Raw genomic sequence first — 442,257 nt, 5'->3', positions numbered from 1 at the left:
CTGCAAAGCAGTACGGATGCCGCAGGCCGCATCACCCATTACGAGTACGACTTCCACGGCCGCATGACCCGGGTGACCTTGCCGGGTGGCAGCAGCGAGCAGTACCACTACCCCGACATCACCGGCACCCCCACCGACCTGGCGATCCGCGCCAACGCCGACAAGCCCATCCGCATCACCGATGCCAACGGCCGCGACAAACATATCGCCTACACCCCCACCGGCCAGACCGCCAGCTACACCGACTGCTCAGGCCACAGCACCCACTACGAATACAACCGCTGGGGCCAGACCGAGGCGGTGCGCAATGCGCTGGACGAGCGGGTGAGCTACCAATACAACGAGCAGGATCAGCTGCGATCCGTTTACTACCCCGATGGGAGCATGGAGCACTACACCTACGACGCCCGGGGCCAGGTGGTAGAGGTAAAGGCCGGGCGCAGTGATGACAAGAACAGCAAAACTCCCATCAGCACCACCGCCGCCAGTGTGCGCATGGCCTATGACCTGTGGGGCCGCCTCACCAGCCGCAGCCATGCAGGTCAGCATTTAGGCTTTGTCTACGATACCGCCGGCCGCCTGACCCAGCTCACCAACGAGAACGGCGAGCACACCCGTTTTAGCTGGGATGTGATGGACCGCTTGACGCAAGAAACTGGGTTTGAGGCCCGGGTGCAAAGCTACGAATACGACGCCGCCGGTCAGCTCACGCAATCCTCAGACGGCTGGGCTGCAGAGCAAAGCTTGGCTACGCACATCAGCCACTACGAATGGACTATCAGCGGCCAACTCGCCGCCCGCCATCTGCCAGCAACCGAGCTGCTCCCAGCCACCACCCAGCGCTACGAATGGGGCAAAGTGGGCGAGCTTCTGCAGGCGAGCGTGTGGCACCAAAGAGAAAACGACGCCGAAGGCCCAAGCCCTAATCCAAGCCAAGGCCAGAACCAAGAAGGAGTCTTGCAAAGCCAAGCGGTCATCGAACGCGATGCTGCAGGCCGGGTCGTTGGTGAAGTCCAGCGCCTCTACAAAACCCCTACCCAAGACGAGCTGCAAAACCGGTTCTTTACCCCCGAGATCGAGTTTGAACACCGCATTAGCCACCAGCTAGACGCCCTGGGCCACCGCCAGTCGAGCCAGCTGCAAGGCCTGGGTGACGTCGGCTACCTGCTCTACGGCGCGGGCCACGTGCACGACATCACCTGGCAAGGCGAGAGCCTCGTCAACTTTGAGCGCGACGCGCTGCACCGAGAGATTCACCGCCAAGTCCTCACCGATATCAAGAGCCAAACACCTGGTGAGAACACCGCCAAACCGCTTTACCGCAAGATCAGCTGGGACAGTGCCGGGCGCATGGAAACGATGCAGTGGATGGGCCTGGAGCAAGGCAGTGCGCTGGATGACATGCTCTCCATCCCAGGTGCATCCCAAGGCGGTGCTACTACCACCCGCGTCCCGCCAACCCTGCTCGGCGCCATGACCGCCCGGCAGTATTACTACGACAGCCTGGGCCAAATGGTCAGCATGCGCAGCCACGCCGGCATCAGCCGCTTTGCCTACGATGCAGCAGGGCGCTTAACAGGCGCCCACACACCCCATGCCGGATCACAGCGCTGGCAGTTTGACCCGGCAGGCAACCGGCTGCCCATCGCCGGGCCCGAAACCCGGCCCACCGCAACAGACGCCATCACCGGCCACCTCAACGAAACCGACCGCCTCAGAGCCCAGCAACGCGCCGCTGCACAAGCCAACCCCATCACCAAAGAGCAGCTGCTGCGCAGCGACTTCAACCCGCTCCAAGCGGACCCAGACCCGACTCAAAATCAGCCGCTGCACACCAGCAAACGCTGGGCCGGCAACCGCGTGGCCTATTACGAAAACCAGGAAGACGCGAGCTGCCAAGGCGCAAAGATCCACTACCAATATGACAGCCGAGGCAATCGAGTACAGAGTTTGGACGAGGCCACGGGCCGCAAGCTGGAGCTGATGTATGACAGTGGCAACCAGCTGGTGCAGGTAGTCGTCACAGAAAACGAAAAACAGACCGCCCAGCAGTATCGCTACGACGCCTTTGGACGGCGACTAGCCAAATACAACATGCCGGCCAACTCAGAATCAGGTGACTTAAGCGAAACAGACTACTTCGGCTGGGACGGCGACCGCCTCATCCACACCGAGCGCTTCAACAGCGCCAACGCGAAAGATGACGAAGGTGCAGCCCAACCAGAAGTCATCCACACCATCTACGAGCCAGGGTCGTTTACCCCACTCATCCAGCTGCGCAGAGCCACCAAAGCCGCGCCAGACCTGGGCGATGCACTGCTGGCCAACACCTCACCAGGCGTGGTGCAAGACGCGCTGCGCAGCGCCCTGGCAGATATCAAAGCACTCAGCACCACTCTGCCTCAGAACATCGCCTTTAAGTCCATGTCCAAGGACGTGCAGATCTTTATGCGCGAGCAGCTGCAGGAGTACGAGCAAACGTTGAGCGACCAACGCAAAGAAGCTGCAGAAAAAGTCGAGATCCGCCACTACCTCTGCGACCACCTGGGAACGCCCAATGCGCTGATCCGGGAAGACAGCCGGCTGGACTGGGCGGTGCAACTGGACGCTTGGGGGAATGTGCGGGCGGAGCACAACCCGAGCGATCTGTACCAGCCGATTCGGCTACCGGGGCAGCATGCGGATGGGAAGACGGGGCTTTATTACAACCGGCATCGGTATTATGAGTCGGGCATAGGCGGATATATCAATCAAGATCCAATTGGAAATGAAAAAAACTTTAATACGTTTTCCTATGTATTAAATAGCCCCAATTCGCTTAGCGATCCGCTGGGACTATTTCCAATGCTGCCTGCGTCTCCCAACATCGGCGATGCTCCTGGTACTAGAAAACCTGGGATATGCACAGGAACAAACTGTCAAGTGCCACCTTATACTGCGAAACCTGATGGATCAGGAGTGGAAATTGAAGGTCGGCAAAAAGAGCCTAAAGATTGGAAAAAGGATCAATCTAATTGTCATGCTCTCGTAGAGAATACGACGGGGTGTAGTTGCGCGGATATAAGCACTACTATCGTTGATTGTTTGGCGTGTGCATCAACGCTCAGTGGAGCAGCTAGAAGCGTTGGGGGAATTGGCGCGGCAGCAGGGTCAATTCCAAAAGAACAGTGTTATCAGAAGTATGGGATTACATAATGAATGCTTGCAAAGTCTTCGTTTTCATGGCGTTCGTAATAATTATTGCTCCTATTGCTAACCTTGCTATAGGATTAAATTACGAAATAAATAGTGGCCTGAGGATATTAAAAATAGATCCATTTCAATTTTATATGGAAATGTCAAGAATAATATTTTATTTTTTGAATGCTTTTATTTTAATATACATATTTGTGGTGAAGCGTGCGGAGATTTTTATGATTTTCTATGTAATTGCATTAATTCCGGTTTTATTGTTAATTTCCTCCGTTGCGAGGAGTGGGTTTTCAGTTGGTCAGATTGGGTTGCTAATTTATCCGGAGTTATGCCTGTCTATTTTGCTTAGTTGTGTTTATTTTTTATTTGAAAATATCAAGAAGCTGCGGTAGTATATTATTTTTTTTATACTATCAGTGCAGAATTAATCTAGGTTAAAATCTCAAATACAATTAAAAAATTAATCAATCATGTATTATTTCAATTTTATCGAGGGATTTGAAGAATTCGCGGGCAGATGATAATGTATGTAATATAATTCGGTTGTAGGAGTCGCATGCGGATAGGGGTAAATAATCATCATTATGAGTCGCAGATTGCTGCAATAATTATTACAATGAAAAATTTATTTGTAAGTTTCTTTCGGTGCCTTTTTTAATTCGGGATGTTGAAAGCAATTTAAATAATGCCGATTGCATCTGCGTCTTTTCCCCATGCACTACATAAACAAATATGAAAAAGGAAATGGGGAAATATGCGACATCATTGAAGATGTTGCGCTATTTTGAGCCTTCCATGAGCGATGGAAAAGTGACGCATGCAGTAATTCATAACAAAAAACTCATATTGATAAGAAACGAAAAAAGAAAAAATTGCTTGGAACATGAAGAGGGTTGTCGAAAAAACCAATAAGCCACTTCCCCCGACTTCCCACATTGATTGATCGCCGACACGCAATCGCAGACAAGTGCGGAGAGCGTCCATCCGCACGAGCCAATGGCGCGCATGCAGTTCTCTGCCCTATAGTCCGGGCACCACCCACTCCACCCCGCCACCATGCCCCTGCTCGACAGCCAACACGCCGATGAACTCAGCACCCTGCTGGCGGTGTTTGATGCCGGATCGTTTGTGGCGGCGGCTGCGCAGCTGCAGCGCCATCCGACGGTGCTGTCCAAAAGGCTGACGGCGCTGGAGGCGCGGTTGGGCATTCGGCTGCTGGAGCGCTCGACCCGCAAGCTGCGCTTTACCAGTGAGGGCCAGCATTTTGTGGCCCGGGTGCGCGAGGCCCTGGCCTTGCTGGACCAGGCCCAGCGCCAGGCCAGCGAGGCGGCGGCCGTGGTGCGTGGCTCGCTACGGCTGTCGCTGCCCGCCAGCATGGGCCGGCGCTGGCTCAGCCCCATGGTGGCCGCCTTTGCCAAAGCCCATCCGCAGGTGGTGCTGGATGTGGAGTATGCGGAGCGCTTTGTCGACATCATTGGTGAGCGCTTTGATGCGGCCATCCGCATTGGCTCGCTGGCGGACAGCAGCCTGGTCGCCACGCGGCTGTGCGAGCACCGGCGCCTGGTTTGTGCCGCGCCCAGTTATCTGGCCGCGCATGGTTGGCCACAAACCCCACAAGACTTGGCCGGCCACCACTGCCTGGGCTTTACCGGGCTGCGCAGCTACCCGCAGTGGCAGTTTTCGCGTGAGGGCGAATCCTGCGCGATCAGCATCCGCGCCAGCATGGTGAGCAACGACAACGAGGCCTTGCTGGTGGCGGCACGCCAAGGGCTGGGCATCATCGCCGGCGGCGATTGGCTGCTGGGCCCGGAGGTGGCGGCGGGGCATTTGCTGGAGGTATTGCCGGCTTGGCAGCTGCAGGCCGATGCTGGCATTTACTTGGTGCGGCCGTCCAGCCAATGGAGCAGCGCCGCATCCAGCGCCTGGCGCGACTGGGTGCTTGCGCAGTTTGCGCATGGCGCACCCTGGCGCCGGCCTGTGGGCAAGGTCTGAGGGCTTTTCAGGCCAGCACGTGGGCTGCAGCAATGCCGCTGCGCACGGCGCCTTCCAAGGTGGCGGGGTAGGGGCCGTCGATATAGTCACCGCAGGCGATCAGGCTTGGCGCAATCACCATCCCCGGGCGTTGCAGGCCAGGTGTGCAGGCAAAGGTGGCGCGCTTTTCCACCACGGTTTTGAGCGGTTGCAGCGCCAGTCCCAGCTGGGCCTGCGCTTGGGCGATGACCTGCTGCTCAATGTCGGCGCGGTCGCCATCGCTGGTGCTGATGACAAAGGCCAGCAGGCCGGCCGGGTCGCCCAGCTGGGCGCGGTCAAACACAAACTGCGCCGGCTGCGCAGGGCTGCTCTCCAGCGCCAGCCAGGGCGCGGGCAGGCTGTGGCCTTGGGCGCCGGGGGCCGGGTTCCAGGCGTAGACGGTGGCGATGGCCGTGTGCGCCAGGCGCTGGGCCGCATCGGCCCAGGCCTGGGCCTTGGCGTGCGCCGGAACGGGGGCCGATGGGTTGGCAAAGGCGGCTTGCACGAGGCGCGCTGCTTCCCAGGGCGGGCAGGCCAGCAGCACCTGGTCATAGCGGTGTCCGTTGATCTGCCAGCCGGACTCTGCCATGCCCAGCTGTTGCACCCGCGCGCTCAGATGGCAGTCATGGCCTCGGGCCTGCAGCCAGGTGGCGGCAGCCTCGGGGAAGAGCCGGCCCAGGTCCACCAGGGGCAGCCAGAAGTGCGAGCCTTTGTCGACCGCAAACAGGCTGTCTTGCAGCACGCGCAAAAAGACCTGGCCGCTGGCTTCGTGGATGGGGGTGTTGAGCGCCGAGATGCACAGCGGGTCAAAAAACTCCGCGAGCAAGCGCTGGGGCAGCCCGGCGCAGAGATCGGCCACGCTGGCCTGGGGCGGGCAGCGAAAGCCCTGGCGCCGCCAGCGCGCCGCCCGGGCGAGCAGTTGCAGGCGCTCTGGCAAAGACCAGCCCTTGGCGGTGGCGATGCCGATCAGGGCATCCCAGGGGGCGGGTCGGTCAGGAAAACGAATGCCTCGGCCATCGGGGTAGCGCAGGGCCAGGGGCCGTTTGCTGAAGGAGGCATCGGTGCTGACGCCCACCCGCTCCATCAGCGCGCGACAGGCGGTATAGGCACCAATCAGAATGTGCTGGCCGTTGTCGACCGTGACCGTCTCGCCGCCGGGCAGCGCCAGCGGCAGCCCGCGCGCGCGGCCGCCCCAGTGGGCTGAGGATTCCCAGACCGTGACCTGGTGCGCGCTGTTCGCGGCCAGCTCAACGGCAGCGGCCATGCCGGCCCAGCCGCCGCCGATCACGGCGATACGTTGGCTGCGGGCCACTTACATGCGGCCCAATGCTTGCATGCGCCAGGCCAGCCAGAGCTTGCGCAGAGGGGTCAGGCTGACGCGCTGGTGCAGCACCTGGAACTTGTCCTGCTCGATCTCGCGCAGCAAGGTGCGGTAGATGCTGGCCATCATCAGCCCGGGCTTTTGCGCGCGGTAATCGGCTTGGGGCAACAGGGCCAGGGCCTCGTCATAGAGCTGGTGGGCGCGCTGGGCCTGAAAGCGCATCAGCGCCTCAAACCGGTCCGAGTATTTGCGGTTAATCACCTCGTGCGCCTTGACATCAAACTGCTGCAGCTCATTGACCGGCAGGTAGATGCGGCCACGCATTGCGTCCTCGCCCACGTCGCGGATGATATTGGTGAGCTGGAACGCCAGCCCCAGCTTGTGGGCGTACTGCGTGGTTTGCGGGCTGGTCTGGCCAAAGATGCGGGCCGCCACTTCGCCCACCACGCCTGCTACCAGGTGGCAGTAGCGCTGCAGCCCGGGGAAATCGAGGTAACGCGTCTGCTCCAGGTCCATCTGGCAGCCTTCAATCACCGCCAGCAGATGCTCGGCCTGGATGGAGAAAGCGCTGGCATGCGGCATCAGCGCCAGCATGACCGGGTGGCTGGGCTGGCCGGCAAAGCTTTTGCGAACCTCGCTTTGCCACCAGGCCAGCTTGGTCGCCGCCACGCCTGGGTCCGTCACCTCATCGACCACATCGTCTACCTCTCGGCAAAAGGCGTAAAAGGCGGTGATGGCCGCACGCCGGTCTTTGGGCAGGAAGAGGAAGGCATAGTAAAAGCTGCTGCCGGAGGCTGCGGCCTTGTTTTGAACATACTGCTGGGGCGTGGTCATAAGCGCCGTATTGTCCCATGGGCCAGAGGCCCGGGGACATTACCCCGGCGATAGACGCGCAAGTCATCGCGGCGCCTTGCTGGGCACTTCTATGGGGCTCGGCAGCGCGGGCTAAAGGGCCACCCGGAGCGGGGTGAGTGCTTGCACAGCTTTGTTGACATTGGCTGGAATGGGCTGCGCAAGCGGATCAATAAAGTCATTTATTCAAGTAAATTCAAAAGACTGTGCACTGGCGCTGGATCAGCGCAGGCGTGTGCCAGCAGGAGCAGAAGTCTTTTGTTGCAATAGTTGTTGGGTATTGACATGTCGAGCTTCATATAATCGCGTTCGCCATTGAGCACAAGGGGAGATGCAAGCCGCCCGGGTACCAGGACCAAAGCCAACAATAAGTCCGGGTTCCCACACCAACGGCGGCATGTGCGGAGGGAAGCCGCAGACACCACGATTGACGGGGTGTTTGTGGCGGGTCTTTCTGTCGTGGATCTAGCAGGGTACGGGCTGAACACCATTGAGGGGTTCAGCCCGTTTTCCTTGGGGCCTGTTGGCCGCCGCCTTAGGGGCCGCTTGCATAATGCTGGCATGCGCATACTCCTGGTAGAAGATGATCAGATGATTGGCGAAGTGGTGCTCGATGCACTGCGCGCCGAATCCTGGGCGGTGGACTGGGTCAAGGACGGGGCCATGGCGCAGACCGCGCTGGCCACGGCCGGCTACGACCTGGTGCTGCTCGACCTGGGCTTGCCCAAGGTGGATGGGCTGCAGGTGCTGCGCGAGATGCGCGCACGCCAGGTCCGCATCCCCGTGCTGGTGGCGACGGCACGCGACGCCATTGCCGAGCGCGTGGCGGGGTTGGACGCCGGTGCCGATGACTACATCATCAAACCCTATGATCTTGACGAGCTGCTGGCACGCATCCGCGCGCTGCTGCGCCGCGCCAGCGGCCGGGCCGAGCCCGAGTACTGCTGGGGCCAGGTGCGCTTGGTGCCCGCCTCGCGTGAGGCCTTTGTGGCTGGGCAGCCGGTGCCACTGTCGGCGCGCGAGTGGGCGGTGCTCGAACCCCTGATTGCGCGGCCCGGGCGCGTGCTCTCGCGCGCGCAGCTGGAGGAAAAGCTGTACTCCTGGCGCGACGACATCAGCAGCAATGCCGTGGAGGTCTACATCCACGGGGTGCGCAAAAAGCTGGGCGCCGATCTGATCCAGAACGTGCGCGGCCTGGGCTACCTGGTGCCGGTCGAGTCGCCAACAGGGGTGGCACCTTGAGCACTGCTTTGTGGAACAGACGGCCTTTTTCGCTGCGCGCGCGGCTGATCTGGGCGCTGCTGGCCGTCGTGGCCGTGGCCGCCTGCCTGCAGGCTTTCAGCATTTACCGCACGGCGCGTGCCGAGACCGAAGCGCTGTTTGATGTGCAGATGCAGCGCATTGCACTGGCGCTGTCTGCCGGGCTGGCCTCCGAGGTGGCATCGGATGCGCTGGCCGACCCGCAGGCCAAGGCCCAGGACATGATTGTGCAGATCTGGCGGGCTGACGGCATCATGCTCTACCGATCCAGCAACTCACGCCTGCTGCCCCAGGTGGCTGTGCTGGGTTTCAGCGATGCACGGGCCCATGGCCTGGCCTTTCGCATCTATGCGTTGCAGACACCGACCCAGGTGATCCAGGTGGCGCAGGAGGCGGCATCGCGCAAGCAAATGGCCGGCAATGTGGCCTTGCGCTCCATCGTGCCGGTGTTGCTGCTGGCGCCGTTGATCATGCTGGTGGTGTGGTGGGTGGTGGCCCGTACCTTGGCGCCTTTGGCGCGCACGCGGGAGCAATTGGCAGCGCGCCGGGCCGATGATTTGTCGCCGCTGGCCGATGCCGATTTGCCGCTGGAAGTGCAGCCACTGGTGCAGGAGATGAACCTGCTGCTAGCCCGTTTGCAGGCGGCCTTTGATGCATTGCAGCGCTTTGTGGGCGATGCCGCCCATGAGCTGCGCACCCCCTTGGCGGCCCTGCGCCTGCAAGTGCAGGGCTTGGCCCGCGCACCCGATGATGCCGCGCGGCGCGTGGCCAGCGAACGGGTGATGGCCGGCATCGACCGCGCGACGCGCATGGTGGAGCAGCTGCTGCACCTGGCCCGCCAGGAGGCCGGGCAGATGCAGGCGGCCCCCGCCCAGCCGGTCGCAATGGCTGCGCTGTGCGAGATGGCAGTCGATGAGTTGCAGCCACTGGCCCAGCAGGCCGGCTTGACCTTGCAGCACCAGCTGGATGAAACGCTGGAGCCCGTGCAGGGCCAGCCCGATGCGCTGGGCCTGCTGCTGCGCAACCTGCTGGAAAACGCGCTGCGCTACACCCCCGCCGGTGGCCAGGTGCTGTGCCGCTGGTACCGCGATGCGCAGGGCCAGCGCGTGCTCAGCGTCGAGGACAGCGGGCCCGGCGTGGACCCCGAGGAGCGTGAGCGGGTGTTGGACCGCTTTTACCGCGTGCCCGGCACCGTCGCGCATGGCAGCGGGCTGGGGCTGGCCATTGTCAGCGCGGTGGCGCGCCAGCATGGGGCGGAGTTGCTGCTGGATGCGTCGGAGGATCTTGGCGGCCTGCGCGTGCGAGTCATTTTTTAAACGCTGACGGTGCAAACTGATTCGTTGTAAATATCAGCTTATTCAATCTGCGAACTTCAAGGGTTAGCAGGGGGAGGGGGCGGCTGGTACCTAAGGGATAAAGGAGCGCACAAGAACCTTAGGAGACCGGCATGAATCCTTGGAGCATCGCGCTCAGCGCAGCGTTATTGGGGGTGTGGGGCGCTGCAGCGCAGGCCCAGCCCAAGCCCTTTCCGCAGCAGCCCATCAAGCTGGTGGTGGGTTATTCGCCGGGTGGCTCGGTCGACATTGTGGCGCGGCAGTACGGGCAAAAGCTGTCGGAGCTGCTGGGCCAGAGCGTGATTATCGAGAACAAGGCCGGCGCGAGCGGCACCCTGGCGGCCAATGCCGTCAAGAACGCGGCGCCCAATGGCTACACCCTGTACTTTGTCGCCAGCCCCACGATCAGCATCACGCCGGCGGTGACCAGCACCAGCTTTGATCCAGTCGCGGATTTCTCTCCCATCGGCTCGGTGGTCAAGTACACCAATGTGCTGCTGGTGGGCGCGCAGTCGCCGTTCAAGTCGCTGCAGGAGCTGGTGGCCTTTGGCAAGGCCCAGCCTGGCCAGCTGAGCTATGCCTCGGCCGGCAATGGCTCGTCCAACCACCTGTCGGGCGTGCTGCTGGCCAAGTACGCGGGCATCACGATGACGCATGTGCCCTTCAAAGGCAATGCACCGGCGATGGCCGAGCTGATGGCCAACCGCGTCTCCATCCTGTTTGACCTGAACACCACGGCCGTCACCCAGGTGCAGGGCGGCAGCGTGCGGGCGCTGGCGCTGACATCGCCAGCGCGCAACCCGCAGCTGCCCAACACGCCGACCATGGCAGAGGCCGGTTACCCGGACTTTAACTTTGAGGGCTGGATTGGCCTTTTGGCGCCGGCCAAGACCGCGCCCGAGGTGATCGAGGCGCTGGCGCAAGCCAACCAGAAAATCCTGGCCGATGCCCGCTTTGTGGCCGACATGGAGCGCTCGGGCTATGCCATTGACCCGGTGAGCACCGCTGATCTGAAAAAACGCATCGCCAGCGACTACGCCTTCTTCAAGCCATTGGCCCTGGACGTTCAGGCCAGCCAGTAAAACCACCATGCCACACACTTTCAATATCGGCGACCTGGTCGCCCAGTTTCTGCATGCCATCGATACGGAGCTGGTCTTCGGCATCATCTCCGTGCACAACATCCCGATCATGGACGGCATTGCCCGCCAGGGCGGCATCCGCGTGGTGATGACGCGCGGCGAGATGGGCGCCGCCCACATGGCCGATGGCTATGCCCGGCGCAGCGGCAAGCTGGGGGTGCTGGTCTCCAGCACCGGGCCGGGAGCGGCCAACACCGTATCGGGCTTGCTGGAGGCCTCGTTTGCCTCCACGCCACTTTTGCATATCACCGGCCAGGTGCCGCGCAAGTTTTTGGGCCGCGACACCGGCGCCACCCACAATGTGCGCGACCAGCTGGGCATGCTGCAAAGCGTCTGCAAGGCCAGCTACCGCATTGAGCGCGCCGAAGACGCGCTGCGCATTTTGCAGCAAGCGGCCACCGAGGCGCTGACGGCGCCGATGGGGCCGGTCAGCATCGAGATTCCGATCGATGTGCAAAAGCAGCCCATCCCGGAGGTCGATGTGGGCGCAAGCCTGGCGCTGCCGCCCCTGCCAGCACGCCCGCGTGCCAGCGATACCGATATTGCGCAGCTGGCCGCGCGCGTGCGCGCCGCGCGGCGGCCCATGCTGTGGGTGGGGCGGGGCGCCATTGATTGCGGAGTGCCTTTGCAGCAGTTGCTGGACATGGGCTTTGGCATGGCATCGAGCTGGGCCGGGCGCGGCATTGTGCCCGAAGACCATGCCTGCAACCTGGGCGGCCTCAACGGCACCGGCGCGCCCGAGGTCACCAGCTTTTACGAGACCGTGGATTTGATGCTGGTGGTGGGCTCGCGGCTGCGCGGCCAGGAGACTGTGGACCAAAGCCTGGCCTTGCCCGGCCAGCGGGTGCAGATTGATGTGGACCCTGCTGCCCAGGGGCGCAGCTACGACTGCGCGCAGTTTGTCTGCGGCGATGCCTGCGATGTGCTGGAGCGCCTGGTGGCCGCGCTGGGCAACTACCAGGCCGAGCCTGGCTACCGCGCACAATTTGCGGGCATGAAGCAGCGCGCCCGCCAGGCCTTTGCCAGCACTTTGGGGCCTTATGCCAGCTTTGCCGAGCAGCTCCGAAGCCAGTTGCCGCGCAACGCGGTGTGGGCGCGGGATATCACCGTGGCCAATTCCACCTGGGGCAACCGTTTGTTCGAGGTCTATGGCCCCCGCGATGCCATGCACCCGGTGGGCGCCGGCATTGGCCAGGGCCTGCCGCTGGGCATCGGTGCGGCCTTTGCCGCACAAGGCGCCAAGACGGTGGTGCTGAGCGGCGATGCCGGCTTCATGATGAATGTCTGCGAGCTGTGGACGGCCATGCAAGAGCAACTGGACATGCTGCTTATCGTCATGAACGACGCCGGTTATGGCGTCATCAAGCACATGCAGGATGCCAACTTTGGAGGCCGGCGTGTTTACGGCGATCTGGCGCCGCCGGACTTTGCGCTGCTGGCGCAATCGGCCGGCATGGCCTACCGCAAGCTCGACCAGGCCGATGGCTTGGCAGAGGCCGTGGCCCAGTTGGCCAGCCAGCGAGGGCTGGCATTGCTGGAGGTCGATATGCTGGCCATCGGCGAGGCACCGGCGTATTTTCCGTACCAGAAGTCGTGACGGCGAAAGTGATGCGCGCCTAAGTTTCCGCTAAGTCTGGGCAGGCACATTAGCTCCATCGACACCATGCAAGTGGTTTTCAGGAGTACAAAATGTCTGTTCCTTCTTTTCAACTCGGTTCGCGCAAACTGGTAGCTGCCTTGCTGACGGCCGGTGTGTTGGGTGGCGTGGGGGCGTCTGCACTGCAGCATGTGCAGTGGAGCGCCCATGCGCAGAACGCACCTGCGGTCGTGGCCCAGGCGGGCACGGCTGCGGCACCGATGGTGAGCCTGCCCAATTTCAGCACCATCACCCAACAGGCCGGGCCTGCGGTGGTCAATATCAGTGTGCGCGGCACCCGCACGGTCTCGGGCGATGGGGACGACGGCGATGATGCCGATGCCGCACCCTCGGCCAACCGGGGCCAGCAGATGGACCCCAATGACCCGATGCTGCAGTTTTTCCGCCAGTTCGGCTTTGGCGTGCCCCAGCAAGGCATGCCGCGCGGCTTTGGCCGCCAGGTGCCGCAAGAGGTGCCCATGGCCGGTGAGGGCTCGGGCTTCATCATCAGCCCCGATGGCACCATCCTGACCAATGCCCATGTGGTCAAGGGCGCCAAGACGGTGACGGTCAAGCTCACCGACCGGCGCGAGTTCAAGGCCAAGGTGCTGGGCTCGGACCCCAAGACCGATATCGCGGTGATCAAGATCGATGCCAAGGATTTGCCGGTCGCCAAAATTGGGGACTCCAAGTCCATCCAGCAAGGTGAATGGGTGCTGGCCATCGGCTCGCCCTTTGGCTTCGAGAACTCGGTGACGGCGGGTGTCGTCAGCGCCAAGGGCCGTGCATTGCCCGATGACAGCTCGGTGCCTTTTATCCAGACCGATGTGGCGATCAACCCCGGCAATTCCGGCGGGCCACTGATCAATGCGCGGGGCGAGGTGGTCGGCATCAACTCGCAGATCTACAGCAAGAGCGGCGGCTACCAAGGCCTGTCCTTTGCGATCCCGATTGACCTGGCGGTCAACATCAAGGACCAGATCGTCTCGCACGGCAAGGTCGACCATGCCCGCCTGGGTGTTGTGATCCAGGAGGTCAACCAGGCCTTTGCTGATTCCTTCAAGCTGCCCAAGCCCGAAGGCGCCTTGGTCGCCAGCGTGGAAAAGGGCGGCCCCGCCGACAAGGCTGGTTTGCAGCCCGGCGATGTGATCACCGGCTACAACGGCCAGGCGATTGTCTCGTCCAACGACCTGCCTGCAGCCATTGCCACGGCCCGACCCGGCACCAAGGCCGAGCTGCAGGTATGGCGCGGCGGCAAGGCCACCAGCGTGCAAGCGACCTTGGGCGGCAATGTCAGCAAGGGCGAGCAGGTCGCCGGCAATGAGAAGGTTGGCAAGGGCAAGCTGGGCCTGGCGCTGCGCGAGTTGACGCCCCAGGAAAAGCAGGCCAGTGGCAGCCAGCAAGGCTTGATCGTGGAGCAAGCCGCCGGGCCTGCAGCGCTGGCCGGGGTACAGCCGGGGGATGTCGTGCTGTCCGTCAATGGCGCGGCAGTTACCGGGATCGATGATCTGCGCAAGCAGGTCGCGCAGTCCGACAAGTCGGTGGCCTTGCTGATCGAGCGCAATGGCCAGAAGATTTTTGTACCCGTGCAGCTGGGTTAAGAAAGGTTAGACCATGACAAGCGTATTCCCCACCTGGGCAAAGGATGGCTGAGCACTGAGCCGCCTGGCCGCAAGGCCCGTAAACACTCTCCTCGGGGGTTCCCATAACCCCTTTAGGCCGGATCTGAGGATGCGGCCTTTTTTTTGTTGGCGCGGCAGCGGGCGAATACCGGGCGGATAGCGGCCTACATGCGCCAGGCGCGCCACAGCATCAGCGGCCCGTCGCCCTTGCCTATGGTGCGGCGCTGCCACAGGCTTTGGCCTTGCAAGGCCTCGACCTTGTCCAGAATGCGCAAGCCCCCTTGCACCACCAGGCGCAGCTCCCAACCAGCGCGGCCGGGCACGCGGTGCACCAGCGGCGCGCCTTCGTCCATCAAGCGGCGCGCCCAGGCGGCCTGGTCCATCACCAGCTGGCGCAGCGCCGGGCCGTCCTGGCGCTGTTGCATGGCGCTGGGGGTGATACCGGCGGCCTGGCAGTCGGCATCGTTCAGGTAGTAGCGGCCCCGTGGAATGTCCACACTCAGGTCCTGCCAGAAGTTGATCAGTTGCAGCGCGCTGCAGATGGCATCGCTCTGGGCCAGCGAGCTCGCATCGTTCACGCCATACAGATGCAGCAGCAAACGCCCCACCGGGTTGGCCGAGCGGCGGCAGTAATCAAGCAGTTCCCTGCGGTCGGCATAGCGCGCGCCTTGGGCGGTCTTGTCGATGTCTTGCATAAAGGCGCTGATCAAATCATCGAGCAACGATACTGGCAACTGCCATTGAACGATGGCCGCCTGCAGCGGTGCAAAGACGGCTTGCCAGCGGGCCAGCGGCGGCTTGCTTTGGGCGATATGGGCCAGCGCATCGCGGTAGGCCTGCAGCTCGGCCAGGCGGGTGGGGGCATCGGCATCGCCCTCGTCGGCGATGTCATCGGCCGTGCGCGCAAAGTGGTAGATGGCGGCAATGGGCGGGCGCAGCGCCGGTGGGCACAGCCAGGAGGCCACCGGAAAATTCTCGTAGTGGGTGACGGGCGTGGCCACGGTGGCCGGGGCGGCAGTCGCAGAAGGGGAGGGCGTGGAATCTTTCACAGCGCCGATGCTAGCGCATACCGCAGGGTGTGGCTGCCAAGCATTGACAGCCGAGAGCGAACTGTCTAAATTAGTGACCGTTTGGTCATTAAGGGCCCTCTGCGCAGCGCTCGTCTGGGTGTTTGGCAGCGGGTCCTTGGTGCGTTTCCCTCTTTCCATCTGCCGGGCCAGGGTCTTCTTGGCCTCTCACTGCCCGATTGCACACCATGTTCCTACCTCTTCGAGCGCCCAGCGCGCGTGCCGCAGTGCTGCTGCTGTCCATTGCTACCGTGGCCACATTGGCGGCCTGTTCACGCCAGGAATCCCCACCCGAGCCGATGCGGGCTGTCAAGCTGCAAACGGTGGGTGCCGTGCCGCTGCAGGCACAGACGGCGTTTGCCGGCGACATCCGCGCCCGCACCGAGGCGCAGCTGGGCTTTCGCGTAGCGGGCAAGGTGCTCAGCCGCAATGTGGAGCTGGGCCAGGCCATCCAGCCGGGGCAGTTGCTGGCCCAGCTCGATGGCACCGATTACGCACTGGCCGCGCAGGGCGCCCAGGCCCAGGTGCAGGCCGCAACCACGCAGCGCGATCTGGAAGAGGCCAACTACCGCCGCTTCAAGGAGCTGCGGGACAAGAATTTCATCAGCGCCGCCGAGATGGAGCGCCATGCGGCAGCGCTGAAATCGGCCCAGGCCCAGCTGGACCAGGCCAAGGCCAATGCCGCCAGCCAACGCAACCAGACGGCCTATACCCGCCTGGTGGCCGATGTGGCCGGGGTGGTGACTGCGGTGAATGTGGAGCCCGGCCAGGTGGTGGCTGCTGGCAGCCCCGTGCTGCGCGTGGCCAAGGATGGTGCACGCGATGCCGTGTTTGCCGTGCCCGAGGACCGCATTGGCCAGCTCAAACCCGGCCAGCCGGTGCAGGTCAAGGTCTGGCCTGAGGAGCAGGCGCTGGGCGCCCATATCCGCGAAGTGGCCGCCAGTGCCGATGCCGCCACGCGCACCTACCAGGTCAAGGCGTCGTTGGATGCCGCACCCAATGAGGTGCTGCCCAAGTTGGGCGCCACCGTGACCGTGGTGCCTGCGCAGCGCCCTGCAGCGATGGACAAGGCCGCCGATGTGATCAAGCTGCCTTTGTCGGCGCTGTGGGACAAGGCCGGCAGCAGCCAGGTCTGGGTGTTTGACCCGGCCAGCTCTACCGTCAACCCGCAGGCGGTGACCGTGGCGCGCATGGATGGCAATGACGCCGTGATCCAAAGCGGCCTGCAGACCGGGCAGCAGGTGGTGATTGCCGGCGTGCATGTGCTCAGTGCGGGCCAGAAGGTGACGGTGTTCCAGTCCAAGTACGCCGCCACGGCGCCCGCGCTGACCCAGACCGATGCACCGGTGGTGAATGCCCCCGCTGCTGCTGCTGCGCCCAAGCAATAAGAGGTGCGCATGCAAACACCTCAGAACACACCGGAAGACACCGGCACGCCGGGATCCACACCCCCATCGGGCCCAGGGCCGGAGGGCGAAAAACACAGCGCCCGCCCAGGCTTTAACCTCTCGCGCTGGGCGCTGCAGCATGTGCCGCTCACGCGCTACCTGCTCATCATGCTGCTGTTGCTGGGCATGGGGGCTTACTTTCAGCTGGGGCAGGATGAGGATCCGCCCTTCACCTTCCGCGCGATGGTGGTGTCTGCCGCCTGGCCGGGCGCCACCGCCCAGCAGATGGCCGAGCAGGTGACCGACAAGGTCGAGCGCACCTTGCAGGATGTGCCCAACGCCGACAAGATCGTCAGCTACTCCAAGCCCGGCGAGATGCTGGTCATCCTGAACCTGCGCGAAGACACCCGGCCCCAGGATGTGCCGCAAACCTGGCTGGCGGTGCGCAAAAAGGTGGGCGATATGCGCGCCAGCTTGCCCCAGGGCGTGCTCGGGCCATTCTTCAACGATGACTTCGGCGACGTCTATGGCGTGATTTACGCGCTGCAGGGCGAGGGCTACAGCTACGCCGAGCTCAAGGAATATGCCGACAGCGTGCGCCAGAGCCTGTTGCGGGTCAAAGATGTGGCCAAGGTCGAGCTGTTTGGCGTGCAGGACGAGAAGCTCTACATAGAGATATCGCGCAGCAAACTGGCCCAGCTGGGCCTGGACATGAACCAGGTCATTGCCCAGCTCGGCCAGCAAAACGCGGTGCAAAGCGGCGGCGAGGTGCAGGCCGGCGCCGACCGGGTGCAGGTCGAGGTGACCGGCGAGTTCCGCCAGTTGGACGACGTCAAGGCCATGCCCATTCGGGGGCCCAATGGCAACCAGCTCAAGCTGGGCGATATTGCCGACATCTACCGCAGCTACCTGGACCCGGCCAAGACCAAGGTGCATTACCAGGGCCAGCCGACCGTGGCCTTGGGTATCTCCATGCGCAAGGGCGGGGATGTGATTGCACTGGGCAAGCACCTGCATGAGGCGGTGGGCAAGATTGTGCCGACCCTGCCGGCCGGTTTGCGGCTGGAGAATGTGCAGGACCAGCCCAAGGCGGTGGCTACCTCGGTCAACGAATTTGTGCGCGTGCTGATCGAGGCGGTGGTGATTGTGCTGGCCGTGAGCTTTTTGAGCCTGGGTATGCATATCCGCAAGGGCAAGGATCCGCTGTGGCGCCGGATCAGCTTGGATCCGCGCCCTGGGTTGGTGGTGGGTATCACCATTCCGCTGGTGCTGTGTGCCACCTTCCTGGCCATGTGGTACTGGGGCATTGGCCTGCACAAGATCTCGCTGGGCTCCTTGATCATTGCGCTGGGCCTCTTGGTAGACGACGCCATCATTGCCGTCGAGATGATGGTGCGCAAGCTTGAAGAAGGCTATGACAAGCTGAGCGCGGCGACCGCTGCCTATGACATCACCGCCAAGCCCATGCTGACGGGCACCTTGATCACGGCGGCGGGCTTTATGCCGATTGGCATTGCCAAATCCACCACGGGCGAATACACCTTTGCGATCTTTGCGGTGACGGTGATCGCGCTGGTGATCAGCTGGGTGGTATCGGTCTACTTTGTGCCTTACCTGGGCACGGTGTTTCTCAAAAAACCCCGGCATGTGCCGCCAGCCGGGGAGGGTGGCGAGCATGCGATGTTTGACACCCCTTTCTACAACGGTTTCCGCCGCACCGTCTCCTGGTGTGTGGAGCACCGCTGGCTGACGATTGGCGCAACGGTGCTGGTGTTTGCGCTGGGCCTGTTTGGCATGACGCGCGTGCAGCAGCAGTTCTTCCCCGATTCCAACCGCACCGAGATCCTGATGGATGTCTGGTTGCCCGAGGGATCGAGCATGGCGGCCAACGAGGCGGTGACGCGGCGCATCGAGCAGCGCATGCAGACCCAAGAGGGCATGGAGTCGGTCACCTCCTGGATCGGCTCGGGTGTGCCGCGCTTTTACCTGCCGCTGGACCAGATCTTTCCGCAGTCCAATGTGTCGCAGCTGATCTTGCTGCCCCACAACCTGGCCGACCGCGACCGCCTGATGAAGCAGCTGCCGACCTTGCTGGCCCAGGAGTTCCCGGAGGTGCGGGCCCGCGTCAAGCTGCTGCCCAGCGGCCCGCCCGTGCCTTACCCGGTGCAGTTCCGTGTGATGGGTGAGGACCCCAAGCTGCTGCGCACGCTGGCGACTGAGGTGCGCGCCAAGCTGGAAGCCTCGCCCGATATGCGCGGCGTGAACGACAACTGGAACGAATCCATCAAGGTGCTGCGCCTGGAGGTGGACCAGAGCAAGGCCCGCGCACTGGGCGTGAGCAACCAGAGCATTGCCCAGGCCACACGCACCCAACTGTCGGGCAACACCATCGGCCAGTATCGCGAAGGTGACAAGCTGATCGACATGGTGCTGCGCCAGCCGGTGGACGAGCGCCAGGCCGTGACCGATGTGGGCAATGCCTATGTGGCGTCCAGCAGCGGCCAAGCGATCTTGCTGTCGCAGATTGCCAAGCCGAGCTTTGTCTGGGAGCCGGGCATTTTGTGGCGCCAGGGGCGCGAGTATGCGATCACCGTGCAAGGTGATGTAGCCGCCGGCCTGCAAGGCCCGACGGTGACGCAAAAGCTCTGGCCTGATCTGCAAAAGCTGCAGCAGGGCTGGGCCGACAAGGGCCTGAACCAGTACCGCATCGAGATTGCTGGCGCGGTGGAGGAAAGTGCCAAGGGCTCGGACTCCATCATGGCGGGCATGCCCATCATGGTGTTTCTTGTCTTCACTTTGCTGATGCTGCAGCTGCACAGCTTCAGCCGCTCGGTGCTAGTCTACATCACTGGTTTCCTCGGGATATCCGGCGTGACGGCGGCATTGTTGCTGCTCAATCGGCCCTTTGGTTTTGTGGCCTTGCTGGGCGTGATCGCGCTGATGGGCATGATCCAGCGCAACTCGGTGATCCTGATCGACCAGATCGAGGCCAACCATGCCGCCGGCCTGTCGACCTGGGACGCGATTGTGGAGGCTGCCACCCACCGGCTGCGCCCCATTGCGCTGACGGCCGCGGCGGCGGTGCTGGCGATGATCCCGCTGTCGCGCAGCATCTTCTGGGGCCCCATGGCTGTCGCCATCATGGGCGGGCTGGTGGTTGCCACGGTGCTGACCTTGCTGGCGCTGCCCGCGATGTACGCCGCCTGGTACCGGGTGAAAAAGGAGCACAGCGCGGTGCCGCTGTCGGCCGCTGTCTGAGCGCGGCGCAGCCCGGGCCTGCCGGCAACGCCGGGCCCGGCAGCAGGGGTGGTTTTTGGCCGGTTTTGCTGAAAATACCAATGGCTTGCATGTAGAATCGCGGATTGACCTAAAAACAGGCAGGTTGGCTTTCTAGCCGGCCGGAGCCGCAACCGCGCGGGTGGCGAAATTGGTAGACGCACCAGGTTTAGGTCCTGACGCCAGCAATGGTGTGGGGGTTCGAGTCCCCCCCCGCGCACCAAAAAATTGATAGCTGTATATCTATATGCAGCTTGGGTTACTGATGAATCAGAGCCGAATTTCCAACAGGAGATTCGGCTTTTTTCTTGTCTGCGGTGGCGGGGGCTCGCGGCCCGCCTCGAGCTGAACCCGCTTCATCACGGTCTTGGCAGCGCGGATAAGAGCTGGCTTTATATATAATGTTTGGTTTCGGTCGATGGCGCCTTGCGCTGCACCGCTTTCGTGACAACGCTGGTTTTTGCCGCGTCATGCCAGGTGTTGCTTGCTACTGAATGCGCTGTCATCGTTTGATTTTTGGGTGTGCTGGGCTTAGGGCCAGTCGCCTATCTAAATGGGACCCCAGGTTGTAAAACGGTGCCAAGCCCCGTTGATACCGCCCCTGATGCGACACGGATAGTCCTCGCAGCAGACGCAAGCTTGACCGCTTGCAGGGCAGTATTGATGGCGTTTGCACACCGTGGCCGGAAGGGTTCGTGCCTAACTAGGATTAACCATGGCAGTGAATGTTGAAACCCTTGAAAAGCTCGAGCGCAAAATTTCGCTGAGCTTGCCTCTCGCATCCGTGCAAACCGAAGTGGACAGCCGCTTGAAGCGCCTGGCCCGCACCGTGAAGATGGACGGTTTCCGTCCAGGCAAGGTGCCGATGAACGTGGTGGCACAGCGCTATGGCTATTCCGTACAGTACGAAGTGCTCAACGAGAAGGTCGGCGAGGCTTTTGCCAAGGCTGCCAATGAAGCCGAACTGCGCGTTGCAGGCCAGCCCAAGATCACCGAAAAAGACGGCGCTGCCGAAGGTGAGCTGGCATTTGATGCCGTGTTCGAAGTGTTCCCCGAAGTCAAGATCGGTGACCTGGCTTCCGCAGAAGTGGAAAAGCTGGCCGCTGATGTGGACGACGCTGCCATCGAAAAGACCATCGACATCCTGCGCAAGCAACGCCGCACCTTCGCCCAGCGCCCAGCCGACACGGCTGCCGTTGACGGCGACCGCGTGACCGTGGACTTCGAAGGCAAGATCGACGGCGAACCCTTCGCTGGCGGCAAGGCCGAGGCATTCCAGTTCCTGATCGGCGAAGGCCAGATGCTCAAGGAATTCGAAGACGCAGTGCGCGGCATGAAGACCGGCGAATCCAAGACTTTCCCCCTGGCATTCCCTGAGGACTACCACGGCAAGGAAGTGGCTGGCAAGACCGCCGACTTCCTGGTGACCGTCAAGAAGGTGGAAGCCGCCAACCTGCCCGAAGTGAACGAAGCACTGGCCAAGTCCCTGGGCATTGCTGACGGCTCCGTTGAAGGCCTGCGCGCCGACATCAAGAAGAACCTGGAGCGTGAAGTCAAGTTCCGCGTTCAGTCGCGCAACAAGCAAGCCGTGATGGAAGCCCTGGTTTCCAAGGCTGAGCTGGACCTGCCCAAGGCCAGCATCGACGCCGAAGTCGGCCGTCTGCTCGAAGGCGCCCGTGAAGAGCTCAAGCAACGTGGCATCAAGGACGCTGAAAAGGCAGAAATCCCTGCTGACGTGTTCCTGCCCCAAGCCGAGCGCCGTGTGCGCCTGGGCCTGGTGGTTGCCGAGCTGGTCAAGTCCAACAAGCTGGAAGCCACGCCTGAGCAAATCAAGGCCCACATCGACGAGCTGGCATCGAGCTACGAGAAGCCAGAAGACGTCGTGCGCTGGTACTTTGGCGACCGCCAACGTTTGGCCGAAGTCGAAGCCGTTGTGATCGAAAACAACGTGACCGAGTTCGTGCTGGGCAAGGCCAAGGTCAGCGACAAGGCTGTGTCCTTTGACGAGCTGATGGGCCAGCAAGGCTGATAGGCGCGTACGCTGGACGGCCATGGCCGCCAGCGCTGCTGCCAGCCAAAAACAGGGGCTTGTGCTTTTGGGCACAGGCCCCATTTTATTGGGGTACAGTTAGCGCAGTCACAGTGCATTGACGCTAGCTTCCACCAATCCTGAACGGAGATGTAATGAGCGCACAAGATATTCAGAACTTGGGTTTGATCCCGATGGTGATCGAGCAATCGGGCCGTGGTGAGCGCTCGTTTGACATTTATTCGCGTCTGCTCAAGGACCGCGTGATTTTCCTGGTCGGTGAGGTCAACGACCAGACCGCCAACCTGGTGGTGGCCCAGTTGCTGTTCCTGGAAAGCGAAAATCCCGACAAAGAGATTTCGCTCTACATCAACTCGCCCGGCGGCAGCGTGACTGCTGGCATGGCCATCTATGACACCATGCAGTTCATCAAGCCCCAGGTCTCGACCATGTGCCTGGGCTTTGCCGCCAGCATGGGCGCTTTCCTGCTGGCCGCTGGCGAAAAGGGCAAGCGCTACTCGCTGCCCAACTCCAAGATCATGATCCACCAGGTGCTGGGCGGCGCACGTGGCCAGGCCACGGACATCGAAATCCATGCCCGCGATATCATCCGGACCAAGGAGCAGATGAACCGCATCCTGGCAGACCGCACTGGCCAGCCTTATGAAAAGGTCAAGGCCGATACGGAACGCGACTACTTCATGACGGCCCCGGAGGCCCAGGAGTACGGCTTGGTGGATACTGTGGTAGAAAAGCGTCCATAAGTCGGCTTTTACAGATAAGCGGCCGCAACCCTACCGGTTGAGGCCGCTTTGTAGTTGGTTATCATTGTTTCCACATAGATTCGATTGAAGGCATTGCCCCCATGGCCGAGAAAAAAGGCTCATCCAGCGAAAAAACCCTGTACTGCTCGTTCTGCGGCAAGAGTCAGCACGAGGTGAAGAAACTCATTGCCGGACCGTCCGTGTTCATCTGCGATGAGTGTATCAACCTCTGTAACGACATCGTGCGCGACGAAGTAGCGGCAGAAGGCAAGGAGGGCGAGAAGGTCAAGGGTGATGATCTGCCGACGCCGGCCGAGATCAAGTCCACCCTGGACAACTATGTCATTGGCCAGGACCCTGCCAAGCGCACCTTGGCTGTGGCGGTGTACAACCACTACAAGCGTCTGGCGCACAAGGACAAGGCCGGCAAGGACGATGTGGAGCTGTCCAAGAGCAATATCTTGCTGATTGGCCCTACGGGTTCGGGCAAGACCTTGCTGGCCCAGACCCTGGCCCGCCAGCTGAACGTGCCCTTTGTGATGGCCGATGCCACCACCTTGACGGAAGCCGGTTATGTTGGCGAGGACGTCGAGAACATCGTGCAAAAGCTGCTGCAAAGCTGCAACTACGATGTGGAGCGTGCCCAGCGCGGCATCGTCTACATCGACGAAATCGACAAGATCACCCGCAAGGCCGACAACCCCTCGATCACCCGCGACGTATCGGGCGAAGGCGTGCAGCAGGCGCTGCTCAAGTTGATTGAAGGCACGATGGCCTCGATTCCGCCCCAAGGCGGCCGCAAGCACCCGAACCAGGATTTTCTGCAGGTCGATACGACCAATATCCTGTTCATCTGCGGCGGCGCATTTGCCGGGCTGGAGAAGGTGATCGAGAACCGCTCCGAAGCCTCGGGCATCGGTTTTGGCGCCACGGTCAAGAGCAAGCAGCAGCGCTCCATCTCTGAGGCCTTCCGCGATATCGAGCCGGAAGACCTGATCAAGTTCGGCATCATCCCCGAGCTGGTGGGCCGCCTGCCGGTGGTGACGGCCTTGGCCGAGCTGTCGGAAGATGCGCTGGTCCAGATCCTGACCCAGCCCAAGAACGCGCTGGTCAAGCAGTACAACAAGCTGCTGGGTATGGAAGGCGTGGAGCTGGAAGTGCGCCCTGACGCGCTGACCGCGATTGCGAAGAAGGCCCTGGCCCGCAAGACTGGGGCACGTGGTCTGCGCTCGATTCTTGAGCAATCGTTGATGACCACCATGTTCGACCTGCCCACCACGGACAACGTGGCCAAGGTGGTGGTCGAAGAGGCGACGATCAACGAAGGCAAGCCACCGCTTCTGGTGTACCGGGAAGCGGCCAAGAAGGCCTGATCGGCCTGATGGCAGAGACCTTGTGGACTCTGCCATCTGTGTTTTACAAGGATCGCCCGGCGCCGCCGGGCTGTATCCAAAGGGCTTGAGGGTGCATTTGCCAGCCGGCACCCGCCCTTGCCCCTGGTTTTTGATGGCCAAGGGTTGAAAAATCACTTTTACGAATCATCTTCGTACAAGTTTCAAAAGGATTTTCATGTCCGACAACCAAACCCAAACCTCCCACCCCCTGGAATTGCCCATGCTCCCACTGCGGGACGTGGTCGTCTTTCCGCACATGGTGATCCCGCTGTTCGTTGGCCGCCCCAAGAGCATCAAGGCGCTGGAGACGGCCATGGAAGGCGACCGCAAGATCATGCTGGTAGCCCAGAAGACGGCTGCCAAGGACGATCCCACGGTCAATGACATGTTCAGTGTGGGCTGCGTCTCTACCATCTTGCAGATGCTCAAGCTGCCCGACGGCACCGTCAAGGTGCTGGTCGAGGGCGTGCAGCGCGCGCAAGTGCTGGAAATCGCCGAAGGCGAGGACTACTTCACCGCCAAGATTGAGCCTGTGGAGCCCGGTGACGGGGCCGACAAGGCCAGCGAGATCGAGGCCCTGCGCCGCGCGGTGATGCAGCAGTTTGACCAGTACGTCAAGCTCAACAAGAAGATTCCGTCCGAGATTCTGACCTCCATCTCCGGTATCGACGATGCCGGCCGCCTGGCCGACACCATCGCCGCCCACCTGCCGCTGAAGCTGGAAAACAAACAGGCCGTGCTGGAGCTGCAAAAGGTGCAGGACCGCCTGGAAAACCTGTATGACCAGCTCGAACGCGAGGTCGACATTCTCAATGTCGACAAGAAGATCCGTGGCCGCGTCAAAAAGCAGATGGAAAAGAGCCAGCGCGACTTCTACCTGAACGAGCAGGTCAAGGCCATCCAGAAGGAGTTGGGCGAGGGCGAAGACGGCGCCGACCTGGAAGACCTTGAGAAAAAGATCAAGCTGGCCAAGATGACGCAGGATGCGCGCAAAAAGGCCGAGGGCGAGCTCAAGAAGCTCAAGCTGATGTCGCCGATGTCGGCCGAGGCCTCGGTGGTGCGCAACTACATCGAAACCCTGGTAAACCTGCCCTGGGGCAAGAAGACCAAGGTCAAGAAGGACCTGGTCATTGCCGAAGACGTGCTGAACGAAGACCACTACGGCCTCGACAAGGTCAAGGACCGCATCCTTGAGTATCTTGCAGTGCAGCAGCGCGTGGACAAGGTCAAGGCACCGATTCTGTGCCTGGTCGGCCCGCCTGGCGTGGGCAAGACCTCGCTGGGCCAGTCGATTGCCAAGGCCACCGGACGCAAGTATGTGCGCATGGCCTTGGGCGGCATGCGCGACGAGGCCGAGATCCGCGGCCACCGCCGCACCTACATTGGCGCCATGCCAGGCAAGGTGCTGCAGAACCTGTCCAAGGTCGGCACGCGCAATCCGCTGTTCCTGCTCGATGAAATCGACAAGCTGGGCATGGATTTCCGGGGCGATCCTTCGAGCGCGCTGCTGGAGGTGCTGGACCCCGAGCAGAACAGCAAGTTCGGCGACCACTATGTGGAGGTCGACTTTGACCTCAGCGATGTGATGTTTGTCGCCACCTCGAACTCGATGAACATCCCGCCCGCGCTGCTGGACCGGATGGAAGTCATACGCCTGGCTGGGTACACCGAGGACGAGAAGACCAATATCGCGATGCGCTACCTGCTGCCCAAGCAGATTGAGAACAACGGCGTCAAGGCCGGTGAGCTGGAGCTGCGCGAGGACGCCGTGCGCGACATCGTGCGCTACTACACCCGGGAAGCCGGTGTGCGTTCGCTGGAACGCGAGCTGTCCAAGATCTGCCGCAAGGTGGTCAAGAACATCCAGCTGGGCAAGGCCCAGGCACCGGTGCAGGTGACGGCAGACAACCTGCCCGACTACCTGGGTGTGCGCAAGTTCAGCTACGGCCATGCCGAGCAGAAGAACCAGGTCGGCCAAGTTGTGGGCCTGGCATGGACCGAGGTGGGCGGCGATCTGCTGACCATCGAGGCCGCTGCCATGCCCGGCAAGGGCGTCATCAACCGCACCGGTTCGCTGGGCGACGTGATGAAAGAATCGGTGGAGGCTGCCCGCACGGTGGTGCGCAGCCGTGCACGCTCACTGGGCATCCGCGATGACGTGTTTGAGAAGCGTGACATCCACATCCACGTGCCCGATGGCGCCACCCCCAAGGATGGCCCCAGCGCAGGTGCGGCGATGACAACCGCCTTGGTGTCCGTGCTGACCGGCATCCCCGTGCGCGCCGATGTGGCGATGACCGGCGAGATCACCTTGCGCGGTGAAGTGACCGCCATCGGTGGTCTCAAGGAAAAGCTGCTGGCCGCCTTGCGCGGCGGCATCAAGACCGTGATGATCCCGGAAGAGAACGTCAAGGACCTGGCCGAGATCCCTGACAACGTCAAGAGTGGTCTGCAGATCGTGCCCGTGCGCTGGATCGACAAGGTGCTGGAAGTGGCGCTGGAAGTCAAACCCACGCCTTTGAGCGACAGCGACGTGCCTGCGGCAGAACCGGTGCCCGTGGTGCCCGCCGTGGCCGTTGCGGCAACGGCCGCCAAGGCCGCGCCTGCACGCCGCCCTCGTGCCGTCAAGCACTGAGCGGATGTAGTCCAGCGCGGAAAACCGGCCCGTCATCAAAAACGGGCCGGTTTGCCCAAAACACCAAAAAATATGCGTTACAATGCATACCACTGTGAAGCCCGGTATATAATAGCGGACTTCCGGTAAAACGGATATGCGGGAATAGCTCAGTTGGTAGAGCGATACCTTGCCAAGGTATAGGTCGACGGTTCGAACCCGTTTTCCCGCTCCATATTCGCGGTGCTGAATTTTTCAGTGCGGCAAAAAATCCAAGGCGCGATAGCAAAGCGGTTATGCCCCGGATTGCAAATCCGGTTAGTCCAGTTCGACTCTGGATCGCGCCTCCAGAACATGCTTGTCAGTGCGTTTTGGGTTCGTTGAGATACGAACAATGTTTGCGGGAATAGCTCAGTTGGTAGAGCGATACCTTGCCAAGGTATAGGTCGACGGTTCGAACCCGTTTTCCCGCTCCAGTTTTCAAAGCTGGTGTGATCTTTGTTCATGCTAGTTTTTGCGGGAATAGCTCAGTTGGTAGAGCGATACCTTGCCAAGGTATAGGTCGACGGTTCGAACCCGTTTTCCCGCTCCAGTTTTCAAAGCTGGTGTGATCTTTGTTCATGCTAGTTTTTGCGGGAATAGCTCAGTTGGTAGAGCGATACCTTGCCAAGGTATAGGTCGACGGTTCGAACCCGTTTTCCCGCTCCAACACATCGCAAAAAAGAGTCTTCGGGCTCTTTTTTGCATTTCAGCGCCCGCTTTTTTGGCGCGCCGCTCAGCGCCCATCTTGGCTGGGCGTCGCTCGGCAACATCGCTCTCTTCCTTGCTGCTGCACATCTCTGCCTCTCCAGCGCCAACCAGCGAGCGGGAACGGCTAGAATGGCAGGCTGCGTGCCTCGATGGTGAAATTGGTAGACACCCGGGACTTAAAATCCCGTGCCGCGAAAGTGGCGTGCCGGTTCGATCCCGGCTCGAGGCACCATTAGCGTTATGAATTCAAACGGAATTTAACGCTGCGCGGTCAAATCCGTGAAGCCTATAAATTCCCGGATGCACACCGGGAGACGCCCAACAAGGCTCTGTGCACCTTGCACCAGAACGGCTGCTCACTTCCCCAACACCTTGCCTGCAAAGAACACACGCTCGATCTCTTGCAGCGTACCGGTTCCAATCGTGCGGATCTTCAATAGCTTGTCGGGATAGGCCTCACGAAGCTGCTCCGGCGTCTTGATGCCTGCGCGCGCTAGCGCGCGTACGGTCACCAGAGGCAGCTTGCCGTTCAATGAAGAACCGTGGGCAAACCGAATTGGAGGCACCGCAAAGTCCGGCTCGAAGGACTGGCCTGGGAAAAATGCCATCTCGATCTTGCGAAACCTCAGCATCCCAATGCCATGCATTCTTAGCAATCCAACCGGGTAGGCTTGTTGGATGGCTTCAACGGAAGCTATTCCATTTTTTGCCAGGATTCGGATGATGCGCTCTGACAGCAGACCGTCCAGGGGCGTGACCGAGAAGCATGGGTTGTTGTAATCATTTGACATCCGGCCAGATCGTAGTGCCTGTCACCGGCTGAGGGTGACGGCGCACAGGGGGCACATCCTGTAGGTCTGGGCAGACAGCCGCCTTTCAGCGCCGCCATTGCTTGAGCCAGTTACGGCCAACGCGCTTCAATCGCGCAAATAGCTCTTCTTGCCGCTGTCTGACAAGCAATAGCGCCCGCCCCGTGGGCCCGTGCAATAGCGCTTGGATCGGCACTGGCAGCTGCCATCGGCCTGGCTGGTGTTGGTGATCAGCGGGCGGATAGCCGGTGCGGCTGCATCACCTGCGCTGCAGATGCGTTTGGAGCCGCTGATCGAGCCATCGTTGCAGACAAAGCGCGCTCCAGCGCAGTGCGCGACACCGCCTTTGCTGCCGCTGCAGGGGTAGTTGGCCGCTTGTGCCAGGGTGGCCAGCAAGGCCAGCACCAGGATGGAGACACCACGCATGGCAGTCAGTACTGTGGGCAACGGTTTGGCGGTGCGTGGCATCAGCTTGGGCGCTGCATCTACCCCGCAGCTCGCGCTGGCTGCCCACTGATGGTCGTTATCTAAGGGCACAGGCATCACAGTGGGAATGGGGGAAGGGGTGGTGGCGGGAACGCGCAGGGCACTAGAAATCTGGGCCGGGGATGGGTAGGTATTCAGCGCAAAGACATGGATTCGCAGACCAAGCATCGCGTTGATGTTGCATTATTTTGTTACATGTGTCAAACGCCAGCATGTGGCCGAATCGCTAGCCAAAGGTCTTCAGGGGTTTCTTTCCCGGCGATTGGCAGCGCATCGCGATCTTCCAAGTTGCTCTCGGCTGGCCGCTGCAGTCGTCCCCAGCACGGGAATGGCCTCCGGCAAGGGCATTGCTTGGGGCCGGGGCATCGACCGACTGCAGCCACTGCACAAGTTCCTAGGCGGGCATGGCGGCGCTGCGACGGGCGCTCTACCGCACGAGAAAGTGGGCAAGAAAGTGGGTGAGTGGTGCGTGTCGGGCGGCATAGTCGCCGCCGCCATGGGGCAGCCCTGCGGGCGCATGCCCAGCCGCAAGCCTCGCGCCAGCATCTGGATGCCAGCCCGGGGATGGACAGCCTGGGCCAGGCCCTGGGCGGAGGGCACAAGTGATACGGAGCCGGCAGAGACACGCCCCGACCTGGCCTATAGGCGGGCCCTCACGGCCGCGCTGGCGCGCCTGCCGTTGGCGCCGCGTGGAAGGCCTGCGTGTGGGGCCTATTCAGGCTGCTCCAGCGATGTCAGCAGCGCATCCGCATTGGCATAGCCCGCCCCCTTGGCTCTTTTGGCCCAGAACAGCGCGCTCGCAGGATCCTGGGTATAGATGGCGCTTTGTGCCAGGTTGTACGCCGCTGCGCCATCCCCCAGGTCAGCGGCCAAGATGAGCCAGTCCCGCGCCTGGGCATCGTCGTTCTCTACCGAGCGCAGGTGCTGGTAGACATTGATGGCAGCGCGCTTGTCGCCTGCCTGGGCCAGGCGCTTTTGGCGCAGCAGCTCGGCCTCCGACATGCGGGCGATGCCGGCGCTGTTGGCACCGGGCTCGTAGCGGATGCCCGTCGGCGGGGCGGGCAAGGGCGCGTAGGGGATTTGCTTGCAGCCAGTGCTGGCCAGCACGGCCAACAAGGCAAGGGGGAGGGCGATGGGCGTTATGCGCATAGCCGCATTGTGGCATTCCGCAGCCGGGCGCAGCGTACAGAGGTCAGCGCACAAAGGTGGAGGGCTGCAGATCCGGCGTGGTGGCCTTGCGCCGCTCCAGCCAAAAGGCTTCGTTCCTGGTCAGCATCTGGAACTCCTGCCAATCCTGCAGCTTTTGCGCGGCATCCATCGGCCAGTTCGGGTTGTAGATCAGCTCGCGCGCCAAGGCCACCAGGTCCGCATCACCGTTGCGCAAAATGGCTTCGGCCTGCTGGGCATGCACGATCAGCCCCACCGCCATGGTGCGGGCGCCGGTAGCGGCCTTGATGGCGGAGGCGAGTTCGACCTGGTAGCCATAAGTGGCAGACTGGCCGCCCCGCAGTGGCGAGCCGGCAATGCCGCCCGAGGAGCAATCGATGACATCCACCCCCAGCGGCAGCAGGCGTTGGACCAGGGCGATGCTGTCTTCCAGCGTCCAGCCGCCGGGCGCGCCATCGCTGCAGGACAGGCGTACAAACAGCGGCAGGCCCGCCGGCCACACGGCGCGCACCGCTTCGACGACGGTCAGCAGCAGCCTGCAGCGGTTGTCAAAGCTGCCGCCCCAGGCGTCGCCGCGCTGGTTGGCCAGCGGTGACAGAAAGCTGTGCAGCAGATAGCCATGGCCGGCATGCAGCTCCAGCACCTGGTAGCCCGCCTGCGCGGCGCGGCGGGCGGCGGCGGCAAAGGCCTCCACCAGCTGCTGGATGTCCTGCAGCGACATGGGCAGCGGCGTGTCTAGGCCCTTGCCCGCCGGGATGGCACTGGGGCCCATCGGCGTCCAGGCATCCCAGTCGGCGATGTCCGGCTGGTAGGGCAGGGCGCCCCGGCCCTGGGCGGGGGTCAGCTGCCGGGCCTTGCGGCCGGCATGCATCAGCTGGATGCCGGGCGTGGTGCCGCAGTCCTTCATCAGCTGCACAATGCGCTGCAGGGGCGCGACCATGTCGTCGGACCACAGCCCTATGTCGCCCAGGGTGCCGCAGCCGCGCCGCTCCACCCCCGTACCTTCCTGGAACACCAGGCCGCTGCCGCCGGCAGCCAGGCGCCCCAGGTGCATCAGATGCCAATCCTGGGCCTGGCCGTGGCGGCCCTGGTACTGCCACATGGGGGCGGCGACGATGCGGTTCTTGATCACCACATCGCGCAGCGGCAAAGGGCTGAAAAGCTGGGTCTGGGCCATGGTGCTGTGGCCTACTTCTTGACGAGAGGGCAGGCCGATTCGGACAGCGGCAAGAAGGCCTTGTCGGCCGGCACGGTGCTGATGACCTTGTAGTAGTCCCAGGGCGCCTTGGACTCTTGCGGTGACTTGACCTGGAACAGGTACATGTCGTGCACCATCATGCCGTCCTCGCGCAGGCGGCCATTCTTGGTGAACACATCGTTGATCGGCATCTCGCGCATCTTGGCCATCACCGCCTTGGCATCGGTGCTGCCTGCGGCCTCCACCGCCTTCAGGTAGTGCTTGACGGACGAGTAGGCGCCCATCTGGCTCATATTGGGCATGGCGTTGACCTTGGCGAAGTACTTCTTCGAGAACGCGCGCGTCTCGTCATTCATGTCCCAGTAAAAGGCCTCGGACAGCAGCATGCCCTGCGCGGTGCGCAGGCCCACCGAATGCACATCGTTGATGTACATCAGCAGCGAGGCCAGCTTTTGCTTGCTCTCGGGGGTGATGCCGAATTCGCGCGCGGCCTTGATGGAGTTGACCAGGTCATTGCCGAAGTTGGCCAGGCCAATCACATCGGCCTTGCTGGCCTGGGCCTGCACCACGGCAGACGAAAAGTCCGAGCCATTGAGCGGGTGCCGGGTCTCGCCGATCACCTTGCCGCCAACGGTGCTGATTGCCTGGGTGGTGGCCTTGACGATGTCGTAGCCGCCCGAGTAATCGGCGGTCAGAAAGTACCACTGCTTGCCGATCTTCTCGGCCGCCGCCTTGCCCACGGTATTGGCCAGCGCATACGAGTTGTAGGCCCAGTGCGCGACGGTGGGGCCACACATGTCACCGGTGATGCGGTCGCTGGCCGGGCCGCTCATCACCAGCACCTTGCCTTTTTCCTTGGCAATGTTCAGCACCGCCAGCGCAGCGGCCGAGCCGCCCACGTCCTGGATCGCGTCCACGCCGTTGTCATACCATTCGCGCGCCTTGGCCGCTGCCGAATCGGCCTTGCTCTGGTGGTCAAAGGTCAGCAGCTCGACCTTGCGGCCCAGCACCTGTCCCCCTGCCTCGTCCAGCGCCATTTGGGCCGCTGCGATGCTGCCCTTGCCGGTGATGGCCGAGTACACGCCGGACTGGTCGACGATCAGGCCAATGCGCACGGGCGGGCCCGATTGCGCCATGGCGCCCAGTGACAGGCACAGCAGCGCTGCGGCCAGGCCCAGGGGTTTGAAGGGTGTCCGCAGTGCGGGGATGTGAGAAATGCGCATGGTGTTGTCTCCTGTTCAGCTTGTTGTCAGTACCTGGGATTCGCGGATCATCTGTTGCCAGCGCAGGCGCTCGGTCTGCAAAAATTTCTCGTAGGCATCGGGGCCTTGGGCGGTGACGGAGACGCCTTGTTTCTCCAGCAGGTTTTTGAGATCGGGCGCCTGCAGCTGGGCCACGGTGGTGCGGGCCAGGCGCTCCACGACCTGGGCGCTGGTCTTGCGCGGCACAAAAAAGCCGTTCCAGATTGGCGCGGCATAGCCGGGGTAGCCCAGCTCGGCCACGGTGGGGATCTCGGGCCAGGAGGCCATGCGCTGCGCGCTCAGGGTGGCCAGCACGCGCAGCTTGCCCGACTGCACCTGGGGCCGGGTGAAGAGCGCCGTCATCATGCCCATGTCCACCCGCTGCTGCAGCAGGTCCGGCAGGGCCGGGGCCTCGCCCTTGTAGGGCGCATGGATCATCTGCGCACCACTCAGCTTGCCCAGGTACTCCATGGCCACATGCAGCGGGCCCAGCGGCCCGGTCGACATATAGCGCAGCTTGTCTGGCGTTTTCTTGGCATCGGCCAGCAGCTCGCCCAGGGTCTGGTAGGGGCTGTCCTGGGCCACCACCAGCACATAGTCCACATTGCAGATCGAGGCCACTGCCGCAAAGTCGCGCTGCGGCCGGTAGCCCAGGTCGGGCATCGTGTGCTCGAGCACGATATTGGTGCCCACGCCGCCCATCAAGATGTTGTAGCCATCGGGTTCGGCATGCGCTACCTGGGTGGCACCAATGGCGCCGGCAGCGCCCACCTTGTTGTCCACCACCACCGGCTGGCCCAGGCCCGGCTCCAGCGCCTTGGCCAGCAGGCGGCCCAGCACATCAGTGGCGCCACCGGCTGCAAACGGCACCACCAGCCGCACTGGGCGCGATGGATAAGGGCTCTGCGCCCAAGCATGTTGGCCGGCCAGCAGGCCGCCGGCCCCCCAGGCGGCGCTGCGTGCCAGCCATTGCCGCCGCGCCGGGTTGGCGGGGGCATGCTGGGGTAGGGAAAGCGTGTTGTTCATGGCCTTGTCTCCTTGTCCTTTTTTGTGGTGTTGCCGTGTCCAGAGGCCCCTCTGAGAGATAGCTGGCGGCCGCTACAGCCGGGTTGCGCTGATGGTCAGCCCTCCGTCGATATGCAAGGTCTGGCCGGTGATGTAGCCGGCCAACGGGTGCAGCAAAAAGTCGATCGCATGGGCGATCTCCACCGGCTCGGACACCCGCTGCAGCGGCACGGCGGCGAGCAGCGCTTCTGTCTGCGGTGCGCCGGGCGGGCTGGCGGTTTTGAAAAGCTCGGTGGCCACGGGGCCGGGGGCAATCACATTGACCGTTATCTGGTCCGTGGCCAGCTCCAGCGCCCAGGTGCGGCTCATGCCGATGACGGCGGCCTTGGTGGCGCTGTAGGCGGTGCGGTTGGGCTTGCCCAGCGCGGCGCGCGAGGAGATATTGACGACCCGGCCGGCACGCGCCTGGCGCATGCCCGGTAGCAGGGCCTGCATGCACACCAGGCAGGCGTTCACGTTCAGCGCCATGGCCTCGTTCATATCGGCCACGCTGGTGTGTGCCAGGTCGGTGGTGTGGGCGAGTGCGGCGTTGTTGACCAGGCCATAGAACGGCGCCTGCGCGGCCAGGTCGCTGACCAAAGCGCGGGTGCCCTCCAGGTCCATCAGATCGCAGGCGATGAACTGCTCATCGGCCCGGGCATCGGCGGGGATGCTGCGGGCCAGGCCAATGGTCTGGTAGCCCTTGTCGGCCAGGTAGCGCATGGTGGCGCGGCCAATGCCCCGGCTGGCGCCGGTGATCAAGACGCGGGGTTTGCGGGAGCTGTCTGTCATGCCAGGCCTTTCAAAATCTGTCGACCGATGATGGTCTTTTGCACTTCGGTGGCCCCTTCGTAGATGCGCATGGGGCGGACTTCGCGGTAGAGGCGCTCGACCACGCTGCCGCAGGTGATGCCTATGCCACCCCAGAGCTGCACCGCCGCATCGACCACCTGGAAGGCGGCTTCGGTGCCCTGCATCTTGGCCATGGCCGCTTCGGTGCTGATGCGGCGCTGGCGCACATCGCGCAGCCAGGCGGCCTTGTGCACCAGCAGGCGCGCGGCCTCCAGCTGCGTCGCCATGTCGGCCAGCTTGTGCTGCACGGTCTGCATCTCGGCCATGGCCTGGCCGTAGAGCTGGCGTTGGCTGACCCGGGCCAGGGTCTCATCGAGCGCGCGCTGGCCCATGCCCAGCGCAGCCGCGCCCACCGAGCTGCGGAAGATATCGAGCACGCCCATCGCCACCTTGAAGCCCTCGCCCGGCTGGCCCAGCAGGCGATTGGCCGGCACCCGGCATTGCTCAAAATGGATCTCGGCCAGCGGGTGGGGCGCGATGATGTCGATGGCGCGGTGGATGCGCAGGCCCGGGGTGTCGGCATCGACCAACAGGGCCGACAGGCCGCTCGCGCCCTTGGCCTCTTCGGTGCGGGCGATGACGACATAGAAGTCCGCAATGCCGCCATTGGAGATATAGGACTTGGCGCCATCAAGCAGGTAGTGGTCGCCCTGCAGCACGGCCCGCGTCTTGGTGGCGGCCACGTCCGATCCGCCATCGGGCTCGGTCAGCGCAAAGGCTGCCACCTTGCGGCCCTGGCTGCAGGCCTGCACATAGGGCGCCACCAGGCGGGGATCGCCTTTTTGCCACAAGGCAGCGCTGCCGATGCCCTGCATGCTGAAGACAAAATCAGCCAGCGGCGCGTAGTAGCCCAGGCATTCGCGCACCAGGCAGATGGCGCGCAGGTCCACCGCTGGCGCCATGCCATCGGCCATCGCTGGCGCCGCGTATTCAAGCAGGCCATGCTGCGCCAGGCTGTGCAGCCAGTGGGCGCACTCGTCCAGCAGATCCTGTGGCGTTTCATCGGCCAGGCGCTCGCGGTTGTGGCTGATCCAGCGGTTGAGCCGGGCAATGACTTCGGCATGCCGCTCGTCAAAAAAGGGCGTGTCGGCCAGGGTCCATTCCTGCTTCATGCTGTGGCCTCCTGGGCGAGCAGGCTTTGCGCCAGGTCGCGCAGTTCATTGCGTTTGACCTTCTTGCCGTTGGGGCCCATGGTGTAGGGAAAGGTCTCGACCCGGAAGATGCGGATGGGCACCTTGTAGCGCGCAATCTGCTGCTGCAGCTGGGCCTTGATGGCCGCCTCGTCCCAGCGCTGGTCAGCGGTATCGGTGGGCGCCAGCACAAAGGCCACCGGGCGCGAGCTGCCCGAGGCATTGACCGCTACCACCTGGCAGGCGCTGGCGCCGCTGAGCGCCATCACCGACTCCTCAATCTCGGCCGGGTTGACCAAAAAGCCGCCGATGCGCAGCACATCGCCCAGGCGCGAGATATGGGTAAAGCCGCCGTCGCCATTCAGATAACCCAGATCGCCCGAGCGCAGGTAGCCGTCTTCGGTAAAGGCCTGCTGGGTGGCCTGCGCATCACGCAGGTACTGCTGCATCAAGGTGGGGCTGAAAAATTCCAGCTCGCCGGGCTCCTGCGCCTCGGCAATGGCACCGGTCTCCAGATTGCGCACGCGCACCCGCGCAAGGGGGCAGACAGGGATGCCGCCGGACTGGGCGCGCCGGGGCAAGGGCGCGGCCGGGTCTTGGTGGGCAAACAGCGCAAAGGTTTCGCTCATGCCAAAGCAGCCGACCATGGGTATGCCGTACTGCAAGGCGCGGGCGGGCAGGGCATCCAGCCCGGGCACAAAGTTGGCATGGCCAAAAAAGCGCAGCGCCTGTGGCTGCCAGCCTGTGGGCAGGTCGGCAATGAGCTTGTCGACCATGTCATTGGTGCCAAACATATGGGTGATGGGCTCGCCTTGCAGGCAGGCCGCTGCGCGCGCGGTATCAAACACCTCGTGCAGCACCAGGCAGGCGCCAGCTGCCAAGGTGGCCATCGCTGCGGTGTAGCCAAATGCCCCGCACAGCGGCAAGGCCAGCAGGCTGCGGCAGCCGCTGTCGATGCCAAAGCCCGGCGCCACATCCTGCGCATGCTGGGCCACGCTGGCCTGGCGGTGCACGATGAGCTTGGGCTGGCTGGTGGTGCCCGAGGACGACAGGATGATGCAGGTCTGTTCGCCCTGGCCGGCGCTGCTGTGCGGCGGTGTTGCAGCCGCTGTCATCAGCACTTGCCAGGATTGGATTTGCAGCGCCGTGCCAGCGGCTTCTAGCGGCGCGGTTGGCGAGGTGGGCGGGCTCAGGCTGGCATCGATCAGGCACTGCAGACTGCCGCCTTGCTGCGCCAGGATCTGCGCCAGGCTATTGCCGGGCAGCAGGCTGCCTGCGCTGGCGGCAGCACCATTCATGACGGCAAGCGCATTGGCGGTGGCGCGGTCAAAGGCCAGCGCCTTGCAGGCGGAGCGGTCGATAAAGCTGCTGATCTCCTTGACGCCGAGCTTGAGGTTCAGGCTCAGGGTGGTGATGCCCAGCTGGGCGCAGGCCAGGTGCAGCAGCAGCCAGTGGGGGGTGTTGGGCAGCCACAGGCCCAGCACATCGCCGGCGGCCAGGCCTTGCTGCTGCAGCCCGTTGGCGCATTGCTGTACCTGGCTGCGCAGCTGCGCATAGCTGTGGGTGCTGCCGCCAAACTGCAGCGCGGCGGCGTCATCTGCGCCCAGTGCCAACAGGCTGCGCACATCGTTTGCCCGCGCGCTGGGGGGCGCGCTGGCCATGGGTTGGGATGTCATAGGCGGCCTTTAGACGGTGGCCACCGGGGTGACGGGTGAGCCCACGGCACCGGGCAGGCGCAGCGCAGGCGCCGTCAGCATAAAGCGGTAGCGGCCATGGGCCTGCAGCCACTGCGCCAACGGGTGCAGGTACCACAGCTCACCAAATGGCATGCCCAGCTTGAACAGGCACAGCTCGTGCAGTGGCAAAAAGGCGCATCTGCCATCGGCCGGCCGGCCCGGCACCGATTCGATACCGTAGTTGTCGGCCACCAAGGTGGTAATGTGGCTGTCGATGATCCACTGCTGCAGCTCGGGATCGCGCCCATCGAGCACCGCGCCCACGGTCTCGGGCATGTCGGACTTGGGCGGCCCATCGCAGGCCAGCAGCAGCTCGCTAAAGCCGGTGTAGAGCGCGACGATGTCGCCCTTGGTGACTTCGATGCCGTCGGCCTTGAGTACCTCCTTGAGCATCTTGCCCGACACGAGGGTGTGGCCGTCGCCAAAGTGGCGGCGCAGGTTGACCAGCACGCCCCGGCCCTGGATGGCCTGCTCGGCCAGGCGCTCCACGCCCAGCGCCTTGGCGCGTGACTGGCCGCCCATGTCGGGCAGGTCATCGGGCGCCAGAATGTCGATGCCGGCCTGGAAGCCGTTGTAGTAGACCAGCTCGTCCACGCCATCGCCATTGATGTCGAAATGGCTGCCCACGTGCGACAACGCATCCCACTGCGTGGAGTACTGCAGGTAGATCTCGGCGTAGTCGTCGCTGACCACATCGGTGTAATTGGGGTTCTCGCGCGAGAGCGCAAAGTTCAGGCCCGGGCCCAACGGCCGGCGCGAGGGTTTGATGACTGGCGGATGGCGGCGCGGGTTGAGCGCATTGCCGCCGGGCTTGTCCAGCGGCAGGCTCAGGCAAAAGCGCTCGCCGGTCTGTATTTCCAGCGCCGCTTCTTTCACCTTGTCCGCCGTCAGGTAGTTCAGGCGGCCGAGCTGGTCATCGGGGCCAAAGTCGCCCCAGTTCGATTGCGCGGGGCGCTGGGTCCAGCGGGGCGAGCCGGCGCTGCCGACAACAGGGGCAAGGTGGGGAGCGTGTACAGGGCGGTAGGCGTTCATAGGGTTTTCCAGATAATGGGGGAGACAGCACGCAGCAGCGATCTGCTTTAGCTTGTGCGCACCGCAAGAGGGACGAGCAACTATGAGACGGGAAGCGCTGGAATGGCAAAAGCTGGCAGCAGGGATGTTCACGATATGAACTCAGGTTTTCCCGGGGCGCAAAGCCCTGCGCGCTTGGTCAAGGTGCTGCGCCTGCTGGCGCGCCACCATGTGCAAGGCCTGTCGATTGCAGAGTTGACAACGCAGTCCGGCCTGGACCGCTCGACCGCCAGGCGCTTGCTGATGGTGCTGGCCCAGACCGGCTATGCGGCCAAGGATGCGGCCTCGGGCCGCTACCGGCTGGGGGTGGAGGCGATGCTGACGGGCCTGGCCGCGATGGCCAAGCCCCCCATCTTCGAGGTCTGCCACCCGGTCATGGTCAGCGTGGCCCGGCGCAGCGGCGATACGGTGTTTCTCATCATCCGCGTGGGCGACTTTGCCCATTGCCTGCATGTGCAGCCGGGCAGCACGGTGCTGCATGCCCACAGCCTGATGGCTGGGCAAATCCGCCTGCTGGGCCAGGGCACGGCCAGCCTGGCCCTGGCCGCCAGCCTGCGCGATGCCGAGCTGGAGCAGATCTACCAGCGCCGCCGCCTGGACTACGAGGCCGCCGGCATCAGCCAAGAGCGCTTGATGGACATGGTGCGCCAGACCCGCAAACGCGGCCATTCGCTCAGCGTCAACCTGCTCACCTCGGGCGCCACCGGTGTGGGGCTGGCGATCGAGTTCCAGGCCCCCGATTTGGCCCACGCCGGCCCTACCGCCCATACCGCTGCCATCAGCGTGGCCAACCACGATGCGCAGATGGATGCGGCCCACCAGGTGCTGGCCCTGCAGATCTTGCGCGAGGAGCTGCTGCAGGCAGGCATTGCGCTGGTGGCCGCCCTCAAAACAGGCCCGCCGCGCTAAGGGGAGGGCTTGGCCTTGGGCTGGCCTTTTGACGCCGGGGCTGCTGCCGTGAACCGGCGCAGTTCCTCTTCGCTGAGGATGTACTGCGGGTTGTCCACCAGGCGCTGCACCGCCAGATCGATGAAGGCGCGTGCCCTTGCGGGCTGAGAGCTTCTGCTGCCAAAGTACACAAAGTAGTGGAGGTACTCGGGCGTGTGCTCGACCAGCACCGGCACCAGGCGCCCCTCGCGGATATAGGGGGCGGCAGTCACGCCTGCCAGTTGGCCCAGTACCTTGCCGCGCAACACCGCCTCCAGCTCAAAGCCTTCGTCATTGCTGCAGAGGGTGGGCACCACGGGGATGTCCACGATCTGCTCGCCCATCAGCACATGCCAGGGCAGGACCTTGCCGGTAGCCGGGTGGCGGTAGGCACTGCATCGGTGTGCTTCCAGCGCGCTGAGCGACTGGGGTGCTCCGTGCTGCTGCAGGTAGGCGGGCGCGGCGCATATCACCATTTGCAGCGCAAACAATTTGCGTGCAATCACCCCTTCATGCGCCGATGCGCCCAGCCGGAAGCCCACGTCCACGCGGTCCTCGACCCAATTGCCGACCCGGTCTTCCAGCAGCACATCGGGTTGAATGCCTGGGTGCCGGTCGCAGAACTCCTCCACCAATCGCCACAGGATGGGCCCGAATGTGCTGCGCGGCCCGGCGATGCGCAAGGGGCCTCGGAAGTCGTCTTTGCCTTTGCGGGCATTGTCCAGCGCCCGTTGCATGCCTTGCACCGACGGCTGCACCTCCTCCAGTAAGCGCTGGCCGGCATCGGTCAGCGACATCACCCGGGTGGTGCGGTGGAATAGGCGCGCATCCAGATGCGCTTCGAGCTGGGCCAGCGCCTTGCTGGCTGCCTGGGGGCTGATGCCCAGCTCCATGGCGGCCTTGCGCAGGCTGCCCTGCTCGGCGGCCTTGATAAAGGTGGTGATGGATCGCAGTTCGTTGAGGGCCATGCCTTTGCTTTCTGTTGCGCATATTGTCATCAATTAGATGCGAATAAATCAACCTATTCACCACTATTCAGTATCAATGCGCTTGCTTAAAGTGGGCTCCATCGCGCGCTGGGATACGCAGAGATCCGCCACTTTGCCCCCACAGCGCTGCCCCCAATCACCGGAGTTACGCACCATGAAATCCTTGCTTTGCATCGCATTGGCCGGCGCCGCCACCAGCGCCGGAGCGCAGCCCCAGCGCAGCGACCCGCGCACGGCCGCTGTGGAGGTTCGTGCCGCTGCGACCCAGCCCGCTACCACGGGGGCGGCAGACCGCTTTACCGGTGCCGTTCGCATCACCACGCCGTTCAGCGCGCCAACGCCTGGCCGCGCTGGCGGTGGCACCGTCGCCTTTGAGGCCGCTGCGCGCACAGCCTGGCACACCCATCCGCTGGGCCAGACGCTGATCGTGACGCAGGGCATCGGCCTGGTGCAACAAGCGGGGCAGGCGGCGCGTGTGATGCGCGTGGGCGATGTCGTCAGCATTCCTGCCAACGCCCGCCACTGGCACGGCGCAGGCCCGGGTGGCGCGATGGCGCATGTGGCCATCGCAGAAAAGCAGGACGGCCCATCGGTGGCCTGGCAAGAGCAGGTGAGCGACGACAACTACCAAGCAGCCTGGAAAAGCGCGGGTCTGCAGCCAGCCGCTGCGCTGCAGGCGCCAAAACGCCATTACCCCGGCGCAGACACGCTCAACGCGAAGCAAAAGGCGATTCCCTTGATAGCGGCATTTGCCGCCAGCAGTGACATGGCGCAGCTCGATGTCGCCCTGCACCAGGGCCTGGATGCGGGGCTGAGCATCAGCGAGACCAAGGAAGTGCTGGTGCAGCTCTATGCCTATGTGGGCTTCCCCAAAAGCCTCAATGCGCTGGGCCAGTTGATGAACGTGGTGGAGGCACGCCAGCAACAAGGCATTCAGGATGCGGCAGGCGCAGAGCCCAGCCGCGCCGTGGCGACTGGCGAGGAGCTGGTCGCCCTGGGCCGCAGAAACCAGACAGAAATCTCCGGCGGGCCGGTACAAGGGCCGGTGATGGCGTTTGCGCCGGTCATCAACCAGTTTTTGCAGGCGCATTTGTTTGGCGACATCTTTGAGCGCGACAACCTCGATTGGCAAAGCCGGGAGCTGGCCACGCTTGGCGCATTGGCGGCGACACCGGGCGCCGAGGCACAACTGCGCTCGCACATGCTCGCCAGTCTGCGTGTGGGGCTGCGCGCATCGCAGCTGCGTGAGCTCAGCCAGGCATTGGCGGCCAGCGGCCTGGCCGCGAGCGCAGAGTGGGCCCAGGTCGCCCTCAGCCAAGCGCTGGCGATGAAAGGACAAGCATGAATATCCCCCAACTTTTGTGCACGGCGGCCCTGGTCACCGGCTGCGCCACGCGGTCCGGGCCCGCTCCTGAGCCGTTGCAGATCCAATCCCAAGGCAGCTTTGCCGTGGGCGGTGTGGTGCAGCAGACTCCCGGGCGCTATGACAACAACCAGCCCACTGCCGCAGGGCAGAGTTTGCATGGCGACCATCTGTACGCCTTCTACCAGGTGCCGGTGCAGGCCAAGCCGCTGCCCATTGTCATGCTGCACGGGGCTTTCCAATCTGCACGCAGCTGGGAGAGCACGCCAGACGGCCGCGAGGGCTTCCAGACCTTGTTTTTGCGGCGCGGATTTTCGGTGTATTTGGTGGACCAGCCACGCCGTGGGCGCGCCGGCAACAGCACCGTGGCCGCCACCGTCGAGCCCACACCGAATGACCAGCTGTTCTTTGACCAGTTTCGCATTGGGCAATGGCCCAGGCGATTCGACAACGTCCAGTTTGATGCCTCTGCTGACACCTTGAACCAGTTCCTGCGCTCCATCACGCCTAACACCGGCCCCTACGACGCCGGCGTCATTGCCGATGCCATGTCGGCGCTGTTCTCCAAGGTCGGGCCCGGCATTTTGTTCACGCATTCGCAAGGGGGCGGGCCTGGCTGGCTGACCGCCATACGCAACCCGAACGTCAAGGCCATCGTGGCTTTTGAGCCGGGCAGCGGTTTTATCTTTGCGCAGCAAGATGCCCCCGAGCCCATGCCCAGCGCCGCAGGCAGCTTGGCGCCCGAGATCGTGCCGCTGGAAGATTTTCTGAAGCTGACCCGGATTCCCATCGTCATCTACTACGGGGACAACTTCCCCACCACGCCGACCGCAGAACGTGGACAAGACAACTGGCGCGTTCGCTTGGCGATGGCCCAACGCTGGGTGGCGGCTATCAACCAGCACGGCGGCAACGCCCAACTGGTGCATCTGCCCAAGATTGGTGTGCATGGCAACACGCACTTTCTGATGTCGGACCTCAACAACCGCGAGATCGCGGAGCTGGTGGCGCAGTTCCTCTCAGCACAGCAGCTGGACTGATCGGCGCGCAACGTCCTGTCTTCCCACACCGAAAGGCCTTCTCCAATGACCCTCCTGACCCGACGCGCGCTGATGACGCAATCCGCGCTTAGCCTGTCCCTGACCACATTAGGAATTTCCACCATGACTACCACGACAGCGGCCGCTACCGATGCCGCTAAAAATCCCTTCACCTTGGTCTATGCCGGCGCGATTGCCAAGAATGAAGCGGGCAAGGTCAATATCCATCCGGTGACCTACCCGCTCAATGGGCTGGATATTGCGGCCAATGTCTACACCCCCGCCAACTACGATCCCCAGCAGCCGTACCCGGCGATTGTGGTGGCGCACCCGAATGGCGGGGTCAAAGAGCAGGTAGCGGGCCTGTATGCCCAGCGTCTGGCAGAGCAAGGCTTCGTCACCATCACCGCCGATGCAGCCTACCAAGGCGGCAGCGGCGGTCTGCCGCGCAGCACCGACAAGCCCCAGTTTCGGGTGGAAGATATCCACGGCATGGCCGACTTCATCACGCGCTTTGCCGGTGTCGACCCGCAGCGCCTGGGGCTTTTGGGTATTTGTGGGGGTGGCGGCTATGCGCTCTCGGCGGCCAAGTCGGACAAGCGTTTCAAATCAATTGCCACCTTGAGCATGTTCAACTCCGGGCGGGTGCGCCGCAATGGCTTTGCCGATTCGCAAATGGCAACGGTGCAGCAGCGCCTGCAGCAAGCCAGCGATGCGCGGGCTACGCAAGCGGCGGGCGGCAACATTCTCTACGCGGGCGATGCCGACATGAGCGATGCGCAGATTGCCGCACTCCCTTTCGAGATGTACCGCCAGGGCTACGAATACTACTGGCGCACCCACGCGCACCCCAACTCGACGTTCAAGTACACCAGCAGCAGCCTGTTGGACCTGATGCGCTGGGATGCGACCGACCAGATCGCGCTGCTGGAGCAGCCCTTGCTGATGGTGGCGGGGACTGCCGCCGACAGCCTGTACATGACCGAGGAGGCCTTTGCCAAAGCCAGCGGCGCCAAGCACAAGGAGCTGTTCAAGATTGAGGGAGCCACCCACATCGAGACCTACTGGGTGCCCAAGTATGTCGATGCCGCGATGGGCAAGCTGACACCGTTCTACAACAAGACGCTGTGATGGCATCCGCCTCCCGCTCTACCCGAAGGGCGCTGCTGGGCACCCTGGCCAGCTTGCCGGTCGTGGGGGCGGCCTCTGCGCAGCCGAACCAGGGCTGCGGCAGCGGCGCTGGCAACGTGCTGGTGGCCTACTTTTCACGCACCGGCAATACACGGGTCATTGCCGGCCTGATCCAGCGCAGCCTCAAAGTGCAGATCGCCGAGATCCTGCCGGCCACACCGTATCCCGAGGACTACCTGGAGACGGTGGAGCAGGCCCGGCAGGAGCGTGATGCGGGCCGCAGCCGAGCTTTGGCGCGCCCTGTCGATATCGGCGTCTTTGACACGGTGTATCTGGGCTTTCCCATTTGGGGTGAAACCGTACCGCCTGTGGTGCGTGCCTTTCTGGCAGCGCAAAACTGGCAAGGCAAGTCCCTGGTGCCTTTCCAAACCCATGGCGGTTATGGGCTGGGCAATAGCCAAAAGGTGCTGAGCGGCTACCTGGACAAAGGCAGATTGCACCCCGGTTTTGCAATGGAAGCCGACCAGGAGCGGCGCACGATGACCCAGGTGACGCAGTGGTTGCAGACGAGCAACTGCAAGCCGCGTTGAGGGCTGGCGCGTAGGACGACAGCGCAGACGGCCGAATGTGTCGCTTTTTTGCGGAACCCCGGCGGCGCACAGGGCTCCAAGTGCCTTCTTTTGTGCACTTTTATTGCGGAGCCCTGACCCATGACGACTGAAGAAATTCGTGCGACCTTGACCCTGTGCCTGCTTGCCTCCTTCGCCGATGGCGAGAAGCACGAGCGTGAGCGCGAGCAGATCCGCCAGGTGGCCGAGGGCCTGGCGGCCGACCAGCAGATCAATCTGCCCCATCTTTACCAAGACGTGCTGCTGCGCCGGGTGCAACTGGGTGATGTGCTGGCCCAGTTGCAGACCACCGAATCGCGCCAGCTGGCCTATGAGATGGCCTTGTGTGTGTGCGAAGCCGATGGCAGCACGAGCCCCAAGGAAGCGGCCTTTTTGGCGCAGCTGCGCGAGGCCTTTGGCACTGCAGGGCAGGCATCGCCGCCCACACCGCTGGCGGCTGCGGTGGCACCTGCGTTGGCTGCGGGGGGCGCTGCAGCTGCTGCATTCGGCACGCCGCCCGCGCAAGCACTGGCGGGCAACCTGGTCGACGCGCCGTTGAATGCCGCTTTGCCCGAAGCCCCGCTGGCGCTGACCGAGCCGGCGCCCCACCCGGCAGCGGCCGACCCGCTGGTGCCGGCACAGACCGAGCGCCGGCCATCCGCCTTGTCGGTGGAAGCCATGGACCAGAAGATCCTCAAGGCCTCGATCCTCAATGGCGCGATTGAGCTGCTGCCCGAGAACCTCTCGACCTTGGCCATCATTCCGCTGCAGATGCGCCTGGTCTACCAGATCGGGCAGAACTATGGCTACGAGCTGGACAAGGGCCACATCAAGGACCTGCTGGGCGCCCTGGGCGTGGGTTTGACCTCGCAGTACCTGGAGCAGGCCGGGCGCAAGCTGCTGGGCGGCTTGCTGGGCAAGGCCGGCAAGGGCCTGCTGGGCGGCCTGGGCCGGCAGGCGGTGAGCAGCGGCATGAGCTTTGCCTCGACCTACGCGCTGGCCCATGTGGCCAACCAGTACTACGCGGGCGGGCGCCAGCTGTCGACCGACATGCTCAAGAACGCCTACCAGCATGTGATGCAGGACGGCCGCCAGCTGCAATCGCGCTACCAGGCGCAGATGCAGGAGACGGCCAGCGGCCTGAACACGGCCAAGATCCTGTCGATGGTGCGCGGCGGCCAGTAAGCCGGCTGCTGGCCTTGGTCTGCAGGGGGCGGCTTGGTCTCAGCCCTCGCCCGGCGGTGTTCAGCGCGGTGAAAGCGGGGTTCACCGGCACGGAACGCTTGCACCGGCGGGGTTCAGTGGCCGCCATAGGCCTGCAGCCCATGCGCTGCTGTAGGCCTGTTTCTCTGGATGGTGTAGGCCTGGTCGTGCGACGGCAGCGCAGAGCCGGGCCCTGTCACTGCGCCCAGGCCGGGTGCTTTTCCTCTGTTTCTGGCTGAATTTGCAGGTGGGCCTTGCCGTTGCCGCCAGGCCTGCGGCGCGTCCTCGCTGTGCGGAACCGCTTGCCAAGGCGCATGGCTGCTGGGTTTGGGTTGACGGATGGTGCAGAAAATATTTACAAAAGATGCAAGTTAACGCCTTGGTGCAGGGCGCGAGTGACTCCGGGAAACCTCTATAAGTCTTTGTAGTTGCTAAGCATGAAGCCATAGCTTGCCTCTGCTTGGGCTTATATATCGTTTCAATAAAGTAATTTACGCTTTACAGGAATTAGCAGTACCTTTGTCTTTGTGAGTAGTTGTGTTTGTATGAGCAATCAGCAGCACCTGTCCTCGACCGCCGGTAGTGAAGGTCTGAGCAGATCACACCGACACGGGCGTTCTGGCGTGGTGCAGAAGGAGACGCTATGAAACCGCTTGGTGCACAGAGAGCCATCCGTCGTCTGCTGTATGGGGGGCTTGCCAGCATGGCCCTTGTCTGCAGCGTTTCCGCCTGGGCGGCGTCCTCCGGAACGGGCCGGGCCTATGGCCTGTCTGTCACTGCCGATGTGGTCGGCGTGGGACTGGATATCCCGGCCGCCGATACAGGGCAGAAAAGTGCACCACCGGATTTCAACACCCCCGCCTCCGTTGCCAACGTCGGCGTCAGTGCCGGGATCCTGAGTGTGGGTACCGGTGTCATTAATTCCTCCACCAAGAGCACGCTGGCGCAAAACAGTGTGGTGTCCAATACCTCGGTCAATGGGCTGAACCTCACCCTGGCAGGTTTGGCGCTGGGTGCCAATACCATCAGCTCTGAAGCACGCATGGCTTGCGTCAACGGCGTGCCGCAAGGTTCGGGCGATGCCGAAATCCTCGGCGGGACAGGAGCGCTCAACGGTGTGAGTGCGACAGTCAACGGGCTGGTCAATCTGACGATCGGCCTGCCCACCTTGGGCACAGAGGTGGGCGTCAAGCTCTACACCAATGAGCAAAGCCAAAACGCCACGTCGATGAGTGTGACGGCGCTGCGCATTGAGCTGGTGGCCAAGGCGCTGACCCTTCCGTTGCTCAGCGCCTCGGTGGTCGTCGGCAACTCCACTGCCTCAATGCCTGATTGCAAACCGACCGTCACCCTCAACCCCTTGCCACTGATCACCGCGGGCAACCAGACAGCGGTACCTGTCAGCGGCAGCTGCAGTGCCGGCAGCGGCAATGTGGGCATCACTTCCAGCCCAGCAGGTGTGAGCCAGTCTCTGCCTTGCACGCAGGCTGGCAGTTTTAGCGGCAGCGTGAACGCCCAAGGTTTGCCGGATGGCACGGTGACCCTCACGGCCACCCAGACCGCATCCTCGGTGACGGCGTCCGCGAGCCAGACAACCACCAAGAGTTCAGGCTCGGTACCGCCCCCGGTGGTGACGGTCTCTGCAGCACCTGCAATCAACGCGGCCAACCAGGGCACTTACACGGTCTCCGGCAGCTGCTCGGCCAATGGGGAAGCGGTCGCCATCATGCTGGGCTCGGTGCCAGCTTCTGCGGTATGCGGTGGCGGCAGCTGGTCGGCCTCGGGTATCAATGTGAGCGGACTGCCTGATGGCATGGTCACGGTTACGGCATCGCAGACGGTAGGCGGCCAAACGGGTTCGGGCAGCCAGGTCACTGGCAAGGATGCGACAGCGCCCTCGGTGGCCATCACCTCGGCGCCGGTGATCAACGCGGCCAACCAATCGGCCTACGGCGTGACGGGCAGCTGCTCCGAGAGCGGAGTGGCGGTCACTGTGCGCGTGGGCAGCGTGGCTGCAGTGCCTTCGCCGGTGTGCAGCAGCGGTATCTGGTCGGCCTCGGGCATGGATGTCAGTGGCCTGCCTGCAGGCGCGGTCACGGTGAGCGCAATGCAGACTGACGCGGCCGGCAATACCGGCAGCGCCACCCGCGCCACCAGCAAGGAAAGCACGGCCGCGGCGGTCACGGTGAGCCTGGCTCCCCGGATCAACAACGGCAACCAGGGCAGCTACAGCGGTGTCTCCGGCACCTGCAGTGCCACGGGAGGCACGGTGACGGTCGCCATTGGCAGCGTCAGCAGCACGGTAGCTTGCAGCGGCGGCAACTGGTCGCTGAGCGGTGTGGATGTGCGCAGCCTGCCCGATGGCACGGTGCTGGTGAAAGCCTCGCAAACGGTGGCTGGCGCGGTCATCTCCGGCTCGCTCAACACGGTCAAGGACACAACGGCCCCCGCGGTCTCGATCACCACGGCCCCGACCATCGACGTCTCTAACCAGGACGCCTACAGCCCGGCGGGCACCTGCACCAGCGGTGACGGTGCGGTGACGGTGAGTGTCGGCGCGGTGCGCGTGACGGTGGCCTGCGTCAATGGCTCCTGGACAGCGCCTGGCATGCAGGTAAGTGCCTTGCCCAAGGGCTCCGTGACGGTGACCGCCTCGCAGACCGACGAAGCAGGCAACACCGGTAGCAGCACGCGCCAGGTGACCAAGACCTCGGACCCCAATGGCGAGCTGCCGGTCGGCCGGATCGCCGCCCAGAGCGGCACCTGGATCATCACTGAGGAGCTCAATGGCGAGCCAGGGCGGGGCATGGGCATCGACATCCAGGACGGGGTCTTGTTCATGCAGGTCTACAACTACCGTGAATCCGGTGCGCCTACCTTCCACACGGCGCTGGGCACCCTGGTGGACAACAAGCTCACGGCGCCGCTGTACTTCTACGAAGGCGGGCGCTTCTTCGGCAGCGAAGCGCGTGATGGCCATGAGGCGGGAAGCCCCGGCAATGTGGTGATCACGTTCACCAGCCGCAGCACCGGAACCATCCAGTTCCCTGGCGAAACGGCCAAGGCCATGCAGCGCTACGACTACGAAGGCACGCCTGCCGGTGTGTTTTCCGACCCCGCGTTTGTCGACCGCTGGGCCATGGTCGAGTTCAACAGCAACCACCAGCCGGTGCGCAGCTGGTGGGCCGATATCGGCAGCAGTGCGCAGGTCGCGATGAGCAGTGACCTGGCAGTGGCCTGGCCTTATCCCGCGACGGTGGCCACGACGGTATACGGTTTTGGCGGCACCTTGAGCGGCAACGTGGTAGCCCAGTGCAGCTACGGTGGCAGCGGTCTGGTGTTTAACTGCTCGGGCAACCGGTTGAACGCGACCAGCAGTGGTGCGGTGATCGCGCTGACCCTGCACCGGGGTGTGGACCAGCTGAGCGGTACCGTGCGTGAAGGCGGTGGCGAGGCCCTGCGCCTGGTGGGCTTCCGCGTGGCACGGGCGGCCTACACCCGGCAGGACAACCAGAATGTGCGCACCAGCTACTACGCACCGGGCTATGCACCAGAGTCGGGTACCTGGGTGGTGGGCAATGAGCTGACGGGCAGGCCTGGTCGGGGCATCTCCATCGAGCTGCAAAAACCGACCAACAACGAGGACCATATGCTCTTCATGTCGGTATACAACTACGAGAGCAGTGGCCAAGCTAGCTTCCACAGCCTGTTGGGCGCGCACGATGCATCTACCACGCCGGAGCCCAACACCCCTGATCTGCCAGCCGTGCAGTACCAGGGCGGGCGCTACTTTGGTGGCCCGGCTGCGATTGCTAGGTTCAAGGCCGATGCCGGCCTGGCCAAGTCGATCCACTTCACAGCGCCATCGATCGGGACGATTGCCTTCCCTGGTGAGCAGTCCGTGCAGATCGAACGCTTCTACTATGGGGTGAACAAGGGCTCGGCCCAAGCGCTGCGCGGATCCTGGGTGGTGCTGTCGTCCAGTGCTGCAATGCCAAGCCGCATCCTGCGCTTCCAGACACGCGATCAGAACTCGGTGATCGATACCGACTCGGGCTATGTGTGTGTCGCCGAAGTGCTGCGCCAGTTCAACTACCGCTGCAGTGCGTCTTCCGGCTTGCCCGCGTTCCGGTTCGTGGCCGGCTTCTACGGCGCCAGCACCGGCATTGTGGGCGACGCAGTGGATGCCCCCACGATCACCGTGGTGCGGGTGACCGACCCGAGCGGCGAGATGGTGCAGGCCGGCGACTGAAGGCCATAGCCCCCACCGCTGGCTTGCCCAGGGCAGCAGCGGTGGCCGCTGACCCTGCAAAACCTGGTCTTGGGGCGGAACTGTTAAAATGCCCAGGCGCCATGCATTACAGAGCAACGGTTTCGCAGAAAAACACTGCAAACCGTTGTTTTTTATTGCCCGCGCCACAGGTGCTGCGCAGCCCCCATCGGGAAGCTGGCAGCAAGGAGAATGGTTTGGGGATCCTGGCCGGCACCGGCGACGAGACCATGCGCCAGCCAGCAGGCATCCTGCTGGCTTTTTCTTCGTCTGTGGTCGACAAACCGGGCACAATGTCCGATATTGTGGATACTGCGCCGCTCGGGTGGGTGGCGCATGGAGAGTCGCTGGCACCGGCCCTTGCAGATGATGAATGTGCAGGCGGGTGTTGGCGCCTTGTGGAGGCGATGCGGCGTGCCGTGTCATCAGGCGTGGGGTTGCAAGCACAGGCGAGCAGCCCCCATTTAGGAAGGTACAGAACATGCCCAGTTACAACCCACCCTTTGAGATCCATGTCCACGGACAAGTGCAGCTGCGTGCCGATGTCGGCTTTGACCAGTTGCAAGAAGCCTTGAAGCCGCTGTGGGCCTATGCGGGCGCCAAGTCGCTGGTCGATGGCTCCGAGAGCGCCTACGACGAAGAGCCAGGCATTTTGTTCGAGCCCAAGGACCATATGCTGCAGATGTGCTGGACGGTGCGCGGTGACGATGATTTCCGCCAGTCGCTCGATGACATGTGCATGAACCTCAACGAGCTGGCCGACCAGGGCTCGGCCATTGAGGTCACCTTCTACGATGCCGAGTTCGACGACGAAGAGCAGGACCGCAGCGCCGAGTCGCGCGACGACTTCATGATGCTGTTTGTGGGCCCGACGCCTGCGGCCATCATGCAGGTGCAGCGTGACATGCTGGTGCAGGATGTTGTGAGCACGATGGAGCGCCATTTTGATGCGGGCGAACTCGTCGGTGTGGTGGGCGAGATCGACAAGCTGTTCAGCCAGCGCTTTGATGCCCTGGTTGATTCGCTGGAGATCGGCAAGCCCCCGCGCGGCACCGGTGGCCCAGGTGGCGGCCATGGCAGCGGCGGACGCCGCCCACGCCATTTGCATTGAGCCATGATGGCCTGCGCCTGCTAGGGCGCAGCGCCTGTTTGTAATCCCAAGGCAGCCGCTGTGCTGCCTTTGTTGTTGGTCTGTCCATGTCTAGCCCTGTCTTGCTTCCCTATCTGCAGTCCTACCCCGCCAGCTTGCAGCAGCAGGCCGGCAGCTTGCTGCAATCGGGCAAGCTGGGCCAGTGGCTGCTGCAGCGCCACCCGCAGCCGCACCAGATGCGCTCGGACAAAGCCTTGCATGCCTATGTGATGGGGCTCAAGGGCGAGCACATGCGCAACAGCGCCGCCTTGGCCAAGGTGGTGTATGACAGCAAGCTGCAGCTGGTCTACCAGGCGCTGGGCATCCATGTGCGTACCGGTAAAAACCATGGCGGCAAGACCCAGTCACGCCATGAGATCCGCATTGGCAGCCTGTTCAAGCACGCGCCGGAGTCCTTTTTGCGCATGATTGCCGTGCATGAGCTGGCCCACCTGCGCGAGTCCGACCACAACAAGGCCTTCTACCAGCTGTGCGAATACATGGAGCCGACCTACCACCAGCTAGAGCTGGAAGTGCGGCTGTACCTGACCTGGCTGGACCAGGGCGGCCACCGGCTGTGGCAAGTGGCGGGCGAGGCCGCCGACAACGCCGCCTAATCAGCGGCCTGGCACAGCTGCGGCGGCAGCCCCAGCCACTGCGCAGCGGCGTACTGCAGCGCCTTCAGCTCACCGGTGGTCATCAGGCTGCAGGCCTGGTCAGCGCCTGGGGCTTGCGCTGGCTTGCGCAGCATGCCGGTGGCATGCAGAAGGCTGTAGGTGCGGCGGGCTACCGGTGTGGCGGTGTCTAGCAGGCTGACCTGATCGCCAACGAGTGCGCGCAAGGTATCGGCCACAAAAATGTAGTGGGTGCAGCCCAGCACCAGGGTGTCGATCTGGTCTGGCTGCGGGCCAAAACTGCCCATGGTGGCCAGATAGGTCTGGCACAGGGCCTGGATATGCGCAGCATCGGCTGCCGCATCGCGCCCGGGCCGGGTGCTGTCTTCAATCGCCCGCGCCAGCCCATTGCAGGCCTGCACCACAAAGCGGGTTTGGGTGGCATGCGCCGCCTGCAAAGTCGCAAAGCGGCTGCTGCTGACGGTGCCCTGGGTGGCAATCACGCCCACTACATGGGTCTGGCTGAGCTGGGCGGCGGGTTTCAAGGCCGGCTCCACACCGACGATGGGCAGGCCTGGGTGCTGCTCGCGCAGGCCTTCAATGGCGGCTGCCGTGGCCGTGTTGCAGGCAATCACCAAGGCTTTGATGTCGTGGTGCTCGCGCATCTGCTGGGTGATGTAGGCGCTGCGCTGCTGCACAAAGGCGTCGCCACGCTCGCCGTACGGCGCGTTGCCACTGTCTGCTATGTAGACAAATTGCTCATGGGGCAGCACATCGCGCAGCGCCTGCAGCACGCTCAGGCCGCCGATGCCGCTGTCAAAAACACCAATGGGGGAGAGGGGACTGGGCATGGGGGCGTGCAGGGTGAGAGCTTGTAAAAAGGAGCGGGCGCGGTGATTGTAGGCAGGCTGCGGGTTTTATGCATCGACTGCTGCCAGCAGCATCAGGCAGGTGCAGACAATGCTGATCAGCCAGACCCCGAGTGCCACGCCCAGCACATGGGACCAGCGCGGCAAGGCCGGGCGCCAGCGCCGCAGCAGGCAGTGCAGGGGCGTGATGAGCAAAGCCTGCAAAAAGCTCGCCGAGATGAGGATGGGCCAGAGGCTGTCGCCAGGGATGGCCTTCAGCAGCGCGCCGTCGCCCGCCCAGACAAAGAGCTGTTCGGCAGGCGCGTAGCTTGCAAAGCCGGGCAGCCCCAAGCTGACAAAGGACAGCAGCAGGCCGCCCAGGCTCCACATCAAGGGCCTGCGCTGCGCGCGCGTCCACTGCCACAGGGGCTGCAAAAAAGGCATGGCGGTATTGTGCCCCTGAATGGCAGCGGCATGCCCAGGCGGCCCGAGGGGCCGCAGCGATGCCTGGTATTTTTTGGAAAATTTCCCCTTATACGGCGCATAGCCTTGGGCGGCGGTGTATAAATTTGCCCTACCAATCTGGGCTTTGCCCGGCATTGTTGCCAGCAGCGAAAGTTGCTGCCCAACCAACAACTAGGAAAACGCAGCCATGGGCGCGCAATGGAAAGCAAAGGGCAAGGCGCTGGTCGCCGATGCCAAAGGAAAACTCTTTGGCAAATTGGTCAAGGAAATCACGGTGGCAGCTCGGCTGGGTGGCGGTGATGTGGGCAGCAATTCGCGCCTGCGCATGGCCGTCGAAGCCGCCCGCAAGGCATCGATGCCCAAGGACACCTTGGAGCGCGCGATCAAGAAGGGCTCGGGCGCTGGCGCCGATGCCGTGAACTATTCGACCGTGCTGTTCGAAGGCTATGCACCCCACCGCGTGCCGGTGATGGTGGAATGCCTGACCGACAACCCCAACCGCACGGCACCCAATATGCGCGTGTGCTTCCGCAAGGGCCAGCTGACGGCGGTGGCCTGGGATTTTGACCATGTGGGCATGGTCGAGGGCGAGCCTGAGAATGGCGCCGATGTGGAGCTGGCCGCGATCGAAGCCGGTGCGCAGGATTTTGAGCCCGGCGAAGAAGAGGGCGTGACCCTGTTCATCACCGAGCCCACGGACCTCGATACCGTCAGCAAGGCCTTGCCTGAGCAGGGCATCAAGGTGCTGTCGGCGAAACTGGGCTACAAGGCCAAGACGCCTATCAGCATGGGCAGCCTGCCTGCCGAGGCACAAGAAGAGGTGCAAGCCTTTTTGGCCGGCCTGGAGAACGACGACGATGTGCAAAACATCTATGTGGGCCTGGTGGACTGAGCTCCGCCATCAACCTACCCCGAAACGGCCGATGCGGCCGTTTTTTTATGGGCGGCCGCGAAGGCGGCGTAGGCAGTTTGCGCTTCTTCATCATTTGCCCATTGACATGCAGGGCCAGATATGCAGAAATTCGTTTGCGCTGGTCGTCGGCGTAGTTTAGATAAGAGCCCATTCCATGAAAAAACTCATCGTCCTGGCCAGCATCGCGCTGGCATCCCAGTTTGCATTGGCCGCCGACAAGGCCCCTACTGCCCAGCAGCAACTGATGGGCACCTGCAACACCGAGGCCAAGACCAAGGAGCTCAAGGGCGATGACCGCAAGGCCTACATGTCCAGCTGCCTGTCCGACGGCCGCAAGCGTCAGCAAGAACGCATGAAGACCTGCAACGTCGATGCGACGGGCAAGAAGGGCGATGAGCGCAAGGCCTTCATGAGCGAGTGCCTGAAGAAGTAAACGCCTTGTCCGATTCGGTGCGCGAGCGCCGGGTCTGCTGCACCAGCAAGAAAAAACGCCAAGCATGCGCGCATGCCTGGCGTTTTGCGTTGTGGGCCCGGAAGGCCGCACAGGTCGCTATGCGGATGGTTTAGAAGCGGTGGCGGATACCGACGCCAAAGCTGGTGCCGTTGCCAAAGTCCTTGACCTTGTCGTACATCACGATGGCATAGCCATCGGTGCGCTTGGAGAAGTCGTAGTTGTAGCCAACCGAGACGGTGTCGCGCTTGGCATTGCTGTCCTGCAGCTTGCTGTGCGCCCAACCGGCGAGGATGCGGCTGGTGGCGCCCAGCGGTACCGTGGCGCCCAGGCTGGCGGTCTTGATCTTGCTGTCGGTGTCCTTGCCGGTGGTCTGGCCGTAAGTGGCATAGGCCTTGGCAAAACCGGCGTCATAGCTGGTGCCGACCATCCAGTTGCGGTAGTTCTGGTCCAGCACGGTGGGGACGGGGTTGCTCAGGTCCACGGTTTCGTAGAAGGCGGTGACTGCCAAGGGACCGCTGGCATAGGTGGCGTTCAGGCCGATGTTGTTCTTGCCACCTTCGCCGGCCTGCTCACCAAACTGGTAGTGCAGGTTGCCGCTGAAGCCACCCACTTTGGGCGTGCTGTAGATCACTTGGTTGCCCCAGCCGGTGTCCGACGGGTTGCTCTTTTGCCAGCCGCTCTTGTTGAACAGCGACACGTTCTGGTGCAGCACCAGCGGCGAGAAGGTGAACGAATCCCCAAAGGGGTTCATCGAGATGGTGGGCACAAAGTTGGGTGCCACGGTGCGGCCCAGGGTAAGGGCACCGAAATCGCCCGACAGCGATACCAGCGCATCGCGCGACCAGAAGATATCGCCGTTGAAGCGGCCGGGCGTGCCGGTGTCAGCGCGCATAAAGCTGGTCAGCAAAAAGCTGGCCTTCAGGCCGCCGCCCAGGTCTTCGGTGCCTTTGAAGCCAAACCAGGAGGTGGTCATGCCACCGCTGCCCAGGGTGGAGGTGCGGCCGTCGTCGCCGGGGGCCTTCATCGAGCCGATATACATATCGACCAAGCCTGTGGCGGTGACAGACGATTGGGCCTGGGCTGCAGAGGCGCAGGCGGCCACCACGGCCAGGGCGAGCAGTTGTTTGTTGTTCATGGCAGTCCTTTGTTACAAGCGTGTGAATTTGTGAGAGCGGTGCATTGTGAAGTCAGCGCCGACGTCTCTGAGCAATATGTGTGCCAAACGATAAAAAATCCGCTGGTAAAGACCCGAGGTGTGGCGTGTACGCCGCATATCAGCGGTATACGGTTTTTGAATGGCGCGGGGGCGCAGTTGCTGGCTAGGGCTAGGTATCGGGGTTGGCGACCGGCATTTTTCTGATGCTGAGCCCCGGCAAGGATTGATGTAGCTCAATGCGCGTCCGGCGCAATCACGGCAAAGTGCGGACCATGCCTGACTCACTCCGCCTGGATGAATTTGCCCTGACCAGCACCAGCGCTGGTGCCTTGCTGCGCCAGCGCCACCAGCCGCTGCTGGAGGCGCTGTACCTGGAGCGGGGATCCGTCGCCTTTGGCGTCCAGGAAGAGGGGCGCATGCGCCATCTGCTGGGCGTCATGGAGGGACCGTGCTGGCTCGATGCCGCGCCCGCGTTGGCGAGCCAGCCCTGCGCGGTGGACATGGTGGCCCAGACGCCCGTGCAGTGCCGCGCCGTGCCGGTGGCGCATTTGCGCAGCTATCTGCAGCGCTGGCCGGTGGAAGCCCAGGGCCTGGTGACCAGCATGGCTCAGGGGTACTGCCAGCAAGCGGCGCTGGCCGTCAGCCGGGTGGCACAAGACGCCGTGGCCCGCTGCGCCCAGTGGTTGCTGCAGCATGCCGAGCCCGGCGATGGGGGCCTGCGCGTGCGTCTGGCGCAGTCCAAGCGTCAGATTGCGGCCCATCTGGGCATTGCGCCCGAGACCCTCTCGCGCGTGCTGCGCCAGCTGCGCGACCAGGGTTTGCTCGACGGTCTGGGCAAGAACCTGTGGCTGCCGCAGCCCGAATCCTTGCGCCAGCTGGCCAAAGCTTGAGCGGCATTGCCGCCCCGCCTTTCAGGACACCACAAACCGGCGCCCGTAACCCGGGTTTTGTCCGTACGGTCTTTTACCGATACCGCAGGCTGTTGTAAACAGCGAACATGTGCGCACCTGAGAGGAGGTACCACATGCCCCAGTCTGTTAATTGCCATCACCGCGCGCATGCCGCTGCGGTGGCAGGGTAGGGCGGCATGGAGGGGAGGGATCTGTATCTGTACCGCCCGCCGGGTGCCACGCCGCAGCTAGAGCCACCGCGTGATGCAGCCGGGCCCTGGCTGTGGCGCCTATGGCTGGCCGTGCCCCTGATGGTGCTGCTGGGGGCGGCGCTGGTGCAGTGGCTGGCCATCCAGACCAGCCAACAGGCGGTCATAAGCCAGCTGTCGGCCCAGCAGGCCGACGAGACCGAGATGCTGGCCAAACTGATGGGCAGCAAGCTGGAGCAAAGCCAGAAAGTGCTCAGCAGCTTGGGCGAGGCCGCTGCACCCTGGGTGCAAAGCCCCGAGTCCCAACCGCCGCCGCTGCTGGACCAGGGCCTGGCGGCCCCCCGTTACTTCGACAGTCTGGTGTTTGCGCGTGGTGCACAGGTGTTTCGGCGCCAGGTGCGCGATGCCGGGGAGGGCGATGCGGCCGTCGAGCCCACCGAGCGGGATTTGCTGCGCCGCGTGATGGTCGATGGCAAACCCCTGGTCTCCGAGCCGTTCAGAAGCGCGCCGGGTGGGCCCAGCATTGCACTGGGCATTCCGCTGCGCGACAAGCAGGGGGCCGTGAAAGGCGCGATGGCCGGGGTGCTGCGCCTGCAGTCGCAAAGCTTGCTGCCGGTGTCCTTGGCCATGAGCCCGCCAGACAGCGGCCAGCTGGTGCTGATGACCTCCGCCGGTGTGCTGATTTCGCACCCCGACCCCTCGCGCATTCTGGAGACCATCGACAACGAAGGCCTGCTTGCACAGGCCTTGCAACGCTGGCGGGACCATGCGGCCAGCGGCGCCTTGGGCGCCCAGTCCTGGTGGCTGGCGCCGCATGTGGTCAGCGTCGCACAGATGCCAGCGGCGCGCTGGTTGGTGGTGCGTGTCATGCCGCATGACCAGAGCCTGCAAGCCTGGGGCCGGCAGTGGCGCAGCTGGTGGTGGTTGCTGGTGATGCCCCTGGCGCTGGCTGCACTCGCCTGGCTGTGGCTGTGGGGGCATACCCGGCGCTTCAGGCTGTTGCTGGCGCAAACCCCGCTGCCCGTGGCGGCCGCTGCGCAGGCTGGCGCTGCCACCGACGAGATCGACCGCATCGGCATGCACCTGCAGGAGCTGCACCGCCAGCGTGATGCGCTGGCCGAGCAATTGCGTCAGCAGCAGCAACTGGCCGAGGGCGTGTTGGCGCATGCCCGCTTCTCCTTTTTGCTGCTGCGCGGCAACCAGATCCAGGAAGTCTCCCAGGCGCTGGCCCATTTGCTGGGCTACAGCCGCCAGGACTTGCTGGGCCAACCGGTGCAGATGCTGGCCATGGCCGACCGCGATTTTGAACTGGCCTGGGAGCAACTGGCCCCGGAGCTGGAACGCCTGGGCAGCGCCGAGGCCAGTGTGGTGCTGCGCCACCAGTCAGGTGCGCCCATCATGGTCAGCCTGCAGCTGGTGCGCATCGCCGATGCGGCGCCGGCCACCTGCTGGTGCTTTGTGCGCGCCGGCCAGGCCCGCGTCGCAGCGCAGTCGCCCAGCCGCATGGACAAGCTCACCTTGCTGCCCAACTACGAGGCCTTGCTGCTGCACCTGACGGCCTTGCTGCAGGCGCGGCGCGAGGGGCTGGACCAGTCCTCGCCCAGCGCGCCGGTGCTGTTCTATGTGAATGTCGACAATATGTCGGCCATCAATGCGCTGGCCGGCCATGCGCAGGGCGATCTGGTGCTGCAGCACGTGGCACGCCAGTTGCAGCTGCTGCAGCCGTTTCAGGGCTATGCGGCGCGGGTGGCGGGCGACAAGTTTGCGCTGGTGCTGCGCCAGTGCAGCCCGGAAAAGGCCCATGAGCTGGCCTCGCAGCTGTGTGACACCCTGCAAAACTGGCAGCCCCAGCTGCGCAGCAAGCATTTTGTGGTGACGGTCAGCATTGGCCTGCTGCAGATCGATGCCTCGTTTGCCGACGCGCTGCAGGCCGTGCGGGCTGCCGACATGGCCAGCTATGGCGCCAAGCGCCAGGGCGGCAACCGCGCCTGCTGGCGCGAGGCCAAGGTCGCATGAGGCGCAAGGGCCGCAGCTTGGGGTAACAACCGGGATGGCTGGCAGGCGCCAACTGCTAAGCTTGAATGTCCCCATTCAAAGCACCCGCATGCGCGACCAAGCCCTGTTTGACAAGATTGACCTGCACCTGATCCGGGTGTTGCACATGGTGCTGACCGAGCGCAGCGTCTCGCGTGCGGCCTTGCGTCTGGGCATGTACCAGCCGGCGGTGTCGGCGGCGCTCAAGCGCCTGCGCGATCTGGCCGGCGATCCCCTCCTGGTGCGCTCGGGCGCAGGCATGATGCCCACGGAGACGGGGCAGCGCATGATGGAGCCGGCAGCCGCCATCCTGCGCGCGGCTGAAGGCCTGTTCAGCGATGTGCGGGGTTTTGACCCGCAGACGGCCACCCGCACCTTTCGCATTGCGGCCAGCGATTATTTCGACCCGCTGTTTCTGCCCGCCCTGGTCGCACGCATCAAGGCCGAGGCCCCGCTGTGCGTGGTGGAGATCTACCCGCTCTCGTCCGAAACCCATTACCACGCGCAACTGGCCCATGGCGATATTGATGTGGTGGTGGGCAACTGGCTCCAGCCCACGGATGACTTGCACATGACCAGCCTGATGAGCGATGCGGTGGTAAGCATGGTCAGCCGCCGCCATCCGGCCGTGCGCCGGGGTTGGGATGCGGCCGCCTGGTTGCAGGCCGAGCACATTGCGCCCACGCCCACCCACCCGGGTGCGCGCGGCATCATCGATGCGCGGCTCGATGCGCTGGGGGTGCAGCGGCGCATCATGGCGCGCTGCGCGCATTTCAGCGCCATTCCGGCGATGGTGGCATCGAGCCTGCTTGTGCTGACCACGGGGCGCCAGTTTTGCGAGCGCTTTGTCGACAAGCTGGAGCTGGCCATTTTGGACTGCCCGCTGGAGCTGCCCCCGCTGGACTATTACCTGCTGTGGCATGCCCGCAGCCATGCCTCGGATGCCGCCATCTGGCTGCGCGCCTGCCTGAAAAAAACAGCGCTTTCTTTGCGCAGCCCCCTGGGCCCTTCGGTGTGAGTGCGTGCATCTTCGCGTTAAATGCCCGCCTCGGGTAACAATTTGAGGGACAATTGCCGCCCATGAAAGAACAGACCCCGACACCGACAACCGATGGCGATACGCCACGGTTACAGCTGATCGGTATCACCAAGCGTTACCCCGCTGTTGTAGCCAATAACAAAGTATCGTTGACGGTGCGCGCTGGCGAGATCCATGCGGTGCTGGGTGAGAACGGCGCGGGCAAATCCACCTTGATGAAGATCATCTACGGCTCGGTCAAACCCGATGAGGGGCAGATCCTGGTCGATGGGCAGCCCGCCCAGATCCGCAACCCCCAGGAAGCACGCCAGCTGGGCATCAGCATGGTGTTCCAGCATTTCAGCTTGTTTGATACCTTGACCGTGGCCGAGAACGTCTGGCTGGGCCAAAGCAAGAAGATGTCTTTGGCGCAAGTGACTGCTCGCATCCTGGAAGTGGCGGGCGAATATGGTCTGGAGATTGACCCCTTGCGCCCGGTGCACAGCCTCTCGGTCGGCGAGATGCAGCGGGTGGAGATCATCCGGGGGCTGTTGACGCGGCCGCGCCTGCTGATTCTCGATGAACCGACGTCCGTGCTTACTCCGCAGGCGGTCGAGAAGCTGTTTGTGGTGCTACGCCAGCTCGCGGCCGAAGGCTGCAGCATTCTCTACATCAGCCACAAGCTCCATGAAATCCGCGCGCTGTGCACGGCCTGCACCGTGGTGCGCGGCGGGCAGGTGACGGGCGAATGCGATCCGCGCGAGCACAGCAATGCCTCGCTGTCGCGCATGATGATTGGTGCCGAGCCGCCCCGCCTGGAGCTGCGGCCCAGCGAAGTGGGCGCTGCCGTACTGCAGGTGCAGCAGCTGCGCCTGGCGCGCCAAGACCCCTTTGGCATGGATTTGCAGGACATTGCGCTGCAGGTGCGCGCTGGCGAGGTGGTGGGTATTGCCGGGGTGTCGGGCAACGGCCAGCGGGAGTTGTTGTATGCGCTCTCTGGCGAAGACACGCGCGCCGAGCCGCAGATGGTGCTGGTGGACCAGACGCCGGTGGGCCGCATGGGCCCGGGCCAGCGTCGCGCGCTGGGCCTGCATTTTGTGCCCGAAGAGCGCTTGGGGCGTGGCGCAGTCCCCAGCATGAGCCTGGCGCACAACCTGGTGCTGACCCGCAACGAGATGCTGGGCACGGCCGGTTGGCTGCGCATGGGCCAGCTCGACCAGATGGCGCGCAGCATTATTGCGCGCTTTGGCGTCAAGGCCGGTGGGCCGCAGGCCACTGCCCAGTCGCTCTCGGGTGGCAACCTGCAGAAATTCATTGTCGGCCGCGAGATCGATGCCAAGCCCCGCTTGCTGATCGTCTCGCAGCCGACCTGGGGCGTGGATGTGGGCGCGGCCGCGCAGATCCGGGGCGAGATTCTGGCGCTGCGTGATGCGGGCTGCGCCGTGCTGGTGCTCAGCGAGGAGTTGGAAGAATTGTTTGAAATCAGCGACCGCCTGCATGTGATGGCCAAGGGGCGCCTGTCGCCTTCGGTGGCCCGGGCCGATGCCTCCGTGCAACTGATCGGCGAGTGGATGAGTGGCCTGTGGGAAGGGCGCAGCGCTGCTGCTGCTGCCAGGGCTTCGGTCGAGACGCAAGGGGCCCACCATGCTTAAGTTGGAGCAACGTCCCCAGGCCTCCCGTTTCTGGACCTTTGGCTCGCCGGTGCTGGCCTTGCTGATCACCGTGGTGATTGGCGTGGGCCTGTTTATGCTGCTGGGCAAGGACCCAGTCAAGGGCCTGCAGGCTTTCTTCTGGGAGCCCATCAAGTCGGCCTATGCGCTGGGTGAGCTGACGATGAAGGCCACGCCGCTGCTACTGATTGCGCTGGGCCTGGCGGTGTGCTTTCGCTCCAATGTCTGGAACATTGGCGCCGAAGGCCAGTTTGTCATAGGCGCGGTGGCTGCAGGCGGCATGGCCTTGCTGGCCGACAAGAACACTGGCCCCTGGATCATCCCCGTCATCTTGCTCGCCGGCATGCTCGGCGGCATGCTCTGGGCCGGCATCGTCGCCTGGCTGCGCGACCGCTTCAACGCCAATGAGATTTTGGTCAGCCTGATGCTGGTCTATGTGGCCACCTTGGTGCTGGGCTACCTGGTCTATGGCCCCTGGAAAGACCCGATGGGCTATAACTTTCCGCAGACCAAGAGCTTTGAGAAAGTCACCCAGATCCCCAAACTGGTGCAAGGCATGCGCATGAACATTGGCGTGCTGATTGCGCTGGCGGGCGCGGCCCTGCTGTGGGTCTACCTGTTCCGCACCCGTGCCGGCCTGGCCCAGCAGGTGGGCGGTTTGGCACCCTCGGCCGCCCGCTATGCCGGGTTCTCGTCACGCAAGGCGCTGTGGACGGCGTTGATGATCTCGGGCGCCACCGCCGGCCTGGCTGGCGCGCTCGAAGTCGCTGGCCCGCTGGGCCAGCTCACGCCCTATGTGCCCGCCGGCTATGGCTTTGCGGCCATCATCGTGGCCTTTGTCGGTCGCCTGCATCCCGTGGGCATGGTTTTTTCCGCCATTCTGATGAGCATGTTCTATATCGGTGGTGAGCTGGCGCAGTCGCGCCTGGGCTTGCCCAAGGCCTTGACGGGCGTTTTCCAGGGTTTGCTGCTGTTCACCTTGCTGGCTTGCGACACCTTGGTGGTGTACCGCTTGCGCTGGGTGGCATCGCGCACCGCAGTGAAGGGAGGCCTGTGATGGAATCCTATGCACTGCTTTTGGGCGCCACCCTGAGCGCTGGCACCGTGTTGGCGCTGGCCGCTTTGGGCCTGCTGATCAATGAGAAGGCGGGCATCGTCAATCTGGGGGCAGAGGGCATGATGCTGTGCGCAGCGATTGCCGGTTTTGCCACCGTGGTGCATACCGGCAGCACCTGGCTGGGTTTTGGCGCGGGCATGCTGGCGGGCGCTGTGCTGGCCGCCATATTCGGCGTGCTGGTGATCTGGCTCAATACCAACCAGTACGCCACGGGGCTGGCGCTGTCGCTGTTCGGCGCGGGTTTCTCAGCCTTTGTCGGTCTGTCCTATGTGCAGGCCAAGCTGCCCAGCCTGCCCAAGTACGCCATCCCTGGCCTGGTGGATATTCCGCTGCTGGGCCCGGCTCTGTTTAGCTTGCATCCGCTGGTCTATGCGGCCATGGTGCTGGTGCTGGTGATGATGTGGTTCCTCTACCGCACCCGCGCTGGCCTGGTGTTGCGTGCCGTGGGTGAATCACCCAGCTCGGCCCATGCGCTGGGCTACCCGGTGCGCCGCATCCGCCTGATGGCGGTGGTGTTTGGTGGCGCGATGTGCGGCCTGGCCGGCGCCTATATCTCGACGGTCTACACGCCGCTGTGGGTGGAAGGCATGGTCTCGGGCCGGGGCTGGATTGCGCTGGCGCTGACCACCTTTGCCACCTGGCGGCCTGCGCGTGTGCTGCTGGGCGCCTACCTGTTTGGCGGCGTGACCATGCTGCAGTTCCACCTGCAGGCCAGCGGCGTGCAACTGGCCAGCCAACTGCTGTCCATGCTGCCTTACCTGGCCACCATCGTGGTGCTGGTGCTGATATCGCGCAATCCGGCCTGGATCCGCGCCAATATGCCTGCCTCTTTGGGCAAGCCGTTCTACCCGGGGTCATAACAACGATGACAGCGACCCGATTTTCGTCCGTTCTTCATAAAAACCAAGGATTCATCCATGCAAACCATGCGCAAACGCTCTGTGATCAAGCTGATCGGCCTGTCGGCCCTGTCGTTGGCGGCGCTGTCCGCCTGCGGCAAGAAGGAAGAGCCAGCAGCCCCGGCCGCACCAGCACCGGCAGCAGCGGCGCCTGCCGCCGACAAGCTCAAGGTCAGCTTCATGTATGTCAGCCCCATCGGCGACGGCGGCTGGACCTTCCAGCACGAGCTGGCCCGCAAGGCGATTGCGCAGAAATTTGGCGACAAGATCGAGACCTCCATGGTCGAGAGCGTGCCCGAATCGGCCGATGCCGAGCGTGTGCTGCGCGACATGGCAGGCCAGGGCAACAAGCTGGTGTTTGCCACCAGCTTTGGCTACCAGGAGTTTGTGCAGAAGGCGGCGGCGGACCTGAAAGATGTGAAGTTCGAGCATGCCACCGGCTACAAGCAGGCGGACAACGTCGCGGTCTACGACACCAAGACCTTTGAAGGCGCGTATCTGGCAGGTATCGTGGCCGGCGCCATGACCAAGACCAAGACGGTCGGTGTGGTGGCTTCGGTGCCGATCCCTGAGGTGGTGCGCAATATCAACAGCTTTGTGCTGGGGGCGCAAAGCGTGGACCCGAGCATCCAGGCCAAGGTGGTTTGGGTGAACGAGTGGTTTGCACCACCCAAGGAATCGGAAGCGGCCACCAGCCTGATCAACGGCGGCGTGGATGTGATGTACCAGAACACCAACTCGCCCGCCGTGCTGAAGACCGCAGAAGAGCGCGGCGTCTATGCCTTTGGAAAAGACGGCGACATGAGCGCCTTCGCACCCAAGGCCCACCTGGGCTCGGCTGTGATCGACTGGACGCCTTACTACAGCAAGGTGGTGGAAGACACGCTGGCCGGCCAATGGCAGACGGGCAACTTCTGGTGGGGTGTGAAGGAAGGCGCGATGGACCTGGTCAAGATCGCCGACCAGGTGCCCCAGGAGATCAAGGACAAGGTTGCCAAGGCCAAGTCCGGCATGAAGGACGGCAGCTTTGCCGTATGGACCGGCCCGATCCAGGACAACAAGGGCCAGGAAGTGCTGGCCAGCGGCACGGTGGGCGATGACGCCTTCCTGCGCGGCATCAACTTCTATGTCAAGGGCATCGAAGGGGCGGTGCCTGGCGCCAAGTAAGCGCCTGGCATGCTTGCGCCAGCGGCCCGGCATCTGCCTTGGGGTGGGTGCCCGGCTGCTGGCCCATAAACAACGGTGCAGCGCGGCGGCTTGGGCTGCACCTGGAACCTGGCCCGATTTATGCATATATTGGCCGGGCGATGTTCCACCCGCTGCAGGGCTGCGTCGCGGCATGCATGGCTCGACATTCCAACAACATTCGAGGACACACTGATGACTGATTTCCGTAAGCGTTCGTTGATCAAGCTTGCCGCACTGTCGGCACTGGCCGCTGCTGCTGTCGTAGGCTGCAGCAAGAAGGAAGAGGCGCCCGCGCCTGCACCCGCTGCTGCCCCGGCCGCCGCCGCCCCAGCGGCTGATCCGCTGAAGATTGCCTTTGCCTACGTAGGCCCTGTGGGTGACGGCGGTTGGACCTTTGCGCATGACCAGGCGCGCAAGGCGCTGGAGAAGGAATTTGGCGACAAGATCCAGACCAGCTTTGTCGAAAGCGTGCCCGAAGGCGCGGACGCCGAACGCGTGCTGCGCGACATGGCCACCCAGGGCAACAAGCTGGTGTTTGGCACCACCTTTGGCTACATGGATGTGATCCAGAAGCTGGCGCCCGAGTTTGCCGATATCAAATGGGAACACGCCACGGGCTACAAGGTGGCCGGCAATGTCAGCACCTATGACAGCCGCACCTACGAAGGCGCCTACCTGGCCGGCATCATCGCCGGCGCGATGACCAAATCGAACACGCTGGGCGTGGTGGGCTCGGTACCTATCCCCGAGGTGATCCGCAACATCAACAGCTTCACCCTGGGTGCGCAAAGCGTGAACCCCAAGATCAGCACCAAGGTGGTCTGGGTCAATGAGTGGTTCAGCCCACCGAAGGAAACCGAAGCGGCCACCAGCCTGATCAATGGCGGCGCGGACATTCTGTTCCAGAACACCGATTCGCCGGCCGTGCTGAAGACCGCCGAAGAAAAAGGCAAGCGCGCCTTTGGCTGGGACTCGGACATGACCGCCTACGGCCCCAAGGCCCACCTGGGATCGGCCATCATCAACTGGGCGCCGTACTACATCGACACCACCCGCAACGCGCTGGAAGGCAAGTGGACCAGCCGCCAGACCTGGTGGGGCGTGAAGGAAGGCACCATTGATCTGGTGTCCATGGCTGACGATGTGCCTGCCGAGACCAAGGCCAAGGTTGAAGAAGTCAAGAAGGGCCTCAAGGACGGTACGTTCAGCATCTGGAAGGGCCCCATCCTGGGCCAGGACGGCCAGGAAATCCTGGCTGCCGACAAGGTCGCCGATGACGAATTCCTCAAGGGCGTGAGCTTCTACGTCAAGGGCGTGGAAGGCAAGGTTCCCGGCAAGTGATGTGCGGGCGTAGCGCCCGAGGTTCGACGCCCGACGTGTGACGCCCCATCTAAACGCGAGTGGCAGCGGTGCTTTTGGCTCCGGTGCTAACATCTCGCTCAAGGCTGCCCCAGGGCAGCCTTGTCATTTATACAAAGAGATTTCCCCCGATGATCGAAGCCCAACAATGGCACCCGGTTGCCTTGTCTGATGGGGTGGTGGATTCCCCGCTGCCTGTTCGCTTGCTGGACCAGGAGCTGGTGCTGTGGCGCGATGCGCTCGGCCAGGTGCAGGCCTTTGTGGACCGCTGTCCGCACCGCGGTGCCCGCCTGTCGCTGGGCCGCGTGCAGGATGGCCAGCTGGAGTGCCCCTACCATGGCTGGCAATTCGCCAGTGGCGGCCAGTGCGTGAAGGTGCCGGCCGTGCCTGCCTTTGTGCCGCCTGCCAAGCACTGTGTGGCCTCCTATGGCGTGCAGGAGGCCTATGGCCTGGTGTGGGTGCAGCTGGCGCCGGCGGCAGATGGCCAGGCCCCTGTGCCTTTGCCGGTGTTCGAGGCCGAGGCCGATGCCCGCCTGCGCAAGCTCAACTGCGGCCCCTATGATGTGGAGGCCAGCGCGCCCCGCATCATCGAGAACTTTCTCGACATGTCGCATTTTGGCTTTGTGCACGAGGGCTGGCTGGGCAGCCGCGATGCGACCGAGATGTCCCACTACGAGGTGGAGACCACGGCAACAGGCGTGAAGGCCACCGGTTGCAAGGCGATCCAGCCCCAGTCCAATCTGCACTCCACCAAGCCCGCCGAAGTGGACTACAGCTACGAGGTGACGGCCCCGTATACCGCCTTGCTGACCAAGGTGCCCGAGAGCGGCAGCAGCAAGCAAGGCTGGCGCGAGTCGATTGGCCTGTTTGTCTGCCCGGTCAGCCCGGGGCGCAGCCGCGTCTGGTTCCGCCTGGCGGTGGCGGATTTCGACAGCACGGATGCGCAGCTGCAGCAGTTTCAGCATACGATCTTCACCCAGGACCAGCCGGTGCTGGAGTCCCAGATGCCCAAGCCTTTGCCGCTCGATGCCAAGGCCGAGCTGAACTCACCGGCCGACCGCATGTCGGTGGCCTACCGCCGCTACCTCAAGGCCAGCGGCGTCACTTTTGGAGTGTGTTGAGATGTACACCGTCCCACAAATTGAAGCGGCCCGCCTGCCGGGCCTGCTGCGCGCCATGCCCAAGGCTGAGCTGCATATGCACATCGAAGGCTCGCTGGAGCCCGAGCTGATCTTTGCGCTGGCCCAGCGCAACGGCCTGGCCTTGCCCTATGCCGATGTCGAGAGCCTGCGCGCCGCCTACGCGTTTACCAACCTGCAGAGCTTTCTCGATATCTACTACGCGGGCGCCAGTGTCTTGCTGACTGAGCAGGATTTTTACGACATGGCCATGGCCTACCTGGAGCGGGCCGTGGCCGACAATGTCGTGCACACCGAGATCTTCTTTGACCCGCAGACCCACACCGCCCGTGGCGTGGCGATGGCGCATGTCATCCTCGGTTTGCACAAGGCCTGTGTGGCGGCGGAAAAGCGCTGGGGCATCAGCGCGCAGCTGATTCTGAATTTTCTGCGCCACCTGAGCGAAGAAGAGGCGCTGCAGACTTTGGAAGAGGCCTTGCCGTACCGCGCCTACTTCAGTGGCGTGGGCCTGGACAGCAGCGAAGTCGGCAACCCACCAGAGAAATTTGCCCGCGTTTTTGCGCGCTGCAAGGACCTGGGCCTGCGCCGCGTGGCCCATGCCGGTGAAGAAGGGCCACCGGCCTATATCTGGGGTGCGCTGGATGTGTTGCACGCCGAGCGCGTCGACCATGGCGTGCAGGCGGTGCATGATGCGGCCTTGATGCAGCGGCTCAAGGACGAGCGCATTCCGCTCACGGTCTGCCCGCTGTCCAACCAGAAGTTGCAGGTCTTCCCCGACCTGGCCGACCACAATATGCCGCAGCTGCTGGCGGCCGGTTTGGTGGCCACGGTCAACTCCGATGACCCGGCCTATTTTGGCGGCTACATCAACGACAACTTTGTGCAGTTGTTTGCCGCTACGGGCATGGGCTCGGACCAGGCCTACCAGCTGGCTGCCAACAGTTTTGAAGCCAGTTTTGTGCCGCAAAGCCGCAAGCAGGCCTGGCTGGGGCAGCTGCAGCTGGCGTTTGCTGAAGCGTCACGTTAAACCGAAACGCTGAAGCAACAAGGGCGCCAAAAGGCGCCCTTGTTGTTGGCGGGTAGAGGGGGTCTCAAGCCGCTGCAGGCACCGATCCTGACAGCATCGCATTGCGCAGTTGCAGCGCATAGCCCTCCAGCACCGCACCGCCGGGCTCCTTGCGCGGCCAGCTGAAGGTGACGCCATCGTCGGCATGGCGGGGCACCACATGCAGATGGAAGTGCGCCACGGTCTGGCCGCCTTCCACACCATTGGCCTGCAACAGGGTCAGGCCTGCGGGTTCAAACGCGATCTTGGCGGCGAGGGCCACCTTGCGCGCGGTCTGCATCACGGCGGCCGATTCCTGGTCGGTGATCTCGAAGATATTGGCCGCATGGCGCTTGGTTGCGACCAGCACATGGCCAGGGTTGACCTGGCCCAGGTCCATAAAGGCGATGGTCAGTGCATCCTCATACACCTTGGCCGACGGGATATCGCCTTGCACCAATCGGCAGAAAATGCAGACACCAGCGGGCGACGGATCAACAAAATGCGGCATGGGCCAAGCCTCCTCCTTAGCAATCGCAGCGGGCCCTTGCATGTGCAGTGCCGCTGCCAGTGGGTGTAAACGGGTTTAACCAACAGGTAAAACAAACACTATAGACCGCAGAGATGACGCCATCCAGCATCTGGCGCTGGGGTTTTCCCTGGTTAACCTTTGCGCTTTTCTCACCGGCCAAACGTCGCCACAGGGCCATGGCGTCGGCTGCGATGGGCGCTGCCGCATAGAAACTATTGCTGCACCCATATAAGCCGTGCCCCGGGCAGGCGCTAAGCTTGGCGCCATGCATATATACCGATCCGCTCTGTTGCGTTTTGCCGATGACGGCAGCGCCCTGTATGACGAAGATGGCCTGCTGGCCACCGCCCCGGATGCCGATGGCCGCGAGCGCGTACTGGCCGCCGGCAGCTGGCAGGCGCTGTCTGCGCAGGTCCTGGCCCAGGCGGGCGCGGATGCGGTGGTGCAGCACTTGCCCGGGCGCATGCTGGCACCGGGTTTTGTGGACATGCACATCCACTACCCGCAGACCGATGTGATCGGCTCGCCGGCCAGCGGCTTGCTGCCCTGGCTCAATGACTACACCTTTCCCCATGAGTCGCGCTTTGTCGATGCCGGCTATGCCGCTGGGGTGGCGCAGTTCTTTGTCGATGAGCTGCTGCGCAATGGCGTGACCACGGCGCTGACATTTGCGACCTCGCACCCAGCATCGGCCGATGCGCTGTTTGCCGAGGCGCAAAAGCGCCAAATGCGGCTGATGACCGGCAAGGTGCTGCAAGACCGCCATTCCCCCGATGGTGTGCGCGACGAGACCGAGCAAAGCCTCATCGACACCGAAGCGCTGATCCGCCGCTGGCATGGCGTGGACCGCCTGGGTTATGCGATCACGCCACGTTTTGCCCCCACCAGCACCGAGGCCCAACTGCGCGGTGCGGGCGAGCTGGCCGCGCGCTACAGCGATGTCTGGATCCAGTCGCATGTGGCGGAGAACCTGGACGAGATTGCCTGGGTGCGCGAACTGTTCCCTGACAGCCGCAGCTACCTGCAAGTCTATGCCGACCGGGGGCTGATGCGCGAGCGCGCCGTCTACGCCCACTGCATCCACCTGGATGACCGTGACCGTGCGCTGATGCACGAGACCGGCACGGCCGCGGCCATCAGCCCGACCAGCAATCTGTTTTTGGCCAGCGGCTTTTTTGACTACGCCAGGGCGGACGCCGCGCAGATGCTGTACGGCCTGGCCAGCGATGTGGGCGGCGGCACGAGCTTCAGCCCGTTTCGCACCATGCTGGCTGCCTATTTTGTGGGGCGAGAGGGGCGGGACAAGGCGGGGTTGTCGTTGGCGCCCAGCCATCTGTGGTGGCAGCACACGGCCGGGGCAGCGCAGGCCTTGGGGCTGGCGGGTGTGGTGGGCAACCTGCAGCCCGGCTGCGAGGCGGATTTTGTCGTCATCAACCCGCAAGCGACGCCCTTGATAGCCCGCAAGACGGCCCAGGCGCGCAATCTGGACGAGTTGCTGTTCAGCCTGATTGTGCTGGGCGATGACCGCCTGATCGAGCGCAGCCATATCGCGCAGACGGCGGGCTGAGACGGGCGCGCAACGGCGGGCCCGGGGCGAGCAGGGATGCTGCTGTCCAATGGCAAGCCATTGGCTACAATGCCGCCTAGGAGTTTTTCAGACATGAGCATTCAAAGCGACAAGTGGATTCGCCGCATGGCGGAACAGCACGGCATGATCGAGCCGTTCGAGCCCGGCCAGGTGCGCCAGGTCGATGGCAAGAAGATCATCAGCTACGGCACCTCCAGCTATGGCTACGACATCCGTTGCGCGCGGGAGTTCAAGGTCTTCACCAACATCCACAGCACCGTGGTGGACCCCAAGAATTTCGACGAAAAAAGCTTTGTCGACTTCGAAGGCGATTACTGCATCATCCCGCCCAACAGCTTTGCGCTGGCCCGCACGGTCGAGTACTTCCGCATCCCGCGCGATGTGCTGACCGTCTGCCTGGGCAAGAGCACCTATGCGCGCTGCGGCATCATCGTCAATGTGACGCCGTTTGAGCCCGAGTGGGAAGGCTATGTGACCTTGGAGTTCTCCAACACCACGCCGCTGCCCGCCAAGATCTATGCGGGCGAAGGCTGCGCGCAGGTGCTGTTCCTGCGGGGCGATGAGCCCTGTGAGGTGAGCTACAAGGACCGCAATGGCAAGTACCAAGGCCAGCACGGTGTGACCTTGCCAAGGGCCTGAACACGCCGTGCCCTGCCATCCAGCCACTCCCTTTTTGGAGTGGCTTTTTTACAGGGCCTGCGCAGATTGGGCCAGGGTTTTGCAAATTTTCTTCAATGGAGGCGCTGCGGGCAGATTTTCTGCCAGCTCGGGAGCCGGTCTTACGGCCTGGACCACCCCAAATGCGCTACTGTAGGCGGATCAATAACAGAGGTGGTGCCAGCGCACTGCAAGGAGAGCGACCATGAAATGGGAAGGCAACCGCGAATCGAACAATGTGGAAGACCGCCGCGGCAGTGGTGGAGGCGGCGGTGGGGGCTTTGGCCTGGGCGGGCGCAGCATCGGCATTGGCACGGTGGTGCTGGCGCTGATTGGCTGGGGCGTGTTTGGCATCAACCCGCTGACCACCATTGGTGTGCTCTCGGGCAGCGGCTCGCCAGCACCCACGCAACAAGGCCCGGCCAAGGCGCCGCCCTCCAATGATGCGGGGGCCAAGTTTGTCTCCACGGTGTTGGCATCGACTGAAGATGTGTGGACAGATATTTTCACCAAAGGCGGTGCCCAGTACCGCGCGCCACGCCTGGTGCTGTTCACCGGGGTCACGCGCACGGCCTGCGGCACGGGGCAGTCGGCGATGGGGCCGTTCTACTGCCCAGGTGACCAGAAGGTCTATCTGGACATGGATTTCTTCAACACCATGAGCCGCCAGTTGGGTGCGCCGGGCGAGTTTGCGCGGGCCTATGTGGTGGCCCATGAAGTGGGCCACCATGTGCAGAATCTGCTGGGCATCTCGGGCAAGGTGGACGGCATGCGCGGCCGCATCAGTGAGCGCGAGCAAAACGCGTTGTCGGTGCGTCTGGAGCTGCAGGCCGACTGCTATGCCGGCATCTGGGCCAACCATTCGCAGCAGGCCAAGAGCTGGCTGGAGCAGGGCGATATCGAATCGGCCGTGAATGCCGCCCAGCAGATTGGTGACGACAAGCTCCAGCGCGAATCCACAGGCACGGTGCGTCCCGACAGCTTCACCCATGGCTCCAGCGCCCAGCGTGTGCGCTGGTTCACGCAGGGCTACAAGACCGGTAGCGTCCAGTCCTGCGATACCTTCCAGGCGGGCAGCCTGTAATGCACTGGGCCCAGCCCGCAAAAACCGGGTTGGGCCCCGCTGCTGCAACACCCCGCTGTGCTGACGCTGGCGCCGGTTTTTACGCTGGCCTGCCAGCATTTGCAGTCGCGCGGGGCGAATCCGTAAGGCAAGACAGGGTTAAGCCAAGCACCGATTTGTTGGCAGTGCGACAATAGGGGGCTTACATGACAAATTCCTTTTCCAACCTTCATCTGGCCGAGCCCTTGGCCAAAGCCATCTCCGAGATGGGCTACGCATCCATGACGCCAATTCAGGCACAGGCAATCCCTGTGGTTCTGACTGGCAAAGACGTCATGGGCGCCGCACAAACGGGGACCGGCAAGACAGCTGCTTTCTCATTGCCGCTGCTGCAGCGGATGATGGAGCACGAAAACAGCTCTGCCTCACCTGCACGCCACCCAGTGCGCGCGCTGGTGCTGCTGCCCACCCGGGAGCTAGCCGACCAGGTCGCCCAGCAGATTGCCCAGTTTGCCAAACACACCAAGCTGCGCAGCACGGTGGTGTTTGGTGGCATGGACATGAAGCCCCAGACCCTGGCGCTGAAAAAGGGCGTGGAAATTCTGGTGGCCACCCCCGGCCGCCTTTTGGACCACATCGAGGCCAAGACGGCAGTGCTCAACCAGGTGGAGTACGTGGTGCTCGACGAGGCAGATCGCATGCTCGATATCGGCTTCCTGCCGGATCTGCAGCGCATCCTGTCCTACCTGCCCAAGAAACGTACGACCTTGCTGTTCTCGGCCACGTTCTCTCCGGAGATCAAACGCCTGGCTGGCAGCTATCTGCAAGACCCGGTCACGATCGAGGTGGCACGCCCCAACGAGACGGCTTCCACGGTGGAGCAGCGCTTTTACAGCGCCTCCGACGATGACAAGCGCCGCGTGTTGACCAAGGTGCTGCGCGATCGCCAGATCCGCCAGGCCTTTGTGTTTGTCAACAGCAAGCTCGGCTGCTCGCGCCTGGCCCGCACCCTGGAGCGCGAAGGCCTGCGTGCCGCTGCGCTGCACGGCGACAAGAGCCAGGACGAGCGCCTCAAGGCGCTCGAAGCCTTCAAGCAAGGCGAAGTCGACCTGCTGGTCTGCACCGACGTGGCCGCCCGTGGCCTGGACATCAAGGATGTGCCGGCGGTCTTCAACTTCGATGTGCCCTTCAATGCCGAAGACTATGTGCACCGCATTGGCCGTACCGGCCGTGCGGGCGCATCGGGCTTGGCGGTCACCTTGGTCTCGCACGCCGATGCCCGCCATGTGTCGGACATCGAAAAGCTGATCAAGAAGAAAATCGAGGTGGAGCCTTTTGCGCTGGAAGAACACCAGCGCGAGCGCCTCAATGATGGCAACCGTGAGCGCCGCGAGCGTGAAGCCGGCCGTGAGCGCGAAGCCGGCCGTGAGCGCGAAAGCAGCAGCCGCGAGCCGCGTGGCCGTGACCGCCGCGCCCGTGACGAGGAGCCGCAGGACCGCCGCGAGCGCTACCGCCCGGCACCCGTCTCCCGCGATCCGTTCTTTGACAAGCCCTATGAGCCCAAGGCCGCCGAGCCTGCAGCCTGGGATGCCAGCGCCAAGCCGGCGCCCACACGGGGCGCGGCAAGCACCAAGACGCGCCGCAAAGTAGCAGCGCTGTTCAAGCCCTCGCCAGCCTCCGAGTAATCGCACCAGCAATGGCCATCCAGGCCTCAGCCTTTTGGGCTGGGGCCTTTTTCATGGGCGATGCGCAGAATTGGGCCCCTGGCGGCACAAGCCCATCGTTGAGAGGGCTAGCCGGGTTGCTGGGCTTGCTCGCAGTCGACATGGATCAGTTCGCGCTCCGCGAGGCTGCTGCCAAAGCGCACGGCCGTTAGGCAGCCGCCCCAGACGCAGCCGGTATCCAGCGCGAGCAAATGCGGGCGGTTGAGATCGCCCAAGGTGGACCAGTGGCCAAAGGCGATGGTGGTGTTCGCCGTTGCGCGGCCCGGCAGGTCAAACCAGGCGGTCAGGCCTTCGGGGGCATCGGCCAGGCTTTCGGTGCTGTCAAAGTCCAGGCTGCCATCGGCTTGGCAAAAGCGCATGCGGGTGAGCACATTGGTAATCATCCGCAGCCGCTCCATGCCCACCAGCTGCGCATCCCACTGCGCCGGGGTGTTGCCATACATAGCCTGCAAGAATGCGCCCAGCTCGCTGCTGCGCAGCACATCCTGCACTTCGGCGGCATAGCGCAGCGTGGCGGCCATGTCCCAGCTTTGGTGGACGCCGGCATGCACCATCAGCAGCTGCTCAGCCCCCAGCGCATGGCTGCGTGCCAGCGGCTGCTGGCGTACCCATTCCAAAAGCTGCGCCGCATCAGGCGCTTGCAGCACTTCGAGCAAGGTATCGCGCCGGGAGAACTTGCGCCTGCCATGTGCGGCAGCCAGCAGGTGCAGGTCGTGGTTGCCCAGGATGACCTGGATACCGCCATCGGCCGCCATGCAGCGCCTCAGGGTCTGGGCCGAGTCGGGGCCCCGGTTGACCAGATCGCCCAAAAGATAGACGGTGTCGCGGCTGGGCGAGAAGTCGATCTTGGCCAGCAAGCGCTCCAAAGCGCCATCGCATCCTTGGATATCGCCGATACAGTAAAGTGACATGCTTGTAGAACTACCTGTGAACTATTTTGTTAGACGTACTTTTGATCGCCCTATTGACCTTGCTTAATGGGGTCTTTGCCATGTCCGAGCTGGCATTGGCCAGCAGCCGCAAATCCCGTTTGCTGGCCATGGCCGAAAGTGGCGACAAGGGCGCCAAAGCGGCGCTGGATCTGCTCAGCAATCCTACCCAATTTCTGTCGTCGATTCAGGTCGGTATCACCTCGATTGGCATGCTCAACGGTATTTTTGGCGAAGCGGCTTTCAGCGATGGCGTGGCGCAATGGCTGATGGGCTGGGGTATGCCCGTGTCAGCAGCGCCCATTGTTGCGACCACGGCGGTGATCATGGTTATCACCTTCATGACCATTGTGTTTGGCGAGCTGGTGCCCAAGCGCATTGGCCAGATGTACCCGGAAGCTTCCTCGCGCATCATCGCGCTGCCTTTGACTTGGGTCTCGAGAATTGCCAAGCCCTTTGTCTGGTTGCTGGCGATCTCCGCCCAGGGCGTTCTCAAACTGCTGCGCATCAAGGATGAATCAGACCGGGCGATGACCGAAGAAGAGATTGTGGCCAGCCTTGACGAAGGCCGGGATGCCGGCGTGATCGAGCACCACGAGCACCAGATGGTGCAAAACGTGTTCCACCTGGATGACCGCCCCCTTATCTCGATGATGGTGCCGCGCGGAGATGTGGAGTGGCTCGATGCCAATCTGACAGTGGCGCAGGCTTTGCATGAGGTGCGTGCCTCCAGTGGCAAGGGCGCGCATTCCTGGTACCCCGTTTGCCGAGATTCGCTGGACAACGTGGTAGGCCTCGTCGGTGTGGCCCAGCTGCTCGATGTGGTCGATACCCAGCATACCCCGATCTCGCGGGTGGCGATCGCCGCCAGCTATGTGCCCGAGACCTTGAGCGGCTTCGAACTGCTGGAGCAATTCCGCGCCCGTGCCGGTCGCATGATATTTGTGGTCGATGAGTATGGCGTGGTCCAGGGCATCATCACGCCGCGTGATGTGCTCGAAGCGATTACCGGCGAGCTCAAGCCCGGTGCGGCCAGCGAAGCCTGGGCGGTTCAGAACGACGACGGATCCTGGTATCTGGACGGTTTGATGCCGGTGTCCGAGTTGAAAGCACGCCTGGAAATCAAAGAGCTGCCCGATGAGGACAAGGGGCGCTATAACACGCTGGCCGGTATGTTGATGGCCGAGTCCGGCCATCTGCCGCCCTTGGGTGAAAAGATTTATTGTGCCGGCTGGGTATTTGAGGTGTTGGCGCTGGAGGGCAAGCGGGTGGACAAAGTAATCGCAAGGCTGGATGCCCTGTCGTTTGATTACTAAAGGTTACACAGTATTGGCGAAAATTTACAGTGTCTTTAAATACAAAGATGTGTGGGCTCACTCGGTTATTGCATTTTTAGGTATACTGCAGACGTTAACCGAATTGAATGGATATTAAACATGCCTACTTTGAAGGAACTCGACGCCCAACTGGCGGCTCTGCAACTGCAGCGTGAAGAGGTTCGTCGAAACGAACTGAAATCTGCTGTGGATCAGGTGCGCAAGCTGGTGACCGATTACGGTCTGACCGAACAGGACGTGTTTCCTCCTGCACGTGGACGCTCTGCCTCGGCAGGCTCCAAGGTGGCACCAAAGTACCGTGACCCCGCGACCGGCGCTACCTGGACCGGCCGTGGCAAGGCACCTAAGTGGATCGAAGGCCAAGATCGCAACAAGTTTGCGATTTAAGTTGGGCTTCCTTCAAAGAGAACCTGCTTCGGCAGGTTTTTTTTCGTTGCGGCATCAACTTATACGCGCGGTCTATTTAGAAATAGATTGAAATCTTCTTCTTTTCTCCTATTTTGAGGCGGCCGGATTGTCGCAGGTCGGTGCACACATAAATCTGTGATCAGTTCTGAGCGCTACTACATGTAATCAAATTCCCATAGCGCCTTGCTATAATTACAATTATTAATTTATAGGCTTATTCATTTTTTGTACGATTTTTAAGGGCCAGGCGACCCATCCATCCCGGCCTGTGGGACGTATTGCGGTGGTCAGGCATTTGCATGGCGGGTATGCGCCCGCTTGGCTGTAAATGCGGCAGGGCCTGCGTACAGCGGCTGCGATGGGGCATCGCTCCGCAGGGCTTAGCCTTTGGATGACATAGGCAAGCCATGACCCGGGAGTAGACTGTTTGCGCAGCATTGCCCCGCAAAACAGGAGTCACGATGAAATCAGGTGTTCATGCGCCCGCGCCACACGCGTTTGCCGCAACCTTCAAATCTCTCACAATCAGCCCCTCCAAGAAGTCTGGCAAAAGCAGCAAGGCGAAGTTTTATTCGCTGCCAGAGCTGGCCAAGCAATTTCCCAATATCCGGCGCCTGCCGATGTCCTTGCGCATTGTGCTGGAGTCGGTTTTGCGCAATTGCGATGGCCAGCGGGTGCTGCCCGAGCACGTGGAGCAGCTGGCGAACTGGAAGCCCCAGGCCGAGCGTACCGAAGAGATTCCCTTTGTCGTAGCACGCGTGGTGCTGCAGGATTTCACCGGCGTTCCCTTGCTTGCCGACCTGGCAGCGATGCGCAGCACGGCCGAGCGCATGGGCAAGAACGCCAGCGCCATTGAGCCGCTGGTGCCGGTCGATCTGGTGGTGGACCACTCGATCATGGTCGATTACTACGGCAGCAAAAATGCGCTGGACCTGAACATGAAGCTGGAGTTCGAGCGCAACAACGAGCGCTACCAGTTCATGAAATGGGGCATGCAGGCCTTTGACACTTTTGGCGTGGTGCCACCGGGGTTTGGCATCGTGCACCAGGTGAACCTGGAGTATTTGGCACGCGGCGTGCACAAGGATAAAAGTGATGTGTACTACCCCGATTCGCTGGTAGGCACTGACAGCCATACGACCATGATCAACGGCGTGGGTGTGGTCGCATGGGGGGTAGGCGGTATCGAGGCGGAGGCGGCCATGCTGGGGCAGCCGGTCTACTTCCTGACACCCGATGTGGTCGGGTTCGAGCTCTCCGGCAGCCTGCGCGAAGGCGTGACCGCCACTGACCTGGTGCTGACGGTGACCGAGATGCTGCGCCGTGAAAAGGTAGTGGGCAAGTTTGTCGAGTTTTTTGGCGAAGGTACGCGCAGCCTGTCGGTACCCGATCGCGCCACCATCGGCAATATGGCCCCCGAGTACGGCGCCACGATGGGCTTTTTCCCGGTGGATGACAAGACCATGGATTATTTCCAGGGCACCGGCCGCAGCAAGACCGAGATTGCCGCCTTTGAGGCCTACTTCAAGGCGCAGGAGCTGTTTGGCGTGCCCAAGGCAGGTGATATCGACTATTCCCAAGTGGTGCGGCTCGATCTGGGCAGTGTGGCGCCCAGCCTGGCGGGGCCCAAGCGGCCCCAAGACCGCATCGAGATCGGCCAGGTGGCTGCCAAGTTCGATGCGCTGTTCAGCGCGCCAGTGTCGCAAAACGGTTTCAACCTGCCGGCAGAGCAGCTGGCTCGGCCCGTCAAGGTGCACATCAATGGCGCTGGCGAGACCGCCGAGCCCTCCACCAAGCCCTTGCCCGCAGGCTCGCCGCGCAATGCGGTGGAGATGGTGGCCAACAAGCCAGCGGTGATCGATGAAGCGGCCAGCTTGCAGGCGGCAGATGCGCATGCCGAGCGCATCGAGGGCCGGGATGTGGATCTGCACAATGGCGATGTGCTGATTGCGGCCATCACCAGTTGCACCAACACCTCCAACCCCAGCGTCATGCTGGCGGCGGGTTTGCTGGCCAAGAAGGCGGTCAAGGCCGGGCTGCGCGTGCAATCCCATATCAAGACATCGCTGGCTCCGGGCTCGCGCCTGGTGACCTTGTATTTGACCGAATCGGGCTTGCTGCCTTATCTGGAGCAGCTGGGCTTCAACATTGCCGGCTATGGCTGCACCACCTGCATCGGCAATGCCGGCGATCTGCTGCCCGAGTTCAACAGCGCCATCCAGCACCATGACCTGGTTTGCGCGGCAGTGCTCTCGGGCAACCGCAACTTCGAGGCGCGCATCCATCCCAATATCCGGGCCAATTTCCTGGCCAGCCCGCCGCTGGTGGTCGCCTACGCGATTGCCGGCAACGTGCGCAAGGATTTGATGACCGAGCCAGTAGGCCAGGGCAAGAACGGCCGCGACATCTACCTGGGCGACATCTGGCCGACCACCGATGAAGTGCAAAAGCTGATGAAATTTGCGATGAACGGCAAGGCCTTCCGCGCGAACTATGAAAAGGTCAGCAGCGAACCGGGCAAGCTGTGGGAGAAGATCAAGGGCGTGACCGGGGCCACCTACACCTGGCCGGAGAGCACCTATATCGCCGAGCCGCCCTTCTTCAAGGACTTCTCCTTGGTGGCACCCGAGCAAGCCGCCAGCAGCCGCGACTACACCGTACGCAAGGCAAGAGTGATGGCATTATTTGGTGATTCAATTACCACCGACCATATCTCGCCTGCGGGCTCGATCAAGGACACCTCGCCCGCCGGGCAATGGCTGCTGGCCAACGGGGTCAAGAAGAGCGACTTCAACAGCTATGGCTCACGCCGCGGCAACCACGAGGTGATGATGCGTGGCACCTTTGCCAATGTGCGCATCAAGAACCTGATGCTGGCAGCCAAGGCCGATGGATCGCGCGAAGAGGGCGGCCTGACCCTGTACCAGAACCCGGGCGACGAGCAGGGCAGCCAGCTCTCCATTTACGATGCCGCCATGCGCTATATGGCAGCGGGCACGGGCACGGTGGTGTTTGCTGGCGAGGAGTACGGCACCGGATCCAGCCGCGACTGGGCGGCCAAGGGCACCCAGTTGCTGGGCATCAAGGCGGTGGTCGCGCGCAGTTTCGAGCGCATTCACCGCTCCAATCTGGTCGGTATGGGCGTTTTGCCACTGCAGTTCAAACAGGGCGAGAGCTGGGAGAGTTTGGGCCTGCGCGGTGACGAGCTGATCGACATCGTGCCCGATCCGTCTTTGGCGCCGCGCAGCAAGGCAAAACTGGTGATCCAGCGGGCTGACGGCAGTGTGACCGAGTCCGAACTTGTGTTGCGTATTGACACGCCTATCGAGGTCGAATATTACAAGGATGGCGGTATACTGCCCTTCGTTTTGCGTCAATTGCTGTAAAGCAACGCAACGCCACAACGGGCCTTGTCTAACGAGGCCCGTTTGCATTTGTTGACCATTACTGGTCAAATAGATGCACGTTGGTTTACTTTTAATTACTTTTAGCCTGACATGGCACAGCCTTACACCCCGTTGTCGCTCAGCCGGCGCATCCACGAGATCCATACCCGGGTCATGTGGTGCTTGCTGGTTGGAGGGGTGGTTCTGGCAGGTTTGGTGGCCGCCGATTCCGATGGCGCGGGCTTTGCCCGGGCCCTGCAGACCTGGATACAGATGCTGCTGCTGCTCGCGGCGCTTGCCACCCTGGGCTGGGGTGGCCGTTTATTGCTGCAGAGTTCGGCAGGCGCGGCCTTTATGGGCCGCCCGCTGTGGGTGTGCAGTGCCATGGTGCTGGGCGGCTTTGCCGTGGTGCTGGCCCTGCCGCTGCGGCTGTCCGAACCCGGCAGCAGGCCTGCGCTTTGGATGGAGCTGGCGGTCAATCTTTTGCTATCAATAACTTTATTGATAGTCTCCATAGACCTCAGGTACTCAGCGCCGTGCAATCGCCAGGGGCTGCAAGATGCGGCACGCCGTTTGTTACACCTGCAAAGCAACGGCGCCATGCTGGCGGCATCGCTGGGCTTGCTGCTTGCCACGGCGCTGGCAGCGCAGCTGCTGGCTGGCTGGGATGGGCTGCGCCGCTATGGTTTGCCGCTGGGCATGCTTGCCTGCTGCGCCTGGGTCGGTCTGCAAAGCCGGCACTTGGCGAGGCATTCCTGCCGCTGGCCGGTGCTGAGTATCGCTGCAGCCCTGGCGGTGGCAGCGCTTGCCGTTCTGGCCGGTGCTGGGAGCCACTGGGCCATGCTGTTGGAGCAGGCAGCCTGGTGCTATGCGCTGTCCGTGGTGGCGCTGGTGCTGGCCATGGCCTCGCTGCGCCATACCTTGGTGGACTGGGCATCGGCCCATCCGGAACGCCTGCAAGGCGCGCAGTGGCTGGAGCAAGCGCCCATCGGTGTGGTGCGGGTCGATGGCTCGGGCTCGATTGTGCATGCCAACCAGACCCAGCTCGACTGGCTGGGCGTGGCCAGCCTGGTGGACCAGCCCTGGACCCAGGCGCTTGCCCCCAATCTGCGTAACCAGGCGCCTGATTGGCTGCAGCGCTTGCGCGCCGGCCAGTCGCTGGCGTTTGAGCAAAGCATGGAAACGCCGCAGGGCCTGCGCCATTTTCAGACCGATATTCTGGTAGCCCCCCAGGGCAGTGATGCGCATGCCTTCATGCTGCTGTCGCACGATGTGTCCATGCAAAAGCTGATGGTCGGGCGGGTGCAGGAGCAGCAGTCGCAACTGGTGTCCCTGGTGAGCGCGATCCCGGATCTGGTGGTGCTCAAAAGTGCCGATGGGCGGTTTTTGCATTGCAACCAGGCCTTTGAGCGGCTGGTGGGGCTGACGCATGCGCAGATCATTGGCCGCACCACCTCGGACCTCAGCTTGCAAGGGTGCATGCCCTCGGACTGGGAGACGGACCTGCGCGCACGCAGCTCGGCCACGCCGGTGGTCTATGAAGAGACGCTGCAGTTTGCCGACAACGGCTACCAGGGCCGGTTTGAGGTCACCAAGTCGGCCATTCGTGCAGCCAATGGCGAAGTCACCGGCCTGCTGTGCATCTGCCGCGATCTGGCCGAGCGCAGCCGGGCGCGCAGGGAGATCGAGCGCCTGGAGTTTTTCGATGTGCTCACTGGCCTGCCCAACCGCCGCATGCTGATGGACCGGCTGGAATGGTCCATCATCGCCTGCCAACAACGGGGCACCTACGCCGCCTTGCTGTTCATCGATCTGGACAACTTCAAGGACCTCAACGATTCGCTGGGCCACCAAAAAGGCGACCGCCTGCTGTGCGAGGTAGGCAAGCGCTTGATTGCCAGCGTGCGCAGCGGCGATGTGGTGGCGCGCTTTGGCGGAGACGAATTTGTCGTGCTGGTGGAGAACCTGGGCGCGGTGCGCGAGCAGGCCGAAAGCCATGTGCGTGCGGTGGTCGAGCATGTGATCACCCGTTTCAAGCAGCCCTTTGTGCTGGACGGTCAGGCCCACCACAGCACGCCCAGCATTGGTGTGACCGTGTTTGGCGACCAGGAATCGCTCAGCGTGCAAGAGCTGCTCAAGCGTGCCGACCTGGCCATGTACGAGGCCAAGTCCGCTGGCCGCAACACCCAGCGTTTCTTCGATCCGCAGATGCAGGCCATGGTCGATGCGCGTGCGAATCTGGAAAACGACCTGCGCCAGGCCATCCATGACGGGGAGCTGCAGGTGTACTACCAACCGGTGATGAACGGCAGCGGCACCCTGATGGGCGCTGAAGCCCTGGTGCGCTGGCGCCACCCGGCACGCGGCCTGGTCATGCCCATCGAGTTCATTGACCTGGCCGAGCAGACGGGGCTGATTGTGGAGCTGGGCAGCTTTGTCATGCGTACCGCTTGCCAGCAGCTGGCCTTGTGGGCATCTAACCCGTCCACCGAGGCGCTGACCATGGCGGTCAATGTCAGCCCCCGGCAGTTTCACAACCAGGGCTTTGTCGATGAGGTGCTGGGCATTGTGGCGCAGACGGGTGCCAACCCCGCGCGCCTGAAGCTGGAGCTGACCGAGAACTTGCTGTTGGGCGATGTCAATGAGACGGTCAGCCGCATGCGCCAGCTCAAGGAGCGGGGCCTGGGCTTCTCGCTGGACGACTTTGGTGTGGGCTACTCGTCCTTGTCCTACCTCAAGCGCCTGCCGCTGGACCAGCTGAAAATCGACCGCAGCTTCGTCAGCGATGTGCTCAGCGATGTGAGCGACGCCGTGATTGTGCGCACCATCTTGGCACTGGCCCAGAGCCTGGAGCTGGAGGTGGTGGCCGAGGGCGTGGAGAACGCCGCGCAGGTCGACTTCCTGGTCAGCAACGGCTGCAAGCGCTTCCAAGGTTTTCACTTTGGCCGCCCGGTGCCGATTGGCGAGTTTGAACGGCAGCACGCCTTGGTCCACTGCCGGCCGGGCTAAAAAGGCTTGGCGCAGGTGGGCCCGCCGCGCACTGGGCTGTTGCGCTAGCGCAGGCAGCTGCTTGCGCATTCTGGGCACAATGGCGCCATGCATGAACAGATTTTGATTGCCGGGGCGGGCATTGGCGGCATGGCCGCTGCGCTGGCCGCCATTCGCGCGGGTACCGAGGTGCGGGTTTTTGAGCGATCCGCCCAGTTCAGCGAAGTCGGCGCCGGCGTGCAGCTGGGCCCCAACGTGGTGCGGCGCCTGCAGGCCTGGGGCTTGCAAAAGCCGCTGCAGGCGGTGGCAGCCTTTCCCCAGGCCCTTGTCTCGCGCAATGCGATGACGGGGCAAGCGCTTGCCCGCTTGGATCTCGGCTTGCATGCCGTGGCCCGCTACGGCGCGGCCTACGCCACCATCCACCGCGCCGATCTGCACCAGCTCCTGCTCGATGCCGTGCGCCCCAGTGCAGACCTGCACCTCAACCTGGACCACCCGGTCGACTACCACGAGGACAACGGCCGCGTCGTTACCATCACCACCAAACAAGGCAAGACGATTGAAGGCGATGCGCTGATCGGTGCCGACGGCATCTGGAGCCGCACCCGGCTGCGCTTGCTCCATGATGCGCCACCGCGCGTCACCGGCCACCTGGCCTACCGGGCGCTGCTGCGGCAAGCCGATTTGCCTGCGGCCCTGCGCACCGACGTGGTCACCGCCTGGATGGGGCCGCGCTTTCATGCGGTGCAGTACCCTGTGCGCGCGGGTGAGATGCAGAACCTGGTGGTGATTGTTGAAGGCCAGGCCCCCGATGACCTGGAGCACTGGGACCATGCGGCCAATGGCGCGGATCTGCAGCGCTGTCTGGCCGGCGCGCACCGCCAGTTGCTGGGCCTGGTGGAGGCGGTCAATGCCGCAGGCGCGGGCTGGCGCTTGTGGCCCCTGGCCGATCGCGCGCCGATGACCGGCCCCCATGAGATGGCGCAAGGCCTGGTGGCCTTGCTGGGCGATGCCGCCCACCCGATGCGGCCATACCTGGCCCAGGGAGCCGGCATGGCGATTGAGGACGCAGCCGAGCTGCAGCGGGCCCTGACCATGCACGACCTGGAGCTGCCACTGCGACTGCGCCGCTATGCCCTCAACCGCTGGCAGCGCAATGCCCGGGTGCAGGCCCGCGCCATTCGCAATGGCGAGATCTTCCATGCGCGCGGCCTGGTGGCCTTGGGGCGCGATACCGCGCTGCGCGCGCTGGGCGCCCGGCTGATGGACGTGCCCTGGCTGTACCGGGGCGATGGCTCATCGGCCTCGGTGCTGTAGCCATCTTCTGGTCAAGGGCTGGCTTGGCTTTTTGGCGCCAGCAGCGGCGATTGCGGCAGAAAGCGAAAGGCCAGGCAACCGATCAGCAGCATGCCCGCGACAAACAGCATTACATACTGGTAGATCTCGCCGCCGTGCTGCTGCGCATACGAGGCGACGATGCCCGAGAGCCACTGCATCAGCGCCACGCCCAGGAACATGGCCATGGTGTAGACCGACAGCGCACGGCCCGTGGTCTCCTTGGGGTAGGAGGAGCGCACATCGGCGTACTGCAGCACCGAGTAGCCCGAAGCCAGGCCCATCAGCATGATCAGCGCGACGGTGGCGGCAGGGTGGTGGACAAAGGCCAGGGCGCAGAAGATGGTGGCCATCACCGCCGCGCCGGCGATGATGCGGCGCCGCCGCAGTGCCGGGCCCGGGTCCAGCCGCCCAAACACCGAGGGCGTGAACAGCGAGATCATCGACACCACCAAGGCCACATTGCCGGTTGCCACCAGCGAGAAGCCGTAGCGGTCGATCAGCATGGGGCTGAGCCACAGCCCCCGCACCGTCAGAAACGAGGCATAGCCGACCATGCCCATGATGGCAATCGCCCAGGTATGGGGCACCAGCAGCAGGCCGCCAAAGCCCTTGACGGCGGTGAGCCAGCTGGGTTTGGGCAGGTCATCACTGGGCAGGTGCGGCTCGTGTACGCGCAGGAAGATGGCCAGCCAAGACAGCGCGCAGAGCACCGCCAACACGCCAAAACCCCAGCGCCAGCCGTAGTGCTGCACCAGCCAAGCCAGCGGCGTGCCGGTAAACAGCAGGCCCAGGCCGCCCACGCCCATGCCGACGCCTGACATGAAGGCAAAACGGTCGCTGGGGAAATGGCGTGCAATAAACATCGTGCAGGCCAAAAACGCGGGTGAGCAACCGATGCCGATCAGCAACTGGCCGAGCATCAGCCCGTGGTAACTGGGCGCCAGCGCCGAGATCAGCGAGCCGGCAATGGCCAGCGGGAAGGCGGTGAGCACGGTCTTGCGCAGGCCATACAGGTCCATGCCCACGCCCATGAACAGCTGCGTGACGCCGAACGACAGCCCAAACAGTCCGGCAAAGGCGCCCAGCGACTCGGCGGACAGCCCAAAATCGGTGCGCAGGCCATCGGCAATGATGGAGGTCACGGTGCGAAAGGCCTGGCTGAGCGAGAACGCCGACAGCAAGGTCAGCAGCATGGCCCAGAGCAGGGTGTACGGGGGCGCCGCAGGGCGCCCGGTGGGGGAGGGTGTAGGTGGGACCGGCATGGCTGGGTGTGCGGGCAACAAGCCAGGGCCAGGTGGTGCAGGTCCTTTTTGTATGCGCCATCGGCCAGCAGGGGCTGGCGCGGCTTGTTATGTGCGATTGCCACTATAGAGGACTATGGCCGGGTTTGCACGGCGCCGTGTCACTTGGGGCAACCCCGCGCAGGCTGACCGGCCACCCTGCCTCAGAGGTTGGTGCGCAGGGTCCAAATCTCGGGGAAGAGCACCACATCGAGCATTTTCTTGAGGTAGCTCACGCCGCCGGTACCACCGGTGCCGCGCTTGAAGCCGATTACGCGCTCGACGGTGGTCAGGTGGCGGAAGCGCCAGAGCCGGAAGGCATCCTCGATATCGGCCAGCTTTTCGCCCAGCTGGTACAGGTCCCAGTACTGGTGCGGGTCGCGGTAGACGGTGATCCAGGCCTGCTTGACGCCTTCGTTCTCGGTGTACGGCTGGGTCCAGTCGCGCTGCAGCGCCTCTGGCGGCACGGCAATGCCTTCGCGGGCCAGCAGCTGCAAGGCAATGTCATACAGCGATGGCGATTCATAGGCCGCCTGCACCTGGGCCAGCAAATCAGGCCGGTGCGCATGGGGCTTGAGCATGGCGGCATTCTTGTTGCCCAGCGAGAACTCGATGCAGCGGTACTGCGCGCTTTGAAAGCCACTGGAGTTGGCCAGGTAGGGGCGCATGGCCGAGTACTCGGGCGGCGTCATCGTCGACAGCACGGTCCAGGCATTGACCAGCTGCTCCATGATGCGCGAGACGCGCGCCAGCATCTTGAAGGCCTCGGGCTTGGTGTTGTCGGCAGCGTTGGCCATGGCCTGCATGGCCGCGTGCAGCTCGTGCAGCATCAGCTTCATCCACAGCTCGCTGGTCTGGTGCTGCACGATGAACAGCATTTCGTCGTGCGCGGGCGATAGCGGGTGCTGGGCGTTCAGGATCTCGTCCAGGTGCAGGTAGTCGCCATAGCTCATGTCTTTGCTGAAATCGAGCTGGGCGCGCTCTTCATGCACAATGGATTCGGGCTTGCTGTTGGTGTCTCGCATGGTGTGTGGGGCAGTGCAAGCGGCGTCAATTGCAGCGCAAGAATGGCACTGCACAACAGGGCCGCAAGGCCTAAAGTGGCTGCATCGATTGTACTGAGGTGATCCGCATGAAACCGTCTGCCCCATCCACACCGCGCTCCTCTTCGGCATCTGCTCCCGCTTCTGCTTCCGGCTCTGCCTTTCGCCCCGCGTCCACGGCAGCCTCCCGGGCGCAGCAAACCCTGGCCGATCCGCGCTGGGCCGAGGTGCAGGCCCGCCATGCGGCAGCAGATGGCCGCTATGTGTATGCGGTGCGCAGCACCGGCGTGTTCTGCCGGCCCTCCTGCAGCTCACGCCTGGCAAAACCTGAAAACGTCAGCTTTTTTGACACGGCAGCGCAGGCCCAGGCCGCCGGCTACCGCGCCTGCAAGCGCTGCCAGCCTGAGGCCGCTGCTAAGCCCGGCCATGCCGCCTTAATGGCCCAGCTCTGCCACTGGATCGCCACGGCCGAAGAAGAGCCCCGCTTGGCCGACCTGGCCGAGCGCGCCGGTATGAGCCCCTTCCATCTGCAACGGGTCTTCAAGGCAGAGGTGGGCGTGTCGCCCAAGGCCTATGCCAAGGCCCAGCGCCGCCAGCGCCTGCAAACAGCGCTGGGCGATGCGCAAGAGGCCCCCCGCGTGATCGATGCCATCTTTGATGCCGGCTTTGCCAGCACTGCGCAGCTCTACCGCGACAGCCAGGCCGTGCTGGGTATGACCCCGCGCCAGTACCGCAAGGGGGGCGCGGCGCAACAGATCCGCTTTGGCGTGGCCGAATGCAGCCTGGGGCCCATCTTGGTAGCCGCCACTGCGCAGGGCATTTGTGCCATCTTGCTGGGCGACGATGCCGATGCCCTGGTGCAAGACCTGCAGCAGCGCTTTCCCCAGGCGCAATTGGCCGGCGGCGATGCCGACTTTGAACGCTGGATGGCCCAGGTCATCGGCTTTGTCGACGAGCCCACGCGGGGCCTGGCGCTGCCGCTGGATGTGCGGGGCACCGCCTTCCAGCAGCAGGTGTGGCAGGCGCTGCGGATGATTCCGGTGGGCAGCACCGTCAGCTACAGCGAGCTGGCGCGCAAGCTGGGCATGCCCCAGGCCAGCCGCGCTGTGGCCGGTGCCTGCGCGGCCAATGCGATTGCGGTGGCCATTCCCTGCCACCGGGTGGTGCGCAATGACGGCGGCATCTCCGGCTACCGCTGGGGCGTGGACCGCAAACGCGCGCTGCTGCAGCATGAGGCCGAACTGGTTCCAACTGCCCAGCGGGTAGCCCAGCATGCTTAAGCGCGCGCCCAGGGCAGAACAAGGCAGCTTGCCGCTGGAGGACGCGCTTGGCGACCCCGCTGCCCACGCGGTGGCGGCTGGCCTGGCTGGCGAGGGCAGCGAGGCACTGCAAGGCTATGACTGGGCTGCCGTTGGCAGGCAGGTCGACGCCCAAGGCTGGGGCCTGCTGCCGGGTTTGCTGGATGCAGCGCAATGCGCACAGATGGCCGCCCTGTATGACGAGGCCGCGCATTTTCGCAGCCGCATCCACATGCAGCGCCATGCCTTTGGCTGGGGCGAGTACCAGTACTTTGCCTATCCGCTGCCACCGCTGCTGCAGGCGTTGCGCGCTGGGCTCTACGCCCGGCTGCAGCCGCTGGCTGAGCACTGGTGCGGGCTGCTGCAAGCGCCTGCCTCGCCCTGGCCCGCCAGCCATGCTGCCTTGCTGGCCCAGTGCCATGCCGCCGGCCAGCTGCGGCCCACGCCGCTGCTGCTGCGCTATGGCGCTCAGGATTACAACTGCCTGCACCAGGACCTGTATGGCGCGCTGGTGTTTCCGCTGCAGGTGATCGTGCTGCTGTCACAGCCAGGGGAGGATTTTGACGGCGGTGAACTGGTGCTGACCGAGCAGCGCCCCCGCATGCAGTCGCGCGTGCAGGTGCTGCCGCTTAAGCGCGGCGACGCGGCCATCATTGCGGTGCGCGAGCGGCCGGTGCAGGGCACGCGCGGCAGCTACCGGGTGCAGCACCGGCATGGGGTGTCCACCGTGCTGCGGGGCGCGCGCCATACGCTGGGGATTGTTTTCCACGATGCGGAATAAGCGCTGTGGCAAGCATGCGTTTGGCGCAGTCCCGTCTATGGTTTTTGCTATTAAAACAATAGTGACTCTGCGCAGGTCAGCCCATCCTCTATAGTGTTCGGTCCGGCCGCCTGTTGCGGCTTTTCCTGTCTTCATCCATGCCCCTGGTTCTGACCACCCAAGTCGCCCTGCCTGCCAACTACCGCCCGCAGGACATGCTGGCCCTGCACGCCCGCGATGCCCTGCAGGCCTCCGAGAAGGTGGAGGGCATGCGCGTGAGCAAGGGCTTGACCTGGCAAGGCCAGCCGGCGCTGCTGGAGCTGGAGATCGGGGATGGAACAGCCCAAGCCGTCGCCCGCCTTGCGGTGGATGGGCAGCCCCAGACCCGCAGCGACCCGCCTGACCTGCATGCCATGGTGGCGCGCATGCTGGGCCTGGGTGAGGGGGCCGATCAGCTGGCGTTGCAGCACGCCCAGCACCCGGTGCTGGGCCCCTTGCTGCGCCACCAAGCCGGTCTGCGCGTGCCCGCCAGCAGCAGCCCTTTTGAGGCCTTGGTCTGGGCCATTACAGGCCAGCAGATCAGCGTGGCCGCCGCCATTGCGCTGCGCCGGCGTTTGATTGCGACCGTTGCCGTGCAGCACAGCAGCGGCATGCTCTGCCACCCCGATGCCGCCGCGCTGGCGGCGCTGACGCCCGAGCAGCTGCGTGCGGCGGGCTTCTCGGTCAGCAAGATCGCCACCTTGGAGCGGGTTTGCGCGGCGGTGCTGGACGGCAGCCTGCCGCTGGATACCTGGGCCGCACAGCCCTTGCAGGCGCAAGCGGCCCAAGCGATTGAAGCTGCGCTGCTGGCCATCAAGGGCATTGGCCCCTGGACCGTGCACTACGCCTTGCTGCGTGGCTTTGGCTGGCTGGACGGCAGCCTGCACGGCGATGTGGCGGTGCGCAATGCGCTGGCCCGTTTGTTGGATGTGCCCAGCGTCTCGCAGCGCGAGACCGAGCAGTGGCTGGGCGCGTTTTCTCCGTGGCGGGCCCTGGTGGCGGCCCACCTCTGGGCCAGCCTGTCGGCCAAAAGCTACTGATGCCTGTTTGTGCTTTCACCTGCGCTGTTAGGCCACGGTGACCGTGGCCGGCTCTGCGTTATCGCCAGCCGGGCGCAGCAGGCCGATGACCACCAAGGCAGACACGGTAGCGATAGCGGCCAGCACATGCAATAGCTGCGCAAAGGCTTGGCCATAGGCTTTTTGCAAGTCGAGCGCGCCTGCAGCTTCGGGCTGGGCCGGCAACAGCGCCAGGGCCTGGCGCAACTCGCCCATCGCCAGTTGCTGGGCAGCGGTTTGCAGGCTGGCCACGTCCAGTGATGCCGGCAGATGCGGGGTGATAAAGCCAGCCAGCAGGGCCGTCACCATCGCCAGTGCAATGCCTTCGCCAGCCACCCGCACGGTGCTGAAAATGCCGGTGGCCATGCCGGCACGCTCCTTGGGCACCAGGCTGACTGACAGCCCATCCATCAAGCCCCAGGGCAGGCCTGCACCGCTGCCGATCAGCAGCAGGGGCAGCACACGCGCCATGCCCTCGGCCTCCACGGGGATTTTTGCCAGCCACACCAGGCCCGCAGCGGCCAGCAGCAGGCCGGCGGCCGCAATAGGGCCGGCGCTGAACCAGCGCGTCAGCCAGGCAGCGGCCAGGGGCACCACCAGCATGGGGGCGGACAGCGCCAGCATCCACCCGCCCGCTGCTACCTCGCTGTAGCCGCCAATGCCGATCAGTTGCAGCGGCAGCAACACCAGCAGCACCACATAGCAGTAGCAGGTGGCGATAGGCAGCACCTGCACGCCGATAAAGCGCGGGTAGCGGAAGAGGCTCAAGTCCAGCATGGGCCGCGCCACCCGCCGCTCCACCACGATGAACAGCAGCATGGCAAGCACAGACGCCAGCAGCAGCACGATGACCAGCGGGCTGTGCCAGCCCAGCGCGGCTGCCTGCACCATGCCCAGGGTCAGCAAGGCCAGCATGCTGGTGAACAGCAGCGCACCCGGCCAGTCCAGGCCCTGGGCTTGCGGGTCACGCGACTCACGCATGGCCCAGATACCCACCAGCAAGGCCGCCAGACCCAGGGCGGTGCACAGCGCAAAACCGGCACGCCATCCCGCTTGCTCGATCAGCCAGCCAGTCAGCAAGGGGCCAAAGGCCAGGCCAGTGCCAAAGGTGGTGCCCAGTAGGCTGAAGGCCTGGGCGCGCTGCGCTGGCGCAAACTCTTGTGCCAGCGCAGCGGTGCCGCCGGCCAAGGTAGCGGCAGCGGCCACGCCCTGCAGCGCGCGCAGCAGATCGATCTGCCACACCGTTTGTGCCAGGCTGAGCGCCACACCGGCCCCGCAGAATGTAGACAGGCCCAGCAAAAACAGCCGCTTGCGCCCCCACTGGTCGGCCAGTGCGCCGGCCGCCATCAGGCAACTGCCAAAACCCAGCATGAAGGCATTGGTGATCCAGCCCAGGCTGGTGGCACTGCCGCCCAGCGCGCGGCCAATGGCCGGCGTGGCGACGGCACCGCCCGAAAAACTCAGCGGCAGCACCAGGGCTGCCAGACAGACGGAGGCCAAAACCATCCAGGGCCCGCGCCAGGCGGCGGGTAAAACGCGATGCATAAGCAACTCCTTCGACAACAGCCTGGAGCTTAATGAGGAATAACAAGCCAATAAACAGGCGCTACGTTGTTTGATTAACAACCAAAACTCCGTAATATGCCGGCATGGACAACCTGAACCACATTGCCGCTTTTGTGCAGGCGGCTGAGCGCCGCAGCTTTGTAGCCGCTGCCCGGGCCTTGGGTATTTCAGCATCGGCCGTGGGCAAAAGCGTGGCCAAGCTGGAGGCCCAACTGGGCACGCAGCTGCTGGTGCGCACCACACGGCGGGTGTCGCTGTCGCACGAGGGCGAGCTGATGTACACGCACTGGCGCCGCATCCTTGATGACCTGCAGGATGCGCAGGCGCTGCTGTCGAACACCCAAAGCAGCCCCCGGGGCCTGCTGCGCATTGGGCTGCCCACCATTGGCTACCGCTTTTTGCTGCCGGTGATTCCAGACTTCCGCGCGCGCTACCCGGACATTGAGCTGGACCTGGACTTCAACGACCGGCTGGTGGATGTGGTTGAGGCGCGGCTGGATGCGGTGATCCGCAGCGGGGTGCTGGCCGACTCCAGCCTCACGGCCCGGCGCCTGGGCCAGTTTCGCTTTGTGCTGTGCGCCTCACCGGCTTATCTTGCGCGGCGTGGCCGGCCCCAGCAGCCCACAGAGCTGGCTGCGCATGACTGCCTGCGTTTTCGCTTTCCCACCTCGGGCAAGCTGCAACCCTGGCAGATGGGCGGCGATAAGGCCGAGGCCGCGCAGGATGCCGCTGCCCACCCGCCGGCGCTGACCTGCAACAACATGGAGGCCTTGCGCGGCGCGGCGATCGGGGGCCTGGGCATTGCCTATATGCCCGATTTTCTGGCCCGCGAAGCGCTGGCAGATGGCAGCCTGCAGACGGTGCTCGATACGTTTCTGACCCATACGGGCCAGTTCAGCATTCTCTGGCCCTCGGGCCGGCTGATGTCGCCGCGCCTGCGCGTGTTTGTGGATTTTGTGGCGGAGCGCCTGTTCCAGCCAGCGCCGCAGTGAAGGCGCGGTGCCCGGTGGGCGTCAAGCGCGGTGGGCAGGTGCGGCCACCAGCAGGATAAAGCGGGCCACGCCACGGCCTTCATTGGCAAAGTGGTGCTCGGTGTCCATCGCCAGCTGCGCGCTGTCGCCCGCCTGCAGCAGCACCGAATCGGCACCGGTCCAGACCCGCAAGCTACCGCTTTCCACATAAAACACCTCGCGCGTGCCCGGGCGGTGCGGGGCGAAGTGGCTGGATGTCTGGCCGGGTGGCACCTCGTAGTGCAGCAGCTCCAGCCCCGGCAAGGGGCGGGCCAGCGCCAAGCGCACGATGCCGGTGTCTTCATGCACAAAGCGCGCGTGCTCACCCTTGCGGCTGATCTGCGCAGCAGCGGGGCTTTGCACCAGATCACTCAGCTCGCAACCCAGACCGCGCGCAATGGCCATGGCGTTGCGCAGGCTCACGCTGAGCAGGCCCCGTTCCACCCGCGACAGCGCCCCCGATGTGACACCGCTGGCCTGGGCCAACTGGTCCAGGGTGATGGCCAGTTGCGCACGGCGGGCACGCACGGCCAGGCCGAACTGCAGATCGGATTCGGCGCTGGGAGAGAGATTTTCAGTCGACATGGATTGACAAATTTCCTGTAGGAAATATTATTTACCTATACGCAATTTTAACAAGAGCTCTTCCAATGTACCTGTTATTGAGTGCTTCGCCGGTCCTCGCCGTCATCGGAGGGCTGTTGCTGGGGCTGTGCTCGCTGTATGCAGCGCTGCTGGGTGTGCTGCTGGCGCTGGCTGCTTGCCTGCTGGCTTTTCCGATGACAGCGCAAGCGGCACTGCAGGCCGTGGCCGGCTGGATGCCGGTGCTGGTCGAGGTGCTGATGATCGTCGGCGGCGGCCTGCTGCTGTCCGAAGTGCTGCGCGCTGCTGGTGCGCAAAAGGCCTTGGCCCAATGGGTGATGGGCCGCACCGGCAAAGGGGTGGGCGCGGTGCTGCTGGTGGTGCATGGGGTGACCCCCTTTGCAGAATCGCTGACCGGCTTTGGCATTGGCATCACCATCGGCATTCCGCTGCTGGCGCACAGCGGTTTGCCCGCCCGCAAGATCGCGCTGATTGGCCTGCTGGGCCTGTGCGCTGTGCCTTGGGGCTCGATGGGGCCGGGCACCTTGATTGCAGCCACTATGTCGGGGCTGACATTTGATGCGCTGGGCGTGGCCTCAGCGGCAGTGAGCGTGATCCCCATGGTGGTAGTGGGTGTGGCCGCCGCCTGGCTGGCCAGCGCGCCAGGCCAGCGTGGGGCGGCGGTGCTGCAGGGCGCGCTGTCAGGCCTGCTGCTGGCGGCGGCGATTGGCGTGAGCAATGTGCTGGCCGGCACATCGGCGGCCGGGGCCTTGGGCGCTTTGCTGATGACCGTTTTATGGCTGTGGCTGGGCCGGCGGGGCGCGGCAGCTTCAGCTGACAAAGCCGCTGCGCCGCTCGGCCCCCTGGGCTGGCGCGCGCTGGCTGCCTATGGCTTGCTGCTGCTGGGCGTGCTGGTGGCAGGCGCTGTGGTGCGGGCGCTGCAAGGGGCGGGTGCCTGGCATCTGCTGGCATCACCAGCCGTGTGGCTGTTTGTGGCGGCGGCCTGGTTTGCGCGCGGCCTGCCAGCGGGCAGCAGCCTGCAGCGGGTGTGGCAATCCTGGCGCCAGGTGGCGCCAGTCACAGGGCTGTTCATCGTGCTGGGTGTGGTGATGGCGGTATCGGGCATGGCCGCGCAGCTGGCCCATGCCTTGGCGCAAGGTGGCAGCGCCTATGTGTTTGCGGCGCCGTTTGTGGGGGCCTTGGGGGGCTTTGTGACGGGCTCCAACACGGGCGCCAATGCGATGTTTGCCGCGACGCAAGCCGAGATTGCGCAGGCGCTGGGGGTGGCGGTGCTGCCGTTCATGGCGGTCCACAATGTCAGCGCGGCGCTGCTGCTGATGGCATCGCCGGGCAAGGTGGAAATGGCCTGCCAGCTGGTGCCCGGGGAGGTGCCTGGCACCGCGCAGGCCGAGCGCGCTTGGGTGCAAGCCCGCGTGCTGCAGATTACCGGGTTGGCGGTGCTGCTGATGGCCTTGCTGAACGTGGTGCTCAGCGCTGTGCTGGTGCAGCCTTAGCCATCAGTGTGGCCGCCAGCTCGGGCAACTGCGGCTGGGTTTGCCGGGCCGACGTGCTGCTGAACCAGCGGCCCAGGTGCTTGCGCTGGCAGACCTGCAGCTCACTCAGCAGTGCGTGGCTAGGTTCGGGTATGTGCCAGCGGCTACGCAGATCGGCCTGCATGCGCAGCAGCAAATGGGCGGTCATCTCGGCATCGGCCAGCGCCCGGTGGGCCTTGTCGGCCGGCGGCAGTTGCAGGTGGCGCACGATCTTGCCCAGCGAGTGGCTGGGCGCCTCGGGGTAGAGGCGGCGCGACAGCAAGACCGTGCAGGCAAACAGGCTGCCGACCGGCGCGGCTGCGGCTGAAGCGATGCAGCCTGCGCGCTCCAGCTCATCGCGCCAGAACTTGCTGTCAAACGAGGCGTTGTGCGCCACCAGGGGCGCGTTGCCGACAAAATCAGCCGCCTCGCGCATGACCTGCTCGGCCGGCGCCGCCGCCTGCAGCATGGCCGTGGTGATGCCCGTCAGCTGCGTGATAAAGCTGGGCATGCGCTGGCCGGCATTCATCAGGTTCTGGTAGCGGTCGACAATGCGGCCGTTCTCAATCAGGACGATGCCGACTTCGGCCGCACGCGCGCCATGCGCCGGGCTCATGCCGGTGGTTTCAAAGTCGAGAATGGCGATGCGTTCAGACATAGGCGGGTGTTGGCTGGGCAATCAGGTCACCGCGTTGATGCGGTTGAACTCGGGCTTTTGCCATTCGCCCGATTCCAGCACCTGGCGCAGGTGCTCGACCGCGTTCCACACGTCTTCAAAGCGGGTGTAAAGGGGGGTGAAGCCAAAGCGCAGGATGTCCTTGTGCGGGCCGTTGCCGCCATCGCCCTTGCGGAAATCACCGATCACACCACGGGCAATCAGGGCCTGCATGATGGCGTAGGCACCGCTGCCCTGGCCGCCCACGCCGGCGCCATCGTCGCGTGTCAGGCAGACCTGCGAGCCGCGCGCAAAGATATCGCGCGGGGTGGCCAGGCCCAGGCCGTAGCCGGCGCAGCGGGTTTCGACCAACTCGATGAACAGGTCGGTCAGCGCCACGGACTTGCGGCGCAGCGCCACCATGCCGCCGTATTTTTCAGCCTCGGTAAAGATGTCCAGGCCGCACTGCAGTGCCGACAGCGCAATCATCGGCTGGGTGCCGCACATGTAGCGGCGGATGCCGGCGGCGGGCTGGTAGTCGCTGGTAAACGCAAACTGCTCGGCATGGCCAAACCAGCCCGACAGCGGCTGCCAGAACTTGTCGGTATGGCGCGCATGCACCCAGACAAAGGCGGGGGCGCCCGGGCCGCCGTTGAGGTATTTGTAGCTGCAGCCCACGGCGTAGTCGGCGTTGGCGGCGTTCAGGTCCACCGGCACGGCGCCGGCCGCATGGGCCAGGTCCCAGACGGTCAGCACGCCCTGGGCATGGGCGTCGCGCGTGACCTGGGCCATGTCGTGCATATGGCCGGTGCGGTAGTTCACATGGCTGAGCAGCAGCACGGCGACGTCGGTGCTCAGGCAGGCGGGCAGCTCTTCGGGCTCGATCAGCACCAGCTCCAGCTTGTGCTGCTTGCAAAGCGATTCGGCAATGTACAGATCGGTAGGGAAGTTGCTGCGTTCGCTGATGACCTTGGTGCGTGGCGCCGGATCGGAAAACTCCTGCTGCGACAGGCGGATGGCCGCGCTCAGCACCTTGTAGAGGTTGACCGAGGTGGTGTCGGTGAACACGACCTCGCCGGGCTTGGCCCCTATCCAGGGCGCAAACTGGTCGCCCAGGCGCTGGGGCAGGTCAATCCAGCCGGCATCGTTCCAGCTGCGGATGAGGCCCTGGCCCCATTCACGCTGCACCACATCGGCCACGCGTGCCGCCGTGGCCTTGGGCAGCGGGCCCAGCGAGTTGCCGTCCAGGTAGATCACGCCGTCGGGCAGATCGAACCGTTGGCGCAGCGGTGCCAAGGGCTCTTGCAGGTCAACGTCGCGGCAGGCTTCCAAGGTGGTCATGGCAATGTCTCTTTAATATAGATGGCGGCAGGTGCTTGCCCATCAAGCATCTGCAGCTATTGAATTGGTAGTTCAGGCGGATGGCTGATTGTAGGTGCCGGGCAAGGCGCGCAGCACGGCGCGTACCGGCGAGGCATCGGCCTGCACCAGCTTCAGGGGCAGCGCGATCAGCTCGTAATCGCCTTCGGGCACGGCATCTAGCACCAGGTTTTCGAGCACGCGCATGTCGTGGCGGCGAATCGTCTGGTGGCTGGGCAAGGCCTTGCTGTCGGCCGGGTCGATGCTGGCGGTGTCGATACCGATCAGCCGCACGCCTAGCGCAGCGAGGCGCTCCACCGTCTCGGCCGCGTAGCCGGTCAGGCCGGCATCCCACTGGGTTTGGGGCATCTGCTGGTAGGTGCGCACCAGCACGCGCGCGGGCAGGTCATCGCCGATGGCGTGCGCAATGTGCTGCCACTCGATCAGCGGGCCGCAGCCGATGGCGTGGATGACGCGGCAGTGGCCCAGGTAGGGCGCCAGATCAACTTGACCGATGGTGGCGCCATCGGGGGCGTAGTGCAGCGGTGCATCGGCATGGGCACCCGCATGCGGGGTGCTGGTGATGCTGGCCACATTGACCGGGCAGCCCGGCCCAATGTTGGCTACCCATTGCTGCTGGTAGGGCGTGTCGCCCGGGAACACCGGCATGCCCACGTAGACGGGGGGTGAGATGTCCCAAAGGCTTGGCGCAGAGTGAGGCGTATTTGGCATAGCTATGCAATGTATCAGCGCTTGCGGTACCAGATCAGGTAGACAGCGGCCAGCACCAGCAGCATGGGCACGCCGATCAGAGTCGTCATGTGGAACACATCGGTGAAGTAGGTGGTGATGATGACGGCCAGCATCAGCACCGCGCCCAACAGGCTGAGTACCGGAAAGCCCCACATGCGAAACTGCAGGCGCTCGCCCGGATGCTCGCGCTGCCAGCGACCCCGGAAGAACAAATGTGTGACAAACACCATGAACCAGGCAAACATCGCGCCGAACATCGAGATCGACATCATCAAGGTGAGTGACTCATCGGGCTTGAGCACGTTGAGCACCATGGCGACCGCCATGCCCAGGCAGGAGATGGCGATGGCGCCCATCGGCACGCCCCGGCTGTTGACCTTGCCCAGCGCTGCCGGCGCATAGCCGCCGCGCGAGAGGCTGAACATCATGCGCGAGGTGACATAGAGCTGCGCATTCATCGCCGAGAGGCTGGCCACCAGCACCACAAAATTGAGCACGCTGGCAGAGCCGGGAATGCCGACGATCTCCATCACCTTGACGAAGGGGCTCTTGTCGGTGCTGGCGTGGCTCCAGGGCACGATCGCCAGCATCAAAGCCAGTGACAGCAGGTAGAACAGCACCAGGCGCAGCACCGTGGTCTTGAAGGCCGAGGTCACCGCCTGGCGGGGGTTCTGCGCCTCACCGGCGGCAATGGCAATCGACTCCAGGCTGAGGTAGCTGAAGATGGCGATGATGACCCCCACCCAGGTGCCCCACCAGCCATTGGGGAAGAAGCCCCGGTCGGCGGTGTAGTTGGAAAAGCCCACCCCTTCGGGCCGCGAGCCGAACACCACATAGGCGCCGATCAGGATAAAGGCCACGATGGCCACGACCTTGACCATGGAGAACACATACTCCATCTGCCCAAAGGCCTTGACGCTGGTGGCATTGACGGCAGCCAGCACGACCGAGAACAGCGCCACCCAGACCCATTGCTCGACCTCGGGGAACCAGTACTTCATGTACTTGCCCACGGCGGTGACCTCCATCCCCACCGCCAGCACCACAGCCGCCCAATAGGCATAGCGCACCATAAAGCCGGCCAGCGGGCTGAGGTAGTGCTCGGCATAGGCGCCAAACGATCCGCTGGTGGGATGCGCAACGGTCATCTCAGCCAAGCAGCCCATCAGCAACAGCCCGATGAGTGCGCCGATGGCATAGCTGATGAGCACGCTGGGCCCGGCAAAGCCGATGGCAAAGGCGCTGCCCATGAAGAGGCCGGTGCCGATGGCGCCGCCAATGGCGATCATCGTCATTTGGGCAGCAGTGAGTTGCTGCAGCAGCCCGCGTTCGCGGCGGGTAATGGATTCAAAAGGGGACACGGGTTTTGGCTTGTTGTGGCTGGGGTGGCGCTGGGCGGCTTTTTGGCTGCTGCTGCGGCGCGTGAAGGTGGGGATTTTAGGATTTGTGGGAAATCCTTGCTGTCTGTTTTTTTGGTTGCTGTGCGATTGGGTCTTATCTTGTTGCTTGCTTGCTTGCTTGCTTGCTTGCTTAGCTAGCAGCTGCTGGCCGGGTCTCGCCCCGGCGGGCGAGGTACTTTTCTTGCGCGGCCAAGAAAAGTACCCAAAAGAAGGCCGCCCCTGCTGACTGCGTCCCTTCGCTTCGCTGCGGGCAACCTGTGGTGCTCGGGCATGGGCTGCACCGCGAAACTCACTGCGCGCCAGAGGCGCTCCGTTCAAACAGACGCGGTGAGTCAGTTCACGAAGCAGTTGCACTCTGCGGTGCAACTGCACAGCCCATGCCCTGTGCTCCTCGGCGCATTCAGAAGGGGTCTGAGCAGACGCAGGCCATCGCTGCGCTCGGCTTGTTTGGGGGGCCGAGCGTAGCGATGGCCCATTGGTATTTGGCTGTTGGGGTGTTCGCATTCCCCTTTTGCATGCGCCTGGGGCGTGGTGTTTGTGGGGTGGCGCTGGCACCGCAGAGTGCCAGCGCTTCGTGAACTAGCTTGCCGCGTCTGTTCGAACGGAGCGCCTTGGCGCGTAGAGAGTTTCGCGGCACACCCCACAAACGCCACGACACAGGTTGCCCTTCGCAAAGCGAAGGGTCGCAAGCAGCAGGGGCGACCTTCTTTTGGGTACTTTTCTTGGTCGCCAAGAAAAGTACCTCGCCCGCCGGGCGAAATCCGGCCAGCAGCATGCAATGAAGAGCAGAAGTTAAAAAATAAACCAAGACCTCAACAAAGAGCAGCCAGCTCAACGAGCAGCACAAACCAAATCCCAACTCAACCCAAACTTCTGCAAATACTTGCGCAACCGATCCGCATCATTCACCACCGCCCGCTGCGCCCGCGAAGCCTGAAACAACTGCCGCCCCGCCTCCGACAAACTACTGGCCGACCGGCACACCCGCACCACCGACACCAACTGCATCCGATCAAACAAATCCATGGCCTCAATGGCATCACCAGGCAACAACGCTTCCAACGCCACTTCAGCAGAACTGTCTAAAGAAGAAGCCACAGCCTCCGGCCGCTTCCACAGCCACTGCAGCCGGCCAATCTCCGCCTCCACCTGGTCCTCGGTGATGCGGCCACTGGTCGACAAAGTAGCCAGCCGCGTCACGCTGGCGTGCAGATCGCGAAAATTGCCGCTCCACAGCGCTTGCGGGCTTTGGGCGAACTGCAGGTAGCGTTTGCGCGCCTCGGCGTTGAAGCGCTCGGTGCGGTGGGTTTGCTGGGCGTGCTGCACCAGCAAGTGGTCGATATTGGGCTCGATGTCTTCGTTGCGCTGGGCCAGGCCCGGCAGGTTGTAGGTCCAGAGGTTGATGCGGGCAAACAGGTCTTCGCGAAAGCGGCCGGCGCTGACCTCCAGGCGCAGGTCGCGGTTGGTGCCTGCGATCAGCTGAAAGTCGCTGCTCACCTCCTTGTCCGAGCCCATGGGGTAGAAGCGCTTTTCCTCGATGGCCATCAGCAGCATGGCCTGTTCGTCGGCGCCCAGCTCGCCGATTTCGTCGAGAAACAGCAGGCCCTGGTCCGCCGTGCGCAGCAGGCCCGCGCGCTCAGCGGCGGCGCCGGTGAACGCCCCTTTCTTGTGGCCGAACAAGGTGCTGGCGGCACTGTCGCCGCGCAGGGTGGCGCAGTTCACTTCGACAAAGGCGCCGCTGATCTGGTGGCGGGCCTTTTTCAGCTCGTACATGCGGCGCGCCAGAAAGGATTTGCCGGCGCCGGTTGGGCCCACTAGCAGCATGGGCGCGCGCGAACGGCCTGCCACCTGCTCGATCTCGGCAATCAGCTGGTTAAAGCGCGGGTTGCGCGTGGGGATATGGCTCTTCAAAAAGGCCACCGCATCTTGCTGGGCCTGTGCATGGCGCGTGGCCAGCGCGTCGTAGCGCGACAGGTCCAGATCGATCAGCGCATAGTTGCCCGCTGCCCCATCAACCTGCCGCTTGGGCGGCGAGGCCTGCAGGATCACGCCGGGGATCGTGCGCGATTCCGCCAGCAGAAACAGGCAGATCTGCGCCACATGGGTGCCGGTGGTGATGTTGAGCCAGTACTGGGCGCTGTCGCTGTCAAAGTGGTAGCTGCTGGTCCAGTCGTAGAGCGCGCCATAGACCTCTTCAAAATCCCAGGGGTCGCGGATCGGTAGCTCCACCAGGTGAACCTCGGTCTCGGGGCTGACCGTGGCGATGTCCTTTTGCACCAGCCGGGCCAGGTCGATGTGCGAGCGCGTGTACAGCAGCTCCATGCGGGCCACCACCATGTCTTCATGCTGGGTGATGGCCACCGAGGGCCGCCATTTGCTCCAGCGGCCTGCGCCGCGCCCGCTGTCGAGTTGGGAGCCGAGAAAGCCGATGACGGTGATGGGTTTCATGAGGGCGCACTTTCAATGTCGTATCTTTAATTCTAGTATGGCTAGTTATTTTGATAAATTTTTGCTGAATCCCTTCTGCATGCAGACAGGGGATATTTTGAAAAATATAGAAAAATCAACTACTTGTTGGAAATTTCTTGCGGGTCGGCAGAGTTGGCACGCTTTTGGCAAATAAGATGGCAAGCGCCACGTGGCGTGAGTCGGGGAAAGCAGGGCGAGGACCCTGCTTTCCCACCGGACGGGGCCAAAACGCTGAAGCGCTAGCCCATACAGATACAGAAGAAAGAGCAGGGAACAACATGTCCTACGAACAACGGCAAGTACCCAATGGCGTGCCGATCAAGATGTGGACCAAGGGCGTGCCGGTGGAGGCCGCGGCCCAGAACCAGCTGGCCAATATCTCGCGTCTGCCGGTGGTGTTCAAGCACGTGGCGGTGATGCCCGATGTGCACTTGGGGATTGGTGCCACGATTGGATCGGTGGTGCCCACGCTCAAGGCCATCATTCCGGCAGCGGTGGGGGTGGACCTGGGTTGCGGGATGATGGCCTGCAAGACCACGTTGACGGCCAGCGATCTGCCCGACAACCTGGCGCCGATCCGCGCTGCGATCGAGCGGGCTGTGCCTGTTGGTATGACGCCCAAGCGCTATGGCCGTGACAAGGGCAGCTGGGAGACGCCGCCTGAGGAAACCGATGCCGCCTGGACGGTGCTGGTGAAAGAGTTCGAGGAGATCTGCGAGGCGCACCCGCGCATCAAGAACACCAACAACTACAAGCACCTGGGAACCCTGGGCTCTGGTAACCACTTTATCGAGGTGTGCCTGGACGAAAACCAGGCGGTGTGGATCATGCTGCACTCGGGCTCGCGCGGTGTGGGTAATGCCATCGGCACCCACTTTATCGAGCTGGCCAAGAAGGATGCAGAGCTGCACCAGCGCAACCTGCCCGATAAGGACCTGGCCTACTTTGAAGAAGGCGCGGCCTACTTTGGGGACTATGTCAAAGCGGTGGGTTGGGCGCAAAAGTTTGCGCGCGCCAACCGTGAGGTGATGATGGTCCGCGTGATTCACGCGCTCAAGAAGGTGATCACCAAACCCTTCGAGACGCACCTGGAGGCCGTGAACTGCCACCACAACTATGTGCAACGCGAGACGCACTTTGGCCAGGAGGTGTTTGTGACCCGCAAGGGAGCGGTGAGCGCACGCCAAGGTGAGCTGGGCATCATCCCGGGGAGCATGGGCGCCAAGAGCTTTATCGTGCGCGGTAAGGGCAACCCCGAGAGCTTCAACAGCTGCAGCCACGGTGCCGGTCGCACGATGAGCCGCACCAAGGCCAAGAAGCTGTTCACGATCGAGGACCAGGTGCGGGCCACCGAAGGCGTCGAATGCCGCAAGGATGCCGACGTGATCGATGAGATCCCCATGGCCTACAAGGACATCGATGCGGTGATGGCGGCGCAGAGTGACCTGGTGGAGGTGGTGTACACGCTCAAGCAGGTGGTGTGTGTGAAGGGGTAGGAAAGGGGGCGGCCGAGAGGCCGTAACCCTGAGGAGAAGGGTGATGAAGAGCAATAAGCAACGCAAGACAGAGATCAAGCAGCGCCGTTGGGGCCGTATGGAGCAGCAGCGCAAGGCGGCCCTGCTGCCGGCCATGCCGCATGCAGCCTTGGCTGCAGATACGCAGCTTCTGGCACTGATCCATGGGCAATCGTTTTGCCATGTGGGTTACTACGTGGATATCAGCTACAGCTGTTGTGACTGCGGTGCCGCCTGTGTATGGACCGCCCAAGACCAGAAGTGGTGGTGCGAGCAAGTGCAAGGCAACCTGTATGCCAGTGCCAGCCGCTGCAAGGACTGCCGTGCACGGCACCGCGCCTGGCGCCAAAGCCATTGCGATGCGGCTGAGATGGAGGCCTTGCGTGCGCTATGGCGTGCCCGCCCCGATGCGTCGGCACGTGCTCGCGTGAATGCAGCCTTGCAGGCCAAGGCTCCGGATCTGCGTTGCCTGGCAGCGCAGGCCCTCGCCTGGTGGTGGGTGCAGTTTGGCGATAAGCCAGCGCATGCACAGCTGGAAGCGCTGAGCCTGGAGCGCAGCTGGGCGCCGCGCATCGACCGCATCCTGCGGCGCGAGCTGGAGCTGCGCCCCGGCGTGCATCGCGTCTGCCGGGTAGTAAGCTATCCGCGCGTCACCATGGGCGCTGCACTGCCCGGCCACTGAGCCCATCCAAGTAGATCAGAAGAAGAACACAGAGAGAGGGAAACCATTCCAATGCAAGTTGCAACCTTATTAGAAGAAAAGGGCTTGGTCGAAATCGACGGCTCGCAAGGCGAAGGCGGCGGCCAGATGCTGCGCACGGCGCTGGCGCTGTCGGTCATCACGCAAAGGCCACTGGCGATGCACAGCATCCGGGCCAAACGGTCCAAGCCGGGGCTGATGCGCCAGCACTTGGCTTGTGTGCAAGCGGCGCAGACGATCAGCGACGCCAAGGTATCGCCGGTCGGCGCGGGCGTGACGGCGCTGCAGTTTGCGCCTGCCACCCTCAAGGCGGGGGACTACCAGTTCCCGATCTCGGGCGCGGGCAGCGCGATGCTGGTGCTGCAGACGGTGTTGCCGGCCTTGCTGATGGCGGATGCCCCCAGCTCTGTGCTGGTGAGCGGAGGCACACACAACCCGCTGGCGCCCAATTTTCACTTTGTCGAGCGTGCTTATGCGCCCTTGGTGGCGCGCATGGGTGCGGGGCTGGATATGCGGCTGCGCCGTTTTGGCTTCTACCCTGCGGGTGGGGGCGAGGCGCTGGCCAGCATCACGCCCGCCGCCCAAGGGCTGCAGCCTTTTGACCTGTTGGCGCGCGGCATGCTGGAGGATGTGGCGGTGGAGGCCGTTTGCGCGGCGGTCCCGCGTGGCGTGGCGATGCGCGAGTTTGATGAGCTGGCGCGGCTGACTGGCTGGGACCGGCGCGCGATGGCGCTGTTGCCCGTGAGCCAGGAAGAGGGCCCGGGCAACCTGCTGCAGGCCACCTTGCGCTACGCGCATGTGACCGAGCTGTTCTGGTGCCTGGGGGCGCATGGGGTCTCGTCCGAAGCGGTGGCGCGCAAGCTCTGCCAAGCGCTGCGCGATTACCAGAAAAAGCCCGATGCCGCCGTGTGTGCCCACCTGGCCGATCAGCTCTTGCTGCTGCAGGCGCTGGCCGTGTGGCAAAGCGGCCAGCCGGCGGCCTTTAGCTGCAGCGAGGCGACCGAGCATCTGCACAGCAATATGGCGGTGATTGCGCAGTTCCTGCCGCTGCGTATGTCCATCGAGACGGCCAGTGCGCCGGTGGTGCGCATTGCGCCGCTGTAACCACCGATGCTGGGGCGCAGACTAGTACAGCCCACCTTCCAGTGCCTGCATGCCATGGCGCACACGCGCCTTGTTGCAGGCTTCGCTGCCGGCCGCAAACTCCCGGCAGGGGGAGGGGCGCCATTCATAGATACCGCAGGCCGCCTGCTGACCAATGGTGCCGGTCAAGGCGGCGCAGCGCGGCCGGGCATAGTCGGTGCCACGCATGCGGCAGGTAAAGTCGTTCACCGCCTCGGCCAAGCCAGAGGGCACACGCCCGCCGTTGTTGTCGCATTCATGGACGGAAAAATCAACGCGAAAGCTGGCGCAGCAAGCGCCGCAACTGAGGCAGGGGTGGGGCATGGGGCATCGTTGGTGTTTGGCCGGTATTGTAGTTTTTGGGCGCGCAATGGGCGCAAAAAAGCCCGCTGGCTAGCGGGCTCGGGGTTTTGGTCGACCGGTTGCGGTGGGGCCAGGCTTACTTGGTGGCCAGCGCGTCTTTGACCCAGCCGTCAAACTTGGCCTGGTTGTTCTTGATCCAGCTGTCCACATGGCGCTGGATGTCGGCGGCCTTGTTTTCGCCATTGCGCATCAGCAGGTTCTGGGCGGTGATGTCTTCAATGGGCACTTGCATGGTGGCAAACAGCTTGGCGGCGGCCGGGTTGGCGTCGGTCCATTTCTTGTTCGCAAGAATGTACTGGTTGTTCACCTTGAAGCCGTAGTTCTTGCCATTGGGCAGGCGGGTGTCCTCATCGCCCTTGGCATTGGGCACATTGGGCACCTGCAGCCAGACAACATCTGTGCCGGGCTTGAGCACACCGTTGACCCAGTAGGGGGTCCAGACGTAGTAGAGCACCGGCTTGCCCGATTGGTAGCGCGCAATGGTGTCGGCAATCAGCGCAGCGTAGTTGCCCTGGCGGTGGGTCACGCTGGCCTCCAGGCCCAGGCCTTTGAGGTGCTTGTTGATGGCCAGCTCGCAGCCCCAGCCGGGGTTGCAACCGGTCAGGTCGGCCTTGCCATCACCATCGGTATCAAACAGCTTGGCGATCTTGGGATCCTTGAGCTGCATGATGTCGGTGATCTTGTACTTCTCGGCCGTGGCCTTGTCGATCAGGTAGCCCTGGGCGGCATTGGTCGAGAACATGCCTTCGCGGTAGAAGACCTTGGCGCCGCCATTGCGCTCATAAAACTCCTGGTGCAGCGGAATCCAGTGGTTGGCCATGAAGGTGGCATCGCCCTGGCCGACCACGACGTGCTCGGTGCCGTTCTCCAGCCCTTTGGGCTCCTTGACGTTGTAGCCCAGCTTTTCCAGGCCGCGCGAGACGATCAGGGTCTGGAACATCTCCTCGTCCACCGTGCCCAGCAGGGGCAGCACATCCTTGCCCTTGCCGGGCAGGTCTTGCGCCTGGGCGACGGGGCCCCAGGCCATCAGCGAGATGGCGGCAGCGCAAGCCAGATGAAGGGGGCGATTGAGGTGGTTTTTATAGGTCATGGTCTTCTCCTTGGATTGAAACGGCGATGCGCAAGGCGCGCACCGAGAGGGAACATGGGAGCCCGGGGGCAAGGCGGAACCAGACCCGGCCGGTGAGGCCGGATGGTCTGGTGTCCGCTTGCTGGGGTCGGGGGTGGCAGCGCTGGCGCTGCGTCCCTTCGGCATGGTTTGGCATGGCTTGGCATGCCGCGATGCGCTGCACAGGCGCCGGCCATCGGCAAGCCGGCTGCCTGCGGCAGCAGGATTACTGCGCCTTGGCGGCGTCCAGTGCGGTCTTGATCCAGCCGTCGAACTCGGCCTGGTGGGCCTTGATCCAGCCGTCGGCGTGGCGCTCGATATCGGCGGGTTTGTTCTGGCCGTCCTTCATCGCCAGGTTCTGGGCGTTGATGTCCGAGACCGGCAGTTTCATCGTGGCAAACAGCTTGGCGGCAGCGGGGTTGGCCTCGGCAAATTTCTTGTTGGCGACGATCTTCTGGGTGTTGAGCGGGAAGCCGTAGTTCTTGCCATTGGGCAGGGCGGTTTTCAGATCTGCCTGGTTGCCCGGCAGGGCAGTGAACGGCACTTGCAGCCACACCACATCGCGGCCCGGGCGCAGCTCGGCGCTGACCCAGTAGGGCGTCCAGGTGTAGTACAGGATGGGCTTGTCGGCCTTGAAGCGGGAGATGGTGTCGGCCATCAGCGCGGCATAGGTGCCTTGCACATGGGTGACGGTATCGCGCAGCTGGTAGGCGGTCAGCTGGTGCTCGATGGCACCTTCGCAGCCCCAGCCGGGGGTGCAGCCGGTCAGGTCGGCCTTGCCATCCCCATCGGTGTCAAACAGCTTGGCGATCTTGGGGTCCTTGAGCTGTTCGATATTGGTGATCTTGTGCGCGTCGGCGGTTTTCTTGTCGATCAGATAGCCTTGCACGGCACTGGTCGAGTACTCGCCTTCGCGGTAGAGCTTGTCAGCGCCGCCGGCGTTTTTGTAGAAGTCGGCCTGGAGCGGGTCCCAGTGGTCGGCCATATAGGTGGCGTCGCCATTGCCAATTGCTACGTGGGCGGTGGCGTATTCGACTTCACGGATGGGCAGCACCTCGTAGCCCAGCTTTTGCATGGCCTTGTTGACCAGCAGGGTCTGGAAGGTTTCTTCGGCGATCGAGCTTTGCAGCGGCTGGACCTTGATGCCCTTGCCAGGCAGATCTTGGGCCAGGGCGTGGCCGGCAGCGGCCAGGCCGGCAGCCAGCAAACTGGTGGTCAGCAGGCTTTTGACCATGCGGGTAGGCATTGCCAAGGCGTGCCAGGAATGGGTGGTGAATGTCATGCGTGCTCCTTGTTCTGGGTTTGGACGGGGCGCAGCGCGCGCCGCCAAGAAGAGAGTGCGCCGAGCACCGCAGCCCCTTTGCCAGGGGGCGGTGCTTGGCGGGTGCATCAGGCGGCAGGAACTGCGTTCTGGCCTGTTTGCGTGGCTACCGCTTGCTGAGCCTGGGGCTGTGGCGCGGGGCTGGCCTGGGGCTTGTTCAGGCTGCGGGCAATGATGCCGGCCGGGCCCGTTTGCCACCAGTGGCGCGCACCACGGCTTGGCTGGCCCATGGCTTGGGTGATGCGGTCCAGCAGAATGGCGAGCAGCACAATGCCCAGGCCGCCCACCGTTGCCAGGCCCATGTCCAGGCGGCCGATACCGCGCAGCACCATCTGGCCCAGACCGCCCACGGCGATCATCGAGGCAATCACCACCATCGACAGCGACAGCATCAGCGACTGGTTGATGCCGGCCATGATCGAGGGCATGGACAGCGGCAGCTGCACCTTCCACAGCAATTGCATGGGCGAGGCACCGTAGGCGCGGCTGGCTTCAATCAGGTCAGGCCGCACCTGGCGAATCCCCAGGTTGGTCAGGCGCACCAGCGGGGGCAAGGCAAAGACGATGGTCACCACCACGCCAGGCACATTGCCAATGCCGAACAGCATCACCACCGGCACCAAATAGACAAAGGCCGGGGTGGTCTGCATGGCGTCCAGCACCGGGCGGAAGAACTTCTGCGCGCGGTCACTGCTGGCCAGCAAGATGCCCAGCGGCAGGCCGATGATGATGCAGAAGGCGAGCGAGGTCAGCACCAGCGACAGGGTGACCATGGCCTCATGCCAGATGCCCAGCATGCCGATGACCAGCAGCGACACCACGGCCCCAACGGCCAGGGCACCGCCGGCAAATTGCCAGGCAATCAGCGCGAGGATGGTCACCATTGCAAGCATGGGAATGGCGGTCAGAAAATGCTCCACCCCCGTGAGCGTGGCGTCAATCGGCGCGCGCACGGTTTGGAAGAAGGGGCGGAAATTGGCCACCACCCAGGTCAGGCCGCTGTTGATCCAGTCCTGCACGGGCAGGCTGCCGTCCCAAAGCTGGTTGAGCTGAAAGCCGCTGTCATGCACGGCTTGGGCGTGCTGGGCCGCGGACTGTGCGGCGTCTGCCGATTGGCCAACCGCATCGGGGCCGCCCAGCCAGTCGGTGTTGCCCGAGACATTGCCGACAGCCTGCCAAGGGTCATCGCTTACGGCAGCTTGGGCCGGGGCGCTGGCTGCGTCGGTGTTGGTCCAAGCGGTGGCAGCGCTTGATGCGCTCGAGGCCGTATCGGCCCAAGGGTCTGCAGCGGCAGTGTTCTGCGCGATGGTCATGGTCTGGTCGGTACTCATGCGGCACTCCTGTTGTCGTTGTTATGGGTGTTGGCAGCCTCTGTGGCTGCGGCCTGGCTGGCGGCCTGCAAGGCAATCACGGCCGGGTCCGTGGGCGGCACGGGCGGCGTGTCGCGGTCCAGGAAGCGCAGCAAGGTGTTCTTGCTGATCGCGCCGACAAAGCGGCCATCGGCGCGCAGCACCGGCAGCGGGCAGGGCGCTTGCGCGACCTGGCCAAACAGGTCGGCGACCAGGGCGTCTTCTGCAATCGGCTCGACCTTGTCCAGGTAGGCATGCTGCAGACCCAGGGGGCCGACGTGGCCCTTCAAAGCGTTGCGCAAGGATTCGGTGGAGACGGTGCCCAGGTACTGCTTGCGGGGCGAGACGATGTAGGCAAAGTCGCGGTCCTCGTCCTGCAGCAGCTGCATGGCGGCACGCGCGCCGCGCTGGTCGCTTTCCTTGACGATGGTGATCGCACGGCGCGCGATATCCGCCGCCTTGAACACCGCTGCGGCGTCCACGCCCTGGATAAAGGCGCGCACATAGTCGTTGGCGGGGTTGCGCAGAATGTCATCGGGCGTGCCGACTTGCTGAACCATGCCGTCCTTCATGATGGCGATGCGGTCGCCGATGCGCATGGCTTCGTCCAGATCGTGCGAGATAAAGACGATGGTGCGGCGCTTGATCTCTTGCAGGCGCATCAGTTCGGACTGCATCTCCGTGCGGATGATCGGGTCCAGCGCCGAGAAGGCCTCGTCCATCAGCAGGATGGAGGGGTCGGATGCCAGCGCCCGGGCCAGGCCCACCCGCTGCTGCATGCCGCCAGACAGCTCATCGGGGTAGCTCGCGCCCCAGCCGGCCAGGCCGACTTGCTCCAGCGCCTGCTCGGCAGCGGTCAGCCGTTCCTGGCGGGCTACGCCTGCCAGTTCCAGGCCGAAAGCGGTGTTCTCGACCACGGTCAGGTGAGGCATCAGTGCAAACGACTGGAACACCATCGAGATGTCTTTGCGTCGTAGCGCGCGCAGCTTGCTGTCGGAGAGCTGGTTGATGTCCTGGCCATCGACGACGATGGCGCCGCTGGTGGGCTCGATCAAGCGGTTGAGCATGCGCACCAAGGTGGATTTGCCCGAGCCCGACAGGCCCATGACAACAAAGATTTCACCGGCTTCGATGGTGAAATCGGCGTCAAACACGCCGATGGAGTTGCCGGTCTTCTCCATGATTTCTTGTTTGCTGGCGCCTTGGCGTACCAAGTCCAGCGCGGCTTTGGGGGAATCTCCGAACACCTTGAAAACGTGCTCGATACGGATTTGTTTGGCCATGCTTGGCTCCTCCCTGGGTTGTAGTGGCTACAACGCTGAAGACGCCCTCAAAGGGCGTCGTCCAGCACGGGACCGTCATTTCTCAACCCTGATGCCGATAGCTGCGCCCGGCTGTGCAAAAGCGACAACCATGGCAAGCCCTCGTGGGCGGGACACACAATGTGACCAACAATTTCTGCCTGAACCGGGCGTGCATGCCAGAAGCGCGGGGCCTCAGGGTCGAGCCAGGGACAGGGTCTCTCGTGCGCATTGCAACCTAATGGTTCCAATCACGCGAGCGGGGCGGGCACTGTAAGAAGGCCACCACGCCGGGGCATCAGGGCCGGGGCAATCCGGCCTGTTGACGGACTTTGGCGTGCTGCCAAAGACCCGACGGAGACGATCCGCGCCTGTCAGAAAGGCACGGATTACCTGCGTTGCAGGTTGTAAAACATTCGATAAGTATACTTATTGGAAATATAGAAGTCAAAGAAACAGGGTTTCATCCGGGCTAATTAAGGCTTGGAACCGGCCCTTTTGCCCCGCTATTTTTTGGGATTGCTATCTTTTTTCTAGCATCAAAAAACCAAATATGGTCGGATCCGGCGGTGCAGAGATTTTCCAATAACTTCACACATGGTTACAATTTGAGGAAAGTTTTGCAGTGCAAAGGGTCTGATTTCTATTTTGCCGACCGATGGTGTTGCTTGTTGTAGTGATGCTGCTTTTTGCAGGCAAATGGCTGCCATTAAATGAAAAATATGGCGGGAGGTGTAGGAGTTTTCCGCCCGTGGCTGTCAGTGCCACAACCATGAAAAAGCCCCGCTCTGGGGCGGGGCTGGGAGGTGACAGCGGCGTAGCGGTTTCAGTGTGTGTCTTTATGAGACGCACCTATGGGGTGCAGAATGCGGTCCGTCCAGGCAATGGCCAGGGCAGAAAGCAGGAACACCACGTGGATGATGGTCTGCCACATCAGCACCTTCTCGCTGTAGTTGGGCGCATTGATAAAGGTCTTGAGCAGGTGAATGGAGCTGATGCCGATGATGGACAGACCCAGCTTGACCTTGAGCACCGAGGCATTGACATGCCCCAGCCATTCGGGCTGGTCCGGGTGGCGGTTGAGGTGCATGCGGCTGACAAAGGTTTCGTAGCCGCCCACGATCACCATGATCAGCAGGTTGGAGATCATCACCACATCAATGAGGCCGAGCACCACCAGCATGATGATGGTCTCGTTGAGGGCGGTGATCTGGACATCGGGTGAGTAGCCCACGGCGGTGACGAGAATGCGCAGGGCCTTCTCGCTGCCAAAGGCGGCTTCTACCAGGTGCAGCAGCTCGACCAGGAAATGCCAGACATACACCAGCTGGGCGACGATCAAGCCAAGGTACAGCGGCAGCTGCAGCCAGCGGCTAGCAAAAATCAGCGCCGGCAAGGGGCGCAGAGGGGCGTTTTGAGGGAGAGACATGGTGGAGGGGGTAGTGGAGAGAGCGCCCTGCAGCAGGTTTGGAATCTGTGGTTTGGCCGTCCATCGCTGAGGTCGGTGCCAGCCTGTCCGGATGCTGGCTCAGCGCGTGCGGAAATGCCGCAAAAAGAGCGTCGCGCATTGTAGCCAGCGCCCTGCGTCTGCAGGGGGGTGATTGGCAAAATTCCTCGCCCGGCATTGGTGGTTGGTTTTGCCTATCGCTGTGGGTGGCGGCAGGTGGCGTCTTGTCAGACGCTTGTAAGTGCGCCGGTCCACAGTAGCAGCGATTTTCATACCTACAATGTTTGCAAAGGAGACAACCCATGACAGCCCCAGCCCAAGGAACGATTGAATCCGTTCTGGTCGAAAACCGCGTTTTCCCCCCACCCGCCAGCCTGTCCGCCACCGCACGCGTGGGCAGCATGGAGGCCTACCGGGCGCTGTGCGCGCAGGCGGAGTCTGACTTTGAAGGCTTTTGGGCCGAGCGTGCGCGCGAGCACGTGCAGTGGACCAAGCCTTTCACCGAAGTGCTGGACCAGAGCACCCCGCCGTTCTTCAAGTGGTTCCAGGATGGCGAGCTCAATGTCAGCGCCAACTGCCTGGACAAGCACATCGGTACGCCGGTAGAAAACAAGAACGCCATCATCTTCGAAGCCGACGATGGCCAGGTCAGCAAGATCACCTACCGGGAGCTACTGGACCGCGTGGGCGCCTTTGCCAATGCGCTCAAGGCCCAGGGCGTGCAAAAGGGTGACCGGGTGCTGATCTACATGCCGATGACGGTAGAGGGCATTGTGGCCATGCAGGCCTGCGCGCGCATCGGCGCGACCCATTCGGTGGTGTTTGGCGGCTTCTCGGCCAAGGCCGTCAATGAGCGTGTCATTGATGCGGGCGCGGTACTGATCATCACCGCCAACTACCAGATGCGCGGCGGCAAGGAACTGCCACTGAAATCGATTGTGGATGACGCGCTGGCCATGGGCGGCTGCGACACGGTCAAGAAGGTGCTGGTGTTTGAGCGCACCAAGACAGCCTGGAACAAGGTGGAAGGCCGGGACCTGAGCTTTGGCGAGGCGCTGGCCGGCCAAAGCAAGGACTGCGCGCCGGTGCCGGTGAATGCTGAGCACCCGCTCTTCATTCTGTACACCAGCGGCTCCACCGGCAAACCCAAGGGCGTGCAGCATGCCAGTGGTGGCTACATCCTCTGGGCCAAGATGACGATGGAGTGGACCTTTGACCTCCAGCCCAGCGATGTGTTCTGGTGTACGGCCGACATTGGTTGGATCACCGGCCACACCTATATTGCCTACGGCCCGCTGGCCGCTGGCGCCACCCAGGTGGTGTTTGAGGGTGTGCCGACTTTCCCGGATGCCGGGCGCTTTTGGCAGATGATTGAGCGTCATCGCGTCTCCATCTTCTACACGGCACCCACGGCGATTCGCTCGCTGATCAAGGCGGCCGATTCGGACGACAAGGTGCACCCGCGCAACTGGGACCTGAGCAGCCTGCGCATTCTGGGTTCGGTGGGCGAGCCCATCAACCCGGAAGCCTGGATGTGGTACTACCGGAATATTGGTGGTGAGCGCTGCCCGATTGTCGACACCTTCTGGCAGACGGAAAACGGCGGCCATGTGATCACCCCCTTGCCGGGCGCGACGCCGCTGGTGCCGGGCTCTTGCACCTTGCCGCTGCCCGGCATCATGGCCCAGATCGTGGATGAGACCGGCAAGGAGCTGCCCAACGGCACCGGCGGCATCCTGGTGATCAGCAAGCCCTGGCCCTCGATGATCCGCACCATCTGGAACGACCCCGAGCGCTTCAAGAAAGCCTATTTCCCCGAGGAGATGGGCGGCAGCATCTACCTGGCGGGTGACGGCGCCGTGCGCGATGCCAAGACCGGCTATTTCCGCATCACCGGTCGCATTGACGATGTGCTGAACGTCTCGGGCCACCGCATGGGCACGATGGAGATCGAATCGGCCTTGGTGTCCAAGACCGACCTGGTGGCCGAGGCCGCCGTGGTGGGCCGCCCGGATGATATGACGGGCGAGGCCATCTGCGCCTTTGTGGTGCTCAAGCGCTCGCGCCCCACCGGTGAGGAAGCCAAACAGATTGCCAAGGAACTGCGCGACTGGGTGGCCAAGGAGATTGGCCCCATTGCCAAGCCCAAGGACATCCGCTTTGGCGACAACCTGCCCAAAACCCGCTCGGGCAAGATCATGCGCCGCCTGCTGCGCTCCATTGCCAAGGGCGAGGCGATCACGCAGGACACCTCCACCCTGGAGAATCCCGCTATTCTCGATCAGCTGTCCGATACGCACTGATCGTTACGAGGCAACAAGGGGCGCGCTGGTGCGTTCCGGCGCGCCAAGTTCTTGTAACTCCTGAGAAAGCTGGGCGAAACAATGCCAGCATTGGCTGACAAGCAGTGCCGCATGGATCGTGCTAAGGTTTATGCATTCCACTCTTGCCATCAAATTCCACTATGCGCAGCATTCTTCTACTCATCATCGCCGTGCTCATCGGCGGCTTGGCGGCCCTCAATTGGGAGGTGCTGTCCACGCCGTCCGAGGTCAATCTGGGTCTGACCACCATCCACGCCCCGCTGGGCGTGTTGATGCTGGCACTGACCGTCTTGCTTTGCGTGATCTTTATCGCCTATGTGCTGTCTTTGCAAGGCTCGGTCATGTTGGAGGCCCGCCGCCACAACAAAGAGATGACCGCCCAGCGTGAGCTGGCGGACAAGGCCGAGGCCTCGCGCTTTACCGAGCTGCGCCAGGTGCTGGAAAGCCAGCATGCCGCTGGCCAATCGGTGCTGCTGGCCCGCCTGGCCGAGCTGGAGTCCCATCTGGTCGCCCGCGCCCAGGAGTCGGACAACAGCAATGCGGCCTACCTGGGGCAGATCGAGGACCGCATGCGTTTGGTAGAGCCACCGCGCAATACCTTCTAAGCTCCCTGCTGCACCCGCCAACAAAAAGCCACCTTGCAAGGTGGCTTTTTTGCATGGGCAGCTTGGGGCCCGACCTGCATGCGATGCCGGGGTTACTTGAGGGTCAGCACCCAGTCGGCGAGTTTCTTGGCATCGGCTTCGCTGACCTGGGTATTGGCAGGCATGGGCACGGGGCCCCAGACGCCGGCACTGCCCTTGATGATCTTTTGGGCCAGCACGTTGGCCGCACCGGGCTGGCCGGCAAATTTGGCGCCAATATCTTTGAATGCGGGGCCCACCACTTTTTTATCCACCGAATGGCAAGCCATGCAGTTCTTGGATTGGGCCAATGCCTGATCAGCCCACGCAGGTGCGCTGGCCGACAAGGCCAGTGCCGTGGCAATCAGAATACGGTTCATCGTGTTATCTCCTTAGCGCATGAGGTACATTAATTCTAATGGCTCGCTGCATAGGACTGCGGCGATGCCTGGATGTTCCACAAGTTTGCATTCTTTACGGGCTTTACGCCTCCGACATATAAATAAGCGGCCAAAGCGGATGGAGAGACCATGTATTTTCTGATCCTGGGGATCATTCTGTTATTGCTGAAGTACCTGGAGATCGGCCCGGTGACGTCCTGGTCCTGGACCCTGGTGTTGGCGCCTTTTGGCCTGGCCGTGTTGTGGTGGGCCTGGGCCGACTGGTCGGGTTACACCAAGCGCAAGGCCATGGAGCAGGAAGACCGCAAAAAGGCCCAGCGCCTGCAAAAGGCCCGAGACGCGATGGGCCAATCGGCCCGCCGCCGCCGTTGACAGGCCGCTGCTCTGTGGGCTGATGGGCGAGCCGGGCGCCACCGCTCCCCCAGGTCAACCGCCTGCCAGGCGGTTTTTTTCTGCCCCTACCCGCTTGTCTGGCTGGAACCCGAGTGTCTCCGTCTTTTGCCTGGCTGCGCCATAATCAGCGCTCACATCGGCGTGCACTCAAGAGGTTCTCGCCAACTTGCCCGCTGGCCCTGGGGCATGCCCAGGCCCGCACCCTGCAAGACAGGCCGCATTCTTATTGTTTACTGATTCGTACACCACGATGCCCGCATACCGTTCCAAAACCTCTACCGCTGGTCGCAACATGGCTGGTGCCCGCTCTTTGTGGCGTGCCACCGGCATGAAAGACGACGACTTCTCCAAGCCCATCATTGCGGTGGTCAACTCCTTTACCCAGTTCGTTCCAGGCCATGTGCACTTGAAGGACCTGGGCCAGCTTGTCGCCCGCGAGATCGAAGCGGCAGGCGGCGTTGCCAAGGAGTTCAACACCATCGCCGTCGATGATGGCATTGCCATGGGCCACGATGGCATGCTGTACTCGCTGCCCAGCCGCGAGGTGATTGCCGATTCGGTCGAATACATGGTCAACGCGCACTGCGCCGATGCCATGGTCTGCATCTCCAACTGCGACAAGATCACCCCCGGCATGCTGATGGCCGCGATGCGCCTGAATATCCCCGTGGTCTTTGTCTCGGGTGGCCCGATGGAAGCGGGCAAGGTGCGCCTGGCCGTGCCTAACTCAGACGGCACGAAGACGATCCAGATCAAGAAGCTGGACCTGGTTGATGCCATGGTGATGGCCGCTGACAGCAATGTGAGCGATGCCGATGTGGCCGAAGTCGAGCGCTCGGCCTGCCCCACCTGTGGCTCCTGCTCGGGCATGTTCACCGCCAATTCGATGAACTGCCTGGCCGAAGCACTGGGCCTGGCCCTGCCAGGCAATGGCACCGTGGTGGCGACACACTCGGACCGCGAGCAGCTGTTCAAGCGCGCAGGCCGTTTGATCGTGGACCTGGCCAAGCGCTACTACGAGCAAGACGAAGCCACCTTGCTGCCACGCGCCGTGGGCTTCAAGGCCTTCGAGAACGCGATGACGCTGGACATCGCGATGGGCGGCTCCACCAACACCATCCTGCACTTGCTGGCGATTGCGCAAGAGGCGGAAATCGACTTCACGATGACCGACATCGACCGCATGTCGCGCACCGTGCCGCAGCTTTGCAAGGTGGCCCCCAATACCAACAAGTACCACATCGAAGACGTGCACCGCGCTGGCGGCATCATGGCCATCCTGGGTGAGCTGGACCGCGCCGGCAAGCTGCACACCGATGCGCCCACCGTGCATGCCAAAACCATGAAGGACGCGCTGGACCAGTGGGACATCGTGCGTACCGAAGACGAGGCCGTGCGCACCTTCTACATGGCAGGCCCTGCCGGCATTTCCACCCAGGTGGCCTTCAGCCAAAGCACGCGCTGGCCCAGCCTGGATCTGGACCGCGCCGAAGGCTGCATCCGCTCGTACGAACACGCCTTCTCCAAAGAGGGCGGTCTGGCGGTGTTGCGCGGCAATATCGCGCTGGATGGCTGCGTGGTCAAGACCGCCGGCGTCGATGACTCGATCCTGGTGTTCGAAGGCTCGGCCCATGTGGTCGAGTCGCAAGACGAGGCCGTGGAAAACATCCTGAGCGACAAGGTCAAGGCCGGTGATGTGGTGATCGTGCGCTACGAAGGCCCCAAGGGCGGCCCCGGCATGCAAGAGATGCTCTACCCCACCAGCTACATCAAGTCTAAGGGCCTGGGCAAGTCCTGCGCGCTGCTGACCGATGGCCGCTTCTCTGGCGGTACCTCGGGCCTGTCGATTGGCCACTGCTCGCCAGAAGCTGCCGCTGGCGGTGCCATTGGTTTGGTGCAAAACGGCGACCGTATCCTGATCGACATCCCCAACCGCACTATCAATGCGCTGGTGAGCGACGAGGAATTTGCCAAGCGCCGCGAAGCGCAAAATGCGCTGGGCTGGAAGCCTGCCAAGCCCCGTCCCCGAAAGGTGTCCACCGCGCTCAAGGCCTATGCCAAGCTGGTGACATCGGCCGACAAGGGTGCGGTGCGCGATATATCGCTGCTGGACTGACCGTCTTCACGCGCCATGAAAAAAACCGCCCCGGGCTCAGGCCTGGGGCGGTTTTTTCATGCTGAAGCAGGGGCAGTCGCCACGGCGCCGCCCCGCCGCTGCCACTTACCAATGCAGGCAGATCTTGCCAAAGTGCTGCGCGCTGATCTGGTGTGCAAAGGCATCGGCCATCTTCTCCAGCGGGTAGCGGCTGTCGATGACCGGGCGCAGCGGCAAATGGTCCAGCGCGCGCACCAGGTCTTGCTGCTGCTCGCGGCTGCCGACGATCAGGCCTTGCAAGGTCTGCTGCTTGCGCATCAGCTCGACGGTGGGCACATCGCCGGCAAAGCCGGTCAGCACGCCGATCAAAGCGATATGGCCGCCGGGGGCACAGGCGCGGATGGACTGCGGCAAGGTGGCCGGGCCACCCACTTCCACGACGATGTCGGCACCGCGCCCGCCGGTGGCTTGCAGCACGGCATCGCCCCATTGGGGCTGGTCGCGGTAGTTGATGACCGTATCAGCACCCAGGGCGCGCAGCCGCTCGGCCTTGGCGGCGCTGGAGGTGGTGGCGATCACTTTGGCGCCCATGGCATGGGCCAGCTGCAGTGCAAAGATCGACACCCCGCCGGTGCCCAGCACCAACACGGTTTGCCCGGCTTCGATGCGGCCGTCAACCACCAGCGCACGCCAGGCGGTGAGGCCGGCGGTGGTGAGGGTGGCGGCCTCTTCATGCGTATAGCCTTTGGGGGCATGGGTGAAGGCGGTGGCCGCCATGGTGACCTGCTCGCGCGCAAAGCCGTCCACGCCGTCGCCCGGCACGGTGGCAAAGGTGGAGGGCACCTGCTTGCCCGATTGCCACAGCGGGAAAAAGCAGGACACCACGGCATCGCCCACGGCGAATTCGGTCACGCCATCACCCACTGCGGTGACAACACCGGCGCCATCGGCCATGGGGATGCGGCCATCAGCGGTGGCCGAGCGCCCGGCGGCAATGGCCAGGTCGTGGTAGTTGAGCGAGCTGGCGTGCAGGCGCACCTGGATCTCTCCGGCGCGGGGTGCTGCAGGCGCTGGCAGGTCGACCAGTTGCAGACGGTCCAGACCGCCAGGGGCGGCAACTTGTATGGCTTTCATGGGAGGGCTCTTTCCTTGGTTGGCATGACAGAGGCTGCACCGCGCAGCCGCCAGGCCATCATGCAAGCCATTGCCCCAGAAAGCCAGAACCGACATATTTGTGGCCTAGTATTAAAAATGTAAGTCATGCATGGGCATTGGCTTGCGGCTAGGATCAGCGCGTCGTCGTCTGGCCAAAGGAGGGGTGCATGAAACGGTTGAACAGCAAAAGCGGTTGCGCAGTGGAGGTGACCTTGTCCGTGATGGGCGGCACCTGGAAGCCGATTGTGCTTTTTCATCTGCTGCATGGCACCAAGCGCTTTAGCGCGCTGGCGCGCGCCATCCCCAACATCACCCAGCGCATGCTGACCTTGCAGCTGCGCGAGCTTGAAGAGGCAGGCATCGTGGCGCGCACCGTCTATGCCGAGGTGCCTCCGCGCGTGGACTATGCGCTGACCGACCTGGGCCGCAGTCTGGAGCCGGTGCTGATCGCGATGCGTGACTGGGGTCTGGGCTATGCCCACAGCCAAGGTCTGCAGGACGAGGTGCCCCAGCTGCAGGCCAGCTGCGCGGCTTAGCAGACGCCTGCTGAGCGGCAGGAGGATAATTCCAGCCTCCCTCCTTCTTTTTAGAAAACGCCCGCCATGATGCCCCGCAACCCCTCCCTGCGCCAGCTTCTGGGCGGTGGCGCGCTGCTGACCGTTCTGGCCTGCTTGGGCGCGGGGCAGCTAAGCCATGCCCAAGAGCGGCGCGCCTACCCGAGCCAGCCCATCAAGCTGCTGGTGCCTTTTGCGCCCGGCGGCTCTACCGATATCGTGGCCCGCGTGATCGCCGATGCGATGCGGGGCCCCTTGGGCCAGCCGGTGGTGGTCGAGAACCGCGCAGGTGCTGCCGGCCTGATTGGGGCCGAGGCCGTGGCGCGGGCGCAGCCCGATGGCTATACGATCGGTGTGGGCACCATCAGCACCTTGGCGGTCAACCCGGTGATGCTCAAGGCCCTGCGCCGTGATCCGCTGCCGGCGCTGGTGCCGGTCATCGCGCTGGCGCAGATACCCTCGGTGTTTTCTACCCATCCCAGCCTGGGCGTGACCGATTTGCAGGGCCTCATCACCACCTTGCGCGCCAAGCCGGACCACTACACGATGGGTTCGGCAGGCGTGGGCTCCATTGGGCATCTGATTGCCGAAGCCCTGAACGAAAACCTGGGCGTGCGCCTGCGCCACATTCCCTACCAAGGCCAGGGCCCGGTGGTCAACAGCGCGCTGTCTGGCGAAACCCAGGTGCTGAGCGACCAGTACCCCTCGTCCAGCAGCCTGGTGCAATCGGGCCGGCTGCTGCCTTTTGCCGTTGCCGCAACGCAGCGGCTGCCGGCGCTGCCGGGCGTGCCTACCTTGGCCGAGGCAGGCTACCCGGCGCTCAACCGCCTGGCCATCACCTGGTTTGGCCTGGTGGCGCCTGCGGGCACACCCCAGGCGGTGGTCGATGCCCTCAACCACGCAGCGCGCGAGGCCATGCGCCAGCCCGCAGTGCAAGAGCGCCTGGCCCGGTTAGGGGTGGTGGCCATGGGCGGCAGCCCGCAGCAGTTTGCGGCCCTGATCAGCGATACGCGTGTGCAGATTCAGCAACTGGTGCAGCAGCGCAAAATGGGGCTGGACTGAGCGACTGAAAAGTTGGCGTAAAGCCTGGCATGTTCTTTCTAAACCACTGGCAGTTTTGAGGTCGTTGATCTACAATCCGGCCAGCTTTTTTATCAGGAGTATCCCTGTGGACTTACCGAGTTGTTGGCCATCGGCCAACCGACCACAGGCAAGGTAATCGCAAACGCCTCAGCTTTGCGTGCTGCCTTGCCAAACCAGGCGGGCAGCTGTTAGTTGCTGTAGTTTCTGTCGTTCAGACGCTGCGCAGCCCCAGCATCCCATTTCTTCTTCCAGTCTTGCCATGCGGCGAGCGCCTTTTTTGCGCGCTGGCCAGCCGGGTATGGGAGTCTTTCATGCCATTGCGTATGCCATCGCTGGCCCCCTTGCGTGCAGCGCGACGCAAGGCCGTGCCGTGGGCTGTCACGCCCTGCTGCGGCCTGGGCTTGCCCTGCCGCATGCCGCAGCGGCTAGCGCCGATGCTGCGCCGCCGCGCGCCCATCGTAAAAGCTGCAGTGCAGTCCTGCTCGGCATCGGCTGCGTTGGACCCCTTCAGTCGCTGAGCTTTCTTCTGTCCGATGTGTCAGGCAATGGCCGCATCACTGCGGCGCGGGCCTGCACGCCTGTCTTGATTGAAGACGCCATGGGGCGCGGCTGGGCCGTGCCCGTGGCCGGGAGATTGTTCATGTTGAACCTGCTGAAGAATGGATTCGTCAACTTTCTGCGCTCGCGCCATTGGGGCGTGCATTTTCGTCGCCTGCCCATGCTGGAGCAGCTGGCCAAGGCCCCTGCCGATACGGGCATTTCCAAAGCCATGGGCGAGCGGCTGCGCGAGGCCGCCAGCGCCCCAGAGCAAGCGCTGCTGCAGCGCCTGAAGACCAGCCGCCAAGGGCTGGACCAGGCGCAAGTGCTGGCAGCCCGCGCACAGGCGGGCTGGAACGCGGTGACCCAGGACAAGCCGCTGGCGGGCATCGAGCACCTGTGGCTGTGCTTTCGCACGCCCTTCAACCTGTTGCTGACGGTGCTGGCGGTCGTCTCCTGGATGACCGGAGACGCCAAAGCCACGGTGGTGATTGGCAGCATGGTGGCGCTGGCCACGCTGCTGCGCTTTTGGCAAGAGCGGCGCGCCAACCAGGCGGCTGCAGGCCTGCAGGCAATGGTCTCCAATACGGCATCCGTCTTGCGCCGTGCAAGCCCTGCCGCAGCCGGGGGCGATGCAGGCGGGCTGCAGCCCTCGCGCCTGTCTGCGCTGCAGGCCCTGCAAGAGCTGCCGGTGCGCGAGCTGGTGCCGGGCGACGTCATCCAACTGGCCGCGGGCGACATGGTGCCCGCCGACTGCCGTTTGCTGACGGCCAAGGACCTGTTTTTGGCCCAGTCGGCAATGACCGGTGAATCGATGCCGGTCGAGAAGTTTGCCCAGCTCCAAGGCGAGGAGCTGCACAACCCCATTGAGCTGCCCAACCTGGTGTTCATGGGGACGAATGTGGTCTCCGGTGCCGGTCTGGCCGTGGTACTGGCCACTGGCAAGCACAGCTACCTGGGCGCCTTGGCCGGCAAGGTCTCGGCCACGGACCGGGGACCCACCGCGTTTCAGCAGGGTGTCAACAAGGTCAGCTGGGTGCTCATCCGTTTCATGCTGGTGATGGTGCCGCTGGTGCTGGTGATCAATGGCTGGACCAAGGGCGACTGGAGCGAGGCTTTGCTGTTTGCGCTGTCCGTGGCCGTTGGGCTGACCCCCGAGATGCTGCCGATGATTGTGACCGCTACCTTGGCCAAGGGCGCGGTGTTTCTGTCGCGCAAGCAGGTGATCGTCAAGCACCTGGATGCGATCCAGAACTTTGGCGCCATGGATGTGCTGTGCACCGACAAGACGGGCACCTTGACCGAAGACCGCATCCTGGTGGAGCGCCATCTGGACGCCTGGGGTGATGCCTCTGAGCATGTGCTGGACATGGCCTACCTGAACAGCTATTACCAGACGGGTTTGAAGAGCCTGCTGGATGTGGCCGTGCTCGCGCATGCCGAGCGTGCCCAGCTGGTGGCGGCCTATGCCAAGGTCGACGAGGTGCCCTTTGATTTTGTGCGCCGGCGCATGTCGGTGGTGGTCAGCGACGGCCAAGCGACCGACAGGGTCATCACCAAAGGTGCGGTCGAAGAGATCATGCAGGTGTGTGTGTCGGTGCAGGCCGCTGCTGGCGTGTTGGCGCTGGATGCGGGCCTGCGTGCGCGCATCGTGGCCAGGGCTGAGGCGCTCAATGCAGAGGGCCTGCGGGTGGTGGCCGTTGCCATCCGCGACACGCCAGCGGGCCAGAATGCCTACGGTGTTGCCGACGAGGCGGGCATGAGCTTGTGCGGTTTTCTGGCTTTCATGGATCCGCCCAAAAGCAGCGCTGAACCGGCCCTGCAGGCGCTGGCGCGCCATGGCGTGCAGACCAAGGTGCTGACCGGCGACAACGCTGCAGTGACCGCCAAGGTCTGCGCGCAAGTGGGCATCACCGAGCAGCACATCGTGCTGGGCGGCGAGATCGAGCAGATGGATGACCAGCGCCTGGCCCAGGTGGTCGAGGAAGGCAATATCTTTGCCAAGCTGAGCCCCGCCCACAAGGAGCGCATTGTGCGCATGCTCCAGGCCAACGGCCATGTGGTGGGCTTCATGGGCGATGGCATCAACGATGCAGCGGCCTTGCGCAGTGCCGATATCGGTATCTCGGTGGATACGGCGGTGGATGTGGCCAAGGAAGCGGCCGACATCATCTTGCTGGACAAAAGCCTGATGGTGCTTGACCAGGGCGTGCAAGAAGGGCGGCGCACCTTTGCCAACATGCTCAAGTACATCAAGATGACGGCGAGCTCGAACTTCGGCAATGTGTTTTCCGTGCTGATCGCCAGCGCCTTCATCCCCTTTCTGCCCATGCTGCCGATGCAACTGCTGGTGCAGAACCTGGTGTATGACTTCTCGCAGTCGGCGATTCCGTTTGACCATGTGGACCCCGAACTGCTGACCCAGCCCCAGCGCTGGAACCCCGCCGATGTGGGCCGCTTCATGGTGTTCTTCGGCCCCATCAGCTCGATTTTCGACATCACCACCTTTGTGGTGATGTGGAAGGTCTTTGGCGCCAACACGCCCGAGCGCCAGGCGCTGTTCCAGTCCGGCTGGTTTGTGGTGGGGCTGCTCACCCAGTCGCTGATCGTGCACATGATCCGCACCATGCGAATTCCATTTATCCAAAGCCGGGCCGCCTGGCCAGTGAGCCTGATGACCTTGGTAGTGGTGGCCGTGGGCATTTACCTGCCCATGGGGGTGCTGGCGCCTTATTTCAAGCTGGAGCCTTTGCCAGGGCTGTACTTGGTGTTCCTGGTGGCGGTGTTGCTGGCCTATATGGGTCTTACGCAGGTCATGAAAAAGTGGTACATCCGTCGCTACGGCTGGCAATAACCAGCACCGCCATCAACACGCAAATGCAGAGGAGGGCGCCATGCTCGAAGCGCTGAACTACACACAGCTGAACTCGCTGATCAACACGGCCATCAGCCTGGTGACAGCCTTTGTCCTGGGGGCGGTGATCGGCCTGGAGCGGCAATACCGCCAGCGCACGGCGGGGCTGCGCACCAATGTGCTGGTGGCCGTCGGGGCCGCCATCTTTGTCGACAGTGCCAACACCATTGCCGGGCCGGATGGCGCGGTGCGGGTGATGGCCTATGTGGTCTCGGGCATCGGCTTTCTGGGCGCTGGGGTCATCATGCGCGAAGAGGGCAATGTGCGCGGTCTGAACACGGCCGCGACCCTTTGGGGCTCAGCGGCGGTGGGCGCTGCTGCGGGTGCCGATTTGATCGTGCAGGCTGTCATGGGCACCGTGCTGGTGCTGGCGGCCAATACCTTGCTGCGTCCGCTGGTCAACGCCATCAACCGCAAGCCGCTGGATGTGGCCTCCACCGAGATGACCAATGCCGTGTTTGTGGTGGCCGAGCGCCTGCACCAGCGCTTGGCGCTGGCCATGCTGCAGGATGTGCTGGAGCGCGGCGGCTATCCGCCGGGTGACATCGACATCCAGCCCTTTGGCGAGGCGGAGGTCGTGATTGAGGCAACCCTGGCTGCCCAATCGGTGGAGGGGGATGAGCTCGATGCGCTGGTGCAGCAGCTGGCGGTCAAGCCGGGCATCCGCCAGGCTTTCTGGAGCCCCAGCACGCGGGATTGAGCGCCTCCCTCTCAGCCTTCAAACGCAAAGCCGACGCCATAGATCGAGCGTATGCAGTCTGCATCCTCGCCCATCACGATGCGCAGTTTCTTGCGCAGGTTCTTGATATGGCTGTCGATGGCGCGGTCGCTCACCTCCAGTGCATCGGCATAGGCCAGGTCCAGCAGCTGGCTGCGGGGGTAGATCTTGCCGGGGTGGCGCTGCAGGATGTGCAGCAGCGCAAACTCGCGCCGCGTCAGGCCCAGGTCCTGGCCGCGCCAGCTCGCCTGGCTGGTGGTCTCGTCCACATGCCAGTCGCTGAGTGCAGGGTGATCCGCGGTGCCAGCGGCCGGCTGGGCGTGGCGGCGCAAGATCACCTTGACGCGGGCAATCAGCTCGCGCGGCGAGAAGGGCTTGCAGATGTAGTCGTCGGCACCCATCTCCAGGCCTACCAGGCGGTCCACTTCCTCGACCTTGGCGGTCAGGCAGATAACGGGGCAGAGCTGGCGGGCGCGGCATTCGCGCAGAATGCTCAGGCCATCGGTGCCGGGCAGCATCAGGTCCAGAATGGCCAGTTGCGGCGGGCGGTTGCGCAGCGCCGCCATGGCTTGGCTGCCATCGGCGAAATGCTCGACCTCAAAGCCGGCGTGGTGCAGGTAATCGATCACGACCGAGGCGATATCGGCCTCGTCTTCGGCATAGAGAATGCGGGGTTTGGCGGTGTTCATGCAACAGGGTCTATCAAGGGCAGTATCAAGGTGATGCGCAGCCCGCCCAAGGACGAGATGGAGGCCTGCAATTGTCCGCCATGGGCTTGCACAATGCTTTTGCAAATGGCAAGCCCCAGGCCGGAGCCGCCGCTGGCGCGGCTGCGCGAGGTCTCTACGCGGTAGAAACGTTCAAAAATACGGGGCAGCTCCGCAGGGGGCACGGAGGGGGCGCTGTCGTCAAGATGCAGCTCCAGCCAGCGCTGGCCGGCTTGTGCCGCCTGCCCATGCAGGCTGGCGCTGATGGTGAGCCGGCCTGGCGCATCGGTGTAGCGCAGGCTGTTTTCCAGAATATTGCTCAGCACCTGGTGCAGCTGCTGGGCATTGCCCTGCACCCAGGCGGGCGGCAGCGCGGTGTGCAGCTCTTGCGCCGTGGGCAGACCCATGCCGGCCTGGCTGAAGCGGATCTGCACGGCTTCGACGGCCTCGATGGTCAGGGCCCGCATGTCCAGCGCGCGGGCGGCCGCTGGCAGGTGGGCGGTCAGCTGCAGCGCGGGTGCTGCTTCTGGCGCATGCACCACCAGGGCCGTGGGGATGGTGGCGCGCATGTCGCCGACCAGCTGGGTCAGGCGCAGAATCTGGCGGTGCAGGCGCGCAGCGGTCTGCGCGTCAAAGCTGCGGATGCCATCTTGCACGGCTTCAATCTCGGCCCGCACCGCTGCCAAAGGCGTGCGCAGCTCATGGGCCACCTGAGTCAGCCATTCATGTTGCTGGGCTTGGGCCTGCGCGAGCTGCCCGGCCATGTGGTTGTAGCGATCGGCCAGTTGTCCCAGCTCGTCATGGCCGGCAATCGCAATGCGGTAATCGAGCTGCCCGCTGGCGAAGGCCTTGGCGCCTTGGCTGAGCGCCTCGATGGGGCGAATCCAGCGCCGGCTCAGCCACCAGGACAGGGCGGCGGCCAGCAACAGCCCCAGCAGGCTGGTCGCGCCCAGGAACACCAGGTGCTCCTTCAAAAAGGCGTTATCGATCTGGTTTTTCAGGTCCTCGGGCTGGTTGAGGGTCAGGGTGCCAATCATCTGGTGTTGGCTGTCGAACAAGGGGTTGTGGGCGCTGCCTGGCACGGGTGGTACGCCGGCTAGCAGCCGCCCCTTGCTGTCGAGCAGGCCTAGGCGCTGGTGCAAAGGGTGGCGCTCGATGGGGCGCAACTGCTGGGTCAGTGCAGGGCCCAAGGTGGCACGGCGCGGCGCTTCTGCCTCTGCCGGCGGGGAGACGGGCACGGCCGCCTGGCTGCCAAAGCGGGTCAGGGCATTCCAGCGCTCGGGGGTCAGTGTGCTCCACTGCGGGTCTTTGGCATATTCACGGCGCAGCTGGCTCTCCAGGTATTCCAGCCGCCCCAGCTCGATCTGCGCCACATAGCCCCCCAGGCCGCGCTGCAGGCTCCAGTAGGAAAAGCCGGAAAAGCCCAGCAGCAAGCCCAGCAGCAGCAGCACCATGGCCAGCAGCACCCGGGTTTGCAAGCGGGTGAAGCGAAACAGCGGAGGGCGGGATGGGGTCACAGAGGGCGGGGGCTGGGTTGGGGCGGAAACGGCAAAACGGGCAGACGCAATGCCTGCCCGGCTATTCTCTTACACAGTGCGTGGGTGTGTAAAAGTGTTGCTTGATCGTGGCGGGGCCAGGGTTGTTCAGGGTCCGATGGAAGCGCCGCGCTTGGCGACCAGCTGCTTGCCCACCAGGCGGCAGGTTGCCTTGGCGGTTTTGCCGTTGTCCAGCTTCAGTTGCACCGCATCCCCAGCCTTTTTGCCTTGGCAGGCCTCAATGGCTTGCTTGTCGGGCGCGGGCTGGGCGGGGCTGGCGGCATAGGCTTGGGCGGTGGCCATCCAGAGGGCTGCAGTCACGGCGGTGCTGCACAGCAGACGGTGGCGAAGTGTTTGAGTTCTCATGGCATTCCTTGTGTAAAAAGAGGCTCTGCGGCCAGGCCGCGATCTGGTGTGTGACAGAAACAAGCGGATGAAACAGAGAAACTGGAGTGTGTTTACGCCTCTCCGCAGAGCCCATGACTGAACTATAAAAGCCAAATGTGGAGGAAGTTGGGTTGGCTTTTAAGCAGGTGTGACAAAGCGAAAGCCTCATGCCCATTGGGTTTGCGCGGGTTCAGATGCCGGGCCAGGCCGCAAATTTATGCAAAGTGGAGGCGCTGGATGCGCTGTACCCATCTCAGGGCATCAGCGCCGAAGGCCTGGCATCGCCGGGCAACGGGCGGCGCACTGCAATGCGCTGCACCACCCGATCCGGCGCCTGGAGCCCACCTTCTTCGTAGGCGATCACCGACCAGCCCGCACAGACCTGCAGCAGCTCGCCCGGCCGCAGCAAAAAGTCAGGCCGGGAAGGCTTGCCATAGACCTCGTTGCCCTGGGCAAAGGTCTCGTACAGCAGCAGGCCACCGGGGGCCACGCTGCCCAGAATGCGCGGCCACAGCGGGCGCCAGAGGTAGTTCGTGACCACCACCGCATCAAACACCCGGCCGTCCAGCGGCCAGGGCCCGTTCTCGATGTCGGCCAGCAGCCATTCACCTGCGGTGTCTGCCTGCAAAGCTTGCAGTGCGGCGCCATCGCGGTCCACGCCTGTCACATGCTGGCCTTGGGCTTGGAGGTAACGGGCATGCCGGCCCTGGCCACAGGCCAGGTCCAGCACCTGCGCGCCTGCAGGGATCAGCGGGGAAAAGCGGGTAATCCAGGCAGAAGGGGCGGGGCTAGAAGACATGGAAAAGAAGAAGGCCTGCCAGCACCGAGCGGCAGCAAGCCAGGATCAGAAGCAGCCCCAGACATGGTCCGCCATCTGGACCATAAAGGCGGGCTGGGTATAGAGCATGAACACCAGGCCCAGCAGGCCCAACCCCAGCAGCCACAGGGCTGCGCGCTGCCAACCGCGCAGGCGCACGGGGCTGGGTGGCTGGGGAGCAGGGTGTGGCATCAAGGTATGGTCTTTAAGCGGTCAGTGGCAGGCGTTGCACGGGTTCTTCCTTCACTGGCAGATTGACCAGGCCGGCGAACACGCCCAGGCCAATGGCCACATACCAGACGACATCATAGCTGCCGGTGTGGTCATACAGGTAGCCGCCCAGCCAGATGCCCAGGAAGCTGCCGATCTGGTGGCTGAAGAACACAAAGCCACTGAGCATGGACAGGTGCTGCACGCCAAAGATTTGTGCGACGGCGCCATTGGTCAGCGGCACGGTAGACAGCCACAAGAACCCCATCACGGCGGCAAAGACATAGACCGACCAGGGCGACAGCGGAACCAGCAGGAACACCACAATCGCGATGGCGCGGATGAAATAAATGCCCGAGAGCAGGTAGCGCTTGGCCATGCGCTGGCCCAGGGAGCCGGCCAGGTAGGTGCCAAAGATGTTGAACAGGCCGATCAGCGCCAGCGAGTAGCTGGCCACATGCGGCGGCAGGCCAAAATCCTTGAGGTAGCTGGGCATGTGCACGCCAATGAACATCACCTGGAAGCCGCAGACAAAATAGCCTGCGGTGAGCAGCAGAAAGCTGGGGCTACGAAAGGCTTCAGCCACGGCCTGGGCAATGGTTTGCTGCTGGCCGCCCGCCGCACTGCGCTTGAGCGCGTGGAAATTGGGCTCGCGCAGCGCCATCGCCAGGGGAACGATGGTGAGCACCAGGATGGCGCAGACCAGCAAGGCGTTCTGCCAGCCCAGGCTGGCGATCAGCTGGCCCTCCACCGGCACCATGAAGAACTGGCCAAAGGAGCCTGCCGCAGCGGCCACGCCCATGGCCCAAGAGCGTTTCTCGGCCGGCAGTTGGCGCCCGATCACGCCATAGATCACCGCATAGGTGGTGCCCGTTTGCGCGATGCCGATTAAGAGCCCGGCGGTGAGTGCAAACATCAGGGTATTGGGGGCCCAGGCCATGCCGGCCAGGCCGAGCGCGTACAGTAGCGCGCCGCAGACCAGCACCTTGCTGGCGCCAAAACGGTCAGCCAGCATGCCGGTGAAGATGCCAACCAAGCCCCAGCTGAGGTTTTGTACCGCCAGCGCCAAGGCGAAGGACTCGCGTGTCCAGCCCATCTCCTGGGTGATGGGTTGCAGCCAGAGGCCAAAACCGTGGCGGATGCCCATGGACAGGGTCACTACCGCGCCGCCGCACAGCAGCACGCGGGCCATGGACAATCGTTGTGCGTTGTTTTGCATAGTCAAAGGATGTCTCGTTATTCAGGAATTGTTACTCCAATGCCCGAAACTGGCTGTCGCCCGCATATTGCCCAGGGTCCGCCCAAGCCCATTGCAGGCTTTTGCGGCCAAGCGTCGCGAATCGTCAACAACTTCCACCTGTTTATCTATACAGCTATTTACAATGGCAGCCGCTAGAATGGAAAGTTATGGCAAGCAAAAACACGTCTACCAGTGAATACGCAGAGGGCTCGATACGGGTCCTCAAGGGGCTTGAGCCGGTCAAGCAGCGTCCGGGCATGTACACCCGTACCGATAATCCTTTGCACATCATCCAGGAGGTGATTGACAACGCGGCCGACGAAGCGCTGGCCGGCTTTGGCAAAAAAATCCGCGTCTACCTGCACACCGATGGCTCCATCAGTGTCGAGGACGACGGCCGGGGCATTCCGTTTGGCATGCACCCCGAAGAGCATGCGCCCGTGGTGGAGCTGGTGTTCACCCGCCTGCACGCGGGTGGCAAGTTCGACAAGGGGCAGGGCGGCGCCTACAGCTTCTCGGGTGGTTTGCATGGCGTGGGGGTCTCGGTGACCAATGCCTTGTCCACCCGCATGGAGGTAACCGTGCACCGCGATGGCTCGGTCGCCAGCATGGCCTTTGCCGGCGGCGATGTGGTCGAACCGCTGCAGGTGCGCGCCATGGTCAGCGGCGACCGCAAGCAGGGCACGACGGTGCGCGTCTGGCCCGATGCCAAATATTTTGAATCCAGCCACTTGCCGATGGGCGAGCTGGTCCACCTGCTGCGCAGCAAGGCCGTGCTGATGCCGGGTGTGAGTGTGCAGCTGACACAGGACAAGAACCGCGAAACCCAGAGCTGGCTGTACAAGGGCGGCCTCAAGGACTACCTGCTGCAGACCTTGCCGATCGATCCGGTGATCCCGGTGTTTGAAGGTGAGGGCTTTGCCGGCCGCAACGATGACCATTTCGCCGAGGGCGAAGGCGCATCCTGGTGCGTGGCCTTCACCGACGAAGGCCAGCCGGTGCGCGAGAGCTATGTCAATCTGATCCCCACCACGGCAGGCGGCACGCATGAAAGCGGCCTGCGCGACGGCCTGTTCCAGGCGGTCAAGAGCTTTATCGAGCTGCATTCGCTGCTGCCCAAGGGCGTCAAGCTGATGCCCGAGGACGTGTTCGCGCGTGCCAGCTATGTGCTCTCGGCCAAGGTGCTCGATCCCCAGTTCCAGGGCCAGATCAAGGAGCGCCTCAACTCCCGCGATGCGGTGCGCCTGGTCTCGGGCATGGTGCGGCCGGCGCTGGAGCTGTGGCTGAACCAGAACGTCGAATACGGCAAAAAGCTTGCCGAGATCGCCATCAAGGCCGCGCAGACGCGCCAGCGTGCTGGCCAGAAGGTGGAAAAGCGCAAGGGCAGTGGCGTGGCCGTGTTGCCCGGCAAGCTGACTGACTGCGAAAGCAAGGACCTGGCCTACAACGAGGTGTTTCTGGTCGAAGGCGATTCGGCCGGCGGCAGCGCCAAGATGGGCCGCGACAAGGAAACCCAGGCCATTCTGCCCTTGCGCGGCAAGGTACTCAACACCTGGGAAGTGGACCGCGACCGTTTATTTGCCAATACCGAAATCCACGATATCTCGGTGGCCATCGGCGTGGACCCGCATGGCCCCGATGACGAGGTCGATTTGAGCGGCCTGCGCTACGGCAAGATCTGCATCCTCAGCGATGCGGACGTGGACGGCTCACACATCCAGGTGCTGCTGCTGACCTTGTTCTTCAAGCATTTTCCGCAGCTCATCGACAAGGGCCATGTCTGCGTGGCACGGCCGCCGCTGTTCCGCGTCGATATTCCTGCGCGGGGCAAAAAGCCCGCCGCCAAGGTCTATGCGCTGGACGAGGCGGAGATGCATGCCATTTTCGACAAGGCAGCCAAGGATGGTGTGCCGCGCGATAAATGCCAGATCAGCCGCTTCAAGGGCCTGGGCGAGATGAATGCCGAGCAGCTGTGGGAGACCACCTTGAACCCGGACACCCGCCGCCTGCTGCCGGTACGCCTGAGCCAAACCGATGTGCTGCAAACCCGCCAGGTGATGACCCAGCTGATGGGCAAGGGCGAGGCTGCAGCCCGCCGCGACCTGATGGAGTTGCATGGCCACGAAGTAGACATCGACATCTGATTCCATGCCACCACCCTCCCTGGCTTTGTCGCTTTCGCCTTGCCGTGCTGCAGCCAAGTCTGCGGCTCGGCGCAGCGTCCTGAACGACGGAGCCATGGAATGTCCTGCTGCCAGCGCTGCTGAACAAACACAACGATAGACAGCTGCGTGCAGCCGTGCCACAAGCGAAGAAAGCTGAACGAATATGAGTGAAGAAAACGGTCCGGATCTGCTGACCAACCCGGTGCCAGACGACGGCGACAGCCTCGATCTGGGCAATTACGCGCAACGCGCTTATCTGGAATATGCGCTGTCCGTGGTCAAGGGCCGGGCGCTGCCCGATGTCTGCGATGGCTTGAAGCCGGTGCAGCGCCGCATCCTGTTTGCGATGGAGCGCATGGGCCTGAGCTACAGCGGCCCCAACCGGGGCACGGCAGCCAAGCCGGTCAAAAGTGCCCGCGTGGTGGGCGATGTGCTGGGCCGCTTTCACCCGCATGGCGACCAGTCGGCCTATGACGCGCTGGTGCGCATGGCCCAGGATTTTGCCCAGCGCTACCCGCTGATCGACGGCCAGGGCAACTTTGGCAGCCGCGATGGCGATGGCGCCGCAGCCATGCGCTACACCGAGGCACGCCTGTCCAAGATCACCAGCTTGCTGCTCGACGAGATCGACATGGGCACGGTGGATTTTGTGCCCAACTACGACGGCTCCACCCAGGAGCCCAGCCAGCTGCCCGCGCGCCTGCCGTTCTCGCTGCTCAATGGCGCCAGCGGCATTGCAGTGGGCCTGGCCACCGAGATCCCCAGCCACAACCTGCGCGAGGTGGCCGATGCCTGTGTGGCCCTGATCAAGAAGCCGGCGATGACCGACTTTGACCTGCAGGAGATCATCCCCGGCCCGGACTTTCCCGGTGGCGGCCAGATCATCAGCAGCAGCAAGGACATTGCCGACGCCTACCGCACGGGCCGAGGCTCCATCAAGGTGCGCGCGCGCTGGACGATTGAAGAGCTGGCCCGCGGCCAATGGCAGCTGGTCGTCAACGAGCTGCCGCCCGGCGTGTCCTCGCAAAAGGTGCTTGAAGAGATCGAGGACCTGACCAACCCCAAGATCAAGACCGGCAAGAAGACCTTGACCCAGGAGCAAAGCCAGCTCAAGGCCACGGTGCTGTCCTTGTTGGATGTGGTGCGCGATGAATCGAGCAAGGATGCGGCCGTGCGCCTGGTGTTCGAGCCCAAGACTGGCAAGACGCCGCAGTCCGAGCTGATCACCTGCCTGCTGGCGCATACCAGCCTGGAGAGCTCCTCGTCAGTGAACCTGACGATGATCGGCATTGACGGCAAGCCCACGCAAAAGTCGCTGCGCCTGATGTTGGAAGAGTGGATCCAGTTCCGCCAGATCACCATCACCCGCCGCTCGCAGCACCGGCTGGACAAGGTCAAGGACCGCATCCATATCCTGGAAGGCCGGCAGACCATTTTGCTCAATATCGACGAGGTGATTGCCATCATCCGCGCCAGCGACGAGCCCAAGGCTGCGCTGATGGCGCGCTTTGATCTGAGTGAGCGCCAGGCCGACGATATTCTGGAAATCCGCCTGCGCCAGCTGGCCCGCTTGGAAGCGATCAAGATCGAGCAGGAGCTGAGCGAGCTGCGCGAAGAGCAAGGCAAGCTGGAAGACATTTTGGCCAACCCCGCCTCGCTCAAGCGCCTGATGGTCAAGGAGATCGAGGCCGATGCCAAGCAGTTTGCCGACGCACGCCGTACGTTGATCCAGGAAGAGAAAAAGGCCGTCGCCGAAGTCAAGGTGGTGGACGAGCCCGTTACCGTTGTGGTGTCGGAAAAAGGCTGGGTGCGGGCCCGCACCGGCCACGGCCATGCGGCCGACAGCTTCAGCTTCAAATCGGGTGACAGCCTGTATGGCACCTTTGAATGCCGCACGGTCGACCAGCTGCTGGTCTTTGGCAGCAACGGTCGCGTGTATTCGGTCGCGGTGGCCAGCCTGCCGGGCGGCCGGGGCGATGGCCAGCCAGTGACCACCTTGATGGAGCTGGAAGCGGGCACGCAGATCCAGTACTACTTTGCTGGCCCGCTGCCCGCCCGCTTGCTGCTGGCCAGCAGCGCGGGTTATGGCTTCACGGCCTTGGTGGAGAACATGGTCTCGCGCCAAAAGGGTGGCAAGGCCTTTGTCAGCCTGGACGATGGCGATACCTTGTGCCCGCCCTCGCACATCTCGGGCAGCAGTGGCAGCCAGCCGATCGCCGATGCCAGCCATGTGGCCTGCGCCTCGGCGGGTGGCCGTATCCTCACCTTCGATATCTCCGAGCTCAACCATATGGCCAAGGGCGGCAAGGGGCTCAAGCTGATTGATCTGGAAGACAAGGACCGTTTGGCTGGCGTGGCCGTTTACACGCGCAGCATCCGCATTGAAGGCATCGGGCGCGGCGGCAAGGCCCGTGAGGAAACCCTGGAAATCCGCAGCCTGAACAACGCCAAGGCCGGGCGCGCCAAAAAGGGCAAGCTCGCCGACCTGGGCTTCAAGCCCAACGCCGTGTTCCGCGTCGAATAGGCCTCGCTGCCCAGCTGTCCCAAGCCCTGCCCGGTGCCATCCGGGCAGGGCTTTTTTATCGCTGAGCTGGCAACAGGGCGCGCAGATGCTCGACAAAGGCCCGTACGCCCCGGGGCAGGTTGCGGCCGGTGAGGGTTTGCAGCTCAATGGAGCGCGCATGCATGCCGGGCTCGCGGATGGTGGCGGTGTGCAGCAGGCCCCGGCGCACATACTCGCGCACCGTCACCTCGCCGCCCAAGGTGAGCCCACCGCCATGCAGCACAAAGCGCACCAGCGCATCAAACTGCCCGCTCTCCAGCACCGGCTCAAACACCAGGCCGCGCTGGCCGCTGGCGATGTCGAACAGCTGGCGCGCGGTGTTGCCATCGTCCAGCAGCGCAAGCGGGTAGGGCTGCATTTGCGCCAGGCTGACGCTGGCAAACCTGGCCAGCGGGTGGCTGGGCGGCATGATCAGGATGACGGGCGAATTCTGGCGGTGTTGCACATCAATGTCGCGCACAGCAGCGCGGCTGTAGGTGAGGCCAATGTCGGCGTCGCCATTTCTGACTGCCTGGGTGACGTGAGCCGGTGAGGCCGATACCAGCTGGAACTGCATGCCCGGGTGATGCTCGCGAAACGTGGCCATGGCCAGGGGCAGGAACTCAAACGCAAAACCGGCCGATGCGCAGACCCGCACCTGGCCCCGGCGCAGGCCTTGCAGCGCCTCGATGTCGGCGACCACGCGCTCGGCATCCAGTGCATGGCGCTTGGCATGGGTGGCGAGCAGCTCGCCGGCCGCACTGGCCACCATGCCGCGTGGGCGGCGCTCGAACAATGGCACCTGCAGCGCTTCCTCCAGCGACGCGATCTGTCGGCTGACGGCCGAGGCCGAGACATTGAGGCGCAGCGCGGCCTCACTCACCGAGCCGCTGCGCACGACTTCCAGAAAGTAGCGCATGGCGGTGTCCTGGAGGTGCTGCGAAGGTGTCATAGTCTGCTTTGCAAAAAACGCAACGATAACCGCAAAAAATTGTGATTGTCGAAATGGGCGGCATTGCCTATGCTGGATTTTTCTGACATCCAAGAGACATACAAGCCATGCCATCCCAGCCAGTTCCTGCCGACAACCGCATCGTCGAGATGAGTGCCGTGGCGCTGTCCGCCGCCATCCAGCAGCGCGCGCTGTCCTGCACCGAGGTGCTGCAGGCCTTCTGGGCCCAGATCGACAGGCTCAACCCACAGGTGAATGCGCTGGTCGCGCCCATGCCGCGCGAGCCCCTGCTGGCCCAGGCGGCGCAGTTGGATGCCGAGTTGGCCAAGGGCCATAGCCGGGGCCCACTGCACGGCTTTCCGCAGGCGCCCAAAGATATCTCGCCAGCAGCGGGCATGGTCACCACCAAGGGCTCACCCATCTTCCAAGGCCAGGTCAGCAGCAGCGATGCGGTGGTGTTTGAGCGCATGCGCGCGGGCGGCGCGCTGTTTGTGGCGCGCAGCAATTCGCCGGAGTTTGGCCTGGGCGGCCATACCTACAACCCGGTCTACGGCACCACAGGCAATGCGTTTGACCCCAGCCGCTCGGCCGGTGGCAGCAGCGGCGGCGCTGCGGTGGCCGTCGCCCTGCGCATGCTGCCGGTAGCGGATGGCTCGGACATGATGGGCTCGCTGCGCACGCCAGCGGCTTTCAACAATGTCTACGGCCTGCGTACTTCGGTGGGCTGTGTGCCGCATGGGCCGGGCGATGAGGTGTTCTTCCAGCAGTTCAGCGTGGCCGGGCCTATGGCGCGCGATATTCCCGATCTGGCCTTGCTGCTGTCGGTGCAAGCGGGCTTTGATGCCCGCCTGCCGCTCACGCGCCGCAGCGACGGACCGCAGAACTGGGGCCAGGGGCTGGAGCGCGACTTCAAGGGCCGCAAGATCGCTTGGCTGGGCGACCTGGGCGGGCACCTGCCCACCGAGCCGGGCCTGCTCGATACCTGCCGCGCAGCGCTAGGTGCCTTTGCCGACATTGGCTGCACGGTGGAGGAGGTCGTGCCGGACTTTGACCTGGAGCAGCTGTGGCGCGCCTGGATCGACCTGCGCAGCTTCAGCGTGGCAGGCGCCAATGCTGCGCTGTATGACGACCCGCACAAGCGCGCACTGCTCAAGCCTGAGGCGCTGTGGGAGATGGAGCGGGGCCGCGCGCTGTCGGGTATGGATATCTATGCCGCCGCCAAGGTGCGCAGCAGCTGGTACGAGGTGCTGCGCCGCCTGTTTGAGCGCTATGACTTTGTCGTGCTGCCTGCTGCCCAGGTGTTCCCATTCGACGCCGAGCTGGACTGGCCCCATGCCGTGGGCGGCCGCAGCATGGATACTTACCACCGCTGGATGCAGACCGTGGTGGGGGCCACGATGGCCGGCTTGCCCGCCTTGTCGGTACCGGCAGGCTTTGGCGCCCATGGCCTGCCTGCGGGCCTGCAAATCATTGGGCCGGTGCAGGCTGACAAGGCCTTGCTGCAAATCGGCCATGCCTATGACCAGGCCAGCGGCCATGCGAGGGTGCGCAGCCCTTTGCTCGGCTAACAGCGCGCGCGGTAGACCCCTCCATCAGCGCGTCTTCTGAGGCTGCGCTCCGATCCAGACAGGCGTTGCTGCAACCGCTGTCTGGTTCCTCCCTGGCACCCGTTTCTTCAGCAAAAAAGGTAGATCCCATGTCCATGCCGATATCCCGTCACCGCTTTTTGACTTACCTGGCCGCTGGCGCTGCCGGCCTGGCCTGGCGCCCCGCATTGGCGCAGGGCTACCCAGAGCGCGCGATCAAACTGGTGGTGCCGTTTGCGCCTGGCGGTGCGACTGACATTCTGGGCCGGCTGCTGGCCGCGCAGCTCAGCGAAAAGCTTGGCCAATCCGTCTTTGTGGAAAACCGACCCGGTGCCGGCACGGCGGTGGCTGGTGGGCAGGTGGCCAAGGCCGCAGCCGATGGCTACACCTTGTTCCTGGGGGCGAGCTCTACCTTGGCGATGAACCCGGTGGTGCGCAAGGCCTTGCCCTATGACCCCATGCGCAGCTTCAGCATGCTGGGGCTGGTGGCTGACATGGGCCTGGTGCTGGTGGCCAACAATGCCGTCAAGGCCACGTCGTTGCAGGACTTGGTGGCGCAATCCAAGGCGGCGCCCGATCGGTTCTCTTACGGATCTTTTGGGCCGGCATCGTCGGTGCATTTCGGTGGCGAAATGCTCAAAAGCACCACCGGCATGCAGATGCTGCATGTGCCCTTCAATGGCAGCACGCCCAGTTTGACGGCCTTGATGGGAGGCCAGGTTCAGCTGGCCGTGGATACCGTGGTCGCGACGACGCCGCTGATCCAGGCCGGCAAGATCAAACCCATCGCCGCGCTGGGGGCCAAGCGCCTGGCCTTGCTGCCCGATGTGCCCACCGTGGCGGAAAGCGGCTATCCCGGCTTTGACATGAGCACCTGGTTCGCCTTTTTGGCGCCCGCAGGCTTGCCCGAGCCAGTACGCGCCAAGCTGGAGGCGGCCTTGGCCGATGTGATGGCGCAGCCGCAGATGCAGCAAAAGCTCGAAAGCATTGGCCTGACCCCCGCATGGGGCAATGGCCGTGCGCTGCAGGCCCGCGTGGAGCGCGAGCTGCCGCTGATGCGCGATGTGGCGCAGCGCGCCCAGATTGAGGTGGAGTGAACGCGCTGAGCTCAGCGGCTGCACGGTGTGCAGCCTTGGGGTTCCCAGCAGGCGCTTAACGCAGCGCTTCCCACCACTGCTTGTTGCTGCGCGCTTGGCCCACGGTCAGCACCTCGCCGATCTCCGGCGTGGCCAGGCTGATACCTTGCTGCTGGGCCAGTGCCGCGAGCCGGTCCAGCGGCTCGCGCCAGCCATGCATGGCCAGCGCAAAGGTGCTGTTGTGCACGCTGTAGAGCACCTGGCCGCGCACATCGCTAAAGGCCTGCACGGTTTCTTCCGGCGTCATGTGCACGGAGGGCCAGTAGGCGTCGTAGGCGCCGTTTTCCATCAGCGCGATGTCCATGGGGCCGAACTTGTCGCCAATGGCCTTGAAGCCGGGGAAGTAGCCGGTGTCGCCGCTGTAGTAGATGCGCTGGCCACCGGCTTGCAGCACCCAGGAGGCCCACAGCGTGCTGTTGCGGTCGCTGAGCGTGCGGCCCGAGAAGTGCTGGCTCGGGGTAGCGGTCACTTCCACCCCGGCATGCTGCTCCTGCTGCCACCAGTCCAGCTCCACAATGCGCTCGGGCTCCACGCCCATGTCACGCAGGCGTGCACCCACGGCCAGCGGTACAAAGTAGCGCTCGACCTTGCCCAGCAGGAACTTGATGGTGGGCTCGTCCAGGTGGTCGTAATGGTCGTGCGACAGGATCAGGCCGGCAATCGGTGGCAGGTCCTGCAGCGGCAGCGGCGTGGGATGGAAGCGCTTGGGCCCGATAAAGCTAAAGGGCGACACGCGCTCACCAAAGACCGGGTCGATCAGCCAGTACTGGCCCTGGAGCTTGAGCAGGTGCGAGGAATGGCCCAGGCGGATGAGATGGTTGCCATCGGCCGGCAGCGCTTGTAGCTGCGCCGGGGTGACGGTGTTGACCGGAATGCTGTCCTGCGGCACCGTGCCGGTCTTGTCGCCAAACAAAAAGCGCGACCAGATCTGAAAGCCCCCGGCATGGGGCTTGGCCGCCGGGTTGGGCGGGTTTTGAAAGCGCTTGTCGGTCGATGAGTACTGGGGCGATGCCTGGTAGCGCCGCTGGCTGTCCTCGTCCGGGGTGGAGGCGCAAGCCACCAGGGAACAGGCGGTTGCCACCAGCCAGCCGCTGCGCAGGCGCTTGAAGCTGCCGTTGCCACGGGTGGTGTTGGGCGAGGATGCGGGGCGAGGCTCTTGCATGGCTAATATCAATCGGGCAGGGTGGTTCGGTAAACGACTGCCATGATACGGCGCGAACAAGAAAGCCGCATGGCTGCGGCTTCTGTAGGGATTTAGGGGAGAAATCTATTGATTAATCTACAGATTTATTCCACTTCAGCAATGAGTTCGATCTCCACACAGGCACCACGCGGAACCTGGGCCACACCAAAGGCGCTGCGGGCATGAGCGCCCTTGTCCGCGCCAAAGACCTGTGCCAACAGTTCGCTGGCACCGTTGGTAACCAGGTGTTGCTCCGTGAAGTCTTCCGTGCTGTTGACCAGGCTCATCAGCTTGACAATGCGCTTGACCTTGTTCAGATCGCCGCCGACTGCTGCCTGCAAGGTGCCCATCAGGTCGATGGCGACCGAGCGTGCCGCCTGCTGGCCCTCGGCGGTGTCCATGGTCTTGCCCAGCTTGCCGGTCCAGGGCTGGCCGTTCTTGCTGGCCGTGTGGCCGCTGATGAAGACCAGCTTGCCGGTTTGTGCGAACGGCGCATAGGCTGCAGCGGGCGTACGCACAGGTGGCAGTTCAATGTTCAGGGCTTTGAGTTGGTCGTAGACGCACATGCTGGTCTTGTCCTTGCTGGGTAGAAGAGGGGCATCTTAGAGGCAGGTACGACCGTAGTCGCATGCAAAAACAATGTGGCGCCATACCCGCAGGGCATGGGCGCCGTATGGCGTGGAGCGTGATCAGGCCAGCTCAGCGATCAGCTCGATCTCTACGCAAGCGCCCATGGGGATCTGGGCGACGCCAAAGGCGCTGCGGGCATGCGCGCCTTTTTCGGGGCCAAACACCTCGGCGAACAGCTCGCTGGCGCCGTTGGTGACCAGGTGCTGCTCGGTGAAATCGCCGGTGCTGTTGACCAGGCTCATCAGCTTGACCACGCGCTTGACCCGGTTCAGGTCGCCGCCAGCTGCGTGCTGCAGGGTGCCCAGCAAGTCGATGGCTACGGCGCGGGCTGCGAGCTTGCCTTCTTCGGTGTTGATGCTGCGGCCAAACTGCGCCACCCAGGGCTTGCCATCTTTGCGGGCGATATGGCCGCTCAAAAACACCATGTTGCCGGTTTGCACATAGGGCAGATAGGCGGCAGCGGGCACGGCCAGTGGCGGCAGGCTGATGCCGAGGGCCTGGAGTTTGTCGTAAACGCTCATGGAGTCCTTTCAGAAATGGGTGACGGGCACAAAGTGCCAAGTGTGGCACAAATGCCTTGCTTTGGCGGCTTGGTCCGGGTCGCCTCAGAGGGCATGCGGCGCAGGCTAGGGCAAGCCCGGGTCGGGCTGGGGTGCGGTGCTGCATAGCATGCTTGGATGAAGGAGACCTCTTGCTCCGGCTGGCGCCCTGGCGCATGGTTGTGGGGCATCTTGGCTGGCACGGCGCTGCAGCTGCACCAAGCCAGCCTCTGGCCCGGCGCGTACTATGCCGCCTGCGCGCTGCTGGGCGCGGCGGCGAGCTTGTTGCTCGCGTGTTGGCGCAAACCTGCACGTTGGCCTGACCGTGCATGCTGCTGCCTGGCCGCCGCCGCGCTGGCCTTTGGCCTGGCGGGCCTGCGCGCTGCCAACCAGGCGCAGACCGCATTGAGCCCGGCATTGGAAGGGGTGGACTTGCAAGTGGAGGGCGTGGTGGTAGCAATGCCATTGCCGGTGACGGGCGGCCAGCGCTTTCGCCTGAAGACGGAGCGGGCCTGGCGCGAGGGCGCGCCGGTGGGGGTGCCACCGCTGATGGACCTGTCCTGGTACCGCGCAGACCACCGTGCCTTTGCGCGCATCGCGCCGGAGCAGCCTGCATCGGCCGAGCATGCCTTGCCCTTGCTGCAGGCGGGCCAGCGCTGGCGGCTGCCGCTGCGCTTGCGCGCGCCCCATGGCAGCCTGAACCCGCATGGCTTTGACTACGAGATGTGGATGTGGGAGCAGGGCGTGCAGGCAACCGGCTATGTGCGCCATGGCAAGCCGCAGGAGCCCGTACTGCTGGCATCGCAGCAAGGCCATGGGGTGGAGCGCCTGCGCCAGCATGTCCGCGACGCCATGGTGCAGCAGCTCGCTCCGCCCGGCCAGCCGCAGGCGGCGCAGCAGGCCCGCATTGCAGGCGTGCTGGTGGCGCTGGTCACGGGTGAGCAACGCGCAATTGACCGCGAAGACTGGCGTGTGTTCCGCATCACCGGGGTGGCCCATTTGATGGCGATATCAGGGCTGCACATCACCTTGTTTGCCTGGGTGGCCGCCGCCATGATCGGCTTTGGCTGGCGGTGCAGCCCCCGTCTGTGTTTGTGGCTGCCTGCCACCCGCGTGGCCTTGTGGGGTGGGGTGGTGTGCGCCGGGCTGTATGCGGTGTTCAGCGGCTGGGGCATTCCTGCGCAGCGCACGGTGCTGATGCTGGTTGTTGTGGCGGCGCTGGCCTCCAGCGGCCGGCAGTGGCCCTGGTATATGCGCTGGCTGCTGGCCTGTGTCTGTGTGGTGCTGGCCCAGCCCATGGCCTTGCTGCAGGCGGGGTTCTGGCTCAGCTTTTTGGCCGTGGGCATTTTGTTCGCTTCGGACAGGGGCATAGACAGGCGCAGCCCCGCAGCACCCGAGCCGGGGCCTGCCGTGCGTGGGCTGCGGCGCTTGCGGATGGCTGTTGTCCAGCTATTGCGCGAGCAATGGGTGGTGACCCTGGCGATCACACCCCTGTCCCTGCTGCTGTTTGGCCAGGTGTCGGTGGTGGGCTTTTTGGCCAATCTGCTGGCCATTCCCTGGGTGACCTGGGTGGTCACGCCGCTGGCCTTGTTGGGTGTGCTGGTGCCGGCGCTGTGGGAGGCGGCGGCCTGGGCGCTACACCCTTTGATGGCCGTGTTGCAGTGGCTGGCCCGTTGGCCCCACGCGGCGCTGTGGCTGGCCGCAGCCCCAGCTTGGGCGGGGCTTGCCGCCATCGTGGGTGGCGTCTGGCTGGTGCTGCCCTGGCCTTGGCGTCTGCGGCTGCTGGGCTTGCCCTGTTTGCTGCCGGCGCTGTGGTGGCAGCCGCTGCGGCCCCTGCCTGGCCAGTTTGCGCTGTGGGCGCTGGATGTGGGCCAGGGCCAGGCGGTGCTGGTGCAGACGGCCCGGCATACCCTGCTGTATGACGCGGGCCCGCTGTATGGGCCGGGCAGCAATGCGGGCGACCGGGTGGTGGTGCCCACGCTGCAGGCCTTGGGCGCGCGCGGGCTGGACAGTGGCCGGCTCGATCTGCTGGTGCTGAGCCACGCCCATGTGGACCACAGCGGAGGGGCCCAGGCGGTGCTGGAGCAACTGCGGCCGCTGGGCCTGTTGGGCTCGCTGCTGCCCCATGAGCGCCGCCGCCTGGGGTTGGCATCGGCCCCTTGGCGCGACTGCCAAGCAGGCCAGGCCTGGAGCTGGGATGGCGTGCGCTTCAGCGTGCTGTACCCGCTGGCCGAGGACGCAGGGCCCGTGCCTGGCAGTGGCTCGGGCCCGCGCACCGATTCAGGCAATGCCTACAGCTGCGTGTTGCGCATCGAAGCGGCTGTATGGGGCGGCCATGCGGCGGTGGCCTTGCTGCCTGGCGATATTGAGCGCGCCCAGGAGCGGGATATGCTTCGGCACCATGCCGCATCCCCCGGGCTCTTGAAAGCCGATCTGATGCTGGCTCCGCACCACGGTAGCAATACTTCATCTACACGGCTGCTGCTGGAGGCGGTAGGCCCGCGTTGGGCGGTTGCGCAAACGGGCTACCGCAACCGCTTTGGCCACCCCGCCTTGCCGGTGCAGCGGCGTTACCAAGAGATGCAGATTGCGCTGCGCAATACGGTCGATTGTGGTGCAGCCTATTGGCGCTCCGACCAGCCCCAGGCCCTGGCATGTGAGCGGCAGCAGCGGCCGCGCTATTGGCACCATGGGGTTGCCAGCGCCAACAGCCCAGAGGGTGGGCCGGGTATTAATAAAACAAATCAGCCCCTAATTCCTGATGAAGGTTAGTACTTAGATTTTGGTGGCGCGAAACTTGCTAAGCTGCTGGAGCCAGAAAGGATTTTGCGATGCAAAAGTTCGATGAGATGTACCAGGGCCTGCCCTATGCCAACGGCGCAGAAAGAGCGCACTACCAAAGCTATGCCAAATGGCTGCTGCAGCAGCCCTTCGAGAAAATGCAGGCTTTGCGTGAGGAGGCGGAGCTGATTTTCCGGCGCGTGGGCATCACCTTCGCGGTCTACGGCGAAAAGGACCAGGACGGCTCGGGCACCGAGCGCTTGATTCCCTTTGATCTGATCCCGCGCATCATCCCCTCGCAAGAGTGGGCCCAGATGCAAAAAGGCCTGGTGCAGCGTGTGACGGCACTCAACCGCTTTATCCACGATGTCTACCACGACCAGGAGATTCTGAAGGCCGGCATCGTGCCACGCGACCTGGTGCTGGACAACAGCCAGTACCGGCCCGAGATGCGGGGCGTGCATGTGCCCATGGACATCTATGCGCACATCGCCGGCATCGACATCGTGCGCGCCGCCGAGTTGGACGGCAGCGGCACCTACTATGTGCTGGAAGACAACTTGCGCGTGCCCTCAGGCGTGTCTTACATGCTGGAGAACCGGCGCATGATGATGCGCTTGTTCCCGGGTCTGTTCAGCAGCCATGCGGTGGCCCCGGTGGCGCATTACCCCGATTTGCTGCTGGACACCTTGCGCGCCAGCGCGCCCAGCCATGCGGCCAACAACCCGACCGTGGTGGTGCTGACCCCGGGCATGTACAACAGCGCCTATTTTGAGCATGCATTTTTGGCCCAGCAGATGGGCGTGGAGCTGGTCGAAGGCCAGGATCTGCTGGTGCGTGACGATGTGCTGTACATGCGCACCACCCAGGGCTTGCAGCGGGTGGATGTGATCTACCGCCGGGTCGATGACGACTTTCTCGACCCCACCGTTTTCCGTTCCAGCTCCACCTTGGGCTGCGCTGGTCTGATGCGCGCCTACCGCAAGGGCAATGTGGCCATCTGCAATGCCGTGGGCACGGGGGTGGCGGACGACAAATCGGTCTACCCCTATGTGCCGGCCATGATCCGCTTCTACCTGGGCGAAGAAGCCATCTTGAAAAATGTGCCGACCTGGATGTGCCGCAAGCCCGATGACCTGGCCTATGTGCTGGACCACCTCGATGAACTGGTGGTCAAGGAAGTGCATGGCGCTGGCGGCTACGGCATGCTGATTGGCCCGGCGTCCACGCGCGCCGAGATTGAGGCCTTCCGCGCCGCGCTCAAGGCCAAGCCCAACGGCTATATCGCCCAGCCCACGCTCAGCCTGTCGAGCAGCCCCACCTATGTGGAAAGCGGTATTGCGCCGCGCCATATCGATCTGCGGCCCTTTGTGCTCAGCGGCAAGGAGGTGCAGATGGTGCCGGGCGGGCTGACCCGGGTGGCCCTCAAGGATGGATCGCTGGTGGTCAACTCCTCGCAAGGCGGCGGCACCAAGGACACCTGGGTGCTGCGCGGGCCGGAAGATGATTACAGCGAATGGGATGGCATGCAGCAGTAAGACCTTCGGGCATCTCATGTGAACGCCATCTACTTGCCAAGCGAAAGAATGTGACTATGTTGAGCCGAACCGCCGACCACCTCTACTGGATGTCCCGCTACACCGAGCGTGCGGAAAACACTGCCCGCATGCTCAATGTGAGCTACGAGACCTCGATGCTGCCGCAGTCCGCATCTGCGGCCACCAAGGCCTGGCAAAGCGTGCTGTCCATCAGCGAGCTGCTGCCTGCCTACTACGAGCGCCATGACGAGATCACCCTCGACGGGGTGCTGCATTTCATGGTGCGCGATGAGACCAATACCTCGTCGATCTACAGCTGCCTGCTGGCGGCCCGAGAGAACGCGCGTGCCGTGCGCGGCGCCTTGACCACCGAGGCCTGGGAGACCTTGAACATGACCTGGCTGGACATGAGCCGCTGGTTCAAGGCCAAGAAGTTTGAGACCGACCCGGCCAAGTTTTTTGAGTGGGTCAAGCTGCGTTCGCACCTGTCGCGGGGCGTCGTTTCAGGCACCATGCTGCAAGACGATGCCTTTCTGTTTTTGCGCCTGGGCACCTTCATCGAGCGGGCAGACAACACCGCCCGCCTGCTCGATGTGCGCTTCCATGCCGTCAAGAACGATTACCACGGCTCTTTCCAGCCGGGCAAGGGGCCAGCACCTTCGGACTTCTACCACTGGAGCTCCATCTTGCGCAGCGTCTCGGCCTTTGAGGTGTACCGCAAGGTCTACCGCAATGTGATCACGCCCGAGCGCGTAGCGGAGATGCTGATTTTGCGGCGCGACATGCCGCGCTCCTTGCATGCCAGCATGTACGAGGTGGTGCAGATTCTGGAGGCCGTCGCCAACGACCATTCATCCGAGACCCAGCGCCAGGCCGGCCTGCTGCTGGCCGAGCTGCAGTACGGCCGCATCGACGAGCTGCTGGCCACCGGCCTGCATGCCTTTTTGGTGCGCTTTTTGGAGCGGGTGCATGCGCTGGGCGGCCGCATCGGTCAGGATTTCCTGGCGACTTCGGACGAGATGGCGGTGGCCTGATCCGCCCGCTGATCGCAGCGCTGCGCTCTGCAGTGGCAAAAGGGTGCCTGGCACCCTTTTTTTGCGCCCGGTTTGCGGGCGAGCAGCGAACAGCGATCAGTGATCAGTGATCAGCGATCAATAGCGGTAGGTGGCGGTCAGCAAAAAGTTGCGGCGCTCGCCATAGAAGCAGTCTCCGCGTGACAGGCACTGGGTGATCACGACCTTGTCGGTGAGGTTGTTGGCATGGAAGGCCAGGCGCCAGTCGCCGCTGTCATAGGCCACCATGGCATCGGTCAGCAGGGACGAGGGCGTGTCGATGGCCGTGGTGCCCGTCCACTGTGGGCCGCTGTAGCGCATGCCCGCGCCCACGCTCCAGCCGCCGCGCCCTTGGCTGGCAAAGCGGTGCATCAGCCAGCTCGATGCCATGTGGCGCGAGACGGCGGTGACCCGCTGGCCCTGGTCGCCCGCATTGCTGCGGCTGATCTTGGCATCGGTATAGGCGTAGGCAACGGTCCAGTCCCAGCTTTTGGCTAGGCTGGCAGTCATTTCGGCCTCAAAGCCCTGGGTCTTGACTTCGCCCAGCTGCAGGCTGTTGAGCGGGTTGGCCGGGTCATTGGTCTTGCGGTTTTCCTCGCGCAGGCTGTAGACGGCGGCATAGCCGGAGATGCCCCGGCCTTCGGGGATCCACTTCACACCGGCTTCGACCTGCTTGCCGCGCTGCGGTTTGTAGGGCGTGCCGTAAAAGTCCACGCCGCCCAGCGGCTGGAAGGATTCGGTGTAGCTGAGGTAAGGCGCCCAGCCGCCGCCGGCCTGGTAGGTGACGCCCAGGCGCTTGGTCCAGGCCGAGTCGTCAGCAGCGGCAGCAGGCCGGCCTTCAGTCTCTGTCTTGGCATGGTCACGGCGCAGGCCGGCCGTGGCCGTCCAGTCGCCCCAGCGCAGCTGGTCCTGCAGGTAAAAGCCCAGCTGGCGCTGCGCCACATTGGGTGCCTGCACCAGCTGCGAGGCGGTGGGCGGCGTGAACGAGCCGTAGACGGGGTTGTAGACATCGAGCGGTGTGCCCAGCGCGCGCCAGCTGGCCTGGCTGGTGGTGTTGCGCTGCCAGTCCATGCCGGCCAGCACGGTATGTTGCACATCGCCGGTTTGGAGCTTGCCTTCGAGCTGGGTGTCGACCAGCAGCATGCGGCCGCCGTTGACCTGCCAGACGGCATCGCGCTGCACGGTGCGGCCATCGGCATCGAACACCGGCCGGGCCGGGCGGCCGGCGGCGGCATTGGCGGCAAAGCTGGTGTAGAGCGTGCGGTAGTCCACCTCGCTGCTGGTGCGGCGCAGGTTTTGGCGCAAGGTCCAGCTGTCGTTCAGCTGGTGGCTGAACAGGTAGCCAAAGGACTTGTTCTCGGAGTCGTACTTGTCAAAGTTCGGCTCGCTGATGAAGGTGTTGGTGGGAATCTGCCCATAGGCGCTGGGCAGGCGCGTGCCCTGCCAGGGGAAGAACTGGGTGATCGAGCCACTCTTGTCCTTGTGGTACATGGCCTGCAAGGTGAGCGAGGTGCCAGCAAAGGGCTTGAAGGTCAGCGAGGGCGCAATGACCAGGCGGTCGTCCTTGACATGGTCGACCTGGGTGTTGCTGTCGCGGCCCACCGCGACCAGACGGTACAGCCAGCGACCATCCTCGTCGATGGGGCCGGTGATATCGCTGGCAATCTGCTTGCGGCTATGGCTGCCCAGTTGCAGCTGTACCTCGCGCTGGGGCTGGTCCAGCGGGCGCTTGCTGGTCAGGTTGAGCACGCCGCCCACGCTGCCCTGGCCATAGAGCACCGACGAGGGGCCGCGCAGAAACTCGACCCGCTCCAGGGTATAGGGCTCGACCTTGATGTTGTTGTAGGTGCCATAGGTGCGCAGCAACCCATCCTGGTACTGGCTGACATCGCCGCCCCGGGCCTTGAAGCTGTCGACCCGGTTGTCGAAATAGCTGGAGTTGATGCCTGCGGTGTAGCGCGTGGTTTCGCGCAGGGTCGTCACGCCCTGGGCATCGAGCTGGTCGCGGGTCACCACGCTGATGGCTTGCGGGGTTTCGATCAGCGGGGTGTCAGTCTTGGTGGCGGAGATCGCGCGCTTGGCCACAAAGCCTTTGACCGGGCCGGTGGCCGACTCGGCTTCGGTATCGCCTTGAACGGTGATGGGGGCCAGCGTCGTCTCTGCGGGCGCAGTAGTTACCGGCTGCGTATCTTGTGCCAGGGCGTTGCCGCCCCAGCAGGCCAGCGCCGCCCACAGGGCCGTATGCAAAGCGGTGTGCAGCGCACGCGGTGCGGCGGCGGGGATGAGGGTGTCAGACATGGTGGTCGGGTGTTGAACGCGGAAGAAACGGGGGGCGCAGGCGGGCACCCTTAAGGCTGTGCATGGCCAGGCCAATGCCATCGGGGAATGCAACTGCGCCGCCGCCATGCAGGTGCTGGCATGCGACACGCACAGGCTCGGCCTGGTGGGCCGCAAAGCGAAGGAGAAAGCGTGCACGCAGCATGGCAAAGAGGGGGACCCGGTGCGCTGGCTGGCACCGGTAAACAAACGATGCTGGCGTGCGAAAAAAAAGAGGAAGGCGCAGTGTAATAGAAGCTGCGAATGATTATTGTTTAACCATCTATGCAAGCAGGTTTGTGAGATAGATACAACAAAAAAGGACCCGAAGGTCCTTGTTGCGTGCCGTTGTCGGCGGAGCGGCTTATTCAACCTCGCCCATGATGGACTGCAGGTAGTTCTGCAAGCCGACCTTGTCGATCAGGTCCAGCTGGGTTTCCAGAAAATCGATGTGCTCTTCGGTGTCGTCCAGAATCTTTTGCAGCAGATCGCGTGAGACATAGTCGCGCACGCTTTCGCAGTGGGCAATGCCATCCTTGATGGTGGCTTGCGCAGTTTGCTCCAGGCGCAGGTCGCAGGCCAGCGCTTCTGGCACATCTTCACCAATCTGCAGCTTGCCCAGGTCTTGCAGGTTGGGCAGGCCGTCCAGCATGAAGATGCGGTCCATCAGCCAGTCGGCATGCTTCATCTCGCCAATGGATTCCTCGTATTCCTTCTTGGCCAGCTTGTCCAGACCCCAGTGCTTGTACATGCGGTAATGCAGAAAGTACTGGTTGATGGCGGTGAGTTCGTTTTTCAGCTGCGCTTGCAGAAAACCGATGGCCTTGGGATCGCCTTTCATGGTGGGCTCCTTCTCTTGTGTGAATGACGGGTATTGGGGCTATTGTCCTTGCGAAAGGTCAAGCAACCAAACCGGGCAGCGCTTATCCCCCGTGCTTTTGCTCTGGCTGCGTGTAAGGCTGAGTCGTGTTCTCATTTGACGCAGCCCGCAGCTTGCTTGCATGATGCGGCTTGCTGCAGCGCAACTGCGCTGTCATGGCGCTGTGCTAAGTTGCAGTGAGCAAGGCGCGCTAAGCGGTGCAGGCTTGCAAAACAGGCCGCTGCCCGCATATAGCCATCTGCCTTGGGTCAGGATTTAAATAATAGTTTGTTTAAATTGAAATGATTATATTAATTGAATTGATCAATTATTAACATCTTTTTATACTGACTCCTGTCAATCGTTTTTACTCAACAGAAGGAAACATCCATGTCCGTACTCAATAGCAAGATCAAGCCTTTCACGACGCAAGCTTTCAAGGATGGCAAGTTCATCGAAGTGACCGAAAAAGACGTCCTGGGCAAGTGGGCGGTGTTCTTCTTCTACCCTGCTGACTTCACCTTTGTCTGCCCTACCGAACTGGGCGACGTGGCTGACCACTACGCAGAACTGCAAAAGCTGGGCGTGGAAGTCTATTCCGTCTCGACCGACACCCATTTCGTGCACAAGGCATGGCACGACACCTCGGACACCATCGCCAAGATCAAGTACACCATGCTGGGTGACCCAACCTGGCAAATCAGCCAGAACTTTGACTGCCTGCGCGAAGGCCAAGGCCTGGCAGACCGTGCCACCTTCATCGTCGATCCAGAAGGCGTGATCCAGGCGATGGAAATCACCGCTGAAGGCATCGGCCGCAATGCAGAAGACCTGCTGCGCAAGATCAAGGCGGCCCAGTACGTGGCTTCGCACCCTGGTGAAGTCTGCCCTGCCAAGTGGCAAGAAGGCGAAAAGACCCTGGCTCCTTCGCTGGACCTGGTCGGCAAGATCTAAGCTGTTAATTACTGCTGCAATTCCAACGTAGTAGACGCCCGGGTGCCTGGCGCCCGGGCTTTGTTTTTTTGAAAAGTGCTGCAACGCCCCCTGGCGGGGCACGAGAAGTTTGAAGGAAGTCCCATGCTCGACAACACCATGAAAGCCCAACTGAAAGCCTACCTGGAGCGCTTGACCAAGCCCGTCGAGCTGGTGGCGACCCTGGATGACGGTGAAAAGTCGAAGGAAGTGCGCCAGCTGCTGGCCGATATCAAAGAACTGAACGACAAGATTTCGGTGGTCGAAGACAACGCAGCCGATGTGCGCAAGCCTTCTTTCCTGATCACCAACCCCGGCACCAATGTCGGCGTGCGTTTTGCCGGTGTGCCCCTGGGCCATGAATTCACCTCGCTGGTGCTGGCGCTGCTGCAAGTGGGCGGCCACCCCTCGAAGGAATCGGCCGAGCTGCTTGACCAAGTGCGCAATATCGACACGCCCTTGCACTTCGAGACCTTCTACTCGCTGTCCTGCCACAACTGCCCGGACGTCGTGCAGGCGCTGAACCTGATGTCCGTGCTCAACCCCAAGATCACGCACACCGCGATTGATGGCGGCCTGTTCCAGAAGGAAGTGCAAGACCGCGAAATCATGGGCGTGCCCACGGTGTTCGTCAACGGCCAGCGTTTTGGCCAAGGCCGCATGGAGCTGGCCGAGATTGTGGCCAAGGTCGATACCGGCGCTGCAGCCCGCGAAGCGCAAAAGATTTCGGGCAAGGAAGCCTTTGATGTGCTGATTGTCGGCGGTGGCCCCGCTGGTGCAGCCGCTGCGATCTACGCTGCACGCAAGGGCATCCGCACCGGCATTGCGGCCGAGCGCCTGGGTGGCCAGGTGCTGGATACCGTGGATATCGAGAACTTTGTCTCCGTGAGCAAGACCGATGGCCCCAAGTTTGCGGCCGCGATGGAAAGCCATATCCGTGACTACGAGGTCGACATCATGAACCTGCAGACCGCCAAGTCCTTGACGCCTGCAGCGCAAGAGGGCGGTCTGATTGAAATCGAAACCGAGTCGGGTGCCAAGCTCAAGGCCCGCACGGTGATCCTGTCGACCGGTGCGCGCTGGCGCAACATGAATGTGCCTGGTGAGGACACCTACCGCACCAAGGGCGTGACCTACTGCCCGCACTGCGATGGCCCGCTCTTCAAGGGCAAGGCGGTGGCGGTGATTGGTGGCGGCAACTCGGGTGTTGAGGCCGCGATTGACCTGGCCGGTGTGGTCAAGCACGTGACCTTGCTGGAGTTTGCCTCGGAGTTGAAGGCCGACGCGGTGCTGCAGCGCAAGCTGCGCAGCTTGCCCAATGTCAACATCATCCTGAATGCACAGACCACCGAAGTGAACGGTGACGGCAAGAAGGTAACCGGCCTGACCTACAAGGACCGCACGAACGACGAGATCAAGACCGTCGCGCTGGAAGGTATCTTTGTGCAGATTGGCCTGCTGCCCAACACCGGCTGGCTCAAGGGCACCGTGCAGCTGACCCCGTTTGGCGAGATCGAGATCGACGCCAAGGGCCACACCAACTTGCCCGGCGTGTTTGGCGCAGGCGACTGCACCAATGTGCCTTACAAGCAGATCGTGATTGCCGCTGGGGCGGGCGCGACTGCTGCGCTGAGCGCGTTTGACCACCTGATCCGCACGACGGCGCCGGCCGCCTGATCTGCCGGATCTGCGCTGACATGACAATGCCCCGATACCGCAAGGTTCGGGGCATTGCTATATCTGGACCGACTTGGGTAGCTGAGCCAGCTGAACGACGGTTAGCTGGCTGGCAGCGACTTACCCCTGTTTGCCAATCAGCAGGTACTCCATCAAGGCCTTTTGCACATGCATGCGGTTCTCGGCCTCGTCCCAGACGACGGACTGCGGACCGTCGATGACCTCGGCTTGCACCTCTTCACCGCGGTGGGCGGGCAGGCAGTGCATGAACAGCGCATCCTTCTTGGCGACGGCCATCATGTCGAGGTCTACGCACCAGTCGGCAAAGGCCTTCTTGCGCTTTTCGTTTTCCTCTTCATAGCCCATGCTGGTCCACACATCGGTGGTGACCAGGTCGGCGTCTTTGCAGGCCTCTTGCGGGTCGCTGAACAGCTGGTAGCAGCCCTTGTCATAGGCGCGGCCGCTGAAGGCCAGCTTCTCGTCAATGCCGTAGCCGCTGGGCGTGCTGACATGCACTTTGAAGCCCAGCAGGTTGGCCGCCTGCAGCCAGGTGTTGGCCATGTTGTTGCCGTCGCCCACCCAGGCCACCGTCTTGCCCTGGATGGAGCCACGGTGCTCGATGTAGGTGAAGATGTCGGCGAGGATCTGGCAGGGGTGGTACTCGTTGGTCAGGCCATTGATGACCGGCACGCGTGAATGCTCGGCAAAGCGCTCGATCTTGTCCTGCCCGAAGGTGCGGATCATCACCAGATCGGTCATGCGGCTGATTACACGCGCGCTGTCCTCGATGGGCTCGGCGCGGCCGAGCTGGCTGTCGCCCGTGGTCAGGTGGACGACAGAGCCGCCCAGCTGGTACATGCCGGCTTCAAAGCTCACGCGGGTGCGGGTGCTGGCCTTCTCGAAGATCATGGCCAAGGTGCGGTCAGCCAAGGTGTGGTGGGTGACATAGCCCTTGAACTTTTGCTTGATCAGCGTGGCGCGCTTGAGCAGGTACTCGTATTCGTCAGCCGTGAAATCCTGGAATTGCAGATAGTGTTTCATTGCGTTCTTTTCTGGCCTTATTGGCCTGCCAGGAAGGATTTGACCAGTGGCACCAGCTTGGCGACGATTTCATCGGCTTCGGCTTCGGTCAGAATCAGCGGCGGCACGATGCGGATCACCGTGTCGGCGGTGACGCTGAACAGCAGGCCGGCCTCTTGCACGCCACGCGTGATCAGCTCGCCGCAGGGCTTGTTCAGCTCCACGCCGATCATCAGGCCCTGGCCGCGCACTTCGACAAAACCGGGTGTGCCGGCCAGTGCCTGGTTCAGCGCTGCCTGCAGGTAATCGCCCACCTTGGTGGCATTGGCCAGCAGGCCTTCTTCTTCCATGATGGCGATGGTTTCCACACCAGCACGCATGGCCAGCGGGTTGCCACCAAAGGTGGTTCCGTGGTTGCCCGGTTGCAGCACCTTGGCGGCCTTGGGGCCGGCTACCACGGCGCCCACTGGCACGCCCGAGCCCAGGCCCTTGGCCAAGGACATCACATCGGGCACGATGCCCGCCCACTGGTGGGCAAACCACTTGCCGGTGCGGCCCATGCCGGCCTGGATTTCGTCAACGACAAACAGCCAGTCCTTGGCGTCGCACAGCGCACGCACCTGCTTCATGAAGTCGGCGCGCATCGGGTGCAGGCCGCCTTCGCCCTGGATGGGTTCCATCATCACGGCGACGATATTGGGGTTGCCCTCGGTGGCTTCTTGCAGCGCCACAAAGTCGTTGGCCGGCACGCGCAGAAAGCCGTCCAGCAGCGGGCCAAAGCCGTTGCGCACCTTGGGGTTGGCGGTGGCGCTCATGGTGGCGATCGAGCGGCCATGGAAGGCATGGTCGAACACGACGATCACGGGCTTTTCGATGCCCTTGTCCACGCCGTATTTGCGCGAGATCTTGATGGCCGCTTCATTGGCTTCGAGGCCGGTGGAGCAGAAGAAGACATTGGTCATCTGCGAACGCTCAACCAGCAAGGCCGCCAGCTTTTCCTGGCCAGGCACATAGTAGTAGTTGCTGGTGTGGATCAGCTTGGTCATCTGGTCGTGCAGCGCTGCCACCAGCTTGCTGTGGTTGTGGCCCAGGGTGTTGACCGCGATGCCGCCCAGCGCATCCAGGTATTCCTTGCCGTTGACATCCCAGACTCGCACGCCCTGGCCTCGTTCCAGTGCGACTGGCACGCGGCCATAGGTAGTCATCACGTGGGGCTCAGAAGGCTTGACGAGGTCTTGCATGGAAAATCTCCGGAAAAAAGGATCAGAATCAAAAAATCCGCCTAAGCCCGTACCCCTATGGCACAGCACCGAGCGGAATACCCATTCTAGGGGCTGGGCAGCGACAGACTAGTGAAGAATGCGCATCACAGAATCGCAGTCGCCCACGGTCACTCGCTTGTCAACAGCGCATGGCTAGACTGAAGGCGGCACCATGCGCCGGGCAGGCCCGTGCTGGGCAGCGACCGCTCGCTGCGCCAGGTTATGTGTTTTTTGCATCTTTGGATGTTTTGAACTTATGCCTTGCGCACACCGATCTCTTATATAAGAGTTAAAATACGGGTTTGGCCTGAGGCAGTGATCCTGCGCACCGGGCGTCTATCAGAGGCTTCCACCCCATGGTTTCTCCAACATCTCAAGAAGTCTTCATCCTGGGCCTGACCCAGAATGGAAAGACCTTTCGCCCCAGCGACTGGGCGGAACGTCTTGCGGGGGTGATGAGCCAGTTTCGTCCGGGCGGCGCGCGCCGTGGCAGCCATTTGGGTTATTCGCCCTGGTGCGTTCCCACCACCATGAATGGCGCCAAGTGCGTGATCGTCAAGCGCGATCTGCAGGTGCATGAGCCCATGGCCTGGGATTTTGTGATGAACTTTGCGCGCGACAACGATCTGCAGACCACCGATGCCTGCCTGATCCCCGAGGTGCCGATCGATCCTGGCAAACCGGCCAGCAGCCCCAGCGATACCACCAAGGCCTGAGTTTTCAGGCCTTTTTTGCGGCCCCTGCGGGTGGGGGCCTGGATGCGACTGCCGCCGCCAATGCTGCCATGGCCGCCAATGGCAGTAGCTGCGCCGTTGGGTGATGCGAGCTGCGCAGTGCAGAGTCGATGGATACAACGAAAAAAGCCGTCTTGCGACGGCTTTTTAGTTCACTGAGAGCGCACCCGTTACAAACGGCGGGCAGAGGATTCTGCCCGTGCGATTGCCTAATGGGCTTAGGCGGCCAGTGCCAGGGCTTTGACCTTGGCAGCAATGCGGCTCTTATCGCGAGCAGCTTTGTTCTTGTGGAAGATGCCCTTGTCGGCAATCGTGTCCAGCACGGATTGTGCCTTGGCAAACAGTTCGGTGGCCTTGGTCTTGTCGCCAGCGGCAACAGCCTTTTCCACGTTCTTGATAGCGGTACGGTACTTGGAACGCAGCGAGGTGTTAGCGGCGTTCAGCTTAATGGTTTGGCGGGCGCGCTTGCGGCCGGATGCCAAACGGGGGTTTTTCTTGACTGGCTTAGATGCCATGATGAGTGTCCTTTGAGTCTGCGGATGTTTTCAGTGAATCGGGCATTATAGCTGCTGTTTACTCAGAAATCCAGATAACCGGCAATTTCCCACCAGTGGCACGGCTACACTGCCCGGTGTGTCACTGTTCAAAGCCGCCTCCACCGTCTCCCTGTTTACGCTGCTCTCGCGTATTACGGGGCTTGCCCGCGATCTTTTGATGGCCACCATGTTTGGTGCCAGCGCATTGACCGATGCGTTCAATGTGGCGTTTCGCATTCCCAACCTGTTCCGGCGCTTGTTTGCAGAAGGGGCCTTCAGCCAGGCCTTTGTGCCGGTGCTGGCCACCACCTTGACCAAAGAGGGCGAGGAGCGCACACGTGACTTGGTGCACAGCGTGGCCACCGTGCTGTTCTGGATTCTGGCCGTTACCTGCGTGGTAGGCGTGGTTGCGGCGCCCGCGCTGGTCTGGCTGCTGGCCAGCGGCCTGCGCCAAAACCCGGAAAGCTATGACGCTGCCGTGCTGATGACGCGCTGGATGTTTCCCTATATCGGCTTCATGTCCCTGGTGGCACTGGCCGCTGGCGTGCTCAATACCTGGAAGCGTTTCATCGTGCCGGCCTTCACGCCGGTGCTGCTCAATGTCAGCATGATCGTGGCCGCTTTGGCGCTGACGCCTTGGCTGCGCCGCCATGGGCTGGAGCCTATTTATGGCATGGCCGTCGGCGTGATGGCGGGGGGCGTGCTGCAGCTGCTGGTGCAGTTTCCGGCGCTGCGCCGCATCGGCATGCTGCCGCGTATCTCTTGCCGGCCTTCGGTGATCAAGGCGGCCTGGGCCGATGCCGGGGTGCGCCGCATCCTGTCGCTGATGGCGCCCGCCTTGCTGGGCGTGGGTGTGGCCCAGATCTCGCTGATGATCAACACCCAGATTGCCTCTTACTTGGCACCCGGCAGCGTGACCTGGCTGTTCTACGCCGACCGCCTGATGGAGTTCCCCACCGCTTTGCTGGGGGTGGCACTGGGCGTGGTGCTGACGCCGCAGCTGTCATCGGCCAAGGCTGCGGGTGACGATGAGCGCTATGGCGCCATGCTGGACTGGGGTTTGCGCATTGTGGTGCTGCTGGCCGCCCCTTGTGCGGCGGGCCTGCTGGTGTTTGCCAAGCCCTTGGTGGCCGTGCTGTTCCATTACGGCGCGCTCAAAGGCTCGGACGTGAACCAGATTGCGCTGGCCTTGCAAGGCTATGGGGTGGGGCTGCTGGCCATGGTGGCCATCAAGGTGCTGGCACCGGGCTTTTATGCCAGCCAGGACATCCGCACGCCGGTGAAGATTGCCATCTGTGTGCTGGTGCTCACCCAGCTGCTCAATGTGGTGCTGGTGCCTTCGCTGGCGCATACCGGTCTGGCTTTGTCGATTGGTCTGGGCGCGGTGATCAATGCGCTGTGGCTCTTGGTTGGTTTGATTCGGCGCGGCAGCTTCAAGCCTCTGCCAGGCTGGTGGATTTTTCTGGCGCGGGTGGTGCTGGCGGTGGCGCTGCTGACCATCTTTTTGGCCTGGGGCGCGCAGATGACGGACTGGGTTGCGATGGGCAGCCAGCGGCTGGAGCGCGTGGGCCTGCTGGCGCTGTGGATGACCGGCTCGGTTCTGCTGTACTTTGGCGTGCTGGCGCTCTCAGGCATGAAGCTGCGCAGCTTGCTGCGCCGCTGAGCGGGCCGTGGCCTTTAGGCGGCAATGGGTTAGGGATTGTGCGGTTTTTGCGCGATTTCCATCGCCCAGGGCCTGCATCGCGGCCTGTCTGGTGGTATACATAGAAACCATGGCACTGGCAGCGCACTAGGGTGCCAGCCATGTATGCGAATGCGCTGCAGTTGGGATGTGTATGGACTTCCGCTTTTCTATCCCCACACCGTTGGAGCATTTTGCGTCACTGGTCAGCAGTGACGACGGCTTTCCGCTGCTCGAAGCGGCCGCCGCCGTGGCTTGCATCGAGTATCCCCAGCTGGACACCCAGCAGGTGCTGCACGAGGTGGACAAGCTGCTGGGCCAGCTGATGGAAAGCCGCGATGCCAGCAGCCGCAGCGCGCTGACCCGCCTCAAGGCGCTCAACCACCGCTTCTATGCCGATTGGGGTTTTCAAGGCAACCCCAATGATTTCTACGCGCTCGACAACAGCTGCCTCAATGCCGTGCTGCACCGCAGGCGCGGCATCCCCGTATCGCTGGCCGTCATCTGGCTGGAGCTGGCCTCGGCCTTGCAGCTGCCGGCCCACGGCATCTGCTTTCCCGGCCATTTTTTGCTCAAGGTCAGCGTTGCAGAAGGGCAGATCGTGCTCGATCCGCTCTCGGGCCAGTCTTTTTCCAGTGGCATGCTGGCCGAGATGCTTGAACCCATGCAAAAGGCCTTTCACCGCGTTGACGAGGACGATGTGCCGCTGGGCTTGTATTTGCAGGCCGCGACGCCACGCGACATCATTGTGCGCATGCTCTCCAACCTCAAGGAGGTTTACCGCAGCGACAAGAGCTGGGCCAAGCTCATCGAGGTGCAAAACCGCCTGCTGCTGCTGCTGCCCAGCGAATGGACTGAACTGCGGGACCGCGGCCTGGCCTACGCCGAGCTGGGTGTGCATGACCGCGCCCGCGAAGACCTGCAGCAATACCTGAACCAGACCGGCAGCCCTTCAGATGCTGCCCATATACGTGCTGCTTTGTTAGATTTGCAACGGATGTAACATTTGACGTTGGTTTGACATTTTCTTGTCATTCTGTCGTCACACAACTTCGGCAAGATAGCGGCACTAGGGATGCGCCACTATGAAAGATCGATTAGGAATTTCTCCAGAAGACGTCATGCACAAGATTGCGCGTGATGTGATGGATGGCTACGACGAGTCTCTGGAGCTCGAGATGGAAGATGGCATGCTCGGCACGCCGTTTGCCGCTGGCATGACGGAGCACGACTACCAGTACTTCCGTGAGCTCTTGAGACTCCAGGGTGAACTGGTCAAGCTGCAGGACTGGGTGCAGCACACGGGCCAGAAGGTCGTTGTGCTGTTCGAAGGCCGCGATGCCGCTGGCAAGGGTGGCGTGATCAAGCGCATTACCCAGCGCCTGAACCCCCGCGTCGTGCGGGTTGCGGCCCTGCCGGCCCCCAATGACCGGGAGCGCACGCAGTGGTACTTTCAGCGCTATGTGGCGCACTTGCCCGCCGCCGGCGAGATCGTGCTTTTTGACCGCAGCTGGTACAACCGCGCTGGTGTCGAGAAGGTCATGGGCTTTTGCACCAATGACCAGTACGAAGAGTTTTTCCGCACCGTGCCGGACTTCGAGAGAATGCTGGTGCGCTCGGGGATTCTGCTGGTCAAGTACTGGTTCTCGATCAGCGACGAAGAGCAGCATCTGCGCTTCCTGGGCCGTATCCATGACCCCCTCAAGCAGTGGAAGCTCTCTCCCATGGATCTGCAAAGCCGTGTGCGCTGGGAAGAGTACACCAAGGCCAAGGAAGTGATGCTGGAGCGCACCCACATCCCCGAAGCGCCCTGGTGGCTGGTACATGCCGATGACAAGAAAAAAGCACGTTTGAACTGCATCGCGCATTTTCTGGCCCAGGTGCCCTATACCGATGTGGACCATGAGAATGTGGTGCTGCCGGACCGGATACGCCACCCGGATTACAGCCGGGTTCCCGTGCCTGCTTCTATGTACGTTCCGGAAGTCTATTAATCCAGATTCTCGATCATTCAATACGAATTACCTCGGCTTAACCACCGAGGTTTTTTTATGCCCGGATTCCCGGTAGATGCAGGTGGGTGTGCGGGATTGGGCTAGGGCGCAGCGCTGCGAACCTACACGGTCGTGGGGCAGTGCAGGCAGCACTGACCAGGCGCAGGGATGTGGGCGGCAGAGCGCCAAGGCGAGGGCTAAAAGCCAACCGCTTGTGCTGGGGTTGGCGCAGTACCTGCAGCTGCGTGGGGAAGCGGTGGCAAGGAGCAGGGGCTGCACCTCCACCTGGTGCAGCGCCAAAGACTAGAGGTTAGATCAACCGCGCCGCAAACAGCTCTTTTTTCAGATAGGCGTAGAAAAGCGGGGCTGCCACCAGCCCGGAGGGGCCAAAAATGGCCTCGGCGACAAACATGACGGAGAGCAGCTCCCAGACGCCCATATGCGTCTTGGCGCCCACCACCTTGGCGTTGATCAGGTACTCGGCCTTGTGGATCAGTACCAAAAAGGCCAGGCAGGCCACGGCAGTCAGGGGCGACACCGACAGGCCCACGGTGGTGATCACCGCATTGCACACCAGGTTGCCGACGATAGGAATCAGGCCCCCAAAGAAGGTCAGCATGATCAGCGCGCCGCTGTAGGGCAGGCGCATATTGATCAGCGGCAGAATGCCCAGCAGGAAGATGGCGGTCAGGATGGTGTTGAACAGCGCAATCCAGAACTGGGCCGCAACAATCTGGCGGAAGGCATCGCCAAAGCGCTGCACCCGCAGCTGCAACTGGTAGGCCAGCGGCGCGTGGGAATGGCGGCTGTGGCGCACGGCGGCCAGCGAGCCAATCAAGAGGCCGACAAACACATAGAGCAGACCGGTCAGCCAGAGCCGGCCCATGTTGGCGATGGCGCCAGCCTTGGTGCCCAGGTACTCGGCCGCCCGCTGCTGCAGGTCTTGCACGCCATCGGGCAATACATTGGCCAGCTCGGGCGGCAGCTTGCTGCGCAGGTCGAGCAAGGTCTTGGCCATTGATACCAGCATCTCGCGGTACTGCTGCGGGGCATTGAGCAAATAGCCCTGGGAGTGGATCAGACCCAGGGTGACCAGCACCACGGGCACGACCAGCACGATGGTGACGGCCAGGTATTCAATCCACAGTGGTGGGGGTGTGTTCAGCGCAGTGGGAACGCGGCTGAGCTCCCGAATCTTGTGCACCAAAAACAGGGTAAAGGTGTAGCCCGCGCATGCGGCCAGCAGACCCACCAGCAAGCCGTTGAGCATGATCAGCAGCAGCCCAGCGCCCATCAGCACATAGGAGGCCACGCGCACGCCCCAGTGCGCAGGGGGCGGGCGCCACTGGTGGGGCAGGTCCTTGGCGCCACTGGCCGGCAGGCTGGGGCTGTTGGACGAAGGCGTTGCAGAATCCGGTTGCATGGTAGGCCATCCATCTGAGCGAGTCGGTGGGCCAGGGTCTGGCCCCTGCTGCGCGCTGGGCAGGCAACTGAACTGCGCCTGCCCTATTGAGGAAGCTTAGCGCACCGTGACTGCGGCATCGGCACCGCGTGGGCCAATGCTGCCAATAGCCCACACTTGTTCACCAAGCGCGGTGAAGGCGTCCTGCACGGCTTGCGCACTTTCTGCGGGCACGACCACCACCATGCCGATACCGTTGTTGAACGTGCGGTTCATCTCGATATCGTCAATGCCAGCGGTCTTTTGCAGCCAGGCAAACAGCTCGGTCTGGGGCCAGCTGCCCTTGACCAGGTGTGCGCCCAGGCCTTCAGGCAGCACGCGGGGAATGTTCTCCAGCAGGCCGCCACCGGTGATGTGGGCCAGCGCCTTGATGGGCTGCGAAGCCAGCACCTTCAGCACGTTGAGCACATACAGGCGGGTGGGTTCCATGATGGCGTGCTTGAAGGGCTTGCCATCCAGGGTGTCGGGCAGGCCGCCCTGGCTTTCGGCGCGCTCGATGCACTTGCGCACCAGCGAGAAGCCGTTGGAGTGCACGCCGTGCGAGGCTAGGCCCAGCACCACGTCGCCGGCTTGCACATTCTGGCCGGTCAGGATCTTGCTTTTCTCGACGGCACCGACGGCAAAGCCGGCCAGGTCGTATTCGCCATCGGGGTACATGCCGGGCATCTCGGCGGTCTCGCCACCGATCAGCGCGCAGCCCGACAGCTCGCAGCCCTTGGCAATGCCGCCGACCACCGCTGCTGCGGTATCGACATCGAGCTTGCCGCAGGCAAAGTAATCGAGGAAGAACAGCGGCTCGGCGCCTTGCACCAGCACGTCGTTGACGCTCATGGCCACTAGGTCGATACCCACGGTGTCGTGCATGTTCCACTCAAAAGCCAGGCGCAGCTTGGTGCCCACGCCGTCCGTTCCAGACACCAGCACTGGCTCTTTGTAGCGCTTGGGCACTTCAAACAGCGCGCCAAAGCCACCAATACCTGCCATCACGCCTTCGCGCATGGTTTTCTTGGCCAGCGGCTTGATGCGCTCGACCAGCGCGTCGCCTGCGTCAATATCAACGCCAGCATCTTTGTATGAGAGAGGGGTGGAGGAATTGGAAGAGCTCATGGGGGACTAGAAAGGCAATAAAGCTGACCCAACGGGGCCAGAAACGTCGATTTTATGCCGCAAGCCATACCCGAGGGGGGCGAATGCCCGTCTACAGAGCACTGTTACCCGCTGGGCCGCGTTTTTGGGCGTGCTTTGTGGCCGATTTAATGCATAAATGCCGCACACAGGTCTTTTGTGCCGCACGGCCGTGACTACCGACTAAAATCAACGGGTTTGCATGTATGGGCCCGGCCTGTGCATGGCCGAGCAAAAGCGCCATGTTGGCGCGCGCCGCGCCAACGAAACTGACCGCTTTCTAGTATTGAACGCAGCCATGCGTGAGATTTCCCTTTCTCTGATCACCCCCTGCGCTGTGCCCACTGCACGGCGGGCAGGGGCGTGGGTTGGAGCAGGTGCATGAAGCAGATGGCTTTGGATCTGGGTCTGGCACCAGGGCCCAACCTGAACCGGTTTTTTGCCGGCTCCAACCAGGCGGCGCTTGCGCACTTGCATGCGCAGGTCAATGAAGCCTGGGACACGCCGCGCTCGACCGTGCCGACCTACCTCTGGGGCGAGATGGGCTGCGGCAAGACCTATTTGTTGCGTGCTGTGGCCGAAGCCTTGCGCGAGCAAGGCGCGCCCGTGGGCTGGCTCGATGCGAGCACCCGCTTTCCCAGCGCCTTCAACGAGCGTTGGTCGGCGGTGGTGCTGGATGAGGTGCATCTGTACAACCCGGTGCAGCAGGCTGCGGCCTTCAACTGGTTCGTCAACGCCACCAGCCCGGCAACGGGTGCACGGCGCTGGGTGCTGGCCGCTGGCGATGTGCCGCCGTCCGATCTGAAACTGCGTGACGATTTGCGCACCCGGCTGGGCTGGGGCGAAATCTACCAACTCCATCTGCTCAGCGAAGCACAGCGCAGAGGGGTTTTGAAAGACGAAGCCAAACGACGTGGCCTGGTATTGACCGACGATGTGATGGATTACATGCTCAAGCGCTTTTCACGCGATTTGGGCAGCCTGATGCAACTGCTGGACCACCTGGACAATTTTGCCTTGCGCAACAAACGGGGCCTGACAATACCGTTGCTCAAGGACATGCTGGAGACCGAATAAGTGATCTGGCAGCAACAACCGAGATTTTTTGAATGAACCAACCTGATGGCGCCGGCACACGGCTTGCGCTTTTTGACCTGGACCACACCTTGCTGCCGCTTGATTCGGACTACGAATGGGGCGAGTTCACCTTGCGCAAGGGCTGGTGCGACAAGCAAGCGTTTGGCAGCCGCAATGCCGCCTTCTTTGCCGATTACCAAAAAGGCACGCTCGACATCCATGCCTATGTGCGTTTTGCCACCGAGGCCATTCGCAAGCTGGGGCAGCAGGCGGCCGATGAGGCCCACCGCGCTTTCATGCAAGAGGTCATCGAGCCGCACATCCAGCCGGCCGCACGTGCGCTGCTGCAGCAGCACCGGGATGCGGGTGACACCATCGTGATTGTCACGGCCACCAATGAGTTTGTGACCCGCCCCATCGCGCGGGCCTTGGGTGTGGAGCATTTGCTGGCCGTCAACCTGGCGCGCGATGCCTCGGGCTGGATCACCGGTGAGATCGAGGGTGTGCCCACCATGCGCGCCGGCAAGGTCACCCGCATGGAGGCCTGGATGGCCGAGCGCGGCCTGCGCTGGGACAGCGTGGACAGTATCTTCTACAGCGATTCGATGAACGACGTGCCACTGCTGGAAAAAGTCAACACCCCGGTGGCCACCAACCCTGACGACCGCCTGCGCCAATTGGCTGCCGAGCGCGGCTGGCGCATCCTGGACCTGCTGGAGCCTCACGCATGATCAAGAACATCATTGACAAACTGCTGGGCAAGGCTACGGCCGCCAGCAAAACCAAGAACCCTTTCGGCAAGCGCGAGGAAGTCGGCGTCGATGTCCACAAGATCGATCCAGCGATGGTCGACCGCCGGGCGGTGGATGTCTGCAGCACCTTGAAGGAAGCGGGCTTTGAAGCCTATGTCGTCGGCGGTGCGGTGCGCGATCTGCTGCTGGGCCTGCGCCCCAAGGACTTTGACGTGGCCACCAATGCCACGCCCGAGCAGGTCAAGAGCCTGTTTCGCCGCGCCTTCATCATCGGGCGGCGCTTTCGCATCGTGCACGTGGTCTATGGCCGAGGCCGCGAGAACGAGGTCATCGAGGTGACCACCTTCCGCGCCTTTCTCGACAGCTCCAAGGCCGAGCAGGTGCAGGGCAACGAAAAAACCAGCAAGGCAGCCCTGGCCGGCATGAAGCTGGCCGTTGACGAAAGCGGCCGCGTGCTGCGCGACAACGTCTGGGGCCCGCAAAACGAGGATGCAGCGCGGCGCGACTTCACCGTCAACGCCATGTACTACGACCCGCAGACCCAGATCGTGGTGGACTACCACAAGGGTATCCGCGATGCCCAAAAGCTGGTGCTGCGCATGATTGGCGACCCGGTCACGCGCTACCGCGAAGACCCGGTGCGCATCATCCGCGCCGTGCGCTTTGCTGCCAAGCTCAGCAAGAAGGGCTTCACGATTGACCCCAAGACGGCCAAGCCCTTGGTGGAGTGCGCCCAGCTGCTGCAGGAAGTGCCGCAAAGCCGCATGTTTGACGAGATGCTCAAGCTCTTGCAAACCGGGCATTCGCTGGCCTCGATCGAGCAATTGCGCCATCTGGGCCTGGCCAAGGGCATTTACCCGCTGCTCGATGTGGTGGTGGACCGCGCCGATCTGCCCTTTGTGCAGGCCGCGCTGATGGACACCGACCGCCGCGTGGCCGAAGGCAAGAGCGTGGCGCCCAGCTTCCTGCTCGCCTGCGTGCTGTGGCAAGACGTCAAAGCCGGCTGGGACAAGCGCATGCTGCGCGGCGAGCACCCGCACCCGGCCTTGCAAGATGCCATTGACGATGTCTTCAACCTGCGCATTGGGGATGTGTCCGGCCGGGGCAAGCTGGCCGCTGACATGCGCGAGATTTGGGTGATGCAACCGCGCTTTGAAAAGCGCACGGGCAGCACACCATTTGGCATGATTGCGCAGGCGCGCTTCCGTGCCGGTTTCGATTTTCTGCGTTTGCGTGCCGATGTGGCTGAGGTCGATGAAGCACTGGCCAACTGGTGGCAGGAGTTCCAGCAGGCTGATGAGGCACGCCGTGAAGACCTGATCGAGCAGGTGCGCGAAGAGCAGCGTGCCAAGCCCAAGACGGGCGCGGCCAAGCCCAAGCGCAGCCCGAGAAAGCCCGTGGCAGACAGCGGCGTCGAGCAAGAAAGCGGCTCCAGCCTGGACCAGGTGGCGCAGCAGGCCATGGACGCTGACGATGGTGGCGCCGTCAATGCGCCTGCCAAAAAACGCCGCCGTCGCCGCCGCAAACCTGGCGCCGCAGATGCGGGCGGCAGTGCAGCCGCTGACAGTGAATGAGCCGGCCCCCAGCTGCGACATCCATGGCTGCGGCCTTGCCGCTGGCCGTTGAGGCCGAGCGGCTGGCAAGCGGCGATGCCGCGCCGCCCGCCGGACAGGCGCTGCCAGTCTGGATAGGCCTGGGCGCCAATCTGGGTGACCGGGGTGAGGCCCTGCGTCTGGCCTTGCAGCAGTTGGACGCCAGCGCCGGGGTCGCCGTGCAGGCGGTCTCCTCACTCTATGCCAGCCGGCCCGTGGATTCGTCGGGACCCGACTACCTCAATGCAGTGGCGGAGCTGCGCACGGCGCTGTCTGCGCACCAGCTCTTGCGCTTGCTGCAGCAGCTAGAGCTGGATGCCGGCCGGGAGCGGCCTTACCGCAATGCGCCCAGAACGCTGGACCTGGATGTGCTGCTCTATGGCAGCCGCGCCACGGTGATCGCGATGCCCGACCTGGAGTTGCCCCATCCGCGCATGTGGCAGCGCGCCTTTGTGCTGGCGCCGCTCCAGGAGCTGCAGCCCGCCTGGGTGAGCGATGCGCAACTGCAGCCGCTGCTGGCGCAGGGCGTTCAGCGCAGCCAGGGGCCTGGGTGGTGGCGCTGAGCTGAGGCCTACGCACCAAGCGCAAAGCCCCGCAGCAGCATGCTGGCGGGGCTTTTAAATGGGCGCGAACTGACCGGAGCCTGGGCCCTAGTCGACCTTGGCGCCCGAGAGCTTGACCACCGACTCGTACTTGTTGCGCTCAGCGGCCATGAACTTGTCAAACTCCGCCGGCGTGGTGGGCACGGGCTCAGCCATCAGGCTGGCAAAGCGGGTCTTGGTGGTGGGGTCCTTGAGGGCCTCGGTGAAGGCCTTGTTGAGGCGGTTGATGACATCGGCCGGTGTGTTGGCCGGTGCCACCAGGCCCCACCAGGTGTCGATCTCAAAGCCCTTGAGGGTGTCAGCCAAGGGCGGCACACCGGGCAGCATGGGGCTGGCATGCAGGCTGGTGACGGCCAGGGCGGTGAGCTTGCCGCTGTGGATGTTGACCGAGGCAGCAGCCAGGTTGTCGATGTTGAAATCGACCTCACCGGACAGCAGGGCCAGCTGGGCCGGGTTGGCGCCACGGTAGGGCACGTGCACCGCAAAAATGCCGGCCTGGCGCTTCATCATCTCGCCAGCCAGGTGGCCGGCGCTGCCATTGCCGCCGCTGCCGAAATTGAGCTTGCCAGGATTTTTCTTGGCGTAGGCGATCAGGTCCTGCACATTGCTGATCTGCAAGGCCTTGGCGCGCTCGGTGTTCATCACCAGCACATTGGGCACGCGCACCATCTGCGTGATGGCCGTGAAATCCTTGGCCGCGTTGAAAGGCATCTTGGTATAGAGCCAAGGGTTGACCGCGTGCGTGGCCGTGGCCGACAGGCCGATGGTCAGGCCATCGGGTGCCGCTTTAGCCACAATGTCGGCGCCGATATTGCCGCCGGCACCCGCCTTGTTGTCGATGACCACGGTGCCCAGCTGGTCGCGGACCCGCTCGGCCAGAATGCGCGATGTGACATCCAGTGGGCCACCGGGCGCGTAGGGCACGACCAGGCGGATCACAGGATCGGCCGCAAAGGCAGCAGGTGCGCTGAGGACGGAGGCAGCCAGGAGGGTGGATAACAGGATATTTCTGCGTTGCATGCTTTTGTGTCTTGTGTAGGAGGGAAGAACGACGCAGCGTCTGCGATGAGCAGGCACTACCCCCAAAAAATTTTCAAGTGTAGCGGCTGCGCTGTGTAGTCGGTGTGACGTGCTCGCCACCGATGGCGTTCGGCCGCGTCTCGGGTCCTGGGGCGCAGCAGCTCAGATGATCTGGTTTTGCTTGTCTGCTTCGGTCACGAACGAATCGGCAAAGAATGCGTCATCGGGCAGGCCGCGTTGCGCCGTAAAGCTGGCACGGGCCGAATCCACCACAATGGGCGCGCCACAGGCGTAGACCTCGTAGCCCGAAAGGTCGGGGAAATCATCGAGGACGGCCTGGTGCACAAAGCCGCTGCGGCCTTGCCAGCCGTCTTCGGCCAGCGCATGGGAGGCCACGGGCACGTACTGCAGCTGGGGCATCTCGGCACTGCGTGCCAGCATCCAGTCGTGCATGTACAGGTCTTGGGGGCGGCGCCCGCCCCAGTACACCGTCACCGGGCGGGTATTGCCCTGGTGCTGCAGCTGCTCGACCAGGGCCTTGATGGGCGCAAAGCCGGTGCCCGAGGCTAAAAAGACCATGGGCTTGTCGCCCTCATGCAGGTAGAAGCTGCCAAACGGGCCCTCAATGCGCAGGATCTCGCGCTCCTTCATCACGCCGAACACATGGTCGGTGAACAGGCCGCCTGGTGTGTGGCGGATATGCAACTCCAGACCGGGCGTGCTGTCCTGGTGGTGCGGCGCAAGCGCCATCGAGTACGCGCGGCGCAGGCCGCCCGCGAGCAAAAATTCGATGTACTGGCCGGCGTGGTAGCGAAAGCTGTCGGCGGCCGGCAGCTGCAGCCGCAGCTTGACGACATCGGGAGAGAGGCGCTCGATGGCCTGCACCCGCACAGGCATTTTCTTGATCGGAAACGCGCTTTCATCGGTGACATGGCGCGACTCGATCACCACATCGCTGGTGGGCACGGCGCAGCACGGCAGGATCATGCCGTCGGCTTCTTCCTGGGGGCTCAAGGCCCGCTCGCTGTGGGGGCCATGCACGACAGTGCCGCTGAGTTTCTTGCATTTGCAGGAGCTGCAGGCACCATCCTTGCAGCCATAGGGCAGGCCCACGCCGCTGCGGATGGCCGCCGTGAGGATTGCTTCCGAGGCCTGGGTGGCAAATGCGCGTCCGCTGGGCAGGACCGAGATTTGAAACGCGCTGGACAAAGAGCTCATTGCACCAAAATTCCTTATCGACACAAAACAACGGCGCTCGCAAGCGCCTGGGTATGCATAAATGGGGGAGGCTTGCGCATTTGCAAGTCGCTCCAGACGCTAGACTCCGGTGTGCCCCAACATGAACCACGAAAGCTTATTGTGCCTTCAAACCAAAGCCCGCAAGCTGGGCTCCGACCGCGTGGCCTGACGGCCCTGCCAGCCCGTTTTCGGCGCCAGCGGGTGCTGATCGTGGGCTGCGGCGATGTGGGCCAGCGTGTGCTGCGGCTGTGGCAGCGCGCGGGCCAGGACCCGCGCACGGCGCGTGGCCCCTTGGTGCGGGCACTGACCTCCTCTGCGCAACGCCTGGAGCACCTGCGTGCCTTGGGGGCCACCCCGTTACAAGGCAATCTCGATGACCCGCGCAGCCTGCGCCGGCTCGCCGGCCTGGCCCAGCGCCTGGTGCACCTGGCGCCCCCGGCACAGCCGCCCGCAGGCCTGTCGCAAGCCGCCTCTTCGCGCGATCTGCGCAGCCGCAACCTGCTGCGCGCCCTGGTCTGCCGTGCGGGCCAGGCGCCGCGCATTGTCTACGGCTCTACCAGCGGTGTGTATGGCAACTGGGATGGCGAATGGGTGCGCGAAACGCATGCACTGCGCGCCTCCACCGCCCGGGCCTTGCGCCGGGTGGATGCCGAGCGCCAGTTGCGCCAATGGGCGCTGCGTTTGGGCGCCAGCGGCGCGGGGGTGCATGTGCTGCGCATTCCCGGCATCTACGCGGGCGACCGCGAGGGCGGCACGCCCCTGGGGCGCTTGCAGCGCGGCACGCCGCTGCTGCGGCGCGAAGACGATGTCTATACCAGCCATATCCATGCCGATGACCTGGCGCGGGCGGTGGAGCGAGCCCTGTGGCGGGGCAGGCCCCAGCGCATCACCAATGTGGCCGATGACTCTGCCATGCCGATGGGCGATTATTTTGACCTGGCTGCCGACCTTTGGCGCCTGCCGCACCCGGCCCGTATTAGCCTGGCAGAGGCGGAGCAGCAGCTCAGCCCCACCTTGCTGAGTTTTATGCGCGAATCGCGGCGGCTGAGCAATACGCGGATGCGCAAAGAGCTGGGTGTGGTGCTGCGTTACCAGACCGTGCACCACGGCCTGCAAGCGGCGGTGTATTTGGTGGGCCCTGCAAGTTCAGCAGATTCGGCGCATTAATCAAGGCTGCCCGTGTAGACCCTTGATCTCAGCCCTTAGCAGGGCGCGTTGCCCCCTTGGCTGCGGCAGCTGCGCGGGTTGGCGCCCGGGGCGGGTGGGCGCACGGTCTCGCCAATCTGGCCACGCGGATGCGAATAGCCTTGGGAGTCCACGCATTTGAAGACATCACAACGGCTGATGCTGGGTGCCGGAGCAGGCTGCACCGGTGGCCGGGGTGGAGGCGGGCGGTAATAGGGGTAGCGGTCGCCGTAGGGATCGACAGGCACAACGGCGCTGGGAGCCGGGCGGCTGGCTTCCAGGCGGCTGTAGGCTTCCGGGCCCAGGCAGTCAAGCTCCATCTGGCGCTTGGCAGCCTCCAGCTGGGCGCTGCTGCCCATGGCCTTGTCGGCAGCGGCTTCGGATGCGGCGCTGTAGCGTTCACGCGACTGCTGGCAGGCAGCGGACTGGGCCGGGTTGGCCGCAGTGCCACGGCTGGCGGCTCTTTGTTCGCGTTGCTCGGCGCGCTCATCGGCTTGCAGGCGGCGCTGGGCCAGTTCCTGCTCGCGCCGGTCTGCCTTGGCTTGCAGTGCTTCCTGCTCACGGGCACGGTCTTGGGCCAGTTCTTCGTCGGTTTTGCGGCGCTCAATCTCGGTGGCCTTGGCACCGCTGCTGCAGGCGCCATCGGTGTAGCTCACCTTGCCGGTGTTGGCATCAATGCAACGGGTGACTTGGGCCTGGGCCCAGGGTGCCGCCAGCACACAAGCGCACCACAGGGCCAGCAAAGCAGCGGGCTTGTGGTGCGATGGGCGGATTACCGATGTGAGGCGCATGGCAGGGAGGCCTGGGCTTGAAGCTGCCCGTGGCTAGCGCTGGAACTGGCCACCAAACTGGCCCCCGTTGGGACGAGCGGCGGGTGCGCTCGGGCGCGGGCCACCGCCAGAAGGTCGGCCAAAGTTGGAGCCGGTGCCGGGCGCGAGTTGCTGCGCAGGGCGCGATGGCTGGGGCCGGCTGTGGCCATAACCGGGGCGGTTATAGCCGCCACCCGGGGGCCGGTAGTAACCACCGCCTGGGCGGTAATAAGGCCGGCCGCCGCCATAGACATAGGTAGGCGAGCTTTGGATGACCAAGGAGCTGCTGCCGTAGTACGGGTAGCTGTTGTAGCCGTAGCCGCCATAGCCGTAGCCATAGGTGGGCGTGGAATAGGTCGAGTAGGCATCGCCGTAGTACACGCCGTCTGCGGGCGCGACCACGCAGCCGCCCAACAGCAGGGCGCTGGCCACGGTGATGGTCATCGTTGCGAGACGAAGAGTGCGCATGGTGAAAACTCCTTGTAGGCCAGGTCCTGTCATTGCTGCACAGGCCTGGCAGTGGTTCAGCGGCAGGGGCGGCTGGGGGTCAGCACATTGTCACTGCCCGCTGCATTCTGGCGTGCGGCGGCGGCGCATTCTTGCTGGTGTCGGCTTTCGCCAAAGCGGTTGCGGTCACGCTCGCGGTTTTCGCGTTCACGGTTTTGCGACTGGCGCTCCAACTCGCGGCGGCGGTCCTCATCGCGGGAGCGCTGATCACGGTCGCGGTCACGGGCCTGGCGATCACGGTCACGGTCTCGGTCGCGTTGGCGTGCTTCCTGCTCGCGGGCTGCGCGATCGCGGTCGCGGTCACGTTCGCGGTAATAGCGGTCGTCGTTATAGCGGTCCTGCACATAAATGGTTTGTGAAGGTTGCTGGTAGCCATAACCGGTGCCATAGCTGCCGTAGCCTGAATCGCTGTAATAGCCGTCGCTGCCGGTGGCGACACAGCCGGTGGTGAGCAGTGCGCTCACCGCCACGGTGGCAATGCTGAGCAAGTGACGATAATTCATATTCGAGCCTTTCTGGTTGTGTGGTGGCTTGGACGGGCATGGAGGCCATAGGTTCGGCAAGCGCGATTCCCAATGCTAACCGTTACATCCTCAAAACCGCAGACATGGGCCCATCAATGTAAAGACGTTTCGCATGCCACAAGGGTTGACTGCGGAAGTGCCCCCATGCAGTGTTTTGCCAAACTTTACAGAGGCTGCCACGTCGCAAACAGGAGACACCGGGGAGACATCGGTCAGCACCCTGGCAGCCCGTGTGGCAGCAGGTATCGAGAAGTTGCTGCCCTGGCCCGAATTTCCGGGCGATTGATGCAATGCAGCAATTGCTTTCAAGCCCCATGCCTTGGCGCTTATATGCTATTTCAAACCCACTGTGTCGCTATTTTTACAGGACTTGTCCTAATACCGTCGTAGGCCTAGCTAGATAAAAAATCACTGTCACGCTATCGATTTCGGTAATGCATCAGCCAAGCCGCCCACATTACGAGTGGCAGGGTGGCAAAAGCGGGTGCCGGTGGCGATCAACAGACGCTTTTGATGGAGTACGACGCAATGGATAAAAGTATCAAGGCCGCAGTGGCCATGCTGGTGGCGGGTGTGGCAGTGGCTGCCAACGCACAGGAGGTGGTGAAGATCGGTACGATGAGCCCGCTGTCCGGACCTCAGGCCCACTATGGCAAGGACAACGTCACCGGCGTGCGCTTTGCGGTGGAAGACCTCAATGCCCAGGGCGTCACCATCGGCGGCAAGAAGATCAAGTTCGAAGTGGTGGCCGAAGACGATGCGGCCGATCCCAAGCAGGGCACTGCCGCTGCCCAAAAGCTCTGCGATGACAAGGTCGCGGCGGTTGCCGGTATCTTGAACTCGGGCGTGGCCATTCCCTCGTCCAAGATCTTCAATGACTGCGGCGTGCCCTTCATCACCGGCGCTGCCACCAACCCCGAGCTGACCCGCCCCGGCTACCCTGGCGTCTTCCGCATCATTGCCAATGACAACGCACTGGGCGCTGCACTGGCGGGTTATGCGGCCGATACCCTCAAGCTCAAGAACGTGGCTGTGATCGACGACCGCACCGCCTACGGCCAGGGCCTGGCCAATGTGTTCAAGAAGGATGCTGGCGCCAAGGGCGTGAACATTGTGGCCTCCGAGTTCACCAACGACAAGGCCACGGACTTCATGGCCATCCTGACCTCCATCAAGGCCAAGAAGCCCGATGCGATCTTCTATGGCGGCATGGATGCGCAAGCCGGCCCCATGCTGCGCCAGATGGTGCAGCTGGGCATGACCAATGTGAAGTTCTTCGGCGGCGATGGCATCTGTACCGCCGAGCTGGCCAAGCTGGCCACGGGCACCAAGACCTTGGGCAATGTGATCTGCGCCGACGGTGGCGCCTCGCTGGCCAAGATGCCTGGCGGCACGGAATGGAAGAAGCGCTACGACGCCAAGAACCCCGGTGTGTTCCAGGTCTACAGCCCTTACTTCTATGACGCGACCATGCTGATCGTGGACGCGATGAAGCGTGCGGACTCCACCGATCCCAAGAAGTACCTGCCCGAGCTGCGCAAGTCCGAGTACAGCGGCGTGACGGCGAAGATTGCCTTCCAGGAAAACGGCGAGCTCAAGGTACCGCTGTACACCCTGAGCCACTATGTGGGCGGCAAGAAGACGCCTATTGGCGAATAATCAGCCAGCGGCGCGCACAAAACCGCGCTGGATCCGGCGCCAAGAGCCCGCTTAGGCGGGCTTTTTTGCGTGCGTCGCTTCGTGGTTCAAAAGCCACTGCTTGCGCTGCAGGCCGCCGGCATAGCCGGTCAGCGCTGCATTGCTGCCAATCACCCGGTGGCAGGGCAGCACGATGCTGATGGGGTTGGCGCCATTGGCCATGCCCAGCGCGCGCACCGCTGCCGGCCGGCCTATCTGTGCGGCCAGGCTGGCATAGCTGCGTGTACTGCCAGCCGGGATGCCGCGCAGCGCCGCCCAAACCTGGCGCTGAAAATCAGTGCCACCCAGCGCCAGCGCCAGCCCATCGAGCGCCTGCAGCTCACCGTCGAAATAGGCGGTCAGTGCCTCGGCCACCGGCCCTTGCGCGGGTGTACGGGCTTGCATCACCACCTCATCACGCGGGTACTGGCGGCGCATCAGCAGCTGCATGCGCGCTTCGTAACCTTGCCAATCGAGGGCGCGCAGGCGCTGCTGCGCATCGCAAAGCAGCAAGATGGGTCCCAGCGGGCTGGGCATGCGGGTGAGCAGAAAGTTCAGTTGGGCCATGGAGGGGCGGGCGATGGGGGCAGATGGTTGGGGGATGCCGCAGTGTAGAGGCATGGTGCGGGCTGTGCACCAGGCTGTACCAGGCTGCACTGGGTTGGGCCGCGTGCGCTGGGCGGGCAGGGTCGGCAAACATCGATCGATAACAAGTTTCCTGCGCATCAAAAACCAGGGTGACGGTGTTTGTATCCCATCCCTTCTACAATCGGCCGGCGAGCCTGCTGCAGGCTTGGCCAGCAAGGGCAAGACGGCAGCGGCTCAGCGTTATTCTCAGGGCGGGGTGTAATTCCCCACCGGCGGTATCTGGTCCTTAGCGGCCAGGAGCCCGCGAGCGCTTGCAAGGCCTACGGCTGCGCAAGGTCAGCAGATCTGGTGCGATGCCAGAGCCGACGGTTACAGTCCGGATGAAAGAGAATCGCGCAAGCCTTTTGCAGCCCTGCGCTTGTGCGCTGGGTTGTGCAGCAGGCTTGCGCGCGCCCTGATTCAGGTCATTGAAGGACAGCAGAACCATGAATCAGCATTCCAGTATTTCTTACGCCATCAGCAAAGCCTCGCGCCTGGCGATTGTCAGCGCGCAATGGCATTCCGATATCGTGCACCAGGCACGCGATGCGGCCTTGGCCGAACTGGCCCAACAAGGCTGGCACGCCGACCAGATCGACCTCTACGACGTGCCTGGCGCATTCGAGATCCCCTTGTTGCTCAAGCGCCTGGCGCAAAGCGGCCAGTATGCCGGGCTGATGGCCTGCGGCCTGGTGGTCAATGGTGGCATCTACCGCCACGAGTTTGTGACCACGGCGGTGATCGACGGCCTGATGCGCGTGCAGCTGGACAGCGGCGTGCCGGTGTTCTCGGCCGTGTTGACGCCGCGCGACTTCCACGACTCGCAAGAGCACCATGACTTCTTCCACCAGCATTTTGTGAAGAAGGGCGCCGAGCTGGCCCGCGCCTGCGCCACCACGGTGCAGCTGCACCGCAAGCTCGAAGCGCAGCAATTGCAGCAGCTGCAGCCGCAAACGCTGGCGGCCTGAGCACCACCAGGGTCGAGTAAAGGGTTTTCCCTGGATGCCCTAGGGAAAACGCTGTTTTTTGGCACACTGGCGAGCCGCTCTCCACTTTGGAGCAGCGGCTTTTTTCATTGCCATGACCGACTCCGCATCTTTAACCCGCCGCCAGGCCTGGCTGGGCGTTATCGCCCTGGCCATGGGCGCCTTTGTTTTCAACACCACCGAGTTTGTGCCGGTGGGCCTGCTCAGCGACATCGGCGGCAGCTTTGGCATGGGCACCGAGCAGGTGGGTCTGATGCTGACCATCTATGCCTGGATTGTGGCGTTGACCTCGCTGCCCTGCATGCTGATGACCAAGAACGTCGAGCGCCGCAAGCTGCTGATGGGGGTGTTCGCGCTGTTTGTGCTGAGCCATGGGCTGTCGGCCATCGCCTGGAATTACGCCACGCTGCTGATCAGCCGAATCGGCATTGCGCTGGCGCATGCGGTGTTCTGGTCGATTACCGCATCGTTGGCGGTGCGCATTGCGCCCCAGGACAAGCGGACGCAGGCCCTGGGCTTGCTGGCGACTGGCACCACCTTGGCGATGGTGCTGGGCGTGCCTTTGGGGCGCATGGTGGGCGAAGCGCTGGGCTGGCGCACCACCTTCGGCATCATCGGTGTGGTGGCCCTGGGCGTGATGCTGGTGCTGTGGCGCCTGCTGCCCTTGCTGCCAAGCGAGAATGCCGGCTCGCTTAACAGCATTCCGCTGCTGTTCAAGCGCCCGGCGCTGTCGGCCACCTATGCCTTGCTGATTTTGATGGTGACCGCGCAGTTCACCGTCTACAGCTATATCGAGCCGCTGATCCAGCGCGAGGCCGGGCTGAACAACCAGGTCACCACCTGGGTGCTGCTGCTGTACGGCGGCATGGGCGTGGTCGGCAGTATCCTTTTCAGCAGCTATGGCATACGCTGGCCGCGCGGCTTTTTGCTGTCTGCGATGGCGGTGCTGACGGCCTGCCTGTGGCTCTTGCTGCCCAGCACGCGCTGGCCGCCTGCGCTCTACCTCGTCTGCGCCATTTGGGGTGTCACCATGCTGTGCATGGTGCTGCCGCTGCAGGCCAAGGTGCTGCGCCTGGCATCGGATGCCACCGATGTCGGCATGTCCTTGTTCTCAGGCATCTTCAATATCGGCATCGGCGCGGGTGCCTTGCTGGGCAGCCAGATTGGCATGCACGCAGGCCTGTCCTACCTGTGCCCCGTGGGGGGCAGCATTGCGCTGGTGGGGGTGCTCTGGTGCGCTTACGCCGGCTGGAAGTGGCGCAGCAGCTTTGCGCCCGCAGGGGCGGAGGCGCGGATTGTGCCGCACTGAGCGGAAAGCCAGCGCCAGCAAGTCAGCGCTATTCACCTGCCCGGCACCACCTCTGTGCCGGGCATTTTTTTGGCCTATCGGCGCAGGTAGATCCAGGCATCCAGCGCCAGCAGTGCCAACAGGCTGCAGCCCAGCACCGGCAGCAGCCAGCCCAAGGCGACGGCCACCAGCAACAGGGCCAACGCAGCAGCACGCGGCAACTGGCGCCATTGGTGGACCAAGGTCAGCTGGCCATGCAGCCATTCGCGGCTGCGGCCTGGGCGCTTGCGCCACTGCAGCCAGCCGGTCAGCGCCATCGCCACAATGCCGGCGCCCAGCAGCACCAGCAAGGCCTGGTTCAGAACACCCCAGCTGCCCATGTGCAGATCAATGCCCCAGCGCGTGAGCTTGGAGGCCAGCGGGTAGTCGCTAAAGCGGTTGTGGTGCAGCACCTTGCCGGCGGCCAGGTCAATCGCCAGCGCGTCCACTTCAGTGGGCCAGGATCGGTTGATCTCGGTCACCGTCCAGGCTTTGTTGGCGGCGGCCGGTGGCCGAATCTCCAGCTTGGCAGATGCCAGGCCATGCTGGCGGGCGAGTGCCAGGGCGGTGTCAAAGTCTTGGGGTGTGGGTGCCATAGCCGTCATACCGGCCATGGCCATCGGTACGGCCTGGTGCTCTGCATGGTCCGCATGCGGGTCGGCTGGCTGGTGGTGGGCATGCGCGCCAGCGTTGTCCGTGCTTAAGTTGGTATTCAACCTAGGTGTTTGCCAGCCCATTTGCTGCAGTGCCTGGCCAAAATGGCCACCGGCCCAGCGCGACCAGGTCAGGCCCGTGGCCGACAGAAACAGCAGACCGACCAGCAGCCACAAGCCCAGCCCATGGTGCCAGCGGCGCAGCGGCGGCAGCATGCCCTTGTTGGCGGAAGCGCGCTGCGGGCGCGAAAGCCACCACAGCGCCACGCCGCCCAAGCCGGACAGCCAAAGCCAGGAGGCGGCCAGCTCGCTGTAGGTGCGGCCCCATTCACCCATCAGCAGCTGGCGGTGTAGCAGATCGAGCTGTTTGCGCAGCGGCAGCACGCCGCTGGTGCCATAGACCGTCAGGTCGCCCTGCAGGGCCAAGGTGTAAGGGTTCACAAAGAGGCTGCGGTACTCGGAGGTGCCCAGCGCTGCATCGGCCACCATGACGCGGGTGGTGCTGCCGCCATCAGGTGCCGGGCGCACGGCCACCACCGTTGCTGGCGCGGGCAAGCTGTGCAAGGCCGCTTGCACCTGGGCAGACAGCGGCTGTGCCTGGGCTCCGGGCGGATGCGTGGCCTTGAGCGCGCTGCGGTAGAGCTGGTTCTCCAGCTGGGGCGTAACCGCATACAGCAGGCCGGTCGCGGCGGCCACGACGATGAAGGGCGCGACCAGCAGGCCGATATACAGATGCAGTCTGCGGATCAGCAGCTGCCAGGTTTTGCGGGTGGAGGGAGACATCAAAAATCGTGGTTAGCGCATGGCGCGGCGCAGGGCGGCACTGCTCCAGTCCACCGCCATGCTCAGCAACAGCATGGCAATGATGACGGTGCTGGCCTGCGCATAGTGGAACAGTGAGAGCTCGAAATACAGCAACTGGCCCAGGCCGCCAGCGCCGACAAAGCCGAGGATGGCCGCCATGCGGATGTTCATCTCCCAGCGGTACAAGGTGTAGGCCAGCAGCTGCGGTGCGGCCGATGGCAGGGTGCCATAGCAAAAGGCCAGCAGGCGGCTGCTGCCCGCCAGGCGCAGCGCCCGCGCGGGTGCGGCGGGTGCGTTTTGCAAGGCCTCGGCATAGAGCCGGCCCAACACCCCGGCGGTGTGCAGGCCCAAGGCCAGCGCGCCGGCAAACGGGCCCAGGCCCACGGCCAGCACGGTGATCGTCGCCCAGACCAGCTCGGGCACCGAGCGCAGCAGGTTGAGCAGCGCGTTCCAGGGCGCACGCCAGCGCGGCAAGGCCAGCAGCAGCCCGCCGGCCGCCGCCAGCAAGGTGCCGATGATGGAGATGGCCAGGGTCTCCCACACCCCCTGGGCCACCTTGCGCAGCCAGGCCGCGCTCAGGTCGGGCGAGAAAAAGCTTGCCACAAAGCTGCCCATCGATTGCACCGCATCCCGGCTGAAGAGCGCTGACCAGTCGATATTGAGCAGCCAGAAGCTGGCCCACAGACCAGCAGCGCCGAGCAGCAGCAGCGCCGCGCTGCGCCAGCCAAAGGGCAGCGCGCGGGCTGCTGGCGGCGTATCGAGCGCGCGGCGCAGCCACCAAGACAGCAGATCGGCCAGCGCCACCAGCAGCATAAAAGCCAGCAAGATGCTGGCGACTTCGCCGCCGTTGAGCATCTTCATCGCCTGGTCCATCAGCTGGCCCAGGCCGCCCGCGCCAACAAAGCCCATGACCACCGAGGCGCGGATCGCGCATTCCCAGCGGTAGACGCTGTACGACGTAAGCTCCCGCGCCGCCTGCGGCAGCGTGCCATACAGCAGGGCCTGCAAACGGCCTGCGCCGCTGGCGCGCAGCGCGCGGGCGGGGGCCGGGTCGGCGGATTCCAGAATCTCGGCATAGACCTTGGCCAGCATGCCGCCATAGGTGAGGCCCAGGGCCAGTACGCCAGCGGCGGGGCCCAGGCCAAACACCCGCACAAACACCAGCGCCCACACCAGCTCGGGCACGCCACGCAAAATCGTCAACACGCTGCGGGTGATGGGGTTGAGGCTGACCTTTTCGCGCGCAGCGCCGCTGGCCAGGTAGGACAGCGGCAGCGCCAGCAGCAAGGCCAGCGCCATACCGGCAGTGGCGATCGCCAGGGTCTGCAGGCTGGCCTGGCCCAGGTAGGCCAGAAACTCCGGGCTGGTCTCGGGCGGCAAAAACTGGGCCAGAAAACCGCCCACCACTTGGAGGTTGCGGCTGTCAAAAAAAGGGGCCAGCGAAAAGCCCGAGGTCTGCAGCATCGGCCACAGCACGACCACCGCCAACAGCAGCGCGATGAGCCGGCCACGGGCGGCCGGATCGCGGCGCTCCGTGTGGATCGTGTTGGCTGCCATCAGCGGCATGTGATCACTTCGGCCGCAGCGTTGGCTGCCGCCTGCGGCTCGGCGCTGCGCATGCTGGCAAGGGTGGGCAGGGCTGCCGCACTGCCATCGGCATGGGCGTACAAGGCCTGGAGCTGCGACTGGCGCACTTGCGCGGCCGGCAGGTCAAAGGCGATGCGGCCATCGCGGATGCCGACAATGCGCGCAAAGCAACTAAGCGCCAGGTCCACCGCATGCAGGCTGGCCACCAAGGTGGCCTGGCGCGCGGCGGCCTCTTGCACCAGCAGCTGCACGGTGGCCAGCGACAGCGCAGGGTCCAGTGCGGATACCGGCTCATCGGCCAGGATCAAACGGGCCTGCTGGTAGAGCACCCGGGCAATGCCCACGCGCTGCAACTGGCCGCCCGAGAGCTGGTCGCAGCGCGCAAAGATTTTGTCCTCCAACTGCACCCGGGCCAAGGCCTCGCGGGCGCCGGCAATGTCTTGCGGGTAGGCCAAGGAGGCCAGTGCCTTCCACAGCGGCCACTGGCCCAGGCGGCCAGCCAGCACGGCGGTGACCACCCGCTGGCGCAGCGCAATCGGCGCGCTTTGGTGCACGGTGCCGATCAGGCTGCGCAGCGCTTTGAGCTGGCGTGCTGTGGGCGTTGCCGGTGCGCTGGGCAGCGCCTGGCCCAGCACCTGCATGCGGCCGCTGCTGGGCAGGTGCGCAGTGCCGATGGCGGTCAGCAGCGAGGTCTTGCCCGCGCCGGAGGGGCCGATCAGCGCAATGCTCTCGCCCTGCGCGGCGGACAGGCAGATGCCCGAGAGCGCGACAAAACCATTGGCGTGGGTCAGGCCCACATCGTCAAGCACAAAGCTCATGGATCAAACGGTAGAAAACGCTGCAATGACGGCGCTGGCCGGCCCACTGCGAATGGCGCAATGGGCCGGGCCAGTGCCGGGTGGCGATTTACTTGAGCAGGCCAGCGGACTTGGCCGCTGCCTCGGTGCCCGCATAGTTCTCAGGCTGGGTGGGGATGAACTTGGAGGCGCGCTGCAAATCCATCAGGGCCTTGTGCTCGGGCTTGGCCGGGTCCAATGCTAGGAAGGCATCGGTCAGCTTTTTGATGATGGCCGGGTCCAGGTCGCCGCGCACCGTCCAGTTGTAGTCAAAGTAGGTGGGGGTGGTGGCAAACACCCGTACCTTGCTGGGGTCCACCTTCTTGGTCTCGACCAGCTTGTCCCAGACGGAGGTGTTGAGCACCCCGGCTTGGGCCTTGCCGGCAGCCACAAAGGCCACGGTGGCATCATGCGCGCCCGAGTAGGCCACGGTCTTGAAATCCTTCTCGGGGTTCAGGCCGTCTTGCAGCAAAAAGTAGCGCGGCATCAGGCTGCCCGAGGTGGACGAGGGCGCGCCAAAGGCAAAGGTCTTGCCCTTGAGGTCGGCCAGGGTCTGGATGCTGGGGTCGGCGGTGATGAACTTGCTGGTAAAGACCGCGTCTTCAGCGCGCTGCACAATGGGGATGGCCGTGCCATTGGTGCGGATCTTGGCCTGCACATAGGTAAAGCCGCCCAGCCAGGCCAGGTCCAGCTTCTTGGTCGCCAAGGATTCGACCACGGCGGCATAGTCCGTCACGGGGGTGAACACCACCTGCATGCCGGTCGCCTGCGACAGGTACTCGCCCAGCGGCTTGAACTTGCGCTGCAGCTCGGTTGGTGCCTCGTCGGGGATGGCCGATACGCGCAGCACCGCAGGGGTGTCTGCATGCGCGCTGAACGTAGCCAGGCTGGAAAGGGTCAACGCGGCCAGCGAGAGGCCACGCAGCGCCGAGCGGCGAGCGGTAGAGTGGGTCATAGCGTTCCGTTCTTTCAACCACCGCTGTCCGGATACACGGCGGTTTAATAGGCCACGCGGTTGGCGCGCAGCGATAAGAACATGCTCACGATCTCGTTGCGAAGAGACCATCAATACGTTCCCAGGACCAAGGCAGTACACCGACCACCAGACAGGATTCTTGCGTATTTGACAAAACCACCGCTGCCCCTCACGTTCTTTTGGCGCAACAGCCCGGTGCCAGTGCCCACTTGTTCTGCTGGGTAGCAGCGGCGGGGCCCGGTTTTTGTCAGGCCAAGGCCAGCGGCGCAAAGTGGGCCTGCAGCGCCGCCAGGGCCAGCCGCACCCGTGCCGGCAGTGCCTGGCGCCCGGGGGTGAGAGCGGAGATGCGCAGGCTGCCGCAGTCCCAATCGGGTAGCAGGCGCAGCAGCTGGCCGCTGCGCACCTGGTCGGCCACTTCGAGAGAGAACAACCTGGCCAGGCCCAGCCCCTCGCTGCACAGCTGCTGCAGCGCGAATTGCTGGTTGCTGATGATGCGCGGCGTGGTGTGCAGCACCACGGTCTCGCCACTGTTTCTGTGCTGCAGCTCCATGCGGGCGCTGGTGGTTTTGCCGATATTGCGCGCCATCCAGGGCCAGGCTTGCAAGGCCTGCGGTTGCTCGGGCAAGGGCTTGCCTTGGGCCAGTGCGGGGGCGGCACATATCCACCAAGGCAGGGTGCCCAGCGGGCGGGCCACCCAGTTGGAATCGGGCAGCTCGCCCATGCGGATGGCGATGTCCACCCGCTCGGCAACCAGGTCGCGGTGGGCGTCATCCAGCAGCAACTGCAGGCGCAGTTGCGGGTGGGCATGCAGCAAGGGCGCCAGCGCCCGGCCCAGCGGCGCTGCCAGGCCCAGCACCGCCGCAATGCGCAACTCGCCCACGGGCTCGTCGCGCTCGGCATCCAGCTCGGCGCGGGCCTGGCGCGCTGCTTGCAGCATCACGGCGCATTGCGCATAAAAGCGTTGCCCGGCTTCCGACAGGCTGAGCTTGCGCGTGGTGCGGTGCATCAGCGGCAGGCCCGCCTGAGCCTCCAAGTGGCGGATCTGCTGGCTGACGGCCGAGGCACTCATGCCCAGCAGGCGCGCGGCGGCGCTCATCGAGCCTTGCTCGACCACGGTGGCAAAAATGGCCATGCGCTTGAGGTCTTCCATGGGCTGATTATGAAGCTCAGCTTCAAAGAATTGCTTGTAATCGCTGGATTATCAATGCTTCTCTTCAGGACTACGATGCAGTCATGGTGTGGCAAAGGTCTGCCCACCTTTGTCTATCCAAAGGAAACACGATGAAAGTCACCCTGATTGGCGCTACCGGTTTTGTAGGCGCTGCCTTGCTCGATGAACTGCTGCAACGTGGCCACGAAGTGGTGGCCCTGGTGCGCGAACCCGTCAAGCTGGCGCCCCGCCCGCATCTGCAAGTGGTGCCTGGCGATGTGATGGATGCGGCCGTGGTGGAAAAGGCCGCCGCAGGCAGCGATGCCGTGCTGTCTGCCTACAACGCAGGCTGGGCCAACCCGAATATTTACGAGGATTTCCTCCAGGGCTCGCGCGCCATCGTGGCCGGCACCCGGGCAGCGGGTGTGCCGCGCTACCTGGTGGTGGGTGGCGCTGGTAGCCTATTTGTGAACGGCCAGCAGCTGGTGGATTCGCCCGACTTCCCTGCGGCCATCAAGCCCGGTGCCAGCGCGGCCCGCGACATGTACAGCGAGCTGCAAAAGGAAGCGGTGCTGGACTGGAGTGTGCTGAGCCCGCCTGTGGGCTTCCATGGCGGATCGGCCGCGCAAAGCCAGGGCCGCACCGGCCAGTACCGTACCGGCAAGGATGAGCCACTGTGGCAAGCCGATGGCAGCCCCGGTGATATCTCGGCCGCCGATCTGGCGGTGTCGCTGGTCGATGCGCTGGAGCAGCATTGGCACAGCAAGGCGCGCTTCACGGTCGCCTATTGACAGGAAAGGCAGGCGGCAGCTTCAGTCCGCCTGCGCCAGAAAAGCCTGCACGCGGCCGAGCACCTGCTCGGCCATCTCGCGGTGCGGCATATGGTGGGCGCCAGCGATGATCTCGGTTTGGCCGCCAGCGCCCGCCAGGCGTGCAATGCGCTCAGGGTGTGCGGTGCTGCCGTATTCGTCGAGCTCGCCATGGATGGCCAATAGCGGGCATTGCAAGCGGGGCAGCCAGGCATCCACCGTCCAGTCGGCAAAGGCGGGGCTGAGCCAGGTTTGCGTCCAGGCATCCACCACCCAGCGCGCCTTGCTGCCGTGGTACTTGGCCAAGCGCTCCAGCTGCGCCGCGTCCTGGAACAGTGCACGGGCCTCTACGATGCCGGCACGCGTGCGGTCCTCGACAAAGGCCTGTGCGGCGATGGTGACCAGCGCCGTGCAGGCCTGGCCCGCGCCAGCCGCAATGGCCATCCCCATGCCGCCGCCCACGCTGTGGCCCAGCAGCGCAAAGCGCTCCAAGCCCAGCTGCTGGCGCAGGATCGGAAAGTACAGCGCAGCTTCTTCGCCGACAAACTGCGCCGACAGCATGTCCGAACGCGCATCGGATTGGCCAAAACCCAGGCGGTCATAGGCAACGACCTGGCGGCCGGTGGCCTGGGCCAGCTGTGCCGGAAAATCACGCCACAGTGCCACCGATCCCAGCGAATCGTGCATGAGCACCAGAGGCGCTTGCCGGGGCATGGCCGGGGTCCAGGTTTTGGCATACAGCCGGGCTTGTGCGGGCAGGTTGATCCAGTGTTCTCGAGTGATGGGCGGGGCGTCGGTCATGGTCTCTGGTGGCCTCCTGTCAACACCGCATCTTAGAGACTTGTGCCGCGCTTAACCGCCCGCTGGAGACACCACAAAGTTCATCTGCATGCGCGCACGCGCCGGGTCGGTCCAGCGGTAGGGCAGCTCGGCTTCTTGCACCTGCAGCATGGCATCGACCGGCCAGGCCGCCCACCACCAGGCATCGGGGGCCGGATCTTCGGTGGAGATCTGCAACAAAGGCAGGTGCTGCTGGCGAGCCGTCTCGGCAGCCTGCCAGGCGCAATCCTTATGAAAGCCGGGCTCGTCCGCGTTGCACACCACAATCTTGGCCTGCGGAAAAAGGATACGCATGACGCCCCCGGTGGTGTGGTGCTCGGCCAGCACCATGCCCTGGCCGCCATAGCCGGCCTGGCGCAAGGTGCTGGCCATCAGGTCCAGCTGCCAGTTGAGGCGGTCACCCTTGCCCCGCTTGGCATCGCGCAGCGGCGCCAACAGGGCGAGTGACCACACCAGCACCAGCATTCCCAGGCAAGCCAGCAGGTAGCGCCGTCGGCTTTTTCCTGTCTGTGCAATCGCCGGCCAGCGGGCCAGCATGTACAGCGGAAAAATCAGCAGCAAAGGCTGGATCCAGCGACCATCGAACTTGGCCGCGCCCGCAAATGCCATCAGCACCAGGGCCGCAGCCACCAAGGCCATGTAGCGGCCTAGCAAGGGGAGCAGCCAGCTGGGCCGTGGTGTGGCGCTACCGGTCGGGCTTGGCTGGGTGGCGCCTGCGGCTTGGGTCCAGAACCGGCCGCTGCTGAGCCAGGCCAGCAGCAGCCAGGGCACAACCGCCAGCAGCAAAAATGCGACCAGATCGCCCAGGCCCTGGGCCAGACCGCTCAGGTAGGAACTGGTTTGTGCCGGGTGCAGACTGTTCAGGGTAGCGCCGCTGGCGTCTTGCCAATGGTGCAGCACCCACCAGCCATGGGGGGCGACGAGTACGGCGCTCACCAGCGGCGCCAGCCACCAGCCAGGCGAGAACATCGCGCGGCGGGTATCCGAGATACTCAGGCAGGCTGCCAGCATGGCCAGCAGCACCAGCAAATAACTGTACTTGGACAGCATGCCCCAGGCGATGGCCAGGCCCAGGTAGACAAAGCCCATCGGCCGAGGCTGGCGCAACTGGCGCAGCAGCAGCCACCAGGTGGCGAGGATGGCGCAGGTGAGCATGACGGTATGGGTCTGGTCGCGCAGCAACTGCCAGGCCATGCCCGGCAGCCAGGTCAGCCCCGCAGCCGCAAGCCAGGCCTTGCCAGCGGGTAGCACTTGCTGCGCCGCCAGCAGCATAAAGACAAAGCTCAGCGCAATCAGGCAGTTTTTGAGCAGCACCACGGCCAGCGTGCTGGGGCCCAGCACCAGGCCCAGCGCCCATTGCAGCCAGGTGTAGAGCGGCGGCTGGGGGCCATAGCCCAGGGCCAACTGCTGCGACCAGACCAGTTGCTCATTTTGGTCCCAGGACACGCCATGCGAGACCACCAGGCGGCTGGCCAAGAGCAGTAAAAAAAGCACTGCAATCCAGCGCAGGGCTTGGCGATCAACGGTGGGGGACTGGGTAGGGGGCGGGGTCATGCAGTGGGGAAAGAGGCGGCCGTAGCCGCCGAAAAAAACTGCCCGATCATAAAGGGCGGAGGTAAAGCCAGCGCAAAGGCGCATGGGCTGCTTTTCTAAGCCTGGCGGCTGGGCCGCGAAGGCGGCTGCAGGCCCGCAGCCACGATGCGGTGCGCATCGGCCATCGCTGCAGAAAAGGGGCGGCCATGGTGGGCATGGCGATGGCCGTATGCGCTGTCGAGCAGCTCGCGCAGGCGGGCGGTGTGGCGGGTGTGCAGAGGCGCGTGCATTGGGCGGTATTTTCTAGAGGCTGGGCAGGCGATTGTCCGGTTCGCAGCAGCGCTGTTGCGACGATGGCGGCAAAGGCTGACAGTGGCACTGCGGCTTGCGAGGTCTGTGCCCCTTGCCGGGCGCACCGGGTGCAACTGGGGCAAGATAGCTGCATGACCACAGTCCCGCTCTCTTTGTCTTGCGTGCCTGGCGATGGCTGGGACCCCGCGCAGACCGGCCATGCCTTGTTCCGCACCCGCCTGGGCGTTTGCGGCATTGCCTGGGGCGCGCAGGCCGTCGTGGCGCTGCGGCTGCCCGAGCCCAGCCCGGAGGGCACGCAGATGCGCTTGTTGGCGCATGCACGCCAGCGCCGCAGCGGCCTGTGGCCGCAAGCCCAGGCCGCCGATGGTTTAAGTGCCCAGGCGCTGCAGGCGGTGGCAGGGGTGCAGTGGCTGCTGGCCGGGCGCCCGCAGGCCAGTGATCCGGACCGCAGCCCACCCTGGCCGGATGCGCCAGCGCCAGTGTTGGGTGATCTTCGCAGCTTGTTGACGTTGAATCGCTGGTCTGAGCGCAGCGGTTTACCGCTGCTCGACGATGTGGTGCTGGATTGGCACGGCGTGCCTGATTTTTCTCGTGCGGTTTACCAGTTGGCGCTGGCCATCGAGCCCGGGCAGACGCGCAGCTATGGCGACCTGGCCCTGCACCTGGGAGGCAAAGGCCTGGCCCGTGCGGTAGGCCAGGCGCTGGGGGCCAACCCCTTTGCACCGGTGGTGCCCTGCCACCGGATCTTGGCGGCGCAGGGCGCGGGTGGTGGCTTCTCGGCCAATGGCGGTACACGCACCAAGCTGCAGCTGCTGGAATGGGAGGGCGCGCCGCTGGGCGATGGCAGCAGCCTGGGGCTGTTTGACTGAGAGCCCGCAGCTGTGCAACAACAAAAAGGGCCGCAACAGCGGCCCTTGGTGCATCGTGGCAATAGCGCGAACCGTCAGACCACGCCTTCGCTGTGCAGCTGCGCAATCTGCGCGGGTGAGCGCCCCATCTCGGCCAGGATCTCATCGGTGTGCTGGCCCATCGCAGGCGGTGGGCGGCGTACCACGGGCGGGGTGGCAGTCAGCCGCATGGGGCTGGCCACGGTGCTGATGCTGCCGATCTGGTCGCCGGCGTCGCGGGGGATCTGCACATGCAGGCCGCGTGCAATCACCTGCTCATCATCAAAAGCCTGGGCGATGTTGTTGATGGGGCCGCAGGGGACGGCCTTGTCTTCGAGCAGCGCAATCCATTCGGCGGTGGTGCGGGTCTTCATCAGCGGGTACATCAGTTCCTGCAAATCCTTGCGGTGGATGATGCGGCCCGAGTTGCGGGTAAAGCGGGCATCCTGCGCCCAGGTCTCGTTGCCGGTGGCGGCGCAAAAGCGTGCAAACTGGCCGTCGTTGCCAATGGCCAGCAGCACATTGCCGTCCTTGCTGGGAAAGTCCTGGTACGGGCCGACGCTGGGGTGGATATTGCCGGCGCGCTGCGGGATCTCGTCGGCATTGAGGTAGCCCACGGCCTGGTTGGCCAGCACGGCCATGCCCACGTCCAGCAGTGCCATGTCGATGTGCTGGCCTTCGCCAGTCCGGTGGCGGGCTTGGAGCGCGGCCAGGATGGAGCAGCAGGAGTAGATGCCGGTGAACACATCGGTCACCGCAACCCCTACCTTGAGCGGGCCGCCGCCGGGTTCGCCATCAGGGTGGCCGGTGATGCTCATCATGCCGCTCATCGCCTGCACCATCAGGTCGTAGCCGGCGCGGGGGGCGTAGGGGCCGGTCTGGCCAAAGCCGGTGACCGAGCAGTAGATCAGGCGCGGGTTGATCTTGCGCAGGCTTTCGTAGTCCAGGCCATAGGCCTTGAGGCCGCCGACCTTGAAGTTCTCGACGACGATGTCGGCGTCCTTGGCCAACTCGACGATCAGTGCCTGGCCCTGGGGCGAGGCCATGTCGATGGTGATGCTGCGCTTGTTGCGGTTGCAGCAGGTGTAGTAGCTGGCCTGCTCGGTCTTGCCGCCGTCATCGGTGTGCAGGTAGGGGGGGCCCCAGTGGCGGGTGTCGTCGCCAGCCTCGGGGCGCTCGACCTTGATCACTTCTGCGCCCAGGTCGCCCAGCATCTGCGCGCACCAGGGGCCGGCCAGCACCCGGGAAAGATCCAGAACTTTGATGCCGTCCAGCGGCGCGATGGGTGCGGTCATGGTGTCTCCAAATTTGATAGCTGCCCATGCATATGCAACAGGCGCTGCAGCAAGAAATTTCTGCAAAACTCGCCGATGGTACGTGCCGCCTTATGGTGGCGCCATTCGCATCCGGCAAGGGGGTGGTTAAGCGATCACAAAACACCACAACCCACCCACGCAGCGTCTGCGGTGAAGTGGGTTGTGGGGGGGCATGCAGCGGGCGCTGCAGGCCGTAGAGGCAGCTTGCCTTTTAGTTAGCGAACGCGGCGATGCCGGTCTGGGCGCGGCCCAGGATCAGCGCATGCACATCGTGCGTGCCTTCGTAGGTGTTCACCACTTCCAGGTTCACCAGGTGGCGTGCCACACCAAACTCGTCGCTGATGCCGTTGCCGCCCATCATGTCGCGCGCCAGGCGGGCAATGTCCAGCGACTTGCCGCAGTTGTTGCGCTTGATCAGCGAGGTGATCTCGATCACGTTCTGGTGCTCGTCCTTCATGCGGCCCACGCGCAGTGCCGCTTGCAGGCCCAAGGTGATCTCGGTCTGCATATCGGCCAGCTTTTTCTGGATCAGCTGGTTGGCAGCCAGTGGGCGGCCAAACTGCTTGCGGTCCATCGTGTACTGGCGGGCGGTGTGCCAGCAGAACTCGGCCGCACCCATCGCGCCCCAGGCAATGCCAAAGCGGGCGCTGTTCAGGCAGGTGAAGGGGCCCTTCAAACCACGCACTTCGGGGAAAGCGTTTTCTTCCGGCACAAACACATCGTCCATGACGATTTCGCCGGTGATCGAGGCGCGCAGGCCCACCTTGCCGTGGATGGCGGGGGCCGAAAGGCCCTTCATGCCCTTTTCCAGCACAAAGCCGCGAATCTGGCCGACGGCGCCGCCTTCTGACACCTCTTTGGCCCAGACCACAAACACATCGGCGATGGGGCTGTTGGTGATCCACATCTTGCTGCCCTTGAGCTTGTAGCCGCCGTCCACCTTGTAAGCGCGGGTGGCCATGCTGCCAGGGTCAGAGCCGTGGTCAGGCTCGGTCAGGCCAAAGCAGCCAATGAACTCGCCCGACGCCAGCTTGGGCAGGTACTTTTGCTTTTGCGCTTCGGTGCCGAACTCATTGATCGGCACCATCACCAAGGAGGACTGCACCGAGGCCATCGAGCGGTAGCCAGAATCGATGTACTCGATCTCGCGCGCCACCAGGCCGTAGCTCACGTAGTTCAGGCCGGCGCCGCCGTATTCGGTGGGGATGGTGGGGCCCAGCAGGCCCAGCTCGCCCATCTCACGGAAGATGCTGGTGTCCACCGACTCCTTGCGGAACATCTCTTGCACGCGGGGTGCGAGCTTGTCGCGGCAGTAGGCGCGCGACGCGTCGCGGATCATGCGCTCGTCTTCGCTCAGTTGCTCGTCGAGGTGGAAGGGATCTTCCCAGGTGAATTGGGCCATGTCTGCTCCTTGGATCTTTGCTCGCTGATTGGAAGGCAGGCTGACGCGGATGCGCGAAGCCCTGCCTAAACAGCCGCCATGGTAGGCCGGCGGCGGCACAGGGGCAAACGATTGTTTATCATCCAGATATGCTCATTACGCATTTATAAGCTGTTTGTCGACCTGCCTTCCCCTAGAAGTTGCAGGTGACGGCATGCGTCACCTGGGAGACAAGATATGCGCCGAATGATTCCGTCCACCCAAGCCCTGGCCTGCTTTGAGGCCGCCGCCCGCCACGAGAGCTATACCCGCGCCGCCCAGGAGCTGGCGCTAACGCAAAGCGCCGTCTCGCGCCAGATCATTGCGTTGGAAGAGCAGTTGGGCGTGCAGCTGTTCAAGCGCTCGCGCCACGGCATGGTGCTGACCGTGGCGGGCCACCAGTACAGCCAGCAGGTGGCGCAATGGCTGCAGGGCATTGAGCGTGGCACGCTGGACATCATGGCCCACCAGGGTGCGGGCGGCGCGATCAGCATTGCGGCGGTGCCGACCTTTGCTACCCGCTGGTTGCTGCCGCGCCTGCCGCAGTTTTTGCAGCAGCACCCGGGGGTGGTGGTGCATATCGATGTGCAAACCCGGCCCTTTGCCTTTGCCGAGCGCCTGGTGGATGCCGCCATCTATGCCGGCACGGCCGAGCAGGCACGCCAGTGGCCGGGCACCCAGGCCACCTGGTTGATGGACGAGCTGATCGTGCCCGTCTGCAGCCCCCGCCTGCTGGAGGGCGCCACCCAGCGCGGGCGCGGCCGCGCTTACCTGACGGTATCGCCCCCGGTGCTGGCCCAGCTGCCGCTACTGCAGCAAAGCACCCGCCCTGATGGCTGGCGCAAATGGTTTGATGCGGCGGGTGTGGAGGCGCCCCATGCACTCGACGGGCCGCGCTATGAGCTGTTCTCCATGCTGGCGGTGGCTGCCGCTGCAGGCATGGGCGTGGCGCTGATCCCGCCGATGCTGATCCAGGACGAACTGGCCCGGGGCGAACTGGTGGTTGCCTGCGACCAGCCTTTGAAAGGCAGCCGCGCCTACTACTGGATGACCCCGCTGGCGACCGAGCCCATGCCCGCCCAGCCGGCACTGCAGGCCTTTGGCAACTGGCTCAAGGGCCGGGCAGCAGGCTCAGCCGTTACCGCATAAGGGTAAGTGCTGCACTGCAACAGGCCCTGGGCATCACTACAATCTAAAAATTACCTTTGCGGTAAAAACCCATAACGCCAGCCGTTGGCGAGAGACACAGGAGATCCGCGTGCCGGAAAAGACCCCAGGAACAACCACCGCTTCCGAGCGCGTCGTCAAGAAATACCCCAACCGCCGTCTGTACGACACCCAGACCTCCGCCTACATCACCCTGGCCGAGGTCAAGGCCTTGGTGATGCAAAACGAGCCCATCGTCGTCAAGGATGCCAAAACCGGCGAGGATCTGACGCGCAGCATCCTGCTGCAAATCATCCTGGACGAGGAGGCAGGCGGCGCGCCGATGTTCACCGAGGCCATGCTGGTCAACATCATCCGCTTCTACGGCCATGCCATGCAGGGCTTTATGGGCTCCTACCTGGAGCGCAATGTGCAGATGTTTACGGAGATGCAGGGCCGCTTTGCCGACCAGATGAAGGGCGCCACGCCCGAAATGTGGCGCAACTTCCTGGGCGGCGTTCCCGGCATGCCCGATATCTCCGGTGGCAACTACCAGGCCCAGTCGCAGCAGTTCTTCCAGCAAATGCAAGAGCAGATGCAAAAGCAGACCGAGCAGATGCTGACGGCCTTTGGGATCAAGCGGCCCTGACTTGCACGGTGCCAAGGCGCCAGGCTTGCAAAAGCCGGCGCCTTTTTGTCGTCTGATACCTGGCCTGGCACGGAATAGCGGGCCCGCGCTGCGCTTGGCTTGCAGCGCGGTGCTGGAGAGTTGGCACAGGTCTATATCCCAGGGGGCGAGGCGTCGGGAGCGCCTGCTTTAAAATACCGCCCAGATTAGTTGCCAGGCTCTCCTGCAAAAAAATGAATACCGATACCCACGCCGCCATTGCCACGTCCCCTGCCAACAAAGTCCCCAAGGTGGGCTTTGTCAGTTTGGGCTGCCCGAAGGCTTTGACCGATAGCGAGCTGATCCTGACGCAGCTGAGCGCCGAGGGCTACCAGACCTCCAAGACCTTTGAAGGCGCTGACCTGGTGATCGTCAACACCTGCGGCTTTATTGACGATGCCGTGCGCGAAAGCCTGGACACGATTGGTGAGGCGCTGGCCGAGAACGGCAAGGTGATCGTGACCGGTTGTCTGGGTGCCAAGACGGGTGCCGACGGCGGCAATATGGTCAAGCAGATGCACCCCAGTGTGCTGGCGGTGACGGGCCCCCACGCCACGCAAGAGGTGATGGACGCGGTCCACACCAACCTGCCCAAGCCGCATGACCCGTTTATCGACCTGGTGCCCGGCAGCTTTGGCGAGGCGGGCATCAAGCTCACCCCCAAGCACTATGCCTACCTGAAGATTTCGGAAGGCTGCAACCACCGCTGCACCTTCTGCATCATCCCCTCGATGCGCGGTGACCTGGTCAGCCGCCCGATTGGCGATGTGCTCAAGGAAGCCAAGGCGCTGTTTGCTGGTGGCGTCAAAGAGCTGCTGGTGATCAGCCAGGACACCTCCGCCTATGGCGTGGATGTGAAATACCGCACGGGCTTTTGGGACGGCAAGCCGGTGAAGACCCGCATGCTGGAGCTGGTCGAGGCTCTGGGCGAGCTGGCCAAGCCTTATGGCGCCTGGGTGCGTTTGCACTATGTCTACCCTTACCCAACCGTTGACGCCATTTTGCCGCTGATGGCCCAGGGCCTGGTGTTGCCGTACCTGGATGTGCCCCTGCAGCACAGCCACCCCGATGTGCTCAAGCGCATGAAGCGCCCGGCCAGCGGTGAGCGCAATCTGGAGCGCATCCGCGAATGGCGCGCGATCTGCCCTGAGCTGGTGATCCGCTCGACCTTTATTGCGGGCTTCCCTGGCGAGACCGAAGAAGAATTTGCCCACCTGCTGGACTTTATCCGCGAGGCGGAGATTGACCGCGCCGGCTGCTTTGCCTATAGCCCGGTCGAAGGCGCCACCGCCAACGAACTGCCCGGCATGCTGCCCGCGGATGTGCGCGAAGCGCGCCGTGCCCGCTTTATGGAGGTGGCCGAAGAGGTCTCCGCCAAGCGCCTGGAGCGCCGTGTGGGCCAGACCATGCAGGTGCTGGTGGACAAGGCGATCGGCCTGGGCAAGAAGGGCGGCATTGCCCGCACCTATGCCGATGCGCCCGAGATTGATGGCGTTGTGCACCTGCTGCCGCCCGAGAAGCTCAGCAAGACCTACAAGGTTGGCGAGCTGATCAAGGTGCGCATTGTGCGCAGCCAGGGCCATGACCTGGTGGGCGTGCCCGTTTAAACGCTCAACCTTATCCAAAACAAAGGGGCCTTGCTGGATCAGCAGGCCCCTTTTCTGTGGTCTGCGCGCTTTTGCTGTGCGCGCCTACTCGACCTGCAGGCCGACCAGCTCGGGGAAATCCACCGGGTACTGCGGCTGCATGTCCAGCAGGCAGTGGTTGAGCAAGGTGTTGACCATCAGGTTGCGGTGCAGTTTGTTGTCCGATGGCACCACATACCAGGGCGCATGCGTGGTGGAGGTGGCTTCCAGCAGGTCTTCGTAGGCCTGCTGGTAGGCATCCCACTGCTGGCGCACGGCCAGGTCGTCCATGCTGAACTTCCAGCGTTTTTCCGGTACATCGATGCGCTCTTGCAGGCGCGTGCGCTGCTCGTCCTTGCTGATGTGCAGCATGCACTTGAGGACGGTGGTGCCGTTCTCGGTCAGCAGGCGCTCGAAATCATTGATCTGCGCATAGCGCTGCTTGGCCACCTGGCGGGTGATCCAGCCATTGACCAGCGGCACCAGCACATCCTCGTAGTGGCTGCGGTTCCAGACGCCGACCTCGCCCTTGGCTGGCACGACTGCATGGCAACGCCAGAGGTAGTCGTGCGAAAGCTCTTCCTTGCTGGGGCTTTTGAACGTGGCCATGCGCACGCCCTGGGGACTGGTGCTTTTGAAAACGCCGCGCACGGTGCCGTCCTTGCCGCTGGTGTCCGTGCCCTGCAGCACCAGCAGTACCGAGCGCTTGTTCTCGCCTTGCAGCGGGCGCAGCAGCTGGGCCAGCTGTTTGTTGAGCATCTTCAGGTCTTTTTCCTGGGCCTTGATGCTGCCGTGCGTAAAGGGGGTGGCGGCCGGGTCGTAGTCGGCCAGATGGACAGCGCCTTTGATGGGCACGCGGTAGTTCTGGGGATTGGGCATAAATGGCGATGTGGATGGACATGCAAGCGAAGCGCAGGCCATGATTTCAGCTTTTGGCGGGCTTGTCACCTTGTCGCGGCGTCTTTAAGGGATTCCTTCGCTGTTTATTCAGACCATTTTGCGGATGGGGCGCTTCTTCCAGATGGCCTGGTAGTACCAGGTCTGCAGCGCCAAGGTCAGGCCGTAGGAGACGGGGAAGGCCATCCAGATGCCCACCAGGCCGAAGTGGCGGCTGAACAGCCAGGCCAGCGGCAGCTCCAAGATGGCAATCACGCCAATGGTGATCAAGGTGGGGACCAGCACATCGCCGCTGGCCCGCATCAGCGCGGCGAGCGAGGCAAAGGCGCCAAACAGCAGGCCGCTCCACAGCACAATGCGCAGCAGCTCCACGGCCACATGCAGCACCTCGGGCTCGGTGATAAAGATGGACAGCAGCGGCTGGGCAAAAATACTGCCCAGCAAGGCAGTGGCGCCACCGATGACCATGTTGATCTGCAAGGCGGTGCGGGCAATGGCGGGCAGGCGCTCGCTGCGGCCGGCACCAATCGATTGGGCGGCCAGGATGGAGGCGGTGATGGCCACCGAGATCAGCGGAAACTGTGCAAAGGCATTGATCTGGTTGACGGCACCGTAGGCCGCCGTGGCGTCCGAGCCAAAGCCGTTGATCAGCGACAGCACTACCAAGCCGGCCAGCGAGGTGGCAATCATCAGCACGCCCGTGGGGATGCCCACGCGCAGCACGGCGCGCAGCAGGGCCCAGTCCGGTCGCATGGCGCGCAGCAAGGCGCGGTTGGGTGCCAGCACGCTGCGCTTGCGGCGCAGCTGCAGGCCCAGCCAGGTGAGGGCGATGCTAAAACCAAGGATCATCGACACCCCGGCGCTGGCCACGCCCAGGCGCGGCAGGCCGCCCCAGCCAGCAATCAGCGCCGGGGTGCTGACCAGGCCGATGCCGGTGGACACAATCAGCGACCACATGGGCGTGAGGGTGTCACCCACCCCGCGCAGCAGCGAGGTGGCGAGCAAGAAGATAAACAGCCCCGGCATGCCCAGCAGCACGATGCGCGAGTACACCGTGGCTTGCTCCAGAATGTCGGCCGGTGTGCCCAGCATGCGCATGATGGGCTGGGTAAACAGCCCGCCAAACAATGCCACCGCTGTGCCCATGACCAGGCCAGCCAGCAAGGTGGTGCCGGCGATGGCCCGCACCTTGTCGGGCTGGCCCGCGCCCCAGGCCTGGCCGATGAGCACCGAGGCGCCCGCACCCAGGCCAATGACAAAGGCGATGAAGACAAACATCACCGGAAAGAAGGCGGCCACGGCGGCCAGGGCCTTGACCCCCATCATCTGGCCCAGAAACATGCTGTTGAGCGTGCCTGAGAGCGACTGCAGGATATTGGACAGCAGCATGGGGCCCAGAAACACCATGAAGACCTGCCACAAAGGGCGAGCCGCGCTGGCCGGGTGTGCGGCCTGGGTGGAGAGAGGTGGCGATGACATGGCAAGAGGAGGTGGTGGTGCGCTGGGCCGGCAGTCGGGTGGGATCAAGCGGCCCAGATCGGGCGGCTGAGCTGGTGCAGATAGGCTTGCACATCGTCAGGCCAGGCCTGGGTTTGCAGCAAGAAGGCCGATTGCTTGTGGGCAAACAAGGCGCGGCAGGCTTCGTCGAAACCAGGCAGATCGCCGGCCATGGCCTGCATGAACTGGTAGGTGGCCTCGGTGGCGGCACGTTGCGAGTCTTGCTGGGCATGCGCATTGCGGGCATCATCGATGAGCCGGCGCAGCGCAGCGGAGGCCCCGCCGGGCTGGCGGTTGAGCCAATCCCAATGGCGCGGCAGCAAGGTGACTTCGCGCGACACCACCCCCAATTTGGGGCGTCCTACCGCGCGGGTGCTGCGGCTGCGCGAGGGCGATTCGGGCAGCGCTGCAGCCGTTTCCTCGGGGGCGGTGCCCGGCGTGTGGGGCGGCAGCGGCGCGGCGGGCAATTCCGCGCGCCAGTTCAGGTCCAGGCGCAGGCCGGAGAGGTCGTCAAACACCCACAGCGGGGTGTGACTGCCAGTGGGGTGCAGCTCATCGTGGTTTTGCAGGTAGCGCAGCACCGTCAAACGGTCGGCTTGCAGCAGGCGCTGGGGTCCCTGAAAAATGGTCAAGCGGCTGGTCAATGTCTCGGTACTCATGGTCAGGCATGGCTGGTTTTATAGCGATCCTGGCATTTTACCGGGGCAAAAATAAAAGGCTATTTTTAATGGGTAAAAATATGTTTCAGCGGCTGCGGGGCGGGAGAGGGCCTGGCGGCCTTGTCATGGCTGGGCGCGCTGACCACAAAAAAACCTCCAGCGCGGGGCATGGAGGTTTGCTTGCGTTGGGCGGGTTGCCCTGGCATTACACGCGCTTGCGGTATTCAGCAGTGCGGGTGTCGATTTCGATCTTGTCTTCCTGGCTCACAAACAGGGGCACAGAGATTTCAAAACCGGTAGCGATCTTGGCGGGCTTGAGCACCTTGCCGGAGGTGTCACCCTTGACGGCTGGCTCGGTCCAGGTGATTTCGCGCACGATGGTGGTGGGCAGTTCGACCGAGATGGCCTTGCCGTCATAGAACACCACTTCAGCGGTCATGCCGTCTTCGAGGTAGTTCAGTGCGTCAGCCATGTTTTCGGCTTCCACTTCGTACTGGTTGAATTCGGGGTCCATCCACACGTACATGGGGTCTGCGAAGTAGGAGTACGTGCAGTCCTTCTTTTCCAGGATCACGTTGTCGATCTTGTCGTCGGCCTTGAACACGTTTTCCGTGCCGAAGTTGCCGATCAGGCTCTTGAGCTTCATGCGGACGGTAGCAGCGCCACGGCCGCCACGTGCGTATTCGGTCTTCAGAACGATCATCGGGTCTTTGCCGAACATGATCACGTTGCCAGCGCGGATTTCTTGAGCGATTTTCATAGCAGTAAGTGCCTGTGTTGGGGCCGCTCAAACTACTACGGGCGGCGCGCAAGTGTCGTTGTTTGACTGGCTGTGCTGCGCCGTAGCATGTTCCGCGGCGTTGTGCGCATCCGTCAACTGCTGCCTGGCGGCGCAAGGTGCGCGGATAAGCGCAAAGACTACTATTCTAACCTTTTTCGCCCGCAAATGCCATCAGCTGTTCGGCAAGGCTGGGCTGGGCAAGCAGAGTGTTGCGCGCGGCCCGCACGCACTGGGCCCATTGCTGCAACTCGGTCGCTGTAACTGCAGGCCATGCTACTGCGCTGCCATCAGGCCTGGGAATGCCATTCCAGGCTGCATGGGCTTGGCGCAGGCTGGCGGGTGCATTCAGCCAGTCCAAAAAGGCTTCTAGCTTGGCATGGTGGGCGTTGTCGTCCTGCGGGTAGATGTGCCAGACAAAGGGCTGGCCGGCCCAGAGGGCGCGCACCAGCGAATCCTCGCCGCGCACAAAATTGAGGTCGCTGGCCCAGAGCATCTCGTCAAATGCCGGCTGGCTGCAGGTGCCCAGCAGATGCACATGGGTGGGCATGGGCTGCGGCAGCAGTTGCTGCACCAAGGCGGTGGCGCGGCCAGGGGTGACCAGCCATTGCGTACCCGGGCCGGCGCTGGCAAAGGCTTGCAAAAACGCTGGTGGCTCGTAGCAAAAGAGCGAGAAGACCTGGTCGCTGTTTTGCAGGCCATGCCGCGCGCGCCAGGCATTGCGGCTAAAGCTTGCCTGGCGCTGGGGTAGATCGGCCTCGCGCAGCAGGCCGCCCGTGTCGCTGCTGAAGCCGGGGTAGAAAAACCAGCGCGTCAGCCCTGCTGCGGGGCCACTCATCAGCCGCGATGGCAGGCGGTGGCAGCGCGCCACATAGTCTTCGGCCGACAGGTATTCCAGATTGATCCAGACGCTGGGGCGCTGGTGGTGCGCGCGTTCGGCCAGCGCTTGCTGAAAAGCGGCCGGAATCTCGCAGCCAAAGGCTTCGATGACCACATCGCCCACGCCACCGGCAGGCGCTTGGGTGGGCCAGGCGTGCAGCGTTACGCCGAGCGCTCCTTGCGGCGCCATCCAAGTCAGCGCTTGGCCATCGTCCACCCACAGGCGCACCTGGCAGCCGCGCTGGGCCAAGTCCGCAGCCAGGCGCCAGCACACGCCGATATCGCCAAAATTGTCGATCACCTGGCAAAAAATATCCCAGACCTGGGGGGGAGGCGAAGGCGTGGCGGAGGGCGGGGTGGGGGAGTGGGTCATCACGGGGGCGATGATAGTGCAGTCCCGGGCGTCACCGCATGGGCGGCTGTACTGGGCCACAATAGCTTTCAGTCGATGAAGGATGGAGACAGACATGAATCCCAACACTGCAACCCCCGGGCCCATGGCTTTGCAAGGCGTCAAGGTGGTCGAGATGGGCCAGCTGATTGCCGGGCCGTTTTGTGGCAAGACCCTGGGCGAGTTTGGTGCCGAGGTGCTGAAGATCGAAGCCACGGTCAGCGGTGACCCGCTGCGCAACTGGCGACTGCTGAAAGACGGCACCTCGGTGTGGTGGCAGGTGCAGTCGCGCAACAAACAATCGCTGGCGCTGGATCTGCGCCAAAAAGAGGCGCAGGACATTGCCCGCCAGTTGATTGCCCAGGCCGATGTGCTGGTGGAGAACTTCCGCCCCGGCACCCTGGAGGGCTGGGGCATGTCGCCTGAAGAGCTGCATGCGATCAACCCGGGTCTGGTGATGCTGCGTATCTCAGGCTACGGGCAAACCGGCCCTTACCGCGATCTGCCAGGCTTTGGCGTGATTGGCGAGGCCATGGGCGGCCTGCGCCATTTGACGGCCGAGCCCGGGCGGGTGCCGGTGCGCGTGGGGGTGTCGATTGGCGACACCTTGGCGGCACTGCATGGCGTGATTGGCGTGATGATGGCGCTTTACCACCGCAAGGTGAATGGCGGCACGGGCCAGGTCATCGATGTGGCCTTGCATGAAGCGGTCTTCAATGTGATGGAAAGCCTGATCCCCGAGTACAGCGCCTTTGGCGTGGTGCGCGAGGCCGCCGGTAGCGCCTTGCCGGGCATTGCCCCATCGAACGCCTATGCCTGCCAGGATGGCTGGGTGCTGGTGGCCGGCAATGGCGACAGCATCTTCAAACGCTTGATGGACACCATTGGCCGGCCGGACCTGGGCCAGGCGCCGGACCTGGCGGGCAATGCCGGCCGGGTGGCGCGTATTGAAGAGATCGATGCGGCCATCAGCGCCTGGACGCAGCCGCGCGCCATTGCGCAGGTGATGGATGCGCTGGCTGCTGCCAGGGTGCCGGCTGGCAAGGTCTACACGGCCAAGGACATCAGCGAGGACCCGCACTACCGCGCGCGCCAGATGATCGTGCCGCAAACCACGCGCGATGGCCATACGCTGGAGGTGCCGGGCATCGTGCCCAAGCTGTCGGCCACCCCAGGCACGATCCGCAGCAGCGCGCCCCACCTGGGCGACGACACCGATACGGTGCTGCAGGGCCTGGGGCTGAGCGCCACGCAGATTGCGGCGTTGCGTGAACGCGGCATTGTGCAGTGATGGACTGCGGCGGATAGGCCAGTTCGCTGTGGGCGGGGCGAACGCATAAGACAATAGCGCCATGGCCACGCACGTGCACTCTCCCGAACTCCTTGCCCAGGTGGCTGGCTTGCCAGCCATGCCTGGGGTCTACCGCTACTTCGATGCCAGCGACGCCTTGCTGTATGTGGGCAAGGCCATCAACCTCAAGCGCCGGGTGTCGAGCTATTTCCAAAAAGACCATGGCGGCACCCGCATTGGCCACATGGTGGGCAAGATCGTGCGCATGGAAACCACGGTGGTGCGCTCCGAGGCCGAGGCCCTGCTGCTGGAAAACAACCTCATCAAGACCCAGCACCCGAAATACAACATTCTTTTTCGGGATGACAAGAGCTATCCGTACCTGAAGATCAGTGGCATGGCCATCCACGATGGCGACCTGCGCACGCCGCCCAGCCAGTGCTACCCGCGCGTGGCCTATTACCGGGGCGCAACCGACAAGCGCCAGCGCTATTTCGGGCCCTACCCGAATGCCTGGGCGGTCAAAGAGACCATCCAACTGCTGCAAAAGGTGTTTCGCCTGCGTACCTGCGAGGATAGCATCTTCAGCAACCGCACCAGGCCTTGCCTGCTGTACCAAATCAAGCGCTGTAGCGGCCCCTGTGTGGACCACATCAGCCCGGAAGACTATGCCGCCGATGTCGCCCATGCCGAAGCCATGCTGCGCGGCGAGACCGACACCCTGCTCAAAGCGCTGGAGTCGCGCATGATGGCGCACTCGGACAAGCTGGAGTTTGAGCAGGCGGCCGACATCCGCAACCAGATCAAGGCGCTGGCGAGCATGCTGCACCAGCAGAGCATCGAGACCATCGATGACCGCGATGTGGACATGCTTGCCGTGCAGGTGCAAGGCGGCAAGGCCTGCGTCAACCTGGCCATGGTGCGGGGCGGGCGGCATCTGGGGGACCGCGCCTATTTCCCGGTGCATGTGGAAGACAGTGCCGCCATTGCCAGCATGGAAGAAGCCGAAGATGCCGCGGACCAGGAGGCAGGCCAGCCCGGTACGGTGCTGCCCGCCAAAACGGTGGAGCAGCGCGTGCTGGAGGCCTTTGTGGCTCAGCACTATTTGCAGGTGGCGCCCCCGCCGGTACTGGTCGTGAGCGTGGCGTTGGAGCCCGCCTTGCTGGAGGCTTTGTCGCAGCAGACCGGCACACGCATTGCAGCCGTGTCGCAGCCGCGCGAGGAGCGCCGCGTGTGGCTGGAGATGGCGCAAAAGAATGCCCAATTGCAGCTGGCCCGCCTGCTGGCCGAAGAGGGCTCGCAGCAGGCGCGTACGCGCGCCTTGGTGGAGGCGCTGGATTTGCCGCAAGATGATATCGACCAGCTGACCATCGAGTGCTTCGACATCTCGCACACCGCCGGGGAGAACACCCAGGCGTCTTGCGTCGTGTTCCACCACCACAAGATGCAGAGCAGCGAATACCGGCGCTACAAGATCGAGGGCATTACCGGCGGCGACGACTATGCCGCCATGCGCCAGGTGCTCACGCGGCGCTACAGCAAAGTGGCCGAGGCCCAGCGCGATGCTGGTGGCGCCGAGCTGGGCAAGGGCGCAGCCCGGCTGCCCGATATCGTGCTGATTGATGGCGGCAAAGGCCAGGTGGGTGTGGCCCGTGAGGTGTTCACGGCGCTGGGGCTGGACCTGTCACGCATTGTGGGCGTGGAAAAAGGTGAGGGCCGCAAGGTGGGGCTGGAAGAGCTGGTGTTCTGCGACGGTCGCGACAAGGTCTACTTAGGCCGGGACTCGGCCGCGCTGATGCTGGTGGCGCAGATTCGCGATGAGGCGCACCGCTTTGCCATCACTGGCATGCGTGCTGCGCGGGCCAAGGTGCGCGTGGGTGGCAGTCGGCTCGAAGACATTCCCGGCGTGGGGCCCAAAAAACGTGCGCGCCTGTTGCAGCGTTTTGGTGGTGTGCGCGGCGTCGAAGATGCCGGGGTCGACGACCTGATGACCGTGGACGGCATCTCTGCCGCATTGGCGCAGGACATCTACAAGGCCCTGCATTGATGGAGTGGTAACGGCCATGCCGCAATGGTCGCGCAGGCAATAGTGCGGTTCACTGAATTTGCACGGTTGCGTGCCACAATAGCCCCATGTTCTTTACGATCCCCACCATCATGACCTGGACGCGCATCGTCGCGATCCCGCTCATCATCGGCGTGTACTACTCGCCTCTTGATATGGCCACCAAAAACCTGTGGGCCACCGTCATGTTCGTGGTGTTCGCCTTCACCGATTGGCTCGATGGTTTTTTGGCGCGTAAGCTCAACCAAACCTCGTCCTTTGGCGCTTTTCTCGATCCCGTCGCTGACAAGTTCCTGGTCTGCGCGTCGCTGCTGGTGCTGGTGTACCTGCAACGCGCCGATGTGTTTGTCGCGCTGATCATCATTGGCCGCGAGATCGCCATCTCGGCACTGCGCGAGTGGATGGCCCGCATTGGGGCCAGCAAAAGCGTGGCGGTGCACATGGTGGGCAAGCTGAAAACCACCGTGCAAATGGTGGCCATTCCGTTTTTGCTTTACGACGGCAAGGTCGCCGGAATCGATACCGGCATCTGGGGCACCTGGCTGATTTGGGGTGCGGCGGTGCTTACCGTTTGGTCCATGGTCTACTACCTGCAAAAAGCGCTGCCAGAGATCCGGGCTAGGGTTGATTCCTAGTCCATGGCGCGGACTTTGCGCTAGACTTCATCGCGTCTGTACCTGCAAAAAGGGCTGCAAAGCCCGTCTTGCTTGGCTTTTGTCCAGAAAAGTACAGGCTGGTCAGTGAAAAAATGTGATTTTTTTGCTGGCGTGTCCTGAAATACCGTCTAGAATTCATCTCGTTCCAGAGGCACTGGATGCGAGATGAAAATTTCGTGCCAGTGGTGTTGTTTTTGAATCTGTGACAGTTGTACTGAGTACAAACTGCTCATAATGAGACGAAACATATACTTCCTTAACTCTCTTGATGAATAGAGGCTGCTTGTGAATAAAACTGAACTCATTGAGCACATTGCTAACAATGCTGATATTTCCAAGGCTGCTGCCGCTCGCGCGCTGGAGTCCACCATTGATGCAGTGAAGAAAACCTTGAAAAAAGGTGGTACAGTCTCTCTGGTAGGTTTTGGTACCTTTGCTGTTGGCAAGCGTGCAGCACGCACCGGTCGTAATCCACGTACCGGCGATGCCATCAAGATCAAGGCCGCCAAGGTGCCTAAGTTCCGTCCAGGCAAAGCATTGAAAGATGCGCTGAACTAATTTCGGTTATCAGGTGGGGTGCTTAGCTCAGTTGGTAGAGCGGCGCCCTTACAAGGCGTAGGTCGGCGGTTCGACCCCGTCAGCACCCACCAAACAATAACCAAGAAAATCAACCCCTTAGAGCGATCTAAGGGGTTTTTTCTTTGCCTAACTGCACTTCCCGTCCAGGGGTGTGGTGAGGATGGAAGTTTCACCGCTTGGTGAATGGGCGCTAACTGAATCCGGCTGGTGCAGTGGTACTTCCATGCCCATGCACCACCGTTTGTGTTTAAGCTAAGCCTCTTGGCGCGGACAGTATGCACGCGGCAGGGCTTGCTGGAGCTGTAGTTGGCCGCTCCCTCCAGGCCGCCAAACTGGCCCAACGGTGTCGGGGTGCTGGCACTCGCCAAAACGCGTTGGCCAAAGCTGCTGTGTCAGGCCCGGGTCACCGAATGCGGTCACCGCACAGGATGGGCCACTAGGGAGGCTCTTCAAAACCCTCGCCAAAAGGGGTGGACACGAATTGGGTTGAGCCGCAAGGCGTCTTGTGCGGCCAATAGCCAGCTATTGACAAGAAAGGCAACGCAGCGGATCGCCCGAGTCAGCGTTCAGACCACGGCAGGGAGTTTTGCCGAGGATCCTTAGGCGCTTAGGAGCAAGCAAAAATGCGGGCAATCACTGTGTATATAGGAGGCCTGTGCGTTGAGGGGGCCTAAAATTCCCGTATTCCCTAAGCTGCCTGTAGGCCTCATAGAGATCAAAAACTCTTTCGCTGTACACTTGCTGTTTCGACGTTCGTGCGCTGTCAAGGCGCGCGTAGCACGCCCTATTTGTCAGGCGGTGGGTTGCCATAGTTGGTTGATGCTGTATCTTATTGATCTGCAAGGGAGAATGCACTCCCCGCAGTGCATGGGTCGGCGCTTTGATTCCATCGGTAACCAGCACCACCTAATGAAAACCGAATAAAGGCGAATGAGGGTTCGCCTTTTTTTTTGTCCTCAGGAAAGTTAGACGATGTTTGAAACCATCCGCAAGTACTCCAAGGTGCTGATGTATCCGCTGTTCTTGCTGATCATTCTGTCTTTTGTTTTGGTGGGAGTGAACCAGAACTACTTCACCGAAAAGAGCCCGGTAGTCGCCAAAGTCAATGGCAAAGACATTACGCAAATGGATTGGGACAACGCACACCGCGTGGCTTCCGACCGTATGCGCCAGCAAGACCCGAACATGGATTCCAAGTGGATGGATGGCCCGGAGGCCCGCTATCTGACCTTGGAGCGCATGGTGCGCGACCAGGTGATTGATGCAGCCGTGCAGAAAATGCACCTGACGGTGGACAACGCCTCGCTGGTGCGCGCGCTGCAGGAGATTCCGCAGATCGCTGCGCTGAAAAAGCCGGATGGCTCGCTGGATGTAGATGCCTACCGCGCGCTGGTGGGTGCCCAGGGCATGACGCCCGAAGGTTTTGAGGCAGGCATGCGCCGCGATATCGCTTCGCGCCAGGTGCTGGGCGGTGTAGCCAACACGGCCTTTGCCACCGACGAGCAGACCAAGCTGGCTGTCGACGCTCTCTACCAGCAGCGTGAAATTCAATTGGCCCAGTTCGCTGCCAAGGACTTCGCTTCCCAGGTCAAGACCACGGATGCCGATGTGGAAGCTTTCTATAAAAGCAACCAGGAATTGTTCCGCCAGAAGGAGCAGTCCACGATTGAGTATGTGGTGCTGAACGCCGATGCTGTCAAAAGCATGATCAAGCCCAGCGAAGACGACCTGCGTACCTATTACAAGGAAAACCTGAGCCGCTTCATGGACAAGGACCAGCGCTACATCAGCCACATTCTGATTGACGCGCCCGCCTCCATGTCCGCTGCGGATCGTGAAAAAGCCAAGCAGCGTGCCGAGCAGCTGCTCGCCGAAGTCAAGGCCAACCCTGCACAGTTCGCCGAGATCGCCAAGAAGAACTCGCAAGACACCGGCTCGCGCAACAGCGGCGGCGATTTGGGCCTGGTCAAGCAAGGTGACATGGTCAAGCCATTTGAGGATGCAGCCTTTGCGATGAAGACCGGCGAGATCAGCGATCTGGTGAGCACCGAGTACGGTTTTCACATCATCAAGATGGGCGAGATCAAGACGCCACGCACCCCCAGCTTTGAAGAGCTGCGTGCCAAGATCGAGACCGAAGTGCTGGCCCAGCAGGTGCAGCGCAAATATGCCGAAGTGGCCGAGAGCTTCTCGAACATGGTGTTCGAGCAATCCGACAGCCTGCAGCCGGTGGCGGACAAGCTGGGCCTGAAGATCCAGAAGGCCGAGCACATCACCCGCTCTGCAGCGCCAGGTGCCACCGGTGCCTTGGCCAATCCGACCTTCTTGGAAGCACTTTTCTCCAGCGATGCGCTGCAAAACAAGCGCAACACCGAAGCCATCGAAGTGGCGCCTAGCACCTTGGCATCGGGCCGCGTGGTGGAGCATTTCGACGCACGCATCCTGCCGTTTGAAGAAGTCAAGGCCAAGGCCCACGACTTGTATGTGGCCCAGAAAGCCGCCGAGCTGGCACGCCAGCAAGCCCAGGCCAAGATGGAAGCCTGGAAGGCCGATGCCTCGGGTGCCAAGCTGGCTGCTCCTATCGTCGTATCTCGCCAAGATGCCAAGGGCCAGGTGCCTGAGGTGTTGAATGCCGCCATGCACGCCAAGATCGGTGATGCCGCAGCGTGGGTGGGCGTGGACTTGGGCAACGAGGGCTACACCGTTGTGCGCGTCAACAAGGTCGTGCCGCGTGCTGAGGACTCTGCCGAGCTGCGCTTGCGCCAGAAGCAGGAGTTTGAGCGCTACCAGGCCAATGCGGAAACCCTGGCGTACTACGAGTTGCTCAAGGAGCGCTTCAAGGTCCAGATCAAGGTTCCACGCCCCGCAGAAACAAAAACTTCATAAAAACGGCGATTTCATGAGAGGGGCCAAATTTCTGGCTATAATCATGTCTTCCCCAACACGGTGGCTGTAGCTCAGTTGGTAGAGTCCAGGATTGTGATTCCTGTTGTCGTGGGTTCGAGCCCCATCAGCCACCCCAAATTGAAACCCTTGCAAGTTTATAACCTGCAAGGGTTTTTCAATTTCAGGCCGTGCCTTTCTTCTGCTCCGGGGGAGTTGCAGGGGAGCGTTGACTAATAAAGCGTTCGAGTTTGGCCTGCTCTAGGTCCCCGTGAACGTCGTCGATCCACTTGGAATAGACAGAGAGGGACACCTCCACAGCATGCCCTCTCTGTTTGGCCGCATAGGCTGGAGTGGCACTTGCCATTAGCCGCATGGCCGCAAAGGTATGCCGGGCATTGTTGGGTGACCTGTATTGGATTCCCAAGGCTTTGAGCGCTGGTGTCCAGAAGGACGGGCGGAAAGCCCGCTCATCGACCCACGGGGTGCCATACCGTGGTTCCAGGAAAGTCATGCCGCTGTCGACCTGACCAGATCCGGCCCATTGCCATGGGGCGCAACAACTGCCTCTTTGCTGGCAGCCTGCGCGCGGGGCAACGGGCGGCCACCGTCAGGCGCTAGATCCAGTCAGCGCGCATGAACGGGCATGAGGCCCCTACGCATAGCTATGCGATGTGATGGCACGCCTGCCCTGCAGCGCGCCAGCCAGATAAGTGAACTGCTGCCACACCGCTGGCAGCCGGTCTGATGCGGCACACAATGTGCGCGCATGAAGCATATTGAACAACTGATTGCTGACGGCGGTGAGGTCACGCTCGGAGCCCTCGCACCATTCGACTGCGCCGCCAGCGCCGCCGATGGCAGCAACGCACTCGCGATGCTTGTTCGCCGGGATGGCGAAACACGGCCCTCCCTGCTGGCACATTGATGGAGAAGTGCAGCTGCCCGCCTTGCTGCAAGCAGGGAATCACGGTAGACATGGTCCCCCGTGATGTGGATCGCGAAGGAATCTAGGGATCCTCTGCATAACCCTCGCCAAGCGGGATGGACGCGGATCGGGATGAGACGTAAGGCGTCTTTTGCAGTCGAGCTGTAGCTATTGACAAGGAAGACAACGCAGCGGATCGCCCGAGCCCGCGTTCAGACCACGGCAGGGAGTTTTGCAGAGGGTCCCTAGGCCTGGGAAATCAAAGCCGAAATGAGCAAATCTGGATGAGAGATTGTTTGGCTGAGGCTCAGGCCTTTTTCACAAAAGCGGATTTGAGCTGCATGCTTCCAATACCGTCTATCCGGCAATCGATGTCATGGTCTCCGCCAGTAATCTTGATGTTGCGAACTTTGGTGCCAACCTTCACAACCTGGGAGGAACCTTTGATTTTCAGATCTTTGACAACGGTCACGGTGTCACCGTCTTGCAGCACGTTCCCAACAGCATCTTTGACGAGAGCGACAGACTCATCCAAATCCTGCGCAGATTCTGAAGACCACTCGTGCGCGCATTCTGGACAGATATAGACCGAGCCATCTGCATAAGTGAGATCGGATTTGCACATTGGGCACAGAGGCAAGCTAGAAGACATGAGGTGATTTTTATAGTGTGCTGAGCGCAGCATTGTAGTTGCGAGAATTTACTTGATTCGAAGCGTCTGCGCTGGTTTGGCTTTGGCCTAACAAGTAAGCTGATTGGCAAGACTGTCCATGTCGCGAGATGAACAAAGGACCAAACAAGCCACCCCACCGTGGTTTTTTCGAGTCCGCCCGGTGCAAGCCTGGCGGGCTTTGTCATGCCCAGAACAAGGAGCTGGAGCAGGGCGTCCCGCTGATGAATCGGCCACCGTACTGTGGCAGGGACGCCAAGGAAAGTAAGCGTCCTGCCGCCCCATGCTGATGTGAGCGCGAGGGTTAGCGTAGCTTACGCATGGCGAGGTTGGCGATGTTAATGCTGAAGGCCTTGGCATCGAAGGGCCCGCCCCACCAGCACCAATAGTCGGCGTGCTGTTCATGGGTGGGGTTGTGCATAGCTTCCAGGAAGTCCAGGTAGCCGGGCGGACCGCCCACATCTTCCGGCGGGCAAGCATTTTCGCCGGCCAGGCACATCGGCCAGTCGTTACGGCCCTCCTGCGCAGGCAGGCACTCCTCGACGGTGATGATGTGTTCCCACCCATCACCGAAGTCGTAGTGGTAGCCGAAGGTCTGAACCTGTTCACCGAGGACGGCGCCAATGCTGAACTTTCTTTCATCAAGCATGCCGTCGCCGCCACCCCATTCCTTGTCAGGGATTCCGTAGCGTCGCTGCTCTATGTTCCAGTCATGTAGATGGCTGTTGGTCCAGCCCATGGCAGCCTGCACGATGCGGTTGAGCTTCGCCAGTTTGATGCTGCCAGGTACGAGGATACGCCGCCACACAGGAGGGGCGATATGCTGAAGCTCAACGCGTAGCTGGTACACGCGCTTGGCTAGGGGAGGTTGGTGCTTGGTGCTCATCCACCAAGTATCGCAGCGCCGCTGTGCCAGCGATGGGGCAGCAATTCCTTGATCTGGTTGGTCCGGTGCATGGGCCGCCGAATCAGTAGGTCCTTGAGGTAGGCATAAGGGTCGAGCCCATGCATAGGGGCTGACTGGACCAGGTGCATCACCGCTACCGCACGCCTCGCTAAGCTTTGCTAACATGGCCCCTCGTAACAGGAGGGGTCATGAATAAACCTAGCATCATCGCTGCCGTCGCTCTGGTGGCAGTCTTTTCACTGTCAGCCTCTCAGGCGCAGCCAAAGAAAAGCCAGAAATCCCAGCCAGTGGCTGAGGAGCCGCAGGCCAAGCCCGACTTTGGCGTTGTGAAGTACCACAACAACTTGTTGAGTACAAATCTTCAGGCGTGCATGTATGGCGGTCGCGCGGACTTCCAAGAGATGCGCAACGGCACGCCGCCAGGCGTGCAAACTCAAGAATGCGTTAACAAGGGGAAAGAGGTCGTCAAATCTGCTTTCGATGAGGTGCGTAAAGAGTTCGGCAAGAAAAAACCTCCAGACGAGTTGATTGATTGGCGAGTGGAATGGGCGGCTGCGTTTGACGCGGCGCTACCTCAGATCGGCGACATTGAACGCGTCTACCTGCAAAAGATTGGCGATGCGAAGCGTGCAGTTGATCGCGCAACAGCAAAACTTGAAATTGCCATGGAGTGATGCTTGACGCTTGAGCAACAGGCGTCTACCTGGCCGCACTACGCGTCGGCTGGTTTGTGTTTTCAGGCTCGCTTCGGCGGGCCTTTTTCATGGGCGCATGCATTCGCGTGGGCCTAATTTATAGGCCACGATCCCCGCCCCGCCAACACTGCTTTGTGTCATGCAATGTATCTGTGCGCCTGGGTGCGAGCTACCCCTTGAAGCAGGCCGTTGGAGGATTTCCCTCTCGATAGAAAAAACCAACAACCCCGTATATCCCCTAGCGCCTTTGTCTATCAATCGGAGTTGTAATTTATTATCAATCTAATCTTATTAATCGATTGATAATTTGTTCTAGCTGCATGTCGGGATTGCAGTGCAGGCCAGGGGTCTGGTCGGGCGAAGGAGGTGGAAAATGCTGCCGGAAGTCCTTATTTTCATCAAGCCAGGGGTGGTGCTTCATTCCCGCATTCTGGAGCAGGGATTTACCACGATCGGGCGGGGCGCGGACAATGCGATCTGCCTGGATGACCCCGCTGTCAGCCGTGACCATGGCGCGTTCTACTACCGTGCCGGGGTGCTGTCCATTGAGGACCACCGCAGCAAGAACGGCATCTTTGTCAACGGCATGCGGGTGCGGCGCAAGGTGCTCTATACCGGTGACTATGTGTCCCTGGGCGGTTTCAAGGTGTTCGTCAAACTTGGCTCGGAGCATCCGCGCAATGTCTATGCGGGCTGACCAGGGTTGGCGAACGCGGGCGGGGCTTTTGGCAGCGATGGGGCGCTCGCTCCGGAGCACGATCACCGCTTCGAGGGGCGGACTGCCGCATTTCCGAGCGGCTTCAGGGGCTTGCCTGCAGCGCCGTCGCCTGCGCGAAGCGATGCCTACAATCGGGCCCATGCGTTTACCTCACCACCAACTCACGATGACGGTGCTGATGTCTCCGGACATGGCAAATTTTTCTGGCAATGTGCATGGCGGCGCCATTCTGCGCGAACTCGACAATGTGGCCTACTCCTGCGCAAGCCGTTATGCCGGGCGTTATGTGGTCACCTTGAGCGTTGACCAGGTCATGTTTCTGGAGCCCATCCATGTGGGGGAGCTGGTGTCGTTCTACGCCAGCGTCAACTACACAGGTACCTCGTCGATGGAAATTGGCATCAAGGTGGTGGCCGAGAACATCCGCGAGCGCAGCGTGCGCCATGTCAACAGCTGCTTTTTCACGATGGTGGCCGTGGATGACCAGCGCAAGCCGGTGCCTGTGCCGCCATTGGTGCCCGAGACGGAGGATGAAAAGCGCCGCTGGGAAGCGGCGCTGACACGCAAGGAATTGCGCAAGGAACTGGCGCGCCGTTTTGCGCAGACGACTCGCCAGCCGGCTTGACTCTGCTTTTATCCGCCTGGATAGGGCTGTAGCAGGCAGGCAAAAGAAAGGCAAGGTGCAGAGACCTTGCCTTTTTTGCGGGAGCGTTCAGGGCTGACTGCAAGCGCTCATTGCTCTGCTGCCGCCGCCAGGGCTATCGCGTCCGTGCTCAGCGCGCCCTGTTGGCGTCGCTGGGGCTGTCGCTGAACACGCCATCCACACCGACCTCATAGAACAGCTTGTACTCGGCTGCGACGCGGCCCTTGAAGTCGCTGGCCAGGGTACTGACATCGTTGCTGAAGGTCCAGGGGTGGACAAAGAGCTTGGCCGCATGGGCAAGGGTGACCAGGTTGGTGGGCGGCATCATTTCGCGGTCGCGGTAGTCCCACTTGCCATCGTTGTTCAGGTCATCGGGCTGGCCATCGCCATTCTTGTCCAGGTAGCGGGCGGAGATGACATAGGGCTTCCAGGGCGAGATGCCATTGGCATAGGTCTTGATCTGGGTCAGGCCGTCGGCGGTCACCATCTGGGCATAGGTGGTGGACACGCCGGCGACGGTGAAGTCATAGGGCTGGCCATAGGGGGCAGTAAGGAGAATCTGTCCGGCGGGGCCCAGCGCGGGATTGCCGTTGATCATCTGCACCAACCGGACCTGGGTTTTGGCACGCAAGGCTTTGAGGTGGGCGACCTCAAAGGAGCGCACCAACACGGGGGCGCTTTCCTGGGTGTAGCCCGCCGTGGTAAGCGCGGCAATCAGCTTGTCTTCCATCGCCAGACCTTGCTGGCTGTGGTAGGTGGGGTTCAGCGTCTGCAAATAGAGGCCGACCGTCTTGCGCTGGCGCTTGATGTAGGCGATCACATCATTGAGCGACAGAATGCGGCCATTGTTGGCGCCGACCGGTGGCGTGTTGGAGCCGGGCAGTTTGGCGCGCAGGCTTTGCAGCTCGGCCAGGGTGAAGTCGTTCGCAAACCAGCCCTCGTGCGTCTGCCCGTCAATCAGGCGCAGGGTCTTGCGGTTGGCGTAGATGCTGCGGGTGGCGACGTCGGTGATGCCGGTGATGTCCGGCGATGCCAGTGCGACCAGCTCGCCGTCCTTGCTCATGACCAGATCGACGGCGATGAAGTTGGCGTCCTGTGCGACGGCCGCATCGAAACTCTCTGCCGTATTGGCGGGTTTGTTGTCGATGCTGCTGAGGGAAAAGCTTTGTGGTGGCTTGCCGTCGAGGGTGGGGTAGGGCTTGTTGGGATCGGTGCCGCCGCCACCGTCGCCCGGACCGAGTTCTGTTTTGCAGGCGGTCAGCGCGGTGATCGCCAGTGCGGCGGCACACAGGCGCCAGGTGCGTTGTTTTTGCATATTGTCAGTGCTCCTCGTTGTATCGTTTGAACGTGGAGACACAAACTTTGCATATGTAAAGATTAATCGCTTTACGCTATGGAGGCCCGGTTTTCCACGGATGAATGGCTATCGTATCCGCAAATCTCGGAGAAATCTCGTTGGTCTGTGGACCCCGAGGCACAGCTGGCTTGCGCGGCCAAGGCCACGCAATGCACCACGTCGCCCACCACGATGATGCTCGGGCTGCCCAGCTGCTCGCGGGCCATGGTGGCTGGCAACTGGGCCAGGTCAGTGATGGCGTGGCGCTGCTGGGGCAGGCTGGCATGCTGCACGATGGCCACTGGCGTGTCCGCCGGCAAGCCATTGCGCAAACCCTGGCTGATGGCCTCTGCACTGGCGACCCCCATGTAGATCACCAGGGTCAGGCGCGCATGGTGGGCCGTGCTGGCGAGCTGGGCCCAGTCGGGGCCCTGGCCGCCGGGTTTGGCATGGCCGGTGATAAAGACGACACCCCGGGCATGGTCGCGGTGGGTGAGCGGGGCTCCCAAGCCGGTGAGGGCTGCAAGCCCGGCAGTCACGCCATTGATGATGCGCGGCTCGATGCCATGGCTGCGCAGAAACTCCACCTCTTCGCCGCCTCGGCCAAAGATGAATGGATCGCCCCCTTTGAGCCGCACCACGTTCTCGCCTGCCTGCACTTCCTGCAGCATCAGGCGCTGGATAAAGGCCTGGGGCGTGCTCTGGCAGCCGCCGCGCTTGCCCACATGCACAATGCGCGCGCTGTCAGGCGCCCATTGCAGCACGGCTTCGTTGACTAGGTCATCCACCAGCAGCACGCTGGCGCGCTGCAAAGCCTTGACAGCGGCAAGGGTCAGCAAATCCGGGTCGCCCGGGCCGGCTCCGACCAGGGTGCACTGGCCCTGGCCTGGCGATGGGTGCTCCATCGGGGGGGGCACAGGAAAGGAGGGCAGGCGGCTGTCAGTCATGGTGGGCGGCTTGGAAAGGTGGCGCTGATTGTGCAACGGAAAGCGCAGGCGCTGGCAGGGTTTTGTGGGCAATGGCCAGCACATGCGCCACCTGCTGGGCCAAAGCGCTCGGCACAGGCAATTGGCCGGCCAGCACGGCCTCGGTGTAGCGCGCTGTGGTGTCCGCGTCGCGCTCGCTGGGCAGCCCTGGCACCTGGCTATCGGTGCCACTGCTGCGCGCTTGCAGCAGCAGCTGCTGGCCTGCGAAAAAGCCGTCGTACTGGGGCGTGCGGCGGGGGTCGGCGCAGACCTCGCCTTCGAGCCCGCGCGAGAGCAGGGCATGGGTTTGCAATTGCGCCAGCGTGGCTTGCAGCATCGGCAGGTATTCGGGGTGGGTGTAGCTGCCCAGCAAGATGGCTGGGCCTTGCACCGGCTGCAGCAGCTTGGCAATGCTGTGGCCCGGGTTGCGCAGGCCGATGATCTGGCGCACGGCCAGCAGCTTGGCCAGCGCAGGCAGCAAGGTGGCGGTATGCACCAAGGCCACTTCAGCTGCCGCAATCGCGCCGGCTTGCAGGCGGGGGGTGATACCCAGGCGTTCAAACACCGCAAAGGCCGATACCCGGCTCGTCTCGGTCTGCATGCCATGCACCAGCACGGGCAGACCTTCGCGCGCCAGCAGCAGGGCCAGCAGCGGCGTCAAGGTGGGCAGGCGGCGCGCGCCGTTGTAGCTGGGCACCACCACGGTAGGCAGGGCTGCTGCGCTGTGGAAGCGGGCGATGCGCGCATGCACGGCATCCCACAGGCCGCACATCTCTTCGGCGGTCTCTCCTTTGATGCGCATGGCAATGCAAAAGGCGCCGATTTCATAATCGCTGACCTGGCCATCGAGTATCTGCGCCATCACATCACTGGCCTCGATGCGGCTGAGGGCCTTGGCGCCGCGTGCGCCGCGCCCGATTTCCTTGATGTAGTGCTGTATGGCCATGGTGGTAAAAAATGCGTTTGCCTATTATTTTAGGTTTTATAGATACGGAAGTAATAAGAAAAATCAGCCCATATGGCATCTCGGGTATGTGCAACCCTCAGCAGGCTATTTTTAGCGGTTAACGAAGATTTGCGCCCCTCTGTATTGCGCTGCCATGCTGAAGGTCTACTATCTGCATTCTGTGCCACGCCCGCCTGGGCTTTTGAAAGGAAACAACATGTCCGCATCTCCCTCCATGGTTGACGAGCTCCTCGCGCAACTCCAAGGTGCTCCTATCCAGCAGATGGCCCAAAACCTGGGCCAGAGCGAGGCCCAGACCCAGCAGGCCGTGCAGGCAGCGGTGCCGATGATGCTGGGCGCGTTGGGCAACAACGCACAAAGCGCAGGCGGTGCCAGCGCTTTGTTTGAAGCCCTGCAGCGCGACCACGCCGGTGCGGGCGCTGGCGCTGGTGCCGGGCCTGACCTGGGCGGGCTGCTGGGCTCGCTATTGGGTGGCGGTGGTGGCGGTGCACAGGCTGGTGGCCTGGGCGGCATGCTCGGTAGCGTGCTGGGTGGTGCTTTGGGTGGTGGTGCTGCAGCGGGTGGACCCGCATCCGCGCCTGCTGCGCTGGACGGCGCCAGCATTCTGGGCCATATCTTTGGTGGCCAGCAGGACCAGGCCACGGCCAACCTCGGCCAGGCCACGGGCTTGGGCTCCAATGCCGGCAACTTGCTCAAGATGCTGGCCCCGCTGGTGATGTCCTTCCTGGCGCAGCGCGTGATGTCGGGTGGCCTCAATTCCTCGCAGCTGGGCAATGCGCTGGGCGAGGAAAAAGCCCAAGTGCAGCAGCAAGGCGGCTTGGGCGGCGGCCTGCTGGGCTCGCTGCTGGACCAGAATGGCGATGGCAAACTCGATGTCAGCGACCTGATGAAAATCGGCGGCTCGCTGCTGGGCGGCAAGCGCTAATCGCCCTGGGCTGGGCTGGCAAACCCTGGCAGCCCGCCAGGGTAGCCCCGCCCCATAGGGCGAAAGCGGCCCAGAGCGCCTACACTTTCGCCCTATGAGTGAGTTGATATTGGGGATCGAATCCTCTTGTGATGAAACTGGCGTGGCCCTGGTGCGCACCCGTGGCCCAGGCACCGTGCCCGAGCTGCTGAGCCATGCGCTCTACAGCCAGATCGAGATGCACCGCGCCTATGGCGGTGTAGTGCCCGAGCTGGCCAGCCGCGACCATATCCGCCGCGTGCTGCCACTGACCCAAAAAGTGCTGGATGACGCGGGCTGCACGCTCGCGCAGATCGATGCCATTGCCTTTACCCGCGGGCCGGGACTGGCCGGTGCGCTGCTGGTGGGCGCGGGTGTGGCCTGTGCGATGGGTGCCGCACTGGACAAGCCCGTGCTGGGCGTGCACCACTTGGAAGGCCACCTGCTGTCGCCCTTCCTGAGCGAAGACCCACCGCAGTTTCCGTTTGTCGCGCTCTTGGTATCTGGCGGCCACACGCAGCTGATGCGGGTGGATGGCGTCGGCCGCTACCAGATTTTGGGCGAAACCATCGATGACGCGGCGGGTGAAGCCTTTGACAAATCGGCCAAGCTGATGGGCCTGCCCTATCCCGGTGGGCCGGAGCTGGCCCGCTTGGCGCAGGATGGTGACCCAGAGGCCTTCAAGCTGCCGCGCCCCTTGCTGCACAGCGGCGATCTGGATTTCTCCTTTGCCGGGCTGAAGACGGCGGTGCTGACCCAAGCCAAAAAGCTGGGCGATGCGCTGGAAGCGCGCAAGGCCGATTTGGCAGCGTCCACCCAGGCGGCGATCGTGGATGTGCTGGTGAAAAAAACCCTGAGCGCCTTGAAGGAAACCGGCATGAAGCGCGTGGTGGTCGCCGGCGGCGTGGGTGCCAACCGGCTGCTGCGCGAGCAGCTCAATGAGGCCTGCCACAAGCGCGGCATCCGCGTGCACTACCCCGAGCTGCACCTGTGCACCGACAACGGCGCGATGATTGCGATGGCCGCTGCCATGCGCATCGAGGCCGGGCAGCAACAGGCCGAGAAGGTCTATGCCTTTGATGTCAAACCCCGCTGGCCGCTCGATGCCATCGTGCAGCCGCCGGCGGCGACTGTCACTGCGGTATAGGCGGTAGGCGCGCTGCTTAGGAAGCAGCAAACCCAACAAAAGACAAACAGAAGGGGCCTTTTTCAAGGCCCCTTCTGCATGGTGCAAGTGCTTGCGCTGGCCTTATGCAATGGCCAAGGTTTGGGTTGCCGGTTGGGTGGTGCTCAGCACCAGGGTCAGCACACCGTTTTCCAGGCTGGCTTTGGATGCCGTGGCATCGATGCTGGCAGGCAGCTTCCAAGCGCGCTGCACGCTTCGCGGCGCGCCTTCAATGCTGGACAGGCGCACGGTCTTGTCTTGCAGCTCGATGTGCAGCTGTTCGCGCGACAGGCCGGGGACATCGATGCTGATGCTGAACACCTGGCCGTCTTGCTGCACGGTGTCCGGCGTCGTAGTCGTGGTGGTGGTGGCTTGCAGAAAACGCTGCAGGGCCGCGTCCATCGCGGAAGGGGAGACAGCGTAGGCCGAGCGGTGCATCAGAGGGGTCATGATCATCTTCAATCCTTGTGAAACAGGGCAGCGGGTTTGCTGCTCGATGACTGTTAGTTGGATGAAGATGCAGCGATTTCAAGAGAAAATTGCGGGCTTTTATTTTTGCAGCAGCACCCTTGAAAGCCTGCAGATCACGACCATATGGCGCGGCTGAATCGGTTCAGGGCGCGCTGAAATTCCCCGCATCCGGCGTGCGCTGCTGGCGCGCCTTGCTGCGCAAATAGGCTTTGGCAGCGGCCTCGGCGCTGGGGGAGTTGCTGGTTTCGCTGGCTGGGTCGGGCACGGCGGGTTCGCTGTCCGATGCCGCTGCTGCGCCATTGCGCGCACGTGCAATCGCCTGGCCCAGCTCGACCACGGACATGGCGTAGAAGCTCGACAGGTTGTAGCGCGTGATGGTGTAGAAGTTCGGCGTGCCGACCACGTACTGGGTCGCGGCGCTGGCATTGGGCAGCTCGATCAGTGCCAGCGGGCCTGTGTGCTGGTTGCCGGGCGGCTGGATGCGCAGGCCCAGTGCGGCCATTTCGGCGGCGCTAAAGCTGGGCTTGATATCGGGTGCCAGCAAGGTCTCCAGCTGGGCGGGGCTGCTGTCCACCTGCACATCGTAGTAAGCGGGCATGCCACGCTGCCAGCCATGCGCCACAAAGTAATTGGCCACCGAGCCAATCGCGTCAGCGGTGCTGCCAAACAGGTTGATCTTGCCGTCGCCATCAAAATCCACCGCAAAATTGGACCAGCTCGTGGGCATGAACTGCGGCATGCCCATGGCGCCAGCGTAGCTGCCCACCGTGTCGAAAGGGTTGCTGCCCGTCAGGTAGGCGGTGGCCAGAAACTGCTCGAGCTCGCCGCGGAAGTACTTGGCCCGATCGGCCGCGCGTGGGTGGCTGGCGGGGTAGTCAAAAGCCAGCGTGGCCAAAGAATCGACGACGGTGAAGTTGCCCATTTGCTGGCCGTAGATGGTCTCGACCCCGATGATGCCCACGATGTACTCGGCGGGCACGCCATAGGTCTGCTCGGCGCGGGCCAAGGTGGCGGCGTTCTCGTTCCAAAAACGCAGGCCGGCGCGGATGCGGATCGGCTCAACAAAGCGGCCGCGGTAGCCGCGCCAGTTCTTGACGCCAGCGGGCCCCGTGCGCGGCGTCATCAGGCGCTGCACAGTGGCATTGAAGCGGGCTTGCTGGATGCTGGCGCGCAGCCAGGCCTCATCGATATGGCGGCGCTCGGCGACTTCGCGGACAAAGGCCTCGGCCTCGGGGCGGTTGCCATAGCTGGACGAAGTGGTGGCGGATTCGGGGCTGCGGGCTTTGGCACTGCCTTTTTGGGCGTAGGCGCCCGTGGCGCACAGGCCGGCGCAGAGCACAGCCAGGGTGGTCTGAAGAATTCGGTGCATGGGGTTTTATACCTTGTTTGCCAGGGCCCGCAGGCGGGACCAGGGCAGGAGTCGTAATTGTTTGCGAAGCGCTGCCAGCTCGGCCTTGGGCGCTGCCTGGCCCGTGGCGTGTGCGTAACGTTGCCGCTCCATGGCCTTGAGCCATTGCCCAAACGCGAGGGCTACATCGGGCGCCTGGCTCTGCACCATGCGGGTCAGCGCACGTGGTGTGGAGGCGCTGCTGAGGGCCGCATCTGTCACCCCCGCTTGCCGCAGGCGTTTGCGCGCCTGGCCCAGCAAGGCCAGCCAGGGATCGCTGCGTCTGCGCCGGTACTGCAAGGCTGCCACCACAATGAGGGCTGCCGCCAGCACCAGCCCGCCCAGAATGCGGACCAGGTCCATCCAGTTGGGGCTGGACAGGCCCAGCTTGCTGAGCATGTCCATCTGCTCGCGCTGGGTGTAGTTCAGCACCCACTGGTTCCAGCTGTTGTTGACGGCCTCCCAGACTGCACGCATGCGCTGCAGGCCGTTGATGGTGGCGGCGTTGCTGACACTGATGCCCATGAAGTTGGGGGTGTTGAGGCGCTGTGCGGCGCCAATGCGGCCCGGGCTGACCGAGCCGGTGGGGTCAAAGCGCACCCAGCCTTGTTCCTCGCTGAGCCAGACTTCGGCCCAGGCATGGGCATCGGCCTGGCGCACGGTCCAGTAACCGTCAACGCTGTTGGCTTCGCCGCCTTGGTAGCCAGTCACAATGCGCGCTGGCACACCGGCGCTGCGCAGTGCGATCACAAAGGCGGCCGAGATATGCTCACAAAAGCCCTCTTTGCGATCAAACCAGAACTGGTCGGCCGCCTGGCCGGTGTAGACGCCAGGATCCAGCGTATAGGTATAGCCGCCGCTGCGCAGCTGCTGCTGCAGGCGCCGCACCAGCTGCTCGCTGCGGTCGGGGCGCTCGCCAATCTCGGCCGCCAGCTGCGCCACCCAGGCCTGGGTGCGCGGGTTGCTGGTGGCCGGCAGGCGGCGGTTGAAGGCCAGCTCGCGCTTGCCCGCCTGCATGCCAAACCGGTAGCGCGTGTGGCTTTCCACCGTGATGCGGCTCACTTCGGTAATCGGGCGGTTGCTCAGCCACTGCAGATCTCCCGTGCTGTAGGCGCGGCCACGCGGCAGCTCGGGTGGCTTGCGGGTGAGGTCCAAGGTCAGCAGCCAGGGCTTGTGGTGGGGCTCCAGGGTCAGCTCATAGCGCAGCGGCTCGCCTTCGGTGACGATGTCGCTAAAGAGCTTGTCATCGGCATTGCGAAAGCTGGGTGTGGCGCGCCAAGTGGTGCCATCAAAATCGGACAGCACCGGCCCGCGCCAGTAGAGCTGGTTGGCGGCAGGCGGCCGGTTTTGCGGGGTGTCGAACTTGACGCGGAAGGCAATGCCTTCATCCTGCGCCAGCGATGCCACCGAGCCCACGGTCATTTCCTCGGACAGGCCGGTTTTGGCGCTCGGGTTTTGGGGCACCCCCCAGAGCGGCGCCATGCGCGGAAACAGCACGAACAGCGCCAAGGTGAGGGGCGCGCCAATGGCCACCATCTTCAGCGACAGACCAGCCGCAAACTTGATCGACGGCTGCCCCACGGGCATATGCGCATGCACCAGGGCCGTCAGCAATCCCACCAGACCAATGGCGATGGCCATCGCCGTCACTAGCGACTGGGAGTGCAGAAAGTTGGCAATCAGTGCGAAAAAACCCAGGAAGAACACGACCATGGCATCGCGCTTGGCGCGCATCTCCATGGTCTTGAGGGTGAGCAGCATGCAGACCAGGGTGACGCCGGCATCGGCGCCCAGGATGGTGCGGTAGCTCAGCAAGGTCAGGCCGACGACCAGCACCAGCAAGGCCAGCAGCTGCCAGCGGCCGGGCAAGGGCTTTTGGCGCAGCGCCATACTGGCGCGCCAGGCCAGCAAGGCATACGCCAGCGCAGAGGCCCAGATCGGCAAGGTGGCGGTGAGGGGCAGCAAGATCCAGCCGACGACGGCCAGCACAAAGACGGTATCGCGCGCCTCGCGAGGCAGCGTGCTCCAGCGGAAGGCGCCCGCAGGCCGGCTGGGAGAGAAAACAGAGGACATGTCTGTGCTCCTTCTAGGCCAGTGCCAGCGCGCGCAGGCAGGCCAGGCGGTGCTCGGGCCCGCTGTCGGCAGGCTGATCGGCATTCGCCTGTCCCAGCCGCAGCCCGTAGCGCAGGCCTTGCTGGTCGGCCACCAGCACCCAGGCGGTCAGGCGCGAGAGCTGGGCCTCGCGCTCGGCCAGGCCGCAATGCTGCGCATCCAGCCAAAGATCTTGCTGGGCCTGGTGCTGGTTGTCGCGCACCACAAAATGGCCATTGCCTGTGGCCATCGCAGTGGCGGCTTTCTTCCAGACCACGAGCTTGAGCGGATCGCCACGCCGGTAGCTGCGCACGCCATCGAACTCACCGCTGCTGGCCCGCAGGCTGGCACTGCTGCCGGTGCCGGCATCAGCCATGCCCAAGGGCAAGGGGGGGGGGTTGGCCTCGGGGCTGGGGTAGACCAGGGCTTTTTCGGTGGTTCTAAAAACGGTCCACATGCGGAACACCCCTAGCGGAAAGCGCGTCTCGACCAGCACCGCTGGCAGGCTCTGGTAGCCGCGCCGCTCAGCCGCTGTGCTCAGTTGCATGCGGGCGGTGGCCTGGGCGGCTACGTCGGTTAGGCTCAGCGCCGTGCCTTGGTAGTGGCGGATGCCCAGCGCATAGCGGGCGCGGCGGCTGGGGTTGTCCAGCCGCAGGTCGAGGCGCAACGGCTGGCCGGCAAACTGGGCCTCAGGCGCATGCAGCTCCAACTGCAGGCCCAGCAGGTTGCGGTAGCCAATGCCCACGGACACCAGTGCGGCACCGGTCAGCATAAAGGTCAGCAAAAAGCCCAGGTTGAGCTGAAAGTTGATGCTGGTCACCAGCAACACCAGCAAGGTGAGCGCCAGCATCCAGCCGGCGCGGGTGGGCAGCAGGTACAGGTTGCGGCGGCTGACGGCATGGCTGCTGGCGCTGGGCAAATGCGCCAGCCACCATTGGCGCATGCGCTGGCGCAGCCGCTGCATGGGGCTTGTGCGGGGCGGCCCTGAGGCCGCAGAGGGCAGGTTCACGCTACTGCAGCGGAACGCTGTCCATCATCGCGCGCACCTGCTCCACGGCACTGCGCCCCGATGTGCTGACGGGCACCATCCGGTGGGCGGTGGTCTGCGGCAAGATGGCCTGCACATCGTCGGGCGCCACATAGTCGCGGCCCTGGATCAAGGCCTGGGCCTTGGCGGCGCGGATGAGGCCAATGCCTGCGCGCGGGGACAGGCCCTGCACAAACCATTTGCCCGAGCGGGTGGCGGCAATCAGCGCCTGCACATAGTGGATCAGCGCATCGCTGGCACGCACGCTGCTGACTTCTTGTTGCAGGAACTTCAGCTCCACTGCGGAGGTGAGTGCCGGCAACTGGTTGGCGATATCGCGGTGGCCCTGGCCGGCCAGCAACTGGAACTCGGCCGCCTGGTCCGGGTAGCCCAGCGAGATGCGCATCAAGAAGCGGTCGAGCTGGCTCTCGGGCAGCGCATAGGTGCCCAGCTGGTCGAGCGGATTTTGGGTGGCGATGACAAAGAAAGGCTGGGGCAGCGGGCGGGTAGCGCCCTCGACCGTCACCTGCTTTTCTTCCATGGCCTCCAGGAGCGCGCTTTGCGTCTTGGGGCTGGCGCGGTTGATCTCATCGGCCAGCAAAACCTGGGTGAAAACGGGGCCGGGATGAAACACAAAAGCCTGCTGCTCGCGCTCATAGACCGATACGCCGGTCAGGTCGCTGGGCATCAGGTCTGCGGTGAATTGCACCCGGGAAAATTGCAGGCCCAAGGTGCGGGCCAATGCATGCGAAAGCGTGGTTTTACCCACCCCCGGTACGTCTTCAATCAGCAGGTGTCCTCCCGCCAGCAAACAAGTCAGGCAATCCTGAACCTGCGCCGGTTTCCCCACAATCACCGTGTTAAGCTGAGTCAATAATTTTAGTATGGTGTGCTGTGTCTGCATACCATCACAATAAACGACAAAAACAGTTAAGGAGACGAAAACTGTGTCCAAGACAGGTTATTTCAGCCATCGCGACTGTTGGTTGCACGACATGGGGCCTGCCCACCCGGAATGCGCTGCACGCCTGGATGCGATAGAAGACCGCCTGCTGATCACCGGAGTGGGAGATGCGCTGGAGCGGCGTGACGCCCCCAAGGCCAGCATGTCCGATCTGGAGCTGGGCCATGAGCGTTTGCACATTGCATCGATACGCGGACTGTCGGAGATGGCCGCTGACAACCAGGCCATTGGCGGCCCGGCAACCTTGATGCTGGACACCGACACCGCCGTCAATGGCGCCACCTGGAATGCGGCGTTGCGCGCCTGCGGCGCTGCGCTGGCCGCCACCGATGCGGTCATCAGCGGCGAGATGGAGAACGCCTTTTGCGCCGTGCGGCCACCCGGCCACCATGCCACCCGCAAGCAGGCCATGGGCTTTTGCTTTTTCAACAACGTGGCCGTGGCGGCCAAGTATGCGCTGATGCGCCACCAGCTCAAACGCGTGGCGATTGTCGACTTTGATGTGCACCACGGCAATGGCACCGAAGACATCTGCGCGGGTGATCCGCACATTCTGATGGTGGGCATTTTCCAGCACCCCTTCTACCCCCATTCGGGCGACAAGGACCCGGCGGCCAACATGCTCAATGTGCCGGTGCCGGCTTACACCAAGGGCATGGACATCCGCGAGATTGTCGAGACCTACTGGATCCCGCGCTTGGAGGAATTCAAGCCCGAGATGGTCTTCATCAGCGCCGGCTTTGATGCCCACCGCGAAGACGACATGGGCCAGCTGGGCATGGTTGAGGCCGACTACGCCTGGATCACCCACCGTATCAAGGACATTGCGCGGCGCTTTAGCAAGGGCCGCATCGTCTCTTGCCTCGAAGGCGGCTATGTGATGACGCCGCTGGCGGCCAGTGTGGAAGCCCATATCCGCGTGCTCGCCGATCTGTAAACACATTTTGAGGACCTGGCAATGACGGACAGCAAGCTGCTGATGCAGACCCGCGATGCGCGCGGCGTGGTGACCTTGTGCATGAATGATGCAGCGCGCTTCAATGCGCTGGGCGATGAGATGCTGGCTGCCTTGCGTGCCGCCTTGGCGGCGATTGCGCAGGATGCGTCGGTGCGTGTGGTGGTCTTGGCCGCCCAGGGCCGGGCCTTTTGCGCGGGCCACAACCTCAAGGACATGGCCTCCCACCCCGACCGGGCCTGGTACCAGGACCTGTTCAACCGCTGCAGCCAGGTGATGCTGGCGATTCAGAAACTGCCCGTGCCCGTGATTGCCCGCGTGCAAGGCATGGCGACCGCCGCAGGCTGCCAGCTGGTGGCGCAGTGCGACCTGGCTGTGGCCAGCAGCGAGGCGAGCTTTGCGACCAGCGGTATCCAGTACGGCCTGTTCTGCGCCACGCCCAGCGTGCCCCTGGTGCGCAATATGCCCATCAAACAGGCCATGGAGATGCTGTTGACCGGCGAGTTCATCAGCGCCGAGCAAGCCCTGGCGCAGGGCTTGGTCAACCGGGTGGCCGCGCCCGACCAGCTCGATGCAGCGCTGGAAACGCTGGTGGCGGCCATTGTCAGCAAGCCCGCTGCTGCCGTGCGCATGGGCAAGGCCCTGGTCTACCAGCAGCGCGAGTTGGGCATTGAAGCGGCCTACCAGCTTGCCAGCCAGTGCATGGCCTCCAACATGATGGACAGCAATGCGCAAGAAGGCGCGCAGGCCTTTGCGCAAAAGCGCAAGCCGGTGTGGTCATAGCGCTGCTGAAGCTCCGTCAGCAGCGGGGTTGGTGAGGACGTCAGCCGGTCCTACAAACCCCGCTGTGCCATTGGTGATAGGGTACGGCGTCAGCATATGCTCAGGCCTGTGCTTTTTTTGACCCAATGAGACCGGCGCATGGATATCTTTGATCGTTTGATACAGGACTTTGAGCAGTCGAGCACCTTGCAGGAGCTGGCTGTTTTGGTGATTTGCATTGGCCTGGCCTGGCTGCTCACGCGCAGCTTCTACCGCCACCGCGATGATGGCAAGCCCTCGGTATGGTTTGGCAAAACGGCCTGGGGCGGGGCGCTGTTCCCCTTGCTGGCATTGCTGCTGACGGCCGCTGCCCGCATGGTGGTGGAGCACTACCAGCCGGTGTTTTTGCTGCGGCTGGCAGTGCAGATTTTGCTGTCGCTCGCGGTGATCCGCCTGGTGGCCCGGGTACTGGCCAAGACCTTTCCCAACTCCACCTTGGTGCGCCTGGTCGAGCGGATTTTCTCGTGGCTGGCCTGGGGCGTGGCGGTGCTGGGCATCCTGGGCGTGCTGCCGCAGGTGATGGCCCAGCTCGACAGTGTGCAGTTCGCCTTTGGCAAGACCTCGATATCGGTGCTGGAGCTGTTCCAGGGGGCGATATCGGTCGGCATGGTGATGCTGGTGGTGCTCTGGATTTCAACCACCTTCGAGCAGCGCGTGATCGACGACCTGGTCAAGGACTTGTCGATGCGCAAGATGGCCGTCAACCTGACGCGCATGCTGCTGATCACCATTGGCTTGCTGGTGGCGCTGTCGTTGGTGGGGGTCGATCTGACGGCGCTGTCCGTGCTGGGCGGGGCCTTTGGTGTCGGCCTGGGCTTTGGCATGCAGAAGATCGCCTCCAACTATGTCAGCGGATTTTTGGTGCTGATCGAGCGCGCCTTGCGCATTGGCGACAACGTGCGCGTCGACGGCTTTGAAGGCCGCATCACCGACATCCGCACGCGCTACACCGTGATTCGCGCATCCAATGGCCGCGAGTCCATCGTGCCCAACGAGACCTTGATCACCCAGCGGGTGGAAAACCTCACCGACGCCGACCAGAAGTTCAACCTGACCACCCAGATCGTCGTGGGCGCAGACAGCGATATCGCGCAGGTGCGCGAGGTCTTGAAGAACGCCGCGCTGGCGCAGGACCGGGTGCTGCAAAAGCCCGAGCCCTCGGTCTTTTTGGTGAATTTTGCTGCCGATGGGCTGGAGTTCAGCCTGAGCTTCTTTATCAACGATCCGATGAATGGCCAGGCCAATGTGAAGTCGGCGGTGAACATTGCCGTGCTGGAAGGGCTGCGCGCTGCCAAGATCGACATTCCGTTCCCGCAACGTGTTTTGCATATCCAGAACAATAGCGGTGGTGCAATACCTGCCAGCCAGGGCTGATGAACCGCCAACTTGTGCGGAAAATAGAGGCTGGTGCGCGGGGATGCGCCGATAATCAGGCGGCATAAGCCGCTCGGACACAAAAAAGCACGGTCGTGCTGTTTTTTGTGCGATGATGGCTTGATCCATGCCCATGGCTGAGTGGCCGCGCCAACGCGCCGCTGCTGGCGCAAACCTATTGAACAACTCAGGAGTCGAGGTTTATGAAAGTACTGGTACCCGTCAAACGCGTGGTGGACTACAACGTCAAGGTGCGCGTCAAGAGCGATGGCTCGGGAGTGGACATTGCCAACGTGAAGATGTCGATGAACCCCTTCGACGAGATCGCGGTGGAAGAGGCCGTGCGTTTGAAGGAAAAGGGCATCGTCACCGAGATCATCGCCGTGAGCTGCGGCGTGACCCAGTGCCAGGAAACCCTGCGCACCGCAATGGCCATTGGCGCCGACCGCGCCATCCTGGTCGAAACCGCCGAAGAGCTGCAGCCCCTGGCCGTGGCCAAGCTCTTGAAAGCCCTGGTCGACAAAGAGCAACCAGGTCTGGTGATCTGCGGCAAGCAAGCCATTGACGACGACGCCAACCAGACCGGCCAGATGCTGGCCGCGCTAGCCGACCTGCCCCAGGCCACCTTCGCCTCCAAGGTCGAAGTCGCTGGCGACAAAGTCAGCGTCACGCGCGAAGTGGACGGTGGTCTGGAGACCCTGCAGCTGTCCATGCCCGCCGTTATCACCACCGACCTGCGCCTCAACGAGCCGCGCTACGTCACCTTGCCCAACATCATGAAGGCCAAGAAAAAGCAGCTCGACACCGTCAAGCCAGAGGACCTGGGTGTGGACGTGAGCCCGCGCCTGAAGACCTTGAAGGTGCAAGAGCCCGCCAAGCGCGGCGCAGGCGTGAAGGTGCCCGATGTGGCCACCTTGATCGACAAGCTCAAGAACGAAGCCAAAGTCATCTAACGCAGCTGCTTAAAAGGAATACCAAAATGACCGCTCTCGTTATTGCAGAACACGACAACCAAAGCATCAAGACCGCCACGCTCAACACCGTCACCGCAGCCCTGGCTTGCGGTGGTGATGTGCATGTGCTGGTCGCCGGTGAAGGCGCAGCAGCTGCAGCCCAGGCCGCAGCCCAGATCGCAGGCGTTGCCAAAGTCATCCTCGCCGAAGGCCCCTCGCTCAAAGATGGCCTGGCCGAGAACCTGGCCGCGCAAGTGCTGGCCATCGCTGGCAACTACAGCCACATCCTGGCGCCAGCCACGGCATCGGGCAAAAACGTGGCCCCGCGCGTAGCAGCCAAGCTCGACGTCGCCCAGATCAGCGACATCACCAAGGTGGTCAGCGCCGACACCTTCGAGCGCCCCATCTACGCGGGCAACGCCATTGCCACCGTGCAATCGATCGACGCCACCAAGGTCATCACCGTGCGCGGCACCGGCTTTGATGCCGCTGCTACCACCGGTGGCTCGGCCGCCGTCGAAAGCATCGCCGCCGCCGCAGACAGCGGCAAAAGCAGCTTTGTGGGCCGCGAAGTGACCAAGAACGACCGCCCCGAGCTGACGGCCGCCAAGATCATCGTCTCCGGTGGCCGCGCGCTGGGCAGCGCCGAGAAGTTCAACGAAGTCATCACCCCGCTGGCCGACAAGCTGGGCGCCGCCATTGGCGCGAGCCGCGCTGCGGTGGACGCGGGCTACGCGCCCAACGACCTGCAAGTGGGCCAGACGGGCAAGATCGTCGCGCCCCAGCTGTATGTGGCCGCCGGCATCTCGGGCGCCATCCAGCATTTGGCGGGTATGAAGGACTCCAAGGTGATCGTGGCGATCAACAAGGACGAAGAAGCGCCGATCTTCAGCGTGGCCGACTATGGCCTGGTGGCCGATCTGTTTGAGGCCGTGCCTGAGATGGCCAGCAAGCTGTAAAAACGTGCCCGCAACCACCCCACGCCGCAACAGCATCCCGCTGACGTTGGATGTGATGGCTAGCGTGGTGGTCGTCAAACGCATCTAAAAGGCATCCCTTGGGGGATGCCTTTTTTTATGCGCGGCGCATCCCCAACCACACGCAATGACAAGACGATAAGACGAGGAGACAACGATGAGCTACAAGGCACCTGTCAAGGACCTGCTGTTTGCGATGGAGCACCTGGCCCGCATCGACCAGGTGGCACAGATCCCCGGGTTTGAAGAATCCGGGCTGGACACGGCACAGGCCGTTTTGGAAGAGTGCGCGCGCTTTAACGAAGAGGTGGTGGCGCCGCTGAATGTCGTGGGCGATCTGCAGCCCTCTAGCTGGAAGGACGGCCAGGTCCGCACGACGGCGGGATTCAAAGAAGCCTTTGCGCAGTACGTGCAAGGCGGCTGGCAGGGCCTGCAGCACCCGGTGGATGCCGGTGGCCAGGGCCTGCCCAAGACCATTGGCGCGGCCTGTGTCGAGATGCTCAACAGCGCCAACATGAGCTTTGCGCTCTGCCCCTTGCTGACCGATGGCGCCATTGAGGCCTTGCTCACCGCTGGCAGCGATGAGCTGAAGAATATCTACCTGGACAAGCTGGTCTCCGGCCAGTGGACTGGCACCATGAACCTGACCGAGCCGCAGGCCGGATCTGACCTGGCGCTGGTGCGTACGCGGGCCGAACGGCAGGGCGATGGCAGCTACCAGGTCTTTGGCACCAAGATCTTTATCACCTATGGTGAGCACGACATGGCCGAGAACATCGTGCACCTGGTGCTGGCCCGGGTGGCGGGTGCGCCCGAAGGCGTCAAGGGCATCAGCCTGTTTGTAGTGCCCAAGTTTCTGGTCACCGCCGATGGCGCGCTGGGCGCACGCAATGATGTGCACTGCGTGAGCATCGAGCACAAGCTGGGCATCAAAGCATCGCCCACCTGCGTGCTGCAGTTTGGCGACCACGGCGGCGCCACTGGCTTTCTGGTGGGCGAGGAGAACCGCGGTTTGGAGTACATGTTCATCATGATGAACGCCGCCCGCTATGCGGTGGGCGTACAAGGCGTGGCCATTGCCGAGCGGGCCTACCAGCAGGCCGCCGCCTTTGCCAAGGAGCGCGTGCAAAGCCGCCCGGTCGATGGCAGCGTGGCGGGCAGTGCCACCATCATCCACCACCCGGATGTGCGCCGCATGCTGATGACCATGCGCGCCTACACCCAAGGCTGCCGCGCGATGGCCCTGACGGCAGCAGCGGCCTTTGATGCCGCCCATGCCCACCCCGATGCCCAGGTGCGCCAGGACAACCAAACGTTTTACGAATTCATGGTGCCACTCATCAAGGGCTACAGCACCGAGATGAGCCAGGAGGTCACGAGCCTGGGCGTGCAGGTACACGGCGGCATGGGCTTTATCGAAGAAACGGGCGCGGCCCAGCATTACCGCGATGCCAAGATCCTGACGATCTACGAAGGCACCACGGCCATCCAGGCCAATGACCTGGTAGGGCGCAAGACAGCGCGTGATGGTGGCCAGGCCGCACGCGGCATTGCCAGCCAGATCGAGGCGACCGAAGCGGCGCTGGCCGCCAGTGGCTCGGAGGCGGTGAAGGCCTTCGCGCAGCGTTTGGCCCATGCCCGCCAGGATTTTTTGGCGGCGGTCGCCTTTGTGGTGGCCGGCAGCAAGGCGGCGCCCAACGAGGTGTTTGCGGGCAGCGTGCCTTATCTGATGCTGGCTGGCAATCTGGTGGCCGGCTGGCAAATGGGCCGGGCTTTGCTGGCGGCCGAGCAGCAGCTGAGCCTGGGCGCGGGCGACCAGGCGTTTCTCGAAGCCAAGGTGACAACCGCGCATTTCTATGCCACGCATATTTTGGTAAAAACCTCGGCATTGCGCGAAGAAATCCTGCATGGCGCCGCCTCGGTGATGGCGTTGCCGCAAGACAGCTTCTGAGCGCAGGCCACCGCTGAGGCCCAGGGGTGCCGTTGCACAGGCACCCGCAGTCTGCGCCACCCACCTGGCGCAGACGGCTTTACCCCTTTGAAGGAGACCTTGTATGTCCAAACTTCCCGGCGCGTTGCAGAACGTGCCTTTCCCGGTCATTGGTTCGCCGCTGTTCATCGTCAGCAACCCGCAACTGCTGATTGCGCAGTGCAAGGCCGGCATCGTCGGCTCCATGCCGGCACTCAATGCCCGGCCTGCCGAGCAGCTCGATGACTGGCTGGCTGAAATTACCGAGACCTTGGCGGCGCACAACCGGGCCCACCCCGACCAGCCCGCCGCGCCCTTTGCGATCAACCAGATCGTGCACCGGACCAATGAGCGCCTGGAGCATGACATGGCGCTGTGCGAGAAGTACAAGGTGCCCATCTTGATCACCTCGCTGGGTGCGCGCGAAGACGTGTTTCAGGCCGCCCATGGCTGGGGTGGCGTGGTGATGCATGACATCATCAACAACAGCTTTGCGCACAAGGCCATCGACAAAGGCGCTGATGGCCTGATTGCTGTTGCCGCTGGTGCCGGTGGCCATGCAGGCATCAAGAGCCCGTTTGCGCTGGTGCAGGAAATCCGCGAATGGTTTGACGGCCCGCTGGCCTTGTCGGGCAGCATTGCGCATGGCCGCGCCGTGTTGGCTGCGCAGGCCATGGGCGCCGATTTTGCCTATATCGGTTCGGCCTTTATTGCCACCGACGAGGCACGCGCGGTGGAGGAGTACAAGCAGATGATTGTCAGCTCCAACTCGGACGACATCATCTACAGCAACCTGTTCACCGGCGTGCATGGCAACTACCTGAGCCCCTCGATCCGCGCGGCGGGCATGGATCCGGACAACCTGCCCGTCTCCGACCCCAGCTCGATGAGCTTTGGCAAGGAGCGCAAGGCCTGGAAAGACATCTGGGGCAGTGGCCAAGGCATTGGCGCCATCAAGCAGGTGGTGCCCGCTGCCGAGCTGGTGGCACGGCTCAAGCGCGAGTACTTTGAGGCCCGCGATGCGCTGCTGGCTGGCGGCCCCCGCCGCGACGCTGTGGCCGCAGTGGCCGCACAAGCGGCGTAACGCGCAGATACCAACACCATCGGACAGGGCTGAACTTTGCCCGCTGGCCGCTGTCCAACCGCGCTTAACGACGATGGTGTGATGCGATGGACAATCTGATTTTTGCCGATGGAGCCGCCCCGCCGGTGCAGCGCCGCCGCTGCCTGGCCTGGGCTGCAGCAGCGTTGGCCTGCGGCGCCGGTGTGGCAAACCTGGCCCAGGCGGCGGATGCCAGTTTGCCGGCCGGTGCGCGCAGCATCAGCATCAGCCAAGCGCAGCTGCAGCAGGCGGTGGCGGCCAAGTTTCCGCTGGCCCGCTCCTGGCAGGGCATGGTGGTGATCCAGCTGCAAAAACCCAGCGTGCAGCTGCTGGCACAAAGCAACAGCCTGCGTGCTGCCTTCGATATCTGGGTGACTGAGAAGCTGATGGGCAACGAACACCCGGGCCAGATGGCCCTGGACTTTGGCCTGGCCTTCCAGGATGCGGACGCCAGCATCCGGCTTCACAACGTGCGCGTGCAGCAGCTACAGATGCAAGGCGTGCCAACGGCTTACCAACCGGTGTTCCAAACCTATGCGCCACGCTTGGCCGAACAAGTGCTGCAAGGCTTGCTGGTGTATGAGCTGCCCGCCAGCCAGCGCATGCTGCTGCAGGGCCTGGGCTACACGGTGGAGCGCATGGAGGTGCAGGAGCAAGGCCTGCGCATTGTGCTGGCACCGAAAAGCGCGGCCAAGTCAGCCGCCCCTTGATACCCATGGTTGCCGGCCGGTAACACCCAGCTGGGCCTGGGGCTCAGTCGTTGTTTTCTTTTTTGGCGGGCATCTTGCCGGTCAGCCGGTCCTTGAGGCTCAGCACCCGGGTGACGGCGCTGCCCATGCCCATCAGCTGCATGGCGGTGTCGGGGTTAAGGCGCTGCACATCGTCAAACCAGGTCATCAGCTTGTCGATCAGCTCGTACATCTCCTGCATGCGTTGCTGGGCATACTGCTCGTCGGTGGAATGGGTTTCTTGCAGCAAGGCGGAGCGCAGCATCGACTGGGTAGGCTCGATCTCGCGGCGGCGGCGTTCTTCGGCCAAGGTGCGAAAGATCTCCCAGACATCGGCCGGTGCCTCGAAGTATTCGCGCCGGTCGCCGGGCTGGTGGCGCATATGCACCAGCCGCCAGGACTGCAATTCCTTCAAGCCCATGCTGACATTGGAGCGCGAGAACGACAGGCCCTCGGCAATCTCATCGGCATTGATGGGCTGGGGCGAGAGAAAGATCAGCGCGTAGATCTGGCCCACCGTGCGGTTGATGCCCCAGCGGCTGCCCATTTCGCCAAAATGTGACACGAATTGGCGGGTGAGTTCGGGCAGCGGCGTTTGGGCTTGTTTCATGGGCGCAATTATCGGTTTTTTCTGGAAAAGCTGAAATGCCCGGCTGCCATGGCCCGGGCTGCTGCCCCGCGCTCTGTAAAGACGCTGCATTTCGGCGGGTCTGGCGGGCGGCCCCGTCAACGTCTACAGATACCAAGGCGTTACACAAGGATTGGCACCGCCTGCGGTGCCAATCCCTTGTCAGAATATTGCGGGTTTGCGCCGCCCGGGCTTGTGCCAGGGCCAAGGCGCATGCCAGCCAGGGACTATCTTGCCTACCACCACAACCCATAACAACCGAAATCTGTGGCTGGACATGACCAAAGGGGCTTGCTGTGCTGCCATCGTCTGGCACCACCTGGCTTTCTACGGCCCGATGTCGGATGTCGCCGCGCAAGCCACCCCCGGCATCATTGCCTGGCTGACGGAATATGCACGCATTGCCGTGCAGATTTTCCTGGTCATGGGCGGCTTTCTGTCGGCCGCCAGCCTGGCGCCGCAAGGCCTGGCCCGCTTTGGCAGCCCCTTGTCCAAGATTGGCCAGCGCGCACTGCGCCTGTTGGCGCCGTATTCGGTCGCGCTGCTGCTGGCCGTGCTCATCGCTGCGCTGGTGCGGCCCTGGTTTGCCCATGATTCCGTACCGGCCGAGCCTACCTGGCAGCAATTGATCGCCAATGCACTGATGCTGCAGGACATCAGCGGGGAAGACGCGCTTTCGGCAGGCGTCTGGTATGTGGCCATTGATTTTCAGCTGTTTGCCGCCGTCACCTTGCTGTTTGCGGCCAGCCGCCGCTGGGCCCGCCAGTGGCTGGGTCTGCAGATCGGCCAGCTGGTGGTGATGGCGCTTACCGCCTTGTCGCTCTTGGTGTTCAACCGCCACAGCGAGTTGGACATGTGGTTTATCTACTTTGTCGGCGCCTATGGCATGGGCATGCTGGCCTATTGGGGCAGCCAAAGCGCCAAGCCCTGGTCCTGGACTGCGCTGTTGCTGGCGCTTGGCCTTGTCTCGTTGGAGCTGGATTTCCGCCTGCGCATTGCGGTGGCACTGTGCGGTGCCGTGGCGTTGCTGTGGCTGATGCGCCTGCCGTCCGATAGCCGCCTGGCCGACTGGCTGGGCCGCCAAGCGCCTGCGCGTTGGCTGCAGTCGCTGGGCCAGATGGCGTACTCGGTGTTTTTGGTGCACTTCTCCATCGTGGTGCTGTGCAACGCGGTGGTCTCGCACCTCTGGCCCACCCAGCCCTGGCTCAACTGGCTGGGCATGTGTCTGGCCTTTGCGCTGTCGCTGTTGGCAGGCCGTGTACTTTATCGGGGGGTGGAAGCGCGCACCCCCAGCATTCGCTCCGTGGCCCGCTGGGAGCTGGGCCTGGTGGGCGCGGGCTTGCTGGTGAGCTTGCTCGGCGCCCGTTTTGCGCTGTAAATAAGCGCTGTCAATAAGCGCTTGGTGCCGTCTCAGCGGTGCAGGTCGCCGGCCCGCTCGGGTTGGTAGCTGATGCCGGTGACTTTCACGGTCATCGTCTTGCCGCCCACCGATGGCCAGGCCAGCGCATCGCCAATCGACAGGCCTAGCAGCGCGCTGCCCACTGGCGCAAATACCGAAATCTTGCTGCTGCTGTCGTCCAGGTCCTTGGGGTAGACCAAGGTCAGCTGGAACTGCTTGCCCGACTCGGCAATGTCAAAGTTGACGGTGGAGTTCATCGTCACCACATCCGGCGGAATATCTGCGGGCTCGACGATATCGGCACGGGCAATCTCCGCCTCCAGATCCGCCTTGCCGGGGAAGGCGCTGGCAGGCATGGCCTCCAGCAGCGCCTCCAGCCGGTCCACATCCAGGGACGACAGGATGAGTTGGGGTTTGCGAGACATGAAAATTCCCTTCGGAGTATGTAATCCCTGAATGTAGGCCAAGCCTCATTTCGCACCAAAAGGGTGCGAATAGCCCTGCGATTTTCCACGCTTGCAGCCGGGCCTGGGTGGGCGCACAATGCCAGAATATACTGTATTTATAAACAGTTATCATGCGCCATTCACCTCTGCACTTTTTGCCGCCAGCACCTGTCTTGCCTGCCTCCGATGCGCGCCCGCCACTGCAGCGTTGTGCAGAAGGGGCAGACGAGCCAGTGCCGCTGCGCGCCCCGATGCCGACTGCGCTGAAGGGGCGTGGTGCTGTGGGTGCGCCCCAGCACCGCTTTGCCAGCGATACCCGGGAATGGGCCGACGATGGCTGGACCGCTGCGGTGCCCGATGCGCTAGAGGGTGGCAGCCCAGCTGCGCACAAGGATGCGGATGCCGAGGATGCCGCTTGGTGGCAGCAAGCGCCGCAGAGTGTGGCCACGCAGGTCCACGAAGAGCGGGCGCGCAGCGCCATCCAGAAAAACGACTCGCCCGACATCTTTTTCGATCACTCGGTCAACCCTTACCGGGGTTGCGAGCACGGATGCATCTACTGCTATGCCCGGCCGTACCACAGCTACCTGAACCTATCGCCAGGCCTCGATTTTGAAACCCAGCTGTTTGCCAAGACCAATATTGCCCAGGTGCTGAGGGCCGAAATCAGCCGCCCGCGCTACCAGCGGGCCTCGCTCAATATCGGGTCAGCCACCGATTGCTACCAACCCATTGAGCGTGAACTGGGCCTGACGCGGCAGCTGATCGAGGTGCTGTGCGAGGCCGAGCATCCTTTTTCGCTGATCACCAAGAGCAGCGCGGTGGAGCGCGATATCGACCTGCTGGCCGCTGCGGCGCGCAAGAATGCGGCGGCCGTCTACATCACCATCACCAGCCTCGATCCGCAACTCACCCGCCTGCTCGAACCCCGGGCGGCCGCACCGCACCGGCGGCTGCGCACGATACGCCGGCTGGCAGAGGCGGGCATTCCGGTGGGGGTGAGTGTGGCGCCGCATATTCCGTTTTTGACCGAAGACATGGAAGAGGTGCTGGCCGCCGCACGCGAGGCCGGTGCCACCACCGCCTTCTACACCGTGTTGCGCCTGCCTTGGGAGCTGAATGCCGTGTTCCAGCAGTGGCTGCAGGCCCATTACCCGCAGCGCGCAGCCCGGGTGATGGAGCGGGTGCGCGATCTGCACCAGATCAGCGAGGCAGACCGGCTGCGCGGCAAAAGCTATGACAGCCAGTCCTTTGCGCGCATGAAGGGCCAGGGGCTGTGGGCTGACCTGGTGCGCCAGCGCTTTAGGCGGGCTTGCGCGCAGCTGGGCTATGGCCGCGAGCGGATCGAGATGGACTGGCGCGGCTTTGCGCTCTGGCAGGCCCGGCAGGTGCAGACAGCCCGCCAGGGCACTGCCAGTGCAGCACCGCAGCCTGGCCAGGGCAGCCTGTTTTAGCCGCGCTTAGCCGGGTTGCGGCCATTGCTGGCAGGTGCTATCCAAGGCGAGGATGGCGACGTGGCGATGGAGGCCGCTGCTACATGGGCCATCGGGCTAGCCGGGGCAAGCGCTAACGGCGGCACAGAGCGACCCTTGCAGCTGGCAAAAATGTCCAGCTCCGGCTGGTGCAGCGCAGTCTGCACATCGGTCAGGCCCAGCACCGAATGGAACAGGTTGTCGTGGCTGATGCGGGCGGTGTCCACCGCTTGCTGCAGGCAGCTGGTGCTCAGGCCCATGCGCTGCTGCATGGCCGGCGACAGCCAGGTGATCCAGGGCACGCGCTTTTGCACATCGGGCGCGACGGAGTAGGGCAGGCCATGCAGGTAGATGTTGTTCTCGCCCAGCGATTCGCCGTGGTCGGCCACATACATCATGGCCGTGGGCTGGCGCTGGCCTTTGCGGGCCAGCCAGTCGATCAGGCCGCCGAGCATGCGGTCGGTGGCGACCACGCTGTTGTCATAGGCGTTGACCAAGGATGCGCGGTCGCAGGACTGCAGGTTGACGCTGTTGCACTCGGGGCTGAAGGCTTTGTCCTGGCTGAGTGAGCGCTTGAAATAGGCCGGGCCGTGGCTGCCCATCTGGTGCAGCACCAGCACCACGCCCTTGCTGCGCTGCTCGGCGGGCAGGGCGCTGATGCGCTCGTCCAGGCCTTCGAGCAAGGCCATGTCCACACACTCGCCCTCCTGGCACAGGGCCTGGCGCGCGGCGGCGGGCAGGTCGTCCTTGGTGTTGGCGTTGTGTACCCGGGCGCAAACGCCTTTGCAGCCTGATTGGTTCTCTACCCACAGAACGGCCAGGCCGGCGCGCTGCAAGACATCGAGCAGGTTCTCATAGGACTTGCTGCTGTCCTGGCTGCTGCGCCCCAGGTGGGAGAACATGCAGGGCAGCGACACAGCGGTGCTGGTGCCGCAGGACCAGGCATTGGTGGCCACGGCCAGATCCCGGCGGGCGGACAGCAGCGGTGTGGTGGCGAGCTCATAGCCATTGGTGGCAAAGTTGCCGGCGCGGCCGGTCTCGCCCACCACCAGCGCATAGATGGGGAAGCTGGCTTGGGCCGCGTAGCTGGCGCCCAGCTTGGCGTCTTCGCCAATCGGGTACAGGGTGGTGTCCCGGTGGCGGATTTGCTGGGCCACCAGGTTGCCGGCGGCATAGACGGTGGACAGCGGATTCATCATGTAGCGCAGCGAGGTGTGGTTGCGCATGGCCGATGAAATGGGCCGAAACCCTGCCATCACCACCAGCACCAGGGCCAGCACGGCGACGAGCACCATGGCCAGCTGCCGCAGCACCGGGCGCCAGCCCTTGTGCTGGGGCAGCACCTGGCGGTAGAGCCACCAGGTAGGGGGGATGGCGATGGCGCCTACGGTGACGACCAGGCTCCAGTGCAGCAGATCGGCCGCTTCCTGGGCATCGGTCTGCAGCACATTGACCAGCATGGATGCATCGATGGCAATGCCGTAGTTCAGCATAAAGCAGGCCGCAAAGGCGGCAATCCAGCACATGGCGACCAGGACGGGCTTGGCCGCGCGGCCCCAGCTCAGCAGGGTCAACAGTGCCCAACAGGCGCAGGCAATGGCCAGGCCCAGACTCAGGCCCAAGGTCCACTGCTGGGTGCTGCTCAAGCCCTCCGTGTGGGCAATGGTCTTCCACAAGGCGAGGTTGCCGACGCTGGCCAGCCACAGGCTGATGAACAGGCTCCACTGCCACACAGGCCGCGCAGGGTTGCGGGCGGTGGTGGCCAGGTCGGCGCTGAAGGGCAGGCCATCCGGGTGGGGAGGGAACGCCGCCGCGTCTGCGGGCGCAATGGCTGCGTCGCGCTGTGCTGCGGCCTTGCCAGAGGGGGTGATAAACCGGGCAAAGAATGTCATCCCGCCATGGTCGGCGGAGCAGCTTAACAAGCGATTAATGCGCGAGCGGGCATGAAAAAACCCGCAAAAGCGGGTTTGGAAGCGGTTGGGACGCGGTGCCAGGCAGCGCAGGCGCTGCCTGGACGGCGCGATCAGCGCTTGGCGATGGCTTGCACGTCGCGTGCCACCGAGCCGGTGTACAGCTGGCGTGGACGGCCAATCTTGTACTCGGGATCGGCCATTTGCTCGTTGAGCTGGGCGATCCAGCCCACGGTGCGGGCCAGCGCGAAGACGCCGGTGAACAGCTTCACAGGGATGCCGATGGCGCGTTGCACGATGCCGGAGTAGAAGTCGACGTTCGGGTACAGCTTGCGCGACACGAAGTAGTCGTCTTCCAGTGCAATCTTCTCGACTTGCTTGGCCAGCGCGAACAGCGGATCGTTTTCCAGGCCCAACTCGGCCAGGATCTCGTTGCAGGTTTCCTGCATCAGCTTGGCGCGGGGGTCGTAGTTCTTGTACACGCGGTGGCCAAAGCCCATCAGCTTGACGCCGCTGGACTTGTCCTTGACCTGCTCCATGAACTCACCAACCTTGGCGATGCCGCCGTTGGCCTGGATGTGCTCCAGCATGTTCAGACAGGCTTCGTTGGCGCCGCCGTGGGCAGGGCCCCACAGGCAAGCAACGCCCGCGGAGATGGCTGCAAACGGGTTGGTGCCCGACGAACCGCACAGGCGCACGGTCGAGGTCGACGCGTTTTGCTCGTGGTCTGCGTGCAGGATGAAGATGCGGTCGAGCGCGCGCTCCACCACCGGATTCACCACATACTCTTCGCAAGGGTTGCCGAACATCATGCGCAGGAAGTTGCCTGCGTAGGACAGGTCGTTCTTCGGGTACATGTAAGGCTGGCCCGTGCCGTACTTGTACGACATGGCCACCAGGGTCGGCAGCTTGGCGATCAGGCGGATCGCTGCAATGTTGCGGTGCTCGGGGTTGGTGATGTCCGTACTGTCATGGTAGAAGGCCGACATGCCGCCCACCAGGCCCGTCAAGACGGCCATGGGGTGTGCATCGCGGCGGAAACCACGCAGGAAGAACTGCATCTGCTCGTTGACCATGGTGTGCTGGGTCACCGTGTTTTCGAACTCGGCCTTTTGCGCTTCGTTGGGCAGCTCGCCGTACAGCAGCAGGTAGCAGGTTTCGAGGTAGTTGCAGTTCTTGGCCAGCTGCTCGATGGGGTAGCCACGGTACAGCAGCTCGCCCTTGTCACCATCGATATAGGTGATGGCCGACTGGCAGGCCGCCGTCGAGAGGAAACCGGGATCGTAGGTGAACATGCCGGTCTGCGCGTACAGCTTGCGGATATCGATGACATCCGGGCCGATCGAGCCCTGGTAGACGGGAAGGTCTACACTTGCTGCGCCGTTGCTAAACGATAGCGTGGCTTTGTTGTCTGCTAGTTTCATAAAACTGGTTCCTTCTCGAGTTAGTCCGCAAGAGATGCGCGTTGTTTTCGGCTGCGCAGCATCTCCAGCACTTCGTGAACATCTGGCGTGTCGAGGTCGCCTGTCAGTTCCTTGCGCTTGAGCAGCAAGTCCAACAGGTCGTTGTCGGCCAGGTTCATCAAAGTGGTCAGCCCATGCGCCTGGCGGACATTCAGGCTTGCTCCGTAAGTCCGGAAGAACTGCTCGACGAAGATGTCGTTCTCCACCAGGCCTCGGCGACTACGCCAGCGCAGCAGATCGCGCGCACGTTCATCCAGCAGTTCGTTTTCCATCATTGCTCTATCAGGTTCTTACACCGCACGGCGAACCATCAGTTCCTTGATCTTGCCAATCGCCTTAGTGGGGTTCAGGTGCTTGGGGCACACGTCCACGCAATTCATGATGGTGTGGCAACGGAACAGACGGTAGGGGTCTTCCAGGTTGTCCAGGCGCTCGCTGGTGTGGTCATCGCGGCTGTCGGCGATGAAGCGGTAGGCTTGCAGCAGACCAGCCGGGCCCACGAACTTGTCGGGGTTCCACCAGAACGAGGGGCAGCTGGTCGAGCAGCTCGCGCACAGAATGCACTCGTACAGGCCGTTGAGCTCTTCACGCTCTTCGGGCGACTGCAGGCGCTCCTTCTCGTTGGCGACAAAGCTGTCGGCCATCAGATAGGGCTTGATCGAGTGGTATTGCTTGAAGAACTGGGTCATGTCCACGATCAGATCGCGGATGACGGGCAGACCGGGCAGGGGCTTCAAGACGATGTCGCCCTTGAGGGTGTTCATGTTCGTCAGGCAGGCCAGGCCGTTCTTGCCGTTGATGTTCATCGCATCCGAGCCGCAGACGCCTTCGCGGCAGGAGCGGCGGAAGGAGATCGAGGGGTCGAGTTCCTTGAGCTTGACCAGCGCGTCCAGCAGCATGCGTTCCTGACCGTCGAGCTCTACCTCCACGGACTGCATGTAGGGCTTGGCATCTTTATCGGGATCGTAGCGATAGATTTTGAAAGTACGCTTCATTTTGGGATGTTCTTTCGTGGGCTGCGTGGATTTAGAAGGTACGGACCTTGGGCGGTACCGACGGCACGGTCAGCGGCTTGAGTTGCACTGGCTTGTACTCCAGGCTGTTGGCAGCGCTGTACCACAGCGTGTGCTTGAGCCAGTCGATGTCATTGCGGCCCAGTGGGTACTTGGGATCGTCTGCAGGGTGCTCGTAGTCGTCCACGGTGTGGGCGCCACGGCACTCGGTGCGGGCGGCGGCCGAGACCATCGTGGCTTGTGCCACTTCGATCAGGTTGGCTACTTCCAGCGCTTCCATGCGGGCGGTGTTCCAGACCTTGGACTTGTCCTTCAAGGTCACGCCACCGACGCGGGCGCGGATCTCGGCAATCTTCTTGACGCCTTCGTCCATGCTCTTTTGCGTGCGGAACACACCGGCGTGCTGCTGCATGCAAGAGCGGATGTCGTTGGCCACGTCCTGCGCGTACTCGCCGCTGCTGGAGTCGTCGAGCTTGTTCAGACGCGACAGCGAGAAGTCCGATGCGTTGTCCGGCATGGGCTTGAATTCGCCGTAGCCGTTAACGTAGTTGACGATGTGCTTGCCAGCGGACTTGCCGAACACCAGCAAATCGAGCAGCGAGTTGGTGCCCAGGCGGTTGGCGCCGTGCACCGACACGCAGGAGCATTCGCCCACAGCGTAGAGGCCGTTGACGACCTTGTTCTCTTCACCATCCCAAACAACGACCTGGCCGTTGATGTTGGTGGGGATACCGCCCATCTGGTAGTGGATGGTGGGCACCACGGGAATCGGTTCCTTGGTGATGTCCACGTTGGCGAAGTTGTGGCCGATTTCTTCCACCGAAGGCAGGCGCTTGCGGATGGTTTCTGCACCCAGGTGGGTCATGTCCAGCAGGATGTAGTCCTTGTTCGGACCGCAGCCACGGCCTTCCTTGATTTCCTGGTCCATCGAGCGCGAGACGAAGTCACGCGGTGCCAGGTCCTTCAAGGTAGGCGCATAGCGCTCCATGAAACGCTCGCCATCGCTGTTGCGCAAAATGGCGCCTTCACCGCGACACCCTTCGGTCAGCAGCACGCCCGCGCCAGCCACGCCGGTGGGGTGGAACTGCCAGAACTCCATGTCCTGCAGCGGGATGCCAGCGCGCGCTGCCATGCCCAGGCCGTCGCCGGTGTTGATGAAGGCATTGGTCGATGCCTGGAAGATGCGGCCTGCGCCGCCGGTGGCCAGCAGCACGGCCTTGGCGTGCAGCTCGTACAGGTCGCCGGTTTCCAGTTCAATGGCGGTCACGCCGATCACATCGCCGGATTCGTCGCGGATCAGGTCGAGTGCCATCCACTCCACGAAGAAGTTGGTCTTGGACTTGACGTTCTGCTGGTACAGCGTGTGCAGCATCGCGTGGCCGGTACGGTCAGCGGCTGCGCAAGCGCGTTGCACGGGCTTTTCGCCGTGGTTGGCGGTGTGGCCACCAAACGGGCGCTGGTAAATGGTGCCGTCCGGGTTGCGGTCAAAAGGCATGCCAAAGTGTTCCAGCTCATACACCACCTTGGGTGCTTCGCGGCACATGAACTCGATGGCATCCTGGTCACCGAGCCAGTCCGAGCCCTTGATGGTGTCGTAGAAGTGCCATTCCCAGTTGTCGGGCGACATATTGCCCAGCGAAGCGGACACGCCCCCTTGCGCTGCCACGGTGTGCGAGCGGGTGGGGAAAACCTTGGACAAGGCGGCCACGGACAGGCCTGCCTTGGACAGTTCCAGCGCAGCGCGCAGGCCGGATCCGCCAGCGCCGATGATGATTACATCAAACTTGCGCTTTGTGATGTTCTCTTTTGTATAGCTCATTGTTCTCTTTCAATCGCGGGGATCACAGACGCCACAGAACCTGGAGGCCCCAGCCGAGGCAGCCGACCAGCCAGACCAACACAAAAATCTGCAGCACCAGACGCAGGCCGACGGGCTGGACGTAGTCCATGAAGATTTCACGCATGCCCACCCAGGCGTGGTAGGCCAGGGCCACCAGGGTGCCGACGGTGATGAACTTCATCCATTGCTGGGCGAAGATGCCTGCCCACTGCTCGTAGCCGATGGGGCCTTTGATAAGCAGCACCTGGGCCAGCAGGGCCACGGTGAACAGGGCCATCAGCAGACCGGTCACACGCTGGGCCAGCCAGTCGCGCAAGCCGTAGTGGGCACCGGTCACGACACGTTTGGAGCCGTAATTGACGGACATGGGGAATCCTTTCTTATTTATCAGTGAATGCAGTCGCGGGCGATCAGTACAGGCCGAACAGCTTGGCGCCCAGGATGGCGGTCAGCAGCAGGCTGATGGCAAAGCAGGCCAGGGCCGAGTTCTTGCCAAACTCTTTGTTGACCGACTTGTGCGACACGTCCATCCAGATGTGGCGCAGGCCAGCGCAGAAGTGGTGCAGGTAGGACCAGATCAGGGCCAACACGGCCAGCTTGATGAACCAGCCGGGGAAGATGCCGGCGCCGGTGTTGAAGGCGGCGGTGAAGCGGGCGTAGGAGAATTCGGAGGAGATCGAGGTATCGAGCAGCCAGATCACAAAAGGCAGCAGGAAGAACATGACCAGGCCGCTGGCGCGGTGCAGGATCGAGAGCTTGGCTGCTACCGGCAAGCGGTAGGTGGTGAGGTCCGAAATGGGGTTGATATTGCGAAACTCGGGCCGCTTCTTTGTGGTATCTGTCATGGTGTGAAATCTTTCGTGGATGTAACTGCTATGTAATCGCTTGCCTCAAACCTGCAAAATTTTATTGCAATGCAGCGCGCAGGTCTAAGGGTTTCTCTTTAACCCCGTGGTGACTACTCTGACTTGACCGCTGCACTAGCTCAGGGTATTGCTGTAGTGGTGGGTGTCCGTGCGGTAGAGGCCTCGTCGTAATTCCATGGGAACATCGTTGTAGGTGTAGGCCACACGCTCGACGCTGAGCAGCGGAGTGTGGCCATCGATGTGTAACAAATCGCCCTGTGCGGGGTCGGGTAAAACGGCACGCAATTTCTCTTGCGCGCGCACCATGCGCACGCCGTATTCCACCTCGAACATCGCGTAGGTGGCGCCGGGGTAGTCGCGCATTTGCTCGGCTGACAGGCCTTTGAAGCTGCTGCTGGGCAGCCAGATATCTTCCAAAATGGTGGGAATGCCGGCAAACACCAGCACGCGGCGCACATGGATCAGCGATTCGCCCGTCGGCACCTGCAGCAGTTTGCAGATTTCGCTCTGGCCCTTCATGCTGCGGCAGGAGATGATGTTGCGCTGCGCCGGACCCTCTTCGTTGAGGTCGCCGCTGTCGGGCAGCAGGCGCAAGAAGCGGTACTGCACATTGCGCTCGGCATGCGTTGCCACAAAGGTGCCCTTGCCCTGGCGGCGCAGCAGCAGGTTTTCGGCGGCCAGCTCGTCGATGGCCTTGCGCACCGTGCCCTGGCTCACGCGGTAGCGCGCGGCCAGCTCCATCTCGCTAGGGATCATCTCGCCCGGTTTCCAGGCACCTGCTTGCAGGCTTTGCAGGATCAAACCCTTGATTTGCTGGTACAGCGGGCTGAAAGCAGGGGTCGCGCCACCCACGCTGTCGCCAGCGGACGTGATTCCGGTGTCGTTTGCATTCGGGGTGGAAGATGTCATGCGCTTGTCTTGGGAGAGATTCAATCTCTCGGGTGCCACCGTGAAGGTGGCAGCAATCGGTTCAAATTCTCAGCGCGCATTGTATAGCGCAACCGGGGTCAATCATATCTTATATAAGACATAAGACAAATTGACTGAGTGAACTGTTCAAGAGTACACTTGCACGCTGTTTACAGACCTGCCATCGGGGGCATCCCGGTCGCTGATTCCAGTGGTTTTGACACACTCTCCGATGCTGGCCTGCTTGGACACCTCATTTCTATTTTCTGGAGTTTTCCCATGAGCAAGAAGCCCGTACGTGTCGCCGTTACCGGTGCCGCTGGTCAAATCGGTTATGCCCTGTTGTTCCGCATCGCTTCGGGCGAAATGCTGGGCAAGGATCAGCCTGTCATCCTGCAACTGCTGGAAATTCCTGACGAGAAGGCCCAAAACGCGCTCAAGGGCGTGATCATGGAGCTGGAAGACTGCGCTTTCCCGCTGGTGGCCGGTATCGAAGCCCACAGCGATCCGCTGCAAGCCTTCAAAGACACCGACTACGCACTGCTGGTGGGCGCCCGTCCTCGTGGCCCAGGCATGGAACGTGCTGACCTGCTGGCTGCCAACGCCCAGATCTTCACCGCCCAAGGCAAGGCCCTGAACGCTGTCGCTTCGCGCAACGTCAAGGTGCTGGTGGTCGGCAACCCAGCCAACACCAATGCCTACATCGCGATGAAGTCGGCTCCCGACCTGCCAGCGAAGAACTTCACCGCCATGCTGCGCCTGGACCACAACCGCGCTGCGTCCCAACTGGCTGCCAAGGGCGGCTTCAAGGTGGGCGACATCCGCAAGCTGACCGTCTGGGGCAACCACTCGCCCACCATGTACGCCGACTACCGTTTCGCGACGGTGGATGGCAAGTCCATCAAGGAAGCGATCAACGACCAGGCCTGGAACAAGGACGTGTTCCTGCCTACCGTTGGCAAGCGTGGCGCCGCCATCATTGCAGCGCGCGGCCTGTCGTCGGCAGCATCGGCTGCCAACGCCGCCATCGACCACATGCGTGACTGGGCCCTGGGCTCGGCCGGCGAATGGGTGACCATGGGCGTGCCTTCGAACGGCGAATACGGCATCCCAGCGGGCATCATCTTCGGCTTCCCCGTGACCACCGAAAACGGCGAATACAAGATCGTCCAAGGTCTGGAGATCGACGCGTTCTCGCAAGAATGCATCGACAAGACGCTGGCTGAGCTGCAAGGCGAGCAAGACGGCGTCAAGCACCTGCTGTAATCCAACGCGCTGACCAGCATGCTCGAATGGAATGCCCAGCTCTACAGCCGGTTCGAGGACGAGCGCACGCGCCCGGCCGCCGACCTGCTGGCGCGCGTGGCCCTGCCCGACGATGCCGCCTATGTGGTGGATCTGGGCTGCGGGCCGGGTAATTCCACCGAGCTGCTGGCCCGGCGCTTTGTGCATGCACGGGTGCTGGGCGTTGACCAGTCGCAAGACATGCTGGCCGCTGCGCGCCAGCGTCTTGCGCAAGTGCATTTTGAGCAGTGCGATATCGCCCACTGGCAGGCTCCACCGCACAAGGGGCGTTTGCCCGATTTGATTTTTGCCAATGCGGCCCTGCAATGGGTGCCGGACCACATCCAGCTGCTGCCCCGATTGATGGGCATGTTGGCGCCCGGTGGTGTGCTGGCCGTACAGATGCCAGACAACCGCGACGAGCCCAGCCACCGCCTGATGCGCGAAGTGGCAGCGCTGCAGCCCTGGGCTGCAGACATCGGCGATCCGCAGGCCTTGCGCACGGATTTGCTGACCCTGAATGATTACTACGATGTGCTGGCCCTTGATGCCCAGGTGGATGCCTGGCGTACGGCGTACCAGCACCCGATGGACAGTGCCGAGGCGATTGTCCAATGGGTGAGCGGCACCGGGCTGCGGCCTTTTCTCCAGCCTCTGCCTGCCGAGTTGCAAACCAGTTTTGTCGCCGAATACACCCGCCGCATCGATGCCGCCTACAGCCCGCGCAGCGATGGCCGGCGCCTGCTGGCCTTCCCCCGCTTGTTTTTGGTGGCCCGCCGCCCCATCTAAGCCTTGACCATGAGTATTTCCGCCATCCATCCCGCACAGGTTCTGCTCGGCGCCCAGTCTGGGGCGCTGGCCTTGCCGGTCTGCGACCACTACAGCGGTGTTGAAGACCGCATGCGCAAGAGCCTGGCTTTGCAGGCGCAGATGACGCAAGAGTTTGGCCGCTGCGTGTTCGATGTGACCCTGGACTGCGAAGACGGCGCGGCCGTTGGCCAGGAAAAGGCCCATGCCCAGCTGGTGGCCTCGCTTGCCAAGAACGCCGCACCCGGCGCCCGGGTAGCGGCCCGTGTGCATGCGGCAGACCACGCAGCGCTGGCCGAAGATATCGCCACCATCGCGGGCGAGGCGGGCGACAGGCTCTGCCACATCATGGTGCCCAAGGTGGAATCGGTGGACGATATTGACCAGGTCGACCGCCTGCTGCAGCGCGCCACGGATACCCCGGTGCCGCTGCATGCGCTGATTGAATCACCCCAGGCGGTGCACCGCGCTTTCGAGATTGCCGCCGACCCCCGGGTGCAAAGCATCAGCTTTGGTTTGATGGATTTTGTATCAGCCCATGGTGGCGCGATTCCGTCCAGTGCAATGGGCGTGCAAGGCCAGTTTACGCATCCGCTGGTGCTGCGCGCCAAGCTGGAGATCGCTGCGGCCTGCCATGCCTATGGCAAGGTGCCATCGCACTGCGTGGTGACCGAGTTCAAGAACCCCGATGCGATGGAGCAGGCCGCACGCCGCGCCTATGGCGAGCTGGGCTATACCCGCATGTGGAGCATCCACCCCGCGCAGATCCGTCCCATCCTGCAGGCCTTCGCGCCCACGCAGAGCCAGGTCGATGAAGCGGCCCGTATCGTGCGGGCAGCGGCAGACGCGCAATGGGCCCCTATCAGCGTCGATGGGGTCTTGCATGACCGTGCAAGTTATCGTTACTTTTGGCAAATTTTGGAGCGTGCTGCGCAGACGGGTTGTCCGTTGCCGGGTACAGTTCGGGAGTGGCTGTAACCATTCCGGGCAGCCCTTTTCCTGTTTCTTGCGTTGTATCGCGGGAGTTGTTATGAAAAATCGCGTGATTTCTTTGTTGGTCTTGGTTCCTGCGCTGACTCTGGCTATGGGCAGTGTGCAGGCGCAAGACAAGAAGGCGGCCAAGCCAGCGGCCGCCAAGACCACCGCTGCCAAGAAGGCACCGGCCAAAAAAGCCCCCGCCAAGCGTGCCTCCACCGCCAAAAAGGGCGCAGCGGTGGCCGCTGGCGCCGGTGCGGCCGCCGCTGTTGCAGCCATCCCTGCCCAGCAGACCTTGACCCCCGCCGAATTGGCCATTGCCGAGCAGGTCTACCAAGGCCGCATCAGCTGCGAATTGGGCGCGTCGGTCAATATCGCCAAGGATTCCGTCAACCCGGGCTACTTCTTCGTTGAAGGCAAGGGCTTCAAGTACCACATGGCTCCGGTGTCGACCTCCACCGGCACCGTCCGCCTGGAAGACCAGCACGCTGGCGCCATGTGGCTGCAAGTTGCCAACAAATCCATGCTGATCAATCGCAAGCTGGGCCAACGCCTGGCCGATGAATGCATGAGCCCCGAGCAAAACCAGGTAGCCGAAGCTATCAAGAAAAACCCACCTGCCGCACTGTTTGAAGGCAACGGCCGCTGATAAGAACAGCGGCGCGGAAGCCCGACGCCTTGCGAGCGCCCCACCATTGAAATAGAGAACCGGAGAACGTATGTTGAAAGCCTACCGCGACCATGTGAGTGAGCGTGCCGCTCTGGGCATCCCCCCACTGCCGCTGGATGCCAAGCAGGTCGCTGACTTGATCGAGCTGATCAAGAACCCACCTGCCGGTGAAGACGCATTTCTGCTCGATCTGCTGACCCACCGCGTGCCCCCAGGCGTGGACGATGCCGCCAAGGTCAAGGCTTCCTTCCTGGCTGCCGTTGCACATGGCGACCTGAAAGTGGCGCTAATCTCCAAGGCCAAGGCCACCGAGCTGCTCGGCACCATGGTGGGTGGCTACAACGTGCATCCGCTGATCGAACTGCTGGACGACACCGAAGTGGCCGCTGTGGCAGCCGAGGCGCTGAAGAAGACCTTGCTGATGTTCGACTTCTTCAACGACGTGGCCGACAAGGCCAAGGCCGGCAATGCCAAGGCCAAGGAAGTGATGCAAAGCTGGGCGGATGCCGAGTGGTTCACCTCGCGTCCCGAAGTCGAGAAAAAGATCACCGTCACCGTCTTCAAGGTGCCCGGCGAGACCAACACCGATGACCTGTCGCCTGCACCAGACGCCTGGAGCCGCCCCGACATTCCTCTGCACTACCTGGCCATGCTGAAGAACACGCGTCCCGACGCGGCCTTCAAGCCCGAAGAAGACGGCAAGCGCGGTCCGATGCAGTTCATCGACGACCTGAAGAAAAAGGGCCACCTGGTGGCCTACGTGGGCGACGTGGTCGGCACCGGTTCTTCGCGCAAGTCCGCGACCAACTCCATCGTCTGGGCTACCGGCCAGGACATTCCCTTTGTGCCCAACAAGCGCTTTGGTGGCGTGACCCTGGGCGGCAAGATCGCCCCCATCTTCTTCAACACGCAAGAAGATTCGGGCTCGCTGCCGATCGAAGTGGACGTCTCCAAGCTGGAGATGGGCGATGTCATCGACGTGCTGCCCTACGACGGCAAGATCCTCAAGAACGGCGAGACCGTCACCGAGTTCCAACTCAAGAGCGATGTGCTGTTTGACGAAGTGCGCGCCGGCGGCCGTATCAACCTGATCATCGGCCGCTCGCTGACCGCCAAGGCCCGCGAAGCGCTGGGCCTGCCCGCATCCACCGTGTTCCGTCTGCCCCAGGCACCTGCGGAAACCAAGGCTGGCTTTACCTTGGCGCAAAAGATGGTCGGCCGTGCCGTCGGTCTGGCAGAAGGCCAGGGCGTGCGCCCCGGTACCTACTGCGAACCCCGCATGACCACCGTGGGCTCGCAAGACACCACCGGCCCGATGACCCGTGACGAGCTGAAGGACCTGGCTTGCCTGGGCTTCTCGGCCGACATGGTGATGCAGTCCTTCTGCCACACCGCTGCGTACCCCAAGTCGGTGGACGTCAAGACCCACCGTGAGCTGCCCCAGTTCATCAGCAACCGTGGCGGCGTGGCCCTGCGCCCGGGCGATGGCGTGATCCACAGCTGGCTCAACCGCCTGCTGCTGCCGGACACCGTGGGCACCGGCGGTGACTCGCACACCCGTTTCCCCATCGGTATTTCCTTCCCCGCAGGCTCGGGCCTGGTGGCCTTCGGTGCTGCGACTGGCGTGATGCCGCTGGACATGCCTGAATCGGTGCTGGTGCGCTTCAAGGGCGAAATGCAGCCTGGCGTGACTTTGCGCGATCTGGTGCATGCGATCCCGCTGTATGCGATCAAGGCCGGTCTGCTGACCGTTGCCAAGGCCGGCAAGATCAACGAGTTCTCCGGCCGCATTCTGGAAATCGAAGGCCTGCCAGACCTGAAGGTCGAGCAAGCGTTCGAGCTGTCCGATGCCTCCGCCGAGCGCTCGGCCGCTGGCTGCACGATCAAGCTCAACCCTGAGCCCGTGCGCGAATACCTGACCTCGAACATCGTTCTGATGAAGAACATGATCGCCGACGGTTATGCCGACGCCAAGACCCTGCAACGCCGCATCGAGAAGGTCGAAGCCTGGCTGGCCAAGCCCGACCTGCTCGAAGCCGACAAGGACGCCGAATACGCACACGTCATCGAGATCGATCTGGCCGACATCAAGGAGCCTATCGTCTGCTGCCCGAACGACCCGGACGATGCCAAGTTCCTGTCCGATGTGGCCGGCACCAAGATCGATGAAGCCTTCATCGGTTCGTGCATGACCAATATCGGCCACTTCCGCGCTGCAGCCAAGCTGCTGGGCGGCCAGCGTGACATCCCTGTCAAGCTGTGGGTGGCACCGCCCACCAAGATGGACCAGAGCGAGCTGATCAAGGAAGGCCATTACGCCGCCTTTGGCACCGCCGGTGCGCGTACCGAAATGCCCGGCTGCTCGCTGTGCATGGGCAACCAGGCCCAGGTGCGCGAAGGCGCCACGGTGATCTCGACCTCGACCCGCAACTTCCCCAACCGTCTGGGCAAGAACACCAATGTGTACCTGGGCTCGGCCGAACTGGCGGCGATTGCCTCGCGCCTGGGTTACTTGCCCAGCAAGGAAGAGTACCTGAAGGAAATGGGCGTGATCGATGCCGACAAGGCCTCCGTCTATCGCTACATGAACTTCAACGAAATTGCGGAATACGCCGAAGTGGCAGAGAAGATCTAAGCGTCACAGCTGCTGTGCAGGGGCCTTGGCGCCCCTGTCACCCACAACCCGCTGCGGCGGGTTTTTTCATGCCCGTACCCAGGGGTTTAACGCGGGTAGCGTGCAAGAAGCATGGGTGTATGCACAATGTTCGCTGGTCTTTGGGCGGGCAGCGATGGCTGTCCCGCCCAATCCTATGCCGCGAAATTTTTGAAATAGTCGATCGGAGAAATGCGTCAGATGAAGATGTGGAAATATGTGGTGGCGCTGCTGGTGCCCGGAGTGATGGCCAGCGCCAGCTGGGCGCAGACGCAAAATAGCGCACAAGACAATGCCCAGGTGACGGCCGAGGCCGCCGAGGCCCAACCCTGCGACGGCGCCGTGATGTATGCGCTGGACAACTGGTACCAGGTGCAGCGCTGCGAGCAATCGGGCTTTTTACTGCCCGGTGAGATGACCCAGAGCAGCGCCGACTTTTTGGCCGCCCACCCAGGCATTGCGCAAGATGTGCGCAGCCAGAGCCCACGTGCGCTGCAGGCGCTGAACCTGGCGGGCACCAGCCCCTGGGATTGGAATGACCCAGGCAACCGCAGCACCCTGGAAAACCTTTGCCGCGACACCTTGCAGTCGCAAAAGCGCATGGTGAGCGAGCCCAGCTGGCGCGAATCGCTGAGCTGCGCGCGCTGATACAAGGCGGCGGACAGGGCGCGGCAGTACCAGCGCCCAGTCCTTGTTGAACCTGCAAAAAACTGCAGCCTGGCAGCCAATCAGCCAGGCGTTGGGGTGGTGCTGCTCAGGCGGTCTGGCCGTCGGCGTCGCCTAGCCCCGCCGCACATCAAAGTACGCCTCTTCCACACCAATCCCCTGAAAACCCGCCTGCCGGGCCTTGTCAAAGGCCTTGAGCCAGGCGCGGGCCAGCACCTCTTGCTGGGCAGAGATCTCACCGCCTTCGGCTGCATCGGTATAAGCGCTCAAGGATTCCAGCATGTTCTGCTCGTCGGGGAAAAACTTGCCGATCTCTCGGGCAAAGCGCATTTCTGCGCGGTGTTTGAGGGCAGGATCAATGCCGTGGCAATCCTGCAGGCTGATGGCGATTGGGGGAGAGACTTCCATAGATTGAATGACTGTTTAAATAAACAGTGACAAGTATCCTGGCTAACTGTTTATTTGTACAGCTTTTTATGGTGACTCAATGCTGAGCCTGTGGTTTGTGGCGGACGCAGCCCGCAGCAGTGGCCTGTGAGAGGGGCGCTTGGCGCTACTGGTTTTAGGCAGCGCGTATACAATATGGCCCCTTATGCCCCAGAACAACCCTGTTCTCGGGACTCTTTCGTAGCCATGGGTTCCCTCGCCCCCATTGACCAAAAAGGAATGTCATGAACTCCGCTCATGCCGTGCAGACCCCTGTGTCGCGCGTGCCTCTCTATCTCTCCTTGCTGGTGGCCTTCCACGTCGCCATCGTCATTGCCAGCAACTACCTGGTGCAGCTGCCCATCTCGTTGTTTGGCTTTCACAGCACCTGGGGGGCCTTCAGCTTTCCGTTTATCTTTTTGGCCACTGATCTGACCGTGCGTCTGATCGGCAAGGTCGAGGCGCGCCGCGTCATCACCCGGGCCATGCTGCCGGCGCTGCTGGTGTCCTATGTCGTGGGCGTCATCTTCCATGAAGGGCGCTTCAACGGCTGGGAGGCCTTGCAGAGCTTCAACAGCTTTGTGTTCCGCATTGCGCTGGCCAGCTTTGCCGCCTATGTGCTGGGCCAGCTGCTCGACATCCAGGTGTTTGACCGCATCCGCCAAAAGAGCCATGCCTGGTGGATGGCGCCCGCTGCCGCCTCGGTGTTTGGCCAGGCGCTCGATACCGCCGCCTTTTTCTCCATCGCCTTCTGGCGCAGCGCGGACCCCTTCATGGCCGCCAACTGGGTGGAGATCGCACTGGTGGACTATGTCATCAAACTGGCCGTGAGCCTGCTGCTGTTTGTGCCTGCCTATGGCGTGGTGCTAGCGGCGCTGGTGCGCTCGATGCGTATGCCAACGGTAGCCACCGCTGCACCCTGACCGGGTTCAACACTGCCAGGTCCGAGGGGGCTGCAGCAGTCTTCGCCATGCAAAAGGCCGCCAGACGATGGCGGCCTTTTGCATGGGCGAGCGCAGATCAGGTCTGGCTTTGCAGGTAGTTGGGCAGGCCCATCATCTTGATCAGGCCCAGCTGCTTTTCCAGCCAGTAGGCATGGTCTTCTTCGGTGTCGCGCAGCTGTGCCAGCAGAATATCGCGGCTCACATAGTCGCTGTGCTTTTCGCACAGCTCCATGCCCTGGCGCAGGCCGGCACGCACTTCGTATTCGGTATCCAGGTCCTTTTGCAGCATCTCGGGCACGGTGGCGCCGGGCGTGAACTCCTTGGGGCGCATATCGGGGCGGCCGCCCAGCATCAGAATGCGGCGCAGCAGCGCGTCGGCGTGCTGGGTTTCTTCCTGCATCTCATGGTCCAGGCGGGTGAACAGCTTGCTGAAGCCTTGGTCTTCGTAAATGCGCGAATGGGCAAAATACTGGTCGCGAGCCGCCAGCTCGCCCTGCAGCAGGTCCTTGAGGTAGTCGACGACGTCAGGATGGCCTTGCATGTTCTTGTTTTCGGTAAAGTTTGCGAAGCCTGCAGTATCGCGTGTCTGCGCGCTGCTGGTTGCGAAGGCAGCCCAATGCCCACGTACCACCGCTCTGGATGCGGGCTGTAAGCAGATGCATTCGCATTGCCTGCGCAGCCTGCACGGCGCAGGGAAGGGGAGGTGCCTGGGGTTCTGGCAATATCAGGGGTTTTGAAGGGAGCGAGCGTGAACCATTCCGAAGCCTGGCAAGAGCAGGTACACCCCATCGACCCTGCCGTGCGCGCCGACATCGAAGCCAAGCTCGCACAGATCGAGATCGAGCACCAGGTGCGCATCCTGTTTGCCTGCGAATCCGGCAGCCGGGGCTGGGGTTTTGCATCGCCCGACAGTGACTACGATGTGCGCTTTGTCTATGCGCCGCGCCTGCCTTGGTACCTGAGCGTGAGCGAGCAGCGCGATGTGATCGAGCTGCCTATCTCGGATGTGTTCGATGTCAACGGCTGGGAGCTGCGCAAGGCGCTGGGCCTGCTCAAAAAAGGCAATGCCACCTTGATCGAATGGTTTGATTCGCCAGTCGTCTACCAGGCCGATCCGCTGTTTGTGGCCGACATGCGCGCCGCCATTGAGCGCGTACACCTGCCCGAGCGCACGCACTACCACTACCTGCACATGGCGCGCAAAAACTACCGCGAGTACCTGCAGTGCGAGACGGTGCGACTCAAGAAATACTTGTATGTGCTGCGCCCCTTGCTGGCCTGCCTGTGGGTGTCGGAGGGCAAGGGCGTGGCGCCCATGCGCTTTCAGGATCTGGTCGATGGCACCGTCAGTGACCCGGCCGTGCTCGACGCCATTGCGGCGCTGCTGGTGGTCAAGCGCGCGGCCAAGGAGTCCGAGCATGGCCAGGCCATGCCGGTGCTCAATGCCTTTATCGAGGCCACGTTGGCGCAGCTCGATGCCGCGCCGCCGCCCCAGACACCGAGCGTGGATTTTGCACCGCTCGATGACTTGCTACTGCGCACCGTGCTGAGCGGCCACACAGCTTGATCACCTGCCTTGCGCCACCGCCTGCACGGCTGATTGCAAGCTAAGCAGCAGCTTGTGCACCAGCGGGTTGCCCGGCTGGCTGCGCCAGACGGCCAGCAGCTCGGACTGTGGCTGCTCACCCAACAGCGGAATAAACACCACATCCGGCATGCCCACACGCTGCAGCGCGGCCGGCACAATGGCCGAGCCCTGGCCCAGCGACACGAGCGACAGCACCGACAACCAGTGCCGCACCTCGTGCCGTACCTCGGGCGCAAAGCCGTGGGCCATGCACATCTGGTAGATGCGCTGGTGGTAGAGGGGCGAGACGGTGCTGGAGAACAGCACCAGGCGCTCGTGCTTGAGCTGGGCCAAATCCAGCACCAGGCTGTCGGCCAGCGCATGCTGGCGCGGCAGGCAGGCCACAAAGGGCTCTTGCATCAGCAGCTGGCTGTGCAGGCCTTCGGGCAGCATCACCGAATGCACCAGGCCCATGTCCAGCTCGGCCTGCTGCAGGCCCAGCAGCTGCTCGGCGCTGTTGAGCTCGCGCATGTCGATGCGTACCTGCGGGTGCGCGCTTTGAAAATGGGCCAGCGCCTGGGGCACGCCTCGGTACAGCGCCGAGCCCACAAAGCCCAGGCGCAGATGGCCGCGCACGCCCTGGCCCACATCCCGCGTCTCCTGCACTGCCTGCCCGGCCAGCGCCAGCAGCTGGCGTGCGCGCGGCAGCAGGTGGGCGCCGGCGGCGGTCAGCCGCACGCCCTTGCTGCTGCGCTCAAACAGCGGGGCACCAATTTCTTCCTCCAGCTGGCGGATGGCGACTGACAACGGCGGCTGTGAGATCGACAGGCGCTGGGCCGCACGGCTGAAGTGCAGCTCTTCAGCCAAGGTAGCGAAGTAGTTCAGCAGTCGCAGCTCCATGGGCACTCCTATCTATATTGATTAAGTATCGATAAAGAGTTTAATAATATTTGACGCGAATAGCACCGGCTGCTGAAATGGCGCAAAACAACGCGGTCCCGCCGTGCCCTCCATCCAGGAAGCAGCACTGCAGGCCCAGCCATTGAGGAGACCCGCATGTCCGCTCAGGAACCATCCCAGCGCAGCGCCATGGCGCAAGTGGCACAGGCCCACGACCACCCCGTGCCCGATCGCCACGGCAGCAATTTCTACACCACCGACCCGGCTTTGCAGCAGCTGCTGCAGCTGTACCTGCCCGCCGATCTGCTGGCCCATCTGCAGCCCTATCTGCAGCGCATGGGCGAGCTGGCCGGCGGCCGCATCGATGAGCTGGCCAGCATTGCCGACAAGAACCCGCCCACCCTGGAGCACCGCAGCCGCGCCGGCGAAGACCGCCAGCGCATCATCAAGCACCCGGCCTATGAAGAGCTGGAGCGCATTGCCTATGGTGAATTTGGCTTGCAGGCCATTTCGCACCGCGACGACATGCTGGGCTGGCAGGGCAAGATGCCGCCCACCGTCAAATATGCGCTGACCTATTTGTTCGTGCAGTCCGAGTTTGGCCTGTGCTGCCCCTTGTCGATGACCGACTCGCTGACCCGCACCTTGAAGAAATTTGGTGCGCCGCAGCTGGTCGCCAAGTACCTGCCGCAGCTGCTGTCGCTGGACTGGGACAGCCAGGCCCAGGGCGCCATGTTCATGACCGAGCAGGCTGCCGGCTCCGATATCTCCAACACCCAGACCCTGGCCCAGCCGCAGGCCGATGGCAGCTGGCGCGTGACGGGCGACAAATGGTTCTGCTCCAACCCCGATGCGGAATTTGCGATGGTGCTGGCCCGCGTGGATGGAGCGCCCGCTGGCATGAAGGGCATCTCGCTCTTTTTGCTGCCGCGCACGCTTGATGACGGCAGCCAGAACCACTACCGCATCATCCGCTTGAAGGACAAGCTGGGCACCAAATCCATGGCCAGCGGCGAGATCCGCATGGAAGGCGCCACCGCCTACCTGATCGGCGAGCAGGGCAGGGGCTTTGTGCAGATGGCCGACATGGTCAACAACTCGCGCCTGTCCAACGGCGTGCGTTCGGCCGGCATGATGCGCCGCGCTGTGGCTGAGGCCGAGTTTGTCGCCAGCGAGCGCGTGGCCTTTGGCAAGCGTTTGCAGGATATGCCACTGATGCAGCGCCAGCTGGACAAGCTGCGCGTGCCCGCCGAGCAGGCCCGCTCCATGCTGTTCCAAACCGCCCAGACCTTGATGCGCTCGGATGCCGGCGACAAAGAGGCCTATGCGCTGCTGCGCATCTTGACGCCGATGATCAAGTTCCGCGCCTGCCGCGATGCCCGCAAGGTCACCGGCGATGCGATGGAAGTGCGCGGCGGCTGCGGCTATATCGAGGAATGGACCGATCCCCGCCTGGTACGCGATGCCCACTTGGGCTCCATCTGGGAAGGCACCAGCAATATCGTCGCGCTCGATGTCGTGCGCGCCATTCAACGTGAAGGCTCGCTGCCGGTGCTGCAGGCCTATCTGCAAGGCCTGCTGGCAGACTGCCGCATCAGCGCGGCCTACCGCCAGGCGTTGGACGCTGCGCTGGCCCGCGCCAGCGCGTTGGCCGAGCTTGCCGCGCAAGACGGCGGCGCAGTACTGGCACGCCAGGCCGCCACCGGTTTGTACAACTGCACCACCGCCATTGCGATGGCCTGGGAGGCGGGCCAGATTGATTCACCCGAGCGCTTGCGGCTGTCGCAGCTGGTGCTGCTGCACCGGGTGCTGCCGCGCGATCCGCTGGCCAGCGAGGCGATCCCGCAAGATTGGCTGGCCTGAGTCGCATATCCGCAGACCGGCAGAGACACCCCCATCAACACGCAGGCACCAGACCTGCACCCCTGAATACATGGAGACAAACATGCAAAAATTTTCCTTGAACGCGGCGGCTCTCGCCCTTGCTTGCCTGGCCGGGCTGGGCATGGCCTCGGCGCAGGCCGCTGACAAGTTTCCCGACCGTCCGATCATGTTCACCGTGCCCTTCCCACCCGGTGGCCCTACCGATGCGATGGCCCGCATTTTGGCGACGGAGCTGACGCGCGAGCTGGGCCAGAGCGTGGTGGTGGAGAACCGCGCAGGCGCGGGCGGCAATATTGGTGCCGAGTACGTGGCGCGGGCCAAGCCCGATGGCTACACCATCATGTTTGGCACCTCCGGCCCGCTGGCGATCAACAAAAGCCTGTACAAGTCCATCAGCTACGACCCGCGCAGCAGCTACGCACCCATCATCTATGTGGGCTACCTGCCCAATATCCTGGTGGTGAAAGCCAGCCTGCCGGCCGACAACGTGCAAGCCCTGATTGCGCTGGACAAGGCCCAGCCCGGCAAGCTCAATTTCGCCTCGTCGGGCAATGGCGCCTCATCGCACCTGGCGGGGGTCATGTTCAACAACCTGGCGGGCACCAAACTGCAGCACATCCCCTACAAGGGCACGGGCCCGGCGCTCAATGATTTGCTGGCGGGACAGGTCGACATGAGCTTTACCGATATCCTGACGGCCATGCCCTATATCAAGGCGGGCAAGGTCAAGCCGCTGGGCGTGGCCACCGCACGCCGCTCCAGCGCCATGCCCGATATTCCCACCGTGGCTGAGCAGGGCATGGCCGGGTATGACGTGAGTGTTTTCTTTGGCGTGGTGGCCCCCAAGGGCACACCGCCAGAGCGGGTGCAGGTGCTGAACCAGGCTTTCTCCAAGGCCTTGGATTCCGACAATGTCAAAAAGGCCTTTGCCGCGCAGGGCCTGGAGGCATCGCCGGACCGCTCGCCCGCTTACCTGGGGCGCTTTATCGCCACCGAAGTGGACAAATGGCAGGCAGTGGTTCAGCAGTCCGGTGTGACGCTGGACTGATCAAACGGAAAACGGAAGATGACAACAACACAGGTGGCCAATGTGGGCGCGCTGCAAGGTATCAAGGTGCTCGATTTGTCGCGCATTCTGGGCGGGCCGCTGTGCGGCCAAATCCTGGGCGACCATGGCGCCGATGTGCTCAAGGTGGAGCCGCCGCAAGGCGATGACACGCGCAGCTGGGGCCCGCCGTTTCGCGACGGCGTGGCCTCGTATTACCTGGGCCTCAACCGCAACAAGCGTGTGCAGTTCATGGATCTGGCCAGCGCCGAAGGCCAGGCCCGCGTGCGCGACTTGATGGCGCAGGCCGATGTGGTGGTCGAGAACTTCAAGACCGGCACGATGGAGAAATGGGGTATTGGCTACGCGCAAATGCAGCACGAGTTTCCCCATCTGGTCTGGTGCCGGGTCACCGGCTTTGGCGCCGATGGCCCGCTGGGCAGCCTGCCCGGTTATGACGCCGCCATCCAAGCCATGGCCGGGCTGATGAGCATCAACGGCGAGGCCGATCGCGATCCGCTGCGCGTGGGCCTGCCTGTGGTGGATATGGTCACGGGGCTCAATGCCGTGATCGGTGTGCTGCTGGCGCTGCATGAGCGCGGCCGCAGCGGCCTGGGCCAGCTGGTCGATGCCTCGCTGTATGACGCGGGCATCTCGCTGCTGCACCCGCATGCCGCCAATTGGTTCATGAGCGGCAAGGTCCCCGGCCGCTCCGGCAATGCCCACCCCAACATCTACCCCTACGACGTGGTGAACACCGGCAGTGCGCCGATTTTTCTGGCCGTGGGCAACGACCGCCAGTTCCGCCTGATGTGCCAGCACCTGGGGCAAGCGGCCCTTGCCGATGACACGCGCTTTGCCACCGCCGGCCAGCGCTCGGTCCACCGCGATGTGCTCAAGCCACTGCTGGAACAGGCCTTTGCCGCGCATGATGGCGTGCAACTGGCCGAAGACCTGATGGCCATCGGCGTGCCCGCCGCGCCGGTGCTGAATGTAGAGCAGGCGCTGCAAGCCCCGCATACCGCGCACCGCGAGATGGTCGTGAAGATGGGTGATTACACGGGCCTGGGCGCCCCGGTCAAGCTCAGCCGCACGCCAGCGTCCTACCGCTTTGCGCCGCTGACCGAAGGCTCGGCGTTTTTGGATGCGGCGAACGACTGCTGATCTGCACCGTTAACAAGCAAAAAAGGCCCATGTCTGCGCATTGCAGCATGGGCCATTTTTGTAGCTGGGGTGACTGTGGTCAGTCCAGCAGACGAATGCCGGTGCGCTGCACAAACTCCGCATAGCTGATCGGAGGGCCCGCCTTGGTCGATGGCTGGTTGTCTTGCAGATGCACCCAGCGCTGGCCGGTGGACGGGTCATAGACCATTTTGAAAACGGCATCGGGCACCCAGACCTGGCCGTCGCCAATGGTGCGGTGCTGCTTGCCAAAAACCGGGCCGGTGATGACAAAGACATCGCCCTGCGCGCGGCGGATATAGCGGCGCGTGTCCTGCTCGATCTGCGACCAAGCCTTGCCATTCTGGGTAATGTCTTGGGGAACCATATTGGAAAGCAAGTAGCTTTGAGCCTTGCCTTGTTCGGTGCTCATGTCAGCGGCAGCAGCCATATGACCACGACTGAAACCCGAGCTTCGGTAGTCAGAGAGTCTCGCGCGCTCCCGTTCAGGCAGTCGCGCGTCTTCACGGAACTTATCTTTGCGCTTCAAGTCCTTGGCCAAGTTCAGCATGCGCGCATTCAGACGCTGGGCCACAAAAATTGGTGTCTTGGACTGGCCCGAATGCAGCACGGCATATTCATCGAGGCACAGTTCTCTTAGCTGGCCGTAGGCGGTAGTGCTCGGCGGCTTGCCCGAGAAGAACTGCGGGCAGTCATCAAACCCTGCAGCCAGGGCAGGGGCGGCGGCGCACAGCAGCACTGGCGCCAGAAAAACAGAGAGGCGAGAAAACATAAGCGCGCAAGTGTTGCACAAGATCTGCCTGCTCGGGGCAAAGGCCGGGCAGGCCGTCGGCTATGTGAGCGGTGCCTTGCTTGCTCGCGGGTGGCTAGTGGGCGGCCTCTTGCAAGAACGTCCATAGCTGCAGCGCCTGGGGCGGTAGCTGCGCCGGGTCGCGGCAGGCCAGCACCAGCTGGCGCGCGGCCCAGTCGGCGCTCAGTGGCCGCAGGCGCAGCCGGGCCTGGGGCCAGCGCAGGGTGGCGCATTCGGCAGCCGTGCGCGGCACCAGCGCGGCGCCCAGGCCCATGGCCACCCAGTCACACAGGGCCTCCAGGTGCGGTGCCAGCGCGCGGTAGCGCAGGGCCACCCCCGCCTGCAGCGCCTGCGCGGCCATCAGCTGGTGCAGTGCATGCTGGGGCAGCAGGCCGAGCAAGGCAATGTCCTTGAGGTGGTGCAGCTGCACATCCTGGGGCAGGCTGCCCAACAGGCGCGCGGGGCCCAGCAGCACCAGCGGGTCATCGCGCCAGGCCTGGGTATGCAGGCTGCCGGCGGGCACGGCGTTGGACAGCACGCCCATATCGGCCTCACCGGCGACCAGCGCGCGCGCAATCGCATCGCTGGTGCACTCGCGCAGCTCCAGGCGCAGCTGGGGGTTGGCCTGCATAAAGGCGCCCAGCGGCGCAATCAGGTGTTCGCTGATGGCCGAGGTGTTGGCCAGCAGCTCAATGCGCGTGCCCAGGCCTTGGCCAAAGGCCTGCATGTCGCCAGCGAGCTGCTCCATCTGCAGCAGCATGCGGCGGGCATGGGGCAGCAGCACGGCACCGGCCTCGGTGGCGGTCACGCCCTTTTTGCTGCGGTGGAGCAAGGGCGCGCCCAATACCGCTTCCATGCCGCGAATGCGTTCGCTGGCCGATGCCAGGGTGATGTGGCAGCGCTCGGCCCCTTGGGTGATGGTGCCGGACTCCAGGGTATGGACGAAAAGGCGCAGGTCTTGCAGGTCAAAGCGCATGGCAAATACAGGCTGGCAGGTGCGTGGGGAGATGCGCCATGGTAGCGATACGGCAGGGCCTTGGCTATGGATTTTCCATAGTCAGGATTCGGGAAGCCGAAGTAAATAAGGAGCTGCTGGGCCCTTGCGGCTACTTGCTAAGGCAAAGACGGAGGTTTTCAGCGGGACTTGGGTAGCGAGGCCAAGCGCGCTGACCGTGCTGGGCACGATGCGCTGCGTGTGGCCGCTGGCGCTTGCGGGCGCTGCACTGGGGTATGCTACAGCGCAGTATGGGATCCAAACATGGCTACTTCGTCTTCTGAAAGCAGTGTTGCCGGCACGGCAGCGTTTTCCAAGTTCATGCGCGTGCTGCAGCTGGTCGCAGATGGCAGCGAGCCCCTGGGCATTGCCGAGATAGCCAAGGCGACGGGTTTTCCGCGCCCGACGGTACACCGCATCGTGGCCGCCTTGCAGGCCGAGCGCATGCTGGTCGAAGTAGGCGCCACGCGCTGCTGGACCTTGGGCCCGCGCCTGGTGCAGCTGGCCAGCCGCAGCTGGAGCCGCTCTGGCCTGCGCATGGCCGCCACGCAGGCGCTGCGTGATTTGCGCGATACCACGCAGGAGACCATCCATTTCGCCGTGCCATCGGGCCACAGCATGGTCTATATCGAAAAGCTGGAGAGCGACAGCGCCGTGCAGATGTCATCGCGCATTGGCACCAGCGTGAACCTGTACTCCACCGCCGTGGGCAAGGCCTACCTGGCCGCACTGCCCCCGCCCGAAGCCCGGGCCTTGATGGACGAGTTGGGCTATGCGCCGCTGACGCCACAGACCGTGGGCAATGCGCTGGCGCTGCAAAAGCAGGTGGACGAGGTGCGCCAACGCGGCTGGTCCACCGATGCGCAAGAGAATGAAGAGGGCATTTACTGCTTTGGCGCGGCGGTGCTGGGCCCCGACGGCAGCCCCGTTGCCGCCATCAGCGTCAGCACCTTGCTGTTCCGCCAGCGCGAGGATGTGCAAGCCGCCTACATCCAGCCCTTGCTGCGCACCTGCCGCGCCATTGCGCTGCAGCTGGCGCAGAACCCCAACCTGGTGCATGGCTGACCGGTAGCGCTGAATGCCTGCCCGGGCATCCAGCGCAGGGCTTTAGAGCATCTCGTCCGAATGGGTGATCTTCTTGACCGGCCGAATCGCGCTGCCATCTGGCTGGATGGACGCTGCCGTATCGCCGCTGTCCCAATGCGGGTCGTCGATGCTGTCAAAAGCCTGGCGCAGCTTGTCGCCCCAGGTATTGCGCACCATGCGGAAGTACTGGTTGAACTCGTCGATGCAGGCGATGTTGTCGCAGGCGAGCTGGTCGGTTTCATACACCACCAGGTCCAGCGGCAGGCCCACTGAGAGGTTGGATTTGAGCGTGCTGTCCATGGAGACCAGCGCGCACTTGGCTGCTTCGTTGAGGGGGGTGTGGGGCGTGAGCACGCGGTCGAGCACGGGCTTGCCGTACTTGGCCTCGCCGATCTGGAAGTAGGGCGTTTCGGCCGTCGCTTCGATGAAGTTGCCGGCCGAGTACACCTGAAACAGGCGCGGGCTCTCGCCGGCGATCTGGCCGCCAAACACCAGGCTGCAGTTGAAATCAACACCCGCGCGTTCCAGCGCTTTGCCATCGCGCTCCTGGATATGGCGCACGGCAGCACCCAGCACGCGGGTGGCATCGAACATGCTCTTGGCGTTCCAGATGGTGATGGGTGGGCCGCCGTTCTCGTCTTCGAGCTGCTGGGTCTGCAAAATCTCGCGCACCGATTGCGAGATCGACAGATTGCCGGCAGACAGCAGCACCATGAAGCGCTCACCGCGCTTCTCATACACCATCATTTTGCGGAAGGTGCTGATATGGTCCAGGCCCGCATTGGTGCGGGAGTCGGAGAGGAACACCAGGCCGGCGTTCAGCTTGATGGCTACACAATAGGTCATGACTTGTCAGCGAGTCGCTTGAGTGAATACAGTAGATCGAGTGCGTCGCGCGGTGTCAACGTATCGGGTTGCAGCTCGCGCAGTTGCGCCTCGACCGCGCTGGGGGTCGGGGTTTCGGCCGAAGCCGGTTGGGCAAACAGGTCGACCTGGGAGTCGCCCGCCTGCTGGCGCGCCTCCAGCGCGGCCAGCGCATGGCGGGCATGGCTGAGCACGGGCGCGGGCATGCCGGCGAGCTTGGCGACCTGCACGCCGTAGCTGCGGCTGGCCGGGCCCGGTTGCAGTTCGTGCAAAAACACAATGTCGCTGCCCGCTTCGGTCGCGGCCACATGCATGTTGATCGCATGCCTGGCCTTGGCCGGCAGCTCGGTCAGCTCAAAGTAATGGGTGGCAAACAAGGCCAGGGCCTTGGTCTTGTCATGCAGGTGCGTGGCAATGCCGCTGGCCAGTGCCAGTCCGTCAAAGGTGCTGGTGCCCCGGCCAATTTCGTCCATCAGCACCAGGCTGTTGGGCGTGGCACTGTGCAGAATCTGCGCGGCCTCGGTCATCTCCAGCATGAAGGTGGACTGGGCATTGGCCAGGTCATCGGCCGCGCCGATGCGGGTGTGGATCGCGTCGATCGGCCCGAGCAGGCAGCGCGTGGCAGGCACATAGCTGCCCATGCTGGCCAGCAGCGCAATCAGCGCCACCTGGCGCATATAGGTCGATTTACCGCCCATATTGGGGCCGGTGATGATCTGCAGGCGCTGCAAGCTGGACAAGCGCGTGTTGTTGGCGATGAAGGACGCGTTGGAGGTCTCGGCCAAGCGTGCCTCGACGACAGGGTGGCGGCCGGCATCGATGTCGATGCAGGGCTCGGGCACAAACTGCGGTGCGCACCAGTTCAGGGTCAGCGAGCGCTCAGCCAGCGCGCACAGCGCATCGAGCGAGGCAATGGCCTGGCCCACGCGGGTGAGGGCGCTGACATGCGGCTGCAGCTGGTCGAGCACCTGCTCGTACAGCCATTTCTCGCGCTGCAGCGCGCGCTCCTGGGCCGACAGCGCCTTGTCCTCAAAGGTCTTGAGCTCGGGCGTGATAAAGCGCTCGGCGTTCTTCAAGGTCTGGCGGCGGCGGTAGTCGTCGGGCACCTTGTCCTTGTGGCTGCTGGTGACCTCGATGTAGAAGCCATGCACCTTGTTGAACTGCACGCGCAGGTTGCTGATGCCGGTGCGCGCTTTCTCGCGCGTCTCCAGATCCAGCAAAAAGGCATCGCAATTGGTCTGTATCGCGCGCAGCTCGTCCAGATCGCTGTCAAAACCGTTAGCGATCACGCCGCCATCGCGCACCAGGGCTGCGGGCTCGGGGTCGATGGCGCGGATCAGCAGCTCCATCGCATCCAAGGGCGGCTGCAGCGCTTCAAAAATCTCGCCGAGCAGCGGCGCAGGCGCGGCGGCATTGCGCGCCAGCTGCTGGGCCTTTTGCAGGGTCAATCCCAGCGCGACAAGCTCGCGCGGGCGCACCTGGCGCAGCGCGATGCGGGCGGTGATGCGCTCCACATCGGACACGCCTTTGAGCTCCGTGCGCAGAATCTGCCAAGGCGCTGCAGACAGCGTGTTGCTGTCGCCGCGCAGCACGCCGATGGCGCCCAGGCGCGCACGCGCATCGCTGCGGTCACGGCTGGGTTCGAGCAACCAGCTCTTGAGCAAGCGGCTGCCCATGCCCGTCTGGCAGGTGTCGATCAGCGAGAACAAGGTGGGGCCGTCCTCGCCGCGCAAGGTCTTGACCAGTTCCAGATTGCGGCGAGTGGTGACCGGCAGGTCGATCAGCGCATCATCGCGCACCACATGGATGCTTTGTACATGGGGCAGGTTGCGGCCCTGCGTGTGCTCGGCGTAGGTGAGCAGCGCGCCAGCGGCGGCATGGGCAGCGTACAAGGTCTGTGCATTCCAGGCCTGTAGGCTGGCGGCGCCCAGCTGTTCGAGCAGCTTGCGCTCGCCCAGCTTTTCATCAAACTGCCAGTCAGGGCGCAGGGCCAGCGGGCAGGTCAGCACGCCGCTGCTGCGCAGCTGGTACAGCGATTGCTCAAAGCGCTGCGAGGCACCGGCGCTATAGGCCACTTCGCTGGGTGCAATGCGGGCAATCCAGCCGGGCAGCTCCTCATGCGTGCACTCGGCCAGAAAAATCTTGCCCTGGGTGACGCTCAGCCACGCCAGGCCACAGCGGGCGCGCTGGGCCTGGTGTACCACCAGCAGCATGGCCTCGGCCTTGTCGCTCATCAGCTCGCTGTCGGTTACCGTGCCGGGGGTGACCACGCGCACCACCTTGCGCTCAACGGGCCCCTTGCTGGCCCCCACTTCGCCCACCTGCTCGCAAATCGCCACCGATTCGCCGAGCTTGAGCAAACGGCCCAGGTAGTTCTCCAGCGCATGGAAGGGAACGCCCGCCATCGGAATGGGCTGGCCGGCCGACTGGCCGCGCTGGGTCAAGGTGATATTGAGCAGCTGCGCGGCCTTCTCGGCATCGCCATAAAACAGCTCGTAAAAATCCCCCATGCGGTAGAACAGCAGGGTGTTGGGGTGGTCAACTTTGGCAGCATGGTACTGCTGCATCATGGGTGTGTGCGATGAAAAATCGGCTTTTGCGAGCGTTGGATTTTCCATTGGGTTTGAGCTCATCTATTGGTGTTGGTTGGTATTAATCCAACTTGGCATGGCAGTGGTGATGGGGTTGGCATCGGGCCCATAAAGGCGGGCACAACCGGCGGTGCATCAGCGGCATGGTGGCATGCGCTTCTTCCCCCAGGTGTGGGAAGGCGTCATGCGCCGGTATGCCTCTGGCCGCTGTGCGCATCATACAAGGCTGGCCGGGGTTCAGCGGGCCTGGGCAGGGTGAGCATATTAACGTAGTTGGTTGGCCATGTTGGCGTTCGCTCGCTGGCAACGCAGTGTAATACCTAGCGAATCAGCCAAAGCGCCTGATCGCAGCCAATGCGCGCTTGTGCAGCGGCGGGTGCGTGCATTTTGAAGAGATTTAACACCCGGACGCGAATGTAAAGCCCAGCGCAAGGCCTCGAAAATTCCGGTAAAGCTGCCTGCTTCCTACTTATTTGCCTCGCCGCTTGCGCCATCATGGCCCACAAGCAAGGCGGTTGTGCCTTGTGGCGATACAAGGATAGGAGGTCCTCAATGACACCATGGATGAACCGTATGGCAGTCGCTGCACTGGTGGCGACCTTGGGTGCTGGCGCGGTCAGCGTGCAAGCCCAACCCCGTCCCCCCCAAGATGTGCAGCGCTATGATTACCGCCGGCACAACGATGGTCGCCACGACGATCGTCGGGCGGGGCCGCAGGACAAACGCCATGATGCCCACCGCTCCGATGCCCGCAACCATCGGGGTGCGGGCCCGGACCACCGCTGGGTCAAGGGCTCGCGGGTGCCGCCGCAATACCGGGCGCATGGCTACGTGGTGAATGACTGGCGCGGCCACCGCCTCAGCACTCCGCCGCGCGGCTACCGCTGGATCCAGAATGGCGGCGACTACCTGCTGGTCGCCATTGCCTCCGGTGTGATTGCGCAGATCGTCTTCGGCAACTGATCGCCCGTTTTCTACCCATGAACGACAAAGCCCGCAGGCAACGCCTGCGGGCTTTGTCGTTGGAACAGGGCTAGAGGCTTACTCGGCCTTGTCAGCGTCCAGCTCAGCAGTGTTCGCTGCGGCTTCCTCAGCACCTTCTTCATTCAGCGCCTGGCGCACGCCGGCCTTGTCGCCAGCGCTGGCGAACTTGCTGTACTTGGCGAGGATAGGCACCAGCTGGCCGTAGATGCGCGGGGCACCGGCCAGCACTTCGCGCTGTTCCAGGAAGTCGGCTTCGCCGGTGAAGTTGCCCACCAGGCCACCGGCCTCGGTCACCAGCAGCGAGCCGGCTGCCACGTCCCAGATGCTCAGGCCGGTTTCAAAGAAACCATCGCTGAAACCGGCGGCCACATAGGCCAGATCCAGTGCGGCAGCGCCGGGGCGGCGCACGCCGCTGGTGCGTTGCATCACATCGCCCAGCATGGCCATGTACTGCTTGAAGTTGTCGCCCGGACGGAAGGGGAAGCCGGTGGTGATCAAGGTATCGCGCAGCATGGTGCGCTTGGACACGCGGATGCGGCGCTCGTTCATGAACGCGCCACGGCCACGGGTGGCGGTGAACAGGTCGTTGCGGGTGGGGTCATACACAACGGCTTGCTCGACGCGGCCATTGACGGCCAGCGCGATGCTGACGCAATACACGGGGAAGCCGTGGATGAAGTTGGTCGTGCCGTCCAGCGGATCGATGATCCAGATGTGGTTGGAGTGGGGGTTGCCGTACTCGTTGCCCGATTCCTCGGCCAGGATGCCGTGGTCAGGGTAGGCCGTCAGCAAGGTCTCGATGATGGCTTTCTCGGAAGCCTGGTCCACCTCGGTCACAAAGTCGTTCACCTGTTTGTTCGAAACCCGCACCGATTCCACGTCAAGCGCGGCACGGTTGATGATGGCGCCAGCAGCGCGAGCGGCCTTGATGGCCATGTTGAGCATGGGGTGCAGGGAGGAGGACGACATAAATTGTGTTGGCGTAAGGTGGGCAGCAAAAACGCTGCGAAACGCTGGGGCAAGAGCGGCTTGTAGCTCGCGGCCGGCGATGCGGCAGCGACAATAGGGGCTAGATTGTACCTGCGGACGATTTTTTTCGCTGGTGCATGTCCATTTTTGCACGAGCTGTTTATGAAAACCCGTTTTGTTCTGATCGAAACCAGCCATGCCGGCAACGTGGGCGCTGCTGCCCGCGCCATCAAGACCATGGGGTTCGATGACCTGGTGCTGGTGCGCCCGCGCTGGAGCAATGTACTGCGCAAGGAAGAGACCATCCAACGTGCCAGCGGCGCGCTGGATGTGCTGGCCAACTGCCGTGTTGTGGAGACGGTGGAGGAGGCCCTGGATGGCATGAGCCACCTGTGTGCCACGGCGATGACCCCCCGCGACTTTGGCCCCCCGGCGCGTACGCCACGCGAGCATTTTGCGCTGCTGCTGCAAGGCGCGCTGGCGGCACAGCCAGCGCCGAGCGAGCAAGCGGTGGAAGCGGTGCAAGCGGCGGATGGCGCGCTTGCGCCCAGCGAGGCCGCATCATCCGCCCACCCCAGCGGCGAGACGGGCGTGGCCTTTTTGTTTGGCTGCGAGCGCTATGGCATGGCCAATGAGGATGTGTACCGCTGCAATGTGGCGCTGTCGATTCCCACCAATCCGGATTTTGGCTCACTCAATTTGGCCTCTGCCGTGCAGGTGGTGGCCTATGACTGGCGCCAGGCCTTGGGCGGCTATGGCGTGAGCGATGTGGTCGCAAGGGGCGAGCGGGCCGATGCCCAGCAAGTGGCAGGCATGCTGGCGCACTGGCAGCAGGCCTTGGCGGAGATTGGCTTTCTGGACCTGGATGCGCCCAAGAAGCTGATGCCCCGGCTCAACCAGATGTTCAACCGGGCGCAACTGAGCCAAGAGGAAATCCACATACTGAGAGGTGTTGCCAAGGCTATGCTGCGCACGGCCGAGGCCGCAAAACGCTAGACTGGCAGCCCCCGAATACTTATATAACCATTGTTTCCATGCTTGACCGCCTGCGCTCCGACATTCAGTGCATCCTGGACCGCGACCCCGCCGCCCGCAGCCGCTGGGAGGTGATCACCTGTTACCCCGGTCTGCACGCGATCTGGCTGCAGCGGCCCGCACACTGGTGCTGGAGCCATGGATTCAAATGGACGGGCCGCTTCATCTCGCACCTGGCGCGCTGGCTCACAGGCATCGAGATCCACCCGGGCGCGCAGATTGGCCGCAATGTCTTTATCGACCATGGCATGGGTGTCGTGATTGGCGAGACTGCGGTCGTTGGCGACGGCTGCACCATCTACCACGGCGTTACCTTGGGCGGCACCACGCTCTACAAGGGGGCCAAGCGCCACCCGACCCTGGGCAAAAATGTGGTGGTGGCCGCCGGCGCCAAGGTGCTGGGCGGCTTTGAGGTGGGCGATGGCGCTAAGATCGGCAGCAATGCCGTGGTCATCAAGCCTGTGCCTGCCGGTGCCACGGCCGTGGGGATCCCCGCGCGCATCATTGCCTCGCGCCAAGGCGCCAGCGCCGATGTGACCGAAGCCCAACCCGAGGAAAAGTTTGCGGCCTATGGCGTGACGCAAGAGGACGACCCTCTCTCCAAGGCCATGCGCGGCATCATCGACAGCGCCGCCGGCCATGAGCAGCAGATCACCATGCTCTGGGCCGCTATCGAGAAGCTGTCCCTGCAAAGCAAGCTGGGCGATTGTGTGCCCTGCGATGCGCAGCGTGAGTCGGAATTTGAAGCGCAAAAGCTGAGCGACCTGGTCGGCAAGTAAGTCGTTCTACAGCCCTGGCGCTCTATGCCGTTGGCGATAAGCGCTTAAGCCAGCTTGCGCACCACCGCGTCATCGGGCGCCAGCAGGTGGCCATCGGCGGTCTGCGGCTGCATGCGTGCCACCGGCTGGCCGCTGGCTTTTTCTACCAAGCTCGAATGCGCCTCGCCCGGCGCAAAGAGCTGGTCCTCCCCCCATTGCCGTAGCGCCACCACCACCGGGAACAGGCTTTGGCCCTTGGCCGTCAGCGCATATTCCTGGTAGGCACTGCCATCCGATGCGGGCTGCGTCTGCAGCACACCCGCATCCAACAGCTTGCGCAGCCGGTCGCTCAAGATATTGCGCGCCATGCCCAAGCTGCGCTGCAAGTCACCGAAGCGCTGCACACCATCAAAAGCATCCCGCACGATCAGCAGCGACCAGCGGTCGCCAATGGCATCCAATGCGCGTGCAACGGGGCAGGGCTCGGCTGGGGTCATACAGTGTTCTCCAAGTTTTCCAATTAAGTTGCATTTTAAAACTGGAATGCCTAGAATCCATCTGGTTTTAATTTAAAACTAGATTTGCGATGACCTCCTCGTCTTGTGTTGATACCCCCGCCCAGCAGACCCAAGGCCCTGCGGTGCCGGCTGGCCTGGTGTGGCTGTTTGCCGTGGCGGCGGGCGCCAGCGTGGCCAATGTGTACTACGCCCAGCCTTTGCTGGATGCGGTCGCGCAGGACTTGGGCATTCCGTTGGCCGCCGTGGGTGGGGTCATCACTGCCACGCAGCTGGGCGCTGCGCTGGCCCTGCTGCTGCTGGTGCCGCTGGGCGACAGGCTGAACCGGCGCCCCTTGATGGCCTGGCAGCTGCTGGCTTTGGTGCTGGCGCTGCTGGCGGTGGCCCTGGCACCTTCTGCGCTGCTGCTAATGGGCGCGATGCTGGCCGTGGGCTTGCTCGGCACGGCGATGACCCAGGGCCTGATCGCCTATGCCGCCAGCGCGGCGCCGCCCCATGCCCAGGGCCGGGTGGTGGGCGGCGCGCAAAGTGGCGTGTTTATCGGGCTGCTGCTGGCGCGGGTGCTGGCCGGGGCCGTGGGCGATGCCTGGGGTTGGCGCAGCGTCTATATGGCCTCGGCAGCGCTGATGCTGGCCATGGCCCTGCCGCTGTGGTGGTGGCTGCCGGTGCTGGCACATCAACCTTCTCGCCTGGGCTATGGCCAGCTGGTGGCGTCCATGGCCGGCCTGCTGCGGCGTGACCGGGTCTTGCAGGTGCGCGGGGTGCTGGCCTTGCTGATGTTTGCCGCGTTCAGCATTTTTTGGAGCAGCCTGGTGCTGCCGCTGCGGGCGGCGCCGTTTGGGTTTTCGCACACTGCCATTGGCCTGTTTGGCCTGGTGGGCGTGGCCGGGGCATTGGCCGCCACAGTGGCGGGGCGCTGGGTAGACAGGGGCCAGGCGCAACGTGCATCGCTGTGGGCCTTGCTGGCGCTGCTGCTGGCCTGGCTGCCTTTGGCTGCGCTGGGCTGGATGCCCGATGTGCGCTGGGCCATCGCGGCCTTGGTGTTGGGCATTGTGCTGCTGGATTTGGGGGGCCAGGCCTTGCATGTCAGCAACCAGGGGCTGATCTTTGCGCGCAGCCACGATGCGCACAGCCGTGTGGTGGCCGTTTACATGCTGTTTTATGCGTTGGGCAGCGGCTTGGGTGCGATCAGCGCCACCAGCATCTATGCCCATGCCGGCTGGTGGGCGGTGTGCGCGCTGGGCGCAGCGGTCAGCGCAGTAGCACTGCTGTTTTGGTGGGCAACCCGCCGCTGGATGCTTGCGAGGGCATGACTGGGGCCCTCAGCCCTGGCCATGCAGCAAGGCCTGCAGCGCCTGCTGCGTGCTTGGGCAGTCGCCAAAATGGCTGCTGACCCATTCGCGGTGGTAGTAGGTGGGCAGGTAGCGCTCCCCAGCATCGCACAGCAGGCTCAGCAGCGAGCCGCTTTCGCCCCGCTGGCGCATGCCATCGGCCAGGCGCAGCATGGCCACCATATTGGTGCCGGTCGAGGGACCCACCTTGCGGCCCAGCACATCGCCCAACAGCTGCATGGCGGCGACCGATTCGCGGTTGCTGATGACTTCCATGTGGTCCACCACGCCACGGATAAAGCTGGGCTCCACGCGAGGGCGGCCAATGCCTTCGATGCGCGAGCCGGGCGCCGTCAGGCTGGCATCGCCGCTGCGCCAGTAGTCATGGAACACGCTGCCTTCCGGATCGGCCACGCAGACCTGGCTGTCATAGCGCATGTAGCGCACAAAGCGGCCAATGGTGGCGCTGGTGCCGCCGGTGCCCGCGCCCACCACAATCCAGCGCGGGACCGGGTGCCGTTCCATGCGCATCTGCTGGAACATGCTCTGCGCAATATTGTTATTGCCGCGCCAGTCGGTGGCGCGCTCGGCATAGGTGAACTGGTCCATGTAGTGGCCGCCAGTGCTGTGGGCCAGCGCGCGGGCAGCGTCATACACCTCAGCGGCATGGTCCACAAAGTGGCAGCGACCGCCCAAGAATTCAATCTGCGCAATCTTTTCGGGCGAGGTGGATTGCGGCATCACTGCCACAAAAGGCAGACCCAGCAGCCGCGCAAAATAGGCCTCGCTCACGGCCGTCGAGCCGCTGGAGGCCTCCACAATCGTCGTCCCCTCTTGCACCCAGCCATTGCACAGCGCATACAAGAACAGCGAACGCGCCAGCCGGTGCTTGAGGCTGCCCGTGGGGTGGGTGGATTCGTCCTTGAGGTAGAGGTCGATCCCTGCCTGCGCATAGCAAGGCAGGTTCAAGGGGATCAGGTGGGTGTCGGCGCTGCGCTGGTAATCAGCGTCGATCTTGGCAATGGCTTGGTCACGCCAGCCGTGGTGGCTGTGGGCCTGGGGCGCGCTGGTGGTGGGTGTGTCGTGGTGCTGCATGGCTATGGATTATGAGGCCATGAGAAAAATTGGCTATCCAGGAAGTAGTGCGCTGTACTGCCGTGGCCAGCGCAATGGCTGCTTCCGTCGTTCAGGCGCTTGCTGGCTGCACGTGCCCTAGGGCGGCCAGCACTGCAGGCGCAATGCGCCGGTGCATAGGCGCCACTGGCAGCATGTACAAATGGCCGAGCAGGTTGTTGATATGCACCACCGTCGTGATGGTGATGGCGACCTGGTCTTGGCGGCCAGCCACAGGCGCGCGGTGGATACTGAGCACCACCTTCAAATGCTTGTCGCTGTCACCGATCAGCGCTTCATCGGCGTTGTTCTCCACAACCGTAAATACGCCCACGCGCTCGCCAGGCTGGTAGGCGCTGGCGGGGCGCTGCGGATCGATCTGGGAGAGGGTGCCCAGGTCCTTGAGTCCCACCAGTTGGCCGGCCCGATTGCGGGCCTGCATGCACCACTCAATCCAGCGCGGCGTGCGCGCCACGGCGGCTAGAAAATAGGCCAGCGCCGGCTCGCCGGTCTCTGCGGTGTGGATGCACCAGGCATCTTTAAAATGCGCGCCAGCCAGGCGCAGCGCGATGCGGCTGCCCGCAGGTGGGCGGCATTCTTGCGGTTGGGATGGCATGGTGTAGATCCGCGCTTATTGGATGGCAGCGGCCAGCCGTGCGCTGGCTGCCTGCAGCCATTGGCGCAAAGCATCGGGCGCATCGCAGGCAATGGCCTGGCGGCCGGGCATGCTGCGCAGCCAGGTGATCTGGCGCTTGGCCAGTTGGCGCGTGGCGGCAATGCCCTTGTCGCGCATATCGGCCCATAGCGCGGGTGGCACATCGCTTTCGCTGCGCACGCGGATGCCTTGCTGGGCACAGCTGTCGAGCATCTCCCACATCTGGCGATAACCCACGCAGCGCATCGATGGCAGGTTCAGCTGCAGATCGCCGCGCGCGCGCAGCTGCAACACCTCGGCCAAAAAACCCTGGGCCAGCATCTGGTCATAGCGCAGTGCAATGCGGGCGTGCAGCCAGGCGCGGTCGCTGGGCTCCAGGCTGAAGAGCTGAAAACCGGGCGCCAGCTGCAGCAGCGGCGAAGGGCGTTTTTGCTGGGCATGGAAATGCGACAGCGGCTGGCCGCTGATGCGCCAGACCTCCAGCGCGCGCTGCACGCGCTGGCTGTCGCCCGGCGCCAGGCGCTGCGCGGTGACCGGGTCCACCTGGGCCAGCAGCCCATGCATATGGGGCCAGCCATGTTCGGCCGCTTCTGCGTCCAGCTGGGCACGTACCGCCGGGTCGGCAGCGGGCATATCGTCGATGCCATCCATCAGCGCCTTGAAATACAGCATGGTGCCGCCCACCAGCAAGCTGATGCCGCCCCGCGCATGGATTTGCGCCACCAGCGCCAGCGCATCGCGCACAAATTCGGCCGCGCTGTAGGCGTCCAGGGGATCGCGGATATCGAGCAGGTGGTGGGGAATGCCGGCTTGCTCCTGCACGCTGGGCTTGGCCGAGCCAATGTCCATGCCGCGGTAGATCAGGGCAGAGTCCACGCTGATGATCTCGACGGGCCGGGTTGCACCCAGTTGCTGCGCCAGCGCGATGGCAGCACCGGTCTTGCCGGAGGCAGTGGGGCCTGCCAGGCCCAGGCAGAGGGGAGAGGTTGCAGCGGATGGCACGGTAAACAGGCGGTGAGCTTGCCACGCAGAGCCACCATGCAGGCATGGGGCTGGCGCAGACAGCTATCAATACAGGAGTGATGACTGCCCGCCAGTGTAGGGCCAAAGCGAAGCCAACGGGCTTGGCGGGAGTTTTCGATACAGGCCTGACGCTGGTTCTACAGGTGGGCGACGTAAATGGGCTGGCGCGCGTGGCGTCGTGCTTCTTCTTCGCTGGCCGGCTCGCCTGGGCCCACGCACACCACCAGCAGCATGCCGGGCAGGTCGATATCGGCATACAGTGCGCGGCGCAGTTGGCTGCGATCTTCTTCATCCAGGCGGGGGGCTTGCACCAACAGCAGGTGGATGCGCAGCTCGGGCATGGTCGATGCATGCTTGCTCAGCAGCCAGGCCTGGCTGATGGGCTTGAACAGGGCCAGCTCGCCGCGCAGGTCCGCCAGCTCGAATTCGCTCAGGTCGTTCACGCGTGTGCTCTGGAACACCGGTGCCTGCTGCAAGCCGTCGAAAAAGTCTTGTTGCTGCTGCTCGGCCTCGCGGGCGCGGTCGCGCCACAGGCGCATGGCCGCAGCGTCGTAGCCGCGTTGCTTGGCCTGGGTTTCCAACATGTTGACCATGGCCCGCGTCGCGTAGGGCCGATAACTGGGCCAGGTCTGCCACAGGGTCTCCAGGCATTTTTTCTGCAAGGCCGCATCGCTGGGTGGCAGGCAGGCGGCCAACCCGGCCAGCGCGCGCGGCTGCTGCGCATCGCGGGTCAGCACTTGCTCGTAGAGAGGGCGCACCGGTGCGTTGCGGTCGATCTTGTGCTCAATCCGCGCAAGCTCGAGCAGCTCCGCATTGCTGGGATGGGCCGCGTTGGCTCGCAAGCGCTGGGCATGCTGCTGCCAGCGTGCCATGCGTGCATGGTGTTGCTTCCAGGTGCTGGCGTTGTCCTTGCACCAGCGGGCGTCAAACTGCTGCATCCACTGCTCGGCTTTGGGGCCTAGCAGACTGAGGGCGCCTTTGGTGGACCAGCTGGGCAGGCCGGGGCGCTCGCCGCTGATGGCCTCCACGCGGTCGCGCAAGGCTGGGTGGGTGTCGTCCACATCGCTGATCCGGGCGAGCGCCTGGCGCAGGGCCTCTTGCGCAAACGCCGGCTCGGGTTTGAGGCGCAGCATGGCCTGCATGGCAACGAACGGGCCCTGGGGCAGCGGGTGCTGGGCGGCGCTGCGCCAGTGCTGGCCCCAGAAGGCATCGCTCAGCCAGGCGGCCTTGATCTCCAGCTCGGTCAGCGTGGCTGCGGCAACGTCGGCACCCAGCAGCTGCGCGGCGATGCGGTCGGCCTCGTACTCGTCCTGCCGAGCCATCGCAAAGCTCTTGGCGGCAAAGCGTGGAAAGTACCAGTTCAGGAACGAGCGTGTGGCCGCAGCCATGGGGCTGTCATCCTCGCGCATGCTGTAGTAGAGCTTGAGCCAGGCGCGCCGCGAGCGGTATACCCAGGCGCTCAGGCGATTGTGGTTCTCGCGCAGATGGCCGTATTCATGGGCCAGCACGGCCATCACCCTGGCCTTGTCCAGCGCCATCAGCAGCGGCAGGCCAATCATCAGGTAGTTGACCGAGCCGCCCAGCATGCCAAAGCGGGGCCGCTGCCAGATGGCGGCATTGCAGTCATCTTGCAGGTAGACGGCATCGATGGCCGGGCCTTTGACCTTGCGACGAATGCGATCGAGCGCCTTGAACAGCTCCGGGGCTTCGGCTGCGGTGATGGCAATGCCTTCGGGCTCGTCGGCTGGGCCACTCCACAGGGCCTTGAAGCTGGTCCACAGCAGGCCCAGCGCAAACACCAGCGCCAGCACATAGCTGCCGCGAAACTGGCCGCGCAGCGCCTGGGTCACCACAAAAGCGACGACGCCCAGGCTGAGCACCAGGCAGCCCACCACCCAGAGGTAGCCCAGCAGCGCAAACCGGATGACGCTGCGCCGGTAGGCGGCGCTGTCGTTGGCGCTTTCGATCTCGCTCTCGCGCACCAAGTGGATAAAGTCCGCTTGTTCCATGGCCCGACCCTCATACCTTGTCGTTGTGGTTGTCGTTGTGATGATTTAACGCGCAGCAAAAAGCCCCCAGCGCGCTGAACGCTGGGGGCATTGTGCAGTGGGTGCTGACCGGGCGATATGCCCGGGCGTTTTTACAACACGCCTTGGGCTAGCATGGCGTCGGCCACCTTCACAAAGCCGGCGATGTTGGCGCCGTCGATGTAGCTGATCGTGCCGTCATCGCGCTGGCCGTATTTGACGCAGGCCGAGTGGATGCCTTCCATGATCTCAAAGAGGCGCTGGTCGACTTCGGCTGCAGGCCAGCTCAGGCGCAGCGCGTTTTGGCTCATCTCCAGGCCCGAGGTGGCTACGCCGCCGGCGTTCGATGCCTTGCCCGGTGCATAGAGCACGCCGGCCTTTTCGAAGGCCTTGGCCGCTTCGATGGTGCAAGGCATGTTGGCGCCTTCGGCCACGCAGAGCACGCCGTTGGCGATCAGGGTTTGGGCATCGGCCAGTTCCAGCTCGTTTTGGGTGGCGCAGGGCAGGGCCACATCGGCCTTGATGAACCAGGGGGTCTTGCCTTCGTAGTACTCCACGCCAGGCACTTGCTTGGCGTAGTCGCTCACGCGGCCGTACTGCTTGTTCTTGATGTCCATCAGCTTGAGCAGCTTGTCGCCGTCAAAACCGGCTGCGTCGTAGACGGTGCCCGAGGAATCGGAGGCCGACACCACCTTGGCGCCCAGCGCCATGGCCTTGTCGATGGCGTACTGCGCCACATTGCCCGAGCCCGACACCGAGACGGTGAGGCCGTCAAAGCTCTTGCCACGGCTTTTGAGCATTTCCTGCGCAAAGTAGACGGTGCCAAAGCCGGTGGCCTCGGGGCGGATCAAAGAGCCGCCAAAAGCCAGGCCCTTGCCGGTGAACACGCAGTCGGCGCGGTTGGCCAGCTTCTTGTACATGCCGGCCATAAAGGCCACCTCGCGGCCGCCCACGCCGATATCGCCAGCGGGCACATCGGTGTCCGAGCCTACATGGCGGAACAGCTCGCTGATGAAGGACTGGCAAAAACGCATGACTTCGCCGTCGCTCTTGCCCTTGGGGTCGAAGTCCGAGCCGCCCTTGCCGCCGCCCATGGGCAGGGTGGTCAGTGCGTTCTTAAAGGTCTGCTCAAAAGCCAGGAACTTGAGCACCGACAGGTTGACCGAGGGGTGAAAGCGCAGGCCGCCCTTGTAGGGGCCGATGGCCATGCTGTGCTGGATGCGGTAGCCGCGGTTGACCTGCACCACGCCCTTGTCGTCCACCCAGCTGACGCGGAAGCTCACCACGCGCTCGGGCTCCACCAGGCGTTCGAGCAGGCTGTGTTGGGCGTAGCGGGGGTTCTTCTCAATGAAGGGCCACAGGCTTTCCATGACTTCGGTCACGGCCTGCAAGAACTCGGGCTGGCCAGGGTTGCGCTGTTCGACGTAGGCGAGAAACTGGGCCAGGGATTGGTGTTGCATGGACAAACTTTCAAGGTCTAGAACCGGCCTGCACTGAAGTTGTGCGAAGGCCGAGGTGTGCACAGCGATGGTGCGCCATCGCGCCGAAAACCGACATTATGCCGAATCTGCATGCGTTAATGCATAAAACACGCATGGTATGACCCCGTAGATGCCCGGGTATCGCACTGCTTTGGTGCTTTTGACCCACCCCATCCGCAGACAAGGGCCTTGCGTGCCCTGAAATGGGGCCGATTGCCGGGTGCTGCGCCGGTGTGAGCCAGGGGCTCCCGCAGTGCTGAAATCTGAGAGCGCATTGTGGTCTTTGCCTTCCATACAATTGCCTAGGCAATGAATGATTGGATAATCATTGCCTTGTAAACTATTTCAGAGAGGGCCCGTGGCATGACCGATTCGCACCAGGAACAACCCGCGTCTGTTAGCGAGGACCAAGAGGCGCGGGCAGGCGGATGTCCCGAGATCGAAGCCATCCGGCCGGTGGATTTCCCCTGCTGGTTGATGCGCATCATCTCTACCGTGGTGCGGGCCGAGGTGGACCGCCGCATGGAGCCGCTGGGCCTGACGCAGGCGCAGTGGATTCCAGTCTTGCACCTGGCCAGCGGCAAGGCCCATACGGCCGCGGATTTGGCGCGCCGCACCTTGCAGACCCCGGGCGCGATGACGCGGCTCATCGACCGCCTGGTCGACAAGGGAATCATCGAGCGCGAGCGCTCCACCGATGACCGCCGCGTGGTCAGCCTGTGTTTGACCGACGAGGGCCTGGCTGCTGCAAGGCAGGTGCCCGATATCGTCAAAGGGGTCAACAGCGCCGCGCTCAGCCCCTTGTCGCCCGACGAATTGACCCAGTTCCACGGTTACCTGCGCCGTATCTATGAGGCCATGCCCAACACCTTGGCGGTGGACATGTGCCTGCCCGATGGCGGCGCCTGCGCCCCCACCGACAACACCGACAACACAGCACAGCCGCCCGGCAAGGAGAGGGCACTATGACCAGCAGTTTTTCATTTGGCGGCGCCGAGCGCAGGCTGGCCCTGTCAGCCATTGCGCTGGCAGCCAGCACGTTTATCGCCGGCTGCGCGGATATGCGCGGCATCGACACCCATGCCCAGCTGCGCTCGCCGGAGTCCCTGGGTTTGCTGACCGAACCTACCGAGGCAGACCAGGCCGCTACCGTGGCCCCGGTTGATGCCCAGTGGTGGAAGGCGTTGGGCGATGCGCAGCTCAATGCGCTGATCGACACGGCCTTGGCCGACAGCCCCAATTTGCAATCGGCGCAGGCGCGCATCCGCAAGGCCTGGGCGCTGGCGCAGGTCAGCGAATCGGCCCTGGGCCCGCAAGTCAACGGCCAGGCCAGCGCCACGCGCAACCATGCGCCGGCCAATGGCATGGTTCCGCCGCCGCTGGCGGGCAACAACTACAGCAGCGCAGAGGCGCGTATCAACGGCAGCTGGTCGCTGGACTTGTTTGGCAAGCACCGCGCCGCGCTGGATGCCGCCGTGGGCTCGGCCCGCGCCGCCCAGGCCGACATGGATGCCGCCCGCGTGCTGCTGACCAGCTCCATGGTGCAGGCCTATGTGCAGCTCTCGCGCCTGCAGGCGCAAGAGGTGGTGGCCGAGCGCGCGATTGAGCAGCGCGCCCACACCTTGCAGCTGGTGCGCGACCGCTATGACGCCGGCTTGGACACCACCTTGGAAGTGCGCCAAAGCGAAAGCGGCGTGCCCCAGGCCAAGGTGCAGTTGCTGCAGGTGCGCGAGCAAAAGCAGCAGGCCCAAAACGCGCTGGCCGCACTGATGGGCCAGCCTGCACGCGCCCGGGAACTGGTGGCATCGCCCATTGCCCAGCTGAGCCTGCCACGTTTTCCGTCGCAGCTCTCGTCCAACCTGCTGGGGCGCCGCGCCGATATTGTGGCCGCGCGCTGGCGCGTCGAGGCGGCCGAGCAAGGCATTCGCCAGGCCAAGGCCGAGTTCTATCCCGATATCGATCTGACGGCCTTCCTCGGCCTGTCGAGCATTGGCTTCAACAACTTTGCCAAGGGCAGTGCGCGCGAATGGGGCGTGGGCCCGGCGCTCAGCCTGCCGATCTTTGATTCGGGCCGGCTGCGTGCCAACCTGAGCGGCACATCGGCCGACTACGAACTGGCCGTGCAGGCCTACAACCAGGCGGTGATCACTGCGGTGCACGATGTGGCCGACCAGGTGGCCAGCGTGCGCGCTGCCCATGCGCAGTTGCCCGAGCAGCGCCGCGCCGCTGATGCCGCGCAAAGCGCGCTGGATATTGCCAACCAGCGCTATTCCGCCGGTCTGGGCACCTACCTGAATGTGCTGTCGGCCGAGACCAATGTGCTGGCCCAGCGCCAACAGATGGTGGATATCGAGGCCCGCATCTTGTCGAGCAATGCCGCCTTGGCCCAGGCGCTTGGCGGTGGCTACCAAGACCAAAGCCCTAGCAACCTGCAACCGGACAACAACGCCCAAACCAAGACCAACGCCCCGATGGACAGCGCCAAGAGCTGACCTGCCCACCTCGCGTGCAACACATAAGCAAGACCGGAGAGGCCCAGCCTCTCGTCACATAACTCGCTACGCAACACCATGTCGAACAACAACACTTCCTCCTCTCCCTCCACTGCGGCCACCGCCCCAGAGGCACCCGCTGCCCAACCGCGCAAAAAATGGCTGCTGCGCCTGACGGGCATCGTTATCGTGCTGGGTGCCGCCTATGGCATCTATGACTGGATGGTCAACAGCCACTTCGAAGAAACCGACAACGCCTACGTGCAGGGCAACCTGGTGCAGATTGCGCCGCAAACGGCCGGCACGGTGCAGTCCATCCTGGCCGATGACACCGACTATGTGAAGGAAGGCCAGCCGCTGGTGCGCCTGGACCCGGCCGATGCCAAGGTGGCCTTTGAGCAGGCCAAGGCCAACCTGGCCCAGGCGGTGCGCCAGGTGCGCACCCTGTATGTGAACAATGGCTCTTACACCGCGCAGATTGCCCAGCGCCAGGCCGAGGTCAGCAAGGCCAAGAACGACCTGCTGCGCGCGCAAAGCGATCTCAAGCGCCGCCAGGCTTTGACCGGCAACGGGGCCGTATCCAAGGAAGAACTGAGCCATGCACAAAGCCAGGTGGACGCCGCCCAGGCAGCGGTCAATGCCTCGCTGGCTGCCGTCAACACGGCGCGCGAGCAGCTGGCCAGCAACCAGTCGCTGACCGAGGGCATCAGCGTGGCTGACCACCCCAATGTGCTGACCGCTGCGGCCAAGCTGCGTGAGGCCTACCTGGCCATGCAGCGCAATGAGCTGGTCTCGCCCGTGTCTGGCGTGGTGGGCAAGCGCTCGGTGCAGGTGGGCCAGCGTGTGGCGCCAGGCACGCCGCTGATGACCGTGGTGCCGATGAACCAGCTGTGGGTGGAGGCCAACTTCAAGGAAAACCAGCTGCGCAATCTGCGCCTGGGCCAGCCCGTCAAGATGACGGCCGACCTCTACGGCAAGAAGGTCGCGTACAGCGGCACCGTCGAAGGCCTGGGCGTGGGCACGGGCTCGGCCTTCTCGCTGCTGCCCGCGCAAAACGCCACGGGCAACTGGATCAAGGTGGTGCAGCGTGTGCCGGTGCGCATTGCGCTGGATGCCAAGCAGGTGCAGGAGCACCCACTGCGCGTGGGCCTGTCGATGCTGGTGGATGTCGATATCCAGCAGCAGGACGGCAAGCTGCTGGCCGATGTGCCGCGCAAGGAGCCTCTGGTGCAGACCAATGTCTATGAGGTGCAGGACGAAGGCGCCGATGCGGTGATTGCGCAAGTCATCGCCAACAACGCCGGCAAGAAGCTGTAAGCGCCCTTTGTTTTGACCAGGGGCTGCCCACCGGGCGGCCCAAGGATGCGTGATGGCAACTTCCAATCCCTCGTTACCCCACCCGCCGCTCGAAGGATCGGCGCGCCTCATCGGCACCCTGGCGCTGTCCGCTGCGGTGTTCATGAATGTACTGGACACGTCGATCGCGAACGTGTCGCTGCCGGCCATTGCCGGTGATCTGGGCGTCAGCGCCAACCAGGGCACCTGGGTGATCACCAGCTTTGCGGTGGCCAATGCGATCTCGGTGCCGCTGACCGGCTGGCTGTCGATGCGCTTTGGCCAGGTGCGGCTGTTCATGCTCAGCGTCACCTTGTTCGTGATCTCGTCCTGGCTGTGCGGCCTGGCCCCCAACATGACGACCTTGATTGCGTTTCGCATCTTGCAGGGCTTTGTTGCCGGGCCGATGATTCCGCTGTCGCAGTCGCTGCTGCTGGCCAGCTACCCGCGCGCGATGGCGGGCACGGCCATGGCCTTCTGGTCGATGACGACCTTGATCGCGCCGGTGATGGGCCCCTTGCTGGGCGGCTGGATCACCGACAACATGTCCTGGCCCTGGATTTTCTACATCAATGTGCCTGTCGGCATGCTGGCCGTGGGCGCCACCTGGGCGATCTTCCGGCACCGGGATTCGGCCCGCAAGGCCTTGCCGATCGATGCGATTGGCCTGGGGCTGCTGGTGGTCTGGGTCTCGGCAATGCAGATCATGCTCGACATCGGCAAGGAGCACGACTGGTTCCAGTCGCCCATGGTGGTCGCCTGTGCGGTGATTGCGGTCGTCGGCTTGCTCTACTTCCTGATCTGGGAGCTGGGCGACAAGCACCCGGTGGTGGACCTGCGCCTCTTCAAGAACCGCAATTTCTGGGCCGGCACCCTGGCCATTTCGGTGGGCTATGGCCTGTTCTTTGGCAATGTGGTGCTGCTGCCTTTGTGGCTGCAGCAGTTCATGGGCTACACCGCAACGGATGCGGGCATGGTGTTGGCGCCGGTGGGTTTGCTGGCGCTGGTGCTCTCGCCGGTGGTGGGCAAGACCATCCACAAGGTCGATCCCAGGCGCTATGCGACGGCCTCGTTCATCGTCTTCGGTCTGGTGATGTGGATGCGCTCGCGCTTCAACACCCAGGTGGACCTGATGACCATCATGATCCCGACCATCGTGCAGGGCGTGGCCATGGCGGGCTTTTTCATCCCGCTGATGACTATCACCTTGAGCGATATCCCGCCCGAGAAAATGCCCAGTGCCTCAGGCCTGTCCAACTTTGTGCGGATCACCGCCGGTGCGGTGGGCACCTCGGTCGCCACCACTTTGTGGGAGCGCCGCGCGGTCTTGCACCATGCGCAGTTGGTCGAGCACATCAGCCTGGGCGATGGCCCGACCGCCCAGGCGGTGCAAGGCCTGCAGGCCAGCGGATTGACTTTGCAGCAGGCCTTGGCCCGGGTCGACCAGATGGTCAATCAGCAGGCTTTTATGCTGGCGGCCAATGATATTTTCTGGGCCTCGTCCATGCTGTTCCTGCTGCTGATCCCGCTGGTCTGGCTAGCCAAGGGCCCCAAACAAGGCCAGGGCGGTGGTGGATCGGAGGCAGCATCGGCTGCGCATTGATCTTGCTTTGCATGAACGGAAAAAGGAAGCCTCGGCTTCCTTTTTTTCGTTTGCTCGTTTGCTGGGGCGCGGTTCAGCGGCCCCGCAAAAACAGCGCGTCCAGCTCCTTCATGCTCAGCTGGCGCCAGGTGGGCCGGCCATGGTTGCACTGGTCAGAGCGCTCGGTGTGCTCCATATCGCGCAGCAGGGCATTCATCTCGTCAATGGTGAGCTGCCGGTTGGCACGCACGGCACCGTGGCAGGCCATGGTCCCCAGGATCTCGTTGCGGGCGCGCTGCACTACCGTGCTGGCATCGTGCTGGGCCAGTTCGGCCAGCACGCTGCGCGCCAGCTCTACCGGGTTGCCCTGGGCCAAGGTGGTAGGCGTGGCGCGCACGGCCAGGGTCTTGGGCGAGAAGGGCACCACCTCCAGGCCCAGCTGGGCCAGGGTCTCGCTGTGGTCCTCGGCGGTGGCTACTTCCTCGGGTGTGGCGGAGAAGGTAGCGGGTATCAGCAGCGGCTGGCTGGCAATGGCGCTGCTGGCATCGCCGTCGTCCAACTGGCTTTTGAGGCGTTCGTAAACGATGCGCTCATGGGCGGCATGCATATCGACAATGACCAGGCCCTGGGCGTTCTCGGCCAGGATGTAGACGCCATGGATTTGCGCCACGGCGCGGCCCAGCGGCCAGGGGTTCTCGGCGGACTCGGGTGGCAACGTGGGCACCAGCGGGGCACCGGCACCGCCTGCTATTGCGCTGGCGCTGGGCTGTGGGTTCCAGCCTGGGCTGACTTCCTGCACTTGCCAGGGCGCGGGCGTGCCAGCTGCTTGGCCTGGCTGCACGGCAGCGGGTGCAGCAGTGCTAGCGCCCTGGCCCCAGAGTGCGGCTGTTTGTTGCAGCGCTTGCAGGCCATTGATGCGGGGCGGGGCATCGAAACGCATGGCGGACTGGGCCTGTGGCGCGGGCGCATAGGCCTGGTTGGGTGCGGCAGTGGGCTGGCCTCCCGACGTTGGGGTTTGCGCCGCTGATGCAGCGTCCAACAACTGCTGCGCGCGGGGAGCAGCTAGCGCATTCTCAACACCATGCAGCACGGCTTGGTGCACCTCGCGGCTATCGCGAAAGCGCACCTCGATCTTGGTCGGGTGCACATTCACATCGACCCGCATCGGATCGAGGCGGATGTAGAGCGCATAGACGGGCTGGCGGTGGCCGTGCAGCACATCTTCATAAGCGGCGCGGGCCGCATGGGTGAGTACCTTGTCGCGCACAAAACGGCCGTTGACATAGCAGAACTGCTGGTCGGCACGGGAGCGCGCCGCATCGGGCAGGCCGGCGCGGCCGCGCACCTGCACATGGCCGGCCTGGTAGTTCACCACAATCGATTGTTCGAGAAAATCGGGGCCCAGCACATCGGCCAGGCGCTTGTCCATGGCGCGCTGCTCCAGCTGCTGCCAGGCGGCATCGTCGGGCTGTGCTTCATCGCTGCGCGGAGGCAAGGTGGCGCGCCATTGTTCGACGAGTTTGCCCTCATGCCAAATCGCAAAGCCCACGCCCGGGCGGGTCAGCGCATGGCGGCGCACGGCTTCCACGCAGTGGGCCAGCTCGGTGGCATCGGTCTTGAGGAACTTGCGGCGCGCAGGCGTGCTGAAGAACAGCTCCTTGACCTCCATCGTCGTGCCGGGATTGCGTGCGGCCGGGCGCAGCTCGCCACTGCGGGCGTCCAGCAGGTAGGCGCTGTCTTGGTGGGCAGGGCGCGAGAGCACGCTCATCTCCGAGACCGAGGCAATGGCAGCCAGCGCCTCACCCCGAAAACCCATGGTCGCCACCGATTCCAGGTCATGCAGGTTGCGGATTTTGCTGGTGGCGTGGCGGCGCAGTGCGATGGGCAGCTCTTCGCGCGGAATGCCACAGCCATCGTCTTCCACGGTGATCAGCCGCACGCCACCGGCCAGCAGGCGCACGGTGATGCTGGTGGCACCGGCGTCGAGCGCGTTGTCGACCAGCTCGCGCACGACCGAGGCGGGGCGCTCGACCACCTCACCGGCGGCAATCTGGCTGACCAGCTCATCGGGCAGATCCTGGATGGGGCGGCGCGCGGGCGCAGCGCTGCCGGTGCTGGCAGGCACAGCGGCTGGGGCGTCGGCGGAGGGGGTGGCCTGGTCAAGCGTGGCGGGTGCGGTATCTGCGGTCATGGAGGGATTTTAGGCAAAGCCGCCTGGCATTCGCGGTAAAGTGTGCAATCGCCACTTCAGCCCCCATGGCTGCTGGCGGGCAGGCTGCCCGCTGTGGGCACAAGATGGTTTGCCGCAGAGCCTCAGGGCTGCTGCGGTTTTTGTATAGAGAGGTTGTGTTTTGGAATTCTTCAGCTGGTTCATCGATGCAGGCATGCATTTGATCGACTTCATCTTGCATGTCGACAAGTACCTGGAAGCCTTTGTGACGACCTATGGCATGTGGGTCTACGCGCTGCTGTTTTTGATCGTGTTTGTGGAGACCGGCGTCGTGGTGATGCCCTTCTTGCCCGGCGATTCGCTGCTGTTCATCGTGGGCGCCATGTGCGGCGCCGGGCTGATGAGCTTCCCGCTGGCCACTGGCTTGCTGTTTGTGGCGGCCTTCCTGGGCGACCAGTGCAATTACCAGATCGGCCACCATTTGGGGCCCAAGGTGTTCAAGTGGGAGAACTCGCGCTGGTTCAACCGCAAGGCTTTTGACAAGGCCCATGCTTTCTATGAGCGCTATGGCGGTATCACCATCATCCTGGCGCGCTTTATGCCCTTTGTGCGCACCTTTGCGCCCTTTGTGGCGGGTGTGGCCAATATGAACCGTGCCAAGTTCGTGGCCTTCAACCTGATTGGCGCGGCCATCTGGGTGTTTGGCATCTGCGCGGCCGGCTACTTCTTTGGCAACCTGCCCTGGGTCAAGGCCAATCTGGAGAAGATCATTTGGGGCCTGATCCTGGTGCCCGGACTCTTGGCCATCTTTGGCGCCTGGCGTGCCGGCAAGAACGAGAAGGCCGCTGGCACGGCCTGACCAGCGATTGCACGATGACGAAGGGACCGCCGAAGCGGTCCCTTTTTTGTGCCTGGAAAGCCGCGTAACGGCTTAGACCGAGCGGTTGCGCGCCAGTGGCGGGTTCTTGGCGAAGTACGCCTGGATACCGCGCATGATGGCGTCCGCCAGCTGGGTCTGGTAGGCGGTACTGCGCAGCTTGGCTTCTTCCTCGGGGTTGCTGATAAAGGCGGTCTCAATCAGCACGCTGGGGATGTCCGGCGCTTTGAGCACGGCAAAACCGGCTTGCTCCACTCGGGGCTTGTGCAGGCGGGCAAACTGGCCCAGCTGCCCCAGCACATGGGTGCCGAGTTTGAGGCTGTCATTGATCTGGGCGGTGGTGCTCATATCCAGCAGTGCGCGCTGCACATGGGCATCCGTGCTGCCGACGCCGGCGACATTCAAGCCGCCGACCATGTCGGCCTGGTTTTCCTTGTTCGCCAGCCAGCGTGCGGCTGAGCTGGTGGCACCGCGCTCGCTCAGCGCAAACACGCTGGCGCCGTTGGCCGATGGCTTGGTGAAGGCATCGGCATGGATGCTGATGAACAGGTCGGCCTGCACACGGCGGGCCTTCTCGACCCGGGTGTTGAGCGGCACAAAGAAGTCGGCATCGCGTGTCATGAACGCGCGCATGGGGTTGCCGCCCACGCTGCTGTTGTTGATGCGCTCGCGCAGCATATGGCCGATCTTGAGCACGATGTCTTTCTCGCGGGTGCCGTTCGGGCCGGTGGCGCCGGGGTCTTCGCCGCCGTGGCCCGGGTCGAGCGCCACGATGATGAGCCGGTCGGTGCGCGATGCCGGACGGCCGCGTGCGGGCGGTGGGCTCGGGGGAGGCGGCGTGGGGGGCGGTGGAGGAGGGGCAACAGCCACCACGGTGGGTGGCGGTGCGACTGGCGCGGGCGCAGGTACGCCGGGGCGGTTGCCGCTCTTGGCGATCAGCTCGGCCAGCGGATCAGCGGCCTGGGCGGTGGCGGCCGCCGAGGGCGCTGCTGCCGTGACCACGGTGCCCAGTGCAGCCGGTGCGGGCGGGTCTCCGGCCATGGCAGCGGCCACCGATGGCGCTACGCTGGGGCTGGGGCCGGGGGCCGGTTTGGGTGCTGCAGCCACGGCGCTGTGGCTGCTTTCCATCATGCGCTCGGTGATCAGGCTCTCCAGCGGGTCGCTGGGTTTTGCGGGGTAGAGGTCCAGCACCAGACGGTGCTGGTAAGGCGCAACGGGCTTCAAGGTAAAGACCTGGGGCTTGGCCTCTTGCTTGAGGTCGATCACCAGCCGCACGACGTTGGGCGAGTTCTGGCCCACGCGGATGCCGGCGATATTGGGGTCGTCCGAGCGCACCTTGGCGACCAGCTCGCGCAGCGCCGGATTGAGTTCAATGCCTTCAATGTCCAGGGCCAGGCGCGGGGGCTCGGGCACAAAGCGCTGCTCGGTCTTGAGGGGGGTGTCGGACTCGATCGTGACCCGGGTGTAGTCCTTGGAGGGCCACAGCCGCACGGCCACAATGCTGGCGCCAAAAGCCAGATGGCTGCTGCCCAGCAGCAACACCAGGCTGCCACCGCGCAGCACATCGCGGCGCGACAGGCCGTGGTGGCTGGCAGCCATGGCTTCAGTGGAAGAGGAAAGAGCGGATGCTGGAAGATATTTCGGGGTGTCGCTCACGCTGAAAACCCTTGGACGATGGAGGCCCCTGCCGGGGTGTAGGCCTGCAGATGCACCTGGCGTTCTGATTCGTTGATTGCTTCAATACTGATAGCTACATCGGCAATGGGTGTTACCGCTGCAGCCTTCTGCGGCCATTCTGCCACTTTCAGGCCGGGGCTGGCAAAAATATCCCGGAACCCGGCGTCCTCCCACTCGCGTGGGTCGTCGAAACGGTAGAAGTCAAAGTGCCAGATGGGAAAGTCGCGGCCCTCATGGGGCTCGACCACCGCATAGGTGGGACTCTTGATGCGGCCTTGCACGCCCAGCGCACGCAGCAGGTGGCGCACCAAGGTGGTTTTGCCGGCGCCTAGATCACCATGCAAAGTTAGGTAAATATTCGCCAGCGCAGCTTGTGCCGCCAGGCGCGCGGCGAATGCTTCCGTATCGCGCTCGTCTTTCCAGACGCAGTGGAGCGCGGGGTAGGAGGGGCTGGCAGTAGCGTTCAAAATGTCGTTCCCGGGCCGCACGGGCCCTCAGGTTTTTTACAATGGCAGCACATGGACGCCGCTGATCCCACTTTTATCCAACAGATCAACGACTGGGCGCTGGAGCTGGGATTTTCCCAAATCGGCGTGGCAGGCGTGGATTTGTCGACGGCGGAAACTGGATTGATGCAGTGGCTGGAAAAAGGTTTCCATGGCGAGATGCAGTACATGCAGGCCCATGGCCTCAAGCGTGCCCGGCCGGCCGAGCTGGTGCCCGGCACGCTCAGCGTGATTACAGCACGCATGGATTATCTGCCGCAAAACACCCCTGCCGATTGGCAGCGGCTGGAGTGGGAGCGCCACGCCCGGCCTGGCGAAGGCGTGGTCAGCGTGTATGCCCGGGGGCGTGACTACCACAAGGTGCTGCGCAACCGCCTGCAAAAGTTGGCCGAGCGCATCGATGCAGCGCTTGGCGAACACAACCTGGCGCACCGCGCGTTCACCGATTCGGCACCGGTACTGGAAGCGGAATTGGCCAGCCGCAGTGGCCAGGGCTGGCGGGGCAAGCACACCTTGGTGCTGAGCCGCGATGCCGGCTCGATGTTTTTTCTCGGCGAGATCTTTGTCAACATCGCCTTGCCTGCGACCGCGCCGGTGACCGCGCATTGCGGCCAGTGCACGGCTTGCATCGATGCCTGTCCCACGGCGGCCATCGTGGCGCCGCAATCGGTGGATGCGCGCCGCTGCATCTCGTACCTGACGATCGAGCTCGATGGCCCCATCCCCGAGGAGTTCCGCGCGCCCATGGGCAACCGCATCTACGGCTGCGATGACTGCCAGCTCACCTGCCCCTGGAACAAGTTTGCCCAGCGCGCCGCGCTGCCAGATTTTGATGCCCGGGGCGCGCTGATGGACCAGCAACTGCCCCATCTGTTTGCCTGGGATGAGGCCACATTTTTGCGCATCACCGAAGGCAGCCCCATACGCCGTATCGGCCATGCACGCTGGCTGCGCAATATTGCTGTGGCCCTGGGCAATGCCTGGCGCCAGACGGGCGATGCGCGCTACGCCCAGGCGCTGCAAAGCCGCGCCAGCCACGACAGCGCCGTGGTGCGCGAGCATGTGGAATGGGGGCTGGGCCAGCGCCGTGCGTAGTTTTGCGCAATGGTGCACGTGCGCACAGGGGCATGCGCGCACGGACGCTGACGCCGATCTTTAAGCGCTGAGAAAGCCCGAGGCTTTCAGCTGTGCCACCAGCAATTCGGTAAAGCGTGCGTAGCCTGCGGCATTGGCGTGTACCTGATCGGCGCGCATGGTGTCATTCCCCAGCACCTCGCTCCATGCCCCGGCGAGCAAGGGCACCTGCTCGTCTTTGGCCAGGGCCGCGTAGATGGGGTGGTCCTGCACGCGGCCGGTCAGTGCTGCTGCCATGCTGAACTCGGGCACGGCGACCAGCAAGACGGGAATGCCCTGTGTCTTGCAGCGCTGCAGCATGCCGGCGATCTCAGCCTGGGCCGCTTGCGCGCTTTGGCGGCGCAGCCAGTCGTTGCCACCGGCGCAAACAATCACCAGGGATGGGTGGTGTGCCTCCAACAGCTGCGGCAGGCGCTGCGCAATCTGGCGGCTGGTCTCGCCCGAGATACCGGCATTGATGACGTTCCAGCCAGTGTGCTCGGCCAGCAGCTGGGGGTAGGACTGCGCGGCGCTGGCACCGACACCTTGGGTGAGCGAATCGCCCAAGGCCAGGACGGTGGTGCCTGAGGGCAGGGCATTGGCGAGCGTGGCCTTTTTGCCGCAGGCGGCAAGCCCGGCTCCGGCCAGGCCCAAGAGGGGGAGGAGGGCCAGGCGCTGAATGCTATGGCGGCGGGATGGGTTGAAGTTTTTCTCCATAGCGCCAAAGCCTAACCGATAAATGTGAAGGTCTAAACCGGCCACCAGCCCAGCAGGCTGAGCGCAAACGGCAGGCTGGCCACCCCGCAGATGGTGGACAAGGTCACCAGCCCGGCCACATAGGCGCCGTTGTAACCCATGCGGGCAGCCAGCACATAGCAGGTGGAGGCGGTGGGCAGGGCGGAGAAGATCAGCAGGATGGAGGCCTGCTGGGCAGACAGTGCCAGCCAGTGCGCCATGCACAGCGCAATCAGCGGCGTGACAAAGTGGCGAATCGCCAGCACTGAGCCGCTGAGCAGTTTGCCGCGCGCCAGCAGCCCCAGCTGCATGCCAGCGCCCGCCGACATCAGGCCCAGCACGATGGAGGCTTGGCCGATGCGGGCGACAGTGGGCTCGACGATGGCGGGCAGACGCAGGCCCAGCAGGTTGCAGACCAGCGCGGTGAGGGTGGCCACAATCAGCGGGTTGCGCAGCAGCTCGCGCATAAAGCCGCTTTGCGAGCCCTTGGCCATTGGGTAGACCGCGGCGATGTTGAACATGGGCACGCAGACCCCAATCAGCACCGATATCAGCTGCAGGCCTTGGGGGCCAGCCAGCCGGTCGGCCAGCGCCAGGCCGATGAAGGAGTTGAAGCGAAATGCGATCTGGGCGCTGGCGGCAGCGTCGCGGCTGTCCACCCGTTTACCCAGCCAGGGCCAGCGCGGCAAGGTGTAGGTCAGCGCAATGGCGACCAGGCCTGTGGCCACACCGGCCAGCATCAGGTTGGAGGTGCCTTGCCAATCAATGGGGCTCCTGATGATCGAATAGAACAGCAGGGTGGGGAAGAGAAAGTAGTACACCAGGCTCTCCACCGGCTGCCAGATGGCGCGGTTCAGTGCCGTGTAGCGGCAGACCAGATAGCCAATCAGGATGAGCGAGAAGTCGGGGAAAAGCAGTTGGGCGTAGTTCACCGGCGCAAGCATAGCGGAAGGGCATAGCGCGCGGCCGGTTCGCTGTCGCCGCGGTAAGCCGTTCTGGGGGTGCAAGCTCTGCCAAAGCAGTTGCCGATTGCGCTAGCGCTGGCACTGGTACGGGAAAACACGGGCCATCCGCAACGCGGTTTGGGGCAGAACCGGCAGCCAACCCCGCTAGCATGGGCGCTACATGAAGGCGGGCCCCAGCCCGCACCCCTGATTCCGAGGAGACCTCCACCATGATGAACCGCCGACTGTGCCTGGCCATGGCACTGGCGCTGGGCAGCAGCGCTGCCCTGGCCGCTGACCCCTATCCCAACAAGCCCATCCGCCTGATCGTGCCCTTTGCCGCAGGTGGTACCACCGATATCGTGGCCCGGGTGATCTCGGAGCCGCTGTCCAAGGCGCTGGGCCAGCCGGTGGTGGTGGACAACAAAAGCGGTGGCGGCGGCACGGTGGGTGCGGCCGAAGCGGCACGTGCCCAGCCCGATGGCTACACCTTGAGTATTGCGACGGTGTCGACCACGGCCACCAACCCGGCCGTCAACCCCAAGATGCCCTACAACGTGCAGCGCGATTTCACGCCCATCATCAATGTGGCGGCCACGCCCAATGTGATTGCCGTGCACCCGAGCTTTCCTGCGACCAATTACCAGGAGTTCATTGCCGAGCTCAAGAAGAACCCCGGCAAGTATTCGTATGCCACGCCTGGCACCGGCAGCATTGCCCACTTGCTGATGGAGATGCTCAAGTCTGAAACGGGCGTGAACGTGGTGCACATTCCCTACCGGGGCGGCGGCCCGGCTTTGAACGACACCGTGGCCGGCCAGGTCAACATGATTTTTGACAACCTGCCCTCGGCCTACCCCTTTATCCGCGACAAGCGCCTGCGCGCCATCGTGGTGGCGGCCCCTAAGCGGGTGGCCGGCCTGGAGTCCATTCCCACCTTCACCGAAGTGGGTGTTCCTGTCGTCAACCGCAGTGCCTATTACGGCATCGTCGGCCCCAAAAACCTGCCCAAGGAGATTGTGGACAAGGTCAATGCCGCCACCAAAAAGGCGCTGGAAGACCCGAATGTGCAAAAGCGCATCGCAGAGACGGGCTCTGACATTCTGGGCACCACGCCCGAGGTCTTTGCCCAGCAGATGAAGGACGAATACGCGGCCTATAAGGCGGTGGTCGACAAGCAGGGTATCCAGCTGGACTGATTGCAAGGCTTAAGCTGTCTTGCCTCAAAGCGCGTGCGCTTTTCTAGGGAAATCCTAGGGAAATCACGCGCTTTTTGTGCGGTTGCAGCACGGTTGCGGACGAATTAATCCGGTATAAACGCGCTGTGCTGAAAAAGCATTACGTGGCCGTGCGCCATGCGGGTCACCCGCCTGCAAGCCGATGGCGGCTGCACCATTTCAAATGAGGAGATTCATCATGCAACGTCGCTCTATCGTGGGCCTGACCTTGATCGCTGCTGCCGCAGCTACCTTGAGCACTGGCGCTCTGGCCGATACAAAATACCCTAACAAGCCCATTCGCCTGATCGTTCCTTTTGCAGCTGGCGGCACCACCGATATCATTGCGCGCGTGATCGCCGACCCCCTGGGCAAGGAGCTGGGCCAGCCTGTGGTGGTGGACAACAAGGGCGGTGCCGGCGGCACCATCGGTGCGGTGGAAACGGTGCGCGCTGCGGCCGATGGCTACACCCTGGGCATTGCCACCGTCTCCACGGTGGCGACCAACCCCGCGATCAACCCCAAGATTTCCTACGATCCGATCAAGGACTTCACGCCCATCATCAATGTGGCGGCCACGCCCAACATCATTGCGGTGAACCCGAAGTTCCCGGCCAAGAACTACAAGGAGTTCGAGGCCGAGCTCAAGAAGAACCCCAACAAGTACGCCTACTCGTCTTCGGGCACCGGCGGCATCCAGCACATGCTGATGGAGCTGTACAAGAGCCTCACCGGCATCGAGATGACGCACATCGCCTACCGCGGTGCGGGCCCTGCGCTCAACGACACGGTGGCCGGCCAGGTCAATATGATCCTGGACAACCTGCCCTCGACCCTGCCTTTTGTGAAGGACAACCGCCTGGTGCCTATCGTGGTGGCCGCGCCTGAGCGCCTGGCCGTGTTGCCCAATGTGCCTACCTTCAAGGAAGTGGGCCTGGAGCCTGTGAACCGCATGGCTTTCTACGGCATCCTCGCGCCCAAGGGCGTCCCCAAGGAAGTCGTGGACCGCATCAACGCTGCCACCAAGAAGGTGCTGGCTGACCCCGCGGTGAAAAAGCGCATTGAAGACACCGGCTCGCTGGTGGTGGGCAATACGCCCGAGCAGTTCGCCGAGCAGATCAAGGCCGAGTTCGATGTCTACAAGGACGTGGTGAAGAAGCAGAACCTGAAGCTCGACTGATCCTGGCTGACCCCGCCACCGCAGCCGCCCGCGCAAGCCGGCGGCTTTTTTCATGCCATGATGCCGGGCATGGCAAGCGCTCCCCGATCTGTACATCCCCCTGTAGCCTCTTCAGCCCTTCCGGCCGGCAAGGCCCGCGTCGATGCGGCGCACCCGGTGATTGACCGCTTTATCGATGCGGTGTGGCTGGAAGACGGCCTGGCGCGCAACACCTTGGCGGCCTACCGGCGCGATCTGGCACTTTTCGGCCAGTGGCTGAGCCAAGACCACCCCGGCCAGGCGCTGGAGCGCAGCGATGAAGCCCAGCTACAAGCGTTTTTTGCCACGCGCATGGGCGACAAGGCCAGCACGGCCAACCGGCGGCTGACGGTGCTGCGGCGCTTTTTCCACTGGGCGCTGCGCGAGTCGCTGATCAGCGCCGATCCCACCTTGCGCCTCTTGGCAGCGCGCCAACCGCTGCGCGTGCCCAAAACGATGACATCGGCCATGGTCGATGCCCTGCTCGAAGCGCCGGACCCCAGCAATCCCTTGGGCCTGCGCGACCGCGCGATGCTGGAGCTGATGTATGCCAGCGGCCTGCGCGTCTCGGAGCTGGTGGAGCTGCAAAGCGTGCAGCTCAGCCTGGCCGATGGGATTGTGCGGGTGGTTGGCAAGGGCCGCAAGGAGCGGCTGGTGCCCTTTGGCCAGGTGGCCCAGCAGTGGCTGGAGCAGTACCTGGCAGAGAGCCGGCCCGCCATCTTGGCCGGGCGGCAAAGCGCAGACCTGTTTGTCACCCAGCGCGGCAGCGGCATGACCCGGGTGGCCTTTTGGATGATCGTCAAAAAATATGCGCAGCGCGCCGGCATCACTGTGCCGCTGTCACCCCATACCTTGCGCCATGCCTTTGCCACGCATTTGCTCAACCATGGTGCCGATTTGCGGGTGGTGCAGCTGCTGCTGGGCCATGCGGATATCTCCACCACCACCATCTACACCCATGTGGCCCGCGAGCGCCTGAAAGTGCTGCACAGCCAGCACCATCCGCGTGGTTGATGGATCAGCGATCTAAGGCGTGGCGGCTGGCGGAACTGCCCACGCTGAGGTCTGACATCGATAGGGCAGGTGTTGGCTCCCAATCTGGCGATGATTCCCGATCGAGCAGCGCACATACCAAGGCGCCCAAGGCAATATCAAGGCAATCACTTGCCGCCTGGGCTCCACCATCCTGTTGGTGGGCTTGCAATACAAATGGGCGAAAGGCATTCCAATCTGCCGCCAAATGGCCCACCAGCAACCGAGCCAGATCGTAGGACAGCTCGTTCGATAGACCGGTTTGCAAGAACGATTGGCCATTCCAAAATGATTGGATGCGTTCAGCATTCCAGAAGGATTGGTGGCGAGCGTGCATTTTGGATAGATCGGGACGTGTGCCTGCCGTTGGGCTCAGCCGCTGCTCGGTATTGACGGCCAAGCCTTCGTCCAGCCAGGTGGGGAGCGGCAAGTGGTGGACGTAGGCGTGGGTGAGTTCGTGCACGATGATGGGCTCCAGTGCTTGGAGGTTGTCGGCCATGGTCACAAAATGCCCGCATCCCGCCTGGATGTACATACCGCTGCTTTCCGCATACTCACCCTCGTCCGGGTAATAGTGCGCGACATAGCGGTAGTAGCTCTCCTTGTCCTGGAACACGATGACCAGGTCATGGCCCCAAGGCGGTATCTCGGCCACACCCTCCAGTACCTGCAAGATGCGCTGGACGCTTTTGTGGATGTAGTCCAGCATGGCCTTGGCGACCACCGAATCCAGATTGGATAGCAAGAGCGCCGTGCCCTGTTCGCGCACCCGAAAGTCTGGCCCCAGCGCGAGGCACAGATGGTCGAACCAAGCGCGCTCTGCCAAGCGCCAGGCCTGGGCCTGCTCCTCAGGGTCTGGCAGATGCGAAACCCATTCGGACACCGCTGGCCAGTCGAACACGGGTAGGCCGTGGGCGTCCCGCATCACCGAGGCCAAGACGAGTGGCTCGCCCTGAGAAACGGCAATCTGGGTCGCAGCGGCAGCCGGCTGGAGTGCAGTGTCCGGAGAAGAAGTGGGGACGAGAAAAGAAGTCAGCCAACGAAGCATGGAGGGCAGGGTGTCATGGAACTCTGCCAACTATAGGTCGTGCGGCTTGGGTACGGCTATTGGCGGCCTGCAACGTTGTGAATACGCCGCTTCATGCCTCAGATCCCCAGCGGATTCTTGCGGCCCTTTTCCACCGGGTTGGCCAGCAGCTTTTGCGCGGGGTAGGCGCGCAGGAACTCCTTGGCCTTGTAGGCCGTTGAGCGCAGCCAGGCGTCATAGGCGCCTTCGTTCAAGATGGCGGGCATGGTCTTGTCGTTGCCGGGCTGCTGGTAGCGGTTCATCAGCGCATGGGCATTGGCGTTGACGGTGATGATGGCGTAGCTCAGCAGCTCGGTGCCGTCGTCGTCGGTCCAGCGGGCCCAGATACCGGCCACGCCCATGGGCAGGCCATCGACCCGGGCGATGCGGGTGGGCATGGCCTTGCCGGTGCGGTAGTCGTCGGTGACAAAGGCCATCATCGGCACAATGCAGCGCTGGTTGTTCAGCCAGGCATCGCGAAAGGCGGTGCTGGTCGATGCATTGTCGGATTTCGCATTCACCAGCTTGGTGGCGCGCAGCTGGCCATCCGATGCAGACTTGACCCAGTGCGGCACCAGGCCCCATTGCCCGGGCACCAAGAGGCGCGGGGTGGCCACCGGGGCAGCGGCGGGCGCGGGCTCGGCTTCGGCGGCATCCGCGGTAGCTTGCGCGGCAGCCTGCTCGGCCAGTGCGGCCTTGCGCGCGGCGTTCTCGGCATCGGTGGCGCCGCTCAGGCTGTAGGTGATGAAAAAGCCGGGCCGGCGTGGGATCATCTTGCGCTCGCCCATCTCTGCAGGCGGTTCCACCTGAAAGGCGCTGGTGTACAGCGCGGGGGCTTTGATGGCTTCGTATTGGGTGCTCATGGGCGCAATGGTACGTGAAGGCTGCAGCAGCATTCGCTGGCGCCGGTTTCTGGCAGAAGATAAAAAGCCCACCCTGGGGCAGGGTGGGCTCGGTGGCAAGCCTTGCGGCCGCAGTGCGTATTTTAAATCAGAGCGACTGGCCCAGCTTGCGCAAAAAGCGCTCGCAGGCATCGAGCTGGCTGATCTCGACAAACTCGTTGGGCTTGTGGGCCTGCTCGATATTGCCCGGGCCGCAGACCACGGTGGGGATGCCCAGGTTCTGGAACAGGCCCGCTTCGGTGCCGTAGGCCACTTTGCGCGTGGCCTGGTCGGCGGTCAGTGCGCGCACCAGGGCGGTGATGGCCGCTTGTTCGCTGGCTTCCAGCGCGGGGGCGGCGGGGCCGGTTTCGATGTCGATGCGGGCATCGGCAAACTCGCGGCGCATGCGGGGCAGCAGCTCGCCCGTGACATAGCTCTGCACCTTGGCCTGGATGCTCTCAGCCGTCATGCCGGGCAGGTTGCGGAACTCGTAGTTGAACTCGCACAGCTCGGGGATGGTGTTGACCGCGATGCCGCCCGAGATCTGGTTGGTGGTCATCGTCGAGAACGGAACGTCATAGAACTCGTCGTACGGGCCATTGGCCTTGAACTGGTCGGCCACATCGCGGATATGGCAGATCAGGCGTGCGGCGTATTCAATGGCGTTGCAGCCCTTGGGCGTGAGCGACGAATGCGCCGCCTTGCCATGCACCTTGCAGCGGTACAGGTTGATGCCCTTGTGGGCCACCACGACCTGCATGCTGGTGGGCTCGCCCACCACGCAGCCATCGGCCTGCTGGCCACGCGCCTTCAAGGCACGCAGCATCACCGGGGCGCCTGCGCAGCCCACTTCCTCGTCATACGACAAGGCCAGGTGGATCGGCTTGTTGCGCGGCATGGCGATGAACTCGGGCACCAGCGCAATCGATGCGGCGATAAAGCCCTTCATGTCGGCGCTGCCACGGCCGTAGAGCCGGCCTTCTTTTTCCGTCAGCTTGAAGGGGTCGCTGTCCCAGTGCTGGCCATCGACCGGCACCACATCGGTGTGGCCCGACAGCACGATGCCTCCCTGGGTGCTGCCGTCATTGGCTGGCAGGGTGGCAAACAGGTTGGCCTTGTCGCCCTCGGGGGAGTGGATCAGCTCGACCTTCAGGCCCTGCTGGGCCAGTGCGTCGCGCACGGTTTCGATGAGGGCGAGGTTGGAGTTGCGGCTGGTGGTGTCGAATGCGACCAGCTTTTCCAGCCAGGAGCGGGTGTTCATAGCGCTTCACTTGGTGTTACATGCAAGAGAGCGAGTGTAGGGCGCTTGGGCCTGGGCGGCAGGGGGCGCTGCCTAAGCTGGTGTTGGCTGTTGGGGTTTTTGAAGTGTTGGCCCCGTGGGTGGGACAGAACAGAAAACGGGAGCATGCAGCTCCCGTTGTGACCAAGCCTGAGCGTAAGGGGCCGTTAGACCAGCACTTCCAGCAGGCGATCGAGTCCGCCGGTGTTGATCGCTACCTGGGCCTCGGCGCGCACACGCGGCTTGGCGTGGTAGGCGACCGACAGGCCGACGGCCCGCATCATTGGCAAATCATTGCTGCCGTCGCCCACGGCAATCACCTGCGCGGGCTCGATGCCCATCAGCGATGCCAGGCCCAGCACGGTGCTGCGCTTTTCTTCGCCATCGCAGATGTCGCCCCAGCTTTGGTCGATCAGGCCGCCGGTCAGTTGGCCGTCCTTTACCTCAAAGCGGTTGGCGCGCACAAAGTCAATGCCCAGCAGGCTTTTGACATGGTCGGCAAAGTAGGTGAAGCCGCCCGAGACCAGCAGCACCTTGAGGCCGGCGGCACGCGCTGCATCCACCAGGGTCTTGGCGCCGGGGGTCAGAGTCAAACGCTCTTGCAGCACGCGCTCGATCGCCGCCATGGGCACGCCCTGGAGCAAGGCCATGCGCTGGCGCAGGCTGTCCTTGTAGTCGGTGATCTCGCCGCGCATCGCTGCCTCGGTGATGGCGGCGACCTCGGCCTTCTTGCCGGTGATGTCGGCGATCTCGTCGATGCACTCGATGGTGATCAGGGTCGAGTCCATGTCAAACGCGATCAGCTTGTAGTTGGACAGCTTTTGCGGCGCGGCCAGGTTCTGGATCGTCAGGCCGGGGGCGAATTCGGTGGAGGCACTCATGGGAGCTTTAGAGAGGTGAGGGGTGGTCAATGATAAACGGGCCGCTGGGTCGGGTCATGCCGTGGCGGCCTCGGCCACCACCGGCTTGCCCAAGCTGCGCACCACATCGCGCACCATCTGCACGCGGTCCTTGACCTCGGGCAGTGCGCGCTCGATGCGCAGCTTGTCGTTGCCGGCCAGCTTGATGGCCTTGTTCTTCTGGATCAGGCCGATGATGGTCATCGGCTCGATCGGCGGGTTGGGGTGGAAGCTGATGTTGATCACGCCGGGCGCGGCATCAACCTTTTGCACGCCAAAGGGCTCGCAGAGCACGCGCAGGCGGTGCACATCGACCAAGGTCTGTGCCTGGGGCGGCAGCTTGCCAAAGCGGTCCACGATCTCTTCGAGCAGGTGGTCGATCTGCTCGCTGTTCTTGGCCGTGGCCAGCTTTTTGTAAAACGACAGGCGCAGGTGTACATCGCCGCAGTAGTCGTTGGGCAACAGCGCCGGGGCATGCAGGTTGATGTCGGTGGCGGCAGACAAGGGGCTGAGCAGGTCGGGCTCCTTGCCTTCCTTCAAGCTGCGCACGGCTTCGGACAGCATCTCGTTGTAGAGCTGGTAGCCGATCTCCATCATGTTGCCGCTCTGGTTGTCGCCCAGCACTTCGCCCGCGCCCCGGATCTCCAGGTCATGCATGGCCAGGTAAAAGCCGCTGCCCAGCTCTTCCATCTGCTGAATGGCTTCCAGGCGCTGCGCGGCTTGCTTGGTCAGGCCATCCAGGTCCGGCACCATCAAATAGGCATAGGCCTGGTGGTAGCTGCGGCCCACACGGCCGCGCAGCTGGTGCAGCTGCGCCAGGCCAAACTTGTCGGCGCGGCTGATGATGATGGTGTTGGCGCTGGGCACGTCGATACCGGTCTCGATGATGGTCGAGCACAGCAAGATGTTGTAGCGCTGGGCCACAAAGTCGCGCATCACGCGCTCCAGTTCACGCTCGGGCATCTGGCCGTGGGCCACGGCGATGCGGGCCTCGGGCAGGATTTCTTCGAGCTTTTGGCGGCGGTTCTCGATGGTCTCGACCTCGTTGTGCAGAAAGTAGCACTGGCCGCCACGCTTCAACTCACGCAGCACGGCTTCTCGGATCACGCCCGTGCCTTCGCTGCGCACAAAGGTCTTGATCGCCAGGCGGCGTTGCGGCGCAGTGGCGATCACCGACAGGTCACGCAGGCCGTCAAGTGCCATGCCCATGGTGCGCGGGATGGGGGTGGCCGTCAAAGTCAGTACATCGACCTCGGCACGCATCGCCTTCATGGCCTCTTTGTGGCGCACGCCAAAGCGGTGCTCCTCATCGATGATCAGCAGGCCCAGGTTTTTGAACTTGGTCTTCTCGGACAGCAGTTTGTGGGTGCCCACCACAATGTCCACTGTGCCGTCATCGAGGCCCTTGATGGTGGTGTTCACTTCCTTGCCGGATCGGAAGCGCGAGACCAGCGCCACCTTGATGGGCCACTTGGAGAAGCGGTCCACCAGGGTCTGGTAGTGCTGCTCGGCCAGCAAGGTGGTGGGCGCGAGCAGGGCGACCTGCTTGCCTCCGGTGACGGCGACAAAGGCGGCGCGCAAGGCCACCTCGGTCTTGCCAAAGCCCACATCGCCGCAGACCAGGCGGTCCATCGGCTGGGGCGAGATCATGTCCTGGATCACGGCGTGGATGGCGGCACGCTGGTCGGCGGTTTCCTCAAAGCCAAAATCGTTGGCGAACTGCTCGTAATCCTGCGGGCTGTAGCGGAAGGCATGGCCCTCGCGAGCGGCACGGCGGGCATAGATGTTGAGCAGCTCGGCGGCGGTGTCGCGCACCTGTTCGGCGGCTTTGCGGCGTGCCTTTTCCCACTGGCCGCTGCCCAGCTTGTGCAAAGGGGCTTCTTCGGCCGAGACGCCGGTGTAGCGGCTGATTTGCGCGAGCTGGCTCACGGGCACATAGAGCACGGCCTTGTCGGCATATTCCAGGTGCAGGAACTCCTGCATCGAGGGGCTGCCATCGGGGTTCTTCTGCCCCACATCCATGTTGATCAGGCCGTGGTAGCGGCCAATGCCGTGCTGGGCGTGGACGACCGGGTCGCCCACCTTCAGCTCGGACAGGTCCTTGATCAGCGCCTCGACATCGCTGGCCTGCTCCTGGCGGCGCTTGCGGCGGGCGCCGCCGGTGGCGGCAAACAGCTCGGTCTCGGTGACAAAGTCAATGCCTTGCTCGGCCCAGCGGAAGCCCTTGGCCAGCGCGGCCGTGGCAATGCCGACCGGCTCATCGCTGGTCTGCTGGAACTCGGCGAGCGAATCAAAGGCCGGTGGGTTCAGGCCGCTGGCGCGGAAGAAATCGAGCAGGCTCTCGCGCCGGCCATCGCTTTCGGCCAGCAGCAGGGTGCGCGCCTGGCGCTGGGCGATGTGTTGCTGCAGCTTGGCCAGTGGGTCCTCGGCACCGCGTACCACGGCCAGGTCGTCCAGCTTTTGGAAGATGGCGCTGTGCTCCACGTCTTCCAACTGGGGGCGCAGCGACAGCTGGGCCAACTGCTTGGCGGTGGTGTAGAACTGGTCGGTGCTGAGGAACAGGCTGTCGGGCGGCAGCACCGGGCGTTCTGGATCGCCCTGCACCAGGCGATAACGGTCGCGGGTGTCTTGCCAAAAGCGCTGAAACGCCGGCTCGATATCGCCATGCAGCACGACGGTGGCCTGTGCGCCCAGGTAGTCAAAAACGGTGGCGGTCTCGTCAAAGAACAGCGGCAGGTAGTACTCGATACCGGCAGTGGCCACGCCATTGCCCATGTCCTTGTAGATGCGGCTCTTGGTCGGGTCGCCTTCGAGCATCTCGCGCCACTTGTTGCGAAAGCGGGTGCGGGCCTCGTCGTCCATCGGGAACTCGCGCCCGGGCAGCAGGCGCACATCCTTGACCGGGTAGAGGCTGCGCTGGGTGTCGGGGTCAAAGGTGCGGATCGAGTCGATCTCGTCGTCGAACAGGTCGACCCGGTAGGGCACGAGCGAGCCCATGGGGTAGAGATCAATCAGGCCGCCGCGCACCGAGTATTCGCCATGGCTGACGACCTGGGAGACATGGTTATAGCCCGCCAGGGTGAGCTGGGCCTTGAGGCGTGCCTCATCGAGCTTTTGCCCGGCCTGGAACGCAAAGGTGTAGCCCGCCAAAAACGAGGGCGGCGCCAGGCGGTACAGCGCGGTGGTGGCGGGGATCAGCACCACATCGGCCTCGCCCTGGCTGATGCGCCACAGCGCAGCCAGGCGCTCGCTGATCAGGTCCTGGTGGGGGGAGAAGGTGTCATACGGCAGGGTTTCCCAGTCCGGGAACAGGGCTACGCGCAGCTCTGGGGCGAAAAACGCCAGCTCGTCCTGCAGGCGATGGGCATCGCCCGCGTCGGCGGTGATGATGGCGGTGACGCGCTGCGCTGCGGCCTCGCGCGTCGCCAAGGTGGCGAGCAGCAAGGCATCGGCGCTGCCCGGGGGCATGGGCAGCTGAAAACGTTTTCCGGCGGTGAGTTTGGGGAGTTCCATACGTGGTCCGAACCAGTCCATACACGGACTACAGCCCGGGGCGGCATACCGCGCCAGGGCCTAAGCAGCCCAGGCCGCCCCACAAAAGGGTGCCGCTGGGCTTTCAATAAACAACAAAAGCACGGGTCTGGCTGACAGTCCCGAGCAACCTCCGCATTCTAAAATACCCCCATGAACCAGACCGTCCGCAACGAATTGATCCCTGCTGTACCCAGGGCTGCACCCGAGGTGCCCGCGCTGGCGACGGTGGCGGCACCGGCCTTACCCGCCGACCCGGGCGCACAAACCCAGGCGCTGGGGGAGATGCGGCAGGAGGTGGTGGCCAAGTTCTGGGCCTTTTTACCCTGTGCCGGGGTGGGCGCGCGCGCGGTGGATGCAGGCCGCCCAGCGCATGTGCCCAAGCAGTACCAGCAGGTGGCGGGTTGGCCGCTGGTGCTGCACACCTTGGCCGCCTTTATGGCGGCCAAGCCGCTGTCTGGCGTGCTGGTGGGGGTGAGCCCCGGCGATGATTTTTTGCAGCACTACCAGCGCCCTGGCTTTGCCATCAGCCCTTGCGGCGGTGCGACCCGGGCTGATACCGTGGCTGGCGGCCTGCGCAGTTTGCTGGGCGACTCGGGCCTGGGTGCCCAGCCCCATGACTGGGTGCTGGTGCATGATGCGGCGCGTTGCCTCATCAAACCCAGCCAGATTGAGCAGCTGATGCAGGAATGCGCTGCTGATGAGGTGGGGGGCCTGCTGGCGCTGCCATTGCCCGATACACTCAAGGCCGCTGCCACCGATGCCCATGGCCAAAGCCGGGTCAGCAGCACCTTGCCTCGGGTGGACAAGTGGCTGGCGCAGACGCCGCAGATGTTCCGTATCGGTACGCTGCTCGAAGCGCTGGAGCGCTGCAACGATGTCACCGACGAAGCCAGTGCCATCGAGGCCCTGGGTTTGCAGCCCCGGTTGGTGCCGGGCAGCAGTTTTAACTTCAAGGTCACCTTTCCCGATGACTTTGCGCTGGCCGAGGCTTTGCTGCTGCAGCGCATGGCCAGCGGCGAAAGCCAGGTGGCCGCGCTTTTTGATTGATGGCAGACCGGCTGCACGCTGCCGCGTGCCTGGCACTGATTTAACTTGGACGAGATAAGGGATGCAAATGCTGCAAATGCGCATTGGTGAGGGTTGGGATATTCATGCGCTGGTGCCTGGCCGTGCCTTGATTTTGGGCGGCATCCAGGTGCCACACACCACGGGCCTGCTGGGCCATTCGGATGCCGATGTGCTGCTGCATGCCATCACCGATGCCTTGGTGGGCGCGGCAGGCATGGGCGATATCGGATCGCACTTCCCCGATACCGACGCGGCCTTCCGGGGCGCGGACTCTGCGGTGCTGCTGGCCGAGGCCATGCGCCGTGTGGCGGACAAGGGCTGGCAGGTCAACAACGTGGACAGCACGGTCATCGCGCAGGCGCCCAAGCTGGCGCCGCACATTCCCGCGATGCGGGCCAACATTGCCAAGACCTTGGGCATTGATGAATCCCAGGTCAACGTGAAAGCCAAGACGGCCGAAAAAATGGGCCCGGTGGGCCAAGGCGCGGCGATGGAAGCGCGGGCTGTGGTGTTGCTGGTGCGTGCGAGCGCGCCGGCCGCCTAAGCCAACCGGGGGTGTTGAGGACCTGAGGACCGAGGGCCTGTGCGGCGGTAAGAGGCGGTAAGAGGCAGTAGCGCGCCTTTTGCGCGGCGACTAGGCGTCGTCCGTGGAGGCGTCTTCGTACTGCGCCAGTACCTGCGCGCCGGTCAGCTGGGGGGTGTCGTTGGCCAGGTCGTAATAGGCTGGCTTTTCGTCGATGAAGATCTGCGAGCTGAGGCGCATGCCGTCCTCATCCTGGAACAGGCCGGCCGATAAAAAATGCTCGTTGGTGGCCAGCAGGCGGTAGAACAGGTGCGTGCCGCAGTGGCTGCAAAAGGCGCGCTCTGCCCAAGGCGATGAGGCATAGCGTGTGACGGGGCCCGTCAGCTCCACCTCGGTGCCGCCATGCACCGTGAACGCGGGGCCCTCGCTCCAGCGCCTGCACATGCTGCAGTGGCACACATGAACATCTTGAACGGTGGGCGCAGTCACATGGACGGCGCCGCAGAGGCACTGGGCTTGCATGTCAACTCCTGGGCGAAGGGGGAGGAGCCTGCATTCTATGCACAGTCTGGGCTTTGTACCAGCCACCGCCCTGCAACAGGCCCGGGCTGCCCGGGCTGTTGCATCGCTGCGGCCAGCGGCCACAGCGGCTGGGCCTTTTACTGCAGGTCTGCAAGGTTGGTTGGGGCACCGGGCAGGTGGCGTTTGATTTGCGGGCGCAGCAGGCGGCGCTTGGGTTCTTTGCCAATGGCCTGGTCGGGCGCGCGGCGCAGGTAGATGCTGGTGACCAAGCCCGTGCTGCCATCGGAGGCGTTGACGATGGTCAAGCGCCCGCCCATGCGTTGTACCGTTTTCTCGACGATGGACAGGCCCAGGCCGGCGCCTGCGGCTGCGGTACGCGCGGTGTCGCCCCGGTAGAACGGCTTGGTCAGGCTGCTCAGCTGGTCTTTGGAGACGCCGGTGCCATGGTCGCGCATGCGGATGGTGACGGTGCTTTCGCTGAACTTGACGCTGATGTCCACCCGGGTGTGCGATGCGCCTGGCGTTTTGCCATAGCGGCGCGCGTTTTCCAGCACATTGGACAGCACACGCGAGAGCTCGATCTCATCGGCGTTGACCATCAGCTCCTCGGGTACCTTCATGTGCACCTGCAGCTCCTGGTGGTCCTGCACGGCATAGACGCACGACGAGACCACGCCATAGACATTCACGGGGGTGAGCTTGGCGGCATGGTCGGGGCGGGCGTAGTCTAGGAACTTGTCGATGGTGGCATCGAGCTGCACGATGTCGGCCACCATGTGTTCGCGTGCGACCTGGTCGAACACGCTCATTTCGGTCTCCAGACGCAGCCGGGCCAGGGGGGTGCGCAGGTCATGCGAGATGCCGGCCAGCATCACGGCGCGGTCTTGTTCGAGTTTGGACAGGCGTTCGCTCATGCGGTTGAAGCCGATGTTCACCTCGCGGATTTCGCTGGTGACGGCATCTTCATCGAGCTGTGCGGCAAAATCGCCTTCGCGCAGCCGGTTGGTTGCACTCGATAGCTGCTTGAGCGGCCGGTTGATGAGCCCGGCAATCACGGCAGCGCCTGCCAGCGACAGGGCGGCGGCGGTCAGCACCCACACCAGCCAGGTTTTGCCCCCGGCGGGGTTGAAGCGCGAAGGCTCGATCAGGAACCAGTTCTGGTCGCCATCAATGGTGAAGCCGACCCACAGACCTTCTTCCCCATTGACGCTGCTGGCCACAATGGTGCTGGACCCCAGGCGCTTGGTGACTTCTTGGGTCAGGCGTGCGCCCAGCGGCGTGGAGTTGTCGATGGACTCATACACATCCTTGGGCTCCCGCGGCACAATGCGCACCCCCTCTTGGTCAGCCATGGTTTTGACCAGCGACACCCGGGCAATGGCATCCGAATGCAGCAGGGCGGCGCGGCTGAGATTGACCAGGGACGCGATTTGCTGGGCGGTCTGGATGGCGCGTGGCTCCGTCTCCAAAGAGCGCAAGGTTTGCACCCAGGCCAGGATGCTGCCGGTCAGCAAGATGGCGAGCAAAAAGAAGGTGCGCCAAAAAAGATTGAGACCGACGCGGGTGCGCTTGTTGCTGTGCGCGGCTGCGGCGGCGCTGCCGTCCAAGGGGGCCAGGCCGGACTGGTCGGCGTCGTTAGCGGGAGTGGATGCCATGGTCCGTGTGCAGGTTGGGGGATCGGGTCAGTGGGAGGCCAAGAACGCCAATAGGTTCTCGCCACAGTGTCTATTGGACACCATTGTGTGCGTCTGGTGTGGAGATAAAAAAACCGCCCGCAGCCAGGCTGGGGCGGTTTGAGGGTGTTGCTGCTGAAAAAATCAGTTAGCACCATCGGGTACGAACACATAGCCCACGCCCCAGACGGTCTGGATATAGCGCGGCGCGGCAGGATCGACCTCGACCAGCTTGCGCAAGCGCGATACCTGCACGTCCAGGCTGCGGTCAAAGGGCTCGAACTCACGGCCACGGGCCAGCAGGGCCAGCTTTTCACGCGACAGCGGCTGGCGCGGGTGGCGCACCAGGGTCTTGAGCATCGCGAATTCGCCAGTTGTCAGCGGCAGCTCTTCGCCGTCCTTGGTCAGCACGCGGGTGCTCATGTCGAAGGTGAAGGGGCCGAAGTTGACCACCTCGTTTTCGCCAGAAGGTGCGCCCGGTGCCTCTTGTGGAGGGCGGCGGCGCAGCACGGCATGGATACGGGCCAGCAGTTCGCGGGGGTTGAAGGGCTTGCCGATGTAGTCATCTGCACCCACTTCCAGGCCGACGATGCGGTCCACGTCTTCGCCCTTGGCGGTCAGCATGATGATGGGGGTGCGGTCATTGCTGGCACGCAGGCGGCGGCAGATGGACAGACCGTCTTCACCGGGCATCATCAAATCGAGCACGATCAGGTCCACGGTCTCACGCAACAAAATTCGCTGCAAGCCCTTGCCGTCCTCGGCAATCATGACTTCAAAGCCTTCGTGCGACAGGTAGCGACGCAACAGATCACGGATCCGTGCGTCATCATCAACGACCAAGATTTTGTCGACGCGATTGGTTGCTGTAACCATGGCTGGAGTCCTCCGGTTGATATGTAACTTTTACATTTTGACCGGTTTTTTCAAGAAATGCGCATCTTGCGCGCAGTTTTTGACGCTAAGTTACAAAGTTTGCGTTACATATGCATAGGCGGGGTTTGGGTCTTACGTGAAAAATAGGATTTTTCCTGCATTTTTGGCCTTTATTGCCTGTTTTATGGGAAATCTTAAGAGTCTCTTTTGAATTGTTTCAATATTATGCATTTAATGCATAAGTAAGTGGAGGCGTTAAAAAAGGCGCTCTCGCGCCTTTGGGTGTGGGCTTGCCTGTCTGGTGGCCGAGGCTTACTGGGCGACCCAGCCCCCATCCATGTTCCAGGCCACGCCGCGCACATTGTTGGCTGCGGGTGAGCAAAAGAACACGGCCAGTTCCCCCAGCTCTTCGGGCGTGGTGAACTGCATCGAAGGCTCCTTCTCGCCCAGCAGGCGCTTTTTGGCTTCTTCGTTGCTGATGCCCAGCTGCTCGGCCTTGGCATCGACCTGTTTTTGTACCAGCGGGGTGAGCACCCAGCCCGGGCAGATGGCGTTGCAGGTAATGCCGCTGTCGGCGTTCTCCAGCGCCGTGACCTTGGTCAGACCGACAATGCCGTGCTTGGCAGCGACATAGGCCGATTTACCGGCCGAGCCCACCAGGCCGTGCACCGACGCAATATTGATGATGCGGCCCCAGCCTGCCTTTTGCATGGGTGGCAGTGCCAGCCGGCTGGTGTGGAAGGCGCTGGTCAGGTTGATGGCGATGATGGCGTCCCAGCGCTCGACCGGGAAATCCTGCACCGTTGCCACATGCTGGATGCCGGCGTTGTTGACGAGGATGTCTACCTGGCCAAAGGCCTGCGTGGCATAGGCAAACATGGCTTCAATGTCGTCGGCCTTGCCCATGTCTGCGCCGTGGTAGCCCACGCGCGCGCCTGAGCCCGCGCTGGTGATGACGTCCTGCACTTCCTTGAGCGGGCCTTCAGAATCACCAAAGCCATTCAAGATGATGTTTGCGCCTTGGCGCGCCAGCGCTTTCGCAATCCCCAGACCTATGCCGCTCGTCGATCCGGTGACGAGCGCTGTTTTTGCTTTCAGCATCCAATATCTCCAGTTACTCGGTTAGTATTCATGCATACGCAGCATCCATCCTAAGGCAAACCCCAGCCAGGGTTTGCCTTGTATCGTTGCGTTCTTCCATATAAGAGGGGCCATGTACCAAGATCCACGCTTGCAGTATGTCACCTGTGCGGTGGCGGGGAATACGGACACGGGTCGCCAGGGTGCCACGCACCGCATGGCGTATTGGGAGTGGAACGATACCGGCGATCTCCACCACCCGCATGTGATCGTCTGTGCCCATGGGCTGACGCGGCAAGGGCGCGATTTCGACGTGCTGGCGCGCCAACTGGCGCTGCAGGCGCGGGTCATCTGCCCCGATGTGGTGGGACGTGGCTACAGCGATTGGTTGGAGGATCCGGCCGGCTACCAGGTGCCTTTGTACGTGGCCGATATGCTGGCCCTGCTTCAGCAGGTGCACCAGAGCGCGCCGATGGGCCAACTCGATTGGGTGGGTACGAGCATGGGGGGGCTGATTGGCATGGCCTTGGCGGGCGAGCCCAGCATTCAGCCGCTGATGCCTGCCGCCATCCGGCGCTTGGTGCTCAATGACGTGGGGCCTACCCTGGAGCCTTCGGCCTTGCTGCGCATTGGCAGCTATGTGGGCCAGCACATGCGCTATGCCTGCGAGCAGGAGGCGGTCGCGGCGATGGCTCAGATATCCAAAGGCTTTGGGCCCCATAGCCCTGAAGAGTGGCTGGCGCTGTCGCGCCCCATGCTGCGGCCTGAAGCGGGCGGCGCGGTGCGGCTGCATTACGACCCGGCCATCGCCCAGCCCATGCAGGCGATGACCCCCGAGATGGCCGCCGCCGGCGAGCAGTTGCTTTGGCGACTCTATGACCAGATTCAGGCCCCAACATTGGTATTGCGGGGCGCAGAATCCGACTTGCTTTCGGAGAAAACGGCCCAATCTATGGCCGCATCCGGCCCACGGGCGCGGGTGGTGGAATTTGCAGGTGTGGGCCATGCTCCTACCCTGGTATCTTTTGATCAAACGGCTGCAGTGCTGGCTTTTTTGTGCGGTGCGTAGCGCACGCCCTAGAGGGGGTGTGATGGTGGTGACAACATGAAAAGTCTTACGGCAGTTGCTCAACCCGCGCCCGGCGCGGAATATCTTCCCCCGGAACCCGTCTCACCCCTGGTGGCCGCCACTGCCAACGCCTTGCCCATGCAAGACAACGTTCTGGCTCGGGCCCGTGCTTTTTCTCAGCCGCTGATTGCCGAGGAGACCCTGGATACCGGTGAGAACGCCTTGCTCCATGCCGATGCCGTGGCGGCGATTCTCAAGCACATTGGCGGCTCCGAAGCCATGCAGGCGGCGGCGTACCTGGTGCATGCCAGTGAGCAGTTGAACAAGCCACGCGAGGTGATTGGCAAAGCCTTTGGCGAGAGCTATGCGGTGCTGGCGGTGGAGACCGTGGCCCTGATGAAGGTGCAGGCCCAGGCGCGCCAGGCCGATGCCGGCCACCTGGTCGACGACCCGGCCACGCAGACCGAGAATATCCGCAAGATGCTGCTGGCGTTCTCGCGGGACCTGCGCGTGGTGATGCTGCGCCTGACATCGCGGCTGCAGACCCTGCGCTGGTATGCCGCGACCAAGGGCCCCGTATCGCCAGCGGTGGCGCGCGAGAGCCTGCAGGTGTTTGCACCGCTGGCCAACCGCCTGGGTATCTGGCAGATCAAATGGGAGCTGGAGGACCTGGCCTTCCGCTTTCTGGAACCCGATACCTATAAGAAGATCGCCAAGCTGCTCGACGAGACCCGGGTGGAGCGTGAGCTGTATATGGTGGGCCTGCGCGAGCGGCTCGAATCCCAGCTGCGCGCACAAAGCATCAGCGCGACGGTGGCCGGGCGGCCCAAGCACATCTACAGCATCATCAAGAAGATGCGTGGCAAGTCGCTGGGCTTTGACCAGCTGTTCGATATTCGCGCACTGCGCGTGGTGGTGCCCACGGTCAAGGACTGCTATGCAGCCTTGTCCTTTGTGCATGAAAGCTTCACGCCAGTGGAGTCGGAGTTTGACGACTACATTGCCAAGCCCAAACCCAACGGCTACCAGTCCCTGCACACCGTGGTGCGGGATGAGCAGGGCAGGGCGATCGAAATACAGATCCGCACCCAGGCCATGCACGACCATGCCGAAAACGGCGTGGCAGCCCACTGGGCCTACAAAGAGGCGGGCACCAAGGGCTATGCCGGTGTGTCTGCCAGCAGCGATTACGACACCAAGATTGCGGTGCTGCGCCAGCTGCTGGCCTGGCGCAAGGACATGGTGGGCCAGACCCAGGACAGTGGCCTGTTCGACGACCATATCTATGTGCTCACACCCAATGCCGCAGTGATTGAGCTGCCTCAGGGCGCAACGCCAGTGGACTTTGCCTACTCGGTACACACCGATTTGGGCCACCGCTGCCGGGGCGCCAAGGTTGACGGCCAGATGGTGACGCTGAATACGGCGCTGCAAAACGGCCAGACCGTGGAGATTGTGTCGGTCAAGGAAGGGCGGCCATCACGGGACTGGCTCAACGCCGAGCTGGGCTACCTGGTCAGCTCGCGCGCCAAAGCCAAGGTCCGTGCCTGGTTCAACGCCCAGGTCATGCACGAGACCGTGAGCCGTGGCCGCGACCTGGTAGAAAAACTGCTGCAGCGCGAAGGCAAGACCTCCATCAAGCACGATGACCTGGCGGAGCTGTTGGGCTTCAAAACGGCAGAGGCCTTGTTTGAGGTGGTGGGCAAGGACGAGCTGTCGCTGCGCACCATAGAAAACATCCTGCGCCCGCCCGAGCCCATGCAGCCCGATGACGAGATGGTGCTGAGTCGCCCACGCAAGGCCACCGAAGGTTCGGGCAAGGGTGGGGTGCTGGTCGTAGGCGTCGACTCTTTAATGACCCAGTTGGCCAAGTGCTGCAAACCCGCGCCGCCGGATCGCATCGGCGGCTTTGTCACGCGGGGCAAGGGCGTGAGCGTACACCGCCACGACTGCAGCAACTTTCGCGAGATGTGCGCCCGCAATCCGGAGCGCAGCATCGATGTGGAATGGGGCCAGCCGACCAGCGGCCAGCGATCCACTGAAGCCGTCTACCCAGTCGATGTGGCTGTGGAGGCGCACGATCGCCAAGGCCTGCTGCGTGATATCTCTGAGCTGTTTGCGCGGGACAAGACCAATGTCATTGGTGTGCAGACCCAGTCCGTCAAGGGAACGGCCTGGATGACCTTCACCGTGGAGGTGTCGGACTCGGGCAAGCTGGCCAAGGTGCTCGCCTCGGTGGCCACGGTTTCGGGCGTGCGTTCGGTGCGCCGCAAATAGGGCCGAAAGCACTATTTTCAAAAAAAGGCCCAAGTTTCCATTTGGCCCGTTTTTTCTGGCTATAATTTGAGTCTTCAACGACAGGCGCGTAGCTCAGCTGGTTAGAGCACCACCTTGACATGGTGGGGGTCGTTGGTTCGAGTCCAATCGCGCCTACCAAATTTTCCCTCTGAAGAGAACCAGACTTCAGGATACCAGGGATCTGATGGGAAACCTCTCCGAGGTTTCTATTTTGAACAAACCGCCTTCAGGGCGGTTTTTTCATTTCCGAGCAGCTGCTCCAGTTTGCCTTTTCCCGCCCCCGATCCGACCCATCAATCCACTTGGTATCGGCGATGGCTGATTGTTGCGGCACGGTTGTGCATCTTCACAAGACAAAAAATAGCCACCCATAGGTGGCTTGCAATGCAGGGCTGACGGCTGCGCTGGTCAGGCGCTATGCATCACGGTTGATTTTTTGATCTTGCTCTTGATCGTCTTTCTCTGGATCACTGACAACGCACTCTTGCTGGTCGAGCGCTTGGGGAATGGGAATCCAAGGGAAAGCCCAGCTTTTTAAGCTGGCCCAGAATGAACCTTCTGTCGAGAGTGGGAATACAAACATGTGGATCTCCTCAGGCAACTAGATCGTCGCTTTGTTTGCAGCGGCCTGCTGCAAGAGACGCACGATTTTCTCAATATAAATTGTTTTCGGTGAACGATTTATAGGCTCGGCCATGGTGCGAAATGGCTGGTGAAAGAGGTCGTCATCGTCAGAGACATTGCGGCTGTCCACGTCTGTTTTGGGGACGGGCGTTCTTGCCTGGATATTGAAGATGATTTTGTCTGTGAAAGACATTCAGACCTCCGGTCTAGGGTGGCAGATCAGGAGGATGGCCTCGTCCGACGAGACTTTTTAAAGGCCCCAAACCGCGCTGTGCAAACACTTGCTTGATCGCGGGAGAACTATCTTTGACAGCCCTTGGTTTGCCGCCCAGCGCCGTTTAGAGGGTGCGCAACGGACTTGGTGAACCAGGAAACAGGGCACCGACGCGCAATGCTTTTGTTGTGCCCCTGATATCGCCCAAGGGCGGGCGCCGATGGCCCGTATGCAGTAATCGCCTCAATAGCGCCCATGGCATGTTTTTACCATTCGGTTTTCCGTTTTTTATTGCGGGCTCGATCATCCTTTGGCTGCTGTTTTTGGGGACTCTTAACCTCAGCAAGGATCGGCTCCATTTTGTCGATGGGCATCCAGAGGATGTCGCGCATATCGCGCCAGAATTCCATGTGTCGTTGGTATGAAAGAAGTGAAAACATATAGACCTCCGGTCTAATTAGGGTCAGGTTTTTTCTGAAGCACAGCTTGTTCGAGAAGCCGGGCTGTCTTTTCTTTCATGCGTTGCATTGGCGTCTCCTTTTGCACGTCGGCGCCTGCGACAAATGGGCGATGAAACACGTAGTCGTCGTCGGAAACGTTACGACTATCAACATCTTTCTGCGGAAGCGGCTGCCGCAATCGTATGCTGAAGATGGTTTTGTCAGTGAATGTCATCATGGCCTCCACCTGCGTCAGAAATCACCGGAGCCGGGGAAAACTGTCGCTTTGCGATTCAGGTTTTCAGGCTCCTTGGCGAGCTTGTGGCCTTGATCAATGACGGGTACTTGTTCCGGGGTTTTTGCTGAGAAGAGTGATTTCACAAGCTCCCAGAAGCTGCGCTTGTGCTTTGAAAGAGGGTGCAAAAGCATATAGACCTCCGGTCTATGGTGGCAAATCGAGATAGATTGCCTAGATCCACAGTACTCTCTTTAATCCCTTACAACGGCATTACACAAAGACTTACCTGGAGGTGCCAAAATAGCCTGTTTTGCGTCTTTGGCTACATTCCTCTCGCAAGGGGCTCGGCGCGGTGGCAACGGGTATGGCTGTGCCCTGCCGCCGGTCGTTTTACCTCAGCCACTTGGGTGGGATGTGCGCGTTGGCGGCATGCACCCGGCCGCGCATTTGTGCAGAGCAAGGCCCATTCCTGCTGGTGGATGGGCCGGGCGGATGCTTCGCATCGCTGGCTCAAGCGTCTTTGGGTGCTACAACTGCTGTAGCGCTGCCCTTGATGCTAGACGCTCGTTCTGCCTTGGTGCAGTGCAGGGTCCGTAGCGCGCTTGTCCTGGCTTACCCTTGCGCACCAACGCCCAGAAATTGCCATCTCCCTTGGCGGCGGAGGCTGGGCTTGCCCGATGGCTTAGCAGCATCCAGGTCTTCGGTCGGGCATTTTTAGGTCCTTCATGGTAGAAAATAAGTAAGTATTCGCTTGCATATGGTTTAAGGTTATTAAAAGGCGTACGGTGGTTGGCATGAAGGCAGATTCTTGCCTTCTGAACTAGACCGGAGGTCTAAATGTCATTCCTATCCAATCCCTTCCTGGCTAAGCAACAGGCGCCCCTGAAAACCATGGCTGCCGAACAGACGCCCAAGCCGGAAGATAAAAAGCCGGCTGAGAAGCCTCAGGAACCAGCCAAAAAGGCTATTGACTTGGTCTAACTATCTTGCGCTCAGGCGCAAATAGCAATGCAGGGAGCTTCGGCTCCTTTTTTTTGGAGCAAACGATAAGATTTTCTGCGTCAGCTTTTACCGTGGGTGGACCAAATCCGCTATGCGAAAGCAAACGGGTATTTGGGCAGGGCAATGGGCCGCCTGAGCGGGTTGACGCTGCCTGATTGGCGCCGGGTCAACGGCTTGCGGACCGGCTTTTTGCTGGACTGGCTGCCCGCTCGGGCCAGGCGGGCGCATGCGCTTTGTCAGCGTGGATGTGCCATTAAATGCCGCGCAAGGGCATCAAACGCTGGCAGTGACGTTGGATCGTTCGCAGCGTTGGCTGCAACCGGGTGCGAGCCATATCGGGCAATGACCATTTCCGCTTTGGGATCGATATAGAGCGTCTGCCCATGTACGCCGCGTGCGGCGAAGGCGCCATGGTCGTTGTGCGTGATCCACCACATGTTGCGGTAGGTCGAGCCTGGCAATAGTTGGTAACCGGCCTTGGCAAAATCCGAGGTCTTACCGCCTTGGCGGATGTCGGCGATGGCTGCAGCGGGGATGATCTGCTGGCCGTTGAAGAAGCCGTTGTTGCGAACCATTTCACCAAAGCGGGCAAGGTCTCGCAGACCGGTATTCAGGCCGCCACCTGCAAACGGTGTACCGGTCGCGTCGACGGACATATAGGCGTCCTGCTCAGCGCCCAGGCGGCTCCAGATGCGGCTGGACAATAACTGTGCAACGGACTGCCCGGTGGCCCGCGCAATGATCCATCCCAGCGCGTCGGTGTTGGCCGTGCGGTAGCCAAATGCCTCGCCGTGCTGGCCTTGCGGTTTGACCGTCTTGAGGAATTCGTAATAGCTGCGTGGGCCGCTAAAGTCTTTCGGTTTGGGCAGCGGGTTGCCAGCGGCCGCATGCGCCCAGACCTCTGCTTTAGGGTCGGTGTAGTCTTCGCTGAACTGGATGCCCGTGGTCATGTCCATCACCTGGCGCACGGTCGCGCTGCCGAAGGCCGAAGCGGCGAGTTCCGGCACATAGTCAGCGACTTGACGGCTGGGGTCCAATTGCCCCTGGGCGACAAGCATGGATGCCAATGTTCCCACGAAGGACTTGGTGACAGACATGGCGCCATGCTGGCCGTCTGCCTGGAGGGCACCGAAATAGCGCTCGTAAACCAAGCGGCCTTTGTGCAGCACGACGATGCCATCGGTGTAGTTGGCTGACAGCGATTCCGACCAGCTCATCTTTTCCCCGGAATCGAGACGCCTGAACTCCAACGGGTCAATATCGTCGCGCAATGCTTGGGGCAGTGCGGCGGCCGGCTGCAGTCCGCGCGAGATGTTCACGGTCGGCATCAGCTCACGGAAGTGTGCAACGCTCCAGCGCATGGCCGGAAAGCGAAAATACGAGCCATCCTCAAACCGCAAAATGCGGTCTGCGGGCGGCGGAGAGCCTAGCATCCAGCCAAGTTTGATGGGGTCGCTGTCTGCGGCATTCGGGTATTGCGCAGGAGGCGCGGCTTGAGCCGCAATTGCATTGACCGCCAGTAAAAATGATGCGGCGATGCGGCTTGGCGCGCGTTTCAACCATTGCTGTACTGCCATGTACTCACTCCCTGGACACGTAGTCATGCCAGTATCTTATAGGGCGCGCCATGGGCGGTTCATCAGACGCAAGCCACACTGACGCGCTGCAGTCGGATCGGCGGCGCACGGCGGCTTGCGCTTTGAAAGGGGCAAACCGCTAGAAAGTAGTTTCATTTGGTAGCATGCCTGCTTCGCAACACGAGGGTTCATGAAGATTACAGGTGGTAGCTTTGGCGTCCATGGCAAGGCGTATGTGGGTCAAGACAATCGGCTTTACATCAACGGCGCCGTCGAGAAATCGTTTGCAGCCAGTGAGGTCGCATCGGTGAACTCCGAGGTCAATAAAGAGACCAAGTTCTCCGTTTTTAGCCTTCTGATTGGCATTCCCATGCTCATGCTGGTGGGCTGGCTGGTCTTTGGGCCAATGGGTTCGCTGATCGGACTGGTTATTGCCATTGCCGGCTCGTTTTACTCCAAGAAGACGATCAAGGCCGATGTGCTTTTCCACGGTGGCGAAAAGCTGGCGGTGGAGGGCTGGAATAGCGATATTCAAAATCTTGTGCGCTTTGCGGCCACGAAATAGTGCGGGATTGCACGGGGGCTAGAGGCTCCTGTGTAGCTCGCACGCGGCTTGGCTTTGGGCCCATGTTTTGGCCTGGGCCTTTGTATTTTTTGCCCTGATCTGCCACGCACGAAGCACACCAGCATCGGGCCAGGCCGGGCTTTGACGGAACGGCTGTGGTCGCGCACAGCGGCAAGCGATGGGCAAAGGGGCAGCACTCCAGGCTCGGGCATGGAAATGCTAGCAAGTCGGTATTCGTCGCCAGGAGATGATGTTGCTGCTTAACCGCCGCACCATGCGACTGATGACGGCTACAGCACCTGACCTGGCTTGGGGCTGTAGCGCTTGTCGCGCAAGCATTTCTTGCAGGGCCAAGCCGATGATGTCGCGCTTTGAACGCTAGGGATCCTCTGCAAAAACCTCGCCCAACGGGATGGGCGCGGATCGGGATGAGCCGCAAGGCGTCTTTCTTGTCAATAGCAGGCTATTGACAAGAAAGACAACGTAGCGGATCGCCCGAGACCGCGTTCAGACCACGGCAGGGAGTTTTGCAGAGGGTCCCTAGGCCCAAACCCTTTTCATTCCACTCCCTTGCACGGCTACACAGCTGGGCACATGGCTGCTGTTGTCGGCCGTGGCTGCCGCCCTGGCGGTAACGGCTTGGGCTGTTTCCTTTGCGCAGCACGCCGCCACGGTCTGGCGCGACGGCCACCGTTGCTTGGTGTGGTTGCTCACACGCGCGGGTTTTGTATTCGTGTCTGGCACGCCGCTGGCGGGTGCCGTATGGGGATGGGGGATGGTGGATAGAGGAGGTGGCCGTTATGCGAGCCGGCCCGGTCAGTTTGGCCGGGGCCGCCAGCACAGGCAGGGCGCGCTGGGGTTGCGCGCGGCCATCGGCTGCTGGGCGGTGAGGGCGCTAGAGCTCTGTTGGATCCGCAGATCGGGCCAGCACAGGCATGGCCTGCGCAGCGGGGGCATGGCGCAAAATCTGCAGCGCAAAAGTTGCGGGTTCTCAGGCTGCACACCGCCTACTGGCAAGCCAAGCGCTCAGCGTGCAGCTTCCAGGCCCAGGGCCGCCAGCGGGGCGTCATGCATCTTCTTGGTGGGGCGCTGGCCGTCTTTGAGTTCGGCCAGATAGCGCTGGCCAGGAAAGAACACGGCCTCAACCTCGCGCAGGGATTGCAGGCCAAAACCTGCCAGTTTGAGCAGGCGCTCGGGATAGGCGGCCATGACTTCTTCGACCGTGGTGATGTTGTGGCGGGCCAAGGCATTGAATGCGCGGTTCGAGAGTTTTCCTGCAAGCGGCGTTGCATGCGCTGCAAGCGCATCGGTCAGGGGAGGCATCAGACAAAGAGAGGGTTGTGTTTGCGAGCCGCCATCCTAACATCGCAGTCCTGCGCTCAGCTTACAAAGCAGGTGGCCACCGCCAGGCCATTGCGACCATGGAAAAAGCCCTCTGAGAGGGCTTGATCGGAAGGAATGCGGGCATGCTGGTCACGCAGTTTGGGGCGCATGACGGGCTCCATCCGGGCTACGGTGCTTTGAAAACGCTGACTGTGCTTGCCAGGGTCACAATCGATTTGGGTTTTTGGCCACGGTAGCTGAGTTCATTGCCTTTGTATTCTGGTCTCTCTATCCAGGTAATACGGGAGTCGGGAACGCCATCAGGGTAAGAAATCCGATCCTTGTCATAACGGGCTTGAATCTCTTCCGGGCTCAATGCTTGAGCGGGAAGGGGTTTGGATGCATATGTCATGGCTTTCAACTCCTTGAATATCGCTGGAATGCCGGTTCTATGCGAGGCCGCTCCTCGTCGCCACAGCCAGTATGCGCTGCGCACGATGCACTGCCCAATTAAAGGGCATAGTAAAAACCCTTTTGTCCTTGGCGCTGCAATCGGATGGCGTCGCTCACCGAGGCGCTGTGGGAGAGTCCTTACGGCGATGCAGCTTGGGTGACTGCAATGGTTTGCCAGTGCTGGTGGGACACTGGTTTCACACAAGCCATTTAACCCTCAAGGAGTGACTGATGAACGAAGACACGATCAAAGGCAACTGGAAGCAGTTCAAAGGCAAGGTGCAAGAGCAGTGGGGCAAGCTGACCAATGACGACCTGGATGTCGTCGATGGCAAGCGTGAACAGCTGGTCGGCCGCATCCAGGAGCGTGAAGGCATTGCGCAGGATGCCGCAGAAAAGCAGGTCAAGGATTGGGAAACCAAGAACAATTACCGCTGGTAATTCAAGCCGCCTCCCACGCGAGGGAGGCCATTTTTATGTCTGCATGCAGGCGGCCCTTTGTACGTGGCCGCTTTGCTGCGTGATGCACCAGGGCCTGAGCCATGAACTCTTCTGACTCCGCGTTTCAAACCATTGTGAACACCGTCGCTGGCGAGCTGTCGGATCTGACGGATCTTGAGCAAGCGACGCGCATTATTTTTAAATTGTTGCTGGCGGCATTGCTGGGAGGCATGCTGGGTTATGAAAGAGAGGCCAGTGGCAAGGCTGCCGGCCTGCGCACGCATATGCTGGTGGCCATGGGCGCTGCCACCTTTTTGGCCGTGGCGCAGCTGATGGGCATGACGCCGATGGATTCCAGCCGGGTGATCCAGGGACTGATAGCCGGGGTCGGGTTTCTCGGTGCCGGTGCCATTTTGAAGCCCGCCAAAGAAAATACCGAGGATGTGAAGGGCCTGACCACGGCTGCTGGCATATGGTTTACCGCTGCCATTGGCATGGCTGTGGGCGCCGGTGAAGAGGCCGCCGCCATTCTTTGCACCTTGTTTGCGTTGTTTGTGCTGCTGGTGCTGCCCAAGAATGTGGTGCCCCGCAAGGACGCCTGATGCGGCGCTGCCAGATGCGCCCGGCATCATGGGTCGGGTGCTGAACTGTCGGACTTGACCTAGACCGCGGCATTGGCTGGGCCTACGCCGTTCCACTGCCATCAGCGGTACAAAGGTTTTTTATGGGAAGGAACAGCTTATGCGCAGCACACCGGAGGCAGCGGCCTCCTCCAAAACGTCCTCCTTGCCGCTGGCCCTGGCGTTGACCGCTGCCGTGTCGGCACTGTGGTACACCGGCCAGCGGGTGCGGGTGCCCCAAGGCGTGCAGCCCGTTGGCGACTTCGATGCGGGGCAGTACATGGGCCACTGGTATGAGCTGGCCCGTATCGACTATGTGTTTGAGCGGGGCCTGACCTCCTGCACGGCAGACTATGCGCTGCAGGCTGACGGCAGCGTGCAGGTGACCAACCGGGGCTTTGACCCATCGCGCGGGGTCTGGAAGTCCGCCACGGCCATCGCCAAGCCCTTGTCGGATGCAGGCTCCGGGTCACTCAAGGTGTCCTTTTTCAGGCCTTTTTATGCGGGCTACCATGTGGTGCATGTCGATCACGATGAAGGCCTTGCAGTGGTGGTCGGTGATGGGGCCCGGTACTGCTGGATTCTCGCGCGCTCGCCCAGCATCGATGCGTCCGCCTACACCCGCTTGGTTTCCATCGCCGCCCGCAATGGTGTGGATGTCAGCAGGCTGATCCGGGTGCCGCATGGCGCAGCGCTGGCGGCAGGCGATCGGGCAAAGGCTGCATGAAAGCCATGGGTATTAAATGATATTCATTCGCAATTGAAGTATGATCCGCCCATCCAAAGATTCAGCCACAGCGCTTCTTTGTGCAATGTTTCATCGTGGGGCGACCCGAGACCATGGTCTCCAAGGTCGTTTTTGCTAGCCACCGGTATGCCGACCATCGGCCTCCCGCCCAGCCATGCTCTTTTCCACGTACTCGATGGCCCTTGCGGTCTTTGTATCGATGTCCCAGCCCTCCGTCTCCCCATTGCCGTCTTCCCGCCCATCGCAGGCGCCGCGTGATGAAGCACACCAGCGTGGCCTGCACCAGGTTGATGCCACCATCGTGTCGCTCCAGCGCCCCTCGCCCCACACCCTGCGGGTGGGTATGCATTTGGGGGATGCGGGTGACGACCCGGTCTGGGACCAGGCCAATGTGGCGTTTCGCGTCTACCCGGACCTGCAGGCACCCACGGTCTCGCGGGTCTACACCGTCCGAAGCTTCGAGCCCCAAGCGCGCCGTGCCGAGTTTGATGTGCTGATGCATGGTGGCGATAGCCCCATGATGCGCTGGGCAGCCCAGGCGGGCATTGGCCAGCAGGTTCGATTGACGGGGCCGCGTGTCAACATCGTGCTGCCAGGCTCGCAAGGTCGGCCGGTGGCGATATTCTGTGATGATTCCGGTTTGCCCGCGCTGTACTCCATTTTGCAGCGCTGGCCTGCAGGTATGACCGGCCTGGGCTGGATTGCCAGCGACGATGTGCATGGCTTGGCAGAGCTGCCGCCCGTACCCGGTCTGCAGTTGCAACGCCTGCCGCTGCAAGGGCCCGGCCGCGATCTGTTGCTGCAGCAGGCGCGCCAGTTGGTGGCCCCTGAGCGCTATGTGATCTGGGGCGCGGGCGAGCGCGATGAAATGCGCGCGCTGCGCAAATACTTCCAGGCCGAGCAGGGCCTGGACAAAGCCGATGTCGCCATTGCCGGGTATTGGAAGCGCGGCGCGAGCAATACCGACATTGATGCCGAACGCCAGAGCGCCTACCAAAAATTTACTGCGGCAGGCGGCCAGCTGGCGGACTGGGACGATCTGGGTATTGCCCTTTAGGGCGGACGGCAGGTCTGCCTGAAGACTTCCCCTATCAGCCGGGCGACATGCCCGGCTTTTTTACGCCGCTGCTGTGATGCGGAAGTTCTGTCTGAGGCCGTGATTGGTCCGTGCTGAGGCGGTTAGCGGCTGTCCAAAGGCTGGCCTGGCTCGCCCTCGTGCGCAGGGCGAGGTTGGCACAGGGGCGCGCGTTCGGGCAGCGGCAAGCTTGCGGCCAGCGCCTTGTCATAGGCCTCAATACGGCGGCGCTGCTCAGCCAGGGCTTGGGCATTCAGACCCGGTCCGCAAGGGGGTAATGCCTGGCGGGCTGGCATAGCGGGCGCCGCGCCAGATGCCGCTGCCGCTGCAGCGGGCGAGCGCGGCGCAGCCCGCTCCAGGGCGGGAGCGTCTTCAACAGCCCGGTTTTTTGCGGGTGTTGGCGCGGCAGGATAGGCTGGCGCGACGGCAGCCGCCGGTGCGGGCATGGGCGGTGGTGCCGCTGCAGGTGCTTGCGCAGGTGCAGATGCTGCTGCCGGTGCCGGTGCCGGTGCAATACGGCGCTCTGCCAACGGTGGCGGGGCGATGGCTGAGGCTGGCCTTGCGTTGGACGGGTCCGTGCCCGCTGCCGAGCTGCTGGCTGCCTTGCCCATGGGTGCGGCTTCGCTGTGGATCTTGGCACTGCTGGGGCTGGCTGCCATGTCGGCTGCAGCGGGCGCAGGCACAGCAGCAGGCGCAAATTCTGCCGTGCTGGGAGCGCTATCTAGCTGGGGGGCGTCGAGCTGCGGCGCACCGGGTTCATGCAGGTGCTGCAGTGCCAACCAGCTGACCAGGCCGATAGCCGCCAGGCTGCCCAGTGCCTGCAACCACCAGCGGCGGTCGTTGGCCGCTTCGCCGTGCAAAGGGGTGTCTTGCTTAGCCGTGCTGCGCAAATCTTCCGGTGTGGCAGTCTGCCCCGCGTCTGCGGCCAGGGCCTGCGCCGCCTGCGCGCGCGCATGGGCCAGGATCTGCGCGGTGCTGGCGGTGCTGGGGCCTGCATCTTGCGCGCTGGCCTCGCGGTAGAGCTGCACCAGCGCATCGGGCCGCTGGGGGTTTTGCTGCGCGTTCATGCGGGCACCTCGATGGCTTGGCGCAGTTTGGCGCGGGCGTAGCGCAAACGGCTTTTGGCGGTTTCCTGGGTCACCTGCGTGGCCGCAGCGATGTCGGCGACGGACATATCGGCCTCGGCTTGCAGTAAAAAGGCCTCCCGTTGTTCGGGGGGCAGCTGGGCCAGGGCATCGAGCAAGGCGCGGGCCAGGTCTTTGCGGCCTTGCAGGCGCTCGGGATCAAAGCCGGAATTGGCAAACAAGGTCTCGGCCAGGCGCATGCCTTCGCTGTCTTCTTCGTCTAGGCTGCGGTGGGCCTTGTGGCGGCGCCAGTGGTCCACCAGCTTGTGGTGGGCCAAGGTAAAAGCCCAGGTGCTGAACTGGGCCTGGGGCTGGTAGCGCTGGGCACCATCGACCACGGCAAACCAGGTCTCCTGCGCCAGGTCATCGGCCAGCGCAGCATTGCCGGTGTTGCGGAAAAAGTAGCGCCATAAGCGCTGGCTGTGGCGCTGGTAGAGCTGCTCGAACGCCGCAACCTGGCCGCCGGCGTAGGCCAGCATCAGGGCTTGGTCGTCTTGCATGTCATCTACCATGCGGCAGATTATGCAAAAGCCTGTGGCCGCTGGTGGCGGGTGTGGAGAAAATCGCACGCCGCAGGCCTGCCATGGCTGCGGCCGCAAGCCCTCAATAGGCAGGCGGATCAGGGACATAACCGGGCGCTGATGCCGGGAAAGGGCGGGGTACCGGCTGCGGTTGTGGCGTTGGCGCGCGGATGATGCCCTGGGCCACCAGGTTGGCATAGCTGTCATAGCGGATGCGGATGATCTGCGCCGGGCGGCTGCTGGCGCTGTCAAATGCGGTGGTCTGGGTGACGGAGCGCTCCAGCTGGCCATGGCCGGTGCCCAGGCGCGGGGCCACAGGCGTTGGCGCAGCAGGTGCTGCGGCTTGGCGGGATTCTGCGGCCCCCGAGGCATGGGGCGCGGCAGACGCCGCAGGAGCGGCGGGTGGCGGTTGCACCGAGGCGCTGGGCACCGCAGGCGCTGCCATATCGGCGCTGCTGGCTTCGGCGGCCGGTGCCGTGCTTTTTTGCGCCGCGCTGTTGCGTGCCATGGGTGGCTGGGGCCGGGCTTCGCGCTCACGAAACACCGCCACCCCAATCACGCCGATATCGCGTGGCCGGCCGGTGCGCGCGGCGTAGGAGTCTTCGCTGTGCGAGAAATAAAAGGCCGCCACCTGCTGGTCGCTCTTGCGCCAGCCCGGGATGGCCCATTGCTGGCGGCCGGCCAGCACATAGCCATCATCGGGCACGGCAGCTGCTGCCTGGCCGCTGATGGCGTTGATGCCGTCAATGCTGAGCACCGCAAGAATGCGGCCCCTGCTGCGGTTGTTGATATGCACCGCATAGCTGCTGCCGGGTTGGCCTGCCACCCAGTACTCGCCCTGGTGGTAGTGCAGCGGCAGGCGCTGGCCGCTGCTGCGGTCGATGATTTGCACATCGGCCAGGTTGGCGGCTTGGGCAGGCGCGCTGCACAGCAGGCTGGCAGCGAGTAGGGCCAGGGCTGCCAGGCCATATGGCTTGCTTGCGGAGCGGAGGGGGGTGGTGGACGGCATGTGAGTGCGATGCAGTAGTGGTGGTCTGCACTCAATCGCACTACCGGCCCGCAGAGGGTTAAGCACCACCCCTCCAAATCGTAGTTATTTGTAAGGTTGCCGGCACGGTGCGTGCCGTTCCGGGGTGCTTACTTCTGCGTCACCAGCGAGCAGCTGCTCTTGGACAGGGGCTGGAAAGCCTGCTCGCCGGGGATGGTGTCGAGGATCTTGTAGTAGTCCCAGGGGCCCTTGGATTCCTTGGGCGTCTTCATCTGCACCAGGAACATGTCGTGCACCATGCGGCCGTCCTCACGCACATAGCCGTTTTGCGAGAACATGTCGTTGATCTTCATGGTCTTGAGCTGCTTGGTCACGGCCAGGCCGTCGTCGGTGCCAGCTGCCTCAATGGCCTTGAGGTACTGGGTGACGGCCGAGTAGACACTGGCCTGGTTCATCGAGGGCATCTTCTTCATGCGGGCCTGGTACTTTTTGGACCATTCGCGCGAGGCATCGTTGCGGTCCCAGTAAAAGGCGGTGGCAAAAGTCAGGCCCTGGCCCAGCTCCAGCCCCATCGCATGGGCATCGTTGATGTAGATGAGCTGGGGCACAAAGGTGAGGTTCTTGGTCATGCCAAACTCGCGTGCCGTCTTGATGGAGTTGACCGTGTCCTGCGTGGCATTGGCCAGCGCGATCACCTGGGCCTTGCTGGCCTGGGCCTGCATCATGAAGGACGAGAAATCGCTGGCATTGAAGGGGTGGTAGACGGTGCCCAGCACCTTGCCGCCGCCTTCCTTGACGAAGTCGGTCACCGTGGCTGCCGTCACCTTGCCGTAGGCGTAATCGACGGCCACGATGTACCAGTCCTTCTTGCCCTGGGCCAGGATACTTTGCACCGCAGACTTGCCCAGCGAGTACGAATCGACCGTGTAGTGGATGGAGGTGGGGCCGCAGAATTCATTGGTCAGCCCGGTGGACAGTGCGCCCGTGCTGATGGCGAGCTTGCCGCGTTCCTTGGCCATGGTGAACACCGCACCGGCAATGGCCGAGTTGTTGATGTCGACGATCATGTCCACGCCCTCGGCATCCCACCACTGGCGTGCCTTGGTGCCGCCAATATCGGCCTTGTTCTGGTGGTCGGCAAAAACCACCTCTACCGGTTTGCCCAGCACCTTGGCACCAAAGTCTTCGACGGCCATCTTGGCCGCCTCGACCGAGCCCTTGCCGCCGGAGTCCGCGTACTGGCCCGACATGTCGCTGAGCACGCCGATCCTGACCTTGTCATCGGAGATGCCGGCGGCCTGGACGGCCAAGGTGGCACAGGCCAGTAGGCTGGCGGCTGTGGTGGATTTGCTGAGGGTCATGCTTGTCTCCTGTCTGCTTTTTGTCGTCGTTGGCGGTGCGGGGCCTGGCCACCAAGGGCCGGGCATCCGCTGGCATTATCAAAAGCACGGTGGCAGACCATTACCGTGCTTCCCCTAGGGCGCTGGGCAAACCAGTCCCTTCTGCGACAAAATGCAAGAATGCTGGCTGAACCGAATCGCCCCTACAGTCATTCGCCTTGAAAGGCACCGATGGAACCCTCGCACACGCCTCCTGCCCACTTTGAGCCCATGCCGCTGAACGCCATGAAGCTGCTGGTCTTGCTGGTGCTGGCCATCAGCACCTTTGGTGGCCTGTACTGGGCACCCGAGATTGACGCGATCTGGGGCAATGGGACGGCCTACCTCTATGGGGCATCGGTGCTGCTGGTGCTGTATGTGCTGCTGATCGCCGGCTATGCCTTGTACATGCATCGCCACCCGGAAAAAGACGTGCAGGTTGCCCGCAGTCACCATGGCACGCATCCATAAATTCTTTGTGCTGTATTTGCTGGGCCTGGGCTGTTTCATCGCCCTGGTGGCCTGGGCGGAGCGCGCCGGTTTGTCGCGCCAGTGGATCGGCCCCTTGTTCTTGTTTGTGCCGGTCATGATGTATGCCGCCATTGGCGTGTGGGGGCGCACGGCGGATTCGGAAGAGTATTACGTGGCCGGGCGGCGTATCCCGCCGGTCTACAACGGCATGGCCACCGCTGCCGACTGGATGAGCGCTGCGTCCTTCCTGTCTCTGTCGGGCGCACTGTATTTGCAGGGTTTTGCCGGCAGCAGCCAGCAGGCCGGCGGCCTGGCCTACCTGCTGGGTTGGAGTGGCGGCTTTGTGCTGGTGGCCTTGTTGATTGCGCCGCAGCTGCGGGCGCTCAATCTCTACACCTTGCCGGATTTCTTTCAGCTGCGCTACGGCGGGCGCTGGCCCCGGGTGATTGCGGCCCTGGCTGCGGTACTATGCTCGTTCTCCTATGTCGTCGCGCAAATCTATGCGGTGGGCTTGATTGCCTCGCGGCTGACGGGAGTGCAGTTTGAGATCGGCATCATGCTGGGCCTGGGCGGCGTGCTGGTGTGCTCCTTCCTGGGAGGGATGCGGGCGATCACCTGGACCCAGGTGGCCCAGTACGTGATGATCTTGCTGGCCTTCTTGATTCCGGTGTCCTGGCTGGCCTACCAGCGCCTGGGCAACCCGGTTGCCGCCGTCGCCTACACCCAGGAGCTGGGCAAGATTGCCGAGCATGAAAAGCGGCTGTTGAGCGACCCGGCCGAGCGCGAGGTGGAGCTGGTGTTTCTGCAAAGGGGCATGCTCTATGAATCGCGGCTGCGCAATATTGCCGCCGCGCTGGAGGCTGAGCGCAGCCGCCTGCGCGAGCTGGTGCAGCAGCTGCGCATCAGCAATGTGGACCTGAGCCTGGTGCTGGCAGCGGGGCGGGAGCTGGCCGCTTTGCCCCAAGATGAGGCCACGGCGCGCGAGCTGTGGACCGCTGCCATGCGCGAGAACTATGCCCGGGCCCAGCCCTTGGGCGGCATGCCCCAGCACACCTTGCCCTATGCGCCGATGCTGGGCACCGAGCACAGCGCGCAGGAGCAGGAAAGCCTGTCGAGGCGCAACTTCATGGCCTTGATGTTCTGCCTGATGCTGGGCACGGCCGGCCTGCCGCATCTGCTCACCCGCTACTACACCCTGCCCAGCCCGGCAGCGGCGCGCAGCTCGGTGGGCTGGACCCTGTTCTTTATCGTGCTGCTCTACACCAGCGCGCCGGCGCTGGCCTCCCTGGTCAAGCTGGAGGTCATGCAAAGCCTGGTGGGCAGCCATTTTGATGCGCTGCCGGCCTGGATCGCGCAGTGGACGCGCATGGACAATGCCTTGCTGTCGATCGAGGACGTCAACGGGGACGGCATTGTGCAGTGGGGTGAGATACACCTGGGCGCGGATCTGATCATGCTGGCCACCCCCGAGCTGGGGGGCTTGCCCTTCGTGGTCTCCGGCCTGGTGGCTGCCGGGGGGCTGGCCGCTGCGCTGTCGACCGCTGATGGCCTGCTGCTGACCATCAGCAATGCGCTGGTGCGCGATCTGTATCTGGTTGAGCGCGGCAAGTCAGTCACGCCGCAGCAGCGTGTGATTCTGTCCAAGTTCACCTTGCTGCTGGTGGCGCTGGCAGCAGCGGCCGTGGCCTCGGTGCGCAGCTCGGGCATTTTGGTGCTGGTGTCGGCTTCATTCTCGATTGCTGCCGCGGCCTTTGTGCCCGCCATGCTGCTGGGCTTGTATTGGCGCGGTGCGACGCGGCAGGGGGCTGTGTGCGGTATGGCCGCCGGCCTGGGCATCACCTTGTACTACATGGTGGCGAATATGCCACTGGGCAGTACGGCGCTGCAACCGCTGCATTCAACGCATCTGTGGTGGGGCATCCAACCCACCTTGGCGGCGGTGTTTGGCGTGCCGCTGGGCGTGCTGGTGACCTGGGGCGTCAGCTGCTGCACGCGGCGCCAGGCCTTGCCCAGGCCTGGGCAGGGCTAGGCACGCATGAAAAAACTGCACCGGCTTGAGGCCGTGTGCAGTTGCTGGGGCAGAGTGCCGGGTGGGTTTAGACCTTGAGCAGTTCCACATCAAACTTGAGGGTGGCGTTGGGAGGAATTACACCGCCCGCGCCACGTGCGCCATAGCCCAGTTCTGCGGGAATGATCAGGGTGCGCTTGCCGCCCACCTTCATGCCTTGCACGCCTTCGTCCCAGCCCTTGATGACCATGCCGGCGCCCAGAGGGAACACAAAGGGGTCGTTGCGGTCTTTGCTGGAGTCGAACTTGGCACCTTGCTCGCCATTGTTGTAGAGCCAGCCGGTATAGTGCACGGTAACTTGTTGGCCCTTGGCCGCTTCTGCGCCCGTGCCGACTTCGGTGTCTTCGTACTGCAGGCCGGTGGGGGTGGTGACGTTGGTCATGAATATCCTTTGTGAGTGCTTTGCTACCAGCAGCGATCATAAAACACAGAGCCCGCACATGGCGGGCTCTCAAAGGCAAAAATGGCAGCAGAAGTGAATTTACTTCTTGGTCTGCGCCGCCACCCAGCGGGTGGCAAAAGCCTGCACATCGGACAGGCGCTTGAGCAGGTCCTGGCCGGAGGGCGTGACGGTGTAGCCATCACTGTTGTGGTCAAGAAAGCCGGCTTCGCGCAGCTCCTTGATACGGGTGTTGAGCGTGTTGGGCGTGATGCCGCCCACACTGTCTTGCAGCAATCGGAAGGTTTGGGGATGCCCGTCACGCAATGCCCAGAGCACACGCAACGCGTATCGGCATTCCAGCCGTCCGAAGAGCTGGTTGATAGCGGTATTTTCCTTGGCGCTCATGTATGGGTCTCCTTGCGCTGTGTTGAGGAGCGAGGTCCAGGCCTTCGCATGCAAATCCACTGAGAGGGTGCGATCGGCGTCGCGGCAACATCTGCTACAAGTTTAATAGCTCTTCATCCGCGGTGTATAGGCACAGCTACTGATTGCGGCTTGGCTGCCGCAGAAGTGTTGTTGAATTGCTACGGTTTTTGAGTGTGCAAAGGCCAGCCACAAGGCCTTGCAGCGCAAAACCAGCCCCCCGGCGGTGGCTGCGGAAATCAGGATTTTGCATGGACAGGAGGTCGCAGATAGCCGGCTTGCAGCGGGGCAACGATGCGGGGAGCCGTCTGCAGCGTTCGGGCCTGGCGCTGTGGCCTTGCGCGGGGTGGCTGTCAGTGGCTGCTGTAGCGCAGCACCCGCTCTCCCCGGCACAGGCCAAAGAGGCGCATGCCTGCCTGGTTGGCGACTTGTATCGCCAAGCTGGTGGGTGCGGAGATGGTGGCCAGCACCGGCAGTCCCATGCGGGCGCATTTGCGTACCAGCTCGTAGCTGGCCCGGCTGGTCATCACCACAAAGCCGGCCTGCCCAAGCATCTGCTGCTGGGCCATATGGCCCAGCAGTTTGTCCAGCGCATTGTGGCGGCCTACATCTTCCAGCACCACCTGCAGCTGGCCGTCGGCGCTGGCCCAGCCGGCAGCGTGGATGGCTCCGGCTTGTTGGTTGAGCAGCTGCAGCGCAGGGAGTTGGGCAAAAGCCGTCTGCAAAGCTGCCAAACCCAGGCCGCTGGCCCAGTCCGCCAGCGGCGGCAGGGGTTGGGGCACCAGATCGAGGGCCTCCATCGAGTCGATGCCGCAGATGCCGCAGCCGGTGCGGCCGGTCATCGCGCGGCGCTTTTCCTTGAGGCGGGCAAAGCAGCGGCTGGCTATCTGCATCTCCACGCTGATGCCCGGGGCCTCTGGGTCGCTGCCGCAGGCAGCCAGGGGCTGGACCTCGATCCCATAGCAATCGGCCGGCTGGTCGATGAGGCCCTCAGACAGCGCAAAGCCCAGCGCAAACGCTTCCAGATTCTGGGGCGTGCACATCATCACCGCATGGGAGATGCCGTTGAAGACCAGGGCGACCGGCACCTCCGCAGCGATGGCATCCATGCGGGCGCTGCTCGCCTCGGGCGTGATCACGGTGGCGGGCAGTTGCTGGATGGCGCTGGGCAGATCGGAGGACATGGCGGTGATTGTGACGCAAAGCCAAAACTGGCGCAGGCCTTGTGGACGGGCGCGGAAAAAACAAACCCCGCCGAGGCGGGGTTGGATGGGAAGACTTGGGTCTTGCGAACCAGAGGTCTTGCGGCGCCGGAGAAGCGCTTAGATGAAGCTGCGCAGCTTGTCCGAGCGGCTAGGGTGCTTGAGCTTGCGCAGCGCCTTGGCTTCAATCTGGCGGATGCGCTCACGCGTCACGTCAAACTGCTTGCCCACTTCTTCCAGCGTGTGGTCGGTGGACATTTCAATACCGAAGCGCATGCGCAGCACCTTGGCTTCGCGGGGGGTCAGGCCATCGAGGATGTCCTTGACCACATCACGCAGGCCCGCCTGCATGGCTGCATCGACGGGCGCCGTGTTGGCGCTGTCTTCGATGAAGTCGCCCAGGTGGCTGTCGTCATCATCACCGATCGGCGTTTCCATCGAGATAGGCTCTTTGGCGATCTTCATGATCTTGCGGATCTTGTCTTCCGGGATCTCCATCTTCTCGGCCAGGATGGAGGCATCGGGCTCAAAGCCGAACTCTTGCAAGTGCTGGCGGCTGATGCGGTTCATCTTGTTGATGGTCTCGATCATGTGCACCGGAATACGGATCGTGCGAGCCTGGTCCGCGATGGAGCGCGTGATCGCCTGGCGAATCCACCAGGTGGCATAGGTCGAGAACTTGTAGCCACGGCGGTATTCGAACTTGTCCACGGCCTTCATCAAGCCGATGTTGCCTTCCTGGATCAGGTCCAGGAACTGCAGACCCCGGTTGGTGTACTTCTTGGCAATCGAGATCACCAGACGCAAGTTCGCCTCGATCATTTCCTTCTTGGCATTGCGCGACGCACGCTCGCCATCGTTCATGCGCTTGTTGATGAGCTTGAGCTCATCGAGGGGCACGACAACGCGGGCTTGCAGATCGATCAGGTTCTGCTGCAGCTCTTGCACCGGCGGAATGTTGCGGCCCATGATGGCGCTCCAGCTATTGCTGGTCTGCGATTCCTTCTCAATCCATTGCAGGTTGAGCAGGTTCGCAGGGAACAGCTGGATGAACTTCTCTTGGGGCAGGCCGCACTTGTCGACGATGATCTTGCGCAGTGCACGCTCTTTTTGGCGCACGCTGTCGACCTGCTCGCGCAGCATGTCGCAGAGCTTTTCAATGGTCTTGGCGGTAAAGCGGATCGTCATCAGCTCGGCTGACAGCTGGCTTTGCACCTTGGTGTACTGGCTGGAGCCATAGCCTTGCTTGTCATAGGCGACGTGCAGCTGCTCGAACAGCGACTGCAGCTTGGCAAAGCGCGAGAGCGCCTCGTTCTTCAGTTCTTCGAGCTTCTTGGTCAGCGCCTTGGAGCCGCCCTTGCCGTCGTCGTCGTCTTCTTCGTCGTATTCGTCGAAGTCTTCTTCCGCGACATAGTCGTCGTTCTCGTTGGAGTCCGAGAAACCGTCTACCACGGTGGAGATGACGACCTTGCCTTCGCGGATCTCTTCGCCCATCGCCAGAATCTCGGCAATGGTGGCGGGCGATGCGCTGATGGCCAGCATCATGTCTTGCAGGCCGCCTTCAATCCGCTTGGCGATTTCGATTTCGCCTTCGCGGGTCAAGAGCTCGACCGTACCCATTTCACGCATGTACATGCGCACGGGGTCGGTGGTACGGCCAAATTCGGAGTCCACCGTCGACAAAGCGGCTTCGGCTTCTTCTTCGGCTTCTTCTTCGGTGGTGGCCGATTGGCCGGTGTTGTTCAGCAGCAGGGTTTCGGCATCAGGGGTCTGCTCGTAGACGGCCACACCCATGTCGTTCAACATGGAGATCACCACTTCCAGCGTCTCGGCATCGACCAGCTTGTCGGGCAAGTGGTCTGAGATTTCGGCATTGGTCAGGTAGCCGCGGGTCTTGCCAAGCTTGATCAGGGCTTTGAGGCGCTGACGGCGGGTCAACATTTCCTCTTCGGTCAGCACGGCTTCATCGAGGCCGAACTCCTTCATCAAGGCGCGTTCCTTGGCCTTGGAGACCTTCATGCGCAGCGGCTTGACCTTTTCGACAGGTGCATCAGGGGAGGCGGCAACCTCCACCACTTCTTCAGTGTCGCCGGCGATGTCCTCTTCGATGTCCGAGAAGTCGGTATCGTCGATATCCTCTTCACCCTTGTCTTTGGCCTTGGGCTTGGTCTTGGCCGCTGCCGTCTTGCGAGGCGCCTTGGGCTTGTCGTCTTCCGCCTTGGCCGTCTTGGCCTTGGCAGCAGTCTTGGTGGCGGCCTTGGCCTTCACCGGGGTCTCTTCATCGGTGGCTTCGCTTTTCTTGGCGGCGCGCTTTTTGGGGGCACCTGCATTGAGCAGGGCATCGGCTGCCTTGAGCAGTTCGGCCTGGGACAGGCGTTGTTTATCGGACACGGAGCTAACCTTCTTCGTCGCTGCCTTGGCTGGGGCGGGCGCAGCACTGGCTTTTACGGTTTTGCCAGCTGCAGCAGTGGCGCGCTTGGCCGCCGGTTTGGCGGCAGGGCGAGCTGCTGAAGCTTTGGCACTTTTGGCCGCGCTGGTATTGATGGGCGACTTGACGGACGACTTCGCGGACTTTGTAGCAGGCATGGACACCCTCAGATCAAAGAGAACACACAAAGAAAACTGGCAAGCGCCATCACCGGCGCATTAAATAACTGCAGTGGTTGGTCGCAACAAATGCGGCGAACAACGCGGCTGCAAAAGGCGTTAAGCCTCAAGGCAAGATGTGGGGGCGAACATTTGGAATGCAGTCCTTGCGGTATTTTGGGCACTTGCGCTGGTGGCAAATCGCGTGAGTCTTCACGCGGGCCCGGTCCGGAGGTGCTGCTGTCGCTCTTGCCGATGTGTCAAATATTATACCTTTTTAGCCAATGTCAAGAGTCCGCCATGCATTTTTAGCAAATATTTTTAACGGGCTTGTGCGCTGCGCTGGCTCATGTACGCGGTCATGCCGGCTTATTGGTTCACCTGGCGCTTGAGCAGGCCGATGCGTTGGAAATTGCTCTGGTAGCGGCGCAAGGCCTGGGGGTCGGAGGCCTGGGTGACCAGCTGGCGGTTTTGTTCTTCGAGCTGGTCCAGCACAATGCGGCTGAGCGAATCGCGCAGCTCGGCGCGGATTTCGTCGAGCGGGCCATCGATTTGCGCATGCTGGCCCCGCATCAAGGCTGCGGCAAAGCCCTCGACGGGATGGCCGCGCATATGCTCGCGCAACACCGCCCAAGACTGGGCGCCATGGGCCAGGAACTGCTGCTCCACCCAGGCGAACAAGGGGCCGTGCGGGGGCTGCAGCTGGGCCAGGGTGGCGGCATCCTCCGGAGAGAAATTCTCCAGAAAAGCCATGTGCGACAGCAGCAGGCGGGCGGCCTGGTCTTCGCGGGCCACGGCCACGGTGGGCATGGGCGGCTGGGGTGCGGGCCTGGGCTGCCAGCTGCCTTTGCGGCCGCTGCGCCCATCGGGCCGCCATTCGCCGCTGCGTTTGGTGTAAGCATTGCCGCCGCCATTGGGGCTGCGCGGCTCGCCATAGCCTTCATTGCGCTGGCCGGGGTAGCGCTCCATGGCCATGTCGTTGCCCCAGGGCGGCGCGTCGCCATAAGAGGGCATGGCATCGGCGCCCATGGCGGCTGCATCCCAAGCCGGGGCTTGGCGGGGCGTGCTGCCGGCGGGCGCCTGGGCGGCGCCGCTTTGGCGGGCCAGCTCCTGCGCGGTGGCCTTTTGCCACAGGCCCTCCAGCTCGGCAGCGGGCAGCTGGGCCTTGTCGGCGATCTCGCCGAGCAGCTGGCGCTTGAGCGCGCCATCGGGCAGCAGGTTCCACAGCGGGCGGGCGTTGCTCGACATGCGGGCCCGTCCCTCGGCCTGGCCCAGGTCGCACAGCTCGCTGGCCGCTTCCAGCAAAAAGCGCGACAGCGGCGTGGCGTCATGCACATGGCGGGCAAAGGCGTCCGCGCCGTATTCCCGCACAAAACTGTCCGGGTCGTGCTCGGCGGGCAGAAAAAGAAACTTGATGCTGCGGGTGTCGCTGGCATAGGCCAGCGCGCCATCGAGCGCCTTGCGTGCGGCGCGCCGGCCGGCGGCATCGCCGTCAAAGCTGAAAACCACGGTGTCGGTAAAGCGGAACAGCTTGTGCACATGGTCGGGCGTGCAAGCCGTGCCCAGGGTGGCGACGGCATTGGGAAAACCCAGTTGGGCCAGAGCCACCACGTCCATATAGCCCTCGGTCACCAGCGCATAGCCTTGCTCGCGGATGGCGGTGCGGGCCTCAAAGAGGCCATAGAGCTCGCGGCCCTTGTGGAAGACCGGGGTTTCGGGCGAGTTGAGGTATTTGGGTTTTTCATCGCCAAACACCCGGCCGCCAAAGCCGATGCATTCGCCCTTGATATTGCGGATGGGGAACATCACCCGGTCGCGGAAACGGTCGTAGCGCTTGCCTTCGCCGTCGTCTGATTCAATGACCAGGCCCGATTCGACCAGCTTGGCATCGTCATAGGCGGGGAAGATGCTGGCCAGGCTGCGCCAGCCCTCAGGGGCATAGCCCAGGCCAAAGCGCTTGGCGGTGACGCCGCTGACGCCCCGGCCTTTGAGGTAGGCAATGGCCTTGGGCGATTGCGACAGCTGCTTGCGGTAGGCGTCGCCGGCTTTTTCCAGCAAGTCGGTGAGCGAAGCCTGCTTTTCTCGCGCCTGGGCGGCGCGCTCGCGCTGCTGGGGCGAGACATCGTCTTCAGGCACCGGCAGTCCCACGCTCTGGGCCAGGTCGGTCACCGCTTCGCGAAAGCCCATGCCGGTGTGGTCCATCAGAAAGCCGATGGCATTGCCGTTTTTGCCGCAGCCAAAGCAGTGGTAGAACTGTTTGGAGGGGCTGACGCTGAAGGAGGGCGATTTCTCCCCATGAAAGGGGCACAGCCCCATGAGGTTGGCGCCGCCTTTTTTCAGCTGCACATAGCGGCCGACCACATCGACAACGTCGACGCGGGAGAGCAGCTCCTGGATAAATGACTGGGGGATGGACACCCGGCTATTGTCGCGCATGCCGGCCTGCGCCGCAGCAGCGCAGGCCCAATCAGCCCTCGGTTAGGCGCAAATCCTGGCTATCCAGAGGGTGACAGCGCGCAATGTTCATGTCAGCTGCCTGTGGCACAGTGTTTGCCGAGGAGACAAGCAGAGATGAGCAGTATTTTCGACACCGCACTGGAGCGCAATGGCGCCAACCACAGCCCTTTGACCCCGCTGGGCTTCATCGCCCGCACGGCCGAGGTCTATCCCGAGCGCCTGGCCATCATCCACGGGGAGCTGCGCCAGACCTGGGCCCAGACCTATGCGCGCTGCCGCCAGCTGGCCAGCGCCTTGCAGCAGCACGGCATTGGCAAGAACGACACGGTGGCGGTGATGCTGCCCAACACCCCGCCGATGGTGGAGGCGCATTTTGGCGTGCCCATGGCAGGGGCCGTGCTCAACACCTTGAACACCCGGCTCGATCCGCAGACCATCGCCTTCATGCTCGACCATGGCGAGGCCAAGGCGCTGATCGTGGATCCGGAGTACGCCGGCGTGGTGGCCAAGGCCTTGGCGCTGCGCCAATCGCAGACGCCCATCTTGCTGGTGGATGTGGAAGATGCACTGTACGGCGAGGCCAGCGAGCGGCTGGGCAGCCTGAGCTACGAGGCCTTGCTGGCCCAGGGGGATGCTGGATTTGACTGGCAGCTGCCCGGTGACGAATGGGATGCCATTGCGCTGAACTACACCAGCGGCACCACGGGCAACCCCAAGGGCGTTGTCTACCACCACCGGGGCGCGGCCGTGAATGCCATCAGCAATGTGCTGGAGTGGGACATGCCCAAGTTCGCCGTGTATCTGTGGACCTTGCCAATGTTCCACTGCAATGGCTGGTGCTTTCCCTGGACGGTGGCGCTGCGCGCAGGGGTCAATGTCTGCCTGCGCCGAGTGGATGCACAGGCTATTTTTTCTGCGATCAAAGACCATGGCGTGAGCCACTACTGCGGCGCGCCGATTGTGCACAGCCTGCTGGTGAATGCGCCCGCAGCGCTGAAGGAGGGCGTGCCCGCTGGCGTCAAATGCATGGTAGCCGGTGCCGCGCCGCCGGCTGCCATGATCGAGGGCATGGAGCAACTGGGCTTTGACCTGACCCATGTCTATGGGCTGACGGAGGTCTATGGCCCGGTGATGGTCTGCGCCCAGCAGCCCGCCTGGCAAGACATGGACATTGGCGAGCGTGCCCGGCTCAATGCCCGCCAGGGCCTGCGCTACCACCTGCAGCGCGATGCCCAGGTGCGCGATCCTGAAACCATGGCACCGGTGCCACAGGACGGCCAGACCATGGGCGAGATCATGTTGCGGGGCAATATTGCGATGAAGGGCTACCTGAAAAATCCTGAGGCCACGCAAGAGGCGTTTCGGGGCGGCTGGTTCCACACCGGTGACCTGGCGGTGCAGGACCCGGATGGCTACATCAAGATCAAGGACCGCAGCAAGGACATCATCATCTCGGGCGGGGAGAACATCTCGTCGATCGAGGTCGAAGATGTGCTCTACCGCCACCCCGCCGTGCTGGCCGCTGCCGTGGTGGCCAAGCCCGATGCCCGCTGGGGCGAGACGCCTTGCGCCTTTGTCGAGCTCAAGCCTGGCGCGCAGGTCACCGCCGAGGACATCGTCGCCCACTGCAAAAAGCACCTGGCCGGCTTCAAGCTGCCACGTGCGGTGGTGTTTGGCGAGCTGCCCAAGACCAGCACCGGCAAGATCCAGAAGTTCGAGCTGCGCAAGCAAGCCGGCTCTGCAGACGCGATAGACAGCTGACCCAGCCTGAGCACCCATGAAAAAACCCGCCGCAGCTTGCTGGGGCGGGTCGGGATCAGGTGGTGAGGTTTTGAAGCTTATTTGCCCCAGGAATCCTTCAAGCCCGTGATCTTGTTGAACACCGGCTTGTCGCTGCGGTGGTCATGGCGGTCGGCCACAAAGTAGCCAAAGCGCTCGAACTGGAACTTGTCATCCGGCTGCGCCGACTGGAGCGAGGGCTCGACATAGGCGGTCACGACCTTGAGGCTGTCCGGGTTGAGCAGGGTCAGAAAGTCCTTGCCGCCGGCATCGGGCTGCGGATCGGTGAACAAGCGGTCGTAAAGGCGCACTTCAGCCGCCACGCCATTGGCGACGCCCACCCAGGTGATGGCGGCCTTGACCTTGACGCTGTCGGCGCCGGGCGTGCCGCTCTTGGTGTCAGGCACCACGGTGGCCAGCACCTTGGTGATCACGCCGTCGGCATCCTTCTCGCAACCCGTGCACTCGATCACATAGCCGCCCTTGAGGCGCACCTTGTTGCCGGGGAACAGGCGCTTGTAGCCCTTAGGGGGCACTTCGGCAAAATCCTCACGCTCGATCCAGACCTCGCGGCCCAGCGTGAAGTGGCGCTCGGGCACCACCTGGCCTTCTGCCGGGTGGGGCAGGGCGGGCAGGCTGCAGGCTTCCAGGTGCTCGGCACTGCCAAACACCTCGGCCCAGTTGCTCAGCTCCAGTTTGACGGGGTCCAGCACCACCATGGCGCGGTGGGCCTGGTTTTCCAGGTCTTCGCGCAGGCAACCGTCCAGGGTCGCATAGTCGATCCAGGCGTAATCCTTGGTGACACCGATGCGCTCGCAGAAATTGCGGATGGACGCAGGCGTGTAACCCCGGCGGCGCAGGCCGACCACGGTGGGCATGCGCGGGTCGTCCCAGCCGCTGACCAATTGGTTGTCCACCAGGTGCTTGAGCTTGCGCTTGCTGGTGATCACATAGGTCAGGTTCAGGCGCGAGAACTCGTACTGGCGCGGCTGGGGCGCATCGATCAGGCCGCCCGTGCGCAGGTGGTCCAGCAGCCAGTCATAGAAGGGGCGCTGGTCCTCGAACTCCAGGGTGCAGATCGAGTGGGTGATGTGCTCGTAGGCGTCCTCGATCGGGTGCGCGAACGTGTACATCGGGTAGATGCACCATTGGTTGCCGGTGTTGTGGTGCTCGGCATGGCGCACCCGGTAGATCGCAGGATCACGCAGGTTGATATTGGGCGCCGTCATGTCGATCTTGGCGCGCAGCACGGCAGCACCATCGGGCAGCTTGCCGTCCTTCATATCGGCAAAGCGCTGCAGGTTCTCGGCCACGCTGCGGTCGCGGAAGGGGCTGTTGACGCCCGGACGGGTGAAGTCGCCCCGGTTGGCGCGCATCTCTTCGGCCGACTGCTCATCGACATAGGCCAGACCTTGCTCGATCAGGTAGACCGCGCAGCGGTGCATAAAGCCGAAATAGTTGCTGGCGTAATACAGGTTCTGCTCGCCGCTGGGGTCTTTCCAGTCAAAGCCCAACCAGCGGACGGCATCGATGATGCCGTCCACGTATTCCTGGTCTTCCTTTTCCGGGTTGGTGTCGTCAAAGCGCAGATGGCAGACGCCGCCAAAGTCACGTGCGAGACCAAAGTTCAGGCAAATGGCCTTGGCGTGACCCACGTGCAGGTAGCCGTTGGGCTCAGGCGGAAAGCGGGTGCGGATCTTGGCCTGGTCGACGTCGCCCTGCTGGTGGTGCTGGGCATCGCCAGGCGAGCCACCCCAGTGGCGCTGGGCGTAGCTGCCTTTTTCGAGGTCGGACTCGATGATTTGTCGCAGGAAATTGGTGGGTTTGACCACTTCGTCACTACCGTTGTGCGAAGCGCTCGGGGCAGGTGCATTCATATCTGTCTATTCTAAGGGAGTACCCTGATGGCTGGAACGTATTGCGGTTTCTGCAATCTGAAGCAGGGTGCTACGGGCTTGTTTACGCTTTGCAACAGGATATCTTGTCTTGAAACCAGAATTTGCACAGCGTTTGGTATCTTTCTGGTGGCTTGCCGCGTTGAAAGTTCAATGACATTTTTCAGGGATTCTCGCAAGGAGATCAATATGCGCAACTCAATGCTGAAACAAGGCTCTCGCTGGGCCACCGCTGCGGTGCTGACCGGCCTGGCGCTGATGAGCGCGGGCGCCCATGCCAGCCGGGTGTCCTGGTCGGTGGGCATCAATGTGCCAGGCCCCGTGTATATGGCCCCGGCGCCGGTTTATGCGCCTCAGCCCGTGTACGCACCCCAACCCGTGTATGTGGCACCACCTCCCGTGTATGCCCCCCAACCGGTCTATGCACCCCAGCCGGTGTATGTGGCACCGCCTCCTGCCGTGGTCTACCGTCCCGCTCCGGTCTACCGCCCCGCGCCCGTGTACTACGGCCCGCCTCCCGGCCGTTACCGCCACCATCGCCACGACCGCGATTACTACCGCTATTGAGGGCAAGCCTGCCTTGCGCCACACGCCCTGGTTCGCCAGGGCTTTTTTATGCGCGCTCGGCCGTGACTGGGCGTGCTTTAGCTGTCGCTTGGGCTTCTGGGGCTGGGGGCGGAATGCTCTGATAATCCACATCTGATGTCCGTTGTGGAAGCTGAGATGAAAACTGTTTTTGTACTGAACGGTCCGAACCTGAATCTGTTGGGCCTGCGCGAGCCTGGGATTTATGGCGCCCATACCTTGGCCGATGTCGAGCAGCTGTGCGCCAAGGCCGCAGCGCGCCACCAGTTGGCCCTGCGTTTTCACCAAAGCAACCATGAAGGCGCGCTGATCGACTGGCTGCACGAGGCCGGCCAGCTGCAGCGCCAGGGCGAGTTGGCGGGCGTGGTGCTCAATGCCGCCGCCTACACCCACACCAGTGTGGCCTTGATGGATGCCATCAAAGGGGCGGAGCTGCCGGTGATCGAACTCCACATCAGCAACGTGCATGCCCGCGAGGCCTTCCGCCACCATTCGTATATCGCGCCGGTGGCCAAGGCCGTGATCTGCGGCCTGGGGGTGCAGGGCTACAGCATCGCCATTGATGCGGTGGCCCAGGTGCTGCTGGGTCAGACGACCTGAGCACCGCCATGTCGGACACTGTCGACCTCAGCCCTGCTGGGCTGCCGGCGCTCTACCAGGCGTTGCTGGCCAAGGCGACGCGGCACACCACCTTCTATGAAGGCCAGACCGTGGTCTGGCACCACTGGGGCCAGCGCCGCCCCGGCAGATTGCCCTTGGTAATGCTGCATGGCGGCAGCGGCAGCTGGACCCACTGGATTCGCAATATCGATGCGCTGCTGGCTCAGGGTTTTGAGCTGTGGCTGCCCGACCTGCCCGGGTTTGGGGATTCCGACCCCCCTGCCACAGGCGCGGACGCCGATGCCATGCTGGCGCCTTTGCGTGCCGGCATGGTGCAACTGGGTTTGCTGCCCTGCCAGTTGATGGGCTTCTCGTTCGGCGGCATGACGGCCGCCATGCTGACCGCTGCCTACCCGGATGCGGTAGAGCGCCTGGTGCTGGTGGGCGCCCCTGCCATGGGCGTGGTGCCCGAGAAGCAATTCAGCCTCAAGGGCTGGCGCCACCTGAGCGACCCGGCCGAGCAGCTGGAGATGCACCGCTACAACCTGGGCGCGCTGATGCTCTGGGATGCTGCCAAGATCGACGACCAAGCCCTGGCCTTGCACCAGCACAATGTGCTGCGCGACCGCTTGCCACGCAGGCGCCTGGCCAACACCGACATCCTGGCGCAGTCGCTGCCGCAGATTGCCTGCCCGGTCGCCGCCATCTATGGCGCCTACGACGCCTTGTACAAGAGCTATATGCCCGCGCTGGAGCACAAATACCGCGCGGTCACGCCGCAGTTGCAGGCTTTTGTGCGGGTGCCCGACAGCGGCCATTGGGTGCAGTACGAGCAGCCCGATGCATTCCTGGCTACCCTGCTGCCGCTGCTGGCTTCCTGATTCTTTCACTGACCCTGCTGGCAGCGCCTGCTTGCGCGACCAGCCCAAGAACTATGACGACCTCCACCTCTTTTCGCCCCGTGATCGCTATCCATGGCGGTGCTGGCACCATTACCCGCGCCTCCATCACCCCCGCGCAGCAGCAGGCCTACCGCGAGGCCTTGCGTGACGTGCTGCATGGGGCGCAGCAAAAACTGGCCGCAGGTGCGCCTGCCGAAGAGGTCGCCGTGGAGGCCGTGCGCCTGCTCGAAGAATGCCCGCTGTTCAACGCCGGGCGCGGCGCCGTGTTTACCGCCGATGCCACGCATGAGATGGATGCCTGCGTGATGCGCGGGCGCGATCTGGCCTGCGGCTCGCTGGCGGGTGTCAGCACGGTGCGCAACCCGGTGCGGGCGGCCTTGGCGCTGATGGCGGCGGGTGGCCCCGTCTTCATGATTGGCGAGGCGGCTGAGCAGTTTGCAGCCAAAGAGGGCTGCGAGATGGTGGCGCGCGACTGGTTCTCTACCGAGCAGCGCCTGGCCCAGCTGCGCACCGTGCAGGCGGCAGCACTGGCATCGGGACGCGAGCAGGTGGCGCTGGACCATACCGCACAAAGCCAGACCCCGGCCGCCCCGCTGGACGAGCGCAAGAAGATGGGCACCGTCGGTGCCGTGGTGCTGGATGTGCATGGCCACCTGGCCGCTGCCACCTCAACGGGCGGGCTGACCAACAAGAAGCCGGGCCGTGTGGGCGACTCGCCGGTGGTGGGCGCTGGCACCTATGCCAAGAACGCCGTGGTGGCCGTGTCCTGCACCGGCGTGGGCGAGGCCTTTATCCGGGGCTCGGCCGCCCACACCGTGGCTGCGCGCGTGGAGCTGCTGGGCGAATCGGTGGCCCAGGCGACGGCCGAGGTGATCCACCGCGTGCTGCCGCCGCTGGGCGGTGATGGGGGCCTGATTGCGGTGGGTGCCGATGGTGAGGTGTCCTTGTGCTTTAACTCCGAGGGCATGTACCGGGGCCAGATTGGCATGGACGGCGAGGCGCTGGTGGCCATTTATGCGAATGACGCGCTGGCACCTGCTTGACCCGGGAGGGCCGAGCAAAGGCCATGCTGCAGCCCGCCGCTGACAGGGCGGCTGGCCCGCTGCAAGCGGGCCGCAGCACCACGATGGTGCGCGCCACTGCGGACATTGCGTAGGTGAAAACCATAGGAGGTTTTGGCTCCAAACCTGGTTGGGGGCTTTCTACAATTACAAACACTGTCACCCAGGTGAAAGTGTAAGCCTCAGTGTTCATGGCAGCACGGGGATTTGTCTCAAGGGAATGTCCCGGCCCGGGTGCCCCTCCTGCTTTTACGGCGTGTGCCTTCTTCTCGACGCCGCGCACTGCCTCTTCTACCTATGTCCAACCCCAGCTCTACCCCTGTGCAAAATGACCTGACGCCGCCCGTTTTGCAAGTGCGGGATCTGTCCGTGAGCTTCAAGACGGAGCAGGGGCGGGTGCAGGTGGTCAAAAAACTCGATCTGGATGTCTACGCCGGTCAGACCCTGGCGGTGGTGGGCGAGTCGGGCTCGGGCAAGTCGGTCACCTCGCTGGCGCTGATGCGGCTGGTGGAAACCGGTGGCGGCCAGATCGACAGCGGCTCGATGCTGCTGCGCGGCCGCCATGCCGGCGCCCTGGATCTGGCCAAGGCCACACCCGCCCAGATGCGCCAGGTGCGCGGTGCCGATATGGCCATGGTGTTCCAGGAGCCGATGACCTCGCTCAACCCGGTGTTCACCGTGGGCGAGCAGATTGCCGAATCGATTCGCCTGCACCAGCGCAAATCCAACAGCGCCGCGATGGCCGAGGCGCTGCGCATGATGGATCTGGTGCGTATTCCCGAGGCCCGCAACGTGCTCACGCGCCACCCGCACCAGCTGTCGGGCGGCATGCGCCAGCGCGTGATGATTGCGATGGCCCTGTCCTGCAAGCCCTCGCTGTTGATTGCCGACGAACCGACCACAGCGCTGGATGTGACCATCCAGGCGCAGATCCTGGCGCTGGTGCAGGAGCTGCAGCGCGAAATGGCCATGGGCGTGATCTTTATCACCCACGACATGGGCGTGGTGGCCGAGGTGGCCGACCGCGTGCTGGTGATGTACCGGGGCGACAAGGTGGAAGAGCAGGACTGTGTGCAGCTCTTTGCCAACCCGCAAAAGGACTACACCCGCAACCTGCTTGCGGCCGTGCCGCAGCTGGGCGCCATGCGCGGCAAGGACCTGCCCGAGCGCTTTAGCCTGCTGGGCCAGAGCGCGCAGGCGGATGCGGCAGCACCACAGGCATCGACGGTGCAATCGGGCGCGCCGGTGCTGCAGGTCAACAAGCTGGTGACGCGTTTTCCGATCAAGGAAGGCCTGTTTGGCGGCGTCAAGCGCCAGGTCTATGCGGTCGAGCAGGTGAGCCTGAGCCTGCAGCCGGGCGAAACCTTGGCGGTGGTGGGGGAGTCCGGTTGCGGTAAATCCACCACCGGCCGTGCGCTGGCCCGTTTGATCGATTTCCAGTCAGGTGATGTACAAGTCGCAGGGCGCGATATTGCCAAGCTGCAAGGCGCACAGTTGCAGGCGCTGCGCCGCGATATCCAGTTTATTTTCCAGGACCCGTTCGCCTCGCTTGATCCACGGCTGACCGTGGGCTACACCATTTTGGAACCCATGCTGATCCACAAGCTGCTGCCGCGTGAGCAGGCAGAAAAGAAGGTGGAGTGGCTCTTGGAGAAGGTGGGCCTGCCCCCGGCTGCCGCCAACCGCTACCCGCATGAATTCTCGGGCGGCCAGCGCCAGCGCATTGCTATTGCCCGCGCACTGGCCCTGAACCCCAAGGTGGTGATTGCCGATGAGGCCGTCTCCGCCCTGGATGTGTCGATCCGCGCGCAGATCATCAACCTGATGATGGACCTGCAGCAGGAATTTGGCATTGCCTTTTTGTTTATCTCGCATGACATGGCCGTGGTCGAGCGCGTCAGCCACCGCGTGGCTGTTATGTACCTGGGCCAGATTGTCGAGATCGGCCCACGCCGCGCGGTGTTCGAAAACCCGCAGCACCCCTATACCAAGCGCCTGATGGCGGCCGTGCCGATTGCCGACCCGACGCAGCGCCGCCAGCACACCTTGAACGTGGCCGAAATACCGAGCCCCGTGCGGGGGGTGGACGATCCGCCCCGGGTGCTGCCGATGCGCGAGGTGGGCCCTGGCCACTGGGTGGCACAAGACACTCCCCAGCCGGCAGTACCCGCAGGCCCGGTGCAGGATCTGCAGCCGGCTTGAGCCCGCGAAGAGCCTGCGGTTGGAATAAGCAAAGAATGTTTGGGGTCTGGTCGCCGCTGTGGCGCACCAGCTGATGCAAAACCTGAAGAGGAGAGTTGATATGCAACGACGTTTGACTTCGATCGCCGCCGCCATGCTGCTGGCGGGTACTGCGTTTTCGGCCCACGCGGCCAAGGACGTGGTGGTAGCGGTGGCTTCCACCTTCACGACCACCGACCCCTACGACGCCAATGACACCTTGTCGCAAGCGGTAGCCAAGTCCTTCTACGAAGGCTTGTACGGCTTTGACAAGGACATGAAGATGATCCCGGTGCTGGCCACGGGCTTTGACGTGAGCAAAGACGGCCTGGTCTATACCTTCAAGCTGCGCAGCGGCGTCAAGTTCCACGACGGCACGTCTCTCAACGCCGAAGCGGTGAAGCTGACGTTCGAGCGCGTCATCAACCCGGACAACAAGCTCAAGCGCTACAACCTGTACAAGAACATCGCCAAGATTGACGCGGTGGACGACCTCACGGTGAAGTTCACGCTCAAGGAGCCGTTTGCGCCTTTCGTCAACTCGCTGGCCCACCCCTCGGGCGTGATCATCTCGCCCGCTGCGCTCAAGCAGTATGGCAAGGACATCGTGCAGCACCCCGTCGGCACAGGCCCTTTCAAGTTTGTCGAGTGGAAGCCATCCGACTACATGAAGGTCGCCAAGTTTGACGGTTACTGGCAAAAGGGCCTGCCCAAGGTGGACTCGATCACCTGGCGCCCCGTGGTGGATAACAACACCCGCGCCTCGATGATGCAGACCAACGAAGCGCACTTCGCCTTCCCGGTCCCACCCGAAGCGGTGGCCAGCCTCGAAAAGAAGCCGAGCCTGGAAGTCACCAAGGCCCCGTCGATCATCCATCGCTACATCTCGATGAATGTGACGCAAAAGCCCTTCGACAACCCCAAGGTGCGTGAGGCGCTGAACTACGCCATCAACAAGGAAGCGCTGTCCAAGGTCGCGTTTGCCGGCTCGGCCATCCCTGCCGAAGGCGTGCTGCCCAAGGGTGTGGAATTTGCCACCAAGCTGGGCCCCTGGCCCTACGATCCTGCCAAGGCCAAGGCCTTGCTGAAGGAAGCGGGCTATCCCAATGGCTTTGAGAGCACCTTGTGGTCGGCCTACAACCACTCTACGGCCCAAAAGGTCATCCAGTTTGCCCAGCAGCAGCTGGCGCAGGTGGGGGTGAAGGTGACGGTGCGTGCGCTGGAAGCGGGCCAACGTGTGGCCGAAGTGGAGTCGGTGCAGGACGCCAGCAAGGCAGGCGTGCGCATGTACTACGTGGGCTGGTCCTCGTCCACCGGCGAGGCGGATTGGGCCATGCGCCCCCTGCTGGCCGGTGAGAGCGCGCCTCCTCGCGGCTTCAACACCGCTTACTACAACAACGCCGAAGTCAATGCCGACATTGCCAAGGCGCTGGTGACCACCGACAGCGCTGCGCGCGGCAAGATCTATGCCGATGCCCAGCAAAAAATCTGGAAGGATGCGCCCTGGATCTTCCTGAACACCGAGCAACTGGTGTCCGTGCGTGCCAAGAACCTCTCCGGCTTCTACGTCATCCCTGACGGCAACTTCAACTTTGTTGACCTGGACCTGAAGTAATCCATGTTTCGCTACCTGCTCAAACGCTTGCTGGGGCTGATTCCGACGCTGCTGATCGTGGCGGTGTTGGTCTTCGGTTTTGTGCACATGCTGCCCGGCGACCCCGCACGCCTGGCTGCGGGCCCCGAAGCCGGCCCGGAGACGATCGAGCTGGTCCGCAAGGACCTGGGGCTGGACCTGCCCCTGCACCAGCAGTTCGTTCGTTTCTTCAGCAATGCGTTGCAGGGCGATTTTGGAAAATCCATCCGCACCAAGCGCCCGGTCTCGCAAGAGATTGCCGAGCGCTTTGGTCCCACCTTCTGGCTCACGGTGATGGCCATGGGCTGGTCGGTGGTGCTGGGCATGTTTTTAGGCATTGTCTCGGCGGTCTGGCGCAACCAGTGGCCCGATCGCCTGGGCATGACCCTGGCCGTTTCGGGCATCTCCTTTCCGTCGTTTGCACTGGGCATGCTGCTGATGCAGTTTTTCTCGGTCAAGCTCGGCTGGCTGCCCACCGTGGGCGCTGACAGCTGGAAGCACTATGTGCTGCCCTCGCTGACCCTGGGCGCGGCCGTGGCGGCCGTGATGGCCCGCTTTACCCGCAGCTCCTTTATCGACATCCTCAAAGAGGATTACGTGCGCACCGCGCGTGCCAAGGGCTTGAAGGAGACCGTGGTCGTCATCAAGCATGGCCTGCGCAATGCGATGATTCCGGTGGTCACCATGATGGGCCTGCAGTTCGGTTTCTTGCTGGGCGGCTCGATTGTGGTGGAGGTGGTGTTCAACTGGCCGGGCATGGGCCGCTTGCTGGTCGATGCCGTCGAGATGCGCGACTACCCCATCATCCAGGCCCTGGTGCTGCTGTTCTCGCTGGAATTTATCCTGATCAATTTGGTGGTCGATCTGCTCTATGCCTGGATCAACCCCACCATCCGTTACCGCTAAACAGGTGCTTTGGCCATGACTACTCCGAACGCTCCTGAATCTGCCGACCGCCCTGTGGCGCTTGCCTCTACCGCCGGCGCTGCTGCGCCTACGCTGCCCGCCAATCTGGCCGCATCGACGCGCATGCGCACGCCGATGGCCGAGTTCTGGCGCAAGTTCAAGCGCCAGAAGCTGGCCTTGTTTGCCGGCGTCTTCATCATGGTGCTGGTGTTGGTCGCCATCCTGGCGCCCTGGATCACGCCCTACGATGCCGAGAACTTTTTTGACTATGACGCGCTGAACTCGCCGCCCACGGCCAAGCACTGGTTTGGCGTGGACTCGCTGGGCCGCGATATCTTCAGCCGCATCCTCGTGGGTGCGCGCATCTCGCTGGCTGCGGGCTTTGTGTCTGTGGCCATTGGCGCGGTGATTGGTGCCATTCTGGGGCTGCTGGCCGGTTACTACGAAGGCTGGTGGGACCGCTGCGTGATGCGCATGTCCGATGTGCTGTTTGCCTTCCCCGGCATCTTGCTGGCCATCGGTATCGTCGCCATTTTGGGCAACGGCATGATCAACGTGATCATGGCGGTCGCCGTGTTCAGCGTGCCGGCCTTTGCCCGCCTGGTGCGCGGCAATGTGCTGGCGCTCAAGCAGCAAACCTATATCGAGGCGGTCCGCTCTATTGGTGCGCCGGACTGGGTCATCATGCTGCGCCATCTGTTGCCGGGCACGGTCTCGTCGGTGGTGGTGTACCTGACGATGCGTATCGGCACCTCGATCATCACCGCGGCCAGCCTGTCCTTTCTGGGCATGGGCGCGCAGCCGCCAACGCCAGAGTGGGGTGCCATGCTGAACGAGGCGCGCAGCGATATGCTGAACGCGCCGCATGTGGCGCTGTTCCCAAGCCTGGCGATCTTTGTGACCGTGCTGGCCTTCAACCTGCTGGGCGACGGCCTGCGCGATGCGCTGGACCCCAAGCTGGACAACTGAGCGCAGGCGCGTTTCGCGGTCCAGACAAAAGCGGCAAGCGCCTTGGGGTGCTTGCCGCTTTTTTTGATGGGTGACTGAAGGTGGTGGTGTCAGGCCGGTGCAGCGCCCAGCTTGTGCAGCCGCTTCAAGAACACGGTGATCTCCTTGACGGTCTGCGTGTCGCCATGTTGTTCGGCGACCTGCAGGCCCTGATGCCAGCTGGCCTGGGCTTGCGCACGGGCATCGTCGGCGCCCGCTTCAAGCTGGGCCTTGCCCAGCAGTTTCCAGGCAGCGGAGTACTGCGGGTTCTGTGCAACGGCTTGGGCCAGATGCAGTGCGGCGGCGGCGTAATCCTCTTCCTTGAGGCAGGCCTGTCCCAGGCCAAAGCGCAGCACCGCGCTGTCCTGGCCGTTGGCCAGCAGTTTTTCCAGTCCTTCGCGCATGCTATCTCCTCTGTGTTGGCGTCCAGCATAGGGCGAGGCCTTTGTCCGCAGAACTTGTACGCGTAAAAAAAGACGCTCCGGGGAGCGTCTTGTGCGGGCTGGGGGCGGGAGCTTTTCAGCGCTTTTTCTTGGTGGTGCTGGTGCTGCGCTTGGATGGGGCCTTCTTGGTGGCGGTCTGCCGCACGGCGGGCTTGCGGGCATTGCTGCTGCTGCGCGCGCTGGCATGGCTGCTGCGCTGTGCGGGCTCAGCCCCCACGCGCACGGGCATGTACAGCACGACCTGGTGGCCGACCTTGAAGGCAGCCTTGAGGCCCACATCGTTCCAGTCCGCGACCTGCGAGGCAGTGACCCGGTAGCGCTGGGCCACCCGGGTGACGGTATCGCCCTTGCGGGCCTTGACCGTGGTGCGGCGGGTGACGATTTCCGGGGTCAGCGCGATATGCGCGTTGTCGGCCAGGTGGCTGGAGACATCTTGCTTGACGGCGGCCGAGCGGGGCACCATCAGCGCCGAGCCGCCCTTGACCATCATGCGCGGCGGAATGTTGTTGACCGCGCGCAGGTCGTTCTCGCTCATGCTGACCATGCCGGCGGCCGTGGCCACGGTCATGGTGCTGGGCACGGTCCAGACGGTCCAGCTCGCGTACTGGCCTTTTTCATGGGCCTGCAGATTGCGGCGGAAGACATTGGCGTTGTCCCAGGGCAGCAGCACCTGGGGCGTGCCGGCCTTGAAGATCACCGGGCGGTTGAACGAGGGGTTGAGCGATTTCAGCTCGTCCATCGTGACGCCGGCCATCTCGGCGACCTGGGCGGTATCGATGTCGCGGTCCAGGGTGACGGCCTGGAAATAGGGGTGGTTCTCGATCAGGGGCAGTTCGGCCTGGAAGCGCTCGGGGTGGGCAATGATGTTCTTGACCGCCTGGAGCTTGGGCACATAGTTGCGCGTCTCATCGGGCATGTTCAGGTCGATGTAGCTGCCACCCAGGCCTTGCTTTTGGTTGCGCGCAATGGCGCGGCCCACGCTGCCTTCGCCCCAGTTGTAGGCAGCCAGCGCCAGATGCCAGTCGCCAAACATGTTGTAGAGCTTTTGCAGGTAGTCCAGTGCCGCGCGGGTGGAGGCCAGCACATCGCGGCGGTCATCGCGGAACATGTTCTGCTTGAGGTCGAAATAGGTGCCCGTGGCGGGCATGAACTGCCACATGCCCGCTGCCTTGGCGCTGGATACCGCCTGCGGGTTGTAGGCGCTCTCGATATAGGGCAGCAGGGCCAGCTCGGTGGGCATGCCCCGGCGCTCCAGCTCCTCGACGATGTGGAACATGTACTTGGACGAGCGCGCCGTCATGCGCTGGATGTAGTCCGGCCGGCTCGAATACCACTGCTCCTGGTTGCCCACCAGATCGTTTTCCAGATCGGGCATGGCAAAGCCCCGACGGATACGGTCCCAGAGGTCATCGGGCACGGCCAGGCTGGTGACGGCGCCATTGCCCTTCAAGTTGGCGGCATTGATGGGGCTGAGAGGCCCGCTGGGGTAGCTGGGTGTGTGGGGAGCGTTGCTGGTTTTGAGCGGCGGATCCACGGGCACGCCGCTTGGATTGCCGGTTTCGGTCGTGGCGCAGCCGGTCAGGGCGAGTAGGGCGCTCAGGCTCCACAGGTACAGATGCTTCATCAAAATTGGTTCTTCCAGCGACGCAGCGCGGCAAAAACGGCGATCGGGTCGCTGCTAGGGGTGGAGGGATCAAACTGCTGCGCAGCCTGGGCAACGGCGGCCAGGCTGCAGCGCAAGAAAGGGTTGATGCGCAGCTCGTTGCCGAGTTGCGCAGGCAAGGTAGGCTTGCCCTGGGCGCGCAATTGCTCGCAGTGCGCCAGGTAGCGGGCGGTGTCCTGGTTGTCGGGCTCCACCGCCTGGGCAAAGCGCAGGTTGGACAGCGTGTACTCATGGGCGGCACACACCTGGGTGTTGGCGGGCAGCGCAGCCAAGGCCGACAGCGATGCATGCATTTGTGCGGGCGTGCCCTCAAACAGGCGCCCGCAGCCGCCGGAAAACAAGGTATCGCCGCAGAACAGCAAGGGCTGGCCTGCCACATCGGCGCAGTAATAAGCGATGTGCCCGGCGGTATGGCCGGGCACATCGATCACCTGCCAGGGCAGGCCTAGCAGCTGCAAGCCATCGCCGCCCTGCAGGGGCTGGCAAGGCTGGGGAATATCTTCCTTGGCGGGGCCGTAGACCAGCGCACCGCTGGCCTCGCGCAGCTCGGCTACGCCGCCGGTATGGTCGGCGTGGTGGTGGGTCACTACAATGGCTTGCAATTGCAGATCCAGGCGGCGCAAGGCGTCGCTAACCGGCGCAGCCTGGCCTGGATCGACGACCAGCGCCTGCTGGCCATCGTGCAACAGCCAGATGTAGTTGTCGTTGAAAGCGGGCAGAGGTAACAAATGCATGAATGACCAAATTATAGGCACGCAAAACTGGTGGCACACGCCGCTGGGCGGCTACATGCTGTCTTGGGAGCAAACATGTTACGACGATGCCGTGGCCGATATTTTTGGCTTCCATAGCCTGCAGATCGGGCTTTTCCCGCTGCAGGGTCTGCGCAACAATCGCACGCCCCACCGCTGGTTGGCGCTCGACTCCACCGAGCAACTGGCGCAATGGCAGCAAAGCAAGCGCCCAGATGTAAAGTGCTTTGCGCAGCCTTTACAAAGCGATGGCGATTTGCCGGCCAGCGCCGCTGTGGCTGTTACCGCCGGCCTGTTGTGCGACGCCCACGCCTTGCCCTTTGGCCCCGATACGCTTGACCTGGTGCTGCTGCCCCACACCTTGGAGCTGAGTGCCGACCCCCATGCGGTGCTGCGCGAGGTTGCGCGGGTGATGGTGCCCGAGGGACGGGTGCTGATCAGCGGCATCAATCCGGCCAGCTTGTGGGGCATGCACACCTGGAGCCGCCGCATACCGGGGCTGCAAAAGCTCCCGCCCATGCCCGATGACCACAATCTGATTGGCTATGGGCGTTTGCGTGACTGGCTCAAGCTCTTGGGCCTGGAGCTGCAAAGCGCCAGCTTTGGCTGTTTTCGGCCCGCCATGCGCAGCGACACTTGGCTGGCGCGCTGGGACTGGATGGACCGGGTCGGCCCCACCGCCTGGCCGGTGCTGGGTGGCGTCTATTTTGTCGAGGCGGTCAAAAAGGTTGCCAGTGTCCACAAGCTGGCTGCGCCCTGGAAGGCGACAGCGCCCAGCGCTGCAGCGCGCCCGGCCGTGGCCGCACGGGGCGGGTTGAGCGAGACAAACCGCCGTTGAACGGGGGCAGGGTGGCCCGCCATACCGACGCGCAAATGCGCTTATAGTGGCCCCCTGTAATCGTGGCTAGTGCCAAGGAGTGGGTGTGAACCAAGTGGTGATTTATACGGACGGCGCTTGCAAGGGCAACCCCGGCCCTGGTGGCTGGGGTGCATTGCTGAGCGCGGGCACGGCGCAAAAGGAGCTGTTCGGTGGCGAGCTGGGCACGACCAACAACCGCATGGAGCTGATGGCCGTGATCCAGGCGCTGGAGGCCTTGAAGCGCCCCTGCGATGTGCAGCTGTACCTGGACAGCCAGTATGTCCGCAAAGGCATTACGGAATGGATCTCTGGCTGGAAAGCCAAGGGCTGGCGCACGGCCAGCAAGGAGCCCGTGAAGAACGTGGACCTGTGGCAGCGCCTCGATGCGCTGGTGCATGGGGGCGAGCACCGCATCAGCTGGCACTGGGTCAAGGGCCATGCCGGCGATCCTGGTAACGAGCGTGCGGACGCGTTGGCGAACAAGGGTGTCGCCATGGCACTGGGCCGCGCCTGACGGGTGTCAGCAATACAACCTGGGAGAGCGAACTATGGGACGCATCATGCGCATTTTGGCCGTGGTCGGTGTACTGGCCGCGTTGTATGTGGCTTACCGTTACGGGGTGTTTTAAGCGGGCCGCTAACGCAGACCGCTAACGCAGATCGCTACGCGCTAAGCCCACCACTGGCGCAGGTGGTGGGCGGGAAGCGCTGGCTTACTCGGACGCTGCAATGCGGCGCAGTGCATTGCTGTCGCGCACCGTCAGGCCCGAGGGCTCGATGCGGATCGACGATTCGCGCTCCATCGACTTGAGTTCCTGGTTCACCCGCTGGCGCGAGGCGCCCAGCAGCTGGGCCAGCTCTTCCTGGGCCAGTTGCAGGCCGATGCGGGTTTCGCTGCTTTCCTTGCCAGGCACTCCGTAGCTGCGCGAGAGGTGCAGCAGTTGCTTGGCCAGGCGCGCGCGCAGCGGCAGGGTGTTGAGGTCTTCCACCATGCCGTAGAGGCTGCGGATACGGCGCGCATGCATGCGTGCCAGGGCTTGGTAAAACTCCACATGGGTTTGCAAGATGCGCTGGAAGTCGGCCTTGCTGACGCAGACCAGGGTGGTCTCTCCATGGGCATAGACATCATGCGTGCGGCTGTCTTCGTCGAACAGGCCCACATCGCCAAACCAGGTGCCTGGCTCAACATAGGTGAGCGTGATTTGCTTACCGGTGAGTGACGCCGAGCTGACACGCGCTGAGCCTCTGGCTACGGACACCCACTCTTCGGGCTCATCGCCACGCGAGAAGATCAGGCCGCCATCCTTGAAGCGCTTGACATAAGCGCAGCGCAGGATGTCATGGCGCAAAGTCGGCGAGAGGGTGCTGAACCAGCGCCCTGTGTTGATGGCTTCGCGCTCTTCGGGGGTCAGGATTGGATCGTCCATGGCATGTCGTCTCGGTGACTGGAATTATGAATTTTGTCGCTTGTGCGACGGTCATCACCGAATGTATAGCATTGCCGCCAAATTGTTAATTGTCACCCGAGCCCCTCAGGCATCCGGCAATCCAAGTTGTCCGTTTTTGCAACCTGATCACCTGCAGAGAATAGGCCTTATATGCTCATTGGGTTTGCATATATAGCTATCAATTTGATATTTGGGTTTCCCCGGTGTGCGCGAATGGCGAAGGGGTACTTCTTCAATGGTGAAGCTGGTCTGAAATGCTGGGGTATTGCGGCGCCTGCCCAGCGGTTTCCCTCTTGCTTTTTAGGCCGCCAGCCGCTTGCGCTGGCGCTGCTGCCAGATCTCCACCAGCACGACGCCCAAGCCAGCGCAGCAGATCAAGGCCATGCCCGCAGCGGTGGCCGCATCGGGCAACTGGCCAAAGATCAGCCAGCCCAAGGTGGTGGCTGAGACGATTTGCAGGTAGTTGAAGGGCGCGAGCAAGGTCGCGCTGGTCTTGCTGTAAGCCGTAATTTGCAGCCAGTGGCCGACAAAGCCGGACAGACCCGTGGAGGCCAGCAGCAGCCATTGCCAGATCGTCAGATCGAGCTGCTTCCAGAAAAAAGGCAGCAAGGCGCTGAGCGCCAGCGCGCCGACTAAGCCGCCATACAGGTTGCTGGTCAGCGGGTCGTCGGCCGCCACCCGGCGGGTGCTGATCTGGAACAGCGCAAAGGTGCTGGCGGTGATGACACCCCAGACCGCCCCTTGGGCAGACAGCTGGCCACCCGGCCGGATCACCACCAGCATGCCGACAAAGCCCAGCAGCACACCCGCCCAGCGGTGCCAGCGCGGGCGCTCGCCCAGCAGCCAGGGCGCCAGCACCATCAGCAGCAAGGGGGCCATGAAGTTCATGGCCGTGCCCTCGGCCAGCGGCACCATGCTCAGCACATGGAAGAACAGCAAGGTGGTGGCAATCATCAGCACCGAGCGCTGTATCTGCCGGGACAGCGACTGGGTGCGAAACAGCCCCAGGCCGCGCTTGGGCAGCACAAACACCCCCATCAGCAGCACATGGCCCACATAGCGGAACCAGGCCACCATCAGCACCGGCACGCCCGCCAGCACCAGCAACTTGCCGCTGGCATCCAGGCTGGAGAGAATCCACAGCCCGCAGACATGCAGGACGATACCGAGTTGGCTCATGAGAGGTGGGCTTTAGCGCAGCAGAGGCGGCCGATTGTAACCAGGGGTTGGCAGTTTTTCAGTCTCCGCATGAATAGGCCGCCCCCGTTGCTTGCCTTGGCATGCAGGCGCAAAAAAGCCGACCAGAAGGCGGTGCTTCAGATCGGCTGGGTGGTGGTGGCCGCAGGCCGCCGTCGGCGTAGGGGGCCTTGGGCGCCTGGCCTCCCGCTGTTCAAGCGCGCTGCAATCAGGCTGCTACGGCCTGCTGCAGGGGCGTTGCCACGGCCTGGGCAATCGCGGCCTGGGCTTGGCTGATGGCAGAGGCGCGGGCTTCCGGGCCCATGGCCAGGCCTTCGGCACGGGCAAAGTGCACGTCGCTGATGCCGATAAAGCCAAAGATGGTCTGCAGATAGGTCTCTTGGTGTTCCATCGCACGGCCGCCTTCGCTGGTCGAGTAGACGCCGCCGCGCGATTCGACCACGATCACCTTCTTGCCGCCGGCCAGGCCTTGCGGGCCGTTGGCGGTGTAGCGGAAGGTGCGGCCCGCTTGCAGCACGCGGTCAATCCAGCTGCGCAGTTGCGTGGGAATGCTGAAGTTGTAGAAAGGTGCACCGATCACCAGCACGTCGGCTTCCAGCAGCTGGCTCACCAAGGTTTCGGAGATGGCGTTCTGCTCGCGCTCGGCCGCGGTCGTGGCTTCTTTCCCGGTGCGAAAGCCCAGGGCATCGGCGCCCAGGTGGGGCGGCGTGTTGATGGCCAGGTCCAGGTACTCGACCTGGGTGTTGGGGTGCACAGCGACCCAGGCCTTGACGGCCTCGGCGCTCAGTTGGCGCGAGACGGAATGCGCGCCCAGAATGGACGAATCGATATGCAGCAGTTTCATGGTCAATCAGCTCGGTAAATGACAGGCTTTTGCTGCGACTGCAGCATATTTGCCAATGGCCTGATTCTGTCACCGCCACAGCGTCCGATTGCGCCCTGAAATGGGGTTTGATTGTTCTATTTTTAGAACTATGATGGGCAGACTTTTTGCAGCCTCGCTGCCCGCGCAGGCCGTGTTACCGCCCCTTCGCAAACGCCCGCCACCGACCATGAAATACGACCTGAACGACATGTACTACTTTGCCGAAGTGGTAGAGCGCGGAGGCTTTGCTGCGGCAGGACGGGCGCTGGGGGTGCCCAAGTCGCGCCTGTCGCGCCGCATCGCCGATCTGGAGGCGCAGTTGGGCGTGCGGCTGCTGCAGCGCACGACGCGCCGGCTGTCCCTGACCGATGCCGGAGAGACCTTTTTGCGCCATGCCCAAACGGCCCGCGAGGCGGCGCAAAATGCCCAGGCCGAGATGGAGCAGACCCAGCGTGAGCCTTCGGGCACCGTGCGCGTGTCTTGCCCCGTGACCTTGGCCCAAGGCGCAGTCGGCAAGCTGCTGCCCGCCTTTTTGCGCACCTATGCCAAGGTGCGCATCGAGATGCTGGTCACCAACCGCACCATCAACCTGATTGAAGAGGGGATTGATGTGGCCCTGCGCGTGCGCGCCAACCTCAACGACAGCGGCAGCCTGGTGGTCAAGCGCCTGGGCATGACGCGCCAGCGCCTGGTGGCCAGCCCCGAGCTGCTGGCGGTGCATGGCGTGCCGCAGACGCCGCAGGATCTGGGCAGCAAGCTCCCGACCATGTCGCTGACCAGCGCCGATGGCAACAGCACCTTGCAGCTGGTGGGGCCCGAAGGCGAGCATGTGACCATCCACCACCAGGCGCGCTATGTGGCCGATGACCTGGTGACCCTCAAGTACGCGGTGCTCGACGGCATTGGCGCCTGCTGGATGCCTGCGGCCATGGTGCGTGACGAAGTCGCCAATGGCGACCTGGTGGAGCTGCTGACGGGCTGGAGCATTCCCGAAGGGATTTTGCATGCGGCCTTTGTCTCGCGCCGCAATATGGCACCGGCACAGCGCGCATTTTTGGACTTTATGGGGGAGAACCTGCCGCTGCAGCGGATCGGCCAAAACGATGGGACCTGAGGGTTCATCTGCGTTGATATTATTTTTGGAAATAACAATACTAAAAAATAGTCGTTGTTGATCTAAGGGCCTGCTTTGACAATGCATCCATGTCCGGTGCCTGTCTTGTCACGATCCCATCCCCCACCCCGCCACGCCATGCAGCCATTGCGGCCGCAGAGCGCCAGGGCCAGGCGCCTGTGCAGCCTGGCTGGCGCGGCGAGGCCGAAACGGGTGCTGCGGTATCGGTGGTCATCGTGCCGGGCTGGCGCAACTCGGGCCCCGGCCATTGGCAAAGCCTGTGGGCGGAGCGCATAGCCGGCGCCCTGCGGGTGGAGCAGCAAGACTGGCTGCAGCCCCATCGCAGCCCCTGGGTGGCGAGTGTGGAGGCGGCCATTGCGGCTGCGCCGCACCCGGTCATCCTGGTCGCGCATTCACTGGGCTGTATCGCCAGCGTGCATGCGGTGGAGCAGTTGCGCGACAAGCGTGAAGGCGCCATTGCGGGTGCCTTGTTTGTCGCACCCGCCGACCCGGAGCGCCGCGCGCTGTTTGAAGACTTCACGCCCGTGCCCGCCAACACCTTGCCCTTTGCCAGCATTGTGGCCGCCAGCAGCAACGATCCCTATTGCCCCATCCGCATGGCCAGTGCCTATGCCAAAAGCTGGGGCAGTACCTTTGTGCGGGTGCCATCGGCCGGCCATATCAATGTGGAATCTGGCCATGGCGAATGGCCGCTGGGTTGGGCGCTGCTGGGCGCCTTGGCCGCGCTGGCGCCTGTGCAGGCCCAGGCTGCCGCCTGATTTTTAACCTCTCCTCCGCAGTCCACCTATTTGTGCAAGCAGGGCGGGCCAAGCCAGGCCGCTGGTGCGTGAAGCATGCGCCATTTTTTGGGCAAAAAAATGCCAGCAATGAATGCTGGCCAAGGAGGGGTTCCGTTGAATCAATGGGCTTATATTGCCTTAATTTAAGCCACTCAGATTCAAAATTTGTATGTGTTGGTGACGTTCATCGATAGGGCTGTTACACCCCCGATGAACCTCTGGCCTTACAGGCGCTTCTTGGCGGCGTCGGCAGCGTCCTTGACGGCCTCTTTCACATCGCCGGCCTTCTTCTGGATTTCGCCTTCGGCTTCCAGCGCCTTGCCCTTGGCCACTTGGCTGGGGCTGTTGATGGCCTTGCCGACGCCGGCTTGTGCTTCACCGGCCAGGTCCTTGATCTTGCCTACGACTTGGTCTTTGTTCATTGCAATACTCCTTGGGTTGGTCAATGTGTAGCCATTGTGCGCAACGCCATGGCGCGGTCTTGTCAGTGCAGCCTTGTGCTTGCTGTGCGACTCCGCCGACAGCATGCTAAAACACTAATTACAAATTGAGGCCCTAGGGACCCTCTGCAAAACTCCCTGCCGTGGTCTGAACGCGGGCTCGGGCGATCCGCTGCGTTGTCTTCCTTGTCAATAGCTACAGCTATTGACTGCAAAAGACGCCTTACGTCTCATCCCGATCCGCGTCCATCCCGCTTGGCGAGGGTTATGCAGAGGACCCCTAGAAAATGCAGTCAGGGCGACAGGACTGCGTTCAGGATGGCGACTTGAGCGGGCTGTGGTCCTGCAGTGCGCGCTGGTACGCGGCCATGCCCTGCGATTCGCGGTCCAGGTAGCGCTCTACCGCTTGGGCAAAGCCGGCATGGGCCAGCCAATGGGCGCTGGGCGTGCGCAGCGGCATCAGCGCGCGCGCCATTTTGTGCTCGCCTTGCGCACCGCCTTCAAAGCAGTGCAGGCCATGGCGAATGCACCATTCGATGGGCTGGTAGTAGCAGGCCTCGAAATGCAGGCAGTCCACCCTCTCCAGCGCGCCCCAGTAGCGGCCATAGGCATGGCGCGGCGCCGTACCTGGCGCATCAATGGCAATCAGGCTGGCGGCGATGGCGCGGCCCTCGCGCTCGGCGATAAAGAGCAGCCAGTTCTCGGGCATCTGCGTGCGCATGGCGTCAAAGAAGGCCGGGGTCAGGTAGGGCGCGTTGCCATGCTCCAGATAAGTGCGCTCATAGCACTGGTAGAAAAAGGCCCAGTCCGCATCGCTGATCTGCGCGCCAGTCGCATGGCGAAAAGTGACACCGGCCTCCTGCACCTTACGCCGCTCCTGGCGAATCTTCTTGCGCTTTTCCTGCTGCAGCGCGCCCAGAAAATCATCGAAATCGGCGTAGGGGCTGGCGTGCGCAGCGCTGGCATCGCCCGCGGTGGCGGCACGGCGGTTGCGCCAGTGGAACTGCACATTCTCGCGCTGCATCAGCGCGTTGTGCGCGGCCGCCTGCAGATCGGCGCCGCTGCCAAACAGCAAATGCAGCGACGAGATATCTTGCTGCTCGCAAAACTGGGTGGCGGCATGCAGCAGCGGCGCACGCAGTGTTTCATCGGCTACCAGCAGGCGGCTGCCGGGCACGGGCGTAAAGGGCACGGCGATGACCGCCTTGGGGAAGTAGTCCAGGCCATGCTCGGCATAGGCCCGCGCCCAGGCAAAGTCAAACACATACTCGCCATAGGAATGGCTTTTGAGGTACATCGGGCAGGCACCCACCAGCTGCTCACCTTGCCACAGACTCAAATGACAAGGCTGCCAACCGCTGTCCAGCGTCGCGCTGCCGCTGTCCTCCAACGCCCGCAGATAGGCGTGGCGCATAAAGGGTGTCGGGCGCTCCTGCAGAGCCAGCAGCCCATCCCAGGCCTTGGCATCCACTTCGGCCATGCTTTGCAAGATACGCAGCTCCAGCGTGGGGCCGGGGAGGGGGGCGGGCGAAGAAGCGGCAGGCAGCGAGGTCATGGCCCGATTGTGGTCTGCCTGCCGCGCCGCTGCATGGGGCAGGTTATGCGGCCTTGCGCGGATGGCCTTCCACCAGGCCCATCAGCGCAGCCACCTCCTCGTTGGTGCTCGACCAGGAGGTGACAAAGCGCACGACCACTTCGCCCGCTTGCACCACGGTGCCGGCCGGCACGCTGCTGGCATACCAGTCGGAGCAGCGCACGCCTTGGGCGCGCAGCTGCTCATACAGCGCGATGGGCATCAGCACAAACACTTCATTGGCCTGGGTGGGCCAGCTCAGGCGTATACCGGGCGTGGCGACCAGCGCGGCCGACAGCTTGGCCGCCATCGCATTGGCATGGCGGGCCAGGTCCAGCCAGTGGCCATCGGCCAGCCAGGCGCAGAACTGCGCGCCGATGCTGCGGCTTTTGGAGACCAGCTGGCCGCTGCGCTTGATGCGCAAGGCGAAGTTGTCGGCCAGCGCGGTGTCAAAGAACACGACGGCCTCGGCCATCAATGCGCCATTCTTGGAGGCACCCAGGCTCAGCACATCGACACCGGCGCGCCAGCTGATGTCGCCGGGGTGGCACTGCAGCGCGGCGATGGCATTGGCCAGGCGCGCGCCATCCATATGCACCCGCAGGCCCAGCGCATGGGCTTGCGCAGCCAGCGCCGTCAGCTCCTGCGCTTGGTAGACCAAGCCGTTCTCGGTCACCTGGGAGACGCTCAGCGCGCTGATCACCATGTTGTGGGGCGCGTCATGGGGCGTGCGGGCCACAAAGGCGGCCAGGTCTTCGGCGCTGATCTTGCCGTTGTCCGTGGCCATGGGCAGCAGGCTGGCGCCGCCGGTGAACAGGGCGGGGGCGCTGTTTTCATCCACCGCGATATGGGCCATGTGGTGGCAGACCACGGCGTTCCAGGGCTGGGCGATGGTGGACAGCGCCAGGCAATTGGCCGCCGTGCCGGTGGTGACAAAGAACACCTTGACGGCGGTGCCGAACACCTCGCCCAGCATCTGCTCGGCGCGTTGGCTCCATTCGTCATTGCCGTAGGCGGACTGGATGCCGCTGGCGGCCTCCACCAGGGTGTGCAGGATGCGGGGGGAGACGCCGGCTTGGTTGTCGCTGCCAAAGTTCATGGGACGCTGCGGGTAGTGGTGCAAAAGACGGATTCTGCCCCTAAACGGCGCCCCAGCTGTCCCGGATTGGCGGGATTTGCGCGCTGCTCCTGAGGGCTGCGGCTTTGTAGGCTAGACTCTTTGGCTGCACCAGGCGCGGGCCTTGCCCATGCGCCCTGTGGCCCCGTTGCGCCGCCCATAGCCCTTGAACCATCCATGTCCCAATTTTCCATTGCAAGCGCCCAGCTGAACTTTGTCGTGGGCGATATGCCGGGCAATGCCCGCAAGATCATTGATGCCGCAGCCCAGGCCGCTGCCCAGGGTGTGCAGCTGTTGCTGACCCCCGAGCTGGGCATTTGTGGCTATGCCGCCGAAGACCTGTTCCAGCGCCCCTCGTTCCTGGCGGCCTGCGATGCCGCTGTGGCGCAGGTGCTGGAGGCCAGCCGGCAGTGGCCGGAGCTGACCGTCGTGCTGGGTCACCCGCAGGCGGCACAGCATGCGGCGCATGGGCGCTGCTACAACGTGGCCAGCGTGCTGCGTGCCGGCCAGGTGCTGGCCAGCTACCGCAAGCAGCTGCTGCCCAACTACCGCGAATTTGACGAGACCCGCTACTTTGTTGAAGGCTCGCAGACCTGCGTGTTCGAGGTGGCCGGCAGCCGCATTGGCTTGCTGATCTGTGAAGACGCCTGGGCCAGCCAGCCCGCACGCGCGGCCAAGGCGGCCGGCGCGCAGTTGCTGGCGGTTATCAATGCCTCGCCTTTTCAGATGGACAAGCCCGGCCACCGCGAAGCCTTGCTGGCCGAGCGCACGCGCGAGACCGGTTTGCCGCTGGTCTATGCCCACCTGGTGGGCGGCCAGGATGAGCTGGTGTTTGACGGCCACTCGTTTGCGCTGAACGCCGATGGCACGGTGGCAGCCCGTGCGCCTGGTTTTGACGAGCATCTGTTGACGGTGCAAGTCGATGCCACGGCCACGGGCCTGCAGCTGTCCGGCCCCATCGCCCAGCCTGGCGACACCAACCAGCAGCTGTGGCAGGCCTTGGTGGTGGCGGTGCGCGATTACCTGGGCAAGACCGGTTTCCCGGGTGCGGTGCTGGGCCTGTCCGGCGGCATCGATTCGGCCCTGGTGCTGGCCATTGCGGTCGATGCCCTGGGCGCAGACAAGGTGCGCACGGTGATGATGCCCTCGCCCTATACGGCGGACATCAGCTGGATCGATGCCCGCGAGATGGCCGAGCGCCTGTCGGTGGCCTATGAGGAAATCTCGATTGCGCCGCAGTTTGAGGCCTTCAAGGCCGCGCTGGCCCAGGATTTTGCCGGCAAAGCCGAAGACACGACCGAGGAAAACCTGCAGGCCCGCATCCGTGGCACCTTGCTGATGGCTTTATCGAACAAGTTTGGCACCATAGTGCTGACCACCGGCAACAAGAGCGAGATGGCCACCGGTTACTGCACCTTGTACGGCGACATGGCAGGTGGCTTTGCGGTACTGCGCGATGTGCCCAAGACCCGCGTGTTTGAACTGGCACGCTGGCGCAATGCCCATGACCCCTATGGCACCGGCAGCAACCCGATTCCCGAGCGCATCATCACCCGCCCGCCCAGCGCCGAGCTGCGCCACGACCAGAAGGACCAGGACAGCCTGCCGCCTTATGAGGTGCTGGATGCCATCATCGCGCGCTACATGGAGCAGGACGCCGATATCGACAGCATCGTCGCGGCCGGCTACCCCCGCGCAGATGTGGAGCGGGTGGTGCGCCTGATCCGCATCAACGAATACAAGCGCCGCCAGGCCGCAGTGGGCCCACGCCTGTCGGCCCGGGGTTTTGGCCGCGACTGGCGCTACCCCATCACCAACGGTTTCCGGGGGTGAACGGCCAGGCCGTTCCCCACGTCTTACCCATGCCCTGGATGCGCTGTACCTGCCCATCCCTCGCGCCTGACGCGGGGCGGCTGGGGGCTGCGCGTTTCCTGAGCTTTGTGCGCGCACGCATCGCGCGCCAGGTCGCCACGCGCCAGTCCGGCTTCTCGCGGCTCAATCCGCCATAGGGCGGGGCGCGTCCCTCTCTTTCTTTGATTGCGGCATCGCGCGGCCCGCCTGCGCCGCCGCATTTCCTCCGTCTTTTTTTGGAGCTGCACCCGGTGCTGCCGGGTGCGCGCTTTGCCATGTCCCCTTTTCTTCATTATTTTCGCGCCCAGTGGGCGCCGAGCGTGCCGCGCGAGCTGATGGCCGGTGCGGTGGCCACCTTTGCACTGATTCCCGAGGTCATTGCCTTTTCTTTTGTCGCCGGTGTGGATCCTTCGGTGGGTCTGTTCGCCTCGTTTGTGATCAGCATCGTGATCGCTTTTGCAGGCGGGCGGCCGGCCATGGTGTCGGCCGCTGCGGGCTCGGTCGCGTTGGTGGCTGCGCCCCTGGTGCAGGCCCATGGCCTGCAGTACCTGTTTGCGGCGGGGCTGCTGGCGGGCGCCATGCAGATGCTGTTTGGCTGGTTGCGCATGGGCGTCTTGCTGCGCTTTGTCTCGGGCTCGGTGCGCACCGGCTTTGTCAATGCGCTGGCCATTCTGATCTTTGCGGCCCAGCTGCCGCATCTGCTGGGGGCCAATGGCGCCACCTGGGCCATGCTGGCGCTGGGCCTGGTCATCATCTATGGCCTGCCGCGCATCAGCATGGCCATTCCGTCGCCGCTGATCTGCATTTTGGTATTGACGGGTGTGGCCCATGCGCTGGACCTGCCCCTCAAGACCGTGGCTGACCTGGGGCACCTGCCCGATACCTTGCCCAGCTGGTCGTTGCCCGATGTGCCGTTCTCACTGCAGACCTTGCAGCTGATTGCGCTGCCAGCGCTGGCGATTGCGATGGTCGGCCTGCTCGAATCCTTGATGACAGCCAGCGTGGTGGATGAGCAGACCGACACGCCCAGCGGCAAGAACCGCGAATGCACGGGGCTGGGCCTGGCCAATGTAGCGGCCAGTTGCTTTGGCGGCATTGCCGGCTGCGGCATGATCGGCCAGAGCGTGAGCAATGTGCGCTATGGCGGGCGTGGTCGGCTGTCCACCTTGTTTGCGGGCGCCTTCTTGCTGGGTTTGATGGTGCTGCTCAAGCCCTGGGTGGCCCAGGTCCCGGTGGTGGCGCTGGTGGCGATCATGGTCATGGTGTCGGCCTCCACCTTGGACTGGGGATCGGCCCGCGCGCTGCTCAGGCATCCCAAGCTGTCGAGCCTGGTCATGCTGGCCACCGTGGTGGTCACCATCGCCACCCACAACCTGGCCGCCGGTGTGGCGGTGGGCGTGCTGCTCAGCGGCGTGTTCTTTATGTTCAAGGTCTCCAAGCTGCTGCAGATAGAGCGCAGTGGGGATGCGCAGCTGGTGTATGCGGTGCGCGGCCAGGTGTTTTTTGCCTCGGCCGATTTGCTGGTGGATGCCTTTGATGTGCGCGAGATCGAAGGCCGGCCCGTGTGCATCGACATGGGCCAGGCGCATCTCTGGGATATCACCGCCGTGCAGGCGCTTGCCAAGGTCCGTGAACGCCTGCGCAAGCATGGCAGCGCCGTGCAGGTGCGGGGCCTCAATGCGCAGAGCCAGGCGCTGGCCGCTAGGTTGGACTTGCGTCTGGATGGCGCCTAGCCAGAGCCGTCGCCAGCCGGTGCCGGGAGATTTGGCCCCGGAGGTGCTGGCGGCGGAATCTTGACGCACAATAGCCCCAGTTGCTGCGTGGCTTGCCTGCGCGGCGTGTGTATGCCCATCTCAGGAGCGCTTTATGAAAATGATTACCGCCGTTATCAAACCTTTCAAGATGGACGAAGTGCGCGAAGCTCTGGCGGATGTGGGCGTAACCGGTCTGACCGTCAGCGAGGTCAAGGGTTTTGGCCGCCAGAAGGGCCATACCGAGCTGTACCGTGGTGCTGAATATGTCGTGGACTTTCTGCCCAAGGTGAAGATCGAAGTCGCTGTGAAAGACGAAGACGTGGACCGCTGTGTGGACGCCATCGTCAACGCCGCGCGCACTGGCAAGATCGGTGACGGCAAGATTTTTGTCACCGAGATCGAGCGCGTGATCCGCATCCGCACCGGGGACCTGGACGAAGCAGCGGTCTGATCCCAGCCGTACCTCTGTCCCGCAAAAAGCGCCTGGTGACCTAGGCGCTTTTTTCATGCCCGGATCTGTCCTGGCATCAAGGCTTGATCGTGGCGTGCGAGCAGATCCACAGCACTTGCGCATCCTCCCCCCCGCCGGAGATGCAGGCATGGCCCATGACGCTGTCGAAGTAGCAGGAGTCGCCTGCATGGAGCTCCAGCGGCGCATAGCTGTCGGTATGCACCACCACGGTGCCTTGCAGCACATACAGCATCTCTTCGCCATCGTGGCTGAGCAGCTGGGGAAAGGCGCTGCGCTCATGGGCCTTGATGGTGGTCAGCAGCGGGATAAAGCGCTTGTCCGCCAGGTCGGCATGCAGCAGCGCATACACGTACTGCGGCGTGGGGTGGACCAAGCCCTCACCCCGGCGGGTGACGCTGCGCCGGGCACGCAGCCCCGCTTGTTGCAAGGGGCTGAAGAGTTCGCCCACATCCACCTCCAGCCCACGGGCCAGGGCGGCAATCTTTTCATAGGTGGGGGAGAGTTGGCCGTGCTCGATCTTGGACAGCGCAGACGCGGAGATGCCGCAGCGCTGGCTCAGCTGCTGCAAGGTGAGATCGGCGTTGCGCCGCAGCAGGCGCAGTTTGGTGGCCAGCACATCGGTGGTGGCATCGGTGCCAGTGTTGTGGTGGGGCAAGGGGGCGTGGGGCATAGGGGGCTCTTGTGGTGCACGCCAGTGTAGGTGGCAGTGTGCAGGCCGGTGGGAGGCGGCAGTGGCTGTTGCCGCTTTTTGCCTCAGATTCTGGGGTAAACCCTAGGCAAAAAGATGCATATTTGGAAAAAATTTCTCTTAATTTACATTAAATTTCGTATACGAAAATTATTTCTCTTTAGTAGATATTCAACGCCTCCGTATGCAGATCCTGGACCCGTCCCACACCACACAGCACCTGCCCATGGCGGCCTTGGTAGCCTGCCTTGAGCAGATGTTCATCGAGGACTGCGAAGTGCCCTTGCGCCATAACCACCCGATTGCCGGCGCAACGCCGGCGCAAGACGGCATCATGCTGCTGATGCCCGCCTGGCAGACTGGCAAGCGCATAGGGGTCAAGACGGTGTCCATTTTCCCGGGCAACCAGGCGCTGGGCCTGCCCGGTCTGCATTCGGTGTTCATCCTGTATGACGCGGCCACCGGTGCGCCCCTGGCGGTGCTGGATGGTGATGCCATCACCTCGCGCCGCACGGCAGCGGCCTCCGCGCTGGCTGCGCGCTGGCTCAGCCGGCCCGATGCCCAGCGCTTGCTGGTGCTGGGTGCCGGCCGCGTCGCCAGCTTGTTGCCCGATGCCTACCGCTGTGTGCGCGATATCCAGCAGGTGCTGGTCTGGGATATTCGCCCCGAGGCCGCGCAGGCGATGGTGGCGCGCTTGCAGGCACAGGGCATGGATGCCTCGGTTGCCACGGACCTGGAGCAGGCCGTGCGCGGGGCTGACATCATCAGCTGCGCCACCTTGTCCACGGCACCCTTGGTGCGCGGCGAATGGCTGCAACCGGGCGTGCACCTGGATCTGATCGGCAGCTTTACGCCCGCGATGCGCGAGAGCGATGATGCCTGCTTTGCCCGTGCCACTGTGTTTGTGGATACCCCTGAGGCGCTGACGAAGGCGGGCGATATCCTTGCGCCCATCGCCAGCGGCAGCTGGGACAAGCGCCAGCTGGCCGCCACCTTGGAGCAGCTGTGCCGGGGCCAGCATGCGGGCCGCAGCCGTGCCGATGAGATCACCTTGTTCAAGGCCGTGGGCACAGCGCTGGAAGACCTGGCTGCCGCCTCACTGGCTTTTGACGCCTATACCGCAGCACGCCGCTGACACGCTGAGCCGGGGGCCCGCTCTGCGGGCTCCGGTCCTTCCCATTTTCTTTTGCTATCTGATTCACATCCTGCCATGCGCACCTCTACGACCGAGCCTGCAGCGACGACTGCGGCCACCAATAAGCGAGTACTGATTGCCAGTCTGATGGGCAGCTCCATCGAGTGGTTTGATTACTTTTTGTACGCCACCACCGCAGCCCTGGTGTTTGGCAAGGTGTTCTTCCCGACGGCCGACCCGGTCGTGGGGCTGATGCTGTCTTACCTGACGTTCTCGCTGACCTTCTTTGTCCGCCCGCTGGGCGGCTTCATCTTCTCGCACATTGGTGACCGCATCGGGCGCAAAAAGACCTTGGTGATCACCCTGTCCTTGATGGGCGGCGCGACGGTGCTGATCGGCCTGCTGCCGGGCTACGAGCAGATCGGCATCTGGGCGCCCATCTTGCTGATCGTGCTGCGCCTGGTGCAAGGCCTGGGCATTGGTGGCGAATGGGGCGGGGCCTTGTTGCTGGCCTACGAATATGCGCCGAAGAACCGCAAAGGCCTGTTTGGCAGCGTGCCGCAGATGGGTGTGACCATCGGCATGGTGCTGGCAACGCTGTCCATCACCTTGATGAGCACCTTGCCCGATGAGCAGTTTCTGGCCTGGGGCTGGCGCGTTCCCTTTTTGCTGAGCGCCGTGCTGGTGTTCCTGGGCCTGTGGATCCGCAAGGGGATTGATGAGACCCCGGCATTCAAGCAGGCCAAGGCCAGCGGCAATGTGGCCAAGATCCCCTTGGTCGAGACCCTGCGCTACCACTGGCGTGCGGTGCTGGTGGCGGTGGCCATCAAGTTTGTGGAGACTGCGCCGTTCTATATCTTCTCGACCTTCATCGTCAGCTACGGCACGGCCAGCCTGGGCTTTGAGCGCATCTCGGTGCTCAATGCGGTCACCATTGCCACCTTGCTGACTACCGTGATGATCCCCATCATGGGGCGCCTGTCCGACAGCATTGGCCGCAAGCGCATGTTTGTCGCAGGCACCTTGGTGATGGCTGCCTTCACCTTCCCGTACTTCATGCTGCTGGAGCAGCGCACGATGACTTCGCTGGTGATCGCGACCGTGATTGGCCTGGGTCTTGTTTGGGCCCCTATTACGGCAGTGCTGGGCACCTTATTCTCGGAGATCTTCTCGACCCGCGTGCGCTATACCGGCATCACCCTGGGCTACCAGATTGGTGCGGCCTTGGCCGGCGGCACGGCCCCTTTGCTGGCCACCTGGTTGCTCAACAAGTACAACGGCTCCTGGGTACCGGTGGCCTGGTACATCTTGGGCACGGCCGTGATATCGCTGATTGGTATTGCGTTTGCCAAGACCGTGGCGGACAACGACTGAGCCATGCCTGACAGCGGCTGACGGTCGGCCTCATACCGGCTGACCGCAGGTGGCAAAGCACCCACAGCGGCCCTGCACAAGGGCCGCTTTTTTCATGCTGCCTTAAATGACTTCGCGCAGGGAATCGCTTTGGCGCGACAGACCGGCTTCTTCCACCAGCTGCTCGAGCAAGGCGCCATGGTCAATGCCGCTCTTGATCAGGCCCATCTGCCAGTCGTCCATAAAGCCCTGGCCTACGCACTGCTGCAGAAACTGCAGCATGCCGTCGTAGTAGCCATGGGCATTGAGGATGCCAATGGGCTTGTCGTGGTAGCCCAGCTGGCGCCAGGTCCAGATCTCATACAGCTCTTCAAAGGTGCCGATGCCGCCGGGGATGGCGATAAAGGCATTGCTGCGCTCGGCCATCATGGCCTTGCGCTCATGCATGGTAGTGACCACATGCAGCTCGTCACACAGCTCGTTGGCCAGTTCACGGTCCACCAAGGCCTTGGGAATCACGCCGACCACCCGGCCGCCCGCCTCGCGCGTGGCACGGGCTACCGTGCCCATCAGGCCGGATTTGCCACCGCCGTAGACCAGCTGGCCGCCGTGGCTGCCGATCCAGTGACCCACCGCCTGCGCTGCGGCGCCAAAGGCATCGAGCTTGCCGGGGCGCGAGCCGCAGTAAACACACATCGAGAAGCTAGGGGAATTTGTCATTTCAGCAATCTTTCATACAAGGCAGGGAGCCATACCGCTGCGCACAGCACCAGGGCCAGGAACACGGCCGCACTGCCCATGTCTTTGGCCTTCTTGGCCAGCACATGCCATTCGGGGCCAAAACGGTCCATCGCCATCTCGATGCCAGTGTTGAGCAGCTCGGCGATCAGCACCAGGAAAACCGGGATGATCAGCAGGGCCCATTCGCGCCAATCCCGGGCCAGCCAGATGGACACCGGCAGCAGCACCAGGGCCAGCATGGCCTCCAGGCGAAAGGCTTTTTCAGCCCAACCTGCGCGCAAACCCTGCAGCGAATAACCGGCTGCATGCCAGACCCGTGTCAGGCCGCTGCGGCTTTTTTGCGGATTGGCGGCATGGATGTCAGCCAGGCTGTGCGCTGGCGTGGTGGGGTCTGCGGCTGGGTGGGGATCGGGCTGGTTCATGGGGGGCATGGTCATGCGCCATCATGGCATAGGCGGGGCCAAGCAGACCACATTATTGCACTGCAGCATTGCCGGCGGGCGCTCCATTTTTGCATCCGCCGCCACAGCAGGCCGTGGCGGGGCAGCGGCCTATGCCGACGGGCGGGGTGTGGGCAGGGTCGGGGCAGGGCGCTCGGCGCTGACCAGGCATGTGCCGGCCAGGGCATCGTGCCAGAACTGGCCTTGCGGATGCAGCCGGCTGGCCAGCGCCCAGAGTACGACCCAGCCGCTGAGCAAGACCAGGATTTCACGCACCGGCAGGCCAAAGGGCAGGCTCAGCACCAGAGGGGGCAGAAACCACAGCCAGCTGCAAACGTAGCGCAGCAGTGCGCGGCCCTGCGTCAAAGGCTGGCCGCTGCGGCTGACGATGCGGATATGCCAGGTCTTCATCGCCAGGGTCTGGCCTTTGTGCCAGAACCAGCTGAAGTAGATGCCAAAGATGATGAACAGGAACAGCTGCAGGCCGTGGCGGTTGTCCAGCGCATGGCGCGACTGGCTCAGCGCGCTGTGGAGGTAACCGGCCATGAAGACCACGCCGAACATCAGCATGCCCTCGTAGAGCCAGCAGGCCATGCGCCGCGCCAGACGTGGTGCGCGCAACAATGGGTTGGTGGCCGTGGGGCTGGGGGGCTGCGCTGCTGGGCGGGTGTCGGGCTGCATGCTGCCAGTATCAGGTGGGCGGGTGCACAGGGCTGTCGCTGGTGCGCGACTGCGATTCGCCAGCCGGTGGGCGGCTCTGCCCCTCCAGCGGGGGCAGGGGGGAGGGGGTGACCGGTGCGGGCATCTGGATGGGCGCAATTTCCACCGCCGGTGCTGCAGGCGCGGGCGCGGGTGCAGCATGCGTGTTTGGGGCCGGTGGCGGTGCGGGCGCCGGACCGCTCAAGGGTCCCACTTCCACGGGGGTGACCATGCCACGCGACTGCACGCGGATTTCGGGCGGCGGCAGAATCTTGGGCGGGTTGGCGCGGTTGGGGTTGATGGCGGCAGCGGGCACCCGCACCAGGCGGCCCGTGCTGCGGGCCGTAGGGCGCGGTGCCAAGGCCACGCCACCGGGGTAGAGCGCGCTGCCCTGGGCCAGACGCCGGCGCTCCCGGGCACTCAAGGCCTGGTAGTCTTCCCAAAGTTGGCGTTTTTCTTCGGCCGACAGGCTGCTGATGTTGGAGTAGTTCAGCCGGGCGCGGCTCTGGTCGGACAGGCTGAACTTGGCCCATTCCTTCATGTGCTCGGCAATGCGCAACTGTTCTTCGGGCGAAAAATCGTCAAAGCTGTCGGCAATCATGGTCCAGCGGCTTTTTTGCTGGGTGGTCAGCCAGTTCCACTGCTCTTCCAGCGGCGCCAGTATCGTCCGCTGGTCGTCGTCCAGCGCGTCCCAACTGGGGCCTTCGTTGCGGGGGCTGGTGGAGCGGGTCACGCTGTTGGCGCTGACCAGGTCGCTGGCGGCACTGCCATAGATATTGCTGGCCTTGTTGCCGGCATACAGGCCCACAACAGCAAAAGCAGCCAGCAAAATACTGGCTGCTATGACAGGGAGTGTCGAAGGGGCGGGCGTGCTGCCGGCTACCTCGTCGTTATCGTAATCGTGTCTCAACGCTTGTCAGTGGGCTGCTTTTGGGCAGCAATCTTCAGAAACTGGGTAAAACCAGGATCAGTATAGGCGCTTGGCGGCAGCTCGTCAGCCAGCAGTGTCGCGTCGTACTCGGCCATTTCGCTGGCGCCTTCATCGGCTTGCACGCCGTTGAAGAAGGCCAGACCGGCAACCATGGCGCTCAGCGGCACGGCTGACACCACGGCGCGCCACCAATTGCGTTTGCCCGAGGAGGCTGCTGCTTCTTGCTGGGGCTGGCGTGCGATGGCGGGCACGGCCACGACCTTGCGGCGTGACAGCGCGCGCTCCCGAGCCGCTCGCAAACGTTCGCTGATGTCGTAGTCGAGATCGGCCTGCCCTTCGCTCAGCCGAGCGGTGACGCGGCGGGCAAAGATTTCAGCATTGACAACGGGTTGGGCGGTGTTTAGGCGGTTCATAGCACGATTCCTTTGGCCTTAAGCACTTTACTCAAGGTTTGGATGGCGCGAAAGCAGTGGGTTTTGACACTTCCCTCTGAGCAGCCCATGGCTGCGGCAGTCTCTGCAATGTCCATCTCTTCCCAATAACGCATCAGAAACGCTTCGCGTTGACGCGCTGGCAACTGTTGTATCTCTTTTTCTATTAATGCAAGGGTTTGTTTGCGGTTGGTATGGTCTTCAGCGCTCTGCTCGGTGTCACCATTGTCGGCGTTGTAGATGTCGAGCAGGTTGAATTCCCCCTCGTCATCGGGGCCTTCGAAGTCGCTCATGGTGGTGAAGAGCGCATTGCGCGTCTTCTGCCGGCGGAACCAATCGAGGGTGCTATTGGACAAGATGCGCTGGAAGAGCATCGGCAGCTCGTTCGGCGGCTTGTCACCATAGTGCTCGGCCAGCTTCATCATGCTGTCTTGCACGATGTCGAGCGCGGCTTCCTGGTCGCGCACATGAAAAAGCGAGCGCTTGAAAGCTCGCTTTTCAACGCTTTTCAGAAAGTCGGACAGTTCTCGTTCAGTGGCCAAATCGTACCCAACACGTGGTTATTCAGAGATTTCTCGCTTTTACCCGGGTAAATAAACCAAGTGTGGCAAAAAACACCGCGTCAAGCCTTAGATTATCGCATCCTATCGAAAAAAAATCCGCAGCGTGTCGCAAAGCAATGCTGCAGTGCGATAATGTATAAGCATCATCAAAAAGCAAAAGGGTCACGGTCCGGCGTCGCAAGCATCTCGCCTATGTCCGGTGGCCTCAAGTTCCAAGCAAGCTCCACAAGAGCCGTGCAAGGAGCACCAGAGGTTTTTCGTTAGAGAAATTCACAAAGGTTGATCATGGAAATGTCCAAGGCCGAACAGAACTCGGCACAGGCGGCGCATCAGTCCGCACAAAAAACACAAGAACTCATGGGCGCTGAAGTGCTGGTCAAGGCACTGCAGGCCGAAGGCGTGCAGCATCTGTGGGGCTACCCCGGCGGTGCGGTTCTCTACATTTACGACGCGCTGTACAAACAAGACACCATCAACCATGTGCTGGTGCGCCACGAGCAGGCGGCCGTGCACGCCGCCGACGGCTTTGCCCGCGCCACCGGTGAGGTGGGCGTGGCGCTGGTCACCTCCGGCCCCGGTCTGACGAATGCAGTCACCGGTATTGCCACTGCTTACACAGACAGCATCCCGATTGTCGTGATCTCCGGCCAGACATCTACGACGGCCATTGGCTCGGATGCCTTCCAGGAGTGCGACACCGTCGGTATCACGCGCCCCATCGTCAAACACAATTTCCTGGTCAAGGATGTGCGCGATCTGGCGATGACCATGAAGAAGGCCTTCCACATTGCACGCACGGGCCGGCCTGGCCCCGTGGTGGTCGATATCCCCAAGGATGTCTCCTTCAAGAAGGTGGCCTACAGCGGCTATCCCGCGACGGTGGAGATGCGCTCCTACAACCCGGTCAAGAAGGGCCACAGCGGCCAGATCCGCAAGGCGCTGCAGCTGCTGCTGGCGGCCAAGCGTCCGTATATCTACACCGGTGGTGGTGTGCTGCTGAGTGGTGCCGAGAAAGAGCTGCGCACCCTGGTGGACCTGCTGGGCTACCCGGTGACCCATACCCTGCTGGGTCTGGGTGCCTACCCGGCCAGCAGCCCCAAGTACCTGGGCATGCTGGGCATGCACGGCACCATTGAAGCCAACAACGCGATGCAGAACTGCGATGTGCTGCTCGCCGTGGGCGCACGTTTTGATGACCGCGTGATCGGCAACCCCAAGCATTTCATGTCGGTGGAGCGCAAGATCATCCATATCGACATCGACCCTTCGTCGATCTCCAAGCGCGTCAAGGTGGATGTGCCCATCGTCGGCGACTGCAAGGAAGTGCTCAGCGAGCTGATCGCCATGGTGCGCGAGAGCGTGGCCTCCCCCGATGCGGATGCGCTGCAGAACTGGTGGAAGACCATTGAAGGCTGGCGCAGCCGCGATTGCCTGCGCTATGACCGTGGCAACAAGGATGTGATCAAGCCGCAGTTCGTGGTCGAAACACTCTGGCAGATGACCCGGGATGCGGACTGCTACGTCACCTCGGACGTGGGCCAGCACCAGATGTGGGCGGCGCAGTACTACCGCTTTGAGGAGTCGCGCCGCTGGATCAACTCGGGCGGCCTGGGCACCATGGGCGTGGGCATTCCCTATGCGATGGGTATCAAGCTGGCCAAGCCGGATGCCGAGGTGTTCTGTATCACCGGCGAAGGCTCGGTGCAGATGAACATCCAGGAGCTGGCGACCTGCCGCCAGTATGAGACGCCGATCATCATCTGCGCGCTCAACAACCGTTTTCTGGGCATGGTGCGCCAGTGGCAAGAGATCGAGTATTCGGGCCGCTACAGCCACAGCTACATGGATTCGCTGCCTGACTTCGTCAAGCTGGCCGAAGCCTATGGCCACGCGGGCATTCTGATCGAGAAGCCCGAAGACGTGGAGCCGGCCCTGCGTGAAGCGCGGCGCATTGCCCGCGAAGAACGCAAGAGCGTGTTCCTCGACTTCCGCACCGATCCGACCGAGAACGTCTTCCCGATGGTCCAGGCCGGCAAGGGCATCACTGAGATGCTGCTGGGCGCGGACGATCTGTAAACGCCGTCTCCGGTGGGCGCGCCTTGCTGCATGCGTGCGCCCCCCGCCTTTCCTTCGACTTTCCCTTTCTGACGAATCTATTGTCTACCGAGCCCTGCGCTTACCGGCGCCGGGGGAGGGTAGCGAAAAGAGGAATCTGCTCTTATGAAACACATCATCGCTGTTCTCCTGGAGAACGAACCAGGCGCTCTGTCGCGCGTGGTGGGCCTGTTTTCGGCCCGTGGCTACAACATCGAGTCCCTCACCGTGGCGCCCACCGAGGATGCCTCGCTGTCGCGCATGACCATCACCACCACCGGCTCGGACGACGTCATCGAACAGATCACCAAGCACCTCAATCGCCTGATTGAAGTGGTCAAGGTGGTGGATCTGACTGAAGGCGCCTACACCGAGCGTGAGCTGATGATGATCAAGGTGCGGGCGGTCGGCAAGGAGCGCGAGGAGATGAAGCGCATGGCCGACATCTTCCGTGGCCGCATCATCGATGTGACCGAGAAGAGCTACACCATCGAGGTGACCGGCGACCAGGCCAAGAACGACGCGTTTTTGAGCGCGATTGACCGCTCGGCCATCCTCGAGACCGTGCGCACCGGTGCCAGTGGCATCGGTCGCGGTGAACGCATCTTGCGCGTGTAATGCGCTGGTGTCACCGGCTGCGGCGCCATGCCCGTCACACGGCGGGGGTGGTGTTGCTGCTGGTGGGGCTTGTGCTGGTCGTGTCTTCGCAGCAGCAAGAGGATCCGGAATGTGCCTGGGAACAGGACGGCTGGACCCAGATTCGCCAATGCGATTCGCTTCACTCACAGGCCGATGCCTTTGCTACCCCTGGCTCCCACTTGTGGTTGTCCCTCATAGTAGGATTGGGCGCTTTTGTAGCGGGGGCTTATTTGCTGGCGTCAGGAAACACCGCAAGGCCCCCTGACGATACAGATTCTTGAACAAGTGTTTGTTTGCATTTTTGACTGATACCAACGGAGCGAAGCATGAAAGTTTTTTACGACAAGGACTGTGACCTGTCCCTCATCAAAGGCAAGACCATCGCCATCATTGGCTACGGCTCGCAAGGCCATGCGCACGCGCAGAACCTGAACGACAGTGGCGTGAAGGTCATCGTCGGTCTGCGCAAGTCTGGCGCTTCCTGGCCCAAGGCCGAGAAGGCCGGCCTGACCGTGATGGAAGTCAACGACGCCGTCAAGGCCGCTGATGTGGTCATGATCTTGCTGCCTGACGAAGACATCGCCAAGGTGTACAGCGACAACGTCAAGGACAACATCAAGCAAGGCGCGTCGCTGGTGTTCGCACACGGCTTCAACGTGCACTACAACCAGGTCGTGCCCCGCGCCGATCTGGACGTGTGGATGGTCGCGCCCAAGGCCCCTGGCCACACCGTGCGCAACACCTACACCCAAGGCGGCGGCGTGCCCCACCTGATCGCTGTGCACCAGGACAAGTCCGGCAAGGCCCGTGACCTGGCCCTGTCGTACGCAATGGCCAATGGTGGCGGCAAGGCCGGCATCATCGAGACCAACTTCAAGGAAGAGACCGAGACCGACCTGTTCGGCGAGCAAGCCGTTCTGTGCGGCGGCGCGGTTGAGCTGATCAAGATGGGCTTCGAGACCCTGGTGGAAGCCGGTTACGCCCCTGAGATGGCCTACTTCGAATGCCTGCACGAGCTCAAGCTCATCGTGGACCTGATCTACGAAGGCGGCATTGCCAACATGAACTACTCGATCTCGAACAACGCCGAATACGGCGAGTACGTGACCGGTCCTGAAGTGATCAACGAAGAGTCGCGCAAGGCCATGCGCAATGCGTTGAAGCGCATCCAGGACGGCGAATACGCCAAGATGTTCATCCAGGAAGGCCGTCTGAGCTACCCATCGATGACCGCCCGCCGCCGCAACACCGCCGATCACCAGATCGAGCAAGTGGGTGGCCAGCTGCGCGCCATGATGCCTTGGATCGCCAAGAACAAGCTGGTCGACCAGACCCGCAACTAAAAGGGCACCGGCCGCCGCTGCCTGCAGCGGCGCCGAGCTTGTTTCGAAGGACTGCTTTGGCAGTCCTTTTTTCATGGGCATGGCCGGCAGGGCACCACTGGCGAAAAGCTACACTGTAGGCCACGCTCCGGTGGGGTGATGCCCCCTGGAAACACTAAAATTAGTAGCTGATTGCGCAGCCATAGCTGGCGCTGGAGTGGATTGAATGCTGGACGATAACGAAACCAAGCCCAAGGCTGGCGCGCAAGCGCTGGTGCCTGCGCAGCGCAAATGGCGCAAGGGCATTTATGTGCTGCCCAACTCGTTTACCTTGGCGGCCTTGTTTGGCGGTTTTTACTCGATCGTGATGGCCATGAACGGCCGTTTCGAGGCTGCTGCCGTGGGCGTTTTCTGTGCCATGGTGCTCGACAGCCTGGACGGCCGCGTAGCGCGCATGACGCACACCCAAAGCGCCTTTGGCGAGCAGATGGATTCGCTGTCGGACATGGTGTCCTTTGGCGCGGCACCCGCGCTGATCGCTTACGAATGGGCGCTGCGCCCGCTGGGCCGCTGGGGTTGGATAGCGGCCTTTGTGTACTGCTCCTGCGCGGCTTTGCGCCTGGCGCGTTTCAACGTCAACACCGGCGTGGTGGACAAGCGCTATTTCCAGGGCATGCCATCGCCCGCAGCGGCGGCCTTGGTGGCGGGCTTCATCTGGCTGACCAGTGCGCTCTTGGTATCGCACCGCGATGTGCCGATTTTTGGGCAGGTGATTGCGTTGTTTGGCGGTTATCCGGCCAGCCGCGATGACCTGTCCTGGATCATGTTTGCCATCACCTTGCTGGCGGGCCTGACCATGGTCACCAACATTCCGTACTACAGCTTCAAGGATGCGGGTGCCGCCAAGAGCGTGCCCTTTATCTCTCTGGTGGTCGTGGTGCTGCTGCTGGCCTTGGTCAGCATCGAGCCGGCCACCATGCTGTTTCTGATCTTTGTGCTGTATTCGCTCTCGGGTTATGTGATCTACGCCTGGCGCCGCTTCAAGGGCCAGCCGGTCTCGATTGTGGCCACCTCGACCGACGAGCCCGATGAGCGCGGCTTGCACGACGACTGATTTTTTGCACACGGCCTTGAAAACCTGTGTTAGAGTGACTGCCATGCAAAACCTGTCCCTAGCTCTACTACTAATGTCCAACGGGCAGGTAGAGTAGCGCGCAGTTTTTCACCCCTACACCTCGGCCCGTTTGCACCAGCAACGGGCCGATTTGCATTTCAGGTTGCTGGTTTCCCACCCCGAATTCTTTGATTCGATGAGAAAGACCAGACAACCATGTTGACCCAACCTTCCAGCAAATACCGCGCTTTCCCAGCCATTGCGTTGCGTGACCGCACCTGGCCTGATGCCCAGATCACCCAGGCACCCATCTGGCTGTCTACCGATCTGCGCGATGGCAACCAGGCGCTGATCGAGCCCATGGACCTGGCACGCAAGCTGCGGATGTTTGACATGCTGGTCAAGATTGGTTTCAAGGAAATCGAAGTCGGCTTTCCCGCTTCCTCGCAGATCGAATTCGACTTTGTGCGCCAGCTGATCGAGGAAAAGCGCATTCCTGCCGATGTCACCATCCAAGTGATGACACCCGCCCGGCCCGAGCTGATCACGCGCACCGTTGAGGCCTTGCAAGGCGCGCCGCGTGCCATCGTCCACATCTACAACGCCGTGGCTCCCCTGTGGCGCAAGGTGGTATTTGGCATGAGCGTGCCCGAGGTGATGGCCCTGGTCAACGACCAGGTCACGCACTTGAAAGCCTTGACCGATGCCCAGCCCGGCACCGAATGGGTTTTGCAGTACTCGCCCGAGACCTTCTCCTTGGCGGAGTTGGAGGTGTCCTTGCAAGCCTGCGAGACGGCGATTGCCGCCTGGGGCGCTGGCCGCGACATCATCCTGAACCTGCCCACCACGGTGGAGAACGCCACCCCCAATGTGTTTGCCGACCAGATCGAGTGGATGGCGCGCAAGTTTGCCAGCCGCCCTGAAGTGGTCGTCTCGGTACACCCGCACAACGACCGCGGCACCGGTACGGCCAGCGCCGAGCTGGCCTTGATGGCCGGCGCCCACCGGGTCGAAGGCTGCCTGTTTGGCAATGGCGAGCGCACCGGCAACCTCGATATCGTCAACGTGGCCTTGAACATGTATGTGCAAGGCGTTTCGCCCCAGCTTGATTTCTCGGACATCGATGCCATCCGCGCCGAAGTCGAGCATTGCAACCAGTTGCCGGTGCCCGCTCGCCACCCCTATGCGGGCGATTTGGTCTACACCTCGTTCTCGGGCTCGCACCAGGATGCCATCAAGAAGGCCTTTGCGGCCCGCCAGGAGGCCGATATCTGGGAGATTCCTTACCTGCCGATCGACCCCAAGGACCTGGGCCGCAGCTACGAGGCCGTCATCCGCGTCAACAGCCAGTCGGGCAAGGGCGGTATCTCTTACCTGCTCGAAGAAGCCTATGGCCTGGCCATGCCGCGCCGTTTGCAAATCGAGTTCAGCCAGGTGGTGCAGCGCGCGATGGACACGGCAGGCACCGAGTTCACCGCCAAGGACTTGTGGCAGATTTTTGAGCGCGAGTACCAACTCAGCGCCAACCATGCACTGGCCCAGTACCGGGTGGAATCCGACGACAGTGATGCCGTGCGCATCAGCGGCAAGGTTCAGTGGGCCGGTCAGCCGGTCAGCATTGCCGGCCAGGGCAATGGCCCCATCGATGCCTTTGTGCAAGCGGTCAGCAGCGCCATCGGTATCCCCGTTCGTTTGCTCGACTACAGCGAGCATGCCGTGGCCGCCAGCGATGCACGCGGCGACAAGGGCGCTAATGCCACCGCTGCAGCCTACATCGAGCTGCGCGTGGGTGAGAACCAAAGCCTGTACGGCGTGGGTATGGACAGCAACAGCACCCAGGCGGCTTTCCGCGCGGTGATGAGCGCGGTAGCACGTAGCGGTGCTGTCGCCAGCGTGCAAACGGCAGCGCCACAAGCGGCTGCACAAGTAGCTACCGCCTAACCACAGGCGGAGCAAAGCACGTAAACTGTAGCGCGGTTGAGCCAGGCTGCAGGGGAGTGACGGTGTCGCTTTCCTGCAGCCTGCTCTTAAGAATCCACTGACCCACGGTGGCAGCACGGCGGCAGCGCATGATCAATGCCATGGAGAACACACGATGAGCGACCAACTGATTATTTTTGATACCACCTTGCGCGATGGCGAGCAGTCGCCCGGCGCGTCGATGACCAAGGACGAGAAGCTGCGCATTGCGCGCCAGCTCGAACGCCTCAAGGTGGATGTGATCGAGGCCGGTTTTGCGGCCAGCTCCAATGGTGATTTCGATTGTGTGCAGAGCATTGCATCCATCATCAAAGATTCGACCATTTGCTCGTTGGCGCGCGCCAATGACCGCGATATCGCCCGTGCTGCCGAGGCCCTGAAGCCCGCCAACCGCGCGCGTATCCACACCTTCATTGCGACCAGCGCGCTGCACATGGAGAAGAAGCTGCGCATGTCGCCCGATGAGGTGTTCGAGCAGGCCAAGTTGTCGGTGCGCTTTGCCCGCAACCTGGTGGGCGATGTCGAGTTCAGCCCCGAAGACGGCTACCGCAGCGACCCTGATTTTCTCTGCCGCGTGATCGAGGCAGTGATTGCCGAAGGCGCCACCACCATCAATGTGCCCGACACCGTCGGCTACGCCATCCCCGAGCTGTATGGCCAGTTCATTCTCAACCTGCGCGAGCGCATTCCCAACAGCGACAAGGCCATCTGGTCGGTGCACTGCCACAACGACCTGGGCATGGCCGTTGCCAACTCGCTGGCGGGCGTCAAGATTGGCGGTGCACGCCAGGTGGAATGCACCATCAACGGCCTGGGCGAGCGCGCGGGCAACTGCTCACTCGAAGAAGTGGTCATGGCCGTCAAGACGCGCCGCGACTACTTTGGCCTGGATGTCAACATCGACGCCCAGCACATCGTGGCCGCCAGCCGCCTGGTGAGCCAGACCACCGGCTTTGTGGTGCAGCCCAACAAGGCCGTGGTGGGTGCCAATGCCTTTGCCCATGCCTCCGGCATCCACCAGGATGGCGTGCTCAAGGCGCGTGACACCTACGAGATCATGCGTGCCGAAGATGTGGGCTGGAGTGCCAACAAGATCGTGCTGGGCAAGCTCTCGGGCCGTAACGCCTTCAAGCAGCGCCTGCAGGAGCTGGGCGTGGTGATGGACAGCGAAAGCGAGATCAATGCCGCCTTCGCCCGCTTCAAGGATCTGGCCGATCGCAAGAGCGAGATTTTTGACGAGGACATTCTGGCCCTGGTGCATATGGAAGGTGCAGAGGCGCAGGCCGAGGCCTACCGTTTTGTGTCGCTCTCGCAAGCCAGCGAAACGGGCGAGCAGCCCAAGGCCAGCGTGGTGTTGATGGCCCACGGCCAGGAGGTGCGCGGCGAGTCGACAGGCAATGGGCCGGTGGATGCCTCGATGAAGGCCATCGAGTCGCAAGCCCGCAGCGGAGCCGAGATGGTGCTGTATGCGGTCAACGCCATCAGCGGCTCGACCGAGAGCCAGGGCGAGGTGACGGTGCGCCTGCAAATGGGTGGCCGCATCGTCAACGGTGTAGGCGCGGACCCCGATATCGTGGTGGCGTCAGCGAAGGCTTACATCGCTGCCCTGAATAAGTTACAAAATCCTACGGAGCGGGTAGCTGCACAAGGCTGAGACTTCGGAATATAATTTCACTTAAATAATTGAAGAGTCGCGTAAGTTCATGAATTTACGCGATTTTTTAAATCGAAGTTTTCGCCTTCAGCTATCGTTTTTGTAGGGAGCAGAATAATGGCGCTACGTCATCGCAGTGTTTTGCGTCGTTTTTCACATTTGTTTGCAATTTGCACCCTGGCCTTTGGTTTGGCGGCACCCGGCGCCCAGGCCAGCACCAAAGCCAAGGCCGTTCCCAAAGCCCAAGTGCAGGCCAAGGCGGGCAAAAAGCAGGCGGCTGTGGCATCCAAGGGTGAGCGCAACGGGCGCCACAAGCAGGTGGCTGAGGCCCATGCTTCCAAGAAGGTGGCTGGCAAGGCTGCCAAAGGCAAAACCACGCTGGCCAAAGCTGGCCGCCATGCCGGCCGTGCCGCAGTGGCCGCTGCCGTCATCATTCCCGAGCGCCAGTCTTTTGGCCAACTGGCCGGTCTGCATGATGTGACCGATCCGCTGGCCCTCAAATCCAGTGTGGCCCTGGTGCTGGACCAGGACACGCATGAGGTGCTGCTGTCCAAGAACGACCACGCGGTGCTGCCAATTGCCTCGCTCACCAAGCTGATGACCGGCCTCATCATCTCCCAGGCCCAGTTGCCGATGGACGAGCTGATCACCATCACCCAGGACGATGTGGATACCGAAAAGCACAGCAGCTCGCGCCTGCGTGTGGGCACCACCTTGATGCGCGGCGAGCTGCTGCACCTGGCGCTGATGTCCAGCGAGAACCGCGCGGCACACGCGCTGGGCCGCACCTACCCTGGCGGCATGCAGACTTTTGTCGGCATGATGAACATGAAGGCCAAGATGCTGGGCATGGCCGATACCCGCTATGTCGAGCCCACCGGTCTGTCGAGCTCTAACCAGTCCAGTGCCTTCGATCTGGCGACCTTGGTGAACGTGGCGCACTCCGATCCGCTGATGCGCGACCTGACCACCTCGCCGTCTTACCAGGTGGAAGTGGGCGAACGCACCGTGCAGTTCAACAATACCAACCGCCTGGTGCACAACCCGGACTGGAATATCGGCCTGCAAAAGACCGGCTACATCTCCGAAGCCGGGCGCTGCCTGGTGATGCAGACCCAGGTGGCTGGCCGCAAGCTGATCATGGTGTTCCTGGACTCTGCGGGCAAATTTGGCCGTCTGGCCGATGCCGAGCGCGTGCGCCACTGGGTGGAAGGCTCGGGCACACAATTGCTGGCCAAGCACTGAGCTCCAAGCACCCCTAAAAAAACCTGCCTCGGCAGGTTTTTTTTGCGTCTAGGAACTTGGAAGAAGGACCGGCCTCAGCGGGCGCTCGGTTGGCGTTGCTCGTCAAAACCCAGTGCCGACGAGATCTCGGTGGCCGTGGCCTGCAGGCGCGTGGCCCAGGCGTCTTCCAGGCGGTCGGCGGGGGCCGAGACGGACAAGCCCGCCACCAGGCGACCTTGGTCGTCATAGATGCCCGCTGCCATGCAGCGCACGCCCAGCTCCAGCTCTTCGTTATCGCGCGCCACGCCGTACTGGCGGGTTTTGGACAGCTCGCGCTCCAGCACGGCCAGGTTGGTGATGCTGTTCTTGGTATTGCCGGCCAGGCCCGTGCGCATGGCGTAGGCGCGCACACGCTCGGGCTCGTCATTGGCCAAAAAGAGCTTGCCGGTGGAGGTCAGGTGCAAGGGCGCATGGCCCCCAATGGCGCGCACCACCTGCATGCCCGAGCGCTCGCTGAAGCTGCGCTCCACATAGACGATCTCATCGCCCTGGCGCATGCTCAGGTTGATGGCCTGCTGGGTGGCCAAGTGCAGGCGGCGCATCGGCAGCAGGGCCACTTCGCGCACATTGATGCGGGCCTTGACCAGGTTGCCCAGTTCCAGAAGGCGCATGCCCAGGCGGTAGCTGCCCGATTCGGGGCGGTCCACAAAGCGGCCGATGGTCAGGTCGTTCAAGATGCGGTGCGTCGTCGACGGGTGCAGGCCCGTGATCTCGCTGAGCTCCTTGAGTGACACCGCTTCCTCGCGCGTGGCCAGGACGTCCAGCAGCGTGAACATGCGTTCTAGCACTTGCACGCTGGGCTTGGTGACGGTGTCATGTGTTGTTTTGGTCATGCGTAGTCTGGCGCTCAAATAACAAAAATGGGGGAGCCGCTTGATCGGAGCGATCAAGGGGCGCAATGGTTGGCGAGCTGGCCCGGCTGCCAGCGCTGGTCTGCGTAGACCTCGTAGGGCTGGTAGTCGGCCTTGTACTGCATCTTGGGGCTGGCGGCAATCCAGTAGCCCAGGTAGAGGTAGGGCAGGCCCATGGTGCGGCACTGCGCAATCTGCCAGAGCACGTTGTAGGTGCCGTAGCTGGTGTGGGGCTCGGGCTCGTAAAAGGTGTAGACCGCAGACAGGCCGTCGTTGAGGATGTCGATGATGGAGACCATCTTCAAGGCGCCGGGCTGCTGCGCATCCCCGGGCTCGCGGAACTCTACCAGCCGGCTGTTGACCCGGCTTTGCAGCATGAATTGCGAATACTGCTCGATGCTGTCCTCATCCATGCCGCCACCGGTGTGGCGCGCCGATTGGTAGCGCAGGTAGAGCTCGTAGTGCTCGCGCAAAAAACCCAGGGGCAGCACGCGCACGTCCAGCGCTTGGTGCAGCTTGGCTGCACGGCGCTGGTGGCGTTTGGCCTTGAAGTCCTGCACATTCACGCGCAAAGGCACACAGGCCTGGCAGCCATCGCAATAGGGCCGGTAGGTGAACAGGCCGCTGCGGCGAAAACCTTGTTGGATCAGTTCGGAGTAAACATCGTTCTGGATGGCGTGGCTGGGCGTGGCTACCTGAGAGCGCGCCATGCGCGCTTCGAGGTAGCTGCATGGGTAGGGCGCTGTCGCATAAAACTGCAAGCTATGCAGTGGTAATTCGTTCAGCCTACTCATCCGGATGCGGAAATGTCATTTCAGATAGTGGGATTATGTCAGTCCAATCGCCAGATGCAAACTCCCAGCGCATGGGCGGCAGCGCTATTTGTGCCTGCACGCTGGCCACAAACTGCTGGCGGGGTATTTCTGCTGCGCCCATGAAGGCCAGGTGCCCGGTGTTTTGCTGGCAGTCGATCATCGGCACCTGCTCGCGTTTGCAGATCTGCACCAGTGCCGCCAGTGCGATCTTGGAGCCATTGGGGATGGTGGTGAACATGGATTCGCCAAACACCGCGCGGCCGATGGCCACACAGTACAGCCCGGCGACCAGGCGGCCGCCTTGCCACAGCTCCACACTGTGGGCAAAGCCATCATGGTGCAACTGGGTGTAGGCGGCCTGGATGTCGTCCACGATCCAGGTGCCGTCCTGCCCCTCGCGTGGCTGCTGGCTGCAGGCGGCAATCACGGCGGCAAAGTCGCTGTCGATGCGCAGCTCGCAATCGGGTTGCTGGTCAAACTTGCGGATCGCCTGCTTGAGCGAGCGGTGCAGCCTGAACTGTGTGGGCTGCAGCACCATGCGCGGATCGGTGGACCACCACAGAATCGGCGAGCCCTCGCTGAACCAGGGGAAGATGCCCTGGCGGTAGGCTTGCTGCAGGTGGGCGCTGTCGAGCAAGCCGCCTGCGGCCAGCAAGCCGGGGTGGATGGTCTCAGGCCCCCAGGCCTGCTCTACGGCTGGGAAGGCGTCATCGGCTTGCAGCCAGGCAAGTGGGGGAGTGTGGTGGTCGGCGCTCATGGTGTCTAGCTGCCATGGTAGCGGCCAAATGGCGGGCGATTGCCACCCGGTGATGCGCAGGGGTGACAAATACTGCAGTTCTGTGGCCTGGCAGGCAGTGCCCAGGGGGCAGGCCGCAAAAACAAAAAAGCCTGCATACAGGATGCAGGCTTTTCGAATGGCTCCTCAACCTGGGCTCGAACCAGGGACCTACGGATTAACAGTCCGGCGCTCTACCAACTGAGCTATTGAGGAATATCGGTGAACAGGCTTTGTACGATTGCAAAGCCAAAATGCTTTGGCTCCTCAACCTGGGCTCGAACCAGGGACCTACGGATTAACAGTCCGGCGCTCTACCAACTGAGCTATTGAGGAACAAATTTTTGGTAATGCCCTGAACGATTGCAGGGCAGATAGAAGTGATGGCTCCTCAACCTGGGCTCGAACCAGGGACCTACGGATTAACAGTCCGGCGCTCTACCAACTGAGCTATTGAGGAATATCGGTAAACAGGCTTTGTTCGATTGCAAAGCCAAAAAATTCTTTGGCTCCTCAACCTGGGCTCGAACCAGGGACCTACGGATTAACAGTCCGGCGCTCTACCAACTGAGCTATTGAGGAACAAGACTGCGATTATAGAACGTTTTTTTGGCCTGAAAAAGCGTCGAGGCCATTTTTTGCCGCATCGCGCTGCCTGGCAGCACGCAGGCGCTCAGTGGGGCACCTGTGGCTCGGGCCGGCACCACAGCCAAGCCAGCACAGCGGCCATGCAGCCGATGGACAGCACTTTGGCCCAGCTGGGCGCGGGCACCAGCAGCATGATGGCAGCGCACAAGGCCATGGTGATGCTGGCGCTCCACTTGGCCCGGCGGCTGACAAAGCCCCCGGCTGCCCAGTTGCGCAGCATGCCGCCAAACAATCGGTGTTGCCACAACCAGGCATGCAGGCGCGCTGAGCTGCGCGCGGCGCAGGCGCCCGCCATCAGGATGAACACGGTAGTTGGCAGCCCCGGCACAAAAATGCCGACGATGCCCATGCCCAGGCAAGCCACCGCCGCCAGCAGCAGCAGCCAGCGCAACACCGGACTGCGGATGGGGCAGTAGGCCGGCGTGGCTGCTTCTTGCAACGCTGGGGAAGAGGCTCCGGGCTCGTTCATGGTGCAGCATTGTGCATCGCAGGGCATAACAGTGTCTTGATGCTGGGCAAGGGCGGCTTGTTCGGCTGGGTGCATGGCCGGGTGGCAATAGGCGCCAAGCAGGCGTGGCCAGCGCTGCGCCAGCGGCCGTGGTCATGGCCGCTGCGCTACCATGCCGGCATGGCGATTTATCCAATCTTGAAAATGGGCGATGCCCGTTTGCTGCGCACGGCCCAGCCTGTGACCGAATTCGACACCGAGGCCTTGCACCAGCTGGTGCAGGACCTGCTCGACACCATGCGCGATGCCAATGGCGCGGGCCTGGCAGCGCCGCAGATCGGTGTCGATCTGCAGGTGGTGTTCTTTGGCTCGCCGGAGCGCAATCCCCGCTACCCCGACCGCCCCCTGGTGCCGCCTACGGTGCTCATCAACCCAGTGATCACCCCCTTGTCGGACGAGGAGGAAGATGACTGGGAAGGTTGTCTGTCGGTGCCCGGCCTGCGCGGCATCGTGCCGCGCTGGCGCAAGATCCGCTACACCGGTTTTGACCAGTATGGCGACCTGATCGACCGCGTGGCCGAGGGCTTCCATGCCCGGGTGGTGCAGCACGAATGCGATCACCTCTGGGGCAAGCTCTACCCGATGCGGGTGCGCGATTTCAGCCAGTTCGGCTTTACCGAGATTTTGTTTCCCGGTATCAGCGCCGCAGAAGACGACTGAACGCGGCTTAGCCGGCGTTAACCGGCTGAGCCGCTGCCCGTCGCTGCCAGCGCCCAGAGCAGCTCGGTCTCGATGGCGATCTGGCTCACATTGTTCTGCAGCTCCGGGCCTTGTAGCAAAAAGCTGTCTTCCACCCGCTCGCCCAAGGTGCTGATCTTGGCCAGCTCCACGCTCAGCTGGTGGCGCGCCAGAATGCGGGCCACCGTGTACAGCAGCCCGGCGCGGTCGGCTGCCGAGATGGACAGCAGCCAGCGCTGGCCTTTGTCATCGGGCCGCAGCAGCACGCGGGGTGCCACCGGAAAGCTCTTGACCCGGCGCGAGACGCGGCGCTGCGCGGGCTCGGGCAGCGGCAGCGCAGCCGTCAGCACCTTGCTGAGTCCGCTCTCCACCAGATTGATCAGCTCGCGGTAGCTTTGCGGTGCGTCGGTGGCCACCACCTGGAAGGTGTCCAGCGCGCAGCGGTTGAGGGCCGTGTGCACGCGTGCATCCAGAATCGAGAAACCCGCCTGGTCGAAGTAGCTGCAGATGCGGGCAAACAGGTCGGGCTGGTCCGGCGCATAGACCATCACCTGCAGGCCTTCACCCGCCAGCGACTGGCGCGCCCGCACCACAATGGCCTGGCTGCCGACCACGCGCGAGAGGTGGCGGGTGTGCCAGGCGATATCGGCCGCGTCGTGGCGCAGAAAGTAGTCCAGGCCCAAGGTGTCCCACAGTGCTTTCTGTGATTCATGGGGCTGGGCTGACAGGGCCAGCAGCACCAGTGCCTCGCGCTTGCGGATCTCCACCTGGGCGGCCACATCCGGTGCCCGCCCGCCCAGCACGCGCAAGGTGGAGCGGTACAGGTCTTCGAGCAGCTTGCCTTTCCAGGCGTTCCAGACCTTGGGGCTGGTGCCGCGGATATCGGCCACCGTCAGCAGGTAAAGGGCGGTGAGCCGGCGCTCGTTGCCCATGCGCTGGGCAAAGGCGGTGATCACCTCGGGGTCGGACGTATCCTGCTTTTGTGCCACCTGGCTCATGGTCAGGTGTTCGCGCACCAGAAACGCCACCAGTTGGCAGTCTTGCTTGTCAATCTGGTGGTCGCGGCAAAAGCGCTTGACTTCGAGCGCGCCGATCTCTGAATGGTCACCACCCCGGCCCTTGCCGATATCGTGGAAGAGGGCGGCCAGATACAGAATCCAGGGCTTGTCCCAGCCAGCGGCCAGCTGGGAGCAATAGGGGTACTCATGGGCATGCTCGGCCATGAAAAAGCGCCGCACATTGCGCAGCACCATCAAGATGTGCTGGTCCACCGTGTAGACGTGGAACAGGTCATGCTGCATCTGGCCCACGATGCGGCGGAACGGCCACAGGTAGCGGCCCAGCACCGAGGTCTGGTTGAGCAGCCGCATCGCATGGGTGATGCCATGGGGCTGCTGCAGGATCTGCATGAAGGTGGCGCGGTTGACCGGGTCGCGGCGGAACTGGGCATCCATCAGCCGGCGCGCATGGTAGAGCGCACGGAAGGTGCGGGCAGACAGGTCCTTGAGGCCGGGCTCGGTCTCGTAGAGCAGGAAGGTGCGCAAGATGGCATGGGGATTGCGCTGGTAGACCTCGTCATCGGCCACCTCGATGAGGCCGGCTTTCTCGTAGAACTCGTCGTCAATGCGGTGCAGTGCATGGCTGCCCGGGTGCAGGCGCTCGTCCATGTTGAGCATCAGGATCTGGGTGAGCTGCGCCACGGCCTTGGCCGCCCAGTAGTAGCGCTTCATCAGCTCCTCGCTGGCGCGCTTGGGAAAGCGCTGGCCGGCTGGGGTCACGGTCTTGAAGCCAAAGGACTCGGCCACCGGCGTTTGCAGGTCGAAGACCAGCCGGTCCTCGCGGCGCCTGGCCACAATGTGCAGGCGGGCGCGTATCAGACAGATCAGGTCTTCATTGCGTTGCAGGTTGCGCACCTCGTAGACGGTGGCCAGCCCCTTGTCGGCCAGCTCCTTCCAGCGGCTGCCCAGGCCCGTGGCGCGGCCCAGCCACAAGATCAGCTGCAAGTCGCGCAATCCCCCTGGCGATTCCTTGCAATTGGGCTCCAGCGCGTAGACGGTGTTTTCGTACTTGTTATGGCGCTGCTGCATTTCCAGCACCTTGGCCACCACAAAGGCCTCGGGCTTGATGGACTGGGCCAGCGCCGCCTGAAAGAGCCGGTACAGGCGCGGAGAGCCCGTGATGCGGCGCGACTCCAGCAAGGCGGTCTGCACGGTGACATCGGCCTGCGCCTCGCTGATGCACTGGCTGATGGTGCGCACGCTGGAGCCGATCTCCAGCCCCGCATCCCAGCACGAGCCGATGAACTGCTCGATGGCGCCGCGCAGTTCGCTGTCCTGCTCCGGGTCGCTGCCCTCGGGCAGCAGCAGCAGCACATCAATATCGGAATAGGGAAAAAGCTTGCCCCGGCCAAAGCCGCCCACGCCAATCAGGTTCAGGCGACCGGGCAAACCTGCCAGTTGCCAGAGATCGCGCAGCAGGCCATCGGCCAGTTGCGAGAGCTTGCGCAGCTGGGTCTGTATGCCCCGGGTGCTGCTGCCCCCGGCCATGATGTCGTCAAACAAGGCGCTGCGTTGCGCCTGGTACTGCTCGCGCAGCTGCGGAATGCGAGGATCGTTCATGGTGCCCATCTTTGCTGTCGCTGGCAGTGTGCCATAGCAATCAACAGCAGATGCGGATAAGCACATTCCATGCCACTACGCACCAAATGGGGGCGTGTCGGGGATGGTGGCGCCAGAAAAGACAAAGGCGGCATGCTTGTCGCAATGCCGCCTTTCGGGGGACTGTGCCAGAGGCGGGCTCGGCGCAATCTCAGTTCTGTCTCAGTGCTGCATCAGCACTTGATGGTGGTTACAAAGCTCGGTGGGGTAGGTGAGCCGTCTGACCAGGTCAGCACTTCGTAGCCGGTATCGGTCACCAGCACTTCGACTTCCCATTGGGCCGAGAGGCTGTGGTCCTTGGTGATGACGGTCCAGCCGTCGCTGCCCAGGTCCTTGATGTCCTTCTTGCCCAAGTTGAGCATGGGCTCGATCGTGAAGATCATGCCGGTCTTGAGCTCGACACCGGTGCCCGGGCGGCCATAGTGCAGCACCTGGGGCTCGTCGTGGAACACCTTGCCGATGCCGTGGCCACAGTACTCGCGCACGACCGACAGGCCCTGGCCTTCGGCAAACTTCTGGATCGCATGGCCTATGTCGCCCAGGTGGGCGCCATTCTTGACCTGCACGATGCCATGCCACATGGCTTCAAAGGTCAGCTGGCACAGGCGCTTGCCGGCAATGGTGCCTTCGCCGATGACGAACATGCGGCTGTTGTCGCCGAAATAGCCTTCGGGCGTGATGATGGTCACGTCCACATTGACGACGTCGCCCTTCTTGAGCGGCTTGTCATTGGGGATGCCGTGGCAGACCACGTGGTTCACCGAGGTACAGACATAGGCCGGGTAGGGCGTCATGCCCGGCGGCTGGTAGCCCAGGCAGGCCGATTTGGTGCCTTGCTTCTCCATGGCCTCGGCGCACAGCAGATCGATCTGCTTGGTCGTCATGCCCGGCTGAATGTGGGGGGTGATGTAGTCCAAAACCTCTGAGGCCAGGCGCCCTGCAATGCGCATCTGCGCAATATCTTCATCGCTATTGATTTTGATGGTCATAGCCCATGATTATCCCACCGCCGCCATTGGCCTGTTGTCCATGCGGCTACGTGCCCTAGCAGGGCACAGTAGAATCCCGGGTTATCCCGCCCTTGTCATTGTGCTGCCACGGCCTGCCCGTAACAGTGTGCAAGGCGCATGCGTGCTTTCTTCCCATCCTCCTAGTCCACATAGGCTGCCACGTGACACTGCACCTGACTCAGCTTCCAGGCGGTAACGCCCTCAGCTCCTTCCGCGCCCAACAACTGCAGACCGCATTGACGGCGATCCATCCAAAGATAACGGGCATTGCTGCCCGTTTTGTGCATCTGGTGGCCACTGAGCAGCCACTGGCTGGCGCCAATGCAGAGCGCGTTGCCGCCTTGCTGACCTATGGCGATCCCTATGAAGGCGACAGCGACGGCCTGGCCTTTATCGTCACCCCGCGCATGGGCACCATCTCGCCCTGGGCCTCCAAGGCCACTGACATTGCCCGCAACTGCGGCCTGGATGTCTTCCGTGTCGAGCGCCTGACCGAGTTCCGCATTGACTTGAAGGCTGGCTTGCTGGGCGGCAAGCCCGAGCTGAGCGCCGAGCAGACCGCGCAGATCGCCGCACTGCTGCACGACCGCATGACCGAATCGGTCTTCGCCACCCGTGCTGAAGCCGAGCAGCTGTTCTCCGCACTGCAAGCCCAGCCGATGGAGTTTGTCGATGTGCTGGGCGGTGGCCGCAGCGCGCTGGAAAAAGCCAACAAGCAGTGGGGCCTGGCCCTGGCCGAGGACGAGATCGAGTACCTGGAAAACGCCTTCAAGGGCCTGGCACGCAACCCCAGCGATGTCGAGCTGATGATGTTTGCCCAGGCGAACTCTGAGCACTGCCGCCACAAAATCTTCAACGCCAAGTTCAGCATCGATGGCGTGGAGCAGGACAAGAGCCTGTTTGGCATGATCCGCCACACCGAAGCCGTCTCGCCCCAGCACACCGTGGTGGCGTACTCGGACAACGCCTCCATCATGGAAGGCCACCAGGTCGAGCGCTTTGTGGCGCAGTTCAACACCCAGGCCGATGCCGTGACGGCGCCCAGCTACCAAAAGCAGGCGGCCACCAGCCATGTGCTGATGAAGGTGGAGACGCACAACCACCCCACGGCCATCTCGCCCTTCCCCGGTGCCTCCACCGGCGCGGGCGGTGAGATCCGCGACGAAGGCGCCACCGGCCGGGGCTCCAAGCCCAAGGCCGGCCTGACCGGTTTCACCGTCTCCAAGCTTTGGGGCAGCGAGGTCGGCAAGCCCGAGCACATCGCCAGCCCGCTGCAGATCATGATCGAAGGCCCGCTGGGCGGCGCCGCATTCAACAACGAATTCGGCCGCCCCAACCTGACCGGTTACTTCCGCGAGTACGAGCAGCAAGTCGGTGATATCACCCGTGGCTACCACAAGCCCATCATGATCGCTGGCGGCCTGGGCGTAATCGATGCCGAGCAAACCCAGAAGATCCTGTTCCCCGCCGGCACCTTGCTGATCCAGCTGGGTGGCCCGGGCATGCGCATCGGCATGGGCGGCGGCGCCGCCAGCTCCATGGCCAGCGGCACCAATGCAGCCGAGCTGGACTTTGACTCGGTCCAGCGCGGTAACCCCGAGATCGAGCGCCGTGCGCAGGAAGTCATCAACCACTGCTGGCAGCAAGGCGCGGCCAACCCCATCTTGGCGATCCACGACGTGGGCGCTGGTGGCCTGTCCAATGCCTTCCCCGAGCTGACCAATGACGCCGGCCGTGGCGCACGCTTTGACCTGCGCAAGGTCAACTTGGAAGAGTCGGGCCTGGCGCCCAAGGAAATCTGGTCCAACGAAAGCCAGGAGCGCTATGTGATGGCGATTGCGCCAGAGTCGCTGGCGCAGTTCACGGCGTTCTGCGAGCGCGAGCGCTGCCCGTTTGCCGTCATCGGCACGGCGACCGAAGAGCGCCAGCTGGTGCTGCAAGACCCGGCCGCCACTGCCGAAGACCAGAAGTTTCCGGTCAATATGCCCATGGAGGTGCTGCTGGGCAAGCCGCCCAAGATGCACAAGGATGTGCAGACCGTGGCGCGCAGCCTGCCCGCCATCGACCTGACCGGCGTGCCGCTGGAAAAGGCCGTGATCGACGTGCTGGCCCACCCCACCGTGGCGTCCAAGCGCTTCCTGATCACCATTGGTGACCGCGCGGTGGGCGGCCTCACCCACCGCGACCAGATGGTCGGCCCCTGGCAGGTGCCGGTGGCCGACGTGGCCGTAACCCTGGCTGACTTCCAGGGCTTCAAGGGCGAGGCCATGGCCATGGGTGAGCGCACCCCGCTGGCAGCGATCAACGCACCGGCCTCCGGCCGCATGGCGGTGGCCGAGGCCATCACCAATATGCTGGCAGCGCCGATTGCGCTGTCCAAGGTCAAGATGTCGGCCAACTGGATGGCCGCCTGCGGCGAACCCGGTGAAGACGCCGACCTGTACGCCACCGTCAAGGCTGTGGGCATGGAGCTGTGCCCGCAGCTGAACATCTCGATCCCCGTGGGCAAGGACAGCCTGTCGATGCGCACGCAGTGGAGCGAGGGCGGCCAGACCAAGAAGGTCACCTCGCCCGTCAGCCTGGTCATCACCGGCTTTGCCGCCATTGATGATGTGCGCAGCACCTTCACCCCCCAGCTGGATGCCAACGAGGCCGACACCACCTTGGTGCTGGTTGATCTGTCCCGGGGCAAGATGCGCATGGGCGGCTCCATCCTGGGCCAGGTGCTGGGCCAAAGCGGCAATGAAACGCCAGACCTCGACAACGCCCAGGACCTGATCGCGCTGGTCGATGCCGTCAATGCACTGCGTGCCGAGGGCAAGATCCTGGCCTACCACGACAAGGGCGATGGCGGCCTGCTGGCCACCGTGGCGGAAATGGCCTTTGCCGGCCATGTCGGCGTGGCACTGAATGTGGACATGCTGATCACCGAAGGTGACGGCATCAGCGACAGCCGCATGGACAGCGGCGAAGGCAAGAACTGGAGCGGCCAGGTATCGGGCCGCCGCGAGGACCTGACCTTGCGCGCGCTGTTCAACGAAGAGCTGGGCGTCGTGCTGCAGGTCAAGACCAGCGACAGCGCCGAGGTGCTGCAGACCCTGCGCGCGCATGGCCTGTCCACCTGCAGCCACATCGTCGGCAAGACGCGTCCGGCCTCGTCCAGCATGGACATGGGCAAGGGCGAGCTGCAAGTCTGGCGCGATGCCAAGAAGGTGTTTGGCGCCAGCCTGAGCGACCTGCACCAGGTTTGGGATGCCGTGAGCTGGAAGATTGCCCAGCAGCGCGACAACCCCGCCTGTGCCGACAGCGAACACGCCTCGGTGGGTGTGCCGTCCGACCCGGGCATGCATGTGCACCTGAGCTTTGACCCTCAGGAAGTGCTGACTGCACCGTATGTGAATGTGGCAGCCAAGCCCCGCGTGGCGGTGTTGCGTGAGCAGGGCGTGAACTCGCACGTGGAAATGGCCTATGCCTTTGGCGAAGCTGGCTTTGAAGCGGTGGACGTGCACATGACCGACCTGCAGACGGGCCGCGCCCAGCTGCGTGACTTTGCCGGCATCGTCGCCTGCGGCGGCTTCAGCTACGGCGACACCCTGGGTGCCGGCATTGGCTGGGCCCGTTCCATCACCTTCAACGAGCCGCTGTCTGAGCAGTTCCAGGCCTTTTTCAGCCGCAAGGACACGTTTGGCCTGGGCGTCTGCAATGGCTGCCAGATGTTTGCCGAGCTGGCCGACATCATCCCCGGTGCGCAAGACTGGCCACGCTTCACGCAAAACCAGAGCAACCGCTTCGAGGCGCGTTTGTCCATGGTCGAGGTGCTGGAGTCGCCCAGCCTGTTCCTGCAGGGCATGGCCGGCTCGCGCCTGCCGATTGCGGTGGCACACGGTGAGGGCTATGCCAACTTCCGTTTCCGTGGCAATGCCGATGCGGTGATTGGTGCCATGCGCTATGTGGACAACCACGGCCAGGCCACCGAGCAGTACCCGTTCAACCCCAACGGCTCGGCCGGCGGCCTGACCGCTGTCACCACCGCCGATGGCCGCTTCACCGCGATGATGCCGCACCCCGAGCGCGTGTTCCGCAACGTGCAGATGAGCTGGACCGACGGTGACCGCTCGGCCCTCAGCCCCTGGATGCGCGTCTGGCGCAATGCCCGCCACTGGCTGGGCTGATCGGCCTCGCGCCGAATGGCTCCATCACCAAGGCCCTGCATTGCAGGGCCTTTTTCATGGCGTTCGTCGTGCGATTCTCAGAGTTTCATCACCACCGGGCCGCCTTTGGCAATGGCCCGCTGGTAGGCTTCGCGGGCCTGCATGCGCTGGCGGTAGGCGTACAGATGGGGCCAGTCGGCGGCATTGCTGCAGCGGGCCAGTGCGGCCTCCACCGCAAAGCTCATCTGAAAATCGGCCATCGTCAGGTGCTCGCCGGCAAACCAGGGCTGCTGGGCCAGGTGGCTGTTCATCCAGGCCATCGCCGCCTCCATGTGCGGGGCAATCAGCTGTTTGCGCACCTGCTGGCACAAAGTGCGTATCACCGGGCGTACCAGGGGCCGCAGCAAAAACGGCAGGGGCTTGGCAGCGATGCTGTCAAACACCAGCTGCAGCAGCATCCAGTTCATCAGCGAGCCCTCGGCAAAATGCATCCAGTAGCGGCACTGCAGGTGCTCGGGGCTGCCGCGCGGCGGCTCCAGATACGCCATATCGGGCGGTGCCCAGGCGCCATAGTGCTCGGACAGGTACTCGATGATGGCGCCAGACTCGGCGATCACCAGTCCCCGGTCGCACAGCACCGGCGACAGGCCCAGCGGGTGAATGCGCTGGAGCGCTGGCGGTGCCAGCCGGGTCTTGGGGTCGCGCGGGTAGGTGTGCAGTGCATAGGGAACATTCAACTCTTCGAGCAGCCACAGCACGCGCTGCGAGCGTGACGTTTCCAGGTGGTGAAGGGTCAGCATGGCTTAGCTCCCCTGCAGGCGATGCAGCCAGGCAAAAAGCCCGGACGCGGAGGTCTTGGAGCTTGGCCGTCCCCCCAGTTTTGAACGCCAGGGCAGCGCCAACTGGAAGCTGCCCCGGGCCCAGCCCTGCAGCATGGCACTGGCTGCCTGGCTCGGCTGGGCCCAGGCGGGCTGGCTGCCCGGGTGGGGTTCGGTAAACGGTGTAGCCACCAAGCCGGGCTTGACCACAGCCAGGCTCACGCCCACACCCTTGGGCGGCAGCTCCAGCTGCAGGTTCTCGGCCAGGTTGATGAGCGCCGCCTGGCTGGGCCCGTAGGCCAGATTGCCCGGCAGACCCCGCAAGCCAGCCACGCTGGCCACCAGGCTCAGATGGGGATGGCGGCCCGCCCGCGCTGCGGCCAGCAGATGGGGGGTCACGGCGGCGAACAGATGCAAGGCGCCGAGCAACGCAACCTCGCGCTGCTGGAGCAGGGCGTTCAAGTCCAGGTCATCGGCCTGCATGCGCTGGTGCTGGCCAGCGCAGTAGCAGACCAGATCCAAGGGCGCGTCTTCCACCAGCTGCATGACGGCATCGACGACAGCCTGGCGGTCCGTCACATCCAGCGGCAGCGCCCGGCTGCCCGGGTGTTCTGCGGCAAAAGCCTCCAAAACCGCCTGCCGGCGTGCCGACACAATGACCTGGGCGCCCGCCGCATGCAACTGCTCGGCCAGCGCCAGGCCCACGCCCGAGCTGGCGCCAACCAGCCAGACGCGCAAGCCGTACCAGCGTGTGATGGGGGTGTTCAGTGCCATGGCGCTCTCCTGTCATGGGTGCAGGCCCTGCAGTGCGCCGCAGCGGCCTGTTTTGCCCGGCCCAGGTTCGCTGCGGGATGGTGCGCGTGCCGGGGCTGTCGCCAGCGGCTGGCGGGGGTGTCGCAGGTGTCGTCTGCGGCGCTGTGGCCAGGCGCCACTGCGAATCTGGCGTTTGTGGTGTAAGTGGCGAATAGGGCGATGGCGGTTGTTTTCATGGGTATTCCGGCTTTCCAACCCAGTCTTTGCAAGGTCTACACACAGCACTACGCAGCAGCAGCGGGTTTGGATTCAGTACTTTCCATTATTTTTTTGCATCCAATCGGCGGGCTGCTGCGTATAGCGGGATAGCTGCATGGGGGCTGGAGGCGGGTAAGTGCCCCGCTTGGGGACTATCCCTGCTCGGCTTGCTGCTTGGCAGCAATACAACGGATGCACCCGCTGGGCGGGCTTCCCCCACAATGCTTGTATGCGCACCTCCAACACACCGGACACCGAACTGATGCTCTTGTTAGACCGCATAGCCGCCCGCGACGAAAAAGCGCTGCGGCTTTTGTACGACGATACGGCCGCCAGGCTGTACGGGCTGGCGCTGCGCATTCTGGGCAACAAGGCCTGGGCCGAGGATGTGTTGCAGGACAGCTTTGTCGCCATCTGGCACAAGGCGGGCAGTTACCGGGATTCGCTCAGCCCGCCGCTGGCCTGGATGGGCATGCTGGTGCGCAGCAGGGCACTGGATTTTTTGCGCCGGCGCCGGGCCGAGCGGCTGGACCAGCATGCGGTGGTGGACGACATGGATGACTTGCCGCAGGCCGAGGATGCCCAAAGCCCCATGCAATGGGCAGAAGCCAGTGAGCAAGCGACCGTTTTGCACCAGTGCATGGAGCGGCTGCAGCAGGCCCAGCGCCAGGTCGTGAGCCTGGCCTATTTGCGTGATTTGAGCCACAGCGAGCTGGCCAGCCATTTCCAGCTGCCGCTGGGCACCGTCAAAACCTGGATGCGGCGCAGCCTGGAGCAGCTGCGCAAGTGCATGGCCCGCCACGTTTAGGCGCAAGGAGTGCTCTGATGAACCTCGCACAACACCCCGAACTGCTCGACCGCCTGGCCGCTGCCTATGCCTTGGGCACCTTACGCGCCGGTGCGCGCCGCCGTTTTGAACACATGGCCCGTGCCCATCCGCAGGTGCGCGCCGCCGCCTTGCTGTGGCAGGGTCGCTGGTCGGCGCTGTCGGAGCTGCAGTCGCCCGTGCAGCCCGATGCAGCGGTGTGGACCCGCATCCAGAACCTGGTCGATGCCGACCAGGCAGGCACCATGCTGGCGCAGCAGCGCGCTGCTGCCAACGCCCGTACCCCGAAGGCGCTGGCCTGGTGGCGCTCGCTGGCGCTGACCGGGGCCGTGGCCACGGTCGCTGCCGTCGCCATTGGCCTGTATGCGCAGCAAAGCCTGCAGCAGGCCTCGGGCCAGCAGCTGTCTGCCTTGCAAACCCAGCTGCAAACTGCGCGGATCGCCTTGCAGACCATGCCGCAGGTGCAGTACGTCGCCGTGCTGGCCGATGGCAAAGCCCAGGCCTCCATGCTGGTGACCTTTGACGCCCGCCAAGGCCAGCTGGCGCTGCAACGGGTGGGCGGCTACCAGGAAGCGGCTGACCGGTCCCTGCAACTCTGGGCCTTGCCCGCGCAGGGCGCGCCCCAGTCGCTCGGCGTCATGGGCGAGGGGCGGCTGGAGCAGCTGCAGGCCCAGCTGGCCCAGGTACAGGCCGTGCCGGCCTTGGCCATCAGCCTGGAGCCCAAGGGCGGGGTGCCCAGCGAGAAGGGGCCGACCGGGCCGGTCTTGTTCAGCGGTGCCTTGATCAAGCGCGATCTGTAAACGGCTTGGCCTGCGCCCACGCTCGGTACCAGAGGGTGCAGGGCGGCTTGGTCGCGTCAGTCCGCAGACCAAAACGGATAGGTAGCAACCAGTAACCGCCCCCGCGAGCGGGCGATTGGAGCGCTGTTTTTAAAGAGAATTTGTATAACAATGAGATCCATTCTCATTCGTAATATACTGACGCGCCTTGACTGTTTACCTCTCTGTCCGTCCCTCACATGTCCGCCCTCCCGTTGGAAGCCTTTCGCGATAGCTACCGCGAGCTGATCGCTTTTGTTGCGCGCCGCACCGGCAGCCGCCAGTCGGCGCAGGACATCGTGCATGACGCCTGGCTGCGCGTGGTGGAGGCAGGGCCGGCGGCGCAGACCAGCCACCCGGCCCCCCGTGCCTATCTGTACACGGTGGCTGAGCACCTGGTGGTCGACCACCTGCGCCGGGCCGCCCGCACCTCGGAGCGTTTTGATGCCTCGGCCAGCCAGAACCCCGCGCTGTTCCAGGCGATGAGCCCGGATGTGGCGGAGGCCTGCTTGCAACGCGAGGCCCTGGTGGCGGTCGATGCCGCGATTGCCGCCTTGCCTGAGCGCTGTCGCAGCATGTTTCTGGCCGACCGGCTCGATGGCGAATCCCAGATGGCGATTGCGGCGGCGCATGGCGTGTCCGTCAAGACGGTGGAGCGCGAGATCATGCGCGCCATGGATGCGATTGAAGCGGCCCTGCACGAATGGCGTGGTGACGCGACCGTGCAGACCCTGCCGCGCAAAGGCCGGCGCCGGGCGCTATCGGCCTTGCTGGGCGTAGCCGGCCTGGGTGCCAGCGGCAGCCTGGCTTGGCGCCTGTACCAAAGCCAGGTGGTCACCTGGCAGATGCAGCTGGGTACTGCTACCGGCCGCCAGCTGACCCAGCCGCTGCCCGATGGCGGCAGCATCGCCCTGGATGCGCAGACCCGCCTGGATGTGCGCTACTACGGCACGCGCCGCTATGTGCAGATGCACCATGGCGCGGCCTTCTTCAATGTGGCGCGCAATGCCGATGCACCCTTTATCGTCGATGCCGGCCCGGTCCGCATCACCGTGCTCGGTACCCGCTTTGAGGTGGCCCTCGATGCCCAGGGGGGCGTGCGGGTGGCCGTGGAAGAGGGCCGGGTGCGCGTGCAGCAGCGCGGCAGCGATGGCGATACAACCGATGCCGGCGAGGGCTGGGAGCTGACCGACCGCCAGACCCTGGATTGGCAGCAGGGCCAAACGCCCCGGCGCGACTCCAGCCCGGACGAGGTGGCGGCCTGGCGCAACGGCTGGCTGGACTTCCGCCACGAACCGCTGGGCCTGGCGGTGCAGCGGCTGGCGCGCTACAGCCCAGTGCCTATGCAGGTGACAGCGGATGCCGAACACCTCAGCATTTTTGGCCGGGTACGCATTGCCGATGCCCGTGGCTGGTTGCAGCTGCTGCCGCGCAGCCTGCCGGTGGTCGTGCGCGAAGAAGGCCAGGGCGCCGCGCGCCGCATCACCATCGCACGGCGCAAAACGCAGAGTTGAGTGATGGCGCGCATGCACGACTGGCCCACACCCGGCCATTTAAAAAAACTTGCACTGGCGTTGAGGGAAAACTGCGTCTCGTTCGTATTACCTCTTGTGAACCACATGAGGAAAGTACCCAACGCTATGTCGCACCCCTGCAAACGCCACCTGATTGCCCTGGCTATTGCCGCTTTGGCCGGCGCGGCCTCGGCCGCTGATTTTGATATTTCCGCCCAGCCGCTCGACAGCGCGCTGGCCCAGCTGGCACGCCAGGCAGGCCTGCAGCTGATGGCGCCGCCGGCGCTGGTGCAAGGCCGCCCCGGTGCAGCGGTCAAGGGCAGCATGAGCGCCCAGGATGCCGTGCGCCAGCTGCTGCGCAACACCAACCTGGTGGCCCGCATCGAAGGCAGCACCCTGGTCATCGACAACGGCCAGACTGCTGGCGAAGTGGCGCTGAACCCCGTGGTGGTGACGGCCCCCGCGACCCGCGCTGGTGACCGCCCCGAGGCCTATGCCGGTGGCAAGCAGGCACGCGGCAGCCGCATTGGCATGCTGGGCGACCAGGATGTGATGGACACGCCTTTTTCTACCGTGGCCTACACCGCAGAAGCGGTGGCCGACCAGCAGGCGCGCACCTTGGGTGAGGTGCTGGCCAACGACGCTTCGGTGCGCCTGACCACCGCCTCCCAGGGCTTTAGCGAAGACATCCAGGTGCGCGGCTTTGGCATCAGCGGTGGCGATGTGGGCCTCAACGGCCTTTATGGCCTGACCTCGGCCAGCCGGGTGCCCGCCGAAATTCTGGAACGCGCCGAGCTGCTCAAGGGCCCGGGCGCCATGGTGGGCGGCATGCCACCGGGCGGCAGCATTGGCGGCGCCATCAATGTGCAAACCAAGCGTGCCGGTGATGAGCCGCTCAACCGCGTGGGCCTGCAGTACCTGGGCCGTGCGCAGTTTGGCACCAGCGTCGATATCTCGCGCCGTTTTGGCGAGAACCAGGAGTGGGGCGTGCGCGTCAATGGCGCAGCACGCGGTGGCGAGGCCAGCATCCGGGGTGGCGACCAGAAGCTGGGCGTGGGCGCCATTGCGGTCGACTACCGGGGCAGCAAGCTGCGCTGGTCGCTCGATGCCTATGCGCAGCGCGAGGAGCTGGAAGATTTCCGCCCACAGATTGGCTTCAACCCCGCGCTCACCGCCTTGCCCAAGCCGCCCAATGCGCGCGGCAACTGGTTCCCCGACACGGACCTGTCGCTGGACGATAAGGTCATTGCCTCGCGCCTGGAAGTGGATCTGAACGACCAGGTCACCGCCTTTGCTGGCGTCGGTTACCGCAAGGGCAAGGCCCAGCAGATCTTCCCGACCACGACGACGTCGATGAATGCCGCTGGCGACTTCACCGTGCGCAGCAGCTTCTACGACTCGTACAGCGAAACCAGCAGCGCCGATGTGGGCCTGCGTGCCAAATTCGCCACCGCCGGCGTCAAGCATGCGCTGGTGGTGAGTGCCACCGACCTGCGCCAGGAGGCGGGCAATGCCTATATATCGGGCCTGACCACCGCGCCCTCGAACATCTACAACCCTGCGCCCTTGCCGCCCGTTGAAGGCGCGCGCACGGAGCCCAACAAGGCCTCCAAAGCCCACAACTACGGCATTGCGGTGACGGACACCCTGGCCTTTGCCGATGACCGCCTGCTGCTGACCCTGGGCCTGCGCCGCCAGACGGTGGATCTGCGCAACTTCAGCACGGCCACCGGCAACCAGACCAGCAGCTACAAACAGAGCGCCACCACGCCCTTGGTCGGCCTGGTGGTCAAGGCCAGTGACCAGGTCTCGCTGTACAGCAACTACACGGCCGGCCTGTCGCGCGGCGGCACCGCGCCCAATACGGCAGTCAATGCCGGCGAGGTGTTCCCGCCCTTCAAGTCCAAGCAGTACGAAGCGGGGGTGAAGGTGGATTGGGGCCGCTTCATGACCACGGCGAGCCTGTTCCAGATCAGCCGGCCCAACAGCATGACGGACCCGACCACCAACATCTACAGCTTTGATGGTGAGCAGCGCAACCGGGGCCTGGAGCTGGCCGCCTATGGCGAGCTGCAGCGCGGTCTGCGTTTGATGGGCGGTGTCACCTTCAACCGCGCCAAGGTCAGCAAGGCGGCGCAGTACCAGGGCAATGACGCCTATGGCGTGCCCAAGCTCAATGCCAACCTGGGTGCGGACTGGGATGTGCCCGGCGTGCAGGGCCTGGCGCTCAATGGCCGCGTGATCCGCACCGGCTCGGCCTGGGCCAGCAATGCCAACACGCTCAAGCTCTCGGGCTGGACCCGCTTTGATGTGGGCGCGCGCTACCGCACCCAGGTCAGCGGCAAGCCGGTGGTGCTGCGTGCCAATGTTGAGAACCTGACGGGCAAGAACGTGTGGATGATCAGCGGCAACAACTACCTGACCTTGAGCGCGCCGCGCACCGTGGTGCTGTCGGCGACGGTTGATTTTTGAGGCGTGGTTTGCGGGCCTGCGCAGCATGCCCGCAGTATTTTTATCAAAGAGGAGAGAGCATATGTTGAAGAAAACCCTGTCTGCCCTGAGCCTGGCCGTGCTGGCCATGTCCGCCCAAGCCCACCAGATCTGGCTGGAGCCTGCCGGTGCAGACAAAGCTGTGGTGCTGCGCTTTGGCGAGTTTGGCGACAACCTGCGCGAAGCATCGCCTGGCCTGCTCGACAACTTTGGCAAGCCCCAGGGCGTGCTGATCAACGCCAAGGGCGAAGAAAAGGCCGCTGCCGGCAACAAGACCGCCAATGGCTTTGCGCTGCCGTTCACTATCCAGGAAGGCGTGTCCATCGTCGCTGAAGACGCCCACTACCCGCTGTCCAAGTTCAAGCGCGATGGCAAGGATGTCACCAGCTGGTACCACCCTGCAGCACGTCTGGTCACCAGCTTTGCGGCCCAAAAGCCCAAGCTGACCCTGGACCTGACGCCGACTGGCAAAGACGGTGAATTCAAGGCCACCTTCAAGGGCCAGCCGCTGGCCAAGACCCAGGTGGCCGTCGTCACCCAGTCGGGCTGGATGAAAGAAGGCCACACCGATGCGCAAGGTCTGGTGCAGTTCGATCTGCCATGGCAAGGCCAGTACGTCGCCGAGATCAAGCACAACGACCGCAACCCCGGTGAGCGCGCTGGCGAAAAATACGACGGCGTGAGCTATGTGACCTCGGTCACCTATGTGAAGCCCGATGGCGTGGCCCCTGTGGCTGCCGGCCCCGCAGCGGCGCCTAACCCCGCCAAATGACCTCTAGCGCAGTAAGCGGCGCCTGGCGCGCCGCGCTGGCCAAGGCCTGCCAGGTCGGGCCGCTGCTCTCGCGCATCGTCGCTGCCATTGGCGGCGGCTATGTGCTGGGGGCGGTGGCCAGCGTGGCCGTGCTGGCCTTGCCCATGGACAAACCGCAGGCCGTGCTGGCCGGCACCATGGCCAGCTTTCTGGTCTATACCGGCGCGGTGATCTGGGTGTTTGCCGTGCGTTCGGCCACCCGGGCCTGGGTGGGGCTGCTGGTTGCCGCGCTGCCGCTGGTACTGGCCGCCTGGCCGGTGTGGAATGGAGTGAACCCGGCATGACTGCCATCGAGAAAAAAAATAGCAAACCCGGCAAGCCCGCCGCGCGCGGCATCCGCCAGACCATGTCCGACCTGCATATCTGGGCCGGGCTGCTGGTGGGCTGGATTCTGTATGCCATGTTTCTCACCGGCACGGTGAGCTACTTCAAGGAAGAGATATCGCAGTGGATGCGGCCCGAGCTGGCCCACCAGGCGGTGGTGCCCGATCCGGCCGAGGTGGCCCCGCGCATGGCGCTAGAGATGCAGCAGGTGGCGCCTGGCAGCAACCAGTGGAGCCTGGGCATGCCCGATGCGCGCAACAACGTGGTGAGTGCGTTCTGGCGCATTGCCAAGCCCGAGAAGGGCGAGCGCGGCTTTGGCAGCGCGGTCTTTGATCCGCAGACCGGCCACAAGGTGGCCGGCCGCGAGACGGTGGGCGGTGAGTTCTTCTACCGCTTCCATTTTCAGTTCCATTACATGCCGGTGCTCTGGGCCCGCTGGCTGGCCAGTTTCTGCGCCATGTTCATGCTGGTGGCCATCGTCAGCGGCGTGATCACGCACAAAAAGATTTTTATCGACTTCTTCACCTTCCGGGGCGGCAAGGGCCAGCGCTCCTGGCTGGATGCGCACAATGCGCTGTCGGTCTTCGGGCTGCCCTTCCACGCCATGATCACCTACACCGGCCTGGTGACCCTGATGACCATGACCATGCCCTGGGCCAGCACGGCTGCGTTCAAGACCCAGGCCGAGCGCCAGGCCATGCAAAGCGAGATCAGTGCCTTTATCCCCGCCGGCAAACCCAGTGGCGAGGCAGCGCCACTGGCCCCCTTGGGTGATATGGTGCGCCAGGCCCAGCAGCGCTGGGGCGCGGACCGCATCGGCCGCGTCACCGTCAACAACGCGGGCGATGCCTCGGCGCGCGTGATCGTCACCTACGGCGATTTCGAGCGCGTGTCCATCAGCCCCAAATACATGCTGTTCGAGGGCAGCACGGGCAAGCTGCTGGAGGTCAAGGACCAAGTGGGGGCGGCGGCTGAAACGCGGGGCGTGCTGTATGCCCTGCACCTGGGCCGCTTTGGCGATACCACCGTGCGCTGGTTGTACTTCCTGACCAGCCTGGCGGGCACGGCCATGGTGGGCACTGGCCTGGTGATGTGGACCGTCAAGCGCCGCAGCAAATTGCCCAACCCGGATAAACCGTACTTTGGTTTCTGGCTGGTAGAACGGCTGAACATTGCCGCCATTGCCGGCCTGAGCATCGCCATGGCCGCCATGCTCTGGGCCAACCGCCTGCTGCCGCTGGGCATGGAAAAACGCAGCGACTGGGAGATCCACTGGTTCTTTATCCTCTGGGGCGCCAGCCTCGTCTGGGCCATGCTGCGCCCGGCCAAGCGCGCCTGGGTGGAGCTGCTCTGGGCCGGCTGCGCGGCGCTGGCCTTGCTGCCGCTCGTCAATGTGCTGACCACCGACCGGCCCCTGTGGCGCAGTGCCATCGAGGGCGACTGGGTGTTCACCGGGCTGGAGCTGAGCTTGTTGGCGCTGGCGGCGCTGCATGCCTGGCTGGCGCTGCGTACCTGGCGCCACAAGCCCAAGCTCAAGCCGCAGCGCCAGGTGGCACCCCGGCCAGCGGCTGCGCCGCGTGCGGCAGATGCCGACGCGGTGGCCGCCAGCTCAGCCATCCCAGCCGATCTGCAGGAGGCCCGGCCATGAACCACCTTGCCATTCAGCTGCTGTCGCTGCCCGCGTTTGCATTGCTGGCACTGGCCATGGACCGCCACCAGCTCGACCTGTTTGGCCGCGAGCTGCCACCCGGCCAAACCCGGGGCCTGCGCCTGGCCGGCTGGCTGGCATTGCTGGCCTCGCTGGCCATTGCCGTGGGGCTCAAGGGCTGGTCGCTGGGGCTGGTGACCTGGTGCGGCCATATCTCGCTCAGCGCGGCCATCGTGATCCTGTCGATGATGGCTTGGGAACAGCGCAAATCTGTAAAAAAGTGAGACGCCAGGCGGGTCAGAGGCCCGTCTTGCATCATTTCGTCTTGGACCCTGCCTACAATCTCTGAAGCCGTGCTTGATAAACACATATAGCCGGTAACTAACAGATTGAACGGAAGGGGAGGCGGTTTGTCACGTGTCTTAGCAACCGAAGCCGAGGTGGTGGCGCTGTCACCGGATGCCTCTTCCACCAAGGCGGCGCAAGGGTTGAAGAACCCCAGCAAATGGCCGACTCTGGGCTGCAACGCAACAGCAGCCTGGGGCGAATGCCAGGGCAGCGGCTCCAAGCCCTACCAGACCCAGGTGGACCTGAGTGGGCCGTCGTTCAAGTGCTCTTGCCCGAGCCGAAAATTCCCCTGCAAGCATGGCCTGGCGCTGATGCTGCTGCGTGCGGCCGGCCAGGTGGCCGACAACGCCGAGCCACCCGCCTGGGTCAGCGCCTGGCTGGACGGCCGCGCTGAAAAAGCCGAGAAAAAAGAAGCCAAGGCCGCCGCCATTGCCGCTGCGCCCCCAGCCGATCCTGAGGTGCTGGCCAAGCAACAAGCCAAGCGCGACGACAAGCGCTGGGACAAGGCAGACGCCGGCATGCAGGAGCTGCAACTGTGGATGCAGGACATGGTTCGCAACGGCCTGGCCAACCTCTCGGGCGGTCAACAGGCCCGCCAGCACTGGAACACCATGGCTGCGCGCATGGTCGACGCGCAGGCCAGCGGCATGGCCGCCCGCATCAAAGAAGCCTGGGAGCAGGTGGACAGCCACCCGCAGTGGTCACGTGATCTCTTGGTGCAGCTGGGCCACTGGCAATTGCTGGCCGATGCGGTGGCGCGCCGCGATGCCCTGAGCGCCGAGACCCGTGCCGATGTGATGGCCGCCTTGGGCTGGCCGCTGGACAAGGCCGAGGTGCAAGCCCGGGGCCAGGCCCTGGCCGATGACTGGCGGGTGGTGGGCCTGCGCCAGATCGAGCGCGAAGGCCGTTTGCTGGAACGCCGCGTATGGCTGCAAGGCCAGCACAGCGGGCGCATTGCCTGGCTGCTCGATTATGCGCAGGGCGGGCGCGGTTTTGAGACGGCCTGGGTGCCGGCGCAAAGCTACCGGGGCAGCCTGCACTTCTACCCCGGCCAAGCGCCTTTGCGTGCCATTGCTGCGGCCGATGTCCAGCTGCTGGCGCCGGGCACAGGCGGCAGCTTGAACCCCGCTTTGTGGAGCGATGTGCTGCTGCAGCTGAGCCAGCGCATTGCCGCCAACCCCTTGCAGCCGGTGCAGCCGCTGTGGTGCGGCCAGGCGCGTTTGCAAATCAGCGATGGCCAGTGGTATGCCGTGTGGCCGCAGCAAGCCCAGGCAGCGGCCCTGGTGCCGCTGGCCGTGGATGACGACCAGGCCTGGCAATTGCAGGCGCTGGGCGGCGGTGCGCCGATGGCGCTGTTTGGCGAATGGGAAAGCAGCCCACAGCAAGGGCGCTGGCGCCTGCTCAGTGCCTGGCAGCAGCCGGGCGGCGAGGCGCCATGGACGAATATCTGGCAGAACCGGGGTGACGTGCAGTGAGCCAAGCAAATCTATGGGCTGCGCTGCAGCAATCGGCGCTGGTCGGCGTGGAGCGGCTGGCGGTGCCTGCCATCTTTAGCCAGGGCATGGACAGCAACGCGCCCGCCAGCCAGCAGGCCCTGCAAGCAGCCTTGCTGCAGCCAGCGGATTCCAAGGCCGTGCAGGTGCTGCGCGCCACCGCTGTCGCGGCGGTGTTGGAGCGTGCCGGCTGGCAACCCGGTGCAGCGCAGCCGCAGCGGGCAGCAGCAACCATTGCTGCTTCTGTGCCGCCACCCGCAGAAGAATCACGCCCCGCGCCGCAGGGCGAGCCCTTGCTAGGCCTGCTGGGCGAGGTGCTGCAGGGCAATGCGCCCGAGCTGTTGGCGCTGGCCTTGGCCAGCCTGGATGAGGCCGGCCAGCGCCTGCCTTACCCGCTGCTGGTAGCCGCATTGCACCAAGGCCGCCAATCGGTGGAGCTGCGCCAGTGGCTGACGCCGGTGCTGGGCGAGCGCGGCCGCTGGTTGGCGGCGCAGAACCCGCAATGGGCCTATGCCCATGGCGTGCAAGAGACGGCCGATGCCGAACAAATCTGGCAAGAGGGCTCGCTGGAGCAGCGCGTGGCCTTGCTGGCCCAGCAGCGCGCTAATGATCCGGCAGGGGCCCGCGCCCGTTTGGAAGCCAGCCTCAAGGAGCTGAGCGCCCGCGAGCGTGCGCCCATGGTGCAAAGCATGGCGCGCGGCCTGTCAGCCGATGACGAGGCCTTGCTGGAAAAGCTGCTGGGCGACCGCAGCAAGGACGTGCGCGAATCGGCAGCCAGCCTGCTCTCCTGCCTGCCGCAAAGCCCGCACAGCCAGCGCATGGGCGCCTGGCTGCAGGCCATGCTGAGCCGGGATGCCAAGGGCGAATGGCAGATTGATCCGCCCGAGGAAGGCAATAAAGATTGGGAGCGTGACGGCATTACCTTGCAGCCGCCGGCTTATATCAAGGGCCAGCGCGCCTGGTGGCTGCAGCAGCTGGTGGCGCTGACGCCGCTCGATTTTTGGCAGCAGCAACTGGGCAAGACACCCGAGCAGCTGTGGGAATGGAGCCGCCGCAGCGACTGGAAAACGGCCCTGCGCCAGGGCTGGTTGGCGGCGCTGCGCGCCCAGCGCGATGTGCGCTGGCTGCCACTGCTGCAAAGCATGGAGAGCGACTCGCGCAGCAGTGATTTGCTGCCCTTGTTGATGGGCGAGCTCAGCGCTGCGGAGCGCGAAACCCAGTGGCTGGCGCAGCTGCAGGCCAAGCGGGGCAAGAGCACTTTTATCGACGCCATCCAGCGCATCGACGAGGCCATGGGGCCCACAGACTTGCTGTCGCCTGCGATATCAAGCTGGTTGCTCGAAGCCTTGCTGGGCACTTTGCAGGCGCGCCAGCCTGCGGGCAACTGGCACAGCTGGCAGGCCGACCAGGCGATCTTGGCCTGCGCGCGCCGCTTGCAGACCTCTGATCTGCAGCGCTTTGCGCAGCTGTGGCGTGCACCACGCGCTGCAGCGCCTGCCGAGGCTGAACCTGCCGAGGACGCTGACGCGCTGCTGGTGCCCGAGGGTGCCACCGAGGCGGAAGCCGCCAAGCTCAAGCAGGAGCAGCAAGCGCGCCTGGAGCGCTCGCGCCTGCGCCCCTGGGACGACGCGCAAGTGCTCGCCCAACTCAACCGCATTGTCGATCTGCGCCTGGCGCTGCACGCGGCCCGGCCCGCCTGATGGCGCCCCACCACCGAACCTTTTGATCTCTACCGGAAGCACACCATGAGCCACGTACTACGCCAGCATGCCGAGCAGCAATTTGCCGAAGAACTGGATGCCTTGCAAAAGGCCGATGACCGCCCGCGCCCGCCCAACTGGAAGCTCTCGCCCTGGGCGGTGCTGCAGTACCTGATGGGCGGCACGCTGAGCAATGGTTTTGCCGTGAGCGCCAAGTACATCGGCAGCCCACGCCTGATGGAGATCGCGGTATCGACCCTGGCCACCGACCGCGCACTGCTGCTGTACGGCGTGCCTGGCACGGCCAAGTCCTGGGTGTCCGAGCACCTGGCAGCGGCCGTGAGTGGCGACTCGACCATGCTGATCCAGGGCACGGCCGGCACCAGCGAAGAGCAGCTGCGCTATGGCTGGAATTACGCGCAACTGCTGGCCCATGGCCCCTCGGAAAAAGCGCTGGTGCCCAGCCCCTTGGTGCATGCGATGAAGCTGGGCAAGATCGCCCGCATCGAAGAGCTGACCCGCATCCCCGCCGATGTGCAGGACAGCCTGATCACCGTGCTGTCGGAAAAAACCCTGCCGGTGCCCGAGCTGTCTACCGAGTTCCAGGCGGTGGCCGGCTTCTCGGTGATTGCCACGGCCAATAACCGCGACAAGGGCGTCAATGAGCTGTCGAGCGCGTTGAAGCGCCGCTTTAACACCGTGGTGCTGCCCGTGCCCGCATCGCAGGACGAGGAGGTGAAGATCGTCACCAAGCGCGTGGGCGAGCAAAGCCGTGCGCTGCAGCTGCCCGCCGAGGCACCGGCGCTGGAGGAAGTACGCCGCGTGGTGCAGATCTTCCGCGAGCTGCGCAATGGCCAGACCGAAGACGGCAAGACCGTGCGCATCAAGTCGCCCAGCTCGACCTTGTCGACGGCAGAGGCGATCTCGGTGATCAACAGCGGCATGGCACTGGCTGGCCATTTTGGCGATGGCGTGTTGCGCGCCCACGATGTCGCCTCGGGCCTGCTAGGCGCCGTCATCAAGGACCCGGTGCAGGACAGTGTGGTCTGGAAGGAATACCTGGAGACCGTGGTCAAAGAACGTGCAGAGTGGAAAGACCTGTACCGCGCCTGCCGCGAACAAATCTAAGCCTTTGGCGCCGTTCTTTTTCTGCCCCTGACACTGCTGACCGAGCCCATGGCCACTTCTGCTGACAACGTCCATTTCTTTGGCATTCGCCACCACGGCCCGGGCTGCGCGCGCAGCCTGCTGCAAGCGCTGGCGCAGCTGCAGCCCGACTGCCTGTTGGTGGAAGGCCCGCCCGAGGGCGAGGCCTTGCTGCCCCTGTTGCGCAGTGCTGAGCTGCGCCCGCCCGTCGCCATGCTGGTGTACATGCAAGACGAGCCCAGCCAGGCGGCGTTCTACCCCTTTGCCGAGTTCTCGCCCGAGTGGCAGGCACTGCAATGGGCGAGCGCGCAGGGCGTGGTAACGCGCTTTATCGACCTGCCTCAGACCCATGCCATGGCCCAGGATTGGGCGCGGCGCCAGGCGCTGATAAAGCCTGAACCCGCGCAAGAAGTGGAAGGGGACATGGAGGGCGAAGAGGGCGAGGATTTGGAAGATGCGGATGGTGCTGCGGTGCAAGGCGAGGCCGCTGAGACCGGCGCCGATAGCGCGCAAGTTGCCGTTGCCGATGATGGCGACCTGGGCGATCTGGCCGCCGATGATCAGCAGCCCATCCGTGATCCGCTCGACTGGCTGGCCCTTGCGGCCGGCTTTGAAGATGGCGAAAGCTGGTGGAACCGCCTGGTGGAAGAGCGCGGCGACAGCGAAGCGCTGTTTACCAGCATCAACGAAGCGATGACGGCGGTGCGCAGCGAGCTGGGTGATGAGGGCGAGGCAAGGCGCGGGCGGCACTATGTGCTGCGCGAGGCCCAGCGCGAGGCGCATATGCGCCAGTGCATCCGCGACGCCGTGAAGGCCGGTCACCAGCGCATTGCGGTGGTCTGCGGCGCCTGGCATGTGCCAGCTTTGCAGCAAAACACCACCGCCAAGGCCGACAGCGCCGTGCTCAAGGGTTTGCCCAAGGCCAAGGTGTTGGCCACCTGGGCGCCGTGGACTTACCGCAACCTGGCCAGCCGCAGCGGCTATGGCGCAGGGGTTACATCGCCGGGTTGGTACCAGCATCTGTGGCAGTGCTACCGGGCCGATGCTGCCTTGGCTGCGCAAGCGGACGAAGACCGCCCGGCGCCCGCACACATGGCCCGCGATGCCGCCACCTGGCGCACGGCAGGCTGGCTGACCCGCGTGGCACGCCTGCTGCGCGACAAGGACCTGGACTGCTCCAGCGCCCACATCATCGAGGCCACGCGCCTGGCCGAAGGCCTTGCCGCGATGCGTGGCCAGCCGATACCGGGGCTGCAGGAGATCAATGAGGCCATCGTCACGGTGGTCTGCATGGGCGAGACCGCACCGCTGACCTTGATTGACGACGAACTTACCGTCGGCCATGTGCTGGGCACGGTGCCGGCCGATGTGCCGCAGGTGCCGCTGCAGCGCGATATTGAACAGCAGCAAAAATCGCTGCGCATGAAGCCCGAGGCGGCCAGCAAGCTGCTGGCGCTGGATTTGCGCAAGGAGACCGACCTGGCGCGCAGCCATTTTCTGCACCGCCTGCGCTTGTTGGGCATTGGCTGGGGCACGCGCGCCGCCGATGCGCAGCGCAACCGGGGCACCTTTCGCGAAAGCTGGCAGATGCAGTGGGAGCCCGAGCTGGCCGTGCGCATCATCGAGGCCAGCGTGCATGGCGCCACCGTGGCGCAGGCCGCGACGGCGCGGCTGCGGGCCAGCCTGTCGCCCGATACGCCCTTGCCCGAGATAGCGCAGGCGATTGACGACGCACTGCTGGCCAATTTGCCGCAACTGGTCGAATCGCTGATTGCCACCTTGGCCGAGCGTGCCGCCACCACCGGCGATGTGGCCCAGCTGCTGCAGGCGCTGCCGCCGCTGGCCAATGTGTACCGCTACGGCAGCGTGCGCCAGACCGATACGGCCCTGCTGGCCACGGTCATCGATTTGCTGCTGCTGCGCGCCGCCATTGGCCTGCCAGTGGCCTGCATGGCCATGGACGAAGACGCCGCCAACGCCATGAAGGGCAAGGTGCTGGCCGCGCATGAGGCACTGCGCCTGCGCGGCGACGATGCCCAGGCCCAGGCTGCTGTGGATGCCTGGCGCGCAGCGCTGCGCAGCCTGGCCATGGGCGATGCCGCTGCCGCCTTGCTGCGCGGCATGGCCTGCCGGTTGCTGCTCGACGCGCATCTGCTGGAGAGCACCGAGGTGGTGCTGCAGTTCAACCGCAACCTGTCCTTGGGCGCGGCGCCGCTGGATGTCGCCGCCTGGCTGGATGGTTTTTTGAACCAGCAGGCGCTGGTGCTGCTGCACGACGAAGCGATCTGGGGCGCTGTGGACGCCTGGCTGGCCGGGCTGGGCGAGCTGCAGTTTGCGCAGATTCTGCCGCTGGTGCGGCGCAGCTTTGCCAACTTCAGCAAGCATGAGCGCCAGGGCCTGGGTGAGAAAGCCAGGCGCGCGCCGGTGGCGGGCGGTGCGGCCCCTGCCGCTGCGCTGCCGGCAGGCGACGAGGATGCGCCCTGGGACGAGGCGCGTGCCGTGCTGGCGCTGCCCCTGCTCAATACGATGCTGGGCCTGGACCTGCCGGCCGAGCTGCTGGCGCAGATTTCGCCGGCCGTGACACCCACCAAAGACGCCCAAACCCTGGAGTGATGACGATGACCAATGCCGCCCATCCCGCGCCAGGCCTGGCGCAAGACGACACCCAAACCCTGCCGCCCGACGAGGCAGACGCACTGCAGCCAACGACACGCCTGCAGCGCTGGCGCATGGTGCTGGGCAGCCCGGCCGATGCCAGCTGTGGGACGGTGGGCGGGCGCCTGCAGGAGATGGACCAGGCGCTGGCCGCGCTCTACGAGGGCGACAGCCAGCTGGGCGCGCGCAAGGGCGGCCGGGGCAATTCTTCGCCCTCGGTATCGCGCTGGCTGGGCGATATCCGCAAGTACTTTCCCAGCCAGGTAGTGCAGGTGATGCAGCGCGACGCGATGGAGCGGCTGCAGCTGCGCGAGTTGTTGCTGCAGCCCGAGATGCTGGAGAACGTGCAACCCGATGTGCACCTGGTGGCCAATTTGATTTCGCTGGGCTCCGTCATCCCGCAAAACACCAAGGCCACGGCACGACTGGTGGTGCGCAAGGTGGTGGACGAGTTGATGAAAAAGCTCGAAGAGCCCATGCGCAGCGCCGTGGCCGGCGCGCTGGACCGCAGCCAGCGCAACCGCCGCCCGCGCCATGCCGAGATCGACTGGAACCGCACGATACGCGCCAACCTGCGCCACTGGCAGCCCGAGTACCAAACCGTCGTCCCCGAAACCTTGATCGGCTACGGCCGCAAGGCGCGCCGCCCGCAGCGCGAGGTGATTCTGTGCATCGACCAAAGCGGCTCCATGGCCAATTCGGTGGTCTACTCCAGCATCTTTGGCGCGGTGATGGCCAGCCTGCCTGCCGTAGCGACCAAGCTGGTGGTATTTGACACGGCGGTGGTGGACCTGACCGACAAGCTCGACGATCCGGTGGATGTGCTGTTTGGCGTGCAGCTGGGCGGCGGCACCGACATCAATGGCGCCGTGGGTTACTGCCAGAGCCTGATCAGCGAGCCGCGCAACACCATCCTGGTGCTGATCTCGGACCTGTACGAGGGGGGCGTGGAATCGGGCCTGCTGCGCCGCGCCAACGAGCTGGTGGAATCGGGCGTGCAGTTCATCACCCTGCTGGCGCTGAGCGACGAGGGCGCCCCCGCCTACGATGCCGCGCTGGCCGCCAAGCTAGCGGCCTTGGGTGTGCCATCTTTTGCCTGCACACTCGATGCCTTCCCGCAGCTGATGGCTGCGGCCATTCGCCGCGATGATGTGGCGGCCTGGGCGGCGACCCAGGGCTTCAAGACCAGCCAATAAGGGCCAAAAAAAGCCCTGCGGTGCAGGGCGGTTGGAGCAAATCAGAAGGGCTGAGGCCGAGGCTTAGCGGCCCAAAGAATCGGGCAGCGGAAAGCCGGTGATGCGCTTGGCACGCGGTGGCGCATAGGTGCGCACCTTGGAGGTCTTCAGGCCCAGGCGCACCAGCGATTCGGCAATGGTCACCGCTGCGGCCACGCCATCCACCACGGGTACGCCGGTGCGACTGCGTACTTTGTCTTCCAGCTCGGCCATGCCGCCGCAGCCCAGGCAGATCACCTCGGCATGGTCTTCTTCCACCGCCTTGGCCGCCTGCTGCACGATGGCGTCGACGGCGCGCTCGGGCTGGCTCTCCAGCTCCAGCACAGCCATGCCGCTGGCGCGCACCGAGGCGCAGCGGGCATCCAGCCCGGCCAGTTTGAGCCGGTCCTCGATCAAAGGCACAGCCCGGTCCAGGGTGGTGATCACCGCGTATTTGTGGCCCAAGAACATGGCGGTCGATGCCGCTGCTTCGGTGATGTCCACGACAGGCACTTCCAGCAGTTCTTGCAGGCCTTCGCGGCCATGCTCACCGTAGCCGGCCTGGATGACGGCGTCAAACGGCTGGTCATAGCGCATGACCGCATCCATCACGCCCACGGCGCAGAGGTAGCTTTCAAAATTGCCCTCCACCGATTCGGCGCCAAAGCGTGGGGTCAGGGCCACGATCTCGGTGCCTGGCGATGCCGCCCGGCGCGCCTGGGCGCCGATGGCCTCGGTCATGCTCTCGGTGGTGTTGACGTTCACGATCAGAATGCGCATGCAAAAAACTCCGTCTCAATGTTGGGCATGGTTGACGGCAATGGCCTCACCGTCCTGGTCTTCATAGTGCTGGCCCTTGGGCGTCAGCAGCCAGTAGAACAGACCGCCAAGCCCCGCCGCAATAAACCAGGAAAAGTGCGACACCGACTCCAGCGCCGGCAGGAAGGCGAACAGCAGCGCGATCAGGGCCGAGGGCACCAGGGCCTGGATGGCGCGGCGGTTGACGCCGTTTTGGTAATGGTAAGGGCCGTCGCGGTCATCGCTGTAGAGCGCAGGCACATGCACGCGCGCCTTGCGGATCAGCCAGTAGTCGGCCATCACGATGCCAAACAGCGGGCCCAGGAAGGAGCCCAGGCCGCCCAGGAAATACAGAATCACCAGCGGTGAATCGTAGAGGTTCCAGGGCAGGATCACAAAGCCGAGGATGGCGCTGACGAGGGCCGCGCGGCGGAAGTTGAGCTGGCGCGGCAGCAGGTTGGCCAGCGCCAGCGCCGGGGCCACAAAGTTGGCCATCAGGTTCACGGCGATGGTCAGGATCAGCAGCGACAGACTGGCCAGCACCAGCAGCGGCTTGTTCGGAATCTTCTCGACGATGTCGGTGGGGCTGAGGATCAGGGTGCCATCGATGGCCAGCTGGCCGCCGGTCAGAACGACGACGATCAGGCCAAAGATCAGCATGTTGATGGGGATGCCCCAGAAGTTGCCCTTGACCACGGCGCTGCGCGAGGTGGCACCCCGGGTGAAGTCACAGAAGTTGAGTACAAAGGTGCCATAGATGGCGACCCACAGTGAGGCCGCACCCATGATCTGCACCCACATTGCCGCGCCCGTGCTGGGCTTGGGGGCCGTCCACTGGATCTTGCCGCCCGAGCTGTAGAGCACCCAGCCGGCCAGTGCGATAAAGGTCACCAAAATCACCGGCCCGGCAAAGGCCTCGTACTTGCGGATGCTCTCCATGCCCCAGCAGGCAATCATGGTCTGCACCACCCACAGCAGGCTAAAGCTGATCCAGCCGAGCACCGGCAGGCCCAGCACCTGGTGCGCGAGCAGGGCTTGCAAGCTGGGGAACAGGGTGATCAAGAGCACATCGAGCACCTTGGAGGCCAGGTAGGTCTGGATGCCAAACCAGGCAATCGCCACACCGCCTCGGATCAAGGCCGGGATCTGCGCGCCCCGGGTGCCAAAGCTGATGCGGCTCATCACCGGAAAAGGCACGCCCGTCTTGGGGCCCATGAAGCCCGACAAGGTCAGCAGCACAAACAACAGTGCGGCGCCCATCATCAGCGCCGTCAGAATCTGCCAGCCGCCCAGGCCCAGCGCAAACAGACCGATGGCAAAGGCGTAGTTGCCCAGGCTGTGCACATCATTAGCCCAGAGCGTGAACAGGCTGTACGCGCCCCAGGAACGGCTGTCTTTCTTGGTGGGGGCCAGATCCTTGTTGTAGAGCGAAGGGCACACACCGGCCGGTAAATCGCCAGCCTCTGCGGGCCGCTGCTGGGCCGGGTTGAAGGCAAAGCCTGCGTTCTGGTCTGCTGCAAGATCGGTCATTGACATCCTCAGATTTGTCTCGCCATGGACACGCTCAACAGGCCTCAATGGCGCTGTTTTGTGTGCGGATATGCATACATTAAGTGTATACAAAGTGACCAAAAATGAACTAGGGCCAACCCTGGGTTGGTTCACATCCGCCGCAAAGTTGTGCAAGCTGAAGATAAACCACAGAGGACAGTCCCAATCAAATTGCCTCTTATGGTAGATTTAAACTATCTATCACCATTTTGCGATTGGAACTCGCATGTCCGGAAAGCCAGCAGCCCGCATCGATGACAAAGTCAAATACGCACGTGTCGTCACCGGCTCACGGACAGTCCTGATCGGCACCCAGGGCGGGGTGGCATGCTCGGTCTGCCCCGGCGGCAAGGCAGAGAGCAAAGAGGATGGCAAAGGGGTCGGCAACCCTGTTAATGCGCAGCTAGGCGCCAAGGTCTTGTCCGGGTCTTCTGACCTGGACTTTGCTTTGCCCGGCGCCATGCCTTTGGTCTGGCAGCGCCAGTACAGCAGCTACGTCAATGCGGAGCATGGCGGGCACTGCGGAGTGCTGGGTTATGGCTGGGGTTTGCCGATGGAGCTGCGCATCAAGGTGGAGGCAAGCGCCACTTTGCTGCATGACAGCCAAGGCCGCACGATCACCTTTGATGCGCTTTCCGCTGGGGAGTCCATCTATAGCCCCAGCGAAGATATCTGGCTGCTGCGCTCGGGCACGCATCCGGGCAATTTGTCTAACGATCTGGCCTCCATGACGGGAGCTGCCAAGTTTACCGAACCCGGTGCAGCAGATAGTTTTGAAGCCCCGCCGCCGCGCAGCCAGCAAGCGCCTTTGTGGTGGCGCGGGCGCTTCTCTTGGATCCGGCGCGATATGGCCTGCGGCGATTTGCTGATCCTGGCGGCGAACGGCAGCGGCGACACGATTTGGGTGTTTGCTCCCGCCAACTGGCAGGCGATTGAAGCGGCGCGCAAGGCGATAAAGGAGCAACTTGCCGCTGGCAAGTCGGTCACGGTGACCGAGCCGGAGGTCGATTCAAACTGGATCCTGCTGGGCAAGGTAGACCGCCTGGGCCGCTCCCAGCGCTACCACTGGTCCAAAGTTTTGGGTCAGGAGCGCATCACCGCGATCGACGATGGCGTGAGCCGGGGCTACCAGCTGCACTACACGCAGGCGATTGCGGCGCAGGATGCCCAACACTTTCACCATAAAGACGCTGATGAAGAACAGCACTTCTTCTGGCAAGCCGACAGCGGTGTGCGCCTGTCAAAGGTGGATCTGCGCCGCGACCCTTCCACCCCCATGTTGCAGACCGAGTCCATCACCTTGGTGCAGTACAGCTACAGCGACCAGGGCGACCTGACCTCCGTCACCAACCGCCACGGCCAAGTGGTGCGCCGCTTTGCCTGGCGCAACCATTTGATGGTCACGCACCAAGAGCGAAGTGGCCCTGAGCACAACTATGCATATGACCGCTATGAGCCAGGTGGCCAAGCAGTTGAGCAGCGTAACCAAGAAGGCTTGGACTACAAGTTTGACTACCAAGAGCTACCAGAGGTGGATGGCCAGCCGAGACGAGCTTGTGTCGTCACTGACAGTCTGGGCCGGGTAGACAAGTACATCTTCCAAGGCGAGGCTGGGCTGGCAAGGCTGGTGGAACATACCCGGCCTGATGGCAGCACCATCAAACGCAAATACAACCAGTACGGCCACCTCACAGAAGTCACCGATCCGCTGGGCCGCAGCGTATATATGGCCGTCAGCCCCATGGGCCAGCTGCTGGCAACGCAGGGCCCCGATGGCTCCCGCAGCAGCCAGCGCTTTGATGACACCAGCAACCTGCTGCAAAGCAGTACCGACGCAGCAGGCCGCACAACGCACTACGAATACGACTTCCACAATCGGATGACGCGGGTGACGCTCTCCGATGGCAGCAGTGAGCAGTACCACTACCCCGACATCACCGGCACCCCCACCGACCTGGCGATCCGCGCCAACGGCGACAAGCCCATCCGCATCACCGATGCCAACGGCCGCGACAAACATATCGCCTACACCCCCACCGGCCAGACCGCCAGCTACACCGACTGCTCGGGCCACAGCACCCATTACGAATACAACCGCTGGGGCCAGACCGAGGCGGTCACCAACGCGCTGGGCGAGCGGGTGGCCTACGAATACAACGAGCAGGACCAACTGCGCTCTGTTTACTACCCCGATGGGAGCACGGAGCACTACCAGTACGACGCCCAGGGCCAGGTGGTGGAAGTCAAAGCGGGGCGCCGAGATGACAGAGAAAGCAAAACTCCAGTCAGCACCACCGCCGCCAGTGTGCGCATGGCCTATGACCTATGGGGCCGCCTTACCAGCCGCAGCCACGCAGGCCAACATCTGGCCTTTGCCTACGATACCGCCGGGCGCCTGACACAGCTCACCAACGAGAACGGCGAACACACCCGCTTTGCTTGGGATGTAATGGACCGGCTCAGCCAGGAGACCGGCTTTGATGCGCGGGTGCAAAGCTACCAATACGATGCCGCTGGCCAGCTTACGCAGTCCGCAGACGGCTGGGCTGCAGAGCAAAGCTTGGCTACGCACATCAGCCACTACGAATGGACAGTGACTGGCCAACTCGCCGCCCGCCATCTGCCAGCGACGAACTTGTTGCCAGCTACGACGCAGCGGTATGAATGGGGCAAAGTAGGCGAGCTGCTGCAAGCAAGCGTGTTGCACCAAAGAGAAAACGACGGCGAAGGCCCAAGCCGCCATCGAGCCCAAGAAGGCATCTTGCAAAGCCAGGCAGTCATCGAACGCGATGCTGCAGGCCGGGTCGTTGGTGAAGTGCAGCGTTTGTACAAAGCTCCAACCTCAACCGCAGACCCAACAAACAACCCCTTCGCCTCTCCCGAGATCGAGTTCGAACACCGCATCACCCACCAGCTTGACTCCCTGGGCAACCGCCAAGGCAGCCAGCTGCAAGGCCTGGGCGAAGTAGGCTATTTGCTCTACGGCGCAGGCCACGTGCACGACATCACCTGGCAAGGCGAGAGCCTCGTCAACTTTGAGCGCGACGCGCTGCACCGAGAGATCCACCGCCAAGTCCTCACTGATATCAATAGCCAAACACCTGGCGAGAACACCGCCAAACCCCTCTACCGCAAGCTCGGCTGGGACGCAGCTGGGCGCATGGAAACCATGCAGTGGCTGGGCCTGGAGCAAGGCAGCGCGCTGGATGACATGCTCTCCATCCCAGGTGCATCCCAAGGCGGTGGCAATACCAGCCGCGTACCGCAAACCCTGCTAGGCGCCATGAGCGCCCGGCAGTACTACTACGACAGCCTGGGCCAGATGGTCGGTATGCGAAGCCATGCCGGCATCAGCCGCTTTGCCTACGACGCAGCGGGGCGCCTGACAGGCGCGCACACGCCCCATGCCGGATCACAGCGCTGGCAGTTTGACCCGGCAGGCAACCGCCTACCCATCGCAGGGCCCGAAACCCGGCCCACCGCAACAGACGCCATCACCGGCCAGCTCAACGAAACCGACCGCCTCAGAGCCCAGCAACGCGCCGCTGCACAAGCCAACCCCATCACCAAAGAGCAACTGCTGCGCAGAGATTTCAATCCCCTCCAAGCTGACCCAGACCCGACTCAAAATCAGCCGCTGCACACCAGCAAACGCTGGGCCGGCAACCGCGTGGCGTATTACGAAAACCAGGAAGACGCGAGCAGCGCAGGGGCAAAGATCCACTACCAATACGACAGCCGGGGCAACCGGGTGCAGAGTTTGGACGAGGCCACTGGCCGCAAGCTGGAGCTGGCGTATGACAGCGGCAATCAATTGGTGCAGGTAGTCGTCACAGAAAACGAAAAACAAACCGCCCAGCAGTATCGCTACGACGCCTTTGGACGGCGACTAGCCAAATACAACATGCCGGCCAACTCAGAATCAGGTGACTTAAGCGAAACAGACTACTTCGGCTGGGATGGCGACCGCCTTATCCACACCGAGCGCTTCAACAGCGCCAACGTCAAAGATGAATCCGGCGCAGCCCAACCCGAAGTCATCCACACCATCTATGAGCCAGGGTCGTTTACCCCACTCATCCAGCTGCGCAGAGCCAGCAAAGCCGAACCAGACCTGGGCGATCAACTGCTCGCCAATACCTCTCCGGGCGTGGTGCAAGACGCCCTGCGCAGCGCCCTGGCAGATATCAAGAACCTCAGCGCCACGCTGCCCCAGAACATCGCCTTTAAGTCCATGTCCAAGGATGTGCAGATCTTTATGCGTGAGCAGCTGCAGGAGTACGAGCAAACGGTGAGCGACCAACGCAAAGAAGCTGCACAAAAAGTCGAGATCCGCCACTACCTCTGCGACCACCTGGGAACGCCCAATGCGTTGATCAGTGAAGACAGCCGGCTGGACTGGGCGGTGCAATTAGACGCCTGGGGCAATGTGCGGGTGGAGCATAACCCGGGTGAGTTGTACCAGCCGATTCGGCTGCCGGGGCAGCATGCGGATGATGAAACTCGATTGCACTACAACAGGCACAGGTATTTCGACGGCAAGATTGGCTCCTACATATCAGATGATCCAATTGGCCTCAAAGGAGGTATTGCAAAAAAAACGTACGCTAATTTTAATCCGCTTCAATTGATTGATGCATTAGGATTAAAGTGGGAGATTGACCCGTACGGCAGAACTCCAGAAAGCCTAGGGCCAGGAATTAACACAATATTTTGCGATGGTGAAACAGCAAAAGTGTATGTGCAAGAGCTAAATCATGAACAATGCCAGTCAATTAAAAAAATGCACCGTTGAACATGAAATGTCTCACCTCGAAGATGCTATAAAAGCCAATGCAGATATATGCAAAGGTAATTCTGGCTCAGTAATTATTATCACGCATAGCAACTTCGATCGATTGAAATCTGAAGAACGAGCTTTTGCCCGAGAAATAGAGTGCCTCGAAAAAGAATCACAAGACTCCGCCCTCTCTGCATGCAAAAGCAGAAGCAATTCGAAGAAGGCCGCTACAGAATGGCAGTTGAAAAATAAGGTTCTAAAAGGAGACTATCCGTGAAATGGTTTTTTGGAATGTTGGCAATTATTCAAGCTGTGAATTCTTATGCATACACGCATCTTGACGTACGTCTAGAAAAATGCACGAAAGATCAAATAATAATTGAACAAGTAATTGCTAATAAATCAGATGAGTCGCTGTTTATCTATGAATTGGCGATGCCATGGTCTTCAGGGGATTTTGGGGTGCATTATAATATTTTTTATAAACAGAGTGGAGCTTATGTCAAAATAAGACAAGATTATTTTACTCAAAATTCCATGGAAATAATCGATTTAAAAAATAAAAAGATAAAAAAATCGATAGATATATCAAGATTTTTCGGGGGAATCCATGAAACTCGCGTAAACAAAGAGCTATTTGTCTACTGGACCTATTATTTAATCAATCAGGACTCGTCATACAAGAAAAAATTTGATGGTTTTTTCATAATCCCCCAAAATTGTGATCAATAAATGGGGCGGTCTCAGATCTGAGGTGCAATAGCAGAACCTCGGGTAATTTGCACAGATGAATGTACAAACACCCACTTGCAACGAAAGCAGCTGTGTTGCGCCTGACGGCGTTGACTGGCAATGGTGTCGATTCCCTGAATACAGTGACAGAAATGCGATCCATTCCTAAAGAGCTTGGCGCTTTTGGGGCCTTGCGCCGCTAAGCGCTGCGCAGCGTTTAGACTGCGGTCTCCCTTGGGGAGTAGCCTGCTTCCGCGCTGGAAGCGTCTTCGTCAACATACTCGGCATTTCTCATGCTGTGGCGCAGACATCCGTTCTTCGGTTGGCGAGACCATCGGCATGCCAGCGCGACTTGGGTCGGGCAGTGTTGGCGTGCCGTTGTGCTCATGCCCGACTGTCCTATAAGAACTCCCGATGAACGCTGCTTCCATCACCCTGTTGGCGCTAGCCATGTCTACCGATGCCTTTGCCGCCGCGATTGGCAAAGGATCAGCCCTTGTCAAACCCCGTTGGTCGGAGGCCTTGCGCACCGGCCTGATCTTTGGCGTGATCGAGGCCATCACGCCGCTGGTGGGCTGGGCGCTGGGCTATGCCGCTGCCGATTATGTGAAGGCCTGGGACCACTGGATTGCCTTTGTGCTGCTCTTGGTGCTGGGCGGGCGCATGGTGCTGGGTGCTTTTAAAAGCGCCGATGAGCCCGAGATGAGTAAACCGGCAAGGCATGGTTTTTGGCTGCTGGTGGCGACCGGCTTTGCCACCAGTATTGATGCGATGGCGGTAGGCGTGGGCCTGGCCTTTTTGGATGTGAATATCGCCGTGGTTGCACTGAGCATCGGCTTTGCCACGTTTGCGATGGTGACCTTGGGCGTCATGGTGGGGCGGTTGCTGAGCCATGTCACCGGCCGCTGGGCCGAGGCGGTGGGCGGCGTGGTGCTGATCGCCATTGGCTCGCTGATTCTGTACGAGCACATGGTTGCGGTGTAAGCCTGAAACCTGCTGCATCCAGCTAGCGGGTAAAGCAGGCCGGGTTAGCCATGCTGTAGGAGGCGATCCACAGGCGCAAAAAAGCCCCGCAGAGCGGGGCTAAATTGAGAGAAGCTAGCGGGCTTGCAATCGATGCGGGTGCCGGATTTTCAGTTCTGGCTCAACCGCTGGCAAGCTGCGCTGGTATCAGAAGCGGGCAGGTGCGCGCTTGCGGTCACGTTCGTCTTCAGGCCATACAGCAAACACTTCAGTCATTTCAGTCCTTTCACCTTTCTGGTGTAGATGGGTGTACAACGGGCCGGGGCGGGCGATTGTTGACAGGGCCTGCATAAAGTTTTGTGAACAACATCCAACAAAACGTACAAATCGGCTTTTTGCGTGGTCTGACACGGCATTGCACCGCGAAATCGCTATGATTTGCCACCGTATTGGATAGGGAGAGCGTAATGGCTGGTGCTGGTTTGTTGATGTTGCTCGATGATATTGCGACCTTGCTCGATGATGTGGCGCTGATGACCAAGACGGCGGCGGGCAAGAGCACGGCCATCCTGGACGATGTGGCCACGCAGACCAAGGTGGCAGTGCAGAAGACGGCGGGTGTGCTGGGCGATGACCTGGCGTTGAACGCTGAGCAGGTCACAGGCGTCAAGGCGAACCGGGAGTTGCCGGTGGTGTGGGCGGTGGCCAAGGGCTCGCTCAAGAACAAGGTCATCTTGGTGCCGGCCGCGCTGCTGATCAGTGCTTTTGCGCCTTGGTTGATCACGCCGCTGTTGATGATTGGTGGCGCTTTTCTGTGTTTTGAAGGGGTGGAGAAGGTGCTCAGCCTGTTCCACAAGCCCAAGCAGGCCCACGATGCCATCAAGGATTCGCAGCAGGCCGAGCAGATGGGCGTGGCGCCTTCGTCTGTGACGGCAGCCAGCGAGAAAAACATGGACCCGGTCGTCTATGAAAAAGCCAAGGTGGCGGGCGCGGTGCGTACCGATTTCATTTTGTCTGCAGAAATCATCGCCATTGCGCTGGGCACGGTGGCCAGCAAGCCGCTGTGGGAGCAGTTTGCGGTGCTGGTGGCGGTGGCACTCGCGATCACGGTCTTTGTCTACGGCCTGGTGGCCGGCATTGTGCGTATGGATGATGTGGGCATGTGGCTGATGCGTAAGACCAGCGCCGCAGCCCAGGCCTTGGGCCGGGGCCTGATTGCTTTTACGCCCTGGTTGATGCGCGGCTTGTCCATTGTGGGCACGGCGGCGATGTTCATGGTGGGCGGCAGCTTGCTGGTGCATGGCATCGGGCCCATCGAGCACTGGATTGAGAGCACCATTACGCCCATGGGTGGCGTGGTGGCCATGCTGGCGCCCACCTTGGTGCATGTGGTGGTGGGTGCAGCCATTGGCGGCCTGGTGGTGCTGGCAGTGGAGACCTGGCACAAGTTGCGCGGCCACTGAGTTGCCACCACCGGCTGATCGCTGCCTGCGGGTGGCGTACAGCATGCCATGCAAGGCGGCCTCGCAACAGCGGGCCGCCTTTTTTCATCGCTTGTTTTGTCGGGTTGATCTGGGTCAGGGCAGCCTGGTCCACATGGGAAGAAGATGCTGAACATGGACGGCAGACACGGGGCCGGTTCCGCAACTTTTCAATCCATGCGAGCAAGATCGCAGCGAGGGCAATGACGATGAAAAAAATGATGTTGGCAGCAGCCGCTGTTTGTGCAATGGCTTCGGGCGCAGCGATGGCGCAAGAAGCACAAAGCCCCTGGCAAGTGCGTGTGCGCGCGGTGCATCTGGACAGCGCAAACAAGGACTCCACCGGCCTGGGTCTGTCGATCAATGACAAGACCATTCCTGAAGTGGACGTGACCTATTTCTTCACGCCCAACATCGCGGCGGAATTGGTGCTGACCTACCCGCAAAAGCATGACCTGCGCTCCAACGGCGCCAAGATCGGCTCGCTCAAGCACCTGCCGCCCAGCCTGCTGGCGCAGTACCACTTCACCAATATGGGTGCCTTCAAGCCCTACCTGGGTGCCGGTGTGAACTACACACGCTTTTCGAACGTGAACTTTGCCCCTGCGGTAGAGGCGGCGCTTGATCCGTCGATCAAGAAGAACAGCTTTGGCCCGGCGCTGCAAATCGGCTTTGACTACATGCTCGACAAGCACTGGTCGATCAACGTGGACGTCAAGAAGGTCTACATCAAGACCGATGTGCGCTCGGCGGGCACCAAGGTGGGCACCTTCAAGGTCGATCCCTGGTTGCTGGGTGTGGGTGTGGGCTACCGTTTCTAAAGCGCTAAAGCCTTGATGCTCCCCATGCTGGGAGCACGATGACAAAGAGCCGCTTGTGGTTGCACAAGCGGCTCTTTTTTGCGTGGCGGGAAATCAGACTTTGGCCAGCGCCTGCTCCAGATCGGCCAGCAAGTCATCGACATGCTCGATACCGACGGACAGGCGCACCATGCCTTCGCTCACGCCAGCTTTTTCCAGCTCGGCGCTGTCGAGCTGGCGGTGCGTGGTCGATGCCGGGTGCGTGGCCAGCGATTTGGCATCGCCAATATTGACCAGGCGGGTGAACAGCTGCAGCGCATCCAGAAAACGGGCGCCGGCGGCGCGGCCTTCGCCATCGGCAGCGTTCAGGCTGAAGGACAGAATGCCTGAGGCGCGGCCGCCGGATTGCTTTTGCAGGATGGCATGGTCCGGGTGGTCGGGCAGGCCCGCGTAGCGCACCCAGGCGACCTTGGGGTGTTTTTGCAGGGTCTCGGCGATTTTCTGCGTGTTCTCGCAGATGCGGTCCATGCGCAGGGCCAGGGTTTCGATGCCTTGCAGAATCTGGAACGAATTTTGCGGTGAAATGGCCGCGCCCATATTGCGCAAGGGCACCACGCGGGCGCGGCCGATGTAGGCGGCAGGGCCTAACGCTTCGGTGTAGACCACGCCGTGGTAGCTCACATCGGGTTCGTTCAGGCGCTTGAAACGCGTCTTGTGCTCCGCCCAGGGGAATTTGCCGCTGTCGACGATGGCGCCGCCCACGCTGGTGCCATGGCCGCCCAGGTATTTGGTGAGCGAATGCACGACGATGTCGGCACCATGCTCGATGGGACGCAGCAGATAGGGCGAGGGCACGGTGTTGTCCACGATCAGCGGCACGCCATGGCGGTGGGCCACATCGGCCAGCGCGCGGATGTCGGTCACATTGCCCAGCGGGTTGCCGATGGATTCGATGAACACGGCCTTGGTCTTGTCATCGATCAGGGTGCCAAAGCTGGCTGGGTCGCGCGGGTCGGCAAAGCGCACCTCAATGCCTTGCTGCGGAAAGGTATGGGCAAACAGGTTGTAGGTGCCGCCATACAAGGTGCTGGCCGAGACGATGTTGTCACCCGCTTCTGCCAAAGTTTGGATGGCGGCGGTGATGGCTGCCATGCCCGATGCCAGGGCCAGCGCGGCCAGGCCGCCTTCGAGTGCCGCCACGCGCTTTTCCAGCACATCGGTGGTGGGGTTCATGATGCGGGTGTAGATATTGCCCGGCACCTTCAGGTCAAACAGGTCGGCGCCATGCTGCGCGCTGTCAAAAGCGTAGGCCACCGTTTGGTAGATGGGCACGGCCGCAGCCTTGGTGCTGGGGTCGGGCGAATAGCCTGCGTGAACGGCCAATGTCTCGATGCGCATGGTGTTGGAATCCTTGTGTGCTTGGCGGGAAAAATGTCTTCCCGTTGTAGCAGTTCTGCCCAAGGAACCAACGATTTTTTGGGTATGAGCTTATGAAGGATCAGAGCCAGGTGTTGACCGCCAACCCGCCCACCACCAGCCAGACAAAAAGCACCAGGGCTAGCAGCAAGGGCTTGATGCCGGCGGCCCGCACCGAGCGCACATGGGTGCTGAGCCCCAGTCCAGCCATGGCCATGGTGAGCAGGGCGTTGTCCCACTGCACGCCGATGGCCAGCGCCTGGGGAGGGATGATGCCCAGCGAATGGACGCCGGCCACCGCGACAAAGCCCAAGGCAAACCAGGGAATGGTGATCTGGCGTGCCTGCACCGGGCCCTTGGCCTGGTCTGCGCCAACGGATGCATCGCCGCCAGGGCGCTTGGCCAGCCACAGCGACAGCACAATCAGAAACGGGGCCAGCATCATCACCCGCACCATCTTGGCCACCACGGCGGTATCGGCTGCGCTGCTGCTGATGGCGCCGCCGGCAGCGACCACTTGCGCCACCTCATGCACGGTCGAGCCTACCCACAGGCCATAGCCGGCCTCGGTCATCTGCAAAGTAGGCACTAGCCATTGGTACAGCACCGGGTAGAGAAAAGTGCCCAAGGTGCCAAAGACGACCACGGTGGCGATGGCGACTGCCACATCGTCCGCCCGGGCCTTGGCCACGGGGGCGGTGGCCAGCACGGCCGCTGCGCCGCAGATGGCACTGCCGGCGCCAACCAGGATGCTGGTGCGCGCATCCAAGCCCAGCCAGCGCTGGCCCAGCCACTGCGCCAGCACAAAGGTGCTGCACAGCATCAGCGCATCGATCAATACGCCGGTGGCGCCGACGGCGGCGATGTCCTGGAAGGTCAGGCGCAGGCCGTACAGGATGATGCCCAGGCGCAGCAGCTGCTGCTTGGACAGGCCCACCCCGGCGGCTGCGGGGGCCTGTACCCAGCCGTACACGGTATTGCCCACCAGCATGCCAATGACGATGGCCAGGGTCAGCGCGCTCAGGCCATGGCTGGCAAACCAGGGCAGGGCCGCCAATTCGCTGGCCAGCCAGGCGATGGCGGCGCAGAGCAGCAGGCCGGGTACCAGGCGTTTGAGGCGTGCTAACCAGGGGCCGCTATGCAGCAGGGGCAGGGGAAATAGATGGGCGAGTGACATGGGGCATTCCAAGGCCTTGCAACAAGCCAGGGGTGGCGCGTGGCAGTGGCGATATGGCGTCACTATAGAAATTATTCTTATATCTGTATAACTAATTGTTTGATTATGATCTATCTATAAAATAGGTAGATAATTTTCCATCAACCCATACCAGGCTTTGCCGCCTCGCCATGCTCCATCTCAGTTTGCGCCAGTGGGAAGTCTTCTGTGCCATCGCCCGCAGTGGCAGCACGGTAGCGGCAGCGCAGGCTGTCGGCCTGTCGCAATCGGCCGTCAGCGCTGCCTTGCACCAGCTGGAGGCGGGCCTGGGTGCGCAGCTGTTTGCGCGCAGCGGCAAGCGCCTGGTGCTCAACGATCTGGGCCGCAGCCTCTGGCCCGAGGCCCAAGCGCTGCTGGAGCAAGCCTGGCGCCTGGAGCAGGCCACCCAGCACACGGAGCCCTCGGCGCCCGTGGTGCTGCGGCTGGCGGCCAGCACCACCATTGCCAACCATGTGCTGCCTGCCATCCTGGCGGACTTTATGCAGCGCTATGCCCAGGTGCGCTTTGAGGTGGTGATTGGCAATACCCGGGAGGTGGCCCAGGCGGTGGGCGAGGCCAGCGTGGACCTGGGCTTTATCGAAGGGGTGAGCCACTGGCCGGCGCTGGAGGCGCAGCCTTGGCGGGAGGACGAGCTGGTGCTGATCGCAGCGCCCAGTCATGCGCTGGTGGTCTTAGCAGGCCTCAGCCCCGTCACCCCCCAGCATCTGGCCGCTTGCCGCTGGCTGCTGCGCGAAGAGGGCTCTGGCACGCGCGAGGCGGTGGAATTCACCGTCCTCTCGCAGCTGCAGGCGTGGCCCGTTGCCGCCGTACTGGGGAGTTCTGAAGCCATCTGCACGGCCGTGGCGCGGGGAGCGGGTATCAGCTGCCTGTCGCGGGTCATCGCCAAGCCCTGGATCGAGCGGGGCGAGCTGGCCGTGCTGCACAGCCTGCTGCCACCGATGCGGCGCCAGTTTTCGCTGCTGCAGCGCCAGGGCAAGCAGCGATCGCCGCTGCTGCAGGCTTTGGTGCAGGCCTGCGAGGACGCTGCCTGAATCCCGCGCTTAACGAACGTGCTGCTTTTCGAGCTTGCGCGCCAACGTGCGGCGGTGCATGCCCAGGCGGCGTGCGGTCTCGGAGATGTTGAAACCCGTCTCGGCCAGGGTCTCGTGGATCTTTTCCCACTCCAGCGTCTTGATCGAGGTGGTGGCGGCGGTCAGGTCCACATCGATCGTCCCTTCCACCCGGCTGAAGGCCGCCTCGATGTCGTCGGTGTTGGACGGCTTGGCCAGGTAGTGGCAGGCGCCCAGCTTGATGGCCTCGACAGCGGTGGCAATGCTGGCGTAACCGGTGAGCACCACGATCAGCGCCTCGGGGTTTTGCGCATGCAGCAATTGCACGCAGGACAGGCCCGATGCATGGCCAGCCAGTTTGAGGTCCATCACCGCGTAGTGGGGCCGCTCGGTCTGCAGCAGTTGCGCCACTTCTTCTGCGCTGCTGGCATGCAGCACGCGGTAGCCTCGGCGCTCAAAGGAGCGGCGCAGGGTGCGGGCAAAGGCGTCATCGTCTTCAACCAGGAGTAAGAGGCGTTCTTGGGTTTGCGTCATGGTGGGGTTCATCATCCAGGGCGATGGAGGCCAGCGGCAAGCTGATGCGGACAACCGCGCCGCCGCCCAGGTGCTGCTCGCGGTTGCGGGCCTCGACATGGCCGCCCAGTGAGCGGGCCACATTCATCACCAAAAACAGGCCCAAGCCACCGCCGGGGCGCTGCTTGGTGGACTGGTAGGGCTTGCCCAGGTGGGCCAGGATCTCGCTCTTGAAACCCGGGCCGCTGTCGCTGACCTGCAGCACCAGCTGGGCATCGTCTTGCGCCGGGCATTCCACCACCAGCTGCACGAAGCCAGGTGAGGCCTCCAGCGCATTGTCGAGCACATTGAAAATCATCTGTTGCAACGAGGTATCCGAGATGATCGGAATATCGTGCGCCACCTGCTTGCGGTAGACAAAGTTGCCGGGCTGGCGGTGGCTTTGCCACTGCGCGGCGACCCGGTCCATGAAGGTAACCAAGGTGGTGCTTTGGGGCGCATCGCCACGTGTCTCTCCGGCCGACAGCAGCACGCCGGTGACGATGGATTTGCAGCGCTGCACTTGGTGCTCCATCTCGTGCAGATCGTCCATCAGCTCGCCATCTTGGGCGATGGAAGGCATGCGCTGCCAGTCGCCCAGAATCACGGCCAAAGTGGACAGCGGCGTGCCCAGCTCATGGGCTGCGCCGCTGGCCAGCAGGCCCATGCGCACAATGTGCTCTTCTTCTGCCGCCCGCTGGCGCAGGTCGGCCAGGCGCGCATCGCGCAGCTGCAGGTTGGACATGATGCGGTTGATGAAGGACACCAGCAAGATGGCGTTCAGCCCAAAGCTGATCAGCAGCCCCAGCAGGTACAGCGCATGCATGGCACCGCTGCGGTGGCTCATGATCTGCAGCGGCTGGTAGAAAAAGGCCAGCGCCACCGCGCAGCAGCCGGTGACGACCACGATGCCCCAGGCGTAAAACGGCTTGAGCAGCACGGCCCCGAGGGTGACCTGGAGCAGGAACAGGGTGATGAAGGGGTTGTTGGCGCCACCGCTGAGGTAGAGCTGCAGGCTCAGGGCGCCCACATCGGCAAGCAGGGCGACAAACAGGTCGCTCGACGAGATATCGTGCTGGCGCCAACGCAGCCACCAAACACAGATCAGGTTGGTGATGACCAGACCGGCCAGCACGGCCAGCATCTCGTACAGGGGCAGGTAGATATCGAATCCCCAGTGGACCAGCGAGATGGTGACCACCTGGCCCACCACCGCCAGCCAGCGCAGCTGGATGAGCAGCTGCATGTTCTGGCGGTCGGTGGTGTGGGTAACCTGGAAAGGGGAGGGGATGGACAGTGGCACTGTGCGATTGTGCCGCAGTCGGCAGGCCTTGGGCCTGCCAATGTTTCCCGCCCTAGTCGGCGTTGCGGCGCATGCGTACCAGCCAGGCAGCGCCTAGCACCATCAGTGCCAGCCCATACCAGGTCAGCGCATAGACCAGGTGGTTGTTGACAAAGCGGATTTGCGTGAGACCGGCACGTGGCCACTGCTGGCCTTGCAGATCGCTGGCGCTGCTGCGCTTTTGCTCGCCCACCAGGTCGGCGCTGCCATCGGGCAGGCCGGCATCGATGAAGAAGGGTGCCGCTTGCGTCAGGCCCTGGGCCTGGGCAATGGCCTGCACATCGCGGGAGAACCAGCGCTGGCTCTGCGGGTCGTTGTCGCGCAGAAAGCCGCCCTTGGGCTCGCTCGCGCGCAGCAGCCCCGTCACGCTGACATCACCCGCCGGTGTGCCAGCTGCCAGTTGCGGGCCGCCTGCCCAGTCGCGGCGCAGGGTATCGGGCACAAAACCGCGGTTGACCAGCACCTGGCTGCCATCGGCTAGCTGCAGCGGTGTGAGCACCCAAAACCCTGAGCCCAGCACCGTGGTGGCCTGGGTCAGCACGGTCTTGTCGGTCAGCCATTGGCCTTGCAGGCTGCTGGGCTGGTACTCCAGCGCCTTGGCATCCAGCTGTGGCCAGCTGGCCGGCGTGGGTACGGGCTGGGGGGCGCTGTGCACCCGGCGCTCAACCCGGTCGATGAGATCGAGCTTCCACTGCAGGCGGTAGACCTGCCAGGTGCCCAATGCGATGAAGCCCAAAAACAAGGCGATGCCCACGGTTGCGAGCATCGCCTGAATGAATCCGGAATGCGCGGGCTTGCCGGGCGCATTCCGTTGCGTTTCGTTGGTCAAAACAGCTTAGTGGTTGGTGTGGCCTTGGTTGGCAGCAGGGGCCTGCTGGGTCACGGCGGCCGGGTTGTGGTTGTGGCCGGGCATCATGTTGGTGTTCATGTGGTACATGACCCACAAGGTACCGGCCAGAGTCACCGCGACGAACACCAGGGTGAAGATGGTGGACATCAGGGTCCAGCCGCCTTCAACCTTGCCGTTCATGTGCAGGAAGTACACCATGTGCACGATGATCTGCACGACGGCAAAGAAGGCGATCACCACCACGGTGGTGGTACGGTTCTCGAACACATCGCCCATCACCACGGCAAAGGGGATGGCCGTCAGGATGATCGACAGGAAGAAGCCGATCATGTAGCCCGAGAAGGTGCTGTGCGGGCCGTCGTCATGACCGTGGTGGTCATCGTGGCCGTGCGCGGCGTGGTTATGTTGTGCGCTCATTTACAGCACTCCCATCAAATATACGAAGGAGAAAACGCCAATCCAGACCACGTCCAAGAAGTGCCAGAACATCGACAGGCACATCAGGCGGCGGTTGTTCTCGCGGGTCAGGCCGTGCTTGCCGATTTGCAGCAGCAGCACCACCAGCCACACCAGACCAAAGGTCACGTGCAGACCGTGGGTGCCCACCAGGGCAAAGAAGGCCGACATCGCAGCGCTGCTCTGCGGGCCAGCGCCCACATGGATCAGGTGGTGGAACTCATACAGTTCCACGCCCAGGAAACCAGCGCCAAACAGGCCGGTGATGATCAGCCAGACGACGGTGCCCTTGACCGAGCCCTTTTGCTTGGCCAGCATGGCAAAGCCGAAGGTGATGGACGACAGCAGCAGCAAGGCGGTATTGATGGCCACCAGGCTCAGGTCGAACAGCTCGGCACCACCGGCGCCGCCTGCGTAGTTGCGGCCCAGTGCGCCGTAGGTGGCAAAGAGGGCTGCAAAGATCAGGCAGTCGCTCATCAGGTAGAGCCAGAAGCCCAGAGCGGTGCCGTTTTCAACATGCGGCTCTTCCTTGAGGAAGTAGTCGCGGTTCGAGGCGCCGGGCGCCCGGGCGAGTGTGTTGTGATTAGACATGGCGGGCCAACAGTTCAGTACGTTCTTCTTCGGTGGCTGCTACCTGCGATGCAGGGATGTAGTAGTCACGCTTGTAGTTGAAGGTGTGGATGATCGAGACCAGGACGATGCCGGCAAAGCTGATGCCAGCGATCCACCACATGTGCCAGATCATGGCAAAACCAAACACCAGGGCAATCATCGAGATTACGAAACCGGCGCCCGTGTTCTTGGGCATGTGGATATCGCTGTAGTTGTCGAGCTTGCGCTTGAAACCGTGCTTCTTCATGTCCCACCAGGCATCGCTGTCATGCACCGCAGGGGTGAAGGCGAAGTTGTACTGGGGAGGGGGCGAAGAGGTGGCCCATTCCAGGGTACGGCCGTTCCAGCAGTCACCGGTCACGTCACGCAGCTGGTCACGCTTGAGGTAGCTGACGAACAACTGCACGAAGAAGCAGGCGATACCCAGGGCAATCAGCACCGCACCGAAGGCCGCGATGATGAACCAGATCTGCAGCGACGCGTCTTCATAGTGGTTGACGCGGCGGGTGACGCCCATCAGGCCCAGCACATACAGCGGCGTGAAGGCCACCCAGAAACCGACGAACCAGAACCAGAACGATGCCTTGCCCCAGAACTCGTCGAGGCGGTAGCCGAAGGCCTTGGGGTACCAGTAGTTGATACCGGCGAACACGGCAAACACGACACCACCGATGATCACGTTGTGGAAGTGGGCGATCAGGAACAGCGAGTTGTGCAGCACAAAGTCAGCAGGCGGCACGGCCAGCAGCACACCGGTCATACCACCGATGGTGAAGGTCAGCATGAAGCCCACGGTCCACAGCATAGGCACGGTGAACTTGATGCGGCCACGGTACATCGTGAACAGCCAGTTGAAGATCTTGGCGCCGGTCGGGATCGAGATGATCATCGTCGTGATGCCGAAGAAGGAGTTCACGCTGGCGCCGGAGCCCATGGTGAAGAAGTGGTGCAGCCACACCAGCCAGGACAGGATGGTGATACACACGGTCGCGTACACCATCGAGGTGTAGCCGAACAGGCGCTTGCGCGAGAAAGTCGCAACGATTTCAGAGAACACGCCAAACGCTGGCAGGATCAGGATGTAGACCTCAGGGTGGCCCCAGATCCAGATCAGGTTCACGTACAGCATGGGGTTGCCGCCCAGCTCGTTGGTGAAGAAGTTGGTGCCGACGTAGCGGTCCAGGGTCATCAGCACCAGCACAGCGGTCAGGATCGGGAAGGAAGCCACGATCAGCGCGTTGGTGCACAGCGAGGTCCAGGTGAAGATAGGCATCTTCATCAGGTTCATGCCAGGTGCGCGCATCTTGATGATGGTCACGATCAGGTTGATACCGGACAAGGTGGTCCCGACCCCGGCAATCTGCAGCGCCCAGATGTAGTAATCCAGACCCACGCCAGGGTGGTATTCACCCAGACCCGACAGTGCCAGCCAGCCCAGGGTGGAGAACTCACCGACGAACAGCGAAGCCATCACCAGCACGGCGCCGGAGGTGGTCATCCAGAAGCTGAAGTTGTTCAGGAACGGGAAGGCCACGTCACGTGCACCGATTTGCAGCGGCACCAGATAGTTCATCAGGCCGGTCACAAAAGGCATGGCCACGAAGAAGATCATGATCACGCCGTGGGCGGTGAAAATCTGGTCGTAGTGGTGCGGGGGCAGGTAGCCCATCGATTCACCCGCAGCCATGGCCTGCTGGCCGCGCATCATGATCGCATCGGCAAAGCCGCGCAGGAACATGACCAGGCCCAGGATCATGTACATGATGCCGATGTTCTTGTGGTCGATGGAGCAAATCCAGTTCTTCCACAGCGGACCCCAAAGCTTGAACTTGGTGATGCCGGCAAAGACGACGAGGCCGCCCAGGACCACGGCGATAAAGGTCCACAACACGATGGGCTCATGCACCATCGGTATGTCATTCCATGTCAGCCGCCCGAGGAGCGGGTCATGGCTTACGTTTGTAGCTACGGACATATTGAGTCTCTTTGAAAATTCTCGATGGGGTTACTGCGCCACGGGGGTGCCAGGGGCTTGCTCGCCCAGGGCGGCGACCACCGCAGGGGCATTGGCCACCGTGCAAACGTCGTCCTCAGGGATCAGCGAAACACTCTTGCCTGCAGCCGCGCGTGCCTTCATGTTGGCCATGGCATCCTTGGCCATGATCTCGTCCATGCACATCTTTCCGGCTTCCACGCAGCGGTTGAGCACAGCGTGGTAGAGGGTGTTGTCAACATTGCCGAACAGACGAACCGGATCGCGCTCGCTCGGTTTTTCCAAGGTCAGGTATTCGCTGCGGTCCAAGGTGGCGCCTTCGGTCTTGGCTTTTTGCACCCAGGCGTCGAAGTCACCATTGCTCAGGCCGTGGAACTTGAAAGTCATGCCGGCAAAGCCAGCGCCGCTGTAGTGCGAGCTCATGCCCTTGTACACGCCAGGCTTGTTGATCACGGCGTTCAGCTGCGTCTGCATCGAGGGCATGGCATAGATCATGCCGGCCAGATCAGGCACGTAGAAGGCGTTCATCGTGGTGGTCGCCGTCAGCTTGAAGCGGATGGGGCGATCCACAGGGGCTGCCAGCTCATTGATGGTGGCAATGCCTTGTTCGGGGTAAATGAACAGCCACTTCCAGTCCATCGCGACCACTTCGACTTCCAGCGGCTTGACGTCAGCGGCCAGAGGGCGGTTGGCGTCAATGCGGTCCAGAGGGCGGTAAGGGTCGAGCTTGTGGGTGTAAATCCAGGTGAGCGCGCCCAGGGCAATGATGATAAGCAGCGGTACCGACCAGATCACCAGCTCCAGCACGGTGGAGTGGTGCCACTCGGGATCGTAATCTGCAGGCTCATTGCTTTCGCGGTACTTGAACGCGAACAGCAAAATCAGCACGATCACTGGAACGATGATGATCAGCATCAGCAAGGTGGCGATGATCACCAGATTGCCGGACTGTGCCGCCACGTCTCCCGCAGGGTTGAGAACTACGGTATTACAGCCTGCAAGGCTGGCGGCAACCAGTAACGCCGCAACGAGCCGTGAGGGCCCGCGAAGTTTTTTCAGATCAGGCATGCGAAAGGGCACGGCAAGCGCGCTTAGGTATAAACATGGATTGCAAAATCCCCCCAAATGTAAATGCTAGAGGCAGGCCTGTCGATTGGACATTTTGTCCTACGCCCTCTCAGAAAGTACCCAGCTAGGCTCCTGGTAACGGTACGGTCTCAGCAGGCCGGTAACAGCTTGAGGAAGGAGCTTTTGTATGAGTAGTCTCGGTTACACAGCATCTCCTGTCGGCGGCACCCCCGGTGCTGATCCCGATGTCCGTGCCCATTCTGAAGAAGATGTAACACCTGGCGAGATCGCGGTCGGGGTGATTATCGGCCGTTCGTCAGAGTATTTTGATTTCTTCGTATTTGGCATAGCGGCCGTCTTGGTCTTTCCCAGCGTTTTCTTTCCTCATTTCTCGGCGCTAAACGGTACTTTGCTGTCATTTGCGGTGTTTTCGATCGCATTTGTCGCCCGCCCGGTAGGTACCGCCATCTCCATGGCCATTCAGCGCCGCTGGGGTCGTGCCGCCAAAATGACCGTCGCGCTGTTTTTGCTCGGTGTCGCCACCGTCGGCATCGCCTTTTTGCCCGGGTATGAGGTGCTGGGTCGCACCGCCATCTGGCTGCTGGCGCTGTTCCGCTTTGCCCAAGGCTTGGCGCTGGGCGGCTCCTGGGATGGCCTGCCCTCGCTGCTGGCAATGAACGCCCCGAGCAACCGCCGAGGCTGGTACGCGATGATTGGCCAACTGGGCGCCCCGCTGGGCTTTGTGCTCGCAGCCAGTCTGTTTGCCTATCTGTACACCGCCCTGTCAAAAGCCGAGTTCCTCGACTTTGGCTGGCGCTATCCGTTCTATGTTGCCTTTGCAGTCAACGTCGTGGCCTTGTTTGCGCGCCTGCAGCTGGTGATGGGCCAAACCTATACCCAGGCCATGCAGGAGCGTGAGCTGGAACCGGTCAGCGTCACCCGTCTGATCGACGAGGAAGGCAGCCACGTGGCAATCGGCGCTTTTGCCGCACTGGCCAGCTTTGCGCTGTTCCACCTGGTCACCGTGTTTCCGCTGTCCTGGATCTCGCTGTACTCGCCGCAACCCATCGTGCATGTGCTGATGGTGCAGATTCTGGGTGCCTTCTGTGCAGCGCTGGCTATTGTGGCCTCGGGCAAGCTGGCGGATCGCTTTGGCCGGCGCAACACCCTGGGCGCGATGGCGGTGCTGATTGCGCTGTTCAGCCTGGCCACACCCAAGCTGCTGTCCAGCGGCGTGACGGGCAACAACATCTTCATCATCGTCGGCTTTGTGCTGCTGGGCCTGTCTTATGGCCAGTCGTCCGGCACGGTCACGGCCAACTTCTCCACCCGCTTCCGTTACACGGGTGCCGCCCTGTCGACCGACATGGCCTGGCTGGTCGGCGCGGCCTTTGCACCGCTGGTGGCGCTGGGGCTGTCGGCCAAGTTCGGCCTGATCGCCGTGTGCCTGTACCTGCTGTCTGGCGCGGTCTGCACCTTGGTCGCCCTTGGTATCAACCGTGCGCTGGAATCGCGCGAGGGCGCGGAGTCCAGCGCCTGACTGTTTTTATCAAGGGACTGTTCATTGCGGACAGCCAGGCGGAGGATTGACCTTGGCGCCTGGGCCTTGGTGGAAAAAAAGCTGCAGAGCGAAGGTTCTGCAGCTTTTCCGTTTTTTGGTGCCGGTCAATACGCTCAGCTACGAACCACCGCCGGCCGGCTGCGGTAGAACTGCATCGGAAACTCCTGCATCTCCTTGGCATGCTGGTTGATGACCGAGCGCTTCATCTTGCCCACCACATGCATCTCGCAGGGCTTGCAGTCAAAGCGCAGGGTCAGCTTTTCCTTGCCATTGATCAGCTGCAGTGGCTCGGCCTTGATAGTGCCCTTGACGCCGATGACACCCTTGGCCTGCTTGGGGCACAGGCTCATCGAAAAGCGCACGCAGTGCTTGGTGATCATCAGCGAGACTTCGCCTTCTTCTTCCTTGCTCTCGTAAGCTGCGTCGATCACCTTCACGCCGTGCTTCACATAGAAGTCATGCGCCTTTTGGTTGAACACATTGGACAAATAGCTCAGCGTGTCTTCCGGGAAGGGCGCAGGCGGCTCCACTGGCAGCGCGCGTGGCAGGCGCACAAAGCCGGCTTCGCGGGCAGCTTCCAGCGCGGCCACGGCATCACGGCGCAGCTGGTTCAGCGCGGAGGCTGGGATGAACCATGGCTGGTCCAGCTGCAGGCTGATGTCATGCACCGAGAAGATGGTGGCGCCAAAGCGGCCCAGCTGCTCACGCAAGCTGGCCTCAGCCCGCGCGCTGTCGGTGGCGGGCTGGTGCGCCTGCACCAGGTTGGCGCTGCCGACAAAGCCGTCATCGTCGGTCAAGGTCAGCGCAAAGCCATCCACAGTCTGGCCGAGCTGGGCCCAGAGGCCAATGCGCCGCTCGCTCGATTTTTTGTCGAGTGTGCGCACCCAGTCCATGTCACGGTTGCGGTTCACTTCCAGGCCCTTGCGCAGGTCCTTGAAGCCAGCGACCGGGTCCTTGGGGAACACGCGCCACAGCGATTGCTTCGCATCCACCGATTCGGCGCGGTTGATCTGCATGCCGACCAGCTCTTTTTGCAGGTCGTAGTAGCACAGGCCATCGCCGTTGTGCAGCACGGTGTCGCGGCTGGAGGTTTCGAGCTCGACAAAGTTCTCGCCCACCTTGGTGACCCAGCCGATCGCGCGGCCCGGGGTCTTGGGGGTGTCAAAGGCGCCGATATCGTCCTTGCGGCCGTTGACGAAGTAATCGGTGAACTCGCGGTTGAAGTTCTGGTCCGGATCCGGCGTGAAGCTGAAGCTGGTGTGGCCTGAAGACGAGCGCGCCAGTGGCGCGTCAGAAAACTCGCGCTCTTCGATGATCTCGTCGAGCAGCTTGCGGTAGTGGGCGGTGATGTTTTTCACATAGCCCATGTCCTTGTAGCGCCCCTCGATCTTGAAGCTGCGCACCCCGGCATCGATCAGTGCGCGCAGGTTGTCGCTCTGGTTGTTGTCCTTCATCGACAGCACATGCTTTTCATGCGCAATGATGCGGCCCTGGGCGTCCAGCACCTCGTAGGGCAGACGGCAGGCCTGGTTGCAATCGCCCCGGTTGGCGCTGCGGCCGGTGTGGGCATGGGTGATGTAGCACTGGCCCGAGTAGGCCACGCACAGCGCGCCATGCACGAAGAACTCAATCGTCGTGCGGGCCGGGTCGGTGGCCGCACGCACGGCGGCAATCTGCTTCAAATCCAGCTCACGCGCCACCACGATCTGCGACAGGCCGGCGTCTTGCAAAAAGCGGGCTTTCTCAGGCGTGCGGATATCGCTTTGGGTGGAGGCATGCAGCTGGATCGGGGGCAGGTCCAGCTCCAGCAGGCCCATGTCCTGGATGATCAGCGCGTCGGCGCCGGCCTCGTAGACCTGCCAGGCCATCTGGCGCGCGCCTTCGAGTTCGTCATCGCGCAAGATAGTGTTGAGCGTGATGAAGATGCGGCTGCCAAAGCGGTGTGCATGCGCTATCAGGCGCTCCAGATCACGGATGTCATTGCCCGCCGTGGCGCGCGCGCCAAAGGCCGGGCCACCGATGTAGACGGCATCAGCGCCATGGTTGATGGCTTCAATCCCGATATCGGCATCGCGGGCCGGGGAGAGCAGTTCGAGCTGGTGGGGCAGGAGGGACATGGGGGCGGATTATCTCAGGTCGCTGCGAGATGGCTGCTGCGCTGGGAGATAAGCTGACTGCGGTGCCAGCCCAAGTCCCATTCAAGCGCTTCAGCCTCGGTTCAGCTGCGCGGGCTAAATGTGCGCGGAAACACCACCGGCGCACTGCGGTCGGCCAGGCGGTAGCCCATGGCCGGGCGGTTGGACGGCCCCTCGACATGCCCGGCCTCGCGCAGAAACTGCGCTGCCAGCATGCGGGTGCGAAAGCCGCTCTTGTCCACGGGCCGGCCCAGCACCGTCTCGTAGACCTGCTGGAGCTGGGGCAGGGTGAAGGGCTCGGGCAGCAAAAAGGCGGGCAGCGAGGTGTACTCGACCTTGCCGCGCAGGCGCTCGACTGCGGCGCGCAGAATCTCGCTGTGGTCAAAGGCCAGATGGGGCTGTGCGCAGAGGGTATCGACCTCGAACCAGGCCACGTCAGCCGCATTAGCGCCTTTGGCCAAGGTCAGCCGCTGTGCAGCAATCAGGGCAAAGTAGACATGCGTGGCAGACCAGCCACGCGGGTCACGGTCATGGCCGCCCCAGCTGCCCAACTGCTCCAAGTAAGGACTGGCCACGTTGGTTTTTTCGCGTAGCTTACGGTTGGCGCAGGCCTGCAGATCGATGTCCTGTGCCACATCGACAAATCCCCCCGGGAGCGCCCACAGACCGGGAAAGGGCTCGGTGCCCTCTGCCGGGCGTTGCACCAGCAACACCTTCAAAGCGCCTTCCACCACGCTGAAGATCACTACATCCACTGTTGTGTAAGGGCGTACAAAATCAGTGCGGTTGTGGCTGGCAGCGGCGGAGGCCATAGAAAAACCTTGACGGATGAAAAAGCAAGTTGTATTGTACAACTCATGTAAGTTGCTCAATACAACTTACGTCTCGAAAGGACCTGTCGGGCGGGAAGCCTGCACTTTTACTCCAGATATATAACAACAAGAAAGATTGACGATGACCATCGATACCGAACCCTACTGCCAGCAGCTGCGTCAGTGGCCAGCAGCGGGCCAACACATTCTCGCCAGCTACGACGACCATAGCATCGTGGTCTACCAGGCCTACCGGGCCTCGATTGCGCGCCACGCGCTGGAGCATGGCTTCCTCGGCGGGCCGGATTTCAGCTTTTCCCGCATGAGCTGGATCAAGCCCAATTTTTTGTGGATGATGTACCGCAGTGCCTGGGGCACCCAGCCCGGGCAGGAATATGTGCTGGGCCTGCGCATTCGACGCGCATTTTTTGATGGATTGCTGCGCGCAGCCGTGCCATCGAGCTTCACTTCAGCTGGCTTTGCCACAGTGCAGGATTGGCAGGCTGCGGTGCAGACCTCTGAGGTGCGCCTGCAGTGGGATCCTGACCATGCGCCAAGCGGTGCCAAGTGCGAGCGCAGGGCGGTGCAGCTGGGGCTGCGCGGGCAGACCCTGAGTGCCCTGGCCACCGAGCAGTTGCTGGAAGTCATCGACATGAACCCCTTTGTTGCAGAGCAGCGCCTTCATGCGCGGGATGATTCCCTGGCACTGTTGACGCCGCGCGAGCGTGTCTATGAACCCGTGGAAGCCTGAGACCATGCGAGAACCCAGAGACACCAATACCGGAGACCACTCCGAGGCAATGACCCGCCGCAGCAAACTGCTGAGCCTGGTGCTTCGGCACAGCCCGCAGACCATTGGCTTGCAACTCGACAGCGCTGGTTGGGCGAACACGGACGATCTGCTCGCTTGCCTGGCCTGCAGTGGCAAACCCATGAGCCTGGCGCAGTTACAAGCGGTGGTTGCGGACAGCGACAAACAGCGTTTTGCCTTCAGCGAAGACGGCAGGCACATTCGTGCCAACCAGGGGCATTCGGTCGCGGTGGAGCTGCAATTGGCTCCCAGCGCTCCACCGGATACGCTCTTCCATGGCACAGCGACCCGTTTTCTTGATGCGATCCTGGCGCAAGGCCTGACACGCCAGCAGCGCCACCATGTGCATCTGTCGGCCAGCATCGAGACCGCTGGGGCGGTAGGGCGGCGCCATGGCAAGCTGGCCTTGCTGCAGGTGGATGCCGCACGCATGGTCGCCGATGGCCATGTGTTCTATTGTTCGGACAACGGTGTCTGGTTGACTGATGCAGTGCCTGTCACCTATCTACAGCAGCTGGGCACATGAGCCGCAATCGTGTGCTGGCACTGGATGCTGACGGCGTGCTGCTCGACTACAACCTGGCGTACGCCGGTGCCTGGAAGCGGACTTTTGGCCGGCAACCTGGGTTGCGCAACCCCAATGCCTACTGGGCAGCAGACCGCTGGGAGGTGGAGCGCCTGAGTGACGAGGCGCTGCATCGGTTCCGCGCGGGGTTTGATGCGCAGTTCTGGTCTGCCTTGCCTGCTATGCCAGGTGCGCTTGCGGCCTGTCAGCAGCTGGTGGCCGCCGGGTTTGAGCTGGTGTGCCTGACGGCGCTGCAGCCCCAGTTTGCTCAGGCGCGGCTTGGCAATTTACGCGCTCATGGCTTTCCGATTGAGCGTGTGATTGCCACCGGCCGCGATGCCCGTGGCGGCAGTCCAAAGACCGCAGCACTGTTGCAACTGCAGCCGCTGGCCTTAGTGGATGACTATTTGCCGAACTTTGATGGCCTGCCCGAAGGCATCCATAGCGCGCTGGTACTGCGCGAACCTGATGGCAGCCCCAACTGCGGGCCGGCACTACGACAGCTGCATTCCACCCATGCCAGCCTGGACGCGTTTGCGCACTGGTGGCTGGCTGGGAGACAAGAGAACTGATATGACACACACCAACGACATCATCCGCTCGGTGCCCGAACTGATCGCGCAGATTCAGGCGGGCCGGCAGCCCCGCTACCTGTTTTTCTGGGGCCACCAGCCCGAGGCCGATGGCCGCGTTGGCAAGGGTTGCCTGAGCCAGTGGTTTGAGGCCGGGTTCACGGTGGATGACGAGCACTATCGCAGTGCTGAGCACTTCATGATGGCCGAGAAGGCACGGTTGTTTGGCGATGGCGTGGCGCGGGCCAAGATTTTGCAATGCGCCAGCCCGGCGCAGGCCAAGGCGCTGGGCCGCACAGTGCGGAGCTTTGACAGCGAGCGCTGGAACGCCGCCTGCTTTGACATCGTGGTGCGCGGCAATGCGGCCAAGTTTGGCCAAAACGCGGGATTGATGAACTACCTGCTGACGACCGGGGAGCGCGTGCTGGTGGAGGCCAGCCCGGTGGACGCGATCTGGGGTATTGGCCTGGCGGCGCAAGATGCGCTGGCACAGCAGCCTGAACACTGGCGCGGCCTCAATCTTCTGGGCTTCGCGCTGATGGCGGCGCGCAAGCAACTGCGCGCCGGAGGCCAGTGATGCAGCCAACTCAGGACCGTTTTCAGGGCGCATTGCTGGGCCTGGCCTGCGGCGATGCCGTGGGCACCACCGTGGAATTCCAGTCGCGCGGCAGCTTTATGCCGCTGACCGATATGGTGGGCGGAGGCCCGTTCTCGCTGCGCGCAGGGCAGTGGACCGACGACACCTCGATGGCGCTGTGCCTGGCCGAGAGTCTGGTCATCAAGGGCGATTGCCACCCGGCAGACCAGATGGCACGCTATGCCAACTGGTACGAGTGGGGCTACTGGAGCTCCACCGGGCATTGCTTTGACATTGGCATAGCCACGCGGGGCGCTGTGCAGCGCTTTCTCCTCACCGGTGAACCGATAGCAGGCAGCACGGAGCCTGACAGCGCTGGCAATGGCTCGATCATGCGGCTGGCGCCCGTGGCGCTGCGCTTTTGCGGCGATGAGCAGCGCTTGCAGGACAAGGCTGCCCTCAGTTCGCAAACGACCCATGGCGCGGCGGAGTGCCTCGACGCCTGCCGCCTGTTGGCGGTAGCCATGGCCCGCGCCTTGCAGGGCCGGCCCAAAGGCGAGGTGCTGGCGCTGTCGGTTCTGCCACTGGCCAGCCCCCAGCTACAGCAGATCGCGCAGGGCCGTTACCTGACCAAAAGTCGGGAGGACATCCAAGGTTCGGGCTATGTAGTGCACAGCCTGGAAGCAGCACTGTGGTGCTTTGCCCGGCATGACTGCTTTGAGGATGCGGTGCTGGAGGCCGCGAATCTGGGCGACGACGCCGACACCACGGCGGCCATCACCGGCCAGATTGCTGGCGCGTTTTGGGGCGAGCAGGGCATACCGCGCCACTGGTTGCAGCGCCTACACTTGGCCGATGAAATCCGTGCGCTGGCTGTGCAGTTGTGGCAGGCGAACCAGGGCCTGCCTGCCGCTAAATAGGATGCCGCGCGATAATCAGACCCGCATACGGAATTGAGGGAGGATGCTATGCGGGCTGTATTGGGTTTGTCAGGATTACTGGTGGTGATGGCTATTGTGGCGCTGCTGATGAAGCAGAACATGGGCGTGACAAAGGCGCCCGCCCCGGCCGCCGTGGAAGGGCTGCGTGTGCCGCAGATCGACACCAGCAAGGATGTGAATGCGCAAAGCAGGCAGATCCAGCAGCAGGTGCAGGAACAGCTGAACCAGGCCGCGCAGCAGGATGCGCAGCGCCTCAAGCAAGCCGAAGAGTGAATGGTATGGCCGATAGTCCCGCTCCCGCCAGTACCGGTGGCCAGCTCGCCCCCCAGCCCGATGACGCGCACTGGATGCGCGCAGCGCTGGAGCAGGCGCGCGCCGCGGCGGCAGCTGGTGAAGTGCCGGTGGGTGCCGTGGTGGTGCGTGACGGCCAGATTGTGGGCCGGGGCTTTAACCACCCGATTGGCGCGCATGACCCCAGTGCCCATGCCGAGATGGAGGCATTGCGGGATGCGGCCCGGCGGCTGGGCAATTACCGGCTCGATGGCTGCACCCTGTATGTGAGCTTGGAGCCCTGCGCCATGTGCGCGGGCGCCATCTTGCATGCGCGGCTCCATCGCGTGGTCTGGGGTGCGGCTGAGCCGCGCACCGGGGCGGGGGGCTCGGTGCTGGATCTGTTTGCGCAGGCTGCACTGAACCACCACACCGCTGTGACCCCCGGGGTGCTGGCCGCAGAGGCGGCAGCCTTGCTGACCGAATTTTTTGGCCAGCGCCGCGTGCAGCAAAGGCAGCAGGCGCTGGCCAGCCACCGGCTGCGCGACGACGCACTGCGCACGCCCGACGCCGTGTTTGCCCCTGCGCTGGATTGCGGCTGCGCCAGCTGCTTTTACAGCGACTGGCCGTCCTTGGCAGGCCTGCGCCTGCATGTGAAGGACAGCGCGGGTCAGACCCCTCTCCCCGCCCCAACACCGGCACGCCAATGGCTGCTGCTGGCGGGCATGCCTGCGCACCAGGGTCTTTTCCGTGCGCTGGCTGCCGGCCTGGCCGCGCGGGGAGATCGCGTTGTGGTGCCCGACTGGCTGGGCCTGGGGCGCAGCGACAAGCCCAAAAAGGACCAGCGTCTGGGCGATGCGCAGCAGCTGGCGATGCTGCAAGACCTGATCAAGCATTTGCATCTGGATGGCGAACAAGGGCTGGTCGTGGTCGCTCATGGTGATGCCGCGCGCCTGGCCCAGGCCCTGGTGGTGCAGCAGGCTGCGCTGGACAGGCCCGTGCAGGGGCTGTGGTTGATCAACCCGCCCAGCGCCGCAGCGCCGAGCGCCGACTACCGGCTTTGGCTGGAGCAGTTGGCGCGCAAGCCTGCGCTGGATATTGCCGCCGCGCTGGGCACCAGTGCAATGGATGCAACGATGGATGCAGACCGCCAGCAATGGGCGGCGCAGTTTCCTGACAAGGGCTACCGCGCGGGGCTGCGTGCTTGGGCACGTGATGCATGGGCGGCAATGGATGCGCCCGTTTTGATGCCGACCGCATCAGCGCAAGCACTGCCCGTTCTGGTCAGCATGGGCGAGCAAGCACGCTGGTGGCCAGCGCCTGCAGAGGGCCTGGATGCCTGGCTCGCAGCTGTGGCTGCTGCGGCAGGTGGCGCCGGGCCGCTGGCTTGGCAGCGCTGCGCAGGCGGCGACTGGCTGCCACTGCAAAACAGCGCGGCGCTGCTGCAGGCCAGCCGCTTCTTTGATGCGGGCGCACAGCCCACAGCGCTGGGCTTGGTGGCGGCGGCTTTGCGCTGAGCCTATCTGCTGCACAATAGCCCGCAGCTGTTCCGCTTTCTGACCGACTATTTTGCTATGAGCTCCACTCCCAAAACACAGGCACCGATCACCGGCATCATCCACCACCCCTATACGCCAGATGCGCCTTTTACAGCGCCCCAGCCGGGCGTGTTCAAGGCATCGAGCGTGTTCTTCCCCAACGTGGCGGCGATGCGCAGCTGGGACTGGAAGGACAAGAGCGCCTTCACCTACGGCCTGCATGGCACGCCCACCACCTACATCCTGGAAGAGCGCATTGCCACCTTGGAGGGCGGCAGCTACTGCGTGCTGGTGCCCAGCGGCCTGGCGTCGATCTCGGTGATTGGCCTGGCTTTGCTGAAAAGCGGCGACCATGTGCTGCTGCCCGACAACGTCTACGGCCCGAGCAAAGGTTTTGCTGAGAGCGAGCTGCAGCGCTTTGGCGTCAGCATCGGCTACTACGACCCGATGCGGGTGGACCATTGCGCCAGCCTGATCCAGGACAACACGCGTCTGGTGTGGCTGGAGGCGGCCGGCTCGGTCAGCATGGAGTTCCCCGATCTGGTGGGCCTTGTGCGCCTGTGCCAGCAAAAGGGCATTGCCACGGCGCTGGACAACACCTGGGGCGCAGGTCTGGCCTTCAACTGCTTTGACCTGGATGGCGATGGCAGCTACCGCCTGGGCGTGGATGTGTCGGCGCATTCGCTCACCAAGTACCCCAGTGGCGGCGGTGATGTGCTGATGGGCTCCATCGTGACGCGCGATGCCGCTGTGCACCGCAAGGTGCAGGCCACCCACATGCACCTGGGCCTGGGTGTGGGGGTCAACGATATCGAGACGGTGCTGCGCAGCCTCCCCAGTTTGGCGCTGCGCTACCACGCGCAGGATGCGGCAGCGCGGCAGCTGGCGGCGTTTATGGCTGCGCATCCTGCCGTGGTGCAGTTGCTGCACCCGGCGTTTGCGGGATCGCCCGGCCATGCGCACTGGCAACAGCTGTGTGGAGAGGGTGCGGTGGCGGGCAAGCAGGGCGCTGCGGCGGGGCTGTTTAGCGTGGTGATTGACCCGCGCTTTAGCCAGCAGCAGATCGACCTGTTCTGCGAAAGCCTGCGCCTGTTCAAGCTGGCCTACAGTTGGGGCGGCCCCATCAGCCTGGTGGTGCCCTACAAGATCGGCAGCATGCGAGCCATTGGCGGGTCGCAATTGCAGCCGGGCACGGTGGTGCGCTTTTCTATCGGGCTGGAAGACGCCAACGACTTGCAGCAGGACTTGGCCCAGGCGCTGCAAAAGGCCTTTGGCTGATTCAACAAGCGCCTAAAACGACCGCCGCCCGCTTTGCGCTGGCGGCGTTTTTATTTCAGCAGCTTTTGCAGCTCGGGCCAGACATTGGCCAGCAGCTGCGGGTGGGCGCTGGCCAGCGGATGGATGCGGTCGGCCTGGAAGTTCTTCTCGGCGTTGGGAACATCGGCCACGCCATGTAGCAAGAAGGGTACGACGGCGGTTTTCTTCTCGCGTGCCAAGCTGGTGAAGACCTGGGCGAAATCGCTGGTGTACTTGCTGCCGTAGTTGGGCGGCACCTGCATGCCCAGCAGCAGCACCTGGGCGCCGGCTTGCTGGGCGCTGTCCACCATGGCGGCCAGATTGGCCTGGGTGCTGGCCAGCGGCAGGCCGCGCAGCGCGTCGTTGGCGCCCAGCTCCAGCACCACGATGCCGGGCTTGTGCTGGCTCAGCAACTGGGCAAAGCGGGCCCGGCCGCCAGCGGTGGTGTCGCCACTGATGCTGGCGTTGCGCACCTGGTAGGCTTTGGCGTTTTTACTTTGCGCCAGCTTGTCCTGCAGCAGGGCCACCCAGCCCGATCCACGTGCAATGCCGTATTCGGCGCTGATCGAATCACCCACCACCAAAATCGTGGCAGGCGTCTGTGGCGCAGCCGCCTGTGCTGTAAAACCTATAGCGACGGAGGTCATCATTGACAACGCTACGATGCTGCGCAGACACCGGCGTCGTGTGGCGGGTGTTCGATCATTGGAGGAGAGATTGGTTGTCATGACAGATGCAGTGCTTTCTCAATCGCAGGCGCCAGCCGCGGTGCTCGTGGCCCAGGGCCTGGGTAAATCGGTCTCGGATTCGACCGGCAGTTTGACCATTCTGCGCGATGTGGACTTTAGCATCGCCCAAGGGGAGACCGTCGCCATTGTCGGTGCATCGGGCTCGGGAAAAAGCACCTTGCTCTCGATCCTGGCGGGCCTGGACACCCCCAGCGTGGGCACCGTGCGGGTGACGGGCCAGGACATCTTTGCGCTGAGCGAGGATGACCGCGCGGCGCTGCGTGCGCGCACGATGGGCTTTGTGTTTCAGAACTTTCAATTGATGGGCAATTTGACGGCGCTGGAAAATGTGATGCTGCCGCTCGAATTGGCCGGCCAGCGTGATGCACGCAAGCAAGCGACTGCCATGCTCGAGCGTGTGGGCCTGGGCCAGCGCCTGTCGCATTACCCCAAGCTGCTGTCGGGCGGCGAGCAGCAGCGCGTGGCACTGGCCCGTGCCTTTGTGGTGCAGCCTGCCGTGTTGCTGGCCGACGAGCCCACCGGCAGCCTGGACTTTGCCACCGGCGAAGCGGTGATGCAGCTGGTGATGGACCTGAACCGCGAAGCGGGCACCACCTTGATCATGGTCACGCACGACCGGGCCATTGCCGCCCAGTGCCAGCGCGTGATCACCATTGCTGCGGGCGCCGTGGTGCAGGACAGCCGCGTTTAGGCTGTTTTTCCTTTTTCCATGCATTAAGACATCGGTAAGCTCCCACCGCCACAGTGCCCACCTGCGGACTGTGCTGTTGCGGGGTGAACTCCCATCCAGAGCGGCGTTCTGCGCTAGGGGCTTGCGATGGACGCATTGAATCTGCAATGGTTTGCATGGATGGCCGGGGGCTTTGCACCCACGGCTTGGGTGTTGGAATTGGCCCGCTGGCTGGGCATGGACGGCGTTGCACTGGCAGGGGCCCCACTGCTGTGGCTGTGGTGGAAGCGACCCGCCGACGACCGCCTGTATCTGCTGGGCAGCATGCTGTGCTGCGCTGCTGCCGTGCTGTTGGCGCACCGGCTGGCCCTCTGGGTGGGGCATCCTCGCCCCTTCGTCATGGGGCTCAGCCCCGCCTATATCGACCATGCCGCGCGCGGCTCGCTCCCCAGCGCGCATGCCAGTGCGCTCTTTTGCCTAGGTTTTTGCCTGCTGTGGCTGCAGCGTTTGCGCCTGGGCGGCGCGGTCATTGTGGCCGTGGCGCTGGCCGTGAGCTGGGGCCGGGTGTACTGCGGTGTGCATTTTCCGCTCGATATCGCAGCAGGTGCGGCGCTGGGCCTGGTGGTGGCCGGTGTGTACGGCTGGGTGTGGCGGCATGCCGGCCCGGTGCTGCAGGAGCGTGCAGACCTGGCGCTGCCAAACACTGCAGCGCCGCTGCAGTCCTCGCAAGCCGCATCGGTGGAATAGGCCATGCACAGCCAAGCCTTTGCGCGGGCGGCGCCTGCCCGCTTTGCCTGGACGATGGGAGCCACCATGGCCCTTTTGATGGGCGTTTGGCTGCTGGCGCTGGCGTGGCTGCGGCCGCTCAGCGATCCCGATGAGGGGCGCTATGCCGTGGCTGCTTGGCAGATGCTGCGCAGCGGCGATTGGGTGACGCCGGCGCTCAATGGCCTGCCTTTTTTCCACAAACCGCCGCTGTATTACTGGCTGGCCGCCACGGGCTTTGAGCTTGCCGGTGTGCATGAATGGGTGGCGCGTCTGCCGTCGCTGCTAGGCGCATGGCTGGCGGCCATGTCCTTGTTGGTCTTGCTCAAGCGCTATGCCAGCCAGACGCTGGCGGTGGCCGCCGCCGTGGTGCTGGTGACCATTCCCTATACCTACATGGCGGCGCAGTACGCCAAT

At 63.3% G+C, this 442,257-nt stretch carries 381 protein-coding genes, 14 tRNA genes, 1 pseudogene and 2 riboswitches (1 of these 398 only partly in view); of the genes and pseudogenes, 213 read left to right on the top strand and 183 right to left on the bottom strand.

All coding sequences use genetic code 11. The features are described from left to right. The coding region (locus M2375_RS09140; RefSeq protein ID WP_259165323.1) for an RHS repeat domain-containing protein at positions 1-3,195 on the top strand (3,195 nt) is incomplete at its 5' end. A 1,053-nt stretch (positions 3,196-4,248) separates the two neighbouring features. Further along, positions 4,249-5,184, top strand: coding sequence for a LysR family transcriptional regulator (locus M2375_RS09135; RefSeq protein ID WP_259165321.1), 936 nt, complete (start codon positions 4,249-4,251; stop codon positions 5,182-5,184). Between the two features lie 7 nt (positions 5,185-5,191). Here M2375_RS09135 and hpnE read toward each other — a convergent pair whose 3' ends face one another. Next, on the bottom strand, positions 5,192-6,514 hold the full coding sequence (gene hpnE / locus M2375_RS09130) for a hydroxysqualene dehydroxylase HpnE (protein ID WP_259165320.1): 1,323 nt from the start codon (positions 6,512-6,514) through the stop codon (positions 5,192-5,194). Then, positions 6,515-7,357 (bottom strand): presqualene diphosphate synthase HpnD, encoded by an 843-nt coding sequence (gene hpnD, locus M2375_RS09125; protein ID WP_259165319.1) that lies wholly within the window; start codon positions 7,355-7,357, stop codon positions 6,515-6,517. Positions 7,358-7,936: 579 nt separating this feature from the next. Here hpnD and M2375_RS09120 point away from each other — a divergent pair. From M2375_RS09120 to M2375_RS09100, 5 genes are all read left to right on the top strand, one after another. Beyond that, positions 7,937-8,617, top strand: coding sequence for a response regulator transcription factor (locus M2375_RS09120; protein ID WP_259165318.1), 681 nt, complete (start codon positions 7,937-7,939; stop codon positions 8,615-8,617). Then, positions 8,614-9,951, top strand: a complete 1,338-nt coding sequence (locus M2375_RS09115; RefSeq protein WP_259165317.1) for an ATP-binding protein — start codon at positions 8,614-8,616, stop codon at positions 9,949-9,951. Before M2375_RS09120 ends, M2375_RS09115 begins: the two co-directional genes overlap by 4 nt. A gap of 131 nt (positions 9,952-10,082) precedes the next feature. Then, positions 10,083-11,051: a tripartite tricarboxylate transporter substrate binding protein gene (locus M2375_RS09110; RefSeq protein WP_259165315.1), complete on the top strand. Its 969-nt coding sequence runs from the start codon at positions 10,083-10,085 to the stop codon at positions 11,049-11,051. 7 nt (positions 11,052-11,058) lie between these two features. Further along, the gene (locus M2375_RS09105) at positions 11,059-12,708 is read left to right on the top strand and encodes a thiamine pyrophosphate-binding protein (protein ID WP_259165314.1); all 1,650 of its coding nucleotides are present in this window, start codon (positions 11,059-11,061) and stop codon (positions 12,706-12,708) included. Positions 12,709-12,800: 92 nt separating this feature from the next. Further along, positions 12,801-14,348 (top strand): DegQ family serine endoprotease, encoded by a 1,548-nt coding sequence (locus tag M2375_RS09100; RefSeq protein ID WP_259165312.1) that lies wholly within the window; start codon positions 12,801-12,803, stop codon positions 14,346-14,348. Between the two features lie 185 nt (positions 14,349-14,533). Here M2375_RS09100 and hpnC read toward each other — a convergent pair whose 3' ends face one another. After that, positions 14,534-15,418 (bottom strand): squalene synthase HpnC, encoded by an 885-nt coding sequence (gene hpnC / locus M2375_RS09095; protein WP_259165311.1) that lies wholly within the window; start codon positions 15,416-15,418, stop codon positions 14,534-14,536. A 206-nt stretch (positions 15,419-15,624) separates the two neighbouring features. Here hpnC and M2375_RS09090 point away from each other — a divergent pair, with 206 nt between their 5' ends. The 13 genes from M2375_RS09090 (at position 15,625) to M2375_RS09030 (ending at position 27,883) form a co-directional block, all read left to right on the top strand. Further along, positions 15,625-16,824 (top strand): efflux RND transporter periplasmic adaptor subunit, encoded by a 1,200-nt coding sequence (locus M2375_RS09090; RefSeq protein ID WP_259165309.1) that lies wholly within the window; start codon positions 15,625-15,627, stop codon positions 16,822-16,824. Between the two features lie 9 nt (positions 16,825-16,833). Next, the gene (locus M2375_RS09085) at positions 16,834-20,082 is read left to right on the top strand and encodes an efflux RND transporter permease subunit (RefSeq protein ID WP_259165307.1); all 3,249 of its coding nucleotides are present in this window, start codon (positions 16,834-16,836) and stop codon (positions 20,080-20,082) included. A gap of 154 nt (positions 20,083-20,236) precedes the next feature. Beyond that, positions 20,237-20,323, top strand: a tRNA-Leu gene (locus M2375_RS09080). A 492-nt stretch (positions 20,324-20,815) separates the two neighbouring features. Continuing rightward, positions 20,816-22,129, top strand: a complete 1,314-nt coding sequence (gene tig / locus M2375_RS09075) for a trigger factor (protein ID WP_259165306.1) — start codon at positions 20,816-20,818, stop codon at positions 22,127-22,129. Between the two features lie 155 nt (positions 22,130-22,284). Next, positions 22,285-22,893, top strand: coding sequence for an ATP-dependent Clp endopeptidase proteolytic subunit ClpP (gene clpP, locus M2375_RS09070; protein ID WP_133855485.1), 609 nt, complete (start codon positions 22,285-22,287; stop codon positions 22,891-22,893). Positions 22,894-22,994: 101 nt separating this feature from the next. After that, complete coding sequence (clpX, locus tag M2375_RS09065; RefSeq protein ID WP_259165302.1) at positions 22,995-24,266, top strand: ATP-dependent Clp protease ATP-binding subunit ClpX; 1,272 nt, start codon at positions 22,995-22,997, stop codon at positions 24,264-24,266. 196 nt (positions 24,267-24,462) lie between these two features. After that, the gene (gene lon / locus M2375_RS09060; protein ID WP_259165299.1) at positions 24,463-26,922 is read left to right on the top strand and encodes an endopeptidase La; all 2,460 of its coding nucleotides are present in this window, start codon (positions 24,463-24,465) and stop codon (positions 26,920-26,922) included. 138 nt (positions 26,923-27,060) lie between these two features. After that, positions 27,061-27,136: transfer RNA gene (locus M2375_RS09055), tRNA-Gly, on the top strand. Positions 27,137-27,177: 41 nt separating this feature from the next. Next, a tRNA-Cys gene (locus M2375_RS09050) sits at positions 27,178-27,251 on the top strand. A 50-nt stretch (positions 27,252-27,301) separates the two neighbouring features. Next, positions 27,302-27,377: transfer RNA gene (locus M2375_RS09045), tRNA-Gly, on the top strand. 40 nt (positions 27,378-27,417) lie between these two features. Beyond that, positions 27,418-27,493 (top strand) — tRNA-Gly (locus M2375_RS09040). 40 nt (positions 27,494-27,533) lie between these two features. After that, positions 27,534-27,609, top strand: a tRNA-Gly gene (locus M2375_RS09035). A 185-nt stretch (positions 27,610-27,794) separates the two neighbouring features. Next, positions 27,795-27,883: transfer RNA gene (locus M2375_RS09030), tRNA-Leu, on the top strand. A gap of 124 nt (positions 27,884-28,007) precedes the next feature. Here M2375_RS09030 and M2375_RS09025 read toward each other — a convergent pair. The 10 genes from M2375_RS09025 to M2375_RS08980 all read right to left on the bottom strand — a co-directional run bounded on the left by M2375_RS09025 (position 28,008) and on the right by M2375_RS08980 (position 38,346). Next, positions 28,008-28,442, bottom strand: coding sequence for a helix-hairpin-helix domain-containing protein (locus M2375_RS09025; RefSeq protein WP_259165297.1), 435 nt, complete (start codon positions 28,440-28,442; stop codon positions 28,008-28,010). A 126-nt stretch (positions 28,443-28,568) separates the two neighbouring features. Beyond that, on the bottom strand, positions 28,569-28,886 hold the full coding sequence (locus M2375_RS09020; RefSeq protein WP_259165296.1) for a hypothetical protein: 318 nt from the start codon (positions 28,884-28,886) through the stop codon (positions 28,569-28,571). A gap of 771 nt (positions 28,887-29,657) precedes the next feature. Then, positions 29,658-30,095 (bottom strand): hypothetical protein, encoded by a 438-nt coding sequence (locus tag M2375_RS09015; RefSeq protein ID WP_259165295.1) that lies wholly within the window; start codon positions 30,093-30,095, stop codon positions 29,658-29,660. A gap of 43 nt (positions 30,096-30,138) precedes the next feature. Beyond that, positions 30,139-31,290: an NADH:flavin oxidoreductase/NADH oxidase gene (locus tag M2375_RS09010; RefSeq protein WP_259165294.1), complete on the bottom strand. Its 1,152-nt coding sequence runs from the start codon at positions 31,288-31,290 to the stop codon at positions 30,139-30,141. A gap of 11 nt (positions 31,291-31,301) precedes the next feature. After that, positions 31,302-32,534 carry an ABC transporter substrate-binding protein gene (locus M2375_RS09005; RefSeq protein ID WP_404979295.1) on the bottom strand — a complete coding sequence of 411 codons (1,233 nt, stop codon included), beginning with the start codon at positions 32,532-32,534 and terminating at the stop codon, positions 31,302-31,304. A 15-nt stretch (positions 32,535-32,549) separates the two neighbouring features. Next, positions 32,550-33,578, bottom strand: coding sequence for a tripartite tricarboxylate transporter substrate binding protein (locus M2375_RS09000; RefSeq protein WP_259165292.1), 1,029 nt, complete (start codon positions 33,576-33,578; stop codon positions 32,550-32,552). 72 nt (positions 33,579-33,650) lie between these two features. Then, positions 33,651-34,388 carry an SDR family oxidoreductase gene (locus tag M2375_RS08995; protein ID WP_259165290.1) on the bottom strand — a complete coding sequence of 246 codons (738 nt, stop codon included), beginning with the start codon at positions 34,386-34,388 and terminating at the stop codon, positions 33,651-33,653. Then, on the bottom strand, positions 34,385-35,560 hold the full coding sequence (locus tag M2375_RS08990; RefSeq protein ID WP_259165289.1) for an acyl-CoA dehydrogenase family protein: 1,176 nt from the start codon (positions 35,558-35,560) through the stop codon (positions 34,385-34,387). The genes M2375_RS08995 and M2375_RS08990 overlap by 4 nt, the downstream gene beginning before the upstream one ends. Next, positions 35,557-37,254 carry an AMP-binding protein gene (locus M2375_RS08985; RefSeq protein ID WP_259165288.1) on the bottom strand — a complete coding sequence of 566 codons (1,698 nt, stop codon included), beginning with the start codon at positions 37,252-37,254 and terminating at the stop codon, positions 35,557-35,559. Before M2375_RS08985 ends, M2375_RS08990 begins: the two co-directional genes overlap by 4 nt. Positions 37,255-37,263: 9 nt before the next feature. Then, positions 37,264-38,346: a cyclase family protein gene (locus M2375_RS08980; protein WP_259165287.1), complete on the bottom strand. Its 1,083-nt coding sequence runs from the start codon at positions 38,344-38,346 to the stop codon at positions 37,264-37,266. Positions 38,347-38,481: 135 nt separating this feature from the next. On the opposite strand from M2375_RS08980, the gene M2375_RS08975 reads away from it, so the two are divergent. Continuing rightward, complete coding sequence (locus M2375_RS08975) at positions 38,482-39,294, top strand: IclR family transcriptional regulator (protein ID WP_259165285.1); 813 nt, start codon at positions 38,482-38,484, stop codon at positions 39,292-39,294. Here the strand turns inward: M2375_RS08975 and M2375_RS08970 are convergent. After that, positions 39,291-40,280: a LysR family transcriptional regulator gene (locus M2375_RS08970; RefSeq protein ID WP_259165284.1), complete on the bottom strand. Its 990-nt coding sequence runs from the start codon at positions 40,278-40,280 to the stop codon at positions 39,291-39,293. The genes M2375_RS08975 and M2375_RS08970 overlap by 4 nt on opposite strands. A 175-nt stretch (positions 40,281-40,455) precedes the next feature. On the opposite strand from M2375_RS08970, the gene M2375_RS08965 reads away from it, so the two are divergent. From M2375_RS08965 to M2375_RS08930, 8 genes are all read left to right on the top strand, one after another. Continuing rightward, positions 40,456-41,646, top strand: a complete 1,191-nt coding sequence (locus M2375_RS08965) for a carboxymuconolactone decarboxylase family protein (protein WP_259165283.1) — start codon at positions 40,456-40,458, stop codon at positions 41,644-41,646. Then, complete coding sequence (locus M2375_RS08960; protein WP_259165282.1) at positions 41,643-42,704, top strand: alpha/beta fold hydrolase; 1,062 nt, start codon at positions 41,643-41,645, stop codon at positions 42,702-42,704. Before M2375_RS08965 ends, M2375_RS08960 begins: the two co-directional genes overlap by 4 nt. 123 nt (positions 42,705-42,827) lie before the next feature. Beyond that, entirely contained in the window at positions 42,828-43,835 is a 1,008-nt protein-coding gene (locus M2375_RS08955) for an alpha/beta hydrolase (RefSeq protein WP_259165281.1), read from the top strand. Beyond that, positions 43,835-44,425, top strand: coding sequence for a flavodoxin (locus M2375_RS08950; protein WP_259165280.1), 591 nt, complete (start codon positions 43,835-43,837; stop codon positions 44,423-44,425). Before M2375_RS08955 ends, M2375_RS08950 begins: the two co-directional genes overlap by 1 nt. 120 nt (positions 44,426-44,545) lie before the next feature. After that, positions 44,546-45,628 (top strand): TerB family tellurite resistance protein, encoded by a 1,083-nt coding sequence (locus tag M2375_RS08945; protein ID WP_259165278.1) that lies wholly within the window; start codon positions 44,546-44,548, stop codon positions 45,626-45,628. A gap of 661 nt (positions 45,629-46,289) precedes the next feature. Further along, a complete protein-coding gene (locus M2375_RS08940; RefSeq protein ID WP_259165275.1) occupies positions 46,290-49,898 on the top strand; it encodes a choice-of-anchor P family protein in 3,609 nt (1,202 codons plus the stop codon). Positions 49,899-50,397: 499 nt separating this feature from the next. After that, on the top strand, positions 50,398-51,027 hold the full coding sequence (locus tag M2375_RS08935; RefSeq protein WP_259165273.1) for a DUF6806 family protein: 630 nt from the start codon (positions 50,398-50,400) through the stop codon (positions 51,025-51,027). An 86-nt stretch (positions 51,028-51,113) separates the two neighbouring features. After that, positions 51,114-51,662, top strand: a complete 549-nt coding sequence (locus M2375_RS08930; protein WP_259165272.1) for a YgjP-like metallopeptidase domain-containing protein — start codon at positions 51,114-51,116, stop codon at positions 51,660-51,662. Here M2375_RS08930 and murI read toward each other — a convergent pair. After that, positions 51,659-52,510 carry a glutamate racemase gene (gene murI / locus M2375_RS08925; protein ID WP_259165270.1) on the bottom strand — a complete coding sequence of 284 codons (852 nt, stop codon included), beginning with the start codon at positions 52,508-52,510 and terminating at the stop codon, positions 51,659-51,661. The genes M2375_RS08930 and murI overlap by 4 nt on opposite strands. A 66-nt stretch (positions 52,511-52,576) precedes the next feature. Then, a complete protein-coding gene (locus M2375_RS08920) occupies positions 52,577-52,951 on the bottom strand; it encodes a hypothetical protein (RefSeq protein WP_259165269.1) in 375 nt (124 codons plus the stop codon). Positions 52,952-53,159: 208 nt separating this feature from the next. On the opposite strand from M2375_RS08920, the gene M2375_RS08915 reads away from it, so the two are divergent. Then, positions 53,160-53,864 (top strand): YebC/PmpR family DNA-binding transcriptional regulator, encoded by a 705-nt coding sequence (locus tag M2375_RS08915; RefSeq protein ID WP_182327268.1) that lies wholly within the window; start codon positions 53,160-53,162, stop codon positions 53,862-53,864. A 175-nt stretch (positions 53,865-54,039) separates the two neighbouring features. Then, positions 54,040-54,318 (top strand): PsiF family protein, encoded by a 279-nt coding sequence (locus M2375_RS08910; protein WP_182327269.1) that lies wholly within the window; start codon positions 54,040-54,042, stop codon positions 54,316-54,318. Between the two features lie 130 nt (positions 54,319-54,448). On the opposite strand, the gene M2375_RS08905 is transcribed toward M2375_RS08910, so the two are convergent. Beyond that, the gene (locus M2375_RS08905; protein ID WP_259165266.1) at positions 54,449-55,474 is read right to left on the bottom strand and encodes a porin; all 1,026 of its coding nucleotides are present in this window, start codon (positions 55,472-55,474) and stop codon (positions 54,449-54,451) included. 293 nt (positions 55,475-55,767) lie between these two features. Between M2375_RS08905 and M2375_RS08900 the strand changes: the two genes are divergently transcribed. The 10 genes from M2375_RS08900 (at position 55,768) to M2375_RS08855 (ending at position 68,045) form a co-directional block, all read left to right on the top strand. Beyond that, complete coding sequence (locus tag M2375_RS08900; RefSeq protein ID WP_259165264.1) at positions 55,768-56,385, top strand: Crp/Fnr family transcriptional regulator; 618 nt, start codon at positions 55,768-55,770, stop codon at positions 56,383-56,385. Positions 56,386-56,582: 197 nt separating this feature from the next. Beyond that, complete coding sequence (locus M2375_RS08895) at positions 56,583-58,610, top strand: diguanylate cyclase domain-containing protein (protein ID WP_259165262.1); 2,028 nt, start codon at positions 56,583-56,585, stop codon at positions 58,608-58,610. A gap of 88 nt (positions 58,611-58,698) precedes the next feature. Beyond that, positions 58,699-59,646, top strand: coding sequence for a LysR family transcriptional regulator (locus M2375_RS08890; protein WP_259165260.1), 948 nt, complete (start codon positions 58,699-58,701; stop codon positions 59,644-59,646). A gap of 62 nt (positions 59,647-59,708) precedes the next feature. Further along, a complete protein-coding gene (locus M2375_RS08885; RefSeq protein WP_259165259.1) occupies positions 59,709-61,298 on the top strand; it encodes an ABC transporter ATP-binding protein in 1,590 nt (529 codons plus the stop codon). Next, complete coding sequence (locus tag M2375_RS08880) at positions 61,291-62,373, top strand: ABC transporter permease (RefSeq protein ID WP_259165258.1); 1,083 nt, start codon at positions 61,291-61,293, stop codon at positions 62,371-62,373. Before M2375_RS08885 ends, M2375_RS08880 begins: the two co-directional genes overlap by 8 nt. Next, positions 62,373-63,293, top strand: coding sequence for an ABC transporter permease (locus M2375_RS08875; protein WP_259165257.1), 921 nt, complete (start codon positions 62,373-62,375; stop codon positions 63,291-63,293). Before M2375_RS08880 ends, M2375_RS08875 begins: the two co-directional genes overlap by 1 nt. A 57-nt stretch (positions 63,294-63,350) precedes the next feature. Continuing rightward, positions 63,351-64,499 carry a BMP family ABC transporter substrate-binding protein gene (locus M2375_RS08870; RefSeq protein WP_259165256.1) on the top strand — a complete coding sequence of 383 codons (1,149 nt, stop codon included), beginning with the start codon at positions 63,351-63,353 and terminating at the stop codon, positions 64,497-64,499. A 213-nt stretch (positions 64,500-64,712) separates the two neighbouring features. Further along, positions 64,713-65,861 (top strand): BMP family ABC transporter substrate-binding protein, encoded by a 1,149-nt coding sequence (locus M2375_RS08865; protein ID WP_259165254.1) that lies wholly within the window; start codon positions 64,713-64,715, stop codon positions 65,859-65,861. 149 nt (positions 65,862-66,010) lie between these two features. Continuing rightward, complete coding sequence (locus M2375_RS08860) at positions 66,011-67,000, top strand: aromatic ring-hydroxylating dioxygenase subunit alpha (RefSeq protein WP_259165253.1); 990 nt, start codon at positions 66,011-66,013, stop codon at positions 66,998-67,000. Position 67,001: 1 nt separating this feature from the next. Next, positions 67,002-68,045 (top strand): adenosine deaminase, encoded by a 1,044-nt coding sequence (locus M2375_RS08855; RefSeq protein WP_259165252.1) that lies wholly within the window; start codon positions 67,002-67,004, stop codon positions 68,043-68,045. A 64-nt stretch (positions 68,046-68,109) separates the two neighbouring features. Here the strand turns inward: M2375_RS08855 and M2375_RS08850 are convergent, their stop codons facing one another. Further along, entirely contained in the window at positions 68,110-68,574 is a 465-nt protein-coding gene (locus M2375_RS08850) for an HIT family protein (RefSeq protein WP_259165250.1), read from the bottom strand. A 286-nt stretch (positions 68,575-68,860) separates the two neighbouring features. Between M2375_RS08850 and guaD the strand changes: the two genes are divergently transcribed. The 4 genes from guaD (at position 68,861) to M2375_RS08830 (ending at position 73,588) form a co-directional block, all read left to right on the top strand. Further along, entirely contained in the window at positions 68,861-70,162 is a 1,302-nt protein-coding gene (gene guaD / locus M2375_RS08845; RefSeq protein ID WP_259165248.1) for a guanine deaminase, read from the top strand. 93 nt (positions 70,163-70,255) lie between these two features. Then, on the top strand, positions 70,256-70,822 hold the full coding sequence (gene dcd, locus M2375_RS08840; protein ID WP_259165246.1) for a dCTP deaminase: 567 nt from the start codon (positions 70,256-70,258) through the stop codon (positions 70,820-70,822). Positions 70,823-71,045: 223 nt separating this feature from the next. Continuing rightward, entirely contained in the window at positions 71,046-71,924 is an 879-nt protein-coding gene (locus M2375_RS08835) for a neutral zinc metallopeptidase (protein ID WP_259165245.1), read from the top strand. Positions 71,925-72,109: 185 nt separating this feature from the next. Continuing rightward, the gene (locus M2375_RS08830) at positions 72,110-73,588 is read left to right on the top strand and encodes a DEAD/DEAH box helicase (RefSeq protein WP_259165244.1); all 1,479 of its coding nucleotides are present in this window, start codon (positions 72,110-72,112) and stop codon (positions 73,586-73,588) included. 107 nt (positions 73,589-73,695) lie between these two features. Here the strand turns inward: M2375_RS08830 and M2375_RS08825 are convergent, their stop codons facing one another. Beyond that, complete coding sequence (locus M2375_RS08825; RefSeq protein WP_259165243.1) at positions 73,696-74,538, bottom strand: symmetrical bis(5'-nucleosyl)-tetraphosphatase; 843 nt, start codon at positions 74,536-74,538, stop codon at positions 73,696-73,698. 26 nt (positions 74,539-74,564) lie between these two features. On the opposite strand from M2375_RS08825, the gene M2375_RS08820 reads away from it, so the two are divergent. The 5 genes from M2375_RS08820 to M2375_RS08800 all read left to right on the top strand — a co-directional run bounded on the left by M2375_RS08820 (position 74,565) and on the right by M2375_RS08800 (position 83,992). Then, the gene (locus M2375_RS08820) at positions 74,565-75,872 is read left to right on the top strand and encodes a hemolysin family protein (protein WP_259165242.1); all 1,308 of its coding nucleotides are present in this window, start codon (positions 74,565-74,567) and stop codon (positions 75,870-75,872) included. A 120-nt stretch (positions 75,873-75,992) separates the two neighbouring features. Beyond that, positions 75,993-76,280: an H-NS histone family protein gene (locus M2375_RS08815; RefSeq protein WP_259165241.1), complete on the top strand. Its 288-nt coding sequence runs from the start codon at positions 75,993-75,995 to the stop codon at positions 76,278-76,280. A 482-nt stretch (positions 76,281-76,762) separates the two neighbouring features. Beyond that, a complete protein-coding gene (locus tag M2375_RS08810) occupies positions 76,763-79,687 on the top strand; it encodes an aconitate hydratase (protein ID WP_404979294.1) in 2,925 nt (974 codons plus the stop codon). 111 nt (positions 79,688-79,798) lie between these two features. Next, a complete protein-coding gene (locus M2375_RS08805; protein ID WP_259165240.1) occupies positions 79,799-82,696 on the top strand; it encodes a bifunctional diguanylate cyclase/phosphodiesterase in 2,898 nt (965 codons plus the stop codon). An 87-nt stretch (positions 82,697-82,783) separates the two neighbouring features. Continuing rightward, positions 82,784-83,992 (top strand): FAD-dependent monooxygenase, encoded by a 1,209-nt coding sequence (locus M2375_RS08800; RefSeq protein ID WP_259165239.1) that lies wholly within the window; start codon positions 82,784-82,786, stop codon positions 83,990-83,992. Between the two features lie 11 nt (positions 83,993-84,003). Here the strand turns inward: M2375_RS08800 and M2375_RS08795 are convergent, their stop codons facing one another. Together M2375_RS08795 and kynA are read right to left on the bottom strand one after the other, a co-directional pair. Continuing rightward, positions 84,004-85,275 (bottom strand): MFS transporter, encoded by a 1,272-nt coding sequence (locus M2375_RS08795; protein WP_259165238.1) that lies wholly within the window; start codon positions 85,273-85,275, stop codon positions 84,004-84,006. A 182-nt stretch (positions 85,276-85,457) separates the two neighbouring features. Beyond that, complete coding sequence (kynA, locus tag M2375_RS08790; RefSeq protein WP_259165235.1) at positions 85,458-86,318, bottom strand: tryptophan 2,3-dioxygenase; 861 nt, start codon at positions 86,316-86,318, stop codon at positions 85,458-85,460. A 107-nt stretch (positions 86,319-86,425) separates the two neighbouring features. On the opposite strand from kynA, the gene ada reads away from it, so the two are divergent. The 3 genes from ada to M2375_RS08775 all read left to right on the top strand — a co-directional run bounded on the left by ada (position 86,426) and on the right by M2375_RS08775 (position 89,473). Beyond that, on the top strand, positions 86,426-87,616 hold the full coding sequence (gene ada, locus M2375_RS08785) for a bifunctional DNA-binding transcriptional regulator/O6-methylguanine-DNA methyltransferase Ada (RefSeq protein WP_259165234.1): 1,191 nt from the start codon (positions 86,426-86,428) through the stop codon (positions 87,614-87,616). Then, positions 87,609-88,415, top strand: a complete 807-nt coding sequence (locus tag M2375_RS08780) for a 2OG-Fe(II) oxygenase (RefSeq protein ID WP_259165233.1) — start codon at positions 87,609-87,611, stop codon at positions 88,413-88,415. Before ada ends, M2375_RS08780 begins: the two co-directional genes overlap by 8 nt. 137 nt (positions 88,416-88,552) lie before the next feature. Then, complete coding sequence (locus M2375_RS08775) at positions 88,553-89,473, top strand: 3-methyladenine DNA glycosylase 2 (RefSeq protein ID WP_259165232.1); 921 nt, start codon at positions 88,553-88,555, stop codon at positions 89,471-89,473. A 27-nt stretch (positions 89,474-89,500) separates the two neighbouring features. Here M2375_RS08775 and M2375_RS08770 read toward each other — a convergent pair whose 3' ends face one another. Continuing rightward, positions 89,501-91,036: an MFS transporter gene (locus tag M2375_RS08770; protein WP_259165231.1), complete on the bottom strand. Its 1,536-nt coding sequence runs from the start codon at positions 91,034-91,036 to the stop codon at positions 89,501-89,503. A 104-nt stretch (positions 91,037-91,140) separates the two neighbouring features. Here M2375_RS08770 and M2375_RS08765 point away from each other — a divergent pair, with 104 nt between their 5' ends. Continuing rightward, on the top strand, positions 91,141-92,049 hold the full coding sequence (locus tag M2375_RS08765) for a LysR substrate-binding domain-containing protein (protein ID WP_259165230.1): 909 nt from the start codon (positions 91,141-91,143) through the stop codon (positions 92,047-92,049). 21 nt (positions 92,050-92,070) lie between these two features. On the opposite strand, the gene M2375_RS08760 is transcribed toward M2375_RS08765, so the two are convergent. Next, positions 92,071-92,652 carry an XRE family transcriptional regulator gene (locus M2375_RS08760; RefSeq protein WP_259165229.1) on the bottom strand — a complete coding sequence of 194 codons (582 nt, stop codon included), beginning with the start codon at positions 92,650-92,652 and terminating at the stop codon, positions 92,071-92,073. A 65-nt stretch (positions 92,653-92,717) separates the two neighbouring features. Here M2375_RS08760 and M2375_RS08755 point away from each other — a divergent pair, with 65 nt between their 5' ends. Beyond that, complete coding sequence (locus M2375_RS08755; protein ID WP_259165228.1) at positions 92,718-94,163, top strand: L-lactate permease; 1,446 nt, start codon at positions 92,718-92,720, stop codon at positions 94,161-94,163. Here M2375_RS08755 and M2375_RS08750 read toward each other — a convergent pair. The 5 genes from M2375_RS08750 to rtcR form a co-directional block, all read right to left on the bottom strand. Further along, a complete protein-coding gene (locus M2375_RS08750; RefSeq protein WP_259165227.1) occupies positions 94,138-94,839 on the bottom strand; it encodes a PolC-type DNA polymerase III in 702 nt (233 codons plus the stop codon). The genes M2375_RS08755 and M2375_RS08750 overlap by 26 nt on opposite strands. 21 nt (positions 94,840-94,860) lie before the next feature. Further along, positions 94,861-96,177, bottom strand: coding sequence for a kynureninase (kynU, locus tag M2375_RS08745; protein ID WP_259165226.1), 1,317 nt, complete (start codon positions 96,175-96,177; stop codon positions 94,861-94,863). A gap of 72 nt (positions 96,178-96,249) precedes the next feature. Beyond that, positions 96,250-96,927, bottom strand: a complete 678-nt coding sequence (gene kynB / locus M2375_RS08740; RefSeq protein WP_259165225.1) for an arylformamidase — start codon at positions 96,925-96,927, stop codon at positions 96,250-96,252. Positions 96,928-96,941: 14 nt separating this feature from the next. Further along, on the bottom strand, positions 96,942-98,309 hold the full coding sequence (locus tag M2375_RS08735) for an amino acid permease (RefSeq protein ID WP_259165223.1): 1,368 nt from the start codon (positions 98,307-98,309) through the stop codon (positions 96,942-96,944). A gap of 870 nt (positions 98,310-99,179) precedes the next feature. Beyond that, positions 99,180-100,796 (bottom strand): RNA repair transcriptional activator RtcR, encoded by a 1,617-nt coding sequence (gene rtcR / locus M2375_RS08730; protein WP_259165222.1) that lies wholly within the window; start codon positions 100,794-100,796, stop codon positions 99,180-99,182. A gap of 299 nt (positions 100,797-101,095) precedes the next feature. Here rtcR and M2375_RS08725 point away from each other — a divergent pair, with 299 nt between their 5' ends. From M2375_RS08725 to rtcA, 3 genes are read left to right on the top strand one after another with little or no spacing between them, the layout of a single operon-like run. After that, on the top strand, positions 101,096-102,313 hold the full coding sequence (locus tag M2375_RS08725; RefSeq protein ID WP_259165221.1) for an RtcB family protein: 1,218 nt from the start codon (positions 101,096-101,098) through the stop codon (positions 102,311-102,313). A gap of 43 nt (positions 102,314-102,356) precedes the next feature. Beyond that, complete coding sequence (locus M2375_RS08720) at positions 102,357-103,013, top strand: zinc-ribbon domain-containing protein (RefSeq protein ID WP_259165220.1); 657 nt, start codon at positions 102,357-102,359, stop codon at positions 103,011-103,013. A gap of 51 nt (positions 103,014-103,064) precedes the next feature. After that, positions 103,065-104,135, top strand: a complete 1,071-nt coding sequence (rtcA, locus tag M2375_RS08715; RefSeq protein WP_259165219.1) for an RNA 3'-terminal phosphate cyclase — start codon at positions 103,065-103,067, stop codon at positions 104,133-104,135. 21 nt (positions 104,136-104,156) lie between these two features. Here rtcA and M2375_RS08710 read toward each other — a convergent pair whose 3' ends face one another. From M2375_RS08710 to M2375_RS08685, 6 genes are all read right to left on the bottom strand, one after another. Then, positions 104,157-104,477, bottom strand: coding sequence for a YkgJ family cysteine cluster protein (locus M2375_RS08710; protein WP_259165218.1), 321 nt, complete (start codon positions 104,475-104,477; stop codon positions 104,157-104,159). 115 nt (positions 104,478-104,592) lie between these two features. Beyond that, entirely contained in the window at positions 104,593-105,606 is a 1,014-nt protein-coding gene (gene proX / locus M2375_RS08705) for a glycine betaine/L-proline ABC transporter substrate-binding protein ProX (protein ID WP_259165217.1), read from the bottom strand. 244 nt (positions 105,607-105,850) lie between these two features. After that, complete coding sequence (gene proX / locus M2375_RS08700) at positions 105,851-106,858, bottom strand: glycine betaine/L-proline ABC transporter substrate-binding protein ProX (protein WP_404979296.1); 1,008 nt, start codon at positions 106,856-106,858, stop codon at positions 105,851-105,853. Positions 106,859-107,013: 155 nt separating this feature from the next. Next, entirely contained in the window at positions 107,014-108,276 is a 1,263-nt protein-coding gene (gene proW, locus M2375_RS08695; protein WP_259165215.1) for a glycine betaine/L-proline ABC transporter permease ProW, read from the bottom strand. Beyond that, positions 108,273-109,577 (bottom strand): glycine betaine/L-proline ABC transporter ATP-binding protein ProV, encoded by a 1,305-nt coding sequence (gene proV / locus M2375_RS08690; protein WP_259165214.1) that lies wholly within the window; start codon positions 109,575-109,577, stop codon positions 108,273-108,275. The genes proW and proV overlap by 4 nt, the downstream gene beginning before the upstream one ends. An 844-nt stretch (positions 109,578-110,421) precedes the next feature. Beyond that, positions 110,422-111,024: a TIGR00645 family protein gene (locus M2375_RS08685; protein ID WP_259165213.1), complete on the bottom strand. Its 603-nt coding sequence runs from the start codon at positions 111,022-111,024 to the stop codon at positions 110,422-110,424. 320 nt (positions 111,025-111,344) lie between these two features. On the opposite strand from M2375_RS08685, the gene acs reads away from it, so the two are divergent. Both acs and M2375_RS08675 read left to right on the top strand, forming a co-directional pair. Then, on the top strand, positions 111,345-113,345 hold the full coding sequence (acs, locus tag M2375_RS08680) for an acetate--CoA ligase (protein WP_259165212.1): 2,001 nt from the start codon (positions 111,345-111,347) through the stop codon (positions 113,343-113,345). 161 nt (positions 113,346-113,506) lie between these two features. Further along, positions 113,507-113,971, top strand: a complete 465-nt coding sequence (locus M2375_RS08675) for a LapA family protein (RefSeq protein ID WP_259165211.1) — start codon at positions 113,507-113,509, stop codon at positions 113,969-113,971. Positions 113,972-114,063: 92 nt separating this feature from the next. On the opposite strand, the gene M2375_RS08670 is transcribed toward M2375_RS08675, so the two are convergent. After that, on the bottom strand, positions 114,064-114,369 hold the full coding sequence (locus tag M2375_RS08670; protein WP_259165210.1) for a c-type cytochrome: 306 nt from the start codon (positions 114,367-114,369) through the stop codon (positions 114,064-114,066). 150 nt (positions 114,370-114,519) lie between these two features. On the opposite strand from M2375_RS08670, the gene M2375_RS08665 reads away from it, so the two are divergent. Both M2375_RS08665 and ilvD read left to right on the top strand, forming a co-directional pair. Next, a complete protein-coding gene (locus M2375_RS08665; protein ID WP_259165208.1) occupies positions 114,520-114,762 on the top strand; it encodes a TIGR04438 family Trp-rich protein in 243 nt (80 codons plus the stop codon). A 271-nt stretch (positions 114,763-115,033) separates the two neighbouring features. Beyond that, positions 115,034-116,899, top strand: coding sequence for a dihydroxy-acid dehydratase (gene ilvD, locus M2375_RS08660; RefSeq protein WP_259165206.1), 1,866 nt, complete (start codon positions 115,034-115,036; stop codon positions 116,897-116,899). A 105-nt stretch (positions 116,900-117,004) separates the two neighbouring features. Here the strand turns inward: ilvD and M2375_RS08655 are convergent, their stop codons facing one another. Then, entirely contained in the window at positions 117,005-118,012 is a 1,008-nt protein-coding gene (locus M2375_RS08655) for an NAD(P)-dependent alcohol dehydrogenase (RefSeq protein WP_259165205.1), read from the bottom strand. Between the two features lie 188 nt (positions 118,013-118,200). On the opposite strand from M2375_RS08655, the gene M2375_RS08650 reads away from it, so the two are divergent. From M2375_RS08650 to M2375_RS08635, 4 genes are all read left to right on the top strand, one after another. Continuing rightward, positions 118,201-118,569, top strand: a complete 369-nt coding sequence (locus M2375_RS08650) for a helix-turn-helix domain-containing protein (protein WP_259165204.1) — start codon at positions 118,201-118,203, stop codon at positions 118,567-118,569. Between the two features lie 66 nt (positions 118,570-118,635). Next, the gene (locus tag M2375_RS08645) at positions 118,636-119,649 is read left to right on the top strand and encodes a tripartite tricarboxylate transporter substrate binding protein (protein WP_259165203.1); all 1,014 of its coding nucleotides are present in this window, start codon (positions 118,636-118,638) and stop codon (positions 119,647-119,649) included. 661 nt (positions 119,650-120,310) lie between these two features. After that, positions 120,311-123,061 (top strand): magnesium-translocating P-type ATPase, encoded by a 2,751-nt coding sequence (gene mgtA / locus M2375_RS08640; protein ID WP_259165202.1) that lies wholly within the window; start codon positions 120,311-120,313, stop codon positions 123,059-123,061. A 40-nt stretch (positions 123,062-123,101) separates the two neighbouring features. Further along, positions 123,102-123,821, top strand: coding sequence for an MgtC/SapB family protein (locus M2375_RS08635; RefSeq protein ID WP_259165201.1), 720 nt, complete (start codon positions 123,102-123,104; stop codon positions 123,819-123,821). 11 nt (positions 123,822-123,832) lie between these two features. Here the strand turns inward: M2375_RS08635 and M2375_RS08630 are convergent, their stop codons facing one another. The 6 genes from M2375_RS08630 to M2375_RS08605 all read right to left on the bottom strand — a co-directional run bounded on the left by M2375_RS08630 (position 123,833) and on the right by M2375_RS08605 (position 128,714). Next, entirely contained in the window at positions 123,833-124,528 is a 696-nt protein-coding gene (locus M2375_RS08630) for a response regulator (RefSeq protein ID WP_259165199.1), read from the bottom strand. After that, a complete protein-coding gene (locus tag M2375_RS08625; protein WP_310473166.1) occupies positions 124,525-126,063 on the bottom strand; it encodes an ATP-binding protein in 1,539 nt (512 codons plus the stop codon). Before M2375_RS08625 ends, M2375_RS08630 begins: the two co-directional genes overlap by 4 nt. Positions 126,064-126,189: 126 nt before the next feature. After that, complete coding sequence (locus M2375_RS08620; RefSeq protein ID WP_259165198.1) at positions 126,190-126,447, bottom strand: hypothetical protein; 258 nt, start codon at positions 126,445-126,447, stop codon at positions 126,190-126,192. A 274-nt stretch (positions 126,448-126,721) separates the two neighbouring features. Beyond that, the gene (locus tag M2375_RS08615; protein ID WP_259165197.1) at positions 126,722-127,267 is read right to left on the bottom strand and encodes a bifunctional 2-polyprenyl-6-hydroxyphenol methylase/3-demethylubiquinol 3-O-methyltransferase UbiG; all 546 of its coding nucleotides are present in this window, start codon (positions 127,265-127,267) and stop codon (positions 126,722-126,724) included. 45 nt (positions 127,268-127,312) lie between these two features. Beyond that, positions 127,313-127,477: a hypothetical protein gene (locus M2375_RS08610; protein ID WP_259165196.1), complete on the bottom strand. Its 165-nt coding sequence runs from the start codon at positions 127,475-127,477 to the stop codon at positions 127,313-127,315. Between the two features lie 13 nt (positions 127,478-127,490). Continuing rightward, the gene (locus tag M2375_RS08605) at positions 127,491-128,714 is read right to left on the bottom strand and encodes an MFS transporter (protein WP_259165195.1); all 1,224 of its coding nucleotides are present in this window, start codon (positions 128,712-128,714) and stop codon (positions 127,491-127,493) included. Positions 128,715-128,902: 188 nt separating this feature from the next. Between M2375_RS08605 and M2375_RS08600 the strand changes: the two genes are divergently transcribed. Both M2375_RS08600 and parC read left to right on the top strand, forming a co-directional pair. Next, on the top strand, positions 128,903-130,879 hold the full coding sequence (locus M2375_RS08600; protein WP_259165194.1) for a DNA topoisomerase IV subunit B: 1,977 nt from the start codon (positions 128,903-128,905) through the stop codon (positions 130,877-130,879). 184 nt (positions 130,880-131,063) lie between these two features. Then, a complete protein-coding gene (parC, locus tag M2375_RS08595; protein WP_259165192.1) occupies positions 131,064-133,424 on the top strand; it encodes a DNA topoisomerase IV subunit A in 2,361 nt (786 codons plus the stop codon). A 55-nt stretch (positions 133,425-133,479) separates the two neighbouring features. On the opposite strand, the gene M2375_RS08590 is transcribed toward parC, so the two are convergent. Further along, positions 133,480-134,361 carry a LysR family transcriptional regulator gene (locus M2375_RS08590; RefSeq protein WP_259165191.1) on the bottom strand — a complete coding sequence of 294 codons (882 nt, stop codon included), beginning with the start codon at positions 134,359-134,361 and terminating at the stop codon, positions 133,480-133,482. A gap of 140 nt (positions 134,362-134,501) precedes the next feature. Here M2375_RS08590 and M2375_RS08585 point away from each other — a divergent pair, with 140 nt between their 5' ends. Both M2375_RS08585 and M2375_RS08580 read left to right on the top strand, forming a co-directional pair. After that, the gene (locus tag M2375_RS08585; RefSeq protein ID WP_259165190.1) at positions 134,502-135,962 is read left to right on the top strand and encodes an amidase; all 1,461 of its coding nucleotides are present in this window, start codon (positions 134,502-134,504) and stop codon (positions 135,960-135,962) included. Positions 135,963-136,096: 134 nt separating this feature from the next. Continuing rightward, on the top strand, positions 136,097-137,077 hold the full coding sequence (locus M2375_RS08580; RefSeq protein ID WP_259165189.1) for a tripartite tricarboxylate transporter substrate binding protein: 981 nt from the start codon (positions 136,097-136,099) through the stop codon (positions 137,075-137,077). Positions 137,078-137,132: 55 nt separating this feature from the next. On the opposite strand, the gene M2375_RS08575 is transcribed toward M2375_RS08580, so the two are convergent. From M2375_RS08575 to M2375_RS08565, 3 genes are all read right to left on the bottom strand, one after another. Further along, on the bottom strand, positions 137,133-138,278 hold the full coding sequence (locus M2375_RS08575) for an MBL fold metallo-hydrolase (protein WP_259165188.1): 1,146 nt from the start codon (positions 138,276-138,278) through the stop codon (positions 137,133-137,135). Positions 138,279-138,403: 125 nt separating this feature from the next. Continuing rightward, complete coding sequence (locus M2375_RS08570) at positions 138,404-138,865, bottom strand: RidA family protein (RefSeq protein ID WP_259165187.1); 462 nt, start codon at positions 138,863-138,865, stop codon at positions 138,404-138,406. A gap of 123 nt (positions 138,866-138,988) precedes the next feature. Continuing rightward, positions 138,989-139,450, bottom strand: a complete 462-nt coding sequence (locus M2375_RS08565; RefSeq protein WP_259165186.1) for a RidA family protein — start codon at positions 139,448-139,450, stop codon at positions 138,989-138,991. A 156-nt stretch (positions 139,451-139,606) separates the two neighbouring features. Between M2375_RS08565 and M2375_RS08560 the strand changes: the two genes are divergently transcribed. From M2375_RS08560 to M2375_RS08550, 3 genes are read left to right on the top strand one after another with little or no spacing between them, the layout of a single operon-like run. Beyond that, a complete protein-coding gene (locus M2375_RS08560; protein ID WP_259165184.1) occupies positions 139,607-142,240 on the top strand; it encodes a DNA internalization-related competence protein ComEC/Rec2 in 2,634 nt (877 codons plus the stop codon). A gap of 59 nt (positions 142,241-142,299) precedes the next feature. Beyond that, entirely contained in the window at positions 142,300-143,787 is a 1,488-nt protein-coding gene (locus M2375_RS08555) for a circularly permuted type 2 ATP-grasp protein (protein WP_259165183.1), read from the top strand. Positions 143,788-143,843: 56 nt separating this feature from the next. Further along, positions 143,844-144,821 (top strand): alpha-E domain-containing protein, encoded by a 978-nt coding sequence (locus tag M2375_RS08550; RefSeq protein WP_259165182.1) that lies wholly within the window; start codon positions 143,844-143,846, stop codon positions 144,819-144,821. A gap of 117 nt (positions 144,822-144,938) precedes the next feature. Here the strand turns inward: M2375_RS08550 and M2375_RS08545 are convergent, their stop codons facing one another. From M2375_RS08545 to bfr (M2375_RS08535), 3 genes are all read right to left on the bottom strand, one after another. Continuing rightward, positions 144,939-147,137: a TonB-dependent siderophore receptor gene (locus M2375_RS08545; protein ID WP_259165181.1), complete on the bottom strand. Its 2,199-nt coding sequence runs from the start codon at positions 147,135-147,137 to the stop codon at positions 144,939-144,941. Further along, on the bottom strand, positions 147,130-147,321 hold the full coding sequence (locus M2375_RS08540; protein ID WP_259165179.1) for a hypothetical protein: 192 nt from the start codon (positions 147,319-147,321) through the stop codon (positions 147,130-147,132). Before M2375_RS08540 ends, M2375_RS08545 begins: the two co-directional genes overlap by 8 nt. Positions 147,322-147,519: 198 nt before the next feature. Continuing rightward, the gene (gene bfr / locus M2375_RS08535; RefSeq protein WP_259165177.1) at positions 147,520-147,996 is read right to left on the bottom strand and encodes a bacterioferritin; all 477 of its coding nucleotides are present in this window, start codon (positions 147,994-147,996) and stop codon (positions 147,520-147,522) included. Between the two features lie 408 nt (positions 147,997-148,404). On the opposite strand from bfr (M2375_RS08535), the gene ahpC reads away from it, so the two are divergent. Both ahpC and ahpF read left to right on the top strand, forming a co-directional pair. Beyond that, positions 148,405-148,968, top strand: coding sequence for an alkyl hydroperoxide reductase subunit C (gene ahpC, locus M2375_RS08530; protein ID WP_239809010.1), 564 nt, complete (start codon positions 148,405-148,407; stop codon positions 148,966-148,968). A gap of 123 nt (positions 148,969-149,091) precedes the next feature. Beyond that, positions 149,092-150,663, top strand: coding sequence for an alkyl hydroperoxide reductase subunit F (gene ahpF, locus M2375_RS08525; RefSeq protein ID WP_259165176.1), 1,572 nt, complete (start codon positions 149,092-149,094; stop codon positions 150,661-150,663). 120 nt (positions 150,664-150,783) lie between these two features. Here ahpF and argF read toward each other — a convergent pair whose 3' ends face one another. Then, positions 150,784-151,704, bottom strand: a complete 921-nt coding sequence (argF, locus tag M2375_RS08520) for an ornithine carbamoyltransferase (protein ID WP_259165175.1) — start codon at positions 151,702-151,704, stop codon at positions 150,784-150,786. Positions 151,705-151,721: 17 nt separating this feature from the next. Next, positions 151,722-152,924 (bottom strand): aspartate aminotransferase family protein, encoded by a 1,203-nt coding sequence (locus tag M2375_RS08515; RefSeq protein ID WP_259165174.1) that lies wholly within the window; start codon positions 152,922-152,924, stop codon positions 151,722-151,724. A gap of 377 nt (positions 152,925-153,301) precedes the next feature. Here M2375_RS08515 and M2375_RS08510 point away from each other — a divergent pair, with 377 nt between their 5' ends. Then, a complete protein-coding gene (locus M2375_RS08510) occupies positions 153,302-153,661 on the top strand; it encodes a DUF3579 domain-containing protein (protein ID WP_259165173.1) in 360 nt (119 codons plus the stop codon). 236 nt (positions 153,662-153,897) lie between these two features. On the opposite strand, the gene rpsT is transcribed toward M2375_RS08510, so the two are convergent. Further along, positions 153,898-154,194, bottom strand: coding sequence for a 30S ribosomal protein S20 (rpsT, locus tag M2375_RS08505; RefSeq protein WP_021025539.1), 297 nt, complete (start codon positions 154,192-154,194; stop codon positions 153,898-153,900). Between the two features lie 118 nt (positions 154,195-154,312). Between rpsT and murJ the strand changes: the two genes are divergently transcribed. The 3 genes from murJ (at position 154,313) to ppk2 (ending at position 157,890) form a co-directional block, all read left to right on the top strand. Beyond that, a complete protein-coding gene (murJ, locus tag M2375_RS08500) occupies positions 154,313-155,878 on the top strand; it encodes a murein biosynthesis integral membrane protein MurJ (protein ID WP_259165172.1) in 1,566 nt (521 codons plus the stop codon). 172 nt (positions 155,879-156,050) lie between these two features. Continuing rightward, entirely contained in the window at positions 156,051-156,899 is an 849-nt protein-coding gene (locus tag M2375_RS08495; RefSeq protein ID WP_259165171.1) for a SirB1 family protein, read from the top strand. An 82-nt stretch (positions 156,900-156,981) separates the two neighbouring features. Further along, positions 156,982-157,890, top strand: a complete 909-nt coding sequence (gene ppk2, locus M2375_RS08490; protein ID WP_259165170.1) for a polyphosphate kinase 2 — start codon at positions 156,982-156,984, stop codon at positions 157,888-157,890. A gap of 310 nt (positions 157,891-158,200) precedes the next feature. On the opposite strand, the gene M2375_RS08485 is transcribed toward ppk2, so the two are convergent. Then, entirely contained in the window at positions 158,201-159,313 is a 1,113-nt protein-coding gene (locus tag M2375_RS08485; RefSeq protein WP_259165169.1) for an AI-2E family transporter, read from the bottom strand. A gap of 96 nt (positions 159,314-159,409) precedes the next feature. Next, a complete protein-coding gene (gene purM, locus M2375_RS08480) occupies positions 159,410-160,459 on the bottom strand; it encodes a phosphoribosylformylglycinamidine cyclo-ligase (RefSeq protein ID WP_259165168.1) in 1,050 nt (349 codons plus the stop codon). 399 nt (positions 160,460-160,858) lie between these two features. On the opposite strand from purM, the gene hda reads away from it, so the two are divergent. Genes hda through folK form a run of 4 tightly spaced genes read left to right on the top strand, consistent with a single transcriptional unit; the run spans position 160,859 to position 164,461 of the window. After that, positions 160,859-161,554: a DnaA regulatory inactivator Hda gene (hda, locus tag M2375_RS08475; RefSeq protein WP_259165167.1), complete on the top strand. Its 696-nt coding sequence runs from the start codon at positions 160,859-160,861 to the stop codon at positions 161,552-161,554. Positions 161,555-161,586: 32 nt separating this feature from the next. Continuing rightward, entirely contained in the window at positions 161,587-162,285 is a 699-nt protein-coding gene (locus tag M2375_RS08470; RefSeq protein WP_259165164.1) for an HAD family phosphatase, read from the top strand. Beyond that, complete coding sequence (pcnB, locus tag M2375_RS08465) at positions 162,282-163,880, top strand: polynucleotide adenylyltransferase PcnB (RefSeq protein ID WP_259165163.1); 1,599 nt, start codon at positions 162,282-162,284, stop codon at positions 163,878-163,880. The genes M2375_RS08470 and pcnB overlap by 4 nt, the downstream gene beginning before the upstream one ends. 23 nt (positions 163,881-163,903) lie before the next feature. Further along, the gene (gene folK, locus M2375_RS08460; RefSeq protein ID WP_259165162.1) at positions 163,904-164,461 is read left to right on the top strand and encodes a 2-amino-4-hydroxy-6-hydroxymethyldihydropteridine diphosphokinase; all 558 of its coding nucleotides are present in this window, start codon (positions 163,904-163,906) and stop codon (positions 164,459-164,461) included. 87 nt (positions 164,462-164,548) lie between these two features. On the opposite strand, the gene M2375_RS08455 is transcribed toward folK, so the two are convergent. Both M2375_RS08455 and M2375_RS08450 read right to left on the bottom strand, forming a co-directional pair. Next, entirely contained in the window at positions 164,549-165,520 is a 972-nt protein-coding gene (locus tag M2375_RS08455) for a tripartite tricarboxylate transporter substrate binding protein (protein WP_259165161.1), read from the bottom strand. A gap of 162 nt (positions 165,521-165,682) precedes the next feature. After that, positions 165,683-166,738, bottom strand: coding sequence for a CDP-6-deoxy-delta-3,4-glucoseen reductase (locus tag M2375_RS08450; protein ID WP_259165160.1), 1,056 nt, complete (start codon positions 166,736-166,738; stop codon positions 165,683-165,685). A gap of 141 nt (positions 166,739-166,879) precedes the next feature. Between M2375_RS08450 and M2375_RS08445 the strand changes: the two genes are divergently transcribed. Further along, complete coding sequence (locus M2375_RS08445; protein ID WP_404979293.1) at positions 166,880-167,926, top strand: NAD-dependent epimerase/dehydratase family protein; 1,047 nt, start codon at positions 166,880-166,882, stop codon at positions 167,924-167,926. Between the two features lie 35 nt (positions 167,927-167,961). Here the strand turns inward: M2375_RS08445 and M2375_RS08440 are convergent, their stop codons facing one another. From M2375_RS08440 to M2375_RS08430, 3 genes are read right to left on the bottom strand one after another with little or no spacing between them, the layout of a single operon-like run. Further along, the gene (locus M2375_RS08440) at positions 167,962-168,735 is read right to left on the bottom strand and encodes a DUF4124 domain-containing protein (protein WP_259165159.1); all 774 of its coding nucleotides are present in this window, start codon (positions 168,733-168,735) and stop codon (positions 167,962-167,964) included. A 33-nt stretch (positions 168,736-168,768) separates the two neighbouring features. Then, complete coding sequence (locus M2375_RS08435; RefSeq protein ID WP_259165158.1) at positions 168,769-169,221, bottom strand: hypothetical protein; 453 nt, start codon at positions 169,219-169,221, stop codon at positions 168,769-168,771. A 56-nt stretch (positions 169,222-169,277) separates the two neighbouring features. After that, positions 169,278-169,763: a hypothetical protein gene (locus tag M2375_RS08430; RefSeq protein WP_259165157.1), complete on the bottom strand. Its 486-nt coding sequence runs from the start codon at positions 169,761-169,763 to the stop codon at positions 169,278-169,280. A 549-nt stretch (positions 169,764-170,312) separates the two neighbouring features. On the opposite strand from M2375_RS08430, the gene M2375_RS08425 reads away from it, so the two are divergent. Then, positions 170,313-171,443, top strand: coding sequence for a branched-chain amino acid ABC transporter substrate-binding protein (locus M2375_RS08425; RefSeq protein WP_259165156.1), 1,131 nt, complete (start codon positions 170,313-170,315; stop codon positions 171,441-171,443). Positions 171,444-171,494: 51 nt separating this feature from the next. On the opposite strand, the gene M2375_RS08420 is transcribed toward M2375_RS08425, so the two are convergent. After that, the gene (locus M2375_RS08420; RefSeq protein ID WP_259165155.1) at positions 171,495-172,028 is read right to left on the bottom strand and encodes a methylated-DNA--[protein]-cysteine S-methyltransferase; all 534 of its coding nucleotides are present in this window, start codon (positions 172,026-172,028) and stop codon (positions 171,495-171,497) included. A 259-nt stretch (positions 172,029-172,287) separates the two neighbouring features. Further along, a riboswitch (FMN riboswitch) is annotated at positions 172,288-172,445 on the top strand. A gap of 89 nt (positions 172,446-172,534) precedes the next feature. Here M2375_RS08420 and M2375_RS08415 point away from each other — a divergent pair. Then, entirely contained in the window at positions 172,535-173,056 is a 522-nt protein-coding gene (locus tag M2375_RS08415) for a 6,7-dimethyl-8-ribityllumazine synthase (RefSeq protein ID WP_259165154.1), read from the top strand. Positions 173,057-173,168: 112 nt separating this feature from the next. Next, on the top strand, positions 173,169-174,383 hold the full coding sequence (locus M2375_RS08410) for a sugar transporter (protein ID WP_259165152.1): 1,215 nt from the start codon (positions 173,169-173,171) through the stop codon (positions 174,381-174,383). A gap of 74 nt (positions 174,384-174,457) precedes the next feature. On the opposite strand, the gene M2375_RS08405 is transcribed toward M2375_RS08410, so the two are convergent. The 5 genes from M2375_RS08405 to M2375_RS08385 all read right to left on the bottom strand — a co-directional run bounded on the left by M2375_RS08405 (position 174,458) and on the right by M2375_RS08385 (position 180,407). Further along, a complete protein-coding gene (locus M2375_RS08405) occupies positions 174,458-175,837 on the bottom strand; it encodes a PepSY domain-containing protein (protein ID WP_259165150.1) in 1,380 nt (459 codons plus the stop codon). A gap of 12 nt (positions 175,838-175,849) precedes the next feature. Further along, complete coding sequence (gene phnE, locus M2375_RS08400) at positions 175,850-177,415, bottom strand: phosphonate ABC transporter, permease protein PhnE (protein ID WP_404979292.1); 1,566 nt, start codon at positions 177,413-177,415, stop codon at positions 175,850-175,852. After that, complete coding sequence (locus M2375_RS08395; protein ID WP_259165148.1) at positions 177,415-178,263, bottom strand: phosphonate ABC transporter ATP-binding protein; 849 nt, start codon at positions 178,261-178,263, stop codon at positions 177,415-177,417. The genes phnE and M2375_RS08395 overlap by 1 nt, the downstream gene beginning before the upstream one ends. A gap of 88 nt (positions 178,264-178,351) precedes the next feature. Beyond that, a complete protein-coding gene (locus M2375_RS08390) occupies positions 178,352-179,236 on the bottom strand; it encodes a putative selenate ABC transporter substrate-binding protein (protein ID WP_259165147.1) in 885 nt (294 codons plus the stop codon). 268 nt (positions 179,237-179,504) lie between these two features. Next, the gene (locus M2375_RS08385; protein WP_259165146.1) at positions 179,505-180,407 is read right to left on the bottom strand and encodes a LysR family transcriptional regulator; all 903 of its coding nucleotides are present in this window, start codon (positions 180,405-180,407) and stop codon (positions 179,505-179,507) included. 131 nt (positions 180,408-180,538) lie between these two features. Here M2375_RS08385 and M2375_RS08380 point away from each other — a divergent pair, with 131 nt between their 5' ends. Further along, a complete protein-coding gene (locus tag M2375_RS08380; RefSeq protein WP_259165145.1) occupies positions 180,539-181,198 on the top strand; it encodes an NAD(P)-dependent oxidoreductase in 660 nt (219 codons plus the stop codon). 21 nt (positions 181,199-181,219) lie between these two features. Here M2375_RS08380 and M2375_RS08375 read toward each other — a convergent pair whose 3' ends face one another. The 3 genes from M2375_RS08375 to M2375_RS08365 form a co-directional block, all read right to left on the bottom strand. Further along, positions 181,220-182,017, bottom strand: coding sequence for an alpha/beta fold hydrolase (locus tag M2375_RS08375; RefSeq protein ID WP_259165143.1), 798 nt, complete (start codon positions 182,015-182,017; stop codon positions 181,220-181,222). Positions 182,018-182,068: 51 nt separating this feature from the next. Further along, positions 182,069-183,610 (bottom strand): glycosyltransferase family 39 protein, encoded by a 1,542-nt coding sequence (locus M2375_RS08370; RefSeq protein WP_259165142.1) that lies wholly within the window; start codon positions 183,608-183,610, stop codon positions 182,069-182,071. 95 nt (positions 183,611-183,705) lie between these two features. Beyond that, complete coding sequence (locus M2375_RS08365) at positions 183,706-183,879, bottom strand: hypothetical protein (protein ID WP_259165141.1); 174 nt, start codon at positions 183,877-183,879, stop codon at positions 183,706-183,708. A 153-nt stretch (positions 183,880-184,032) separates the two neighbouring features. Here M2375_RS08365 and M2375_RS08360 point away from each other — a divergent pair, with 153 nt between their 5' ends. Continuing rightward, positions 184,033-184,770 (top strand): methylated-DNA--[protein]-cysteine S-methyltransferase, encoded by a 738-nt coding sequence (locus M2375_RS08360; RefSeq protein ID WP_259165140.1) that lies wholly within the window; start codon positions 184,033-184,035, stop codon positions 184,768-184,770. A 74-nt stretch (positions 184,771-184,844) separates the two neighbouring features. Here M2375_RS08360 and M2375_RS08355 read toward each other — a convergent pair whose 3' ends face one another. Together M2375_RS08355 and M2375_RS08350 are read right to left on the bottom strand one after the other, a co-directional pair. Continuing rightward, entirely contained in the window at positions 184,845-186,083 is a 1,239-nt protein-coding gene (locus M2375_RS08355; protein ID WP_259165139.1) for a CaiB/BaiF CoA-transferase family protein, read from the bottom strand. A gap of 232 nt (positions 186,084-186,315) precedes the next feature. Beyond that, positions 186,316-187,506, bottom strand: a complete 1,191-nt coding sequence (locus tag M2375_RS08350; RefSeq protein ID WP_182327366.1) for an acyl-CoA dehydrogenase — start codon at positions 187,504-187,506, stop codon at positions 186,316-186,318. Positions 187,507-187,722: 216 nt separating this feature from the next. Here M2375_RS08350 and M2375_RS08345 point away from each other — a divergent pair, with 216 nt between their 5' ends. From M2375_RS08345 to rimO, 3 genes are all read left to right on the top strand, one after another. Next, positions 187,723-188,673, top strand: coding sequence for a LysR substrate-binding domain-containing protein (locus M2375_RS08345; RefSeq protein ID WP_259165138.1), 951 nt, complete (start codon positions 187,723-187,725; stop codon positions 188,671-188,673). 109 nt (positions 188,674-188,782) lie between these two features. After that, positions 188,783-189,319, top strand: a complete 537-nt coding sequence (gene phaR / locus M2375_RS08340; RefSeq protein ID WP_259165137.1) for a polyhydroxyalkanoate synthesis repressor PhaR — start codon at positions 188,783-188,785, stop codon at positions 189,317-189,319. A gap of 212 nt (positions 189,320-189,531) precedes the next feature. Next, complete coding sequence (gene rimO / locus M2375_RS08335) at positions 189,532-190,944, top strand: 30S ribosomal protein S12 methylthiotransferase RimO (protein WP_259165135.1); 1,413 nt, start codon at positions 189,532-189,534, stop codon at positions 190,942-190,944. 84 nt (positions 190,945-191,028) lie between these two features. Here the strand turns inward: rimO and M2375_RS08330 are convergent, their stop codons facing one another. The 5 genes from M2375_RS08330 to earP form a co-directional block, all read right to left on the bottom strand. Then, positions 191,029-191,841 carry a PPK2 family polyphosphate kinase gene (locus M2375_RS08330; protein ID WP_259165133.1) on the bottom strand — a complete coding sequence of 271 codons (813 nt, stop codon included), beginning with the start codon at positions 191,839-191,841 and terminating at the stop codon, positions 191,029-191,031. A gap of 108 nt (positions 191,842-191,949) precedes the next feature. After that, positions 191,950-193,338 (bottom strand): MATE family efflux transporter, encoded by a 1,389-nt coding sequence (locus M2375_RS08325; RefSeq protein ID WP_259165131.1) that lies wholly within the window; start codon positions 193,336-193,338, stop codon positions 191,950-191,952. 44 nt (positions 193,339-193,382) lie between these two features. Further along, positions 193,383-194,015, bottom strand: coding sequence for a DUF2239 family protein (locus M2375_RS08320; RefSeq protein ID WP_259165130.1), 633 nt, complete (start codon positions 194,013-194,015; stop codon positions 193,383-193,385). A 205-nt stretch (positions 194,016-194,220) separates the two neighbouring features. Then, the gene (gene efp, locus M2375_RS08315; RefSeq protein ID WP_182327373.1) at positions 194,221-194,775 is read right to left on the bottom strand and encodes an elongation factor P; all 555 of its coding nucleotides are present in this window, start codon (positions 194,773-194,775) and stop codon (positions 194,221-194,223) included. Positions 194,776-194,941: 166 nt separating this feature from the next. Then, on the bottom strand, positions 194,942-196,045 hold the full coding sequence (gene earP, locus M2375_RS08310) for an elongation factor P maturation arginine rhamnosyltransferase EarP (protein ID WP_259165129.1): 1,104 nt from the start codon (positions 196,043-196,045) through the stop codon (positions 194,942-194,944). Between the two features lie 94 nt (positions 196,046-196,139). Between earP and M2375_RS08305 the strand changes: the two genes are divergently transcribed. From M2375_RS08305 to M2375_RS08265, 9 genes and pseudogenes are all read left to right on the top strand, one after another. Then, a complete protein-coding gene (locus M2375_RS08305) occupies positions 196,140-197,354 on the top strand; it encodes a CaiB/BaiF CoA-transferase family protein (protein ID WP_259165127.1) in 1,215 nt (404 codons plus the stop codon). Positions 197,355-197,415: 61 nt separating this feature from the next. Beyond that, positions 197,416-199,401: an excinuclease ABC subunit UvrC gene (uvrC, locus tag M2375_RS08300; protein ID WP_259165126.1), complete on the top strand. Its 1,986-nt coding sequence runs from the start codon at positions 197,416-197,418 to the stop codon at positions 199,399-199,401. Positions 199,402-199,487: 86 nt separating this feature from the next. Next, a complete protein-coding gene (pgsA, locus tag M2375_RS08295) occupies positions 199,488-200,054 on the top strand; it encodes a CDP-diacylglycerol--glycerol-3-phosphate 3-phosphatidyltransferase (RefSeq protein ID WP_259165125.1) in 567 nt (188 codons plus the stop codon). A gap of 306 nt (positions 200,055-200,360) precedes the next feature. Further along, complete coding sequence (locus tag M2375_RS08290; protein WP_182327378.1) at positions 200,361-200,633, top strand: HU family DNA-binding protein; 273 nt, start codon at positions 200,361-200,363, stop codon at positions 200,631-200,633. A gap of 16 nt (positions 200,634-200,649) precedes the next feature. Then, positions 200,650-200,725 (top strand) — tRNA-Val (locus M2375_RS08285). A 901-nt stretch (positions 200,726-201,626) separates the two neighbouring features. Beyond that, positions 201,627-203,540: a SurA N-terminal domain-containing protein gene (locus M2375_RS08280; RefSeq protein ID WP_259165124.1), complete on the top strand. Its 1,914-nt coding sequence runs from the start codon at positions 201,627-201,629 to the stop codon at positions 203,538-203,540. A gap of 60 nt (positions 203,541-203,600) precedes the next feature. Continuing rightward, positions 203,601-203,676 (top strand) — tRNA-His (locus M2375_RS08275). Positions 203,677-204,065: 389 nt separating this feature from the next. Then, positions 204,066-204,285 (top strand): annotated as a pseudogene (locus tag M2375_RS08270) (transposase domain-containing protein); the annotation flags it as partial. Positions 204,286-204,306: 21 nt separating this feature from the next. Next, positions 204,307-204,465, top strand: coding sequence for a hypothetical protein (locus M2375_RS08265; RefSeq protein WP_259165123.1), 159 nt, complete (start codon positions 204,307-204,309; stop codon positions 204,463-204,465). A 307-nt stretch (positions 204,466-204,772) separates the two neighbouring features. On the opposite strand, the gene M2375_RS08260 is transcribed toward M2375_RS08265, so the two are convergent. The 3 genes from M2375_RS08260 to M2375_RS08250 form a co-directional block, all read right to left on the bottom strand. Beyond that, the gene (locus M2375_RS08260; protein ID WP_259165122.1) at positions 204,773-205,117 is read right to left on the bottom strand and encodes a zinc ribbon domain-containing protein YjdM; all 345 of its coding nucleotides are present in this window, start codon (positions 205,115-205,117) and stop codon (positions 204,773-204,775) included. Between the two features lie 322 nt (positions 205,118-205,439). After that, positions 205,440-206,021 carry a plasmid pRiA4b ORF-3 family protein gene (locus M2375_RS08255; RefSeq protein ID WP_259165121.1) on the bottom strand — a complete coding sequence of 194 codons (582 nt, stop codon included), beginning with the start codon at positions 206,019-206,021 and terminating at the stop codon, positions 205,440-205,442. After that, positions 206,018-206,170: a transposase domain-containing protein gene (locus M2375_RS08250; RefSeq protein WP_404979291.1), complete on the bottom strand. Its 153-nt coding sequence runs from the start codon at positions 206,168-206,170 to the stop codon at positions 206,018-206,020. Before M2375_RS08250 ends, M2375_RS08255 begins: the two co-directional genes overlap by 4 nt. Positions 206,171-206,230: 60 nt before the next feature. Between M2375_RS08250 and M2375_RS08245 the strand changes: the two genes are divergently transcribed. From M2375_RS08245 to M2375_RS08235, 3 genes are all read left to right on the top strand, one after another. After that, complete coding sequence (locus tag M2375_RS08245; RefSeq protein ID WP_259165120.1) at positions 206,231-206,716, top strand: hypothetical protein; 486 nt, start codon at positions 206,231-206,233, stop codon at positions 206,714-206,716. Between the two features lie 394 nt (positions 206,717-207,110). Then, a complete protein-coding gene (locus M2375_RS08240; RefSeq protein ID WP_259165119.1) occupies positions 207,111-207,434 on the top strand; it encodes an FHA domain-containing protein in 324 nt (107 codons plus the stop codon). A gap of 160 nt (positions 207,435-207,594) precedes the next feature. After that, positions 207,595-208,080, top strand: a complete 486-nt coding sequence (locus tag M2375_RS08235; RefSeq protein WP_259165118.1) for an acyl-CoA thioesterase — start codon at positions 207,595-207,597, stop codon at positions 208,078-208,080. A 148-nt stretch (positions 208,081-208,228) separates the two neighbouring features. Here M2375_RS08235 and M2375_RS08230 read toward each other — a convergent pair whose 3' ends face one another. The 3 genes from M2375_RS08230 to ybiB form a co-directional block, all read right to left on the bottom strand. Further along, the gene (locus M2375_RS08230; RefSeq protein ID WP_259165116.1) at positions 208,229-209,413 is read right to left on the bottom strand and encodes a glycerophosphodiester phosphodiesterase family protein; all 1,185 of its coding nucleotides are present in this window, start codon (positions 209,411-209,413) and stop codon (positions 208,229-208,231) included. Positions 209,414-209,484: 71 nt separating this feature from the next. Continuing rightward, the gene (gene cobA, locus M2375_RS08225; RefSeq protein ID WP_259165346.1) at positions 209,485-210,339 is read right to left on the bottom strand and encodes a uroporphyrinogen-III C-methyltransferase; all 855 of its coding nucleotides are present in this window, start codon (positions 210,337-210,339) and stop codon (positions 209,485-209,487) included. A 34-nt stretch (positions 210,340-210,373) separates the two neighbouring features. Next, positions 210,374-211,345, bottom strand: coding sequence for a DNA-binding protein YbiB (gene ybiB / locus M2375_RS08220; protein ID WP_259165115.1), 972 nt, complete (start codon positions 211,343-211,345; stop codon positions 210,374-210,376). Between the two features lie 217 nt (positions 211,346-211,562). On the opposite strand from ybiB, the gene M2375_RS08215 reads away from it, so the two are divergent. Together M2375_RS08215 and tsaD are read left to right on the top strand one after the other, a co-directional pair. After that, positions 211,563-212,291, top strand: coding sequence for a DUF937 domain-containing protein (locus M2375_RS08215; RefSeq protein ID WP_259165114.1), 729 nt, complete (start codon positions 211,563-211,565; stop codon positions 212,289-212,291). 94 nt (positions 212,292-212,385) lie between these two features. After that, positions 212,386-213,456, top strand: coding sequence for a tRNA (adenosine(37)-N6)-threonylcarbamoyltransferase complex transferase subunit TsaD (tsaD, locus tag M2375_RS08210; RefSeq protein WP_259165113.1), 1,071 nt, complete (start codon positions 212,386-212,388; stop codon positions 213,454-213,456). A gap of 102 nt (positions 213,457-213,558) precedes the next feature. On the opposite strand, the gene M2375_RS08205 is transcribed toward tsaD, so the two are convergent. The 5 genes from M2375_RS08205 to M2375_RS08185 form a co-directional block, all read right to left on the bottom strand. Next, complete coding sequence (locus tag M2375_RS08205; protein ID WP_259165112.1) at positions 213,559-213,930, bottom strand: Hsp20/alpha crystallin family protein; 372 nt, start codon at positions 213,928-213,930, stop codon at positions 213,559-213,561. A gap of 157 nt (positions 213,931-214,087) precedes the next feature. Continuing rightward, positions 214,088-215,314 (bottom strand): lytic murein transglycosylase B, encoded by a 1,227-nt coding sequence (mltB, locus tag M2375_RS08200; RefSeq protein ID WP_259165111.1) that lies wholly within the window; start codon positions 215,312-215,314, stop codon positions 214,088-214,090. 6 nt (positions 215,315-215,320) lie between these two features. Next, on the bottom strand, positions 215,321-217,405 hold the full coding sequence (locus M2375_RS08195; RefSeq protein ID WP_259165110.1) for a DUF3488 and transglutaminase-like domain-containing protein: 2,085 nt from the start codon (positions 217,403-217,405) through the stop codon (positions 215,321-215,323). Positions 217,406-217,418: 13 nt separating this feature from the next. Beyond that, on the bottom strand, positions 217,419-218,432 hold the full coding sequence (locus M2375_RS08190) for a DUF58 domain-containing protein (protein ID WP_259165107.1): 1,014 nt from the start codon (positions 218,430-218,432) through the stop codon (positions 217,419-217,421). A 1-nt stretch (position 218,433) separates the two neighbouring features. Then, positions 218,434-219,354: a MoxR family ATPase gene (locus tag M2375_RS08185; protein WP_259165105.1), complete on the bottom strand. Its 921-nt coding sequence runs from the start codon at positions 219,352-219,354 to the stop codon at positions 218,434-218,436. Positions 219,355-219,397: 43 nt separating this feature from the next. On the opposite strand from M2375_RS08185, the gene M2375_RS08180 reads away from it, so the two are divergent. The 8 genes from M2375_RS08180 to M2375_RS08145 all read left to right on the top strand — a co-directional run bounded on the left by M2375_RS08180 (position 219,398) and on the right by M2375_RS08145 (position 228,276). After that, entirely contained in the window at positions 219,398-220,351 is a 954-nt protein-coding gene (locus M2375_RS08180) for a histone deacetylase family protein (RefSeq protein WP_232539566.1), read from the top strand. Between the two features lie 21 nt (positions 220,352-220,372). After that, positions 220,373-221,152: an enoyl-CoA hydratase gene (locus tag M2375_RS08175; protein ID WP_259165104.1), complete on the top strand. Its 780-nt coding sequence runs from the start codon at positions 220,373-220,375 to the stop codon at positions 221,150-221,152. Positions 221,153-221,290: 138 nt separating this feature from the next. Further along, entirely contained in the window at positions 221,291-222,565 is a 1,275-nt protein-coding gene (locus M2375_RS08170) for a mechanosensitive ion channel family protein (RefSeq protein WP_259165103.1), read from the top strand. 203 nt (positions 222,566-222,768) lie between these two features. Then, complete coding sequence (locus M2375_RS08165; protein ID WP_259165102.1) at positions 222,769-223,518, top strand: electron transfer flavoprotein subunit beta/FixA family protein; 750 nt, start codon at positions 222,769-222,771, stop codon at positions 223,516-223,518. A gap of 26 nt (positions 223,519-223,544) precedes the next feature. Further along, entirely contained in the window at positions 223,545-224,477 is a 933-nt protein-coding gene (locus tag M2375_RS08160) for an electron transfer flavoprotein subunit alpha/FixB family protein (RefSeq protein ID WP_259165101.1), read from the top strand. 175 nt (positions 224,478-224,652) lie between these two features. After that, positions 224,653-226,446 (top strand): acyl-CoA dehydrogenase, encoded by a 1,794-nt coding sequence (locus M2375_RS08155; protein WP_259165099.1) that lies wholly within the window; start codon positions 224,653-224,655, stop codon positions 226,444-226,446. A gap of 103 nt (positions 226,447-226,549) precedes the next feature. After that, positions 226,550-227,548 carry a nitronate monooxygenase family protein gene (locus tag M2375_RS08150; protein WP_259165098.1) on the top strand — a complete coding sequence of 333 codons (999 nt, stop codon included), beginning with the start codon at positions 226,550-226,552 and terminating at the stop codon, positions 227,546-227,548. A gap of 86 nt (positions 227,549-227,634) precedes the next feature. After that, positions 227,635-228,276 (top strand): hypothetical protein, encoded by a 642-nt coding sequence (locus M2375_RS08145; protein ID WP_259165097.1) that lies wholly within the window; start codon positions 227,635-227,637, stop codon positions 228,274-228,276. Between the two features lie 43 nt (positions 228,277-228,319). On the opposite strand, the gene M2375_RS08140 is transcribed toward M2375_RS08145, so the two are convergent. Continuing rightward, positions 228,320-228,904 (bottom strand): GbsR/MarR family transcriptional regulator, encoded by a 585-nt coding sequence (locus M2375_RS08140; RefSeq protein WP_259165096.1) that lies wholly within the window; start codon positions 228,902-228,904, stop codon positions 228,320-228,322. Positions 228,905-229,154: 250 nt separating this feature from the next. On the opposite strand from M2375_RS08140, the gene M2375_RS08135 reads away from it, so the two are divergent. Then, on the top strand, positions 229,155-230,300 hold the full coding sequence (locus M2375_RS08135; RefSeq protein ID WP_404979290.1) for an acyltransferase family protein: 1,146 nt from the start codon (positions 229,155-229,157) through the stop codon (positions 230,298-230,300). 32 nt (positions 230,301-230,332) lie between these two features. On the opposite strand, the gene rnk is transcribed toward M2375_RS08135, so the two are convergent. After that, a complete protein-coding gene (gene rnk, locus M2375_RS08130) occupies positions 230,333-230,746 on the bottom strand; it encodes a nucleoside diphosphate kinase regulator (protein WP_259165094.1) in 414 nt (137 codons plus the stop codon). A 272-nt stretch (positions 230,747-231,018) separates the two neighbouring features. On the opposite strand from rnk, the gene M2375_RS08125 reads away from it, so the two are divergent. After that, on the top strand, positions 231,019-232,221 hold the full coding sequence (locus tag M2375_RS08125; RefSeq protein WP_259165344.1) for a PA0069 family radical SAM protein: 1,203 nt from the start codon (positions 231,019-231,021) through the stop codon (positions 232,219-232,221). Here the strand turns inward: M2375_RS08125 and M2375_RS08120 are convergent. The 8 genes from M2375_RS08120 to M2375_RS08085 form a co-directional block, all read right to left on the bottom strand. Beyond that, positions 232,218-234,131, bottom strand: coding sequence for a phosphoethanolamine transferase (locus M2375_RS08120; RefSeq protein ID WP_259165093.1), 1,914 nt, complete (start codon positions 234,129-234,131; stop codon positions 232,218-232,220). The genes M2375_RS08125 and M2375_RS08120 overlap by 4 nt on opposite strands. A 131-nt stretch (positions 234,132-234,262) precedes the next feature. Next, positions 234,263-235,573 (bottom strand): citrate synthase, encoded by a 1,311-nt coding sequence (locus M2375_RS08115; protein WP_259165091.1) that lies wholly within the window; start codon positions 235,571-235,573, stop codon positions 234,263-234,265. A gap of 20 nt (positions 235,574-235,593) precedes the next feature. Continuing rightward, positions 235,594-235,887, bottom strand: coding sequence for a succinate dehydrogenase assembly factor 2 (locus M2375_RS08110; protein ID WP_182327433.1), 294 nt, complete (start codon positions 235,885-235,887; stop codon positions 235,594-235,596). A 15-nt stretch (positions 235,888-235,902) separates the two neighbouring features. Then, positions 235,903-236,607 carry a succinate dehydrogenase iron-sulfur subunit gene (locus tag M2375_RS08105; RefSeq protein ID WP_259165086.1) on the bottom strand — a complete coding sequence of 235 codons (705 nt, stop codon included), beginning with the start codon at positions 236,605-236,607 and terminating at the stop codon, positions 235,903-235,905. Between the two features lie 31 nt (positions 236,608-236,638). Beyond that, the gene (gene sdhA, locus M2375_RS08100) at positions 236,639-238,444 is read right to left on the bottom strand and encodes a succinate dehydrogenase flavoprotein subunit (protein WP_259165085.1); all 1,806 of its coding nucleotides are present in this window, start codon (positions 238,442-238,444) and stop codon (positions 236,639-236,641) included. Between the two features lie 22 nt (positions 238,445-238,466). Continuing rightward, the gene (sdhD, locus tag M2375_RS08095; protein WP_116924949.1) at positions 238,467-238,832 is read right to left on the bottom strand and encodes a succinate dehydrogenase, hydrophobic membrane anchor protein; all 366 of its coding nucleotides are present in this window, start codon (positions 238,830-238,832) and stop codon (positions 238,467-238,469) included. A gap of 43 nt (positions 238,833-238,875) precedes the next feature. After that, on the bottom strand, positions 238,876-239,310 hold the full coding sequence (sdhC, locus tag M2375_RS08090) for a succinate dehydrogenase, cytochrome b556 subunit (protein ID WP_259165082.1): 435 nt from the start codon (positions 239,308-239,310) through the stop codon (positions 238,876-238,878). Positions 239,311-239,445: 135 nt separating this feature from the next. Beyond that, entirely contained in the window at positions 239,446-240,240 is a 795-nt protein-coding gene (locus M2375_RS08085) for a GntR family transcriptional regulator (protein ID WP_259165081.1), read from the bottom strand. 279 nt (positions 240,241-240,519) lie between these two features. Between M2375_RS08085 and M2375_RS08080 the strand changes: the two genes are divergently transcribed. From M2375_RS08080 to M2375_RS08055, 6 genes are all read left to right on the top strand, one after another. Continuing rightward, a complete protein-coding gene (locus M2375_RS08080) occupies positions 240,520-241,506 on the top strand; it encodes a malate dehydrogenase (protein WP_259165080.1) in 987 nt (328 codons plus the stop codon). An 18-nt stretch (positions 241,507-241,524) separates the two neighbouring features. Next, on the top strand, positions 241,525-242,313 hold the full coding sequence (gene tam / locus M2375_RS08075) for a trans-aconitate 2-methyltransferase (RefSeq protein ID WP_259165079.1): 789 nt from the start codon (positions 241,525-241,527) through the stop codon (positions 242,311-242,313). A 9-nt stretch (positions 242,314-242,322) separates the two neighbouring features. After that, entirely contained in the window at positions 242,323-243,309 is a 987-nt protein-coding gene (locus tag M2375_RS08070) for a CoA ester lyase (protein WP_259165078.1), read from the top strand. 52 nt (positions 243,310-243,361) lie between these two features. Beyond that, positions 243,362-243,955: a hypothetical protein gene (locus M2375_RS08065; RefSeq protein ID WP_259165077.1), complete on the top strand. Its 594-nt coding sequence runs from the start codon at positions 243,362-243,364 to the stop codon at positions 243,953-243,955. A 70-nt stretch (positions 243,956-244,025) separates the two neighbouring features. After that, complete coding sequence (gene acnB / locus M2375_RS08060) at positions 244,026-246,611, top strand: bifunctional aconitate hydratase 2/2-methylisocitrate dehydratase (protein ID WP_259165076.1); 2,586 nt, start codon at positions 244,026-244,028, stop codon at positions 246,609-246,611. Between the two features lie 219 nt (positions 246,612-246,830). After that, entirely contained in the window at positions 246,831-247,277 is a 447-nt protein-coding gene (locus M2375_RS08055) for a hypothetical protein (RefSeq protein WP_259165074.1), read from the top strand. A 132-nt stretch (positions 247,278-247,409) separates the two neighbouring features. Here the strand turns inward: M2375_RS08055 and M2375_RS08050 are convergent, their stop codons facing one another. Continuing rightward, a complete protein-coding gene (locus M2375_RS08050; RefSeq protein ID WP_259165073.1) occupies positions 247,410-247,703 on the bottom strand; it encodes a hypothetical protein in 294 nt (97 codons plus the stop codon). A 263-nt stretch (positions 247,704-247,966) separates the two neighbouring features. Between M2375_RS08050 and M2375_RS08045 the strand changes: the two genes are divergently transcribed. Beyond that, on the top strand, positions 247,967-248,644 hold the full coding sequence (locus tag M2375_RS08045; RefSeq protein ID WP_259165071.1) for a 7-cyano-7-deazaguanine/7-aminomethyl-7-deazaguanine transporter: 678 nt from the start codon (positions 247,967-247,969) through the stop codon (positions 248,642-248,644). A gap of 97 nt (positions 248,645-248,741) precedes the next feature. Here the strand turns inward: M2375_RS08045 and bfr (M2375_RS08040) are convergent, their stop codons facing one another. After that, on the bottom strand, positions 248,742-249,206 hold the full coding sequence (bfr, locus tag M2375_RS08040; protein WP_259165070.1) for a bacterioferritin: 465 nt from the start codon (positions 249,204-249,206) through the stop codon (positions 248,742-248,744). Positions 249,207-249,413: 207 nt separating this feature from the next. Here bfr (M2375_RS08040) and M2375_RS08035 point away from each other — a divergent pair, with 207 nt between their 5' ends. Beyond that, the gene (locus M2375_RS08035; protein WP_259165069.1) at positions 249,414-250,232 is read left to right on the top strand and encodes a nucleotidyltransferase domain-containing protein; all 819 of its coding nucleotides are present in this window, start codon (positions 249,414-249,416) and stop codon (positions 250,230-250,232) included. On the opposite strand, the gene M2375_RS08030 is transcribed toward M2375_RS08035, so the two are convergent. Continuing rightward, entirely contained in the window at positions 250,233-251,132 is a 900-nt protein-coding gene (locus M2375_RS08030; protein ID WP_259165068.1) for a LysR family transcriptional regulator, read from the bottom strand. A 156-nt stretch (positions 251,133-251,288) separates the two neighbouring features. Here M2375_RS08030 and M2375_RS08025 point away from each other — a divergent pair, with 156 nt between their 5' ends. From M2375_RS08025 to M2375_RS08015, 3 genes are all read left to right on the top strand, one after another. Continuing rightward, on the top strand, positions 251,289-252,995 hold the full coding sequence (locus M2375_RS08025; RefSeq protein WP_259165066.1) for an acyl-CoA dehydrogenase family protein: 1,707 nt from the start codon (positions 251,289-251,291) through the stop codon (positions 252,993-252,995). Positions 252,996-253,077: 82 nt separating this feature from the next. Next, complete coding sequence (locus tag M2375_RS08020) at positions 253,078-254,064, top strand: tripartite tricarboxylate transporter substrate binding protein (RefSeq protein WP_259165065.1); 987 nt, start codon at positions 253,078-253,080, stop codon at positions 254,062-254,064. Positions 254,065-254,082: 18 nt separating this feature from the next. Continuing rightward, positions 254,083-255,225 (top strand): CaiB/BaiF CoA-transferase family protein, encoded by a 1,143-nt coding sequence (locus M2375_RS08015; protein WP_259165064.1) that lies wholly within the window; start codon positions 254,083-254,085, stop codon positions 255,223-255,225. Positions 255,226-255,304: 79 nt separating this feature from the next. On the opposite strand, the gene M2375_RS08010 is transcribed toward M2375_RS08015, so the two are convergent. Together M2375_RS08010 and M2375_RS08005 are read right to left on the bottom strand one after the other, a co-directional pair. Further along, positions 255,305-256,015: a DNA/RNA non-specific endonuclease gene (locus M2375_RS08010; RefSeq protein WP_259165063.1), complete on the bottom strand. Its 711-nt coding sequence runs from the start codon at positions 256,013-256,015 to the stop codon at positions 255,305-255,307. Between the two features lie 94 nt (positions 256,016-256,109). Then, positions 256,110-257,009, bottom strand: coding sequence for a LysR family transcriptional regulator (locus M2375_RS08005; RefSeq protein ID WP_259165062.1), 900 nt, complete (start codon positions 257,007-257,009; stop codon positions 256,110-256,112). A gap of 282 nt (positions 257,010-257,291) precedes the next feature. Between M2375_RS08005 and M2375_RS08000 the strand changes: the two genes are divergently transcribed. After that, positions 257,292-258,092, top strand: a complete 801-nt coding sequence (locus M2375_RS08000) for an IclR family transcriptional regulator (protein ID WP_259165061.1) — start codon at positions 257,292-257,294, stop codon at positions 258,090-258,092. A gap of 42 nt (positions 258,093-258,134) precedes the next feature. On the opposite strand, the gene M2375_RS07995 is transcribed toward M2375_RS08000, so the two are convergent. Both M2375_RS07995 and mutS read right to left on the bottom strand, forming a co-directional pair. Continuing rightward, positions 258,135-258,959, bottom strand: coding sequence for a proteasome-type protease (locus M2375_RS07995; protein WP_259165060.1), 825 nt, complete (start codon positions 258,957-258,959; stop codon positions 258,135-258,137). Further along, entirely contained in the window at positions 258,956-261,547 is a 2,592-nt protein-coding gene (gene mutS / locus M2375_RS07990) for a DNA mismatch repair protein MutS (protein WP_259165059.1), read from the bottom strand. The genes M2375_RS07995 and mutS overlap by 4 nt, the downstream gene beginning before the upstream one ends. Before the next feature lie 594 nt (positions 261,548-262,141). On the opposite strand from mutS, the gene M2375_RS07985 reads away from it, so the two are divergent. Then, positions 262,142-262,531 (top strand): RcnB family protein, encoded by a 390-nt coding sequence (locus M2375_RS07985; RefSeq protein WP_404979289.1) that lies wholly within the window; start codon positions 262,142-262,144, stop codon positions 262,529-262,531. 78 nt (positions 262,532-262,609) lie between these two features. Here the strand turns inward: M2375_RS07985 and M2375_RS07980 are convergent, their stop codons facing one another. Beyond that, complete coding sequence (locus M2375_RS07980) at positions 262,610-263,521, bottom strand: inositol monophosphatase family protein (protein WP_259165056.1); 912 nt, start codon at positions 263,519-263,521, stop codon at positions 262,610-262,612. 162 nt (positions 263,522-263,683) lie between these two features. Here M2375_RS07980 and M2375_RS07975 point away from each other — a divergent pair, with 162 nt between their 5' ends. Next, on the top strand, positions 263,684-264,517 hold the full coding sequence (locus tag M2375_RS07975) for an RNA methyltransferase (protein ID WP_259165055.1): 834 nt from the start codon (positions 263,684-263,686) through the stop codon (positions 264,515-264,517). A gap of 38 nt (positions 264,518-264,555) precedes the next feature. Continuing rightward, entirely contained in the window at positions 264,556-265,335 is a 780-nt protein-coding gene (gene cysE / locus M2375_RS07970; RefSeq protein ID WP_259165054.1) for a serine O-acetyltransferase, read from the top strand. 44 nt (positions 265,336-265,379) lie between these two features. Here the strand turns inward: cysE and M2375_RS07965 are convergent, their stop codons facing one another. Then, a complete protein-coding gene (locus M2375_RS07965) occupies positions 265,380-265,811 on the bottom strand; it encodes a helix-turn-helix domain-containing protein (RefSeq protein ID WP_259165052.1) in 432 nt (143 codons plus the stop codon). Between the two features lie 89 nt (positions 265,812-265,900). Here M2375_RS07965 and M2375_RS07960 point away from each other — a divergent pair, with 89 nt between their 5' ends. After that, on the top strand, positions 265,901-267,142 hold the full coding sequence (locus M2375_RS07960) for an MFS transporter (RefSeq protein ID WP_259165050.1): 1,242 nt from the start codon (positions 265,901-265,903) through the stop codon (positions 267,140-267,142). Between the two features lie 9 nt (positions 267,143-267,151). Here M2375_RS07960 and M2375_RS07955 read toward each other — a convergent pair whose 3' ends face one another. The 5 genes from M2375_RS07955 to gdhA all read right to left on the bottom strand — a co-directional run bounded on the left by M2375_RS07955 (position 267,152) and on the right by gdhA (position 273,438). After that, positions 267,152-268,255: a PLP-dependent cysteine synthase family protein gene (locus M2375_RS07955; RefSeq protein ID WP_259165047.1), complete on the bottom strand. Its 1,104-nt coding sequence runs from the start codon at positions 268,253-268,255 to the stop codon at positions 267,152-267,154. A 91-nt stretch (positions 268,256-268,346) separates the two neighbouring features. After that, positions 268,347-268,889, bottom strand: coding sequence for a DUF2867 domain-containing protein (locus tag M2375_RS07950; RefSeq protein ID WP_259165046.1), 543 nt, complete (start codon positions 268,887-268,889; stop codon positions 268,347-268,349). A gap of 15 nt (positions 268,890-268,904) precedes the next feature. Further along, positions 268,905-269,930 (bottom strand): tRNA (adenosine(37)-N6)-dimethylallyltransferase MiaA, encoded by a 1,026-nt coding sequence (gene miaA / locus M2375_RS07945; protein ID WP_259165043.1) that lies wholly within the window; start codon positions 269,928-269,930, stop codon positions 268,905-268,907. 158 nt (positions 269,931-270,088) lie between these two features. Then, a complete protein-coding gene (locus M2375_RS07940; protein ID WP_259165041.1) occupies positions 270,089-271,960 on the bottom strand; it encodes a M48 family metallopeptidase in 1,872 nt (623 codons plus the stop codon). A gap of 131 nt (positions 271,961-272,091) precedes the next feature. Then, a complete protein-coding gene (gdhA, locus tag M2375_RS07935) occupies positions 272,092-273,438 on the bottom strand; it encodes an NADP-specific glutamate dehydrogenase (RefSeq protein WP_259165040.1) in 1,347 nt (448 codons plus the stop codon). A gap of 384 nt (positions 273,439-273,822) precedes the next feature. Here gdhA and M2375_RS07930 point away from each other — a divergent pair, with 384 nt between their 5' ends. The 4 genes from M2375_RS07930 to M2375_RS07915 all read left to right on the top strand — a co-directional run bounded on the left by M2375_RS07930 (position 273,823) and on the right by M2375_RS07915 (position 278,889). After that, positions 273,823-274,428, top strand: coding sequence for a MarR family winged helix-turn-helix transcriptional regulator (locus M2375_RS07930; RefSeq protein ID WP_259165039.1), 606 nt, complete (start codon positions 273,823-273,825; stop codon positions 274,426-274,428). Then, positions 274,425-275,951: an efflux transporter outer membrane subunit gene (locus M2375_RS07925; protein WP_259165037.1), complete on the top strand. Its 1,527-nt coding sequence runs from the start codon at positions 274,425-274,427 to the stop codon at positions 275,949-275,951. Before M2375_RS07930 ends, M2375_RS07925 begins: the two co-directional genes overlap by 4 nt. A gap of 78 nt (positions 275,952-276,029) precedes the next feature. Then, a complete protein-coding gene (locus M2375_RS07920; RefSeq protein WP_259165036.1) occupies positions 276,030-277,268 on the top strand; it encodes an efflux RND transporter periplasmic adaptor subunit in 1,239 nt (412 codons plus the stop codon). A 52-nt stretch (positions 277,269-277,320) separates the two neighbouring features. Further along, positions 277,321-278,889: a DHA2 family efflux MFS transporter permease subunit gene (locus M2375_RS07915; RefSeq protein WP_259165035.1), complete on the top strand. Its 1,569-nt coding sequence runs from the start codon at positions 277,321-277,323 to the stop codon at positions 278,887-278,889. Between the two features lie 73 nt (positions 278,890-278,962). Here the strand turns inward: M2375_RS07915 and mutL are convergent, their stop codons facing one another. After that, the gene (gene mutL / locus M2375_RS07910; RefSeq protein ID WP_259165033.1) at positions 278,963-281,059 is read right to left on the bottom strand and encodes a DNA mismatch repair endonuclease MutL; all 2,097 of its coding nucleotides are present in this window, start codon (positions 281,057-281,059) and stop codon (positions 278,963-278,965) included. 193 nt (positions 281,060-281,252) lie between these two features. On the opposite strand from mutL, the gene M2375_RS07905 reads away from it, so the two are divergent. After that, a complete protein-coding gene (locus M2375_RS07905; RefSeq protein WP_259165343.1) occupies positions 281,253-281,897 on the top strand; it encodes a VTT domain-containing protein in 645 nt (214 codons plus the stop codon). Positions 281,898-281,969: 72 nt separating this feature from the next. On the opposite strand, the gene M2375_RS07900 is transcribed toward M2375_RS07905, so the two are convergent. Further along, positions 281,970-283,514, bottom strand: coding sequence for an N-acetylmuramoyl-L-alanine amidase (locus M2375_RS07900; protein WP_259165032.1), 1,545 nt, complete (start codon positions 283,512-283,514; stop codon positions 281,970-281,972). Between the two features lie 53 nt (positions 283,515-283,567). Beyond that, positions 283,568-284,059 (bottom strand): tRNA (adenosine(37)-N6)-threonylcarbamoyltransferase complex ATPase subunit type 1 TsaE, encoded by a 492-nt coding sequence (gene tsaE / locus M2375_RS07895; protein WP_259165031.1) that lies wholly within the window; start codon positions 284,057-284,059, stop codon positions 283,568-283,570. Between the two features lie 84 nt (positions 284,060-284,143). Here tsaE and queG point away from each other — a divergent pair, with 84 nt between their 5' ends. Further along, complete coding sequence (gene queG / locus M2375_RS07890; RefSeq protein WP_259165340.1) at positions 284,144-285,193, top strand: tRNA epoxyqueuosine(34) reductase QueG; 1,050 nt, start codon at positions 284,144-284,146, stop codon at positions 285,191-285,193. Positions 285,194-285,253: 60 nt separating this feature from the next. Here the strand turns inward: queG and M2375_RS07885 are convergent, their stop codons facing one another. Beyond that, the gene (locus tag M2375_RS07885) at positions 285,254-285,928 is read right to left on the bottom strand and encodes a GDSL-type esterase/lipase family protein (RefSeq protein ID WP_259165030.1); all 675 of its coding nucleotides are present in this window, start codon (positions 285,926-285,928) and stop codon (positions 285,254-285,256) included. A 32-nt stretch (positions 285,929-285,960) separates the two neighbouring features. Then, positions 285,961-286,890, bottom strand: coding sequence for an AEC family transporter (locus M2375_RS07880; protein ID WP_259165029.1), 930 nt, complete (start codon positions 286,888-286,890; stop codon positions 285,961-285,963). 233 nt (positions 286,891-287,123) lie between these two features. On the opposite strand from M2375_RS07880, the gene M2375_RS07875 reads away from it, so the two are divergent. The 3 genes from M2375_RS07875 to xerD all read left to right on the top strand — a co-directional run bounded on the left by M2375_RS07875 (position 287,124) and on the right by xerD (position 290,319). Beyond that, positions 287,124-288,089, top strand: coding sequence for a tripartite tricarboxylate transporter substrate binding protein BugE (locus M2375_RS07875; RefSeq protein WP_182328201.1), 966 nt, complete (start codon positions 287,124-287,126; stop codon positions 288,087-288,089). Between the two features lie 217 nt (positions 288,090-288,306). Further along, positions 288,307-289,287: a tripartite tricarboxylate transporter substrate binding protein BugE gene (locus M2375_RS07870; protein ID WP_259165027.1), complete on the top strand. Its 981-nt coding sequence runs from the start codon at positions 288,307-288,309 to the stop codon at positions 289,285-289,287. A 69-nt stretch (positions 289,288-289,356) separates the two neighbouring features. Beyond that, entirely contained in the window at positions 289,357-290,319 is a 963-nt protein-coding gene (xerD, locus tag M2375_RS07865) for a site-specific tyrosine recombinase XerD (RefSeq protein WP_259165026.1), read from the top strand. Between the two features lie 4 nt (positions 290,320-290,323). Here xerD and M2375_RS07860 read toward each other — a convergent pair whose 3' ends face one another. The 5 genes from M2375_RS07860 to mfd all read right to left on the bottom strand — a co-directional run bounded on the left by M2375_RS07860 (position 290,324) and on the right by mfd (position 297,975). Next, positions 290,324-291,385 carry a hypothetical protein gene (locus M2375_RS07860; protein ID WP_259165025.1) on the bottom strand — a complete coding sequence of 354 codons (1,062 nt, stop codon included), beginning with the start codon at positions 291,383-291,385 and terminating at the stop codon, positions 290,324-290,326. A 98-nt stretch (positions 291,386-291,483) separates the two neighbouring features. Beyond that, positions 291,484-292,266: an SOS response-associated peptidase gene (locus M2375_RS07855; protein ID WP_259165024.1), complete on the bottom strand. Its 783-nt coding sequence runs from the start codon at positions 292,264-292,266 to the stop codon at positions 291,484-291,486. Positions 292,267-292,393: 127 nt separating this feature from the next. Next, entirely contained in the window at positions 292,394-293,545 is a 1,152-nt protein-coding gene (gene argE, locus M2375_RS07850; RefSeq protein ID WP_259165023.1) for an acetylornithine deacetylase, read from the bottom strand. Between the two features lie 185 nt (positions 293,546-293,730). After that, the gene (serB, locus tag M2375_RS07845; protein WP_259165022.1) at positions 293,731-294,444 is read right to left on the bottom strand and encodes a phosphoserine phosphatase SerB; all 714 of its coding nucleotides are present in this window, start codon (positions 294,442-294,444) and stop codon (positions 293,731-293,733) included. Between the two features lie 54 nt (positions 294,445-294,498). Beyond that, positions 294,499-297,975 (bottom strand): transcription-repair coupling factor, encoded by a 3,477-nt coding sequence (mfd, locus tag M2375_RS07840; RefSeq protein WP_259165021.1) that lies wholly within the window; start codon positions 297,973-297,975, stop codon positions 294,499-294,501. A 303-nt stretch (positions 297,976-298,278) separates the two neighbouring features. Here mfd and M2375_RS07835 point away from each other — a divergent pair, with 303 nt between their 5' ends. Further along, on the top strand, positions 298,279-299,043 hold the full coding sequence (locus M2375_RS07835) for a 2-C-methyl-D-erythritol 4-phosphate cytidylyltransferase (protein ID WP_259165337.1): 765 nt from the start codon (positions 298,279-298,281) through the stop codon (positions 299,041-299,043). A gap of 61 nt (positions 299,044-299,104) precedes the next feature. Then, positions 299,105-299,608 carry a 2-C-methyl-D-erythritol 2,4-cyclodiphosphate synthase gene (gene ispF / locus M2375_RS07830; protein WP_259165020.1) on the top strand — a complete coding sequence of 168 codons (504 nt, stop codon included), beginning with the start codon at positions 299,105-299,107 and terminating at the stop codon, positions 299,606-299,608. Positions 299,609-299,698: 90 nt separating this feature from the next. On the opposite strand, the gene M2375_RS07825 is transcribed toward ispF, so the two are convergent. The 4 genes from M2375_RS07825 to M2375_RS07810 form a co-directional block, all read right to left on the bottom strand. After that, positions 299,699-300,109, bottom strand: a complete 411-nt coding sequence (locus tag M2375_RS07825; RefSeq protein ID WP_259165019.1) for a GFA family protein — start codon at positions 300,107-300,109, stop codon at positions 299,699-299,701. 137 nt (positions 300,110-300,246) lie between these two features. Then, positions 300,247-301,764, bottom strand: a complete 1,518-nt coding sequence (locus M2375_RS07820; protein ID WP_259165018.1) for a sensor histidine kinase — start codon at positions 301,762-301,764, stop codon at positions 300,247-300,249. A gap of 162 nt (positions 301,765-301,926) precedes the next feature. After that, positions 301,927-302,658 carry a two-component system response regulator OmpR gene (gene ompR / locus M2375_RS07815; RefSeq protein WP_021027409.1) on the bottom strand — a complete coding sequence of 244 codons (732 nt, stop codon included), beginning with the start codon at positions 302,656-302,658 and terminating at the stop codon, positions 301,927-301,929. Positions 302,659-302,970: 312 nt separating this feature from the next. Then, positions 302,971-303,759, bottom strand: a complete 789-nt coding sequence (locus M2375_RS07810; RefSeq protein WP_259165017.1) for a 3-hydroxybutyrate dehydrogenase — start codon at positions 303,757-303,759, stop codon at positions 302,971-302,973. Between the two features lie 112 nt (positions 303,760-303,871). Here M2375_RS07810 and M2375_RS07805 point away from each other — a divergent pair, with 112 nt between their 5' ends. From M2375_RS07805 to M2375_RS07795, 3 genes are all read left to right on the top strand, one after another. Next, positions 303,872-304,807: an alpha/beta fold hydrolase gene (locus M2375_RS07805; protein WP_259165016.1), complete on the top strand. Its 936-nt coding sequence runs from the start codon at positions 303,872-303,874 to the stop codon at positions 304,805-304,807. Positions 304,808-304,843: 36 nt separating this feature from the next. Next, positions 304,844-307,084 carry a RelA/SpoT family protein gene (locus M2375_RS07800; protein ID WP_404979288.1) on the top strand — a complete coding sequence of 747 codons (2,241 nt, stop codon included), beginning with the start codon at positions 304,844-304,846 and terminating at the stop codon, positions 307,082-307,084. A gap of 82 nt (positions 307,085-307,166) precedes the next feature. Next, a tRNA-Val gene (locus tag M2375_RS07795) sits at positions 307,167-307,243 on the top strand. Positions 307,244-307,520: 277 nt separating this feature from the next. Here the strand turns inward: M2375_RS07795 and M2375_RS07790 are convergent. The 4 genes from M2375_RS07790 to M2375_RS07775 all read right to left on the bottom strand — a co-directional run bounded on the left by M2375_RS07790 (position 307,521) and on the right by M2375_RS07775 (position 308,812). Then, positions 307,521-307,688 carry a hypothetical protein gene (locus tag M2375_RS07790; RefSeq protein ID WP_259165012.1) on the bottom strand — a complete coding sequence of 56 codons (168 nt, stop codon included), beginning with the start codon at positions 307,686-307,688 and terminating at the stop codon, positions 307,521-307,523. A gap of 18 nt (positions 307,689-307,706) precedes the next feature. Beyond that, positions 307,707-307,922: a hypothetical protein gene (locus M2375_RS07785; RefSeq protein ID WP_259165010.1), complete on the bottom strand. Its 216-nt coding sequence runs from the start codon at positions 307,920-307,922 to the stop codon at positions 307,707-307,709. A gap of 474 nt (positions 307,923-308,396) precedes the next feature. Beyond that, positions 308,397-308,618 carry a hypothetical protein gene (locus tag M2375_RS07780; protein ID WP_259165009.1) on the bottom strand — a complete coding sequence of 74 codons (222 nt, stop codon included), beginning with the start codon at positions 308,616-308,618 and terminating at the stop codon, positions 308,397-308,399. A 17-nt stretch (positions 308,619-308,635) separates the two neighbouring features. Continuing rightward, positions 308,636-308,812 (bottom strand): hypothetical protein, encoded by a 177-nt coding sequence (locus M2375_RS07775; RefSeq protein WP_259165008.1) that lies wholly within the window; start codon positions 308,810-308,812, stop codon positions 308,636-308,638. Positions 308,813-309,458: 646 nt separating this feature from the next. Here M2375_RS07775 and M2375_RS07770 point away from each other — a divergent pair. Continuing rightward, entirely contained in the window at positions 309,459-309,602 is a 144-nt protein-coding gene (locus tag M2375_RS07770; RefSeq protein ID WP_259165007.1) for a hypothetical protein, read from the top strand. Between the two features lie 257 nt (positions 309,603-309,859). Here M2375_RS07770 and M2375_RS07765 read toward each other — a convergent pair whose 3' ends face one another. After that, the gene (locus tag M2375_RS07765; protein ID WP_259165336.1) at positions 309,860-311,056 is read right to left on the bottom strand and encodes a serine hydrolase; all 1,197 of its coding nucleotides are present in this window, start codon (positions 311,054-311,056) and stop codon (positions 309,860-309,862) included. A gap of 334 nt (positions 311,057-311,390) precedes the next feature. On the opposite strand from M2375_RS07765, the gene M2375_RS07760 reads away from it, so the two are divergent. Further along, complete coding sequence (locus M2375_RS07760; RefSeq protein WP_259165006.1) at positions 311,391-311,765, top strand: hypothetical protein; 375 nt, start codon at positions 311,391-311,393, stop codon at positions 311,763-311,765. A gap of 234 nt (positions 311,766-311,999) precedes the next feature. Then, a riboswitch (Fluoride riboswitch) is annotated at positions 312,000-312,065 on the top strand. A 726-nt stretch (positions 312,066-312,791) separates the two neighbouring features. Here M2375_RS07760 and M2375_RS07755 read toward each other — a convergent pair. Both M2375_RS07755 and M2375_RS07750 read right to left on the bottom strand, forming a co-directional pair. Then, positions 312,792-313,088 carry a DNA-directed RNA polymerase subunit alpha C-terminal domain-containing protein gene (locus tag M2375_RS07755; RefSeq protein ID WP_259165004.1) on the bottom strand — a complete coding sequence of 99 codons (297 nt, stop codon included), beginning with the start codon at positions 313,086-313,088 and terminating at the stop codon, positions 312,792-312,794. Between the two features lie 187 nt (positions 313,089-313,275). After that, positions 313,276-313,500 carry a hypothetical protein gene (locus M2375_RS07750; RefSeq protein WP_259165003.1) on the bottom strand — a complete coding sequence of 75 codons (225 nt, stop codon included), beginning with the start codon at positions 313,498-313,500 and terminating at the stop codon, positions 313,276-313,278. Positions 313,501-313,772: 272 nt separating this feature from the next. Between M2375_RS07750 and M2375_RS07745 the strand changes: the two genes are divergently transcribed. The 4 genes from M2375_RS07745 (at position 313,773) to M2375_RS07730 (ending at position 316,407) form a co-directional block, all read left to right on the top strand. Next, entirely contained in the window at positions 313,773-313,982 is a 210-nt protein-coding gene (locus M2375_RS07745; protein WP_182327483.1) for a CsbD family protein, read from the top strand. 101 nt (positions 313,983-314,083) lie between these two features. Further along, on the top strand, positions 314,084-314,584 hold the full coding sequence (locus tag M2375_RS07740; protein WP_259165002.1) for an MgtC/SapB family protein: 501 nt from the start codon (positions 314,084-314,086) through the stop codon (positions 314,582-314,584). 139 nt (positions 314,585-314,723) lie between these two features. Then, positions 314,724-315,329, top strand: a complete 606-nt coding sequence (locus M2375_RS07735) for a lipocalin family protein (RefSeq protein WP_259165000.1) — start codon at positions 314,724-314,726, stop codon at positions 315,327-315,329. 175 nt (positions 315,330-315,504) lie between these two features. Next, on the top strand, positions 315,505-316,407 hold the full coding sequence (locus M2375_RS07730; protein ID WP_259164999.1) for a siderophore-interacting protein: 903 nt from the start codon (positions 315,505-315,507) through the stop codon (positions 316,405-316,407). A 122-nt stretch (positions 316,408-316,529) separates the two neighbouring features. Here the strand turns inward: M2375_RS07730 and M2375_RS07725 are convergent, their stop codons facing one another. The 4 genes from M2375_RS07725 to M2375_RS07710 all read right to left on the bottom strand — a co-directional run bounded on the left by M2375_RS07725 (position 316,530) and on the right by M2375_RS07710 (position 320,419). After that, complete coding sequence (locus tag M2375_RS07725; protein WP_259164998.1) at positions 316,530-317,492, bottom strand: hypothetical protein; 963 nt, start codon at positions 317,490-317,492, stop codon at positions 316,530-316,532. Further along, positions 317,489-318,049: a sigma-70 family RNA polymerase sigma factor gene (locus M2375_RS07720; protein WP_259164997.1), complete on the bottom strand. Its 561-nt coding sequence runs from the start codon at positions 318,047-318,049 to the stop codon at positions 317,489-317,491. Before M2375_RS07720 ends, M2375_RS07725 begins: the two co-directional genes overlap by 4 nt. 103 nt (positions 318,050-318,152) lie before the next feature. Then, the gene (locus M2375_RS07715; RefSeq protein ID WP_259164996.1) at positions 318,153-319,079 is read right to left on the bottom strand and encodes a hypothetical protein; all 927 of its coding nucleotides are present in this window, start codon (positions 319,077-319,079) and stop codon (positions 318,153-318,155) included. 128 nt (positions 319,080-319,207) lie between these two features. After that, positions 319,208-320,419, bottom strand: a complete 1,212-nt coding sequence (locus M2375_RS07710) for an ABC transporter substrate-binding protein (RefSeq protein WP_259164994.1) — start codon at positions 320,417-320,419, stop codon at positions 319,208-319,210. 210 nt (positions 320,420-320,629) lie between these two features. Here M2375_RS07710 and M2375_RS07705 point away from each other — a divergent pair, with 210 nt between their 5' ends. Then, positions 320,630-320,908: a hypothetical protein gene (locus tag M2375_RS07705; protein ID WP_259164992.1), complete on the top strand. Its 279-nt coding sequence runs from the start codon at positions 320,630-320,632 to the stop codon at positions 320,906-320,908. Beyond that, positions 320,892-322,937 (top strand): VC_2705 family sodium/solute symporter, encoded by a 2,046-nt coding sequence (locus tag M2375_RS07700; RefSeq protein ID WP_259164991.1) that lies wholly within the window; start codon positions 320,892-320,894, stop codon positions 322,935-322,937. The genes M2375_RS07705 and M2375_RS07700 overlap by 17 nt, the downstream gene beginning before the upstream one ends. A gap of 67 nt (positions 322,938-323,004) precedes the next feature. Here the strand turns inward: M2375_RS07700 and M2375_RS07695 are convergent, their stop codons facing one another. The 5 genes from M2375_RS07695 to dnaG form a co-directional block, all read right to left on the bottom strand. Next, the gene (locus M2375_RS07695) at positions 323,005-323,358 is read right to left on the bottom strand and encodes an FKBP-type peptidyl-prolyl cis-trans isomerase (protein ID WP_259164990.1); all 354 of its coding nucleotides are present in this window, start codon (positions 323,356-323,358) and stop codon (positions 323,005-323,007) included. A 99-nt stretch (positions 323,359-323,457) separates the two neighbouring features. After that, the gene (locus M2375_RS07690; RefSeq protein ID WP_182327493.1) at positions 323,458-323,763 is read right to left on the bottom strand and encodes a helix-turn-helix domain-containing protein; all 306 of its coding nucleotides are present in this window, start codon (positions 323,761-323,763) and stop codon (positions 323,458-323,460) included. A gap of 371 nt (positions 323,764-324,134) precedes the next feature. Further along, positions 324,135-324,965, bottom strand: coding sequence for a formate dehydrogenase accessory sulfurtransferase FdhD (gene fdhD, locus M2375_RS07685; protein WP_259164987.1), 831 nt, complete (start codon positions 324,963-324,965; stop codon positions 324,135-324,137). A gap of 138 nt (positions 324,966-325,103) precedes the next feature. After that, positions 325,104-327,569, bottom strand: a complete 2,466-nt coding sequence (gene rpoD, locus M2375_RS07680) for an RNA polymerase sigma factor RpoD (RefSeq protein WP_259164986.1) — start codon at positions 327,567-327,569, stop codon at positions 325,104-325,106. Positions 327,570-327,938: 369 nt separating this feature from the next. Beyond that, positions 327,939-330,005, bottom strand: a complete 2,067-nt coding sequence (dnaG, locus tag M2375_RS07675; RefSeq protein ID WP_259164985.1) for a DNA primase — start codon at positions 330,003-330,005, stop codon at positions 327,939-327,941. A 135-nt stretch (positions 330,006-330,140) separates the two neighbouring features. Here dnaG and M2375_RS07670 point away from each other — a divergent pair, with 135 nt between their 5' ends. Beyond that, a complete protein-coding gene (locus M2375_RS07670; protein ID WP_259164984.1) occupies positions 330,141-331,787 on the top strand; it encodes an acyl-CoA synthetase in 1,647 nt (548 codons plus the stop codon). A 77-nt stretch (positions 331,788-331,864) separates the two neighbouring features. Here the strand turns inward: M2375_RS07670 and M2375_RS07665 are convergent, their stop codons facing one another. Continuing rightward, positions 331,865-333,682, bottom strand: coding sequence for a glutamine--tRNA ligase/YqeY domain fusion protein (locus tag M2375_RS07665; protein WP_259164983.1), 1,818 nt, complete (start codon positions 333,680-333,682; stop codon positions 331,865-331,867). Between the two features lie 207 nt (positions 333,683-333,889). Here M2375_RS07665 and M2375_RS07660 point away from each other — a divergent pair, with 207 nt between their 5' ends. From M2375_RS07660 to gsiD, 8 genes are all read left to right on the top strand, one after another. Beyond that, on the top strand, positions 333,890-334,267 hold the full coding sequence (locus M2375_RS07660) for a hypothetical protein (RefSeq protein ID WP_259164982.1): 378 nt from the start codon (positions 333,890-333,892) through the stop codon (positions 334,265-334,267). 156 nt (positions 334,268-334,423) lie between these two features. Next, the gene (gene aroQ, locus M2375_RS07655) at positions 334,424-334,885 is read left to right on the top strand and encodes a type II 3-dehydroquinate dehydratase (protein ID WP_259164981.1); all 462 of its coding nucleotides are present in this window, start codon (positions 334,424-334,426) and stop codon (positions 334,883-334,885) included. An 8-nt stretch (positions 334,886-334,893) separates the two neighbouring features. After that, positions 334,894-335,766, top strand: a complete 873-nt coding sequence (locus M2375_RS07650; RefSeq protein ID WP_259164980.1) for an alpha/beta fold hydrolase — start codon at positions 334,894-334,896, stop codon at positions 335,764-335,766. Between the two features lie 53 nt (positions 335,767-335,819). Continuing rightward, complete coding sequence (locus M2375_RS07645) at positions 335,820-336,830, top strand: isoaspartyl peptidase/L-asparaginase family protein (protein ID WP_259164979.1); 1,011 nt, start codon at positions 335,820-335,822, stop codon at positions 336,828-336,830. A gap of 315 nt (positions 336,831-337,145) precedes the next feature. Continuing rightward, complete coding sequence (locus M2375_RS07640) at positions 337,146-339,050, top strand: dipeptide ABC transporter ATP-binding protein (protein WP_259164978.1); 1,905 nt, start codon at positions 337,146-337,148, stop codon at positions 339,048-339,050. A gap of 100 nt (positions 339,051-339,150) precedes the next feature. After that, complete coding sequence (gene gsiB / locus M2375_RS07635; protein WP_259164977.1) at positions 339,151-340,683, top strand: glutathione ABC transporter substrate-binding protein GsiB; 1,533 nt, start codon at positions 339,151-339,153, stop codon at positions 340,681-340,683. A 3-nt stretch (positions 340,684-340,686) separates the two neighbouring features. After that, positions 340,687-341,607 (top strand): glutathione ABC transporter permease GsiC, encoded by a 921-nt coding sequence (gene gsiC / locus M2375_RS07630; RefSeq protein WP_259164976.1) that lies wholly within the window; start codon positions 340,687-340,689, stop codon positions 341,605-341,607. 15 nt (positions 341,608-341,622) lie between these two features. Continuing rightward, positions 341,623-342,576, top strand: a complete 954-nt coding sequence (gene gsiD / locus M2375_RS07625) for a glutathione ABC transporter permease GsiD (protein WP_259164975.1) — start codon at positions 341,623-341,625, stop codon at positions 342,574-342,576. An 89-nt stretch (positions 342,577-342,665) separates the two neighbouring features. On the opposite strand, the gene M2375_RS07620 is transcribed toward gsiD, so the two are convergent. The 3 genes from M2375_RS07620 to gloB form a co-directional block, all read right to left on the bottom strand. Continuing rightward, the gene (locus M2375_RS07620) at positions 342,666-342,998 is read right to left on the bottom strand and encodes a tetratricopeptide repeat protein (RefSeq protein WP_259164974.1); all 333 of its coding nucleotides are present in this window, start codon (positions 342,996-342,998) and stop codon (positions 342,666-342,668) included. Positions 342,999-343,113: 115 nt separating this feature from the next. Next, positions 343,114-344,661 (bottom strand): transglycosylase SLT domain-containing protein, encoded by a 1,548-nt coding sequence (locus M2375_RS07615; protein ID WP_259164973.1) that lies wholly within the window; start codon positions 344,659-344,661, stop codon positions 343,114-343,116. After that, a complete protein-coding gene (gloB, locus tag M2375_RS07610) occupies positions 344,661-345,434 on the bottom strand; it encodes a hydroxyacylglutathione hydrolase (RefSeq protein ID WP_259164970.1) in 774 nt (257 codons plus the stop codon). Before gloB ends, M2375_RS07615 begins: the two co-directional genes overlap by 1 nt. Between gloB and M2375_RS07605 the strand changes: the two genes are divergently transcribed. Together M2375_RS07605 and rnhA are read left to right on the top strand one after the other, a co-directional pair. Beyond that, positions 345,433-346,290, top strand: coding sequence for a class I SAM-dependent methyltransferase (locus tag M2375_RS07605; RefSeq protein ID WP_259164968.1), 858 nt, complete (start codon positions 345,433-345,435; stop codon positions 346,288-346,290). The two genes, gloB and M2375_RS07605, sit on opposite strands and share 2 nt — an antisense overlap. An 85-nt stretch (positions 346,291-346,375) precedes the next feature. Next, positions 346,376-346,825, top strand: coding sequence for a ribonuclease HI (rnhA, locus tag M2375_RS07600; RefSeq protein ID WP_259164967.1), 450 nt, complete (start codon positions 346,376-346,378; stop codon positions 346,823-346,825). Between the two features lie 199 nt (positions 346,826-347,024). Here rnhA and M2375_RS07595 read toward each other — a convergent pair whose 3' ends face one another. The 3 genes from M2375_RS07595 to M2375_RS07585 form a co-directional block, all read right to left on the bottom strand. Further along, entirely contained in the window at positions 347,025-347,738 is a 714-nt protein-coding gene (locus M2375_RS07595) for a Crp/Fnr family transcriptional regulator (protein ID WP_259164966.1), read from the bottom strand. 321 nt (positions 347,739-348,059) lie between these two features. Further along, positions 348,060-348,938 (bottom strand): DMT family transporter, encoded by an 879-nt coding sequence (locus M2375_RS07590; protein ID WP_259164965.1) that lies wholly within the window; start codon positions 348,936-348,938, stop codon positions 348,060-348,062. A 226-nt stretch (positions 348,939-349,164) separates the two neighbouring features. Then, a complete protein-coding gene (locus M2375_RS07585; protein WP_259164964.1) occupies positions 349,165-349,800 on the bottom strand; it encodes an FMN-dependent NADH-azoreductase in 636 nt (211 codons plus the stop codon). Between the two features lie 208 nt (positions 349,801-350,008). Here M2375_RS07585 and M2375_RS07580 point away from each other — a divergent pair, with 208 nt between their 5' ends. Continuing rightward, positions 350,009-350,935, top strand: a complete 927-nt coding sequence (locus tag M2375_RS07580) for a LysR family transcriptional regulator (RefSeq protein ID WP_259164963.1) — start codon at positions 350,009-350,011, stop codon at positions 350,933-350,935. 89 nt (positions 350,936-351,024) lie between these two features. Further along, positions 351,025-351,714: an alpha/beta hydrolase gene (locus M2375_RS07575; protein WP_259164961.1), complete on the top strand. Its 690-nt coding sequence runs from the start codon at positions 351,025-351,027 to the stop codon at positions 351,712-351,714. Between the two features lie 245 nt (positions 351,715-351,959). Here M2375_RS07575 and M2375_RS07570 read toward each other — a convergent pair whose 3' ends face one another. The 3 genes from M2375_RS07570 to M2375_RS07560 form a co-directional block, all read right to left on the bottom strand. Next, positions 351,960-352,157: a CsbD family protein gene (locus M2375_RS07570; protein ID WP_259164958.1), complete on the bottom strand. Its 198-nt coding sequence runs from the start codon at positions 352,155-352,157 to the stop codon at positions 351,960-351,962. Positions 352,158-352,488: 331 nt separating this feature from the next. Continuing rightward, a complete protein-coding gene (locus tag M2375_RS07565; RefSeq protein ID WP_259164957.1) occupies positions 352,489-353,730 on the bottom strand; it encodes a GNAT family N-acetyltransferase in 1,242 nt (413 codons plus the stop codon). 43 nt (positions 353,731-353,773) lie between these two features. Then, positions 353,774-354,847 (bottom strand): low specificity L-threonine aldolase, encoded by a 1,074-nt coding sequence (locus M2375_RS07560; protein ID WP_259164956.1) that lies wholly within the window; start codon positions 354,845-354,847, stop codon positions 353,774-353,776. Between the two features lie 195 nt (positions 354,848-355,042). On the opposite strand from M2375_RS07560, the gene M2375_RS07555 reads away from it, so the two are divergent. The 3 genes from M2375_RS07555 to glnK all read left to right on the top strand — a co-directional run bounded on the left by M2375_RS07555 (position 355,043) and on the right by glnK (position 358,921). After that, positions 355,043-356,698, top strand: coding sequence for an NAD+ synthase (locus M2375_RS07555; RefSeq protein WP_259164955.1), 1,656 nt, complete (start codon positions 355,043-355,045; stop codon positions 356,696-356,698). 293 nt (positions 356,699-356,991) lie between these two features. Continuing rightward, complete coding sequence (locus M2375_RS07550; RefSeq protein ID WP_259164954.1) at positions 356,992-358,449, top strand: SulP family inorganic anion transporter; 1,458 nt, start codon at positions 356,992-356,994, stop codon at positions 358,447-358,449. 133 nt (positions 358,450-358,582) lie between these two features. Then, on the top strand, positions 358,583-358,921 hold the full coding sequence (gene glnK / locus M2375_RS07545) for a P-II family nitrogen regulator (protein WP_116925027.1): 339 nt from the start codon (positions 358,583-358,585) through the stop codon (positions 358,919-358,921). Between the two features lie 76 nt (positions 358,922-358,997). On the opposite strand, the gene M2375_RS07540 is transcribed toward glnK, so the two are convergent. Then, a complete protein-coding gene (locus M2375_RS07540) occupies positions 358,998-359,612 on the bottom strand; it encodes a helix-turn-helix domain-containing protein (protein WP_259164950.1) in 615 nt (204 codons plus the stop codon). Between the two features lie 202 nt (positions 359,613-359,814). On the opposite strand from M2375_RS07540, the gene M2375_RS07535 reads away from it, so the two are divergent. Further along, the gene (locus M2375_RS07535) at positions 359,815-360,765 is read left to right on the top strand and encodes an ornithine cyclodeaminase family protein (protein ID WP_259164949.1); all 951 of its coding nucleotides are present in this window, start codon (positions 359,815-359,817) and stop codon (positions 360,763-360,765) included. Between the two features lie 75 nt (positions 360,766-360,840). Further along, positions 360,841-362,139, top strand: a complete 1,299-nt coding sequence (locus M2375_RS07530; protein WP_259164948.1) for an MFS transporter — start codon at positions 360,841-360,843, stop codon at positions 362,137-362,139. Between the two features lie 102 nt (positions 362,140-362,241). Here the strand turns inward: M2375_RS07530 and M2375_RS07525 are convergent, their stop codons facing one another. The 6 genes from M2375_RS07525 to M2375_RS07500 form a co-directional block, all read right to left on the bottom strand. After that, on the bottom strand, positions 362,242-362,838 hold the full coding sequence (locus M2375_RS07525; RefSeq protein ID WP_259164947.1) for a TIGR00730 family Rossman fold protein: 597 nt from the start codon (positions 362,836-362,838) through the stop codon (positions 362,242-362,244). After that, positions 362,835-363,296, bottom strand: a complete 462-nt coding sequence (locus tag M2375_RS07520) for a diacylglycerol kinase (RefSeq protein WP_259164946.1) — start codon at positions 363,294-363,296, stop codon at positions 362,835-362,837. Before M2375_RS07520 ends, M2375_RS07525 begins: the two co-directional genes overlap by 4 nt. A 114-nt stretch (positions 363,297-363,410) precedes the next feature. Beyond that, a complete protein-coding gene (locus M2375_RS07515; protein WP_259164945.1) occupies positions 363,411-363,980 on the bottom strand; it encodes an RDD family protein in 570 nt (189 codons plus the stop codon). A 10-nt stretch (positions 363,981-363,990) separates the two neighbouring features. After that, positions 363,991-364,908 carry a DUF3106 domain-containing protein gene (locus M2375_RS07510; RefSeq protein WP_259164943.1) on the bottom strand — a complete coding sequence of 306 codons (918 nt, stop codon included), beginning with the start codon at positions 364,906-364,908 and terminating at the stop codon, positions 363,991-363,993. Next, positions 364,905-365,342 carry a DUF3619 family protein gene (locus M2375_RS07505; RefSeq protein WP_259164942.1) on the bottom strand — a complete coding sequence of 146 codons (438 nt, stop codon included), beginning with the start codon at positions 365,340-365,342 and terminating at the stop codon, positions 364,905-364,907. The genes M2375_RS07510 and M2375_RS07505 overlap by 4 nt, the downstream gene beginning before the upstream one ends. Beyond that, complete coding sequence (locus M2375_RS07500) at positions 365,339-365,902, bottom strand: RNA polymerase sigma factor (RefSeq protein ID WP_259164941.1); 564 nt, start codon at positions 365,900-365,902, stop codon at positions 365,339-365,341. The genes M2375_RS07505 and M2375_RS07500 overlap by 4 nt, the downstream gene beginning before the upstream one ends. Before the next feature lie 306 nt (positions 365,903-366,208). Between M2375_RS07500 and M2375_RS07495 the strand changes: the two genes are divergently transcribed. The 7 genes from M2375_RS07495 to M2375_RS07465 all read left to right on the top strand — a co-directional run bounded on the left by M2375_RS07495 (position 366,209) and on the right by M2375_RS07465 (position 375,971). Beyond that, on the top strand, positions 366,209-367,999 hold the full coding sequence (locus tag M2375_RS07495) for an acetolactate synthase 3 catalytic subunit (protein WP_259164940.1): 1,791 nt from the start codon (positions 366,209-366,211) through the stop codon (positions 367,997-367,999). A 144-nt stretch (positions 368,000-368,143) separates the two neighbouring features. Next, positions 368,144-368,635 carry an acetolactate synthase small subunit gene (gene ilvN, locus M2375_RS07490; RefSeq protein ID WP_021024891.1) on the top strand — a complete coding sequence of 164 codons (492 nt, stop codon included), beginning with the start codon at positions 368,144-368,146 and terminating at the stop codon, positions 368,633-368,635. 347 nt (positions 368,636-368,982) lie between these two features. Beyond that, on the top strand, positions 368,983-369,999 hold the full coding sequence (ilvC, locus tag M2375_RS07485; protein WP_259164939.1) for a ketol-acid reductoisomerase: 1,017 nt from the start codon (positions 368,983-368,985) through the stop codon (positions 369,997-369,999). A 205-nt stretch (positions 370,000-370,204) separates the two neighbouring features. Beyond that, complete coding sequence (gene pssA / locus M2375_RS07480) at positions 370,205-371,092, top strand: CDP-diacylglycerol--serine O-phosphatidyltransferase (protein ID WP_259164938.1); 888 nt, start codon at positions 370,205-370,207, stop codon at positions 371,090-371,092. A gap of 216 nt (positions 371,093-371,308) precedes the next feature. Then, the gene (leuA, locus tag M2375_RS07475) at positions 371,309-373,033 is read left to right on the top strand and encodes a 2-isopropylmalate synthase (protein WP_259164937.1); all 1,725 of its coding nucleotides are present in this window, start codon (positions 371,309-371,311) and stop codon (positions 373,031-373,033) included. A 154-nt stretch (positions 373,034-373,187) separates the two neighbouring features. Then, complete coding sequence (locus M2375_RS07470) at positions 373,188-374,726, top strand: 2-isopropylmalate synthase (protein WP_259164936.1); 1,539 nt, start codon at positions 373,188-373,190, stop codon at positions 374,724-374,726. A 117-nt stretch (positions 374,727-374,843) separates the two neighbouring features. Continuing rightward, positions 374,844-375,971 carry a serine hydrolase gene (locus M2375_RS07465; RefSeq protein ID WP_259164935.1) on the top strand — a complete coding sequence of 376 codons (1,128 nt, stop codon included), beginning with the start codon at positions 374,844-374,846 and terminating at the stop codon, positions 375,969-375,971. A 74-nt stretch (positions 375,972-376,045) separates the two neighbouring features. On the opposite strand, the gene M2375_RS07460 is transcribed toward M2375_RS07465, so the two are convergent. The 8 genes from M2375_RS07460 to M2375_RS07425 all read right to left on the bottom strand — a co-directional run bounded on the left by M2375_RS07460 (position 376,046) and on the right by M2375_RS07425 (position 379,568). After that, positions 376,046-376,843: an IclR family transcriptional regulator gene (locus tag M2375_RS07460; RefSeq protein ID WP_259164934.1), complete on the bottom strand. Its 798-nt coding sequence runs from the start codon at positions 376,841-376,843 to the stop codon at positions 376,046-376,048. A gap of 53 nt (positions 376,844-376,896) precedes the next feature. Further along, the gene (locus M2375_RS07455; RefSeq protein ID WP_259164932.1) at positions 376,897-377,655 is read right to left on the bottom strand and encodes an arginyltransferase; all 759 of its coding nucleotides are present in this window, start codon (positions 377,653-377,655) and stop codon (positions 376,897-376,899) included. Continuing rightward, positions 377,648-378,433 (bottom strand): leucyl/phenylalanyl-tRNA--protein transferase, encoded by a 786-nt coding sequence (aat, locus tag M2375_RS07450; protein ID WP_259164931.1) that lies wholly within the window; start codon positions 378,431-378,433, stop codon positions 377,648-377,650. Before aat ends, M2375_RS07455 begins: the two co-directional genes overlap by 8 nt. Before the next feature lie 158 nt (positions 378,434-378,591). Beyond that, positions 378,592-378,667 (bottom strand) — tRNA-Asn (locus M2375_RS07445). Positions 378,668-378,711: 44 nt separating this feature from the next. Next, positions 378,712-378,787: transfer RNA gene (locus tag M2375_RS07440), tRNA-Asn, on the bottom strand. A gap of 48 nt (positions 378,788-378,835) precedes the next feature. Next, positions 378,836-378,911: transfer RNA gene (locus M2375_RS07435), tRNA-Asn, on the bottom strand. Between the two features lie 46 nt (positions 378,912-378,957). After that, positions 378,958-379,033, bottom strand: a tRNA-Asn gene (locus M2375_RS07430). Positions 379,034-379,124: 91 nt separating this feature from the next. Then, positions 379,125-379,568, bottom strand: a complete 444-nt coding sequence (locus M2375_RS07425) for a YbaN family protein (RefSeq protein ID WP_259164930.1) — start codon at positions 379,566-379,568, stop codon at positions 379,125-379,127. A gap of 159 nt (positions 379,569-379,727) precedes the next feature. Here M2375_RS07425 and def point away from each other — a divergent pair, with 159 nt between their 5' ends. Then, the gene (def, locus tag M2375_RS07420; RefSeq protein ID WP_259164929.1) at positions 379,728-380,267 is read left to right on the top strand and encodes a peptide deformylase; all 540 of its coding nucleotides are present in this window, start codon (positions 379,728-379,730) and stop codon (positions 380,265-380,267) included. A gap of 17 nt (positions 380,268-380,284) precedes the next feature. Here def and M2375_RS07415 read toward each other — a convergent pair whose 3' ends face one another. Next, positions 380,285-382,903 (bottom strand): [protein-PII] uridylyltransferase, encoded by a 2,619-nt coding sequence (locus tag M2375_RS07415; protein ID WP_259164928.1) that lies wholly within the window; start codon positions 382,901-382,903, stop codon positions 380,285-380,287. A 212-nt stretch (positions 382,904-383,115) separates the two neighbouring features. After that, positions 383,116-383,931: a type I methionyl aminopeptidase gene (gene map, locus M2375_RS07410; RefSeq protein WP_259164927.1), complete on the bottom strand. Its 816-nt coding sequence runs from the start codon at positions 383,929-383,931 to the stop codon at positions 383,116-383,118. Positions 383,932-384,113: 182 nt separating this feature from the next. Between map and purL the strand changes: the two genes are divergently transcribed. Then, a complete protein-coding gene (gene purL / locus M2375_RS07405; RefSeq protein ID WP_259164925.1) occupies positions 384,114-388,124 on the top strand; it encodes a phosphoribosylformylglycinamidine synthase in 4,011 nt (1,336 codons plus the stop codon). A 77-nt stretch (positions 388,125-388,201) separates the two neighbouring features. Here the strand turns inward: purL and M2375_RS07400 are convergent, their stop codons facing one another. Together M2375_RS07400 and M2375_RS07395 are read right to left on the bottom strand one after the other, a co-directional pair. Continuing rightward, positions 388,202-388,903, bottom strand: a complete 702-nt coding sequence (locus M2375_RS07400) for a glutathione S-transferase family protein (RefSeq protein ID WP_259164924.1) — start codon at positions 388,901-388,903, stop codon at positions 388,202-388,204. A gap of 3 nt (positions 388,904-388,906) precedes the next feature. Further along, on the bottom strand, positions 388,907-389,695 hold the full coding sequence (locus M2375_RS07395; RefSeq protein ID WP_259164922.1) for an SDR family oxidoreductase: 789 nt from the start codon (positions 389,693-389,695) through the stop codon (positions 388,907-388,909). A gap of 466 nt (positions 389,696-390,161) precedes the next feature. Between M2375_RS07395 and M2375_RS07390 the strand changes: the two genes are divergently transcribed. From M2375_RS07390 to M2375_RS07330, 13 genes are all read left to right on the top strand, one after another. Further along, positions 390,162-390,740 carry a sigma-70 family RNA polymerase sigma factor gene (locus M2375_RS07390; protein ID WP_259164921.1) on the top strand — a complete coding sequence of 193 codons (579 nt, stop codon included), beginning with the start codon at positions 390,162-390,164 and terminating at the stop codon, positions 390,738-390,740. Between the two features lie 17 nt (positions 390,741-390,757). Next, positions 390,758-391,558 (top strand): anti-sigma factor domain-containing protein, encoded by an 801-nt coding sequence (locus tag M2375_RS07385; protein WP_259164920.1) that lies wholly within the window; start codon positions 390,758-390,760, stop codon positions 391,556-391,558. 218 nt (positions 391,559-391,776) lie between these two features. Beyond that, the gene (locus M2375_RS07380) at positions 391,777-393,090 is read left to right on the top strand and encodes a sigma-70 family RNA polymerase sigma factor (RefSeq protein WP_259164919.1); all 1,314 of its coding nucleotides are present in this window, start codon (positions 391,777-391,779) and stop codon (positions 393,088-393,090) included. 105 nt (positions 393,091-393,195) lie between these two features. Further along, a complete protein-coding gene (locus tag M2375_RS07375; RefSeq protein ID WP_259164918.1) occupies positions 393,196-395,562 on the top strand; it encodes a TonB-dependent receptor in 2,367 nt (788 codons plus the stop codon). 61 nt (positions 395,563-395,623) lie between these two features. After that, positions 395,624-396,352 (top strand): DUF4198 domain-containing protein, encoded by a 729-nt coding sequence (locus M2375_RS07370; RefSeq protein ID WP_259164917.1) that lies wholly within the window; start codon positions 395,624-395,626, stop codon positions 396,350-396,352. Continuing rightward, a complete protein-coding gene (locus tag M2375_RS07365; protein ID WP_259164914.1) occupies positions 396,349-396,675 on the top strand; it encodes a DUF3649 domain-containing protein in 327 nt (108 codons plus the stop codon). Before M2375_RS07370 ends, M2375_RS07365 begins: the two co-directional genes overlap by 4 nt. Beyond that, positions 396,672-398,363, top strand: coding sequence for a PepSY domain-containing protein (locus tag M2375_RS07360; RefSeq protein WP_259164912.1), 1,692 nt, complete (start codon positions 396,672-396,674; stop codon positions 398,361-398,363). The genes M2375_RS07365 and M2375_RS07360 overlap by 4 nt, the downstream gene beginning before the upstream one ends. Next, positions 398,360-398,647, top strand: a complete 288-nt coding sequence (locus tag M2375_RS07355; protein WP_259164911.1) for a DUF3325 domain-containing protein — start codon at positions 398,360-398,362, stop codon at positions 398,645-398,647. The genes M2375_RS07360 and M2375_RS07355 overlap by 4 nt, the downstream gene beginning before the upstream one ends. 126 nt (positions 398,648-398,773) lie before the next feature. Next, positions 398,774-400,186 carry an SWIM zinc finger family protein gene (locus M2375_RS07350; RefSeq protein WP_259164910.1) on the top strand — a complete coding sequence of 471 codons (1,413 nt, stop codon included), beginning with the start codon at positions 398,774-398,776 and terminating at the stop codon, positions 400,184-400,186. Further along, positions 400,183-401,904 (top strand): DUF5691 domain-containing protein, encoded by a 1,722-nt coding sequence (locus tag M2375_RS07345; protein WP_259164909.1) that lies wholly within the window; start codon positions 400,183-400,185, stop codon positions 401,902-401,904. The genes M2375_RS07350 and M2375_RS07345 overlap by 4 nt, the downstream gene beginning before the upstream one ends. A gap of 45 nt (positions 401,905-401,949) precedes the next feature. After that, positions 401,950-403,032 carry an AAA family ATPase gene (locus M2375_RS07340; protein ID WP_259164908.1) on the top strand — a complete coding sequence of 361 codons (1,083 nt, stop codon included), beginning with the start codon at positions 401,950-401,952 and terminating at the stop codon, positions 403,030-403,032. A gap of 48 nt (positions 403,033-403,080) precedes the next feature. Further along, a complete protein-coding gene (locus M2375_RS07335; RefSeq protein WP_259164907.1) occupies positions 403,081-405,663 on the top strand; it encodes a DUF5682 family protein in 2,583 nt (860 codons plus the stop codon). Between the two features lie 116 nt (positions 405,664-405,779). After that, positions 405,780-406,901 (top strand): VWA domain-containing protein, encoded by a 1,122-nt coding sequence (locus M2375_RS07330; protein WP_259165335.1) that lies wholly within the window; start codon positions 405,780-405,782, stop codon positions 406,899-406,901. Positions 406,902-406,964: 63 nt separating this feature from the next. On the opposite strand, the gene M2375_RS07325 is transcribed toward M2375_RS07330, so the two are convergent. Both M2375_RS07325 and M2375_RS07320 read right to left on the bottom strand, forming a co-directional pair. Beyond that, the gene (locus tag M2375_RS07325) at positions 406,965-407,699 is read right to left on the bottom strand and encodes an aspartate/glutamate racemase family protein (RefSeq protein WP_259164905.1); all 735 of its coding nucleotides are present in this window, start codon (positions 407,697-407,699) and stop codon (positions 406,965-406,967) included. Between the two features lie 15 nt (positions 407,700-407,714). After that, positions 407,715-409,247, bottom strand: coding sequence for an NCS1 family nucleobase:cation symporter-1 (locus tag M2375_RS07320; protein ID WP_259164904.1), 1,533 nt, complete (start codon positions 409,245-409,247; stop codon positions 407,715-407,717). A 247-nt stretch (positions 409,248-409,494) separates the two neighbouring features. Here M2375_RS07320 and M2375_RS07315 point away from each other — a divergent pair, with 247 nt between their 5' ends. From M2375_RS07315 to M2375_RS07290, 6 genes are all read left to right on the top strand, one after another. Continuing rightward, positions 409,495-414,063: an RHS repeat-associated core domain-containing protein gene (locus M2375_RS07315; RefSeq protein WP_259164903.1), complete on the top strand. Its 4,569-nt coding sequence runs from the start codon at positions 409,495-409,497 to the stop codon at positions 414,061-414,063. Beyond that, entirely contained in the window at positions 414,026-414,325 is a 300-nt protein-coding gene (locus tag M2375_RS07310) for a hypothetical protein (protein ID WP_259164902.1), read from the top strand. The genes M2375_RS07315 and M2375_RS07310 overlap by 38 nt, the downstream gene beginning before the upstream one ends. Next, positions 414,322-414,780 (top strand): hypothetical protein, encoded by a 459-nt coding sequence (locus tag M2375_RS07305; RefSeq protein WP_259164901.1) that lies wholly within the window; start codon positions 414,322-414,324, stop codon positions 414,778-414,780. Before M2375_RS07310 ends, M2375_RS07305 begins: the two co-directional genes overlap by 4 nt. Before the next feature lie 414 nt (positions 414,781-415,194). Next, on the top strand, positions 415,195-415,764 hold the full coding sequence (gene mntP, locus M2375_RS07300) for a manganese efflux pump MntP (protein ID WP_259164900.1): 570 nt from the start codon (positions 415,195-415,197) through the stop codon (positions 415,762-415,764). 446 nt (positions 415,765-416,210) lie between these two features. Continuing rightward, positions 416,211-417,206, top strand: coding sequence for a DUF808 domain-containing protein (locus tag M2375_RS07295; RefSeq protein WP_259164899.1), 996 nt, complete (start codon positions 416,211-416,213; stop codon positions 417,204-417,206). A 227-nt stretch (positions 417,207-417,433) separates the two neighbouring features. Further along, entirely contained in the window at positions 417,434-418,045 is a 612-nt protein-coding gene (locus M2375_RS07290) for an OmpW family protein (protein WP_259164897.1), read from the top strand. Between the two features lie 93 nt (positions 418,046-418,138). Here M2375_RS07290 and M2375_RS07285 read toward each other — a convergent pair whose 3' ends face one another. Both M2375_RS07285 and M2375_RS07280 read right to left on the bottom strand, forming a co-directional pair. Then, positions 418,139-419,422, bottom strand: coding sequence for an O-acetylhomoserine aminocarboxypropyltransferase/cysteine synthase family protein (locus tag M2375_RS07285; RefSeq protein ID WP_259164896.1), 1,284 nt, complete (start codon positions 419,420-419,422; stop codon positions 418,139-418,141). Between the two features lie 100 nt (positions 419,423-419,522). Further along, positions 419,523-420,617 carry a YeiH family protein gene (locus M2375_RS07280; RefSeq protein ID WP_259164895.1) on the bottom strand — a complete coding sequence of 365 codons (1,095 nt, stop codon included), beginning with the start codon at positions 420,615-420,617 and terminating at the stop codon, positions 419,523-419,525. A 170-nt stretch (positions 420,618-420,787) separates the two neighbouring features. Here M2375_RS07280 and M2375_RS07275 point away from each other — a divergent pair, with 170 nt between their 5' ends. Then, a complete protein-coding gene (locus tag M2375_RS07275; RefSeq protein ID WP_259164894.1) occupies positions 420,788-421,687 on the top strand; it encodes a LysR family transcriptional regulator in 900 nt (299 codons plus the stop codon). 9 nt (positions 421,688-421,696) lie between these two features. On the opposite strand, the gene M2375_RS07270 is transcribed toward M2375_RS07275, so the two are convergent. From M2375_RS07270 to cyoA, 7 genes are all read right to left on the bottom strand, one after another. After that, entirely contained in the window at positions 421,697-422,239 is a 543-nt protein-coding gene (locus tag M2375_RS07270) for a response regulator transcription factor (protein ID WP_259164893.1), read from the bottom strand. Next, positions 422,202-423,560, bottom strand: coding sequence for an ATP-binding protein (locus M2375_RS07265; protein ID WP_259164892.1), 1,359 nt, complete (start codon positions 423,558-423,560; stop codon positions 422,202-422,204). The genes M2375_RS07270 and M2375_RS07265 overlap by 38 nt, the downstream gene beginning before the upstream one ends. A gap of 52 nt (positions 423,561-423,612) precedes the next feature. Next, a complete protein-coding gene (locus M2375_RS07260; RefSeq protein WP_259165334.1) occupies positions 423,613-424,365 on the bottom strand; it encodes an SURF1 family protein in 753 nt (250 codons plus the stop codon). Between the two features lie 69 nt (positions 424,366-424,434). Then, positions 424,435-424,866, bottom strand: a complete 432-nt coding sequence (cyoD, locus tag M2375_RS07255) for a cytochrome o ubiquinol oxidase subunit IV (protein ID WP_259164890.1) — start codon at positions 424,864-424,866, stop codon at positions 424,435-424,437. Next, positions 424,867-425,496 carry a cytochrome o ubiquinol oxidase subunit III gene (cyoC, locus tag M2375_RS07250; RefSeq protein WP_259164889.1) on the bottom strand — a complete coding sequence of 210 codons (630 nt, stop codon included), beginning with the start codon at positions 425,494-425,496 and terminating at the stop codon, positions 424,867-424,869. Continuing rightward, positions 425,489-427,492 carry a cytochrome o ubiquinol oxidase subunit I gene (cyoB, locus tag M2375_RS07245; protein ID WP_259164888.1) on the bottom strand — a complete coding sequence of 668 codons (2,004 nt, stop codon included), beginning with the start codon at positions 427,490-427,492 and terminating at the stop codon, positions 425,489-425,491. Before cyoB ends, cyoC begins: the two co-directional genes overlap by 8 nt. A 30-nt stretch (positions 427,493-427,522) precedes the next feature. Then, positions 427,523-428,578 (bottom strand): ubiquinol oxidase subunit II, encoded by a 1,056-nt coding sequence (gene cyoA, locus M2375_RS07240; protein ID WP_259165333.1) that lies wholly within the window; start codon positions 428,576-428,578, stop codon positions 427,523-427,525. 187 nt (positions 428,579-428,765) lie between these two features. Between cyoA and M2375_RS07235 the strand changes: the two genes are divergently transcribed. Further along, positions 428,766-430,118, top strand: coding sequence for an MFS transporter (locus M2375_RS07235; protein ID WP_259164887.1), 1,353 nt, complete (start codon positions 428,766-428,768; stop codon positions 430,116-430,118). Positions 430,119-430,252: 134 nt separating this feature from the next. Here M2375_RS07235 and M2375_RS07230 read toward each other — a convergent pair whose 3' ends face one another. Together M2375_RS07230 and M2375_RS07225 are read right to left on the bottom strand one after the other, a co-directional pair. Beyond that, the gene (locus tag M2375_RS07230) at positions 430,253-432,256 is read right to left on the bottom strand and encodes a U32 family peptidase (protein ID WP_259164886.1); all 2,004 of its coding nucleotides are present in this window, start codon (positions 432,254-432,256) and stop codon (positions 430,253-430,255) included. Between the two features lie 101 nt (positions 432,257-432,357). Next, positions 432,358-433,086, bottom strand: a complete 729-nt coding sequence (locus M2375_RS07225; RefSeq protein ID WP_259164885.1) for an NUDIX hydrolase — start codon at positions 433,084-433,086, stop codon at positions 432,358-432,360. A gap of 142 nt (positions 433,087-433,228) precedes the next feature. Between M2375_RS07225 and M2375_RS07220 the strand changes: the two genes are divergently transcribed. From M2375_RS07220 to M2375_RS07185, 8 genes are all read left to right on the top strand, one after another. Beyond that, positions 433,229-433,837, top strand: a complete 609-nt coding sequence (locus tag M2375_RS07220) for a DUF4291 domain-containing protein (protein WP_259164883.1) — start codon at positions 433,229-433,231, stop codon at positions 433,835-433,837. A 4-nt stretch (positions 433,838-433,841) separates the two neighbouring features. Further along, a complete protein-coding gene (locus M2375_RS07215; RefSeq protein ID WP_259164882.1) occupies positions 433,842-434,423 on the top strand; it encodes an RNA 2'-phosphotransferase in 582 nt (193 codons plus the stop codon). Then, a complete protein-coding gene (locus M2375_RS07210) occupies positions 434,420-435,034 on the top strand; it encodes an HAD family hydrolase (RefSeq protein WP_259164881.1) in 615 nt (204 codons plus the stop codon). Before M2375_RS07215 ends, M2375_RS07210 begins: the two co-directional genes overlap by 4 nt. A 1-nt stretch (position 435,035) precedes the next feature. Then, the gene (locus M2375_RS07205; protein WP_259164880.1) at positions 435,036-435,611 is read left to right on the top strand and encodes an NADAR family protein; all 576 of its coding nucleotides are present in this window, start codon (positions 435,036-435,038) and stop codon (positions 435,609-435,611) included. Further along, positions 435,611-436,531 (top strand): ADP-ribosylglycohydrolase family protein, encoded by a 921-nt coding sequence (locus M2375_RS07200; protein ID WP_259164879.1) that lies wholly within the window; start codon positions 435,611-435,613, stop codon positions 436,529-436,531. The genes M2375_RS07205 and M2375_RS07200 overlap by 1 nt, the downstream gene beginning before the upstream one ends. Before the next feature lie 84 nt (positions 436,532-436,615). Then, the gene (locus M2375_RS07195) at positions 436,616-436,825 is read left to right on the top strand and encodes a hypothetical protein (protein ID WP_259164878.1); all 210 of its coding nucleotides are present in this window, start codon (positions 436,616-436,618) and stop codon (positions 436,823-436,825) included. Positions 436,826-436,830: 5 nt separating this feature from the next. Beyond that, positions 436,831-438,339, top strand: coding sequence for a tRNA adenosine(34) deaminase TadA (tadA, locus tag M2375_RS07190; RefSeq protein ID WP_259164877.1), 1,509 nt, complete (start codon positions 436,831-436,833; stop codon positions 438,337-438,339). Positions 438,340-438,396: 57 nt separating this feature from the next. Beyond that, positions 438,397-439,638 (top strand): PLP-dependent transferase, encoded by a 1,242-nt coding sequence (locus tag M2375_RS07185; protein ID WP_259164876.1) that lies wholly within the window; start codon positions 438,397-438,399, stop codon positions 439,636-439,638. Between the two features lie 50 nt (positions 439,639-439,688). Here the strand turns inward: M2375_RS07185 and M2375_RS07180 are convergent, their stop codons facing one another. Beyond that, positions 439,689-440,303: an arylesterase gene (locus tag M2375_RS07180; RefSeq protein WP_259164875.1), complete on the bottom strand. Its 615-nt coding sequence runs from the start codon at positions 440,301-440,303 to the stop codon at positions 439,689-439,691. 79 nt (positions 440,304-440,382) lie between these two features. Here M2375_RS07180 and M2375_RS07175 point away from each other — a divergent pair, with 79 nt between their 5' ends. The 3 genes from M2375_RS07175 to M2375_RS07165 form a co-directional block, all read left to right on the top strand. Beyond that, positions 440,383-441,096 carry an ABC transporter ATP-binding protein gene (locus M2375_RS07175; protein ID WP_259164872.1) on the top strand — a complete coding sequence of 238 codons (714 nt, stop codon included), beginning with the start codon at positions 440,383-440,385 and terminating at the stop codon, positions 441,094-441,096. A 126-nt stretch (positions 441,097-441,222) separates the two neighbouring features. Next, a complete protein-coding gene (locus tag M2375_RS07170; protein WP_259164871.1) occupies positions 441,223-441,822 on the top strand; it encodes a phosphatase PAP2 family protein in 600 nt (199 codons plus the stop codon). 3 nt (positions 441,823-441,825) lie between these two features. Continuing rightward, positions 441,826-442,257: the start of a glycosyltransferase family 39 protein gene (locus tag M2375_RS07165; protein ID WP_259164870.1), read on the top strand. The gene runs 1,185 nt beyond the window's last position; the window shows 432 of its 1,617 coding nt (coding positions 1-432); its start codon is at positions 441,826-441,828; the stop codon falls past the right edge of the window.

Source organism: Comamonas sp. BIGb0152, assembly GCF_024809975.1.
Lineage (GTDB): Bacteria > Pseudomonadota > Gammaproteobacteria > Burkholderiales > Burkholderiaceae_C > Comamonas.
The sequence above is the reverse complement of the archived record's forward strand: the minus strand, read 5'-3'. Positions and strand labels throughout refer to the sequence as shown.

Excerpts from the sequence above, each read along its gene's own strand:
- M2375_RS08405 (WP_259165150.1), bottom strand. The coding sequence starts at position 175,837 with ATGTCTCCCTCCACCCGCAAAACCTGGCAGCTGCTGATCCGCAGACTG.
- M2375_RS07900 (WP_259165032.1), bottom strand. The coding sequence starts at position 283,514 with ATGGCTGCCAGCCACCACGGCCTGTCGCGCCGCGATGTGCTGCGCGGT.
- M2375_RS08080 (WP_259165080.1), top strand. The coding sequence starts at position 240,520 with ATGAGCAAGAAGCCCGTACGTGTCGCCGTTACCGGTGCCGCTGGTCAA.
- M2375_RS07930 (WP_259165039.1), top strand. The coding sequence starts at position 273,823 with ATGACCGATTCGCACCAGGAACAACCCGCGTCTGTTAGCGAGGACCAA.
- ybiB (WP_259165115.1), bottom strand. The coding sequence starts at position 211,345 with ATGGCCATACAGCACTACATCAAGGAAATCGGGCGCGGCGCACGCGGC.
- bfr (WP_259165070.1), bottom strand. The coding sequence starts at position 249,206 with ATGCAAGGCCATCCTGACGTCGTCGACTACCTCAAGGACCTGCTGCAG.
- M2375_RS07525 (WP_259164947.1), bottom strand. The coding sequence starts at position 362,838 with ATGACAAATTCCCCTAGCTTCTCGATGTGTGTTTACTGCGGCTCGCGC.
- cyoA (WP_259165333.1), bottom strand. The coding sequence starts at position 428,578 with ATGCCTGATCTGAAAAAACTTCGCGGGCCCTCACGGCTCGTTGCGGCG.
- M2375_RS07800 (WP_404979288.1), top strand. The coding sequence starts at position 304,844 with ATGAAAAGTCTTACGGCAGTTGCTCAACCCGCGCCCGGCGCGGAATAT.
- gsiB (WP_259164977.1), top strand. The coding sequence starts at position 339,151 with ATGCAACGACGTTTGACTTCGATCGCCGCCGCCATGCTGCTGGCGGGT.
- M2375_RS08045 (WP_259165071.1), top strand. The coding sequence starts at position 247,967 with ATGAACTCCGCTCATGCCGTGCAGACCCCTGTGTCGCGCGTGCCTCTC.
- mfd (WP_259165021.1), bottom strand. The coding sequence starts at position 297,975 with ATGGAACTCCCCAAACTCACCGCCGGAAAACGTTTTCAGCTGCCCATG.
- M2375_RS07790 (WP_259165012.1), bottom strand. The coding sequence starts at position 307,688 with ATGTTTGTATTCCCACTCTCGACAGAAGGTTCATTCTGGGCCAGCTTA.
- M2375_RS07470 (WP_259164936.1), top strand. The coding sequence starts at position 373,188 with ATGAGCGACCAACTGATTATTTTTGATACCACCTTGCGCGATGGCGAG.
- mgtA (WP_259165202.1), top strand. The coding sequence starts at position 120,311 with ATGTTGAACCTGCTGAAGAATGGATTCGTCAACTTTCTGCGCTCGCGC.
- rtcA (WP_259165219.1), top strand. The coding sequence starts at position 103,065 with ATGCAAGTTGCAACCTTATTAGAAGAAAAGGGCTTGGTCGAAATCGAC.
- M2375_RS07620 (WP_259164974.1), bottom strand. The coding sequence starts at position 342,998 with ATGCGCGAAGGACTGGAAAAACTGCTGGCCAACGGCCAGGACAGCGCG.
- M2375_RS07200 (WP_259164879.1), top strand. The coding sequence starts at position 435,611 with ATGCAGCCAACTCAGGACCGTTTTCAGGGCGCATTGCTGGGCCTGGCC.
- M2375_RS08860 (WP_259165253.1), top strand. The coding sequence starts at position 66,011 with ATGATCGAAGCCCAACAATGGCACCCGGTTGCCTTGTCTGATGGGGTG.
- M2375_RS08430 (WP_259165157.1), bottom strand. The coding sequence starts at position 169,763 with ATGAATTATCGTCACTTGCTCAGCATTGCCACCGTGGCGGTGAGCGCA.
- M2375_RS08725 (WP_259165221.1), top strand. The coding sequence starts at position 101,096 with ATGTCCTACGAACAACGGCAAGTACCCAATGGCGTGCCGATCAAGATG.
- M2375_RS08025 (WP_259165066.1), top strand. The coding sequence starts at position 251,289 with ATGTCCGCTCAGGAACCATCCCAGCGCAGCGCCATGGCGCAAGTGGCA.
- M2375_RS08970 (WP_259165284.1), bottom strand. The coding sequence starts at position 40,280 with ATGGCCCTCAACGAACTGCGATCCATCACCACCTTTATCAAGGCCGCC.
- M2375_RS08620 (WP_259165198.1), bottom strand. The coding sequence starts at position 126,447 with ATGAGAACTCAAACACTTCGCCACCGTCTGCTGTGCAGCACCGCCGTG.
- M2375_RS07710 (WP_259164994.1), bottom strand. The coding sequence starts at position 320,419 with ATGACCCTCAGCAAATCCACCACAGCCGCCAGCCTACTGGCCTGTGCC.
- M2375_RS07825 (WP_259165019.1), bottom strand. The coding sequence starts at position 300,109 with ATGCAAGCCCAGTGCCTCTGCGGCGCCGTCCATGTGACTGCGCCCACC.
- M2375_RS08995 (WP_259165290.1), bottom strand. The coding sequence starts at position 34,388 with ATGACAGACAGCTCCCGCAAACCCCGCGTCTTGATCACCGGCGCCAGC.
- M2375_RS07315 (WP_259164903.1), top strand. The coding sequence starts at position 409,495 with ATGTCCGGAAAGCCAGCAGCCCGCATCGATGACAAAGTCAAATACGCA.
- M2375_RS08420 (WP_259165155.1), bottom strand. The coding sequence starts at position 172,028 with ATGGCCCAACTGAACTTTCTGCTCACCCGCATGCCCAGCCCGCTGGGA.
- M2375_RS08375 (WP_259165143.1), bottom strand. The coding sequence starts at position 182,017 with ATGACCGACGCCCCGCCCATCACTCGAGAACACTGGATCAACCTGCCC.
- M2375_RS08635 (WP_259165201.1), top strand. The coding sequence starts at position 123,102 with ATGCTCGAAGCGCTGAACTACACACAGCTGAACTCGCTGATCAACACG.
- M2375_RS07520 (WP_259164946.1), bottom strand. The coding sequence starts at position 363,296 with ATGACCATGCCCCCCATGAACCAGCCCGATCCCCACCCAGCCGCAGAC.
- lon (WP_259165299.1), top strand. The coding sequence starts at position 24,463 with ATGTCCGACAACCAAACCCAAACCTCCCACCCCCTGGAATTGCCCATG.
- M2375_RS07555 (WP_259164955.1), top strand. The coding sequence starts at position 355,043 with ATGTCCCAATTTTCCATTGCAAGCGCCCAGCTGAACTTTGTCGTGGGC.
- M2375_RS08605 (WP_259165195.1), bottom strand. The coding sequence starts at position 128,714 with ATGCAAAACAACGCACAACGATTGTCCATGGCCCGCGTGCTGCTGTGC.
- M2375_RS08545 (WP_259165181.1), bottom strand. The coding sequence starts at position 147,137 with ATGTCTGACACCCTCATCCCCGCCGCCGCACCGCGTGCGCTGCACACC.
- M2375_RS09025 (WP_259165297.1), bottom strand. The coding sequence starts at position 28,442 with ATGTCAAATGATTACAACAACCCATGCTTCTCGGTCACGCCCCTGGAC.
- M2375_RS08975 (WP_259165285.1), top strand. The coding sequence starts at position 38,482 with ATGAACTCAGGTTTTCCCGGGGCGCAAAGCCCTGCGCGCTTGGTCAAG.
- M2375_RS08895 (WP_259165262.1), top strand. The coding sequence starts at position 56,583 with ATGGAGGGGAGGGATCTGTATCTGTACCGCCCGCCGGGTGCCACGCCG.
- cobA (WP_259165346.1), bottom strand. The coding sequence starts at position 210,339 with ATGGAGCACCCATCGCCAGGCCAGGGCCAGTGCACCCTGGTCGGAGCC.
- M2375_RS07755 (WP_259165004.1), bottom strand. The coding sequence starts at position 313,088 with ATGCCTCCCCTGACCGATGCGCTTGCAGCGCATGCAACGCCGCTTGCA.
- acnB (WP_259165076.1), top strand. The coding sequence starts at position 244,026 with ATGTTGAAAGCCTACCGCGACCATGTGAGTGAGCGTGCCGCTCTGGGC.
- M2375_RS08870 (WP_259165256.1), top strand. The coding sequence starts at position 63,351 with ATGCAAACCATGCGCAAACGCTCTGTGATCAAGCTGATCGGCCTGTCG.
- M2375_RS08415 (WP_259165154.1), top strand. The coding sequence starts at position 172,535 with ATGAATCAGCATTCCAGTATTTCTTACGCCATCAGCAAAGCCTCGCGC.
- M2375_RS07750 (WP_259165003.1), bottom strand. The coding sequence starts at position 313,500 with ATGACATATGCATCCAAACCCCTTCCCGCTCAAGCATTGAGCCCGGAA.
- rimO (WP_259165135.1), top strand. The coding sequence starts at position 189,532 with ATGAATACCGATACCCACGCCGCCATTGCCACGTCCCCTGCCAACAAA.
- M2375_RS08805 (WP_259165240.1), top strand. The coding sequence starts at position 79,799 with ATGGCACAGCCTTACACCCCGTTGTCGCTCAGCCGGCGCATCCACGAG.
- M2375_RS07465 (WP_259164935.1), top strand. The coding sequence starts at position 374,844 with ATGGCGCTACGTCATCGCAGTGTTTTGCGTCGTTTTTCACATTTGTTT.
- M2375_RS08830 (WP_259165244.1), top strand. The coding sequence starts at position 72,110 with ATGACAAATTCCTTTTCCAACCTTCATCTGGCCGAGCCCTTGGCCAAA.
- M2375_RS08720 (WP_259165220.1), top strand. The coding sequence starts at position 102,357 with ATGAAGAGCAATAAGCAACGCAAGACAGAGATCAAGCAGCGCCGTTGG.
- dcd (WP_259165246.1), top strand. The coding sequence starts at position 70,256 with ATGAGCATTCAAAGCGACAAGTGGATTCGCCGCATGGCGGAACAGCAC.
- M2375_RS07920 (WP_259165036.1), top strand. The coding sequence starts at position 276,030 with ATGTCGAACAACAACACTTCCTCCTCTCCCTCCACTGCGGCCACCGCC.
- M2375_RS07780 (WP_259165009.1), bottom strand. The coding sequence starts at position 308,618 with ATGACATTCACTGACAAAACCATCTTCAGCATACGATTGCGGCAGCCG.
- hda (WP_259165167.1), top strand. The coding sequence starts at position 160,859 with ATGAAGCAGATGGCTTTGGATCTGGGTCTGGCACCAGGGCCCAACCTG.
- M2375_RS08175 (WP_259165104.1), top strand. The coding sequence starts at position 220,373 with ATGACGGACAGCAAGCTGCTGATGCAGACCCGCGATGCGCGCGGCGTG.
- M2375_RS08920 (WP_259165269.1), bottom strand. The coding sequence starts at position 52,951 with ATGCCTTTTTTGCAGCCCCTGTGGCAGTGGACGCGCGCGCAGCGCAGG.
- M2375_RS07770 (WP_259165007.1), top strand. The coding sequence starts at position 309,459 with ATGTCATTCCTATCCAATCCCTTCCTGGCTAAGCAACAGGCGCCCCTG.
- parC (WP_259165192.1), top strand. The coding sequence starts at position 131,064 with ATGAGTGAAGAAAACGGTCCGGATCTGCTGACCAACCCGGTGCCAGAC.
- M2375_RS08750 (WP_259165227.1), bottom strand. The coding sequence starts at position 94,839 with ATGTCTGAACGCATCGCCATTCTCGACTTTGAAACCACCGGCATGAGC.
- hpnD (WP_259165319.1), bottom strand. The coding sequence starts at position 7,357 with ATGACCACGCCCCAGCAGTATGTTCAAAACAAGGCCGCAGCCTCCGGC.
- M2375_RS08380 (WP_259165145.1), top strand. The coding sequence starts at position 180,539 with ATGAAAGTCACCCTGATTGGCGCTACCGGTTTTGTAGGCGCTGCCTTG.
- serB (WP_259165022.1), bottom strand. The coding sequence starts at position 294,444 with ATGAGTGCCTCCACCGAATTCGCCCCCGGCCTGACGATCCAGAACCTG.
- M2375_RS07400 (WP_259164924.1), bottom strand. The coding sequence starts at position 388,903 with ATGCTGACCCTTCACCACCTGGAAACGTCACGCTCGCAGCGCGTGCTG.
- M2375_RS08000 (WP_259165061.1), top strand. The coding sequence starts at position 257,292 with ATGGCTACTTCGTCTTCTGAAAGCAGTGTTGCCGGCACGGCAGCGTTT.
- proW (WP_259165215.1), bottom strand. The coding sequence starts at position 108,276 with ATGAGTACCGACCAGACCATGACCATCGCGCAGAACACTGCCGCTGCA.
- M2375_RS07235 (WP_259164887.1), top strand. The coding sequence starts at position 428,766 with ATGAGTAGTCTCGGTTACACAGCATCTCCTGTCGGCGGCACCCCCGGT.
- tam (WP_259165079.1), top strand. The coding sequence starts at position 241,525 with ATGCTCGAATGGAATGCCCAGCTCTACAGCCGGTTCGAGGACGAGCGC.
- M2375_RS08070 (WP_259165078.1), top strand. The coding sequence starts at position 242,323 with ATGAGTATTTCCGCCATCCATCCCGCACAGGTTCTGCTCGGCGCCCAG.
- M2375_RS08575 (WP_259165188.1), bottom strand. The coding sequence starts at position 138,278 with ATGCAAGAGCCTCGCCCCGCATCCTCGCCCAACACCACCCGTGGCAAC.
- M2375_RS07230 (WP_259164886.1), bottom strand. The coding sequence starts at position 432,256 with ATGTCCCTCCTGCCCCACCAGCTCGAACTGCTCTCCCCGGCCCGCGAT.
- M2375_RS07380 (WP_259164919.1), top strand. The coding sequence starts at position 391,777 with ATGTCCGCCCTCCCGTTGGAAGCCTTTCGCGATAGCTACCGCGAGCTG.
- tsaD (WP_259165113.1), top strand. The coding sequence starts at position 212,386 with ATGAGTGAGTTGATATTGGGGATCGAATCCTCTTGTGATGAAACTGGC.
- M2375_RS07855 (WP_259165024.1), bottom strand. The coding sequence starts at position 292,266 with ATGAGCACCCAATACGAAGCCATCAAAGCCCCCGCGCTGTACACCAGC.
- gdhA (WP_259165040.1), bottom strand. The coding sequence starts at position 273,438 with ATGCAACACCAATCCCTGGCCCAGTTTCTCGCCTACGTCGAACAGCGC.
- cyoB (WP_259164888.1), bottom strand. The coding sequence starts at position 427,492 with ATGTCCGTAGCTACAAACGTAAGCCATGACCCGCTCCTCGGGCGGCTG.
- M2375_RS07650 (WP_259164980.1), top strand. The coding sequence starts at position 334,894 with ATGTCGGACACTGTCGACCTCAGCCCTGCTGGGCTGCCGGCGCTCTAC.
- M2375_RS07360 (WP_259164912.1), top strand. The coding sequence starts at position 396,672 with ATGACTGCCATCGAGAAAAAAAATAGCAAACCCGGCAAGCCCGCCGCG.
- M2375_RS08355 (WP_259165139.1), bottom strand. The coding sequence starts at position 186,083 with ATGACCGCACCCATCGCGCCGCTGGACGGCATCAAAGTTCTGGATCTT.
- cyoD (WP_259164890.1), bottom strand. The coding sequence starts at position 424,866 with ATGAGCGCACAACATAACCACGCCGCGCACGGCCACGATGACCACCAC.
- M2375_RS07330 (WP_259165335.1), top strand. The coding sequence starts at position 405,780 with ATGGTGCTGGGCAGCCCGGCCGATGCCAGCTGTGGGACGGTGGGCGGG.
- M2375_RS08650 (WP_259165204.1), top strand. The coding sequence starts at position 118,201 with ATGAAACGGTTGAACAGCAAAAGCGGTTGCGCAGTGGAGGTGACCTTG.
- M2375_RS07570 (WP_259164958.1), bottom strand. The coding sequence starts at position 352,157 with ATGAACAAAGACCAAGTCGTAGGCAAGATCAAGGACCTGGCCGGTGAA.
- M2375_RS07225 (WP_259164885.1), bottom strand. The coding sequence starts at position 433,086 with ATGGCCTCCGCCGCTGCCAGCCACAACCGCACTGATTTTGTACGCCCT.
- ahpF (WP_259165176.1), top strand. The coding sequence starts at position 149,092 with ATGCTCGACAACACCATGAAAGCCCAACTGAAAGCCTACCTGGAGCGC.
- M2375_RS08965 (WP_259165283.1), top strand. The coding sequence starts at position 40,456 with ATGAAATCCTTGCTTTGCATCGCATTGGCCGGCGCCGCCACCAGCGCC.
- M2375_RS08670 (WP_259165210.1), bottom strand. The coding sequence starts at position 114,369 with ATGAACCGTATTCTGATTGCCACGGCACTGGCCTTGTCGGCCAGCGCA.
- M2375_RS09105 (WP_259165314.1), top strand. The coding sequence starts at position 11,059 with ATGCCACACACTTTCAATATCGGCGACCTGGTCGCCCAGTTTCTGCAT.
- xerD (WP_259165026.1), top strand. The coding sequence starts at position 289,357 with ATGGCAAGCGCTCCCCGATCTGTACATCCCCCTGTAGCCTCTTCAGCC.
- M2375_RS08390 (WP_259165147.1), bottom strand. The coding sequence starts at position 179,236 with ATGACCCACTCTACCGCTCGCCGCTCGGCGCTGCGTGGCCTCTCGCTG.
- M2375_RS08155 (WP_259165099.1), top strand. The coding sequence starts at position 224,653 with ATGAGCTACAAGGCACCTGTCAAGGACCTGCTGTTTGCGATGGAGCAC.
- rpsT (WP_021025539.1), bottom strand. The coding sequence starts at position 154,194 with ATGGCATCTAAGCCAGTCAAGAAAAACCCCCGTTTGGCATCCGGCCGC.
- M2375_RS08160 (WP_259165101.1), top strand. The coding sequence starts at position 223,545 with ATGACCGCTCTCGTTATTGCAGAACACGACAACCAAAGCATCAAGACC.
- ilvC (WP_259164939.1), top strand. The coding sequence starts at position 368,983 with ATGAAAGTTTTTTACGACAAGGACTGTGACCTGTCCCTCATCAAAGGC.
- M2375_RS07965 (WP_259165052.1), bottom strand. The coding sequence starts at position 265,811 with ATGACCCCAGCCGAGCCCTGCCCCGTTGCACGCGCATTGGATGCCATT.
- M2375_RS08085 (WP_259165081.1), bottom strand. The coding sequence starts at position 240,240 with ATGACATCTTCCACCCCGAATGCAAACGACACCGGAATCACGTCCGCT.
- M2375_RS07310 (WP_259164902.1), top strand. The coding sequence starts at position 414,026 with ATGAACAATGCCAGTCAATTAAAAAAATGCACCGTTGAACATGAAATG.
- pgsA (WP_259165125.1), top strand. The coding sequence starts at position 199,488 with ATGTTCTTTACGATCCCCACCATCATGACCTGGACGCGCATCGTCGCG.
- proX (WP_259165217.1), bottom strand. The coding sequence starts at position 105,606 with ATGACCTATAAAAACCACCTCAATCGCCCCCTTCATCTGGCTTGCGCT.
- M2375_RS08360 (WP_259165140.1), top strand. The coding sequence starts at position 184,033 with ATGACCACAGTCCCGCTCTCTTTGTCTTGCGTGCCTGGCGATGGCTGG.
- M2375_RS09010 (WP_259165294.1), bottom strand. The coding sequence starts at position 31,290 with ATGGCCCAGACCCAGCTTTTCAGCCCTTTGCCGCTGCGCGATGTGGTG.
- def (WP_259164929.1), top strand. The coding sequence starts at position 379,728 with ATGGCGATTTATCCAATCTTGAAAATGGGCGATGCCCGTTTGCTGCGC.
- clpX (WP_259165302.1), top strand. The coding sequence starts at position 22,995 with ATGGCCGAGAAAAAAGGCTCATCCAGCGAAAAAACCCTGTACTGCTCG.
- gloB (WP_259164970.1), bottom strand. The coding sequence starts at position 345,434 with ATGCATTTGTTACCTCTGCCCGCTTTCAACGACAACTACATCTGGCTG.
- M2375_RS07860 (WP_259165025.1), bottom strand. The coding sequence starts at position 291,385 with ATGCTTCGTTGGCTGACTTCTTTTCTCGTCCCCACTTCTTCTCCGGAC.
- M2375_RS07690 (WP_182327493.1), bottom strand. The coding sequence starts at position 323,763 with ATGAGCGCCAAGGAAAATACCGCTATCAACCAGCTCTTCGGACGGCTG.
- glnK (WP_116925027.1), top strand. The coding sequence starts at position 358,583 with ATGAAAATGATTACCGCCGTTATCAAACCTTTCAAGATGGACGAAGTG.
- M2375_RS07215 (WP_259164882.1), top strand. The coding sequence starts at position 433,842 with ATGCGAGAACCCAGAGACACCAATACCGGAGACCACTCCGAGGCAATG.
- M2375_RS07875 (WP_182328201.1), top strand. The coding sequence starts at position 287,124 with ATGAACCGCCGACTGTGCCTGGCCATGGCACTGGCGCTGGGCAGCAGC.
- M2375_RS08255 (WP_259165121.1), bottom strand. The coding sequence starts at position 206,021 with ATGAGCACCAAGCACCAACCTCCCCTAGCCAAGCGCGTGTACCAGCTA.
- M2375_RS07740 (WP_259165002.1), top strand. The coding sequence starts at position 314,084 with ATGAACTCTTCTGACTCCGCGTTTCAAACCATTGTGAACACCGTCGCT.
- M2375_RS08320 (WP_259165130.1), bottom strand. The coding sequence starts at position 194,015 with ATGAGTACCGAGACATTGACCAGCCGCTTGACCATTTTTCAGGGACCC.
- M2375_RS07280 (WP_259164895.1), bottom strand. The coding sequence starts at position 420,617 with ATGTCACTCGCCCATCTATTTCCCCTGCCCCTGCTGCATAGCGGCCCC.
- M2375_RS08990 (WP_259165289.1), bottom strand. The coding sequence starts at position 35,560 with ATGAAGCAGGAATGGACCCTGGCCGACACGCCCTTTTTTGACGAGCGG.
- M2375_RS07820 (WP_259165018.1), bottom strand. The coding sequence starts at position 301,764 with ATGGCATCCACTCCCGCTAACGACGCCGACCAGTCCGGCCTGGCCCCC.
- M2375_RS08850 (WP_259165250.1), bottom strand. The coding sequence starts at position 68,574 with ATGCCGCATTTTGTTGATCCGTCGCCCGCTGGTGTCTGCATTTTCTGC.
- M2375_RS08780 (WP_259165233.1), top strand. The coding sequence starts at position 87,609 with ATGCTTAAGCGCGCGCCCAGGGCAGAACAAGGCAGCTTGCCGCTGGAG.
- M2375_RS08120 (WP_259165093.1), bottom strand. The coding sequence starts at position 234,131 with ATGACATTCTTTGCCCGGTTTATCACCCCCTCTGGCAAGGCCGCAGCA.
- M2375_RS08330 (WP_259165133.1), bottom strand. The coding sequence starts at position 191,841 with ATGCCCAATCCCCAGAACTACCGCGTGCCCATCAAAGGCGCTGTCCAT.
- M2375_RS08875 (WP_259165257.1), top strand. The coding sequence starts at position 62,373 with ATGGAATCCTATGCACTGCTTTTGGGCGCCACCCTGAGCGCTGGCACC.
- M2375_RS08185 (WP_259165105.1), bottom strand. The coding sequence starts at position 219,354 with ATGCAGACACAGCACACCATACTAAAATTATTGACTCAGCTTAACACG.
- gsiD (WP_259164975.1), top strand. The coding sequence starts at position 341,623 with ATGACTACTCCGAACGCTCCTGAATCTGCCGACCGCCCTGTGGCGCTT.
- M2375_RS07880 (WP_259165029.1), bottom strand. The coding sequence starts at position 286,890 with ATGCTTGCGCCGGTGAACTACGCCCAACTGCTTTTCCCCGACTTCTCG.
- M2375_RS07670 (WP_259164984.1), top strand. The coding sequence starts at position 330,141 with ATGAGCAGTATTTTCGACACCGCACTGGAGCGCAATGGCGCCAACCAC.
- M2375_RS07505 (WP_259164942.1), bottom strand. The coding sequence starts at position 365,342 with ATGAACCGCCTAAACACCGCCCAACCCGTTGTCAATGCTGAAATCTTT.
- M2375_RS07260 (WP_259165334.1), bottom strand. The coding sequence starts at position 424,365 with ATGCTCGCAACCGTGGGCATCGCCTTGTTTTTGGGCTTCATCGCATTG.
- M2375_RS08825 (WP_259165243.1), bottom strand. The coding sequence starts at position 74,538 with ATGTCACTTTACTGTATCGGCGATATCCAAGGATGCGATGGCGCTTTG.
- M2375_RS08755 (WP_259165228.1), top strand. The coding sequence starts at position 92,718 with ATGTACCTGTTATTGAGTGCTTCGCCGGTCCTCGCCGTCATCGGAGGG.
- sdhA (WP_259165085.1), bottom strand. The coding sequence starts at position 238,444 with ATGAGCTATACAAAAGAGAACATCACAAAGCGCAAGTTTGATGTAATC.
- folK (WP_259165162.1), top strand. The coding sequence starts at position 163,904 with ATGGCTGCGGCCTTGCCGCTGGCCGTTGAGGCCGAGCGGCTGGCAAGC.
- M2375_RS08760 (WP_259165229.1), bottom strand. The coding sequence starts at position 92,652 with ATGTCGACTGAAAATCTCTCTCCCAGCGCCGAATCCGATCTGCAGTTC.
- M2375_RS07640 (WP_259164978.1), top strand. The coding sequence starts at position 337,146 with ATGTCCAACCCCAGCTCTACCCCTGTGCAAAATGACCTGACGCCGCCC.
- M2375_RS08540 (WP_259165179.1), bottom strand. The coding sequence starts at position 147,321 with ATGCTGCGTGCACGCTTTCTCCTTCGCTTTGCGGCCCACCAGGCCGAG.
- M2375_RS08440 (WP_259165159.1), bottom strand. The coding sequence starts at position 168,735 with ATGCGCCTCACATCGGTAATCCGCCCATCGCACCACAAGCCCGCTGCT.
- M2375_RS08515 (WP_259165174.1), bottom strand. The coding sequence starts at position 152,924 with ATGCAAGACCTCGTCAAGCCTTCTGAGCCCCACGTGATGACTACCTAT.
- sdhC (WP_259165082.1), bottom strand. The coding sequence starts at position 239,310 with ATGACAGATACCACAAAGAAGCGGCCCGAGTTTCGCAATATCAACCCC.
- M2375_RS08955 (WP_259165281.1), top strand. The coding sequence starts at position 42,828 with ATGACTACCACGACAGCGGCCGCTACCGATGCCGCTAAAAATCCCTTC.
- M2375_RS07805 (WP_259165016.1), top strand. The coding sequence starts at position 303,872 with ATGTACCAAGATCCACGCTTGCAGTATGTCACCTGTGCGGTGGCGGGG.
- M2375_RS07560 (WP_259164956.1), bottom strand. The coding sequence starts at position 354,847 with ATGAACTTTGGCAGCGACAACCAAGCCGGCGTCTCCCCCCGCATCCTG.
- M2375_RS07660 (WP_259164982.1), top strand. The coding sequence starts at position 333,890 with ATGCGCAACTCAATGCTGAAACAAGGCTCTCGCTGGGCCACCGCTGCG.
- M2375_RS07955 (WP_259165047.1), bottom strand. The coding sequence starts at position 268,255 with ATGCAGCACCACGACACACCCACCACCAGCGCGCCCCAGGCCCACAGC.
- gsiC (WP_259164976.1), top strand. The coding sequence starts at position 340,687 with ATGTTTCGCTACCTGCTCAAACGCTTGCTGGGGCTGATTCCGACGCTG.
- guaD (WP_259165248.1), top strand. The coding sequence starts at position 68,861 with ATGCATATATACCGATCCGCTCTGTTGCGTTTTGCCGATGACGGCAGC.
- M2375_RS08935 (WP_259165273.1), top strand. The coding sequence starts at position 50,398 with ATGCCCAGTTACAACCCACCCTTTGAGATCCATGTCCACGGACAAGTG.
- M2375_RS07270 (WP_259164893.1), bottom strand. The coding sequence starts at position 422,239 with ATGACGCAAACCCAAGAACGCCTCTTACTCCTGGTTGAAGACGATGAC.
- M2375_RS07870 (WP_259165027.1), top strand. The coding sequence starts at position 288,307 with ATGCAACGTCGCTCTATCGTGGGCCTGACCTTGATCGCTGCTGCCGCA.
- M2375_RS08600 (WP_259165194.1), top strand. The coding sequence starts at position 128,903 with ATGGCAAGCAAAAACACGTCTACCAGTGAATACGCAGAGGGCTCGATA.
- earP (WP_259165129.1), bottom strand. The coding sequence starts at position 196,045 with ATGACCCACTCCCCCACCCCGCCCTCCGCCACGCCTTCGCCTCCCCCC.
- M2375_RS09120 (WP_259165318.1), top strand. The coding sequence starts at position 7,937 with ATGCGCATACTCCTGGTAGAAGATGATCAGATGATTGGCGAAGTGGTG.
- M2375_RS07540 (WP_259164950.1), bottom strand. The coding sequence starts at position 359,612 with ATGCCCCACGCCCCCTTGCCCCACCACAACACTGGCACCGATGCCACC.
- M2375_RS08555 (WP_259165183.1), top strand. The coding sequence starts at position 142,300 with ATGCAAAAGTTCGATGAGATGTACCAGGGCCTGCCCTATGCCAACGGC.
- pcnB (WP_259165163.1), top strand. The coding sequence starts at position 162,282 with ATGATCAAGAACATCATTGACAAACTGCTGGGCAAGGCTACGGCCGCC.
- M2375_RS08960 (WP_259165282.1), top strand. The coding sequence starts at position 41,643 with ATGAATATCCCCCAACTTTTGTGCACGGCGGCCCTGGTCACCGGCTGC.
- ppk2 (WP_259165170.1), top strand. The coding sequence starts at position 156,982 with ATGAAAGATCGATTAGGAATTTCTCCAGAAGACGTCATGCACAAGATT.
- M2375_RS07695 (WP_259164990.1), bottom strand. The coding sequence starts at position 323,358 with ATGACCAACGTCACCACCCCCACCGGCCTGCAGTACGAAGACACCGAA.
- purM (WP_259165168.1), bottom strand. The coding sequence starts at position 160,459 with ATGAGCTCTTCCAATTCCTCCACCCCTCTCTCATACAAAGATGCTGGC.
- M2375_RS08305 (WP_259165127.1), top strand. The coding sequence starts at position 196,140 with ATGAATCCCAACACTGCAACCCCCGGGCCCATGGCTTTGCAAGGCGTC.
- M2375_RS07455 (WP_259164932.1), bottom strand. The coding sequence starts at position 377,655 with ATGAGTAGGCTGAACGAATTACCACTGCATAGCTTGCAGTTTTATGCG.
- M2375_RS08550 (WP_259165182.1), top strand. The coding sequence starts at position 143,844 with ATGTTGAGCCGAACCGCCGACCACCTCTACTGGATGTCCCGCTACACC.
- M2375_RS08265 (WP_259165123.1), top strand. The coding sequence starts at position 204,307 with ATGAAGCATATTGAACAACTGATTGCTGACGGCGGTGAGGTCACGCTC.
- M2375_RS08350 (WP_182327366.1), bottom strand. The coding sequence starts at position 187,506 with ATGGCCCAATTCACCTGGGAAGATCCCTTCCACCTCGACGAGCAACTG.
- M2375_RS07775 (WP_259165008.1), bottom strand. The coding sequence starts at position 308,812 with ATGCTTTTGCACCCTCTTTCAAAGCACAAGCGCAGCTTCTGGGAGCTT.
- M2375_RS08570 (WP_259165187.1), bottom strand. The coding sequence starts at position 138,865 with ATGTGCGTCTACGACCAACTCAAAGCCCTGAACATTGAACTGCCACCT.
- M2375_RS08110 (WP_182327433.1), bottom strand. The coding sequence starts at position 235,887 with ATGATGGAAAACGAACTGCTGGATGAACGTGCGCGCGATCTGCTGCGC.
- M2375_RS07355 (WP_259164911.1), top strand. The coding sequence starts at position 398,360 with ATGAACCACCTTGCCATTCAGCTGCTGTCGCTGCCCGCGTTTGCATTG.
- M2375_RS07925 (WP_259165037.1), top strand. The coding sequence starts at position 274,425 with ATGACCAGCAGTTTTTCATTTGGCGGCGCCGAGCGCAGGCTGGCCCTG.
- M2375_RS08250 (WP_404979291.1), bottom strand. The coding sequence starts at position 206,170 with ATGCACCTGGTCCAGTCAGCCCCTATGCATGGGCTCGACCCTTATGCC.
- M2375_RS08195 (WP_259165110.1), bottom strand. The coding sequence starts at position 217,405 with ATGTCCTCTGTTTTCTCTCCCAGCCGGCCTGCGGGCGCCTTCCGCTGG.
- M2375_RS08980 (WP_259165287.1), bottom strand. The coding sequence starts at position 38,346 with ATGAACGCCTACCGCCCTGTACACGCTCCCCACCTTGCCCCTGTTGTC.
- M2375_RS07210 (WP_259164881.1), top strand. The coding sequence starts at position 434,420 with ATGAGCCGCAATCGTGTGCTGGCACTGGATGCTGACGGCGTGCTGCTC.
- M2375_RS08470 (WP_259165164.1), top strand. The coding sequence starts at position 161,587 with ATGAACCAACCTGATGGCGCCGGCACACGGCTTGCGCTTTTTGACCTG.
- clpP (WP_133855485.1), top strand. The coding sequence starts at position 22,285 with ATGAGCGCACAAGATATTCAGAACTTGGGTTTGATCCCGATGGTGATC.
- M2375_RS08140 (WP_259165096.1), bottom strand. The coding sequence starts at position 228,904 with ATGAAACAAGCCCAAACGCCGCTGCCCGAACTCACCCGCCAATTCGTG.
- pssA (WP_259164938.1), top strand. The coding sequence starts at position 370,205 with ATGCTGGACGATAACGAAACCAAGCCCAAGGCTGGCGCGCAAGCGCTG.
- M2375_RS08125 (WP_259165344.1), top strand. The coding sequence starts at position 231,019 with ATGCCGACTGCGCTGAAGGGGCGTGGTGCTGTGGGTGCGCCCCAGCAC.
- M2375_RS08230 (WP_259165116.1), bottom strand. The coding sequence starts at position 209,413 with ATGCAAAAACAACGCACCTGGCGCCTGTGTGCCGCCGCACTGGCGATC.
- M2375_RS08245 (WP_259165120.1), top strand. The coding sequence starts at position 206,231 with ATGAATAAACCTAGCATCATCGCTGCCGTCGCTCTGGTGGCAGTCTTT.
- M2375_RS07905 (WP_259165343.1), top strand. The coding sequence starts at position 281,253 with ATGCATTTGATCGACTTCATCTTGCATGTCGACAAGTACCTGGAAGCC.
- M2375_RS08150 (WP_259165098.1), top strand. The coding sequence starts at position 226,550 with ATGTCCAAACTTCCCGGCGCGTTGCAGAACGTGCCTTTCCCGGTCATT.
- leuA (WP_259164937.1), top strand. The coding sequence starts at position 371,309 with ATGTTGACCCAACCTTCCAGCAAATACCGCGCTTTCCCAGCCATTGCG.
- mltB (WP_259165111.1), bottom strand. The coding sequence starts at position 215,314 with ATGCACCGAATTCTTCAGACCACCCTGGCTGTGCTCTGCGCCGGCCTG.
- M2375_RS07530 (WP_259164948.1), top strand. The coding sequence starts at position 360,841 with ATGCGCACCTCTACGACCGAGCCTGCAGCGACGACTGCGGCCACCAAT.
- M2375_RS08325 (WP_259165131.1), bottom strand. The coding sequence starts at position 193,338 with ATGTCATCGCCACCTCTCTCCACCCAGGCCGCACACCCGGCCAGCGCG.
- M2375_RS08795 (WP_259165238.1), bottom strand. The coding sequence starts at position 85,275 with ATGCCGGTCCCACCTACACCCTCCCCCACCGGGCGCCCTGCGGCGCCC.
- M2375_RS08910 (WP_182327269.1), top strand. The coding sequence starts at position 54,040 with ATGAAAAAACTCATCGTCCTGGCCAGCATCGCGCTGGCATCCCAGTTT.
- M2375_RS07720 (WP_259164997.1), bottom strand. The coding sequence starts at position 318,049 with ATGCAAGACGACCAAGCCCTGATGCTGGCCTACGCCGGCGGCCAGGTT.
- ilvN (WP_021024891.1), top strand. The coding sequence starts at position 368,144 with ATGAAACACATCATCGCTGTTCTCCTGGAGAACGAACCAGGCGCTCTG.
- acs (WP_259165212.1), top strand. The coding sequence starts at position 111,345 with ATGACAGCCCCAGCCCAAGGAACGATTGAATCCGTTCTGGTCGAAAAC.
- M2375_RS07515 (WP_259164945.1), bottom strand. The coding sequence starts at position 363,980 with ATGCAGCCCGACACCCGCCCAGCAGCGCAGCCCCCCAGCCCCACGGCC.
- M2375_RS08930 (WP_259165272.1), top strand. The coding sequence starts at position 51,114 with ATGTCTAGCCCTGTCTTGCTTCCCTATCTGCAGTCCTACCCCGCCAGC.
- M2375_RS08215 (WP_259165114.1), top strand. The coding sequence starts at position 211,563 with ATGTCCGCATCTCCCTCCATGGTTGACGAGCTCCTCGCGCAACTCCAA.
- M2375_RS08590 (WP_259165191.1), bottom strand. The coding sequence starts at position 134,361 with ATGCGCTACTTTCTGGAAGTCGTGCGCAGCGGCTCGGTGAGTGAGGCC.
- M2375_RS07590 (WP_259164965.1), bottom strand. The coding sequence starts at position 348,938 with ATGAGCCAACTCGGTATCGTCCTGCATGTCTGCGGGCTGTGGATTCTC.
- mutS (WP_259165059.1), bottom strand. The coding sequence starts at position 261,547 with ATGATGCAGCAGTACCATGCTGCCAAAGTTGACCACCCCAACACCCTG.
- rtcR (WP_259165222.1), bottom strand. The coding sequence starts at position 100,796 with ATGAAACCCATCACCGTCATCGGCTTTCTCGGCTCCCAACTCGACAGC.
- M2375_RS07550 (WP_259164954.1), top strand. The coding sequence starts at position 356,992 with ATGTCCCCTTTTCTTCATTATTTTCGCGCCCAGTGGGCGCCGAGCGTG.
- M2375_RS07980 (WP_259165056.1), bottom strand. The coding sequence starts at position 263,521 with ATGTCGTCCTCCTCCCTGCACCCCATGCTCAACATGGCCATCAAGGCC.
- M2375_RS07365 (WP_259164914.1), top strand. The coding sequence starts at position 396,349 with ATGACCTCTAGCGCAGTAAGCGGCGCCTGGCGCGCCGCGCTGGCCAAG.
- ada (WP_259165234.1), top strand. The coding sequence starts at position 86,426 with ATGAAACCGTCTGCCCCATCCACACCGCGCTCCTCTTCGGCATCTGCT.
- M2375_RS09135 (WP_259165321.1), top strand. The coding sequence starts at position 4,249 with ATGCCCCTGCTCGACAGCCAACACGCCGATGAACTCAGCACCCTGCTG.
- M2375_RS07595 (WP_259164966.1), bottom strand. The coding sequence starts at position 347,738 with ATGGACGATCCAATCCTGACCCCCGAAGAGCGCGAAGCCATCAACACA.
- M2375_RS08565 (WP_259165186.1), bottom strand. The coding sequence starts at position 139,450 with ATGAGCGTTTACGACAAACTCCAGGCCCTCGGCATCAGCCTGCCGCCA.
- M2375_RS07170 (WP_259164871.1), top strand. The coding sequence starts at position 441,223 with ATGGACGCATTGAATCTGCAATGGTTTGCATGGATGGCCGGGGGCTTT.
- M2375_RS08260 (WP_259165122.1), bottom strand. The coding sequence starts at position 205,117 with ATGTCTTCTAGCTTGCCTCTGTGCCCAATGTGCAAATCCGATCTCACT.
- M2375_RS07915 (WP_259165035.1), top strand. The coding sequence starts at position 277,321 with ATGGCAACTTCCAATCCCTCGTTACCCCACCCGCCGCTCGAAGGATCG.
- M2375_RS08615 (WP_259165197.1), bottom strand. The coding sequence starts at position 127,267 with ATGTCTTCTAGCCCCGCCCCTTCTGCCTGGATTACCCGCTTTTCCCCG.
- M2375_RS08675 (WP_259165211.1), top strand. The coding sequence starts at position 113,507 with ATGCGCAGCATTCTTCTACTCATCATCGCCGTGCTCATCGGCGGCTTG.
- bfr (WP_259165177.1), bottom strand. The coding sequence starts at position 147,996 with ATGAAAGGCGATCCCAAGGCCATCGGTTTTCTGCAAGCGCAGCTGAAA.
- M2375_RS08580 (WP_259165189.1), top strand. The coding sequence starts at position 136,097 with ATGCCGATATCCCGTCACCGCTTTTTGACTTACCTGGCCGCTGGCGCT.
- map (WP_259164927.1), bottom strand. The coding sequence starts at position 383,931 with ATGACCATCAAAATCAATAGCGATGAAGATATTGCGCAGATGCGCATT.
- M2375_RS07700 (WP_259164991.1), top strand. The coding sequence starts at position 320,892 with ATGGCACGCATCCATAAATTCTTTGTGCTGTATTTGCTGGGCCTGGGC.
- M2375_RS07395 (WP_259164922.1), bottom strand. The coding sequence starts at position 389,695 with ATGGCACTGAACACCCCCATCACACGCTGGTACGGCTTGCGCGTCTGG.
- M2375_RS07220 (WP_259164883.1), top strand. The coding sequence starts at position 433,229 with ATGACCATCGATACCGAACCCTACTGCCAGCAGCTGCGTCAGTGGCCA.
- argF (WP_259165175.1), bottom strand. The coding sequence starts at position 151,704 with ATGAAACACTATCTGCAATTCCAGGATTTCACGGCTGACGAATACGAG.
- M2375_RS08005 (WP_259165062.1), bottom strand. The coding sequence starts at position 257,009 with ATGCGCTTTGACCTGCAAGACCTGCGCCTTTTCGTCCATACCCTGGAG.
- M2375_RS08865 (WP_259165254.1), top strand. The coding sequence starts at position 64,713 with ATGACTGATTTCCGTAAGCGTTCGTTGATCAAGCTTGCCGCACTGTCG.
- M2375_RS09100 (WP_259165312.1), top strand. The coding sequence starts at position 12,801 with ATGTCTGTTCCTTCTTTTCAACTCGGTTCGCGCAAACTGGTAGCTGCC.
- aat (WP_259164931.1), bottom strand. The coding sequence starts at position 378,433 with ATGAGCGCCGACCACCACACTCCCCCACTTGCCTGGCTGCAAGCCGAT.
- cyoC (WP_259164889.1), bottom strand. The coding sequence starts at position 425,496 with ATGTCTAATCACAACACACTCGCCCGGGCGCCCGGCGCCTCGAACCGC.
- mutL (WP_259165033.1), bottom strand. The coding sequence starts at position 281,059 with ATGACCGCAGATACCGCACCCGCCACGCTTGACCAGGCCACCCCCTCC.
- argE (WP_259165023.1), bottom strand. The coding sequence starts at position 293,545 with ATGAACACCCGCTCCTGGCTGGAAAAGCTGGTCGCATTCGACACCACC.
- M2375_RS08855 (WP_259165252.1), top strand. The coding sequence starts at position 67,002 with ATGTACACCGTCCCACAAATTGAAGCGGCCCGCCTGCCGGGCCTGCTG.
- M2375_RS08280 (WP_259165124.1), top strand. The coding sequence starts at position 201,627 with ATGTTTGAAACCATCCGCAAGTACTCCAAGGTGCTGATGTATCCGCTG.
- M2375_RS08945 (WP_259165278.1), top strand. The coding sequence starts at position 44,546 with ATGACGACTGAAGAAATTCGTGCGACCTTGACCCTGTGCCTGCTTGCC.
- fdhD (WP_259164987.1), bottom strand. The coding sequence starts at position 324,965 with ATGTCCTCCGATCTGCCCAGCGCCATCCAGCAACTGCCCGCCACCGTG.
- M2375_RS08145 (WP_259165097.1), top strand. The coding sequence starts at position 227,635 with ATGGACAATCTGATTTTTGCCGATGGAGCCGCCCCGCCGGTGCAGCGC.
- aroQ (WP_259164981.1), top strand. The coding sequence starts at position 334,424 with ATGAAAACTGTTTTTGTACTGAACGGTCCGAACCTGAATCTGTTGGGC.
- M2375_RS08765 (WP_259165230.1), top strand. The coding sequence starts at position 91,141 with ATGGACAACCTGAACCACATTGCCGCTTTTGTGCAGGCGGCTGAGCGC.
- M2375_RS08345 (WP_259165138.1), top strand. The coding sequence starts at position 187,723 with ATGCGCCGAATGATTCCGTCCACCCAAGCCCTGGCCTGCTTTGAGGCC.
- tadA (WP_259164877.1), top strand. The coding sequence starts at position 436,831 with ATGGCCGATAGTCCCGCTCCCGCCAGTACCGGTGGCCAGCTCGCCCCC.
- M2375_RS09110 (WP_259165315.1), top strand. The coding sequence starts at position 10,083 with ATGAATCCTTGGAGCATCGCGCTCAGCGCAGCGTTATTGGGGGTGTGG.
- M2375_RS08365 (WP_259165141.1), bottom strand. The coding sequence starts at position 183,879 with ATGCACGCGCCTCTGCACACCCGCCACACCGCCCGCCTGCGCGAGCTG.
- M2375_RS07785 (WP_259165010.1), bottom strand. The coding sequence starts at position 307,922 with ATGTCTTTCACAGACAAAATCATCTTCAATATCCAGGCAAGAACGCCC.
- M2375_RS07205 (WP_259164880.1), top strand. The coding sequence starts at position 435,036 with ATGACACACACCAACGACATCATCCGCTCGGTGCCCGAACTGATCGCG.
- M2375_RS07940 (WP_259165041.1), bottom strand. The coding sequence starts at position 271,960 with ATGGAACAAGCGGACTTTATCCACTTGGTGCGCGAGAGCGAGATCGAA.
- M2375_RS09090 (WP_259165309.1), top strand. The coding sequence starts at position 15,625 with ATGTTCCTACCTCTTCGAGCGCCCAGCGCGCGTGCCGCAGTGCTGCTG.
- dnaG (WP_259164985.1), bottom strand. The coding sequence starts at position 330,005 with ATGCGCGACAATAGCCGGGTGTCCATCCCCCAGTCATTTATCCAGGAG.
- M2375_RS08240 (WP_259165119.1), top strand. The coding sequence starts at position 207,111 with ATGCTGCCGGAAGTCCTTATTTTCATCAAGCCAGGGGTGGTGCTTCAT.
- M2375_RS09000 (WP_259165292.1), bottom strand. The coding sequence starts at position 33,578 with ATGAACAACACGCTTTCCCTACCCCAGCATGCCCCCGCCAACCCGGCG.
- M2375_RS08645 (WP_259165203.1), top strand. The coding sequence starts at position 118,636 with ATGATGCCCCGCAACCCCTCCCTGCGCCAGCTTCTGGGCGGTGGCGCG.
- M2375_RS08015 (WP_259165064.1), top strand. The coding sequence starts at position 254,083 with ATGACAACAACACAGGTGGCCAATGTGGGCGCGCTGCAAGGTATCAAG.
- M2375_RS07960 (WP_259165050.1), top strand. The coding sequence starts at position 265,901 with ATGACCTCCTCGTCTTGTGTTGATACCCCCGCCCAGCAGACCCAAGGC.
- M2375_RS07715 (WP_259164996.1), bottom strand. The coding sequence starts at position 319,079 with ATGCCGTCCACCACCCCCCTCCGCTCCGCAAGCAAGCCATATGGCCTG.
- M2375_RS08495 (WP_259165171.1), top strand. The coding sequence starts at position 156,051 with ATGGACTTCCGCTTTTCTATCCCCACACCGTTGGAGCATTTTGCGTCA.
- M2375_RS08655 (WP_259165205.1), bottom strand. The coding sequence starts at position 118,012 with ATGAAAGCCATACAAGTTGCCGCCCCTGGCGGTCTGGACCGTCTGCAA.
- M2375_RS07985 (WP_404979289.1), top strand. The coding sequence starts at position 262,142 with ATGGCAGTCGCTGCACTGGTGGCGACCTTGGGTGCTGGCGCGGTCAGC.
- M2375_RS07375 (WP_259164918.1), top strand. The coding sequence starts at position 393,196 with ATGAGGAAAGTACCCAACGCTATGTCGCACCCCTGCAAACGCCACCTG.
- M2375_RS08610 (WP_259165196.1), bottom strand. The coding sequence starts at position 127,477 with ATGCCACACCCTGCTCCCCAGCCACCCAGCCCCGTGCGCCTGCGCGGT.
- M2375_RS07765 (WP_259165336.1), bottom strand. The coding sequence starts at position 311,056 with ATGCTAGGCTCTCCGCCGCCCGCAGACCGCATTTTGCGGTTTGAGGAT.
- M2375_RS08685 (WP_259165213.1), bottom strand. The coding sequence starts at position 111,024 with ATGTCTCTCCCTCAAAACGCCCCTCTGCGCCCCTTGCCGGCGCTGATT.
- efp (WP_182327373.1), bottom strand. The coding sequence starts at position 194,775 with ATGAAAATCGCTCAAGAAATCCGCGCTGGCAACGTGATCATGTTCGGC.
- M2375_RS08235 (WP_259165118.1), top strand. The coding sequence starts at position 207,595 with ATGCGTTTACCTCACCACCAACTCACGATGACGGTGCTGATGTCTCCG.
- M2375_RS07580 (WP_259164963.1), top strand. The coding sequence starts at position 350,009 with ATGAAATACGACCTGAACGACATGTACTACTTTGCCGAAGTGGTAGAG.
- M2375_RS08105 (WP_259165086.1), bottom strand. The coding sequence starts at position 236,607 with ATGAAGCGTACTTTCAAAATCTATCGCTACGATCCCGATAAAGATGCC.
- M2375_RS07810 (WP_259165017.1), bottom strand. The coding sequence starts at position 303,759 with ATGCTGAAAGCAAAAACAGCGCTCGTCACCGGATCGACGAGCGGCATA.
- phnE (WP_404979292.1), bottom strand. The coding sequence starts at position 177,415 with ATGGCAGCCAACACGATCCACACGGAGCGCCGCGATCCGGCCGCCCGT.
- M2375_RS07425 (WP_259164930.1), bottom strand. The coding sequence starts at position 379,568 with ATGAACGAGCCCGGAGCCTCTTCCCCAGCGTTGCAAGAAGCAGCCACG.
- ompR (WP_021027409.1), bottom strand. The coding sequence starts at position 302,658 with ATGGTTACAGCAACCAATCGCGTCGACAAAATCTTGGTCGTTGATGAT.
- M2375_RS07605 (WP_259164968.1), top strand. The coding sequence starts at position 345,433 with ATGAATGACCAAATTATAGGCACGCAAAACTGGTGGCACACGCCGCTG.
- M2375_RS08800 (WP_259165239.1), top strand. The coding sequence starts at position 82,784 with ATGCATGAACAGATTTTGATTGCCGGGGCGGGCATTGGCGGCATGGCC.
- M2375_RS07295 (WP_259164899.1), top strand. The coding sequence starts at position 416,211 with ATGGCTGGTGCTGGTTTGTTGATGTTGCTCGATGATATTGCGACCTTG.
- M2375_RS08940 (WP_259165275.1), top strand. The coding sequence starts at position 46,290 with ATGAAACCGCTTGGTGCACAGAGAGCCATCCGTCGTCTGCTGTATGGG.
- M2375_RS07275 (WP_259164894.1), top strand. The coding sequence starts at position 420,788 with ATGCTCCATCTCAGTTTGCGCCAGTGGGAAGTCTTCTGTGCCATCGCC.
- M2375_RS07760 (WP_259165006.1), top strand. The coding sequence starts at position 311,391 with ATGAAGATTACAGGTGGTAGCTTTGGCGTCCATGGCAAGGCGTATGTG.
- M2375_RS08455 (WP_259165161.1), bottom strand. The coding sequence starts at position 165,520 with ATGCAACGCAGAAATATCCTGTTATCCACCCTCCTGGCTGCCTCCGTC.
- M2375_RS07340 (WP_259164908.1), top strand. The coding sequence starts at position 401,950 with ATGAGCCACGTACTACGCCAGCATGCCGAGCAGCAATTTGCCGAAGAA.
- M2375_RS07835 (WP_259165337.1), top strand. The coding sequence starts at position 298,279 with ATGCGGCAGGAGGTGGTGGCCAAGTTCTGGGCCTTTTTACCCTGTGCC.
- M2375_RS08630 (WP_259165199.1), bottom strand. The coding sequence starts at position 124,528 with ATGAACACCGCCAAACCCCGCATTCTCTATGCCGAAGACGAGGCCGAT.
- M2375_RS08775 (WP_259165232.1), top strand. The coding sequence starts at position 88,553 with ATGCCCCTGGTTCTGACCACCCAAGTCGCCCTGCCTGCCAACTACCGC.
- M2375_RS07460 (WP_259164934.1), bottom strand. The coding sequence starts at position 376,843 with ATGACCAAAACAACACATGACACCGTCACCAAGCCCAGCGTGCAAGTG.
- M2375_RS09005 (WP_404979295.1), bottom strand. The coding sequence starts at position 32,534 with ATGCGCATTTCTCACATCCCCGCACTGCGGACACCCTTCAAACCCCTG.
- M2375_RS08485 (WP_259165169.1), bottom strand. The coding sequence starts at position 159,313 with ATGCAACCGGATTCTGCAACGCCTTCGTCCAACAGCCCCAGCCTGCCG.
- M2375_RS08425 (WP_259165156.1), top strand. The coding sequence starts at position 170,313 with ATGGATAAAAGTATCAAGGCCGCAGTGGCCATGCTGGTGGCGGGTGTG.
- M2375_RS08905 (WP_259165266.1), bottom strand. The coding sequence starts at position 55,474 with ATGAACAACAAACAACTGCTCGCCCTGGCCGTGGTGGCCGCCTGCGCC.
- M2375_RS09085 (WP_259165307.1), top strand. The coding sequence starts at position 16,834 with ATGCAAACACCTCAGAACACACCGGAAGACACCGGCACGCCGGGATCC.
- M2375_RS07615 (WP_259164973.1), bottom strand. The coding sequence starts at position 344,661 with ATGAAGCATCTGTACCTGTGGAGCCTGAGCGCCCTACTCGCCCTGACC.
- M2375_RS07565 (WP_259164957.1), bottom strand. The coding sequence starts at position 353,730 with ATGACCTCGCTGCCTGCCGCTTCTTCGCCCGCCCCCCTCCCCGGCCCC.
- M2375_RS08560 (WP_259165184.1), top strand. The coding sequence starts at position 139,607 with ATGAAGGAGACCTCTTGCTCCGGCTGGCGCCCTGGCGCATGGTTGTGG.
- M2375_RS08435 (WP_259165158.1), bottom strand. The coding sequence starts at position 169,221 with ATGCGCACTCTTCGTCTCGCAACGATGACCATCACCGTGGCCAGCGCC.
- M2375_RS08915 (WP_182327268.1), top strand. The coding sequence starts at position 53,160 with ATGGGCGCGCAATGGAAAGCAAAGGGCAAGGCGCTGGTCGCCGATGCC.
- ilvD (WP_259165206.1), top strand. The coding sequence starts at position 115,034 with ATGCCCGCATACCGTTCCAAAACCTCTACCGCTGGTCGCAACATGGCT.
- M2375_RS08770 (WP_259165231.1), bottom strand. The coding sequence starts at position 91,036 with ATGCATCGCGTTTTACCCGCCGCCTGGCGCGGGCCCTGGATGGTTTTG.
- M2375_RS07665 (WP_259164983.1), bottom strand. The coding sequence starts at position 333,682 with ATGAATGCACCTGCCCCGAGCGCTTCGCACAACGGTAGTGACGAAGTG.
- M2375_RS07385 (WP_259164920.1), top strand. The coding sequence starts at position 390,758 with ATGAACCTCGCACAACACCCCGAACTGCTCGACCGCCTGGCCGCTGCC.
- M2375_RS09020 (WP_259165296.1), bottom strand. The coding sequence starts at position 28,886 with ATGCGTGGTGTCTCCATCCTGGTGCTGGCCTTGCTGGCCACCCTGGCA.
- sdhD (WP_116924949.1), bottom strand. The coding sequence starts at position 238,832 with ATGTCCGTCAATTACGGCTCCAAACGTGTCGTGACCGGTGCCCACTAC.
- M2375_RS07535 (WP_259164949.1), top strand. The coding sequence starts at position 359,815 with ATGCAGATCCTGGACCCGTCCCACACCACACAGCACCTGCCCATGGCG.
- M2375_RS07175 (WP_259164872.1), top strand. The coding sequence starts at position 440,383 with ATGACAGATGCAGTGCTTTCTCAATCGCAGGCGCCAGCCGCGGTGCTC.
- M2375_RS07995 (WP_259165060.1), bottom strand. The coding sequence starts at position 258,959 with ATGACCTATTGTGTAGCCATCAAGCTGAACGCCGGCCTGGTGTTCCTC.
- M2375_RS08395 (WP_259165148.1), bottom strand. The coding sequence starts at position 178,263 with ATGAGCTTTGTGCTTGACGATGTGGGCCTGACCCACGCCAATGGTTTT.
- M2375_RS07730 (WP_259164999.1), top strand. The coding sequence starts at position 315,505 with ATGCTCTTTTCCACGTACTCGATGGCCCTTGCGGTCTTTGTATCGATG.
- uvrC (WP_259165126.1), top strand. The coding sequence starts at position 197,416 with ATGGCCACGCACGTGCACTCTCCCGAACTCCTTGCCCAGGTGGCTGGC.
- kynB (WP_259165225.1), bottom strand. The coding sequence starts at position 96,927 with ATGCCAAATACGCCTCACTCTGCGCCAAGCCTTTGGGACATCTCACCC.
- ahpC (WP_239809010.1), top strand. The coding sequence starts at position 148,405 with ATGTCCGTACTCAATAGCAAGATCAAGCCTTTCACGACGCAAGCTTTC.
- M2375_RS08205 (WP_259165112.1), bottom strand. The coding sequence starts at position 213,930 with ATGATCATGACCCCTCTGATGCACCGCTCGGCCTACGCTGTCTCCCCT.
- M2375_RS07320 (WP_259164904.1), bottom strand. The coding sequence starts at position 409,247 with ATGACCGATCTTGCAGCAGACCAGAACGCAGGCTTTGCCTTCAACCCG.
- M2375_RS07705 (WP_259164992.1), top strand. The coding sequence starts at position 320,630 with ATGGAACCCTCGCACACGCCTCCTGCCCACTTTGAGCCCATGCCGCTG.
- M2375_RS07290 (WP_259164897.1), top strand. The coding sequence starts at position 417,434 with ATGAAAAAAATGATGTTGGCAGCAGCCGCTGTTTGTGCAATGGCTTCG.
- M2375_RS08585 (WP_259165190.1), top strand. The coding sequence starts at position 134,502 with ATGCCATCCCAGCCAGTTCCTGCCGACAACCGCATCGTCGAGATGAGT.
- M2375_RS07585 (WP_259164964.1), bottom strand. The coding sequence starts at position 349,800 with ATGAAACTGCTGCATATCGATTCGTCCATTCTGGGCGCGCATTCCGTC.
- ispF (WP_259165020.1), top strand. The coding sequence starts at position 299,105 with ATGCAAATGCTGCAAATGCGCATTGGTGAGGGTTGGGATATTCATGCG.
- M2375_RS08165 (WP_259165102.1), top strand. The coding sequence starts at position 222,769 with ATGAAAGTACTGGTACCCGTCAAACGCGTGGTGGACTACAACGTCAAG.
- M2375_RS08900 (WP_259165264.1), top strand. The coding sequence starts at position 55,768 with ATGCCTGACTCACTCCGCCTGGATGAATTTGCCCTGACCAGCACCAGC.
- M2375_RS08880 (WP_259165258.1), top strand. The coding sequence starts at position 61,291 with ATGCTTAAGTTGGAGCAACGTCCCCAGGCCTCCCGTTTCTGGACCTTT.
- M2375_RS07735 (WP_259165000.1), top strand. The coding sequence starts at position 314,724 with ATGCGCAGCACACCGGAGGCAGCGGCCTCCTCCAAAACGTCCTCCTTG.
- kynU (WP_259165226.1), bottom strand. The coding sequence starts at position 96,177 with ATGACCACCTTGGAAGCCTGCCGCGACGTTGACCTGCAAGAGCCCTTG.
- M2375_RS08370 (WP_259165142.1), bottom strand. The coding sequence starts at position 183,610 with ATGACCCCGCCCCCTACCCAGTCCCCCACCGTTGATCGCCAAGCCCTG.
- M2375_RS07975 (WP_259165055.1), top strand. The coding sequence starts at position 263,684 with ATGAAAACCCGTTTTGTTCTGATCGAAACCAGCCATGCCGGCAACGTG.
- M2375_RS07725 (WP_259164998.1), bottom strand. The coding sequence starts at position 317,492 with ATGAACGCGCAGCAAAACCCCCAGCGGCCCGATGCGCTGGTGCAGCTC.
- rpoD (WP_259164986.1), bottom strand. The coding sequence starts at position 327,569 with ATGCCTGCTACAAAGTCCGCGAAGTCGTCCGTCAAGTCGCCCATCAAT.
- mntP (WP_259164900.1), top strand. The coding sequence starts at position 415,195 with ATGAACGCTGCTTCCATCACCCTGTTGGCGCTAGCCATGTCTACCGAT.
- M2375_RS07745 (WP_182327483.1), top strand. The coding sequence starts at position 313,773 with ATGAACGAAGACACGATCAAAGGCAACTGGAAGCAGTTCAAAGGCAAG.
- proX (WP_404979296.1), bottom strand. The coding sequence starts at position 106,858 with ATGGTCAAAAGCCTGCTGACCACCAGTTTGCTGGCTGCCGGCCTGGCC.
- rnk (WP_259165094.1), bottom strand. The coding sequence starts at position 230,746 with ATGTCTCGCAAACCCCAACTCATCCTGTCGTCCCTGGATGTGGACCGG.
- M2375_RS08030 (WP_259165068.1), bottom strand. The coding sequence starts at position 251,132 with ATGGAGCTGCGACTGCTGAACTACTTCGCTACCTTGGCTGAAGAGCTG.
- M2375_RS07285 (WP_259164896.1), bottom strand. The coding sequence starts at position 419,422 with ATGCGCATCGAGACATTGGCCGTTCACGCAGGCTATTCGCCCGACCCC.
- M2375_RS07185 (WP_259164876.1), top strand. The coding sequence starts at position 438,397 with ATGAGCTCCACTCCCAAAACACAGGCACCGATCACCGGCATCATCCAC.
- M2375_RS08710 (WP_259165218.1), bottom strand. The coding sequence starts at position 104,477 with ATGCCCCACCCCTGCCTCAGTTGCGGCGCTTGCTGCGCCAGCTTTCGC.
- M2375_RS08170 (WP_259165103.1), top strand. The coding sequence starts at position 221,291 with ATGGATATCTTTGATCGTTTGATACAGGACTTTGAGCAGTCGAGCACC.
- M2375_RS08010 (WP_259165063.1), bottom strand. The coding sequence starts at position 256,015 with ATGTTTTCTCGCCTCTCTGTTTTTCTGGCGCCAGTGCTGCTGTGCGCC.
- M2375_RS07495 (WP_259164940.1), top strand. The coding sequence starts at position 366,209 with ATGGAAATGTCCAAGGCCGAACAGAACTCGGCACAGGCGGCGCATCAG.
- M2375_RS08885 (WP_259165259.1), top strand. The coding sequence starts at position 59,709 with ATGAAAGAACAGACCCCGACACCGACAACCGATGGCGATACGCCACGG.
- M2375_RS08950 (WP_259165280.1), top strand. The coding sequence starts at position 43,835 with ATGGCATCCGCCTCCCGCTCTACCCGAAGGGCGCTGCTGGGCACCCTG.
- M2375_RS08510 (WP_259165173.1), top strand. The coding sequence starts at position 153,302 with ATGGTTTCTCCAACATCTCAAGAAGTCTTCATCCTGGGCCTGACCCAG.
- proV (WP_259165214.1), bottom strand. The coding sequence starts at position 109,577 with ATGGCCAAACAAATCCGTATCGAGCACGTTTTCAAGGTGTTCGGAGAT.
- M2375_RS07325 (WP_259164905.1), bottom strand. The coding sequence starts at position 407,699 with ATGCGCATTCTGATCGTGAACGTCAACACCACCGAGAGCATGACCGAG.
- M2375_RS07390 (WP_259164921.1), top strand. The coding sequence starts at position 390,162 with ATGCGCACCTCCAACACACCGGACACCGAACTGATGCTCTTGTTAGAC.
- kynA (WP_259165235.1), bottom strand. The coding sequence starts at position 86,318 with ATGCGAGACACCAACAGCAAGCCCGAATCCATTGTGCATGAAGAGCGC.
- M2375_RS08055 (WP_259165074.1), top strand. The coding sequence starts at position 246,831 with ATGAAGATGTGGAAATATGTGGTGGCGCTGCTGGTGCCCGGAGTGATG.
- M2375_RS09015 (WP_259165295.1), bottom strand. The coding sequence starts at position 30,095 with ATGCGCATAACGCCCATCGCCCTCCCCCTTGCCTTGTTGGCCGTGCTG.
- M2375_RS08815 (WP_259165241.1), top strand. The coding sequence starts at position 75,993 with ATGCCTACTTTGAAGGAACTCGACGCCCAACTGGCGGCTCTGCAACTG.
- M2375_RS08890 (WP_259165260.1), top strand. The coding sequence starts at position 58,699 with ATGCGCGACCAAGCCCTGTTTGACAAGATTGACCTGCACCTGATCCGG.
- M2375_RS08020 (WP_259165065.1), top strand. The coding sequence starts at position 253,078 with ATGCAAAAATTTTCCTTGAACGCGGCGGCTCTCGCCCTTGCTTGCCTG.
- M2375_RS07415 (WP_259164928.1), bottom strand. The coding sequence starts at position 382,903 with ATGAACGATCCTCGCATTCCGCAGCTGCGCGAGCAGTACCAGGCGCAA.
- M2375_RS08810 (WP_404979294.1), top strand. The coding sequence starts at position 76,763 with ATGAAATCAGGTGTTCATGCGCCCGCGCCACACGCGTTTGCCGCAACC.
- M2375_RS08050 (WP_259165073.1), bottom strand. The coding sequence starts at position 247,703 with ATGGAAGTCTCTCCCCCAATCGCCATCAGCCTGCAGGATTGCCACGGC.
- M2375_RS07950 (WP_259165046.1), bottom strand. The coding sequence starts at position 268,889 with ATGCCATCCCAACCGCAAGAATGCCGCCCACCTGCGGGCAGCCGCATC.
- murI (WP_259165270.1), bottom strand. The coding sequence starts at position 52,510 with ATGCCCAGTCCCCTCTCCCCCATTGGTGTTTTTGACAGCGGCATCGGC.
- M2375_RS07645 (WP_259164979.1), top strand. The coding sequence starts at position 335,820 with ATGACGACCTCCACCTCTTTTCGCCCCGTGATCGCTATCCATGGCGGT.
- M2375_RS07370 (WP_259164917.1), top strand. The coding sequence starts at position 395,624 with ATGTTGAAGAAAACCCTGTCTGCCCTGAGCCTGGCCGTGCTGGCCATG.
- M2375_RS08835 (WP_259165245.1), top strand. The coding sequence starts at position 71,046 with ATGAAATGGGAAGGCAACCGCGAATCGAACAATGTGGAAGACCGCCGC.
- tig (WP_259165306.1), top strand. The coding sequence starts at position 20,816 with ATGGCAGTGAATGTTGAAACCCTTGAAAAGCTCGAGCGCAAAATTTCG.
- M2375_RS08450 (WP_259165160.1), bottom strand. The coding sequence starts at position 166,738 with ATGAGCTCTTTGTCCAGCGCGTTTCAAATCTCGGTCCTGCCCAGCGGA.
- M2375_RS07575 (WP_259164961.1), top strand. The coding sequence starts at position 351,025 with ATGTCCGGTGCCTGTCTTGTCACGATCCCATCCCCCACCCCGCCACGC.
- cysE (WP_259165054.1), top strand. The coding sequence starts at position 264,556 with ATGCTTGACCGCCTGCGCTCCGACATTCAGTGCATCCTGGACCGCGAC.
- M2375_RS08385 (WP_259165146.1), bottom strand. The coding sequence starts at position 180,407 with ATGGAAGACCTCAAGCGCATGGCCATTTTTGCCACCGTGGTCGAGCAA.
- M2375_RS08410 (WP_259165152.1), top strand. The coding sequence starts at position 173,169 with ATGACCGACTCCGCATCTTTAACCCGCCGCCAGGCCTGGCTGGGCGTT.
- M2375_RS07885 (WP_259165030.1), bottom strand. The coding sequence starts at position 285,928 with ATGGAGAAAAACTTCAACCCATCCCGCCGCCATAGCATTCAGCGCCTG.
- M2375_RS07335 (WP_259164907.1), top strand. The coding sequence starts at position 403,081 with ATGGCCACTTCTGCTGACAACGTCCATTTCTTTGGCATTCGCCACCAC.
- M2375_RS08985 (WP_259165288.1), bottom strand. The coding sequence starts at position 37,254 with ATGACATCCCAACCCATGGCCAGCGCGCCCCCCAGCGCGCGGGCAAAC.
- M2375_RS08665 (WP_259165208.1), top strand. The coding sequence starts at position 114,520 with ATGTATTTTCTGATCCTGGGGATCATTCTGTTATTGCTGAAGTACCTG.
- M2375_RS08065 (WP_259165077.1), top strand. The coding sequence starts at position 243,362 with ATGAAAAATCGCGTGATTTCTTTGTTGGTCTTGGTTCCTGCGCTGACT.
- M2375_RS08115 (WP_259165091.1), bottom strand. The coding sequence starts at position 235,573 with ATGAAACTAGCAGACAACAAAGCCACGCTATCGTTTAGCAACGGCGCA.
- M2375_RS07180 (WP_259164875.1), bottom strand. The coding sequence starts at position 440,303 with ATGACCTCCGTCGCTATAGGTTTTACAGCACAGGCGGCTGCGCCACAG.